Annotated in this window: 409 protein-coding genes, 2 pseudogenes and 1 riboswitch (2 of these 412 only partly in view); of the genes and pseudogenes, 356 read left to right on the top strand and 55 right to left on the bottom strand. The window is 59.7% G+C overall.

Going from position 1 to position 461,373, the window contains the following annotated elements; translation table 11 throughout:
* Positions 1-27, bottom strand: partial view of an asparaginase gene (locus tag ACP26L_RS24715; RefSeq protein ID WP_426447267.1) — the start only. 999 nt of this gene lie to the left of the window's left edge; only the first 27 of its 1,026 coding nucleotides appear in the window; the start codon lies at positions 25-27; the stop codon falls past the left edge of the window.
* A 128-nt stretch (positions 28-155) separates the two neighbouring features.
* Between ACP26L_RS24715 and ACP26L_RS24710 the strand changes: the two genes are divergently transcribed.
* The 5 genes from ACP26L_RS24710 to galU all read left to right on the top strand — a co-directional run bounded on the left by ACP26L_RS24710 (position 156) and on the right by galU (position 4,098).
* On the top strand, positions 156-422 hold the full coding sequence (locus tag ACP26L_RS24710) for a YlbG family protein (RefSeq protein WP_426447266.1): 267 nt from the start codon (positions 156-158) through the stop codon (positions 420-422).
* A 415-nt stretch (positions 423-837) separates the two neighbouring features.
* Positions 838-1,239: a hypothetical protein gene (locus ACP26L_RS24705; RefSeq protein WP_426447264.1), complete on the top strand. Its 402-nt coding sequence runs from the start codon at positions 838-840 to the stop codon at positions 1,237-1,239.
* A gap of 159 nt (positions 1,240-1,398) precedes the next feature.
* On the top strand, positions 1,399-2,310 hold the full coding sequence (locus ACP26L_RS24700; RefSeq protein ID WP_426447262.1) for a selenium metabolism-associated LysR family transcriptional regulator: 912 nt from the start codon (positions 1,399-1,401) through the stop codon (positions 2,308-2,310).
* Between the two features lie 67 nt (positions 2,311-2,377).
* On the top strand, positions 2,378-3,229 hold the full coding sequence (locus tag ACP26L_RS24695) for a PHP domain-containing protein (protein ID WP_426447260.1): 852 nt from the start codon (positions 2,378-2,380) through the stop codon (positions 3,227-3,229).
* Complete coding sequence (gene galU / locus ACP26L_RS24690; protein ID WP_426447258.1) at positions 3,226-4,098, top strand: UTP--glucose-1-phosphate uridylyltransferase GalU; 873 nt, start codon at positions 3,226-3,228, stop codon at positions 4,096-4,098. Before ACP26L_RS24695 ends, galU begins: the two co-directional genes overlap by 4 nt.
* 309 nt (positions 4,099-4,407) lie before the next feature.
* On the opposite strand, the gene ACP26L_RS24685 is transcribed toward galU, so the two are convergent.
* The gene (locus ACP26L_RS24685) at positions 4,408-4,983 is read right to left on the bottom strand and encodes a hypothetical protein (protein WP_426447256.1); all 576 of its coding nucleotides are present in this window, start codon (positions 4,981-4,983) and stop codon (positions 4,408-4,410) included.
* A 7-nt stretch (positions 4,984-4,990) separates the two neighbouring features.
* The gene (locus ACP26L_RS24680; RefSeq protein WP_426455076.1) at positions 4,991-5,536 is read right to left on the bottom strand and encodes a cobalamin B12-binding domain-containing protein; all 546 of its coding nucleotides are present in this window, start codon (positions 5,534-5,536) and stop codon (positions 4,991-4,993) included.
* A gap of 418 nt (positions 5,537-5,954) precedes the next feature.
* On the opposite strand from ACP26L_RS24680, the gene ACP26L_RS24675 reads away from it, so the two are divergent.
* Positions 5,955-9,551, top strand: coding sequence for a CheR family methyltransferase (locus ACP26L_RS24675; protein WP_426447254.1), 3,597 nt, complete (start codon positions 5,955-5,957; stop codon positions 9,549-9,551).
* Between the two features lie 90 nt (positions 9,552-9,641).
* Positions 9,642-10,580, top strand: coding sequence for a MerR family transcriptional regulator (locus ACP26L_RS24670; protein ID WP_426447252.1), 939 nt, complete (start codon positions 9,642-9,644; stop codon positions 10,578-10,580).
* Between the two features lie 280 nt (positions 10,581-10,860).
* On the opposite strand, the gene ACP26L_RS24665 is transcribed toward ACP26L_RS24670, so the two are convergent.
* Positions 10,861-12,639, bottom strand: coding sequence for an Rqc2 family fibronectin-binding protein (locus tag ACP26L_RS24665; RefSeq protein WP_426447250.1), 1,779 nt, complete (start codon positions 12,637-12,639; stop codon positions 10,861-10,863).
* A 315-nt stretch (positions 12,640-12,954) separates the two neighbouring features.
* On the opposite strand from ACP26L_RS24665, the gene ACP26L_RS24660 reads away from it, so the two are divergent.
* The 19 genes from ACP26L_RS24660 to spoVM all read left to right on the top strand — a co-directional run bounded on the left by ACP26L_RS24660 (position 12,955) and on the right by spoVM (position 35,345).
* On the top strand, positions 12,955-15,747 hold the full coding sequence (locus tag ACP26L_RS24660) for a calcium-translocating P-type ATPase, SERCA-type (RefSeq protein WP_426447248.1): 2,793 nt from the start codon (positions 12,955-12,957) through the stop codon (positions 15,745-15,747).
* A 191-nt stretch (positions 15,748-15,938) separates the two neighbouring features.
* Positions 15,939-16,784 carry a diaminopimelate epimerase gene (gene dapF / locus ACP26L_RS24655; RefSeq protein WP_426447246.1) on the top strand — a complete coding sequence of 282 codons (846 nt, stop codon included), beginning with the start codon at positions 15,939-15,941 and terminating at the stop codon, positions 16,782-16,784.
* A gap of 55 nt (positions 16,785-16,839) precedes the next feature.
* On the top strand, positions 16,840-18,723 hold the full coding sequence (locus tag ACP26L_RS24650) for a bifunctional homocysteine S-methyltransferase/methylenetetrahydrofolate reductase (protein ID WP_426447244.1): 1,884 nt from the start codon (positions 16,840-16,842) through the stop codon (positions 18,721-18,723).
* A 29-nt stretch (positions 18,724-18,752) separates the two neighbouring features.
* Positions 18,753-19,631: a YicC/YloC family endoribonuclease gene (locus ACP26L_RS24645; RefSeq protein ID WP_426447242.1), complete on the top strand. Its 879-nt coding sequence runs from the start codon at positions 18,753-18,755 to the stop codon at positions 19,629-19,631.
* 248 nt (positions 19,632-19,879) lie between these two features.
* Positions 19,880-20,140 (top strand): extracellular matrix/biofilm regulator RemA, encoded by a 261-nt coding sequence (gene remA / locus ACP26L_RS24640; RefSeq protein ID WP_009672664.1) that lies wholly within the window; start codon positions 19,880-19,882, stop codon positions 20,138-20,140.
* Positions 20,130-20,771, top strand: coding sequence for a guanylate kinase (gmk, locus tag ACP26L_RS24635; protein WP_426447239.1), 642 nt, complete (start codon positions 20,130-20,132; stop codon positions 20,769-20,771). The genes remA and gmk overlap by 11 nt, the downstream gene beginning before the upstream one ends.
* The gene (gene rpoZ, locus ACP26L_RS24630) at positions 20,771-20,986 is read left to right on the top strand and encodes a DNA-directed RNA polymerase subunit omega (protein ID WP_013919588.1); all 216 of its coding nucleotides are present in this window, start codon (positions 20,771-20,773) and stop codon (positions 20,984-20,986) included. The genes gmk and rpoZ overlap by 1 nt, the downstream gene beginning before the upstream one ends.
* A gap of 365 nt (positions 20,987-21,351) precedes the next feature.
* Entirely contained in the window at positions 21,352-22,554 is a 1,203-nt protein-coding gene (coaBC, locus tag ACP26L_RS24625) for a bifunctional phosphopantothenoylcysteine decarboxylase/phosphopantothenate--cysteine ligase CoaBC (RefSeq protein ID WP_426447237.1), read from the top strand.
* Positions 22,555-22,562: 8 nt separating this feature from the next.
* Complete coding sequence (gene priA, locus ACP26L_RS24620; protein WP_426455075.1) at positions 22,563-25,052, top strand: primosomal protein N'; 2,490 nt, start codon at positions 22,563-22,565, stop codon at positions 25,050-25,052.
* A gap of 121 nt (positions 25,053-25,173) precedes the next feature.
* Positions 25,174-25,662: a peptide deformylase gene (def, locus tag ACP26L_RS24615; RefSeq protein ID WP_426447236.1), complete on the top strand. Its 489-nt coding sequence runs from the start codon at positions 25,174-25,176 to the stop codon at positions 25,660-25,662.
* On the top strand, positions 25,659-26,606 hold the full coding sequence (fmt, locus tag ACP26L_RS24610) for a methionyl-tRNA formyltransferase (RefSeq protein WP_426447234.1): 948 nt from the start codon (positions 25,659-25,661) through the stop codon (positions 26,604-26,606). The genes def and fmt overlap by 4 nt, the downstream gene beginning before the upstream one ends.
* Before the next feature lie 15 nt (positions 26,607-26,621).
* The gene (rsmB, locus tag ACP26L_RS24605; RefSeq protein WP_426447232.1) at positions 26,622-28,232 is read left to right on the top strand and encodes a 16S rRNA (cytosine(967)-C(5))-methyltransferase RsmB; all 1,611 of its coding nucleotides are present in this window, start codon (positions 26,622-26,624) and stop codon (positions 28,230-28,232) included.
* Positions 28,233-28,958: 726 nt separating this feature from the next.
* The gene (gene rlmN / locus ACP26L_RS24600) at positions 28,959-30,035 is read left to right on the top strand and encodes a 23S rRNA (adenine(2503)-C(2))-methyltransferase RlmN (protein ID WP_426447230.1); all 1,077 of its coding nucleotides are present in this window, start codon (positions 28,959-28,961) and stop codon (positions 30,033-30,035) included.
* 8 nt (positions 30,036-30,043) lie between these two features.
* On the top strand, positions 30,044-30,817 hold the full coding sequence (locus ACP26L_RS24595; protein ID WP_426455074.1) for a Stp1/IreP family PP2C-type Ser/Thr phosphatase: 774 nt from the start codon (positions 30,044-30,046) through the stop codon (positions 30,815-30,817).
* An 8-nt stretch (positions 30,818-30,825) separates the two neighbouring features.
* Positions 30,826-33,015, top strand: a complete 2,190-nt coding sequence (gene pknB, locus ACP26L_RS24590; protein WP_426447228.1) for a Stk1 family PASTA domain-containing Ser/Thr kinase — start codon at positions 30,826-30,828, stop codon at positions 33,013-33,015.
* Positions 33,015-33,923, top strand: coding sequence for a ribosome small subunit-dependent GTPase A (gene rsgA / locus ACP26L_RS24585; protein ID WP_426447226.1), 909 nt, complete (start codon positions 33,015-33,017; stop codon positions 33,921-33,923). Before pknB ends, rsgA begins: the two co-directional genes overlap by 1 nt.
* A 1-nt stretch (position 33,924) precedes the next feature.
* On the top strand, positions 33,925-34,605 hold the full coding sequence (gene rpe, locus ACP26L_RS24580) for a ribulose-phosphate 3-epimerase (RefSeq protein WP_426447224.1): 681 nt from the start codon (positions 33,925-33,927) through the stop codon (positions 34,603-34,605).
* Positions 34,592-34,843 (top strand): hypothetical protein, encoded by a 252-nt coding sequence (locus ACP26L_RS24575; protein WP_426447223.1) that lies wholly within the window; start codon positions 34,592-34,594, stop codon positions 34,841-34,843. The genes rpe and ACP26L_RS24575 overlap by 14 nt, the downstream gene beginning before the upstream one ends.
* 421 nt (positions 34,844-35,264) lie before the next feature.
* Positions 35,265-35,345 (top strand): stage V sporulation protein SpoVM, encoded by an 81-nt coding sequence (spoVM, locus tag ACP26L_RS24570; RefSeq protein ID WP_014652194.1) that lies wholly within the window; start codon positions 35,265-35,267, stop codon positions 35,343-35,345.
* On the opposite strand, the gene ACP26L_RS24565 is transcribed toward spoVM, so the two are convergent.
* Both ACP26L_RS24565 and rpmB read right to left on the bottom strand, forming a co-directional pair.
* Positions 35,332-35,661, bottom strand: a complete 330-nt coding sequence (locus ACP26L_RS24565; RefSeq protein ID WP_426447221.1) for a hypothetical protein — start codon at positions 35,659-35,661, stop codon at positions 35,332-35,334. The genes spoVM and ACP26L_RS24565 overlap by 14 nt on opposite strands.
* A gap of 602 nt (positions 35,662-36,263) precedes the next feature.
* A complete protein-coding gene (gene rpmB, locus ACP26L_RS24560) occupies positions 36,264-36,452 on the bottom strand; it encodes a 50S ribosomal protein L28 (RefSeq protein WP_014371462.1) in 189 nt (62 codons plus the stop codon).
* Positions 36,453-36,863: 411 nt separating this feature from the next.
* Here rpmB and ACP26L_RS24555 point away from each other — a divergent pair, with 411 nt between their 5' ends.
* The 10 genes from ACP26L_RS24555 (at position 36,864) to ACP26L_RS24510 (ending at position 48,190) form a co-directional block, all read left to right on the top strand.
* Positions 36,864-37,226, top strand: coding sequence for an Asp23/Gls24 family envelope stress response protein (locus ACP26L_RS24555; protein WP_014371461.1), 363 nt, complete (start codon positions 36,864-36,866; stop codon positions 37,224-37,226).
* 72 nt (positions 37,227-37,298) lie between these two features.
* Positions 37,299-39,116, top strand: a complete 1,818-nt coding sequence (locus tag ACP26L_RS24550) for a DAK2 domain-containing protein (RefSeq protein WP_426447218.1) — start codon at positions 37,299-37,301, stop codon at positions 39,114-39,116.
* A 138-nt stretch (positions 39,117-39,254) separates the two neighbouring features.
* The gene (locus ACP26L_RS24545) at positions 39,255-40,106 is read left to right on the top strand and encodes a DegV family protein (protein WP_426447216.1); all 852 of its coding nucleotides are present in this window, start codon (positions 39,255-39,257) and stop codon (positions 40,104-40,106) included.
* A 4-nt stretch (positions 40,107-40,110) separates the two neighbouring features.
* On the top strand, positions 40,111-42,162 hold the full coding sequence (gene recG / locus ACP26L_RS24540; protein ID WP_426447215.1) for an ATP-dependent DNA helicase RecG: 2,052 nt from the start codon (positions 40,111-40,113) through the stop codon (positions 42,160-42,162).
* 101 nt (positions 42,163-42,263) lie between these two features.
* Entirely contained in the window at positions 42,264-42,551 is a 288-nt protein-coding gene (locus ACP26L_RS24535) for a stage VI sporulation protein F (protein ID WP_426447213.1), read from the top strand.
* 170 nt (positions 42,552-42,721) lie between these two features.
* Positions 42,722-43,312: a TetR/AcrR family transcriptional regulator gene (locus ACP26L_RS24530; RefSeq protein ID WP_426447211.1), complete on the top strand. Its 591-nt coding sequence runs from the start codon at positions 42,722-42,724 to the stop codon at positions 43,310-43,312.
* A 665-nt stretch (positions 43,313-43,977) separates the two neighbouring features.
* Entirely contained in the window at positions 43,978-44,658 is a 681-nt protein-coding gene (locus tag ACP26L_RS24525; protein ID WP_426447209.1) for an MBL fold metallo-hydrolase, read from the top strand.
* Positions 44,659-44,834: 176 nt separating this feature from the next.
* Entirely contained in the window at positions 44,835-46,154 is a 1,320-nt protein-coding gene (locus ACP26L_RS24520; protein WP_426447208.1) for a right-handed parallel beta-helix repeat-containing protein, read from the top strand.
* Between the two features lie 288 nt (positions 46,155-46,442).
* On the top strand, positions 46,443-47,696 hold the full coding sequence (locus ACP26L_RS24515; RefSeq protein WP_426447206.1) for a DNA polymerase IV: 1,254 nt from the start codon (positions 46,443-46,445) through the stop codon (positions 47,694-47,696).
* Positions 47,693-48,190 (top strand): hypothetical protein, encoded by a 498-nt coding sequence (locus ACP26L_RS24510; RefSeq protein ID WP_426447204.1) that lies wholly within the window; start codon positions 47,693-47,695, stop codon positions 48,188-48,190. Before ACP26L_RS24515 ends, ACP26L_RS24510 begins: the two co-directional genes overlap by 4 nt.
* Here ACP26L_RS24510 and ACP26L_RS24505 read toward each other — a convergent pair.
* Complete coding sequence (locus ACP26L_RS24505; RefSeq protein WP_426447202.1) at positions 48,187-48,411, bottom strand: hypothetical protein; 225 nt, start codon at positions 48,409-48,411, stop codon at positions 48,187-48,189. The genes ACP26L_RS24510 and ACP26L_RS24505 overlap by 4 nt on opposite strands.
* Before the next feature lie 377 nt (positions 48,412-48,788).
* Between ACP26L_RS24505 and ACP26L_RS24500 the strand changes: the two genes are divergently transcribed.
* From ACP26L_RS24500 to ACP26L_RS24465, 8 genes are all read left to right on the top strand, one after another.
* Complete coding sequence (locus ACP26L_RS24500; protein WP_426455073.1) at positions 48,789-49,688, top strand: hypothetical protein; 900 nt, start codon at positions 48,789-48,791, stop codon at positions 49,686-49,688.
* A 282-nt stretch (positions 49,689-49,970) separates the two neighbouring features.
* On the top strand, positions 49,971-51,377 hold the full coding sequence (uxaC, locus tag ACP26L_RS24495; protein WP_426447200.1) for a glucuronate isomerase: 1,407 nt from the start codon (positions 49,971-49,973) through the stop codon (positions 51,375-51,377).
* Positions 51,378-51,840: 463 nt separating this feature from the next.
* Positions 51,841-52,290: a hypothetical protein gene (locus tag ACP26L_RS24490; RefSeq protein WP_426447199.1), complete on the top strand. Its 450-nt coding sequence runs from the start codon at positions 51,841-51,843 to the stop codon at positions 52,288-52,290.
* Between the two features lie 63 nt (positions 52,291-52,353).
* Complete coding sequence (locus ACP26L_RS24485) at positions 52,354-52,638, top strand: hypothetical protein (protein ID WP_426447198.1); 285 nt, start codon at positions 52,354-52,356, stop codon at positions 52,636-52,638.
* Positions 52,639-52,693: 55 nt separating this feature from the next.
* Positions 52,694-53,962 (top strand): glutathionylspermidine synthase family protein, encoded by a 1,269-nt coding sequence (locus tag ACP26L_RS24480; RefSeq protein WP_426447196.1) that lies wholly within the window; start codon positions 52,694-52,696, stop codon positions 53,960-53,962.
* Positions 53,963-54,041: 79 nt separating this feature from the next.
* Complete coding sequence (locus tag ACP26L_RS24475) at positions 54,042-54,476, top strand: DUF350 domain-containing protein (RefSeq protein WP_426447194.1); 435 nt, start codon at positions 54,042-54,044, stop codon at positions 54,474-54,476.
* A 13-nt stretch (positions 54,477-54,489) separates the two neighbouring features.
* Positions 54,490-54,876 carry a VOC family protein gene (locus ACP26L_RS24470; RefSeq protein ID WP_426447192.1) on the top strand — a complete coding sequence of 129 codons (387 nt, stop codon included), beginning with the start codon at positions 54,490-54,492 and terminating at the stop codon, positions 54,874-54,876.
* A 251-nt stretch (positions 54,877-55,127) separates the two neighbouring features.
* On the top strand, positions 55,128-55,259 hold the full coding sequence (locus ACP26L_RS24465; protein ID WP_426447190.1) for a hypothetical protein: 132 nt from the start codon (positions 55,128-55,130) through the stop codon (positions 55,257-55,259).
* An 82-nt stretch (positions 55,260-55,341) separates the two neighbouring features.
* On the opposite strand, the gene ACP26L_RS24460 is transcribed toward ACP26L_RS24465, so the two are convergent.
* Positions 55,342-56,040: an RDD family protein gene (locus tag ACP26L_RS24460; RefSeq protein WP_426447188.1), complete on the bottom strand. Its 699-nt coding sequence runs from the start codon at positions 56,038-56,040 to the stop codon at positions 55,342-55,344.
* A gap of 285 nt (positions 56,041-56,325) precedes the next feature.
* Between ACP26L_RS24460 and ACP26L_RS24455 the strand changes: the two genes are divergently transcribed.
* Complete coding sequence (locus ACP26L_RS24455; RefSeq protein WP_426447186.1) at positions 56,326-57,678, top strand: AbfB domain-containing protein; 1,353 nt, start codon at positions 56,326-56,328, stop codon at positions 57,676-57,678.
* Positions 57,679-57,843: 165 nt separating this feature from the next.
* Here ACP26L_RS24455 and ACP26L_RS24450 read toward each other — a convergent pair whose 3' ends face one another.
* Genes ACP26L_RS24450 through ACP26L_RS24440 form a run of 3 tightly spaced genes read right to left on the bottom strand, consistent with a single transcriptional unit; the run spans position 57,844 to position 60,141 of the window.
* Complete coding sequence (locus ACP26L_RS24450) at positions 57,844-58,791, bottom strand: alpha/beta hydrolase (protein ID WP_426447185.1); 948 nt, start codon at positions 58,789-58,791, stop codon at positions 57,844-57,846.
* A gap of 45 nt (positions 58,792-58,836) precedes the next feature.
* Positions 58,837-59,739 carry a YitT family protein gene (locus ACP26L_RS24445; protein ID WP_426447183.1) on the bottom strand — a complete coding sequence of 301 codons (903 nt, stop codon included), beginning with the start codon at positions 59,737-59,739 and terminating at the stop codon, positions 58,837-58,839.
* Between the two features lie 30 nt (positions 59,740-59,769).
* On the bottom strand, positions 59,770-60,141 hold the full coding sequence (locus ACP26L_RS24440) for a hypothetical protein (RefSeq protein ID WP_426447181.1): 372 nt from the start codon (positions 60,139-60,141) through the stop codon (positions 59,770-59,772).
* 376 nt (positions 60,142-60,517) lie between these two features.
* On the opposite strand from ACP26L_RS24440, the gene rsmD reads away from it, so the two are divergent.
* Both rsmD and coaD read left to right on the top strand, forming a co-directional pair.
* Positions 60,518-61,111, top strand: coding sequence for a 16S rRNA (guanine(966)-N(2))-methyltransferase RsmD (gene rsmD / locus ACP26L_RS24435; protein ID WP_426447180.1), 594 nt, complete (start codon positions 60,518-60,520; stop codon positions 61,109-61,111).
* Positions 61,112-61,127: 16 nt separating this feature from the next.
* Positions 61,128-61,655: a pantetheine-phosphate adenylyltransferase gene (gene coaD / locus ACP26L_RS24430; RefSeq protein ID WP_426447179.1), complete on the top strand. Its 528-nt coding sequence runs from the start codon at positions 61,128-61,130 to the stop codon at positions 61,653-61,655.
* Between the two features lie 16 nt (positions 61,656-61,671).
* On the opposite strand, the gene ACP26L_RS24425 is transcribed toward coaD, so the two are convergent.
* A complete protein-coding gene (locus ACP26L_RS24425; protein WP_426447177.1) occupies positions 61,672-62,943 on the bottom strand; it encodes a nucleoside recognition domain-containing protein in 1,272 nt (423 codons plus the stop codon).
* Between the two features lie 168 nt (positions 62,944-63,111).
* Between ACP26L_RS24425 and ACP26L_RS24420 the strand changes: the two genes are divergently transcribed.
* Entirely contained in the window at positions 63,112-64,197 is a 1,086-nt protein-coding gene (locus tag ACP26L_RS24420; protein ID WP_426447175.1) for a YlbL family protein, read from the top strand.
* 288 nt (positions 64,198-64,485) lie between these two features.
* On the opposite strand, the gene ACP26L_RS24415 is transcribed toward ACP26L_RS24420, so the two are convergent.
* Positions 64,486-65,736, bottom strand: coding sequence for a nucleotidyltransferase (locus ACP26L_RS24415; RefSeq protein ID WP_426447173.1), 1,251 nt, complete (start codon positions 65,734-65,736; stop codon positions 64,486-64,488).
* 165 nt (positions 65,737-65,901) lie between these two features.
* On the opposite strand from ACP26L_RS24415, the gene ACP26L_RS24410 reads away from it, so the two are divergent.
* The 30 genes and pseudogenes from ACP26L_RS24410 (at position 65,902) to ACP26L_RS24265 (ending at position 97,978) form a co-directional block, all read left to right on the top strand.
* The gene (locus tag ACP26L_RS24410) at positions 65,902-66,408 is read left to right on the top strand and encodes a YceD family protein (RefSeq protein WP_426447171.1); all 507 of its coding nucleotides are present in this window, start codon (positions 65,902-65,904) and stop codon (positions 66,406-66,408) included.
* 49 nt (positions 66,409-66,457) lie between these two features.
* Positions 66,458-66,631: a 50S ribosomal protein L32 gene (gene rpmF, locus ACP26L_RS24405; RefSeq protein WP_014652177.1), complete on the top strand. Its 174-nt coding sequence runs from the start codon at positions 66,458-66,460 to the stop codon at positions 66,629-66,631.
* Between the two features lie 198 nt (positions 66,632-66,829).
* A complete protein-coding gene (gene fapR, locus ACP26L_RS24400; RefSeq protein ID WP_426455072.1) occupies positions 66,830-67,438 on the top strand; it encodes a transcription factor FapR in 609 nt (202 codons plus the stop codon).
* Complete coding sequence (plsX, locus tag ACP26L_RS24395; RefSeq protein ID WP_426447168.1) at positions 67,422-68,429, top strand: phosphate acyltransferase PlsX; 1,008 nt, start codon at positions 67,422-67,424, stop codon at positions 68,427-68,429. The genes fapR and plsX overlap by 17 nt, the downstream gene beginning before the upstream one ends.
* Entirely contained in the window at positions 68,426-69,412 is a 987-nt protein-coding gene (locus ACP26L_RS24390) for a beta-ketoacyl-ACP synthase III (protein ID WP_426447167.1), read from the top strand. The genes plsX and ACP26L_RS24390 overlap by 4 nt, the downstream gene beginning before the upstream one ends.
* A gap of 55 nt (positions 69,413-69,467) precedes the next feature.
* A complete protein-coding gene (gene fabD, locus ACP26L_RS24385; protein WP_426447165.1) occupies positions 69,468-70,415 on the top strand; it encodes an ACP S-malonyltransferase in 948 nt (315 codons plus the stop codon).
* A 36-nt stretch (positions 70,416-70,451) separates the two neighbouring features.
* Positions 70,452-71,192, top strand: coding sequence for a 3-oxoacyl-[acyl-carrier-protein] reductase (gene fabG, locus ACP26L_RS24380; protein WP_426447163.1), 741 nt, complete (start codon positions 70,452-70,454; stop codon positions 71,190-71,192).
* Positions 71,193-71,280: 88 nt separating this feature from the next.
* Positions 71,281-71,514 carry an acyl carrier protein gene (gene acpP / locus ACP26L_RS24375; protein ID WP_013919534.1) on the top strand — a complete coding sequence of 78 codons (234 nt, stop codon included), beginning with the start codon at positions 71,281-71,283 and terminating at the stop codon, positions 71,512-71,514.
* A 148-nt stretch (positions 71,515-71,662) separates the two neighbouring features.
* A complete protein-coding gene (gene fabF / locus ACP26L_RS24370; protein ID WP_426447160.1) occupies positions 71,663-72,901 on the top strand; it encodes a beta-ketoacyl-ACP synthase II in 1,239 nt (412 codons plus the stop codon).
* Between the two features lie 97 nt (positions 72,902-72,998).
* Positions 72,999-73,706, top strand: coding sequence for a ribonuclease III (gene rnc / locus ACP26L_RS24365; RefSeq protein ID WP_426447159.1), 708 nt, complete (start codon positions 72,999-73,001; stop codon positions 73,704-73,706).
* A 158-nt stretch (positions 73,707-73,864) separates the two neighbouring features.
* Positions 73,865-77,440 carry a chromosome segregation protein SMC gene (smc, locus tag ACP26L_RS24360; protein WP_426447157.1) on the top strand — a complete coding sequence of 1,192 codons (3,576 nt, stop codon included), beginning with the start codon at positions 73,865-73,867 and terminating at the stop codon, positions 77,438-77,440.
* Between the two features lie 189 nt (positions 77,441-77,629).
* A complete protein-coding gene (gene ftsY, locus ACP26L_RS24355; protein WP_013919528.1) occupies positions 77,630-78,628 on the top strand; it encodes a signal recognition particle-docking protein FtsY in 999 nt (332 codons plus the stop codon).
* Positions 78,629-78,773: 145 nt separating this feature from the next.
* On the top strand, positions 78,774-79,124 hold the full coding sequence (locus ACP26L_RS24350) for a putative DNA-binding protein (protein WP_426447155.1): 351 nt from the start codon (positions 78,774-78,776) through the stop codon (positions 79,122-79,124).
* Positions 79,125-79,158: 34 nt separating this feature from the next.
* Positions 79,159-80,532 (top strand): signal recognition particle protein, encoded by a 1,374-nt coding sequence (gene ffh / locus ACP26L_RS24345; RefSeq protein WP_426447154.1) that lies wholly within the window; start codon positions 79,159-79,161, stop codon positions 80,530-80,532.
* 45 nt (positions 80,533-80,577) lie between these two features.
* On the top strand, positions 80,578-80,850 hold the full coding sequence (gene rpsP, locus ACP26L_RS24340; RefSeq protein ID WP_013919525.1) for a 30S ribosomal protein S16: 273 nt from the start codon (positions 80,578-80,580) through the stop codon (positions 80,848-80,850).
* A 25-nt stretch (positions 80,851-80,875) separates the two neighbouring features.
* Positions 80,876-81,106 carry a KH domain-containing protein gene (locus ACP26L_RS24335; protein ID WP_014371436.1) on the top strand — a complete coding sequence of 77 codons (231 nt, stop codon included), beginning with the start codon at positions 80,876-80,878 and terminating at the stop codon, positions 81,104-81,106.
* A gap of 68 nt (positions 81,107-81,174) precedes the next feature.
* On the top strand, positions 81,175-81,699 hold the full coding sequence (rimM, locus tag ACP26L_RS24330) for a ribosome maturation factor RimM (RefSeq protein WP_426447151.1): 525 nt from the start codon (positions 81,175-81,177) through the stop codon (positions 81,697-81,699).
* Complete coding sequence (trmD, locus tag ACP26L_RS24325) at positions 81,696-82,448, top strand: tRNA (guanosine(37)-N1)-methyltransferase TrmD (RefSeq protein ID WP_426447150.1); 753 nt, start codon at positions 81,696-81,698, stop codon at positions 82,446-82,448. Before rimM ends, trmD begins: the two co-directional genes overlap by 4 nt.
* A gap of 227 nt (positions 82,449-82,675) precedes the next feature.
* Positions 82,676-83,764, top strand: coding sequence for an S-layer homology domain-containing protein (locus tag ACP26L_RS24320; RefSeq protein WP_426447148.1), 1,089 nt, complete (start codon positions 82,676-82,678; stop codon positions 83,762-83,764).
* A gap of 979 nt (positions 83,765-84,743) precedes the next feature.
* Entirely contained in the window at positions 84,744-89,633 is a 4,890-nt protein-coding gene (locus ACP26L_RS24315) for a CARDB domain-containing protein (RefSeq protein WP_426447146.1), read from the top strand.
* A gap of 162 nt (positions 89,634-89,795) precedes the next feature.
* Positions 89,796-89,918, top strand: a complete 123-nt coding sequence (locus ACP26L_RS24310; protein ID WP_426447145.1) for a hypothetical protein — start codon at positions 89,796-89,798, stop codon at positions 89,916-89,918.
* Between the two features lie 477 nt (positions 89,919-90,395).
* Complete coding sequence (locus ACP26L_RS24305) at positions 90,396-91,106, top strand: Ig-like domain-containing protein (RefSeq protein ID WP_426447143.1); 711 nt, start codon at positions 90,396-90,398, stop codon at positions 91,104-91,106.
* A gap of 236 nt (positions 91,107-91,342) precedes the next feature.
* Positions 91,343-91,684, top strand: coding sequence for a 50S ribosomal protein L19 (gene rplS / locus ACP26L_RS24300; protein WP_013919517.1), 342 nt, complete (start codon positions 91,343-91,345; stop codon positions 91,682-91,684).
* A 96-nt stretch (positions 91,685-91,780) separates the two neighbouring features.
* Entirely contained in the window at positions 91,781-92,362 is a 582-nt protein-coding gene (gene lepB / locus ACP26L_RS24295) for a signal peptidase I (protein WP_426447140.1), read from the top strand.
* A 41-nt stretch (positions 92,363-92,403) separates the two neighbouring features.
* Positions 92,404-93,288 (top strand): ribosome biogenesis GTPase YlqF, encoded by an 885-nt coding sequence (gene ylqF / locus ACP26L_RS24290; protein WP_426447139.1) that lies wholly within the window; start codon positions 92,404-92,406, stop codon positions 93,286-93,288.
* Between the two features lie 166 nt (positions 93,289-93,454).
* Positions 93,455-94,099: a YdcF family protein gene (locus ACP26L_RS24285; protein ID WP_426447137.1), complete on the top strand. Its 645-nt coding sequence runs from the start codon at positions 93,455-93,457 to the stop codon at positions 94,097-94,099.
* A gap of 83 nt (positions 94,100-94,182) precedes the next feature.
* Positions 94,183-94,818, top strand: a pseudogene (locus ACP26L_RS24280) (ribonuclease HII); the annotation flags it as partial.
* Positions 94,819-94,959: 141 nt separating this feature from the next.
* Positions 94,960-97,305 (top strand): hypothetical protein, encoded by a 2,346-nt coding sequence (locus ACP26L_RS24275; RefSeq protein WP_426447135.1) that lies wholly within the window; start codon positions 94,960-94,962, stop codon positions 97,303-97,305.
* Complete coding sequence (locus tag ACP26L_RS24270) at positions 97,302-97,601, top strand: EscU/YscU/HrcU family type III secretion system export apparatus switch protein (RefSeq protein ID WP_426447133.1); 300 nt, start codon at positions 97,302-97,304, stop codon at positions 97,599-97,601. Before ACP26L_RS24275 ends, ACP26L_RS24270 begins: the two co-directional genes overlap by 4 nt.
* Positions 97,580-97,978, top strand: coding sequence for a YraN family protein (locus tag ACP26L_RS24265; protein ID WP_426447131.1), 399 nt, complete (start codon positions 97,580-97,582; stop codon positions 97,976-97,978). The genes ACP26L_RS24270 and ACP26L_RS24265 overlap by 22 nt, the downstream gene beginning before the upstream one ends.
* Before the next feature lie 71 nt (positions 97,979-98,049).
* Here the strand turns inward: ACP26L_RS24265 and ACP26L_RS24260 are convergent, their stop codons facing one another.
* A complete protein-coding gene (locus tag ACP26L_RS24260; RefSeq protein WP_426447129.1) occupies positions 98,050-99,648 on the bottom strand; it encodes a YifB family Mg chelatase-like AAA ATPase in 1,599 nt (532 codons plus the stop codon).
* Between the two features lie 189 nt (positions 99,649-99,837).
* Between ACP26L_RS24260 and ACP26L_RS24255 the strand changes: the two genes are divergently transcribed.
* The 107 genes from ACP26L_RS24255 to ACP26L_RS23725 all read left to right on the top strand — a co-directional run bounded on the left by ACP26L_RS24255 (position 99,838) and on the right by ACP26L_RS23725 (position 210,816).
* The gene (locus tag ACP26L_RS24255; protein WP_426447127.1) at positions 99,838-100,098 is read left to right on the top strand and encodes a hypothetical protein; all 261 of its coding nucleotides are present in this window, start codon (positions 99,838-99,840) and stop codon (positions 100,096-100,098) included.
* Positions 100,099-100,414: 316 nt separating this feature from the next.
* Complete coding sequence (sucC, locus tag ACP26L_RS24250; RefSeq protein ID WP_426447125.1) at positions 100,415-101,575, top strand: ADP-forming succinate--CoA ligase subunit beta; 1,161 nt, start codon at positions 100,415-100,417, stop codon at positions 101,573-101,575.
* 73 nt (positions 101,576-101,648) lie between these two features.
* Entirely contained in the window at positions 101,649-102,581 is a 933-nt protein-coding gene (sucD, locus tag ACP26L_RS24245) for a succinate--CoA ligase subunit alpha (protein ID WP_426447123.1), read from the top strand.
* Between the two features lie 347 nt (positions 102,582-102,928).
* Positions 102,929-104,032, top strand: a complete 1,104-nt coding sequence (gene dprA, locus ACP26L_RS24240; protein ID WP_426447121.1) for a DNA-processing protein DprA — start codon at positions 102,929-102,931, stop codon at positions 104,030-104,032.
* 39 nt (positions 104,033-104,071) lie between these two features.
* Complete coding sequence (topA, locus tag ACP26L_RS24235; protein ID WP_426447119.1) at positions 104,072-106,174, top strand: type I DNA topoisomerase; 2,103 nt, start codon at positions 104,072-104,074, stop codon at positions 106,172-106,174.
* 195 nt (positions 106,175-106,369) lie between these two features.
* The gene (gene trmFO, locus ACP26L_RS24230) at positions 106,370-107,698 is read left to right on the top strand and encodes an FADH(2)-oxidizing methylenetetrahydrofolate--tRNA-(uracil(54)-C(5))-methyltransferase TrmFO (protein WP_426447117.1); all 1,329 of its coding nucleotides are present in this window, start codon (positions 106,370-106,372) and stop codon (positions 107,696-107,698) included.
* Between the two features lie 255 nt (positions 107,699-107,953).
* A complete protein-coding gene (gene hslV, locus ACP26L_RS24225; protein ID WP_426447115.1) occupies positions 107,954-108,499 on the top strand; it encodes an ATP-dependent protease subunit HslV in 546 nt (181 codons plus the stop codon).
* A 65-nt stretch (positions 108,500-108,564) separates the two neighbouring features.
* Positions 108,565-109,971, top strand: coding sequence for an ATP-dependent protease ATPase subunit HslU (gene hslU, locus ACP26L_RS24220; protein ID WP_426447113.1), 1,407 nt, complete (start codon positions 108,565-108,567; stop codon positions 109,969-109,971).
* 22 nt (positions 109,972-109,993) lie between these two features.
* Positions 109,994-110,767 (top strand): GTP-sensing pleiotropic transcriptional regulator CodY, encoded by a 774-nt coding sequence (gene codY / locus ACP26L_RS24215; RefSeq protein WP_426447111.1) that lies wholly within the window; start codon positions 109,994-109,996, stop codon positions 110,765-110,767.
* Between the two features lie 241 nt (positions 110,768-111,008).
* Positions 111,009-111,413 (top strand): flagellar basal body rod protein FlgB, encoded by a 405-nt coding sequence (gene flgB / locus ACP26L_RS24210; protein WP_426447110.1) that lies wholly within the window; start codon positions 111,009-111,011, stop codon positions 111,411-111,413.
* A gap of 6 nt (positions 111,414-111,419) precedes the next feature.
* The gene (gene flgC, locus ACP26L_RS24205) at positions 111,420-111,875 is read left to right on the top strand and encodes a flagellar basal body rod protein FlgC (RefSeq protein ID WP_426447108.1); all 456 of its coding nucleotides are present in this window, start codon (positions 111,420-111,422) and stop codon (positions 111,873-111,875) included.
* 28 nt (positions 111,876-111,903) lie between these two features.
* Entirely contained in the window at positions 111,904-112,209 is a 306-nt protein-coding gene (fliE, locus tag ACP26L_RS24200) for a flagellar hook-basal body complex protein FliE (RefSeq protein WP_426447106.1), read from the top strand.
* A gap of 106 nt (positions 112,210-112,315) precedes the next feature.
* Complete coding sequence (locus ACP26L_RS24195; RefSeq protein ID WP_426455071.1) at positions 112,316-112,387, top strand: flagellar hook-basal body complex protein FliE; 72 nt, start codon at positions 112,316-112,318, stop codon at positions 112,385-112,387.
* A gap of 32 nt (positions 112,388-112,419) precedes the next feature.
* Positions 112,420-114,018: a flagellar basal-body MS-ring/collar protein FliF gene (gene fliF, locus ACP26L_RS24190; RefSeq protein WP_426447104.1), complete on the top strand. Its 1,599-nt coding sequence runs from the start codon at positions 112,420-112,422 to the stop codon at positions 114,016-114,018.
* Positions 114,019-114,022: 4 nt separating this feature from the next.
* Positions 114,023-115,048 carry a flagellar motor switch protein FliG gene (gene fliG, locus ACP26L_RS24185; protein ID WP_426447102.1) on the top strand — a complete coding sequence of 342 codons (1,026 nt, stop codon included), beginning with the start codon at positions 114,023-114,025 and terminating at the stop codon, positions 115,046-115,048.
* Entirely contained in the window at positions 115,041-115,868 is an 828-nt protein-coding gene (locus ACP26L_RS24180) for a FliH/SctL family protein (RefSeq protein WP_426447100.1), read from the top strand. The genes fliG and ACP26L_RS24180 overlap by 8 nt, the downstream gene beginning before the upstream one ends.
* Positions 115,868-117,190, top strand: coding sequence for a flagellar protein export ATPase FliI (fliI, locus tag ACP26L_RS24175; RefSeq protein WP_426447099.1), 1,323 nt, complete (start codon positions 115,868-115,870; stop codon positions 117,188-117,190). The genes ACP26L_RS24180 and fliI overlap by 1 nt, the downstream gene beginning before the upstream one ends.
* Positions 117,191-117,200: 10 nt before the next feature.
* Positions 117,201-117,647, top strand: coding sequence for a flagellar export protein FliJ (fliJ, locus tag ACP26L_RS24170; protein ID WP_426447097.1), 447 nt, complete (start codon positions 117,201-117,203; stop codon positions 117,645-117,647).
* 23 nt (positions 117,648-117,670) lie between these two features.
* A complete protein-coding gene (locus tag ACP26L_RS24165) occupies positions 117,671-118,588 on the top strand; it encodes a MotE family protein (protein WP_426447095.1) in 918 nt (305 codons plus the stop codon).
* Between the two features lie 173 nt (positions 118,589-118,761).
* Entirely contained in the window at positions 118,762-120,081 is a 1,320-nt protein-coding gene (locus tag ACP26L_RS24160; RefSeq protein WP_426447094.1) for a flagellar hook-length control protein FliK, read from the top strand.
* A 42-nt stretch (positions 120,082-120,123) separates the two neighbouring features.
* Positions 120,124-120,546 (top strand): flagellar hook capping FlgD N-terminal domain-containing protein, encoded by a 423-nt coding sequence (locus ACP26L_RS24155; protein WP_426447092.1) that lies wholly within the window; start codon positions 120,124-120,126, stop codon positions 120,544-120,546.
* Positions 120,543-120,920 (top strand): TIGR02530 family flagellar biosynthesis protein, encoded by a 378-nt coding sequence (locus tag ACP26L_RS24150; RefSeq protein WP_426447090.1) that lies wholly within the window; start codon positions 120,543-120,545, stop codon positions 120,918-120,920. Before ACP26L_RS24155 ends, ACP26L_RS24150 begins: the two co-directional genes overlap by 4 nt.
* Before the next feature lie 135 nt (positions 120,921-121,055).
* Positions 121,056-121,874, top strand: a complete 819-nt coding sequence (gene flgG, locus ACP26L_RS24145) for a flagellar basal body rod protein FlgG (RefSeq protein WP_426447088.1) — start codon at positions 121,056-121,058, stop codon at positions 121,872-121,874.
* A gap of 96 nt (positions 121,875-121,970) precedes the next feature.
* Positions 121,971-122,192, top strand: a complete 222-nt coding sequence (locus ACP26L_RS24140) for a flagellar FlbD family protein (protein WP_426447086.1) — start codon at positions 121,971-121,973, stop codon at positions 122,190-122,192.
* Entirely contained in the window at positions 122,192-122,668 is a 477-nt protein-coding gene (locus tag ACP26L_RS24135) for a flagellar basal body-associated FliL family protein (protein WP_426447084.1), read from the top strand. The genes ACP26L_RS24140 and ACP26L_RS24135 overlap by 1 nt, the downstream gene beginning before the upstream one ends.
* Positions 122,669-122,698: 30 nt before the next feature.
* On the top strand, positions 122,699-123,697 hold the full coding sequence (gene fliM / locus ACP26L_RS24130; protein ID WP_426447083.1) for a flagellar motor switch protein FliM: 999 nt from the start codon (positions 122,699-122,701) through the stop codon (positions 123,695-123,697).
* Positions 123,687-125,030 carry a flagellar motor switch phosphatase FliY gene (gene fliY / locus ACP26L_RS24125; protein ID WP_426447081.1) on the top strand — a complete coding sequence of 448 codons (1,344 nt, stop codon included), beginning with the start codon at positions 123,687-123,689 and terminating at the stop codon, positions 125,028-125,030. Before fliM ends, fliY begins: the two co-directional genes overlap by 11 nt.
* A gap of 37 nt (positions 125,031-125,067) precedes the next feature.
* Positions 125,068-125,430 (top strand): response regulator, encoded by a 363-nt coding sequence (locus ACP26L_RS24120; RefSeq protein WP_426447079.1) that lies wholly within the window; start codon positions 125,068-125,070, stop codon positions 125,428-125,430.
* A gap of 249 nt (positions 125,431-125,679) precedes the next feature.
* A complete protein-coding gene (locus tag ACP26L_RS24115; RefSeq protein ID WP_426447078.1) occupies positions 125,680-126,174 on the top strand; it encodes a flagellar biosynthetic protein FliO in 495 nt (164 codons plus the stop codon).
* Positions 126,167-126,934, top strand: coding sequence for a flagellar type III secretion system pore protein FliP (gene fliP, locus ACP26L_RS24110; protein WP_426447076.1), 768 nt, complete (start codon positions 126,167-126,169; stop codon positions 126,932-126,934). Before ACP26L_RS24115 ends, fliP begins: the two co-directional genes overlap by 8 nt.
* A 24-nt stretch (positions 126,935-126,958) precedes the next feature.
* Positions 126,959-127,228 (top strand): flagellar biosynthesis protein FliQ, encoded by a 270-nt coding sequence (fliQ, locus tag ACP26L_RS24105; RefSeq protein ID WP_426447075.1) that lies wholly within the window; start codon positions 126,959-126,961, stop codon positions 127,226-127,228.
* Between the two features lie 12 nt (positions 127,229-127,240).
* Entirely contained in the window at positions 127,241-128,035 is a 795-nt protein-coding gene (gene fliR, locus ACP26L_RS24100) for a flagellar biosynthetic protein FliR (RefSeq protein WP_426447073.1), read from the top strand.
* Between the two features lie 20 nt (positions 128,036-128,055).
* Positions 128,056-129,150: a flagellar biosynthesis protein FlhB gene (gene flhB, locus ACP26L_RS24095; protein ID WP_426447071.1), complete on the top strand. Its 1,095-nt coding sequence runs from the start codon at positions 128,056-128,058 to the stop codon at positions 129,148-129,150.
* Between the two features lie 35 nt (positions 129,151-129,185).
* Entirely contained in the window at positions 129,186-131,219 is a 2,034-nt protein-coding gene (gene flhA / locus ACP26L_RS24090) for a flagellar biosynthesis protein FlhA (RefSeq protein WP_426447069.1), read from the top strand.
* Complete coding sequence (gene flhF / locus ACP26L_RS24085) at positions 131,216-132,532, top strand: flagellar biosynthesis protein FlhF (protein ID WP_426447067.1); 1,317 nt, start codon at positions 131,216-131,218, stop codon at positions 132,530-132,532. Before flhA ends, flhF begins: the two co-directional genes overlap by 4 nt.
* Positions 132,525-133,397, top strand: a complete 873-nt coding sequence (locus ACP26L_RS24080) for a MinD/ParA family protein (protein ID WP_426447066.1) — start codon at positions 132,525-132,527, stop codon at positions 133,395-133,397. The genes flhF and ACP26L_RS24080 overlap by 8 nt, the downstream gene beginning before the upstream one ends.
* A gap of 46 nt (positions 133,398-133,443) precedes the next feature.
* Positions 133,444-134,583, top strand: coding sequence for a protein-glutamate methylesterase/protein-glutamine glutaminase (locus tag ACP26L_RS24075; protein WP_426447064.1), 1,140 nt, complete (start codon positions 133,444-133,446; stop codon positions 134,581-134,583).
* 48 nt (positions 134,584-134,631) lie between these two features.
* Positions 134,632-136,695 carry a chemotaxis protein CheW gene (locus ACP26L_RS24070; protein WP_426447062.1) on the top strand — a complete coding sequence of 688 codons (2,064 nt, stop codon included), beginning with the start codon at positions 134,632-134,634 and terminating at the stop codon, positions 136,693-136,695.
* Positions 136,696-136,745: 50 nt separating this feature from the next.
* On the top strand, positions 136,746-137,207 hold the full coding sequence (locus ACP26L_RS24065; RefSeq protein WP_013919471.1) for a chemotaxis protein CheW: 462 nt from the start codon (positions 136,746-136,748) through the stop codon (positions 137,205-137,207).
* Positions 137,208-137,214: 7 nt separating this feature from the next.
* Positions 137,215-137,835 (top strand): chemotaxis protein CheC, encoded by a 621-nt coding sequence (locus tag ACP26L_RS24060; RefSeq protein ID WP_426447060.1) that lies wholly within the window; start codon positions 137,215-137,217, stop codon positions 137,833-137,835.
* A complete protein-coding gene (locus tag ACP26L_RS24055; protein ID WP_013919469.1) occupies positions 137,832-138,326 on the top strand; it encodes a chemotaxis protein CheD in 495 nt (164 codons plus the stop codon). Before ACP26L_RS24060 ends, ACP26L_RS24055 begins: the two co-directional genes overlap by 4 nt.
* Positions 138,327-138,328: 2 nt before the next feature.
* Positions 138,329-138,760: a hypothetical protein gene (locus ACP26L_RS24050; protein WP_426447058.1), complete on the top strand. Its 432-nt coding sequence runs from the start codon at positions 138,329-138,331 to the stop codon at positions 138,758-138,760.
* Positions 138,761-138,777: 17 nt separating this feature from the next.
* Positions 138,778-139,560 (top strand): FliA/WhiG family RNA polymerase sigma factor, encoded by a 783-nt coding sequence (locus tag ACP26L_RS24045; protein ID WP_426447057.1) that lies wholly within the window; start codon positions 138,778-138,780, stop codon positions 139,558-139,560.
* A 38-nt stretch (positions 139,561-139,598) separates the two neighbouring features.
* Complete coding sequence (locus ACP26L_RS24040; RefSeq protein ID WP_426455070.1) at positions 139,599-141,008, top strand: DUF342 domain-containing protein; 1,410 nt, start codon at positions 139,599-139,601, stop codon at positions 141,006-141,008.
* Between the two features lie 48 nt (positions 141,009-141,056).
* Positions 141,057-141,383, top strand: a complete 327-nt coding sequence (locus ACP26L_RS24035) for a hypothetical protein (RefSeq protein WP_426447055.1) — start codon at positions 141,057-141,059, stop codon at positions 141,381-141,383.
* 68 nt (positions 141,384-141,451) lie between these two features.
* Entirely contained in the window at positions 141,452-142,120 is a 669-nt protein-coding gene (locus tag ACP26L_RS24030) for a hypothetical protein (protein WP_426447053.1), read from the top strand.
* On the top strand, positions 142,113-142,622 hold the full coding sequence (locus tag ACP26L_RS24025; protein WP_426447051.1) for a hypothetical protein: 510 nt from the start codon (positions 142,113-142,115) through the stop codon (positions 142,620-142,622). Before ACP26L_RS24030 ends, ACP26L_RS24025 begins: the two co-directional genes overlap by 8 nt.
* 234 nt (positions 142,623-142,856) lie before the next feature.
* The gene (rpsB, locus tag ACP26L_RS24020) at positions 142,857-143,555 is read left to right on the top strand and encodes a 30S ribosomal protein S2 (protein WP_426447049.1); all 699 of its coding nucleotides are present in this window, start codon (positions 142,857-142,859) and stop codon (positions 143,553-143,555) included.
* A gap of 96 nt (positions 143,556-143,651) precedes the next feature.
* Complete coding sequence (tsf, locus tag ACP26L_RS24015; RefSeq protein WP_426447047.1) at positions 143,652-144,302, top strand: translation elongation factor Ts; 651 nt, start codon at positions 143,652-143,654, stop codon at positions 144,300-144,302.
* A 118-nt stretch (positions 144,303-144,420) separates the two neighbouring features.
* Positions 144,421-145,143: a UMP kinase gene (gene pyrH, locus ACP26L_RS24010; protein WP_426447045.1), complete on the top strand. Its 723-nt coding sequence runs from the start codon at positions 144,421-144,423 to the stop codon at positions 145,141-145,143.
* A gap of 3 nt (positions 145,144-145,146) precedes the next feature.
* A complete protein-coding gene (gene frr, locus ACP26L_RS24005; protein WP_426447043.1) occupies positions 145,147-145,701 on the top strand; it encodes a ribosome recycling factor in 555 nt (184 codons plus the stop codon).
* A gap of 60 nt (positions 145,702-145,761) precedes the next feature.
* Positions 145,762-146,529: an isoprenyl transferase gene (locus ACP26L_RS24000; RefSeq protein ID WP_426447042.1), complete on the top strand. Its 768-nt coding sequence runs from the start codon at positions 145,762-145,764 to the stop codon at positions 146,527-146,529.
* A gap of 63 nt (positions 146,530-146,592) precedes the next feature.
* Complete coding sequence (locus ACP26L_RS23995) at positions 146,593-147,381, top strand: phosphatidate cytidylyltransferase (RefSeq protein WP_426447040.1); 789 nt, start codon at positions 146,593-146,595, stop codon at positions 147,379-147,381.
* 49 nt (positions 147,382-147,430) lie between these two features.
* Positions 147,431-148,579 carry a 1-deoxy-D-xylulose-5-phosphate reductoisomerase gene (locus tag ACP26L_RS23990; RefSeq protein ID WP_426447038.1) on the top strand — a complete coding sequence of 383 codons (1,149 nt, stop codon included), beginning with the start codon at positions 147,431-147,433 and terminating at the stop codon, positions 148,577-148,579.
* Positions 148,580-148,856: 277 nt separating this feature from the next.
* A complete protein-coding gene (gene rseP / locus ACP26L_RS23985; protein ID WP_426447036.1) occupies positions 148,857-150,119 on the top strand; it encodes an RIP metalloprotease RseP in 1,263 nt (420 codons plus the stop codon).
* A gap of 28 nt (positions 150,120-150,147) precedes the next feature.
* On the top strand, positions 150,148-151,602 hold the full coding sequence (gene proS / locus ACP26L_RS23980; RefSeq protein WP_426447034.1) for a proline--tRNA ligase: 1,455 nt from the start codon (positions 150,148-150,150) through the stop codon (positions 151,600-151,602).
* A 472-nt stretch (positions 151,603-152,074) separates the two neighbouring features.
* Positions 152,075-156,385: a PolC-type DNA polymerase III gene (locus tag ACP26L_RS23975; protein WP_426447032.1), complete on the top strand. Its 4,311-nt coding sequence runs from the start codon at positions 152,075-152,077 to the stop codon at positions 156,383-156,385.
* A 242-nt stretch (positions 156,386-156,627) separates the two neighbouring features.
* Positions 156,628-157,086 carry a ribosome maturation factor RimP gene (rimP, locus tag ACP26L_RS23970; RefSeq protein WP_426447030.1) on the top strand — a complete coding sequence of 153 codons (459 nt, stop codon included), beginning with the start codon at positions 156,628-156,630 and terminating at the stop codon, positions 157,084-157,086.
* Positions 157,087-157,145: 59 nt separating this feature from the next.
* Entirely contained in the window at positions 157,146-158,243 is a 1,098-nt protein-coding gene (gene nusA / locus ACP26L_RS23965; RefSeq protein ID WP_426447028.1) for a transcription termination factor NusA, read from the top strand.
* A 43-nt stretch (positions 158,244-158,286) separates the two neighbouring features.
* Positions 158,287-158,607 carry an RNase P modulator RnpM gene (gene rnpM, locus ACP26L_RS23960; protein ID WP_014371404.1) on the top strand — a complete coding sequence of 107 codons (321 nt, stop codon included), beginning with the start codon at positions 158,287-158,289 and terminating at the stop codon, positions 158,605-158,607.
* A complete protein-coding gene (locus ACP26L_RS23955; protein ID WP_426447025.1) occupies positions 158,594-158,893 on the top strand; it encodes a YlxQ family RNA-binding protein in 300 nt (99 codons plus the stop codon). The genes rnpM and ACP26L_RS23955 overlap by 14 nt, the downstream gene beginning before the upstream one ends.
* Before the next feature lie 25 nt (positions 158,894-158,918).
* Positions 158,919-161,921, top strand: coding sequence for a translation initiation factor IF-2 (infB, locus tag ACP26L_RS23950; protein ID WP_426447023.1), 3,003 nt, complete (start codon positions 158,919-158,921; stop codon positions 161,919-161,921).
* Between the two features lie 4 nt (positions 161,922-161,925).
* Positions 161,926-162,282 carry a 30S ribosome-binding factor RbfA gene (gene rbfA / locus ACP26L_RS23945; RefSeq protein WP_426447021.1) on the top strand — a complete coding sequence of 119 codons (357 nt, stop codon included), beginning with the start codon at positions 161,926-161,928 and terminating at the stop codon, positions 162,280-162,282.
* On the top strand, positions 162,279-163,268 hold the full coding sequence (locus tag ACP26L_RS23940; protein ID WP_426447019.1) for a DHH family phosphoesterase: 990 nt from the start codon (positions 162,279-162,281) through the stop codon (positions 163,266-163,268). The genes rbfA and ACP26L_RS23940 overlap by 4 nt, the downstream gene beginning before the upstream one ends.
* Positions 163,265-164,182: a tRNA pseudouridine(55) synthase TruB gene (gene truB, locus ACP26L_RS23935; RefSeq protein ID WP_426447017.1), complete on the top strand. Its 918-nt coding sequence runs from the start codon at positions 163,265-163,267 to the stop codon at positions 164,180-164,182. Before ACP26L_RS23940 ends, truB begins: the two co-directional genes overlap by 4 nt.
* A gap of 108 nt (positions 164,183-164,290) precedes the next feature.
* A complete protein-coding gene (locus ACP26L_RS23930; protein ID WP_426447015.1) occupies positions 164,291-165,253 on the top strand; it encodes a bifunctional riboflavin kinase/FAD synthetase in 963 nt (320 codons plus the stop codon).
* 178 nt (positions 165,254-165,431) lie between these two features.
* Positions 165,432-165,701, top strand: coding sequence for a 30S ribosomal protein S15 (gene rpsO / locus ACP26L_RS23925; protein ID WP_426447013.1), 270 nt, complete (start codon positions 165,432-165,434; stop codon positions 165,699-165,701).
* Positions 165,702-165,998: 297 nt separating this feature from the next.
* Positions 165,999-168,101 carry a polyribonucleotide nucleotidyltransferase gene (gene pnp, locus ACP26L_RS23920; RefSeq protein ID WP_426447012.1) on the top strand — a complete coding sequence of 701 codons (2,103 nt, stop codon included), beginning with the start codon at positions 165,999-166,001 and terminating at the stop codon, positions 168,099-168,101.
* Between the two features lie 170 nt (positions 168,102-168,271).
* Positions 168,272-169,318, top strand: coding sequence for a polysaccharide deacetylase family protein (locus ACP26L_RS23915; RefSeq protein WP_426447010.1), 1,047 nt, complete (start codon positions 168,272-168,274; stop codon positions 169,316-169,318).
* 148 nt (positions 169,319-169,466) lie between these two features.
* A complete protein-coding gene (locus ACP26L_RS23910) occupies positions 169,467-170,717 on the top strand; it encodes a M16 family metallopeptidase (RefSeq protein ID WP_426447008.1) in 1,251 nt (416 codons plus the stop codon).
* Positions 170,710-171,165 carry a dUTP diphosphatase gene (gene dut / locus ACP26L_RS23905; RefSeq protein ID WP_426447006.1) on the top strand — a complete coding sequence of 152 codons (456 nt, stop codon included), beginning with the start codon at positions 170,710-170,712 and terminating at the stop codon, positions 171,163-171,165. The genes ACP26L_RS23910 and dut overlap by 8 nt, the downstream gene beginning before the upstream one ends.
* 346 nt (positions 171,166-171,511) lie before the next feature.
* On the top strand, positions 171,512-172,411 hold the full coding sequence (gene dpsA / locus ACP26L_RS23900; RefSeq protein WP_426447004.1) for a dipicolinate synthase subunit DpsA: 900 nt from the start codon (positions 171,512-171,514) through the stop codon (positions 172,409-172,411).
* A complete protein-coding gene (locus tag ACP26L_RS23895; RefSeq protein WP_426447002.1) occupies positions 172,408-173,001 on the top strand; it encodes a dipicolinate synthase subunit B in 594 nt (197 codons plus the stop codon). The genes dpsA and ACP26L_RS23895 overlap by 4 nt, the downstream gene beginning before the upstream one ends.
* A 43-nt stretch (positions 173,002-173,044) precedes the next feature.
* Complete coding sequence (locus ACP26L_RS23890; protein ID WP_426447000.1) at positions 173,045-174,082, top strand: aspartate-semialdehyde dehydrogenase; 1,038 nt, start codon at positions 173,045-173,047, stop codon at positions 174,080-174,082.
* Positions 174,083-174,171: 89 nt separating this feature from the next.
* Positions 174,172-175,389 (top strand): aspartate kinase, encoded by a 1,218-nt coding sequence (gene dapG / locus ACP26L_RS23885; RefSeq protein WP_426446998.1) that lies wholly within the window; start codon positions 174,172-174,174, stop codon positions 175,387-175,389.
* Positions 175,390-175,709: 320 nt separating this feature from the next.
* Positions 175,710-176,576: a 4-hydroxy-tetrahydrodipicolinate synthase gene (dapA, locus tag ACP26L_RS23880; RefSeq protein WP_426446996.1), complete on the top strand. Its 867-nt coding sequence runs from the start codon at positions 175,710-175,712 to the stop codon at positions 176,574-176,576.
* Positions 176,577-176,825: 249 nt separating this feature from the next.
* On the top strand, positions 176,826-178,502 hold the full coding sequence (locus ACP26L_RS23875; RefSeq protein ID WP_426446994.1) for a ribonuclease J: 1,677 nt from the start codon (positions 176,826-176,828) through the stop codon (positions 178,500-178,502).
* A 165-nt stretch (positions 178,503-178,667) separates the two neighbouring features.
* Positions 178,668-179,414: a ClpP family protease gene (locus ACP26L_RS23870; protein ID WP_426446992.1), complete on the top strand. Its 747-nt coding sequence runs from the start codon at positions 178,668-178,670 to the stop codon at positions 179,412-179,414.
* Complete coding sequence (locus ACP26L_RS23865) at positions 179,411-179,641, top strand: YlzJ-like family protein (protein ID WP_426446991.1); 231 nt, start codon at positions 179,411-179,413, stop codon at positions 179,639-179,641. Before ACP26L_RS23870 ends, ACP26L_RS23865 begins: the two co-directional genes overlap by 4 nt.
* Before the next feature lie 69 nt (positions 179,642-179,710).
* Positions 179,711-182,326 carry a DNA translocase FtsK gene (locus tag ACP26L_RS23860; RefSeq protein ID WP_426446990.1) on the top strand — a complete coding sequence of 872 codons (2,616 nt, stop codon included), beginning with the start codon at positions 179,711-179,713 and terminating at the stop codon, positions 182,324-182,326.
* Between the two features lie 125 nt (positions 182,327-182,451).
* The gene (gene sleB, locus ACP26L_RS23855) at positions 182,452-183,270 is read left to right on the top strand and encodes a spore cortex-lytic enzyme (protein WP_426446989.1); all 819 of its coding nucleotides are present in this window, start codon (positions 182,452-182,454) and stop codon (positions 183,268-183,270) included.
* A gap of 86 nt (positions 183,271-183,356) precedes the next feature.
* Positions 183,357-184,667 carry an EF-P 5-aminopentanol modification-associated protein YfmF gene (gene yfmF / locus ACP26L_RS23850; protein ID WP_426446988.1) on the top strand — a complete coding sequence of 437 codons (1,311 nt, stop codon included), beginning with the start codon at positions 183,357-183,359 and terminating at the stop codon, positions 184,665-184,667.
* Positions 184,668-184,669: 2 nt separating this feature from the next.
* The gene (gene yfmH / locus ACP26L_RS23845; protein ID WP_426446987.1) at positions 184,670-185,962 is read left to right on the top strand and encodes an EF-P 5-aminopentanol modification-associated protein YfmH; all 1,293 of its coding nucleotides are present in this window, start codon (positions 184,670-184,672) and stop codon (positions 185,960-185,962) included.
* Positions 185,946-186,713 (top strand): elongation factor P 5-aminopentanone reductase, encoded by a 768-nt coding sequence (ymfI, locus tag ACP26L_RS23840; protein ID WP_426446985.1) that lies wholly within the window; start codon positions 185,946-185,948, stop codon positions 186,711-186,713. The genes yfmH and ymfI overlap by 17 nt, the downstream gene beginning before the upstream one ends.
* Before the next feature lie 77 nt (positions 186,714-186,790).
* A complete protein-coding gene (locus ACP26L_RS23835; RefSeq protein WP_426446984.1) occupies positions 186,791-187,045 on the top strand; it encodes a DUF3243 domain-containing protein in 255 nt (84 codons plus the stop codon).
* 203 nt (positions 187,046-187,248) lie between these two features.
* Positions 187,249-188,046 carry a hypothetical protein gene (locus tag ACP26L_RS23830; protein WP_426446982.1) on the top strand — a complete coding sequence of 266 codons (798 nt, stop codon included), beginning with the start codon at positions 187,249-187,251 and terminating at the stop codon, positions 188,044-188,046.
* 93 nt (positions 188,047-188,139) lie between these two features.
* Positions 188,140-188,919 carry a DUF3388 domain-containing protein gene (locus ACP26L_RS23825; RefSeq protein ID WP_426446980.1) on the top strand — a complete coding sequence of 260 codons (780 nt, stop codon included), beginning with the start codon at positions 188,140-188,142 and terminating at the stop codon, positions 188,917-188,919.
* A gap of 92 nt (positions 188,920-189,011) precedes the next feature.
* A complete protein-coding gene (locus ACP26L_RS23820; protein ID WP_426446978.1) occupies positions 189,012-189,911 on the top strand; it encodes a helix-turn-helix domain-containing protein in 900 nt (299 codons plus the stop codon).
* Between the two features lie 138 nt (positions 189,912-190,049).
* Entirely contained in the window at positions 190,050-190,541 is a 492-nt protein-coding gene (locus ACP26L_RS23815; RefSeq protein ID WP_426446977.1) for a YajQ family cyclic di-GMP-binding protein, read from the top strand.
* Positions 190,542-190,705: 164 nt separating this feature from the next.
* The gene (gene rimO, locus ACP26L_RS23810) at positions 190,706-192,034 is read left to right on the top strand and encodes a 30S ribosomal protein S12 methylthiotransferase RimO (protein ID WP_426446975.1); all 1,329 of its coding nucleotides are present in this window, start codon (positions 190,706-190,708) and stop codon (positions 192,032-192,034) included.
* Entirely contained in the window at positions 192,034-192,612 is a 579-nt protein-coding gene (gene pgsA, locus ACP26L_RS23805) for a CDP-diacylglycerol--glycerol-3-phosphate 3-phosphatidyltransferase (RefSeq protein ID WP_426446973.1), read from the top strand. The genes rimO and pgsA overlap by 1 nt, the downstream gene beginning before the upstream one ends.
* 46 nt (positions 192,613-192,658) lie before the next feature.
* On the top strand, positions 192,659-193,906 hold the full coding sequence (locus ACP26L_RS23800; protein ID WP_426446971.1) for a competence/damage-inducible protein A: 1,248 nt from the start codon (positions 192,659-192,661) through the stop codon (positions 193,904-193,906).
* Between the two features lie 182 nt (positions 193,907-194,088).
* On the top strand, positions 194,089-195,138 hold the full coding sequence (recA, locus tag ACP26L_RS23795; protein WP_014371395.1) for a recombinase RecA: 1,050 nt from the start codon (positions 194,089-194,091) through the stop codon (positions 195,136-195,138).
* Positions 195,139-195,256: 118 nt separating this feature from the next.
* The gene (locus ACP26L_RS23790) at positions 195,257-196,006 is read left to right on the top strand and encodes a RecX family transcriptional regulator (protein ID WP_426446969.1); all 750 of its coding nucleotides are present in this window, start codon (positions 195,257-195,259) and stop codon (positions 196,004-196,006) included.
* Positions 196,007-196,280: 274 nt separating this feature from the next.
* Complete coding sequence (gene rny, locus ACP26L_RS23785) at positions 196,281-197,822, top strand: ribonuclease Y (RefSeq protein ID WP_426446967.1); 1,542 nt, start codon at positions 196,281-196,283, stop codon at positions 197,820-197,822.
* A gap of 963 nt (positions 197,823-198,785) precedes the next feature.
* Positions 198,786-199,580 carry a TIGR00282 family metallophosphoesterase gene (locus ACP26L_RS23780; RefSeq protein WP_426446966.1) on the top strand — a complete coding sequence of 265 codons (795 nt, stop codon included), beginning with the start codon at positions 198,786-198,788 and terminating at the stop codon, positions 199,578-199,580.
* A gap of 145 nt (positions 199,581-199,725) precedes the next feature.
* The gene (locus tag ACP26L_RS23775) at positions 199,726-199,986 is read left to right on the top strand and encodes a stage V sporulation protein S (RefSeq protein WP_006286829.1); all 261 of its coding nucleotides are present in this window, start codon (positions 199,726-199,728) and stop codon (positions 199,984-199,986) included.
* A gap of 206 nt (positions 199,987-200,192) precedes the next feature.
* Complete coding sequence (locus tag ACP26L_RS23770; RefSeq protein ID WP_426446964.1) at positions 200,193-201,143, top strand: dipeptidase; 951 nt, start codon at positions 200,193-200,195, stop codon at positions 201,141-201,143.
* Between the two features lie 218 nt (positions 201,144-201,361).
* Positions 201,362-203,119 carry a 2-oxoacid:acceptor oxidoreductase subunit alpha gene (locus ACP26L_RS23765; RefSeq protein ID WP_426446962.1) on the top strand — a complete coding sequence of 586 codons (1,758 nt, stop codon included), beginning with the start codon at positions 201,362-201,364 and terminating at the stop codon, positions 203,117-203,119.
* Complete coding sequence (locus ACP26L_RS23760; RefSeq protein ID WP_426446960.1) at positions 203,107-203,973, top strand: 2-oxoacid:ferredoxin oxidoreductase subunit beta; 867 nt, start codon at positions 203,107-203,109, stop codon at positions 203,971-203,973. The genes ACP26L_RS23765 and ACP26L_RS23760 overlap by 13 nt, the downstream gene beginning before the upstream one ends.
* Before the next feature lie 111 nt (positions 203,974-204,084).
* Positions 204,085-204,654 carry a phosphate propanoyltransferase gene (gene pduL / locus ACP26L_RS23755; RefSeq protein ID WP_426446958.1) on the top strand — a complete coding sequence of 190 codons (570 nt, stop codon included), beginning with the start codon at positions 204,085-204,087 and terminating at the stop codon, positions 204,652-204,654.
* 101 nt (positions 204,655-204,755) lie between these two features.
* Complete coding sequence (gene miaB / locus ACP26L_RS23750; protein WP_426446956.1) at positions 204,756-206,228, top strand: tRNA (N6-isopentenyl adenosine(37)-C2)-methylthiotransferase MiaB; 1,473 nt, start codon at positions 204,756-204,758, stop codon at positions 206,226-206,228.
* Between the two features lie 24 nt (positions 206,229-206,252).
* Positions 206,253-206,699, top strand: coding sequence for a RicAFT regulatory complex protein RicA family protein (locus ACP26L_RS23745; protein WP_426446955.1), 447 nt, complete (start codon positions 206,253-206,255; stop codon positions 206,697-206,699).
* A gap of 185 nt (positions 206,700-206,884) precedes the next feature.
* Complete coding sequence (locus ACP26L_RS23740) at positions 206,885-207,046, top strand: hypothetical protein (protein ID WP_426446953.1); 162 nt, start codon at positions 206,885-206,887, stop codon at positions 207,044-207,046.
* A 119-nt stretch (positions 207,047-207,165) separates the two neighbouring features.
* Positions 207,166-207,687, top strand: a complete 522-nt coding sequence (nikR, locus tag ACP26L_RS23735) for a nickel-responsive transcriptional regulator NikR (RefSeq protein WP_426446951.1) — start codon at positions 207,166-207,168, stop codon at positions 207,685-207,687.
* A 183-nt stretch (positions 207,688-207,870) separates the two neighbouring features.
* Positions 207,871-210,102, top strand: a complete 2,232-nt coding sequence (locus ACP26L_RS23730; protein ID WP_426446949.1) for a heavy metal translocating P-type ATPase — start codon at positions 207,871-207,873, stop codon at positions 210,100-210,102.
* A 15-nt stretch (positions 210,103-210,117) separates the two neighbouring features.
* Positions 210,118-210,816, top strand: coding sequence for a sulfite exporter TauE/SafE family protein (locus ACP26L_RS23725; protein ID WP_426446948.1), 699 nt, complete (start codon positions 210,118-210,120; stop codon positions 210,814-210,816).
* 281 nt (positions 210,817-211,097) lie between these two features.
* On the opposite strand, the gene ACP26L_RS23720 is transcribed toward ACP26L_RS23725, so the two are convergent.
* The gene (locus tag ACP26L_RS23720) at positions 211,098-211,541 is read right to left on the bottom strand and encodes a FixH family protein (RefSeq protein ID WP_426446946.1); all 444 of its coding nucleotides are present in this window, start codon (positions 211,539-211,541) and stop codon (positions 211,098-211,100) included.
* Between the two features lie 204 nt (positions 211,542-211,745).
* Between ACP26L_RS23720 and ACP26L_RS23715 the strand changes: the two genes are divergently transcribed.
* The 6 genes from ACP26L_RS23715 (at position 211,746) to hrpB (ending at position 217,071) form a co-directional block, all read left to right on the top strand.
* Positions 211,746-211,931, top strand: coding sequence for a hypothetical protein (locus tag ACP26L_RS23715; protein WP_426446945.1), 186 nt, complete (start codon positions 211,746-211,748; stop codon positions 211,929-211,931).
* Entirely contained in the window at positions 211,931-212,143 is a 213-nt protein-coding gene (locus ACP26L_RS23710; protein ID WP_426446943.1) for a YwbE family protein, read from the top strand. Before ACP26L_RS23715 ends, ACP26L_RS23710 begins: the two co-directional genes overlap by 1 nt.
* Before the next feature lie 96 nt (positions 212,144-212,239).
* Positions 212,240-212,641, top strand: coding sequence for a hypothetical protein (locus ACP26L_RS23705; RefSeq protein WP_426446942.1), 402 nt, complete (start codon positions 212,240-212,242; stop codon positions 212,639-212,641).
* A gap of 329 nt (positions 212,642-212,970) precedes the next feature.
* A complete protein-coding gene (locus tag ACP26L_RS23700) occupies positions 212,971-213,600 on the top strand; it encodes a chromate transporter (RefSeq protein ID WP_426446940.1) in 630 nt (209 codons plus the stop codon).
* A 57-nt stretch (positions 213,601-213,657) separates the two neighbouring features.
* Positions 213,658-214,194: a chromate transporter gene (locus ACP26L_RS23695; RefSeq protein WP_426446939.1), complete on the top strand. Its 537-nt coding sequence runs from the start codon at positions 213,658-213,660 to the stop codon at positions 214,192-214,194.
* A 399-nt stretch (positions 214,195-214,593) separates the two neighbouring features.
* A complete protein-coding gene (gene hrpB, locus ACP26L_RS23690; RefSeq protein ID WP_426446937.1) occupies positions 214,594-217,071 on the top strand; it encodes an ATP-dependent helicase HrpB in 2,478 nt (825 codons plus the stop codon).
* A gap of 219 nt (positions 217,072-217,290) precedes the next feature.
* On the opposite strand, the gene ACP26L_RS23685 is transcribed toward hrpB, so the two are convergent.
* Positions 217,291-217,659 carry a hypothetical protein gene (locus tag ACP26L_RS23685; RefSeq protein WP_426446935.1) on the bottom strand — a complete coding sequence of 123 codons (369 nt, stop codon included), beginning with the start codon at positions 217,657-217,659 and terminating at the stop codon, positions 217,291-217,293.
* Positions 217,660-217,888: 229 nt separating this feature from the next.
* Here ACP26L_RS23685 and ACP26L_RS23680 point away from each other — a divergent pair, with 229 nt between their 5' ends.
* From ACP26L_RS23680 to ACP26L_RS23640, 9 genes are all read left to right on the top strand, one after another.
* Positions 217,889-218,161, top strand: coding sequence for an HPr family phosphocarrier protein (locus tag ACP26L_RS23680; protein WP_426446933.1), 273 nt, complete (start codon positions 217,889-217,891; stop codon positions 218,159-218,161).
* Positions 218,162-218,414: 253 nt separating this feature from the next.
* Positions 218,415-219,179 (top strand): UTRA domain-containing protein, encoded by a 765-nt coding sequence (locus ACP26L_RS23675; protein WP_426446932.1) that lies wholly within the window; start codon positions 218,415-218,417, stop codon positions 219,177-219,179.
* Between the two features lie 176 nt (positions 219,180-219,355).
* A complete protein-coding gene (locus ACP26L_RS23670; RefSeq protein ID WP_426446930.1) occupies positions 219,356-220,177 on the top strand; it encodes a PfkB family carbohydrate kinase in 822 nt (273 codons plus the stop codon).
* A 297-nt stretch (positions 220,178-220,474) separates the two neighbouring features.
* Complete coding sequence (locus ACP26L_RS23665) at positions 220,475-221,782, top strand: ABC transporter substrate-binding protein (RefSeq protein WP_426446928.1); 1,308 nt, start codon at positions 220,475-220,477, stop codon at positions 221,780-221,782.
* Positions 221,779-222,657 carry a carbohydrate ABC transporter permease gene (locus tag ACP26L_RS23660; protein WP_426446926.1) on the top strand — a complete coding sequence of 293 codons (879 nt, stop codon included), beginning with the start codon at positions 221,779-221,781 and terminating at the stop codon, positions 222,655-222,657. The genes ACP26L_RS23665 and ACP26L_RS23660 overlap by 4 nt, the downstream gene beginning before the upstream one ends.
* A 3-nt stretch (positions 222,658-222,660) precedes the next feature.
* Positions 222,661-223,539 carry a carbohydrate ABC transporter permease gene (locus tag ACP26L_RS23655; RefSeq protein WP_426446924.1) on the top strand — a complete coding sequence of 293 codons (879 nt, stop codon included), beginning with the start codon at positions 222,661-222,663 and terminating at the stop codon, positions 223,537-223,539.
* 70 nt (positions 223,540-223,609) lie between these two features.
* The gene (locus ACP26L_RS23650) at positions 223,610-224,416 is read left to right on the top strand and encodes a TIM barrel protein (protein WP_426446922.1); all 807 of its coding nucleotides are present in this window, start codon (positions 223,610-223,612) and stop codon (positions 224,414-224,416) included.
* Positions 224,417-224,429: 13 nt separating this feature from the next.
* Positions 224,430-225,554, top strand: a complete 1,125-nt coding sequence (locus ACP26L_RS23645) for a type II asparaginase (protein WP_426446920.1) — start codon at positions 224,430-224,432, stop codon at positions 225,552-225,554.
* Between the two features lie 149 nt (positions 225,555-225,703).
* Positions 225,704-226,708 (top strand): SIS domain-containing protein, encoded by a 1,005-nt coding sequence (locus tag ACP26L_RS23640; RefSeq protein WP_426446918.1) that lies wholly within the window; start codon positions 225,704-225,706, stop codon positions 226,706-226,708.
* A gap of 193 nt (positions 226,709-226,901) precedes the next feature.
* Here the strand turns inward: ACP26L_RS23640 and ACP26L_RS23635 are convergent, their stop codons facing one another.
* From ACP26L_RS23635 to ACP26L_RS23625, 3 genes are all read right to left on the bottom strand, one after another.
* Positions 226,902-228,047 (bottom strand): GerAB/ArcD/ProY family transporter, encoded by a 1,146-nt coding sequence (locus ACP26L_RS23635; RefSeq protein ID WP_426446916.1) that lies wholly within the window; start codon positions 228,045-228,047, stop codon positions 226,902-226,904.
* 3 nt (positions 228,048-228,050) lie between these two features.
* The gene (locus ACP26L_RS23630; RefSeq protein ID WP_426446914.1) at positions 228,051-229,307 is read right to left on the bottom strand and encodes a Ger(x)C family spore germination protein; all 1,257 of its coding nucleotides are present in this window, start codon (positions 229,305-229,307) and stop codon (positions 228,051-228,053) included.
* 204 nt (positions 229,308-229,511) lie between these two features.
* Positions 229,512-231,035, bottom strand: coding sequence for a spore germination protein (locus ACP26L_RS23625; RefSeq protein WP_426446913.1), 1,524 nt, complete (start codon positions 231,033-231,035; stop codon positions 229,512-229,514).
* 185 nt (positions 231,036-231,220) lie between these two features.
* Here ACP26L_RS23625 and ACP26L_RS23620 point away from each other — a divergent pair, with 185 nt between their 5' ends.
* Positions 231,221-231,676, top strand: coding sequence for a VanZ family protein (locus ACP26L_RS23620; RefSeq protein ID WP_426446912.1), 456 nt, complete (start codon positions 231,221-231,223; stop codon positions 231,674-231,676).
* Between the two features lie 330 nt (positions 231,677-232,006).
* Here the strand turns inward: ACP26L_RS23620 and ACP26L_RS23615 are convergent, their stop codons facing one another.
* Positions 232,007-232,213, bottom strand: a complete 207-nt coding sequence (locus ACP26L_RS23615; protein WP_426446911.1) for a YrzA family protein — start codon at positions 232,211-232,213, stop codon at positions 232,007-232,009.
* A 295-nt stretch (positions 232,214-232,508) separates the two neighbouring features.
* Between ACP26L_RS23615 and ACP26L_RS23610 the strand changes: the two genes are divergently transcribed.
* The 20 genes from ACP26L_RS23610 (at position 232,509) to ACP26L_RS23515 (ending at position 257,862) form a co-directional block, all read left to right on the top strand.
* Positions 232,509-233,477, top strand: a complete 969-nt coding sequence (locus tag ACP26L_RS23610) for an ABC transporter permease (protein ID WP_426446910.1) — start codon at positions 232,509-232,511, stop codon at positions 233,475-233,477.
* Between the two features lie 54 nt (positions 233,478-233,531).
* Positions 233,532-234,419, top strand: a complete 888-nt coding sequence (locus tag ACP26L_RS23605) for a carbohydrate ABC transporter permease (RefSeq protein ID WP_426446909.1) — start codon at positions 233,532-233,534, stop codon at positions 234,417-234,419.
* A 57-nt stretch (positions 234,420-234,476) separates the two neighbouring features.
* Positions 234,477-236,129, top strand: coding sequence for an extracellular solute-binding protein (locus ACP26L_RS23600; protein WP_426446908.1), 1,653 nt, complete (start codon positions 234,477-234,479; stop codon positions 236,127-236,129).
* A gap of 277 nt (positions 236,130-236,406) precedes the next feature.
* Positions 236,407-238,314 (top strand): cache domain-containing sensor histidine kinase, encoded by a 1,908-nt coding sequence (locus ACP26L_RS23595; protein WP_426446907.1) that lies wholly within the window; start codon positions 236,407-236,409, stop codon positions 238,312-238,314.
* Between the two features lie 7 nt (positions 238,315-238,321).
* Positions 238,322-239,881 carry a response regulator transcription factor gene (locus ACP26L_RS23590; RefSeq protein ID WP_426446906.1) on the top strand — a complete coding sequence of 520 codons (1,560 nt, stop codon included), beginning with the start codon at positions 238,322-238,324 and terminating at the stop codon, positions 239,879-239,881.
* A gap of 91 nt (positions 239,882-239,972) precedes the next feature.
* Complete coding sequence (locus ACP26L_RS23585; protein ID WP_426446905.1) at positions 239,973-240,359, top strand: hypothetical protein; 387 nt, start codon at positions 239,973-239,975, stop codon at positions 240,357-240,359.
* Between the two features lie 400 nt (positions 240,360-240,759).
* Entirely contained in the window at positions 240,760-241,083 is a 324-nt protein-coding gene (locus ACP26L_RS23580; RefSeq protein ID WP_426446904.1) for a hypothetical protein, read from the top strand.
* A gap of 330 nt (positions 241,084-241,413) precedes the next feature.
* Positions 241,414-242,247 carry an alpha/beta hydrolase gene (locus tag ACP26L_RS23575; RefSeq protein WP_426446903.1) on the top strand — a complete coding sequence of 278 codons (834 nt, stop codon included), beginning with the start codon at positions 241,414-241,416 and terminating at the stop codon, positions 242,245-242,247.
* 601 nt (positions 242,248-242,848) lie between these two features.
* Positions 242,849-243,601: a phosphoribosylformimino-5-aminoimidazole carboxamide ribotide isomerase gene (gene hisA / locus ACP26L_RS23570; RefSeq protein ID WP_426446902.1), complete on the top strand. Its 753-nt coding sequence runs from the start codon at positions 242,849-242,851 to the stop codon at positions 243,599-243,601.
* Between the two features lie 366 nt (positions 243,602-243,967).
* On the top strand, positions 243,968-246,130 hold the full coding sequence (locus ACP26L_RS23565) for a peptidase domain-containing ABC transporter (RefSeq protein ID WP_426446901.1): 2,163 nt from the start codon (positions 243,968-243,970) through the stop codon (positions 246,128-246,130).
* Between the two features lie 9 nt (positions 246,131-246,139).
* Positions 246,140-247,474, top strand: coding sequence for an HlyD family type I secretion periplasmic adaptor subunit (locus ACP26L_RS23560; protein ID WP_426446900.1), 1,335 nt, complete (start codon positions 246,140-246,142; stop codon positions 247,472-247,474).
* A 37-nt stretch (positions 247,475-247,511) separates the two neighbouring features.
* A complete protein-coding gene (locus tag ACP26L_RS23555) occupies positions 247,512-250,274 on the top strand; it encodes a hypothetical protein (protein WP_426446899.1) in 2,763 nt (920 codons plus the stop codon).
* Between the two features lie 318 nt (positions 250,275-250,592).
* Positions 250,593-250,772, top strand: a complete 180-nt coding sequence (locus tag ACP26L_RS23550; RefSeq protein ID WP_426446898.1) for a hypothetical protein — start codon at positions 250,593-250,595, stop codon at positions 250,770-250,772.
* The gene (locus ACP26L_RS23545; protein WP_426446897.1) at positions 250,769-251,281 is read left to right on the top strand and encodes a GNAT family N-acetyltransferase; all 513 of its coding nucleotides are present in this window, start codon (positions 250,769-250,771) and stop codon (positions 251,279-251,281) included. Before ACP26L_RS23550 ends, ACP26L_RS23545 begins: the two co-directional genes overlap by 4 nt.
* Positions 251,282-251,327: 46 nt before the next feature.
* On the top strand, positions 251,328-251,780 hold the full coding sequence (locus ACP26L_RS23540; RefSeq protein ID WP_426446896.1) for a hypothetical protein: 453 nt from the start codon (positions 251,328-251,330) through the stop codon (positions 251,778-251,780).
* A gap of 66 nt (positions 251,781-251,846) precedes the next feature.
* Positions 251,847-252,197, top strand: coding sequence for a hypothetical protein (locus ACP26L_RS23535; RefSeq protein ID WP_426446895.1), 351 nt, complete (start codon positions 251,847-251,849; stop codon positions 252,195-252,197).
* 216 nt (positions 252,198-252,413) lie between these two features.
* Positions 252,414-252,899, top strand: a complete 486-nt coding sequence (locus ACP26L_RS23530) for a GNAT family N-acetyltransferase (protein WP_426446894.1) — start codon at positions 252,414-252,416, stop codon at positions 252,897-252,899.
* A gap of 235 nt (positions 252,900-253,134) precedes the next feature.
* Positions 253,135-255,516, top strand: a complete 2,382-nt coding sequence (gene helD / locus ACP26L_RS23525; protein WP_426446892.1) for an RNA polymerase recycling motor HelD — start codon at positions 253,135-253,137, stop codon at positions 255,514-255,516.
* Between the two features lie 276 nt (positions 255,517-255,792).
* Positions 255,793-256,326: a cysteine hydrolase family protein gene (locus ACP26L_RS23520; protein WP_426446891.1), complete on the top strand. Its 534-nt coding sequence runs from the start codon at positions 255,793-255,795 to the stop codon at positions 256,324-256,326.
* A 90-nt stretch (positions 256,327-256,416) separates the two neighbouring features.
* The gene (locus tag ACP26L_RS23515) at positions 256,417-257,862 is read left to right on the top strand and encodes a nicotinate phosphoribosyltransferase (RefSeq protein WP_426446889.1); all 1,446 of its coding nucleotides are present in this window, start codon (positions 256,417-256,419) and stop codon (positions 257,860-257,862) included.
* 316 nt (positions 257,863-258,178) lie between these two features.
* Here ACP26L_RS23515 and ACP26L_RS23510 read toward each other — a convergent pair whose 3' ends face one another.
* Complete coding sequence (locus tag ACP26L_RS23510; protein WP_426446887.1) at positions 258,179-258,475, bottom strand: hypothetical protein; 297 nt, start codon at positions 258,473-258,475, stop codon at positions 258,179-258,181.
* 374 nt (positions 258,476-258,849) lie between these two features.
* Here ACP26L_RS23510 and ACP26L_RS23505 point away from each other — a divergent pair, with 374 nt between their 5' ends.
* From ACP26L_RS23505 to ACP26L_RS23430, 16 genes are all read left to right on the top strand, one after another.
* The gene (locus tag ACP26L_RS23505) at positions 258,850-260,586 is read left to right on the top strand and encodes an alkaline phosphatase (RefSeq protein WP_426446886.1); all 1,737 of its coding nucleotides are present in this window, start codon (positions 258,850-258,852) and stop codon (positions 260,584-260,586) included.
* An 87-nt stretch (positions 260,587-260,673) separates the two neighbouring features.
* On the top strand, positions 260,674-261,411 hold the full coding sequence (locus ACP26L_RS23500; RefSeq protein ID WP_426446884.1) for an ABC transporter ATP-binding protein: 738 nt from the start codon (positions 260,674-260,676) through the stop codon (positions 261,409-261,411).
* A complete protein-coding gene (locus ACP26L_RS23495; protein WP_426455069.1) occupies positions 261,411-262,646 on the top strand; it encodes an ABC transporter permease in 1,236 nt (411 codons plus the stop codon). The genes ACP26L_RS23500 and ACP26L_RS23495 overlap by 1 nt, the downstream gene beginning before the upstream one ends.
* 376 nt (positions 262,647-263,022) lie before the next feature.
* Complete coding sequence (locus ACP26L_RS23490; protein ID WP_426446882.1) at positions 263,023-263,550, top strand: hypothetical protein; 528 nt, start codon at positions 263,023-263,025, stop codon at positions 263,548-263,550.
* A gap of 155 nt (positions 263,551-263,705) precedes the next feature.
* Entirely contained in the window at positions 263,706-265,379 is a 1,674-nt protein-coding gene (locus ACP26L_RS23485; protein WP_426446880.1) for a PhoX family protein, read from the top strand.
* A gap of 34 nt (positions 265,380-265,413) precedes the next feature.
* Positions 265,414-265,662 carry a twin-arginine translocase TatA/TatE family subunit gene (locus tag ACP26L_RS23480; protein WP_426446879.1) on the top strand — a complete coding sequence of 83 codons (249 nt, stop codon included), beginning with the start codon at positions 265,414-265,416 and terminating at the stop codon, positions 265,660-265,662.
* A gap of 72 nt (positions 265,663-265,734) precedes the next feature.
* Positions 265,735-266,475, top strand: coding sequence for a twin-arginine translocase subunit TatC (gene tatC, locus ACP26L_RS23475; protein WP_426446878.1), 741 nt, complete (start codon positions 265,735-265,737; stop codon positions 266,473-266,475).
* Positions 266,476-266,776: 301 nt separating this feature from the next.
* Positions 266,777-267,853 carry an FUSC family protein gene (locus tag ACP26L_RS23470; protein ID WP_426446876.1) on the top strand — a complete coding sequence of 359 codons (1,077 nt, stop codon included), beginning with the start codon at positions 266,777-266,779 and terminating at the stop codon, positions 267,851-267,853.
* Positions 267,854-267,945: 92 nt separating this feature from the next.
* On the top strand, positions 267,946-268,698 hold the full coding sequence (locus ACP26L_RS23465) for a class I SAM-dependent methyltransferase (RefSeq protein ID WP_426446874.1): 753 nt from the start codon (positions 267,946-267,948) through the stop codon (positions 268,696-268,698).
* A gap of 246 nt (positions 268,699-268,944) precedes the next feature.
* Positions 268,945-269,988, top strand: a complete 1,044-nt coding sequence (locus tag ACP26L_RS23460; RefSeq protein WP_426446872.1) for a Leu/Phe/Val dehydrogenase — start codon at positions 268,945-268,947, stop codon at positions 269,986-269,988.
* Between the two features lie 158 nt (positions 269,989-270,146).
* Entirely contained in the window at positions 270,147-270,881 is a 735-nt protein-coding gene (locus tag ACP26L_RS23455) for a TraR/DksA C4-type zinc finger protein (RefSeq protein ID WP_426446870.1), read from the top strand.
* A gap of 366 nt (positions 270,882-271,247) precedes the next feature.
* Entirely contained in the window at positions 271,248-272,393 is a 1,146-nt protein-coding gene (locus ACP26L_RS23450; RefSeq protein WP_426446868.1) for an acyltransferase, read from the top strand.
* Positions 272,394-272,656: 263 nt separating this feature from the next.
* Positions 272,657-273,835 (top strand): HEAT repeat domain-containing protein, encoded by a 1,179-nt coding sequence (locus ACP26L_RS23445; protein ID WP_426446866.1) that lies wholly within the window; start codon positions 272,657-272,659, stop codon positions 273,833-273,835.
* Between the two features lie 20 nt (positions 273,836-273,855).
* On the top strand, positions 273,856-274,233 hold the full coding sequence (locus tag ACP26L_RS23440) for a DUF2809 domain-containing protein (protein WP_426446864.1): 378 nt from the start codon (positions 273,856-273,858) through the stop codon (positions 274,231-274,233).
* A gap of 169 nt (positions 274,234-274,402) precedes the next feature.
* Entirely contained in the window at positions 274,403-275,080 is a 678-nt protein-coding gene (locus ACP26L_RS23435) for a YetF domain-containing protein (protein ID WP_426446862.1), read from the top strand.
* A gap of 158 nt (positions 275,081-275,238) precedes the next feature.
* On the top strand, positions 275,239-276,075 hold the full coding sequence (locus ACP26L_RS23430; protein ID WP_426446860.1) for a YihY/virulence factor BrkB family protein: 837 nt from the start codon (positions 275,239-275,241) through the stop codon (positions 276,073-276,075).
* Here ACP26L_RS23430 and ACP26L_RS23425 read toward each other — a convergent pair.
* Positions 276,072-276,200, bottom strand: a complete 129-nt coding sequence (locus ACP26L_RS23425; RefSeq protein WP_426446858.1) for a hypothetical protein — start codon at positions 276,198-276,200, stop codon at positions 276,072-276,074. The genes ACP26L_RS23430 and ACP26L_RS23425 overlap by 4 nt on opposite strands.
* A 163-nt stretch (positions 276,201-276,363) precedes the next feature.
* On the opposite strand from ACP26L_RS23425, the gene ACP26L_RS23420 reads away from it, so the two are divergent.
* From ACP26L_RS23420 to ACP26L_RS23360, 13 genes are all read left to right on the top strand, one after another.
* A complete protein-coding gene (locus ACP26L_RS23420) occupies positions 276,364-277,587 on the top strand; it encodes an FAD-dependent monooxygenase (RefSeq protein ID WP_426446856.1) in 1,224 nt (407 codons plus the stop codon).
* Between the two features lie 121 nt (positions 277,588-277,708).
* Positions 277,709-277,948: a hypothetical protein gene (locus ACP26L_RS23415; RefSeq protein ID WP_426446854.1), complete on the top strand. Its 240-nt coding sequence runs from the start codon at positions 277,709-277,711 to the stop codon at positions 277,946-277,948.
* 172 nt (positions 277,949-278,120) lie between these two features.
* On the top strand, positions 278,121-278,588 hold the full coding sequence (locus ACP26L_RS23410; RefSeq protein ID WP_426446852.1) for a hypothetical protein: 468 nt from the start codon (positions 278,121-278,123) through the stop codon (positions 278,586-278,588).
* Between the two features lie 84 nt (positions 278,589-278,672).
* Positions 278,673-278,810 carry a DUF4023 domain-containing protein gene (locus tag ACP26L_RS23405; protein ID WP_426446850.1) on the top strand — a complete coding sequence of 46 codons (138 nt, stop codon included), beginning with the start codon at positions 278,673-278,675 and terminating at the stop codon, positions 278,808-278,810.
* 372 nt (positions 278,811-279,182) lie between these two features.
* Positions 279,183-280,013, top strand: coding sequence for a superoxide dismutase family protein (locus ACP26L_RS23400; protein ID WP_426446848.1), 831 nt, complete (start codon positions 279,183-279,185; stop codon positions 280,011-280,013).
* Between the two features lie 136 nt (positions 280,014-280,149).
* On the top strand, positions 280,150-280,647 hold the full coding sequence (locus tag ACP26L_RS23395) for a GNAT family N-acetyltransferase (RefSeq protein ID WP_426446846.1): 498 nt from the start codon (positions 280,150-280,152) through the stop codon (positions 280,645-280,647).
* Entirely contained in the window at positions 280,644-281,105 is a 462-nt protein-coding gene (locus tag ACP26L_RS23390; RefSeq protein WP_426446844.1) for an NUDIX domain-containing protein, read from the top strand. Before ACP26L_RS23395 ends, ACP26L_RS23390 begins: the two co-directional genes overlap by 4 nt.
* Positions 281,106-281,172: 67 nt before the next feature.
* Positions 281,173-282,039 (top strand): HAD family hydrolase, encoded by an 867-nt coding sequence (locus tag ACP26L_RS23385; RefSeq protein ID WP_426446842.1) that lies wholly within the window; start codon positions 281,173-281,175, stop codon positions 282,037-282,039.
* A gap of 114 nt (positions 282,040-282,153) precedes the next feature.
* Positions 282,154-282,288 (top strand): hypothetical protein, encoded by a 135-nt coding sequence (locus tag ACP26L_RS23380; RefSeq protein ID WP_426446840.1) that lies wholly within the window; start codon positions 282,154-282,156, stop codon positions 282,286-282,288.
* A 218-nt stretch (positions 282,289-282,506) separates the two neighbouring features.
* Positions 282,507-284,276 carry a sensor histidine kinase gene (locus ACP26L_RS23375; RefSeq protein ID WP_426446839.1) on the top strand — a complete coding sequence of 590 codons (1,770 nt, stop codon included), beginning with the start codon at positions 282,507-282,509 and terminating at the stop codon, positions 284,274-284,276.
* A 2-nt stretch (positions 284,277-284,278) separates the two neighbouring features.
* Positions 284,279-285,832 carry a response regulator transcription factor gene (locus ACP26L_RS23370; RefSeq protein WP_426446837.1) on the top strand — a complete coding sequence of 518 codons (1,554 nt, stop codon included), beginning with the start codon at positions 284,279-284,281 and terminating at the stop codon, positions 285,830-285,832.
* Positions 285,833-286,004: 172 nt separating this feature from the next.
* Positions 286,005-287,333, top strand: a complete 1,329-nt coding sequence (locus ACP26L_RS23365; protein ID WP_426446835.1) for an ABC transporter substrate-binding protein — start codon at positions 286,005-286,007, stop codon at positions 287,331-287,333.
* Positions 287,334-287,613: 280 nt separating this feature from the next.
* Positions 287,614-287,901: a hypothetical protein gene (locus ACP26L_RS23360; protein WP_426446834.1), complete on the top strand. Its 288-nt coding sequence runs from the start codon at positions 287,614-287,616 to the stop codon at positions 287,899-287,901.
* Positions 287,902-288,494: 593 nt separating this feature from the next.
* Here ACP26L_RS23360 and ACP26L_RS23355 read toward each other — a convergent pair.
* Positions 288,495-288,737 carry a hypothetical protein gene (locus ACP26L_RS23355; RefSeq protein WP_426446832.1) on the bottom strand — a complete coding sequence of 81 codons (243 nt, stop codon included), beginning with the start codon at positions 288,735-288,737 and terminating at the stop codon, positions 288,495-288,497.
* Between the two features lie 22 nt (positions 288,738-288,759).
* Entirely contained in the window at positions 288,760-289,419 is a 660-nt protein-coding gene (locus ACP26L_RS23350) for an SIMPL domain-containing protein (protein ID WP_426446830.1), read from the bottom strand.
* 327 nt (positions 289,420-289,746) lie between these two features.
* Between ACP26L_RS23350 and ACP26L_RS23345 the strand changes: the two genes are divergently transcribed.
* From ACP26L_RS23345 to ACP26L_RS23240, 22 genes are all read left to right on the top strand, one after another.
* Positions 289,747-290,655 (top strand): carbohydrate ABC transporter permease, encoded by a 909-nt coding sequence (locus ACP26L_RS23345; RefSeq protein ID WP_426446828.1) that lies wholly within the window; start codon positions 289,747-289,749, stop codon positions 290,653-290,655.
* Positions 290,656-290,686: 31 nt separating this feature from the next.
* Positions 290,687-291,553 carry a carbohydrate ABC transporter permease gene (locus ACP26L_RS23340; RefSeq protein ID WP_426455067.1) on the top strand — a complete coding sequence of 289 codons (867 nt, stop codon included), beginning with the start codon at positions 290,687-290,689 and terminating at the stop codon, positions 291,551-291,553.
* Between the two features lie 425 nt (positions 291,554-291,978).
* Positions 291,979-293,082: a rhamnogalacturonan acetylesterase gene (locus ACP26L_RS23335; RefSeq protein WP_426446827.1), complete on the top strand. Its 1,104-nt coding sequence runs from the start codon at positions 291,979-291,981 to the stop codon at positions 293,080-293,082.
* A 206-nt stretch (positions 293,083-293,288) separates the two neighbouring features.
* Entirely contained in the window at positions 293,289-295,499 is a 2,211-nt protein-coding gene (locus ACP26L_RS23330) for a glycoside hydrolase family 88/105 protein (protein WP_426446825.1), read from the top strand.
* Between the two features lie 615 nt (positions 295,500-296,114).
* Complete coding sequence (locus tag ACP26L_RS23325) at positions 296,115-298,361, top strand: helix-turn-helix domain-containing protein (protein WP_426446823.1); 2,247 nt, start codon at positions 296,115-296,117, stop codon at positions 298,359-298,361.
* A 252-nt stretch (positions 298,362-298,613) separates the two neighbouring features.
* A complete protein-coding gene (locus ACP26L_RS23320; RefSeq protein WP_426455066.1) occupies positions 298,614-299,573 on the top strand; it encodes an ABC transporter permease in 960 nt (319 codons plus the stop codon).
* Positions 299,574-299,622: 49 nt separating this feature from the next.
* Positions 299,623-300,504: a carbohydrate ABC transporter permease gene (locus ACP26L_RS23315; protein ID WP_426446821.1), complete on the top strand. Its 882-nt coding sequence runs from the start codon at positions 299,623-299,625 to the stop codon at positions 300,502-300,504.
* Between the two features lie 38 nt (positions 300,505-300,542).
* Positions 300,543-302,108: an extracellular solute-binding protein gene (locus tag ACP26L_RS23310; protein ID WP_426446819.1), complete on the top strand. Its 1,566-nt coding sequence runs from the start codon at positions 300,543-300,545 to the stop codon at positions 302,106-302,108.
* A gap of 377 nt (positions 302,109-302,485) precedes the next feature.
* Positions 302,486-305,179 carry a hypothetical protein gene (locus ACP26L_RS23305; protein ID WP_426446817.1) on the top strand — a complete coding sequence of 898 codons (2,694 nt, stop codon included), beginning with the start codon at positions 302,486-302,488 and terminating at the stop codon, positions 305,177-305,179.
* An 80-nt stretch (positions 305,180-305,259) separates the two neighbouring features.
* Positions 305,260-307,503, top strand: a complete 2,244-nt coding sequence (locus ACP26L_RS23300; protein WP_426446815.1) for a rhamnogalacturonan lyase — start codon at positions 305,260-305,262, stop codon at positions 307,501-307,503.
* Positions 307,504-308,097: 594 nt separating this feature from the next.
* Positions 308,098-310,851, top strand: coding sequence for a fibronectin type III domain-containing protein (locus ACP26L_RS23295; protein WP_426446813.1), 2,754 nt, complete (start codon positions 308,098-308,100; stop codon positions 310,849-310,851).
* Between the two features lie 333 nt (positions 310,852-311,184).
* Positions 311,185-312,009: a M55 family metallopeptidase gene (locus ACP26L_RS23290; protein WP_426446812.1), complete on the top strand. Its 825-nt coding sequence runs from the start codon at positions 311,185-311,187 to the stop codon at positions 312,007-312,009.
* Positions 312,010-312,082: 73 nt separating this feature from the next.
* On the top strand, positions 312,083-313,015 hold the full coding sequence (locus ACP26L_RS23285; protein WP_426446810.1) for an ABC transporter permease: 933 nt from the start codon (positions 312,083-312,085) through the stop codon (positions 313,013-313,015).
* A gap of 5 nt (positions 313,016-313,020) precedes the next feature.
* On the top strand, positions 313,021-313,938 hold the full coding sequence (locus tag ACP26L_RS23280) for an ABC transporter permease (RefSeq protein WP_426446809.1): 918 nt from the start codon (positions 313,021-313,023) through the stop codon (positions 313,936-313,938).
* A gap of 7 nt (positions 313,939-313,945) precedes the next feature.
* The gene (locus tag ACP26L_RS23275) at positions 313,946-315,172 is read left to right on the top strand and encodes an ABC transporter ATP-binding protein (RefSeq protein ID WP_426446807.1); all 1,227 of its coding nucleotides are present in this window, start codon (positions 313,946-313,948) and stop codon (positions 315,170-315,172) included.
* On the top strand, positions 315,169-316,791 hold the full coding sequence (locus ACP26L_RS23270) for a peptide ABC transporter substrate-binding protein (RefSeq protein ID WP_426446805.1): 1,623 nt from the start codon (positions 315,169-315,171) through the stop codon (positions 316,789-316,791). Before ACP26L_RS23275 ends, ACP26L_RS23270 begins: the two co-directional genes overlap by 4 nt.
* A 58-nt stretch (positions 316,792-316,849) precedes the next feature.
* A complete protein-coding gene (locus tag ACP26L_RS23265; protein ID WP_426446803.1) occupies positions 316,850-317,785 on the top strand; it encodes a S66 peptidase family protein in 936 nt (311 codons plus the stop codon).
* Between the two features lie 15 nt (positions 317,786-317,800).
* Entirely contained in the window at positions 317,801-317,977 is a 177-nt protein-coding gene (locus ACP26L_RS23260; RefSeq protein ID WP_426446801.1) for a hypothetical protein, read from the top strand.
* Positions 317,974-318,951 (top strand): NlpC/P60 family protein, encoded by a 978-nt coding sequence (locus ACP26L_RS23255; RefSeq protein ID WP_426446799.1) that lies wholly within the window; start codon positions 317,974-317,976, stop codon positions 318,949-318,951. Before ACP26L_RS23260 ends, ACP26L_RS23255 begins: the two co-directional genes overlap by 4 nt.
* Before the next feature lie 90 nt (positions 318,952-319,041).
* A complete protein-coding gene (locus ACP26L_RS23250; protein ID WP_426446797.1) occupies positions 319,042-320,193 on the top strand; it encodes a rhomboid family intramembrane serine protease in 1,152 nt (383 codons plus the stop codon).
* A 105-nt stretch (positions 320,194-320,298) separates the two neighbouring features.
* A complete protein-coding gene (locus tag ACP26L_RS23245; RefSeq protein ID WP_426446795.1) occupies positions 320,299-320,868 on the top strand; it encodes a DNA-3-methyladenine glycosylase in 570 nt (189 codons plus the stop codon).
* A 162-nt stretch (positions 320,869-321,030) separates the two neighbouring features.
* Positions 321,031-322,173, top strand: coding sequence for a zinc-dependent alcohol dehydrogenase (locus ACP26L_RS23240; RefSeq protein ID WP_426446793.1), 1,143 nt, complete (start codon positions 321,031-321,033; stop codon positions 322,171-322,173).
* Between the two features lie 130 nt (positions 322,174-322,303).
* On the opposite strand, the gene ACP26L_RS23235 is transcribed toward ACP26L_RS23240, so the two are convergent.
* Complete coding sequence (locus tag ACP26L_RS23235; RefSeq protein WP_426446791.1) at positions 322,304-323,146, bottom strand: hypothetical protein; 843 nt, start codon at positions 323,144-323,146, stop codon at positions 322,304-322,306.
* A gap of 167 nt (positions 323,147-323,313) precedes the next feature.
* Here ACP26L_RS23235 and ACP26L_RS23230 point away from each other — a divergent pair, with 167 nt between their 5' ends.
* Both ACP26L_RS23230 and ACP26L_RS23225 read left to right on the top strand, forming a co-directional pair.
* Entirely contained in the window at positions 323,314-323,715 is a 402-nt protein-coding gene (locus tag ACP26L_RS23230; RefSeq protein ID WP_426446790.1) for an MmcQ/YjbR family DNA-binding protein, read from the top strand.
* A 207-nt stretch (positions 323,716-323,922) separates the two neighbouring features.
* Complete coding sequence (locus tag ACP26L_RS23225; protein WP_426446788.1) at positions 323,923-324,708, top strand: YqjF family protein; 786 nt, start codon at positions 323,923-323,925, stop codon at positions 324,706-324,708.
* 80 nt (positions 324,709-324,788) lie between these two features.
* Here ACP26L_RS23225 and ACP26L_RS23220 read toward each other — a convergent pair whose 3' ends face one another.
* Both ACP26L_RS23220 and ACP26L_RS23215 read right to left on the bottom strand, forming a co-directional pair.
* Complete coding sequence (locus ACP26L_RS23220; RefSeq protein WP_426446786.1) at positions 324,789-325,490, bottom strand: YetF domain-containing protein; 702 nt, start codon at positions 325,488-325,490, stop codon at positions 324,789-324,791.
* A 153-nt stretch (positions 325,491-325,643) separates the two neighbouring features.
* Positions 325,644-325,841, bottom strand: coding sequence for an aspartyl-phosphate phosphatase Spo0E family protein (locus ACP26L_RS23215; protein ID WP_426446785.1), 198 nt, complete (start codon positions 325,839-325,841; stop codon positions 325,644-325,646).
* Between the two features lie 280 nt (positions 325,842-326,121).
* Here ACP26L_RS23215 and ACP26L_RS23210 point away from each other — a divergent pair, with 280 nt between their 5' ends.
* The 4 genes from ACP26L_RS23210 (at position 326,122) to ACP26L_RS23195 (ending at position 336,423) form a co-directional block, all read left to right on the top strand.
* Entirely contained in the window at positions 326,122-327,057 is a 936-nt protein-coding gene (locus ACP26L_RS23210; protein WP_426446783.1) for a TauD/TfdA dioxygenase family protein, read from the top strand.
* Between the two features lie 246 nt (positions 327,058-327,303).
* Positions 327,304-329,265 (top strand): methyl-accepting chemotaxis protein, encoded by a 1,962-nt coding sequence (locus ACP26L_RS23205; protein ID WP_426446781.1) that lies wholly within the window; start codon positions 327,304-327,306, stop codon positions 329,263-329,265.
* 205 nt (positions 329,266-329,470) lie between these two features.
* Positions 329,471-330,427, top strand: coding sequence for a cysteine synthase A (gene cysK, locus ACP26L_RS23200; RefSeq protein WP_426455065.1), 957 nt, complete (start codon positions 329,471-329,473; stop codon positions 330,425-330,427).
* Positions 330,428-330,666: 239 nt separating this feature from the next.
* On the top strand, positions 330,667-336,423 hold the full coding sequence (locus ACP26L_RS23195; protein WP_426446779.1) for a HAMP domain-containing protein: 5,757 nt from the start codon (positions 330,667-330,669) through the stop codon (positions 336,421-336,423).
* Between the two features lie 1,287 nt (positions 336,424-337,710).
* Here the strand turns inward: ACP26L_RS23195 and ACP26L_RS23190 are convergent.
* The gene (locus tag ACP26L_RS23190) at positions 337,711-337,917 is read right to left on the bottom strand and encodes a hypothetical protein (protein WP_426446777.1); all 207 of its coding nucleotides are present in this window, start codon (positions 337,915-337,917) and stop codon (positions 337,711-337,713) included.
* A 203-nt stretch (positions 337,918-338,120) separates the two neighbouring features.
* Here ACP26L_RS23190 and ACP26L_RS23185 point away from each other — a divergent pair, with 203 nt between their 5' ends.
* The 3 genes from ACP26L_RS23185 (at position 338,121) to ACP26L_RS23175 (ending at position 342,895) form a co-directional block, all read left to right on the top strand.
* Complete coding sequence (locus tag ACP26L_RS23185) at positions 338,121-339,188, top strand: hypothetical protein (RefSeq protein ID WP_426446775.1); 1,068 nt, start codon at positions 338,121-338,123, stop codon at positions 339,186-339,188.
* A 651-nt stretch (positions 339,189-339,839) separates the two neighbouring features.
* On the top strand, positions 339,840-341,738 hold the full coding sequence (locus ACP26L_RS23180) for a DCC1-like thiol-disulfide oxidoreductase family protein (protein WP_426446773.1): 1,899 nt from the start codon (positions 339,840-339,842) through the stop codon (positions 341,736-341,738).
* A gap of 176 nt (positions 341,739-341,914) precedes the next feature.
* Entirely contained in the window at positions 341,915-342,895 is a 981-nt protein-coding gene (locus ACP26L_RS23175) for an aldo/keto reductase (protein WP_426446771.1), read from the top strand.
* A 597-nt stretch (positions 342,896-343,492) separates the two neighbouring features.
* On the opposite strand, the gene ACP26L_RS23170 is transcribed toward ACP26L_RS23175, so the two are convergent.
* Entirely contained in the window at positions 343,493-344,098 is a 606-nt protein-coding gene (locus ACP26L_RS23170) for a D-glycero-alpha-D-manno-heptose-1,7-bisphosphate 7-phosphatase (protein ID WP_426446770.1), read from the bottom strand.
* A 191-nt stretch (positions 344,099-344,289) separates the two neighbouring features.
* Here ACP26L_RS23170 and ACP26L_RS23165 point away from each other — a divergent pair, with 191 nt between their 5' ends.
* The 4 genes from ACP26L_RS23165 (at position 344,290) to ACP26L_RS23150 (ending at position 347,306) form a co-directional block, all read left to right on the top strand.
* Entirely contained in the window at positions 344,290-345,159 is an 870-nt protein-coding gene (locus ACP26L_RS23165; RefSeq protein WP_426446768.1) for a Ku protein, read from the top strand.
* Between the two features lie 6 nt (positions 345,160-345,165).
* Positions 345,166-346,071: a DNA ligase gene (locus ACP26L_RS23160; protein WP_426446766.1), complete on the top strand. Its 906-nt coding sequence runs from the start codon at positions 345,166-345,168 to the stop codon at positions 346,069-346,071.
* Positions 346,068-346,976, top strand: a complete 909-nt coding sequence (gene ligD / locus ACP26L_RS23155) for a non-homologous end-joining DNA ligase (protein WP_426446764.1) — start codon at positions 346,068-346,070, stop codon at positions 346,974-346,976. The genes ACP26L_RS23160 and ligD overlap by 4 nt, the downstream gene beginning before the upstream one ends.
* A 96-nt stretch (positions 346,977-347,072) precedes the next feature.
* Positions 347,073-347,306, top strand: a complete 234-nt coding sequence (locus ACP26L_RS23150; protein ID WP_426446762.1) for a DUF2188 domain-containing protein — start codon at positions 347,073-347,075, stop codon at positions 347,304-347,306.
* Positions 347,307-347,973: 667 nt separating this feature from the next.
* On the opposite strand, the gene ACP26L_RS23145 is transcribed toward ACP26L_RS23150, so the two are convergent.
* From ACP26L_RS23145 to ACP26L_RS23130, 4 genes are all read right to left on the bottom strand, one after another.
* Positions 347,974-348,705 (bottom strand): ZIP family metal transporter, encoded by a 732-nt coding sequence (locus tag ACP26L_RS23145; protein ID WP_426446760.1) that lies wholly within the window; start codon positions 348,703-348,705, stop codon positions 347,974-347,976.
* Positions 348,706-348,840: 135 nt separating this feature from the next.
* Positions 348,841-349,944 (bottom strand): Ger(x)C family spore germination protein, encoded by a 1,104-nt coding sequence (locus tag ACP26L_RS23140; RefSeq protein WP_426446758.1) that lies wholly within the window; start codon positions 349,942-349,944, stop codon positions 348,841-348,843.
* A complete protein-coding gene (locus tag ACP26L_RS23135) occupies positions 349,941-351,032 on the bottom strand; it encodes a GerAB/ArcD/ProY family transporter (RefSeq protein WP_426446756.1) in 1,092 nt (363 codons plus the stop codon). The genes ACP26L_RS23140 and ACP26L_RS23135 overlap by 4 nt, the downstream gene beginning before the upstream one ends.
* The gene (locus ACP26L_RS23130) at positions 351,019-352,374 is read right to left on the bottom strand and encodes a spore germination protein (protein WP_426446754.1); all 1,356 of its coding nucleotides are present in this window, start codon (positions 352,372-352,374) and stop codon (positions 351,019-351,021) included. The genes ACP26L_RS23135 and ACP26L_RS23130 overlap by 14 nt, the downstream gene beginning before the upstream one ends.
* 272 nt (positions 352,375-352,646) lie before the next feature.
* On the opposite strand from ACP26L_RS23130, the gene ACP26L_RS23125 reads away from it, so the two are divergent.
* Entirely contained in the window at positions 352,647-359,504 is a 6,858-nt protein-coding gene (locus ACP26L_RS23125; RefSeq protein ID WP_426446752.1) for an S-layer homology domain-containing protein, read from the top strand.
* A 101-nt stretch (positions 359,505-359,605) separates the two neighbouring features.
* On the opposite strand, the gene ACP26L_RS23120 is transcribed toward ACP26L_RS23125, so the two are convergent.
* Positions 359,606-359,836 (bottom strand): YozQ family protein, encoded by a 231-nt coding sequence (locus tag ACP26L_RS23120; RefSeq protein WP_426446750.1) that lies wholly within the window; start codon positions 359,834-359,836, stop codon positions 359,606-359,608.
* 25 nt (positions 359,837-359,861) lie between these two features.
* On the bottom strand, positions 359,862-360,395 hold the full coding sequence (locus tag ACP26L_RS23115; RefSeq protein ID WP_426446748.1) for a WGxxGxxG-CTERM domain-containing protein: 534 nt from the start codon (positions 360,393-360,395) through the stop codon (positions 359,862-359,864).
* An 89-nt stretch (positions 360,396-360,484) separates the two neighbouring features.
* Here ACP26L_RS23115 and ACP26L_RS23110 point away from each other — a divergent pair, with 89 nt between their 5' ends.
* From ACP26L_RS23110 to ACP26L_RS23070, 9 genes are all read left to right on the top strand, one after another.
* Positions 360,485-360,613 (top strand): hypothetical protein, encoded by a 129-nt coding sequence (locus ACP26L_RS23110; protein ID WP_426446746.1) that lies wholly within the window; start codon positions 360,485-360,487, stop codon positions 360,611-360,613.
* Positions 360,614-360,665: 52 nt separating this feature from the next.
* Positions 360,666-360,932: a spore coat protein gene (locus ACP26L_RS23105; protein WP_426455064.1), complete on the top strand. Its 267-nt coding sequence runs from the start codon at positions 360,666-360,668 to the stop codon at positions 360,930-360,932.
* Positions 360,933-361,351: 419 nt separating this feature from the next.
* Positions 361,352-363,613: a helix-turn-helix domain-containing protein gene (locus tag ACP26L_RS23100; RefSeq protein ID WP_426446744.1), complete on the top strand. Its 2,262-nt coding sequence runs from the start codon at positions 361,352-361,354 to the stop codon at positions 363,611-363,613.
* Between the two features lie 290 nt (positions 363,614-363,903).
* Complete coding sequence (locus ACP26L_RS23095) at positions 363,904-365,466, top strand: extracellular solute-binding protein (protein WP_426455062.1); 1,563 nt, start codon at positions 363,904-363,906, stop codon at positions 365,464-365,466.
* 106 nt (positions 365,467-365,572) lie between these two features.
* On the top strand, positions 365,573-366,535 hold the full coding sequence (locus tag ACP26L_RS23090) for an ABC transporter permease (RefSeq protein ID WP_426446742.1): 963 nt from the start codon (positions 365,573-365,575) through the stop codon (positions 366,533-366,535).
* 60 nt (positions 366,536-366,595) lie between these two features.
* Positions 366,596-367,468 (top strand): carbohydrate ABC transporter permease, encoded by an 873-nt coding sequence (locus ACP26L_RS23085; RefSeq protein ID WP_426446741.1) that lies wholly within the window; start codon positions 366,596-366,598, stop codon positions 367,466-367,468.
* A gap of 58 nt (positions 367,469-367,526) precedes the next feature.
* Positions 367,527-368,507, top strand: coding sequence for a sugar phosphate isomerase/epimerase family protein (locus ACP26L_RS23080; protein ID WP_426446739.1), 981 nt, complete (start codon positions 367,527-367,529; stop codon positions 368,505-368,507).
* Positions 368,508-368,790: 283 nt separating this feature from the next.
* Positions 368,791-370,530, top strand: a complete 1,740-nt coding sequence (locus ACP26L_RS23075; protein WP_426446737.1) for a hypothetical protein — start codon at positions 368,791-368,793, stop codon at positions 370,528-370,530.
* Positions 370,531-370,568: 38 nt separating this feature from the next.
* A complete protein-coding gene (locus ACP26L_RS23070) occupies positions 370,569-372,878 on the top strand; it encodes a glycoside hydrolase family 88/105 protein (protein WP_426446736.1) in 2,310 nt (769 codons plus the stop codon).
* Between the two features lie 380 nt (positions 372,879-373,258).
* Here the strand turns inward: ACP26L_RS23070 and ACP26L_RS23065 are convergent, their stop codons facing one another.
* The gene (locus ACP26L_RS23065) at positions 373,259-374,443 is read right to left on the bottom strand and encodes a cytochrome P450 (protein WP_426446734.1); all 1,185 of its coding nucleotides are present in this window, start codon (positions 374,441-374,443) and stop codon (positions 373,259-373,261) included.
* Positions 374,444-375,372: 929 nt separating this feature from the next.
* On the opposite strand from ACP26L_RS23065, the gene ACP26L_RS23060 reads away from it, so the two are divergent.
* The 17 genes from ACP26L_RS23060 (at position 375,373) to ACP26L_RS22980 (ending at position 399,371) form a co-directional block, all read left to right on the top strand.
* Positions 375,373-378,354 (top strand): polysaccharide lyase family 8 super-sandwich domain-containing protein, encoded by a 2,982-nt coding sequence (locus tag ACP26L_RS23060; RefSeq protein ID WP_426455060.1) that lies wholly within the window; start codon positions 375,373-375,375, stop codon positions 378,352-378,354.
* A 119-nt stretch (positions 378,355-378,473) separates the two neighbouring features.
* Positions 378,474-379,034 carry a hypothetical protein gene (locus ACP26L_RS23055; protein WP_426446732.1) on the top strand — a complete coding sequence of 187 codons (561 nt, stop codon included), beginning with the start codon at positions 378,474-378,476 and terminating at the stop codon, positions 379,032-379,034.
* A gap of 419 nt (positions 379,035-379,453) precedes the next feature.
* Complete coding sequence (locus ACP26L_RS23050; protein ID WP_426446730.1) at positions 379,454-380,068, top strand: PH domain-containing protein; 615 nt, start codon at positions 379,454-379,456, stop codon at positions 380,066-380,068.
* A gap of 261 nt (positions 380,069-380,329) precedes the next feature.
* Entirely contained in the window at positions 380,330-382,711 is a 2,382-nt protein-coding gene (locus tag ACP26L_RS23045) for a fibronectin type III domain-containing protein (protein ID WP_426446728.1), read from the top strand.
* Between the two features lie 394 nt (positions 382,712-383,105).
* Positions 383,106-383,768 carry a CPBP family intramembrane glutamic endopeptidase gene (locus tag ACP26L_RS23040; protein ID WP_426446726.1) on the top strand — a complete coding sequence of 221 codons (663 nt, stop codon included), beginning with the start codon at positions 383,106-383,108 and terminating at the stop codon, positions 383,766-383,768.
* A gap of 689 nt (positions 383,769-384,457) precedes the next feature.
* Positions 384,458-386,215: a sensor histidine kinase gene (locus ACP26L_RS23035; RefSeq protein ID WP_426446724.1), complete on the top strand. Its 1,758-nt coding sequence runs from the start codon at positions 384,458-384,460 to the stop codon at positions 386,213-386,215.
* A 15-nt stretch (positions 386,216-386,230) separates the two neighbouring features.
* Positions 386,231-387,739 (top strand): response regulator transcription factor, encoded by a 1,509-nt coding sequence (locus ACP26L_RS23030; RefSeq protein WP_426446722.1) that lies wholly within the window; start codon positions 386,231-386,233, stop codon positions 387,737-387,739.
* A 479-nt stretch (positions 387,740-388,218) separates the two neighbouring features.
* Positions 388,219-389,181, top strand: coding sequence for an ABC transporter permease (locus ACP26L_RS23025; RefSeq protein WP_426446720.1), 963 nt, complete (start codon positions 388,219-388,221; stop codon positions 389,179-389,181).
* A complete protein-coding gene (locus ACP26L_RS23020) occupies positions 389,175-390,035 on the top strand; it encodes a carbohydrate ABC transporter permease (protein WP_426446718.1) in 861 nt (286 codons plus the stop codon). The genes ACP26L_RS23025 and ACP26L_RS23020 overlap by 7 nt, the downstream gene beginning before the upstream one ends.
* A gap of 99 nt (positions 390,036-390,134) precedes the next feature.
* Positions 390,135-391,664 carry an extracellular solute-binding protein gene (locus tag ACP26L_RS23015; protein ID WP_426446716.1) on the top strand — a complete coding sequence of 510 codons (1,530 nt, stop codon included), beginning with the start codon at positions 390,135-390,137 and terminating at the stop codon, positions 391,662-391,664.
* A 601-nt stretch (positions 391,665-392,265) separates the two neighbouring features.
* Complete coding sequence (locus tag ACP26L_RS23010) at positions 392,266-394,587, top strand: family 16 glycoside hydrolase (RefSeq protein WP_426446714.1); 2,322 nt, start codon at positions 392,266-392,268, stop codon at positions 394,585-394,587.
* Between the two features lie 215 nt (positions 394,588-394,802).
* On the top strand, positions 394,803-395,234 hold the full coding sequence (locus tag ACP26L_RS23005; protein WP_426446712.1) for an Rrf2 family transcriptional regulator: 432 nt from the start codon (positions 394,803-394,805) through the stop codon (positions 395,232-395,234).
* A gap of 85 nt (positions 395,235-395,319) precedes the next feature.
* The gene (locus ACP26L_RS23000; RefSeq protein WP_426446711.1) at positions 395,320-395,808 is read left to right on the top strand and encodes a PaaI family thioesterase; all 489 of its coding nucleotides are present in this window, start codon (positions 395,320-395,322) and stop codon (positions 395,806-395,808) included.
* Between the two features lie 310 nt (positions 395,809-396,118).
* The gene (gene abc-f, locus ACP26L_RS22995; RefSeq protein WP_426446709.1) at positions 396,119-397,723 is read left to right on the top strand and encodes a ribosomal protection-like ABC-F family protein; all 1,605 of its coding nucleotides are present in this window, start codon (positions 396,119-396,121) and stop codon (positions 397,721-397,723) included.
* A 25-nt stretch (positions 397,724-397,748) separates the two neighbouring features.
* Positions 397,749-398,222, top strand: a complete 474-nt coding sequence (locus tag ACP26L_RS22990) for a DUF523 domain-containing protein (protein ID WP_426446708.1) — start codon at positions 397,749-397,751, stop codon at positions 398,220-398,222.
* Complete coding sequence (locus ACP26L_RS22985) at positions 398,158-398,778, top strand: pyridoxamine 5'-phosphate oxidase family protein (RefSeq protein ID WP_426446707.1); 621 nt, start codon at positions 398,158-398,160, stop codon at positions 398,776-398,778. The genes ACP26L_RS22990 and ACP26L_RS22985 overlap by 65 nt, the downstream gene beginning before the upstream one ends.
* Before the next feature lie 197 nt (positions 398,779-398,975).
* Positions 398,976-399,371 carry a PadR family transcriptional regulator gene (locus ACP26L_RS22980; RefSeq protein WP_426446706.1) on the top strand — a complete coding sequence of 132 codons (396 nt, stop codon included), beginning with the start codon at positions 398,976-398,978 and terminating at the stop codon, positions 399,369-399,371.
* Positions 399,372-399,585: 214 nt separating this feature from the next.
* On the opposite strand, the gene ACP26L_RS22975 is transcribed toward ACP26L_RS22980, so the two are convergent.
* Positions 399,586-400,440, bottom strand: coding sequence for an alpha/beta fold hydrolase (locus tag ACP26L_RS22975; protein ID WP_426446704.1), 855 nt, complete (start codon positions 400,438-400,440; stop codon positions 399,586-399,588).
* Positions 400,441-400,793: 353 nt separating this feature from the next.
* Here ACP26L_RS22975 and ACP26L_RS22970 point away from each other — a divergent pair, with 353 nt between their 5' ends.
* A complete protein-coding gene (locus tag ACP26L_RS22970) occupies positions 400,794-401,543 on the top strand; it encodes a lipase family protein (protein ID WP_426446703.1) in 750 nt (249 codons plus the stop codon).
* A gap of 143 nt (positions 401,544-401,686) precedes the next feature.
* Here ACP26L_RS22970 and ACP26L_RS22965 read toward each other — a convergent pair whose 3' ends face one another.
* The 3 genes from ACP26L_RS22965 to ACP26L_RS22955 form a co-directional block, all read right to left on the bottom strand.
* Positions 401,687-401,851, bottom strand: a complete 165-nt coding sequence (locus tag ACP26L_RS22965; protein ID WP_426446702.1) for a hypothetical protein — start codon at positions 401,849-401,851, stop codon at positions 401,687-401,689.
* A gap of 220 nt (positions 401,852-402,071) precedes the next feature.
* Positions 402,072-402,677: a hypothetical protein gene (locus ACP26L_RS22960; protein WP_426446700.1), complete on the bottom strand. Its 606-nt coding sequence runs from the start codon at positions 402,675-402,677 to the stop codon at positions 402,072-402,074.
* Positions 402,678-402,679: 2 nt separating this feature from the next.
* Complete coding sequence (locus ACP26L_RS22955) at positions 402,680-403,093, bottom strand: MerR family transcriptional regulator (RefSeq protein ID WP_426446698.1); 414 nt, start codon at positions 403,091-403,093, stop codon at positions 402,680-402,682.
* Positions 403,094-403,364: 271 nt separating this feature from the next.
* Here ACP26L_RS22955 and ACP26L_RS22950 point away from each other — a divergent pair, with 271 nt between their 5' ends.
* The 3 genes from ACP26L_RS22950 (at position 403,365) to ACP26L_RS22940 (ending at position 407,261) form a co-directional block, all read left to right on the top strand.
* Entirely contained in the window at positions 403,365-403,571 is a 207-nt protein-coding gene (locus ACP26L_RS22950) for a hypothetical protein (RefSeq protein ID WP_426446696.1), read from the top strand.
* Positions 403,572-403,888: 317 nt separating this feature from the next.
* Positions 403,889-406,720, top strand: a complete 2,832-nt coding sequence (locus ACP26L_RS22945) for a glycoside hydrolase family 3 C-terminal domain-containing protein (RefSeq protein ID WP_426446694.1) — start codon at positions 403,889-403,891, stop codon at positions 406,718-406,720.
* Positions 406,721-407,159: 439 nt separating this feature from the next.
* On the top strand, positions 407,160-407,261 hold the full coding sequence (locus ACP26L_RS22940; protein WP_426446692.1) for a sporulation protein YjcZ: 102 nt from the start codon (positions 407,160-407,162) through the stop codon (positions 407,259-407,261).
* Positions 407,262-407,514: 253 nt separating this feature from the next.
* Here the strand turns inward: ACP26L_RS22940 and ACP26L_RS22935 are convergent, their stop codons facing one another.
* The gene (locus ACP26L_RS22935) at positions 407,515-408,072 is read right to left on the bottom strand and encodes a nitroreductase family protein (RefSeq protein ID WP_426446691.1); all 558 of its coding nucleotides are present in this window, start codon (positions 408,070-408,072) and stop codon (positions 407,515-407,517) included.
* 193 nt (positions 408,073-408,265) lie between these two features.
* Between ACP26L_RS22935 and ACP26L_RS22930 the strand changes: the two genes are divergently transcribed.
* From ACP26L_RS22930 to ACP26L_RS22915, 4 genes are all read left to right on the top strand, one after another.
* On the top strand, positions 408,266-409,630 hold the full coding sequence (locus ACP26L_RS22930; protein ID WP_426446690.1) for an SMP-30/gluconolactonase/LRE family protein: 1,365 nt from the start codon (positions 408,266-408,268) through the stop codon (positions 409,628-409,630).
* A 183-nt stretch (positions 409,631-409,813) separates the two neighbouring features.
* Complete coding sequence (locus ACP26L_RS22925; protein WP_426446689.1) at positions 409,814-409,939, top strand: hypothetical protein; 126 nt, start codon at positions 409,814-409,816, stop codon at positions 409,937-409,939.
* A 225-nt stretch (positions 409,940-410,164) separates the two neighbouring features.
* Positions 410,165-411,148, top strand: a complete 984-nt coding sequence (locus ACP26L_RS22920) for an aldo/keto reductase (protein WP_426446687.1) — start codon at positions 410,165-410,167, stop codon at positions 411,146-411,148.
* A 384-nt stretch (positions 411,149-411,532) separates the two neighbouring features.
* Positions 411,533-411,907, top strand: coding sequence for a 3-oxoacyl-[acyl-carrier-protein] synthase III C-terminal domain-containing protein (locus ACP26L_RS22915; RefSeq protein WP_426446685.1), 375 nt, complete (start codon positions 411,533-411,535; stop codon positions 411,905-411,907).
* A gap of 141 nt (positions 411,908-412,048) precedes the next feature.
* Here the strand turns inward: ACP26L_RS22915 and ACP26L_RS22910 are convergent, their stop codons facing one another.
* A complete protein-coding gene (locus ACP26L_RS22910; RefSeq protein WP_426446684.1) occupies positions 412,049-412,657 on the bottom strand; it encodes a hypothetical protein in 609 nt (202 codons plus the stop codon).
* 223 nt (positions 412,658-412,880) lie between these two features.
* Here ACP26L_RS22910 and ACP26L_RS22905 point away from each other — a divergent pair, with 223 nt between their 5' ends.
* From ACP26L_RS22905 to ACP26L_RS22895, 3 genes are read left to right on the top strand one after another with little or no spacing between them, the layout of a single operon-like run.
* Positions 412,881-413,942, top strand: a complete 1,062-nt coding sequence (locus ACP26L_RS22905) for an ABC transporter substrate-binding protein (RefSeq protein WP_426446682.1) — start codon at positions 412,881-412,883, stop codon at positions 413,940-413,942.
* Complete coding sequence (locus ACP26L_RS22900; RefSeq protein WP_426446680.1) at positions 413,942-415,846, top strand: ABC transporter permease; 1,905 nt, start codon at positions 413,942-413,944, stop codon at positions 415,844-415,846. The genes ACP26L_RS22905 and ACP26L_RS22900 overlap by 1 nt, the downstream gene beginning before the upstream one ends.
* Entirely contained in the window at positions 415,843-416,952 is a 1,110-nt protein-coding gene (locus tag ACP26L_RS22895) for an ABC transporter ATP-binding protein (RefSeq protein WP_426446678.1), read from the top strand. The genes ACP26L_RS22900 and ACP26L_RS22895 overlap by 4 nt, the downstream gene beginning before the upstream one ends.
* A 148-nt stretch (positions 416,953-417,100) precedes the next feature.
* Here ACP26L_RS22895 and ACP26L_RS22890 read toward each other — a convergent pair whose 3' ends face one another.
* Together ACP26L_RS22890 and sda are read right to left on the bottom strand one after the other, a co-directional pair.
* Entirely contained in the window at positions 417,101-418,240 is a 1,140-nt protein-coding gene (locus tag ACP26L_RS22890) for a sensor histidine kinase (protein WP_426446676.1), read from the bottom strand.
* Between the two features lie 48 nt (positions 418,241-418,288).
* Positions 418,289-418,426 carry a sporulation histidine kinase inhibitor Sda gene (sda, locus tag ACP26L_RS22885; protein WP_426446675.1) on the bottom strand — a complete coding sequence of 46 codons (138 nt, stop codon included), beginning with the start codon at positions 418,424-418,426 and terminating at the stop codon, positions 418,289-418,291.
* Between the two features lie 132 nt (positions 418,427-418,558).
* Positions 418,559-418,647: riboswitch (cyclic di-GMP riboswitch) on the bottom strand.
* A 201-nt stretch (positions 418,648-418,848) separates the two neighbouring features.
* Here sda and ACP26L_RS22880 point away from each other — a divergent pair.
* Positions 418,849-419,997 carry an RCC1 domain-containing protein gene (locus ACP26L_RS22880; protein ID WP_426446673.1) on the top strand — a complete coding sequence of 383 codons (1,149 nt, stop codon included), beginning with the start codon at positions 418,849-418,851 and terminating at the stop codon, positions 419,995-419,997.
* A gap of 159 nt (positions 419,998-420,156) precedes the next feature.
* On the opposite strand, the gene ACP26L_RS22875 is transcribed toward ACP26L_RS22880, so the two are convergent.
* On the bottom strand, positions 420,157-420,315 hold the full coding sequence (locus ACP26L_RS22875) for a hypothetical protein (protein ID WP_426446671.1): 159 nt from the start codon (positions 420,313-420,315) through the stop codon (positions 420,157-420,159).
* 266 nt (positions 420,316-420,581) lie between these two features.
* Between ACP26L_RS22875 and ACP26L_RS22870 the strand changes: the two genes are divergently transcribed.
* Positions 420,582-421,238: a zinc dependent phospholipase C family protein gene (locus tag ACP26L_RS22870; protein ID WP_426446669.1), complete on the top strand. Its 657-nt coding sequence runs from the start codon at positions 420,582-420,584 to the stop codon at positions 421,236-421,238.
* On the opposite strand, the gene ACP26L_RS22865 is transcribed toward ACP26L_RS22870, so the two are convergent.
* Positions 421,216-421,938, bottom strand: coding sequence for an AAA family ATPase (locus ACP26L_RS22865; protein WP_426446668.1), 723 nt, complete (start codon positions 421,936-421,938; stop codon positions 421,216-421,218). The two genes, ACP26L_RS22870 and ACP26L_RS22865, sit on opposite strands and share 23 nt — an antisense overlap.
* A gap of 262 nt (positions 421,939-422,200) precedes the next feature.
* Here ACP26L_RS22865 and ACP26L_RS22860 point away from each other — a divergent pair, with 262 nt between their 5' ends.
* From ACP26L_RS22860 to ACP26L_RS22820, 9 genes are all read left to right on the top strand, one after another.
* A complete protein-coding gene (locus tag ACP26L_RS22860) occupies positions 422,201-422,461 on the top strand; it encodes a YqkE family protein (protein ID WP_426446666.1) in 261 nt (86 codons plus the stop codon).
* Positions 422,462-424,014: 1,553 nt separating this feature from the next.
* Positions 424,015-424,803, top strand: coding sequence for a delta-lactam-biosynthetic de-N-acetylase (gene pdaA, locus ACP26L_RS22855; RefSeq protein WP_426446664.1), 789 nt, complete (start codon positions 424,015-424,017; stop codon positions 424,801-424,803).
* 92 nt (positions 424,804-424,895) lie between these two features.
* Positions 424,896-426,053: a phytase gene (locus ACP26L_RS22850; protein ID WP_426446663.1), complete on the top strand. Its 1,158-nt coding sequence runs from the start codon at positions 424,896-424,898 to the stop codon at positions 426,051-426,053.
* 364 nt (positions 426,054-426,417) lie between these two features.
* Positions 426,418-427,386, top strand: coding sequence for an ABC transporter ATP-binding protein (locus ACP26L_RS22845; RefSeq protein WP_426446661.1), 969 nt, complete (start codon positions 426,418-426,420; stop codon positions 427,384-427,386).
* A 28-nt stretch (positions 427,387-427,414) separates the two neighbouring features.
* Complete coding sequence (locus ACP26L_RS22840) at positions 427,415-428,407, top strand: ABC transporter ATP-binding protein (RefSeq protein ID WP_426446659.1); 993 nt, start codon at positions 427,415-427,417, stop codon at positions 428,405-428,407.
* Between the two features lie 111 nt (positions 428,408-428,518).
* Positions 428,519-430,174: a peptide-binding protein gene (locus ACP26L_RS22835; protein ID WP_426446657.1), complete on the top strand. Its 1,656-nt coding sequence runs from the start codon at positions 428,519-428,521 to the stop codon at positions 430,172-430,174.
* A gap of 45 nt (positions 430,175-430,219) precedes the next feature.
* The gene (locus tag ACP26L_RS22830) at positions 430,220-431,191 is read left to right on the top strand and encodes an ABC transporter permease (RefSeq protein WP_426446655.1); all 972 of its coding nucleotides are present in this window, start codon (positions 430,220-430,222) and stop codon (positions 431,189-431,191) included.
* Positions 431,192-431,195: 4 nt separating this feature from the next.
* On the top strand, positions 431,196-432,074 hold the full coding sequence (gene opp4C / locus ACP26L_RS22825; protein ID WP_426446653.1) for an oligopeptide ABC transporter permease: 879 nt from the start codon (positions 431,196-431,198) through the stop codon (positions 432,072-432,074).
* 296 nt (positions 432,075-432,370) lie between these two features.
* The gene (locus tag ACP26L_RS22820) at positions 432,371-432,610 is read left to right on the top strand and encodes a helix-turn-helix domain-containing protein (protein WP_426446651.1); all 240 of its coding nucleotides are present in this window, start codon (positions 432,371-432,373) and stop codon (positions 432,608-432,610) included.
* A 188-nt stretch (positions 432,611-432,798) separates the two neighbouring features.
* Here the strand turns inward: ACP26L_RS22820 and ACP26L_RS22815 are convergent, their stop codons facing one another.
* Positions 432,799-432,966, bottom strand: a complete 168-nt coding sequence (locus ACP26L_RS22815; RefSeq protein WP_426446649.1) for a hypothetical protein — start codon at positions 432,964-432,966, stop codon at positions 432,799-432,801.
* On the opposite strand from ACP26L_RS22815, the gene ACP26L_RS22810 reads away from it, so the two are divergent.
* Positions 432,967-433,434, top strand: coding sequence for a hypothetical protein (locus ACP26L_RS22810; RefSeq protein WP_426446647.1), 468 nt, complete (start codon positions 432,967-432,969; stop codon positions 433,432-433,434). It begins immediately after the preceding gene.
* A gap of 82 nt (positions 433,435-433,516) precedes the next feature.
* On the top strand, positions 433,517-435,469 hold the full coding sequence (locus tag ACP26L_RS22805) for an ATP-dependent DNA helicase (RefSeq protein ID WP_426455058.1): 1,953 nt from the start codon (positions 433,517-433,519) through the stop codon (positions 435,467-435,469).
* Between the two features lie 1,036 nt (positions 435,470-436,505).
* On the opposite strand, the gene ACP26L_RS22800 is transcribed toward ACP26L_RS22805, so the two are convergent.
* Positions 436,506-437,864: an MATE family efflux transporter gene (locus ACP26L_RS22800; protein ID WP_426446645.1), complete on the bottom strand. Its 1,359-nt coding sequence runs from the start codon at positions 437,862-437,864 to the stop codon at positions 436,506-436,508.
* Positions 437,865-438,167: 303 nt separating this feature from the next.
* Between ACP26L_RS22800 and ACP26L_RS22795 the strand changes: the two genes are divergently transcribed.
* The 9 genes from ACP26L_RS22795 to ACP26L_RS22755 all read left to right on the top strand — a co-directional run bounded on the left by ACP26L_RS22795 (position 438,168) and on the right by ACP26L_RS22755 (position 447,968).
* Positions 438,168-438,968 carry a polysaccharide deacetylase family protein gene (locus ACP26L_RS22795; RefSeq protein ID WP_426455056.1) on the top strand — a complete coding sequence of 267 codons (801 nt, stop codon included), beginning with the start codon at positions 438,168-438,170 and terminating at the stop codon, positions 438,966-438,968.
* A gap of 73 nt (positions 438,969-439,041) precedes the next feature.
* Entirely contained in the window at positions 439,042-439,359 is a 318-nt protein-coding gene (locus tag ACP26L_RS22790) for a Dabb family protein (protein WP_426446643.1), read from the top strand.
* Positions 439,356-440,243 carry an alpha/beta fold hydrolase gene (locus ACP26L_RS22785; protein WP_426446641.1) on the top strand — a complete coding sequence of 296 codons (888 nt, stop codon included), beginning with the start codon at positions 439,356-439,358 and terminating at the stop codon, positions 440,241-440,243. Before ACP26L_RS22790 ends, ACP26L_RS22785 begins: the two co-directional genes overlap by 4 nt.
* Positions 440,244-440,268: 25 nt before the next feature.
* A complete protein-coding gene (locus ACP26L_RS22780) occupies positions 440,269-442,284 on the top strand; it encodes a GTP-binding protein (protein WP_426446639.1) in 2,016 nt (671 codons plus the stop codon).
* Between the two features lie 145 nt (positions 442,285-442,429).
* Complete coding sequence (locus ACP26L_RS22775; RefSeq protein WP_426446637.1) at positions 442,430-442,684, top strand: DUF7667 family protein; 255 nt, start codon at positions 442,430-442,432, stop codon at positions 442,682-442,684.
* Between the two features lie 464 nt (positions 442,685-443,148).
* On the top strand, positions 443,149-443,874 hold the full coding sequence (locus tag ACP26L_RS22770; RefSeq protein WP_426446635.1) for a ZIP family metal transporter: 726 nt from the start codon (positions 443,149-443,151) through the stop codon (positions 443,872-443,874).
* A gap of 176 nt (positions 443,875-444,050) precedes the next feature.
* Positions 444,051-445,451, top strand: a complete 1,401-nt coding sequence (locus ACP26L_RS22765) for a calcium-binding protein (protein ID WP_426446633.1) — start codon at positions 444,051-444,053, stop codon at positions 445,449-445,451.
* Positions 445,452-445,800: 349 nt separating this feature from the next.
* Positions 445,801-447,183 (top strand): calcium-binding protein, encoded by a 1,383-nt coding sequence (locus ACP26L_RS22760; protein WP_426455055.1) that lies wholly within the window; start codon positions 445,801-445,803, stop codon positions 447,181-447,183.
* A 194-nt stretch (positions 447,184-447,377) separates the two neighbouring features.
* Positions 447,378-447,968, top strand: coding sequence for an SLOG family protein (locus ACP26L_RS22755; protein ID WP_426446631.1), 591 nt, complete (start codon positions 447,378-447,380; stop codon positions 447,966-447,968).
* A 322-nt stretch (positions 447,969-448,290) separates the two neighbouring features.
* Here the strand turns inward: ACP26L_RS22755 and pelA are convergent, their stop codons facing one another.
* Positions 448,291-450,036, bottom strand: a complete 1,746-nt coding sequence (gene pelA / locus ACP26L_RS22750) for a pectate lyase (RefSeq protein WP_426446630.1) — start codon at positions 450,034-450,036, stop codon at positions 448,291-448,293.
* Positions 450,037-450,332: 296 nt separating this feature from the next.
* On the opposite strand from pelA, the gene ACP26L_RS22745 reads away from it, so the two are divergent.
* The 5 genes from ACP26L_RS22745 to ACP26L_RS22725 all read left to right on the top strand — a co-directional run bounded on the left by ACP26L_RS22745 (position 450,333) and on the right by ACP26L_RS22725 (position 454,427).
* On the top strand, positions 450,333-450,722 hold the full coding sequence (locus ACP26L_RS22745; RefSeq protein ID WP_426446628.1) for a GIY-YIG nuclease family protein: 390 nt from the start codon (positions 450,333-450,335) through the stop codon (positions 450,720-450,722).
* Positions 450,703-451,254 carry a cysteine hydrolase family protein gene (locus tag ACP26L_RS22740; protein WP_426446626.1) on the top strand — a complete coding sequence of 184 codons (552 nt, stop codon included), beginning with the start codon at positions 450,703-450,705 and terminating at the stop codon, positions 451,252-451,254. The genes ACP26L_RS22745 and ACP26L_RS22740 overlap by 20 nt, the downstream gene beginning before the upstream one ends.
* Positions 451,255-451,486: 232 nt before the next feature.
* On the top strand, positions 451,487-451,774 hold the full coding sequence (locus ACP26L_RS22735) for a hypothetical protein (protein ID WP_426446624.1): 288 nt from the start codon (positions 451,487-451,489) through the stop codon (positions 451,772-451,774).
* A gap of 255 nt (positions 451,775-452,029) precedes the next feature.
* Positions 452,030-452,626 carry a beta-class carbonic anhydrase gene (locus tag ACP26L_RS22730; RefSeq protein ID WP_426446622.1) on the top strand — a complete coding sequence of 199 codons (597 nt, stop codon included), beginning with the start codon at positions 452,030-452,032 and terminating at the stop codon, positions 452,624-452,626.
* Positions 452,627-452,666: 40 nt separating this feature from the next.
* Positions 452,667-454,427, top strand: coding sequence for a SulP family inorganic anion transporter (locus ACP26L_RS22725; RefSeq protein ID WP_426446620.1), 1,761 nt, complete (start codon positions 452,667-452,669; stop codon positions 454,425-454,427).
* Between the two features lie 1,074 nt (positions 454,428-455,501).
* On the opposite strand, the gene ACP26L_RS22720 is transcribed toward ACP26L_RS22725, so the two are convergent.
* Together ACP26L_RS22720 and ACP26L_RS22715 are read right to left on the bottom strand one after the other, a co-directional pair.
* A complete protein-coding gene (locus ACP26L_RS22720) occupies positions 455,502-456,827 on the bottom strand; it encodes a cytochrome P450 (RefSeq protein WP_426446618.1) in 1,326 nt (441 codons plus the stop codon).
* On the bottom strand, positions 456,824-457,135 hold the full coding sequence (locus ACP26L_RS22715; RefSeq protein ID WP_426446616.1) for a hypothetical protein: 312 nt from the start codon (positions 457,133-457,135) through the stop codon (positions 456,824-456,826). The genes ACP26L_RS22720 and ACP26L_RS22715 overlap by 4 nt, the downstream gene beginning before the upstream one ends.
* A gap of 188 nt (positions 457,136-457,323) precedes the next feature.
* Between ACP26L_RS22715 and ACP26L_RS22710 the strand changes: the two genes are divergently transcribed.
* Entirely contained in the window at positions 457,324-457,545 is a 222-nt protein-coding gene (locus ACP26L_RS22710) for a DUF2905 domain-containing protein (protein ID WP_426446614.1), read from the top strand.
* 260 nt (positions 457,546-457,805) lie between these two features.
* On the opposite strand, the gene ACP26L_RS22705 is transcribed toward ACP26L_RS22710, so the two are convergent.
* Both ACP26L_RS22705 and ACP26L_RS22700 read right to left on the bottom strand, forming a co-directional pair.
* Complete coding sequence (locus ACP26L_RS22705) at positions 457,806-458,234, bottom strand: DUF3995 domain-containing protein (RefSeq protein ID WP_426446613.1); 429 nt, start codon at positions 458,232-458,234, stop codon at positions 457,806-457,808.
* 32 nt (positions 458,235-458,266) lie between these two features.
* On the bottom strand, positions 458,267-458,824 hold the full coding sequence (locus ACP26L_RS22700) for a TetR/AcrR family transcriptional regulator (RefSeq protein WP_426446611.1): 558 nt from the start codon (positions 458,822-458,824) through the stop codon (positions 458,267-458,269).
* Positions 458,825-458,899: 75 nt separating this feature from the next.
* Between ACP26L_RS22700 and ACP26L_RS22695 the strand changes: the two are divergent.
* From ACP26L_RS22695 to ACP26L_RS22680, 4 genes and pseudogenes are all read left to right on the top strand, one after another.
* A pseudogene (locus ACP26L_RS22695) lies at positions 458,900-459,061 on the top strand (hypothetical protein); the annotation flags it as partial.
* A 26-nt stretch (positions 459,062-459,087) separates the two neighbouring features.
* Positions 459,088-459,315 (top strand): hypothetical protein, encoded by a 228-nt coding sequence (locus ACP26L_RS22690; RefSeq protein WP_426455242.1) that lies wholly within the window; start codon positions 459,088-459,090, stop codon positions 459,313-459,315.
* A 224-nt stretch (positions 459,316-459,539) separates the two neighbouring features.
* Complete coding sequence (locus tag ACP26L_RS22685) at positions 459,540-459,746, top strand: hypothetical protein (RefSeq protein WP_426446609.1); 207 nt, start codon at positions 459,540-459,542, stop codon at positions 459,744-459,746.
* 154 nt (positions 459,747-459,900) lie between these two features.
* Entirely contained in the window at positions 459,901-460,308 is a 408-nt protein-coding gene (locus tag ACP26L_RS22680; protein ID WP_426446607.1) for a GNAT family N-acetyltransferase, read from the top strand.
* 23 nt (positions 460,309-460,331) lie between these two features.
* On the opposite strand, the gene ACP26L_RS22675 is transcribed toward ACP26L_RS22680, so the two are convergent.
* Positions 460,332-460,526, bottom strand: a complete 195-nt coding sequence (locus tag ACP26L_RS22675) for a hypothetical protein (RefSeq protein ID WP_426446606.1) — start codon at positions 460,524-460,526, stop codon at positions 460,332-460,334.
* Between the two features lie 213 nt (positions 460,527-460,739).
* Here ACP26L_RS22675 and ACP26L_RS22670 point away from each other — a divergent pair, with 213 nt between their 5' ends.
* Entirely contained in the window at positions 460,740-461,297 is a 558-nt protein-coding gene (locus tag ACP26L_RS22670; RefSeq protein WP_426446604.1) for a hypothetical protein, read from the top strand.
* Here the strand turns inward: ACP26L_RS22670 and ACP26L_RS22665 are convergent.
* Positions 461,262-461,373: the 3' portion of a hypothetical protein gene (locus ACP26L_RS22665; protein ID WP_426446602.1), read on the bottom strand. Its footprint extends 107 nt past the window's final position; 112 of the gene's 219 nt are visible here — the last part of the coding sequence; the start codon falls outside the window, past its right edge; the stop codon is at positions 461,262-461,264. The genes ACP26L_RS22670 and ACP26L_RS22665 overlap by 36 nt on opposite strands.

Below are 461,373 nucleotides of genomic sequence, written 5' to 3'. Positions count from 1 at the left end.
TTTCGAATGGTGCTCCTGCAGCGGCATTCTATCTTCACATTCCTTTCCATTGGCAAGAGCGAAACGCGTCCTGCCCTTGTTTCATCGGTTATTCTCATTCTATTTTATGGTTCACTTCGTCCCGATTCCATTACGTCAGAAAGAAGGTTGGATCCATGTTTACCGAACGTACCGGAATCATCGTCTGGTTCAGTGATTTGAAGGCCGCCGGCAAGCAGCTGGAGAAGTACGGCAACGTCCATTTCATCTCCAAGAAGCTTCATTACGCCGCCATGTATATCTACGCAGACCGTCTCGAAGAAACGATGAAGCAGCTGCAGCGGCTGCCCTTCGTCAAGAAGGTGGAGCGCTCCTACCGCAATGAGATCAAAACTGAGTATAACAGTAATATTCCAGACAAAACAAGATTCTACACCTTGTAGGACAGGGAACCCCAGGCAGCTCCTTCGGTGAGGGATAGCGGGGATATCCGGGATTCTGCAGTATACGCGCCGGACGCAGGGGGGGGGCTGTGTCCCGGAGCTTGCCGAATACGGACGAATGGCTGTAGTAAGGTGTCGAAAGGACGGCTTCTGACCCAGAAGCCTTTTTGTCGTTGCCAGGCCCGGTTTTTCCGGGTGTCCGTTTTTTTGAATCTACCGCTGCCGCTTGATTGACAGCCTTTTCATAACGAAATCGTCCGCTCCTTTCTAAAGTTTTTTTTATTTGATTATCTATTGGAATGGAGTAAAATGGATGTAAGGAACATTTCGTGTACATAGGACGGATGGACCATTTTCCTAGGAAGAGGGTTGTGTTGTGCAAGGGAGCAGTTTCAACGGCCGGGAAAGAAAAAGCATGGGCACTGCATCGCTGCTCGGCGGCAGACCAATCTCCGATATTGTTGTCACTCACCATGCACGCAGCCGCTGGGCAGACCGCGTCGAGACCGAGAAGACCGGGTTTCACGATATCACCGCCTTCTTGTGGAATAAGCTGAAGTCAGACAGCATTCGTACATACTACAAGAATGAAGAGGACGTTTTTTTGATCGATGACGATCTCGTCATGGTGGCGGAATTCGCCCCCGTGGTGCAGGATCTTCCCCTGGGGATGCCGCCCAGATACAAGATGATCGTCGTTACGTTCCTCGGGCGCATGTCCGAAACGATGGAACTCAGGGATCTTCGCTCCTATTACTCGTGGCTGCGGCATTCTAGAAGAATGACGCTCATCAAGAACAGCCGCAAACGTAAATAAAAGGGCCCGAAGTCCCGGCGGCGAAAGTCCTGCCATCAATGGCGTAGGGGCGTGCGGAAATCGGGAGGGTAGGAGCTTCTGGGGTATGCCGGAGATTTCCGGCATGCCTTTTTGTTTTTTGCTATAATAGGGGAACCAAGCAAGCGGAGGATATCTCGTATGGCGCTTAATTTTCACCAGTTGCATATATTTCACACGGTGGCGGAGAAGGGCAGCTTCTCCCACGCGGCTCAGGCTCTGCATATGACGCAGCCGGCGGTTACGATGCAGGTGCAGTCCCTCGAGGATTATTTCGGGACGAAGCTGTTCGTGCGCTCGACGAAGCGGGTGGAGCTGACGGAAGCGGGCAGGGCGCTGCTGCCGTTCGCTTCCCGGAGCATCTCGCTGATGAAGGAGACGGACGCCGGCATGGCCAAATTCACGCACATGCTCGAAGGCCGGCTTCATCTGGGCGCTTCGCTCACTGTAGGCGAGTACGTGCTCCCGCGGCTGCTCGGCCCTTTCTCGCAGGAGTTTCCGAATATCTCGGTATCGATGAAGGTGATCAATACGAAGCAGATCCTTGAGGAAGTGCTGAATCACCAGCTGACGTTCGGTCTGGTCGAAGCGGAGGTGCATCATCCGGATGTCCATGCGGAGCCGGTGCTGAGCGACGAGCTGACTCTGATCGTGCCGAAGAACCACCCTCTTGCGGCGCAGGAGACCATTCGGGTGCCGGATCTGCTTCCGTATTCCTTCGTGCTTCGGGAACAGGGCTCAGGTACCCGCCGGGTGATGGAGGAAGAGCTGGTGCGGGCGGGCTGTGAGCTCAGCTCGCTGAAGATCGTCATGGAGCTCGGAAGTACGGGAGCCGTGAAGTCGGCCGTGGAAGCGGGGCTCGGTATCTCCGTCATCTCCCAGTCTTCCGTGAAGCATGAGACCGCGCTCGGCGTGCTCGTGGCCAAACAGGTGGAGGGCGTTTCGTTCGCCCGCAGCTTCCATGCCATCTACCTCGGGTCGACGCTGCTGCCGATCTCGGCGGTAACCTTCCTCAGCTTCCTGAGGGAGCGCGATCTCAGCCAGTGGCTGTAAGGCGGGCCGGTCCGCCCGGATCCATGGCACTATTCTATTGTTATGAATGAAGGGGGAAACAAGCAGCATGGCATACGCCGATCTGCATACGCATACGCTGGCGTCCGACGGCACGAGGCCGCCGGCCGATAATGTGCGCCTGGCGGCCGAGGCCGGGCTCTCCGCCGTCGCCATCACCGATCACGATACCGTGGGCGGCCTGGACGAAGCTCTGGAAGCGGGCCGGACCTATGGGATCACGGTTGTACCCGGAGTGGAGATCAGCACGGTCAGCGGGGGCGAAGATATCCACGTGCTCGGGTACTGGATCGATCACAAGGACACCCGCTTCCTTGAACGCCTCGCGGGACTGCGTGAAGTACGCGACCGGCGCAATGAGATGATCATTGAGAAGCTTCAGGAGCTGGGGCTCGAGGTGACGATGGAGGATGTGCTGGAGTCCGTCCGCTCGCTGAAGCGGGAAAGGGACACCGTGGGACGGCCCCATATCGCGGATGCCCTGGTCCGCAAGGGCTACGTGGCGAACATGGCGGAAGCCTTCGACCGCTACCTGGCCAAGGGCGCCGCGGCTTATGTCAACCCGCCGCGGATCACGCCGTCGGAAGCCGTGGGCTGGATCCGGGAGGCCGGGGGGGCTCCGGTGCTGGCGCATCCGGGGCTGTACAGCCAGGACGGGCTGATCGCCGAGCTGGCCGCTGCAGGGCTTGCCGGCGTAGAAGCTTACCACGCCGACCATACGCCGGAGCAGGAAGCGCACTATGAAGCGCTGGCGCAGAGGCACGGACTGCTCGTTACGGCGGGCTCCGATTATCACGGCGAGCGCGGCGGAGTGGTCTTCCATGCACCGGTGGGCGCCCGGCGGATTGCGGCTGGGGTGGTCGACGATTTATACACCAGAAGAGGGGAAACGACAGCATGAGAGTCAGAAAAGCAATCATACCGGCAGCGGGTCTTGGGACCCGGTTCCTGCCGGCCACAAAGGCGCAGCCTAAAGAGATGCTGCCGATTGTAGACAAACCGGCGATTCAGTATATCGTAGAGGAAGCGATGGCCTCGGGGATCGAGGATATCATGATCATCACCGGACGCAACAAGCGGGCGATCGAGGATCATTTTGATAAGTCGGCGGAGCTGGAGACGCTGCTTGAGATGAACGGCAAGGACGAACTGCTGGAGCTTGTGCAGTCCGTATCCAATCTGGCGGATGTCCATTACATCCGCCAGAAGCAGCCGCTGGGCCTCGGGCATGCCGTGCTCTGCGCCCGCAAATTCATCGGCGACGAGCCGTTCGCCGTGCTGCTCGGCGATGATATCATCCAGTCGGATCCACCGTGTCTGCAGCAGATGATGGACCTTCACGAACAGACGCAGGCTTCGGTCATCGGCTGCCAGGAAGTGCCCTGGAATGACGTGGACAAATACGGCATCATCTCGCCGGCTGCCGGCAGGCAGGGAGAGGCTTGGCGTACAGTCGAGGATCTCGTGGAGAAGCCGGAGAGGGACGCCGCGCCTTCGAACCTTGCGGTGATCGGGCGCTATATCCTCACGCCGGACATCTTCAGTATCCTCGAGGACAGTGCGCCGGGCCGCGGAGGGGAGATCCAGCTGACCGATGCGCTGCGCATCCTGAACCGTCATAGGCAGATGGCGGCCTTCCCGATTCCGGGCCGGCGCTTCGATGTAGGCGATAAGCTCGGCTATATCGAAGCCACGATCGAGATGGCGCTGGAGAGGGAAGACCTGCGGGAGCCGCTGCTCGAATATCTTCAGCGCCGTATCAACAGGTAACGAGGCGCGGATGCCGGACAACGGCACACTACGGCTCGTGAGGGCCAGGCTAGGCAGTACCCCCGCGGCGCGGGGCCTTCGTTCCCCGATGAAGACAGCTGCCGAGATGTTCATGTCCTTATCCTTCCTGATGATAGATTCTCACTCAGCAGTTATGTTAAAGCAGAAAAGACCCGAGGCCGCCGGCTCCGGGTCTTTTCTGCTTTTATATTCCGGGTTTCTTCGTATGAGGATGCGGGAGCGCGTGGCCTGGGATTCAGGGAGCTTCCAAGGCCGAAAGCCGAAAGGCAGACAGCAGGCTCCGGTCATTCACAACCGTTTCAGCAGCCCCTTGGCCAGGGCGGACTGCTCAAGCAGCAGTACCGCGTAAGCTCCCTTGCCGGCCTCGGTGAGATCCGAACGAATGATGCCAACCAGATCTTCGATCGTCTCCAGCGCACTGATCGCCTCGCGCTGATCGGCATGCGCCTTGGGCGGCACAGGCGGCGAAACCGGGCTCAGCGGACGGCTGCCCGCAGGCCCCCCTCCCTCCGGCTGCCGTTTCTCGCGGCGAAGCCGCTCCATCGTATCCTGCATCCGCTGCAGCCGGTCCTGAAGAGGACAGAGAAGCAGGTGGGCGGTGCCGGTTTCTTCCTCCCACTGCTGGTGCAGCTCGAAGAGCTCCGGCCGCCGCTCCGTGCCGCATAGGAAGTTGAGCTCCAGCCGCACGGTGCTGCCGGGCCGGAGGAACCGGCCCATTTTCTCCAGGGAGCCTTCGTCCGCAATCTGGGCGAGCTTCGATGCCCCGGGAAACCGCAGCTCCGCATGGGCCGAGCGGTCCAGGATCCGCAGGGAAGCGTCGACATGGAAGTAAGGCAGCGGCAAGTGCTTAGCCTGCATCAGCATGGGAAGGTCACCCTAACCCTTTCTCGGAGCGGAGCACCCTGCCGGCCTCGGTATAGGAACGCATCCATGCTCGGACATCCTCCAATTCGGGGAGGATGACTGTGGCGGGGGAGCAGTGGGGCTGCAGTCGGAAGCGGGAGGCGAGGCGTCCTCCAAGCAGGACGGTGGGGCGGTGCGGAAGGGCTTCGAAGGCTTCAACATAGGCGGATAGCGCAGGCAGCGCATACACCATGGATACCGAGATGCCGATCACCTGAGGCTTCCAGTTCGCGGCCGCGATCAAGGCATACTCAAGCGGCAGGTTCGGCCCGTAGAAGCGCGTCTGCCAGCCGTATTCCTGAAAGTAGGAGGAAATCATCTTGAGTCCGAGAAAATGCATCTCCTGCTCCATGCAGAGGAACATGGCCTTATCCGCGGTGCTCTCATGCGGCTCCAGGCCGGCTGCATAGTGGCTGAGGAGCCGGTCGCACACCGAGGAAGCGAGATGTTCGTCTGCGACAGTGACCGAGTTGTGTTCCCACAGGTCTCCGATGTACCGCATCGCCGGAGTCAGAAGCCGGGTGTATACATAAAGCGAATTTCTGCCGGCCTCCCTTTGGCGGTCGACCAGGTTCCATGAAGTCCGGATCGCCCGTCAACAGGGTTTCGGCCAGCAATTCGGCGTGAAAGTTCATTGGGGTTCACCTACTCTTCGAAGAAGTCCAGCATATGGCGGTTTCTCTGCAGGCTGTCAAGCTTCCTCTCTGCTGTCAAGCTTCTTTCTATTGTAACGAAAACATAGGGGTTCTACCACCCGAAGGGCCGAAGGCGCTTTCACACTATAAAAAAGAAATCACAAGGACCCTAAAAAGGGTTATAATGGATGAACAGCCGTTAAGAAACAAGCACAGCCGATTTGCGATAATCATAGGCCGGGGTTTGAGACAGCCTGCTGGATCAAGCCGCGGCCGTGCTGAAAGAGGTTGAGGCAGATGAGCACCATTCTATCGGAACAGGATGTGCAGGAACAATCCCCACCCGGCGGATATATCGTCGGGATCGGCGCATCTGCGGGGGGGCTTGAGGCGCTTCAGCAGTTCTTTGACCATATGAGGCCCGACTGCGGGCTTTCTTTCGTTGTCGTTCAGCATCTGTCTCCGAATTACAAGAGTTTCATGGCCGAGATTCTGACGAAAAATACTTCGATGAATATTTACGAGGCGGAGCATCTCATGGAGGTGCGGCCCAACTGCATTTATCTCATTCCCCCCAAAAAGGACATGACGATCGTCGGCCGGACGCTTCAGGTGACCGAGCACCGGCAGAAAGCCGGACTGAACCTGCCGATCGATATGTTCCTGACCTCGCTGGCCAAGGATATCGGCAGCCGGGCCATCGGCGTGATTCTCTCCGGCACGGGAAGCGACGGCACGCGAGGAGTAGAAGCGATTAAGGAGCACGGCGGGCTCGTGATCGTGCAGGACGAGCTCACGGCCAAGTTCGACGGAATGCCGAACAGCGCCCGTCTGACCGGGATCGTCGATCAGGTGATGACCCCGCAGGCCATGGCGGATTATCTCATCGAATGGACCTCCGGCGAGGCGGAGATCGAGTGGGAGGAGGCGGAAGAAGCTCCGGATCACCATAGCGGGCTTGACCTCTCCTCCCTGCCTCATTTCCTGGAGCTGCTGCAGGCTTCCAGCGGAATAGACTTCAGCTATTATAAGGAGAACAGCATCCTCCGCCGAATCGAGAGACGGATGAATCTGCTCGGCCTCTCCACCGCAGAAGCTTACCTGCACCACTTGAGGAGCAATCCCGACGAGCTGATGAGCCTCGGCAAGGATCTGCTCATCGGCGTGACGCATTTCTTCCGCGATCCGGAGGCCTTCGGGGTTATCCGCACCAAAGTGCTGCCCGCCATTCTCGAGAACAAGAAGCGGGAAGCGCACATCCGCGTCTGGGTGGCCGGCTGCTCAACGGGCGAGGAGGCTTACTCGCTTGCGATGCTCTTCGATGAGCTGATCTCGCGCCAGGAGCAGCCCTATACGGTCAAGATTTTTGCCACCGATCTCGACAAGGATTCGATCGAGTACGCGTCCCAGGGGGTGTACCCCGAATCCGCTGTACAGAGTGTGCCGTCCGAGTATCTCCAGTCCTATTTTACGCAGATCGGCGACAATTACCAGGTGAACAAGAATATCCGCAAGATGGTCGTGTTTGCTCCCCACAACATTACCAAGGATCCTCCGTTCAGCAACCTGGACCTGGTGACCTGCCGCAACATGCTGATTTACCTTCAGTCCGAGGTGCAGCAGAAGGTGCTCTCGCTGTTTCATTTTTCCCTGAATCCAAGCGGATTCATGTTCCTCGGACCCAGTGAAACGGTCGGCAAGCTGAGCTCCCTCTTCTACCCCTTCGACCGGAAGTGGAACGTGTATCAGCAGCGCAGCCGGATGGCCGGTTCCCCCGTGCCAAGCGCCGTCGAAGTAAGTGACAGCGTGGACGTTACGAAGGTGCACCAGATGGCACGCAGAGGATACTCCCCCTTGAGGGAGATCCCGTCCTACCGCAAGCCCGACGAGCTCTATACGGCTTTCGTGGATGAGCATATGCCGCCCTGCATGGTACTGGACGAGAATAACGAGGTGCTGCATCTCAGCGGCAATATCAACCCTTATCTGGTGCTGGCCCGGGGCAAGCCGAGCTGGAATATCTACAAGATGGTGGAGGCGCATCTGGCTGTCGCCATCGTTACGGCGGTGCAGAAGGTCAGCAAGGAGCAGCGGACGATCTACTACCATGACATCAAGGCCAATAACTCCGATCAGTCGCCTTACATTAACCTTACAGTGAAGCCGTTTTCAACCAAAAATAAAAGGTTTGACAAGCTGGTGCTCGTCGTCTTTGAGGATGCGGGTATGCCGCCTCCGGCCCCGCGGATTCCCGAGACCTTCGATATGGACCACAATGTGAACCAGCGGATCGTCGAGCTGGAGCAGGAGCTGCAGCGGGCTGAAGAATCGCTGCAGGCGACCATTGAAGAGCTCGAGACTTCCAACGAGGAGCTGCAGGCGACCAATGAGGAGCTCGTTGCCGCCAATGAGGAGCTCATGAGCACCAACGAAGAGCTGCAGTCGGTGAACGAAGAGCTCGTCACGGTGAACACGGAGTACCAGTATAAGATCCAGGAGCTGACGGACCTCAATAACGACATGGACAACTTCCTGGTGAGCACGAAGATCGGCACGATTTTTCTCGATAAAGAAATGCGCATCCGGCGCTTCACCCCGGCGATCACCCGGGAGATCAATCTGCTTGATGTGGATTATGGGAGGCCGATCCGGCACATTTCGCATAATTTCCTCTATGAGGGCATCGTGCAGGATGCCGAGACGGTGCTGAAGACGCTCGTGCCGATCGAGAAGGAAATCCAGAGCCGCAGAGGCAGCTGGTATATGATGCGGGTGCTTCCTTACCGGACAGGCGATCATTTCATCAAAGGCATCGTGCTGACGTTCGTGGACATCACGGAGCTCAAATCGGCCAATGAGGAGCTCCTGAAGCTGTCTTACGCCATTGAACAAAGCCCGTCGATCACTCTGCTGGCCAATCTTGAGGGAATGATCCTGTACGTCAATCCGAAGTTCGCCGAAGTGACCGGTTATGCACAGACCGAGATGATCGGCGTCCATTTCCGGGAGCTCAATGACTGGCAGGCCTCTTCGGTTTCGTTCACCGAGGTATGGAGCACCCTCAGCTCCGGGCGGGAATGGAAAGGCGAGCTGCAGAGCCGGCGCAAGGACGGGGAGACGTACTGGGAGTCGGTGCGGTTCCTGCCGATCAAGGACGAGGACGGGCGGACCCTGCATTACCTGCGGATCGCCGAAGACATCTCCGACCGCAAACAGACCGAGGAGCTTCTGCGCAAGAGCGAGATGCTCTCGGCCGTCGGACAGCTCGCCGCCGGCATCGCGCATGAGATCCGCAATCCGCTTACGGCGCTTAAGGGCTTCACGAAGCTCATGGGCACCGGCGGGCATAACGAGAGCTACCTCGCCATCATGTCGGCCGAGCTCGAGCGGATCGAGGAGATTGTGAGCGAGCTTCTCGTGCTGGCCAAGCCGCAGGCCGTTGATTATTTGCCGAAGTCGGTACCGTCCATCCTTCAGGATGTCATCATGCTGCTCGATACGCAGGCGATCATCTCGAATGTGGAGATCGAGACGGAGATCGACGAGCCTCTCCCGTACGTAAGCTGCGTGGAAAACCAGCTCAAGCAGGTGTTCATCAACGTGCTCAAGAACAGCGTCGAAGCCATGCCGAAGGGCGGGACGATTACGGTGCGCGCCAAGCGTACGGAGGACCGGAGGCTGCGGGTTTCCTTCATCGATCAGGGATTCGGCATCCCCGAGAGCAAGCTGGCCCGGATCGGCGAGCCCTTTTTCACTACGAAGAACAAGGGGACGGGCCTCGGACTTATGGTGTCGTACAAAATCATCGAGAATCACCAAGGCACGATGCAAATCTTCTCAAAGGAGGGAGTCGGCACCACGGTGGAGATCCTGCTCCCGGCGCTCAGCACCTGATCTGTTGGCAGCCGGAGGGATTCTCCCTTTGTTGTATAAGCTTTGTAAATGGTTTATACTGGGGCCACCAAGGGTTCGGAGGTCGGCTTCATGAATCGGCGTTTGTATACCATCAAGGAAGTGTCGATGAGAACGGGCATGTCGACGCAGTTGATCCGCAAGTGGGAGGAGCGGTACGGGGCGGTGGCGCCCTCGCGGTTTCCGAACGGATACCGGGGCTATACGAAGCAGGATATCGAAGTCCTGCTGTGGTTGAAGCGCCAAGTGGATGAAGGCGTACCCATCGGGCTCGCAGCCGAGGAGCTCCAAGCGATGGGGCCGGAAGCCGGCGAGCTCGCCGCTCCCGGGGCGGAGTTGTCCGCACTGCCGGATCAGCTGCTTCAAGGGGAGACGGCGGATTACCGTGAAAGCCTGCTGCAGTGCTTTCTCCGGCTGGATCAGGCCGGAGCGCAGCGGTTCTTCGACCGGCTGCTCTCCCAGCACGACATGGACTTTGTGCTTCTGCAGGTGCTGGCGCCCGTGCTGGTGGAGCTCGGAGACCGCTGGGAGCGAGGGGAGATCTCCGAATATCAGGAGCACTTCGGCAGCCACATCATCCGCGAGCGCCTGCTGGCGCTCCGGAATCTGCATCACCGCTCCCCCGATACACCGCTGATCATTACGGCCTGTTCCCCGGGAGAGCGGCATGAGCTTGGGGTGCTGTTCTTCGGCTATTTCATGCGGCAGGCCGGCTGCCGGATTGTCTATCTCGGGGCAGCACCCTCCGAGAAGGGCCTCTTCGACTGTCTGGGGCAGATGAAGCCCGCGGCCTTCGCGTTCGGTTCCTCTTCGCCGGGGCTGCTGGAGGAAGCGCTTCCGTTCTACCGCGAGCTCGACCGCCGGATCGGCGTGCTCGGGCTGCGGACGAAGGTGTTCATCGGCGGGCGCTCGGCGACGGAAGACGCCTTGCTGCCGGGCACGCAGTTCGTCCACAAGCTGGCGGGCGATGCCAGGGAAGCCGCGCAGAAGATGAAGCGGCTGATCGGCTGAATGCTGCGCAGCGGTGGTCCGGACGATCGGAGGTCCGGTATCGGAGACGGATGCTGGCGGAATGGAAGACCGTCTGCTCTGCAGGCGGAATCGGCAGGGAACAAAAGAAGAAGCGCGCGGCCGTCCTGGGGACGGGCCGCGCGCTTCTTTGCTGTACATGGAATCGAGGTGGGTTCAGCCTAAGGGGCGGCAGCGCCTTCTCGCCTATAGGAGGCTGAGGGCGCCGTGCACTCTCCGGGCGGGACCCCGCCTCTGGAATCTGATGCAGCCGGGCCGGACCTTACTTGGAAGCCACAGGCAGCGCCTTGATCCGATCCGGATCCGGCGTGACGAACAGCGTCCGCTGGTGATCGTAAATCACGAAGCCCGGCTTCGCCCCGCCGGGCTTGCGGACGTGCTTGATCAGCGTGTAATCGACCGGTACGCCGCTGGATTCCTTGGCCTGGCTGTAATAGGCCGCCAGCTGGGCGGCTTCGTGCAGCGTGCTCTCGCCGAACTCGGGGCTGCGGATGACGACATGGGAGCCCGGGATGTCCTTGGTATGCAGCCAGGTGTCGCCGGCATGGGCCAGCCGGTTCGTCAGGTATTCGTTCTGGGTGTTGTTCTTGCCTACGTAGATCGGAATGCCCTCCGAAGAAGTGTAGCAGGCGAGCACGGGCTTCGCGTTCGCCTTTTTCTTCGTTCCCCTGCGGCCGCGGGCCCGGAGATAGCCCTGTTCGGTCAGTTCTTCCCGGATCTCTTCTATATCCGAGAGGGAGGCCGTGGCAAGCTGCTGCAGCAGGGTGTCAAGGTAGAGGATCTCCTCGTGGGCCTGGTTCATCTGCTCCTCTACGGCGATCAGCGAGTTCTTACTCTTCGTGTACTTCTTGAAGTAGCGCTGCGCGTTCTCCGACGGGGTCAGCAGGGGATCGAGCTCGATGACGACCGGCTTCTGGTCTTCATCATAGTAATTGATCACCTCGATGTTCTTCTCCCCTTTGCGGAGCAGGTGCATGGAAGCGGTGAGGAGCTCGCCGAGGATCCGGAAGCGGTCGGCTCCGCGGGCGTCCTCCCTCGTCTCCTGCAGCTTCTCGAGCTTCTTCACATTCTTGGCGCGCTCGTTGGTGAGCAGTCGGATGAGGTCGGATACCCGCTGTTTGACCGTATCGCGCTCCGCCTTGTCGCTGTAATACGCCTCGAGCAGCTCGGACACGGCGGAATACCGGCGGGTCTCGCCTTCGATGTGCGTCAGCGGCAGGATAGAGAAGAAGGCCTTGCCGGAGGCGGCCTGCTCCACGATCACCGGCTCCGCTTCGCCTTCGCGGAGCCGCTGCATCAGCTCCGCGAACTGCAGCCACAGCCTGGCCGGGGCGGCGGCCGGAGCGAGGACAGTCTCCCCGCCGGCCGCCCGGTGGACGAGCTCGCGGGCCGCCAGCGGCGAGAAGCCGCTGAAGCGCTGCACGAGCGCTCCCTCCCAGAAGCGGAGGGCGGCGCTTTCACCCAGTTCGGCCGACTCGGCGGCCACGGTCATCAGGGCGGTGAACTGCGGCTCCGACACCTCGAGCGGCATGGTCTTATGCTGCTCGGGCGGCGCCGTATAAGAGCTCCCCGGCATGACGATCCGGTAGGACGAGATGGCCGGCGTGACGTGATGGATGCCGTCGATGATCGTGCCGGCTGCCGGATCGGTAAGGATGATGTTGCTGTGGCGGCCCATGATCTCGACGATGATTTTTTTGGTACTGAGGTCCCCGAGCTCATCGCGCTGGCGGATGCCGAAGTGGATGATCCGCTCGAGCCCCGGCTGCTCGATGCTCTCGATGATGCCGCCCTCGCAGTGCTTGCGAAGCAGCATGCAGAACATCGGGGCTTCCTTCGGATTCAGGAAGCTCTCTTCGGTGAGATGCACACGGGGATAAGTCGGATTGGCGGAGAGCAGAAGCTTGACGCTGCGGCCCGGCGCGCGGACCTGCAGAAGGATATCGTTTTCGGTAGGCATTTGGATTTTATTGATTCTGCCGCCTACGAGGCTCTGAAGCTCGCGGACGAGACAGTGGACGACGAGACCGTCGAATGACATGAGGGACAACTCCATTCCTGGCGATAAATTAACCTGCGCCACTCTCTATCATGCCATATTTTTGAGGAAATTTTAAGAGCGGTCTCCGAATGACGCTTTCGGGCAGGCCGGCAGCGCCGGTTTCCCCCTCCGAGGACGTTCGTGATAAGGCGTGGGAGAGGGGCTGCCGTTCAAACCAAGCGCCGCCGTTTCCAGCAGCCGTGCCCGATAAACCATGCTCCTTCGTCACCTGCCCGCCCCCTTCCGAACCGGTGCTATTTTCCGGCTTGTCTGAATACATTTAGCCTAGACAACCTATTGGGAGGGATAAAGCAGATGAGTCAGAAATCGTGGGTTCACATGACGGTCCAGGAGATCCTTCAGGCGTCGGGAACCGAGCCCTCACAAGGGCTGAGCGAAGAGGAGGCGCAGGGAAGGCTCGCTGAACACGGGAAGAACGAGCTGGCGGAAGGGCAGGGCATTTCGCCGATCACCCTGTTTCTGAACCAGTTCAAGGACTTCATGGTGCTGGTGCTTGTCGGTGCGACACTCGTCTCGGGGCTGCTCGGCGAATATCTCGATGCGGTCACGATTATCGCCATTATCATTATGAACGGCATTCTCGGCTTCGTGCAGGAATTCCGTGCGGAACGGTCGCTGCGTGCACTGAAGGAGCTTTCGGCGCCGAATGCCAAAGTTCTGCGAGGAGGCCGGGTGGAGCTGGTGCCGGCAAGGGAGCTCGTGCCGGGGGATATCGTGCTGCTCGAGAGCGGCGACCGTGTGCCGGCGGACATCCGGTTCATCGAAGCGTACGGCGCCTATGCCGAAGAATCCGCGCTTACGGGGGAATCCGTGCCGGTGGCCAAGCATACGGAGGCGCTGCTCGGGGAGGAGATTCCGCTCGGCGACCAGCGCAACCTCGGCTTCATGGGGACAATGCTCACCCGGGGCACGGCCAAGGGCGTGGTCATCCGCACGGGCATGAAGACGGAGATGGGCAAGATCGCCGATCTCATCCAGCAGACGGACGCCCAGGAGACCCCGCTGCAGCACCGGCTGGAGCAGCTGGGCAAAATCCTGATTATCGTCGCGCTGGGACTGACGGTGCTGGTAGTTGCGGCAGGCATTCTGCACGGGCAGGAGCCGTACGGCATGTTCCTGGCCGGCGTGTCGCTCGCGGTGGCGGCGATTCCGGAAGGGCTGCCGGCGATCGTGACGATCGCCCTGGCACTCGGCGTCCAGCGGATGATCCAGCGCAAGGCCATTGTACGCAAGCTGCCTTCGGTGGAGACGCTGGGGTGTGCTTCGGTGATCTGCTCGGATAAAACCGGCACCCTGACCCAGAACAAAATGAGCGTTACCCACCTGTGGCTCGGCGGGGATGTGCTGGAGGTGACGGGCGACGGCTACGCGCCGAGCGGCGAAATACTGCGTGACGGCAAGGGCATTGATGTGCGCAATCATCAGATGCTGCGCCGGCTGCTCCAGGTGTCGGTGCTCTGCAATAACGCCCAGCTGTATGAGGAAGAACGGGCGGCAGACGGCAAGAAGAAAAAGGATGAGGAGCCCGGCAGCCAGTGGAACATCAAAGGGGACCCGACCGAGGGGGCGCTCGTGGTGCTCGGTGCCAAGGCGGGGATGACCCATGCCTCCCTCGACGGCTTGTACCGGCGGGTTCACGAGCTGCCGTTCGATTCGGAACGCAAGCGGATGTCCGTGGTCGTGGAGCACCAGGGAGGCCGGATGGTCTGCACCAAGGGGGCGCCGGATCTGCTCATCCAGCAGTGCGCCTATGTGCTCTGGGACGAGAAGGTGATCCCGTTCACGCCCACCTTGAAGTCCAAGGTGCTGGCGGCCAACGAGGGCATGGCGAAGAATGCGCTGCGGGTGCTCGGTCTGGCTTACCGGGACCTGAAGGCCGGCGAGCGGGGCGAGGACGAGCGGGAGGTGGAGGCCCAGCTGGTGTTCGTGGGGCTTACCGGGATGATCGATCCGCCGCGCCGTGAGGTCCGCGAGGCGATTCTCAAATGCCGGCGCGCAGGAATCAAGACGGTGATGATCACGGGGGACCACCAGACGACCGCGGAAGCGATCGCCCGCCAGCTCAGCATTCTCCCGCAGGACGGCCGCACCTTGAACGGCCAGCAGCTCGCCTCGATGAGTGATGAGGAGCTCGACAAGGTCATCGAAGGCGTGTACGTGTTCGCCCGCGTCTCTCCGGAGCATAAGCTGCGGATCGTGAAGTCGCTGCAGCGCGGCGGCCATACGGTTGCAATGACGGGGGACGGCGTCAACGACGCGCCGGCGATCAAGGCGGCCGATATCGGCATTGCGATGGGCATCAGCGGGACGGACGTGTCGAAGGAGGCGTCCTCGCTTGTGCTCAGCGACGACAATTTTGCGACGATCGTGTCGGCCATAGAGGAAGGGCGGGGGATCTACGAGAACATCCGCAAGTTCATCCGCTACCTGCTCGCTTCGAACGTGGGCGAGATCATGACGATGTTCCTGGCGATGATGGCCGGTCTGCCGCTGCCGCTCATCCCGATCCAGATTCTCTGGGTCAACCTGGTCACCGACGGCCTGCCGGCCATGGCGCTTGGGGTCGACCAGGCCGAGAAGGATCTCATGCAGCACAAGCCGCGCCCGGCCAAGGAGAACATCTTCGCCCGCCGGCTCGGCTGGAAGATCATCTCGCGCGGCATCCTGATCGGCGTCTGCACCCTGGCTGCATTCTACATTGCGCTGAAGCAGGGCGGGGACAGCGCCGACGCGCTCGTCAAGGCCCAGACGGTCGCCTTCGTCACGCTTGTCATGGCGCAGCTGATCCACGTCTTCGACTGCCGCAGCTCACGCTCGATCTTCCACCGCAACCCGCTGCAGAACGTCTGGCTTGTCCTGGCGGTAGTCTCCTCGCTGCTGCTGATGTTCCCCGTGCTGTACGTGGAGCAGCTTCAGCCGATTTTCAAAACCGTGCCGCTGGGTCTTGCGGACTGGATTCTCGTGCTCGGCTTCGCCGGGATCCCGACCTTCCTCATGGGCTTCGGCTCCCTGATGAGCAAGCCCGCGAAACGCAAGCCCGCCGTCTATGGTCCGGGCTCCAAAGGGGTCAAACCGGTTGTGCGGTAATCAAGCGAAGGGCTTGAGCCGTTTGTCCGTTACTCTACCCACTTAAATACTCGCAGGCCGGATCTCGGATGAGGTTCGGCCTTGTTTGCATTTTGAGCCCGTTTCCTTTAAAATTTGGCGGAAAACGCTATGCATCCCTGCCAAAGTGCGTTATAGTATGGGATAAAATGCGAAAAACGGGAGTTCTCTCGATGAAAACGACGAATTTTACGAAAATGCAGGGCCTCGGCAATGATTTTATTGTCTTCCACGGCCATGACCGTCTACCGGAGGACGCGGGGGCGCTGGCGCTCCGTCTGTGCGACCGCCACTTCGGGATCGGGGCGGACGGACTGGTCTTTGTGCTTCCGTCCGAGCGGGCGGACTATACGATGCGCATCATCAATTCCGACGGCACGGAGGCGGAGCAGTGCGGGAACGCCATCCGGTGCGCGGCCAAATATATTCATGACAAGGGGCTGGTCGAGCACGGCAGAGCCCATCTTACCATCGAAACGATCGGGGCCGGCGTCCAGCCTGTCGTGCTGACGTTCGAGGAAGGCCGGGTCACCGCCGTCCGTGTGGATATGGGGGAGCCGGTGCTCGGCGGCCTGGCGGTCCCGACGACGATCGACGCAGAGACGGTGGTGGAATATCCTGTGGCGGTCAACGGACGCGAGCTTCGCTTCACTGCGGTGTCCATGGGCAACCCGCACTGCGTCATCTTCGTGGATGATGCGCCTAGGGAGGATCTCTACACCTGGGGGCCGAAGCTCGAGACCCATGCATTCTTTCCGCGGAAGACGAACGTGGAGTTCGTGACGGTCCGCAGCCGGGGACACGCGGATATGCGGGTATGGGAGCGCGGGGCGGGGCCGACGCTGGCCTGCGGCACAGGGGCCTGCGCGACGCTGGTCGCCGGGGTGCTCACCGGCGCGCTCGACCGCGAAGCGGCGGTATCGCTGAAGGGCGGCGACCTGTTCATCGAGTGGAATGAGGAAGACAACCGCGTGTATATGACCGGTCCGGCCGAATTTGTTTTTGAAGGAAGCTTCTAGGACGGTTTGAAGACAAGAGATATGGTTCATCATGGAGAGAAGGGGGCTGCCGCGTATGAAGCCGGGACTTAGAGAGGCGCTCCGCAGCCAGGTACTGGTCGGGGACGGAGCCATGGGGACTTACCTGTACCAGATGGGATTTCCCATCGGCATATCATATGAAGAATTGAATCTGCTGAGGCCCGACGTCATCATGGACGTTCACCGCCGGTACTATGAAGCGGGGGCCAGGCTGATCGAGACGAATACGTTCTCGGCGAACCGGGAGAAGCTGTCGAAGTTCGGCCTTGAAGGCGAAGTCGAGGCGATCAACCGTGCGGGCGTGGAGCTGGCGCGCCGGGCCGTGGGTGAGGACGCTTACGTCGTCGGCGCCGTCGGGTCGATCCGGGCGGGCAAGCGCAAGAACGTCAGGACGAACAAGGTTAAGGAAGATCTGCGGGAGCAGATCTCCATCCTCTACGATACGCCGGTGGACGGCCTGCTGCTGGAGTCGTTCCTGGACCTGGACGAAATGCTCATCGCCCTGAAGGAAGTGCGGCGGATCAGCGATCTGCCGGTCATCTGCCAGTTTGCCACGGAAGGGGCGGGCGTAACGCAGGACGGCGTGCCGCTGAAGGAGGCGTTCGCGAAGCTGCTCGACGCCGGAGCCGACGTGGTCGGCCTCAACTGCCGCAGCGGTCCGAATGGTCTGCTGCGTTCGCTTGAAGGGGCGGCGTCTGCGGAAGCGGAGCACCCGCCGTACTCCGTCTTCCCGAACGCAGGCCTGGCCGACTATGTCGACGGACGGTATTCGTTCCCGGCTACGCCGCAGTATTTCGGCGAGACGGCACGGCGCTTCGCCGATCTCGGCACCCGCATCATCGGCGGCTGCTGCGGCACGACGCCGGAGCATATCGCCGCCGTGGCAGGAGCGCTCGCAGGCTATGTGCCCGATCCGGAGGCGGCGAAGCGGGCCGCAGCGGCGCCGGCCGCCCAGGTGGCCGAGCGGGCGCCTGCGGATGCGGGAGCGGCGGTTCCGGCAGTGCCGTCCATCGTCGACCTGGTCCGGCAGCGGCATACGGTGATCGTTGAGCTCGACCCGCCGAAGGACCTTGATATCGGCAAGTTCATGGAAGGCACCGAGGCGCTCAAGAAAGCCGGCGTAGATGCGCTGACGATGGCGGACAATTCGCTCGCGGTTACGCGGATGAGCAATCTGGCCCTCGGCAGCATCGTGAAGGAGCGCACGGGCATCCGGCCGCTCATCCACATCGCGTGCCGGGACCGCAACTTGATCGGCACGCAGTCGCACATGATGGGTCTGCATGCCCTAGGCATCGACCATGTGCTCGCCGTCACCGGCGATCCGGCACGCTTTGGCGACCTGCCGGGCTCGAGCTCCGTGTACGATCTCACTTCGTTTGAGATCATCCGGATGATCAAGCAGCTCAACGAAGGCATCGCCTTCTCCGGCAAGCCGCTGAAGAAGCAGGCGAACTTCATCGTCGGCGCGGCGTTCAACCCGAACGTCAAGTATCTGGACAAAGCCGTTCAGCGGCTGGAGCGTAAGGTGGAGGCCGGGGCGGACTATATCATGACCCAGCCGGTGTACAACGCGGAGCTGATCGAGCAGGTCTACGAAGCGACGAAGCATCTCAGCGTGCCGATCTTCATCGGCATTATGCCGCTCGCCTCCGGGAACAATGCCGAGTACCTGCATAACGAGGTGCCGGGCATTCAGCTCTCGGACGACGTGAGGCAGCGGATGAGCGGCCTGCGCGGGGAGGAAGGGCGTGCGATGGGCGTGCAGATCGGCAGGGAGCTGCTCGATGCGGCGATGCGCCGCTTCAACGGCATCTATCTGATGACGCCGTTCCTCGCTTACGAAATGACCGTGCAGCTGACGGAGTACGTATGGGAGAAGGCGGGGAGAAGGCACTTGTCCCCACTTCCAAAATGAATTAGAATAAGGTAATGGATGTGAGCGCCATGGTTACCAGTATGACCGGCTTCGGACAAGCCGAACGCACCATGGCCGGTTATCAGATCGGGATCGATCTCAAGAGCGTCAACCACCGCTACTGCGAGATCGTCATCCGGATGCCCAAAGAATTCGCACGTTACGAGAACGCCGTGAAAGCGGCGATCGGCCAGCATGTGAAGCGGGGGCGCGTCGACGCCTACGTTACGGTAGAGCGGGCGGGCGGCACCCCGCAGAATGTACATATCGATTGGAATCTGGCGCTGGGCTACCGCCAGGCGGCGGAGGAGCTGCGCGAGCGATTCGCGCTGCAGGATCCGCTGACGCTCCGCGATCTGATCGCGGTTCCCGGCCTTCTCACCTACGGCAGCGGCATGCCGGAGGATGAGGAAGGGATCGAGGCGGCGCTGACGGCCTGCGCCGAAGAAGCCGCTGCCGCCCTATGCGTCATGAGAAGGCGCGAAGGGGCGTATTTGCAGCAGGAGCTGGAGCAGCGCATCGCCGTGCTGGAGAAGCACCGCAGCGCGGCGGCGGAGCTGGCTCCGCTGGTCGTCCGCGACTATGCGGAGAAGCTCAAGGCGAGGATCGGCGAGCTGCTCCACCAGCCTCCCGACGAGAGCCGGCTGGCGATGGAAGTGGCCTTGTTCGCGGATCGGGCCTCCATCGACGAGGAGCTGGCCCGCCTGCTCAGCCATGCGGCCCAGTTCCGGGAGCTGCTCCTCCTGGGGGAACCCCAGGGAAGACGGCTTGATTTTCTCGTTCAGGAGATGAACAGGGAAGTCAACACGATCGGCTCCAAGGCCAACGACGCCCGGCTCTCCGCCCTTGTGGTGGAGATGAAGTCGGAGCTCGAGAAGCTGCGTGAACAGATCCAGAACATCGAGTAAATGACCAGCAGCTAGTTAACATCTTTCTTTGTGCTTAGGATTCAGGCTGGCGGACGGGCTTGCTGTGACCAGGCGACGGGCTGAAGAGAAGAGACGCCGCGAGGTGCTGCCGGGGTGAAACCGGAGCCCGGGTACTTACGTAGTGCAGGTGAAGCCTGGAAAACATGCGGCGGAGCCGGGCGGCCCGGTACGGGGTGCGCGGCTGCCGGATAGCCGGAAAAAGCAGAAGAAAGTTCAGGGGGATACCTATGGCGATCAAATTAATCAACATCGGTTTCGGGAACATCGTATCCGCGAATCGAATCATATCCATCGTGAGCCCGGAATCGGCGCCGATTAAACGGATTATCCAAGAAGCGCGCGACCGCCATATGCTGATCGATGCGACGTACGGGCGCCGCACCCGTGCCGTCATCATCACGGACAGCGACCATGTGATCCTGTCCGCGGTACAGCCGGAGACGGTCGCGCATCGACTTTCCAACAAGGACGATGATCATGACGAGTAATTACAGCGATACCCCGGTGGACAAAGGGATTTTGATTGTGCTCTCGGGTCCTTCGGGCGTGGGCAAGGGAACGGTTTGCAAAGCGCTTCGGGAGTGCGCTCCCGATATCGTTTATTCCGTTTCGGCAACGACGCGCAGCCCGCGCGAAGGTGAAGTCGACGGGGTGAATTATTTTTTCAAGACCAGGGAACAATTCCAGCAGCTCATCGAGCAGGACCAGATGTTGGAGTGGGCCGAATATGTGGGTAATTACTATGGTACTCCGCGCAAATTCGTGGAAGACACGCTGAACAGCGGCAAGGACATCATTCTCGAGATCGAGGTGCAAGGCGCGCTAAAGGTCAAGCAGAAGTTCCCGGAAGGGGTATTCCTGTTCCTGCTGCCGCCGTCGCTGACCGAACTGGAGAGCCGGATTGTCGGACGGGGCACAGAACCCGAGGATGTCATCCGCAGCCGGATGTCCGTTGCAGTGGACGAGATTGCCATGATGGAGCATTACGATTACGCCATTGTGAACGATCAAGTCGATTCGGCCTGTTCGCGGATCCGGAGTATTCTGACGGCCGAGCACTGCCGCAAGGACCGGATGATGGCCAAGATTGAGCATTGGATGGCGGAGGTGAGAAAATAATGCTGTATCCTTCTATCGATAAGCTGCTCGACAAAGTCGACAGCAAGTACTCTCTGGTGGTGGCCGCTTCCAAGCGTGCCCGTGCACTGCGTGACGGCGCTAAGACCGAGGTGCGCCAGAAGCGTTCGCATAAGCAGGTGGGCCTCGCGCTCGAAGAGATTTATGAGGACCACGTGTCCTACGAGAAGCTGCCGGCCAAAGAATCCCTGAAATAAAAAAACAACAACCCTCGGGTTGTTATTTTTTTGAGATGACCGTAAGCATCACCGCAGGCGGGAATGGGGTTTTGTTCTCAGTAAGCCAATCAATGTGCATCCGCCCTCCATGGAGGGCGAAGGCGTTGATCTTCAAGACACCGTGTGCCGGCCCGGGCTTATGGAGCAGTTCCTGGAACCGCAGAAAAGCAGCAGCGTGCGCACCGTCCGATGAGGGCGGTGCCGCTGTTTATTAGAACCGAACATACGTTTGAGAATGCGGCTGCCTGAAGCGGTTTGTCGGCACGCCGTGCCCTGCTGCTCGGCAGGACAGGTAGTGTGAGGCCGGCAGGGCACAACAACTGATGGGACGGGGAGGGAGTCCGATGCTCCAAGGAAAAACGATCGTGCTGGGCGTATGCGGAGGCATTGCCGCTTATAAGGCGGCGGCGCTCTGCAGCAGGCTGACGCAGGCGGGCGCGAAGGTCAGGGTGATCATGACGGAGTCCGCAGTCAAATTCGTTGCGCCTCTGACCTTCCAGGCGCTCTCTCGCCATGAGGTGGCGGTCGACACGTTCGACGAGAAGGACCCGTCGGTCATCATGCATATCGACCTGGCGGACTCGGCCGATGCGGTGGTGGTCGCCCCGGCTACGGCGAATCTCATCGGCAAAATGGCGCTCGGGTTGGCGGACGATATGCTGAGCACCACGCTGCTTGCCACCGAGGCGCCGGTGTTCGTTGCACCGGCAATGAACGTGCATATGTACGCGCATCCGGCGGTCCAGGCCAATCTGCAGTCGCTGGCGGGCCGGGGCGTGCGCTTCATCGAGCCGGGCGTCGGTCAGCTCGCCTGCGGCTACGTGGGTAAGGGCAGATTGGCGGAGCCTGAAGAGATTGCGTCCGTGCTTCACCGCTACTTCGCCGAAGAGGGGCTGCTGAAGGGCCGCCGCCTGCTCGTAACGGCCGGAGGCACCGTGGAGCGGATCGACCCGGTCCGCTATCTCACCAACGATTCCTCCGGGAAGATGGGCTACGCCATTGCGGATGAGGCAAGGCGGATGGGCGCCCGGGTGACCCTGGTGACCGGGAAGGCGTCGGTTCCGGCTCCTGCCGGCGTGGAGGTCGTACGCGTCGAATCCGCGCTCGACATGAGAGAGGCCGTGCTGTCCCGGATGGAGCAGCAGGATATCATTATCAAGGCCGCTGCGGTCGCCGACTACCGGCCGGCCGAGGCGGCGCAGCAGAAGATCAAGAAGAAGTCCGACGAGATGACCCTGCAGCTCGTCAAGAATCCGGATATTTTGGCGGAGCTCGGGGAGCGCAAAACGACTCAGTTCATCGTCGGTTTCGCCGCCGAAACGCAGAATGTGGAGGCGAACGCGACGGACAAGCTGAAGCGCAAGCGTTCCGACCTGCTCGTCGCCAATGATGTGACGGTGGAGGGGGCCGGCTTCGGCACGGACACGAACCTCGTCCGCATCTATGATGCGGCGGGGCTCGTCGAAGCGCTGCCGATGCTGTCCAAGCAGGACGTGGCAGCACGGCTGCTGGCCCTGATCGCGGAGCGCCTTCCGAAGGGGGAATGAACCGAAGCATGTACGCGAAAGTGATCGTTGATGTTCCGGCCCGGCCGACCAACCGGGCCTTTGATTACAGCATCCCGGAGCATATGAGGGAGCTCGTGGCGGTCGGCTCCCGGGTCGGCGTGCCCTTTGGGCCCCGGACCGTGCAGGGGTTCGTGGTCGAGCTGCACCCGGGCACGGAGCTCGATCCGTCGAAGGTCAAGCCGATCAAGACGGCGATGGACCTGCAGCCTCCGCTGACGGCGGAGCTTGTGAAGCTCGCGGGCTGGATCTCGCGCACTTACCTGTGCCATGAAGTTACAGCGCTGCAGGCGATGATTCCGGGCGCGCTCAAAGCCAAGTATGAGCGGCACGTGAAGGCGGCGGAGCCGGGGGCCACCGGCCTGCTGCCTCTTCTTCTCCCCGGGCAGGAAGAGATTCTGGCCTACGTCCGGCGGCAGGAGACCGTGGAGCTTCAGTCCTTGATGGTCAAGTTCGCGGACGATGCAGGGCTGGTGAAGGGGCTGCTTGACGAGGGCTTTTTGGTCGAGATTCAGATGGTCAAGGACCGGATGACCGCCAAGAAGGCCCTGACTGTCTTTGCTCCGGAGGATCCGTCGCAGCTTGAAGCCTGGCTTGGAGAGCTGCCGGCAAAGGCGGCGAAGCAGCGCGAGGTGCTCGAGCATTTCATCCGGCAGCCGGAGCCGATCAAGCTGACGGACCTGCTCTCGGAGCTGAACCTGTCGGCGGGCAGCGTAAAGGCGCTGGCGGACCGGGGCTGGCTGCGGATTGAGGAGGTCGAGGTCCAGAGGGATCCATATGCCTCCCGCACCTTCAAGCCGACCTCGCCCCTCCCGCTGACGCCGGAGCAGGCCGGCGTGTTCGGGCGCATCCGGGATGCGGTGCTGTCCCAGCGGCAGCGGGTGTTCCTGCTTCACGGGGTCACCGGCAGCGGCAAGACCGAGGTGTACCTGCAGTCGATCCAGACCTGTCTGGATCAAGGGCGCGAGGCCATCGTGCTCGTGCCCGAGATTGCGCTGACGCCCCAGATGGTCGAACGCTTCAAAGGGCGCTTCGGCAACCGGGTGGCGGTGCTGCACAGCCGGCTGTCGCACGGAGAACGCTATGACGAGTGGCGCAAGATCGCGCGCCGGGAGGTCAGCGTGGTGATTGGCGCGAGGTCGGCGATTTTTGCCCCTTTTACCAAGATTGGACTTATCATTATAGATGAAGAGCACGAAACGACGTACAAGCAGGAAGAGAGTCCCAAGTATCATGCCAGGGACGTAGCGATCGCCCGGGCGGCGGAGCACGGGGCTTCCGTCATTCTCGGCTCGGCCACGCCGTCACTCGAGAGCATGTACCGCACGTCGGCCGAAGCGGCGATGGCGGCCACACCGGAGCGCCCCGCGTTCGAGCTGCTGTCGATGCCGAGCCGGGTAGAAGGCCGGCCGCTGCCTCCGGTGAGAATTATCGACATGCGGGAGGAGCTCAAGAACGGCAACCGCTCTATGTTCAGCCGCGATCTGTATAAAGCGATCGAAGAACGGTTACACAAGAAAGAACAGATCGTTTTGCTGCTGAACCGCCGGGGGTATGCAACGTTCGTGATGTGCCGCACCTGCGGCTATGTCGCCGACTGCCCGCACTGCGATATCTCGCTGACGTACCACCAGAGTTCAAGGGCGATCCGCTGCCACTACTGCGGGTATGCCGAGCGGGAGCTGTCGCTGTGTCCCGACTGCGGAAGCGAGCACATCCGCCACTTCGGCACCGGAACCCAGCGGGTCGAGGAGGAGCTGGCAAAGCTGTTCCCCGGCATCCGGGTTATCCGGATGGATGTGGACACGACGACGGAGAAGGGCTCGCACGAGAAATGGCTGACGATGTTCGGCAGCCGGCAGGCGGATGTGCTTCTCGGCACCCAAATGGTCGCAAAGGGGCTCGACTTCCCTTACGTGACCCTCGTCGGCGCGCTCGCTGCGGATTCCGTGCTGAACCTGCCGGACTTCCGGGCGGCGGAACGGACGTTCCAGCTGCTGACCCAGGTGGCCGGACGGGCCGGGCGGCATCAGCTGCCGGGCGAGGTGTTCGTGCAGACCTATACGCCGGAGCACTACAGCATCGTCTCCGCAAGCCGCCACGATTATATGGGCTTCATGCGCAAAGAGATGATGATGCGCCGGCTCCATAATTATCCGCCGTTCCACCGGCTCGTGCTCATCACGCTGTCCCACGAACAGGTGCAGCTGCTGATCCGCTCGGGCGAGGTGCTGGCAGCCCGGCTGGGGGAGCTGGCGGAGGACCGCCGGAACCAGGGCGTGGAGCTGGAGGTGCTCGGCCCTGTAGCGTCTCCGATCTCGCGGATCAAGGATAGATATCGGTTCCAATGCATGATAAAATATCGGGGAGATCAGGACATCGCCCAGATTGTGGAACAGGCGGCCTCCGTACTGGAGGACGCCGTGAAGACGCAGAAGCTGACGGTGTCGATCGATGTGGATCCCCAGCTGCTGATGTAATGATGCCGGAAGCGGCATATATATAGATGTGCAAGGGATAGCCCCTTTTGGCGCGGCCTTAAGGGGAATCAGTGTCTCTCTGGGACGCTTGTGTTTCAAATCTAAAGGATGGTGGATGACAATGGCAATTCGCATGATCGTAAAGGACCCTGATCCGGTACTCCGGGAGGTATGCAAGCCGGTCCCGAAGATTACTCCTAATATTATCAAACTGCTCGACGATATGGCGGATACGATGTACGATGCGGAAGGCGTCGGTCTCGCTGCGCCCCAGATCGGGATTCTGAAGCGCGTCATCGTGATGGACTGCGGCGAAGAGCAGGGCGGGCTGATCGAGCTGATCAATCCGGAGATCATCGAGAAGGAAGGCGAGATGCTCGGGCCGGAGGGCTGCCTGAGCATTCCGGGCTTCAGCGGGGATGTCAAGCGCTACGAACGGGTCAAAGTGAAGGGCCTGAACCGTCACGGGGAAGAAATCGTGATCGAAGGCACGGAGCTGCTCTCCCGCTGCATCCAGCACGAAGTGGACCACCTGAACGGCGTGCTCTACACGGACCTGGCGGAGAGCGTCTACCGCAATGAGCCGTCGAAGGAACGTGACGAGGCATGAGGATTGTTTTCATGGGCACGCCGGAGTTTGCCGTGCTTCCCCTCCGCACTTTGCTCTCGTACGAAGGCATCGAAGTGGTCGGCGTCGTCACGCAGCCGGACCGCCCGGTCGGTCGCAAGCGGGTGCTGACCCCGACGCCGGTCAAGGTGGAGGCCGAGCAGCATGGGCTGCCGGTGCTTCAGCCGGAGCGCCTGCGCCGTCCCGAGTCGGTGGAGGCGCTCCGCGCGCTGGCGCCGGATCTCATTGTGACCGCGGCTTACGGGCAGATTCTGCCCAAATCGGTGCTGGATCTGCCGAGGCTCGGCTGCATCAATATTCATGCGTCGCTCCTGCCGAGGTACCGGGGCGGCGCTCCGATTCACTATGCCGTCATGAACGGCGACCCGGTCACTGGGGTCACCATCATGTACATGGCTGAAGGGCTGGATACCGGCGACATGATCTCGAAGATCGAGGTGCCGATCGGGGACGCGGATACGACCGGCTCGATGTTCGACAAGCTCAGCGCGGCGGGGGCCAAGCTGCTGCAGGATACGCTGCCGGACCTGCTGGCCGGGCGCGTGCAGGCCGTGCCGCAGAACGATGCGGAGGCGGTCTATTCGCCGAATATCACCCGCGAGCAGGAGCGTATCGACTGGTCGCGCTCCGCTGTGGAGATCTGGCAGCTCGTCCGCGCGCTGCATCCCCGGCCCGGCGCGTTCACCCTGTGGAACGGCGAGGTTTTGAAGGTATGGCAGTGTGCGAAGCCGGGTGCCGGGGAGCAGGCGCCGCAGGGCACCGTGCCCGGCACGGTGCTGGAAGCGGGAGAACGCGGCATCGCCGTGGCTGCCGGCTCGGGCGTGCTTCGGCTGACCGAGGTGCAGCCGGCGGGCAAGAAGGCGATGGATGCCGCTGTGCTGGCGCGGGGCGGACAGCTGCAGCGCGGCTCGGTACTGGGAAGCTAGGGGGCGGATGAGATCATGAGCGACGACAACAAAAGCCGGGGCCGCGGCAGTACGGTAGGGCGCAGCGGTGCAGCAGGACAGCGTCCGCCGCAGGGCGGAGCCAAGCCTCCGGGCCGCAGCGCATGGACAGGCGGCCCGCGTGCGGGTTCAGCTAGACAGGCCGCCGTCGTGAACTCGGCGGAGACGTGCGCAGCATCCGGTGCAGACACTGGCCGCAGCGGAGCGGCTCCGGCCGGTGCGAAGCGCAGCGGCGGTGCCCGGAATGCAGGTGCGAGAGCGGGCTCGCCGCGGGAAGCGGCGCTCGATGTGCTTGTGCGCATCGAGCAGGACCGAAGCTACAGCAACCTGCTGCTGCACCAGACGCTGCAGAAGTACAAGCTGTCCCGGCCCGACGCAGGGCTGGCGACCGAGATCGTGTACGGTACGCTGCAGCGGCTGAACACGATCGATTATTTCCTTGAAGGCTTTGTCAGCAAGGGGCTGTCCAAGCTGGAGCCTTGGGTCCGCAGCCTGCTGCGCCTGAGCTTCTATCAGCTCTACTACTTGGACCGCATCCCGGATCATGCCGTTACGAACGAAGCGGTAGGCATTGCCCGCCGCCGAGGGCATCAGGGGATCTCCGGCATGGTCAACGGCGTGCTGCGGAATGTGCTGCGGCGCCGGGCGGAGCTGGTGCTGCCGGAGGGGCTTCCCGCCCCGAAGCGCATCGCTCTATCGGCGTCGCACCCCGAGTGGCTCGTGCGCCGCTGGATCGCCCAGTTCGGCGAAACGGGGGCGGAGCGGCTCTGCGAGGCGAATAATGAACCACCACGGGTCAGCCTTCGGGCGAACACGCGGAAGCTCTCCCGTGAGGCGCTGGTCGAACGGCTGCGCGGGGAGGGGTTCGAAGCCGAGCCTTCCCCACTGGCCCCCGCGGGCGTCATCGTACGCGGCGGCGGCAACATGGCCCTGACGCAGGACTATGCGGAGGGGCTGTATTCGATCCAGGACGAGAGCTCCATGCTCGTCGCGGAATGGGTGGACCCGCAGCCGGGCGAGCGGGTGCTCGACTGCTGCGCCGCGCCGGGGGGCAAGACGACGCACCTGGCTGAGAAGATGCAGGGGCGCGGCGAGATTGTGGCGTGCGACGTGCATGAGCACAAGCACGGGCTGATCCGCGAGCAGGCCGAGCGTCTTGGGCATGAGAGCATCACGACGCTCACCGCCGATGCGCGGCGGCTGCCGGAGCATTATGCGCCGGAGAGCTTCGACCGCATTCTGCTCGACGCGCCATGCTCGGGTCTCGGCGTCATCCGCCGCAAGCCCGACATGAAGTGGACGAAGACGGAGGCGGAGCTCGGCGAGATCTGCTCCATCCAGCAGGAGCTGCTGGAAGCGGTGCACGGGCTGCTGAAGCCCGGCGGCGTGCTTGTCTACAGCACCTGTACGGTGGAGCCGGCGGAGAACGGGGAGGCGGTCCGCGCCTTCCTCGCACGTCACCCGGAGTTCGCGCCGGACGCCCCTCCAGCCGCTGCGCGGCCGGAGGGCAAGGAATCGGAAGCGGCCGGGGAGGCATCGGTGCAGATCATGCCGTATGACTATGGCTCCGACGGCTTCTATATCGCCCGGCTGCGCAAACGGGCATAGCCGCTGGAAATATGGTATAATATAGGTTGGCTTTGGGGTGTGAGAAGGGCGGATCAATCGGCCTTGTCGCCTCACCGCTGGAGCCTAACATCGACGGTGAATTGCAGGAAGTGTCCTGACAAATACTGTATGTGCACCATGATAGGGCGCACAGGTGACTGGAAGCATGCTTGTCTTTATCACTGCCGCCAGCCCCGGTGTCAGGGCGGGATGCCCGCTGACACGTAAAATCCGTGTTAGCGGCCGGTCAGGCGCCGCTTGCGTACGAATAACACGTAAAAACCGTGTTATATCGTCTGCCGCTGGCCCCAGTGCCGAGCGGGATGCTCGGTAACACGTAAAATCCGTGTTAGTGGCGGGTCAGGCGCCGCTAGCGTACGAATAACACGTAAAAACCGTGTTATATCGTCTGCCGCTGGCCCCAGTGCCGAGCGGGATGCTCGGTAACACGTAAAATCCGTGTTAGCGGCCGGTCAGGCGCCGCTTGCGTACGAATAACACGTAAAAACCGTGTTATATCGTCTGCCGCTGGCCCCAGTGCCGTGCCGGATGCCGGCTAACACGCCAAATCCGTGTTATTCCTCCGTCACTTCGCCGGACCTTTTCGCTGTCCGTCCCTTGCAGCCAGGCACGAACCGTCCCCAGGGACGGCGCTGTTTTTTCCATCCCTCGCGGGTTCTGACATACTTAGGCATACACACATTTGATAAACAGGTTGTGATCGATATGAGAACAAAAGACAAAATGCCCGAAGGCAAGCCGTACGTCTACGACTATTCCTGGGACCAGTGGCAGGAGTGGGTTAAGGAGAACGGGGAGTCCGGCTTCCGGGCCGGCCAGATTTTCGACTGGCTGTATGTGAAAAGAGTATCAAACTTTGACGAAATGACGAACCTGCCGAAGACGCTCCGGGACAAGCTGCGGGAGCAGTTCGACTTTGTCACGCTTCATGAAGTGGCGCATTACCGCTCCAAGGACGGCACCGTCAAGTTCCTGTTCGAGCTTGCCGACAAGAACGCGATCGAAACCGTCGTCATGAAACACAACTACGGGAATTCCATCTGCGTTACGACGCAGGTCGGCTGCCGGATCGGCTGTACGTTCTGTGCCTCCACGCTCGGCGGGCTGAAGCGGAACCTGACGCCGGGCGAGATTATCGCCCAGGTTGTGAAGGCACAGCAGCTGCTCGACGAGTCGGGAGAGCGGGTCAGCTCCATCGTGATCATGGGGATCGGGGAGCCATTCGAGAACTACGATGCGGTGATGACGTTCCTTCGCGTGATGATTCATCCGAAGGGCCTCAATATCGGCCAGCGGCACATCACGGTGTCGACGAGTGGAATCGTGCCGAACATTTACAAATTCGCCGAAGAGGAAACCCAGATCAACCTGGCGATTTCGATCCACGCGCCGAACGATACGCTGCGCTCGAAGCTCATGCCGGTGAACCGCCGCTTCCCGTTTGCCGACCTCATCGAGGCCTGCAAATTCTACGTGGGGAAGACGGGCCGCCGGATTACGTTCGAGTACGCCCTGATGGGCGGGGTGAACGACCAGCCGGAGCATGCGGAGGAGCTGGCCCAGGTGCTGCAGTCCTTCCCGATGGCGCATGTCAACCTGATCCCGGTGAACTTCGTATCGGAGCGCAACTTTGTGCGTACGCCGCGCAATGATATTTTTACGTTCCAGCGCATTCTCGAGAAAAATAAAATCAACGCCACCATACGCCGCGAGCAGGGCAGCGATATTGCCGCCGCCTGCGGGCAGCTGCGGGCGAAGCATATGGAGTCGGGTGCGAGGTGAACCAATCGATGCTGAGACTTTGCTATCTGTCCGATATCGGCCGTGTACGCACGGTCAATGAGGACCGGGCGGTCGTGAAGGAAGACCTGAACGGCTGGAGTCTGGCCATTGTGGCCGACGGCATGGGCGGCCATCAGGCCGGAGATATTGCAAGTCAAATGGCGGTAGAGCTGATCCAGGTGGGCATTCAGTTCCTGGATGCCGGCGTGAGCTCGGAAGAGCGGCAGCGGCAGCTGAAATCGGCGATTGAAGTCGCCAACGAAAAAGTGTTCGAATTCGCTTCGCAGCGGGAGCATTACCACGGCATGGGCACGACGGTCGTCGCCGCCCTTGCCTCCCCGGACCGTGCGGTGATCGCTCACATCGGCGACAGCCGCGCTTACCGGATCGGCGGCGGACAGATCGAGCAGCTGACGGAGGACCACTCCCTCGTCAACGAGCTCGTGAAGAACGGTCAGATCTCGCGCGAGGAAGCCAGCCATCATCCCCGGCGCAACGTGCTCACACGGGCGCTCGGCACGGAGCCGACCATCGAGGTCGACGTGCAGGAGGTGTCGTGGCAGAAGGGGGATCTTCTGCTGCTCTGCAGCGACGGGCTGTGCGGACTGGTGGATGATGAGCGGATTCTCGAAGCTGCCAGCGGGACGGAAGTGCTGGAAGAGAAAGCGCGCCGTCTGATCAAGGAAGCGCTCGACGCAGGCGGGGACGACAATGTAACGGTAGTGCTCGTGGCCAATGACGGTGCCGGACCGGAGATATCTAACGACGGAGAAGCGAGGTGAGGACATCAATGATCGGTAGGCAGCTTGGAGGACGTTATGAGATTCTCGAGCGGGTCGGCGGCGGCGGAATGGCCATCGTTTATAAGGGACTAGATATTTTACTACATCGCCATGTCGCCGTAAAAATACTGCGCCAGCAGTATGTGCACGATGAAGAATTCATCCAGAGATTTCGCCGCGAAGCACAAGCCGCAGCCTCATTGTCGCATCCGAACGTGGTTAGCATCTACGACGTCGGTCAGGAAGATGACGTGCACTATATTGTCATGGAGTATATCGAAGGCACAACGCTCAATGACCGGATCAAGGAAAAGGCTCCCCTTCAAGTGGAGGAAGCCGTACATATTGCGGGGCAGATCTGCGATGCGCTGGATCACGCCCATCATAACCAGATCATTCACCGCGATATCAAGCCTCATAACATTCTGATCGGAAAAAACGGGCGCGTCAAAGTAACCGACTTCGGGATCGCCCGGGCCGTCACATCCTCGACGATTACCCAGACCGGCTCGGTGGTCGGGTCCGTGCATTATTTTTCGCCGGAGCATGCCAAGGGTACGCCGACCGGGGAACAGTCCGACCTGTACTCGCTGGGTATCGTGATGTACCAGATGCTGACGGGGCGGCTGCCGTTTCTCGGCGAGAGCCCCATCTCCGTAGCGCTGAAGCACCTGCAGGAGGATGTGGAGGAGCCGCGCAAGGTCAATCCGCTCATCCCGCAGAGCGTGGAGAACATCATCCTGCGCGCCATGCGCAAGAGCACGGCGGAGCGCTACCGTTCGGCCAAGGAGATGCTCGGCGACCTGGAATCCTGCCTGCAGCCGCACCGGCGGGAGGAGCCCAAAGTGAGCTTCTACGACGACGATGAGATGGACGAGGAGCGGACCCGGGTCATGCCGGCCATCCGTCCCGGGCAGTATGAGATCAGTGCGGTGGAGGATGACGAGCCGCAGAAGTCGGCTCCCGCGGAGAACCCTCCCGGAAAAAAGAAAAAAGGCTGGGTCAAGCCCGTCATGTGGCTTTTGGTCCTGGCCGTGATGGTCGGCGGCATGTGGTACCTGGTCCGCTATGTGCAGGCCGTCACCTCGGCGCCTGAGGATGTCATGGTCCCGGATCTCAAGGGCAGACCGGTTGCCGAGGCGAGGCAAACGCTCGAGGCCCTGGGGCTTGGGGTGGACGTACAGGAGCAGAGCAGTACCGAGGTCCCCAAGGATACGGTCATCCTGCAGGATAAGGCGAATATGAAAATCCGCAAGGATTCGAAGGTCAAGCTTACGGTAAGCACCGGGCCTCCTCCGCAGAAGATGCCGGACCTGACGAAGCTGAAGCTCGCAGACGCGAAGACAAAGCTGCTGCAGCTTGGGATTAAAGCGGAGAATATCAAGACCGAAGAAGTGCCGATCGACGAGGATCCGGGGATTGTGCTCACTCACACCCCGGCGGCGAACGCCGAATTTACGGACCCCGCGGCAACGCAGGTCAGTCTCACGGTGAGCAAGGGGCCGGAGACGATCCCGATGCCGAACCTGATCGGCCTCTCCGAGAATGAGGCCAAGAACAAGATTCTGGTCAACAAGCTCAAGATCGCCAAGGACGGGGTCAGCTACCAGCCGAACTACAAGCTCAGCCAGGGCAAGGTTATCAGCCAGTTCCCTTACCAGCCGGATGACGTGGTGGCGCCGGGGACGGAGATCTCCCTGACCGTCTCATCCGGACTGCCGAAGGAGGCGGGGCAGATGGCCGTGAACGTGCCGGTCCGCCCGGCCAAGGAAGGGGCTGTCTCGACGGTCAAGATTATCTTGACGGACGCTTCCCGGGAAAGTGTGGAGTATCAGACCCTCACGGGTGTCGATAAGCTGCAGACGTTCCAGGTAAACGTGGTCGTCTCGCCGGATCAGAATGCGACGATCCAGATCAAAGCGGATAATACGGTAATCGACGTGATTACCGTCACCTATGAAGATTTCAAGAATCATGGTAAAAGCGGCAAGCCGTTCACGCCGGGAGGCGGTACGGCGGAGCCAAGCGGTGCTGCAGAGGGGAAGCCCGCCACATCCGGCACCTCCGGAACGGGAACCTCTGGAACGGGAACAACCGGTACGGGCTCGGCTAAGCCGGGAACCGAAACGCCGGCAGCCGGAACGCAGGCGCCGGCGGCGTCCGGCAATACGACAGGCACAGGAGGCCAAAACCCATAATGCCAGCGGGATTAATCGTGAAGGCTCTAAGCGGATATTACTATGTGCTGCCGGAGGGAGGCGCCGGGACGGAATCGGTGCAGTGCCGGGCCCGGGGCGTCTTCAAGAAGCGCGGGATTTCGCCGCTCGTCGGAGACCGCGTGGCATTCGAGCTGACGGAGAACGGCGAAGGTACGGTGACCGAGGTTCTGCCCCGCACGTCGGAGCTGATCCGGCCGCCTGTGGCCAACGTCGACCAGGCCGTGCTCGTGTTCTCCATTGACGAGCCAGCATTAAACCTGCCTCTGCTGGACAAGTTCCTGGTCCATACGGAGAGCGCAGGGCTCGATACGATCATTGCCCTAACGAAGCGCGACCTGGTCGGGCAGCAGACGGGAGACGCCGAGCCGGTGGACCTCGGACCGGTGGTCGAGCTCTACGAGTCCATCGGGTACCCGATGTTCGTCACGAGCGCGAAGGAAGGCATCGGCGTGGAGGACGTGCTGGCGAAGCTCGCCGGCCGCATCAGCGTGTTCGCCGGACAATCGGGTGTCGGCAAGTCATCGCTGCTCAACGCGATGGTGCCCGGCCTGGGCCTGGAGACGAACGCCATATCGATGAAGCTCGGCCGCGGGAAGCATACGACCCGTCACGTCGAGCTGATCCGGCTGCAGAACGGCGGACTCGTCGCCGATACGCCGGGCTTCTCACAGCTGGACTTCCTGCAGGTGGAAGCGGAGGGCCTCAGCGGATGCTTCCGTGAATTCGCCCCTTATGCGGAGGAGTGCCGGTTCCGGGGCTGTCTGCATCTGCACGAGCCGGACTGCCGGGTCCAAGCCGCGCAGGCGGAGGGGCTCATCTCCGCCTCCAGATACCACAATTATCTGCAGTTCTTACAGGAAATCCGAGACAAAAAGAGGAGGTATTAGCATGCTGCGGATTGCTCCGTCAATTCTGTCCGCGGACTTCTCCCGCCTCGGCGAGGATATCGCCGAAGTGGAACGGGGAGGAGCCGACTGGATCCACGTGGACGTCATGGACGGCCATTTTGTACCGAATATTACGATCGGGCCCCTGGTGGTGGAATCGATCCGCCCGAGAACGGCACTGCCGCTCGATGTGCATCTCATGATCGAACGCCCGAATCAGTATATTCCCGCCTTCGCCAAAGCGGGGGCCAACCTGATCTCGGTCCATGCGGAGGCCTGCGTGCATCTGCACCGGTCCTTGTCCCTGATCAAGGAACAGGGCATCGGTGCCGGGGTGGTGCTCAATCCGTCCACACCGCTTTCGGTACTGGACTACGTGATGGAAGACGATCTGCTGGACCTCGTGCTGATCATGACGGTGAATCCCGGCTTCGGCGGCCAGAAGTTCATCCCGGCCATGCTGCCGAAGATCGCCGAGCTCCGGCGCCGTCTCAACGAACGCGGGCTGCAGCGCGTCGATATTGAAGTCGACGGCGGCATCAATGCCGAGACGGCGAGGCTTGTGGTGGAGGCCGGAGCGAACGTGCTCGTGGCCGGCAATGCCATCTTCGGCCAGGCGGACCGGGAGGCGGCCATCCGCAGCATCCGCGAGGGGAGCGGAGCGGCCAATGCGCGTTCTTAAGATCATCGGCTTCAGCCTGGTCTGCGCGGCGCTGCTGTTTCTTTTTGCAATGATCCAGGATGTGGTGAAGTACCTGTTCTCTCTCGGGGCACTGTATATCGGTATTCAGTTCTTCAAGAGAAATGAGGAACGGGGGCCCCGCATCGCATTCGTGCTTACAACGATCCTGTTTTATTTCATCTATACGGTCTTTTACGCGGTCTATCTGGCCGCAACGGGGCAGGGGATTCCGGCGTAAGCCGGGCGCCTGCCAAGAAAAGCATATTCTGTCCCTCCGGGGCATACACATGGTTACAAAAGTACGGCTTAGGCTGAATTTTTGTAACCTTTTTTTGTTGCCGGCTGAGGAGCAGGGGGCGAAGCCGTGAGTACGGCGGACAGCACGCAGTAACGGAGATTTCGGGCAGTATGTCTATAGCTGCAGCAGGTGAGCGCTCCGAAAGCGGGCTCGGGGCAGAGACGGGAAAGATAGGCACGTTTTGGCTGGAGCGGAATATAATGCTTACGAGCGGATTTGCTGTGGAGAGCACCGAAGCCGGGCCGGAATCTCTGAAGAAGCGGCATGAGGCATGCCCGGCGAAGACTGGCGTCAGCAGAGAACTCCGCAGTGCTTACGAAACGGTTTTGCACCGCAAAACCCGGAGGGAGGAGAACGCAGAATGAAATTTTATACGATCAAGCTTCCGAAATTTTTGGGTGGGTTCGTGAAGGCCGTCCTGAACACCTTCAGCAAAAACTGAAGAGGTTCCGGGTACCGGCGGCAGCCGGGCAGGCCGGGCCGTCCAACCGGTTCAACCGGCGGAGCAGGCCGGGGCCTCCCGGGCGGCGGACCCGAATGACGGGCTTGCGGGCTCCTTGCAGGGTGCAGGATCTTGAGCGGGAGACATAGGCGGAAGGCGCAGGCTTGTGGCTGAGGCGGACAGTGTAGATTGTCTGCAGCACCCGAGGATGGCGGAAGAGCACGCCGTAGTCGGAGGAAGCCCCTTGGCCGGACATGAAGGCAGAGGAGCTTGCCGCACTGCCGGCGAACGGCAGTGCATGGTATTCCTTGGACATAAGGCGCGTGTGGCCTGACAGTGGTCGTAACCATTCCCTTGGTGCTAAGTGCTGCCTCACCCTCAGGGCCGGCGGCAAAGTGCTCTGTACGGCTCGGCAGGTATCCTTAAGGCCGGATCCGCGCAGCATGGCTCTCCTCCGGCCTTAAGGGGTTGCGGCGGCAGGGGGGCAAGCTCCATCCCCCGGACTTACGGCGGGGCCTTGGGAGCACAGAAGGGCGAGGGAGGCGTGAGCAGGCTGCGCTGCCGGGGGGGCTTAGCCGGCGGGACCGGCAAGCCATTGGATGGGCCATCGCGCCCGTACTTTGGGGAAGGCCGGGCCGGAAGCGGGGCCGGCAGAGGCACCCGGCCGGGCACCGAACAGGCATACCGAGAGTGCGGAGGACAGTCGGTACATATCGTGCGACGGTCTTCCTGCCGCTGCTGCTGCCGTTAGGCGGGAGGAGGTCTCCAGGTTATCTCGTAGACGGGGCAGGAAGACTTACGACGTTCGGAGACCCAGGCGGACTGCTGGCGGACCCCCGAATCGGCTTCATCGCAGATGTCCGGACAAATAAAAAAGCACCTGATAGCTCAGGTGCTTTTTGTTTGCTGACGCAAAAATTAAACGCGAGTTACTTTACCGGATTTCAGAGCCTTCGCGCTTACCCAAACACGCTTCGGCTTACCGTTTACCAGGATTCGAACTTTTTGAACGTTGACGCCCCAAGTGCGTCTAGTCTTGTTGTTCGCGTGGGATACGTTGTTGCCGGTACCCGGACCTTTACCAGTGATAAAACATTTGCGGGACATTGCTTACACCTCCTTAAAACCAACCGCGTCAAAAACACACTCGAATATCATAGCACACGAAGATTGGGCACGTCAACGTGAAGCCTTGGATTTTTATTCATCCTAGGGTGACAAGCCCGGAGATCGGTCTTCCGGAGGCATCTTTGCTGCCGTCTGAAGGACGGCGCAGCCGTATATCTTAAAATATAAGAATTGATATCTCGCCGGGGCTCGATTCCTTCATCTTCTATATAAACGCGCCTCGTCCGTAAAAGACGGCGCAGCCGTATATCTTGCCTTGGACCGGGGCAGGGATAAAGCGATGCCGGTCTTCCGGCAGCCCCGGGGGATGCTCTTCTTCATTTCTTCCAAAAGATATAGTACAATGGAACGTAGTCCATCCGAATCTGGGTGAAAAGGAGCTGTATGGAGATGGCTGTCGAATTGGCAACACAATATGGCAAGATTTATGTAACGGATGAAGTGATCTCCGTACTTGCAGGATCCGCTGCTTTGGATTGCTATGGACTCGTCGGGATGGCGTCCCGAAACCAGTTCAAAGACGGGATCGCCGAACTGCTGCGCCGTGACAATCTGAGCCGCGGTGTGGAAGTCCACCGTGACGAAGAAGGCGTACTGACTATAGATTTATACATCGTTGTCAGCTACGGCACCAAGATCTCGGTCGTGGCCCACAATGTTCAAACCAAAGTAAAGTACATGCTCGGGGAAGTGGCGGGTCTGCAGGTGGACTCCGTCAATATTTTCGTACAGGGCGTGCGAATCGCAGAGTAAAGACTGTCATGCAGCAGTTGTCAGACGAGCCAGGTGACTGACGCGCCGGGCAGGGTAATCGCAGGAAGGGGAATGGTCTTTTTGAGTAAGCGCTTAAACGAAATGAACGGGCAAGACTTTATACGGATGGTCGAGGCAGGGGCCTATCGTCTGCGGACGAACGTCGACCGGGTGAATGCGCTCAACGTATTTCCGGTGCCGGACGGCGACACAGGGACGAATATGAACCTGACGCTGACCTCCGGGGTGGAGGAGCTGCGGCGCAGGCCTTCGGAGCATCTTGGCAAGGCGGCCGAGGCGCTGGCCAAGGGCCTGCTGATGGGGGCGCGCGGCAATTCGGGCGTCATCCTGTCTCAGCTCTTCCGAGGCTTCTCGAAGGCGGTGTCGGATCTGCCGGCGGCAAACAGCCAGCAGGTGGCGGCCGCGTTCCAGAACGGGGTAGACATGGCCTATAAGGCCGTGGTGAAGCCCGTGGAAGGGACGATCCTCACCGTGGCGAAGGAAGCCGCCAAGCAGGGGCTGCTGTCGGCGAAGCGTCAGACCAGCGTCGTCTCCGTCATGGCGGATATCCTCGGCAAAGCCCAGGAGGCGCTGGACCGCACGCCGGACATGCTGCCTGTACTGAAGCAGGTGGGCGTAGTCGACTCCGGCGGCCAAGGTCTGGTTCTCATCTACGAAGGCTTCCTCTCGGCCCTGGAATCCGAAGAGCCCGGTATCATTGAAGAGCCGGCCGATATGCCGTATGCCGCTTTCGGCGCGGTCCAGCCGCTCGACGAGCCGGCGGAGACCCCTTACGCCGCAGGACGCGGGGCCGGCGTTTATGCGAACGCTCATGATCTGACCAGCGCCCAATCGAAGCTTGCGACCGAAGACATTGAGTTCGGCTACTGTACCGAATTCATGGTAACGCTGAACCCGGGCAAGCCGGCGAGCCGCGAATTCGAGGAGGGCCTATTCCGGGAGGAGCTGTCCGCTTACGGCGATTCATTGCTCGTCGTGGCCGACGACGACCTCGTTAAGGTGCATATTCATGCCGAATATCCCGGCACGGTCATGAACCTGGCGCAAAAATACGGGGAGCTCAGCCGGATCAAGATCGAGAACATGCGCGATCAGCACACCCATATCCTGAACGAGGAAGCGGGTCATATGGCGGCCGAGGCGCGGCTTGCGGAGCAGCAGATCGCCGAAGCGCAGGAGGATACCGGTGCGCGCAGCCAGGCTGAGTGGAAGAAGTACGGCTTCGTGGCGGTCTCCGTCGGCGAAGGCATCTCCGGGATCTTCCAGAGCCTGGGCGTGGACCGCGTGCTTCACGGTGGCCAGACCATGAACCCGAGCACTGAGGATATCGTCCGTGCAGTGGCGGAAGTGGAAGCCCGCACGATCTTCGTGCTCCCTAACAACTCGAACATTATCCTGGCCGCCCAGCAGGCGGTCGAGCTGGTGGAGGACAAACAGATTATCGTCATCCCGAGCAAATCGATTCCTCAAGGCATCGCTGCGGTGCTGGCCTTCAACGAGGAGGCGGCCGCGGAAGAGAACGCCGAGGATATGGGCCAGGCGCTGCAGGGGGTGCAGGCCGGCCAGGTGACGTATGCCGTCCGGGATACGCAGATGGACGGCATCGATATCAAGCAGGGCGATTACATCGGCATCCATAACTCCCGTATCGTGTCGGCGGAGCCGGATCTCCTGGAGTCCTGCCGCAGGCTGATCGACAGCCTGCTGGGAGGCGGAGCCGAGATTCTGACGCTGTATACCGGCGAGGGAGCAGTTGAAAGCCAGACGGCCGAGCTGGTGGGCTATGTGGAGCAAACGTATGCCGATGTGGAAGTGGAAGTGCATGCCGGCGGCCAGCCGCTGTACTATTACATCATCTCGGCTGAATAGATACGAACAGATGAGAGTCCCTCCGGAGAACCGGCTGCCGGTGCAGCCTGCCGGAGGGGCTTTGGGTTTGAAGCGGGGCTTTCGGGGGTGTCTCCCGAAGCTCCATACCGATATGTTGTTGAAGAGGGGGAGGCTTTATTGAGCGGAGTGCGTATTGTAACGGACAGCACGGCGGATCTGCCCGCCGACGTCCGGAAGGAGCTTGGTATTGAGATGGTGCCGCTGAAGGTGCTCTTTGGTTCGGATGCGTACGCGGACGGCGTCGATCTCGGTCCCGAGGCGTTCTACACCAAACTGGCTGCGGCAGGCAGCCTGCCGACGACCTCGCAGCCTTCGCCGGCGGAGTTCCTTGAGGTTTATGAGCGGCTCGCGAAGGAAGGGGACGGTCCGATTATCTCGATCCATCTCGCTTCCGTGCTCAGCGGCACGTATCAGTCTGCGGTTCTAGCGAGCACCATGGACGAAGGAGGAGCGGACATTACGGTCGTGGACAGCAGGTCGGCCTCCTGGGGCATCGGCATGATGGTGATCGCGGCGGCCGAAGCGGCCCGCGAAGGCCGGAGCAAGGAGGAAATCCTGGAGATCGTCCGGAAGCTGCAGGAGGAGACCAAGATCTACTTCCTCGTAGATACGCTCGAGTACCTGCAGAAGGGCGGACGCATCGGCCGGGCGGCGGCATTGGTCGGCTCGCTGCTGAACATCAAGCCGATCCTGTCGCTGAATCCCGCGGGGGAGGTCTACTCGCTTGATAAGGTGCGGGGGCAGAAAAAGGCGATGAGCCGCATTGTGGAGCTCATTCGTGAAGACCTCGGGGGCCGGCCTTTCCGGCTGATTCCCGGCTATACGACGAACAAGGAGACGGCGGCGGAGCTTCAGTCGCAGATCTCGCAGCATTTTGATGTAACCGAAGTGCGGTATGGACCGATCGGTCCGGTTATCGGCACCCATGTAGGACCAGGAACCGTAGCGGCGTTCGTCTTTCCGCGGTAGAACCATGCTGGATCTGTATTCCCTTCCGGTTACGAAAGTGTCCGGCGTCAAAGGCAAGAAGCCTGAAGAGCTGCTCGGCCTCGGTATTTCGAGTGTCGGGCAGCTTCTCGATTATTATCCTTTCCGCTACGAGGATTACACGCTTCGCGATTTGACGCAGGTCAAGGACGGAGACAAGATTACGGTGCAGGGCACGATTGTCGGTGTCCCTCTCGTGCAGATGTACGGGCGGACCAAATCGAGGCTCACCTGCAAGGTTGTCGTCGACCCCTTGTTCGTGACGGCCGTCTGGTTCAACCGGCACTATCTGCGGGACAAGCTGACGGCGGGCGCCGAGGTGGTGTTGACGGGCAAATGGGATCAAAAGCGGCTGCAGCTGACCGTGACGGAGGTGGAGTTCCCGGGACAGGGAACCTCCCAGATCGGGACGCTTCAGCCGGTCTATTCCCTGACGGCGGCCCTGACACAGAAGTGGTTCCGCCAGACGTTGAAGCAGACGCTGGTGCAGTACGGCGAGATGATCCCCGAAGTGCTGCCGCAGGAGCTGCTGAACAAGTATGGTCTGCTGCCGCGCAAGCAGGCGGTGACGCTGCTGCACCTGCCGGGGAACATGGAGCAGGGGCAGCGGGCGAGACGCCGGATGGTGTACGAGGAGCTGTTCCTCTTCCAGCTGAAGATGCAGGCGTACCGCGCGCTGAACCATGAGCGGGCGGACGGGGTCGCGCATCCCGTCGATCTGCCCGCCGTGCGGGCCTTCGTACGCTCTCTGCCGTTCACGCTGACCGACTCGCAGAAGAACGTGCTCGCGGAGATCCTGCAGGACCTGCAGCATCCGCACTGCATGAACCGGCTGCTGCAGGGGGATGTCGGCGCCGGCAAGACGGTCGTGGCCGCCTCGGCGCTGTTCGCCGTCGTCAAGGCGGGCTACCAGGGCGCGCTCATGGTGCCGACCGAGATTCTGGCCGAGCAGCACAAGCGCTCGCTCGACCGGCTGTTCGAGCCGTACGGCATCCAGACCGCGCTGCTGACGGGCAGCCTTACCGACCGCCAGCGGCGGGAGGTTCTCGCCTCCCTGCAGATGGGGATGATCGACGTCGTCGTCGGCACCCATGCGCTCATCCAGGAGGACGTGTTCTTCCGGCGGCTGGGCCTTGTCGTTACCGACGAGCAGCACCGCTTCGGGGTCAACCAGCGCAGCATCCTGCGGCGCAAAGGGATGAACCCCGACGTGCTGACGATGACGGCGACGCCGATTCCGCGCACGCTGGCCATCACGGCCTTCGGCGATATGGACGTCTCGACGCTGCGCGAGCTGCCGAAGGGGCGCAAGCCGATCAAGACGTATGCGGTGACTCACGGCATGCTGGAGCGCGTGCTCGGCTTCATCCGCCGCGAGGTGGCCGCCGGGCGCCAGGCCTACGTGATCTGCCCGCTCATCGAGGAGTCGGAGAAGCTCGACGTGCAGAATGCGATTGACGTGCATGCCCAGCTCCAGTTCGAGTTTCCGGACTACAAGGTCGGCCTGCTCCACGGGCGGATGACGCCCGGCGAGAAGGACGAGGTGATGCGGGAGTTCAGCGCGGGCCGGGTGCACGTGCTCGTCTCCACGACCGTCATCGAGGTCGGTGTCGATGTGCCGAACGCGACGCTGATGGTCGTGTACGATGCCGACCGTTTCGGCCTCTCGCAGCTGCACCAGCTGCGCGGGCGCGTAGGCCGGGGCGAGCACCAGTCGTACTGCGTGCTCATCGCCGATCCGAAGAACGAGGTCGGCAAGGAGCGCATGAAGGCGATGACCGATACGAATGACGGCTTCGAGATCGCAAGGAGGGACCTGGAGCTTAGAGGCCCAGGGGACTTCTTCGGCACGAAGCAGAGCGGGGTGCCGGATTTCCGGCTCGCCGATATGGTCACGGACTTCGAAGTCATGGAGCAGGCGCGCGACGATGCTGCGGAGCTTGTGAAGCGGCCGGAGTTCTGGACCGGCACCGCGTATACCCCGCTGAGGGAGTTCCTCCAGCGGGAGCAGATTCTGAGCAGCGAGATGTTGGACTAATTTATACGCTAAGAGTCAACATGGCCGGGCCCTCCGTCATAAACTTACTGTGGGATCAAGTCAGACCAAGCACAGGAAGGATAATAACGGAGGTGCAGGGCATGAGCTATACGAAGCACGGCTTCGATCCGGCCCAGGTGGAGCGGATCAAGTTCAAGATGAAGAACCCGGAGACAAAGGAACGCGTCAAAATGATTTTGCAGGGCGTCAGCAAATACGACCTGCAGGACCGGGCGAAGGTACGCCGTTTCGTCGGCCTGCTGACGAAGACGCTCGGGGAGAGGGTCACCGAGCAGCAGACCGAGCATCTCGTGAATTTCGTCATCAGCCAGAAGATCGATCCGAGCAATACATTTCATCTGATCAAATTGTGGAGCATGTTCCGCTGAGGCGGAGCGTGCTTTTTTTTACAAGATAAGGCTCGATTCGGTACTGCCTCAAAGGACGGGAAGCCGCCCTATTCCGGGGGAAGGGAGGGGGCCAAAGGCGGCTTGCCAAGAGGGTCAGCTTGCGGTATGATCTATTATATACCGATCAGTACATAATGGGGGCGTGAAGGATGGCACGGCCAAGGGAGTTTGATGAGGAGCAGGCGCTTGGAGCGGCTCTCGAGGTGTTCTGGGATCTCGGCTATGAGGCGGCTTCGCTGAGCGATCTCACGGAGCGGATGGGCATCAACCGGCCGAGTCTGTACGCCGTGTTCGGAGGCAAGAGGCAGCTTTTCCTCCGGTGCCTGAACCTGTACCAGGAGAACTACTATGAGGGGATTCGGCAGCTTGCAGCACGAGGCGGGCCGGGCCTCGGAGGTCTCCTTGCGGTGTTCCGGCAGGTGGTGGAGATGGGCCTCGATCCCCGGGCGCGCCGCGGCTGCCTGTTCGTGAACACGATGGCCGAGCTGGCCGGACGGGATGCGGAGCTGGCACAGGACGCTCTGCGCTTTCAGGAGCGCCTCGCCGGCCTGTTCGCCGGCGTGCTGGGCGAGGCGGTGGAGCGCGGGGAGCTTCCTGCGGACACGAAGATCAGGGCGAACGCCCGCTTCCTGACGATGGCGCTCGGCGGCTTCTCGCTGCTCCTGAAGAGCGGTCCGCCGCAGGAGGTGCTCGAGGATGCGGTGGAGCGGACGCTCGCGGCGGTAACCGGCGGGGCGTGAGGGGGATGGGAGCATCAGGACCAGGCCGGAGATCTTCGGGGGCCTGGCCTGTAAGGGAAGTGCTTTTGCGAAGTAGAGACGTTCATGGGGGAGTTGTCCATGAAATAGCGGAAGTACGATGCGTAATTTCCCTTGCTGCCGGTGCACTTTTGAAAATAGAGGAACGCGGATGCGCTATTCGTGAGATCAAAGCGGTTTCCGGGCTTATCGGCGCCACATAAGGTATTTGAGTTCCGCTATTCACCGGGAAATAACGGGAAATACCTCCATAAGATACTGGAGTTCCGCTATCTTGGATCCACCCGTAACCGTGAAGGGCATCGCCTTCCGCAGCAGGAGGGCTTCCCGAACATTTTCTGAACATCATAGGCTCCGACGCCGGTTCCCGTCTGAGGGGCGTTCAACATATCACTCACGAAAAACGCTTGAATCGCCCACGGGTGATCCCGGCACCTCGGGGTGATCCAGCCGCACCTTCCGATACGGGTCCTCCCTCACGATCAACCTTCTGCCCGCATACAGCGCACCCCTACGGCCCATAAACGGACTCATAGCTTCGGCGGGAGGCAGGACGGCTTCACATCGTCTACGCATGTGTTGTTTTCGCTCCCCTTTGTATGCCCAATTATGTATCGATCAGTACAAAATGGAGAGGTGGAAAAAGCATGAAACTGCAGCAGCTGACCCCGCATGTATGGGGCGGATCCGTATGGCTTCCCGTTCCGGTGATGATCTGGTTCGCAAGGGAGAAGGAAGGCATTACGATCGTGGACGGGGGGGTTCTGCCGATGTGGGAGGGGGTGCGCAGGGCGCTCCGGGAGACATTCGCAGGCCTGCCGCTGCGGCGTGTGCTGCTGACGCACGGCCATCAGGATCACATCGGGATCCTTCCGCCGCTCATGGACGCCTATCCCGAGGTGCCGATCGTCGTTCACCGCGAAGAGATTCCGTTCCTGACGGGGAGCCGGTCTTACCGTTCCCTGAGGGAAGGAGTCTGGGCCCGCTATGCTCCGCCGGTGCCGGAGGAGAAGCTGACGGCTCTGCGCCTGGAAGCGTCGTACGCAGGCCTGCAGCCTTATTGGACGCCGGGGCACAGTCCGGGGCATACAGTGTTCTATCACGAAGCGGATGACATTCTATTGGCCGGGGATCTGTTCACCCGCTATTTCGGCCGGCTGCAGCGTCCTATTGCCGGGTTCACGGCCGATATGGAGCTGTCGCTGAGCAGCGGGAGCATCCTCGAAGAGCTGAAGCCGAAGTACACGGCCTCCGCCCACCTGGGCGTTACGCGTGATGCCCATCTGCAGTATTCCCGGCTTCTTCCCCCGCTTCTTTCCGGACGGTAAATTCATGCAGCGCCCCTTCTCCGGTATGCCCCGGCCGGGTCTCTATGATAGAATACGAGATATAGACCGCAAGGAGAGACTGTCAATCAAGACTGCATGCAAGAGTCAGCAGGATGACCATACAACAAAACGATAGAGCCCCGTGACCCGGGGCCAAGATGGGTGGGGGATCGGCAATGTCGGAGAAGGATTCGCAATCGCATGACAAACAAGCGCTGTCGCGGCGCAAGCTGCTGACGGTGATGGGAACCGCCGCGGCCGGCTGGATGCTGGCCGGCACGCCGCGGGTCGGAGCGGCCGCCGCCCCGGCCGTGGTGAGCGAGACGCCGCTGTGGCTGAACGTCAAGGCCTACGGTGCCCAGGGGAACGGGTTCCAGGACGATCTGTCCGCTTTCCGTTCAGCGGTGGAAGCGGCGAACCGCGCGGGAGGCGGAGTCGTGTACGTGCCTCCGGGCAGGTATATGCTGTCGGGGCCGGTCACGCTCGGCTCGAAGATCCGTCTGGTCGGCGACGGACCTGAAGCTTCGGTACTCAAGGGCATGAGATACGCCCTTCCGCTCGTGAGCGCATCGGGCGCGGAGCATGTTGCGGTGGAGGGGATCGGCTTCGAGGGCGTCGGCACCCTGACGGAGGCCGCTTCGTTCGAGGCGGCGGAGAAGGGGATTCACTTGTCGGACTGTGAGGACGTACGGATCGAGAACTGCACGTTCGCTTCGATCCCGAACGGCATGTGGCTTGTGGACAGCCGCCATGTGACAGTGCAGGGCTGCTCCTTCGATACGATTCTGTCCTCGAACAGCTTCTACGAAGGGTATGGCATCGCCGCGGAAGGCGGCGCCCATCTGCAGATCCGCGCCAACCGGTTCCGCGGGCTGAAGAAGCCGGGCGTATACCTGTATGCCGGCTGTTCGACCAGTACCGTGGACGGCAATCTGCTTGAGGAGAGCGCCGATGCTTTCATCGTGCTGTCTTCCTCGAGCAAAGCCTGCACGCATAACAGGATCACGGATAACACCGTCTCGGCCGCGGGCCTGGCGAAGGACCGTTCGTCGTGCAAGCAGGGGATCGTGCTGCGGGGCTACTGCGTGGACAACACGGTGACGGGCAACGACATCGCCCGGGCTTCGGAGGCCGGCATCGTGCTCGAGGGCGACGGCAAGTCGCTCGACGGCCGTCTGTCGGGAACGATTATTTCGGGCAACCGGATCGACTCGGTGCCGCGGGGCCTGGTGCTTGCCAACGCCGACGGCGCGGTCGTGACCGGCAACGTGGTCCGCAAGGCCGAGGTCGGCATCCTGCTCGAGCCGTCCGCTTCGGGCGATGGAGCGCGCTGCCGCTACAACCTTGTGTCGGGCAACATGCTCATGGCCTGCACCACGGCGGGCATCCGGCTGGCTGCCGGCTGCGAGGACACGGTCGTGTCCGGCAACAGCGGCGCAGGCAACGCGGAAGCCCTGGTCGTGCACGAGCAGGTGAAGGTACAGCCGGGCTTCTGATCGTAGGCTGTGGCAGCAGACGACTTCGCGTGGAGACCGCATCTGGCTGCTGTACTCGTAAAGTCTATTCCGCCGGAATGCCGCACATCGTGCGTGTTCACGGCTCTTTTCAGACAGCCCCATACCAGCCCTTGTTCCTTTCGGGAACAGGGGTTTTTGGCATGCGATTCCGGGAAGCAAGAACGAAAGAGAGCCCATTTGCAATTATTTCCTCTTGAAATGCGAATATTTGTTCGGTATCCTGTATACAATACATACGAACGTATATTCCCGTTTGGAGGGGTTTCTATGCAGCGTGTTATTCTGCTTGCAGATTGTCAGTCATTCTATGCCTCCGTCGAGAAAGCGGCTCATCCCGAATACAAGGACCGGCCCGTCGTAGTGGCGGGGGATCCGGCCCGCCGGTCCGGCATTATTCTCGCAGCCTGTCCCATTGCGAAGCAGTACGGGGTAACGACCGCCGAGCGGCTCGGGGAAGCGCTGGGCAAGTGCCCGGAGCTGATCGTGGTCCGGCCGCGGATGCAGACGTATATAGATGTTTCCATACAAATTACCGGTATCTACGAATCGTTTACAGACCTGGTTGAGCCGTTCTCCATCGATGAGCAGTTCCTCGATGTGACCGGTTCGCTTTCCTATTTCGGCTCGGCCGAGGAGATCGCCCGGCAGATCCAGCACAAGATTCAGGTGGAGACGAACGTATGGACCCGGGTCGGCATCGGACCGAACAAGATGCTGGCGAAGATGGCCACCGACATCTGGGCGAAGAAAAACGGCAGCGGTATCTTCACGCTGGACGAGGAGGGGCTGGAGCTTCTGTGGGAGCAGCCGGTGCAGAAAATGTACGGCGTCGGCTCGCGGATGGCCGCGCATTTTGCCCGGATGAACATCCATACGATCGGCGATATCGCGAAGCTGCCGCTCGCGGAGCTGAAGCGGCGGATGCGGGTGCGCTTCGGCAAGAACAGCGACATCCAGGCCGAGCTGTATTGGCAGACGGCGAGGGGGATCGATCCGAGTCCCGTGCGTCCGCGCACCCTCTTCGACGACCAGCAGGCGCTGGGCCACCAGATGACCCTGCCGCGCGATTACGGCCGCAAGGAGGACATCGACGTGATCCTGCTCGAGCTCAGCGAGGAGGTGGGGCGGCGGTGCCGGGCCAAGGGGTACATGGGGCGGGTCGTCTCCGCGGGCGCCCGGGGGGCCGATTACGAGCGGGGAACGGGCTTCTACCGCCAGACGACCCTGCCCGACCCCACGAACATCACGAAGGAGATCTACGAATCGGCCCGGAGGCTGTTCCATCTCCACTGGGACGGCCAGCCGGTGCGGCGGATCGGTGTGACGCTGTCGGGGCTGTGCAGCGACAGCGAGTACCAGCTCACGCTCTTCGACAACAAGGAGAAGACCCGCAGGCTCGAGCGGGTGACCGATGCTATCAACAGCCGGTTCGGGCGCACGGCGCTCCTGCGCGCCTCCTCCAAGCTCGACTCCGCCCAGGCGCACGAGCGCAGCGCCAAGATCGGGGGGCATTATAAATGAGCAAGAAGCTGCAGGGCAACGGCCGTTGGGAATCTTCGCGGATGATGCTGCCGGAGCACCGGGCGCAGCTCATCGAGCGGCAGCGCATCCAGTCGGGGGAAGCGCCGGCGGTGCGGGCGCAGGTGCCGACCAGGCAGGAGCTCGAGCTCATCCGCGACTATACGCTGCTGCCGATGATGCTGACCATCGTGGAGAAGAACCGGATCCAGATGGAGCTCTCGACCGTATCCATGAAGCAGCTCTATGTGATCGCGCTGGACGCCCTCATGCGGCGGATTCACATGGACCTCGTGCTTGTCAAGAAGTCGCTGCGCGAGCACGGCATCAAGGTCTACGACGATGAGACGGTGGACAGCGCCGTTCACTACCGCTACGTCTGCCGCGGTTATGAGGACCGCCTGGCGATGACGCGGGATGTGGTGCGTTCGGAGATCAGCGTCAGGCTGGCGCGGTATGTGGGGGGCCTGTTCAAAAAGGACGACGGAGGCGTCTAGAAGGGGAGCCGGGCGGCCGCTGCCCGCGCGGTTCCTGCCGGGGTACGGTCTTCCAAGGACGGCGGGCGCTGTCCGCTGTGTACGCGGCGGCAGGGCGATGCGGCTGCCGCGCCGCAGGGGGGCTCCGGCCGGCTGCGGCGCGGGCGGTTCGCCGCCCGGTCCTGCGGTGAGCAGCCCAGCGGCAGGACATCCCGGACCGGAGCGCTAAGGAAGCCCCGCATACCGGTTGTCGCCGGCGAAGCCTGCGGAGGCCCCGCATGTCACTGACCAAGCCTGTGGAGGCTTCTCCTTGCCGCCTGAGCCTTGTACGCAGAGGCCGGGCGGTTCGCGGCCACCCTCCGCTCCGGTTCCCGGCGAGGGGGCAGCGGAGGAAGCACGCCTACCGCCCGGCGCCAAGCTCGGGCCCGGGCACACCGCCCCGGCTGCCAAGGCGGCTTGCTTCACCGTACAAGCTTTTCGGGGAAAGAGGATATCCTAAGCTTATCTTCGAAGACGCTTCCCAGAAAGGCTGCTGCACATGATCCATCTCCGTTTGTTTCCCGGTCTGTATACGCACGTGAAATGGTTCGTACCCCACGGCAAAGAGGCTCCCGTGCCGATGACCGAGGTGATAACGCCATCGTTTTTGTTCTGGCTCGGAGTGACCCTGGCCGGGCTGCTGCTCTCCGCCGTATTCAACGAGCCGCTCGAGAGGGTCCCCCTCATCCGCAGGGTCCATGCGGTCCTTGACCGCTGGAAGCCGTACGAGACGCTCATCCTGCGGATCGGCCTGGGGGCCGGACTGCTGCTGCAGCTCGTGACCGGAACGTATCTTGCTCCGGAGCTCGCCGCGGACGGCTACTGGGTCACGGTGCTGCTGATTATCGCCTTTGCCGGACTGCTCTACCGTAGAACTCTTGTCATCAGCGGCGCGGCGCTCGCCGTCCTGTACGTCCATGCACTGGCCGATTACGGCCTGTTCCACGCCCTGGACTACATGTTCTACGTCGGGATCGTCTACTATCTCCTCGTGGAGCAGACCCGGTGGCGGCCTACGGCCACGCCGGTGCTGTACCTGTTCACAGGGCTGTCTCTCGCCTGGGTGGGGCTGGAGAAGATGACGCTGCCCCAGCTCGCCTACGGGATTATGGAGGAATACCATATTCCGACCTTCGGATTCAGCATGGAGAATTTCGTGCTCATCAGCGCGTTCATCGAGCTGGGGCTGGCCTGGACGTTCATTGTCGGCATTCTAAACCGGTTCATCTCGATACTGGTGACCCTGGTGTTCATCACGACGACGACGGTGTTCGGATTCCGGGAGATCGTCGGCCATACGATCGTCCATACGCTGCTGATCATGTTCCTTATCGAAGGACAGGGAGTCTTTCGCTCGCCGTTTCAATTTCACCGCTCCCCGGTGCTGCGGTGCCTGTTCGTGCTCGTGAATTTCGTGGTGCTGCTCTTCGGCCTTATGGCGGTCTACATCGCGCTGGGCACGGCGGCCTCCCACTCCTAGATTCAGCCGTGCGCTCCTGCCGCACGGCTGTTTTTCATAAGTACCACAGCTGCTCGGAGCTAGGCAGCCTCATGCATGCAGTCTTTTGAAGACGGCGATCTCTTACAGGGGCTCAGCCGGCGAACTTTACCAGCGCCCATCGGAGGCGGAGCGGCAGGAAACGCAAGATAGGACGGGTTCGGAGCCAAAAGCACAAAAATGGTGTAGCAATTCCAGCGGGTTCAGGTTAACATAGAGGTATGTTGTTCACGTGAACATTAATAAGAAATGGGTGGAAATCACATGAAAAAGTTCCTTGACGAGAACTTCCTGCTTACGAATGAAACCGCTGTCCGCTTGTACCATGACTATGCCAAAGAAATGCCGATCATCGACTATCACTGCCACCTCAGCCCGCAGGAGATCTACGAGAACAAGACGTTCAAGAACATCACCGACGCTTGGCTGTACGGCGATCACTATAAGTGGAGAGCGATGCGCTCGAACGGCGCCGAGGAGAACCTCGTGACCGGCGGTGAGGGCACGACCGACTACGACCGCTTCCTGGCCTGGGCGAAGACGGTGCCGCACACGATCGGCAACCCGCTGTACCACTGGTCGCACCTGGAGCTGCAGCGCTTTTTCGGCGTCTCCGACCTCATCAACGAGAAGAGCGGTCCCGAGCTGTGGGAGAAGCTCAATGCCCAGATCAGCGGCGAAGGCTTCGGTGCCAGAGACCTCATCAAGAAATCGAACGTGCGCGTGATCTGTACGACGGACGACCCGACCGATTCGCTCGAATACCATGTCAAAATCAAGGATATTCCGGATTTCGACGTGCAGGTGCTGCCTTCGTTCCGTCCGGACAAGGGCCTCGAGATCAACCGTCCGACATTCCTGCCTTGGGTGCAGAAGCTGGCGGAAGTCTCCGGCCAGTCCGTGAACGATTATGACGGCCTGCTCTCGGCGCTCGAATCCCGCGTCCGCTTCTTCCACTCCGTAGGCGGCAAGGTCTCCGACCACGCCCTCGACTACGTAGCGTATGCCGAGACGACGAAGGAAGAAGCGGCCGGCATCTTCGCCAAGGCGCTCCGCGGAGAAGCCGTATCGCTTGAGGAAGAGAAGAAGTACAAGACGTACACGCTCGTGTTCCTCGGCAAGCTGTACGCCGAGCTCGGCTGGGCGATGCAGCTGCACATCAACGCCCACCGCAACAACAATGCCCGTCTGATGGGCAAGCTCGGTCCGGACACCGGCTTCGACTCCATCAATGACAGCGACATTGCGCAGCCGCTCGTAAGACTGCTCGATGCGCTCGACAGTGAAGATGCGCTGCCGAAGACGATTCTGTACTCCTTGAACCCGAAGGACAACTATGTTCTCGGTACGATCATCGGCAGCTTCCAGGGCGGCGGCGTACCGGGCAAGATCCAGTTCGGCTCGGCGTGGTGGTTCAACGATACGAAGGACGGCATGATAGACCAGATGAAGGCGCTGGCGAACCTCGGCCTGCTGAGCCGCTTCGTCGGCATGCTGACGGACTCCCGCAGCTTCCTCTCGTACACGCGCCACGAGTATTTCCGCCGCATTCTGTGCAACCTGATCGGCGAGTGGGTGGAGAACGGCGAAGCGCCGGACGACCTGGAGCTGCTCGGCACGATGGTGCAGAACATCTCGTACAACAATGCCAAGAACTACTTCGGTTTCTAATCGGGCGTGAAGCCCTCGGACGGCGGTTGTCCGCCGGGTTTGGATGAAGGCGTGCTTCCTTACGGGAGGCACGCTTTTTATTCTGACGAGACGGGAGACCGGGACTGCACGGATTGCGCGTGAGGGGTCTGTGAGCTGCCCTGCCGAACAGGGACTGTCTTCATGGACAGCCAAGGGGATGATCCTTGAATTTCCCCAAAGGAGCTCACCCGCGCAGACGTTCCTTTCCGGCATCGCTCCTGATTCATAAACGCACCGTCCTAAGGGGAGGGCGGCACAGCCGTTCACCTCCTGCACAGCACGGCCTTACGGGCCGGGAGCGAGGGGGACGGATAGGCCCTTGATGTCGAATGCGGACGACAAGCTTGGAGGGCCCGGCTGGAAAAAACGCAACTTTTTGCGGCAACCGTGCGTATTGGTAGGTGTGGTAAGGGAGCGATATGGCGAAAGGAGCGGAGGGACAGTGGTCCGATTGGAGTATCGGTTGTACGAGGAAGGCAGCCGGACGTTCCCCGTGCTGTACTACTATGACCGGATCGGCCGGGATGAAGCGGCGCTGCGGTTTGCCTGCGATTACTTCGTCAAGGACGGCCGCGTGTATGAGAAAAGCTCGTGTGCGGTGGAGACCGGCTGCTATGTGGTCTATGTGAAGGAAGCCGAAGACGAGCGGACCATGCCTTGGGGCACGCCGGGAGCGCGGGGGTTCGCAGGTGTGCGGATGGAGCTTCGGGAGTACCGGGAAGGGACGGCGGATTACCCGCTGATCTACTCCTACACGTTCAAGGATACGCTCGAGGCGATGCTCCACCTGCAGGCGAATTACCTGTATACGGACGGACGCGAATGGTACCGGACATCGGCGGAGATCGACGAAGACCGGATGACGTATGTGTATTACGCCGTTCCGGTGTAGACCGGAACGGCACCGCAGCGGCGGCGGTCCAGAAGAGCCGCAAAGACAGGAGTGACAGTGAAAATGGAACAGCACAAGGGCAGCAGGACGCGCCGGATGGTGAAGCTGTTCGTTGCTTCCACGTTAGTGCTCGGAGGGGCTGCAGGATGTTCCGACTCGCGGGACTGCGTGGACAACAACCGCGACGGGTACTGCGATGACGGAGGGGGCGGAGGCTCCTCCTCTTCCTCTCATTATTATTACGGGAGCTCCGGGAGCTCGAAGGCATCGTCCTCCGGAACCGTCTCGGGAAGCTCTTCAGGGATTTCCAAGGGCGGCATCGGCTCCAGCGGCAGTTCGAGTTCCTGATGACCGGGAGCTGTGACCAGGGGATGAACCCGCAGAAGGCAAGGAGGGAGAACGCGTGGAGGAAAGGACCGCAGGCTTCTCCCGCAGAAGTTATAAGGAGCGCCGCGACACGCTGTACGGCGCGCTCCGGCGCGAAGGCGTCTTTACTTGGGACGTCATGTACGAGCAGGAATATGCGCTGGCCGGGCTGCACCGCCTAAGCCCGGAGCTGCTTGCGGAGATGCGCGGGGCGGCGGAGAAGCTCGGCCGCATCTATGCGCGGACGGTAGAGATCGTGCAGCAGGGCGGAGCGGAGCTGTGGCGCGAGCTCGGTCTCCCCGAAGCGGCCTACGGCGCCATCCGGCTCCGCTTCGACGCAGAGAAGGCGACGCTGATCGGGCGGTTCGATTTTGCCGAGACGCCCCAGGGGCTCAAGATGCTTGAGTTCAACAGCGATACGCCGACCGGGATCGTCGAGGCCTTCCATGTCAACGGCCGGGTCTGTGCGGCGTATGGAGCCGAGAACCCCAATGAGGGCTGCGCGGCCATGCTGCCGAAGGCCTTCGGACGGATGCTGGAGCTGTACCGCTCGGCGGGATACACGGCGGAGCACATCTTTTTCTCGGCGCTGGATTGGCACGAAGAGGATGCGGGCACGACGAAGTATCTGCTGGCAAACAGCGGCCTGCCGGACGCGAGATTCGTGGCGCTTGGCGATCTGCGCGTGCAGGGGGAGCGGCTGTGGGCGGAGTACCCCGGCGAAGGAGAGCCGGAGCCCGTCGATATCCTGTACCGGCTGCATGCCATCGAGAAGCTGGCCGAGGACCGCGACACCGACGGCTATCCGACCGGAGAGCATGTGCTTCGGCTGATTGCGGAGCGCAAGCTGGCGGTGATCAATCCGCCCTCGGGCTTTGCGGCGCAGACCAAGGCTCTGCAGGCGCTGATCTGGAATCTGCACGAGGCCGGGGAGTTCTACACGGAAGAGGAGCATGAGGCGATCTCGCGCTACATGCTGCCGACGTATCTCGAGCCGATGTTCCCCGAAGGCGCCGCCTACGTCTCCAAGCCGATTCTCGGCCGGGAGGGCAGCGGGGTGACCATCTACGAAGAGGGAGAGGCAGCCGAAGCGAGCGGAGACGAAGAATACGGCCACCAGCCGATGGTCTACCAACAGTACGCACCGCTGCCCGAGGTGGAGATTGAGACCTTGGCCGGGCCGTACCGGGGAAGCCTGCTCTGGGGCTGCTTCCTCATCGACGGGCAGGGCTCGGCAGTCGTGGCCCGCGTGGGAGGCCGGATTACCGGCAATTTATCGTATTATCTGCCCTGCGCCCTGGCGTAAAAGGGTCCGGGAATCCGCAGGATCTGAAGCCGGCGGGTTCCCGGCTGACGGCACACTACATAAGCAAGGGGTTGGAGAAATGGACCAGTTCGGGACCATTTTGAATTTTTTGATCTATTTGGCAGTCACGGTGCCGCTCGTCGGGCTCGGCATCCTGTTCTTTAACCTGACGACGCCGTACAGCGAGTTCAAGCTGATCCGCGACGGCGGAGAGCTGAGCGATCCGGCGAAGGTAGCGGCGGGCAAAGCGGCCGCTTATGACCTCGGCGGCAAAATCATCGGCCAGGTGCTCGTGCTCGCCTCCGCGGTCTATCACTCGGTGGGCATCCTGGACCTGGTGATCTGGGGCCTGCTCGGCATCGCGTTTCAAATCATCATTTTCTACCTGTTCGAGCTGCTTACGCCGTTCAAGGTACTCGCCGAAATTCCGAAGGGCAACGTGTCCGTCGGGATCTTCTCGTTCTGCCTGAGCCTGGCTTCCGGCCTGCTCATGGCGTCCCTGATCAGCTACTAAGGAGGAGAAACAGATGCTGCAGATCAATCAAATTCATCATGCCGCCATCATTTGTTCGGATTATGAGGTATCGAAGAAATTCTACACGGAGATTCTGGGACTTCCGGTTATTCTCGAGACATACCGCGCGGAGCGGCGGTCCTATAAGCTGGACCTGCAGGTGGGGGGAGCGCAGATCGAGCTGTTCTCCTTTCCGGATGCGCCGAAGCGTCTGAGCTATCCCGAGGCCAGAGGGCTGAGACATCTCGCCTTCGAGGTAGACGATATCGACCAGGCGGTGGGCGAGCTGACGGGGCACGGAGTGGCGGTGGAGCAGGTCCGTGTGGACGAAACGACGGGCAAACGGTTTACCTTTTTTGCCGACCCGGACGGTCTGCCGCTGGAGCTGTACGAGAAATAAACCGGTGCTTTTGCACCGGGGAGCCCCAGGAATTTAGATCATCTACGGACACAAACGCAGAGCCGGCATCGAAGGGTGCCGGTTTTGTTCTGTCCAAATCAGGTTAATAGGTACATAACACAAGCTAAAAACGCTTTCAATACTAACTCTTTCCTAACATATCCCTAAATCATTCCAAATCATCCTTTGATATAGTGATCGTAACAGCCAGAGAACAGCATGGGGATAGGACAAACACGGAGGTGCGGCATATGGAAAGCAGATTCTCGGTAGGTATGGTATACGGTATGCTGCTCAGCATCCCGCTCTGGATCTCGGCGATCGGCTGGTTCCGCTGGGTAGCGCAGGGCATCACGATGTTCCTTAAGCTGAGGTTCGCCTGATGAGCGGACGACGATGGAAGGAATACCCCAGGTAAAAGGCCTCCGGAAGTAACGGAGGCCTTTTTGGTCTGTATGGCGGGGATCAGGATGTCAATCCATGAAGCTGGTAATACAGCCTGAGATACACCAGCAGGATAATGAGCACCCACACCGCCAGAGTATTGCTCCAGGACTTGCTGCGGTACTCAACCTGCAGGCCGGTGTCCCGGTCCCATGAGGTCTGCCCGTGCCGGTGGAGCTCGTGGTGCGCGTTGAGCATCGTCAGCATGGAGATTACGGGAACCTCCAGCCCGAGTCCGCGCCACAGCAGCAGCATGCTGCGCCGGAACGCCTGCGTCCATGCAGCCTTTTCGCCGTCCGTACGCCGCACCTTCACACCGAAGAGCAGCTTGCCGGGCGTCGTGCCCCAGGCGGAGAGCAGCAGGCTCTCCACCGGAAGCCAGAGCAGCGCGAAGAGGATCGGCAGCAGCAGCCTGGGCGCAGGGATCGGGACAGAGACCGGCAGCGCAGCAAGGAGGGCCTCCAGTACGGTCGCCCACAGCAGTAGATCAAGAGAGCGGGCCCAGTAGCGCATCCAGGGCCTGACGATGGGGATCTCAGGCTCCTCCCATTCGACAGCGCTCCAGGATGCGGCGGGACGCCACTCCTCTTCGGATGCCGGCCGGAGCTGGGTTGTCCGGAGCACCGCACCCGAGCGAATGAGCTCTTGAATCTCGGGAAGGGTGAAGGGACCGGCTTCTTCCTGTTTGCTCTTGTAATACCATGATTCGTGTTCGTGCATCTCGTTGGTATGACCCCTTTGTATAGCTCTATTGCATGTCCATCCTATGGCTGCTTCCCCAGTGTACCCGGTTTGGGACGGGCAGGGAACCGGCCATCGAAAGAAAATGCACTTTTATCGAAAAGAGCTCTATTTCCAATGCGTGTAAGCGCTTATAAAATAGAAGCAGCTTCGGCGAAAGGAGGAGGGCACAGGTCTGAATGAAATGTAAAGCAAGCCCGGCAGCAGCGGGCAATCCTGCAGTCCGCCTGATAAGAGGCTGCAGCTCAGAAGGAGGAGAAGAAGATGAAACGCAAAGTAAGCAGAATTCTGCTCGCATGGGCCTTGGTGTTGGCCCTGCTGTCCACAGGGGCGGCCGTGCCGGAAACGGTACAGGCAGCCGACCCGCCGGCCGGGTATGTGCTCTCTTATTTTGGGGGCGTGCCGTATGACGACAGCCTGCATCTGGCTTACAGCACGGACGGATTGAACTGGACGCCGCTGAACGGCAACCAGCCGGTATTCCGGCCGGCGATCGGCACGAAGCACATGCGGGATCCGTATGTCGGGCGCAAGCAGGACGGCACCTTCGTTCTGCTCGGCACCGACAACTGGAACAGCGAGTACATCATGGTGTACGACTCGGCCGATCTCATCCATTGGACGAACGGCAGGCTGGTCCGCATGAATACGGCCGCCATGCATACGTGGGCGCCGGAGTTTTTCTGGGATGCGGCGAAGGGGCAGTACGGCATCATCTGGTCCGGCAATACGGACCGCAACCGCACGTATATCAATTACACATCGGACTTCAAGACGGTTACGACGCCGAGCGTCTATTACGACCCGGGGTACGATGTCATCGACAGCCACATCCATCCGTGGAACGGCACGAATTATCTCTTCTTCAAGGATGAACGCTCCACCGGGACGACAGCCAAAAGCATTCTGGCCGCGCGGTCGGCCTCGCTGAATCCGGGTTCCTTCTCCGTCTACACAGGCGCCATTACCGAGACGGGGACGGAGGGGCCGTTCGTTATCAAGTCGCGCAGCGAGAACCGGTGGTACCTCTACGCCGATTATTATTCCAAAGGCGGCGTATTCGGCGCCTGGACAACGACGGATCTTGGCAGCGGCACCTGGACCAAGCTCGCTTCCGGCACGTTCTCGCTGCCGGCCGGCGTCCGGCATGCCACGGCGTTCGAGGTAAGCCAGAGCGAGCTGGACCGGCTTAAAGCCGCCAAGTGGGGGCCTTACCGCCTGCAGTCGCATAATTACCCGGACCGCTACCTGCGGCACAGCGGGGAGACGATGCGCATCGACGCGAATGTATCCCCGCTCGAGGACTCGCAGTACCGCATTGTGCCGGGGCTGGCCGACCCGAAGGCCGTGTCCTTCGAATCGGCGAATCAGCCGGGCACTTATCTGCGCCATTACGGCTTTGTGTTGAAGCAGCAGGCGAGTGACGGCAGCGCGGCGTTCAAGGGCGATGCGACCTTCACGATCACTGCAGGCCTTGCCGACGGAGCCAAGGTCTCCCTGCGCTCCTACAATTACCCGGACCGCTATATCCGGCATTACAATTACGAGCTGGTTCTTCAGCCCGTATCGACAGCCACCGACAAGGCGGACGCGACGTTCTCGCTCGTGTATCCTTAGGGCCTCCGGCGGCACGCCTGGCCGGCACAGAAGGGGCGGGACGCTGAATGTCCTGCCTAAGGTCCGCAAGCAAACAGCCCCGCTCTCCGGCAAAAGAGAACGGGGCTGTTTGCTGCGATGAAGGCCTGGCTCCGGAGGGTCAGGAGCCAGGCCCCAGGAGACGGCTTACGGCTGCGCCACCGGCTGGGGGGCCCGCTCGTGCACGAAGCGTTCGGTGAACTGGCGGACCCGCCAAGCATACTCCTCGGGAGCGGCCGTATAAGCCATCCCGTGACCGGCGCCCGGCACGAGGAAGAGCTCCTTATACCCGCGGCAGGCCTCCATGAGCCGGTGCACCATGGGCGTGGGGACGAAGGTGTCCGCTCCGCCGTGAATGAACAGGATCGGCTTCTCGGCCCGCCGCACCGCCTCGAGGGCGGAGGCTTCTCCGAAGGAGTAGCCTGAGCGCAGCCGCGTGATGAGGGACGTCATGCCGATGAAGGGGAAGGCCGGCAGCTTGTACATCCGCCCCAGCTGATACGACAGCACGTCCTTCACCGAGGTATAGGCACAGTCGGAGACGACGGCCTTGACCTGCGGGGGCAGCGGCTCGCCGGCGGTCATCAGGACGGTGGCCCCGCCCATCGAGACGCCGTGGAGCACGATCTGCGCCTCCGCGCCGAAGCGGCGGATGAGCTCGCCGATCCACAGCAGCACATCGCGCCGGTCCGGCCAGCCGAAGCCGATATACGTGCCCTCGCTGTCCCCGTGGCCGCGGGCGTCCGGCAGAAGCACATGATAGCCGAGCTCTTCGTGGTAGAGCTTCGCCAGCGCGTTCATGTGCATTTTGCCGCTGCCGCTGTAGCCGTGGGCGAGCAGCACGATCCGTGAGGTGTCCCGCAGGGCCGGCAGGAAATATCCCTTCAGGCGCAGACCGTCGCCGGAGACGAGCTCCCATGCCTCCAGCGGCTGGGCATCCAGCCAGACCGGGTCGGATACCGGCGTGTCCTTGAGGTCCGGATTCCCCGCGAGGAAGGTCTTCGGCCGCCGGGCTATGGCCATGGTGTAGAAGTAATGGCTGGCTGCGGCAAGGCTGAGAAGCAGCAGAAGGATGAGAATGAATGCGACGGTCATAAGCCTCAGGTCTCCTGTAGCGATCCCTTGGGGAGGATCGTTTGGTTAGTGAATGTCTTTTTTCTTGAAGCGCCCGCCCTTGACATCATGAATGTTGCCGATGGCAAGAAACGCGCCGGGATCCAGTTCGTCCACAATGGACTTCAGCTTGGCTTCCTCCAGACGGGTAATGACGCTGAAGATGACTTTCTTCTCGTCGCCCGTGAAGGCTCCTTCGCCGCTCAGGTACGTGACTCCCCGTCCGAGACGGAAGGTGACCGCATCGCCGATCTCCTTATGCTGGTCGCTGATGATCCAGACGGACTTGGACTGGTCCAGCCCCTCGATCGTAATGTCAATCAGCTTGAAGGCAATGTAATAAGCGATGAGCGAGTACATGGCGTGATCCCAGCCGAAGACAAAGCCGGCTGAGCCCAGGATGAAGAAGTTGAAGAACATGACGGTTTCGCCGACGGAGAACGGGGTTTTCTTGTTGAGCAGGATCGCCACGATCTCGGTGCCGTCCAGCGATCCGCCCGATCGGATGACGAGACCGACGCCGATGCCGAGGATGATGCCGCCGAAGACGGCTGCAAGCAGCGGATCGATCGTCAGGGGTTTCACGGGATGAAGCAGCGTGGTGCCGATCGACATCAGGATGACGGAGTATAAGGTCGATATCGCGAAGGTTTTGCCGATCTGCTTGTACCCGATGATCAGGAAGGGCAGGTTGAGCAGCACGAGAAATAATCCCAGCGGCATCTGCAGCAGGTGGGAGAGAATGATCGAGATGCCGACAATTCCTCCATCGATGATGTTATTCGGTACAAGGAAAATTTCCAGGCCAACCGATACGAAAATCGAGCCTACGGTCATGAAGACCGCGCGGCGGAAAAATTTGCTCTTCGTGAGCTTTCGGTGCTGCTTTTGCGCTGCTTGGGCAGCTTCCGACGGTGGTGTTGGATTCACTTGGGTACATCCCCCTCTTAGTTTGTAGTTTCAGTTTGCCCGGGAAGGGTGGCGTAATCCCGCTACAAAAACAGAAGTGAACTTGAGGGGGGAGAGCAGTCGGGCCCGCAGGCGCTTACGCGCATCGGAGCGTAAGAAGAGCAGCAGCAGGACGAGCAGAACGCTCTGAACCGTTCCTTCACTTCCTTCCCGGTAAGGCGGGGGAGGCGTGTTCGGAACGGCGCTCCACTTGGCGGGAGCGGGCTTCACGGGCAGGACATCGGGGACATTCGTCCCATAGTCCTGCAGATAATCCTGCTGCGGCACTGTCAGTGACTGCTGCGGAGGGAGCGATGTGCTAATGATGAGTGCGATGAGCACGACCAGCAGAGCGGGTGCGCGTTCGATCAGGAACCGGGACAAGTTCGTTCCTCCTTTCCGGCATCGGGCGCTCCTTTATTTAGTTAGCATTGTATCATCCGCCCGTTTTGGGAGTCAAAAAACCTCAGGAGGCGGAAGGCGGCCTGGTGCATTTTCGCCGTGCATAAAAAATCGGGCCCCGTCTCACGACGAGGCCCTTTCATGGGAGAGGAGAAACCGGACGAAGAGCTTATGGGGAACGTAAGTCTTCTCCGCGGTTGTCTACGACATTTTCGGATGTCGATAATTACAGGATAGCCCCATAGGAGGAAAGTTATACATGCAAACGACAAAAAAATTTTTGGTTTTTGTGCAGGAGATTCCGTTTATGGTACGATAGCATTAGATTCGATGCAGTTAAGGAAGGAAGGCTTGTGGGATGAGAGTCATATCGGGCAGTGCCAAGGGGCGGCCGCTGAAGGCGGTGCCGGGCATGGGGACCCGGCCGACCACGGACAAGGTGAAGGAAGCGGTATTCAGTATGATCGGCCCGTATTTTGACGGGGGCCGGGTGCTGGATCTGTTCGCCGGAACGGGCGGCCTGAGTATTGAAGCGCTGAGCCGCGGGATGGAAGCGGCCGTGCTGACGGATACGGACAAGAAAGCGGTGGAGACCATCCACCAGAATCTGAAGGCGGCGGGCTTCACGGACCGGGCGGAGGTTTACCGCAACGACGCGCTGCGTGCCCTGCGAGCGCTTTCCAGGCGGGAAGCGCAGTTTGATCTGGTCTTTTTGGACCCGCCATACCGTATGAAGCTGATCCCGGATCTGCTGGCGGAGCTTCAGGAAGGCGGGCTGCTGGCCGAAGGGGCGAAGGTGGTCATCGAGCACGATGCGGAGGATGTGTTCGAAGGAAACACCGGGGCGCTGGAGTGGCTGAGGCGGGCCGAATACGGCGATACGGCCATCACGATCTTCATGCATACGGCGGACGGACAGGCCCAGGAGCCCGAGCCGGACGGTAACGAGTAGAGGAGAGAACATACATATGCATACGAGCGATCAGGGCAGTGTCCCTTTTGTCAAAGTGGCGGTCTATCCGGGCAGCTTCGATCCCGTAACGAACGGGCACCTGGATATCATTCACCGCGCATCGAAGGTATTCGACAAGCTGGTGGTGGCGGTGCTCAACAATACGAGCAAGAATCCGCTGTTCTCCGTGGAGGAGCGGGTCGGGCTGCTGCGGGAAGTGACCCGGGATCTGCCCAATGTCGAGATCGATTCGTTCCGCGATCTGCTGATTAATTATATGAAGAAAAAAAACGCGCACCTCATTGTCAGAGGACTGCGCGCGGTATCGGATTTTGAATATGAGCTGCAGCTGGCCTCCACGAACCGGAAGCTGTGCGAGGACATCGAGACGTTCTTTATGACGTCCACGCCGCAGTATTCATACCTCAGCTCGAGCATCGTCAAGGAAATCGCCCGCTTCCACGGACCGGTGTCGGATCTCGTGCCGCCTGAAGTCGAACAGGCGCTGCGCGGCAAGTATGGCACGGGAACGACCGAGTGCTGAGGCATGCCGCAGGGGGCTACAGGGATTCGCGGTCCTGTCCGCGGTAGAACAGGAACGCTGCGAAGACAGAGAGGACAAGCATGACCAGCAGCGCGGCCCCGAACTGCAGCATCATCGGGGAGACGAGTGGCCACAGGCTGTCTTTCTCCAGCGACCAGGCGTAGCCGGGGGAAGCGAAGTCGGCAAAAGCCGGACGCTCGGCATGCAGCCGGCTCATCAGCGGCTGCCACAGCCCGAGGGTCAGGAAAAAGGCCGTGCCCCCGTGCTGCAGACGGGCGAGCAAAAAGCGCGAATACCGCAGGTCGGTCGACGCCGTGAGGCTCTTGACCTGGGCGTGGGTGGAGAAGCCGCCCCAGGCGAGCAGCCCGCCGAGCAGCGCGTAGGGCAGCGGCGCGGAGGTGGTGCCTGCCGCCTGGGACAGGGCGTATGCTCCGAGATGCGGCTCGAGTACCCCGGCCAGCAGGGCCGAAGCCAGGTGCTTCGCCTCCGGCGGGGCCATCCCGAGCAGCGACAGCGCGGAGGCCAGAAGGCCCGGCAGGCCGGAGAGGCTGATGGCATGGAGCAGCACGGAGAACATCATCATGGCGCCGCCGATCAGGAAGAGCTGCTGTACGCCCGAGGAGACGGAGTCGCCGAGAAGCTTGCCGAAGGCGCGGCCGTCGCGGTTCTTGGCGTCATGATAGGCCGCCCAGGCTCGTCTCAGCCAGCCGGGTCCGGCTCGGGGGGCTTCCTTCTCCCTCGCGGCAACGCCGGTGGACGGTGAGTTCAGCCGGTGCCACAGCATCACCAGAGCCCCCGAGATATAATGCAGGATCGCCAGGGCAAGTCCCGCGGAAGGGCTCTGCAGGAAGCCGGTCCCGACCACAGCCACCAGGAAGACGGGGCTCATCAGGTGGGAGCCGGCCAGCAGGCGTTCGGCCTCCTCCCGCTCCAGCAGGCCGTCCCTGCGGAGCGGGCCCACGGCGGAGGCTCCGGCGGGCATGCCCGCCGTGAAGCCCAAAGCGAGCGGCCAGCCGGCCGCCCCGGGCAGCCTCAGCAGGAGGCGCAGCAGGGGTTCGAGCAGAGCGCCGAGACCGTGCAGCAGGCCCATCCCGCGGAGCAGCTCGGTGGCGATCAGGAACGGGAGCAGGGCCGGGAACACGAGCTTCCACCACAGCTGCAGGCCCTGGAGCGAAGCCCGGAACGCCCCGTCCGGAAAGGCAATAATACTCGCCACCAGGGCGAGCGCCGCCGTGCCGAGGAAGAGGGTGGCCAGCCGCGGCGACAAGAGGGCTTGCAGGCGGTGCATCCGCATCACTCCAGCTTCGGTTTGTCGTCCGCCGGCGCGACGGGGCGCTAAGAATTCAAGGCCGGCGGCGGATGGTACATGTTTACGCTTTGTCCGCATGGTTTAGACCAGCGGGGCGTAGGATAGCTAGAGAGACCGATTGGAAGCCGAAGGGGCGGAGGGAGTTCCATGGGAGAGACCAGACACATCAAGCAGGCGTCACGCATCGTATTCTCGGTGTTCGGGGCGATTCTGCTGCTTTTCTTCATCTATTTCATGCCGCTGCCTTTGTATATTTTCAAGCCGGGGAGCGCCGACGTCATCGGCCCGATGGTCAAGGTGAGCCAGCCGGGGCCTGAGGACCGGGGGGAGCTCATGCTGACGACGGTATCGGTCAGCAATGCGAATGTCATCGGCTACCTGCTTTCCTTCATCCTGCCTTACCAGGAACGCCAGCCGAAGCAGGATTTGCTGAGGGAGGGTGAGACGGAGGAGGAATATTCGCAGCGGCAGGAGGTCGTCATGCTCACTTCGCAGGCCGATGCGATGCAGGCGGCGTACAACAAGCTGAAGGTTCCCTACCACATCTCGAAGGACGGTGTGGTGCTGCAGCGCGTGTATACCGGTTTTCCGGCGCATGATGTGCTGCTGCCCGGCGATTATCTCACGAAGATCGACGACCAGGCGATCCAATCTTATGTGGATGTAAGAAACGCCCTCTCGGGCAAAAAGGAAGGCGACAAAGCGGCGGTTACCTTCAGGCGGGGCAGTGCCCTGCGGACCGAGGACATTGCGATGAAGACTCTGCCGGTCCAGCCCGGCGAAACGGGAGGGCCGCGGGTGGGCCTTGGGGTCGAGCCCGTGGACGTGCTCAGCGTCAAGGCGGAGTCGGAAGCGCAGCAGGTTTCGATCCAGGCGGGCGATATCGGCGGTCCTTCGGCCGGCCTCATGTTCTCGCTCGAGATCTACAACAAGCTGGTGCCGGAGGATATCACCAAGGGGTATAAAATTGCCGGCACCGGCGAGATCGACCCCGAAGGCCATGTGGGCGTCATCGGCGGGATTCAGCATAAGGTCGTCGCCGCCGACCGGGCGGGTGCGGAGATTTTCTTCGCTCCGAAGGATGTGAGCGAGGGCGGGAAGACGATTGCCAATTACTCGGTCGCCCAGAAGCGGGCCGAGGAGATCGGCACGAAGATGAAGGTCGTGCCGGTAGGAACGATGCAGGACGCGTTGGATTACATGGCGTCGCTGCAGACCAAGACGGGAGGCTGATGCTCTGCATCGGTCTTTTTTTGGGATGAAAAGGAGGAGCCCGAACAGCGGCTGGGTGGGGATTCCAGCGGGATGAAGGGGTAATAGAGGGGAACTGCCCCGGGGAAGTCTCCGCCGGCGCGGTATACGGCAAGCACGGCTCCCTCTTCCGCGGAGAGCTCACTGCCGGCCGGGAGGATCGCCTGCGGCGACCCTCCATCCTCCATCCTGCCGGGGCATAGACAGCAGGGGCAGGCCCTTCAGCTGGGAAGAAGCCTTCCGGGAGCAGCGTCCAGAGGAAGAGCCGGGTTACTCGGCCTCTATATTCCAGCGGATCGGCGCCTGGTAATAGTCGCGGAACATCTCGCGGGGATCAGGCCGCTCGTACCCGAGCGCATAGGCGGAAGTAGCCCGCAGATCGAGCTCCAGCAGGGGCGGCCTATCGCCGGAAGGCACCTTGGTGAGGACTGGCACCTTGGCCGTCTTCTTCATCCGTTTGAGCAGCGCCTGCCCCTTCGTGCTGAAGCCCAGCACCCGCAGGTAGGGCACGCCCTGCCGGAGCACTCCCGGGTCCAGCGCCGCCTTGGAATGCCCAAGCAGAATGTGCAGCAGCGTCCGCTGCAGCTTCGTGCGCGTATAGCGCTTGGTTTTGAGACGTTCGAGCAGGGCGGCGACGGCGCCTTCCCCGGTGCCCGGCTGCCACTCGCTGAGGGCCGTGCGGATGCGGTGCTCGAGCCCCTCGGTCACCTCGTGGCATTCCGCCAGCGCCTCCGGGCTCATCGTGGCGAGCTTGAGCAGCAGCGGCTGTGCGAAGCGCTCCCAGCTGACCGGCGCCCTTCCGGCCGCGTATTCCCGCTGGAGAATGGCCAGCGTGGAAGAGGGCAGATACGGTGCGGTATCCGCGGGTGTGCCTCCTTCGAGAAGAAGCTTGCGGATGGCGGTTGCACTGGCAATGCGCCGGTCCGTGATGTCCTCCTGCCGGTAGTCCGCCTTCGTGCGCGCGATGGTCAGCGGCCGGATGGGGCTTGCCAGCCTGCGCAGCGCAATGAGATAATGCAGGCCGAGCGTGTTGTTCGGCTTCGCGAGCTCCTCGAAGCTCGCGCCGGGCACGAGCGAGGCGACCGCCCGGCTGTAAGCGGCCGGGTAGGGCAGCCCGGCCTTCAGCCCGAGCCGCAGCTCCTCCTGCAGCTGCGGGGGCTCTGAGGCGAGCGCCTCGGCGGCCCGCTCCAGCCAGGCGATGTCCCCGCTCTCGCTGCCGAAGCAGAGGGAGTCGACGACGCCGGTCGCCTCGAGAGCCGAGACGGCGCCGAAGCCGAACCACTCCGCCGGCTGGGCGGCATAGGCGGCGGGCAGCTCGAGCACGAGGTCGGCGCCCATGGCCAGCGCCATCTCCGCGCGGGCCCATTTGCCCGCCAGCGCCGGCTCGCCTCGCTGGAGGAAGTGGCCGCTCATGATACAGACGGCCGCCTCTGCGCCCGATACCTTCAGAGATTGTTGGTAATGATAAGAATGCCCGTTGTGCAGCGGGTTGTACTCGACGATCAGGCCCACCGTCCGCATGGTTCCAATGCTCCTTTGGTGCCGCATCCTCCGCCGGGGCAGAGGGCGAGTCTATGATGATTTACTATAGCACGAAACGGAAATCAACTGAAAATGTTGACAAGGAGCGGCACCAGTCGATATAATAATCTTTGTCTGTTTGGGGTGATACTCATGTTTTTCCATATGAAAGACTTGGCAGCCAAAGGCGCCATCGTATTGGAAGGAACGGAGGACCTGACCGGCATACTGCCGACTACCGGCAGCCTGCAGAAGTTCGGTCCGCTTGAAGTGCGGTTGGAAGCTGTGGACCGGCAGGGGACGGCGGAAGTCAGCGGTGACCTTCGCATCGATGTGGAGCAGTCCTGTTCCCGTTGTTTGGCCCCGGTGCATCAGCATATCACCACGCATTTTCATGAGACGTTCGTCAAGGGCGAAGAGCCTGAGGAGTCGGAGGACGACGACGAGGAAGTGGATCCCGTCATCTACATATCCGAGGACCGGGTGGACCTGAAGCCTTTGCTGGCGGAGAGCGTTATGCTCGCGCTGCCGTTCGTCCCGTTGTGCAGTGAAAATTGCCAGGGTCTGTGTCCCGTCTGCGGAACGGACCGGAATGTCGAAGCTTGCGGCTGCAAGCAGGACAAGGTCGACCCGAGACTCGCCGGACTGGCTGACTTTTTCAAACAAGAGTAGGACAGCGCACTGCAGCCGGCGGTGTGAATTCGTTGAAGGAGGTGGGAATATGGCAGTACCTCAAAGGAGAACGTCCAAAACGCGCCGTGATAAGCGCCGGACTCACTTTAAATTAGAAGTTCCAGGCATGGTAAAGTGTGACAATTGTGGTGAATCGAAACTGGCTCACCGTGTGTGCAAGGTTTGCGGTCACTACAAGAAAAGAGAGATCATCACTCAATAATCTCTCATATTTTCGGAAAGATAGTACTTCCTTTAGTGGAGTGCTATTTTTTTTGCCCTGCGGACCTTCCATTTTTATCTTAAATCCATTATACTTTTTGTGACTTGGTCATAAGATATAGTGTTAGACCAAAGAATCCTAGGGGTTACATAGAGCGGAAATTGCGCATCCAAGCTTATATAAAGGTGGTGCCCGGGAATCGAACGCCTACCGAAACGACAGCGGCAGCAGCAGCTTGCCAAAGCGATAGAAGACAACCCGTTCATCACGGACGAAGATCTCACAAAACTGTTTCAGGTATCCATCCAGACGATCCGGCTTGACCGTCTTGAGCTCGGGATCCCCGAGCTGCGGGAGCGGATGAAGCAGATGGCCGAGCAGTCCTACGACCAGGTCCGCTCGCTCCCCCTTCACGAGGTGATCGGGGAAGTGATCGATCTGCAGCTGGACAAGAGCGGCATTTCCATGTTTGAAATCCGGGAGGAGCACGTGTTTTCCCGGACGAAGATCGCGCGGGGGCATCATATCTTCGCCCAGGCCAATTCGCTGGCCGTCGCGCTCATCAACGACCAGGTGGCTCTGACGGCGGCGGCGGACATCCGTTTCGTCCGCTCGGTCAAGCTGCAGGAGAAGTGCATCGCCAAAGCCTACGTGCGTTCCATCTCGAAGGGCAAGGCCAAGGTGGAAGTGGTCACCTACGTAGGCGAAGAAGTCGTGTTTCAGGGCAACTTTACCATCTATCATTCAAGCAAGGATTCGGGCAAGGACCGTCATGAAGGAGGAGAGCATCATGCGGATCGCGATTGATGCAATGGGCGGTGACCATGCGCCTCAGGCTTGTGTGGAGGGCGCGCTCGCCGCAGCCGCCGAGTATCCGGACACCGTCATCGTGCTCGTGGGGGATACCGCGAGGCTCGAGCCGCTGCTGCAGGGCAGCCGCCCCGCGAACCTGGAGCTCCGCCATGCCTCCGAAGTGATCGAGGCGGACGACGAGCCGGTGAAGGCCGTCCGGCGTAAGAAGGATTCATCGATGGTGGTGGCCGGACGGATGGTGAAGGAAGGCGAGGTCGGCGCGATGATCTCAGCCGGGAACACCGGAGCCCTGATGACAACCGGTCTGCTCGTGGTCGGACGGATGAAGGGTATCGAACGCCCGGCACTCGCCCCCATGCTGCCGACCCTTGACGGGGAAGGGGTGCTTGCGCTCGACCTCGGCGCCAACATGGATGCCACGGCGGCGCAGCTCGTCCAGTATGCCATCATGGGCAGCATTTACCGGACGAAGGTGCACGGGATGAAGAAGCCGCGCGTCGGCCTTCTCAATGTGGGTACGGAAGCGATGAAGGGCAACGAAGTGACGAAGGCGGCGTTCCCGCTGCTGGAGAAGGTCCCTATAGACTTCGTCGGCAATGTGGAGTCGCGCGATGTACTGCAGAAGCCGTGCGATGTGCTCGTATGCGACGGCTTTGCCGGGAACATTATGCTGAAGTCCATGGAGGGCACCGCCTCGGCGGTCTTCTCCGTCCTCAAAGCGGAGTTTACGCGCACATGGTACACGAAGCTGGCGGCGGCTCTGGTGAAGAACGGCCTCGGCCGGTTCCGCAGCAAAATGGATTACACGGAGCACGGTGCCGCGCCGCTGCTCGGCCTGGAAGGGCTCGTGCTCAAAAGCCACGGCTCCTCCAACGCGACCGCATTCAAGAATGCGGTGAGGCAGGCACGCACTGCGCTCAGCAATGATCTCGTCCGCAGTATCTCTGTGGAAATCAGCAAGGGAAGCGAGTTGGAATCCCCATGAAGTTACATCCAGTAGGCATTATCGGCTCCGGCAAATATGTGCCGGACCGCGTGCTGACGAATCAACAGCTCGAGCAGATGGTCGAGACGAACGACGAATGGATCGTCACCCGGACGGGCATCCGCGAGCGCCGGCTGGCGGAGGCCGAGCAGGCGGCCTCCGATCTGGCGTATGAAGCCTCGCTCAAAGCGATCGCCCAGGCGGGCATTACGCCCGAAGAGATCGATCTGATCATCGTGGCTACGGTGACGCCGGATATGTCGTTCCCGTCGACCTCCTGCATCCTGCAGGACAAGCTGGGGGCGAAGAAGGCGGCTGCGTTCGACCTGTCGGCCGCCTGCTCCGGCTTCATCTACGGCCTGGCGAACGCGTCGAACTTCATCGCCACGGGAACTTATAAATACGCGCTGGTGGTCGGAGCCGAAGTGCTGTCGCGCATCACCGACTATACGGACCGCAACACCTGCATTCTCTTCGGGGATGGAGCGGGTGCGGTAGTACTCGGACAAGTGCCGGAGGGGCGCGGCTTCAAGTCCTTCGAGCTCGGCGCGGACGGCTCGGGCGGACCTCTGCTCAAGGTGGAGGCGGGCGGCTCCCGCTGTCCGTCGACGCCGGAGTCCCTGCAGGGCAAGGGCCACTATATCTACATGGCCGGCTCCGACGTGTTCAAGTTCGCTGTCCGTATCATGGGCAGTGCGGCGGAAGAGGCGCTGCGCAAGGCGGGCATCGAGAAGAGCGACATTGATCTTCTGGTGCCCCACCAGGCGAATATCCGGATCATTCAGTCGGCGCTGAACCGTCTGGAGCTGTCGGAGGACAAGTGCATGATCAACCTGGACAAATACGGGAACATGTCGGCGGCCTCCATACCGGTAGCCCTGGCGGAAGCTGTGGAAGAAGGCCGGGTGAAAGAAGGCGACTGCCTCGTGCTCGTCGGCTTCGGCGGCGGGTTGACCTGGGGGGCGTCCGTTCTCGTCTGGTAAAAGGGAAGCCTCCACGGTTTCCCTGCAACTTACGACTGAAGGAGTAGAGACAGCTATGGGCAAGATTGCTTTTGTATTTCCGGGCCAGGGGGCCCAGGCCGTAGGGATGGGCCGGGATATCGCGGAGGCGGACCCTGCATCCAGAGACCTGTTTGCGGCGGCGGATCATGCGCTTGGCTATGACCTCAGCCGTCTGATCTTCGAAGGGCCGGAGAGCGAGCTCAAGCTGACGTATCATACGCAGCCGGCGCTGCTCACGACCTCCATCGCTTACCTTGAGCTGTTCCGTCGCCGGTATGACGTGCGACCGGACTTTGTCGCCGGCCATTCGCTTGGCGAATACAGCGCCCTGGTGGCCGCCGGCGTCCTCGGCTTCGAGGATGCCGTCCGAACGGTCCGCGCCCGCGGGCAGTTCATGGACCAGGCGGTCCCGAGCGGCGTAGGCGCCATGGCGGCCGTGCTCGGCGCGGGACGCGAAGCGCTGCAGACACTCTGCATCGAGATCAGCGCAGGCGGCCATACCGTGGAGCTGGCGAACCTGAACTGCCCGGGGCAGATCGTGGTCTCCGGCAGCGCGGCGGGCGTGGCTGCGGTCGCCGAGCGGGGCAAGGAAGCCGGCGCGAAGCGGGTGATCCCGCTTGAAGTCAGCGGTCCCTTCCACTCGTCGCTGATGAAGCCGGCTTCGGCGAAGCTGGCGGAGGCGCTCGAAGGCCTTCCGATGCAGGAAGCTTCCGTGCCGGTGGTTGCCAATGTGAACGCAGGTCCGCTCACAGCGCCCGGTGCGATCCGCGAGGCGCTGGTGGAGCAGGTGCACTCCTCCGTGCTGTGGGAGGACAGTGTGGCCTGGCTGCTGGCCCAGGGCGTCGATACGTTCATCGAGTTCGGGAGCGGCAGCGTGCTCGCGGGATTGATCAAGAAGATCGACCGCAGCGTCACCGTCATCAGCATCAACAGTTTGGAGGCGCTGGACAAGTACGGGCAGGAAACTTCGCCTGAAGCTTAAACCGGTCAGCCGGCAATGAAAGGGGTATACGAACCTATGCTTACGGGGAAAGTAGCACTGGTCACCGGCGCATCGCGCGGGATCGGGCGCGCGATTGCCGTCGCGCTGGCGGAGGCGGGAGCCGACGTTGTCGTGAACTATGCGGGCAGCGAAGGCGCCGCGGCCGAAACCGTGCAGGCGGTGGAAGCACTGGGCCGCAAGGCGGTCAAGATCAAGGCGAATGTCGGCCAGTCGCAGGAAGTCGACGACATGTTCAAGCAGGTGCTCGAAACCTTCGGACGCATTGACATTCTGGTGAACAATGCGGGGATCACCCGCGACAACCTGATCATGCGTATGAAGGAAGAGGAGTTCGACCAGGTCATTGAGACGAATCTCAAGGGCGTGTTCAACTGTATCAAGGCGGCGACCCGTCCGATGATGAAGCAGCGTTCGGGGCGCATCATCAACATCTCCTCGGTGGTGGGAGCGCTCGGCAATGCGGGCCAAATGAACTATGTGGCCGCCAAAGCCGGCGTGATCGGCATGACCAAGTCAGCAGCGAAGGAGCTCGCTTCCCGCGGGATTACCGTGAACTGCGTCGCCCCGGGCTTCATCGAGACGGACATGACCGACAAGCTCAATGAGGAGCTGCGGCAGAGCCTTCTGACGCAGATTCCCCTGGCACGCCTCGGGCAGCCGGAGGACATCGCCAAAGCCGTCAGATACCTTGCTTCGGAGGACGCGTCCTACCTGACCGGGCAGACGATTCATGTCGACGGCGGCATGTACATGTAAGGCGTTTCCGGTTTTTTTGTTAAGCTTGGGACGTGCTATGGCATTTTGTCCCTAAGTTCAGTATAATACCATGGAGGAGGTGAACCGGATGTCCGATATTTTGGATCGCGTTAAAAAAATCGTCGTCGACCGACTCGGAGTGGATGAGGCGGAAGTGACGCTTGAAGCAAATTTCAAGGATGACCTTGGTGCCGATTCTCTCGATGTAGTAGAATTGGTTATGGAGTTGGAAGATGAGTTTGATATGGAAATCTCTGATGAAGATGCAGAGAAGATCGCTACTGTAGGTCAAGTAGTGGAGTACATAAAATCTCATACTTAAGCCGTAAGTCCCGTTTGCACTAGAACGGGACTTATCTCCATTCCATGGAACAAACGAGGCCGGAAGCCGGGGAGTGCTCCTGCGGCACCTTCCTTTACTCATAAACGAAAATAATAACGAAAGTTATTTACAATAGAGGTGGACACATTTGAAACAGAGAGTTGTGATTACAGGAATCGGCGTGATGTCGGCGCTCGGCAAGGATCATGAGACGTTTTGGAACTCCCTGCTTGAAGGTAAATCCGGGATTTCGCTCATCGAATCTTTTGATGTCAGCGAGTATCCGACACGCATTGCGTCGGAAATCAAGGACTTCAACGCGGAAGATTATGTGGAACGCAAGGAAGCCCGTAAGATGGACCGGTATGTGCAGCTCGCTGTAGCCGCATCGAAGATGGCTCTGAAGGATGCCGATCTGAACCCGAAGGAAGGCGTGGATGCCGAGCGCATCGGCGTATATGTAGGCTCCGGGATCGGCGGGCTGTCGACGTGGGAAGAACAGCACAAGATTCTGCTTGAGAAGGGACCGAAGCGGGTCAGCCCGTTCTTCATCCCGATGATGATCGCCAACATGGCGGCGGGCATGATCTCGATGCTCACGGGCGCCAAGGGCCCGAACAGCACGGCCGTAACGGCTTGCGCCACAGGCACGCACTCCATTGGGGATGCCTTCAAGGCGATCCAGTACGGCGAAGCGGATGCGATGATCTGCGGCGGCGCCGAAGCGACGATCTCCCCGACCGGGGTGGCCGGATTCTGTGCGATGCGGGCGATGTCGACCCGCAACGACGAGCCGGAGAAGGCCAGCCGGCCGTTCGATACGGACCGTGACGGGTTCGTCATGGGCGAGGGTGCGGGCATCCTGATCCTCGAATCGCTTGAGCATGCGCAGAAGCGCGGGGCGAAGATTTATGCCGAGATCATCGGCTACGGACGCAGCGGCGACGCATACCATATGACCGATCCGGATCCGGACGGCGCAGCCCGCTGTATGGCCAAAGCCGTGAAGGACGCGGGCCTCGAGCCCGAGGCTGTGGATTACATCAACGCGCATGGAACATCCACACCGGTGGGCGACCGTTCGGAGACGACGGCGATCAAGAAGGCGTTCGGCGAGCATGCCTACAAGCTGGCGGTCTCCTCGACGAAGTCGATGACGGGCCATCTGCTCGGAGCGGCGGGCGGCGTAGAAGCGATTGTCTGCGCACTGGCGCTGAAGAACGGCAAGATTCCACCGACGATCAACCTCGAGAACCAGGATCCGGAATGCGATCTGGATTATGTCCCTAACGTTGCCCGTGAGGCGAACCTGAACGTGGCGATGTCGAATTCATTCGGCTTCGGCGGACATAATGCCACGGTCGTGCTGAAGAAATACGAAGCATAACCTTATATGCGGCTGTCTATACTAAAATAATTGTTTCCGGGAAGGCGTGTACCCGCTTCCCGGAAAACAAACTGCTAACACGAAGGTGATAAAAGACATGCATCGCAACTTGAAGCTGCTTCAGTCTGAGCTTAAGATCACATTCAGCAATCCGGAGTTGCTCCGGCAGGCTTTCACCCACTCCTCTTACGTGAATGAGCACCGGATCGGCCAGTACAAAGACAATGAACGCCTGGAATTCCTCGGTGACGCGGTATTGGAGCTGACGGTATCGGAATACTTGTTTGACAAATATCCGGACCGCTCGGAAGGGGAGCTCACGAAGCTCCGCGCTTCCATCGTCTGCGAACCGTCGCTTGTCGGCTTCGCCGAGCAGCTCGAGTTCGGAGCCTATGTGCTGCTCGGCAAAGGTGAGGAGCTTACCGGCGGACGGACACGGCCCGCGCTGCTGGCGGATGTGTTCGAATCCTTCATCGGCGCGCTTTATCTCGATCAAGGGCTGGAGAGAGTCCGAACCTTCCTGCAGCAGTATATGTTCCCGCATCTTCCCCAACAGGGCAGGCTGCTGACAGCCGATTACAAGACGTATCTGCAGGAGCATACCCAGCAGCACAGCATGGGGCAGCTCGAATACAGGATTGTCGATGAGCGGGGCCCGGCCCATGAGCGGGAGTTTGTGGCGAGGGTGTTCCTGGTGGACCAGCTGCTAGGCGAAGGCACAGGACGTTCCAAAAAAGAGGCGGAGCAGCACGCAGCAGCGGAAGCGCTTGCCAAGCTGCAGGTGAAAGTGGAACCGAAGAAGTAAGATCGTAGGAAGCGGCGGCGCCGGGGGGCGGACGCCGTTTTTGCGTTGTAAGCGTGTCCGGGCTTGTGGGGGGAGCGCGTCCAGCGGGCCGTACGGCGGCTCCTTTCTCCCTTTTTTGAAGAGGAATGTGGTACAATAGGTGCAGAGGTGAGTGAACGTTGTTTTTGAAACGTATTGAACTATCAGGCTTCAAATCGTTCGCGGACCGGACCGAACTGGAGTTCGTTCAGGGCATTACGGCAGTCGTCGGTCCTAACGGAAGCGGCAAGAGCAATATCTCGGACGGCATCCGCTGGGTGCTCGGCGAACAGAGTGCCAAGTCCCTTCGCGGTGGCAAAATGGAGGATATCATCTTCGCCGGCAGTGACGCCCGCAAGGCGGTCAACTACGGGGAAGTTTCGCTTACGCTGGACAATTCGAGCCAGTCGCTGCCCCTGGATTTTCAGGAAGTGACGGTGACCCGGAGGGTGCACCGCAGCGGCGAGAGCGAATATCTGATCAACCGCCAGTCGTGCCGATTGAAGGATATTACGGAGCTCTTCATGGATACGGGGATCGGGAAGGAAGCGTACTCGATCATCGGCCAGGGGCGCATCGAGGAAATTCTGAGTACGAAGTCGGAGGACCGGCGCGGGATTTTCGAAGAGGCCTCGGGCATCGTCAAATATAAATCGCGCAAGCGCGAAACCGAAAAAAAGCTGCAGGAGACCGAGCAGAACCTGCTGCGCATCCACGACCTGGTGACGGAGCTTGAGGACCAGCTCGAGCCGCTGCGCGAGCAGTCGGAGAAGGCGATCCGCTTCAAGGAACTGAAGGCGGAGCTCAAATCCAGCGAGATTGCGATGTATGTCTACCAGATCGAGCAGATCTACGAGACCTGGACAGAGACGAACAAGAAGCTCGAGGTGCTCAAGGAAGAGCAGCTGCAGCTCTCCGGCTTTGTTTCGGTGCATGATGCGCAGCTCGAGACGCACCGGCTGGAGATGCGCAGCCTCGAGGAGCAGGTGGAGCGGCTGCAGCAGCATCTCCTGCACTTAAGCGCGGAGTTCGAGAAGTGTGAGGGCCAGGGCGAGGTGCTCAAGGAGCGCAAAAAGAACTATGCCGCAAACCGGGCCCAGCTCGAGCTGGCGATCCGAGGCCAGGAGGTGCGGCTGACCGGCCGGGAGGCCGAGATGGCCGAGCTTCAGGGACGCCTGCGCGAGGTGGAGGCCCTGCTGGCCGAGACGGAAGGGAAGCTTCGCGCCGAAGAGGACCGGCTGCTTGGCGTCGCGGGCGGCCTCTCGAGCGAGGAGGAAGAGCGGCTGAAGGGCGACCTGCTCGAAGTGCTGAACGAGGCGGCCAATGCGCGTAACGAAGCGCGTTACGCAGAGCAGCAGCTCGAGGCGCTCGGCCGGCGGATGGACCGGCTCGGCGGCGAGAACCGCAAGTGGAAGGAGCAGCAGGAAAGCATCACTCAGCGTAAGGCCGAGCTTGAGAAGCGCCTGGAAGAGGCGGTCAGCGGCATCGAGGTGATGCGCAGCCGCTATATCGAGGTGAGCCAGGGGCTGAAATCGAAGCAGTCGCTCTTCGAAGAGGCACAGGGGGCGCTGCGCAAGTGGGAGCAGAAGATCGACAGCATGATCTCCCGCCGGGATACGATGCGGGAGATGGCCAATGACTACGACGGCTTCGTGCACGGCGTCAAGGAAGTGCTGAAGGCGAAGGACCGCGGCGACCTCCGCGGCATCCGCGGAGCGGTGGCCGAGCTCGTCAAGGTGCCGGCCCACATTGAGACGGCGGTAGAGACGGCGCTCGGCGGGGCGCTGCAGCACATTGTCGTCGAGAATGAGGCGAACGGACGGGAGGCCATCGCCTTCCTGAAGAAGCGCCAGCTCGGCCGGGCGACGTTCCTGCCCCTGGATGTCATCCGGGGCCGCAGCGTACCGGAGCATGAACAGCGCAATATTCAGGATATGGAAGGCTTCGTCGGCGTCGCGGTCGATCTCGTGAAGTTCGACGAGCCGTACCGCAATATCGCCGGCAGCCTGCTCGGCAATGTGATTATTGCCGACACGCTGGAAGTAGCGAACCGCATCGCGGCCCGCGTCCAGTACCGGTACCGCGTCGTGACGCTCGACGGCGATATCGTCAACCCGGGCGGCTCGATGTCCGGGGGCTCGCAGCAGAAGAAGACGGGCAGCCTGCTCTCGAGGCAGCGGCAGATCGAGGAGATGGACAAGGAGATTACGATGTCCGAGTCCCAGCTGCAGAGCCTGCGGAATAAGGCCGTCTCGCTGCGCGAGGAGATTGCCGAAGCGAATCGGCAGCTCGATGAGCTGCGTGCCGAAGGCGAGAGCCGCCGCATTGAGGAGCAGCAGGTGCGTGCCTCGCTCGCCCCGCTGGAGCAGGAGGCGAAGCAGGTCGCCGAGCAGCTCGCGCTCTACGGCGCGGACGGCGACTCGCTGAGCGAGGAGCGCCGCGATCTTGAGCGGCGCGGGCTGGAGGCGAAGGCTGCGATCGAGCGGCTGCAGCGCCAGGAAGCGGAGCTGCAGCAGGCGATCCGCGACGCGGAGGTGCGCCGCAAGGCGAGCGAGTCCGCGAAGGAGGAGCTGCAGACGCAGCTCACCGACCTGAAGGTGCAGGTCGCCTCCCAGGCGCAGGAGAAGCAGTCGCTGCAGTCGCAGGAGAGCCGGATGAAGCTGGAGCTGCAGGCGCTGCACAGCGAGCTGCAGGGTAACCGCAACCAGCTGAGGCAGCTCGACCGCGACATGAGCAGCCATGAGCAGGAATCGGTGGATCAGACGCAGCAGCTCAACGATCTGAAGCTGAAGCGGGACCAGTGCTCCGAGCAGCTCGACCTGAAACGGGCGGAGCGGGCCAAGTGGAGTGCGAAGCTCGAAGCCGAAGAGAACAAGACGCGCGAGCAGCGCACACAGCTGCGCCAGGTGGAGGAGCAGCTGCACCAGACCGAGGTGCGGGTCAACCGGCTCGACGTCGAGCTCGAGAACCTGCTCAAGAAGCTCTCCGAGGACTACGAGCTGAGCTACGAGCGGGCGAAGGTCAAGTACCCGGTGCCGGAGGATGTGCTCGGCACGCAGAACAAGGTGCGCGATCTCAAGCGGGAGATCGCGATTCTCGGCGACGTCAACCTGGGTGCCGTCGAAGAATTCCAGCGCGTCAACGAGCGCTACCAGTTCCTCGCGGAGCAGAAGAACGATCTCGTGGAGGCGAAGACCGCCTTATACCTCGTCATCCGCGAGATGGACGAGGAGATGGGCAAACGGTTCCGCACGACCTTCGATGCGATCCGCTCGCACTTCGTCGTCGTCTTCGCGAAGCTGTTCGGCGGCGGCCGGGCCGACCTGATCCTCTCCGAGCCGGACAACCTGCTCGATACGGGGATTGAGATCGTCGCCCAGCCGCCGGGCAAGAAGCTGCAGAACCTGCAGCTGCTCTCCGGCGGGGAGCGGGCGCTGACCGCGATCGCGCTGCTCTTCTCGATCATCCGCGTGAAGCCGGTGCCGTTCTGCGTGCTTGACGAAGTCGAGGCGGCGCTTGACGAAGCGAACGTCTCGCGCTTCGCGGAGTATCTCCGCGAGTTCTCGGAGCAGACGCAGTTCATTGTCGTCACGCACCGCAAGGGGACGATGGAAGAGGCGGACGTGCTCTACGGCGTCACGATGGAAGAAGGCGGCGTATCCAAGCTCGTCTCCGTCCGGCTCGAAGAAGACGAGGCGATCATGGAAGCGGGCTGAAGCTTGGAGTGACGGCAGGATATCCTGTGTGGAATGGACCTCATCGCCCCTTGGGCGGCGGGGTCCGTTTCAGGCTATAAGGGCCTTACCGAGAGCGGGGAGTCTCGGCGGCGGTGCCTTTTTGACACACCCCCCTCTCATAGTGGACAATGGAAGTATGAACATTCGATAAAGGTAGGTAGGTGCCCCGTGAGTTTTTTTAAGAAGCTGAAAGAATCCATCACTGCCAAAACCGAAGCGGTGACGAACAAATTCAAAGAAGGTCTGTCGAAGACCCGCGACGTGTTCGTGGAGCGTGTGGACGACCTATTCTCCCGGCGCAAAAAAATCGACGAGGAGTTCTACGAGGAGCTGGAGGAAATCCTGATCGGCGCCGATGTGGGCGTCAATACGGTCATGAAGCTGGTGGAAGATCTCCGCAGCGAAGTGCGCAAGCGGAAGATCGAGAATCCGAGCGAGCTGCAGCCGGTGCTCTCCGAGATGCTGATTGCCCTGCTCAAGGGTGACGAGCAGGTGAGTCTGAAGATGGCCGACTCCGGCCCGACGGTCATCCTGTTCGTCGGCGTCAACGGCGTAGGCAAGACGACGACCATCGGCAAGCTGGCGCACCGCCTGAAGAACGAGGGCAAGAAGGTCATCCTGGCGGCGGGCGATACGTTCCGTGCCGGAGCGATCGAGCAGCTCGAGGAGTGGGGACGCCGTGCGGGCGTGGATGTGATCAAGCAGCAGGCGGGCTCGGACCCGGCGGCGGTCATGTTCGACGCGCTGAAGGCGGCGAAGTCCCGCGGGGCGGACGTGCTCCTGTGCGATACGGCCGGTCGACTGCAGAACAAGGTCAACCTGATGGAGGAGCTCAACAAGATCTACCGCGTTATCACGCGCGAGATTCCGGATGCGCCGCATGAGGTGCTGCTCGTGCTCGACGCGACGACAGGACAGAACGCGCTGTCGCAGGCGAAGCTGTTCGACGAGAAGTCGGGCCTTACAGGCCTTGTGCTTTCGAAGCTCGACGGTACGGCCAAGGGCGGGATCGTCGTAGCGATCCGCCAGGAGCTGAAGCTGCCGGTGAAGTTCGTCGGCCTCGGGGAGAAGATGGACGACCTGCAGCCGTTCGACTCGGACCAGTTCGTGCATGCGCTCTTCAGCAAATGGATCGGCGAGGCAGATAAGGCGGAAGAGCAGGTGTAATGCGGATTTTCGGCAGGGAAGGGCGTCTGCCATATGGGGCTGAAATCCTGACAAGGAGAAATGCTTGACATCTTCTTTCGGATTGGGTATGATAGTCTCTGTTGTTCACGCTGTAAAGTGTTTTACCTTAACGGGGGTGAGCACGGTGACCGAGGACGGCGTCCTTCTGAAGACGAACCGGATCAATCTCTTGTTCGATTTCTACGAAAAGCTGCTGACAGAGAAGCAGCAGATCTTTATGAGGCTTTACTTTCACGACGATTACTCGCTCGGCGAGATTTCAACCGAATTCGGGATCTCCCGCCAGGCGGTATATGAACATATCAAACGCGCCGAGGCCGTGCTTGAAGATTATGAAGCGAAGCTGGGACTGGCTCGGAAGCATGAGCAGCGGGCTCTCCTTTTGGAGAAGCTCACGGGATTGTGCGACGGCCTGCCAGGGGAGCGGAAGCTTGAAGCGGTCTCCTTGATCGGGCGCCTGAATGAGCTCGACTAACACATAACAACATCCTGTAAGGTGGTGACGACCTGTGGCTGCATTTGAAGGATTGGCCAGCCGGCTCCAGAATGTGTTCAGCAAGCTGAGAGGCAAGGGCAAGCTCACCGAAGACGACGTGAACGAAGCCCTGCGCGAAGTGCGTCTTGCACTTCTGGAAGCGGATGTGAACTTTAAGGTCGTCAAGGAATTCATAGCCAAAGTGAAGGAGCGGGCCATCGGCCAGGAAGTGCTCCAGAGCTTTACCCCGGCGATGGTCGTTGTCGACATCGTAAACAAAGAGCTGACGGAGCTCATGGGCGGATCGCAGAGCAAGCTCGCCCGCTCGAACAAACCGCCGACCGTCATCATGATGGCGGGTCTGCAGGGTGCAGGTAAGACGACGTCCACCGGTAAGCTGGCGAAGATGCTCCTGCAGCAGAATCACCGTCCGCTGGTTGCAGCGGCCGACATTTACCGGCCGGCGGCAATCAAGCAGCTGCAGGTGATCGGCGAGCAGCTTAAGGTGCCGGTCTTCTCCCTGGGCGACCAAGTCAGCCCGGTGGAGATCGCGAAGCAGGCGCTGCAGCATGCGAAGGATCACAACAACGATTATCTCATCATCGATACTGCAGGCCGCCTGCATATCGATGAGAACCTCATGGAAGAGCTGAAGCAGATTGTCGAGGCGGTTACGCCGCACGAGATCCTGCTCGTCGTCGATGCCATGACGGGGCAGGATGCCGTGAACGTGGCGGAGAACTTCCACAAGCAGCTACCGCTGACCGGTGTCGTGCTGACGAAGCTCGACGGCGATACGCGCGGCGGTGCGGCGATCTCGGTCAAGGCGGTTACGGGTTGCCCGATCAAGTTCGCGGCCACGGGCGAGAAGATGGACGCGCTCGAGCCGTTCCATCCGGAGCGGATGGCTTCGCGGATTCTCGGCATGGGGGACATGCTCACCCTGATCGAGAAGGCGCAAGCCGGCATCGACGCCGATAAGGCGAAGGAGATGGAGCGCAAGCTCCGTACCGCCGAGTTCACCTTCGATGACTTCCTCGACCAGATGGAGCAGGTGAAGAAGCTCGGTCCGCTGGACCAGATTCTCGACATGCTGCCGGGTGCCGGCAAGATGAAGGGCATGAAGGACCTCAAGGTGGACGACCGCCAGATGCAGCGCATCGCGGCGATCGTGAAGTCCATGACGAAGGAAGAACGGGCGAATCCCGACCTGCTTTCTCCAAGCCGGCGCAAGCGTCTGGCCGCGGGCAGCGGCAATTCCGTGCAGGACGTCAACCGCTTTATCAAGCAGTTCGACGACATGCGGAAGATGATGAAGCAGTTCTCCAGCATGATGGGCCCGAAGGGCAACAAGCAGATGAAGCAGCAGATGAAAAAGCTCGGCCGCGGGATGAAATTCCCATTCTAATATAAATAGAACCGAAGATCTTACTCTGATGAGGAGGTGAAATCAATGGCAACTCGCATTCGTCTTAAGCGTATGGGCGCTCACAAAGCTCCTTTCTACCGCGTCGTGGTATCGGACTCCCGTTCCCCGCGTGATGGTCGCTTCATCGAAGAAATTGGTACTTACAATCCGGTTGCACAACCAGCCGCTGTAAATATTGATGAAGAAAAAGCACTGAAGTGGCTTCAATCCGGTGCACAAGCTTCCGATACGGTTCGCAGCCTGTTCAGTAAAGCTGGCATCCTGACGAAGTTTCACGAATCGAAACTGCAGAAGTAATCCGTAATGGATACGGAGGGTACCGATGAAGGATCTTGTGACAGTAATCGCGAAGCGATTGGTAGATCATCCGGATGAAGTACGCGTGAACCGGACCGAGGATGAACGAAGCATTACGTACGAGCTGAGCGTTCACCCCGACGACGTCGGTAAGGTGATCGGGAAGCAGGGACGCATTGCCAAAGCGCTTCGGACCGTGGTCACATCCGCTGCAGTGAAGGAGTCGAAACGCGTTTCGGTTGAAATCGTTTCGTAATGGAAAGTATGAGAGTTAGGAGCTGCTCCTAGCTCTCTTTTATTATGACCGGCCGGGGAGGGACCCATATGAGCGAGAAGTTGTACACCGTCGGCAAAATCGTCAATACGCACGGCATCCGCGGCGAGCTGAAGATTGTGCCGGAAACGGATTTTCCCGAAGAGCGCTTTGCTCCGGGCAGCAAGCTGCTGTTCGTCGATCCCGAGAAAGGGACCGTGCTGACCCAGACTGTGGAATCCGCCCGCGACCATAAGACGATGTATATCGTCCGGTTCAAAGGGTTTACGAATATTAACGAGGTCGAGAAATATAAGGGCTGGCTGCTGAAGGTGGAAGAGCAGTATTTATCGGAGCTGCCGGACGACGAGTTTTATCATCATGAAATCCTCGGCTGTAATGTCGTGACCGATGAAGGCGAAGAGTTGGGCACGATCTCCGAGATTCTGTCGCCGGGTGCCAACGACGTATGGGTTGTGAAGCGTCCGAAGGGCAAACCGCTGCTGCTGCCTTACATTGACGAGGTTGTGCTGAACGTGGATATCGAGGCTAAGCAAGTTACCGTCCATATTATGGAAGGTCTGCTGGATCTATGAGAATCGACGTCCTGACGCTTTTCCCCGCGATGTTCGACGGGGTGTTCTCCTCCAGTATTCTCGGCAAGGCCCGCGACAAAGGGATCGTCAGCCTGAACACGGTCAATTTCCGCGATTACGCGAACAACAAGCACAATACCGTGGACGACTACCCTTACGGCGGCGGCGGTGGGATGGTTCTGAAGCCGGAGCCGATTTTCTCGGCGGTCGAGGAGATTACGGAAGGGCTGTCGTCCGGCAGGAAGCCGCGGGTCATCCTGATGTGCCCGCAGGGGCAGACGTTCAACCAGAAGCTGGCGGAATCGTTCGCCGAGGAGGAGCATCTCATCTTTATCTGCGGCCACTATGAGGGCTACGACGAGCGGATCCGCGAGCATCTGGTCACTGACGAGCTTTCGATCGGCGATTATGTGCTGACCGGTGGGGAGCTGCCGGCAATGGTGGTGATCGACAGCGTCGTTCGGCTGCTGCCGGGTGTGCTCGGCAACGAGATGTCTGCGGTCACGGATTCATTTTCCACCGGACTGCTCGAGTACCCGCACTACACACGTCCCGCGAAGTTCCGGGATTGGGAAGTGCCCGATGTGCTGATCTCCGGCCACCACAAGAATGTGGACGAGTGGCGGCGCAGGCAGTCTCTGATGCGGACCTGGGCCAAACGGCCGGACCTGCTGGAGAACGTGGAGCTTACGCCCAAGGAGCGCAAATGGTTCGATGATTGGCGTGCTTCACAGGATTCTAAGGAATAACCGCTTGTGCATGGAAATATTTAGGTTGCACGCGTTGGCCGAGTATGTTACTTTATACCTATACGTTGGTGTGCGGAAGAACCGCTTTATCGTAGGGACCGGGAGGTCATACGATAAAGCGGTTTTTTGTGTTCCGTGGAATTTTTCTGCGCTGGATTCGTTACAAATGCTTCAGTAACTGGGTAATTTTGTCGATAACAGGAAGGACATTATTCATGAGGGAGAGGATGAAATTGATGAAGTCATGGATCGCGCTGACAGCGTTAGTCTCACTGCTCGGTACCGGATGTACGGAAGCGGCAGCCAACACACCGGCTGCAGTGGTTTCGCTGACGGATATCGGAGGTCATTGGGCTGAGGTGCAGATCAAAGGAGCGGTGGCCAAGCGTTATGTTGACGGCTACGAGGACGGGACCTTCCGGCCGGAGAAGCCGGTCAGCCGGGCGGAGTTTATCAAGATGCTCGCGTCTGCCGCCGGGGTGAAGCCTGGGGAGCCGGGGAGCAATTGGTACGATCCGTACGTAACGGCACTGAAAGGCGAGGGGGTTCTGCGGGACAGGGACTTTCAAGAATGGAATGGTCCTATGACCCGCGCCGAGATGGCGAAGCTGGCAGTGCGGATGGCAAAGAAGGAGTACGCCGATCCCAAGGTGCAGCTGGAGGACAATGCGGCGATGACCCAAGCCGTCAAGCTGGGATTGATCCAAGGCCTAGCGGGCGGGGAACTGGCACCTGAGAAAACGACGACCCGTGCGCAGACGATCACGGTGATCGAGCGTGTCCTGCAGGTAAAGGCAGGGGACACGCTGCCCGTGGACGCGCTGGCTGTTCGTAATAGTGAATTGGCGAACAGCGGGAGCAATTTTGAGAGTGTGTTTGGCGTTCCGTTAAAAGTTCGGTTTCCATTGACACACGATATAACAAGCAATATCAAGGTGACGTACAAGGGATTAATTGTGCTAGATATGGATAAGTCAGATGATCCAATGGTTCAAGAGTTGATTGCTACAAAATTTTTAGCGATTAAATCTGATTGGTATAAGGGCAAATATGTATTTATAGTACCGACAGTCTACGATGTAACTGGAACAGGAGTGGAAGGTAGATATTCGATTCCTCAGTCATCAACCTTTTCTGCTGGTATAAGAATGGTATCGGAAGAAACGATTGGGGGATTCCCTACTAAAGAAACAGGCAGATTTACAGGTAAAACTCTCGCATACGCAGATAAGCAGGAGATGGATGCGAAAATTCCTAAGGGTGAGTTTAGCATCCAAGTTGCTTTTGCAAGTGGAAATCGTGTTGTCTTTTACTAGAGGAGTGAATTAATTGAGAAGGAGAACGATCACAAATCTCAGTTGCATACTTTTGTTCTTTTTTGTCGTGGAACTAATTCTTCCGGTCTTTTATTCAGATGGAGCTTATGCTGCTAATTATTCTAAGAGGCTATTCATTAATTTTAGTAATGGTCTAGTATTTGAAACTCCTCAAGGAAGTTCAGGATCTCCCGAAGGGATCAAAACATTTGAAAACATCGACTTGAATGAGTATGTTATCGGAGTACTTGAAACCTGCAAGGTAATTGTAAATGACGTGGAACAATTAGGGAAATGCCAAATTAAGAATAGTACAAATATTAAATTAAATAGTTTAATTGGGATTGACACTCCTGTTTATGGGAGGGCCTCAACAGATCCTGGACATCATATGTATCGACTTCCCAATGGGAAGAAGTGGGAACACAACGCCAAATCTACTGCAGAACCTATTCAATTTGTTCCTAATGACGATACGATGTCAGGAGGGGTAACAACCTTTCCTGGCTTAATTCGTCCAACAGGAAATTATAGAACTACTGGGGCAACATTCAACTATGGGGAACCAGGCAAGGGAGGTTACGACCTTAGATATTCTTACGCTATTTCAGGAGTACAGGATGATATACCGGACTATAACAAAGAAGGTTATGCCGTAACTGCAGATTATTTTGCTAGCCCTCCAGCTAGTTTTCATTTAAAAAAACCAACTTCAACTGGTGATGTGCCAGACCCAAAATTTTATCCAAAAGATTTAGTTTCAAGTTCTATAGAGATTTATGGTGGAACAGATGCAACAGGTTCAGATTATTCAGATGGTAGGCCGAAACCAGAGCCTTATGCTTGGGGAAAAGGCCAAATAGCAGGAACAGGAATGATCAAAATACGAAGGCTCCTTAACGGTAAGCTTTTTGGTAATTTCGTAGATTTTGAAACAGTTCAAGGATCTGCTCCATATGGAGAAGACCGAAATTATTATATGAAGGTCGACACCCTATGGAAAGCCAAAACCTACGTCTACGAGGGCTACATCGACATCACCTACGGCGTTCCCACGACGCCCGACCTGTCGACGGTTTCGCTCAAAACCGATACGGCCTGCATCGCGGTCAACGACACGGTTACGTTCAAGTACGCCTACCGCAACGATGGAGACAGCACGGCAGTGCCGTTCAAGGTCCAACTCAGAGCGAACGGAACTACGGTGCTCAAGACAGACACCGTCTCGGGAGGTGCCGCTAACGGAGTCCTGCTCACCGGGACGTTCACCTACAAATTCACGCATACGGCTCCGGTCGATTTCACGTTAGTGGTGGACCCCGATCAAGCCGTGACAGAGGACAAGAACCGTTCGAACAACGCACTAACCGAACGGTTTACCGCCGTGGCCTCCTGCGGCGGGGGTCCCACAACCGGCGGTCCCGAGATCGTGACCGCCGATTTCAAAATCCTTATCACACCGACGCTGCCGTATGGGGAGGACAATACGTTTCAGCCGGACATCTCCATCACCGGCGGGGAGGGCTGTGCGCTGGCCACCGTGACGTGGACGTACACACAGGGCAGTCTGACCCACACTTTCACGACGACGCAAGGCAATGCGCAGGGCTTCAACGGTCCGCCGTATCCGAAAGGGATGGGAGCGGGGCGGGTCGATGTCACGATGAAGGTGAAGTCCACCTGCGGAACGGAGGTCACGTCGGGACCCAAGAGCTTTGAGGTGGTCCTGCCTGCGGATGGCAACGAAGGTCCGGTGTACGAGCCGGGGTTCTTTGACGGGGGCAACAGCTACGAATACCCTCCCGTGCAGCGGGTTGTGCTTGGGGATCGTGTAGATCTGGGGATCATCCATGATCCTAGCACCGTTCCTAAGACGCCGTACGATCCTGAGGATGACGGCATCATCTATTATTTCGATTTCAGAGGATCATCGAGCGAATGGCTCCGCAAGGTGGCGGAAGATAAGGGCTGGTGGGAATATGATCCGCACTTTGGCCCGGTCATAGCGGATGTGCTCGGCACGCATGAGATTCAGGTCACCGCAACCGATACCCGGGGAGCGAGAGGGCAGGGCAGTCCCAAGACGGCGAGGCTTGAAGTCGTGGCGCCGAACCCGGTGCCCATCATCACGCTGCCTCCCAAGGTGGTGGAGGGCAGAACCTTTACACCCGACATCTCCTGCGCCAAAAGCTACAGCCCCAAGAAGAACGGAAAAATCTCCGAATGCTTGTGGACCGGCAAAGAGAGCATGTACCCGACCGCAGGGCCTGTGCCTATCACGCTGGAGGTCAAGGACCATGACGGCCTGAAGTCTCTGCAGCCGGCCCGGGATACCCTAATCGTCCAGCCGGATTTGCCGCCGGTGGTGCAGCTCGATAATCCGGGGTATGGCGTGCGCAGCAGCACGATGTATTTCAAAGATACGTCCTACAGTCCGGACAACGATCTGATTGAGACGCATCAGGTGAAGCTGGCGTGCGACAGCAATAACAACGGCTCGTATGCGGATGAGTCCTGGGCCGGCATTGCGCCGGATGCTTTCGGAAACTTCACCTTTAACCCGACCAGGGTGGGGAAGTGCAGTATCGACATTTATATAAAGGAAGCGCTGGGATACAAAAAGGACGCAAGAGGCTCCTTCACCTTCGAGATCGTCAACGAAGCGCCGGAGGTTGATTTTTATGTGCAGGGCTCGGACTTTCAGCCGCCGGAGATGATCTCGAAGAGCTTTGATACTGCGGTACTGCTGGGCAATGCATGGAAAACCTCCTCGGTATCGAGGGCCGAGAAGGGCAAGGAGTATCTCTACAACGCCGGGGAAGGGGCGCTGGAGACAGCGGCGGTGAACAGTCAAGGCCTCTCGATTCTGGACCGCAGCCTGACCCAGCGGGTGCTGAAGTGGAGCTGTCCCCTGAGCTGGGACTACTGCCGCGGCGCTGGGAATATGGTAAAGCCTGACGTCTTCGTAGGGAGTTCAGGGAACACGTGGGTCAACACGAACAGCACCTCAACCTCCTACTTGCCTCAATATGGGGTGATGACGGACGGATCGGGCTACTGGAATAACAACTACAAGGCGACGGTGAATTATGAGCTCGGGCGAGTCAAGTTCGTTGCCAGCGACCGGCATACCGGTTCTTCCGGGGGGTACAACTACTATACCTACGTGTACAGCTTGGCCGATATCGAGACCTCTTCCCGGATGGACGGCAGCACGGTGCCGGCCAAACCGAATTATCTGTACTACCTCAAGGAGTACGTCAAATTCTCCGAACCGAATCCGGACCGGCCTCCGACTCTCCCGCCGTCGAACGTTTGGATCGAGCCTGCTCCGAAGCCCTTGTACCAAGTGGGGGCGCCGCCCCAAGTGATCTATGGGGGAACGGCGAATGAAGTCATTTTGTCCGACACGGACCTGTACGGCGGTAATCCGAGGATCTATGGTGCAGACTTTGCAGGCAATGTATACAGTTACAACTGCTATTACAGCGAAGCCAAGTACGAGAATGTGTGCGACCTGCAGAAAAAAACACCCGGCGGAGGCGTAATCTGGTCCATCCCTTCCGTCTACAGCACGCCTTATTACTGGGTGCCTTCCATCTACAACGGAAGGATCCGCTATATTTCGGGGGATAACTCCAAGCTCATCGTCGGTACAGGAGTGTACGATAACACTACAGGCGCCTTGATCAAAACGATCGCGGACAACGAAGCGATGATTGCCGGGTTTGCGGATGACCGGGTGGTTTATTTCTCGGCCTATGTTACAGGGGAGAACGAGGAATCCCGCTATGAGAACAGCTATCTTCATACGCTGGATCTCCGCTCGTTGAGCGAGTACAGCACCTACTTGGGACCTTCCCTGTACGACAAGGAGGATTCCGAGTATGACTATGGCAGTGACCGCTATGCGACGACACTGACAGCCGATCACAAAATCATGTTTGCCAGGAACGATGCTTCGAACATCGCCCTTTACGAATATGACTTGGATTTGAGGCCCATCGCCAAAATTGCAGGCAAGAGCACCGGGGGCACTCCGGCAGAACCGGTAATCATGGCTGACGGCTCGATTATGGTCCATGTCGCATGGGATCTCGACAGCTCGTTCAGCTACCAGGCCTGGATCATCAAGGGAGACGCCGAGCGCGAGAGTGCGGACCTTGCCAATTACGGGCAATTTTATAATCCGTCCGAAACTCTGATGAACGGCGAAATCTCGGCTGCGTTCAAGCTGAACTATGACTCGGGTACGGATATCGCCTCTTATGGCGTGTCGGGCCGGATGACGGATCATCGCAATATGTACCGTCTTGAAGTGTCCAACAAGAAATCCAAGCTCGTCAAACTCGTGGATGGAAAGCGTACGGTGCTGAAAGAGGTCGTTTATCCGGTCAAGTTCGGGGCTTATGTGAACGTCAGGCTCAAAATGAACGGCTCCCGTCTCAAGGGTTATGTCAATGGAGTACCGCTGCTCGAAGCGGAAGATACGACCTTCGGTTCGGCGGGGATGTACGGTCCCTACTCCGAAACGAGATACGTCGCTTTTAAAAACTTTGCTTCGACTGCTTATACGGGGGAATCAAACCCGACGCATAACACAGTAATCGTCGGAACGCCGGCTGAATATGTGAAGAGCTATTGGGACCAGGAAAATGACCCAGGCATCGCAGACCTCACCCGCTGGACGTATGTTCACACGAACCCGAGCAAATTCCTCGACGCAGGAGACGGCTTCTCCGGACTCTCGGCGTACCATGGTTCTACGGTCACGTCTCCACACGCCTCGATGGATAAGGTAGGCGTGTACCGGGTGGAGTATTCGATGCCGGATGATCCGGCGCCGGAACCGTTCCGGTATCCGAATGCCGCTTTTGCCTCCTACCGGAAGTATTCGGATGTGAAAAGCCAGACGCTTATCGTGCACCGCCGGCCGATATCGGAGTTCACGCTGGGGATTAATACCGACGGCACGGTCTGGTGGAGCGATGCGAGCCGGGACCCTGACCGTTGGCTCAGCGGCAGTCAGTACTCCACAGAACCAACCGGGATCGATTATGCGGCAACCCGGGGGGTCATCGAGCGCAAGCGGAACTATACCACACCGGGCGGTATACTGAAAAACGGACAGCTGACCAGGCCGACCGAAAGCGGGATTTATACCGTCCGTCAGGCGGTCAAAGATGAATACGGCGCGTGGAGCGACTGGTATGAGGTGACGGTCGAGGTCACCATGCCGGTCACCAATGTGCCGCCCACCGTTTCGCTGACGTATCCTGCCGGCACGCAGGCCGCGCCGACCTTCGTGGGAGCGAGGCCGACGATCACGTGGAACCAGGCGGACACCGATCCGAACACCTTATTCTCCGTCTACGATATCGCCATCAAGGACGAGTCGGGGGCCTGCGTTCGCTGTCTCACCAACCGTCCGATGGATACGTACGAGACGGGATGGTCTTGGGCGCTGGACACGGACCTGGCCATGGGGAGGAAATACCAGGTGCAGGTGCGGGTCAGCGACGGGACGGATTGGTCGAATTGGTCGAACATCGGCTGGATGCAGACCAACCGGCCGCCGGCGGCTTATATGACGTACCCTTACGGAACGCAGGATGAGCCTACGGTGCTGAACACAACACAGCCAGTGCTGAGGTGGAGCCAGACGGATCCCGATCCGTCACCTGTGTTCACCGCCTACCAGCTCCAGATCACAAATGAGTCCAATAACGTCATGATCCTCGACAGCGGGCGCAGGCCGCAGAACACCACCGACAACAGTGCAAGCTGGGGGGTGCCGGAGGATCTGCCGGCCGGAAAAAAATTAAGAGTCAGAGTCAAAGTATGGGATGTGCGACTTGTTCTGCCATAACGCCGGGCACCGCTTGAATCCGCGGTGCCGGCGGAAAGGACAGGGGCTTTCATACAGGAAAGCCTAACTCTGCTCCCGAAGAACGCGGCGGGGGAGCCATGTTTTCCCCGCCGGGTCTCGTTAATACTCCTGCATGCGAAGTGCGCTTCAGGGCGCCTTGGTATGAAGCCAGGTGAAGTCGGCAGAAGGGAGGCCGGGCTGCTGACAGATCAGCGGCCGGCGGACCGATATGCCGGACGGCTGAAAAAGCCATCTACGGTAAGAATGACCGGAGCACCGGTCTGACGAACGGCCGAAGGAAAGGGTCTACAGCTTTGCGGCATGGTAACATGCCGGCCAAGAGATTGGCGCGGGTGGCGGCGAGTACGATCGTCCCATAGGAAAGCCGCTCTGCCGGACAATGGCGGCAGCCAGCCCGCAGGCCCAGAGGCAGTACCTAAGGATGGCACGGATAGCTAGGGGGGCAGGGAACAAGGAAAGCAGGGGACGTCATGAGGCCCGCAGACGGGGAGATGACGGTTGCTATAAGGCCCGGGCCGAAATGCATTCATCCTTGTGAGAGCAGGGGCACGACCTGTGAAGTGCCTGTAACGGGCATGGAGGAACAGCCCCAAGTCTTCTGCGGTACAGAAGATGGAGCGCCGTGTGCACGGAAACGTGCATGCACGGTGCGGTGGAGGGGAAAGGGCGGAGAGAGCTTCTCGAGGCCTTACCTATTCCAATCAATACGGAGCGGAATCCGACTGGTCGCCGCAGGCCTGGATGATCATTAACAGGCCTCCGGCAGGGCAGCTGTATTTTGATACGCCGATTTATGAGCATGATACACCGCTGTTTCGGATTACCGCCTCGGACCCGGATCTCGATCCGCTGAGCGTTGTGGTTGAGAGCAGCTATGAGGGCGGGGGGGTCGAAGTGATCCAGCAGTGGACAGGGCTGCCGTCCGGATCGGAGAAGGCCTTCACCTATGGCCCGCTGCCTGAGGGAAGCTATACTATGCGGCTGACGGTGACCGACGGCCGGGGTGGAGTGTATTCACAGACGTATTCCTTTGAGGCCCTGCCGCTGGAGCTGACGGGAGAAGTGACGCATACGCCGGAGTGGGAGGCTTATCGGCTGGCCTGGAATGCGAAGCATGCGGATGCAGAGCGGGCCTCGGACGTGTTCTGGGCCGGCGAGGCTTTCGTGCTCGGAGCGCGGGTCACGGATACGGGGAGCAGTAAGACCAAAGCCGAGCGGGTGACCGCCGTTCTTATGGAAACGGGGGAGCCGTCCGTTCTGCTTGCGGCAGGGAACGGGCGCTATACCGGCGAGCTGTTCAATACGGAGCATCACCGGATGCTGAAAGACGGAAGTACCTGCCTCTTCCGCTTCACGGTGGAATGGTCCAACGGGTACGTGCAGACAACCGACGTTCAGGTAAGAATCCGGGGAAGCATATATGAAGTGATTGTGCAGCAAATCCGCCATTAGAGGGAGTATTCGTAAGCATGGGGCAGAAAAGAGTGGCTCTATGAGGTTCATATGAAAATACTGGACTCTTTCTCCTAATGCTAGTTGTATTTCCTGTGTGGATGTGCTATGATATTAAACGTTGTGACAAATTGCCCATATGGGCATGCGTCCGAAAACGGTGGTCCTCTGCACGTAACAACGAAGAACTACAGAATGAGCGGCATGAACACCTGTGTGGAAGGAGGGAGTCATCCATGAATTTGATCCAGGAGATCACAAAGGAACAACTGCGCACCGACCTGCCGAATTTCCGTCCAGGCGACACTTTGAAAGTGTACGTTAAGGTTATCGAGGGTTCGCGTGAGCGTATCCAGCTGTTCGAGGGCGTTGTTATTAAGCGTCACCGCGGCGGAATCAGCTCGACATTCACAGTAAGAAAAATTTCTTACGGTGTCGGCGTTGAAAGAACGTTCCCACTGCACACTCCGAAGATTGAGAAGATTGAAGTGGCTCGCCGTGGTAAAGTCCGTCGCGCGAAGCTCTACTATCTTCGCGGTCTGCGCGGTAAAGCAGCTAGAATCAAAGAAATTCGATAAGACGAACAACAGGGGCTTGGTACCAAGCCCCTTTTCGTTTTGTCTTTTTGGTTGTCTTACGACTAATTTCAGTTCCAATGAAAGGGCAGAGAGCAAATGGAGCAGGACCAAACCGTTGAAAAATCAACCCCTGTCAAAAACGAAGCCTGGGAATGGATCAAAGCGCTGCTGCTTGCCGCAGGTCTTGTGTTTATCATCCGCTGGCTCGTATTTGCCCCGTTTATCGTCGAAGGACCTTCGATGCAGCCGAATTTTGAGACTGGTGAGCGGCTCATTGTGAATAAGTTTATATATCGCTTTACGGACCCCAAGCATGGCGAAGTGCTGGTATTCCACGCGCCAACGGATAAAGATTACATAAAGCGTGTCATCGCGCTGCCCGGGGAAACTGTCCGGGTCGAAGGGGATCAGGTGTACGTCAACAATGAGCTCGTGAATGAGACGTATTTGAAGGAAGCGCTGGATAAGGCGAAGCAAGAAGGCAGACCCTATAACATGCGAAATTTCTCGGAGCAGACCGTGCCGGAAGGCAATATTTTCGTCATGGGGGATAACCGTTCGAATTCCTCTGACAGCCGCGACCCGAGTGTAGGCTTCGTGCCATATGAGAAGATTGTGGGACGGGCGGATTTGATTTTCTGGCCGTTTGACAAGATCAGCCTGGTTCATTCCAAATAATGATAGAACTGTGCTGAGGTAAGAAAGATGAGGTGACTGCCTTGACGATTCAATGGTTTCCCGGCCATATGACCCGGGCCCGTCGTCAAATTCAAGACAAGCTGAAGCTGATCGATCTGGCGATCGAGCTGCTGGATGCGCGGATTCCGCTCTCCAGCCGCAATCCCATGATTGATGAGATTCTGCTGAACAAGCCCCGTCTGGTCCTGCTCAACAAGAGCGATCTGGCGGATCCGGAGAAGACCAAGGAATGGGTGGCCTACTTTGCCGAGAAGGGTCTGAATGCGGTGCCGATCGATTCCATCGGCGGCAATCCGGTGAAGGATATCATGAACCGGAGCAAGGACCTGCTCTCCGAAAAAATTGCGGCTCAGGTTCGTAAAGGCATCAAGCCCCGCGCGATCCGTGCTCTGATTGTCGGTATCCCGAACGTGGGCAAGTCGACGCTGATCAACCGGATGGCCGGCCGCAAGATTGCCGCAACGGGCGATAAGCCCGGTGTGACCAAAGGCCAGCAGTGGATTAAAGTGGGCACCGAGATGGAGCTTCTTGATACGCCTGGGATTTTGTGGCCCAAATTCGAGGATCAGACGGTCGGCTTTCGTCTGGCCGCTACCGGCGCAATCAAGGAAGAGATTCTCCACCCGGAGGAGATTGCGCTGTTCGCCATGCGGTACCTGACACAGCATTACGGTGAGTCGCTCAAGGAGCGCTTCGGCATCGACAAGCTGCCGGAGGATCCACAGGATACCGATGCGATTGTCGAGCTGATGGAAGCGGTGGGACGCAAGCGCGGCGCGCTGGTCAGCGGCGGCCGTGTCGATCTCGAGAAAGCCTCCCTGGCAATCCTTCGAGAGCTGCGGGCAGGCAAGCTGGGACGGATTACATTGGAAACGCCGCAGGATATCATGGCGACTGCCGAATAGAGAGTGAGCAGACCTTTGAGAGGGTCTGCTTTTTTTGTTGGGTCGATTCTGTTAATCTACTAAAAAATGAGGATACAAGTGGGATATGAGCCGGACTGAACTGAGGCGCCATGCATTCCGTCCTTATAGGGAAAGCGAGCTGCGTACAGCCAAAGGAGACATTGGGATGGCTGGGAATGAGAAGGGCGGAAGGGAAATGAAGCGGCCCCGCAAGAGGAGGGGGCTGCTTCGCATGTGCCTGACAGGGGCCGTGCTGGCCACTGTTTGGGTTGGGTGGCACGCTTGGCTTATTTGGACTTATGATCCCGGTCCCAAGAGGCTGCCGTCGGACGCGGCGGTCGTGCTGGGAGCGGCGGTGTGGGGGGAGGAGCCGTCTCCCGTATTCAAAGAGCGGATTCGTCACGGGATAGCCCTTTACCAAGAGGGGCTGGTGCGGAAGATCATTTTTACGGGTGGAAGAGGTGAGAAGGGCGTGGTGGCGGAGTCTCAAGCGGCGGAGCGGTATGCTTTGGAGCAAGGTGTGCCGCAGGCCGATATCCTGATCGAAACCCGTTCCGTGATTACGGAGGAGAATCTGAGATACGCGTTTGCGCTGGGAACCTCCCATGGCTTGCGGAGCTATACGATTGTCAGCGATCCGCTGCACCTGAGGCGGTCGATGCGGATGGCCGAGGATCTGGGGATGGAGGCGGATGCGTCGGCAGCCCCGACCACCGTGTACCGGAGCTGGCGGACGAAGGTTCCTTTTGGGCTGAGAGAAGTATTCTATGATATCGGTTATGTGATCACCAAGCCGCTGCGGGGATGGTAACTTGCGCCAAAAGGATAGGCAGATGCTGGCGGCCGCGGTATAATGAGACAGAAGAAAGCAACGGATTAAAGGCTGCAGGTGAGAACAAAGTGCTGGAATATGAACAATCGGTATGGTCGCTCGGCAACCGTCTGGTGGCCGGTGTGGATGAAGTGGGACGGGGCTGCCTGTTCGGTGATGTGGTCGCTGCGGCGGTTATTCTTCCTCAGGGACTCGTGCTCGAAGAAGTCAATGACTCGAAGAAGCTCAGCGCCAAAAAAAGGGACAAACTGTATGACGTGATCCGTCAGGAAGCGATAGCGGTCGGCGTCGGCATCGTGGATGTGGAGACGATCGAGAAAATCAATATCCGGCAGGCATCGCTGCTGGCCATGAAGCTCGCGGTCAAAAGTCTCGAGGTGACACCGGATTACCTGCTGGTCGATGCGGAACAGGTCAATGTGCCGATCGAACAGATGTCGCTGATCCACGGGGACGCGGTGTCCCAATCCATCGCCGCGGCATCGATCATCGCCAAGGTGACAAGGGACCGGATGTGTCTGAAGTGGGACGAGGAGTACCCGGGGTATGGACTGGCGGACCATAAGGGGTACGCGACGAAATTTCACCGGGAGCGGATCCTGGAATTCGGTCCGACCTCCATGCACCGGAGCTTGTTCTTGAGGAAGCTTTTGGGGACGGGCGAGGAAGAGGAAGTGGAGCAGGGTGTCCTGTTCTGAGAAAAAACGCTGAAACATCCTGCGTGAATTGCCGATAATAGAGGTACCGGACTGGAAGCCGGCAGGGAGATCATCCCCGCCGGCTTTCCTTCTATTGGCATCGGAACAGGAAAGGGCGGTTGACACATGAATATTAGCGGCATGATGCGAAACTTGATCGGGGACGCGCAGGGTTCGGAGCCGAAGAGCCTGGAGCTGAAAGTGGGCCAGGTCGTCAAGGGCATGGTCACCCAGACGGTCTCGGACACGGAAGCCGTGCTTACGATCGGAGGGGTTCAGGTGCGGGCCCAGCTTGAGACGCCTCTGAAGCAAGGGGAGGTCACGATGCTGCAGGTCCAGCCGGAGTCTAGCGGAGGGCAGGTCGTACTGAAGCCGCTGCAGTCCTCCCATGTGCAGATCGCTGATCAATCGCTCGGCGAAGTGCTCAAAACCGTAGGGCTGGAGGATACGGCGGCAAACCGGCAGCTTGTCCAGGGCATGCACCAGGGCGGTGTATCGCTTACGAAGGAGAACGTGCAGGCTTTTGCGGACCTGATGAAGTCCATGCCCCAGGGCACCCAGGTGAAGGATGTGCTGCCCTCGGCGGTGATTGCTTTTCAGAAGGGGCTTCCATTGACGCCGGATACGGTGAATTCGATTCGGCAGGCGGTGCAGGGACAGCCGTTTCATGAAGTGGTGGATAGCCTGGCGAAGCTGGTGGACAGCGAATTGAACGGCACGAGCCTGCCTCCGCATAGCCGTGCGCTGCTCGAGAATGTCAGGAACCTGCTGGAGCAGGTGCGGACGGCCGGGCTGGTGCTCAGCGGAGCTGCGGAAGCGGGCGAAACCGCACAGCCGCAGGGCGCGGCATCAGGCGCGGGAGCGCAGGCGGCGCCGGGCGGAGCTGGCGCAGCGGCAGGCGCGGGCACGGGAGCACAGGCGGCGGCAGGCGGAGCGGGCGCAGCGGTAGGCACGGGAGCGCAGGCTGCGGCAGGCGAAGCGGTAGGCGCGGGAGCACAGGCAGCGCCTGGCGGAGCTGGCGCGGCGGCGGGCGCGGGAGCGCAGGCGGCGCCTGGCGGAGCTGGCGCGGCGGCGGGCGCGGGAGCGCAGGCGGCGGCAGGCGGAGCTGGCACGGCGGCGGGCGCGGGAGCGCAGGCGGCGGCAGGCGGAGCGGGCGCAGCGGCAAACGCGGGAGCGCAGGCGGCGGCAGGCGGAGCTGGCGCAGCAGCAGGCGCGGGAGCGCAGGCAGCGGCAGGCGGAGCGGGCGCAGCGGCAGACGCGGGAGCGCAGGCAGCGCCTGGCGGAGCTGGCACAGCGGCAGGCGTGGGAGCGCAGACGGCGGCAGGCGCGGGAGCGCAGACGGCGGCAGGCGGAGCGGGCGCAGCAGCAGGAGCTGGGGCGCAGGCGGCGCCAGGCGGAGCGGGCGCGGCGGCGGGTGCGGGAGCGCAGGCGGCGGCAGGCGGAGCGGGCGCAGCGGCAAACGCGGGAGCGCAGGCAGCGCCTGGCGGAGCTGGCGCAGCAGCAGGCGCAGTAGCGCAGGCGGCGGCAGGCGGAGCGGGTGCAGCAGCAGGCGCGGGAGCGCAGGCAGCGCCTGGCGGAGCTGGCGCGGGGGCGGGTGCGGGAGCGCAGGCGGCGGCAGGCGGAGCGGGCGCAGCGGCAGACGCGGGAGCGCAGGCGGCGCCGGGCGCAGCGGCAGGCGCAGGAGCGCAGGCAGCGCCTGGCGGAGCGGCGGGCGCGGGGACGCAGTCGGCGCCTGGTGCAGAGGCGCAAGCTGCGCCGGCCGACGCGCAGCGGGGAGCGCCGGAAGGCGGGGCGATGCTGCACCGGCTGATGAAGGCGCTGGGCGTGGAGCATGAGCAGCAGGCGGTCAGGCTGCTGGAGCCGTCCGGACCTGGAGCTGCCGGTGCTGCCGAGGCCCCCAAACCGGCCGATTCGCTGAAAAGCGCGCTGATGCAGCTGGCGCAGTCGAGTGATACGCCGGCGGCCCTGAAAGAGGCGGCACAGCAGGCGGTGCAGCAGATTACCGGCCAGCAGTTGATGCTGAGCCAGGACCGGACGGCTATGTTTTCGCATATTACGCTGTTTGTCCCGCTCCTTCACCCGAACGGCGACCAGACGGCGGCCGTGCACATCCAGTCGCGCAAAGGGAAGAACGGCAAGCTGGATGAAGAGAACTGCCGCCTTGTGTTCGATCTTCAGATGAAGTCGCTGGGCGATACGATGGTGGATGTGCAGGTGGTGAACCGGATCGTCAGCCTCCATGTCCTCAATGATGATCCGGTGATGCAGACGCTGCTGGACTCCTTCAAGGGCGAGATTGCCAAAGGAATGGAAGCGATCGGCTACCAGTTCATCTCGATGAAAGTCTCACCGTATCCGGAGCGAACGGGGGCGGCTTCTGAGGGTGATCCGGGGTCTTCCTCTTCCCCGCAGAGACCGATGACGGCGGACCAAAGAACGGCGCTCTATAACCGTAAGCCGTACAAGGGGGTGGACATCCGTTTATGAAAGAGCAGCAGCCGACATCGGTCAAACGGGCGGTCGCCCTGAAGTACGACAAGGAAGCCGGCGGAGCGCCGAAGGTTATTGCCAAGGGGAAGGGCCGCGTGGCCGAAGCGATCGTGGAGAAGGCCAAGGAAAGCGGCGTGATGATCCAGGAGGACCCTTCTCTCGTGGAGGTGCTCTCGAAGCTTGACATTGACCAGGAGATCCCCTCCGAGCTGTATCAGCTTGTGGCTGAAGTGCTGTCATTTGTGTATCGTTCGGACCGGAGGGCCAGTGAATGGAAAAAGGGGAACGCATGACGGGAAGCGGGGGCAGACTGAACCGCAGACAGCTCGGTGCGGCCGGGGAGACGGCTGCCGAGCGGTATTTGCGGGGGCAGGGCATGCGTCTCCTGGCCCGCAACTGGCGCTGCCGTTCCGGCGAGATTGATCTCATTCTCATGGACGGGGAGCTGGTCGTGTTCGTTGAGGTGCGCACCCGGACATCGAACCGGAGCTTCGGCACGGCGGCCGAATCCATTGATGCCCGCAAGCAGCGGCAGGTCGCTGCAACCTCGCAGGTGTTCCTGATGCAGCAGCGCCTGCTGGACCGCCAGATCCGCTTTGACGTCATCTCCGTAGAGGCGCAGGGGGACGGTGCGATCCTGGGCCTTGACCATATCCGCAGTGCTTTCTGACAAGGAGAGCGGCTGCGGATTTTTTTGTGGATCCTGCGACTAAGCGGCGGTCTTGCTGAACCATCTTCAGCTTAAGGTCCGCCTGGACCCAGCTTCTTGTCGAGCTGCCGGTACTGCAGTGCTTCTGCCACGTGGCCGGCCGATATATGCAGGGAACCTTCGAGATCGGCGATCGTGCGGGCAATCTTCAGAATCCGGTCATGGGCCCGCACGCTGAGTCCGAGCAGATCGAAAGAACGTTGGAGCAGCTGGGAAGAGGCTTCGTCCAGCTTGACGTGTTCGCGCAGCAGCCTGCCCTGCAGCTCGCTGTTGAACGTGATGCCCTGCCGTGCATACCGCTGCTTCTGGATGCTGTGGGCCGCTTCCACCTGCGCCTTCATCCCCTGGGAAGAGAGCTGGGGAAGCGAGCCCCCGAGATGCTTATAATCGATGCGGGGCACCTCGATATGAAGATCGATCCGGTCGAGAAGCGGGCCCGAAATTTTGGAACGGTAATGGGCCACCTTCAGCGGGGTGCAGACGCAGCCCTGATGCTCGGTTTCGGTTCCCCAGTAGCCGCAGGGACACGGGTTCATCGACGCCGCCAGGAGAAAATGAGCGGGGAAGCGGTACACCGCCTTCGCCCGCCCGATCGTCACATGCCGGTCCTCCATCGGCTGCCTCAGCACCTCGAGCGCCACCCGGGAGAACTCCGGCAGTTCGTCAAGGAACAGCACGCCCCGGTGGGCAAGCGAGACTTCCCCCGGCTTCGGAATGCCGCCTCCACCGACCAGGCCGGCGGAGGACACGGTATGATGAGGCATGCGGAAAGGGCGGGAGCGGATGAGCTGGCGGCGGTCCGCGAATTTGCCGGAGGCGCTGTAGATGCGCGTCACATCGAGCGACTCGCTGTCGCTCATCGCCGGCAGGATCGAAGGGAGGCGTTTGGCCAGCATCGTTTTGCCGGTGCCCGGGGGACCGATGAGCAAGATATTGTGCATACCGGCCGCACAGATCATCAAAGCCCGCTTGACATGCATCTGCCCGCAGACATCCGCATAATCCACCTGACTGAGTGCAGGTTCCGGAGCACCGGTTTTTTCGGCTGCGCCCGCTTTGTCCCTCGCCTTCATTCCGTCCTCTTCCGCAGGCCCCTCCCCAGCGCCGGCCCTCATTTCTCCGTCTCCCGGTGGAACGGGGCGCAGCTCGGCGAGATGCGAAATGCACCGCGTCTCACAGCCCTCGATCCAACCGGCTTCTTCGGCATTGTCCAGCGGAACCAGGGTTGACCCGATGCCCTGCTCAGCGGCGCTCATCATCATCGACAGCACGCCGGGCACGCCCCGGACGGAGCCGTCGAGCGCGAGCTCGCCGATGATCAGCCTGCCTTCGCATTGATCGGGCGAGATTTGGCCGCTCGTCATCAGAATGCCGGCAGCGATCGCCAAATCGAAGGCCGCGCCTTCCTTGCGCACATCGGCCGGAGCCAGATTCACCGTAATCCGCTGCAGGGGGAAGACGAAGCCGCAGTTTTTGATCGCCGCCCGCACCCGTTCCATGGATTCCTTGATGGCGGAGTCCGGCAGACCCACAATGCTCATCTGAGGGAGCCCGTTGCTCAGATCGACTTCCACTTCCACCAGCTTGCCTTCCACGCCGTGAAGACACGCGCTGACCACTTTTCCATACATAACAAAAAACACCTCTCCCATGGGTATCATGGCTCAAGGTGCTTCCTCATCCGCCTGTATTTGATAGTCGTTATTGTAATACGCATTCACAGAGCGCGCAATCCCCAATCCGCAAATCTCCCGTTTTTGGCATGAGCCCGGTTTAATTCCGCGCCGCTTTGGCGACAATGATGCCAGAGGTGAGTTCAGATGCAGGAAAAACCGTATTTTTGCCCGAACTGCCGGTCCAACCGGGTCAAATTCAGCGTCATCTCCAGTATTGCGCAGCCCTTCCTGAAGGATGCCGTTACCGGGGCTCTGACGGAAATGGGGGAGCAGGAGCCTCTGGCGGATATGGAGCCTACGATTCAGTGTCTGGTCTGCAGCTTCAGCGCCAATGAACTGCGGTTTATCAAGCAGGCGGAGCGCGAACCCCGCGCAGGACAGGCTCTTCCGCCATCCTATCAGTAAGATCAAAGGAATATCCAAGCTAACTCCGGCCAGGCAGCTGTACATTTCTTTTTGGGAATGCACGGCTGTTTTTTTGTCGTTTTCTCTTGTCGCTTAGGGGGGAATAAGCTTTCTTTTTGTTAGTAATAAAAAAGATATATCAAAACCTTCACATAAAAATTAAGGAAACCTCCAGAAAAAAGTGGTACAATGAGTAAGGTTTGCGTCTGCGGACAAGCTAAGCTTCGGCAGGCGGACTGTGTAGATGGGCAGGTTTCCTTCACCGTTGGGACCGATTCCATAGAGCAAGTCATTACCGATAGGAGGATTTTGCTAAATGAATATCCATGAGTATCAAGGCAAAGCAGTACTCAAGCAGTATGGGGTTGCCGTACCGGAAGGTAAAGTCGCGTTTTCGGTGGATGAAGCCGTAGAAGCGGCGAAAGCCCTCGGCACTCCCGTTGTTGTGGTGAAAGCGCAGATTCATGCCGGCGGACGCGGTAAAGCGGGCGGCGTCAAAGTTGCCAAGAACCTCGATGAAGTTCGTACATATGCCAGCGAAATCCTGGGCAAAGTCCTCGTCACGCACCAGACAGGTCCGGAAGGCAAGGAAGTTAAGCGTCTGCTGATCGAGCAGGGCTGTGATATCAAAAAAGAATACTATATCGGCCTCGTGGTTGACCGTGGTACGGGCCGTGTAGTTATGATGGCATCCGAAGAGGGCGGCACGGAGATCGAAGAGGTAGCCGAGCATTCCCCTGAGAAAATCTTCAAAGAAGTGATCGATCCGGCCATCGGCCTGCAGGCTTTCCAGGCTCGCAAGCTGGCCTACAGCATCAATATCCCTGCCGAACTCGTGAACAAGGCAGTGAAGTTCATGACGGCTCTCTATACGGCATTCGTTGAGAAGGACTGCTCCATCGCCGAGATCAACCCGCTGGTTGTTACGGGCGACGGCAACGTTATGGCACTGGATGCGAAGCTGAACTTCGACTCCAACGCCCTGTTCCGCCACAAGGACATCCTCGAGCTCCGCGACCTTGAAGAGGAAGACGAGAAGGAAATCGAAGCTTCCAAGTTCGACCTGAGCTACATCGCCCTCGACGGCAACATTGGCTGCATGGTTAACGGTGCGGGCCTCGCGATGGCTACGATGGATATCATCAAGTACTACGGCGGCGACCCTGCCAACTTCCTGGACGTAGGGGGCGGTGCGACGACGGAGAAGGTAACCGAAGCGTTCAAGATCATCCTGTCCGACCCGAAAGTAAAAGGCATCTTCATCAACATCTTCGGCGGCATCATGAAGTGTGACGTGATCGCCAACGGTGTGGTGGAAGCGGCCAAGCAGGTAGGTCTCGACCGTCCGCTCGTCGTGCGCCTCGAAGGTACGAACGTAGAGCTCGGCAAGAAGATTCTTGCGGAGTCCGGCATCAACATCGTTGCAGCTGATTCCATGGCTGACGGCGCACAAAAGATCGTTTCGCTCGTGAAGTAATCCGGAAGTTCTTTTCCGAAGCGGGTTTGTCGGTAGAACTCTTCAAAATAATCAGGGGATGTGAACAATCAACATGTCTATTTTGGTTGATAAAAATACAAAAGTGATCACGCAGGGTATCACAGGTTCCGTGGGCATGTTCCATACGAAGGGCGGCCTGGACTACGGTACGCAAATGGTCGGCGGGGTTACGCCGGGCAAAGGCGGCACGAAGATCGACATTCAGCTCGAGAATGGCGAAACGGCTTCCCTTCCGGTATTCAACACCGTTGTAGAAGCAAAAAAAGCCACGGGCGCAACCGTATCGGTTATCTATGTACCGCCGGCATTCGCTGCCGATGCGATCATGGAAGCCGTTGACGCGGAAATGGATCTGGCGATCTGCATCACCGAAGGTATCCCGGTGCTTGACATGGTCAAAGTAAGCCGTTACATGGAAGGCAAGAAGACCCGCCTGATCGGTCCGAACTGCCCAGGCGTTATCACACCGGGCGAGTGCAAGATCGGCATCATGCCGGGCTACATCCACACGCCGGGTCATGTCGGCGTTGTTTCCCGCTCCGGCACACTCACGTACGAAGCGGTTCACCAGCTGACTACGCGCAACATCGGCCAATCGTCCGCAGTCGGTATCGGCGGTGACCCGGTGAAGGGCTCCGAGTTCATCGACATCCTCAAGCTGTTCAATGAAGATCCGGACACCTACGCGGTCATCATGATCGGCGAAATCGGCGGTTCCGCCGAGGAAGAAGCGGCCGAGTGGATCGCAGCCAACATGACGAAGCCGGTTGTGGGCTTCATCGGCGGCCAAACGGCGCCTCCAGGAAAGCGCATGGGCCATGCCGGCGCGATCATCTCCGGCGGTAAAGGTACGGCTGCGGAGAAAGTGGCTACGATGGAACGCTGCGGTATCAAGGTAGCTCCTACGCCTTCCGAAATGGGCTCTACGCTCGTAAGCGTCCTTGAAGAAAAAGGCCTGCTCGAGAAGTGCATCACGAAGAAGTAAGACTTTGCTTGAAGAAGTAAGTTCTGCTGTATCCAAGTAAGCTGTACAGTGGGCGGTAAGCTTGGAATGACGTATCCGTTGCACAGGGATTATTGCTTCTCTGTGCAAAGGTGTGCGTATTCCATGTTGTACTGCGCAATAAAGCTGCAGCATGGTATAGCATAGCCGTAAGGACAGATCACGCCTGCGCATCATAGGCGTCTCCTCCTTATTCCATAAGCCTCACCGATGGGCAAGAAGCCCCTCCATTTCCGTGATTACGCGGAAGGAGGGGCTTTTTGTTTTTTCGCTGACAAGGCCCCGAGAGGGGCGAAAGTTGTTTCTACTTAAAGGAGGATATATACTAGATGAACAACCGCGACATCCTGATCGCCCTGCACCATATGCCGGGCGTCGGTTCCCGAACCATTGAGCTCGTACTCCAGCACGTTCCGGATTTCGCCGGAATGACGGTCCGGGATCTGCAGCACCTCACGATTCCCGGCCTGACGCCGGCCCGTGCAGCCGCCCTGTCCAAAGGGTGGGCGGGGCTCAGCGCCGAGCTGATGGAGGAGAGGACGGATTCCTACCGGGAGAAGGGAATCAGCTGCATTACCCGCTGGGACGAGGAGTATCCTGAGCTCCTGCGGGAGATGCCGGATGCCCCCTGGGTATTGTATGCCCGCGGGGATGTGCTCCTGCTGAAGCGCGACTGCATCGCAATGGTGGGCACCCGAACGCCGACGGCCTACGGCCGGGCGGCCGCCGAAGGGCTCAGCGAAGGGCTGTCGGCAGCCGGATTCTGCGTGGTCAGCGGCATGGCCCGGGGAATCGACTCCTGCGCTCATCTCGGTGCGCTGAAGGCGCAGGGCGGCACGATTGCCGTACTGGGCTGCGCGATCGACGAGATATACCCGCCCGAGAACAAGGGGCTGTATTACCGGATGGCCGAGCACGCGCTGCTGGTGTCGGAGTATCCGGTGGGAACGAAGTCCCATCCGGGCTTGTTCCCGCAGCGCAACCGCATTATCGCCGGGCTCAGCCTCGGTGTGGTTGTCGTGGAGGCCGCCCTGCGCAGCGGATCGCTGATCACGGCGGACCAGGCGCTCGAAGCGTCCAGGGACGTATTCGCGGTTCCCGGGCCCATCTCTTCGCCGAAGAGCCAGGGCACGCTGTCCCTGCTGAAGCAGGGAGCCAAGCTGGTAAGCAGCGCGGAGGACATTGTCGAGGAGTATGCGGACCGGATATCTTTTCCTTCTTCGGCATACATTATCGGTACGGGGGGGACCCTGCCGGAGCTGGAGCCGGATGAGAGTCGGATCTGCGATCTGCTGCTCGATCGTCCGATGAATGTGGATGAGCTGCTGGCGGCAAGCGGATTTACGTTTGGACATTTGCATTCAGTTTTGATAAATTTACTAATGATGCGGCGAATCGCCGAGCTGCCCGGGGCCGTCTACACTGTGCCCTGATCATCATACATTTTTTTTGTCGAAAGGGGATGGACACCTATGGCCGATTCGTTAGTCATTGTGGAGTCACCCGCAAAAGCCAAAACCATATCCAAATATCTTGGCAGCAAATATATCGTAAAAGCGTCGATGGGCCATATACGAGATCTGCCCAAAAGCCAAATCGGGGTCGAAGTAAAGAAGAATTTTGAACCGAAATATATTACGATTCGCGGCAAAGGTTCCGTACTCAAAGAACTGAAGGATGCCAGCAAGCGCGTCAAAAAAGTATATCTGGCGGCGGACCCGGATCGCGAAGGTGAAGCGATCGCCTGGCATCTGGCGCACTATCTCGAGCTGTCCGATCAGGATGCATGCCGTGTGGTGTTCAATGAGATCACGAAGCAGGCCGTCAAGGATGCGTTCAAGACACCGCGCAAGATCAATCAGGACCTGGTCAACGCCCAGCAGGCCCGGCGGATTCTCGACCGGCTTGTAGGCTACAAGATCTCGCCGCTGCTGTGGAAGAAGGTCAAGAAGGGCCTGTCGGCCGGACGCGTCCAGTCCGTAGCGGTCAAGCTGATCTACGACCGGGAGAACGAGATCAAGGCGTTCGAACCGGAAGAGTACTGGACGATCACAGCGAAGCTGGCCGCGGACAAATCCGAGTTCGAAGCGAAATTCTACAGCGTCAACGGCGAGAAGAAGGAACTGAAAAGCCAAAGCGAGGTCAACGAAGTGCTGGCGTTGCTTGGCGGATCCGATTTTGTTGTAAGCGAAGTCAAAGAGAAAGAGCGCCTGCGCAACCCATCGCCTCCGTTCATTACGAGCTCCCTGCAGCAGGAGGCGGCGCGCAAGCTGAACTTCCGTGCGGCGAAGACCATGTCCGTAGCGCAGCAATTATATGAAGGAATTGATCTGGGCAGCGAGGGAACGGTCGGTCTCATCACGTATATGCGTACGGATTCCACACGGATCTCGCCTGTAGCCCAGGAAGAAGCCAAGGAATACATTACTGGCAAATACGGGGAATCCTACTACCCGGCGGAACCGCGCAATTACGTCAAGAAGAATGCGAATGCGCAGGATGCGCACGAAGCGATCCGTCCGAGCTCGGTGCTGAGGGAGCCGGAGTCGATCAAGGCCCACCTGAGCCGAGATCAGTTCCGTCTCTACAAGCTGGTGTGGGAGAGATTCGTAGCTTCCCAGATGGCGTCGGCCGTTCTCGATACGATGACTGTGGATCTCCATGCCGGTCCGGTCGTGTTCCGGGCGGTAGGCTCCAAGATCAAATTCCACGGGTTCATGAAGGTCTACGTGGAGAGCAGCGACGAGGGGACTGCCGATGCGGGCGAGGACGACAAGTTCCTGCCTCCTCTGAAGCAGGGGGACCAAGCGAAGCCTCAGGCGATCGATCCGAAGCAGCACTTCACCCAGCCGCCGCCGAGGTACACTGAAGCACGGCTCGTCAAAGCGCTCGAGGAGATGGGGATCGGCCGTCCGAGTACCTATGCACCGACGCTGGAGACGATCCAGAAGCGCGGATACGTTGCGATCGAGGAGAAGAAGTTCATCCCGACGGAGCTGGGAGAGCTGGTCATCCAGCAGATGATCGAGTTCTTCCCGGAGATCCTCGACGTGGAGTTCACGGCCCACATGGAAGAGGGACTGGACCACATCGAAGAAGGCAAGGAAGACTGGGTCCGGGTGCTCAGCGAATTCTACGATTCGTTCGAGAAGCGGCTTGAGGTAGCGGAAGAAGAGATGGAGAAGATTGAGATCCAGGACGAAGTGTCCGATGAGATCTGCGAGAAGTGCGGGAACCATTTTGTATACAAAATGGGGCGCTTCGGCAAATTCCTGGCCTGCTCGGGCTTCCCGGACTGCCGCAATACGAAGCCGATCGTGAAAGACACCGGTGTGACGTGTCCAAGCTGCCATGAAGGGAAAATCATCGAACGGCGCAGCAAGAAAGGCCGTATCTTCTACGGCTGCGACCGGTATCCGGCCTGTGAGTTCGTCTCGTGGGATAAGCCGGTCGAGCAGCCTTGCCCGAAATGCGGCGCCCTGCTCGTCGAGAAGAGGAACAAGTCCGGAACGTTCATCCAATGCGTCTCGTGCGACTTTAAGGAAGAAGCCAAGGATGATGACCGGGAGGATTAACGGGCCCTCCAAGGGGAGCGAGAGCTCCCTTTGGGGCCTTCGTCATGTCAGCAAGGCCTTAGGAAGTTAAGGGAACCTGCTGTGCAAGTAAGATAGCATCCATACCATCCATGGTTTTCACCCTATCCGAACCGTTCCCGCCATTAACAGGAACTCTCCCGCTGCGGCGGAGGGGCAAATTTAGGAGGAAGCAAGTTGACAGAAATGCAAAAAGTAACCGTCATCGGCGCAGGACTCGCAGGAAGCGAAGCTGCATGGCAGATCGCATCCCAGGGAGTGCCCGTCGTACTATATGAAATGCGTCCGGTCAAAAAGACGCCGGCCCACATCTCCGACCAATTCGCAGAGCTCGTATGCAGCAACTCGCTGCGGGCCAACGGCCTGACCAATGCGGTCGGCGTATTAAAGGAAGAGATGCGGATCCTGAACTCCCTGATTCTGCGTGCGGCGGACAAGCATGCCGTACCGGCCGGCGGAGCATTGGCCGTGGACCGGGACAACTTCTCGGGCGAAGTGACGTCTCTGCTGCGCAACCACCCGCTGATCGAGGTGCGCAATGAGGAGCTGGAGAGGCTGCCCGAAGGCATCACGGTCGTCGCCACGGGCCCGCTGACCTCGCCGTCGCTGTCCCAGCATCTGCAGGAGCTGACAGGGGAGGACTACCTGTATTTCTATGATGCGGCCGCACCGATCGTGGAAAAGGATTCCATCGACATGAGCAAGGTGTACCTTGCCTCCCGTTATGACAAGGGCGAGGCGGCCTACCTGAACTGCCCGATGACCGAAGAGGAGTTCAACGTCTTCTATGAGGCGCTGATCAGTGCGGAGACGGCGCCGATCAAGGAATTCGAGAAGGAAGTCTATTTCGAGGGCTGTATGCCGATCGAAGTTATGGCTTCCCGCGGCCGGCAGACGTGCCTGTTCGGTCCGATGAAGCCGGTGGGGCTGATCAACCCGCACACCGGTGAACTTCCTTATGCGGTCGTCCAGCTCCGTCAGGACAACGCGGCAGGAACGCTCTATAACCTGGTCGGATTCCAGACTCACCTGAAGTGGGGCGAGCAGAAGCGCGTATTCTCCCTCATCCCGGGACTCGAGAATGCCGAGTTTGTCCGCTACGGTGTCATGCACCGCAACACGTTCATCAACTCGCCGAAGCTGCTTCGGCCGACCTACCAGTTCCGCACCCGCGACAACCTCTTCTTCGCCGGCCAGATGACCGGGGTGGAAGGCTACGTGGAATCGGCCGCCTCAGGCCTCATCGCCGGATTGAACGCCGCACGCTTCGCCAAAGGGGAGGAGCTCTTCGTTCTCCCGCCGGATACCGCACTTGGCAGCATGGCGCAGTATATCACCACGGCGGACTTTAACCACTTCCAGCCGATGAATGCGAACTTCGGTTTGTTCCCGCCGCTGGAGGAGCGGATCCGTAACAAGAAGCTCAAGAATGAGAAAATCGCGGAGCGTGCAATTGCGAAAATTCAGAATTTTGTTCAAAACCTAGACAATTCGGCTTGTAAATAAAACTTGACCTATGTTACGATAGTCCCGTCTGTATTATGAATCGGCTGCCCGTGGGCAGTGTTCCTAAGAAGAAACTAAGCTCTGTAGCTTAGTTTCTGTCTTGAATTGAAACGCCGGGGATGATTCTCCGTAGAAGAAAGAGTTCGGTTCAGCCAGGCATTCATTCAAGACTGCACCCGTCCATTGAGACGCAGAACGGAACGTATGGAAATGTACATAGCTTTAAGTCAGCCCAATTGGAGGAGAATCCGGTCTATGGAACAAACCTTTCATGCGACGACCATCTTCGCCATCCGGCACCAGGGTAAAGGCGCGATTGCCGGAGACGGCCAGGTCACCTTCGGCAATTCGATGGTGATGAAGAGCCAGGCCAAGAAGGTCAGAAGATTATACCGCGGCAATGTGATCGCCGGATTCGCGGGATCGGTGGCGGATGCCATCACCCTGTTCGAGAAGTTCGAGGCGAAGCTGGAGGAGCACCATGGCAATCTGCAGCGTGCGGCTGTGGAGCTTACGAAGGACTGGAGGCAGGACCGGGTCCTGCGCCGTCTGGAGGCAATGATGATTGTGATGGACCGCAGCGGTCTGCTGCTGCTATCCGGCAACGGTGAGATCATCGAGCCTGATGACGGTATTCTTGCCATCGGCTCGGGTGGAAGCTTTGCGCTGGCTGCCGGGAGAGCGCTTCACCGGTACGCACCGGAGATGAGTGCCCGGGATATTGCGCACGCCTCGCTGACGATGGCCGCAGAGATTTGCGTATTCACGAATCACAATATTATAGTAGAAGAGATTGAATAATACACCACGGGTCATGTTAGTTTTGGTTAGAAGCAGGCCATCCTATACAGGGAGGTTCATAACGAGTGAAGCCATCAGCCTTAACCCCCAGACAAATCGTAGCCGAGCTTGACAAATATATCGTAGGCCAGAAGTCGGCCAAGAAATCCGTGGCTGTGGCACTTCGCAACCGTCACCGCCGCAGCCTCCTCGAGGAAGCGCTCCGCGATGAGATCGTGCCGAAGAACATCCTGATGATCGGACCGACCGGTGTCGGCAAAACCGAAATCGCTCGCCGTCTGGCCAAACTAGTCGGAGCCCCGTTCGTCAAGGTGGAAGCGACGAAGTTCACGGAGGTCGGCTATGTGGGCCGTGACGTGGAGTCCATGGTCCGCGATCTCGTGGAGACCTCTATCCGGATGGTCAAAGCAGAGAAGACCGAGGCGCTTAAGGACCGTGCGGAGCAGATGGTGATCGACCGCCTCGTCGTGATCCTCGCTCCAAGCCCCTCCAAGAACCGCGGCCAGCGCAACCCGCTTGAGATGCTGTTCGGGCAGCAGCAGGGCGGCAGCACAGCCCACAGCGAGCCGGATGACGCGGCGGATGCAGGTCTTGCGGCCAGACGCAGGGAAATCCGCGAGAAGCTGCTCCGCGGCGAGCTCGAAGGCGAAGTGATCGAGATTGAAGTCGAAGACAGCACCCCATCCATGTTCGATATGCTGGCTGGACAGGGGAACGAGCAGGCCGGCATGAACATGCAGGAGCTGTTCGGCTCCCTGATGCCGAAGCGGACCAAGAAGCGGAAGCTGCCGATCCGGGAAGCCCGTAAGGTGCTTCTGCAGGAAGAGGCCCAGAAGCTGCTCGATATGGACGAAGTGATTCAGGAGGCCGTGCGCCGTGCCGAGCAGGACGGGATTATTTTCATCGACGAGATCGATAAAATCGCCAGCTCCGCCCGGGGCAGCGGGCCGGATGTCTCCAGGGAAGGCGTACAGCGGGACATTCTGCCGATTGTCGAAGGCTCGACGATCATGACCAAATATGGACCGGTGAAGACCGACTATGTACTGTTTGTTGCTGCAGGCGCATTCCATATCGCCAAGCCATCCGACCTCATTCCGGAGCTGCAGGGACGCTTCCCGATCCGCGTGGAGCTGAGCTCGTTAACCCAGGAAGACTTCGTGCTGATTCTCAAGGAGCCGAAGAATGCCCTGACGAAGCAGTATACGGCGCTGCTGGAGACCGAGGGCATCCGGGTCGTATTCTCGGATGACGCGATCAACGAGATTGCCCGGATTGCCGCAGAGGTGAACGTGAATTCGGACAACATCGGGGCACGAAGACTTCATACCATCCTGGAGAAGCTGCTCGAGGATCTTTCCTTTGAGGCGCCGGATATTACGCTGGAGGAGATCGTCATCTCGCCGGAGTATGTCCGGGAGAAGCTGTCGGGCATCGTGCAGAACCGGGATTTAAGCCAGTATATTTTGTAATTGGAATGGTGGAGGCAGGAACATGACATTATTGATGAAGACCCGGAGGCTGAACAAACTGCTGCAAAAAGAAGCGGGTCACGCGGTCTCCTTTACGGATATGGCCTCGGTGCTCAGTGAGATTTCGCAAGCAGATATCTTTGTGATCAGCCGGAAAGGAAAGGTGCTGGGGAGCGCGTTTTCATCACAGGATGGCGATTTGTTAGCCCATACGTCCGTACTGCAGGAGAACCGGTTTCCGTCGGAGTATAATCAGCTGCTGCTGAAGGTGGATGAGACCTCCTCCAATCTCGCCGCGGGGAGCCCATACGACGTATTCGGAGATCATGCTGGCCATGAGTCCTTCTATATCACGATCGTTCCGGTGATAGGCGGGGGAGAACGTCTCGGTACTTTGGTCCTAACCAAACGGGGTGGCCAGTTTATTGACGACGATCTGATTATGGCGGAATATGGCTCGACCGTCGTGGCCATGGAGATTCTCCGCGAGAAAGCGGAGCGGATTGAGATCGAAGCCAGAGGCAAAGCGGTCGTTCAGGTGGCCGTCGGTTCCCTGTCCTTCAGCGAGCTGGAAGCGGTAGAACATATTTTCGAGCAGCTGGACGGGAATGAAGGCCTGCTCGTAGCAAGCAAAATTGCAGATCGCGTAGGCATTACCCGATCCGTTATTGTCAATGCGCTGCGTAAGCTGGAAAGCGCAGGCGTCATTGAAACTAGGTCTTTAGGCATGAAAGGGACCTATATCCGGGTCTTGAATGACCAGCTCATGACCGGAATTCAAAGCGTAAAGTCATAATATATGTGATGAATGACATAAGAAAACACCTTTCGACGCCCTATATGCGAATATAGGGCTTTTTTCTTATTGTAAAGTTTTCCAAAAATCTGCAATATAGAGGCTAGTCCTTAAATTCTACAAAATTCTCCCTTGAGTGCTATTAAGTTCAGTGAAAAAAATGTCGAATCAAAGAAGGATAAAAGAATGAGTTTGTTGAATACCTACGGGAGACTACGTAAGAGAAAGTGGGAGTGTGTCCATGAACATTCTGAATAAACCCGGATTTAATCTCCTGGAGCGCTCGCTGGATGCGGCAGCCCTGCGGCAGAAAGTGATCGCGGATAACGTGGCGAATGTAGATACACCGAATTTCAAACGTTCGGATGTTCGTTTTGAAGAACTGCTGCAGCAGGAGATGAACGGCGGAGGCCTTGTAGGGAAGCGGACCGATGCCAAGCATATACCGATCAACCAGACTTCTACGACGGCGGGAACGCCTCAGGTCGTGCAGGATACAGAGACTTTCATGAACAACAACCAGAACAACGTGGACATCGACTATGAGATGGCGCTGATGGCGAAGAACCAGCTCCGCTACAATGTGATGGTCCAGCAGGTGAACGGCGAGATCAAGAAACTCAGAACAGCCATTGGCGGGAGGTAATGCTAGATGAAACTGACGAACGGCTTTGATATCAGCGCTTCGGCGCTAACCGCACAGCGTTTCCGGATGGACGTGATCTCCTCGAACATCGCCAACGCGGATTCGACACGCGCCCGGATGGTGGACGGCAAGTGGGTTCCCTACCAGCGGAAGATGGTAGCGATGGAGCCGAAGATGAGCTTCGCCCAGACGCTCCAGGGAGCCATGGGCGGTACGCAGAATGCACGGACCGGCGAAGGTGTACGAGTATCGAAGGTTGTCGAAGATCAGACGCCTTTCAAGCAGGTATACGACCCATCGCATCCCGATGCGGACGCGAACGGATTTGTGATGCTTCCCAATGTGGATATTGCCAAAGAGATGGTCGATATGATCTCAGCCACGCGCTCGTATGAAGCGAACGTAACGGCACTGAATGCATCCAAATCTTTAATTGGAAAAGCGCTTGAAATCGGAAGATAAAAAACCTAGTATAAAGGAGCTCTAAGCCATGATTAATAAAGTAGGCCTTCAGCCGCAAGCCGTCGTAAACGCCGTACAGCCGAAGAATACGACAGCAAGTGCCTCGGAAGTGAGCAATCAGTTCGGTAAGTTCCTGAGCAGCGCGATCGACAACCTGAACCAGGATCAAGCGAATGTGGATAAGCTCAATACGCAGTTTGTCAAAGGAGACATTACGGATGTGCATCAGGTCATGATCGCCTCCGAGAAAGCTTCCCTCGGTCTGGAGCTGACCGTGCAAGTGCGTAACAAGGTGATTGAAGCTTACCAGGAAATCATGAGAATGCAGGTATAAAGGGCGGGATGATCCGGCCTGATTGCAATTATCGCCAGTGTGATGATCGTCATAGGGTCGGCCCGGACTTTTCAGTTATAGTTTCTAAGAAAGCTTCGCCCGGTTAATGAGTCCGTTCCAAGCAAGGAACCAGGTCATTGAAGCCTTCCAGGACATCATGCGGATGCAGGTTAGATGATTACGATCCTTTAGGGAAAATGGGGTGAAACGGTGAACGAGAATTTACTCCAAGCTTGGAGCCGAACGAAACAGTATTGGAGCCAGTTCAGCAAGATGCAGAAGACAACCATCATTGCGACGGTGATGATCGTTCTGCTGAGCCTTGGTCTCATCAGTTATAACTTCTCGAAGACGGAATACTCGCTGGCTTACACGAATCTGCAGCCAAGCGATGCCGCTGCGATTAAAGGCTACCTCGACGGAGCGAAGATTCCGTATCAGCTTAGTGAGGACGGCAAGAGTATAGGAGTTCCCCGGAGCGAGGTAGCGAGCGTGAAGCTGGCGATCGAGTCCCAGGGACTGAACAAGAACGGGAATGTGGGCTACGGCGCGTTCAGCGAGAGTTCCACATTCGGTACGACCGACCAAGAGTTCAACGTGAAGTACTTGAACGCCGTGCAGGGAGAGCTTCAGCAGCTCATTAATTCCAACCAGGCGATTGCGAACTCGAAGGTTCTGATCTCGATGCCGGAGAAGGAAGTGTTCCTCCGTGCAGGAGAAGAGCAGGAGAAGGCTACGGCATCCGTCGTACTCGATGTGAAGCCGGGCTATCAGCTTGACCAGGCGAAGGTTGACACGCTGTATAATCTCGTGTCCCACAGTATCAAGGGACTTCCGGTAGAGAACATTACGATCTCGGACCAGAACGGAGATCTGCTCGAGTATTCCAAAGGCCAGAACAAGACGGCCGGCGCTTCGAACCTGGCGCTGCAGCAGTTTGAGATCAACAACGAGTTCAAGAATGATGTACAGAAGAACGTTCAGCAGATGCTCGGTTCGATTTTTGGCAAGGACAAGGTTATCGTAAGTGTCTTCTCGACGATGAACTTCGACCAGAAGAGTTCGCATAACCAGCTGGTGACGGCACCGAATCAAGCCGACCAGAAGGGTCTTGAGATTTCGACGCAGGAAATTCAGAAGAACTCCAAGAACAGCGGTGGCGCCGCAGGCGGCGTAGCCGGTACAGGGGAGACGGATGTTCCGGGATACACGGGCTCGTCGACCAGCGGGAATGCCGAATCGGAAGAGCTTCAGCGTACCGTGAACTATGAAGTGAACCGGATTACGGAAGAGATCGTATCGACTCCGTATGTGGTGAAGGACCTGACGATCAACGTCGGCGTAGAGCCGCCGGATCCGGCTGACCCTAATTCGCTCAGCGATGAGACGATGACTGAAGTCAGAACGATTCTGCAGAACGTCGTGCGTGCGGCGCTTGCCGATAACGGACAGACGATCTCGGATGAAGATCTGGCGAAGAAAGTGACGGTAGTTAAACACACGTTCGCTAAAACGAATAATACGGCAGGCACGGATACGAACACAATGCTGCTCTATGGCGGCCTTGGCGGTCTGGCGCTGGCCCTGGTAGCTGTCGGTGCATTCTTCCTGATGCGCAAGCGTAAGAAGGCTGATACAGTAGAAGAAGAAATGATCGTGAACGATGCAGCGGCAGCGCGCGTAGAGTTCCCGACGATCGATATGGAAACCAATAATGAGAACCAGGTGCGCAAGCAGCTCGAACAGCTGGCGAAGAAGAAGCCGGAAGAGTTCGTGAACCTGCTCCGTACATGGTTAGCAGAAGAATAGAGGTGTGGAAGATTTGGCTAAAGTACAAACATCGGGTTTGACCGGCAGACAGAAAGCCGCTATCCTGCTCATCAGCTTGGGACCGGAAGTGTCGGCACAGATCTTCAAAAACCTCAGGGATGAGGAGATCGAGCAGCTCACGTTGGAAATAGCCAATGTCCGCAAGGTGGATGCAGCGGAGAAGGAAGCGATTCTGTCTGAGTTCCATCAGATCTGTATAGCGCAGGAATTCATCTCCCAGGGCGGTATCTCTTACGCGAAGGACATCCTGGAGAAGGCACTCGGCTCGGCCAAGGCGTTCGATATCATCAACCGCCTGACGGCTACGCTGCAGGTGAGACCGTTCGACTTTGCCCGCAAAGCCGATCCCGGCCAGATCCTGAACTTCATCCAGAACGAGAACTCGCAGACGATTGCCCTCGTTCTCGCTTACCTTCAGCCGGAACAGGCATCGATCATCCTGTCCTCGCTCCCGCAGGAGAAGCAGGCCGATGTGGCCAAGCGGATCGCACTCATGGACAGCACTTCGCCGGAGGTCATCTCCCAGGTGGAGCGTGTACTCGAGCAGAAGCTGTCCGCAACGGTAACACAGGACTATACGAATGCCGGCGGTATCACTTCGGTGGTCTCCATCCTGAACGGGGTAGACCGCGGGACGGAGCGTACGATTCTCGACTCGCTCGAGATTCAGGATCCGGAACTGGCCGAAGAGATCAAGAAGCGCATGTTCGTATTCGAGGACATCGTCAACATCGACGACCGTTCCATTCAGCGTATTATCCGCGATATCGAGAATGCCGACCTGCAGCTTGCGCTTAAAGTGGCGAGTGAAGAAGTACGCGAGTCGATCTTCAAGAACATGTCTAAGCGGATGGCCGAAACGTTCCGCGAAGAAATGGAATTCATGGGCCCTGTCCGTCTGCGTGACGTGGAAGAAGCCCAGACCCGCATTGTAGCGACGATCAGAAGACTCGAAGAGTCCGGTGAAATCATCATCGCACGCGGCGGAGGAGATGATATCATTGTCTAATGTCATCAAGTTCTTTCAATACAAGCCGGTGGACGACAACAGCACGAAGGTGGTTGTGGCCCACCCCCAGCTCGGCGTTCTTAATAAGGAACAAGAGGAGATCCAAAAGTCATCTCCTGCCGAAAGTCCGGAGGTCATCGAGGCGCTCCAGATGAAGGAGCAGATCCTTCAGGATGCGGAGTCTTTCGCCGAAGAGCAGGTTCGTACCGCCATGGAAGAAGCCCTCGCCCTGAAGGAACAGGCACAGGCCGAGATTGAGGCCTGGTGGGACGAGAAGCGGCAGCTCGATCAGGAAACGGTGGAAGCGGCCATGGATCAGGGCTTCACCCAGGGCTATGAAGAAGGCTTGACGCGTGCCGAAACCGAGCTTCGCGAGAAGTACGATGCGATGCTGCAGGAAGCTTCCTCGATTCTGGAGCAGGCTTACGGCCTGAAGCAGCAGATCATTCAGGAGTCCGAACCGTTTCTGATCGATCTGAGCACTTCCATTGCCGAGAAAATCGTTGCCCGGCAGCTGACGCTCGAGCCCGAGTGGACGATCGATCTCATCCGCCGGACACTCACCCGGCGCAAGGATACCGGCGTGATCGCGCTCTGCGTATCACCGTCCCAGTTCCCGCTGATCCAGGATGCCCGTGAAGAGCTTCTGCTTCATATCGATTCGCAGGCCGAGCTTCAGATTATTCCGGACGGCTCGGTACAGGACCACGGCTGTGTAGTCCGTTCCGCCTTCGGCAGCATTGACTCCCGGATTGACACGCAGCTCAGCGAGATCAAGAACGTGCTTCGCCAAATTGCGATCCGAGGTGAGGAATCTTAATGATAGCTTCCCCTAATGCGCAGAAATATATCGAGCATCTTCAGGGAATGGATCCCGTCAGAGTCAACGGCAAGGTCACCCAGGTCATCGGTCTTACCGTCGAATCGGAAGGGCCGGACGCCAGCATTGGGGACCTCTGCTACATTTATCCGCACAAATCAAATAAACCGCTCAAGGCGGAGGTTGTGGGCTTCAAGAATAACAAAGTCATCCTGATGCCGCTCGGCGAACTGGATTCGATCGGACCCGGCTGTGATGTCGTCGGTACCGGCAAGCCGCTGAGTGTACAGGTCGGTCACGAGCTGCTCGGCAAGGTGCTCGACGGGCTCGGACAGCCGATGGACGGATCGTTCCTGCCCTCGAGGATGGCACAGTATTCGACCAACAATGCGCCCAGCAATCCTTTGACCCGTCCACGGGTGCTTGAGCCCATTTCCGTCGGTGTCCGCTGTATCGACGGTTTGCTTACGATCGGTAAAGGTCAGCGTGTCGGCATCTTTGCAGGTTCCGGTGTAGGGAAGAGTACCTTAATGGGGATGATCGCTCGGAACACGTCGGCAGACGTGAACGTGATCGCCTTGATCGGGGAGCGGGGCAGAGAGGTGCTTGACTTTATTGAGCGCGATCTCGGACCCGAAGGTTTGGCCCGGTCAGTCGTGATCGTGGCCACTTCGGACCAGCCGGCGCTGATCCGGATTAAGGCCTCGCTTATCGCCACGAGCATTGCCGAATACTTCCGTGACCGCGGTCTTAACGTCATGATGATGATGGACTCCGTCACTCGTTTTGCGATGGCTCAGCGTGAAGTGGGGCTTGCAGTCGGCGAGCCGCCGGCAACCCGGGGGTACACCCCTTCCGTGTTCGCCATGCTGCCGAAGCTGCTGGAGCGTTCCGGTAACGGTCCGAAGGGATCCATTACCGCATTTTATACCGTCCTGGTCGACGGTGACGATATGAACGAACCGATTGCCGATGCCGTACGGGGGATCCTGGACGGCCACATCGTACTCAACCGTGCGATCGCGAACCGGGGGCACTACCCGGCGATCGATGTACTGGCAAGTGTATCGCGTGTCATGAAGGAGATTGTCCCGAAAGAACAGCAGCTGGCCTCCGAGAATCTCAAGCGTCTCATGGCCACTTATAAGGATTCGGAAGATCTTGTCAATATAGGGGCGTACCAAAGAGGATCGAATCCGGAAATTGACGAAGCGCTCGAATCTATCCATTCCATCTGGGAGTACACGAAGCAGCGAACGGACGACAAGCTGACTTACGAAGAAGCCAGAGACCAGTTACTCCAACAATTTTATAAGGGATAGGTGTTGAGCTATGCGGTTCCGATACGCATTCCAGAAAATCGTAGATCTCAAAATGAATGAAAAAACGCAGGCCGAGTGGATGCTCTCGGAAGCCATTGGCCGGATGAAGCAGGAAGAGTCGTCTCTGGTCGAACTGGAACACTCCAAGCGCTCTCTGCAGGAGGAGCTCCAGGAAGCTTCCACCCGCTCCATCTCGGTATCGGACCTGCTGCTCATGCAGAGCTACGTGGACTACGTCGATACCCGGATTCAGGAAAAACATACCGACATCCAGCTGGCCAAAACCGTGGTACAGTCCAAACAGGATGACCTCACCGGCAAAATGCTTCAGGAAAAAGTGTGGGCCAAGGCCAAAGAAAAGGCGTTCCAGCGGTTCTCCTTCGATGTCATGAAGAAAGAGCAGGACGGTCTTGATGAAATGGCCACGAACCGTTATAAAGCCCCATCTGCTTATTAACCGAAAAACTTGGAGGTGAAACCATGGCTAAGGCGGATGCTGAACAAACAGGTTCCTACGGAGCCCTGGAACGGTTTTTAATCTGGTTCCTCATCCCTTTCGTCTTCACGGCCGTGCTGCTCGGGGTGCTTCTGACCATCTTTGACTACAATGTGATGAACACGGTGCTTAAGACGGCCAACAAGATTCCGGTAGTATCGACTTGGGTGCCGGATCCCAAAGGGGAAGAAGCCGGTACTCCGGTAAACCAGGAAGAAGCATCAAGTGAAGACAAAGCGGCCGAGGAAGCGAAGGCGGCAGCCGATGCGGCGCTGCAGTCGAAGGAAGAAGAGCTGAAGCAGGCGCAGACGGCCCTGGAGGAGAAGGATAAGGCGATCAAGGAGCTGGAAAGCCAGAAAACCGCACAGGAAGAAGCCAAAGCGGCTGCCTCGGCTGAAGAAGAGTACGAGAAGCAGATTCAGCAGCTGGCAAGCACGTACGCCAAGATGTCTCCGAGCAAGTCGGCTCCGATTATGGAGAATCTGACAACCGCGGAGCGGGTGCTCGTCTTGAGCAAAATGAAGACGGACGACCGGGTCAAGGTTCTCGAGAAGATGGATCCGAAAATTGCGGCGGAAGCTTCCATTCTGCTCAAGGATCAAGTCAGCGTGAAGGATACCCAAATCGCTGCCCTGCAGGAGCGTGTCAAGGCGCTCAGCACTACACAGGAGAAGACAACGGCTTCCGATAAGCTCAGCAAGAACGATCTCGGATCGACATTCTCCAGTATGACCCCCAAAAGTGCGGCGATTGTATTGATGGAGCTGCAGCGCACCAACCCGGATAAGGTTTTATCCATCCTCGGTTCGATGGACAGCGCCGGCCGTTCCAAGATTTTGTCCGCCATCTCGGACCAATCGAAGGAAACCGCCGCCCTGATCTCGGCCAGGCTGGCTCAATAATAAAGGAGGTGCAGGAACGAATGGAAATCGGAGCTTCCATTACCACATCCAGAAACTTGCTCCAAGGAGGAACACCCGTTTCCAACTCTTCCGTCAAAGGGGCTGGGAAAGCCCGGGAGGGATTCTCCAGCGCCCTGAAAGAAAAGCTCGACGTCGCCGTACCGAAAGACAAAATGGGCTCAAAAGAACCCCAGGCTCCTGCCGATAATAGTAGGAAGGCGGGGGAACCCGAAGAAACGCAGGCGAAGCCGCCCGCGGTAGAAGAAAAGCTCGAGTCGTTAGAAACCTTCATAGCCGAAGAAGACCCGGAGACTGTCGCTGAGGTTCTGGCGGATCCGGAAGTGCAGTCTCTGCTTCAGGAGCTTCAGATGCTGCTGCTTCCTGCAGATCAGGCTCCAACCGAAGGTACGCCTGACACGGCCGCCGAAACGGCGGATGCTTCGCTTACCGCTGTTACCGCAGGCATGGAGGCGGCAGACTCCCAGCTGTTCGTACCATTGACAGAAGCAGCGAATGAGAAGTCGGCTGCCGCTGCCGTACCCGGCTTGGAGACGGTGGATGCCGCCGAAGCCGCACGCATGCTCCAGCAGCTGCAGGAAGCCTTGAAGAAGGATGGCGACCCTAAGCTGAAGGAGGCGCTCTCCGCCTTGGAGGCGGCCGTAACGAAAGCGGCCGAGCCCTTGGCAGCGGTGAAGCCGACGGCACAGCTCGGACAGCTGCTCCAAAAGCTGAATGGCGAAATCCAGACATCGGAGACTCCAAGCCCTAAGAGTTCTTCCGAGAGCCCGGCTGCAAGTCCGCTGCATAAGCTGGAGGCACTGGCTGTGAAACATCCGGCTGCCGCAGCGGTAACCGTTCAGAGCGAAACCGCTCCGGACCTCGAGGAACCGCTTTTTGCCCCGCTTCAGCCGGAGACCGGGTCCGCTGATGGCGTCACACCGCCGCCGGCCACCGTACAGGATCTGATGAAGCAGCTGCAGTCCGGCCAGCCTGTAAGCAAGCTCCCGACGCTTCAGATGCCGGCTGAGTCGTTTCCTGACGACATGACCCAGTTCGTCATGAACTCCTTCCTGCTGGACAGTGGGGCGGACGGCATTACGGAAGCCAAGCTTTCCCTGTATCCGCAGCATCTCGGCCATGTGGAAGTGAAGCTGACGATGCAGAACGGACAGCTCATCGCCCAGTTCGCCGCTGACAATGCGGCCGGCAAAGATATGCTCGAGAGCCAGCTCGCCCAGCTCCGCCATTCCCTGCAGAGCCAGGGCATCCAGGTGGAGAAGCTCGAAGTGACGCAGAGCTCGAATGCCCAAGGCTTCCAATCCGGCATGTTCCAGGAAAAAGGACAAGGCCAGCAGCCGCAGTCGAGGCAGAACCAGAAAGCGGCATCCGCAAGGATCGCAGCGCTTGAAGGTGAGAGCTTCACGGAAGAGCTCGCTTCGAATCCGGCTGCACCCGCACGCACGGGCAGCGGTATGATTGATGTCATAGCGTGAGTGAGCTTCACAAGCTAGTATACCCTATAGGAGGTGATCAATATGTCCGACTCCCTGATTACATCGACCAGCAGCGCCATGACTTATACAGGCAACAAGGTGACCACACCGAACAAGACGCTTGGCAAGGATGAGTTCCTGAAGATTCTGATCACACAGATGAAGAATCAGGACCCGACCCAGCCGCTTCAGGATAAAGAATTTATCGCCCAGATGGCGCAGTTCACATCGGTTGAACAGCTGACCAACATGGGAAGTGAGATGAAGCTGCTCCGCCAGTCCCTCGGTTTCGCTTCCGGCCTGATCGGCAAGAACGTGACGTGGGCCGACGACGCGGGTGCCGTCAAATCCGGTCTCGTGGATTCCATTATCGTTAAGAACGGTGGACAGTTCGCGAAGGTAGGAACAGAGGAAATCTCGCTGGATAAAGTAAGCCAGATCTCGAACGCGGTGAGTGAGTCATGACCGACCGCTTTACTGTAGGACGTCTTTATCCGAATCCCGCAGGCCCCGGCGTCCAGAGGCGTCTTCCGGCTGAACAAGCGGGTGCCGGTGGTTCCTTTCAGTCCGTCCTGCAGAACCAGCTGGTGCGCTTCAGTCACCACGCTGAGCAGCGCTTGATCCAGCGCGGCATTACCCTCGCTCCCGAGCAGCTGGCCAAGCTCTCCACAGCGATCGACAAAGCGGCTGCCAAAGGCGCCAAAGATTCGCTGATGCTCATCGGCGATGCGGCCTTGATTGTGAATATCAAGAACCGTACCGTAGTGACCGCGATAGACCGTACTTCGATGAAAGACAACCTGTTCACGCAGATTGACAGCGCCATGATCATTTCCTGATGAAAGCTAAGGCCGGACCGTATACGGAGGCCAAGGTTGTGGACCGATTGAAACAACCATGAGAGCAAACTACAACAGGCGCTGCACCCGAAATATTACCGGTGTGACAGTCGTCATATGGGAGGATATCTATCTATGTTAAGATCTCTTTATTCCGGTGTATCCGGTATGCGCGGTTTCCAAACGAAGCTTGACGTGATCGGCAACAACATTGCCAACGTCAACACGACAGGCTTCAAGGCCGGCCGCGTCATGTTCAAGGATATCCTGAGCCAGACCGTTGCCGGCGTGAGCGCCCCGACCGATACGGCGGGCGGTGTGAACTCCAAGCAGATCGGTCTCGGCGTAACGGTGGGTGCGATCGATACGATCCATACACCGGGCAGTGCGATGACGACGAATGTGGTTACGGACCTGCGGATCAACGGCGACGGATTCTTCGCGGTATCCCAGGACGGAACCCCTGAGAATATGTATCTGACGCGTGACGGCAGCTTCCAGCTGGACGCACAGCGCCGGATGGTGAACTCGAACGGGATGTTCGTGCTCGGCACAAGCGGCGAGCCGATCACGCTGGGTGAAGAAGTAACCTCCTTCACGATCGCAAACAACGGTGAGATTATCGGGATCGGTGCAGACGGTACAGCCGCTTCCACGGATCAGTTTATCGCGGTGGGCAAGGTAACGAACCCGGGCGGTCTCGAGAAAATCGGGGGCAACCTCTACCGCCAGACGCCAAACTCCGGTGAAGCGATCGATCTCGCAGCAGCGGTTGCCGGTGACACGACAACCGGAACAGGCTCAATCGTATCCGGTCAGCTGGAGATGTCGAACGTGGACCTGACCGGCGAGTTTACGGAGATGATCGTCGCCCAGCGCGGCTTCCAGTCCAACTCCCGGATCATCACCACTTCCGATGAAATTCTGCAGGAAATTGTCAACCTGAAGAGATAATAAGAATTAGCATTCCTTCATTATAAGTAGTTTATCACAGGTGTCTTAAGGGGAGGGTACGGCTCTCCCCGGCAGACCCGGAACGGAGGGTTACGGATGGTACAGCTTACCCGGTTGAACGGCAGTCCGTTCTATCTCAACGCTCTGCTGATCGAGACGATCGAGGCGACGCCGGACACCATGATTTCTCTCGTGACCGGGAAGAAGATTATGGTGCTCGAGCCGGTTGCGGATGTAGTCCTCTCCATACAGCAGTTTTTACAGACTATTGGAGTTGTCGGCAGCACGATCAAAACTCTGGATACGGAGGGTTTATAGTGTTTAAAAGTAAAATATTCATCATGGTCGTAGCTATCCTTATTGCGATAACATTGATTCTGACAGCGGCGTTCGTGCTTTGGAACTACATGGACAAATCCAGCGACCCTGAAGCGCAGGCTCAGCATACGGCAGAGCAGGTGAAGCCGAAGAAGAAGCTGAAGCCGGAAGAGATTAAGGCGAACACCGCGGTGATGAAGGACGTCCTGACAAACCTGGCCGGCGGCAGCAAGTTTATCAAAGTGAGCCTGGCCTTCGAGCTGGAGAGCGCGGACGGCAAAGCGGCCTTTGATCTGATGGATTCGCAGATGAAGGCGATCGTGATTCAGACTCTCGCCGATATGAAGCCCGAGGAAGTAACGGGCAGCAAAGGCTTCGACAATCTCGGAGCCGCACTGATGAATAAGATGAACCCGATGCTCGAGGAAGGCAATAAGCTCTCCCGCATTATGGTTACCGATATTGTGCTTCAATAATAAACCCTGATTTACCAGGAGGTGACGCTCATGGTTGATGTGCTTTCTCAGAATGAGATTGACGCCCTGCTCGCGGCGCTTTCCTCTGGAGAGATGGACGCGGAGGAGCTCAAGAAGGAAGAGACGCAGAAGAAAGTCCGCGCCTATGATTTCAAAAGAGCCGTCCGCTTCTCCAAAGACCATATCCGCAGCTTGACGCGGATTCACGAGAACTTTGCAAGATACTTGACCACTTACTTCTCGGCCCAGCTTCGGACCTTCGTTCAGATTAACGTGGTACAGGTCGAGCAGCTGCCGTACGATGAATTCATCCGCTCCATTCCGAAGATGACGATCCTCAATATCTTCGAGGCCGAGCCGCTCGAAGGCCGGATGGTACTCGAGGTTCACCCGAACGTGGCCTTCGCGATGCTGGACCGCCTGCTGGGCGGAGCGGGAACGAGCCCGTCCAAGATCAATGCGCTGACCGAGATCGAAACGATTGTGATGGAGCGAATCTTCTCCAGGGCGTTCGAGAGCCTGCAGGAAGCATGGAAGACGGTCATTGACCTGGAGCCGAGACTGGAGGCACTGGAGACCAACCCGCAGTTCATGCAGATTGTCTCCCCGAACGAGACGATCGCCCTGATCTCGCTCAGCACGAAGATCGGCGATACAACAGGGATGATTAACCTGTGTATCCCGCACGTGGTCATTGAGCCGATCATGCCGAGATTGTCGGTGCACCACTGGTTCGTCTCCCAGAAGAAGACCAGTGCACCGGAAGAACAGGCCGCTCTGCAGTCGAGGGTTAATAAAGCGAAACTGCCGATTATTGCAGAGCTGGGGAGCTCGACCATATCCGTCGGAGAATTTCTGAATCTGAATGCCGGAGATGTCATCCCCCTTACCAAGTCCGTAGATCAGCCGCTCGATATCCGCATCGGAGAGAAATTGAAGTTCTACGGGACACCGGGAACCGCCAAAGGGAAGCTGGCCGTGCAAATCAGTGAAATTGTAAACGAAGGAGTGGAAGAGAATGACGAATAAAGATTACTTGTCCCAGGAAGAGATCGACGCTCTGCTCAAACAGTCTTCGGATGGTGGGTCCGATGAGGGCAGCACTTCCGGTTCCGGCTTCGCACCGATCACCGAAGAATATCTGACCTCCCTGGAGCAGGATGCCCTCGGCGAAATCGGGAACATTACCTTCGGCAGTGCAGCGACCGCTCTTTCCACGCTGCTCGGCAAGAAGGTGGATATCACGACCCCGAAGGTATCCGTGATTGCCCGCGATGATCTCATGATGGAATTTCCAAAGCCGCATGTTGCGATCAACGTTAACTATGTCGACGGGTTTGACGGCATTAACCTGCTAGTAATCAAAAAGATCGACGCTCAGGTCATTGCGAACCTGATGATGGGCGGAGACGGCACAAATGTGGCAGAGGAAGAACTGACCGAGATCCACGTCAGTGCGGTCCAGGAAGCGATGAACCAGATGATGGGCTCCTCGGCGACGTCGATGTCCACAATTTTTAATCGCTTTGTAAATATTTCTCCACCGGGTGTCGACATAATAAACTTGTCGGAAGGTCAGGACATGACCACCATCCCGCAGGAAGATGTGTTCATCAAGATCTCCTTCCGTCTGACGATCGGTGACCTGATCGATTCAAACATCATGCAATTGCTTCCTGTAGCCTTCGCCAAGGATATGGTCAACATCCTGATGGGCGGCGGAGCTGCAGAAGAAGTGGCGGCGGCCGCCCCGGCACCTGCTCCGGCGGCAGCTCATGCGGCACCAGCGGCAGCACCGGCGCCGGCCCCTGTACCTCAGGCGGCACCTGCACCGGCAGCAGCGCACGCTGCGCCTGCGCAGCCGGCTTATCCGAGCTACGACGCTTACGGCCAGCCGGCAGCCGCCGCCATGCAGCCGCCGATGATGCCGCAGCAGCCATACGGCCAGCCGGGTTACGGCCAGGCGATGTATCCGCCGATGGGCGCACCGATGTATCCGCCGCAGCCGGCCGCTTACGGCATGCCTGCAGGCCGCAATGTGAATGTCCAGCCGGCCCAGTTCACGTCCTTCCAGGCACCGAACATGATGCAGGCTGATGATACGAACCTGAACCTGCTGCTCGATATTCCGCTGAAGGTCACGGTAGAGCTCGGCCGTACGAATAAAGTCATCAAGGACATCCTGGAGCTGTCCCAAGGTTCGATTATTGAACTGGATAAATTGGCGGGTGAGCCGGTCGATATTCTGGTTAATAATAAATTGATTGCCAAAGGCGAGGTTGTCGTTATCGACGAAAACTTCGGTGTCCGCGTAACGGACATTGTGAACCAAATGGATCGTCTGCAAAAATTGAATCTCTAAAAAATATTATTAAGATCCCCTAGGAGGACTGCATACTATGGCAAACCGAATTCTGATTGTTGACGACGCAGCTTTTATGAGAATGATGATCCGCGATATCCTCTCCAAGAACGGCTATGAGGTTGTAGGCGAAGCCAACGATGGTGCACAGGCTCTCGAGAAGTTCAAAGAACTGAAGCCGGACCTCGTGACGATGGATATCACGATGCCTGAGATGGACGGCATCCAGGCTCTCAAGGAAATCAAGAAGCTGGACGGTGCGGCAAAAGTGATCATGTGTTCGGCCATGGGCCAGCAGGCGATGGTAATCGATGCGATCCAGGCTGGAGCGAAGGACTTCATCGTGAAGCCGTTCCAGGCGGACCGCGTAATCGAAGCGATCAAGAAAACGCTTGGCTAAACCGGCAGTGGAAGAAGTGGAGGGCCTGCGAAGCTCATCACAATCGGGTAAAGGGATGTGGGGATGTTGAGAGGACTCACGGCCAAACTGCTTCTGATGATCATGACACTCGGAGCTCAAACAGCAGCAGCAACCGCTGCTGTTTGTTCCGCAGCAGCACAAAATGGGCCCGCGGCCCCCGATGCTTCGGCACCGGAGGCTGCGGACCCATTCGCTCCAGCTGCTGGAGGCGGAGGGGATACCCTCGTTATGATACTCAAGGTGATCTTCTTTCTTATCATTATTATCGGTATCTTCTTCTTGATCATGAAGGTCCTCGCCAAAAGAAATACCTGGATGGCCGGAAGGGCGCTCCGCTCTCTCGGAGGACTGCCGCTCGGACAGAACAAATCGATCCAGATCGTCGAGATCGGCAGCTCACTCTATGTTGTAGGCGTGGGCGAGAACATACAGCTGCTCGAGAAGATTGAGGATCCGGCGGAGGTACAGTCCATCTCAGAGATGATGAGCACAACCCAGACATTCGCCGCTCCGGGCTTCGAATCGGCGCTGGGCTGGCTGAAGAAGCTGCGCAGGAATCCGGTGGAGGAGGAAGAGGTTGATATGACTGCAACCTTCCAGCAGGTGTTCCAGAACAAGATGCAGGGACTGGCCGGGCGCAAGCAGATGATGGAAGAGATGATGAACCAAGATTCCAATGCAGAACGGTTGAATGATAAACATGGGAAAAACCAAGATGAATAACAAGAAACAGCTGCTGTTGATCCTTCTGGCGCTGCTGGTTCTGCTCCCGCTGACAGGCGGGCAGGCTTATGCGGCAGACCCGATCCCGGGCATCAACATTGATATCGGCGGGGCGGGCAATACGCCGCAGGGCGGCTCCAACACGGTCATGATCCTGCTGCTCATCTCGGTACTCAGCATCGCTCCGGCGATCCTGGTCCTCATGACAAGCTTTACCCGGATCATCATCGTGCTGAGCTTCGTCCGTACTTCGCTGGGCACGCAGGCGATGCCTCCGAACCAGGTGCTTATCGGACTCGCGCTCTTCCTGACCTTCTTCATTATGGCACCGACCTTCGGTGAAGTGAACCAGACGGCTCTTCAGCCTTATATGAGAGGGGAACTGAGCCAGACGCAGGCGATGAATACCGCAGCGGTTTCCATGAAGAAGTTTATGTTCAAGCATACGAGAGAGAAGGATTTGAAATTGTTCCTCGATTACTCCAAGGCGGCACCGCCGACTGGAGTAGAGGATACGCCGCTTACGGCGCTCGTGCCGGCTTACGCCATAAGCGAGCTCAAGACGGCATTCCAGATGGGCTTTATGATCTTCATTCCATTCCTTGTCATCGACATGGTTATCGCAAGCACGCTGATGGCGATGGGGATGATGATGCTGCCGCCGGTCATGATTTCGCTTCCATTTAAGATATTATTGTTCATACTGGTGGATGGTTGGTACCTCATTGTAAGGTCACTGCTGCTCAGTTATAATGCATAGACAGACGCTCAAGGAGGTGGCCACATGAGTTCGGAATTCGTTATCCGGTTGGCGGGCGAAGCTGTATACATTACCTTGAAGGCCAGTGCGCCGATGCTTTTGCTGGCTTTGGTTGTCGGTCTGGTGATCTCGGTTTTCCAAGCGACGACACAGATCCAAGAGCAGACCCTGGCGTTCGTTCCAAAGATCGTCATTGTCCTTCTAGCCATGCTGGTCTTCGGCCCCTGGATCATGACCACGCTCGTGGACTTTACGTACAATCTCATGAGTAACCTTTACAAATACGTTGGATAGGTAGTGGGTAGCATGGACTGGCTCGCAGCGAATCTCCCGGGATTGCTTCTCTACTTTTGCCGGGTTACCGCCTTCTTCGTGATCGCGCCCATCTTCTCGGCGCAGCACGTACCGGCACAGATGAAGATCGGTATTTCGTTCTTCGTGGCCTTCATTGCTTTTGTGGGGACGGGAACAGCCACACCGGTGGCGATGGATTCCCTGTTCATCCTCACCCTGGTCCGCGAGGTGCTCGTCGGATTGTGCCTCGGCTTCATAGCCTATATGTTCGTTTCGGTTCTGCAGATTGCAGGCTCGTTCATTGATATCGCAATCGGGTTCGGTATGGCGAACGTTATCGACCCTTTGACGGGGCACCAGAGCCCGCTCATCGGCAATTTCAAATATATGGTCGCCCTGCTGTTGTTCCTGGGTTTTGACGGGCACCATTACCTGCTCGAAGCGATCATGAGAAGCTACGAATGGGTGCCGCTCAGCAACGAGATGTTCGCTAAAGCGTACAACGGACAGCTGTCCGAGTTTATGGTAAAGACGTTTGCCACCGTGTTCTCCTTATCGTTCCAGATGGCAGCCCCTTTAGTGGTGGCCTTGTTCCTGACGGATGTGGGACTGGGACTTCTGGCACGCGTTGCTCCGCAGTTTAACATTTTCGTGATCGGTCTGCCGGTCAAAATGATTCTAGGCTTTCTGCTTCTGGTTCTGCTGTTCCCCGGCTATGAAATCATTTTCAAAGATTTATTCAGCAAGATGCTGGATACGATGGGACAGTTCTTCGGCCTGTTTACGGCCGCGCCAGGTAAAAGCTGAGGAATGGAGGGGGTACCCGCATGGCTGCGACACATCGGTTAAGATTGGATCTGCAGCTGTTCTCCGGAGAGAAAACCGAAGCTGCAACTCCGAAGAAAAAGCAGGATGCCCGAAAGAAAGGGCAAGTCGCCAAAAGTATGGATCTGTCGGCCGCCTTTATCTTGTTCTTCTCCTTCTTGACCTTTTATCTGTTCGGCGGATTTATGAAAGAACATCTAATCGGGCTGTTTCATTCCATCTTTAGCGACTTCCTCCTAATGAATTTGTCCGTAGACAATGTTATGGTTCTCGTAGAGAAAGTCATGGTTGAGATGCTGTTCATCCTGGGCCCGATACTTGGGGCGACCCTGCTGATGGCACTGGCAAGCAATTATATGCAGGTCGGCTTTCTGGTCACGGGTGAAGGCCTCAAAATGCAGTTCAATAAAATTAATCCGATCGAAGGCGTGAAGAAGCTGTTCTCGCCCCGCGCCGCGGTGGATTTTCTGAAGTCGGTCCTGAAGATGACCATCATCGGGATTGTCGTCTATAACACGCTGATGAACGAGCGTTCGAATATTATGCAGCTGGCGCATCTGCCGATGGAGGAGATCGTGCTCTACGCTTCTTCCGTGACAATGATGCTCGGCATCAAGATCGGCGGCATTCTGATCGCGCTGGCGCTCTTCGATTATATGTACCAGCGGTATGACCATGCCAAGAGCCTGCGGATGTCCAAGCAGGACATCAAGGATGAATATAAAAAGACCGAGGGTGATCCTCATATCAAAGGCAAGATTCGTGAGAAGCAGCGCCGCATGGCGATGCAGCGGATGATGCAGGACGTTCCCAAGGCGGACGTGATCATCACCAACCCGACTCACTTTGCGGTGGCGATCCAGTACGACGCTTCGAAGATGGGTGCCCCGACGGTCATTGCCAAAGGTACCGACTTCATGGCTCTCAAGATTCGGGAGAAAGCCAAGGAGCACGGCGTGATGATTATGGAGAACCGGCCGCTGGCTCGTGCCCTGTATGCTCAGGTAGAGATCGGGGAACCGATCCCGGGCGACATGTTCCAGGCGGTAGCCGAGGTTCTGGCTTATGTGTATAAGATGAAAGGTAAAGCGAATTAACCCAACTTGGGTAAGGAAGATAAGGGGGCAAAGCCATGAAACCCAAAGACCTAGTGGTTCTGGTCGGCGTGATCGGCATTATTCTGATGATGGTGGTTCCACTGCCGATCTGGCTGCTTGATGTCCTTCTCATTATTAATATATCCCTTGCGCTCGGAATTATTTTGATCGGGATGAACACGAAGGAATCGCTGGAGTTCTCCATCTTTCCGGCGCTCCTGCTCATCACCACCTTGTTCCGGCTCGCGCTTAACGTATCCACGACACGTAACATTCTCGCCAACGCGGATGCCGGTAACGTCGTCATGACGTTCGGTTCGTTCGTGGCGGGAGGCAATCTGGTCGTCGGTTTCGTTATCTTCATCATCCTGGTGCTCGTGCAGTTTATCGTGATTACCAAAGGCTCCGAGCGCGTTGCGGAAGTTGCCGCAAGATTTACGCTTGATGCGATGCCGGGTAAGCAGATGGCGATCGACGCCGACCTCAACGCCGGCCTCATCAACGAGGCGCAGGCAAAGGAACGCCGTGAGAAAATCTCGCGCGAAGCGGATTTTTACGGAGCGATGGACGGTGCGAGTAAGTTCGTCAAAGGGGATGCGATCGCGGGGATTATCATGCTCTTCATCAACATCCTCGGCGGTCTGACCATCGGAATGACGATGAAAGGAATGTCCTTGTCCGAAGCGGGGAAACTGTATTCATTAATGACGATCGGTGACGGTCTCGTATCCCAGATTCCGGCGCTCCTCATTTCCACTGCGGCAGGTATCATTGTTACCCGCGCCAACTCGGAAGGCAACCTGGCGCATGACTTGACGAAGCAGATGACGGCTTATCCGAAGCTGCTCTACATCATTGCCGGTACGGTTGCGGCACTCGGGATTTTCACACCGATCCATCTGACCGTGACGCTGCCGATCGCAGGACTGCTTGCGTTCGCGGCGAACAAGCTGCAGAAGAATGCGGCGAAGAAAGAAATGGAGGACGTACAGCTCGAGGAAGAACAGCAGATCGAAGAAGTGCGCAGCCCCGAGAGCGTCATCTCGCTGCTGCAGGTGGATCCGATCGAGTTCGAATTCGGCTACGGCCTCATTCCGCTGGCCGATACCCAGCAGGGCGGCGATCTGCTCGACCGGATCATTCTGATCCGCCGCCAGTGTGCTCTGGAGCTTGGTGTGGTCGTTCCGGTCATCCGGATCCGCGACAACATCCAGCTGCGGCCTAACGAATATGTCATCAAGATCAAGGGCAATATCGTGGCCCGCGGAGATCTGCTGCTGAACCACTACCTGGCGATGAGCCCGGGGTACGACGACGATTCGATCACGGGGATCGACACGCTTGAGCCGGCATTTGGACTTCCGGCCCTGTGGATCGACGAGGCGACGAAGGAGCGCGCCGAGCTGTCCGGTTACACGGTGGTCGATCCTCCGTCCGTGGTGGCGACCCACCTCACCGAGATCATCAAGAAGCACGCCCACGAGCTGCTCGGCCGTCAAGAGACGAAGGCTCTTATCGAGAATGTGCGTGAAACGTACCCTGCACTGGTGGACGATCTCATTCCGAACGTCCTGGCGATCGGCGACGTGCAGAAAGTTTTGGTCAAACTGCTTCGTGAAAAAATATCGGTACGGGATTTGGTTACCATATTAGAGACGCTTGCCGATTACGGCACGTACACGAAGGATCATGAGATTCTGGCCGAATATGTAAGACAGGCTCTCTCGAGACAGATTACCCAGCAGTTCGCGGCGGCCGGCGATTCCCTGAAGGTCATTACCGTCGGCCCGAGCCTCGAGAAGAAGATCGCCGAGTCGGTGCAGCAGTCCGATCAGGGCAGCTACCTGGCGCTCGATCCGGCTTCCACCCAGGTGATCTACCAGCGGATCAGCGATCAGGTGACGAAGCTGCTCCAAGCGGGACAGCAGCCGGTGGTTCTGACTTCGCCGACGATCCGGATGTATCTACGGCAGCTGCTGGAACGCACGATGCAGGATATTCCCGTATTGTCGTACAGCGAGCTGGAGCCAAATGTTGAAATCCAAAGCATGGGGGTTGTGAACTTATGAGAGTAAAACGTTATGTAGTGGATTCCATGCCGGATGCTCTTCAGAAGATCCGGACGGATCTCGGCAAAGACGCCGTTATTATCAATACCAAGGAGATCCGCTCCGGCGGATTCCTTGGGATGTTCACAAAGAAGAAGATTGAAGTCATCGCAGCGACGGATACCGCTTCCCCCGGCGGTCCTTCGTCCGCTGCCGCACCCGGCGTCGCTACGATGCCGAAGCCGGCCGCCCCTGTGGCGACCGCTCCGAGATCGAGTGTCGCTTCCGCCTACGGTGCCAGCGCGCCGCAGCAGGCAGAACGGCACGAAGCGGCGCTGTCCTTTCCCGACGTACCGGATGTCCTGCCGCCGGCTCCTCCTGCACCCGCCCCGCGGGCAGCGCAGCCGGCAGCTAACGCTCCCGCTCCTTCTCCATTTTCCAAGAACGCACCGGCAGGAGAAGATATGCTGGGCGAGCTTCGCGAGATGAAGGAGATGATGAGAAGGCTCTCCCAGCACCAGGCGCTGCAAACTCCGACGGATCCCGCAGTGGAAACGATCGAGCAGCGCCTGCTTGAGCAGGAAGTGGACCCGCTCCTCGTGAAGCAGCTCATGCTGCAGGTCATGGAGGAAGCCGAGGAGGAGCCGAAGCCGCTGACCGAAACGTTCGTCTTGACCTCGGTGCGCCGCCAGCTCACCGCCCTCATGCAGTCCAAGGGAACGAAGTCGATCAAGCGGGATACCCGCATTGCCCATTTTGTCGGCCCGACCGGTGTCGGCAAGACGACAACGATCGCGAAGCTGGCCGCAGAGCAGGTGCTGAAGCATCAACGCAAGGTGGGCTTCATCACCTCCGACACGTACCGGATTGCCGCCGTAGAGCAGCTCAAAACGTATGCGACCATTTTGAACGTGCCGCTCGAAGTCGTGTTCTCACCGCTGGATCTCGGCAAGGCGTTCGAGAACCTCAAGGACCGCGACCTGATCTTCATGGATACGGCCGGCCGCAACTTCCGCAACGAAATGTATGTATCGGAGCTTAATGCGCTTCTGAAGTCGGGGGGGCAGAGCGAGACCTTCCTGGTGCTCAGCCTGACGACCAAATATAAAGATATGAAAGTCATCACGAGCAACTTTAGCAAATTTAAGCTGGACAAAGTGCTCTTCACCAAAATGGACGAAACGGATTCCTTCGGCGCCATCGTCAATCTGATCCGGGATTTCGGCCTGCAGACTTCGTATATCGCCAACGGACAGAATGTGCCCGACGATATTGAGGAACTCGATGAGCTGCGCATGATCGAGAGGATTCTGGAGGATAACAACCATGAATGATCAGGCACAAGGACTCCGCAATCTCATAAAGACGCAGGAGACGTCTAACGACAAGGCGACACGCATCATCACCGTAACGAGCGGCAAGGGCGGCGTGGGCAAGTCGAACTTCACCCTCAATTTTGCTCTGGCGCTTCAGAAAAAAGGACTTAAGGTTCTCGTCTTCGATGCCGATATTGGTCTTGCGAACATTGATGTGCTTATGGGCGTTTCCCCCAAGTACAGCTTGTATCACCTTCTCAAACGAGAGAAGACCATCTGGGAAATTATCCACACCGGGTATAACGATCTGCAGTTTATAGCTGGAGGCTCGGGCTTCAACGACCTGATCCGCCTCTCCGATGAGCAGCTCGATTATTTCGCGGCTCAGGTAGAGCAGCTCAACGGCCACGTGGACGTGATCATCTTCGATACGGGGGCCGGGCTTTCCAAAGAGACCCTGAAATTCATCGTGGCGGCCCAGGAGACGATTGTCGTGACGACACCGGAGCCGACGTCCATCACCGATGCCTACGCGATCATCAAAATGGTGAACTCGATGAATTACCAAATCCCGTTCAAGCTCGTGGTCAACCGGGTGACTGATTGGCGGGAGGGCCGGCAGACCGCGGATAAAATCAGCATGGTAGCCAAACAATTCTTAAGTCTGGACATTCCGACGCTGGGCTATGTAGTGGATGACAGCTCGGTATCCAAAGCAGTCAAGAAGCAGGTGCCGTTCACGGTGGCGTTTCCGGACAGCGCGGCATCCAAGTCCATTAACGATTTGGCCGACGATTTCATTGCGGGACATCTCCCGGCACAGCAGGAGAGGGGGGCCATCAAAGGCTTCCTGAGCAAAATGATGAAGATGTTGAAGCAGTAGCCTGATCTAAAGGCTGCCATCCGAGACATCGCAGAGGAGTGGGATTATGCCGCCGTATGACATATTGGTTGTGGACGACTCGGTATTCATGCGCAAGATCATTACCGACCTGATCTCCGAGGATCCGGCGTTCCGTGTCGTAGGAAGTGCCAAGAACGGCAGGGAAGGCGTAGAGATGGTCAAGAAGCTTAAGCCGCATGCCGTCACACTCGATATAGAGATGCCGGAGATGAACGGGCTGGAGGCGCTCAAGATCATCATGAAGGACCATCCTGTTCCCGTGATCATGCTGAGTTCCCTGACCCAGGAAGGGGCTGCGGAGACCATACGGGCACTGGAATGGGGGGCTTTCGACTTCGTCGGGAAGCCTTCGGGTTCTATTTCCCTGGATCTGCACAAAGTGAAGAAGCTGCTTCTCGAGAAGCTGCATACGGCTGTCAAAGCCAGGGTGAGGCCGGTAACCGGCGTGTCCTGGACTACGCGGACCGCCCCAGCGGCATCGCCTGCTCCGGTCAAGCCGGCCGCCGCGGCGCCGTCTTCGCGGATGGAGACTCCGGCAGCTAAGCCGCCCGAGCGCACCCGAACCGGCGCGGCGGGGGTGCAGGGCTTCGATCACCTGGTAGCGATCGGCACCTCGACCGGCGGGCCGCGTGCCCTGCATCAGGTGCTCTCGGATATGCCGGACAACTATCCGGCTCCGGTACTGATTGTACAGCATATGCCGCCGAACTTTACCAAGTCGCTGGCTCAGCGGCTGGACTCGATCTCGAAGCTGTCGGTCGTGGAGGCCGAGAACGGGATGGTGATTGAACGGGGGACCGCTTACGTGGCTCCGGGCGGTTATCATATGACCGTAGCCCGCAACGGTACCCAGTCCTACCGCATCCATCTCTCCAAAGACGAGCCCCGCGGAGGCCACCGCCCTTCGGTCGACACGATGTTCGAGTCACTTCTGCCGCTCAAAGAGCTCAAGCGCCATATCGTGATCATGACCGGGATGGGAGCCGACGGCGCCAAAGGAATGCAGGCGCTGAAGCAGGCCGGGGCGGTTACGACGATCGCTGAGTCGGAAGAGACCTGTGTGGTCTATGGCATGCCGCGCGCGGCCGTGGAGCTCGGATGCGCCATGCATGTAGTGCCCCAACAGCAGATTGCGGGCATGTTGATCCAATCCGTGGGACGCTGATCCCGCGGATGGATTACATAAATACCTATTCTTCTTGGAGGTGTGGTTATGGAAATGAATCAATATCTCTCGATGTTTATCGATGAGTCAAGGGATCATCTTCAGGCGATGAACGAGCATCTGCTCAGCTTGGAGGCTAGCCCTGAAGATATCAGTATCGTGCAGCACATTTTCCGTTCGGCCCATACGCTGAAAGGCATGTCGGCGACGATGGGGTTCGAGGATTTGGCTTCGCTTACCCATGAGATGGAGAATGTGCTGGATCTTGTACGCAACAACAAGCTGAAGATGGATTCCTTCATTTTTGACTGCATCTTCAAGAGTCTGGATTCCCTGGAATCCATGGTTGAGGATGTCATTCAGGGAGGAACGGGCAAAGCGGACGTCACGGATATTGTCGTGGCTCTAAAGTCCATCGTGTCCGGGGATTACAAGAAAGGCGGGGCGGCCGCGGAAGCCACGGCAGCGAAGCCTGCCGAAGCCGGAGGAGGCGGGCAAGCCGCCAAGGGCAGCGAGCTGGATGAATTCCAGTTCAGTATCCTCAACCAATCGATTGAAAGCGGCATGCCGGCTTACCGGATGGAAGTTTCCGTCCGCCAGGACTGCGTCCTGAAAGCGGCCCGTGCCTACATGGTTTTCAATGTGCTCGAAGAGAACGGAGAAGTGATCAAGTCCACGCCTTCCGTGGAAGACATCGAGCAGGAACGCTTTGAGAACTCGTTTACCGTGTACTATGTTTCTCAGCTGGACGAGGAGCTGCTGCATAAGCAGGTGGCGGGCGTATCCGAGATCGACAAAGTGGACCTGATCTCTCTCGATAAGAGCACGCTGGCCGGATTTATGAAACCGGCGGAAGCGGAAGTGCCGGAGACGCCGGCCGCAGCTTCTGCCGCCGAGGAAGCGCCGAAAGCCGCCGCAGCCCCGCCGGCAGAAGCGAAAAAACCGGCCGGAGCACCGGTGGCGAACCGGACCATCCGCGTTGATATCGAGCGTCTCGATATGCTGATGAACCTGTTCAGCGAGCTGCTCATCGACCGGGTAAGGCTGGAGCAGCTTGCCAGTGAAATCCACAAGAACGAACTGACCGAGACGGTCGAGCATATGGCGCGTGTCTCCACAGACCTTCAGAACATCGTGCTGAAGCTGCGGATGGTTCCCGTCGATACCGTATTCAACCGGTTCCCGCGGATGATCCGTGACGTAGCCAAGACCCTTGACAAGAAGGTCGACCTCATTATTACCGGTGCCGAAACGGAGCTGGACCGTACCGTAGTCGACGAGATCGGCGACCCGCTGGTGCACCTGCTCCGCAACGCAGTGGACCACGGCATAGAGCCGTACGCCGAGCGCGTGGCGCTGGGCAAGCCCGAGACCGGAACGATCAACCTGCGCGCGTACCACAGCGGCAACCATGTCTTCATCGAGATTGAGGACGACGGCCGGGGGATTAACCGCGAGAAGGTGCTGTCCAAGGCGATCCAGAACGGTGTCGTGACGCAGGAGCAGTCCGCGCGTCTCTCCGACGAGGAAGTGTACCAGCTTCTGTTTGCACCGGGGTTCTCTACAGCGGACAAGATCTCGGATATTTCCGGCCGCGGCGTAGGGCTCGATGTGGTGAAGACCAAGATCGAAAGCCTCGGCGGGCACGTCCATGTCGATGCCAAGCTGGGCAAAGGCTCCAAATGGTCGGTCCAGCTGCCGCTGACGCTTTCCATTATCTCCGCGATGCTCATCCGGATTCATGGCGAGAAGTACGCGATTCCGCTGACTTCCATCGTCGAGACGATGGCGATCCGCAGAGATCAGCTGCGCAGCGTGCACGGCAACCCGATGGTCGAATACCGCACGAGCGTCATCCCGCTGATTCCGCTGGCCGAACTGTTCGATGTGCCGGGCGGCAGCGATCTGTCAGATGATGAAATCCAGATGGTGGTCATCCGCAAGGGCGAGAAGCTCGCGGCGCTTGCGGTTAACGAATTCATCGGACAGCAGGAGATCGTCCTGAAGACGCTCGGCAAGTATCTGACGAATCTGTTTGCGGTATCCGGCGCTACGATTTTAGGTGACGGACAAGTAGCATTAATCATAGACACTAATGCGCTTTTCAAATAAAGTAATACTTGCGGAGTGCATGAGAGCTCAACCTTAAGGAGGCCGAAAGCATGAGTCAGGAATTGAAAGTCATCGTATTCGCACTGGCGGATGAAGAGTACGGAGTGGAAGTGGAGAAGGTCAGAACCATCGAGCGCATGCAGCCGCTGACTCGCGTACCCAAGACTCCGGGTTTTGTCAAAGGCGTCATCAACCTGCGGGGCGTAGTTACACCGGTTATCGATCTTCGCGGCCGGTTCGGCTTTCCCGAAACGCAGTATACGGACAACTCCCGTATCATCATCGTCGGTGTGGAAGACCTGGAAGTCGGCATGATCGTTGACTCGGCGAACGACGTCATCGACGTCGATCCGGAGCTTATCGATGATCCGCCGGAGATTGTGGGCGGCATCAAAGCCAAGTATCTGCAGGGCATCGCCAAGGTCGGCGAGCACCGCCTGCTGATTCTCCTCAATCTGAAGGAAGTGCTGAGCAAAAATGAGATCGTCCAATTGGATAATATAGAGGAGTAGATGGAACTTGGAAGCCTTCAAATCGTTCGCCGACTTTCAGATGGATGTGCTGAGGGAAGTCGGTAATATCGGAGCCGGACATGCGGCGACGGCCTTGTCCAAGCTGATGGACAAACCGGTCGATATGCTGGTGCCCAAGGTCCGGATGGTCCCTTTCGAGGAAGTGGCCGACAGTGTCGGGGGAGCGGAGGCGATCGTGATCGCCATCTTCCTCCGGGTGGAAGGAGAGACGCCGGGCAACCTGTTCTTCATTCTGACGCTGGAATCGGCGAAGAAGCTCCTGAAGAGTCTGGCCGGCATCGAAGTGGTGAGCGACGAAGGATATACCGAGATGGAAATGTCTGCGCTAAACGAGATCGGCAACATCATGGCAGGGTCGTACCTATCTTCACTGGCCGATTTCACGAAGCTGAACATGCAGCCCACGGTGCCGTCGCTTGCCATTGACATGGCGGGCGCGATTCTGGGTTACGGCCTTCTCCAGTTTGGGGAGATGGGGGACCAGGCACTGCTTATCGATACGAAGTTCCTGGATGGAAAAGAAGAAGTGGAAGGCCATTTCTTCCTGATCCCCGATCCGGAATCGTTCCCCAAAATCTTCAGAGCACTGGGCGTGGGGGCCCCATGATCCAGGACAACCTCATTAAAGTGGGGATGGCTGACCTGAATGTGGCACACCTGACAGGAGTGCTCAAAACAACGGGTCTCGGATCCTGCGTCGGCCTGACACTCTTTGACAGCACGGCGAAGGTGGCCGGTATGGCTCATGTGATGCTGCCCTCCTCCGACATTGCTAGGGAAGGCACGCTCAACATTGCCAAATATGCGGACACGGCGCTGCCGGAGATGATCCGCCAGATGGAAAAGCTGGGTGCACAGGTAAGGCGCATGGAAGCCAAAATGGCCGGAGGGGCACAGATGTTCTCGTTCGGTACGCAGTCCGAAACGATGAGGATCGGCCCGCGCAACGTGGAATCCTGCAAGGCGATATTGAACCAGTACCGCATTCCCCTGAAGGCCGAAGACACCGGAGGCAACTTCGGAAGGACCATCGAATTCAACTGTGAAACCGGCCTGCTTAGCATTCGCAGCGTACAACACGGAGTGAAGGAACTGTAGATATGATCGGATCATTGCGCTGGAACTTATATACCGGAGTAGCGGCCTTTATTATCACCTTTGTGCTCTCCATTCCCAATAACATATGGTTGACCACCTTCGTGCGCAGCTGTTACAGTTTTATCATTCTGTTTCTGCTCGTCTTCGCCTGCCGGTGGCTGCTTGGTACGTTCGCAGGACTGAACGGCCTGCCGGCAGCCCAGCCTTCCGTGATGGCAGACGCTGCTCCTGAAGAACCCTCGAAGGGACAGGCTTTCGATGCCATGACGCCTGACGAGGATCAGGAACTGCACCAGATGCTGAAGGGAACCATGAACGCCTCCGCCCCGCCGGAGCAGGGATTCGCTCCTTTGAAGCCGCCGAAGCTCTCGACGAAAGTACAGCCGACACCGGAAGAGTTAGCCCAAGCGGTACGCCAAATGTCTGAAGAATAGGATGGTGACAACCAATCATGATCACTCAAAAATCCCATCTGGCCAACATTGAGATTTGGAAACAGTGGAGAGAACAGAAGATCCCTGCGGCGAAGCAGACACTGATCGAATCGTACCTTCCGCTTGTCGATTATGTCTCGAGCCGGCTGTCCATCGGACTGCCCAAGAATGTCGCGAAGGAAGATCTCGCAAGCTTTGGCGTCATGGGTCTGATCGATGCTATCGAGAAGTTTGACTATGAGCGCGGTCTGCAGTTCGAGACGTATGCTTCCTGGCGCATCCGCGGTGCCATTATCGACGGTCTTCGTCAGGGGGACTGGGTGCCCCGCTCGATCCGTGAGAAGGCCAAGAAGGTGGAGGACGCCTACCAGAAGCTTGAGCAGAAGTACATGCGTTCGGTAACCGACTCCGAAATGAGCGAATATCTCAACGTCAGCGAGTCGGAGTTCCAGCAGATGGTGCAGGATATCGCGGTCACGGCGGTTTGTTCGATCGACGATCCGATCCGGGAAGAGGATTCCGAGACGCGCCTGTCGCTGCTCGTGGACGAGAAGGCGAAGAATCCGGAGTCGAAGGTCAATGAGCTCCACTTGAAGGAAACGCTGGCGAAAGCCATCGAGAAGCTGACGGAGAAAGAACGCATTGTCGTGTCGCTCTTCTACTTTGAAGAACTGTCTTTGAGCGAAATTGCCGAAGTCATGAGTCTGTCCCCATCCAGAATTTCGCAGCTGCACTCGAAGGCAATCTTGAGGCTCAGAGGAGCACTTGGACGTCACAAGGATCAATTGTTCCAGGATTAACAGGCGGAGATAAGCAGGATGGGAAGCGGGGAATGATGATGAACGATCAGACGATGCCTCTGACTTATTATATGGATATAACCGTGTCCGACGACAAACTGACGGCTTATGTGCAGTTCTCTAATGCGGACGAGTCGTTCTCAGTAACGAATGAACAGTTTGCGGAGCTTCTTGAGGCCAGCCATATCGTCCATGGCATTGACCAGGGGAAGATCGCCGAGATTGTGAAGCATCCGCAGAGCTTCTTTTTATCCAAAACGGTGATTGCGACGGGCGACGCCCCGAAGAACGGCGAAGACGGCAGCATCCGGATGCAGTTCGATCTGGATGACCGTTCGAAGCGTCCGCTGGAGCTTGAGGACGGAACGGTGGACTACAAGGAAGTGACGGCCATTCACAATGTCCGTCGCGGCCAGTTGATTGCAGAACGTCTTCCTGCGGTTAAGAGTATAGAGGGACGCGCCGTCACCGGGGAGCCTCTGTTCGGCAAAGACGGCAAGGAAGCGCGGTTCAAGGTAGGCAAGAATGTCGTCATTGACCCGGACCAGCTTGCCATGTACGCGGCGATCGACGGGATGGTCTCGAAGACCGACCGGGACAAGATCAATGTGTTTCCCGTCTATGAAGTCAACGGAGACATCGACTATAACATCGGGAATATCGATTTCGTGGGAACCGTTGTCATCCGGGGCAACGTACTGCCGGGCTTTCGGATCCGTGCGGCCGGCGATATCCGGATCACGGGCAGCGTCGAAGCCGCTGACCTTGAGGCGGACGGCTCGATCGAGATCAACGCCGGTATTCTCGGACACAACAAAGGCCTGATTCGTGCGGGGGCGCGTGTCAAAAGCTCGTTCGTTCAGGATGCGACGATCGAAGCCGGAGAAGAGGTGCTCATTACCCAGAGCATCATGCACTCCCAGGTCCGTGCAGGACGCCAGGTCGTCTGTATGGGCTCCAAGGGCCTTATCGTCGGCGGGATGATTCAGGCCGGCGAACGCGTGGCGGCCCGGACGATCGGCAACTCGATGTCGACGCCCACGAGCCTTGAAGTCGGCGTGCTTCCGGAGCTCCGCAACGAGCTTCAGCAGCTGCGTTCGCTGCTCAAGGTGTACACGGAGAACCTCGATAAGACGGACAAAGCCCTGTCGCTTCTGGACCAGCTGGCCGCTGCCGGACAGCTCAGCCCCGACAAGATGAGTATGCGCATCAAGCTGAACCACACGAAGAAGCAGGGCGTCGACGACCTTCAATCTTGTAAGCGACGGATCATGGAGATCGAAAAATCGCTCGAGGATTCGGAGCGTGCCCGCGTAGAGGCGCTGTCTTTTGCGTACAGCGGAACCAAGATTGTGATCGGCCGATATACCAAATTCGTCAAGGATACGGCGCAGCGGGTACGGTTTATGCTTCAGGACGGCGATATCGCCATGATCCCAATTGTTTAAGGGGCCGGCGCCGTCCGGAGCACCTCCATCAGCTAGGAGAGGATTAGGTTGAGCATCAAGCCGGTCGAGCTTCATATGGCCTTACATAAGAATGACGAGGTTGGCGTCAAACAGCAGGAGCTCTCCCGCAAGCCGGTGACGGATCAGGAAATGCTAGGCGGCCAGTCGGAAAAGCGGACCCTCAAGGAAAGACAAATCACCGCCGCGGCCGAAAAGGCTCATGGAAGCGGGATTCACGGTGAACTGCCGAAGGAGCGCGGCGCGGCAGCTATTCCTAGACGCAAGCGCACCGCTGAGGCGAAGGCGCAGGAGCCAGTCGAGCACCGCAGGGGAGATCACCCGTTTAAAGGTCATCATATTGACCTATCCTTATAAGAAGCGTTGTCCGAGATATGAGACCGCTGTCAGCGCAGCGCATTCCGCGTGAAATTAGGTGATAGGTAATGAATCAACCATGGATGTATATCGTGCTCCTCGGTTTGGTGCTGGTGGTGTACGCCAAAATTATACCGAAATCCCCGGGCGGCGAAGCGCGGGAGGGCGGCGGCATGGTCACCGAGATGGAAGAGGCGATGGATCATTTTGCCGCCGAGCTCGATGAGCAGAACCAGGCCCTCATCGCGATGTTCGCCGAGACCAAGAAGGAGAACGAACTGCACTACGTCCGGCTGGTCTCCCGGGTCGAGGCGCTTGAGAAGCAGAATGCCTCGCTCCAGCAGGAGCTCAGCAGGCTCTCCTTCGTCCAGGAGCAGCACAAGGGGCAGGGGCCCGTCATGATCGCGGCTTCGCAGGCACCGAGTCCCGCGCCGCAAGTGCATACCGCCGCTTCGCACGCGCCGGCGGAGACGCAGCCTTCCGGGGCGGAGCTTCTTCTGCAGCAGGATCCGTCCGCGGCACTCCATCCGCTGGAGCTGCAGGCGCTTCAGCCGGACGAAGAGGAGCCCGTGCCGGTTCCCGGGCCGAAGAACATCAGGGAGCGGTACGAAGAACTCTTCCGCATGTATGAACAGGGCAAATCCACCGATGCCATCGCCAAGAAACTGGGACTGAACAAAGGGGAGATCCATCTGATCCTGCAGCTCGCCAAACAGGAGGAGAAGACCCATGCTTAAGAACAAGTCCCTGCTGTACGGGCTCGGGATCGGACTTATGGCGGGAGCGCTGCTGCTCGAGCTGATGAATACGGTGGCCAACCCGCAAACGAGCATGCCGGCAGCCGATCCGCTCGACAAGGCGCAGGTCAAGGAGCTCGCCCTTCAGTACTTCAAAGTGTATGAGAAGGAAGAAGCGGTGTACGACCAGACCCAGCTGGACCAAACGGTCCAGCAGAAGGTGGAGGAAGAGCGGCAGAAGCTGGCGGCCGCCCAGCCCGCTCCGGCTCCGGCGCCCGCGCCTGCCGATGCGTTGAAAGAGATTTATATTTATGTCGCTCCCGGCATTGTCGTATCGCAGGTAGGCGATATGCTCGTGACCAGCGGAGTGATCGCAGACAAGAACGCGTTTCTTACGGAGATGAACAACAGGGGACTCAACGAGAAGGTGAAGATCGGGGTATTGGCGTTCAAAGGACCGCAGACCCTGGAACAGGTCCTCGCTGCAGTCACCGGCCAATAAGAGCGGACTTCCGGCTTCGGAAGGCCGTTCTTTTTTTTGTTTCGTAGGCCCGCCGTTCTATTTCCCCCGGGAGTTGCATACGCTGGGCTCTTGTGTTATAGTAGTTCTCGGTGTTAAAAATCCACACGCATGATTAATTCCGATGAGGGTGCTTCCACAGCGGGAGTTTCATTGTGAAGATGAGATCAGCGGAGGAATTCACACAAAAACCAAACTTAGAGGAGGTGTGTGAGGATGGCAGTTATCTCCATGAAACAGCTTCTTGAAGCTGGGGTACACTTCGGTCACCAGACCCGTCGCTGGAACCCAAAGATGGACAGATACATCTTCACTGAAAGAAACGGCATTTACATTATTGACCTGCAAAAGACGGTTAAAAAGGTTGAGGAAGCTTATAACTTCGTCAAATCCGTAGCCGGTGAGAACGGGACAATCCTGTTCGTAGGTACGAAAAAGCAAGCTCAAGATTCCGTAAAGGAAGAAGCTGAGCGCTGCGGCATGTACTACATCAACCAACGTTGGCTCGGCGGTACGCTGACCAACTTCCAAACGATCCAAAAGCGGATCGACCGTCTGCACACGCTCGAGAAGTGGGAGCAGGACGGCACGTTCGAAGTGCTGCCTAAGAAAGAAGTTATCATTCTCCGCAAAGAGAAAGATCGCCTCGAGAAGTTCCTTGGCGGTATCTCCCATATGAAAGGTCTGCCGAGCGCGCTGTTCGTCATCGACCCGCGCAAAGAGCGTATCGCTGTTGCGGAAGCTCGCAAGCTTGGTATCCCAATCGTAGGTATCGTTGACACGAACTGCGATCCGGACGAGATCGACTACGTCATTCCGGGCAACGACGACGCGATCCGTGCAGTGAAGCTGCTCACAGCTAAAATTGCCGACGCTGTTATCGAAGCACACCAAGGCGAACAGACGACAGCTTAACATGTCATGAATAAGAAGAGGGTGGTTTAAAGGTGCAAAATCCTTTCACCGCCCTTTTTTTGGGAGTACATATACTTTTTAAGAGGAGGCCACATCATGGCGGTAAATGCAGCATCAGTTAAAGAATTGCGCGAGAAAACAGGAGCAGGCATGCTCGATTGCAAAAAAGCACTGGAAGAAGCAGGCGGCGATCTTACGAAAGCTTCCGAAATTCTTCGCGAGAAAGGTCTCGCTGCGGCAGCAAACAAAGCGGGCCGTATTGCTACCGAGGGTGTTGTTGAATCCTACATCCACGGCGGCGGCCGCGTAGGCGTTCTCGTCGAAGTCAACTGCGAAACGGACTTCGTTGCGAAGACCGACCAGTTCCGCGCTTTCGTACGTGACATCGCTATGCAGATCGCAGCAGCGAATCCGACTTATGTTCGCCGCGAAGAAGTGCCTCAGGAAGCGCTGGACAAAGAGCGTGAAATCCTGAAAGCTCAAGCCCTCAACGAAGGCAAGCCGGCTCACATCGTGGACAAGATGGTTGAAGGCCGCATGAGCAAGTACTACGAAGAGTTCTGTCTGATGGAACAGTCTTTCATCAAAGACCCGGACAAAACGATCTCCGCTCTGCTCAACGAGAAGATCTCCACGATCGGCGAGAACATCTCGATCCGCCGCTTCGCCCGTTTCGAACTCGGCGAAGGCCTCGAGAAGAAGCAAGAGAACTTCGCTGAGGAAGTTATGTCCCAAGTGAAGCTGTAAGAGCTATAGCAGGAAGAAAAGACGGAACACGCAATTGGTGTTCCTTCTTTTCTAACTATAGAATATAGAAGCAAGTGTTAGAGATGCGGGTAGGAGACCGAAACGGAGGTTATGGAGCTTGGAACATCCCACTTATAAAAGAGTCGTATTGAAATTAAGCGGCGAAGCGCTCGCTGGACAGCAGGGGTACGGCATTGATTCGGAAGTGATCACTTCCATCGCGCAGCAGGTGAAAGAGGTAGTGGACCTGAAGGTGGAGGTCGCCATCGTCGTAGGCGGCGGCAACATCTGGCGCGGAATTGCCGGAAGCTCGAAAGGGATTGACCGCGCAACTGCGGATTATATGGGGATGCTGGCTACCGTAATGAACTCGCTGGCTTTACAGGATGCCCTTGAAACGATCGGGGTTCCGACCCGGGTGCAGTCGTCGATCACGATGCAGCAGGTTGCGGAGCCATACATACGCAGACGGGCCATCCGTCACTTGGAGAAAGGCCGGGTCGTTATTTTTGCCGCAGGCACAGGCAATCCGTTCTTCTCGACCGATACGACCGCCGCGCTGCGTGCGGCTGAGATCGAAGCGGAAGTCATCCTCATGGCGAAGAATAAAGTCGACGGCGTCTACAGTGCCGATCCGTTCAAAGACAGCACCGCCATCAAGTATGAGACGCTTACCTACCTCGAAGTCCTCAACAAGAACCTCGGCGTTATGGATTCAACCGCATCCTCTTTGTGCATGGACAACAATATCCCGCTGATCGTATTCTCCATCACCGAAAGCGGCAATATTAAGCGTGTGGTGCAGGGTGAGAAGATCGGTACGATTGTAAGGAGTGTATAAGCAATGCCTCAGTCGATCAAGAAGAATGCCGAAGATCGTATGGAAAAGGCGATTGGCGCCTTGAAGAAGGAGCTCGCTTCCCTTCGTGCGGGACGGGCGACTCCGGCGCTGCTCGACCGGATTCAAGTCGAATACTACGGTGCCATGACGCCGGTCAACCAGCTCGCCAACATCAACACGCCCGATTCCCGGACGCTGATGATCCAGCCTTGGGATAAGGGCTCGGTGGCTGCGATTGAGAAGGCGATCATGAAGTCGGACCTTGGGCTGACGCCATCGAATGACGGAAGCTCGATCCGGATCGTCATCCCGGCCCTGACGGAAGAACGCCGTGCGGAGCTGGTGAAGATGACGAAGAAGGCCGGCGAGGAAGCCAAAGTGGCGATCCGCAACATCCGCCGCGATGCCAACGACGACATCAAGAAGCTCGAGAAGAACGGCATCTCGGAAGATGAGTCCCGTGGACACCAAGAAGAGATCCAGAAGATGACCGATAAGCACATTGCCGAAGTGGATAAGGTTCTGGCCGCGAAGGAAAAGGAAATTATGGAAGTATAATTGGTGAAGACCCCCTATTTGTTAGGGGGCTTTAGTCTTTCCTGATGGGGGAACATAGGAATGATACCATTCAAGAAATGGTTTGGGAGCAATACGGAGGGCGAAGAAGCTGCCCGCAGTTTGGCTGCAGACAACATTCCAAACCATGTGGCCGTCATTATGGACGGCAACGGACGGTGGGCCCAAAAGCGCGGACTGCCGCGGGTAGCGGGGCACCATTCCGGTATGAAAAACGTAAAGAAAATCACGATGGCGGCGAGCAGCATCGGGGTTAACGTGCTGACTCTGTACGCCTTCTCCACAGAGAACTGGAAGCGGCCCAAAGAAGAAGTGGATTACCTCATGAAGCTGCCTCTGGAGTTTTTTCCCAAAGAAATCGACGAGCTGGTCGCCAATAATGTCCGGATCCGGATGACCGGATGGCAGGAAGGGCTCCCGGAGTACACGCTCAAAGCCGTACAGGATGCCATTGACCGGACGGCAGGCAATACCGGCCTAATTTTAAATTTTGCACTGAATTACGGGAGCCGCAAGGAAATGCTCCGGGGGATCCAGCAGATCGCGCAGGATGCCTTGGACGGAAAGCTGAAGCCGGAGGAGATCGACGAGGCGAGGTTCGGAAAGTATCTGCTGACCGATCCGCTGCCGGAGCCCGATCTGCTCATCCGCACCAGCGGGGAACTGAGAATCAGCAACTTCATGCTGTGGCAGCTCGCTTATTCGGAGCTGTGGTTCACCGATCTGTGCTGGCCTGAGTTTACGGAGGAGCGCTTCTATGAGGCGGTCCAGGAATATCAACGCCGCGCAAGAAGATACGGCGGCTTGTAGCCCGCGGTCCGTTAAGACAGCTCATGGGGCCGCGATGCTGCAAAGACAATGGAGGAATGGTCCTTGAAGCAGCGGATAGTCACGGGTATAGCGGCGGGACTCGGATTTTTGCTTCTCCTGTATCTGGGGGGTTCCTGGTATACGGGACTGATCCTGATTCTCGCCCTGATCGGGTATGACGAATTTTTAAGAATGAATGGCCTTAAGCAGGGCAGGGTGCTGCCGTTCATCGGATATCTTGGTGTCTTTGCGCTGATTGTCCCCTGGGGGCATACCGGGATTTCGCTGACGCATCTGATATGGATCGCCATGTTTATCTTTATGGCGGCTACGGTGATATCCAAAAACCGGATCACGATCGATCACGTGGCGATGGCCTTTGTCGGTATGGTCTACGTGGGCATCGGCTTTCATTATATGGTGCAGACACGCAATGGACCGGAAGACGGTCTGTTCTGGACACTGCTCGTCTTTTTGTGCATCTGGTCTACGGATTCCGGAGCGTATTTTATCGGGTCCCAAGTAGGCAAAACCCCGCTCTGGCCGACCATCTCTCCGAAGAAGTCGGTTGAAGGCGCCCTCGGGGGCGTGGTAGTGTCCATTATCGTGGCTTTGATCTTCGCCTGGTACCGGCCGGATCTGCTCTCCTTCCCCAAGGCCGCCTGGATCGGTCTCGTGATCGCGGTCGTGGGGCAGATGGGGGATTTGATTCAGTCCGCCTACAAACGCGTCAAGGGCATCAAGGATACGGGAAACCTGCTCCCGGGTCACGGCGGGGTACTGGACCGGACGGATTCGTGGCTGATCGTATTCCCGTTCCTGCAGCTCCTCTCTCTTATTCCGCACATGTAGGGCGAGAGCCCATATCAAGTTCTAAGCATACAGCAGAGGTGAACCCCTTTTGAAGAAAATCAGTATTCTGGGCTCCACCGGTTCCATCGGTACCCAGACGCTCGACGTGGTATCGCATTACCCCGACCTCTATTCCGTGGAGGGGCTGGCCGGCGGACACAACCTTCCGCTGCTGCTCCAGCAGATCGAACGGTTTAAGCCGCGGATCGTCTCGGTCGCCACTCCGGAGCTGGCTCAAGAGCTTGCACGGCAGATCCCGGCCGGCGTACAGGTGTTTTCCGGGCCCGAGGGGCTGACCGAGGTGGCGGCCGGAACGGACGCAGAGCTCGTGGTTACAGCCGTTGTGGGCAGCCAGGGACTGCGTCCCACCTTGGCGGCCATCGAAGCCGGCAAGCACATTGGCCTCGCCAACAAAGAGACGCTGGTAAGCGGCGGTCATCTCGTTACGGAGGCGGCACGCCGCAGGGGCGTCAGCCTGCTGCCAATCGACAGCGAGCATTCGGCGATATTCCAGTGTCTGAACGGTGAATCGGCGGATGACATACATAAGATCACACTGACGGCGTCCGGCGGCTCGTTCCGCGACCGCACCCGGGAGCAGCTGGTGGGGGTTACGGTGCAGGACGCGCTGAACCATCCCAACTGGTCGATGGGGGCGAAGGTGACGATCGACTCCGCCACGATGGTGAATAAGGGGCTGGAGGTCATGGAGGCCCACTGGCTGTTCGGGCTCTCCTATGACCGGATCGACGTCCTGATCCACCCGGAGAGCATCATTCACTCCTTCGTGGAATTCGAGGATTACAGCATTATCGCCCAGCTGGGTATGCCGGATATGCGGGTCCCGATCCAGTACGCGCTGACGTATCCGCGCCGAATGAAGACGCCTTCGGAGCGGCTGCGCCTGTCCGATATCGGCAGGCTGAATTTCCGCGAGATGGACTTCGAACGGTTCCCCTGTCTGCGGATGGCTTATGACAGCGGACGTGCAGGCGGCTCGATGCCGACGGTCTTCAACGCGGCCAACGAGGTGGCGGTGGAGCGCTTCCTGCAGGGGGAGATTGCTTTTTTGGATATCGAACGGATCATCGAAGACGCCATGAGCCGGCACGAGACCATCGCAGCTCCGGAACTGGATGCTATTACAGAGATCGACCGGTGGGCCAGGGAAACGGCCCGTGCAGCAGTCAAACGATAAACAGGTTGCAGAGGAAGACATTTTTTGGCTGCGGTGAACATATATGTTCGTAGGCAGACATGCATGGGTAGGGAAAAAAGGCGGGGCCCGGGCTGCATACGGCTTCGGAGCAGGCGGTTTGGCTGCTGAACGGAGCGAGGCCTGAAATAGACTGGGCCTCCAATGCTGACGCGGGGGCGTTTGCTTGTATTCCCTTCGGCAATAATGTTAATCTTATGATAAAACAGCCCATGAGCTTTCATTACGAACATAGGTGTTTAAGGAGGCCGCATACGCATTGGCTACGCTGCAGAACGTTTTCCAAATTGTGCTTTTGTTTTTTGTTCTTGTGACGATTCATGAATGGGGACATTTTTACTTCGCCCAGCGGGCGGGCATTCTGGTCAGGGAGTTTGCGATCGGCTTCGGCCCCAAACTGATCTCCTTTAAGAGAAAGGAAACAAGGTATACGCTTCGTCTGCTCCCGATCGGGGGATTCGTCCGGATGGCCGGTGAAGATCCCGAGCTTGTGCAGATAACGCCTGGGCAGCGGATTGCGGTGGACGTCAACGCCAATCAAGTGACCCACCTCTATGTGAGCGACCTGGAGCACCGCTCCGGCGCAATCGAGGGAGTTGTGGAAGAGATCGATCTGGAGCGGAAGCTCTTCGTGCGGCTTGATGTGGATGGGGCAGTGGAACGGTTTGCCGTACACCCTCAGGCCATTCTTGTTAACAAAGAGGCCGAAACACAGATCGCTCCTTGGGACCGCCAATTCGGAAGCAAGACGGTAGGCCAGCGTGCGCTGTCCATCTTTGCCGGTCCGCTGATGAACTTCATTCTTGCCTTCGTGCTCTTCGTAGCGGTTGTCTTTATGATCGGTGTGCCCACAGGCCGGGTGATGATCCAGGACGCGGTGGCCGGCTCTGCCGCCGAGAAAGCGGGTCTGCAGTCCGGTGACGTGGTCATCTCTGTCAACGGAGAAGACCTGGGCTCGAACCGGGAGCGCATCCGGGAGCTCGTGCAGAATTCGGCGAACAAGCCGATGGACTGGGTGATCGAGCGCGGCGGGGTGCAGCTGCATAAGCAGGTGACTCCGACGTTGGATAAAGACGGCGTACTCCGGGTAGGTGTGACGAACACGCTGGAGACGCGTCCGACCCGCTTTGTGGAAGGAATTGTAGAGGGCGGCAAAAATCTGCTCTCCGCCTCGACCCTCATTCTGGACGGCTTCGGGAAGCTGGCCACACTGCAGGTCAAAATGGATGATTTGGGCGGTCCGGTCCGCATTGTGGAATTTACGAGCGAGCAGGCCAGCGCCGGCATTCCGCAGTATGTCTCATGGACGGCCATTATGAGCCTCTATCTTGGACTGTTCAATCTCCTGCCGATTCCGGCGCTCGACGGAAGCCGTCTGGTCTTCCTCGGTCTTGAAGCGCTGCGCGGCAAGCCGATTGACCCAAGCCGTGAGAGCATGGTGCATTTTGTCGGCTTCGCGATGCTGATGCTGTTGATGATTGCCGTAACTTATAATGATATTTTGCGGCTGATAAATGGATAAGAACTGGTTGCTGTAGGGGGAAACGGTAATGGCTAAGGATAAGCAGGACAAACAGTTCGTGAAGGAGATCACGCCGCAGGGCGAGGATTTCTCACGCTGGTATATTGATGTGATCAAGAAAGCGGACCTGATGAGCTACTCTCCGGTCCGCGGTTGTATCGTATTTAAGCCGGACGGCTATGAGATTTGGGAGAACATCCAGAAGGAGCTCGACCGCCGCTTCAAGGAAACGGGACACCGCAACGCTTACTTCCCGATGTTCATCCCTGAGAGCTTCTTCCAGAAGGAAAAGGAGCACGTGGAGGGCTTCAACCCCGAACTGCCCTGGGTAACCGAGGCGGGTGGAGAAAAGCTTGAGGAGCGTCTGGCGATCCGTCCGACTTCCGAGACGATGATCGGGCACATGTACTCCGAATGGATCAACTCGTACCGCGACCTGCCGGTGCTCATCAACCAATGGGCGAACGTCGTCCGCTGGGAGAAGCGGACCCAGCCGTTCCTGCGGACAAGTGAATTCCTGTGGCAGGAAGGCCATACGGCGCATGAGGACGAAGCGGACGCGCGTAAAGAAACGATGCAGATGCTTGAGATCTACCGTGATTTCGCGGAGAACTACCTGGCGATTCCAGTGATTATGGGACAGAAGACGCCGTCGGAGAAATTCGCCGGTGCCGTCGATACGTATTCCATTGAAGCGATGATGAAGGATGGCAAAGCCGTGCAGGCCGGGACCTCGCATTATCTCGGCACGAACTTTGCCGTTGCGTTCGACATCAAGTATCTTGACCGCGAGAACACGCATCAGTTCTGCCACACGACCTCCTGGGGCGTCAGCACCCGCCTGATCGGTGCGCTGATCATGGTCCACGGGGACGACCGCGGGCTAGCCCTGCCTCCGAAGATCGCTCCGACGCAGGTCGTCATGATCCCGATCGGGCCTCCGAAGACCCGTGAAGCAGTCGTTGGCCGCGTGGATGAACTGTACAGCCAGTTGAAGGCTGCCGGCGTCCGTGCCAAAGTGGACGACAATCCGGATCAAAGCCCAGGCTGGAAGTTCAACGAGTACGAGATGCGCGGTGTACCGATCCGCGTTGAGCTCGGTCCCCGGGATATGGAGAACGGGCAGGTCGTCCTCGTCTCCCGGATTACCGGGGAGAAGCGGATCGTCCAGCAGGACCAATTCGTGGAAGAAGTCCAAAAGCTGTTGACGGAAACCCATCAGGAAATGTATGATCGAGCCAAGCGGTTCCGCGACGAGAACATGACCGAAGCGGATACGGTTGACGAACTGAAGACCTTCCTTGATGGCAAGCGCGGCTTTGCCCTCTCGGGCTGGTGCGGTTCCGCAGCCTGCGAAGCTCAGGTGAAGGAAGAGACCGGCGCAACGAGCCGGAATATTCCGTTTGAGGCTCCGGCGAAGCCGAAGTGCCTCGTGTGCGGCGAGCCTTCCAAGCACACCGTCGTTTTCGGACGCGCTTATTGATTTGCAAGTCTTCTAACTTAGATTTTCTTGAACGTGAATCTGCCATGTCGGGCACTACCGGAGCAAGCAGGCATGCAGGCGGCTGCGTATCATAACGGGCTGTAGTCATCCGGCTGAAATAGATACATGTTCTTACTACAACAACACACACGCAGTGTAATTAGGCGTTTTGTTTTTTGAAGTTTTGGTATGGGCAGGAGCGCCGCTCGGCAGGCTGACCCCGGACAAACAGGGATGCGGAAAGTGTACGGCCGCCTTTGAAATCAAGCAGCTTCCTATCTCATTCATCATTGTGGCAGCTTGATTTCAACAGCGGTGGAGCAGCCCTGTTTGTCCGCCCACAGCACGCACGTGAGGCCAGCACTGCCCAGAAAAACCATTCAAACCTCAAAACGACTAACCTTTTGTTACATAAGGGCAGGGGATCTCTCATCCTTATGCCCTTTATTGTTTTTTATGGGGGAGGGGCAGCATGACCAGCAGTACGGCGCAGAAACGGGACCGGTTCGAGATGCTGATGCATCAGGCCGGGGTGCCGAACGATGTCGTTCATCAGTTTTTCAGCGACGGATATATCGACAGGGTGGAGACGAGCCGCAGGAACCGGGAATGGATGTTTTATATCGTCAAAACCAAGGTCATTCCGCAAGACGTATACCGATCCTTCTGCAAGACCATCCGCGACAAGTTTTCACATATTGCGAACATCCGTTTTGTTTTGCAGTATACCGCTGACGTGTCGGTCGAAGAGGTGGCCCACGAATACTGGACGATGTTTATCGAATGGGTCCAGCGGGAGCATCCTTCGATCAACGGATGGATGACCAAAGCGAAAATCGATGTGAAAGGCACCAACCTGACACTCCATTTGCTCGACACGATCGGCATGGAGCTCGCGAAGAAGAAGGATATCGGCGGCCTCATTCAATCTTATTTTTCCAATTTCTTTGGTGTGCAGCTGTTCGTGAAATATACCGTGGATCAGGCGCGGGAGGAAGTATTCGAGAAATTCGCGCAGCAGATCATCGAGGAACAGCGCGAAGTTACATCCGTCATGATGACGAGTGTGGAGCCGGAGGAGTCACAGGAGCCTGAGCCGGAAGGCGAAGTCAAGCTCATGGTCGGCTACGATATCAAAGAACCGGCCGTGCCTCTGCAGAATGTAAGAGACGAAGAGAAGAAAGTCGTGGTGCAGGGCTCCGTCTTCGGCGTCGAGGTCAAAGAGCTGAGAAACGGAAGTACCCTGTTCACGTTTAATATAACGGACTTTTCGGATTCCATCATGGTCAAGGCGTTCGCCAAGACCAAGGAAGACGTGAGGATTTACAGCCTGATCAAGAACGGCACCTGGTTGAAAATGAAGGGTAAGGTCGAGTACGACCGGTTCATGCAGATTCCGGAGCTTGTCATGATCCCCTCCGACGTCAACGAAATCTCCGCGCCGCCCGACCGCAAGGACGATGCGGCGGAGAAGCGCGTCGAGTTTCACCTGCACACGACAATGAGCACCATGGACGGCATTACGCCGATCGACCAGTACATCAAGATGGCCGCCAAGTGGGGCCACAAGGCCATCGCCGTCACAGATCACAGCGGGGTGCAGAGCTTCCCGGAAGCGAATAAGGCGGCCAAGAAGAACGGCATCAAGATGATCTACGGCGTAGAAGCCAATGTCGTGGATGATTCGGTCAAGGTGGTTCATAACGCGACCGAGATTCCGCTGGCCGATGCCGAGTACATTGTCTTCGATATCGAGACCACAGGTCTGTCGGTCACGAGCAACAAGATCATCGAGATTGCCGGCGTGAAGATGAAAGAGGGCAAGGAAATCGACCGGTTCAGCACCTTCGTGGATCCGCATGAGCGCATTCCGTATAATATCCAGCAGCTGACGAACATCACGGACGAAATGGTCCGGGGGGCGCCGGAGATCGAAGAGGTGCTGCCGCAGTTCATCGAGTTTATCGGAGACAGCGTGCTCGTCGCGCACAATGCGCGGTTCGATATCGGGTTTATCCAGGCGAACTGCAAGCGCCTCGGCCTCCCGGAAGTGAAGAACCCGGTGCTCGATACGCTCGAGCTCGCGAGATTGCTCATGCCGACGTTGAAGAACCACCGGCTGAATACGCTGGCCGACAAGTTCAAGGTGTCGCTCGAGAACCATCACCGCGCGATCGACGACTCCATTGCACTCGGTTATGTGCTGTTCCACCTGCTGAAGGATGCCGCCGAAGTCGGCTATGCGCAGCTGCATCAGCTCAACGACCAGGTCGGCAAAAACTTGACGACCCAGCGTCCGTTCCACTGCTGCATCTATGCGAAGGATATGGTCGGCAAGAAAAACCTGTACACACTCGTGTCCTTATCGCATACGGAGTATTTTCACCGGGTGGCCTGCATTCCGAAGAGCAAGCTGATGGAGATGCGTGAAGGCCTCATCATTGCCTCGGGCTGTGAGAAGGGTGAATTCTTCGAAACCGTACTGAACAAATCGGTAGAGGAAGCGGAGAGCGTAGCGGAATTCTACGATGTGCTGGAAATCCAGCCGACCTGCGTTAACATGCATCTCGTGGAAAAGGGGCTTGTGGGCAGTCCGGCCCAGCTCGAAGACGCGAACAAGACGATCATTGCGATCGGACGCAAGCTCGGCAAGCCGGTCATTGCGACGGGCAACGTTCACTATCTGCATCCGCGCGACAAGATCTCCAGGGATATTACCATCAACGGCATTACGGGTTTTTCTCCGCTGAAGGATATCCGCAAGCCGGATGTCCACTTCCGGACGACGAAGGAAATGCTCGCCGAATTCGAGTACCTCGGCAAGGAAACGGCCTTCGAGGTCGTGGTCAAGAATACATCCGAGCTGGCGGACCGGTTCGAGGAACTGGAGCTGTTCCCGGATAAGCTGTTCACCCCGATCATCGAAGGGGCGGATGACGAGATCCGCAACACCTGCTATGAGACGGCACGGCAGCTGTACGGGGAGCCGATTCCCGAGGTGGTCACAGCGCGCCTCGAGAAGGAGCTCGTGCCGATCATCAAGTACGGCTTCTCGGCGAACTACCTGATCTCCGAGCGGCTCGTCAAAAAGTCGAACGCGGACGGGTATCTCGTCGGCTCCCGGGGATCCGTCGGTTCGTCTGTCGTGGCGACCTTCCTCGGCATCTCCGAGGTCAATCCGCTGCCGCCGCATTACACCTGCCGCTCCTGCAAGTTCAGCGAATGGATTCTCGACGGCTCGATCCCTTCGGGCTTCGACCTGCCGGACAAGGACTGTCCGCAGTGCGGGGAGAAGCTGAAGGGCGAGGGACAGGACATTCCATTCGAGACGTTCCTCGGTTTCAAGGGCGACAAGGTTCCCGATATCGACTTGAACTTCTCGGGTGAATACCAGCCGCATGCGCACAACTATACGAAAGAGATTTTCGGGGAGAAAAACGTATTCCGTGCGGGAACCATCGGTACCATCGCGGAGAAGACGGCCTACGGCATGGTCAAGAAGTACGAGGAAGGCCAGGGCAAATCGTGGCGGGGGGCGGAAGTCAACCGGCTGGCCCTCGGCTGCACGGGCGTCAAACGGAGTACGGGCCAGCACCCGGGCGGGATCGTCGTCGTGCCGGATTATATCGATGTGGACGATATCACGCCGGTGCAGTTCCCGGCCGACGACAAGACCTCCGAGTGGAAAACGACGCACTTTGACTACCACGCCTTCGACGCGAACCTGCTCAAGCTCGATATTCTGGGTCACGATGACCCGACGATGATGCGGATGCTGCAGGACCTGACCGGCATAGACCCGACAACGATCCCGATGAACGATCCGAAGGTCATGAGCATGTTCAACTCGGTTGATGCGCTTGGCGTGCGGCCCGATCAGATCCGCACACCGGTAGCGACATACGGGATTCCCGAGATGGGAACGAGGTTCGTCCGCCAGATGCTCGAGGAAGCCAGACCCTCCAGCTTTGCCGACCTGCTGCAGATCTCGGGACTGTCCCACGGAACGGGCGTATGGCTCGGCAACGCGCAGGAGCTCATCAAGAAGGGCATCTGCACGATCAAGACCGTGATCGGGTGCCGTGACGATATCATGCTGTATCTGATCTACAAAGCCGGGATGGATGCGAGTCTCGCGTTCAAGATCACGGAGAGTGTGCGTAAAGGTAAGGGGCTTACACCGGAGTGGAAGGAAGAGATGAAGCGGTGCAAGGTACCGGCCTGGTACATCGATTCGTGCGAAAAGATCGAGTACATGTTCCCGAAGGCGCATGCTTCGGCATACGTCATCTCGGCCGTGCGGACCGCCTACTTCAAGCTGTACCACCCGATTGCGTTCTACGCGACATACTTCTCCGTCCGGGCCTCGGACTTTGAGCTTGAGACGCTCTGCCAAGGCTATGACGCGATCCTTCGCCGCCTCATCGAGATTGAAGACAAAGGCTTCCAGGCGCTGCCGAAGGAGAAGAACATGATCTCCATTCTCGAGATGGCCCTCGAGATGACGGCGCGCGGATTTTCGTTCAAGCCGATCGATCTGTACCAATCCGACGCGACGAAATTCCTGGTTGACGGCGATTCGCTCATTCCTCCGTTTGCGGCTCTGGCCGGAATCGGGGAGAACGCCGCGAAAAGCATCGCTGCGGCGAAGGACGAGGGGCCGTTCCTCTCGATCGAGGACTTTCAGCGGCGCAGTAAGGCTTCCAAAACGATTGTCGAGCTGCTCGCCGGTATGAACTGCTTCCGCGGGCTGCCGGAATCGAACCAGCTGTCGTTGTTCTAATCATCCGATGCACTTATCCTATACACCATTATAGTCAATCTTTCCGGAAGCCCGCCGCTCCGGCGGTTCCGGTGCGGTTGCGCTGGGCAGAGAGCTATGGTATAATCTTCTATGGTAGCAATGTAATATCTCGTGACCAAAGAGTGGGGAAACCCACTCTTTACATTTTGTATAGGCTCTAAGCGGGTACAGCCCCGGTTTCCGGACGCGCTTTGCCAGGCATGATAGGAGGAAAAGTAGCCTTGAGCACACAAATCAAATCCACCGTGGAAGAACTCGTCCGTCCATTTCTGGACGACAACGGATTTGAGCTGGTCGACATCGAGTATGTAAAAGAGGGCGGCAACTGGTTTCTGCGGGTCTACTTGGACAAAGAGGGCGGCATCGACATCGATGACTGCACCCGGGTTACCGAGTACCTCAGCGCCAAGCTGGATGAGAAAGACCCGATTCCGGATGCCTACTTCCTGGAAATTTCGTCCCCCGGCGCGGAACGCCCCCTGAAGAAGACCCAGGATTACCATAAAGCCGTGGGCGAGCATGTGTTTATTACTACATACGAGCCGGTGAACGGGCTGAAGGAATTCGAGGGGACGCTGACTTCTTTTGACGAGGAGACGGTCGTTGTCACCATCGGCAAGAAGATACACAGCATTCCGTTCGCCAAAGTGGCCAGCGCTCGCTTGGCCATCTTATTCTAGGATCCGTTCGGTGCAGGTGCGAACGGTTCGTATTTTATGAGAGGGGGAACTCCATTCACATGAACATGGATTTTATCGAAGCGTTGAATGAGATTGAGAGAGAGAAAGGCATCGCCAAGGAAATTCTGATCGATGCCATTGAAGCGGCGCTGATCTCGAGCTATAAACGCAATTTCAACACGGCTCAGAATGTGCGGGTCGATATTAATCGCCATACCGGGTTAATTAAGGTATATGCGCGCAAGACCGTAGTTGAAGATGTTCTAGATCCGCGGCTTGAAATTTCGCTGCCGGCGGCAAGGGAGATCAGCCAGAACTACCAGCTCGACGATATCGTGGAGATTGAAGTCACGCCTCGCGACTTTGGCCGGATCGCGGCCCAAACGGCCAAGCAGGTCGTCACCCAGCGGATCCGCGAAGCGGAACGCGGGCTGATCTATAACGCCTATGTCGACAAGGAAGAGGACATCGTGAACGGGATCGTGCAGCGTCAGGACCAGCGCAACCTGTATATCGACCTCGGCAAGATCGAGGCAGCGATGCCGCTCAGCGAGCTCATGCCGACCGACAAGTTCAAGCACGGCGACCGTGTCAAAGCCTACATTACGAAGGTGGAGAACACGACCAAAGGCCCGCAGATCATCCTATCGCGTACCCATCCGGGCCTGCTCAAGCGTCTGTTCGAGCTGGAAGTGCCGGAGATCTTCCAAGGCGTGGTTGAGATCCGTTCGGTGGCGCGGGAAGCCGGTTTCCGTTCCAAGATTGCGGTTCACTCCCGCAACCCTGAAGTTGATCCGGTAGGCTCCTGTGTCGGTCCGAAAGGCATGCGGGTGCAGACGATCGTAGGTGAACTTAAAGGCGAGAAGATCGACATTGTCCGCTGGATGGAAAGCGTGGAGGACTATGTCGCCAATGCGCTGAGCCCTTCCAAGGTACTGGAAGTCCAGGTGTTCGAAGCCGAGAAGATGGCGCGCGTCATCGTGCCGGATTATCAGCTGTCCCTCGCCATCGGCATCAAAGGTCAGAACGCCCGTCTTGCGGCGAAGCTGACCGGCTGGAAGATCGACATCAAGAGCGAGACGCAGGCGGAGCAGGAGTTCGGCCGCGAGCGCACGTACACCGAAGAAATGCATCAGGATTCAGTCAGCATCGACTAGCCTGTCTTAGGCCGGCGATCGCTACGGAAAGGGGGAGAGCCGGATGAAACCCAGAAAGATACCTTTGCGCAAGTGTGTAGCCTGCAACCAGAGCATGCCCAAGAAGGAATTAATCCGGGTCGTCAAGACCCCGGATGACGTGCTGCTGATTGACCTGACGGGCAAGAAGGCGGGGCGCGGGGCCTACCTGTGCGGCAAGCAGTCCTGCTTCAAGCTGGCGAAGAAGTCGCGGGCATTTGACCGCGCCCTCAAGACGCCTGTCTCTCCGGACATCTACGATGCGCTGGAGCAGGATTTCATTAAAGTGGAAGACGAGTTTATTGCCGGTAAAGAAGCGGTGGATGATGAGCATGACGACGAATAACAAATTTTTCAATAATTTGGGTCTAGCTATGCGGGCCGGCAAAGTGGTTACCGGTGAGGATATGGTCATTGATTCTGTCCGTCACGGTCAAGCGAAGCTGGTCATCATCGCCGAAGACGCCTCTGCGGGGACCTATAAGAAAGTAAACGATAAATGCAGCTATTATCAAGTAACTCTTCATCAGTTTGGATCTAGGGAGCAGCTTGGAGCAAGTATCGGCAAGGAGGCCAGGGTTGTCCTGGCCGTCACCGATGCGGGATTTGCGCGCATGTTGTTGAAACAGTAGGAAAACGTTTCGGAGGTGGACAGTATTGACGAAACAAGATAATAATAAAGACAAGCTGCGGGTGTATGAGTATGCGAAGTCGCTCAACATGAGCAGCAAAGAGATTATTACCATCTTAAAAAGACTGGGTCGTCCGGTCAACAATCATATGAGTGTAATGGAGAATGATGCGGTGGATAGTGTAGAGAAGTTTTTCAAAGACGTAAAGGCGAATGCAGCAGCGAAAAGATCAGAGAATAATGCAGTACCGGCAACAAACAAAACGGTAGCGGTAACCCCGAGACCGGAACAGCGTTCGTCGCAGGGATCCTCTCCTGCGCGCAGCAGTGAAGGCCAAGGCTCACAGGACGAACGTCCTGCAGCTGAGCGCAGCGGCAGCCAAGGCGGCAGCGGCGGTCAAGGCGGCGGCGGATACCGTGGCGGCCAAGGCGGCAGCGGCGGTCAAGGCGGCGGCGGATACCGTGGCGGCCAAGGCGGCAGCGGCGGCGGTCAAGGCGGCGGCGGATATCGCGGCGGCCAGGGCGGCAGCGGCGGCGGTCAAGGCGGCGGCGGATATCGCGGCGGCCAAGGCGGCAGCGGCGGCGGTCAAGGCGGCGGCGGATACCGCGGCGGCCAGGGCAGCGGCGGCGGTCAAGGCGGCGGCGGATACCGCGGCGGCCAGGGCGGCAGCGGCGGCGGTCAAGGCGGCGGCGGATACCGCGGCGGCCAGGGCGGCAGCAGCGGCGGTCAAGGCGGCGGCGGATACCGCGGCGGCCAGGGCGGCAGCAGCGGTGGTCAAGGCGGCGGCGGATACCGCGGCGGCCAGGGCGGCAGCAGCGGTGGTCAAGGCGGCGGCGGATACCGCGGCGGCCAGGGCGGCAGCAGCGGTGGTCAAGGCGGCGGCGGATACCGCGGCGGCCAAGGCGGCAGCGGCGGCGGTCAAGGCGGCGGCGGATACCGCGGCGGCCAAGGCGGCAGCGGCGGTGGTCAAGGCAGCGGCGGATACCGCGGCGGCCAGGGCGGCGGAGCCCGTACAGGCGCAGCTCCTGCGCCGGCAGCGGCGGCACGTCCGGATTCGCGACGCGGTAACTTTGACCAGCGTAACCGTACATCGGCCACTGGAGGCAAGCCCGCAGCGGCCGTAATCGATAAGGACGGCGAAGAGAAATTCAAGCGGAGCCGGCCGGCCGGCAAGCGGTTTGACGATAACAAGCCGGGCACAGGCCGCGGCGCAGGACGCAACAACCGGGGCAAGGGCGGACGGAACCAGGAGCCGCCGAAGCCGAAGATTGACAACACACCGAAGAAGATTATCGTGCGCGGCACGATGACGGTCGGCGAGCTGGCCAAAGCTCTTCACAAGGATGCGTCCGAAGTCATCAAGAAGCTCCTGTTCCTGGGTACGATGGCTACCATCAATCAGGAGCTTGATCTCGATGCGATTCAGCTGCTTGCGGACGACTATAAAGTGGAAGTCGAACTGAAAATTCCGGTCGAGGAAGACAAGTTCGAGCAGTTCGAAGAGAACGACGAGGAAGCGGATCTGCTGGAGCGTCCACCGGTTGTTACCATCATGGGACACGTTGACCACGGTAAAACCACGCTGCTTGATGCGATCCGCAGCACGAACGTCACCGAAGGTGAAGCTGGCGGTATTACCCAGCATATCGGGGCGTACCAAGTGGAGATTCATAATAAGAAGATCACGTTCCTTGATACCCCGGGTCACGAAGCGTTCACCTCAATGCGTGCTCGCGGCGCCCAGGTTACGGACATTACGATTATCGTTGTGGCGGCCGATGACGGCGTTATGCCTCAAACGGTCGAAGCCATCGCCCACGCGAAAGCGGCGAAGGTGCCGATTATCGTTGCCGTGAACAAGATCGACAAGCCGGATTCGAATCCGGATAAAATCAAGCAGGAACTGACCGAGTATGAACTAGTACCGGAAGAGTGGGGCGGAGACACAATCTTCTGCAACATTTCGGCGAAGCAGCGCATGGGACTCGAGAACCTGCTCGACATGATTCTGCTGGTGGCGGAAGTTCAAGAGTTCAAGGCGAACCCGAACAAGCGTGCAAGAGGTACGGTTATCGAAGCCGAGCTCGATAAGGGTAAAGGTCCGGTGGCCCGCGTCCTGATTCAGCACGGTACGCTCAAGGTCGGCGACAGCTTCGTAGCAGGCGTATGCTTCGGCCGCGTCCGCGCGATGGTTAACGACAAGGGCAAGAAGCTTAAGGAAGCAGGACCGTCCACACCGGTCGAGATTACCGGTCTGACGGAAGTGCCGCAGGCGGGAGATCCGTTCCTGGCCTTCGAAGACGAACGCAAAGCGCGTGACATCGCCGAGAAGCGTGCCATTACGCTGCGCCAGTCCGAGATTACCGCGAACTCCCGCGTTACCCTTGACGATCTCTACAAGCAGATCAAGGAAGGCGAGATCAAGGATCTCAACGTCATTATCAAGTCCGACGTGCAGGGTTCTGCCGAGGCACTCAAAGGCTCCCTCGAGAAAATCGATGTGGAAGGCGCCCGTGTCAAGATTCTCCTCAGCGCGGTAGGTGCCATTACGGAGTCCGACGTTATTCTGGCATCTGCCTCCAATGCGATCGTGATCGGCTTCAACGTCCGTCCGGAGCCGCAGGCGATGAATACGGCGGAGCAAGAGAAGGTCGACATCCGTCTGCACAGCATCATCTACAAGGTCATGGAAGAGATCGAATCCGCGATGAAGGGTCTTCTCGATCCGACATTCAAGGAAGTCGTCATCGGCCAGGCCGAAGTGCGCAACGTGTTCAAGGTTTCCAAAGTGGGTACGATTGCCGGCTGCATGGTCACCTCGGGCAAGATCAGCCGCAACGCTCAGGCCCGCCTGATCCGTGCCGGCATCGTGGTGTACGACGGCAAGATCGACAACCTCAAACGCTTCAAAGACGATGCCAAAGACGTGGCACAAGGCTACGAGTGCGGTATCTCCCTCGAGAAGTTTAACGACATCAAAGAAGGAGATATTATCGAAGCCTACGTTATGGAAACTGTAGAGAGGTGATCCCATGGCAAAAATTCGTGTCGGCCGAGTTGGGGAGCAGATTAAGAAAGAGATCTCCCAAATCATCCAATCCGAACTGAAGGATCCGCGCATCGGGTTCATCACCGTGACCGGTGTTGATGTCACGAACGATTTCTCTCAGGCCAAAATTTTCCTGAGCGTACTTGGCAGCGATGATCAGAAGGAAGCGACGCTGAAGGCGCTGGCGCGCAGCACGGGCTTTATCCGCTCGGAGCTCGGCAAGCGGATCCGGATGCGCAAAGTACCGGAGCTTCTCTTCAAATTCGATGCTTCCATTGATTATGGCAGCAAGATCGAATCGCTTCTTACTCAGATTAATGAGGAGAATGCGAATCTATGATCCCAGCGGATTATACCGCCTCGCTTCGCGCGACGGCGGAGTACATCCGGGAAGGTGACGAGTTTTTGGTCGTATCCCACATGCAGCCTGATGGGGATGCGGCCGGCTCGACCTTTGCGGCTGCCTGGATCTTACAGGCTTTGAACAAGAGTTACACATTGATTAACGAAGGACCGATGCCGGAGAAGTACATGTATATGGCTGCCGGCGTAGGTGCCATTCAGGCGTATGACCGGAACCCGCCCGAACGCAAGTTCGAGCGGGTCATATCCGTGGACTGTGCGGACTTCGGCCGGATCGGCAGGGTAAGCGAGTGTTTGTCACCGCAGGCCACGCTTCTGAACATCGATCATCACGCCACCAATGACCTGTTCGGTTCCGTGAATCTGGTTCGTCCGGATGCCGCGGCGACGGTCGAAGTGCTGTATGATCTTGTGCAGGAGCTCGGCCTGTCCATGCCGGATGGGCTTTGTACCTGCATCTATTCCGGACTGCTGACGGATACGGGCGGGTTCCGTTACTCCAACACCACGCCGAAGGTGCTCGGCATCGCGGCGGATCTGCTGGGGCGGGGCGTGAAGGGACATGAACTGGCGGAACGTCTTCTAGAGACGATGACGTACGGGCAGGTCTCCCTGCTGAAGCGGAGCTTGAACACGCTGAGCTTCAGCGGTGACAAGCGGATTGCCTGGCTTACCGTTACCTCGCAGGACCGCGAAGCGACCGGAGCCTCTTCCGATGACATGGACGGCCTTGTGAATTATGCCCGCAATGTGGAGGGCGTGGAGGTCGGCATGCTGTTCAAAGAAAAGGAGCCGGGTGTGATCAAGGTCAGCCTGCGCTCCGGAGGCGCGGCGGACGTTGCGGCCATCGCTCAGACCTTCGGGGGTGGCGGTCACGTCAAAGCGGCCGGCTGCACCTTCCGCGGAACGATGCAGGAAGCCGTGGATGCGGTAGTACGGGAAGTGGGGAAGGGAATCGCATGACGCTAGAAGGTATTCTGCCGGTCTGGAAGCCGGCCGGATTTACTTCACATGACGTGGTAGCCAAAGTTCGGCGCATCCTGAAGATCAAGCGTATCGGTCATACCGGTACGCTCGATCCACAGGTGACCGGGGTGCTCCCCCTGTGCATCGGACGGGCTACCCGCCTTGTGGAATACATACAGGAGCTGCCCAAGGAATACGAGGCGACGCTTCGTCTAGGGATCGCCACCGATACCGAGGACTTATCGGGCAGTGTGCTGCGTACCGAGGACGGGCTTAGCGCGAGGTTGACTCCGGAGCAAGTGACTGAAGCCATCCTTCGCTTTACCGGTGAGATCGAGCAGGTGCCGCCTATGTATTCCGCCGTCAAGGTGGACGGGAAGCGGCTGTACGATCTGGCCAGACAGGGGGTGGAGGTCGAGCGTAAGGCCCGCCGGGTGACCATTCACAGCATCGAGGTGCTTTCTGTGGATTGGACGGGCGATTATCCGGAAGTCCGGTTTCGCGTCCTCTGCTCCAAAGGCACCTACATCCGGACGCTCTGCGTTGACATCGGGGCGGCGATCGGCGTTCCTGCCGTGATGGCGAATCTCGTTCGTACTTCCACCGGACAGATCGGGGCGGAGTCCTGCCTGACGCTGGAGCAGATCGAAGAGCTTCAGCGGGATGGTGCGCTTCAGCCGAAGCTGCTGCCGATGGAGCGGGCGCTCGCCCACCTGCCGGAGGTGCTTCTGAACGAAGTCCAGACAGGGAAGGCGCTGCAGGGCCAGAAGATCCGGGTGCTTCCCGCTGCGGTCTCCCACCTGACAGGGGGCCAGACGGCTGCGGCTTTCTCCCCAAGCCATGAATTGATCGGGATTTATGAGTGGGATCCGTCCCAGGGGCTGCTCATTCCAAGCAAAATTTTCTCTTAATATGAATGTTGTCCAACGCGCCGGCTCCCTGCATGCAGGGGATCGGCCCGTTGTTTATCCCGGACCTGCGGCGGCAGCCGCCAAGGTCTGAAGTAGGTGAACGAAGCGATGATGAGAACGTTACAGCTCACATTCCCGCTGCCGTCCCCCGGCGGCGAGCGTCTGCCCTGCGGGGTTCTGGCCATCGGGGACTTTGACGGCGTCCATCTGGGCCACCAGGAAGTGATCGGCCGGGCCGTGGAGCGGAGCAGGCAGCTCGGACTGCCGGCCGCGATCATGACCTTCCATCCGCACCCCAGACAAGTGCTTGGCATGGACAAGTATACGCGCTTGCTCACGCCGCTTCCCGCGAAGGAGGAGCGTCTTCGTGAACTGGGCGTGGACACCCACTGCCTAGTCGATTTCAGCAAATCGTTCATGTGCGTGACGCCGGAGCAGTTTGTCGAAGAGATGCTGATCCCGCTTGGGGTGGACACCGTCTTTGTCGGATTCGATTTTACGTTCGGCCACCGAGGTGCCGGAACGCCGGATACGCTGTGCGAGCTGGCCGCCGGGCGGTTTGCGGTCGAAGTGGTCAGACCGTTTCATATGGACGGGCAGAAGGTCAGCTCTACGCTGGTGCGTGAGGCGCTGCTCACCGGACGGGTGCGTCAGGCGGCACATCTGCTCGGCCGCCCTTATCAAGTGACGGGCACGGTGGTGCACGGCGACGGCAGGGGGCATTCCATAGGCTTTCCTACCGCCAACGTGGAAGTACGGGAGCCGTATGTAGTGCCGGTGAACGGCGTGTATGCCGTACAGGTGGAAGTACGCGGGAGCAAGAGACCCGGGGTTATGAACCTGGGAGTGAAGCCGACCTTCGGCTCCGATCTGCAGGAGCCCGTGCTGGAGGCGCACTTGTTTGATTTTGACGATTCGGTGTACGGTGAAGAGGTCAAAGTGGAATTCATCGAATACATCCGGGCGGAGCGCAAGTTCGAAGCGGTCTCGGAACTGATCGAACAGATCCAGCGGGATGCCCGGGAAGCCCGGAATTTACTTACGGAAGAAAATTCCGCAGAAATGCTTTAATCTATTTTACTTTTTTTCTTCTTGATGCTATACTGGTTAACGTTGCTGTTTTCGCTGCAGGCGAAACCGGATGCTAGCGGGATACAGACAAGTATAAAGTAACCATGGCATGGAGACTCGATTCTCCGACGGTCTCTGGGCTAGAGGCAATGACTAGAACAATGGAGGTGAATTACCAATGGCACTTACACAAGAACGCAAACAGGAACTGATTGCTACTCATAAGACGCACGAGAGCGATACGGGATCTCCTGAAGTTCAGATCGCAATCCTCACGGAAAACATCGTGAACCTGACCAGCCATTTGAAGACGCACAAGAAGGACCACCACTCCCGTCGCGGTCTCCTCAAGATGGTCGGACAACGCCGTAAACTTCTGACGTACCTGAAGAACAAGGATGTTCAGCGTTACAGCTCCCTGATCGAGAAGCTCGGTCTGCGTCGCTAATCGGCACAATCACAAAGCAACCACGTTCGTCCTCTGCTATCACCGGACTTCCGGTGAGGGGCAGGGGAGACGGGGTTGCTTTTTTTCGAGCTCTGGGCATGACTGTTATGGGGGGGAGTGCGCAGCACAGCGCTTCCTACAGGGAATGAGCGGCGTTCCGGCACCCCGAATAATGTTTTACGCAAAAGAAGGAAATACTAGCCAGGATGAAGAATGGTACATAAGGAAGAACCCGGGCTCCGGGTTCCGTGCTGTCGTTTTTGCGTGGCGGCACGCCAATCAATGAGGAGGTTGTTTATGCAGAAGCAGGTACAGATGGATCTTGGCGGACGTACGCTGATCCTCGAAACCGGGCGTCTGGCCAAGCAGGCCAACGCAGCCGTCGTGGCAAAATACGGCGATACGGTCATTTTATGTACGGTTACGGCATCGTCCGAGCCGAAAGATCTTGATTTCTTCCCCCTCACGGTCAACTATGAGGAGCGTTTATACTCTGTCGGTAAAATTCCCGGAGGCTTCATCAAGCGTGAGGGCCGTCCGAGCGAGAAAGCGATCCTGGCGAGCCGTCTGACGGACCGTCCGATCCGTCCGCTGTTCCCGGAAGGGTTCCGCAACGACGTACAGATCGCCAATATCGTGATGAGCGTAGACCAGGACTGCTCTCCCGAGATTGCAGCCATGATCGGAACCTCCGCGGCGCTGAGCATCTCCGACGTGCCGTTTAACGGCCCTGTGGGTGGTGTGATCGTCGGCCGCGTGGATGGCCAATTCGTGATCAATCCGACGCTGGAGCAGGCGGAGAAGAGCGATATTCACCTCGTGGTAGCGGGTACCAAAGACGCCATTATGATGGTGGAAGCGGGAGCGGACGAAGTGCCGGAGGAAGTGATGCTCGAAGCGATCATGTTCGGCCACGACGAGATCCGTAAGATCGTCGCGGTGCAGGAGCAGCTCGTTGCCGAAGCCGGCAAGCCGAAGATGGAAGTGAAGCTGCACGCGGTGGACGCGGAAGTCAGCGCGGCGGTGCGTGAATTCGCCCAGGCCCGTCTGATCGAAGCGATCAAGGTGCAGGAAAAGCATGCCCGCCAGGAAGCGATCGATGCGGTGAATGCCGAAGCGAAGGAGCATTTTGCCCTCGTGTACGCCGAAACGCCGGAGAAGATGGCCGACGTCAAGGAAACCCTGTACGATATCGTCAAGGAAGAAGTCAGACGCCTCATTACGCATGACAAGGTACGTCCCGACGGCCGTGGCCTCGATGAGATTCGTCCGATCGAATGCGATATCTCCCTGCTGCCGCGCACGCACGGCTCCGGCCTCTTCACACGCGGACAAACACAGGCGCTCAGCATCTGCACCCTCGGTGCCCTCGGCGATGTTCAGATTCTCGACGGGATCGATCTCGAAGAATCGAAGCGTTTCATGCACCACTATAACTTCCCTCCGTTCTCCGTAGGGGAAGCCAGACCGCTTCGTCCTCCGGGCCGCCGCGAGATCGGACACGGTGCACTCGGTGAGCGTGCGCTCGAGCCGATCATTCCGAACGAAACCGACTTCCCGTACACGATCCGTCTCGTATCCGAGGTGCTGGAATCCAACGGCTCCACCTCCCAGGCGAGCATCTGCGCGAGCACGCTGGCGCTGATGGATGCCGGGGTGCCGATCAAAGCGCCGGTAGCCGGTGTGGCGATGGGTCTGATCAAGGACGGGGAGCACTTCTCGATTCTCTCCGATATTCAGGGGATGGAAGATCACCTTGGCGACATGGACTTCAAAGTGGCCGGTACCGCGAAGGGCGTGACGGCGCTGCAGATGGACATCAAGATCGACGGGATCGACCGCAGCATCCTGACCCAGTCGCTCGAGCAGGCCAAAGTAGGCCGGATGCACATCCTGAACAAAATGCTGGAGCGCATTACGGAGCCGAAGTCTTCGCTGTCGAAATACGCGCCGAAGATCCTCACGATGCAGATCAATCCGGATAAGATCCGCGATGTCATCGGAGCGGGCGGCAAAATCATCAACAAGATCATCGAAGAAACCGGCGTAAAGATCGACATCGAACAGGACGGCCGCGTCTTCATCGCTTCCTCGAATCAGGAGATGAACGAGAAGGCACGCCAGATTATCGAAGGAATCGTACGCGAAGTCATCGTCGGCGAGATCTACCTCGGCACCGTCAAGCGGATCGAGAAGTTCGGCGCCTTCGTTGAAATCCTGCCGGGTAAGGACGGTCTCGTTCATATCTCGCAGCTGTCTACCGAACGGGTAGCCAAAGTGGAAGACGCCGTGAAGATCGGCGACCAGATTACGGTGAAAGTGACCGAGATTGACGGCCAAGGCCGCGTCAACCTGTCCCGCAAAGCCGTGCTGACCGCTGAAGCGCCGGCCCAAGCCTAAGACAATCGCATAGCCGCCTGCCTTCCGGCAGGCACACGAAGAAAGAGTCAGAGCAGTCTGTCTCTTTTTTGCTTTGTGCACCAGCCGGGGGAACCGGGGAGAAGCCGGGTCTAAACCTGTCCGCCGCCGCATAAGTATGGGACAAACGGTGATGCGACAGGAGAATGATCATGAAACGCTATCCTATAGCAACAGCAGCGGTTTGTTTGGGCCTGCTGTTCGTGGGGATTGAGAACTCCGAGGCGGTGAACGAATTTGCCGCCCGGGCCCGCGAGCAGGCAGCGGCTGCTCCCGCGGCAGGCAGGGTGCCTGCGATGGAAGCGGTGGAAGCCGCCGTCCGGTTGGTAACTGGAGATGAGCAGGAGGAGGGGCGCAGCGAGATGCTTCAGCGGATCCAGGCGGAGGCGGAGAAGCGCCGGGAAGCCCCCGTCAATGCCCGGATCGACCCGGTATGGAAGGCGGTGCCGGGCTACAATGGGCTGGAGGTGGACGTGGAGGCGACGCTGGAGCTTATGAAGCAGCAGGGCTACCGGGAACCGCTGAAGCTGGTCTATAAGGAGATTCCGCCGGCGATCGGGCTTGATCAGCTCGGCCCCCAGCCGGTCTACATGGGCAATCCGAAGAAGAAGATGGTCGCCCTGATGATTAACGTCGCCTGGGGGGACGAGTTTTTGGAGCCCATGCTGGCAACGCTGCGCCAGGAGGGGGTCCATGCGACGTTCTTTTTTGACGGGATGTGGCTGAAGAAGAATGCCGAGACCGCCCGGCGGATTCTCTCCGAAGGGCACGAAGCGGGCAATCACGCTTACTCCCATAAGAACATGAGCAAGCTGGACCGCATGAGCAATCTGAATGAAATTTCGAAGACGGAGGCCCTGCTGACCGGCGAGGTTGGGGTGAAGAACAAGCTGTTCGCCCCGCCGTCAGGAGATTACAACCAGACTACCGTGCAGGTCGCGCATGAGCTCAAGCTGCGAACGATCCTGTGGACGCTCGATACGGTCGACTGGAAGAAGCCGGAGCCTTCCTCCATCGTCCATAAAGTGCAGACCAAGGTAACCCCGGGAACGCTGATTCTCATGCATCCCACCTCCTCCAGCAGAGCTGCGCTGAAGGGAATGATTCAGGCGATTCGCTCCAAGGGGCTGGCGCTCGGCACGGTTTCTGAAGTCATTTCGCCGGAACGGCTGCACGAAGTTGAGTCCACCGGGCAATAGTGATAATATCTAATGAAGGGTTTCCTGCCGTACCGGAAAGTGGAAAAGGCTCCTCTTCCGGTCGCCCTGCTGTTCGCGCGGGAGAATCCGGGTCCGCCCGCCGGGCCCATGGTCTTATACTACATAGCTAGCTGAGGAGGCTTCCTGCTTGGACAAATATACATTGACTAACGGGCTTCGGGTCGTTGTGGAGAAGATTCCCACCACCCGTTCCGCCGCATTCGGCATCTGGGTCAAAACCGGATCGCGCCACGAGAGCCAAAGCCAGAACGGGATCTCGCATTTCATCGAACATATGCTCTTCAAGGGCACGGATAGATACAGCGCCAAAGATATCGCCGAGATTTTCGACGGCATCGGAGGTAACGTTAACGCATTTACCTCCAAGGAATATACCTGCTACTACTGTAAGGTGCTTGACGAGCACCTGCCGCTGGCCGTGGATGTGCTGGCCGATATGTTCTTCCATTCGGTGCTCGATCCGGTGGAGCTGGCCAAGGAGAAGAATGTCATCTATGAGGAAATCTCCATGTATGAGGATACGCCGGACGATATGGTGCATGATCTCATTGCCAAAGCGGCGTTCGAGGACCACTCGCTCGGGTATACGATCATCGGGACGCAGGAGAACCTTGCGGCCATGGATTCCGGAACGCTTCGGGAGTACATGAATTCCCATTATACGGTCGGCAATACGGTCATCAGCATCGCAGGCAATGTGAACGACGATGTCATCGCCTTGATGGAGAAGCACTTCGGAGCGTTTGCCGCTCATGGAACACCGGCGGAAGAGACGCCGCTCTCGTTCCACAGCAACCTCCAGTATCATAAGAAAAAGACCGAGCAGAACCATATCTGTCTGTCGCTTCCGGGCCTGTCCGCTAAGGATGAGCGCCTCTATGCGATGGTGCTGCTCAACAATGCGATCGGCGGCGGCATGAGCTCCCGCCTCTTCCAGGAAATCCGGGAGAAGCGGGGGTTGGCATACTCCGTCTACTCGTACCATACGTCCTACCAGGACGGCGGTCTGTTCACGATCTATACGGGAACGGCGCCGAAGCAGACGGATGAAGTGCTGAAGGTGACCCTCGAGATGATGTCCGAGCTCAAGGAGAAAGGGCTGTCGGAGGCTGAGCTGCGCAAGGGCAAGGAGCAGATGAAAGGCAGCCTGATCCTCAGCCTCGAGAGCACTTCTGCCCGCATGAACCGTCTTGGGAAGAACGAGCTGATGCTCGGCCGCCACTACAGCTTGGATGAGATGATCGAGCGTGTGGAAGCGGTGGAGATGGAGCACATCAGCAGCCTGATCGGCAGCATGCTGTCGAATCCCTTCGCTGTAGCGATGGTGGGGCAGAACGATGCCGCGATCCAGGGCTTCAGGAGGGATATTCTTGTCTAACCCCTTTGTAGTAGAGATCAAGCGCCTGCCTGGCAGCGACGGACTGCCGCTGCCGCAGAAGATGTCGGAGCTGGCGAGCGGCTTCGATCTGCATGCGGCCATCGAAGAGCCGATGACACTTGCTCCCGGTGAGCGGGCGCTCGTGTCGGCCGGGTTCGCCCTGGCGATGCCGGCGGAGCTCGAAGCGCAGATCCGCCCCCGCAGCGGTCTTGCGTTCAAGCACGGCATTACGGCGCTGAACTCGCCTGGGACGATCGATGCCGATTACCGCGGCGAAGTCAAGGTGCTGCTCATCAATCACGGGCAGGAACCATTCGTCATCGAGCGGGGGGAGCGCATCGCGCAGATGGTGTTCCAGCTTGTTCCTCAGGTCAACCTGACGGAAGTGGAGGAGCTGGGGGCGACGGTTCGCGGAGCCGGCGGCTTCGGGCATACGGGCACCAGGTAAGCGTCGGTGCACGAAGGAAACAAATATAAGGAACCCAGCGTCTTTCGGACTGCGGCTCTGCCGCTGCCCGGAGGGCGCTTTTTTGTGTTCCATGAAAGAGCGGCCGTCTGTCCGGACTTCTTGCCGGCCGTCGCCGGGATTGGAACCCATCGGTGGGCACCGGCATAAGATGATTTATCGAAAGCGGCCGAGAGGTTTCCGTGCTATCGTGCCGCCCATCCTGTAAGATCCGGGAGCTTCATACGGCAGGGCGGTGCTTCCGCGGCTAGTAGGGGGGCACTGCCTTGGCATGGGCCGGAGCGCGGGATGCGGTCGTCATTTTATTAGAAGAAAGAGGTGAGGATGGATGCTGACCGGAATTCAAGTGGCACTGATCGGCGGAGATGCCCGGCAGCTCGAGGTGATCAGCAAGTGCTCCGAGCTGGATGCCACGGTTCTGTTGATCGGCTTCGACAACCTGCAGAACGCCTTTAGCGGCATTACCAAGGCCGAGTTCACCCCGGAGGCGCTGGAGGGCATGGATGCGGTGATCCTGCCTGCCGTCGGAACCGATGACAGCGGAAGAATCGACTCGCTTTTCTCATCCGCGGAACTTCGATTGACTCGGGAACATATTGCGGCGCTGCCGAAGCATGCCAAGGTCTTCACAGGCATGGCTAAACCTTACTTACGAGAGCTCTGTGCGGAGAGCGGGATCGGTATCGTCGAATTGTTCGACCGGGACGACGTGGCGATCTACAATTCCATCCCGACGGCCGAAGGGGCCATCATGATGGCGATCCAGAATACCGACATTACGATTCACGGTTCCACGGCCTTGGTGCTTGGGTTCGGCCGCACCGGCATTACGCTGGCCCGAACGCTTCAGGGGATGGGGGCGAACGTGAAGGTGGGCGTGAACAAACCGGAATATTTTGCAAGAGCGTATGAGATGGGGATGAATCCGTTCCGTACGGAAGAGCTGAAATCGCAGGCGTCCCAAGTGGATTATGTGTTTAATACGATCCCCGCTCCGATTATCACCGCTCAGGTGATCGCACAGATGCCGCACCGGGCGCTGATTATCGATCTGGCTTCTAGGCCGGGAGGGACGGATTTCCGCTTCGCGGAAAAGCGCGGGGTGAAGGCGATGCTCGCTCCGGGACTTCCGGGCATTGTGGCACCCAAGACGGCGGGCAGGATCATTGCCGATACGATTACCCGCATCATCATGGAAGAGGCAAGAGCGAGGAGGAATGAGGTATGAATTGGAAAGAGATTACGGTGGGCTTTGCGCTCACGGGTTCCCACTGCACATTCGAAGAGGTGATGCCGCAAATCCAGCGGTTTATCGATGCCGGAGCGAAGGTGATTCCGATTGTAACCAATACGATTCTGACGACCGATACCCGATTCGGCACGTCGGAAAATTGGCTAAAACAGTTGAAAGACATCACAGGAAATGATATTATTTCTTCAATTGTTGAAGCAGAACCGCTCGGACCTTCGAAACTGCTCGATGTCATGGTCATCGCCCCTTGCACGGGGAACACGACAAGCAAGCTGGCCAATGCCATGACCGAAAGCCCGGTGCTGATGGCAGCCAAAGCGCAGATGCGCAACGGGCGTCCTCTCGTGCTGGCGATTTCTACGAACGACGGATTAGGGCTGAACGCAATGAACGTAGGCAAGCTGCTCATCACCAAGAACATCTATTTCGTACCATTCGGCCAGGATGCACCTACGGCCAAACCGAACTCGCTCGTGGCCCGCATGGACCTCATTATGGAAACGTGTGAAGCCGCCCTTTCGGGCAAGCAGCTGCAGCCGATGATCATCGAACGGTTTAACTATTGATCTTGCACTGGATTCTTTCATCACGATAGGGAGAGACGTACAGATGTCGGAACAGAAGTTGTTTAATGTCGCAGTAGTGGGCGCAACAGGTGCGGTCGGCGAGCAGATTATCCGTTTGCTCTCCGAGCGGGATTTCCCCCTGAACGAATTGAAGCTGCTGTCTTCCGCGCGTTCCGCGGGCAAGAAGGTCGAGTTCAAGGGCCGTGAGATTACGATCGAGGAAGCGGTGCCGGAGAGCTTCGAGGGGATCGATATCGCTCTCTTCAGCGCCGGCGGCGACGTCAGCCGCACACTGGTGCCGGAAGCGATCAAGCACGGCACGGTATGCATCGACAATACGAGCGCCTTCCGTATGGATCCGGATACCCCGCTTGTCGTACCGGAAGTCAATATCGACCGGATCAGCGACCACAGGGGCATCATTGCCAATCCGAACTGCTCCACGATCCAGATGGTGCAGACACTAAAGCCGCTCTATGACCGCTATGGGATCTCGCGCATCATCGTCTCCACGTACCAGGCGGTATCGGGTGCGGGAGCAAGCGCGATTGAGGAGATGCTACGGCAGTCCCGCGAGGTGCTTGAGGGCAGGCGGCCGGAGCCGCAGATTCTGCCTGTAGGCTCCCTGCAGAGAAAACACCAAATCGCCTTCAATGCGATTCCGCAGATCGACAAGTTCGTGGAGAACGGGTTTACTTACGAAGAAATGAAGATGATCAATGAAACCAAGAAAATCATGGGCGACGAATCCCTGGAAGTGACCGCTACCTGCGTACGTATTCCCGTAGTCTACGGCCACTCCGAATCCGTCTACGTCGAGCTTAAGGAAGATTTCGATGTGGAGGAAGCGAGGCGCCTGCTCGCGGACGCTCCAGGCATCGTGCTGCAGGACAATCCGGCGGAGCAGCTGTATCCGCTCGCAACGGATGCGGCCGGCAGGAACGAAACGTTCGTAGGCCGCATCCGCCGGGATCTGAGCAATCCTCGTGCGCTGAACCTGTGGATCGTCTCGGATAATCTGCTGAAAGGCGCCGCTTGGAACGCCGTGCAGATTGCCGAGTACATCGCCGTCCAGCAGTAGCAACCGTTTGGCAGCCGGCTTTCTGTACCGCGCAGAAAGCCAGGCTTTTGCTTTTTTCAAGACAGGTGGAGAAGAGGAGAGGGATCTTCATGAAGATCTTGGTGCAGAAGTTTGGAGGCACGTCCTTATCCACCGCCGAGGCCAGAGCACATGTTATCGAACACATCGAAGATGCATTGAACCAGGGCTACAAACCAGTTGTCGTCGTTTCGGCGATGGGACGCAAAGGGGAGCCCTATGCGACCGATACGCTGCTAGGCTGGGCCGCATCCAACGGGAATGCGCTTTCTCCGCGGGAGCGAGACATGCTGCTCGTGTGCGGCGAGCTGATCTCGGCGGCGACGCTCTGCAGCCTGCTCAATGCGCATGGTCTCCCCGCTACTGTTCTTACGGGAGCACAGGCGGGGATTCGCACGAATGCCGACTTCGGAAACGCGCAGATCCTGTCGATCGAGCCTGTTCGCATTCTCGAAGGGCTCGAGCAGGGCAAAGTCGTTATCGTAGCGGGATTCCAGGGGCAGACGGAGGAAGGGGACTTCACCACGCTCGGCAGAGGAGGCAGCGACACATCGGCTACGGCGCTGGGCGCTGCACTGCATGCGGAGATGGTGGATATCTTCACGGATGTCAGCGGCATTCTTACGGCCGACCCGCGCATCGTCGCGGATGCCAAGCCGCTGCCGATCGTTTCGTATGTCGAGATCTGCAACATGGCCCACCTCGGCGCGAAGGTGATTCATCCCCGCGCGGTAGAGGTGGCGATGCATGCCGGTATCCCGGTGCGGGTCCGCTCGACGTTCTCCAAGGATCCGGGAACGCTGGTGACGCATCCTTCCGTCCTGAAGTCCGGGCCGGGAGCGGTGCAGGACCGCTTCGTCACCGGGATCGCTCATGTGGCGGGCGTCTCTCAGATTCGCGTAACCCCCCAGGAGGGCAGCTTCGATCTGCAGCTCAGCGTCTTCAAGGCGATGGCGCAGGAGCGGATTTCCGTTGACTTTATCAACGTAAACCCCTCCGGTGTCGTCTATACGGTCTTTGACCACGAGGCGCCGAGAGCGGCGAAGAAGCTCGAGGAGCTGGGGCTGACGCCTCACATTACGCCGAACTGCGCGAAGGTTTCCGTCATCGGCGGGGGCATGAACGGCGTTCCGGGGATCATGGCGCACATCGTTGAAGCGCTGACGAAAGAAGATATCAGCATCCTGCAGTCGGCGGATTCGAACACGACAATCTGGGTGCTGGTCGAAGAACATGATATGGCCAAGGCGGTGCGGGCGCTGCATAAGCAGTTCGAGCTTCACAGGTAGTAAAGCGGCTGGAGTCCGGGGAGCGGGAGGCTTTCCGGACCGGTCGGCTGCCGTGAAGGCGATTTGCTGCTGACAAGCACTGCAAGCAGGTAAAGAGATAAAGCGTTAGAGGTCTGCAGCCTGCGTCCGCACCTTCTTCTTCAGGCCACCATTCTATAAAATGTCATGCTGCCCTGAATAAGGTCATGTTGTGGCATCACGGCTTAACCGGTTGTATGGATTGATAGTTCTTACTTAAGAAGCTACCCACTCGCAGGTTTCCTCTGCGAACAGGCAGAGGCTGCCTCGCAGCCTCGGACAGCAGGATAGGAGGAGTACTCTTGGATTTCGGCAGACTGATTACAGCGATGATCACTCCCTTCGACAGCGATCTCAAGATCGATTGGGAAGGTTTTGGAACAGTATTCGACTATCTGGTCGATGAGCAGGAAAGCGATTCCTTGGTTATTTCGGGAACGACGGGAGAGTCGCCCACCCTTACCGAGGAGGAGAAGCTTCAGCTCTTCGAAGCCGCCGTCAAGCGGGCGAAGGGCCGGTGCGGTATCATTGCGGGCACAGGCAGCAACGATACGGCGCACAGCATCCATCTGTCCCAGGCGGCGGAGAAGCTCGGCGTAAACGCCCTGCTCCTCGCAGCGCCTTACTATAACCGTCCTTCGCAGGAGGGACTGTACCAGCACTTCAAAGCGGTGGCCGAGTCAGTATCGATCCCGGTCATTCTCTACAATGTTCCTTCCCGCTCCAGCGTGAACATCAGCGCCGAGACGACGATCCGGCTGTCCCACATCCCGAACATCGTCGCTACCAAGGACTGTGCGGGCACGGACCAGCTGACGCAGATCGTCAGCGGTGCGGCGGAAGGCTTCATCGTCTACACCGGAGACGACAGCGCGGGGCTTCCGGCCCTGTCCGTCGGGGCGCACGGCATCATCAGTGTGGCGAGCCACGTGGTCGGTAAAGAAATGAAGCAGATGATCGCGGCGTACCAGAGCGGCGATGTAAAGCAGGCTGCTAAGCTGCATGGACAGCTGCTGCCGGTATTCAGCGGTCTGTTCACCTTCCCGAGTCCGGCTCCTGTGAAGGCCGCCCTCTCGCTGAAGGGGCTGCCTGCCGGCGGCGTACGCCTGCCGCTCGTGGCGGCAAATGAGGCGGAAGAACGGTTTATCGCTTCCTTGTTCCAGCAATAGAACGAGGGGAAGAGAACCGGTGCCTGCACACGGCACCGGTTTTTTCCAAGCTCCTGGTGTAAGCGCTTATCATTTGGGAGATACTAGAAGGCAATAGGGGCTGAAGGCCGGTTCAGCCCTTGCCCTAGGCTTTGCTTGTAAATGGAACTTTTTATCATGTATAATGGTTGCAAGTGACTGGTGCGGTATTTAATGGTTTGCAGCTCATAATGAAATCGTCGTCAATTAACTGGAGGAGGTTTATCTACATTGTCTAAGAAAAATACGGAAAAGCTATCGATCTTTGCCCTGGGCGGCGTGGGCGAAATTGGTAAGAATATGTACGTTGTTCAATACAATCAGGATATTGTCGTCATCGATTGCGGTCTGAAATTCCCGGAGGAGGATATGCTCGGAATCGATATCGTCATTCCGGACATCTCGTACCTGACGGAGAACCGGGATAAGATCCGCGGCATCATCATCACCCACGGCCATGAAGACCATATCGGCGGCCTGCCCTATGTACTCAAGCACCTGAACGTGCCGGTATATGGGACAAGGCTGACGATGGGGCTGATTGAGACCAAGCTGAAGGAAGCCAACCTGCTCGGCGAGACCAAACGGATCGTCATTACGGCGGATTCCGAGCTGGAATTGGGAACGATGACGGCGACGTTCTTTAAAACGAATCACAGCATCCCGGATTCCGTAGGGGTCTGTCTGGAGACACCGGAGGGCAACGTAGTCCACACCGGAGACTTCAAGTTCGACCAGACTCCCGTCAACGAGCAGTATGCAGATCTGCACCGGATGGCGGCCATCGGACACAAAGGCGTTCTCGCCTTGATGTCCGACAGTACGAACGCCGAGCGCCCGGGCTATACCGGCTCGGAGCGCAGCGTCGGAGCGGAGATTGAAGAGGTGTTCCGCAAGGCGAAGCAGCGCGTCATTATCGCTACGTTCGCCTCGAACATTCACCGGATCCAGCAGGTGATTGACGCATGCGTAACGACCAAGCGGAAGCTGACGGTAATCGGCCGGAGCATGGTGAACGTGGTGACGATCGCCAGCGAGCTTGGCTATCTGCATATTCCGGAAGGCATGCTTATTGAGCCGGAAGAAGTGAACAAGCTGGCCGCGGACCGCGTGGCCATTCTCTCTACGGGTTCGCAGGGAGAGCCGATGTCTGCGCTTACTCGCATGGCGCGTTCCACACACCGCAAGGTGGACATCCTGCCGGGTGACACCGTGATCATCGCGGCAACGCCGATCCCAGGCAACGAGCGGTACGTAGGCCGTACCGTGGACGAGCTGATGCGGATCGGGGCCCATGTCATCTACGGGCCGGGTTCGATCACCGGCGTACACGTATCGGGCCACGGCTCCCAGGAAGAGCTGAAGCTCATGCTGAACATCATGCGTCCGAAGTATTTTATCCCGATTCACGGGGAATACCGGATGCTCCGCCAGCACGGGCTGCTGGCGGAATCGGTCGGCGTAGCGCGCGAGGACATCTTCATTGTGGACAACGGCGACACGGTGGAGATTCAGGACGGCGTAGCCCGCAAAGGCTCCAAGGTCCAAGCCGGCAACATCCTTATCGACGGCCTCGGGGTCGGCGACGTAGGGAACATCGTTCTGCGGGACCGCAAGCTGCTGTCCCAGGACGGGATTCTCGTCGTGGTGGTTACGCTGAGCAAGCAGGACGGTACCATCCTGTCCGGACCGGATATCATTTCCCGCGGCTTCGTGTATGTCCGTGAGTCGGAAGGGCTGCTCGAAGAAGCCAACCGGATCGTCACGTCGACCCTGCACCGCCTGATGAACGAGAATGTCAATGAATGGGCGTCCTTGAAGACTCATGTCAAGGATGCGCTCGGACGATTCCTTTATGAACAAACCAGAAGAAGACCGATGATCCTTCCGATTATTATGGAGGTATGAGTGTCGGCATTAGTCACTTAATCACCTGATCCAATCATCCTGAGAGCTTTCCACGCCTGCGAGCTGCTGCGTGTGAAAGCTCTTTTTGCTGTCCCGTTACATATTTTCAGGCGGCAGACCCATACTATAGGAGATTTGATCAGAACACCGGGGAGTGTGCGCATCTTGTCCAATAACAAGCAAGAACAGACACCGCAAAATCCGCCTGCCGCGCCGGGTGAAGAAGTACGCAAGGGAACGACCGTCGAGACCATCCAGCAGCTCGGGCAGACTGTAGCGCCCAGCGGAGAGTCGAATATATTCTGCATGACCATTATCGGTCAGGTGGAGGGGCATATGGTACTCCCGCCGCAGAACAAGACGACAAAATATGAGCATTTGATCCCGCAGCTTGTCGCTGCCGAGCAGAATGCGAAGATCGAGGGTGTGCTCATCATTCTGAATACGGTGGGCGGCGACGTGGAGGCCGGCCTGGCTATCGCAGAGATGATCGCCACACTGTCGAAGCCGACCGTTACGCTGGTACTCGGAGGAGGCCACAGCATCGGGGTGCCGATCGCCGTATCGGCGAACCATTCGATCATCGCTGAGACCGCGACGATGACCATTCATCCGATCCGGCTCAACGGGCTGGTGATCGGAGTTCCGCAGACCTTCGAATACCTCGACAAAATGCAGGAACGGGTGATCCGGTTCGTTACGCGTCACTCCAGAGTCGACGAGGGCAAATTTAAGGAGCTTATGTTCAAAACCGGAGAGCTGACCCGCGATATCGGGACGACCGTAATCGGTGCGGACGCGGTCAGATACGGGCTCATCGACCAGATCGGCGGGGTGGGTGACGCGATCCGCAAGCTGAATGCATTGATCGAAGAGCGCCGCAGCAGCGGCACCGGGGGGATGGTGCAATGACCCACTATACCATTCTTCCGATGGAAGCGGTCATGGAGGGAATGGAGAGCGAGGTTCAGCCGCCGGTGGAGATCGTCATGAACGGCGTGATGATGCAGGTGCTGCCTCTCAACGGGCAGCAGGCGACGATCGTCCGTCTGCTCAGCGGAAACCCTCAGGATTATCTCAATCCTCAATATTCGCCGGGCCGCCTGATCGAGTTCCAGCCGGTTCTCTCGACCGAGTAATCGAAATCCGGCCCTTTTACCGTTTTGCCCCCAGGTTATGGTATAATGATTCCTCGGGGGTGAGCGGCCTTGTCCAAGAAAAGGAAAAAGGGCAAAGGAATCAAAACAAATGTGAAGTTCGAACTGTACGGGATCGCGATTCTGACTCTCTCCATTATCGCACTGTCGCGAGAGGGCTCCGTGGCCCGATCACTTACATACTTGTTCCGGTTTCTGATCGGAACGTGGGATTTTCTCATACCGCTGGTCTTCATCTATGCGGGTCTTTATGCCATGATGAAGCGGGAATGGCCGGTGTGGCGGACCCCGCGCAAGTACGGCATTGCGCTCATCGTGCTGTCCCTGCTGCTCATGAGCCATATTTCGGTATTCGCCCAGCTGTATCCGAAGGCGGATTTCACCGGTAGTCAAATCTGGTCGCAGACCTGGTACAGCATGAAGGAAGGGGTGAAGCCCACACAGCAGGGGCAGGCCATCCTCCGGGACGAAGTCGGCGGCGGCATGATCGGCGCCTCGCTGTACTCCGTGCTCTTCATGCTCTTCAGCAATCTCGGCGCCCGGCTGATCCAGTACATGCTGTTCGCCGCAGGCTTCATGATGGTGACGGGGCTGTCCGTCGCGGACATCGTGGACAAGGTAAGAGGCCGCAAGGCGTTCAAGGACACGCTGTTCGGCCGCTATCTGCAGCGCAAGCTCCAGGAGCGGCAGAAGCAGGCGGCGAAGGCGGCGGCCGCCGCGGAGAAGAAGCGTAAAGCGGCGGAAGCCGCCGCTGCGGCATACGAGCCGGAGGATGAGGACGAGATGCCGGACGAGCTCGACGAAGAGACCGTGAAGCCGCAGCGCAAAGTCCGGCAGAAGACGGCCAAGCGTTCGGTGTTCATGGAGCTGATCAAAGGCAGCCGGTCGGATGAAGAGAAGCCGAAGAAAGAGAAGGGCAAGGCGTCCGAATGGGACGATGGGGAGGAAGAGGGCGTCAGCGTGTACTCCGCCGAGCCGGTGGGCCCTGGGGTATTCGTGCCTCCTGCGGACGAGGACGAGATGCCGGCCCCGCTTACGCGCACCCATGATCCGGCGATTCCGGTCATCCGCGATTTCCAGGAGCAGGTGAAGCAGGAGACATCCTTCCAGCCGGCCTCACCGGCACCGGCAGCAGGTCCGGCTTCTGCCGGCTCCGCACCGGCTGCCTCTGCGGCTGCCGCCTCAGCCGAGGATAGCGCAGGGGCTGGCGAGGAGTTTGATATCAAGAACAAGCCGCTGGAGATACCGTATGAGCTGCCTCCGCTGAATCTGCTCTCGAAGCCTGCTTCCGGCAAAGGGGGCGAATCGCTGGATTATAAGGCGGTCGCCCGCAAACTCGAGGCGACGCTCGAGAGCTTCGGCGTCCGCGCCAAGGTGCTGGAAGTGGTTCGAGGCCCGGCGGTGACGCGCTACGAAATCCAGCCGGACGTCGGGGTGAAGGTATCCCGGATCGTGTCGCTGACCGACGATATTGCTCTGGCCCTTGCGGCCAAGGACATCCGGATGGAAGCGCCGATCCCGGGCAAATCAGCGATTGGCATCGAGGTGCCGAATTCCGAGGTGTCGGTCGTCACGATGCGCGAGGTCATGGAGAGCGGCGCCTTCCAGGATGCGGCCTCCAAGCTGTCGATCACCTTCGGCCGCGATATTTCCGGTCAGCCGATCGTCGGCAACCTGGCGCGGATGCCGCATATGCTCGTAGCCGGCGCAACCGGCTCGGGCAAATCGGTGTGTATCAACGGCATTATCACCAGTGTGCTCTACAAGGCGAAGCCTGACGAAGTCAAGTTCCTGATGATCGACCCGAAGATGGTCGAGCTCAATGTCTATAACGGCATTCCGCACCTGCTGGCGCCGGTCGTCACTGATCCGAAGCGCGCTTCGCTTGCGCTGAAGAAGGTCGTCGTCGAGATGGAGAAGCGTTATGAGCTGTTCTCCAAGAGCGGTACGCGGAATATCGAAGGCTACAATACGATGCTGCTGGAGACGCAGACGGGTGCCCCGTTGCCTTATATCGTCGTGATCGTCGACGAGCTTGCGGATCTCATGATGGTCGCTGCAAACGATGTCGAGGATGCGATCTGCCGTTTGGCCCAGATGGCCCGTGCGGCGGGGATTCACCTAATCATCGCTACCCAGCGTCCATCCGTAGACGTCATCACGGGCGTCATCAAGGCCAATATCCCGTCGCGGATTGCCTTCGGCGTATCGTCGCAGGTTGACTCCCGGACGATTCTGGATTCCGCGGGCGCGGAGAAGCTGCTTGGCCGCGGGGATATGCTGTACCTGCCGATGGGCGCCTCCAAGCCGGTGCGGGTGCAGGGCGCGTTCCTCTCCGACCAGGAGGTGGAGGCTGTAGTGAATTATGTGCGCACGCAGGGTCAGGCGGAGTACGTCGAGGATATGGTGCCTATGGTCGAAGAGAAGCAGGACGACGGGGACCAGTACGAGGACGAGCTCTATGATCAGGCGGTTCAGATCATTCTTGAGGCGAAGCAGGCTTCCGTGTCCCTGCTGCAGCGTCGGATGCGGGTTGGGTATACCCGCGCAGCCCGGCTCATCGATACGATGGAAGCGCGCGGCGTCGTCGGCCCGTACGAAGGCAGCAAGCCCAGGGAAGTGCTCATGTCGCTCGAACAGTATCAGGTTATGCGGATGAGCTCCTAGCCTGTTTTCCCCATGTTTGTGAAGCTTATGCATCCCTGCCAATTTGAATAGAAGCCGATTCTCTTTCTCATACTAACCAGCAGACAGGCTGCCATTATGAGAACGAGAAAGGTGAGTATAAGCGGATGAACAAACGTCTGGTTTTCATTACCGTCGGTTTGGTGCTCATGATGTTCGCCGGATTCGAAGTGAAGCACCGATTCAGTGCGGAGATGACCTTCAGCGGCAATGAAATTCGTTATGGAACCTCCGGTACCGCGGACGTCTACGAGCTGCAGGGCCGCCTGAAGCATCTCGGTTTTTATAAAGGGACGGTGGACGGCGACTTCGGCTACAATACGCTGAAGTCCCTCAAATGGTTCCAGTCCGAATTCGGCATGAAGGTCGACGGCGTCGCCGGTGCCAAGACCAAGCTGAAGCTCTATGAGGCGACGAAGGATTGGAAGCCCACGGCCGCCGATCTGCCCCCTTGGGTCGTGAAGGGCGGCAAGGCCGCTGCAGGCAGTGGAGGAGCCGCCGGCGGAAGCGGCGGAGGCGGATCCTACAAGATCGAATCGTCGGGCATGACGCCTTCGACCAAGCTAGGCCTCTCCAAGCAGGACCTGGACATCATGGCCAATGCCGTGCACGGTGAAGCCCGGGGAGAGCCTTACATCGGCCAGATTGCCGTTGCGGCCGTAATCCTGAACCGTGTCAAAAATCCGAGCTTCCCGAACACCGTCTCCGGCGTGATCTTCCAGCCCGGCGCCTTCACGGCCGTCGCAGACGGACAGATCTGGCTGACGCCGAACGAGCAGTCTCGTAAGGCAGTACAGGACGCGCTGAACGGCTCCGATCCGACCGGCGGCTGCATCTATTACTTCAATCCGGCTACGGCGACCTCGAAGTGGATTTGGTCCCGGCCGCAGGTGAAGACGATTGGCAAGCATATTTTCTGCAAATAACCACTAGGGTAGAAGTAACCGGCGTACTGCGGTTGCTTCTTCTGTTTATGGAGGAATATAATAACAGGAAGGCAGGAGAAGCATTCATGAGGGGAGTTGTATCGTCTTTGAAGCAGATCCGATTTGAACGGGGAACGCTCGGCCCTGTGCGTGTCCATGTGTTACCTACCGAGCAGTTCAAAACGTTCGCTGTCTCCGTTTATATCGGGAGTCCATTGCAGGAGGATTCGGTAACCTCCACGGCGCTCATTCCTTTCGTGCTGCGGCGCGGCAGCCGTTCTTATCCCGAGACGAAGCAGTTCCGGGAACGGCTCGATGACTTGTACGGCGCAGGCTTCGGCTTCGACGTCTACAAGCGGGGCGATTATCAGATGGTCCAGTTCCGGATGGATGTCATCCAGGATGCGTTCGTCTCGAGCACCGAATCGCTGCTGGAAGGCGCGCTGCAGTTCGTGGGCGAAGCGCTGACCCGGCCGGCACTCGAAGGCAGTACGCTCGTATCCAAGTATATTGATTCCGAGAAGGCGACTCTGCGCAAACGGCTCGAATCAATCGTGAACGATAAGATCCGCTACGCCGCGGAGCGGTGCATTGAAGAGATGTGCGAGGGGGAACCGTACCGGCTTCATCCCCTGGGCCGCATAGAGGCGCTGGATGCCATCGAGCCTGCGGGACTGACGGAACGCTACCGCCAGTGGCTGCAGTCCTCCCCGATCGATGTGTACGTCGTCGGCAGCACGACGCTCGATCAGGTGATGGGCCTGCTGGAGCGCAGCCTAGACCTGGGTGGCGGGAGCGGTCGGCCCGGAGATTATGCGATGAAGACGGGGCACCGCCAGGTTCAGCAGGTGAAGGAAGTCGTCGAACGGCTTGACGTCAACCAGGGCAAGCTCAACATGGGCCTGCGTGTGCCTACCTCCTACGGGGATGCATCCTATCCCGCTTCTCTCATGTACAACGGTATTCTTGGCGGCTATCCGCACTCGAAGCTGTTCACGAATGTCCGGGAGAAGGAGAGTCTGGCTTACTATGCCTCTTCACGTCTCGATGGTCATAAGGGCATTCTGACGATCCAGTCGGGCATCGAAATCGGCAATTACGAGAAGGCGGTCAAGATCATCAAGGAACAGCTGCAGGCCATGGAGCAAGGCCAGATCTCCGAAACCGAGCTGCAGCAGACCAAAGCGATGATCACCGGGCACCTGCGCGAGCTGCAGGATTCGGCGTTCGAGCTCATTGCCTTTGATTTCAATAACCGGCTCTCGGGAGCGGACCGTTCGGTTCCGTCCTTGATTGAAGCGGTGGAGGGCATCACACCGGCGCAGATCCAGGAGCTTGCACGCACGGTACAGCTCGATACGGTTTACTTCCTGCGGGATAACAAGGGGGGCGAATAAGCATGCAGACGATCCCTTATGCTCATGTCAAAGAAACGCTCTATACCGAGAAGCTTCCGAACGGCCTGACGGTGTTCGTGCTGCCCAAGGAAGGCTTCCAGAAGACCTATGCCACCTTTACGACCAAGTACGGATCCATCGACAACCACTTCCAGGTGGAAGGGGCCGAAGAGCGCCGTGTGCCGGACGGCATTGCGCACTTTCTGGAGCACAAGATGTTCGAGGAGCCGACAGGAGACATCTTCTCCGTCTTCGCGGCCCAGGGCGCTTCGGCGAATGCCTTTACGAGCTTCGACCGGACAGCGTACCTGTTCTCGGCCACCGAGCATATCCATGAGAACCTGACGACGCTGCTGAACTTCGTGCAGAACCCTTACTTTACGGACGAGAATGTCGAGAAGGAGAAGGGCATCATCGGGCAGGAGATCAAGATGTACGAGGACAATGCGGACTGGAGAGCCTACTTCGGACTCATCGAAACGCTGTACCACACCCACCCGGTACATATTGATATTGCCGGAACGGTGGAGTCGATCGGTGAGATCACAAAGGATATGCTCTACGAATGCTACCGTACGTTCTACCACCCGAGCAATATGTCGCTGTTCGTCGTGGGAGGAGTCGATCCCGGGGAAGTCATGGAGCTGGTCCGCAGCAACCAGGCGGCCAAGACCTTCGCGCCGCAAGGGGAGATCCGCCGCTTCTTCGATGAGGAGCCGGATACGGTCAAAAATGAGCGCAAAGTGACCGTGCTGCCCGTCTCTCTGCCGAAGTGCCTCTTCGGGTGCAAGGAGTCGGGACAGCCGCGCCGCGGCCGGGAGATGCTGAAGCGCGAGCTCACAATGAAAATTGTGATGGATGTGCTCCTGAGCCCGAGCTCCGCGATCTATCAGAAGCTCTATGACGAAGAGCTCATCTCCGATAACTTCGGCTCTGAATACAATATCGCCGAGGGGTACGGCTTCTCGGTCATCGGCGGCGATACGAAGGACCCTGAACGTCTGATCGCAAGGATCAAGGAAGAGATTGACGCCGTCAAGGCAGCCGGAATTCCCGTAGCGGACTTCGAGCGCAGTAAGCGCAAGAAGATCGGTGCGTTCCTGCGCCAGCTCAATTCGCCCGAGGCGATCGCCAACGAGTTCACCAAATACCGGTTCAAGGACTCCGATTTGTTCGACATCTTGCCGGTCTATGAAGAAATCACGCTCCAGGAAGTGAATGCCAGCCTCCGCGATCACTTCGATTGGGGCCGTCTAGCCGCCTCGATCGTCACCAGCCGTGGAGAAGGGGCCTAACGGGTTCAAGCCGTTCACAGAGCAGACGGTCCTCGTAACCGGAGGCAGCCGGGGGATCGGAGCGGCCATTGCCGGCCGCTTCGCTTCCGTCGGAATGAATGTGGTCATCCACTACCTGCAGTCGCATGAAGCCGCGAACGAGACGGCCCGCAGCTGCATGAAGTCGGGGGCCAAGGTATTGACGGTTACGGCGGACCTCCGTTCCAAGGACGGGATCGAGCGCATGCAGGACAAGCTGGCGCAGCATGACATGTATCCGGATATTCTCGTAAATAATGCAGGCGTCTCCCACTACGGCCTGCTGTCCGACGTGACGGAAGAACAGTGGGACGAGATTATGGGAATTAACCTTAAGGGTACATTCCTCATGACGCGGCAGTTCATGCCGCGGATGATCTCGCAGAAATACGGCCGTATCATCAATGTTTCCTCCATCTGGGGGATATCGGGCGCATCGTGCGAAGTGGCTTACTCCACCGCCAAGGGCGGGATCAACGCCTTCACCAAGGCGCTGGCCAAGGAGCTGGCACCCTCCGGCGTGACGGTCAATGCCGTGGCCCCCGGAGCGGTGGACACGCTCATGATGTCGGGCTTTGACGAGCAGGAGAAGGCCGCCATGGAGAACGACATCCCGGCTGGGCGTTTCGGCAAGCCCGATGAGATCGCTTCCCTGGTGTACTTTCTCGCGCTTCCCGAATCGGGATATATTACCGGACAGATCATCTCGCCGAACGGCGGGTGGCTGACCTGACGGACCGCATAATCACCGCCTCTTTTGCGAATAGTAAGCTTGTAATGAACCTATATGCACAAGGAGGAGTTGCGATCATGGCTACGGTCCTGAAGGTGTTCGAACGCTGGAAAGAATTTCTCGGTGAGCGTGTACAGCAGGCGGAGAAGGCTGGAATGAGCGAGGAGCTCATCTCGAAGCTCGCTTACCAAATCGGTGAGTTCCTGTCCGACAAGGTCGACCCGGAGAACAAGGAAGAGCGTGTGCTTAAAGAGCTCTGGGACGTTGCTGACGAGAATGAAAGAAGAGTCATGGCCGGCATCATGGTGAAACTGGCCAAAGCGAACAACTAATAATTATAGCTGCCATTTTGTGAGCCTCCTATCAAGGAGGCTTTTCCTGCTTTTTTCTGGTATACTGAACAATAGCATACCGATTGAGATAGAGGATGAATGAAATGAAGCAGGAAATCTGGCATCACCAAACCGGAGCCGGACCATGGTCCCGGGTGTTACAAAAAGCCGTAATCGGTGTAAGTATGTTAGGGGTTTTGGCCATGGCTTCCGGCTGCGGCAAACATATTCCGGCCATTGAACCGGCACTGCTCGAGAAGAAGGCATCGCTCTTGATCGTGACCGGTCCGACACTCGCCGAACCCGACAAAGCTGCGCTGCAGGCCGCACTCACCCAGTGGCAGAATACCAGGTATCTGTCCTACGAGTGGGTGCAGAATGCCGAGAGTCAGACGGCGTGGACGCCGGAGATGATCGCCAGGACGGGAGCGCGGAATTACGATTATATTGTGGTGGCAGGCCATGATCTCGCCCGCAGCGCCCTGGAGGCGGCACAGCAGGTCACACAGCACAAATGGCTGCTGCTTGACGACGGACTGACGCGCGATACGGTGCAGCTGACCGGGGAGCATATCCAGATGAAGCTCGTGCAGGACGCGGAGTTCCGCGCTCTATGGGACCCGTGGGTGAAGGAGCAGACGAATGCGCGGCGCACGATTGAGTGGGTGACGACGTCGGCCTATCCCGTGCCGAGCGAGTGGGCGCCCAGCGAGGAGGCGGAATATGTCTCGCTCTCCGATGCGGAAGGGTGGTACGTCCAGTTCCAGCATCAGGTCCGGCGGCATGGGCCGGCATGGATCGCCGTATACGCACCGATGGACGAAGCCGCGGTTCAGCGGATGCGCAGCCTGCAGATTCCCGTGATGAACATGGCAGGGACGACCGTACAGCTGCAGTGGAACGGCATCCTTACGCTGCTTCAGGGAGCGATGGACGGCAAGCCTTGGACGCCGGGCATTCAGCCTTATTCCGAGAGCGAAGCCAGGATCGTCAAAAATTAATCCGTATATACCGCCCTAACCCGGGAGGAATTTATCGAATATTGTAGAAGTGATTCGGGACCCTTATCACATATAGAACGGAGCAATAGTTCAATGACGATGGAATCCAGCGAGATCAAGCAGTGGTACATGGAGTACAAGATACATAAGAACCGTCCGGGCCTGCTCGGGGACATTGCGTCCCTAATGGGGATGCTCGATATCAATATCGTGACGATCAACGGGGTCGAAGACCGGACCCGCGGCATGCTGCTGCAGACCAAAGATGAAGAAAAAATTGAGCTGATGGGTAAAATGCTCAAAAAAGTGGATAATATAACTATAACGGCTTTGCGTACGCCGAGACTGGTCGATATTCTGGCCGTTCGTCATGGCCGTTATATCGAACGGGACTCCGATGACCGCAAAACCTTCCGGTTTACCCGCGACGAGCTCGGGCTGCTGGTCGACTTCCTCGGAGAGCTCTTCAAGCGCGAAGGCAATCAGGTGATCGGGCTGCGCGGGATGCCGCGAGTGGGCAAGACCGAGTCAATCATTGCGGGCAGCGTCTGCTCCGGCAAGCGGTGGACCTTCGTCTCTTCGACCCTGCTGCGCCAGACCGTAAGGAGCCAGCTGTCCGAAGATGAGATGAATGCCAATAACGTGTTCATTATCGACGGCATCGTCTCCACCCTACGTTCCAACGAGCGGCATCATTCGCTGATGCAGGAGATTATGGCTATGCCTTCGACCAAAGTGATTGAGCATCCGGATATTTTTATCCGCGAGTCCCAGTATACATACGAACACTTCGACTGTATTGTGGAACTGCGCAATAATCCAGAGGAAGAGATCTCTTACGAGACGTTCACCGGCGGTTTCGACGACTACTGAGCCACAGCCGGACCGACGCTCCGTACGCCAATCAAACATAGATGGGGCGGCAGTTGATGCCGCCCGGCAACATGAAGGGAAGGGGTGACCCCATGTCTGATTTAGGCCAGCTTCTGAAGAAAGCCCGTTTGGACAAAAAAATATCGCTCGAAGATTTGCAGGAGACCACCAAAATCCGCAAACGTTATCTTGAAGCGATCGAAGACGGCAATTACAAAGTATTGCCGGGGAATTTTTATGTCCGCGCCTTTATAAAGAGTTACGCCGAAGCGGTGGGACTCGATCCGAACGAAGTGCTGAGCATGTATCAAAGCGATATTCCGGCCGCCGAGCCTGAGCATATCGAACCGATCCGAAGCAAGCGGACCTCCCGAAACTCCGAGCGGTTCAGCAAATGGGCGTCGAGCGCGATGCTGATCTCATTTGTCGTCTTGATCTTTGGCCTCGGCTACTATTTCGTGAGCAAAAATTACAGCGGAACAAGCGGGGCAAGCCAGGATCTGCCGGCACGTCTGACCGATGACGCGGTTCCGCAGACGCCTGCGCCTGCTACTCCGCAGGCCGGCGCGGGCGGCGGAAGCGCGGCGCAGCAGAATGCAGCCGGAGAGACGCCTGCTCCGGTTCCCGCCCCGGCTCCTGTCCCGGCGCCGACACCTGCTCCGGCGGTGGAAGTCAAGCTGACGAAGAGCGAGCGCGGGACTGATTTTTACACGGTTGCGGGCGCAGACAAGCTGACCGTCCAGATCACGATCAAGGGCGACGCCTGCTGGCTTGAAGTGGATGAGATGCAGGGCGGCAAGCGTGGTACATCCGTGGACCAGGGGACTTACCAGAATGGGGAAACGAAGACGTACGAGCTGACGACCTCCGCATTCCTGATCTTCGGGAAGGCGAGCGCGGTCGATCTGGTTGTGAACGGAACGCCTGTGCCGGTCGGCGACGTGGCGAATGTGAAGAAGATCCAAGTTGATTTCGCCGCCAAAACCTCCTAACAAGCATCGATGTCAGTTGTGAAGCCCAGCCCCCAAGAAGACACCCGAGACACCCCAGACACACGGACGTTTTGTGCTGAAGGTGTCTTTTTTGTTAAAATAAAATGGAACTGAACGGTAAAGGAAGGATGCATGAGCATGAGCAGTGAGAATTCATTTGATATCGTATCGAAGCTGGATATGCAGGAGATGAACAACGCGATCAACCAGGCGGAGAAGGAAATTGCGACCCGCTTTGACTTCAAAGGCAGCAAGAGCAGCATCGCTCTCGACAAGGAGGAGCTTGTCGTGGTGTCCGACGACGACTTCAAGCTTCAGAACGTGCTGGATATTCTCCAGTCGAAGATGGCGAAGAGAGGCATCTCGCTGAAGAACCTGGAGTACGGCAAGGTTGAAGGCGCTTCTTCCGGCACCGTCCGCCAGCGGATTAAGGTGAAGCAGGGTGTCGATCAGGATAATGCGAAGAAGATCAACATCATGATCCGCGATTCCAAGCTTAAGGTCAAAAGCCAGATTCAAGGCGACCAGATCCGGGTGACGGGCAAGAGCAAGGATGATCTTCAGGCGGTGATGGCGCTGCTGCGCAAGGCGGACCTGCCGCTGGACCTGCAGTTTATTAACTTCCGCTAAGGCCATCGGGAGGGGAGGGCCGGCCGAGAGGGCATCCGAGGCGGCTCCTCCTTCCGGTTTTGACACCTTTTGGGAGCCTATATTATACTGGGTACTACATTGTTTACTAGTGAATGATCAGGACCCTGAAATAGAGCGCAAACGCGACAGCTTGGAGGAAAGTTATGACGGAGAAAGTGAAAGTGGTTACACTCGGCTGCGAGAAGAACCTGGTCGACTCCGAGATCATGTCGGGCCTGGTGCACGAGCGCGGGTACACACTGGTTTCGGAGAAGGAAGAAGCGACGATCATTATCGTCAACACATGCGGGTTCATTGATGCGGCCAAGGAGGAATCGGTCAATACGATTCTGGATATGGCGGAGCTTAAGCAGACCGCGAACCTGAAGGCGCTGATCGTCTCAGGCTGCCTTACCCAGCGCTACAAGGAAGAGCTGCTGAAGGAGATGCCGGAGATCGACGGGATCGTTGGCACCGGAGATTTTCACAACATCAACCAGATCATCGATGAGGCGCTTGTCGGGCGCAAGCCGGTTTATGTAGGCAACCCGGTGTTTAATTATGAGCAGAAGCTCCCCCGCAGGCTGACCACACCGCGCTATACGGCATACGTCAAGATCGCGGAAGGCTGCGACAATGCCTGTACGTTCTGCTCCATCCCGATCATGCGCGGGAAGTTCCGCAGCCGCAGTATGGAATCCATTCTGGAAGAGGTGCAGCAGCTGGCGGCGCAGGGAGTGAAGGAAATCTCGCTGATCGCGCAGGATTCCACCAATTACGGGACCGACCTCTATGACGGGTTCAAGCTTCCCGAGCTGATGAACCGCGTCAGTGAGGTGCCGGGCATCGAGTGGGTGCGTCTGCACTATGCTTATCCGGGCTTCTTCACGGACGAGCTCATTGACGTCATCGCAGACAATCCGAAGATCTGCAAGTATATCGACATGCCGCTGCAGCACAGCTCGGACAGCATTCTGAAGCGGATGCGCCGTCCCGGCCGCCAGCGCGATGCCCGCGAGCTCATCAAGAAGATCCGCGAGCGGATCCCGGGCGTGTCGCTGCGCACCTCGCTCATCGTCGGCTTCCCCGGCGAGACCGAAGAGGATTTCGAGAATCTCAAATCCTTCATTCAGGACGTACAGTTCGACCGTCTCGGCGTCTTCACCTATTCGAAGGAAGAGGATACGCCGGCTTCGCGCCTGCCTGACCAGGTGCCTGATGAGGTCAAGGAATACCGCTCGAACGTTCTCATGGAAATTCAGCGGGAGATCTCAAACAGCCGGGGGAGCGGACGGATCGGCCAGGTCATCGACGTGCTCATCGAGAAATACGACGGGCGTAACGACGTGTATGTCGGCCGTTCGCAGTTTGATGCGCCGGAGATTGACGGTGAAGTGTTCGTCGGGGGCAGTGAACTGACTATCGGCTCCATCGCGAAAGTGAAGATCACCCATTCCTTTGAATTTGACTTCTCCGGGGAGGTCGTAGCGTAATGAACCTGGCCAACCGGATTACCCTGGCCAGAATCTTTCTGGTGCCAATCATCATGCTGTTCCTGCTCATCAACGTCAAGTTCCCGCATGTGCGCATCGAGCAGTTCAGCATCACCTACAACCAGATCATCGCCGCCCTGATCTTCATCGTGGCGGCGAGCACCGACTCGCTGGACGGGTACATCGCCAGGAAACGGAAGCTGGTCACGAATCTGGGCAAACTGCTGGATCCGCTGGCCGATAAGCTGCTGGTCTCGGCAGTCCTCATCTCGCTCGTCGAGATGGACAAGGTTGATGCCTGGATTGTCATCGTCATCATCTCCCGTGAATTTGCGATCACGGGCCTTCGGCAGATCGCCCTGCTCGAAGGGGTGGTGCTGGCGGCCAGCAAATGGGGCAAATGGAAGACAGCGGCCCAGATTACGGCCATTATCGCACTGCTCATCAACAATTTTCCGTTTGCGCTGATCCATTTCCCGTTCGACCAGATTGCGAGCTGGATCGCCGCTATCATTACGATCTATTCGGGTATTGACTATTTCGTCAAGAACAAACATGTAATCAACTTCAGCGATTAAGGCTGGAGGAGGCAAGTATCCCGCCGAAACCGGAGGCCATCTGACTATGAAAGCAGAGATTATCGCCGTCGGTACCGAGCTGCTGATGGGCCAAATCGTCAATACGAACGCACAGTACATATCCAGAGGGCTCGCCGATATAGGGGTGGGTGTCTATTATCAGACCGTCGTGGGGGACAATACGGACCGGATCAAAGAGACCCTGGCCATCGCGAAGTCCCGCGCCGATCTGATTATCTGCACGGGCGGCCTCGGCCCCACACAGGACGATCTGACGAAGGACGTGCTGGCTGAGGTGCTCGGCCGGAAGCTGGTGATTCATCAGCCTTCTTACGACTATATGGAAGGCATGTTCCGCAGCCGCGGGATTACGATGGTGGAGAGCAATATCCGGCAGGCTTATATGCTTGAGGGCACCGACCCGCTGGCTAATGAGACCGGCCTTGCCGTAGGCAACGCCGTAACGCAGGATGGGACGCACTATATTCTGCTGCCGGGACCGCCCAAAGAGATGAAGCCGATGTTCGACAACCAGGTGGTTCCGTGGCTCACGGCCAAACTGGGCAGCGTGCAGCCGCTCTTCTCGACGATGATGAAGTTCGCCGGTATCGGGGAATCATTCCTCGAGCACGCCCTGATCGATCTCATCGAGGCCCAGACCGACCCTACGATCGCCCCTTATGCCAAGGAGGGGGAGGTGGCGCTTCGCCTGACGACGCGGGCCGCTTCGAAGGAGGAAGCAACGGAGAAGCTGTGGCCGCTTGAGCGGGAGATCCGTACCCGGCTCGGGGACCATGTCTACGCTTCCGAGGATATCACGCTTGAGCTTGAGGTGCTCCGCCTGCTGACGGCAGCCAACAAGACGCTGTCGGTAGCCGAAAGCTGCACGGGAGGCCAGCTCAGCGATCTGCTGACGGCGGTACCCGGCGGCTCCCACTCGTTCGCCGGCGGGGTGATCTGCTACACGAACCAGGTGAAGAACAAGGTGCTCGGCGTGCCCATCGAGCAGCTGGAGGGACCGGGTGCTCCGGGAGCCGTCAGCGAAGAGACGGCGAGGCTGCTCGCCGAGAACGTAAGGAAGCTGGCGGATGCCGATTATGCGCTCTCCCTGACCGGCGTAGCAGGGCCGACAGAGTCCGAGGGGAAGCCCGTTGGCCTCGTCTATGTCGGGATCGCTGAGAGGGGCGCAGACACTGAAGTGGTGATGCTGCAGCTGTCCGGCAACCGGGAGACGATCAAGCTGCGAGCCTCCAAAACCGCGCTCTACCATCTCTGGAAAAAGATCAAAATCTAGTTGCTAACACAGGGAAAATCAAGTATAATAGATTGTAACGGAAGAACCGTAACATTTCTGAATGTCGTGTTACGGTTTTTCTTTTGCACCACGACCGAATGTATGTTCGGGAATGCTTAACGCACTTTCGTTTATAAATCACCTGCGGGTGGTACTTAATATGAAAAAAGGACGTGATTTGTTTGGCAGATCGTCGCGCAGCACTGGAGAACGCCCTCCGTCAAATTGAGAAGCAGTTCGGTAAAGGGTCCATCATGAAACTCGGGGAATCCACCCACATGCAGGTGGAGACCATCTCGAGCGGTTCCCTGGCCCTGGATATTGCCCTTGGGATCGGCGGCTTTCCGCGCGGTAGAATTATCGAAGTCTACGGACCGGAATCCTCCGGTAAGACGACGGTGGCCCTGCATGCCATCGCGGAAGTACAGAAGAACGGCGGCACGGCCGCATTCATCGATGCGGAGCATGCTCTGGATCCTCTGTATGCAAGCAAGCTCGGCATCAACATCGACGAGCTGCTGCTCTCCCAGCCGGATACCGGCGAACAGGCGCTTGAGATCGCCGAGGCTCTGGTGCGCAGCGGCGCGGTAGACATTATCGTTATCGACTCCGTTGCGGCACTCGTGCCGAAGGCGGAGATTGAAGGCGAGATGGGGGATTCCCACGTCGGTCTGCAGGCCCGTCTGATGTCCCAGGCGCTCCGGAAGCTGTCCGGTGCGATCAACAAGTCGAAGACGATTGCGATCTTCATCAACCAGCTTCGTGAGAAGGTCGGCGTGATGTTCGGTAACCCGGAGACGACACCGGGCGGACGCGCCCTGAAGTTCTATTCCTCCGTACGTCTGGACGTGCGCCGGATTGAGACGATCAAGCAGGGGAACGACATGGTCGGTAACCGCACGCGGATTAAGGTCGTCAAGAACAAAGTCGCGCCTCCGTTCAAGCAGGCGGAGATCGACATCATGTACGGTGAAGGCATTTCCCGTGAAGGCAGCATCGTGGATATCGCGACCGAGATGGATGTGATCCAGAAGAGCGGCGCATGGTACTCCTTCAACAACGACCGTCTCGGCCAAGGCCGTGAGAACGTCAAGCAGTTCCTCAAGGAGAACCCTCAGGTGGCTGAGGTCATCGAGAAGAAGATCCGTGAGAACAGCAACCTGACCGCCGTGGTCGGCCCGAATACGGATGACGAGGAAGAAGACGAAGAATTGGCACTGTTCGAGCAGTAAGACCTGCCGTGTCCGAGGCATGATCTTGGACGGCGCCGGCTGCTCACTACAAGCCGGGCAAAAGCACCTTTACTCCGAAGGGGTAGGTGCTTTTGCCTTTTTCGATGGAGGGGATCCCGTGGAAGAGAACAACGGCACGAATACGGATGGAAGGGCAGAGAACGAAGCGCAGGCCCCGCCCGAAGGCGGGATCATTACCAAAGTGGAACAGCAGAAGCGCACGAAGAGCCGCTACAACATTTACATAAATGAAACGTTCGCTCTCTCGGTGCATGAAGACGTGCTGATCCGTCATCACCTGTTCAAAGGGACAGAGGTCGATACGGAGACCTTGGTCAGGATTCTGTCGGAAGAGGAGAGGAGCCGGGCTTACCTCGATGCGGTCCGCCTGCTGTCTAGCCGTCTCCGTTCGATGCACGAGATCCGCAGCCGGCTTAAGCTGAAGGGCTATGGGCCGGAGCTCATCTCCGGAACCGTGGAGCGGCTGCGCCGTGAGGGCTATCTGAACGATGCGGAATTCGCGCAGATGCTGACGAGACAACGTATCGTGTCCCAGAAGAAGGGACGGCACTTCATCAAGCAGGAGCTTCAGCAGAAGGGCATAGCCAAAGAAGAAATTCAGGAAGCGATCGCCCAGGTGGACGAGGAGACCGAGTATGAGATGGCCCGGCAGCTTGCGGAGAAACGGTATGCGAACGAAATGCGGAGGGACCCGGTGAAGGCACGCCGCAAAATCGCAGGATTCTTGCAGCGGCGCGGTTACCCGGGCTCGGTTGTCAGCCGGGTGCTGAGCGATCTTCCCCGGCACACAGGGGATAACGAGTGGGAGGAGCTGGAAGAATCCGGGGATCCCTGGAGTACACCTTGACAAGCTTCTTTGCCAAAAGCTAAAATAATCATGTATATTCATTATACACCAGAATCCGCCCTAACAGCCCAGGGAGGATTCGAAAGTAAAATCGCCAATTTTTACTTTATTTCTGAAATGTGCCGCTTGTGGGCAGCATGCTTTCAGCAGCCGTGGAGGCGCCCGAACTTCCGGTTCATGGAAAGCCCCTGGCATCCCATGCTAGCAGAATGGATTAAAAAACCACATTATCCCAAGCTTACCCCTTGGAGAAACAACGAGGGAGGTGAACTGGATGGACCCAGTCCTCACGATCTTGATTTCTCTCTTAGTTGGTGCTCTTGGCTTCGGGGTCGGTTATTTTATCCGCAAGTCCCTTGCAGAGGCGAAAATCTCAAGTGCTGAATCAGCTGCCGCACAGATTGTGGAAAATGCTCGTAAAGAGGCGGACGCACTGAAAAAAGAGACGGTTCTCGAAGCGAAAGACGAGATTCACAAGCTGAGAACCGAAGCTGAAAAAGACATTCGTGAACGTCGGAATGAAACACAACGACAAGAGAGACGATTGTTGCAAAAAGAGGAGTCGCTGGATAAAAAATTAGAATCTCTCGAGAAAAAAGAAGAGCAGGTCGCCAACAAAGAGAAGCGAATCGAGGAAACCCAGGCTCAAATTGATCAGATTTATAAAGATCAGGTTTCCGAACTGGAGCGGATTTCAGCTCTGACCATGGAGGATGCGAAGAACATCATCCTGACAAACGTGGAACAAGAGGTTCGCCACGAAACCGCCCAACTCATTAAGGAAATCGAGCAGCAGGCCAAAGAAGAAGGCGACAAGAAAGCACGCGAAATCATCACGCTGGCGATCCAGCGCTGTGCCGCAGATCATGTGGCAGAGACGACGGTTTCCGTTGTAGCGCTTCCTAACGAAGAAATGAAGGGCCGGATCATCGGCCGTGAAGGCCGCAACATCCGGGCCCTCGAAACATTGACAGGAATCGATCTCATCATCGATGATACGCCGGAAGCGGTCATCCTGTCGGGCTTCGACCCGATTCGCCGTGAAATCGCCCGCACCTCGCTCGAGAAGCTGGTCGCGGACGGCCGGATTCACCCGGCCCGCATCGAAGAGATGGTCGAGAAGTCCCGCAAGGAAGTGGACGAGCGGATTCGCGAATACGGCGAACAAGCTACATTCGAGACCGGCGTACACGGACTGCACCCGGATCTGATCAAGATCCTGGGACGTCTCAAGTTCCGTACGAGCTACGGCCAGAACGTACTGAAGCACTCTATGGAAGTCGCTTACCTCGCCGGTCTGATGGCAGGAGAACTCGGAGAAGACGTGACATTGGCGAAGCGTGCCGGTCTTCTGCATGACATCGGGAAGGCGCTCGACCATGAAGTCGAAGGCTCCCACGTGGAGATCGGCGTCGAGATTGCGAAGAAGTACAAAGAACATCCGGTCGTCATCAACAGTATCGCCTCGCATCACGGCGATACCGAAGCCACTTCCGTCATCGCGATGCTCGTTGGCGCTGCTGATGCCCTTTCGGCCGCTAGACCGGGCGCTCGCCGCGAGACCCTCGAGACGTACATCCGTCGTCTGGAGAAGCTTGAGGAGATCTCGGAGTCGTTCGAAGGCGTCGAGAAATCGTACGCCATCCAAGCCGGCCGCGAAGTTCGCGTTATGGTACAGCCCGAGAAGGTAGACGATACCGAAGCGTTCCGTCTCGCAAGAGACATCACGAAGAAGATCGAAGGCGAATTGGATTATCCCGGCCATATCAAAGTCACGGTTATCCGTGAAACGCGCGCCGTGGAATACGCCAAATAACCGCATACTTCACCTGAGAGAAGTGGCCGCGCGGCCACTTCTCTTTTGTTCTCGGGCAATGGCGGTGTGGGAATTGAGCTTGTTTTTACGCCCTCCATCCCTGGCAGCCGGGACTGAAAGCCCGGCGATCCAGCGGATGGCTGCATTGAGCACCTCACCGCACGAAGTAGGCCTGAACGGCCGAGCCCGCCCTTAAGCCCTGCGTCCCTGGCAGACGGTGCGACAGCCCGGCGATCCAGCGAATGGCCGCCTTAAGCTCATCAGCGCACGCAGTTGGCCTGAACGGCCGAGTCCGCCCTTAAGAGCCCTGCATCCCTGGCAGCCGGTGCTGAAGGCCCGGCGATCCAGCGGATAGCCGCCTTAAGCTCCTCAGCGCACGCAGTAGGCCTGAACGGCCGAGCCCGCCCTTAAGCCCTGCGTCCCTGGCAGACGGTGCGACAGCCCGGCGATCCAGCGGATAGCCGCCTTAAGCTCCTCAGCGCACGCAGTAGGCCTGAACGGCCGAGTCCGCCCTTAAGAGCCCTGCATCCCTGGCAGCCGGGGCTGAAAGCCCGGCGATCCAGCGGATGGCTGCCTTGAGCATCTCACCGCACGTACTGCCCTCTAAAACGCCGCTCTAACCAAGAGCTTTGACCTGTAAGGTCAAGGCGGCTCCACATTCGCAGCCCCTCCCGAACGCCTGCATATCACCATGCTCGAGTATAGGGCAGGGAGCCGCGAGAGAACACTTCATGTAAGCGTGTCTGCCGGCCGGGTGCCCAGTGCATTAGCGAAGCTATGCCCTGGGCATCCCTACGCAGGCAAGACGATAGCGATCCAAACGCCATCCTCCCATCAACGCCGGCCCCTTCCCTCCTTCGCGCCCTTTTGGGGTCCAGGGGCGGAGCGCCCGGTCCTCCCCCTTCTCTGGAGAAGGGGGAAAGAGGGGGATGTAGAAACAAAGTCAAAGGAGAATAACCCCACATGAGACTATTATTCATCGGAGACATTGTAGGCTCCGTCGGCCGCAAGGCACTGAAGGCCTGCCTGCCGGGCCTCAAATCCAAATACAACCCGACGTGGATTATCGCCAACGGGGAGAACGCAGCCGCAGGCCGCGGCATTACGCAGGCGATCACGAAGGAGCTGTACGAGATGGGCGTGCAGGGGATCACGATGGGCAACCACACGTGGGACCAGAAAGAGATCTTCGACTTCATCGACAAGGAAGAGCGCCTGATCCGCCCGGCGAACTTCCCGGCGGGAACACCGGGCCGCGGGATCATGTATATCAAGACCAAAGAAGCCGAGCTGGCCGTCATCAACCTGCAGGGCCGGACGTTCCTCCCGCCGCTGGACTGCCCGTTCGAGAAAGCGAGCGAGCTGGTAGCGCAGGCAAAGAAGCGCACGAAGTATGTATTCGTCGATTTCCATGCGGAGGTGACCTCGGAAAAGCTCGCCATGGGCTGGCATCTCGACGGGAAGGCATCGGCGGTGGTCGGGACCCATACGCACGTGCAGACGCACGACGAGCGCATTTTCCCGCAGGGGACGGCCTATGTGACCGATGTAGGCATGGTGGGTCCGCGCGACGGCATTCTCGGCATGGAGCGGACGGCAGTGATGAAGAAGTTCATGACTCAGCTGCCGACGCGGTTTGTGGTGGATGAAGGCAAGTGGCATTTTCACGCGGTGGTCATCGATCTCGATCCGGCTACGGGGCTCGGCCGTAAAATTCAGCTGATTCGCAAGGATGAAGATGCGGTAATGTTTGAATAACGGAAGGGAATCGGACCCAACGTCTGAATTGACACAAAATTCAAAACTTTTCGACCGTACTCTCTTCGGACAGAAGGAATTAACTTTAAATTCCTAGAATATGATTAATACCGGAAGCAATCATCATTCCCGAGGAGGTACTTTCATGGAAGTATTAAAAGTTTCAGCAAAATCCAATCCAAATTCCGTAGCCGGTGCATTGGCGGGGGTGTTGCGTGAACGCGGGGCTGCGGAGCTCCAGGCCATCGGGGCTGGGGCGCTCAATCAAGCAATTAAAGCGGTAGCTATTGCGCGAGGATTCGTTGCTCCCAGCGGGGTTGATCTGATTTGCATACCGGCGTTTACCGATATTGTAATCGATGGGGAAGACCGCACCGCCATTAAATTGATCGTGGAGCCGCGCTAGAGCGCAGGCCAGCCCCTCTTCGGACCGGACGGTGTACACAGCACCGAGAAAGCCAACCGAATTTCATCGTACGGATTGTCCTTATCCGCATTCCAAAGAAAGCCTTTCATAAAACAAGAAACCGAAACGCCTGTTTACTCCGTAGACAGGTTTTTTGTTCTGTTTGGCTATTCTGCGGCTTACAAGGAAGGGAGACTGAGAACCCCATGAAAACCCCTGTTGTCGACGGCCACTGCGATGCCCTGCTCAAGCTCTACAATAACCCTGCAATCGATTTTCACGATCCGAACGAGGCAAGGCTGGACGTCTCCTATTCAAGGCTGCACAGCTCGAATGTGAAGCTGCAGTTTTTTGCGATCTACCTGCCTGAACGTATAAGCGATGCGCGTTTTGACCATTACTTGGAGTATATCGACATCTTCCACCAGCGTGTGGAGCGTCAGGGCAAGCTTCGGCTGGTGCGCACCCGCCGCGACCTGGATGAGGTCATGGGGGGGACTGAGATCGGGGGGCTGCTGACGCTCGAAGGGGCGGATGCACTGAACGCCTCTCCTTTGTATACCCGCATCCTGTACCACCTGGGGGTGCGGATGATCGGTCCGACCTGGAACTACGGCAACTGGGCCGCCGACGGGATTCTGGAGCCGCGCAGGGGCGGGTTCTCGAGGAAGGGAAAAAGCTTTATTAAAGAATGCGGGGATTTGGGCATTCTATTGGATGCATCCCATCTGTCCGTCGCCTCGTTCTGGGACCTGGCCGCAAGCTCGCCGCGTCCGTTCGTCGCCACCCATTCCAATGCCAAGGCACTGTGCGGACACCCGAGAAATCTGGATGACCGCCAGATCGGTGAACTGATCCGAAGAGATGGAAGAATAGGGATCACCTTCGTGCCCTATTTCGTAGAAAGCGGGAGGCCGGCCAGCATAGCAGGAGTGGTAAGGCACATCGAACATATCTGCTCTCTCGGAGGCGCGGAGCGGGTGGTTCTCGGATCGGATTTTGACGGCATCGGCGAATGGATTCCGGGCCTTGAGCATGCAGGGCAGTTTTACCGCCTGGAGGAGGAGCTTCGCAAGCACTACACGGAGACACAGGTGGCCGGGTTTCTCAGCCGCAACTGGTTCACGTTCCTGCACCGTCATCTGCCGGAGTTCTGAACAATCGTATTCCGATCCAAGATACAAGAGCACCAAACTATTCTCGCTGCGGTATGAATATGATCTAAATTAACTATCTTTCAAAAATGCCAAAATCTCTTGCTTTTTACCTCTTGACATCATAAAATTTGTGAGACAACTGAAAGAGACATGTGCTCTTTTGGGGAGCTTTGGGCTCAGCTGCTTTAGTCAGCGACAATCAAAAGGAGTGGACAACGGTGATTAGCCAATTATCTTGGAAGGTCGGAGGACAACAGGGGGAAGGCGTGGAAAGTACGGATAAAATCTTTTCCACGGCATTGACCAGACTGGGGTACTACCTGTACGGCTACCGTCATTTTTCCTCGCGGATCAAGGGCGGACACACAAACAACAAAATCAGAATCAGTACGAAACCGATTCGTGCCATTTCCGACGATCTCGACATCCTCGTCGCGTTTGACCAAGAAACCATCGATGTAAACGCACATGAGCTGCGTGAGAACGGCGTCATCATCGCCGATGCAAAAGTAAATCCGGTTGTTCCTGAAGGCGTGAAAGCAAGATTGTTCCCTGTGCCGATTACGGCAATTGCAGAAGAACTCGGTACGTCCCTGTTTAAGAATATGGCTGCTTCCGGCGCATCCTGGGCCCTGCTCGGCCTGCCGCTCGAAGTGTTTAATAAAGCAGTAGAAGAAGAATTCGGCCGTAAAGGTGCAGCGGTCGTAGAGAAAAACATCGAAGCGGTCCGCAAAGCCGCAGAATTCGTACTGGAGCTTAACGGCGGCCCGCTGCCTGAATTCCAGCTCGAACCTGCCGACGGCAGACAAAAGCTGTTCATGATCGGTAACGATGCGATCGGCCTCGGTGCCGTTGCAGCAGGCTGCCGCTTCATGCCGGCTTACCCGATCACACCGGCATCCGAAGTCATGGAATACCTGATCAAGACGCTGCCTAAGTTCGGTGGTACGGTTATCCAGACCGAAGACGAGATCGCAGCATGTACGATGGCGATCGGCGCCAACTACGGCGGCGTACGCGCCCTGACGGCATCCGCTGGTCCTGGTCTTTCCCTCATGATGGAAGCGATCGGCCTCGCCGGCATGACCGAGACGCCTGTCGTTATCGTCGATACACAGCGCGGTGGTCCAAGTACGGGTCTTCCTACGAAGCAGGAGCAGTCCGACGTACTCGCGATGATCTACGGTACGCACGGTGAGATTCCGAAGATCGTTCTCTCCCCGTCCACGATCGAAGAGTGCTTCTACGATACAGTCGAAGCGTTCAACCTGGCGGAGATCTACCAAGTGCCGGTCATCCTTCTGACGGACCTTCAGCTGTCCCTCGGCAAGCAGACGGCCGAACCGCTCGACTTCAAGAAAGTCACGATCGAGCGCGGCGCACTTCAGCAGGGCGAACTGCAGCCGAACGAAGATAACAAGCTCTTCAAGCGTTACGAGTTCACGGAAAGCGGCGTTTCTCCGCGTGTCATCCCTGGCCAGAAGCATGGTCTGCACCATGTGACAGGCGTAGAGCATGACCAGGAAGGCCGTCCGTCCGAGAGCCCGGAGAACCGCAAGAAGATGATGGATAAGCGGATGAGCAAGCTCAAGACCGTCTCCAAGAAGGTAACGGACGCCATCAAGGTGGACGCACCTCACGAGAATCCGGATCTGCTCATCATCGGTATGGGCTCCACTGGCGGTACGATCGACGAAGCAAGACGCCGTCTTGACGCCAGCGGCATCAAGTCGAACCACATCACGGTTCGCCTGCTGCACCCGTTCCCGGCAGAAGAGCTTGCTCCATACCTGGAGAAAGCAAAGCAAGTGGTTGTCGTTGAGAACAACGCTACTGCTCAGCTCGCTTCCCTTATTAAGTTGAACGCTGGCTATGCCGATAAACTGAACAGCATGCTGAAATACAACGGTAATCCTTTCTTGCCTGCTGAAATCACTAAATATTGTCAGGAGCTGAACCTTGTATGGCAACGTTAAAAGATTTCCGTAACAATATCAAACCGAACTGGTGCCCAGGCTGCGGCGACTTCTCCGTTCAAGCTGCGATCCAAAGAGCGGCAGCCAACGTAGGTTTGGAGCCGGAACAACTCGGCGTTGTTTCGGGAATCGGCTGCTCGGGCCGGATCTCGGGCTACATCAACGCCTATGGCTTCCACGGTGTCCACGGCCGTTCCCTGCCGATCGCTCAAGGCCTCAAGATGGCGAACCGCGAGTTGACGGTTGTCGCTGCAGGCGGCGACGGTGACGGCTTCGCGATCGGTATGGGCCACACGGTCCATGCGATCCGCCGCAACATTGACATGACGTACATCGTCATGGATAACCAGATCTACGGTCTGACGAAAGGCCAAACGTCGCCGCGAAGCGCAGAAGGCTTCAAGACGAAGTCCACGCCGTCCGGTTCGATCGAGTCCGCTCTGTCCCCGCTGGAAGTAGCCCTGGCTGCAGGCGCTACGTTCATCGCCCAGTCGTTCTCGAGCAACCTGAAGCAGTTGACGCACCTCATTGAGGAAGGCATGAAACACAAAGGCTTCTCCTTCATCAACGTGTTCTCTCCATGCGTCACGTTCAACAAAGTGAATACGTACGAGTGGTTCAAGGAGCATATCGTCGATCTGGAAGAAACGCCGGACTACGATCCGTCCAACCGGGTTTCGGCTATGACGAAGATCATGGAGACGAACTCCCTGGTAACCGGCCTGATCTATCAGGACAAGTCCAAGAAGAGCTACGAAGACCTCGTTACCGGCTTCAAGCCTGAAGGTCTGGCCAATCAGAACATCACGCTCACCGAGCAGGAATTTGAAAAATTGGTGGCGGAATTCAAATAATTTGTTGACAGTCTTCGAAGCATACGGCCCCGGCCGTATGCTTTTTGTTTTGGTTATGGGTATAATGGAATAGAAAGAAGCCAGTTGGCATAATAAGGAGAGAACCATACAATGAAAAAAGTACCTGTAGGCGTATCCGCCAGACATATTCACCTGTCCGTTGATCATATTGCAGCACTGTTCGGCGCCGGTCATGAACTCAAAGTGCTCAAGGAACTGTCCCAGCCGGGTCAATTCGCGGCGGAAGAAACCGTAGCGGTCATCGGACCGAAGGGCAAGTTCGACAAGGTCCGTATTCTGGGACCGGCCCGCGGCAAAACCCAGCTTGAAGTGTCCCGCACGGATGCTTTCTCGCTAGGAGTGAACCCTCCGGTGAGAGAGTCCGGCAACATCGCCGGCACACCGGGGATCAAACTTGTCGGCCCGGCCGGGGAAGTGGAGATCGAAGAGGGCGTCATCGTAGCGGCACGCCATATTCACTTCCACACCGAGGATGCGGCACGCTGGGGCATCCAAGATAAGCAGAAGCTGACGGTCCGTGTAAGCGGAGAGCGTGCGGTGATTTTCGAGGAAGTCGTGGCAAGGGTATCCGACCAGTACGCGCTGGATATGCATATCGACACGGACGAAGCGAACGCCGCCGGCGTCAAGAACGGGGACGAGGCCGAAATTCTGTCTTAATCTCCCTGTTTTCTTTTGAAATGCCTCCATGGTCAATGCTATAATGGAAGGGTTAATCACGGCATGGGCCGCACGGCTGGCTTCAGGAGGAAACGGAATCTATGACGATTCAATCGAAGGCAAAAGATTATTCGATATATTTTCAACCTCCCTCTCTGAGTGACGCAAAAAAGCGGGGCAAGGAAGACATCACGGTGCATTACGACTTCGAGATCCCTGAGGAATTGCGCGGACTCGGGCGGGACAAGTACTATTTGGTACAGACGTACGGCTGCCAGATGAACGAGCATGATACGGAGACGATCAAAGGACTGCTGGAGGGGCTCGGCTACCGCGCCACCGAGGATCGCAAACAGGCGGACATCATTCTGCTCAACACCTGTGCGGTCCGTGAGAATGCGGAAGACAAGGTGTTCGGCGAGCTCGGCCACCTCAAGCACCTCAAGACCGAGAAGCCTTCCCTGCTGCTGGGCGTATGCGGCTGTATGTCCCAGGAAGAGGCGACGGTGAGCCGCATTCTGAAGAAGCATCCCTTCGTGGATCTCATCTTCGGAACCCACAACATTCACCGTCTCCCTTTCCTGGTCAAGGAAGCGATGTTCAGCAAGGAAATGGTGATCGAGGTGTGGTCCAAAGAGGGCGACATCATCGAGAACCTGCCGAAGAAGCGTGAAGGGCTCAAAGCCTGGGTCAACATCATGTACGGCTGCGACAAGTTCTGTACGTACTGTATTGTCCCTTATACGCGCGGCAAGGAACGTTCCCGCCGGCCGGAGGATGTCATTGCCGAGGTCCGGGAGCTGGCTCGCCAGGGGTATAAGGAAGTGATGCTGCTCGGGCAGAACGTGAACGCATACGGCAAGGACTTCGAGGGCCTCGACTACCGGTTCGGCGACCTGATGGACGATATCCGCAAGATCGACATTCCGAGAGTCCGCTTCACCACGAGCCATCCGCGGGACTTCGACGACCATCTGATCGAGGTGCTGGCGCAAAAGGGCAACCTCATGGAGCATATCCACCTGCCGGTACAGTCGGGAAGCAACGAGATCCTGAAGCGGATGAGCCGCAAGTATACGCGGGAGCAGTATCTGGAGCTTGTGGCCAAGATCAAGGCGGCAATTCCGGATGTCGTGCTGACGAGCGATTTCATCGTCGGCTTCCCGGGGGAGACCGAGGAGCAGTTTGAGGAAACCGTGTCACTGGTACAGGAGGTCGGCTTTGACTTTGCCTTCACCTTCATCTACTCTCCGCGGGAAGGCACCCCGGCAGCAGGCATGGAAGATACGGTGCCTCAGGATGTGAAGAGCCGGCGTCTGCGCAGGCTGAACGACGTGCTGAGCGAGAACATGAAGCGCAGCAACGAGAAGCTTCTCGGTCAGACGGTGGAAGTGTTCGTGGAAGGCGTCAGCAAGAACAATGACCGGGTGCTGGCAGGCCGGACCCGGACGAATAAGCTCGTGCACTTCGAGGGGCCGGAGGAGCTGGTCGGCCGTCTGGTGCAGGTGCACATTACGGACGCACCGACCTTTTACATCAAAGGGGATTGGGTGCAGCAGGCCGTAGTACAATAAGAAAAAGTAGGGGCGTGCGCGGCAATGGCAGAGATCAAATACACGAACTGCGGCATGGAGCAGTATACGAATACCGAACTCATCGTACGTGAGGACATTCTGAAGAAAGCGCGTGAGCTGGCCGAGATGATCTCGACGTCGAACGAGGTGCAGTTCTTCCAGAAGGCGGAACAGCAGATTTCGAACAACGATTCGATTCAGACGCTGATCAGCGCGATCAAGAAGAAGCAGAAGGAGATCGTGGCGTTCCAGTCGTTCGAGAACAAGAAGATGGTTGAGAAGATCGAGAAGGAAGTCGACGAGCTCCAGGATCAGCTCGATTCCATTCCGATCGTGAGCGAGTTCAAGCAGTCGCAGGAAGATATTAACTATCTGCTTCAGCTTGTCATGTCGGTCATCCGGGATTCCATCTCCGAGAAGATCAATGTGGAAGAGGGAAAGGCGGAAGCCTCCTCGAGCTGCAGCGAGTAAGGGCAAGACCCATGGGCCGGTGTGCTGTCTCTATCCTAGAGGCGGCCGCCGGTCCTTTTTGCTGCCGGGGCGACAGGAAGATACGGGTGCGAGGAGAAGAGCTGGGGCATAAAACAGGGAAAAACCGGCAATCCTTCGTAAGGAGAACCGCCTGTTCACTACAGGACCCAAGGGAGGAAGCCAGCGTGGACCTTGTCAAATTTACCGTGAACCCGGAGAACCGGGATGAACTGATTGCCCTCGTAGATGAAATCAACGCACATGCCGCCTTGTCGGAGGAAGAAAAGGCGCAGTTGATGGCAGAGGTGGCGAATTTGCGGGAGCACTCCCGCGAGACGTTCTTTTAAAACGCCGGGCTGCAACGCAGGTTAGTCCTTCCGTACCTTCCGTACTTCCGTGCCTAATCCTGTTCAGGTATGCTACAATGGACTAAAGCAAACAGGGAAGCGGGAAGGGGGAGAAGGGGATGGCGGGAATGGAGAAGGACGTGCTGACCCGTTTTGGCGTCTCGATGCCGGACGAGCTCGTCAAACAGTTCGACCAGTATATTACGGAGCAGGGATACACGAACCGGTCCGAGGCCATCCGGGACCTGGTGCGGCGCGTGCTGCTGGAGCCGGGGGCTCTCCAGGGCGGACAAACCGTGGCGGGAACGATCGTGATGGTCTACGACCATCATATGACCGACCTGCCGCTGTACCTGATGGAGCTGCAGCACGATTACCATCACGACATCATATCGACGATGCATGTGCATCTAAACCATGATCAGTGCATGGAGGTCATCGTCGTCCGCGGCGTACTGTCCCGGCTGCGGGAGCTTCACCAGCGTATTCAGGTGCAGAAGGGCGTGCTGTACGCGGAGCTGTCCGTTACGTATACGGATGGCGGGAAGCATCCTCATGAAGCACATCATCATGCTCACGGAGCACCCTCTGGCAAGCCTGAGTTGGGTACTCAGGGGGAGTCAGCTGAAGACACCCGGTAAGACGTGACCGTGCCGAGCGGACGGTGGAGTCCGAAGAAGGATCATGGAAGAAAAAAAGCAATAGACACAGCAGAGCCGGCCGGAGGGCCGGTTATTTTTTTGTCTGCGGGGCTTTGCGAGTCATGATGCCCGGTGCCCGTCCATATATTGTATCAGTTTGCGCAGAATCGGAGGGATGGCGAAGTGAGTTTAACCACACCGCTGCAGCCGCCGGCACAGCTGACGATCGATATCACGGGCATGACCTGTGCAGCCTGCGCCGCACGGATCGAGCGGGCGGTAGGGAAGCTGGACGGCGTGGAGGAAGTCCACGTCAACCTGGCGCTGAACCGGGCTTCGGTAACGATGGACCCGCAGCGAACCGACGGCGGGCAGGTGATCGACCGGATTGAACGCCTCGGCTTTGGGGCGGTGCCCAAGCAGGAAGGGCACCGGGAGGGAGCTGCCGAGGAAGAAGTGCGAACGAACCGCAGGGCGTTCCTGGCCGGTGCCGCGGCACTGCTGCCCTTCCTCTGGGCGATGGCGCCGCACCATGCCTGGTCGGCGCAGTTCTGGGTGCCGCCGCTGCTGCTGAACCCCTGGTTCCAGCTCGCGCTGGCCACGCCGGTACAGTTCGTACTCGGCGGGCCGTTCTACTTTCGGGCCTGGAAGGCGCTTCGGGCCGGCGGGGCCTCGATGGACGTACTCATCGTGCTGGGCAGCACGTCGGCGTATTTGTACAGTCACTACCGGCTGCTGCACGCCGGTGGGATGCCCATGCCTCACGCAGGGGGAGGGCATGCCTATTATTTCTTCGACACGAGTGTCATGATCCTCACGATCGTCTGGCTGGGGAAATGGCTCGAGGCTGCAGCCAAGCGGCGGACGTCGGACAGCATCGCCGCGCTGAGAAAGCTGCAGCCTGCCGAGGTGACGGTGTTGGCAGGGGGACGGCAAATGACGCGCCGGGCCGGAGAGATTCAGGCCGGAGAGACCATTCTGGTCCGGCCGGGGGAGAAAGTGCCGCTGGACGGGAAGGTGCTCATGGGTAGCTCCGAAGTGGACGAATCGCCGGTCACCGGGGAGAGTCTCCCGGTGGAGAAAGGACCGGGCGCCGGGGTGCTGGCCGGCACGCTGAACGGAAGCGGAGCATTGACGGTGCAGGTTACAAAGCCGGAGCACACCTCCACGGTGGCACGGATGGTCCGCATGGTCGAGGAGGCGCAGGAGAGCCGGGCACCGATCCAGCGGCTGGCGGACCGGGTGTCCGGCGTCTTCGTCCCGCTGATCGTACTGACGGCCCTGTTGACCTTCGGCTGGTGGTATGTATGGGGAGAAGCGGGCCATGCGGCGGGCGCCCTGGAGAAGGCGATCGCCGTGCTGCTCATCGCGTGTCCCTGCGCCCTGGGGCTGGCCACGCCCGTGTCGGTGCTCGTCGGCTCCGGGCGGGCCGCCCAGAAGGGCATCCTCTTCAAGGAAGGGAGGATGCTGGAAGAGCTGCAGGGGACGGGCGTGCTCCTGCTGGACAAAACCGGGACGCTCACGGCCGGCCGGCCCCGTATGAGTGGACTGTATCCAGCGCCGGGCGTAACGCAGCCCGTGCTCCTGCGCGTGATGGCCGCCGCCGGACAGGCGTCGGAGCACCCGCTCTCCCGCGCGGTCGTACGGGAAGCGCAGCGGCGCAGCCTGACGCTGCCGAAGGCGGCGGCCTTCGAGGCCGTGCCGGGCAGCGGGGTGCGGGCGGAGGTGGACGGACATACCGTCCTCCTCGGCAGCCGGCGTTGGCTGGAGAGCCTGGGCGTCGCGCTGCCCGCAGGCGATGCCCAGGAGGCGCTGTGGCTCGGCGAAGGACGTCAGCTGCTCTATGCGGCCTCTGGAGGGCGCTGGCTGGGCCTCGCGGCCCTAAGCGATCCGCTGCGGCCGGGGGCCCGCTCTGCCGTCCGCCAGCTGCAGGCTGCCGGCGTGGACGTGATCCTCGTGACCGGCGACCACGAGGAGGCGGCCCGAAGAACAGCGGGCCAAGCGGGCATCTCCCGCTGGTATGCCGGCATGCGCCCGGAGCAGAAGCTGGAGCTGGTGCGCCGGCTGCAGCGGGAAGGCCACAGGGTGGCGGTCGCGGGCGACGGCATCAACGACGCCCCAGCGCTGGCCGCCGCGGATGCGGGCCTGGCTGTAGGGGGCGGCACCGATGCGGCGCTGGCTGCCGCGGGGGTGCAGCTGCACCGGGGCGACCTGGGGGCGGTCGCCGAGGCGTACCGGATGAGCCGCAGGACGATGCGGGTCATCTACCAGAACCTGCTGCTGTCGCTGGGCTACAATGTGCTGGCGGTTCCGCTTGCCGTGAGCGGCCAGCTTGCCCCGTGGATGGCCTGCACCGCGATGGCGCTCAGCTCCGTGACGGTGGTTGGCAACGCGCTGCGGCTTCAGCGCGCGTGAAGGGGGAGAAGACCTATGGAGATGGCGGGCGTGGGCGCAGACCTTCTGCTGGCGCTGCTCGGCGGGTTATTCGGCGCTCCGCACTGCCTGGCGATGTGCGGAGGGACGGCCGCCGGGATTGTGCTGAAGGCCGGCAGCCGGCCGGTGCGGGCCCTGCTCTGCTATAACGCAGGCCGCATCCTGACGTACACCGCGCTTGGCGCCTTCATGGGCGCTGTAGGGTCGTTTGTCGACGGAGCCGGCCAGGCGGCGCGGCTGCAGGGAACGGCAACCCTTCTGGGCGGATGCCTGATCCTTCTGTGGGCGCTGCGCGGCACACGGCTGCGGGTTCCGCTGCCGGAAGCGGTGCAGCGGCTGCGGGGCTCGGCAGAGCGCCTCGGCCACCGCTGGAAGGGCCGAGGCACGCCTGCGGCCGCCCTGCTCGCCGGGCTGCTTCTCGGCTTCCTGCCGTGCGGCCTGACCTACGCGATGCAGATGAACGCCGCCGCAGGCGGCAGCCCTACCCGAGGGGCGCTGCTGCTGGCCGCCTTCGGGCTGGGTACGCTGCCGGCGCTGCTGCTGGCGGGCTTGTCCGCGAGCCGGCTGGGGCGGGCGCTGCGCAGCCGGGCACGGACCGCCGGACGGGTGCTGGCGGTCACGATCGGTGTGCTCTGCATTCTGCGAGGGCTGGCCGCCGGGGGATGGATCCCTTCGGTCCATCCCTGGCTGTGGTAGCCCGGGCGGCAAGGGGGCAGGTCCATGTCCTCGGGCCGCAAGCCCCTTATGCTTGCCGGCAGAAGGGGCTTGCGGTGCGGCGGGGACGAACGGTCGGGATCCGGAAGGCTCCCCGGCGCAGGATTAGGTGGATGGTTCGGCGGGCAGGCGGCCGCGCTGATCATGGAGAGGGAGCGGGCGCTGACACCTCCTCCTTCAAGTCCAAGTCTTCGGGACGATCACATAGAGGGGGGGCCGCTGCCAAGACGAATTATCCGGCCGGGTGGCGCCCAACTGCCCTGTCAACGCTCGGCTGCAAAAGGAAAGCTTACCTGCAGCGCTTCCCCGCCGGGCAGGCGGACCGTCACGCCGGCGGACTGCCTGCCGGCCATCAGCGGGATGCCGCTGCCGGTGTAGAGTCCGGGCGCTGTCTCGCTCAGTTCGCTGCGGCTCGTGCCGCAGAACATCACGGGCATCGAGATCGCGACCAGCACTTCCGCTCCAGCAACGGGGGAGCCGGCTGCATCCTTGACGGACACGGCGAGCGGATTCTCCTGCAGCACCCGTGCCCGCCCCTCGCTCAAGGCCACTTCCACGGTGTAGTTCCCTGCGGCAAACGCTTTGCGCGGCTGGAAAACCTCTTCGGCCTCTTCCCCTGACAGCAGGCGGGCGATTCCCCACAGCAGGGCCGCCGCTCCCGCGCCGGCCCAAAGCAGGAGGATGCGCCTATGCCACTTCTCCTTCATGCTCCACCTCCCACCGTATTGTTTTCACATGCACCGCTTCAACTGCAGATCATTATTGCACGTTCTCTTCTATACATACCGGCCGCCTCCTCCCGATATGCTTTTCATCAATTTGTCATGGGTTTGAGGAGGGCAAGGTGTCATTTTGATCTGAAATATGGTAATTTGGAAGGGTCAGATTCAGAAAGGGGCATTACGTAAGCCATGGCAACTATCAAGCTGCTGCTCAGCCTCCTGGTCATGGGGGCATTTTTCAGTGCGGCCTTCGTGCTGTTCTTCCAGAAAAGAAAACCGATCGCCTGGACTTGTATTGCGCTCGGATTCGCAAGCGCATTCCTGTTCTACTATGCCATCTACACCGGCTGGCTTCCGCTGCCGGAAACGCAGTGATGGTGCCGGGCGGCAAAAGCCGCAAAGACATCCGTCCGGGGCTGGAGGTGGCGATCGTGCTCAAGCAGGACCAGCGGACAGGGAAGCGGACCCGGGGGATCGTCAAGGACATCCTCACGAACTCGCCGTCGCATCCGCACGGCATCAAGGTGCGCCTGACCGACGGACAAGTCGGCCGCGTACAGGAAATCGGCAAACCGGAAGAGCAGTGACTTCCGGTTTTTTTGTTATGAGGCGAAGCCGTCTGCGGCCGGACATGAGCTGACACGGACCGGCGTATACATAGGGCATGGAGAGGAGGCCGGGGAATGAACAGGTCACGGTGCACTGAGCGGACCACGGAAGCACTGGGCCCGTCCCATGCGCACGAATTCCGGATCCTCACCGCTCCGGCGCTCGGCCATACCCATCTCATGCTGCTGTATACCTACGCCGTGAACGGAACCGGAGAAGATGGACATACACATATGTTCCAGGGGCATACCCGGATGGCGGCCGGAAGCCATTTTCACCGAGTGATAGGGAGTACCGGGCCTGCGGTGCCGCTGCCGGACGGGTCGCACTATCACGAAGTGACGGGGGAGCTGGATGACGAACCGTTCCAGCCCAAAGGGGGCTATTACACGACGATACTTTCGGTGCCGCGGCACGTGCACAGCTATAGGGGACGCAGCGGACCGCCGATCGGCGTGGAGCCGCCGGGATGGTAGAACGTTCGGCTTTGCAGGAGGAAAGAGGGACAGAGAAAGCTTGGGCCGAAGGTCCAAGCTTTTTTTGCACTTCAAGGACGGCGATCCGGAGATAATCCGGTGTATTCCCATGGAGATGAGGTGGTATAATCCACAATGGTCGAAACTAAAAGAAGGAACCGTTTTATCAGTCCTCCTTATGGAATAATTCAAGGATTCTAATGAGCTCATCCGCTTATATATGCGTTTGATTATTTCAAAATGATAAAAAGTAGAGTATAATGAGGATATAGTAAGAAAAAAGGTTACGTACGTAGTGACGATAAAAGATAGAAAATGGAGGGATAGCGGTGGGCATACTTCTCGTGAAGCTGTTCTGGTCCTTTGTCCGCATCTCCCCGATGTCGTTCGGCGGCGGCTACGCCATGATTCCGCTGATCGAGCGCGAGATCGTGGAGAAGAGACAATGGATCACCCCGGAGGAGATGAGCAGCGGACTGGCCGTGGCAGGATCCGCGCCCGGAGGGATCGGCGTCAACACGGCCGCCTTCATCGGGTACCGGATGAAGGGCATTCCCGGAGCGGTCGCGGCGATCCTCGGCATCACGCTGCCGACCTTCCTGATTGTTCTGGTACTAGCGCTGGCCTTCGCCCAAGTCCAGCATCATCCCAAGGCGGCTGCGGCCTTGGCCGGTATTCAGGCCGGGGTGGCGGCCCTGATTCTGGTTTCGGCGTACAATATGGGCCGCTCTTCGCTGGTGGACCGGGGAACCATGATCATGGCGGCGGCCGCTCTGGTGCTGCTGATGTTCGGGGTTCATCCGATAGGACTGATCACGACAGGGCTTCTTGCCGGGCATGTGCCGGCCTTGTTCCGCGTGAAGCGGGAGAGCGGCCGACTGCAGCGGCAGGAGCCGGCGGGTGCCGCAGCGGCGCCTTCCTACAAGTATTCGGATTATTATATCGCTGACGGCATTTAAACGGATGGCTTGCAATCCAAAACAATCGATTACTCCATAAAAAGGGGGGGCGGCGCCATGCTCTGGACCTTGTTCGCGGTATTTCTGAAAATCGGCTTGTTCTCGTTCGGCGGCGGCTACGCGATGATTCCGTTGATCCGGCACGAAGTGCTGGCACACGGATGGGTATCCAATGCCCGCTTCACGGAGCTCACAGCGCTTGCCGGTATGGCGCCGGGACCTGTCGCCACCAACAGCGCGACGCTGATCGGGTATGAAACCGCAGGCGCGGCCGGCGCCTTCGCCGCGACGACCGGTATGATTCTGCCGTCGCTTGCGCTCATCATTCTGCTCAGCGCGATGCTTTTCCGTGCAGGGAAGTCGGAGTGGCTCAGGAATACGTTCTATGGGCTGAAGCCGGTCATCACGGGAATGATCTTCTATGCCGCGCTGCATTTTCTGCTCCCGCGGGAGGGACTTCCCTGGCTTACCTGGCATACGGCGGGACTGTTCATCATACTGGGCGTCTCGCTCTATGCGATGGTTCGCTACAAGCTTCATCCGCTGGCGGTCCTGACGCTGTCGGGACTGCTCGGCATCGCTTTTTTTCAATGAGTACCGGTTCGGACCGGCTAAGATGAGAGAGGAGTCCTGGGACACGGGGCTCCTTTTTTGCTGTTCCCAGCTGGGAAAAAGGGGGGCGGCGGTTATCGGAGGGCGGGCTGCAAGGCAGGGGCGGATATCCAAGAAGACGGGCGGCAGGCGGAAGGATGGCGTAATGTGATGCGGGACTTCAGAGGTGAACCGTGCCGCCGCGGCAGGACTCCTGCTCCGATTACCGTGCATGCCAAGCGCGGCTCCCTGCAGCGGAGCATCCGAAGAGGAACTGCCCCTTCGGTCGGGCTGTGTTCTCATGGATCACTGTGATACAATGAGATTTATTTGTTTTATTGGAATGAGGAGCATGGAGAAGGCTTATTCATCTTAATTAACGGGACTGTGGAGTGATTCAACATGGCGATGCTGCCAATAGATTCAGTACTGGCCGAGCTGCATCTGGCGCTGGCCGAGCATACGGGCGTCGTCCTGATCGCGGCGCCGGGAGCGGGCAAAACGACTAGAGTGCCGCTGTCGCTGCTGGATGCCCCATGGCTGGACGGGCGCAAGATCGTCATGCTCGAGCCCCGGCGTCTCGCAGCCCGTTCGGCCGCCCGGTTCATGGCGCGGTCGCTCGGCGAGTCCGTGGGTGCCACGGTTGGCTACCGGGTGAGGCTCGATACGCAGGTAGGTCCGAAGACACGCATTGAGGTCGTGACGGAGGGGGTGCTGACGCGGATGCTGCAGAGCGACCCGGCACTCGAAGATGTCGGCCTGCTGATCTTCGACGAGTTCCATGAACGGAGCCTGCAGGCGGATCTCGGCCTGGCGCTCAGCCTGGAGACGCAGGGAGTCCTGCGCGAGGATCTGCGCCTGCTGGTCATGTCGGCAACCCTGGAAGCAGAACCGGTAGCCCGGCTGCTCGGCGGGGCCCCGGTGGTGACGAGCGAGGGACGCAGCTACCCGGTGGAGACCCGGTACTTGGCCCGTCCGGCGGACGGGCGGATCGAACCCGCGGCGGCCCGGGTGATCGCGCAGGCGCTCTCGGAGCAGGAGGGCGACCTGCTCGTCTTTCTGCCCGGTGCCGGGGAGATCCGGCGGACGGCGCAGCTGCTCGCGGAGCGGGGCCTTGGGCCCGGCGTCAAGGTGGCGCCGCTCTACGGGATGCTGCCGCAGGAAGCGCAGGATGCGGCGCTGGCGCCCTGCGCGCCGGGCACGCGTAAGGTTGTGCTCGCCACGTCGATCGCAGAGTCAAGCCTCACGGTTGAGGGCATCCGCGTCGTGATCGACAGCGGGCTGATGCGCGTGCCCCGCTTTTCTCCGCGGACCGGCATGAGCCGGCTCGAGACAGTGAGCGTGTCGGCCGCCTCGGCCGACCAGCGGCGGGGCCGCGCCGGCCGGCTGGCGCCAGGCGTCTGCTACCGGCTCTGGTCGGAGGCCGACCACCGCCAGCTGCCGCCGCAGCGCGTGCCCGAGATCCGCGAAGCGGACCTCGCCCCGCTGGCGCTGGAGCTGGCCGCCTGGGGCGCGGGCGGCCCGGACGCGCTGCCGTGGCTCGATCCGCCGCCGGCAGGCGCCTACGCGCAGGCGCTGGAGCTGCTGCAGCTGCTCGAGGCGCTCGACGCGCGCGGCGCCGTCACGGCCCACGGCCGGGCGATGGCCTCGCTGGGGCTGCACCCGCGGCTGGCGCACATGCTGCTGCGCGCGCAGGCGCTGGGCCTCGGCGGCCTAGCGTGCGATCTCGCCGCCCTGCTCGGCGAGCGGGACGTGCTCGGCGGAGCCGACGAGGCGGACCTGCGCTCACGCGTGGAGCGGCTGCGCGCAGGCGGCCGCCCCGGCGGGCAGGACGCCGCCGCGCTGCAGCGGATCGCCGCCGAGGCGAAGATGTGGCGCCGCGAGCTCGGCCTGCGGGGCGGGGAAGGCGAGGGCAGCCCGGCATCCGCCGGGGTCTGCCTGGCGCTCGCGTATCCGGACCGGATCGGCCAGAACCGCGGCGGGGGCCGCTATCTGCTCTCCAGCGGCCGCGGTGCAGTGCTGCCCCGCCAGCAGCTCCTCTGGAACGCCGCGTATATCGTGGCGGCGGAGCTGGACGACCAAGGGGCGGAGAGCCGCATCCGGCTGGCCGCTCCCCTGGAAGAAGAGGAGCTGCGCCGCGGAGCGGCGGGGGCGATCCGCATGGAAGAGAGCATCGTCTGGGAACGGAGCGCGGGCGCAGTCCGCGGCCGCAGGCGGGAGCTGCTCGGCGCGCTGCTTCTGAAGGAGACGGTGCTCGCCGAGCTGAACCCCGAGCGCCAGCTGCAGGCGCTGCTGGAAGGCATCCGGCTCGAGGGGCTCGGGGTGCTGCCTTGGTCGAAGGCCGCCCGGCAGCTTCGCGAGCGGATCGGCTTCCTGCACCGGCACCGCGGCGATTGGCCGGATGTGTCCGACGAAGCGCTGCTCGGCAGCCTGGAGGAGTGGCTCGCACCGCATCTGTACGGATTGAAGAGCCGCGGCGATCTGCAGCGCGTGCCGCTGTTCGAGGCGCTGGAATCGCTGCTGGCTTGGCCGCAGCGGCAGCTCCTCGGCGAGTACGTGCCGACGCACGTGACGGTGCCGAGCGGCTCCCGCATCCCGGTCGACTACAGCGACCCGGACGCTCCGGCGCTGGCCGTGCGGCTGCAGGAGCTGTTCGGCCTGCGGGAGACGCCGCGGATCGCCGGCGGGAAGGTCGGCCTCGTGCTTCACTTGCTTTCGCCGGCGCAGCGGCCGGTGCAGGTGACGAAGGATCTCGCCAGCTTCTGGCGCGAGGGGTACTTCGAGGTCAAGAAGGACCTCAAGGGCCGTTACCCCAAGCATTATTGGCCGGAGGATCCGCTGGAGGCCGTGCCGACGAGCCGGGTGCGCCCCCGCACATAAGCCGGCAGGCCGGAATCTTGGCATCCGGAGGCCATCGCCTCCCGGTTAAGCACAAAAACCACCTTACCGCTTTCGCGGCAGGGTGGTTTTTATGTTGGCATGACGGGTCATGCTCTTGTACTTCGTAAGGGTCAATCCGCCCCAAGCGGCGGCTCCCTGGATATGCCGGCTTTCCAAGTCGCGGTTCAAGCTCTTCCAACCTGTGCATCGACAGCAGTCTTACCAGCGGAATGTGCCGAAGTACATCCCTGCCGGGCGCATGAGCCTCCAGCCCAGGTAGAGCAGGGCCAGCGACAGCAGCATCCCGAGCAGAAGGTTCAGCTTGAAGAGCATGAGCGCCACGGCGGCGACCATGGCGGCGCCGCTGCAGATCCGCTTGAGGAGCGTATCGGCTCCGCGCCACAGCATGTAGCCGAACCCGAGCAGCACCGCGGCGAATAGGTACGTGAAGAACCCGGCGAGCCCGCCCCAGAAGAACATCCCCCAGATGCCGAGTGCGATCAGAACGGCACCCGAGACGCGTTTCCAGTCCCATTTACGACCCGGCTTCCCGGTCCACTTTTGATCCCATTGTTGTTCCCATTTCATTGGCTTTCACCGGTCCCCTGCGATAAACTTGTGGAGCTATGTCCTTATTGTAGCGCATCCGCCTTCCCGTGCAAACCGTCCAAAGACGGTACGAAAACTGGACCAAGGTCGGGGCTTGCCCGGAGGGAGCCCGTTTTCTATGAAAATGTTTGCAACCGCTTCCGGGATGCGCAGTTCTGTAGTATAATGACTTCACCCCGCTTACATACGACAAGAAAAGAACGGAGGTATGCCTTTGAGAGTTCATGACGTCACGGTACCTGAGGATCTTCAGCCCGACCATTTGCAGCGGATCGCCCAGCAGGCGAGCCTGTTCCGCTCTGATATAAAGATCAAGTTCGAGAATGAACGGATACAGCTCGATGCGAAGAGTCTGCTCGGCATGATGATGCTGCCCATGCGCAGGGGGACAAGGGTCACGGTACTGGCCCAGGGCAACGATGAAGAAGAAGCGCTGGAGCGGATTGCTTCACTGCTCGAGCGGCAGGAATGGAATTCATGAAGCGAAGGAAGCACCCCTTGGGCTAGGCCCGGGGGTGTTTTTTTCATGTCCGGATTTAGCGAGGCGCTGCGGGGGAGGTCTCATCTGTTCTCTTGGCACGAAGTTCGCCGCAGTTCCTGCTTCGCTCCCCTTAGAGCGTCTATAACGAATCGGGACTTTTGACATAATACGACTTATGATATATTGTAAAAAATAAAGCGTCTACATCGGGTCTCGGCTTACCTATGATCCACTAGGATGGGAGCAAAAGCATATGAAACTGAATAATTCGAGCCAAAAGCCCCTGTACTCCCAATTAAAGCAGATTCTCAAGGAAGCGATTCTGCGCGGCACTTACAAGGCGGGACAGCAACTGCCGCCGGAGTCGGAGCTCTGCGAGACGTACGGGGTAAGCCGGATTACGGCCCGCCGGGCGATCAGCGATCTCGTCGAGGAGGGAATTCTGCACCGCCAGCAGGGCAAGGGGACCTTCGTAAAGGAAACGAAGGTCAAACGCGAGCTGATCTCGGTCGGCGGGTTCTCCGAACTTACGATGGCCTCGGGCAAGAAGCCGAGCTCTCAGATCCTGTCGAACATCGTCCTTGCGGCGGACGAGTCCTTGGCCAGGACGTTCGGAATCCCTGATGGGGATCCGGTTCTGAAGCTGCACCGGCTTCTGTTTATTGACAACGAGCCCTTCATTATCGAAACTTCGCATTATCCTCTGAGACACCTGCCCGATCTTGAGAAGCATATCGGGGAATCCGCCTCAACCTACAGCATCCTGAAGAGCAGATACGGGGTCGAGATGAACCGGTCCGAGAAGTCGCTTGAAGTGGTGTTCGCATCGGAGTATGAAGCGGAGCTGTTTCACTGCGACCGGGGCACGCCGCTGTTCGTCATCGAGAAAAAGAGCAGCGACAAATCGGGCCGGGTTCTCCACCTCTCTTATTCCCTTTTTATGACGAGCAAGGTGATTTTTACACTCGATACGGACAAAGCGGACCGGGGCGATTTTCCTAATGATGGAGAATCGTAGAAGGCCGCGCGCCAGGAAGAAGGGAGCAAGTTTTCTTTCTGAAGGCGTGCGGCTTTTTGTTTTTGGAGGGGCAGGATTGACGATCCTCCCTATCTGATGATATACATTATTATATTACGATATATAACAAATTGGGTTCGGCATCTTAGAATCCATATCAGGATGGGGGCGCGGCGATGAAGTTGATCGGGATTGGGGATAACGTGGTCGATTATTATCAGGACCAGGGGATAATGTATCCCGGAGGGAACGCACTGAACGTGGCTGTGGCCAGCCGGCGCAGCGGCGCCTTGGAGGCGGCTTATCTTGGGATTGTAGGCAGCGACGCGGCGGCCGATCATATCCTCGCGTGCCTGCGGCAGGAGCAGATCGGTACGGAGAGGATCCGGCGCGTCTGCGGACCGAGCGGGGTGGCAAGGGTGACGCTGAACGAAGACGGGGACCGGGTGTTCATGGGCACGAACCGGGACGTGAGAGTGCAGTCCCTGCTGGCGCTTCGGCTGACTCCGCAGGATCTGGACTATATCAGCCGGTTCGATGTGGTGCATGCCAGTGTGAACAGCGAGATCGAGCACGAGCTGCCGCGCCTGGCCGGCCGGGTGATCTCCTATGACTTCTCGACCCCTGTCAAATATACGCAGGAGGATCTCGAGCGGATCTGCCCTTATCTGACGTATGCCTTCTTCTCAGGCAGCGGGCTGCCCGGCGAAGAGATAGACCGGCTGATCGACAAGGTACACGGGCTGGGTACGGCCGTGGTGGGAGTGACCCGGGGAAGCGATCCGGCCCTTTTCTCGGAACGCGGTGTACGGGTTGTGCAGAGGCCGGCCGCTGCCCGCGTGGTGGATACCATGGGGGCGGGCGACTCGTTTATCGGCACGTTTTTGACCGCGTATCACCCCGGCGGGGATATGCGCAGGGCATTGGAGCGTGCCGCGGAAGCGGCAGCGGCAACCTGCGGCGTATATGGAGCCTTCGGCTGCGGGATCGCCGGTTAGGCAGGCGGTAAGGGAATGCAGCGATCATCGGGCTGTCTAGTGTTAGAAAAACTAACACTAGACAGTTTTTTTATAACCAAAAAAAGTATTGTGTGATGTTATATAACACAAGAAAACGCTTCCTTTTAAAAATGATATTGACACCTCTGAATAACAATGATATATATTATACTATAACAACATATAACGAATTAGGGGGTGGTATACGAAATGCGCGGTTAACGGCAGTGATACCTGTGAGGTTCAAACGGAAGGCGAATTACGGGCGAAACTCAAATGTGTAAGGGGGATTCATCCATGAAGAAGAGAATGTGGGGTACACCGGCAGTTCTGCTCGGCATACTGCTGCTGGGAGCCTGCTCCGGCGGCGGGTCGGCTCCGGCTGCGGGGGCGGAAGGGCAGGAAGGTATGGACGAAGAGGTCAAGCTGACCATCCTGCACCGCTGGCCGAATCAGCCGATGAAAGGCTACTTCGACGGAGTCATCGAAGAGTTCCATAAGGCGCATCCGAAGGTGGAGATCAGCGTCATCAACATCCTCGGTGAAGATTACAAGCAGAAGGTCAACGTGCTCCTCGGCAACAACAATCCTCCGGACATTTTCTTCACATGGGTGGGCGAATACGGGGAGAAATTCATTCGTGAAGGTAAAGCGCTTGATCTGACCTCCTACGTGCAAGGGGATGCCGCATGGTCAGGCTCCATCAACAAGGCTTACTTCAACGCTTTCTCCAAGGACGGTAAGACTTACGGTGTTCCGTTCTCTATCGACGCCAAGAAGTTCTATTACAACAAGGACATCTTCGCGAAGCTCAGCCTGCAGCCGCCGAAGACATGGAACGAATTCATCGCCGTCCTCGATAAGGTGAAGGAAGCCGGATATACCCCGATCGGCCTTGGCAACAAGGCGCCCTGGGTTGCCGGTCATTATCTGACGACCCTGAATCAGCGGATGGTGGCTCCGGAGGTGCTGGCCAAGGATTACAACCGGGCCACAGGCGAGTTCACCGATCCGGCCTACATCGGAGCGCTGGAGAAGCTCGGGCAGCTGAAGTCTTACTTCAACGCGGATCCGAACGCCCTGTCGCACGAGGATGAGAAGAACCTGTTCCTGAACGGCAAATCGGCGGTAGCGTACTTTGAGACCAACGAGTTCCGGTTCATGAAGGACGTCAAGTTCCAGTGGGGGCTGTTTGACTTCCCGAGCATCGAGGAGGGGAAGGGCAAGCAGGATGTGCTGACGGGAGCCCCGGAGGGCTTTATGATCTCGGCGGCCACGAAGCATCCGGCGGCGGCGGTGGAATTCTTGAAGTTCCTCACCTCGAAGGGGATGGCGGAGAAGTGGGTGAAGGAGACGAATTATCTAAGCGTCGTCCAGGGATCGGTAAACAGCAGCTCGGCGGTCATCCCGAATATGGTGGAAGCCGCACAGCAGCTCGAGAAAGCGGAATCCATGGCGCTGTGGATCGATAACGTGCTCGACGGCCGTGTGTTCCAGCCGTATCTCTCGGGCGTGCAGAAGATGCTCAACGGCGAGTCCGATCCCTCCCGCATCATGAAGGATGTGCAGACGGCTGCCAAAGAGGTTCAAGGGGCAGCGAAATGACACGCCGCAGGCTGACTCCCTACTTCTATGTCGCTCCAAGTCTGCTGGTCATGATCCTGTTCATCTATTATCCCGTCGTGCAGAATCTGCAGTCGAGCTTCTTTGATTGGACCCCTTTTTCCTCGGACCGCAGGTTCATCGGGCTCGATAATTATACGAGGCTGCTGAAGGATTCGCTCTTCTATTCGGCGCTGAAGAACAACCTGCTGCATGTGCTGGTCTCCGTGCTGCTGCAGGTCTTGGGGGCCCTAGTGCTGGCCGCCGTGCTGGAAGACCGGCTGTTCCGCCGGGTCGCTCCGCTGCTCCGCACGGTCTACTTCCTGCCGGTTCTGATCTCCGTGTCGATCATCGGTCTGCTGTTCGGGTTCATCTACCATCCGGAGATCGGGCTGCTCAACGGCTTTCTCCGCTCGGTCGGCCTCGAGAAGTGGACGACCGGGTGGCTCGGCAACAGCCGGACCGCCATGTACGCGGTGATCAGTATCGGGCAGTGGCAGGGGCTCGGATATACGACCATGCTCTATATCGTGGCGATCCAGAAGATTCCGCAGGAGCTGTACGAGGCCGGCCGGATCGACGGCTGCGGCCGCATCCGGAGCTTCCTTCATATCACCCTGCCGCAGGTCAAAGAGATCATGTTCGTCGTCACGGTCTACACGCTGTCCCAGTCGATTCTGGTATTCAGCGATGTGTTCGTCCTGACCAAGGGCGGACCGGGGGATGCTTCCCAGGTGCTGAGCACCTACCTGTACCGCAAGGCGTTCGTGGATAACGAAATGGGCTATGCCTCCACGATCGCGAATATGATTCTGGTCATAACCTTGATGCTGTATCTCGTGCAGTCGAAGCTGTTCAATACGGGCCGGGAGGGATGAGCCATGACGACTATACCTGCTGCTTTGTCAAGGGAGCGCGCCCGGAGTAGATCATACTCCGCCGCTTTCCTGATCGGAACCGTCTGTGTGTCCCTGATGCTTCTGCTGTACTTCCTCGCGGTCGCCTATCCGCTGTTCTGGATGGTGATCAGCTCCTTCAAGGAAACGAACGACATCTACAGCCGCACGTGGTCGCTGCCCCAGCAGTGGATGTTCTCGAACTACAGCTCGGCGTGGAAGCAGGGGCTGTCGGATTACTTCATGAACTCGGTGATCGTGACCGGTATGACCGTGCTGTGCAACGTGCTCTTCAGCGCCTTCAGCGCTTACGGGCTCTCGCGCTTCAGCTTCCGGGGCAAGCACCTGATCCTGGCTCTGCTGACGGCCGGATTGATGTTCTCGCCGCAGGTCAGCCTGATCCCGCTGTACAAACTCGTGCAGCTCCTCGGCCTCTATGATACGCACTGGTCGCTGATTCTCCCTTATATCGCGTTCAAGACCTCGCTGATCGTGCTGCTCATCCGCTCCTTCTTCGTAGCGCTGCCGAAGGAATATGAAGAATCGGCGTACCTGGAGGGCTGCTCGAGTCTCGGGATTCTCTTCCGTATCTTCCTGCCGCTGAGCATGCCCATCATCCTGACAGCGGCCCTGCAGACGGCTTACTATGCCTGGAACGAATTCATGTTCGCGATCATCTTCGTCGACAGCGATGCGGTTAAGACGATTACGGCCGGCTTGATGGCGTTCCGGGACGCCCTGTCCACCGATTGGGGCGTGCTGATGGCAGGGCTTACGCTTTCGGCTCTGCCGCTCATCGTCCTGTTCGTCGCGATGCAGAAGGTATTCATTCGCGGTCTGGGTGACGGCGGGGTCAAGGGATAGCCGCAGTGCTTTTTGATGCATCACGAAGCGATGAGAAGGGAGGGAGAAGCACCTGAACCGAATCGCGAACATGAATTTTCATTACCACCGGTATCCGCTCGATTACTTCCTGGACTCGACCGTGCGGCTGGGGCTGGATGCGGTGGAGCTCTGGGGAGGGGCGCCGCACCTGTACCTGCCGGACCTCGGGCATGCCGAATTGTCGCGTGTGCTCGGCGGGCTGCGGCAGCGCGGCCTGGAGCTCCTCTGCCTTACGCCGGAGCAGTGCATCTATCCGGTCAATCTATCGGCTAAGGATGCCGCGTGCCGCAGGCGGAGTCTGGATTACTTCCGGCGGGCGATCGGTGCGGCCAACACGCTGGAGTGCTCCCGTCTGCTCGTGACGGCGGGGTACGGGTTCTTCAACGAACCGAGGGAGGAGGCGTGGGAGCGGGGAAGGGCATCGCTTGCAGAGCTGGCGGAGGACGCCCGGGAGGCGGGGGTTCAGCTGCTGCTGGAGCCCCTCTCCCGCTTCGGCTCCAACCTCGTTACCGATTTGGATTCGCTGCAGCGGATGCACCGTGAGGTGGGTTCTCCGGCGCTGAAAGTACTGCTCGATACAGTTCCGATGGTGCTGGCGGGCGATACGCTGGAGGCGTATGGGGAGGCCTTCGGGGAGGAGCTCGTACATATCCACTTTCTCGACGGCGACGGGAAGACCTCGGCCCACCTCGCCTGGGGGGAAGGCGTGTATCCGCTGGACGCCTTCCGGGAGAGCCTGCGGCGAATCGGCTACCGCGGAGCGCTCAGTCTGGAGCTCATCGGCCCCCAGTATAACCGGGATCCGGAGAAGGCTTCGAGAGACAGCCTGATTACTTTGGGTTTCAGCCATCCTTAGGAGGAGATTATAGATGAAAACGATGAACAAAATCATGACGGCGGCACTGTTGGCTCATATCCTGACCCTCACCTTCCCGGAGGCACCGGCAGTTACCGCGGCCGGGACGGCTTCCGAAGCGGCGGCTGTGGCGAAAGATACCCGGGAGATCAAGCTCCCGAACGTCAAAATCCTGGCTACCGGCGGCACCATAGCGGGCGTGGCGGCTTCGAATACGGCGACGACGGGGTACTCGATCGGTTCCACCACGGTGGATACCCTGATCAAAGCCGTGCCCGAGATGAAAACGATCGCTAACGTCAGCGGCGAGCAAATCGCCAATGTCGGCTCCCCGGATATCACGAATGACACACTGCTGGCCCTGGGCAAGCGGATCAACTTGCTGCTCTCCTCGAACGACGTGGACGGCGTAGTGGTCACGCATGGCACGGATACGCTGGAGGAAACGGCCTATTTCCTGAACCTCGTGGTCAAGAGCAATAAGCCGGTGGTGGTCGTCGGCGCGATGAGACCGTCGACGGCGATCAGCGCAGACGGGCCGATGAACCTGTACAACGCGGTGAAGCTCGCCGGCAGCGAGGAAGCGAAGGGCAAGGGGGCGCTCGTGCTGCTCAATGACCGGATCGGTGCGGCGCGCTTCATCACCAAGACACATACGACGTCGCTCGATACGTTCAAGTCCGTGGAGGACGGCTATCTCGGCATGATCTCGGGGGGCAAGATCCACTTCTACAGCGAATCCACCCGCAAGCATACCGCAGACAGCAAGTTCAATATTGAATACCTCTCGGAGCTGCCGCAGGTGGATATTCTCTACAGTTACCAGAACGACGGGGAGTATTTGTATAAAGCCGCTGTGGAAGCGGGGGCCAAAGGCATAGTCATCGCCGGCTCGGGTGACGGTTCCCTGTCCAAGAAGGGAGAGGCCGGCGCGAAGGCGGCGCAGGAAGCGGGTGCGGTGATCGTCCGGTCCTCACGCACGGGCGGCGGGACGGTGACCCATTCCGCACAGGATGACGAGAAGAAATTCGTGACCTCCGATTCACTCAATCCGCAGAAGGCGCGGATCCTCCTGATGCTGGCGCTGGCGTCGACGAGCGACCCGGCCCATATCCAGCAGTTCTTCGATGAGTACTAAGAGAGAAGGCGGCTATGCAAGCGGAGGAACTCCTATGAGTTCTTCCGCAAGAGTTCCCGGTGAAATTGCCTGTTGACGAAAGAGAGATGGGATGCTATACCATTAAATATAACATCTTATAACATCATAAAACTTTGGAGGTCATATCTATGATGCAGACGAACGTGGTAACGAAGGCTGAGACGCAGGTGGAACGCATTCTGGAAGCTTTCAAGGAACGCACGATTGACCGGATTTTCTTCGTCGCCTGCGGCGGTTCATCCGCTCTGATGTACCCGAGCAAGTACTTCATCGACCGGGAGTCCTCCTCCATCACCGCCGAGGTATACAGCTCCAATGAATTCATCCACCGCAGCCCCGGCACGCTTGGTCCGAACTCGCTGGTCATTCTGTGCTCCCACAAGGGAAAGACGCCGGAAACGACGCAGGCCGCCGCCTTCGCGAAGGGGAAAGGCGCCCTCACGGTAGCGCTGATGTATGTCGGCGAGGCGCCGCTCTCGGAGGAATCGGACTTTACGGTGAACTACAGCTGGGCGCCGGCGGGACAGCTGGACCCTCATCCGGAGATCATGAACTACGCGATCCTGTACCGGCTGTCGATGGGGCTGCTGTACGTCAAGGAAGGCAATACGAAGTACCAGAAGCTGCTGGGCAGCCTGGAGCACCTGGACACGGTTTTTGACAATGCGAAAGCCCAGTACGCCGAGGCCGCCAAGGCTTATGCCGCACAGTACAAGGACGAGAAAGTGATCTACACGATGGCCAGCGGAGCGAACTACGGCGTCGCCTACTCGTTCGCGATCTGCATCCTGATGGAGATGCAGTGGATTCATTCGCAGGCGATCCACGCCGGAGAGTTCTTCCACGGCCCGTTCGAAATTCTCGACAAGGATGTGCCCTTCGTGCTTCTGATGGGGCTGGATGAGACCCGGCCGCTCGAGGAACGGGCGCTGACCTTCCTGGAGCAGTACGGGGAGAAGCTGCTGGTGCTCGATGCGAAGCAGTTCGATCTGACGGGCATTGACGAAGAACTCAGAGGATACCTGGCTCCGCTCGTACTGAATTTCGTCCTCCGGGTCTATGCGGTGGAGCTGGCGGAAGCCAGGAAGCATCCGCTCGAAACCCGGCGCTACATGTTCAAGGTTCCTTATTAACCGGTAATCGATCGCGGGATGGGTAACGGAGCGCTGCTCCTTGCCTGGAGAGAGAAGGGGGCGCCGGCCGCACCCTTCTTTTTTTATTCTAAGTATGGATATCTCTCCAGGGCTCGATCCCGTCATCTTCTTCTTATCAACGCGCATCGTCCGTAAAGGACGGCGAAGCCGTTTAATCCTGCTTGTAACGCTTCTAAGCCTTCCGGGCTGATCCGGGTTCCGCTCTCCCCGGTTCATCCGCAGGACCGGCCGCCTGCGGGGGAGAAGCAGCCAGCCGGCGCAGCTTCATGACCATCCACAGCAGGAGGGGCAGCAGCACCTGAAACAGCGGGAAAAGCTTGACGCTGACCTCAAGCCCGAGCCAGACGTGATACGTATAATTCGGCTCGAGGAAGGAGGTACCAAAGATCGCAAGCCCGAGCACGACAACCCAGACGCTGCGCTTCGTGCGGCTAAGCTGGGCTGCCGCCTGCACCGCGCCCCAGTAGAACAGCGACAGCTTCACGAACAGACCGAAGAAAATCAGCAGGCTGATCAGGACGTCGAGGCGTTCCAGGATATCGGCGATCTGGATAAGCTGGACGGACTGCAGCAGCGGAAGGGTGCTGTTCTCCACCAGGACGGGCCCGAGGATCATGAGATTGAGGGCGTTCATTAGAATGAGGAACGCGGCAACACCGCTGTAAGCCCAAAGGCTGACCCGCCGCATGCGGGACCTTTGGGCGAGCAGGGACCAGAGCATGAGGAACATCACCATCTGGCCGAAGGGAAACGAGATGATGTCCGGGAATGCCGCGCGGAGCACCGGCATCCAGCCGTTCTCCAGCACCGGTTCCAGCTGATCCAGATGAATGAGGTCCGACCCGAGAAGCAGCAGGACCAGCAGGATATAGCTCAGGACAACGATGGGAAGAATGACCTCGGACACCCTCGCGAACGTCTCGATACCCATCGCTACCGCATAGAAGGCGATAAGCATGACCACGGAGCTGATAACGAACAGAGGCGTGGACCCAAGCAGTGCCATCTGGGTCAGTTCCCCGAAGTCCCGGACGTTGCGCATCGATTCATACGAAAAGTAGAGGACGTAGGCCCATCCGGCGAGCGTACCGGCGAAGGTACCGAGATATTTGCGGAGCATGCCGATCAGACTTAGCTCCGGCTCCCTGCGCTGCAGCTGCAGGAAGATCAACAGCAGGAGGAGACCGGCTGCCGCGGCGAGGCTCATGGCCACCCAGGAATCCTGCTTGGCCTTGCTCCCCAAGGCAAAAAGAGGGGTGCTGCCCAGCTCGAAGAGCACGATCAGTACGGCCAGCTGGTAGTAAGAGACCCGCTCCATGGACTACCCCCCATCCTCGTTAGTTTCCGCCCGGCCCGGCTGGCTGCCATCGTTTCCGGTCTGCAGCAGCTTCTTGAACGGCTTGGTGCTCATCCCGAGCCGCTCGATCTGGACTTCGACGGCCGGGTTCATTTCCATGGCGGCCAGCTGCTGCTCCCACCCGTCTTTGAAGGCCCGCCACGGCTTGGGGAACGCCTTGTGGAACAAGGCGGCGAAGCCGAACACGTCCACTTTCATTTCCTGGCCGGTGCGGAAGGCTTCCTTCATGCGCTTGGTGATCTCCTCCTCAGCGATCTCTTCGAGCTCCGCAAGGCCCTCGAGCCGGCTCGGATCGATGGTGCAGTTGTTCTCCATCAGCGTGCCCTTGGCCTCCACCTTGATATCGACGGATAGCTTGCCGTCCTGGATGCGCGGAACGCGGCGGGTCTTGCTGTCCGTGATCAGGAGGGAGGCCTGGTAGTTCTCGTCCCCTTTCGCACAGCCGAAAAAGAAGGTCGTCTTTTTGACGGAGTCCGTAATCCAGCTCAGACCGTACGCGTCGGTCCGCTTCATCCAGCCGACGAACTTGTCCTTCTTGAAAATCCCGACACGGTTCAGCTTCAGCTTCGAGCCTGCTGTGGTGCGCTTGAGCGAATCGAGAGAATCCGCCTGCCGGTTGTCGCCGGAGATGTAGATTTCGGGCACCACGACGGCCTTCGATTCGCCGGTCATCTTCATCGCCATCTGATAGATCCGCGTTTCCTGGAAGTTTGACCCGTTGATCTCCTCATTCTTAATGAGATTGCGGATGGCCGCTCCCGGAATCTTCTCCAGCGGAATGAGGTGTTCGAGGACCTCCCTTGCCGTGCGCTCGGTAACGTAGACCGAGACCGTCTCCCTGGAATCGGGGTTGCGCAGATAGATGTCGATCATCTGGCCGAATCCTCTTCGCGCCGCCTCCTCGCCGATAATGAGAATTCGGTTGTGGGCAAAAAAGAGCGCGCGCGGCATCTCGAAACTCGAACGCTGTACGGCTCCCCGGATCGATTCCCCCTCCGTGCTGAACACCATCACCGGAGCCTGGGCCCCGCTGTTGCTTCCGCTCTGGTTCGAGATGGACTGGGGGATGACAACCTGGAATGAAACGAGCCAGCGGCCATCCTTGTAGTCGAGTCCCGTTGCGGCGGTGATGGCAAGCTCATTAAGCTCAGTCTTGTCCCAGCAGCCGGCCAGGGGCACGGTCAAGGTCAGCAGCAGCAGCGTCAGAAGAAGCCTGCGCATGAGGATGTCCATCTCCTTCCTTAAGCGGATTGGGGGAAGCGGGCTGAGGCGGGCACTGGGGAAGCTGGACTCGGGCTGGCTTTTGGCTTCCTGCCATCCGGTGAGCGGCGTGATCCTAGGAGATTTCTATGTACCGGCCCCAAAGGGGAAATTCTTCTTTCGAAGGGGCTCGATCCCTCCGCCGCCGTTTGGAAGATCCCCTGATCAGCTTCCGGGTTTCCGCCCGGGCGGCGAAGGCATCATGCCGTCTTTTTGGCGCCTGCGGTTGCCGTGGGCCAGCCCCTGAGGTCTGCGCTTCAGGGTCCACCAGGGCATACGCACAATAGCGTCTTTGAGACTCGAGAGATTCAGCGGCGCCAGAGGCGACAGGTAAGGAACGCCGAGCGAGCGGAGGGATGCCATATGGATGAGCAGGGTCATGAAGCCTGCGACAATGCCGAACAGCCCGAGCGTGGCGGCCAGGATCATCAGAATAAATCGTACGAGCCTTGCGGCTACCGTAACATTCAGAGCAGGAATGACGAAGTTGGAGATCGCTGTGAAGGAAACGACGATGACCATGGCCGCGGAGACAAGCCCTGCCTGTACGGCGGCCTGGCCGAGCACCAGCGCCCCGACGATCGAGATGGCGGGACCCACGACCCGGGGCATCCGGATCCCGGCCTCCCGGAGCACCTCGAAGGTGACCTCCATGATCATCGCCTCCACGAAGGCGGGGAAGGGCACCCCTTCCCGCTGGGCGGCCAGGGAGATCAGCAGCGTAGTGGGCAGCATCTCCTGGTGGAACGTCGTGATGGCGATATACAAGGCCGGCAGCAGCATGGACACCACGAACGAGCCGTACCGGATCAGCCGGATGAACGTGGCGATATCGTACCGCTGGTAGTAATCCTCCGAAGACTGCAGGAAGTTGAAGAATGTGACGGGACCGAGCAGAACGAACGGCGTGCCGTCCACGAAGACGGCCACCTGTCCTTCGAGCAGCCCGGCCGCGACCGCGTCGGGCCTCTCCGTATTCGCGAGGGTGGGCAGAGGGCTGTAGGGCGAATCCTCGATAAATTCTTCGATATAAGAGCTCTCCAGGATGCTGTCCGTATCGATACCCTCGAGCCTGCGCTTCAGCTCCCGGACTACCCCTTCATCGGCTATCCCGTCAATATAGGCCAGCGCCACCTGGGTCTGCGTCATCCGGCCGATCCGCAGGGTCTGCAGCCGCAGCTTCGGGGAGCGGATCTTGCGCCGCAGGAGAGAGGTGTTCGTGCGCAGCGTCTCCGTGAAGCTCTCCTTGGGACCCCGGACTACGGTCTGGGTCTTGGGCTCTTCCACCGCGCGGCGTTCCCAGCCGGGTGTACCGGCAGTGAAGGCTTCCCCGAGTCCGTCGGCGAGGATCACGGTGCCGCCGTCCAGCACGGCGTTGACCGCTGCGGCGGAGGAATCCGTGCAGTGAAGCTCTCCGGCTGCGAGCAGCCGGCTCCGCAGCTGAGCCTCGAGCTCCCCGGCCCTGGCGAGGGATTCCCGCTCTTCCTTCCCGAGGCTGAGCAGGGGGGCGATCAGTTCCCGGGAGACGGTCTCGCTGTCGGCAAGGCCGTCGATATACACGAGCGCGCAGCCGTTATCGAGCTGTCGTACGACGACGTCATCACTGTCGCCAAGCAGGCGCCGAAGCTCGTCCAGATTGTCCGCCAGTGCCGGTGAGAGAGGAGCCTCGTTTGCAGGAGAACCGGTCATGCGCGCGTTTCCTCCCTTACCTTAAGTTGGTCTTAGCGTGAGTCAGGTTCTTCGGAATTATTCACAGCCCCCCCCGGAATATGGTATTCTTGGCAAAAGAGCAATAGAGAGAAAGCCGTGGACCGCGCAGCCGGCCGTACCTCGGCGGCGCAGCGCTTCCGCGGCATGGGATGGGAGGCTAGGCGATGGCTAAAAGGGAGAGAGCCACGAGCCGGTCAGCCGCTGGGATTCTCGTCGCATACACCGTACTGCTGCTGTATACGATGTTCCTCGGCTTCAACCGGCCCCTGCGGCGGATGTATCTGCCGGATTATCAGTACAATCTGGTTCCGCTGCGGACTGTCAGCGATTTTGTGCTTCACGTGGGCAGGCATCAACCGCTGGACATGATCGTCAACATCTTCGGCAACATCGGCGTGTTCATTCCGTTCGGTCTCCTGCTGCCGGCCATCTTCCGGCGCTGCCGACGCAATCCTGCCGTCTTCGCCCTCTCGTTCCTCGGCCCCCTGATCGTCATTGAGCTGATGCAGATGCTGCTGAGGGTAGGAACCTTTGATGTGGACGATCTGCTGCTCAACTCGATTGGGGCGGGGATGGGGTATATGCTGTACAAGAGGGCCAGAAGAGAAGGCTGGGTGTGAACCGGAGGAAGTGCTCCGGATGGCGTGCGGTACGCCGCGGGGGGAAGGACAAGTCTCCGGTCACCCGGGGAGGAACTTGGATCCCTGTGACGCTAGGAAACACAGATCCGTAAGGCGAGAGGGGCCAGGCATTCGTTCCTTCCGCCGTGCGCCGGAGGCATGGCCAGCAGCCGGCGAGTTCATCCTGCAGAGCCGTGTCCAGCGGAACGGGGAGCGGCCGGCATAACCTCAAAAAAGGGACTGCCCGGGCAGTCCCTTTTTTTTGCAGCGCTCGTATTCACGCCAATTGTCGTGAGGATCACTCTCACGAGCGGATCTGCAGGCTTGGCTTTATTTGAGCTTGAAGTGCACGGCGGCCGTATAGAGCATGCCATTGCGCTGGGGGTGATACACGGCCTGGTGGCTTATGGAATGAACGTCAAGCATGAGCGCCTTGTTGCGGTCCACCGCTTCCCCGATGATGCGTTCCAGGACGGCGAGATCCCAGGCTTCAAACAATTCGACCTTCGTTTCGATCTTGTCCAGAATAAAGTCCATTGCGATTCTCCTTATCTGCGTGGTAGAGTCTTCCTTAAGCCATTATACCTCGTTTGGGGGGATGCTTCACGCGGTGGATAGACCGCTAGAGAAACTCCACTTACACCACGATGAACTTCTTCGCAAGGACCCCGGTCAGGGGTTTTTCTTATGCCTGCGCAGCCCGTCCGCCACCTGAAATATGGGGAATTCACGCGAAAAATGAAGCCTTATGCCAGGGGGGCCTCCCCGTCTAGAATAAGGTTATGCGATAAGGCTTACAGCCTAGACAAGAAAGGGTAGGGAGGTGCTGCCGATGCGCAGCGGCATTCGCTCCCATGCGCCGGCCGGAGGGCTTGTCCGCCGGAGGGCGGGAGCGGCGAAATGGATCCGCAAGGTATACGGACAGCGGTATCTTCAGGTGATGGCCCTGCTGGGCGTAGCCTGGATGCTTGTGTTCCATTATATTCCAATGTACGGGATCATCATCGCATTCAAGGAATTCAGCATCATCAAATCCGTGGCGGAGGCGCCCTGGGCGGGACTGGAGCATTTTCGGGCCTTTCTCACCGATGACAGCCTGCCCTATGTGGTCAAGAACACGCTCGGCATGAGCATGCTGAAGCTGCTGATCGGCTTTCCGCTGCCGATTTTGTTTGCTCTGTTCCTCAATGAGCTGTCCTCGGTGTGGTTCAAAAAGTCGGTGCAGACAGTGTCTTATCTTCCGCATTTTCTCTCCTGGGTCATTCTCGGGGGCATCCTGTCCACGTGGCTGGCGGACGTGGGGATCGTGAACAAGCTGCTGCTCGCGCTCGGCTTCATTACGGAACCGATCGCGTACCTGGCGGAGCCGGATTACTTCTGGGGCATCGTGGTCTCGACGGACATCTGGAAGGAGCTCGGCTGGTCGGCGATCATCTACCTGGCGGCGATCTCAAGCGTCTCGCCGGAGCTGTATGAGGCGGCGACGATGGACGGAGCGGGCCGGTTCCAGAAGATGTGGTTCATTACGCTTCCCTCGATCAAAGGGACGATTACGATCCTGTTCATCCTGGCGATCTCGGGCGTGCTCAATTCGAACTTCGATCAAATTCTCGTGCTCCGCAATTCGCTCAACGAAAGCGCAAGCAGTGTCCTCGACGTATATGTCTACCAGATGGGGATTGTGAACAGCCGCTACTCGTACGCGACCGCGGTCGGTCTCATCAAATCGCTGATTGCGCTGGCTCTGCTGCTTGGGGCCAATTACGTCACGAAGAAGCTCAACAACACGTCTCTGTTCTAGTCTTGCGAAACTCTTTCGTAAAAACGGCGCGCAAAGGAAAGGAGGAAATCCACCATGCTCAGTCTGCGGCGCAGAACCGCAGGGGAAGCGGTGTTCGACGGATTCAACATCCTGCTGATGCTGCTTGTCTGCTCCATTACCCTTTATCCGATCTGGTATGTGCTCGTCAATTCGTTCAATGACGGAGCCGACGCCATGCGCGGAGGCATCTACTTCTGGCCGCGGGTCTTCTCGCTGGAGAGCTACGAGGCGGTCTTTGCGAACAGCGGGATTATGAAGGCGATGGGCGTTACGGTCGCCAAGACGGTTATCGGCACCGCAGTGCATGTCTTCTTCACGGCGATGGTCGCTTATGCCTTCTCCCGGCGCGAGCTTGTCGGACGGCGGCTGTACATGTTCCTCGGCACGGTGACGATGTTCTTCAGCGGCGGGCTCATCCCGACCTATCTGCTCATCCGCGATCTCGGACTGCTCGACAGCTTCTGGGTGTATATCATCCCCGCGATGTTCAACTTCTTCGACCTGATCATCTTTCTGGCGTTCTTCCGCGAGATTCCGGCGGGGCTCGAGGAGGCGGCGAAGATCGACGGGGCGGACGACTTCCGGATTTTCTGGGGCATCGTGCTTCCGGTCTCCATGCCGGTGGTGGCGACGATCGCACTGTTCCACGGAGTGTACCAGTGGAACGACTATTTTACCGGCATGATCTACATCAACAACCAGGAGCTGCAGCCGATCCAGACGTACCTGTACCGGGTGGTCGCCCAGTCGAGCTCCAACCAGATGATGGCCGCGGCGCCGGGCGGGATTACGAAGAATGTCACGTCCCAGTCGATCAAGCTGGCGACGATGGTGGTGACCACGCTGCCGATCATCTTCGTCTACCCGTTCCTGCAGAAGTATTTTGTCAAGGGCTTCATGATCGGCTCGATCAAGGGCTGAGCTTACCGCTCATCACAGGTATGAATCCGATTACATAACGAAGGGGACTGACCGACCATGCGCAAAACACGCTCCATGTTGACCCTGCTCCTAAGCGGCGCTCTTGTCTTCACGGCGGCCTGCTCGAATACCGGAGGGGAAAGCCAGGCGCCGGCCAAGGAGGGGAAGGCCGCTCCGGTCGCCGCCGATCCGAATTCGCCGGGCTGGCAGGCGGATACTTCGCCGATCACCTTCGATTGGTATCTGAACTTTTCCTGGTTCCCGAACAAGTGGGGCGTCGATCCGACCTCCCAGTACATTACGAAGAAGACCGGCGTGAGCCTTAACTTCATCGTGCCGGCGGGCAACGAGAACGAGAAGCTCAATACGATGATCGCCTCGGGCAAGCTCCCGGACTTTATCACGCTCGGATGGTACGAGGACAACGTGAAAAAAATGATCGAGGGCGGCCTCGTGCTGCCGCTGAACAAGCTGTCGGAGCAGTACGATCCGTACTTCGTGAAGGTGGCCGACCCTGCCAAGGTGAGCTGGTATACCCAGCCGGACGGCAATGTCTACGGGTATCCGAACGCTTCGTCCTCGCCGAAGGACTACCAGAAGTTCGGGGACAAGCAGACGTCGATTCAGACCTTCGTGGTCCGCAAGGATATGTACGAGGCGCTCGGCAGGCCTGATATGCGGACGCCGGAAGGCTTCGTGAATGCGCTGAAGGCGGCCAAGGAGAAGTTCCCCGAGGTGAACGGGCAGCCGCTCATTCCGCTGGGGATGCATGATTTCACGGAGACCGGCAACTATTCCCTGGAAGGCTTCCTGCAGAACTTCCTCGCGATTCCGATGGAGAAGGATGGCAAGCTCTACGACCGGTACACGGACAGCGAGTATCTGAAGTGGCTGAAGACTTTCCGCAAGGCGAATGAAATGGGCCTGCTCGCCAAGGACATCTTCATCGACAAGCGCCCGCAGATGGAAGAGAAGATCTCGCAGGGGCGTTACTTCGCGATGATGTACCAGCGCAGTGACTTTACCGCACAGCAGAACGCCTTGTTCGCCAAGGATCCGAACTCCGTGTACATTGCGGTGGACGGCCCTGCGAACAGCAAGCTCGACCCGCCGACGCTGGCCGGACCTGCGATCTCCGGCTGGACGGTGACGCTGATCTCCAAGGACGTCAAGGACAAGGCGAGAGCGATCCGCTTCCTGACTTATCTGCTCAGCGAGGAAGGACAGAAGGATATGTATCTCGGCGAGAAGGGTGTTACTTACGACACGATCGACGGCAAGGACCAGTTCAAGCCCGAGGTGCTGGAGCTGCTGAACAAGGACCGCTCCGCCTTTGATAAGAAATACGGCGCCTCCCACACCTTCTGGATGCTTATGGATACGAACATGAACCTGCAGTGGACGCCGCCGGCGGTGGAGCCGTTCAAGCAGCTGGAGGACTGGACGAAGGGGAAGACGAAGAGTTTCTCGCAGTTCGACCAGATCAATCCGACCGGCACCTCCGAGGAGGGCATCGCCCAGAACAAGATCGCCCAGACGTTCAGTAAGGCGCTGCCGAAACTGCTGCTCGCGAAGAGTGATGCGGAGTTCGACCAGCTCTTCGAGAAGTTCCTGAAAGACCGCCAGAGCGCAGGGTATGACAAGGTGAAGGCGTACCAGCAAAAGAAGTACGACGAGAATGTGAAGAAGCTTGAGCAGTTTATGAAATAATATTCATGCCCTCAAGCGCCGAAGGACCCGGGATTCCCGGGTTCCTTTGGCGTTTCGCAGCAGGGAGGGGAGAGTGTTAGTATGAAGGGGCGATTCTGGAGCTGCGGTGCTGCTCCCGTCCCGGATGACCAGGGGAAGATCTTCCCATAAGGGGGCTTGTGGTTTAGAATAGTAGCCATCCGGAGAAGACCGTGTCTGGAGACTCGCCCGGATCCTTGGGGGAGCCGGACGCTGCCAAGGTTACATTGAAGCACGAAAGGACGGAGCTGGACTCCCTATGAACGCTGTCGGAAGCATAAGAGAGAGACTGAAGGACTGGCAGGCCCGAATCGCCTATAAGGCCGGGGGTATCTCGCTGCAGACCCGGCTGATCGCCTCGTATATTGTTATTATTCTGATCCCGATCCTTCTGCTGTCGCTCTATACGTTCAACGTGTTCTATAAGAACAAGCTCCGCGATATCGTGAAGACGAACGAGTCGATGCTGGAGGTCGAAGCGGTGAATATCCGCAGCCAGATGGAGACGATGGAGCGGACGGCCCAGCTGGTGGATTCCGACAAAAGGGTGAAGGAATACCTGCAGAGTCCGCGGGAGCTGGAGGTCAGCGAACTCATCGACTTCCGCACGGGAGCGTATGACAACCTGCTGCGCCTGCAGTTCAATAACCCGAACATCGCGCATATCCGGCTGTTCTCGAGCAATCCGAACGTCAAGGAAATGTGGCCGGTGTTTCTTCAGGAATCGAGAATTGCGGCGGAGCCCTGGTACGAGCTGGTGCTCGACCACCCGGGACAGGTGTCCTGGGTCTTCGAGGAATCAGACCGGGATCTCATCCAGCATACGGGGTCGGAGAACCTGGCGGCACACGGCAAGGTGTCTCTGCTGCGGGTGATCGCCCCCCATGGACCCCGTCACGCGGGGATCGTTCAGGTCGATATGCTGTTCGAGGATATATTTCCGAAAACGTTCTCATCTCTGCCGGACAGCCAGTCGCAGATGCTGATCCTGGACGGCATGGGCCGAATGCATACGAAGAAGGATACGGGCCTCATGCAGGAGCTGGATCAGGCGGAGCTGCTTCGGGAGCTGCGCGGCCGCAGCGGACAGCAGAGCGGCAGCTTCGAATTCAAGAGCGGGGAGAGGCCCTATCTGGCCGTGTTCGCGTCGCTCGAGCGCCTGGAGGCTAAGATGGTCAACGTGGTCTCGTTGAAGGAGCCGCTGTCCGAGCTGAGAGAGACCCGCAACCGGATCATTCTTGCCAATGTGGCGCTGATCGCGCTGCTGGCGGTGACGACCTACTTCCTGCTCTCCCTGATTCTGAAGAAGCTGCACGTGCTGCAGGATTCGATGAAGAAGGTGCGGCAGGGGAATTTTCATTTTGATGTGGATATTCACGGCGGGGGGGAGGTCGGGGAGCTCGCCCACCATTTCCGTCTTATGCTGCGCAAGATTAACGAGCTGATCGCGGACGCCGTGAACAAGCAGGCGGCGACCAAGGAGGCCGAGCTGCATTCGCTGAAGAACCAGATCGATGCCCACTTTCTCTATAACACGCTCGAGAACCTGAAGATGCTGGCGGAGATCGAAGGGCAGTACACGATCTCGGATTCGCTGACGTCGCTGGGGGGTATGATGCGCTACAACCTCAAGTGGACCAGCGATTATGTCCGGCTGGCCGACGAGCTGCAGCATATCGGCAATTACATGGCGATTATGAACGTCCGGTATGACGGTAAGCTGCGGCTGGAGCTGGATGTCCCCTCGGCCTATCTCGAGCAGAAGGTGCCGAAAATGTCGCTGCAGCCGGTCGTGGAGAACGCGGTGAAGCACGGCATGGGCTCCTCCTGCCCGGAGGACGGGGAAACCCTGGCGGTCCGTGTGCAAGCGGAAGTGGAGGAGGGCTCGATGGTCATCCGCATCCGTGATAACGGCACCGGAATGAACGGGGAGCAGCTGCAGGCGCTGACGCAGACGCTGCCGATGGACGACAAGGACTTCTATCGGCAGCGCCGCAAAGCGGGCCGGCCGGATTCCGAGGGCAGCGGGATTGGTCTGCGCAATGTGAACCAGCGGGTCCGGCTGTATTACGGCCCCGAGTACGGCATAGCAGTGGACAGCAGGGAAGGAGCCTATACGGAGGTCGTCCTCCGGCTTCCGTTCCAGCTGTTAACCGGAGGAGGATGAGAAAGTCATGCGAACCTTGATGATCGTTGATGATGAGAAAAACATCCGGCTCGGTCTCTCCGCGATGATCTCGCGGGAATTCCCGGGCGCCTACAGGATCGAGCTCGCAGGTGACGGGGAAGAAGCGCTTGCGAAGCTGCAGGCATATGGGGCGGACCTGCTGATCACGGATATCCGCATGCCGAAGATGGACGGCATCGCGCTCTTGAAGCGGATCCGGGAGATGGAACGCCGGCCGCTGCTCCTGGTGCTCAGCGGGCATGACGATTTTGCCTACGCAAAGGAAGCGATCCACTGCGAGGTGAAGGACTATCTGCTCAAGCCGATCGTGCGGGAAGAGCTCTTCGGGGCACTCCGGCGCCTGGAGACGGAGCTGCTCAGGCAGGAGGAGCTCTCAAGCAGGCTGCTTGCAGGCAGCGGGCAGTTCGATGCGCTGCGCGCCAGCCAGCTCGCCTATATCCTGATGCACCCGGGTATGGAGGAGAGCGAGGTCAGGGAGCGGCTGGAGTCGGTCGGCGCCGGGGGCTTCGGACCGGGCTGGGCGGCCGGGGTGCTGCGCTTTCCGGCGGCCGAGCGGCCTGCCCGTCTGGAGGACGCCGTCTCCCGTCTGGAGCGTCTGCTGCCGGAGGAGGCGCAGGAGACGCTGCGCGGGGCGGCCGTCCTGCTCGACAAGGACCGGAACCTGGTCCTGCTCGCGGAAGGCGCCGAGGTCAGCCGTCTGCTGGAGGCCGCGCTGGCTCATGGCAGCGCTTCCGCCCTGCGCGCGGGCCTCAGCCTCTGCCGGAAGGAGGAGCTTGCCCTCCGGCAGATCTATCTCGAGGCGGTGACCGCCATGCGCTCCGGCTTCTTGTACGCGGGCGGTGGCGTTCGCCGCTTCGAGGCGGCGTCCCCCGGGGAGACGCCCTTTGTTCCGCTCGAGTCCATCCGCCGCATCTCCAACCTGCTTGGCACGCGCCGAACGCCGGAGGTACGGGCTCTGCTCTCGCAGGTGCTCGATCCGAAGACGGCTCGCACGAACGGCATAACCTATGTGGAGGCCGTCTCCCGCAGTCTGAACGAGCTGGTCTTCGATCAGGTGTTCCACGCCTACGGCGAGGAATCGGTCGATATCCTGCGGCTGTACAAGCAGGCGGGCTCGATCGACCATTTTGACCAATACCATGAGTATGTGCATTCCGTCGAACAGCTGACGGAGCTGCTCGACCAGTATATTGCCAAGATCCGGGCTGTCCATGCCGACCACAAGGAGATCAAGCGGGCGGTGCAGTACATTGAAGAGAATTACGCCAAGAACCTCAATATGGCGATGGTCTCCAATCATGTGTCCCTGAGCTATACGTACTTCAGCCAGGCCTTCAAAGAATATACGGGCGAGAACTTCGTCGGCTACCTGAAAAAGGTGCGGATTCGGCGGGCCAAGGAGCTGCTGGGAAGCGAGGAGGGCCGAATCTATGAGATCGCGGAGCAGGTAGGCTTCGAGAATACGAAGCAGTTCAACCGCGTGTTCAAGGAGATGGAGGGCATCACGCCGATGGAATACCGGAGCAAGCGCTCCCTGATTTCGTGAATTTCATATAGTTCGGCTTGGAACCTTTTGGGCCGAAGGGTCGTCTATTTATTTTGAAGCAAGGGACCAAGATGAGAAAAGGGGCGGGCTCGTGAAGCTGTCAAGAATCGTATGGGGACTCGCGGGTATGCTGCTGCTTGGCGGCTGCGGCGGGGAATCCGCTCAGCTGGAGGAGAATATCGAAGCCAACGTGGAGCGGATCGCATCGGCTCCGTCGGCTCAGAGCTCGAGCAATCCGGGGGATTACATCAAAGCCGAGCGACAGAGCTACGAGGCGATTGTCAGCCTGGGGGACAAGGCGCTGCCGCATCTCCTGCAGGAGCTGCGCGGGGAGAAGGGGGGCTCGCTTCAGGGCTGGATTATGGCCAAAGCCGGCGAGGACATCCTCCAGGAGAGAAGCCCCGTGAAAGCTTGGGCTTCCGGCACGGATTGGATCGAGCAGTATGATGCCGCACGGAAGCGGCAGACCGAGCAGTGACATACAGGGGGAAAAGCCGGGGACGAGAGTTCCTTGGCTTTTTTCGTATGGCGCCCGTGAGGGAGAGGCTGGATTCAGGGAAGTGCGGGGCGAGCGGACATCACTCATGTGTATGAATGGAAGGAGGGGGAGGACCCCTGATCGAAGCCAAATTGTATTGGGCCAAAAGCGTCGCGGAGGTGGAGCGGCAGTATGGAGCGGAGCAGTGGACTCACATCTATAAGCATCACCCGGAGCTGAGTTACTATGGGTTAGAGGATGGGGAAGCTGTGAGACGGCTGGTAGATGATGGCGATATCCGTCATATCCAGATGACTCTCATCATCAGGGACGGGGAGCGGAGCTGCTGGGATTTGATGTTTCCAGCGCACTCAGCGTATGGAAGGACTACTTGTCTGCCTTGGAGCAGACCTTATGGTACGGCCATACGGAACACATGTACGGGATCGACCCGGTCCGGATGGGGATGGACCTGCTGGGCGGGGGAAGGCTGCGGTTCCGGGTGTGGCCCGAGCTGATACCAGATCAGTTATGGGTGGATAAGGTCGTTCCCGCGGAACCGTTTATCATCGGGGTGACGGAGGGAATCCGCGAGTTCTGGCAGCGCCTTGCAGACGAGCAGCTGCGGATGGGCCGCAACATCAACCCGGAGGAGGTCTTCCGGCGGCTGGATGATCTGCTCCGGATGGCAGGGAGTCGGCTGAGAGGCAGAGGCTGCGAGTGACGACGGTCAGATGAGGGATGAGAGGACTGCAGCAGTGTGGGGGCTTCCATCCCTTGGGGTGAGCGGAACTTTGGAGAGCCAGCGGATTGGCAGCATCTGCACAGCTTGAGCTGCGCCTCTTAAGAGAAGTGTTCTGCCGCAGGATGTATTTATTGGATATTTATGTAATATATGTGCTGTGAAGAAAATAAGGTAGAGCATCAGGGCTAAGCAGCGTTTTCGAGGGGGAGATCACGTTTGAAAAGCTGGCGCCGTATGACCGGAGGCTTCCTGTTATCTTGTTGTTTGTTGGCAGGCTGTTCGGGAGGAGGAGCCCCTGCAGAGGGACCAATGGAAAGCGTTCCCGATCCCGTCCGGTCCGAGGTGCTGTCTTCCTCTCCGGACGTAAGGAAAGTAACCTTCTACAGCGAATCGCTCGGCAAGGACATGAAATTCAACATTTACCTTCCGCCGGGATACAGTACCCAAACCAAGTACCCGGTCCTCTATGCGCTGCATGGGCACGGAAGGAACGAAGATTCGTGGCTTCCCGGAATGGAAGCGGACAAGACGGCCGACCGGCTGCTGGGAGAAGGACGGATCGAACCGCTGATCATCGTCTCACCCGCCGTGGACAACAGCTTCGGCTTCAATTCATCCGACCAGCCGGCGAGGAGGCCCTGTGCAGACTGCAATGATGAAGGCCGGTACGGGGATTATCTTACCAAGGACCTGATCGCTTATGTGGATGCGCACTATAGCACGGCGGCAGACCGGAGCCGGCGGTATATCGGCGGCATCTCCATGGGAGGGTGGGCTGCGCTTCACCAGTCCTTCATGCACCCGGAGCTTTATAGCAAAACGGGAGGCCACAGTGCAGGACTGTTTATGGAGGAGTGGTTCAACACCGGCGGGCTCCGATACTGGCTGTATCCGGACCCCGAGCTTCGGAAATCACGGGACCCCCTGCTCCTGGCGGATACGGAGAAGTTCGACGGGCTGTCCGTCTACCTCGACTGTGGCGAACAGGACAACTACAAGTTCTTCGAGGGATCCGAGCTGCTGTACCGCAAGCTGAAGGCCAAGAACATTGACGTCCAGTACCACCATTCTCCCGGCGGCCATGACAAGAATTACTGGATACCGAAGATGGAGGATTACCTGCTCTTCTATGCAGGGAAGTGAAGGGCGGACTCGGCCTGCGGGGGCTTGGGCGGTGCTTGGGGCCTGAAAAGAGTGTGTGTACTAAGGGAAGATTGAGAAATACGATTTAAATCATCTCGATATGTTAATATGGGTTAGAAAAAGAATAAAGAATAGCGGTGTTGGGAATGTCATCTATTAAATTAGAGTTAGGCTTTGTAGAATTAATACGCCTGCTGTTCTATAAAAAAAATTGTCCCCTATGTAAGAGCAAAGTTAGGAGAGTCAATAAGGACGAATTGGTTACAATAGGTTGGGAAAAAGTTGCTGGGGACGATTTTGTTTATGGAAATCATTATAATAGAAAGATATTATATTACTGTAAGGTATGTAACAAGTTTTTAAATTTAAATGAAATTTAATTCAATGCCAGTATGCAAACAAGCTTATTGGGTCATGGCTTGCATACAGGCCCTTGTCCTGCCGGAAGTTGCGGAGATGATCCCTGATGGAAAGGTGCTGCCGACTCCCCCGGTCGGCCGTACAGGGAGATGAGCTCTCCGGAGTGCGGAAAGGGGTGCCCATCCCCCCGGGGTTGTGGTATTCTATGGAATAGCTTATGAGACAACCGGGGGGAAGACGGATGAAATTCAGACCATGCATTGACCTGCATCAGGGCAAAGTGAAACAGATTGTGGGCGAGACGCTCGGGGCCGCCGGTGAGGCGGTTGTGGAAAATTTCGTATCGGAGCATACGCCTTCCTATTACGCTTCCATGTTCCGCGAGGACGGCTTGAAGGGCGGGCACGTCATCATGCTCGGCGGCGGCAACGAAGCGGCGGCAGTGGAAGCGCTGCAGGCTTATCCCGGCGGCCTGCATGTGGGCGGCGGAATTACCGCGGAGAACGCCGCTTCGTACCTGGAGCGGGGAGCTTCGCATGTCATCGTGACCTCGTATATTTTCCGTGACGGGGAACTGGATATGGGGCGGCTGGACCGCCTTGTGTCCGAGGTGGGCCGGGAGCGTCTCGTCATCGACCTGAGCTGCAAGGCCAGCGGAGACGGCTGGTTCGTGGCGACGAACCAGTGGAAGACGCTCAGCTCGTTCGAGGTGACGGCGGCATCCCTGCGGGAGCTCGAGAGCTGCTGCGACGAGTTCCTCATCCATGCGGTCGATGTCGAAGGCAAGCGCGCCGGCATCCATGAAGGACTGGTGAAGCACCTGGCCGAAGGCGTCACGATTCCGACAACTTATGCGGGCGGGGCCCGGTCGCTCGAGGACCTCGCGCTGTTCCGCGAGCTCGGGCAGGACAAGCTCGATATCACGATCGGCAGCGCCCTGGATATTTTCGGCGGACAGCTGTCTTATAAGGAAGTTGTGGCTTACTGCAGGTAGACGCACGGAGCAGGGAAGGTGCCGGCACAACGGCCGGCCTGCCTGTAAAGGTGATCCGGCACTTTGTGACAAATGGAAACAGCGGAACTCAGCTAAACTCAGTTGCGCCGTTTTGATCGCTTGCGTTTAGGGAAATCCGGACATAGAGGAACTGAAGCCTAGACCATGCAATCGGAGAGCTCGCAAGAGCTCTTTTTTGCCGTTGCTCCCTTTTCATTAAATTTCATTAATGAGGAGGAAAGGGCTATATTTCCAAATCCGCCTAATGATACAATATGTAGGCAAAAGTGCAAGAACGGGGACAGGCACCGGAAGGGGTTCAGGGGGCCTTGACCAGGAAATACACAGTGAAAGAGAGTATGGTCTATGAGCGAAACGGCTGCTCCGCAGCAAACCGAACCGGCCGGGCGGTCCGCGGGGCCGGGCATCGGCACCGGTTTGGCTTGTCTTTATTTTTTGGCCCGCTATCACAAGGTACCCTTGAATGAAGGCCGCTGGAAGGACGAGGCGGCGCATGCGGGAGAGGAGCTGCCGCTTCCCCACCTGATGCGCCTCTCCCAGGAGGCAGGCTTCAAAGTGAAAGCGCTGCGCATTGGGCTCTCCAAGCTGCGCCGGCTGCCTCTGCCGGCGATGATTACGGACCGGGAGGGCGGCTACGGCGTGCTTGCCAAGCTGACCGAGGAGGAGGCGCTGCTCTTCGATCCGGTGACCGGCCGTCCGAAGCCGCTGCCGATCAAGGAATTCACGGAGCAGTGGGGGGGCACGATCATTCTGTTCACCCCCCGGCAGGGCAGGGGGGCGGCGGATTCGCCCTTCGGCTTCCGCTGGTTCCTCCCTCTGCTCTGGAAGTTCCGCCAATCGGTAGCCGAGGTGCTGGCGGCATCCTTGATCCTCCAGCTCTTCGGCATCGCGCTCCCGCTGATCATCCAGGTGGTGATCGACAAGGTGCTGGTGCACAACGGCCTGACGACCCTCCATGTCCTGATGACCGGGCTGGTCGTCATGGCCTGCTTCGAATGGCTGCTCGGCATGGCGCGGACTTATGTGTATCACCATACGACAGGCAGGCTCGACGTCATTCTCGGCACGAAGCTTGTGCGCCACCTGCTTCGCCTGCCGCTCGTTTATTTCGAATCCCGGCGGGTCGGGGATACGATGGCCCGGGTGCGGGAGATGGATCAGATCCGCCAGTTCCTCACGGGCTCGCCGCTGACCGCGCTGCTTGATGCGGCATTTATTTTTCTGTACGTTGCCGTCATGCTGTTCTACAGTCCGGTGCTGACCTGCATCGTGCTCGGGGCGGTGCTGATGCTTGCGCTGCTCTCCTGGGGGGTGACCCCGGTGCTCCGGCGCAGGCTGGAGGAGCGGTATGCACGCAGCGCCGAATCGCAGGCGTTCATGGTCGAATCGGTGTCGGGGATGCAGACGCTGAAGTCCTTCGCGCTGGAGTCCCGGATGCATGCCAAGTGGGAGGAGCTGCTCGCCGGGCAGATCCGCGCGGGCTTCCGGACCTCGATGTGGGCCGGGACCGCCGGGACGACCGGCCAGTGGATCCAGCGGCTCAGCACCCTGGGTGTGCTCTGGTACGGAGCCTGGCTTGTGCTCCATGGGGGGCTGTCGGTCGGCGGGCTGATCGCCTTCCAGATGCTGTCGTCGCGCGTGAGCGAGCCGGTCCTCCGGCTGGTTCAGCTGTGGCGGGAAGTGCAGCAGGCCAGCCTGTCCATCGAGAAGCTGAAGGATGTCTTCGAGACGAAGCCCGAGCCCGGCTCGGAGCCGGGCAAGACGCGGCTGCCGGCCGTTCAGGGGCATATCCGCTTCGAAGGCGTTCGCTTCCGCTACCGGCCGGGGGGCGCGGAGGTGCTCCAGGGCATCTCCTTCCAGGTCAAGCCGGGCAGCGTCATCGGTGTGGTCGGACGCAGCGGATCAGGCAAAAGCACGCTGTCCAAGCTCATCCAGCGGCTCTACGTGCCGGAAGCCGGCCGTATTCTGATCGATGGCATGGATATCGGCCAGGCCGACCCGGTGTGGCTGCGCCGGCAGATCGGCGTCGTGCTGCAGGAGAGCGTGCTCTTCAGCGGCTCGGTGCGCGAGAATATTGCGATCCATTCGCCGGGCGCTTCCATGGAAGCCATCGTGCAGGCGGCGCGGATGGCGGGCGCCCACGAATTCATTACCGACCTGCCGGAAGGCTATGATACGGCTGTCGGCGAACGGGGAGCCTCCCTGTCGGGCGGACAGCGCCAGCGTATAGCCATCGCGCGGGCACTGCTGCTCAATCCGCCGATCCTCATCTTCGACGAGGCGACCTCTGCGCTCGATTATGAATCGGAACGCATCATTCTCCAGAACCTCGGCCAGATCTGCCGGGGACGCACTGTCTTTATCATCGCGCACCGTCTGTCCGCCATGGCCAGGGCGCATGCGGTGATGGTTCTCGATAAGGGACGGCTCGTGGAGTCGGGCACACATCAGGAGCTGCTGGAGAAAGGCGGGCTGTATGCCCACCTGCTGCGGCAGCAGGAAAGGTAGGGAAGCCGGGTGTCGATTCTGCGCACAAGGCATGTGGAGGCGTATGACTTTTTGCCGGCGGCCCTGGAGCTCGAGCAGACGCCGCCGGCCCCGCTCGGGCGGTGGATCATCTGGATCATCTTCACGCTCGTGCTGTCGCTGATCGCCTGGTCGTGCATCGGCTCGATCGATGAGGTGGCGGTCTCGAGGGGCAAGGTCGTGCCGAGCGGCCGGGTGAAAGTGGTGCAGCCGCTGGAGGAAGGCGTGATCGGCGCGATTCACGTGAACGAAGGGGACAAAGTCAAAGCGGGCCAGCTCCTCATGGAGCTTGATCCGGCAATGGACACAGCGGACCTCGAGGGGCTCCGCAAGAATCTGGCGGCCGCCCGGCTGGAGAAGGAGATGCTGGCGGCCGAACGCGACGGGCGGGCGCCGGAGGAGCAGGTGCTCACGGACCTGCTCGCATCATCGGGACTCTCGCCCGGATTCCTGGAGGAGCTGCGCCGGCTGAAGACGGCGGGCGAGTCGGCCCACCGGGCCAAGGAGGAAGCCCTGAAGCTGACGATCGCGCAGCGGGAGAAGGAGATTGCGCTGGAGCGGACGAAGCAGGAGCAGGCGGAGAAGAAATATATGCTGGAGCAGCTCAGCCAGCAGGAGAAGCCGTCCGAGGACAAGTCGATGCTCGACGCGCTTAACCGCCGCAACGACCTGCTGACGGCGCAGCAGGAGGTGGAGTCCTCCATTACGAACGTCCGGAAGCTGATGGACAGCCTCGAAGAGGCGCAGAAGAATCTCCAGGCGCTGACGCAGGAGAGGGAGCAGACCCTGCTCTCCTCCATTGTCGAGAAGGACAAGACGATTCATGCGCTGGAGGCCGAGCTGCTCAAAGCCCAGACGAAGGTCGGCTACCGCAGTCTTGTTTCGCCGACCGACGGGACGGTGCTCGCCATCTCCGCGCAGACGATCGGGGGGATTGTGACGCCGGCCCAGCCGGTCATCACGATCGTGCCGGAGGGGACCGAGCTCATCGTCGAGGGCACGCTGCTCAACAAGGATATCGGCTTCGTCACCGCGGGCCAGGAGGTCCGGGTGAAGATCGATACGTTTCCCTTCCAGAAGTACGGCACGCTGCGAGGAGAAGTCACAGCGATCAGCGCCGATGCGATCGATGATCCCGAGCTCGGCACGGTCTACCGGATGAAGGTCAAGCTGCTGGAGCAGCGGCTGAACGTAAACGGCAGTCCGGTTCCCGTGACCCCGGGGATGACGGTCTCGGCCGAGGTCAAGACGGGAGAGCGGAAGATCATCGAATTCTTCCTCTCGCCGATTCTGAAATATGCCGAGGAAAGCCTCACGCTTCGGTAGCACGCATCCATACAACCAGGGGAGGAGCATTCCTGACATGACACTCTATCAACGATGCGCCTTCTGGGCGCTGATTCTTGCTGTGGCGGGCGGCAGCCTGCAGGCTTCGGGGCCGGCCGCCGCTGCACAGACGACGGCTCCGGCGGCCGAATCGGCGGGGGCTTCGCCGGACCTGTCGACGAGCGGTGCAGCCGAAGCGGGTGCGGATACGGCCCGGGAGGGAGCGGAGGCTGCCGCTGCAGGAACGGACGGAGGGCGGGCCTTTGCCCCTGCGCCGGATATCCGGTACAGAGAAGCGCCTGCCGCAAGCCGGGAGGCCCAGCCCGTGGGCTCCATGGCCTTGAGTCCGGAAGCGGAGGTGCAGGTGAGCGCGCCTGTGCTCTGGTCCGGCGGGGGCCGAAGGCTGCTGCATTTCTCCCTGCGCTATAAGAATGCCGGTGCGAAGGAGCTTGAATTCATGGAGTACGGTGTCCGGCTCTACGGGGCAGGCGCACAGGAGTACAAGGTGAAGCTGCTGCCCAAGGAAACGGAGCTGGAGCCGGTGATTCCCCCCTACTCCGAGAGGACCATCGAGTATTATGCCGAGGTTGGAGACGGGTTCACCCTTGAGGATGCGGTCTTCCGCCTGATCCGCTGGGACTTCGGAACGGCCGGCTTCCAGAGCGTGCTCGGAGACCTCACGGTCCCCGCGGACTACACCTATGCGGTGCCGGCCGATACGGGAACAGCCGTCCTGCTCGACGGCAGCCGCCTGACGGCCTACGCGGGGCAGCTGTTCCGCTACCCGGGGGCGGGCCGGAAGCAGGGCGTCACCGCTTTCCTGCATCTTGCGGCAGCAGGGCAAACGCCCGTGAAGCTGACCGGGCTCGAAGCGTGGCTGGAGCTTGAGGGCCAGCGCTATCCCATGAAGAACGGGGAGGCGTGGGGCGAGCTGACGGCCGGCCCTGCGGGGGATGAGCCGCTCGCCGCCCAGTTCGATGTGCCGGCGGACGCGGATTGGAACGGCGCCCGGCTCTGGCTTACGCGCAAGGCGAGCGAGGAAGCAGGCGGGGAGATCGACGCCCCGCTCGGCTCCTTCGCATTGGGTGAGCCGAGAGCGCTGGCGGAGGAGAAGCCTCTTGCGCCCGGCAGCGTACAGACCGTAGAGAAGGACAGGCTGCCGCTCGAGGTATCCGTGGACCGGGTGTTCGAGCACCCGCAGGGCCGGTTGAACGGCTTGTCGGTGCAGCTGCGGGTGAAGAATGCCTCGAAGGTGGCGCTGAAGCTGCCGGCCTACAAGTATACCCTTCGCAGCGCGGAGGGGAGAGAGTATGGTGCCGAGCCGGCCGGTCTGGAGGAAGAGACGCAGCTGCAGCCGGGAGAAGAGCTCACGGTCAAGCTGGAGGGCGCGCTGCCGTATTCCACGGATGCTTCGCAGGCCTCCGTGCTCCTGAAAGAAGCGGGGGATACGGAGGAAGATGATGCCGAAGGACATCTTCTGCCGCTGGCTCATCTGGCCCTGCCGGCGCCGGCGCAGGAAGAATGGGTGCCGGAGACCGCCTACCCGCTCCGCACGAAGTCAGGCACCTTCCCTTCGCGTCTCATGTCCATCAAACGCGGTCCGCATCTTCAGGAAGACCTCCTCACGGCGGAAGTCCGGATCCGCGGAGAGAACGCCAAGGCGAAGGCGCTGCCGGAGATGACGGGGTATTTTCTCCTTGATGAGGCCACGCGCATCGAGGCCTCGCCCGTCGTGCTGTCTCCGGTGGGAGCCTTAAGGGACAGCGACGAGGCCAGCGTGTACTGGATCGGGCGCGTGCCGTTCAAGACGAAATTCTCGGGCATCAAGCTGGTGCTCGAAGAAGAAACCGCCGAAGGCGGCGAGGATGAGAAGGCGGCGACAAAGGAGCTGGCGGTCTACCGCGCCGAGGGCACCGATACGGCGATTCCGCTGCGCAGGGATGGCGGAACCCGTACGAGCGCGCTGCATCCCGGCTACTCCGCTGCCGTGAAGCAGGCCCGGTCGTTCTCCGGGCCGACCGGCCAGCTGGCCGTCGTGCTTGTGGAGCAGACCAACGCGGAGAGCCGTTCGATGAAGCCGCCGGTGCTTCCGGGTTATTTCCGCACCCCCGCGGGGGGGCTGTACCTGCCGGCGCAGCACAGCGAGATCTCGGGCGACATCACGCCGGACGGCCGTGCGCTTGTCGCCTACTGGACCCGACTGCCGTACGGGAGGCAGGCGGACGATCTGCAGCTGGTGCTGGGCGAAGCGGTGGTGCCCTTCGGCGGCAGTCCGGAGGACGGGGAGCAGGCCGCATCGGCAGATGCCGGAACCGACCCGGCTGCCGCCTCTTCGGCGGGGGATGACGAGGATTCGCCGGGGGAGGAGCTCTACGTCAATCCGGCCGCCTATCCGCTGCCGGAGGAGCAGAACGCCAAGGATACGCTCCAGGAGCTCGTGCTCTATCCGTTCTCTCTCTCGCTTACGAAGGTGGAGCGGCTGAACGAGGGCGGTCAGACGTCCTACCGCGTGAACTATACGCTGGACCGGGGGGCCACCTACGAATCGCACCCGGAAGGGCGGCAGGTTACCATCGAGGTGGAGACGGAGGATCACCATGTGACCTCGAAGACCTATGCGCTCGGCTGGGCGGATGGTGAGGATTCCGGCGGCGAAGGCGGCGATGTGCTGGCCACCGGAGAGCGGAAGCTGACGATCGAGCAGGAGGGCACGGGCGAGACGACCGGAGCTTATACCGTGCGGGTCTACGAAGTATTCCAGAACCAGCGGGTGCTGCTCGCGCAGGATCAGTATCCGTAAGCAGGAAGCGGCACGGCAGGAGGGCGGCGCTCGGGTGCCGCTCTTTCTGCCTTGTACGTGTGTCCGGTACCCGGACGACAGGAAACGTCTGTGATAGACTGAGGCGCCTGGAACGGTGCGGCAGAGACTGTAGGATGCATCCGCCACATAGACTCTAGGGAGAACCGGGAGAGTGGGTGGAAGGCTAAGGCAGCCTTGTAGAGCTGGTGCCGGGCAGGTTGGTGAAGACGGCATCAAACCAGGGAAGGGCTGCCCATCCGGCTTCCGGATGGAACGGACAGAACGGCTACGAGATGAAGACCGAGAGGGGGAAGAGGTATGTTCGAGCTTATCGTACTCGGTTGGCTGGTGATCGTCCTGATTCTTTTGTTCGGGCTTGGCGGCATCCATTCCTTGTTGAAGCAGCGGCTGCGTAACGATCAGCGAATCATTGAACGGCTGGACCTCTTGATCAAGGAGCAGAAGCGGAATCGATGGAGGGGGGGCGGAGAAGGATGACCTTATCGGTGGAGCGGCTGCTTACTCCCGCGAAAAAGGACGCATGGAAAGCGGCATTTTCTCTTCATTCTATTCCGCGGCCGGGCAGCTACTTCGAGCAGTGTCTTGCCGAGAACGTGTCGGGCACGCGGGTCACGCTGCTCGCCTGCGAGGACGAAGTGATTCTCGGGGTCGCCCACTTAAAATACCGGTCCGAGTACCCGTATTTTGGCGAGCGCGGGATTCCCGAAATAAACGACCTGCTTGTGTTCGCTGCGTACCGTCGCCGGGGAATCGCCAATCTCCTGATCGGCGAACTGGAGCGGACAGCCGGTGAACGGCATGAAGAAATGGGTATCGGTGTCGGCCTGTACAAGGATTATGGTTCCGCCCAGCGCATCTACTGCCGCAGAGGCTACATACCGGACGGGCAAGGAATCATGTATGAGAACCGGCCGGTCGCCCCTGGAGAGCAGGTGCGGGTAGATGACGAGCTCGTCCTGTATTTGACGAAGAAGCTGCGGAGCTAGAGGGCACGGGCGAACTTACAGCAGGAAGTAGATGGAGAGGGATCTTATGGATGAAAAAGCATGGCGACGGTGGAAGCTGGGCGTGCTTCTCGATAAGCGGCAGAAGAGACACGGCAGGGAAGAGTCGCTCTTTTTTCTTGAATGTGTTGAGGCCCTGGGGGAGGGGACCCGGATCTGCAGCAGGGAGGAGTCCGAACGTCTCTATGCGAAACTCCAGAAGGAGTATCCTTTTACGTCCTATGGACGCATTGACTGGGCGCAGGTCCCGCATCAGGACGTATCGGTAAGCGACGGGGATCTTGGGGCGACCGGCGCACTGGAATACTGGGTCCTGTGGAGCCATGGGAACGACCCGGTGCTCCGCACGTCCCTACGGAGACTGCTGGAGCGGCTGGACGAGGTCACGGCCGTTTCCCCTGATATGTGGGCATATCGGGAGGACGAGGAAGTGTGGGAATGGTTCCACGACGGAACCTGCCGCCGGAGTCGCAGGAAATAAGCGACCATAGAGGAGGAGCACAGGGAATGAAAGAGGAGCTCAGGAAATGACGGAGGAGTACAGAAAATGACGACCATAGGAACGCTATTGGCGATCGTAATGGCGGGCGCATTTGCCTTTTTTTTGGGGCCGGTGGGGGGGCTGGCTCTGCTATCGGCGATCTTCGGGCTGACGCTGAGCACCTACCTGCGGAACAAAGCCATCCAGGCGGACCTGCAGGAGATTAAGAAGCATCTTGGCCTCGACAAGGAGGAAGAGCGCAGCTTCCAGCTCTCCAATGAGGAGATTGAGCAGGAATTATTCCGTTTGCATGGCGAAGGGAAGCCTGGCGAACGCACATCCCGGGACCTGGAGATCGAGCGGGAGCTTACCGATTTTCCGTTCGATGAAGACGATAAGCCGGGAGATAAAAGATAACCTGCGCAGGATCGATACGCCGATGAGGAGAGCGGCGTAAGCTCATCCGAAAAGCATTGAAGCCCGGCTGCCGGCACATCACCCGGTTACATACGACGAGCTGGCGGACCACCTAATAGCCTGTTATTTACGCCTGGTTATTTACGTTTGCGTGTCATCACCCGGCCTAAAAACGGCTTGCAGGACACTGGATTAAAGGTAGGAGGGGCAGATGTTATGGTATTCACGCACAGGCCGGTGGAGGCGGAGGATTTTGAGAAGATCCGTCTCTTTCCGCAATCGAAAAGGGAGCAGTTCTTCATGTACCCCCGGTGGAGTTACCCGGTGAGCGCTGAGGAGATGCGCGAAGTGGCGCGGGGCCGGCTGCTGCCTACGGTGCTGGTCGATGGGGAGCAGGTGGCCGCATACTGCAATCTGTACCATGCGGAGGGGGAAGAAGGCCTGTGGCTCGGGAATGTGATCGTCTCCCCTGCCCATCGGGGGAGGGGAGCGGCTTCGACGCTCCTGGGGTGCATGATGGAGCAGGCCAAGCGTGAACTCGGCGCAGAGCGGCTGAGCCTGATGTGCCACAGTGTCAACACGGCTGCCCTGCTCCTGTATCATAAGCTCGGCTTCAAGCCGTATGACTGGTCGGCGAAGACCGGCCCCGATGGGGAGAAGCTGCTGCTGCTCAAGCTGACAAGGTCGCTTCAGGATCTCTAGGCCGCGCTCTGCGCGCAGACATCACAAAAAGCCTGGCCCGCCGGCCAGGCTTACAACGTTTGAAAACAACAAAAAAACCAACCCATTGCAGAAGGGCGGAGCGCCGTGCTACAATGAAAACTGGTCTGTCAATGTGACAAAAGTATTTGTGCAAAAATCATCCTAATATTATAATAGCACACAACCACTTACTTGTCAAATGGCAGGCCATACCTTGTACGTGAGGAGCGGTGCTATGACCATCAGCAGGGAAGAACGGACGGAGGAGCAGCGGCGGCTGGAGGCTGTGCTGGGGGAAATCAACAGCAGGCTGGAGAAGCTCCAGGAGGAGGCGGGCGGCTTCCGGGAAGACATCGTCGGGATCCGCAAGCATTTCTGGGAGGATGTCACGATCAACCTGGACGGGGCGGAAGAGGTATACGAGACATTCGCCAGCCTGAAGCAGCAGGCGGAGCTCCTCTCCGAACGGGAGCGGGGCCACCGGCGGATGCAGGCGCAGATCCGGCTGCTGCAGCGGCTGCTGGAATCGCCGTATTTTGGGCGGATCGACTTTCAAGAAGAGGGGGCGGGCGGTGCGGCGGAAGCCGTGTATATCGGAACGGGATCGCTGCTGGACGACAGCGGGCTGAAATTCCTGATCTATGATTGGCGCGCGCCCGTGTCCTCGGTATATTACGACTTCGGGCCGGGGCCGGCCGCCTATATGACGCCGGGCGGTGAGATCCGGGGGGAGCTGGAGCGCAAACGGCAGTATATCATCCGCAGCGGAGAGCTCCGGGCCCTCTTCGATACGGGGCTGACGATCGGCGACGAGCTGCTTCAGCATGTGCTGGGCGGCGCTTCCGACACTCGGATGAAGAGCATTGTGGCGACGATCCAGCGCGAGCAGAACCGGATCATCCGCAGTGAGCACAGCCGCCTGCTTATCGTGGAAGGGGCAGCTGGCAGCGGCAAGACGTCCGCGGCCCTGCAGCGGATCGCCTACCTGCTCTACCGGTACCGCGAATCGCTTCGGGCGGATCAGATCGTTCTGTTCTCGCCGAACGGGATGTTCTCCGCTTATGTGTCCTCGGTGCTTCCGGAGCTCGGGGAAGACAATATGCAGCAGACCACCTTCCAGGAATACCTGGATTACCGGCTCTCCGAGGATTACCGGGTGGAAGAGCCGCTCGATTCCTTAGAATATGTGTACGGTGAGGGCCGGGATCCGGCGGACGATCCGCGTATGGCCGGGATTGCCGTCAAGGCGCAGGCTTCCTTTCTGGACGCCCTGGTATCGTACACGGCCGCCCTCGGTACCCGTGGAGGCATGAAGTGGCATGCACTGACGTTCCGTGACTCCGTCATCGTAAGCAGGGAGGAGATGGATGCAAGGTTCCTGGCGCTTGATCCGTCCCTGTCCATGCCGAGCCGGCTCGAACAGCTTACGAAGGATCTGCTCCGTTCGGCGGAGGAGTACATGCGCTCTCAGGTTTACGCGGACTGGGTGGAAGAAGAGGTGCAGACGCTGGATGCGGAAGCGTATTTGAAAGCCTACAGCCGGCTGCAAAGCCGCAAGCGGTTCTCTGAGGAGACGTTTGATGATTATGACAGGGAATACGAGGAGCTGGCGAAGGCCTTGCTGCAGGAATACTTCACCCCGCTCAAAAGTTGGATCAAAAGCCTTCGGTTCCTCGATGCCCCTGGAATGTACAAAGCCTTGTTCAGCGACCCGGACCTCCGGCGCGCCCATCTGATTCCTCTGTACGGCGACTCTTCCGCATTGGACGGATGGTGCGCCTATACGGTCCGCCGGCTGGAGGAGGGAGAGCTGCCTTATGAGGACGCGGCTCCTTATTTGTTCTTCAAGGAATCGCTGGAGGGCTTCCGGACGAACACCGCCGTGCGGCATGTGTTCGTGGATGAGGCCCAGGATTATACGCCGCTGCAGTGGGCGTATCTGCGCCGCCTGTTCCCCCGCAGCCGCTGGACCGTGCTCGGAGACCCCAACCAGGGGATCGGGGCCCATCTCTTGGGGGTGGGGGAGATGAACCATCCCGCGGTGCTGGCGGCCCCGGACGAAACGGAGCGGATCCGGCTTACCCGGACCTACCGGTCGACGAAGCCGATCGTGGAATTCACCCGCTCGCTGCTGCCCGGTGCTGATATCGAGCCCTTCGACCGGGAGGGCCCCGAGCCCACCCTGACGGTAATCGCACGGGACGGTGGAAGGCTGGCCGAGGAGATCCGGCAGCGGACGGAGAAGATCCGGTCCGCCGGACACCGGACGATCGCGATCCTCTGCAGAAGCGAGCAGGAGAGCGTAGAGGCTTACGAATCGCTGCGAGGCGGAATGGAAGTGAAGCGGATCGGGCGGCATGGCGGATCCTTCGAGCCCGGCGTGCTGGTGCTTCCCGCCTATTTGGCCAAGGGCGTGGAATTCGATGCGGTGCTGATGTATGACGTGTCGCAGGAGCGGTACGGCGGCGAACGGGACCGCAAGCTCTTCTATACGGCCTGCACGCGGGCGATGCATGAGCTTCACCTGTTCAGCCGCGGGGAGCCGAGCAGGCTGCTGCGGGATGTACCGGCCGGGACCTATCGGATTAACAGCCCTCTTGACATTCCGTATCAATAAAGTCATAATGACAATATTGATGAATGATGCTTCCCATTTGCCAAGGTCAAGATAACACGGTACGCTGTTGGGGAGAGGGCGACATTTCCTGGGGAATAATGGAATGTCCGGGGATGTATGGGGATGTTCTTGGTGGCAGTCAGGCCGATTGCGGAAGGCGGGCACGGATGGCCTAGGGTGACCGGCCTTGACCGCCCAGGCACGACCCTGTCCCGTACACGGGCAGATGATTTCGGCGCCATGGGATTGGAAGCATCAGGGAGGGGAAATGATATCATGAGAGCATTGATCGTTATTGATTATACGGTGGACTTCGTGACCGGCAAGCTGCCCTGCGGCGAGCCTGCCATGGCGATCGAAGCCGAGCTTGTCCGCCTTACGGAAGCGTTCATCCGCGAGGGCAGCGAGGTGGTGATGGCGGTCGATCTTCATGAGGAGGAGGATCCTTACCATCCCGAGAGCCGGCTGTTCCCGCCTCATAATATCCGCGGCACCGGCGGCAGGGACCTGTACGGGAAGCTGCAGGACGTCTACCGGGCGAACAAGGACCGGGTCCACTGGATGGACAAAACCCGGTACAGCGCCTTCTGCGGAACCGACCTGGAGCTGAGGCTAAGGGCGCGGGGGATTACGGAGCTGCACCTGGCCGGCGTCTGCACGGACATCTGCGTACTGCACACCGCGGTCGATGCCTACAACAAAGGGTTCGATATCACCGTGCACCGGGGAGCGGTCGCCAGCTTCAACCCGGCGGGACACGAATGGGCGCTGGGGCACTTCGGGAGCACCCTTGGAGCCAAGGTGATCTAGTTCTGGCCGCCCGGCTTCATCCGGGCGGCGGAACTTGAGGAGCAAGAGGGTACGGCAGAGGAAGTATAGAGAGACAGGAGACGAGATGACATGTCTTATGACAATTTGACCCTTCATACGGATAAATACCAGATCAACATGATGTACGCGCATTGGTTCCACGGGACACTGAACGACAAAGCTGTCTTCGAAGCTTACTTCCGCAAGCTGCCGTTCGGCAACGGCTATGCGGTGTTTGCCGGCCTCCAGCGGATTGTGGAGTATATCCGGGAGCTGCGCTTCGATGAGGACATGCTGGCCTATCTGGCGGAGCAGGAGGAGAATTACGATCCGGCCTTCTTGGAAGAGCTGCGGCAGCTCCGCTTCACCGGCGACCTGTGGTCCGTACCTGAAGGGGAGATTGTCTTCCCGAACGAGCCGCTCGTCCGGGTGGAGGCCCGGGTGTTTGAAGCCCAGCTCATCGAGACGGCGCTGCTCAACTTCCTCAACTATCAGACCCTGATCGCGACGAAGGCTTCGCGGATCCGGCAGGTGGCGGGAGGGGACACCCTGCTTGAATTCGGCACGCGCCGTGCGCAGGAAGCGGATGCCGCAGTCTGGGGAGCAAGGGCGGCTTACCTGGCCGGCTTCGATGCCACTTCGAACCTGCGGGCGGGGATGCGCTTCGGCATTCCCACCAAGGGAACGCACGCGCATGCGTGGGTCCAGGGCCACGAGTCGGAGGAGGAGGCATTCGACCGCTTCGCCGCTGCCCTGCCGGACCAGGTGACGCTGCTCGTCGACACGTACGATACGCTGAAGAGCGGCATCCCGCATGCGATCCGGACCGCGAAGAAGATGGAGAGCCAGGGCAAGCGAATGCAGGGAGTGCGCCTCGACAGCGGGGACCTCGCTTATTTGTCGAAGGCGGCAAGGGCGATGTTCGACGAAGCGGGGCTGCCGTACGTCAAGATCACGGCATCGAACGATTTGGACGAGAACATCATTTTCAACCTGAAGGCGCAGGGGGCGGCCATCGATTCGTGGGGCGTGGGAACGCAGCTGATCACATCGGCTGACCAGCCGTCGCTCGGCGGCGTCTATAAGCTCGTAGCCCGCGAGAGCGGAGGAGCGTACGTGCCGGTGATCAAGATCTCGGGCAACCCCGAGAAGGTCACCACGCCGGGCCTCAAGGAAACCTACCGGATCGTGAACCGGAAGACCGGCAGGGCGGAGGCCGACTACATCGCGCTGAAGCATGAGGACGACATGCGCCGGGGGCAGCCGCTGAAGCTGTTCGACCCGATTCACCCTTTCTTGTCGAAGACGGTGGAGGATTACGAGGCGCAGCCCCTGCTGCAGGAGATCTTCCGGGAAGGGGAGCAGGTGTACACGCTGCCGGGGCACGAAGAGATCCGCGCGTATCACCGATCGCGCCTCGGCCTGTTCTGGCCGGAATATATGCGTAAGCTGAATCCCGAGCGCTACCCGATCGATCTCAGCCCGGCGGCTTGGGAGCTGAAGATGAATCTCATCAAGCAGCATCAGAAGCAGTAGGAAGGCGGCGGAGTTATCGTTTCACCTCTCGCGGTGCCCGAAAGGCCCGGAGCAGGTTCCATCAGGAACCTTGCACCGGGCTATTTTGTGCTGTGTAATACCATGATCGTCGGCAGTGCAGCAGCGATCCTTAATCCTACATTCGGACTTTTCTCAATACTATGCGAAGTAAACACAGACCCGGGATCATCAGCGCGAGCGATACCGTACCTAAGTTAACTCAGCCTATATCACACCGAAAATCCATAATCCCCTTAGTACGCGGTTATGGAACATATTCCTATCATCCTCGGTTTACTAAAAACCTTATGCTAAGTCATTTTGCTGAACGACTGCCCCTGGCCCTTGCATGTTTAATGGCTTTTTGAGACTCCACCCACCGCATGAACTCCGTTTGTTTGCTTGGGCTCGCCAGCAGCTCATCAATATTCTTACGGTCTTCCAGAAATTGCACAATCAAGAGATTGGAGCGCATTTCTTTAGCGTTACCTTTCTCCGCGTAAAATTGTTGGAACCACAATTGACCCCGGAGACGGTTTATATTTGCTTTTAATGCAGAGGGGCTTAATGCAAATGAAAGATTCATTACAAAGTGAATGACTGCTTCCCACACGGTAAAGCCACACCCCATTCGATGTTACTGGAATATATTTCTATATTACCCGCCTGATACCTTGCTGGCAATAGGATTCTGTTTAGGATGGCGCGGTCCGACCTGTATTTCCGGATGTACTTGCCTGATGAGCCTGATGCACGGCCAAATTCCGTCCAAGAAGGAGAGCTTTTGGAATCGTGATGGAGGCCTGAGGAGAGTGAAAAATTCAAATCAATCTTGAATGTCTGGAAGCAGATTCCAGGATTTTGCACATTAATTTACACAATTCGATAATCTTAATGCAGAATTTACAATCGCTTGATCTTCTTCGAATCGAGATGCTTTACCTTTAAAAGGTATACATACTGAATTGATTTCTGGAGGGACTTCACTTGAAGAAGAACAAAATCGTTAAAGGTATGGTAGTATCCGGGCTTCTGCTGTCCATGGTGCCGGCAGGGATTTCTAGTGCGGCAGACGAAGCTTCCAATGCCAATGCGGCTCAGCCCAAAGCGCCCGCGTCCAAGAACCTCATCGTCCTGATCGGCGACGGCATGGGACCGGCCCAGGTGACGGCGGCCCGTTATTATTCGAAATCGAAGCTGAACCAAGAGCATCTGAAGCTTGACAGCTATTATGTCGGACAGGCTACGACCTATGCCGACCGCGGCGAAGACGGCGGGAAGATCGTATCCGGCGCCGTGACGGACTCGGCTTCGGCGGGTACCGCGTTTGCAACGGGCAACAAGACGTACAATGCAGGCATCTCCGTATCGAATGAGGATGTCTCGAAGCCGTACGCTTCGGTCATTGAAGCGGCAGAGAAGAGCGGCAAAGCGACGGGCCTTGTCACAACGGCACGCATCACGCACGCCACTCCGGCGGTATTCGCCTCCCACGTGCGCAATCGAGATAACGAGAATGCGATCGCGTCGCAGTATCTCGACAGCGGCGTGGACGTTCTCTTCGGCGGCGGCAAGCAGTTCTTCGTGACGAAGGACGAGAAGGGCAAGCGGACGGATAAGAGCCTGCTGCCGGATTTCCAGGCTAAAGGCTACCAGGTGGTGGAGAATGCGGAAGGGCTTCAGGCGCTGACGGCGCAGAATAAGAGGGCTCTTGGCCTCTTCGGCAGCTCCCACGTGGCATACACGCCGGACCGTGACGCTTCGATCCCAAGCCTCGCCAACATGACGAGCAAGGCGCTCGAGATTCTCTCGGCCGACGAGAAAGGCTTCGCGATGATGATCGAGGGCGGACGGATCGACCATGCTTCCCATGCCAACGACTTCCCGACGGCAGTTCAGGAAGTGATCGATTTTGACGCGGCGGTGAAGGTGGCAATGGATTTTGCCAAGAAGGACGGCAATACGTCCGTCGTTATCACCGCTGACCACGAAACCGGCGGTCTCTCGCTCGCCCGCGATAACCTGTATGAGCTGAACATCGATCTGTGGGACAAGCAGAAGAAGTCCTCCGAAGCGCTCATTCCGCTGCTGACCAAAGCGACGACCATCGCGGAAATCAAGCAGATCGTAGCAGATAACACGTGGATTACCGACCTGACGGACGAGGAAGCCCAGTTCATCCTGGAGGGTGACGGTTCTTCGTACAAGCAGGAAGGCGCATATAACAATGTCATCGCGAAGCGTCTGCTCGTCGGCTGGTCCGGTCACGGCCACTCTGCAGTCGACGTAGGCGTATGGGCCTATGGCCCGATTGCCGATCAAGTGCAGGGCAATATCGACAACACGCAGATTGCCAAAGCCAGCGCAGCGGCCATCGGAGTCGACCTGGCGGCGACGGCAGCCGAGATGCAGGCGAAGTACCTCTATCCGAAGTTCAAAATCACCCGCGAAGGTGCCGTTCTGTACCCGGCCAAGGCGCTTGGCGAGAAGCTCGGCGGGGTTGTAGCGTGGGACGAGGCTTCCCGCAGCGTGAAGCTGACGAAGGGAACCCAGACGCTGACCGTCAGCATCGATACGAACAAGGTCCAGCTGAACGGGCAGGACGCAGCGTATGCAGCCAATGTGGATAACGGCTCGCTGTACCTTCCGCTCGAGGCCTTCAATGCGCTCACCGGCAGCAGTATGACTTGGGATTCGCTGTCCGAGCGGTTGGTTTTGAAATAATACGGGTTTTGAATGCAGCGTAAACAGGACAGGAGAACTGCGGTTCTCCTGTTCCTGTTTTGGAGAAGAAAGGCGGTTGACTTCCTTATGAAATCCATCCCTACCGAAGCCATGATCCGGTTGGATCGTGTCTCCAAATCGTTCGCCGTGAACGGCCGGCCGCTCCCCATACTGCAGATTCCTTCGTGGGTAGTGCTGCGCGGGGAACGGATCGCGATCATCGGACCCAGCGGCAGCGGGAAGAGCTCTCTGCTTCACCTGCTGAGCGGGATCCAGAAGCCGGACAGCGGCGAGATCCATGTCGACGGACAAGAGCTCTCCATTCTGCCTGAAGGGGCGAGGGATAAGTTCCGTGCGGAGAAGGTCGGCTATATTTTTCAGGACTTTCATCTCATTCCTTCGCTGACCGCGCAGCAGAATGTGGAGCTCGTGCTGCCCTCCGGCATGCCGAAGCGGGAGAAGCGGGAACGCATCCGCGAGTGGATGGAGGCCGTCGGCATGGCGGACCGCAGCGGACACCGTCCGGCCCAGCTCTCCCGCGGGCAGCAGCAGCGGGTGGCGATCGTGCGGGCGCTCATTAACCGTCCGCCCCTGATCCTGGCCGACGAGCCGACGGGTTCGCTGGATTTTGAGACGGCGGGAGCCCTGATGGCGCTGCTGCTTGATCTCTGCGGCAGGGAAGGCAGCACACTGATTACCGTGACGCACGATCTGCATCTGGCCCGGACGTTCTCAAGGATCGTGCATATCGGCGAGCTCAATTCGCTCGTCCGTCCGGTGAGGGAAGCGTCTGTTCCGAGGGAGAAGGAGGGGATGGCGCTGTGATGATGCTGCTCTGGCGCAATCTGCTGCACCGCAAGGGGCTGTCCCTGCTGACCGTGGTGTCTGTGGCGCTGACCGTGGGCCTGCTGGTTTTTCTGATTCTCGTCAAAGCGGGCATCGAGGAAGGGGCGGCCAAAGGCTACGGTCCGTTCGAGCTGGTCGTTGGAGCGGATGGAAGCGAGACCCAGCTTGTGCTCAATACCTTCTACCATGTGGATGTCCCGACAGGCAATATCCCTTATGAAGTGTTCGAGAGGCTGGCCAAGGATCCTGAGACGGCTGCCGCCTATGCGATGACGACGGGGGACAATTACAACGGGTATCCGATCGTGGGCATAGAGCCGGCCTATTTCCCCGAACGGTACGGGGACCGCAAGCTGGCTGCGGGGAAACTGTATGCGGCATCCGGTGAAGTCGTCCTCGGCGCCCACGCGGCAAGGGAGCTTGGCGTCCATGTCGGGGACACCTTCAAGGGCGGCCATGGCCTCGTGGATTCCCAGCATGAGGAGGAAGAGCACGAAGAGGCGGCCGGGTATGAGGCTGAAGGCGCAGGGCATGAGGAAGCGGGAGATGCGCACGCCTCGTTCGTGTACAAAGTGGTCGGTATCCTTCCCATGCTGAACACGGCTGATGACCGGGCCGTGTTCACGACGGTGGACTATGCCTGGAAGGTGCACGGGGCCGAGGCGGAGCGGCACCGGGATGTAACCGCCGTACTCGTGAAGCCGAAGTCGATCGGCGGCACGCAGTCCCTGAAGCTCGCATACGACAAGCTGGACAATGTGCAGGCGGTTTATACCTCCAAAGCGGTTGCCGATGTGGTCAATCTCGTCGACCGGGGCTCCGCCATGCTGAACGTCGTCTCGATTCTCTGCGTGCTGCTTGCGGCGATCTCGATTCTGCTGTCGCTGGTCGCGGCGGCGGGAGAGCGGCGCAAGGATGCGGGGCTGCTGCGCTTGATCGGCAAACCGGCCTCGTTCATCTGGTTCACGCTGCTGGGGGAAGGGCTGCTGGTTACTGCAGCGGGCCTTGCAGCGGGTCTAGTCATCGGTCACCTCGGAAGCTATCTGGGCGGGACCGCCATGTTCGAGTTCTCGGGCATTCACGTGAACGCACTGACGATCGAAGAAGGCGAGGGGCTGCTGGCCGCCGGCACGCTGCTGGTCGGAGCCGCCGCATCGCTCGGTCCCGCTTACCGGGTCTACCGGGCGGATCCGCTGCAGCTGTTCCGGTCTTAACCAAGGGAGAGGAGCTGAATCCTATGAAAAAAATAACGCAAACGATGCTCATCGGCTGCCTGCTGCTGACCGCCTGCGGCAAAGTGTCTCCGTCCGGCGGAGCGGCGGAGACCGGCGGCTCGTTCGCCGACGCGGCAAAGCCGGCCGCAGTGGCGGCAGGGGGCGAGTCCGCGCAGCCCGCGCCGGCGGCGCCAGCGCCCGCAGGGGCGGCAGGCGGCGGCGAGTCCGCACAGCCTGCGCCAGCGGCGCCAGCGCCCGCAGTCCCGGCAGGCGGCGGCGAGTCCGCGCAGGCCGCGCCAGCGGCGCCAGCGCCCGCAGCGGGGGGACCGCACAGCCCGCTCCGGCGGCGTCAGCGTCCGCAGCGCCTGCAGCGGGCGTGTCCGCGCAGCCTGCACCGGCGGCACCAGCGCTCGCGGCCCCGGCAGGCAGCGTGTCCGCACAGCCTGCACCGGCGGCACCAGCGCCCGCAGCCGGCGACATCGCCGCACCGGCGCAGGCGCGGAAGGAGACTCCGGCCGCGCCGGCCAAGACTTCCGGGACGCCGGTGATCGGCTGGGAGGAGTTCTTCGATAACGACAAGCAGACGACGCCGTCGAACAAGTTCTGGGATCTGAGCGGTAAGACCGTTGAGATCAAGGGATACATGGGTGAGGTGCTCTCCATGGATCACCACTGGTTCCTGCTCATTCCGAAGCCGGGGGCCGAGTGCCCGTTCGACAACGGGGATGAAACCTACTGGAACCGGATCATGATCGTATTCGTGCCGGACGACGTGAAGCTGCGGTACACGCAGGGCCCCTTGAAGATTACGGGGCGGCTGGACGTAGGTATTAAGGTCGACGAGTCCGGCTACAAGACGATGTTCCGGCTCTATGATGCGAAGTTCGAGAAGCTGGAGGAATAGGTAATTTTTGGGTACAAAGTCTTAGTAGTAAACTATTTTGCAACACCATTTTACAAAAACTCCATACGGCCTTAATTCTATATTTACAATCCATAGGTATGATGGACTTGTTGATTCGTTCTATTAAATATGAGGATCGGACGGTGCATCTACACATGGAAATGAACAGAAGAACATTCCTCACTTATTTGGGATCAGGTACCGCGGCACTGGCGGCCGCGGCTGCAGGCCTGGGGCCGCTGACGGAGAATAAAGCCAGCGCGGCCGCGGCTTCCCATTTGTTCGGTTACAAGAGCAACAAGGTATCCGGTTTCTTCGAGCCGATCGAGCACAGCAAGGAAGACCAGCTGCTGCTTCCCAAGGGATATACATATGACGTCGTTGCCGCTTACGGAGACAAAATCAACGAGGCGGGCGACACGTTCGGCTTTAACAACGACTTCACCGTGTTCTTCCCGATCGAGGGATCGAACAACCACGGACTCCTGTGGGTGAACCACGAGTACTCCTCCGATCTGTTCGTACACGGGGCTCCTGCGGGCCTGGACGGCAAATACACGGCGGAGCAGATCAAGAAGTCGCTGTACAATCAGGGCGGCTCGATCATAGAAGTGAAGCGCGGGGAAGACGACCGCTGGACGATGGACACGAAGTCCAAGTACGCCCGCCGCGTCACGGGCCTCACCTCCATGAAGCTGGTCGGACAAGCCGCCGGCAGCAATGCGGTGGGCAGCGCGGTGCAGGTGCAGGGCACCTTCGCGAACTGCTCCGGCGGCATGACGCTGTGGAACACGCTGCTGACCTGTGAGGAGAACTTTGAGGAGACCGCCGAATTGGCGGGCCTGAACCCGACCCACTACGGCTGGGTGGTCGAAGTTGATCCGTTTGACTCTTCCTTCGAGATCCGCAAGCATACGTCCCTTGGCCGGTTCAACCACGAGAACACGGCGATGGGCCTCAGCAAGGACGGCCGCGTCGTGGTCTATATGGGCGACGACAAGAAGGATGCCTGTGTCTACAAGTTCGTCTCCAAGGAGAAATATGTCCGGGAGATGGGCCGCGCGAATACGAACCTGCTGTACGACGGCACGCTCTATGCAGCCGACATGAAGAAGGGCAAGTGGATCGCCCTGACGATCGATGCCGTTCAGAAGGCGCTGGCTGACGAGAAGTTCAAGGTGCCGAGCCTGATCAAGGGCAAGCGCGAAGATCTGCTTGCCAAGTTCCAGACCCAGGCGGACGTCGCGGTGAACACGCATGAAGCGGCTCTGATCCTCGGCGCTACGCCGACCGACCGCCCGGAAGACATTGAGATCTGCCCGTTCGACAACACGTTCTTCGTAGCCCATACGAATAACGATAATCACGGCAATATTCACGGCCATATCACCCGGTTCTTCGAGAAGGACAGCGACCTCGGCGCGCTCGAGTTCGACTTCGAGATCTTCGCGGCCGGCGGGCGCCAGAGCGGGTTCAGCGCGCCGGACAACCTGACTTTCGACAGTGCGGGCAACCTGTGGACGGTGACCGACATTTCCTCGAGCTCGATGAACAAAGGCGTTCACACTTTCTTCGGCAACAACGGGATGTATGTCATCCCGACGACCGGACCGAACGTCGGCAAAGCGATGCAGTTCGCTTCCGCCCCTCTGGACGCCGAGCTGACGGGTCCTTGGTTCACGCCGGACGAAACGACGCTGTTCCTTGCCGTGCAGCATCCCGGCGAGAATACGACCGACCTTGCGAAGCCGACGAGCATGTGGCCGCACCGCAAGGGAGATACGATGCCGCGTCCGGCCGTTGTAGCCATCACCGGCTTCCAATTCTAAGGAGATCCTTCCCACAACAAAGGAGCTGAATCCTATGCCATTTGGCAATATCGGCATTCCCGGACTGATTCTCATCCTGATCATCGCCCTCATCATCTTCGGACCTTCGAAGCTTCCCGAGCTCGGCCGGGCCTTCGGCCGGACGCTCAGCGAGTTCAAGAGCGCCACGCGCGGGATCATGAGCGACGACGACAAGCCGCAGGACAAGCCGGCTTCCGTTTCTTCCGCCGCACCTGCGGTTGAAGTGCAGCAGCCTGTGCTTGCAGCGGAAAACAAGAAGTAAAAGGGCTGTGCCGCCGTCCGATTCAAAAGATGGAGCAGACGGCGGCAGCCCGTGTTACGGAGGAGTGGCAGCTTGACAAGTTCCGGCCAAGATACGCATGTCTATACCCATCTGGAGGAGCTGCGCAGGCGGCTCATCATCACCTTCGCTTCTTTTCTGGTGGCGCTGCTGGCTGCCTTCCTGTATGCGAAGCCGATCTACAACTGGCTTGTAAGCGATGTGGACGGCAAGCTGACGGTGCTCGGACCCACGGATATCCTGTGGGTGTACCTGATGATCTCCGGCGTATTCGCCCTCGCCGTGACGATCCCTGTAGCGGGGCTGCAGGTATGGAATTTCGTCAAACCGGCCCTGACGCCGGAGGAACGCAAGGCTGCGCTGGCCTACATCCCCGCGCTGGCGGTTCTATTCGCCGCGGGAATCGCATTCGGCTACTTCGTGCTCTTCCCGATGGTGCTCTCGTTCCTGAAGGAGATGGCCCAGGGCCAGGTGGAGACGATGTATACGGCGGACAAGTATTTCCGCTTCATGCTGAACCTGACACTGCCTTTCGGGCTCCTGTTCGAGATGCCGGTGGTCGTCATGTTCCTCACGAAGATCGGCGTGCTGAATCCGCTGCGCCTCGCCAAGATGCGCAAGATGGCGTACTTCATCCTGACGGTGATCTCCATTACGATCACGCCCCCCGATTTTATCAGCGATATCCTCGTTATCGTCCCTCTGCTGATTCTCTACGAATTCAGCATCACCCTCTCCAAGTGGGTCTACCGCAAGCAGCTTACCTCCGCTCCGGCGGAAGTGCCGCAGCCCTGATCCGTGATCTTCGGCAGAGCCGAGCCCTCCGCTCGGTAGAAGCGGTTCCGGTTCTGAAGAAGGAGACAGCGGCAGCGAGCTCCCCCGGGTACCCCTTCTGTTCTTTTAAGAAAGACGCCTGTCCTCCCCGGCAGGCGTTTTTGCCGTTCGCGCTCCCGCTTTCCGAAAGTTCGGTCCCGCCCGAAGCTCTGCGCGCTGGAGAGGGTAATAACAGAAAGCGGGACCTCTTTGCCAATCGGGCGCTTCCCGTGTAAGATATAGGCTGAATGTACACTTGCACAACGCAGAAGGAGTGATTGCTGTGGCTTTGGGAGCCCGTGTGCTCAAGACGGGGATAGCGGTCACCCTGTCCCTGTATGCCGCGCTGCTGATCGGCTCCACCTCGCCGGTCATTGCGGCGGTCGCGGCCATCTTCGCCATGCAGCCGTCGATCTACCGGTCGTGGCGCTATTTTCTCGACCAGCTGCAGACCAACGTGCTCGGTGCGGCGCTGGCGCTGGCGGCCGGACGTTTTTTCTCCAATGAACCGCTCGCGATCGGGATCGTCTGCATCCTCGTCATCCTCATCTGTCTTCAAATGAAAATGGAAGAAACGATAGGCATCACGCTGGTAACGGTGGTTGCGGTTATGGAGGCGTCGGGTCATTGGGATTTTGCCCTGAACCGGTTCCTGCTCTCGCTGATCGGGATCGGGGCGGCGTTCCTCGTGAATATCTTCTTCATCCCACCGAGGCCGAAGGAGCAGTACGTCTCGCAGATTCACAGCGTATTCCAGAAGATGTCGCTGCTGCTGCGCACGGTGATCTCAGACGAGATTAAGGAGACCGTGTTCCGCGACGAGAAGCAGGCGCTCGAAGGAGCGCTGAAGTCCCTGGCGGGCAAATACTCGCTCTTCGAGGAAGAGCAGAAGAAGCTGAAGCGGGCCAAGTACAGCCGCTCCCGCCATCTGGTCGTGTATAAGCAGATGCTCCATACGATGGAGAAAGGGGCGGAGGTGCTCGACGTCATCGACGAGCACTACTTCGGGGCGGGCCGCTCGCCGGAGGCCGATGAGATGTTCGACCACCACCTGGAGCGGCTGATCAAGTACCACGAGCACGTCATGCTCAAATTCGACGACAAGCTGAAGCCGGACAGCCAGGAAGGCGAGAACTTCGAAGAGGAGAACACCCGGTTCATGGACTGGGTGGTGCAGCGCTGCAGCGAAGGCCTGGAAGGCTCGGTCCGGCTGTCCGTCGTGGCGGCCGTCATGTACGATTACGGCTTCCAGACCGGCCGGCTGAACCGTCTTGTAGAGCAGTTCAAGGGCGGATCGGACTTGAAGGATCCGTTGGATTTCTCTCTGCAGCGTCTGCGCAAAAATTTCGAGAAAAGCTGACTGCGTCAGAGGGACGGCGGCTCGGGTAAAGCTCCATAGGAAATGCTGTAAGGTAGAAGCAAGCTACCTCAGCAAGCACGAGGAGGGGTCCCATGAATTCCGTCAAACTCAAACGCATCCGGCAGGCCGAGAGGCAGTACCACGAGCAGTATTACAAGAAGGTCTCCCTGTATCAAAAGGGCTCCTGGCTCAGCAGGCCGATCCCGCTGGTGATGGAGCTTGCCGATCAGCTGGCCGAAAGCCGAAAGGATACACCGGATGGGCAAACGGGCGCTGCGGGTCCCATCCGCATACTCGATCTGGGGAGCGGCGTGGGCCGCAATGCGATTCCGCTGGCGAAGCGGTTCATACCCTTCGGCGGCTCGGTCCACTGCGTGGATCTGCTGGAGTCCGCGCTGCAGAAGCTGAAGGAATACAGCCGCAGGTACGGCGTGGAGAAGGCGATCACCAGCGAGCAGGCGGACCTGGGCGAGTACGCCATCGGGAAGGAAGCCTATGATTACATCCTTGCAGCCGGGGCGATGGAGCACTGCCGATCCGAGGAGGTGCTGAAACGGACCATCCGGTCGATGGCCGATGGGGTGCGCCCGGGCGGGATTCTCTGCGTTCTCATGAACACGGATATTGAGGAGTTCGACAAGCGGACCGGAGCGAAGCGCGAGACGCTGATCGAGGTCGTACTGAAGGCGGAGGAAGCGCTCGGGCTGCTGCGGGAGGCGGCGGATGGCTGGGAGGAGCTTCATGCCGAGATGGAGCCGCTTCACTTAGGAATCAACCGCAGCGAGGTGCCGGTGCTCATGAAAGGGCGCTGCGTCGCTTTTGGGGCGCGGAAGCCGCTGCGTTGACCGGGTGGCGGGCGGTTCCTATGGAACTTGGAATGGAATGGACCACGCTTGCTGAAGATCCCCCAATAGTTGTTCCATCTATGCCCTGCGGCAGTGCCGCAGGGCTGTTCCACGTTATGCCTCTCTCCGGCATCGGCCGGCTCGAGCACCCCTCCCGTCCTCCCGGCATATGCTGTGGAACAAGGTCTCTTCTCATCAGGGTCCAACTGTCTTAGGCCGCTGCTGAACAGGAAGGAAGGGGTTTCGATGGATGCGCTGGGAGCAATGAAAGATGCCGGCTGCGAGCAGCTGTCGTTCGCCCGGGACGCGGCGAGCGGACTGCAGGCCGTGATCGCGGTGCACAGCACCAAACGGGGTCCGGCGATGGGCGGGTGCCGCATGTACCCTTATGCTACCGGAACGGAAGCGGCGGTGGACGCCCTGCGGCTGGCCAGAGGCATGACCTACAAGTCCGCCATGGCCGGGCTGCCGTACGGCGGGGGCAAGGCGGTCATCCTGGCGGATCCTGCCGGAGGGAAGCGTGAAGCGCGGCTGAGGGCTTTCGGCCGGTTCGTGGATTCGCTTGGGGGCCGCTATATCACCGGCGTCGACCTCGGCACGGAGGTCACCGATATGGATCTGGTCGCCCTCGAAACGAAGCACGTCACCGATCAGACGGGCTCGCTCTGCGCCTCCGGTAATCTGACCGCCGAGATGACGGCATACGGCGTGTTCCTCGGCATTCTCGCGTCGGTGAAAGAGACATTCGGCACCGAGTCGCTGGCCGGAAGGACGGCTGCCGTCCAGGGACTCGGCAAGGTGGGCGCATCGCTGTGCCGCTATCTTCATTCGGCCGGGGCGTCACTGGTTGTCGCCGATCCGGACGTGGGCAAGGTGCACCAGGCGGCGGCAGCCTACGGGGCACATGCGGTGGATCCGGATGTGATCTATGACGAGGCCTGCGACATCTTTGCGCCCTGCGCCCTCGGCGGAGTCCTGAACGACAGCACGCTGCCGAGACTGCGCTGCAGGATTGTCGCCGGCGCGGCGAACAATCAGCTGGAGCGGCCAGAACACGGCGAGCGGCTGGAGCGGCTGGGCATGCTGTATGCGCCGGACTATGTCATCAATGCGGGCGGGGTCATCACCACCGCGGTCGACCTCGAAGGAGGGACGGCAAAAGAGGCCGCGCAGCGGGTGCAGGCGGTCTATGGAACTCTTCGTCAGGTATTCCATGAAGCCCGGCTGTTCCGCACCTCTACGGCCAAAGCGGCGGACCGCAGAGTGGAGCGGCTGCTGGCAGGGCCCTGATCGATTCAGGGCCGGCCGGTTTCTGCCGCAAGGTGCCGCGCTCAAGGGGGCGGTTTTTCAGGACAGCGGCGCCTCCGCCTGGAAGCGTAAGGAGCGGCTGCGTCACTTTTTCGGTAACGGGGGTAAGTAGAAGCAAATCACCGAAGGAGGGACAAGCCATGAACCATTTGTCCGAAGCGCAGAAGAAGCGGCTGAAAGAGATGCTGCTCGAAGAGAAGAAAGAGCTTGCGAAGCACTTCGAGATGAACGACGAGACGGCGGCAGGCCTGGAGGAGTCGCTTCGCGACTCGACAGGGGAGCTGTCCGCCGCGGATAACCATCCCGGCGACCTCGGGACGGAGGTGTTCGAGCGCGGCAGGGATCTCGCCGTGAACGAGACGCTGGACGGCCAGCTGCAGCAGGTCGAGGAGGCGCTTGCCCGGCTGGAGGAGGGTACATACGGCATCTGCGAGGTGTGCGGCGAGGGCATCCCGTACGAGCGGCTGGAGGCGCTGCCCTTCTCCTCCGTCTGCATCGAGCATGCGGACTCGGGCGGCGATCCGGACCGCAGGCCGGTGGAGGAAGAGGTGATGACCCGGCCGCCGGCGGGAGCGGGCGAAGGCCGGCAGGCCGCTTCCGGCCGATTCGACGATGCCGACGCGTGGGAAAGCGTCGAGAGCTACGGCAACTCGGATTCGCCGGCGATGGCGGCGGCCCGCGACGTCTCCTCCTACGACCAGCTGTCCTCGGACAAGCTCGACGGACGCGGACACGTGGAGGAGATCGAGAAATTCACGGGCAGCGGGATCGACGGCAAGGACCGCCATGTCCAGAAGGCGGCTCCTTACAAGGAGTATGTCGACAAGGACGAGGCGAAGCCGCTGCTCGAGGACCGGAAGCTCGGCCGCGGCTGAGGTGTGGTGATGAGCTCCCCGGCGGAAGGAGGGAAACTGCCAAGGGATGACCGGCATGGCTCCCCGTGAGACCATCCTCCGGGGAGGTTTGGCACCTCGGCTTTCCGCGAATCGTTGTCTCCCATAATCGAAGCGGACAGGCGTCAGGCGGACGAAGGCGAAGGCAGATTGAACCAGATTGGACCCCGGTCCTACAGCGGCGGGGTCTTTTTGCTGCTCGATCATCTGCGGCTGCGCGCTGCGCGAGGGAAGGCCTGCGGCCGGGCAGGGGACGAATCCCACGATTCTAAACCCGCCGGGGGGTTCAAACTAAGCTGGCATCTATGTTATGATGGACGGAATGAACTCTTGTCTTGGAGGTACTTCATGGAACCATCAAAAGGGAAGAAGGGCCGTCCCAAGATTGCCGAGCTTGACATTGTGCGGGCGGTTGCCATTTTGGCGGTGGTGCTGATCCATGCCACGGCCGATGCGACGGCCCGCGCAGGGGAATCGCCCCTCGCTCTGGCCGAGGGAAGCCTGACGCAGATGGGTTTCGTCGCCATCAACCGGATGAGCCTCTTCGCCGTGCCCCTGTTTCTTTTCATCTCGGGCGTGGTGCTGTTCTACCGTTATTATGACACCTGGAGCCTGAAGCAGGCGGCGGGCTTCTACCGCAAACGGATCGTTTCGTCCATTATTCCTTACGTGATTTGGTCTTTTGTTTATTATGTGTTCAATCAATGGCTTTTTACGCGCAGTGTGGTGATCGAGTGGATTCCGTTCCTCAAGATGCTGCAGTGGGCGGACGTGGGGTATCATCTGTACTTCATGATCATTATCATCCAGTTCTATCTGCTCTTCCCCTTGATGATGACCCTAGTCAAAAGCTCAGGCATCCTCGAGAAGCTCATGGTGCCGATCGGCTTCGGCATTCAGGCCGGATTCTACGCGTATAACCACTACGTGGCACCGCTCGACCACCGCCCGTCGCTGGCCGTGACGTATATCGGCGTCTTCATGCTCGGCGGGTATATCGGCATTCATTACTCGGCCTTCATGCAGTGGATGCGCCGCGGGGCGATCCTCATCGTACCGGCCGCCGTACTGGCCGGACTGGCTCTGGGAGGGCTGTTCCTCAATGACCGGTACGGGTCCGGAGGCTTCAGCCACACCTGGTTCGAGACGGCACAGAACGTGTATGCGATGCTGCTCGGTATGGCGCTGACCTGGGTGGGGGCCGTGGTGACGCCAAGGCTGCCGGGGGTCCATAAGGCGCTGCTCGCTCTGGGCTCGGCATCCTTCGGTATCTACTTGGCCCATCCGGCTCTGCTCAGCTTGTACCGGGTCGGTATCCAGCCGACCGGCGGCATGCTCTCCTACGACCTGTACATGCTGCTCAGTTTCTTATGGCCGCTGCTCGGCTCCTGGTTCCTCGCGACTGCCTACAGCTGGGTCAGCCGCAGCCTGAGGGGCCGCAAACCCGCCGCAGTCCCGCCAGGGGTTCCGGCGAAAGGAACGGCAGCGAACTGACCGACGTTTTGGATGATGAACGGAAGGCCTGTTATCTACGGATGACAGGCCTTTTTTCAATGAACCGGGCATGAAGCTGCCCTCTGTGAAGAAAGGGGGAATGATGTGAAGAAAACGGATACAAAAAGTTTCAAACTTTCTCCATAATAAGGTATACTGAGAAGGACAGGTTTGCGGTGCAGGATAGCCGCCGCGCTTGAACACGAATACCTGAAATGATCCAATCATAACTTACTACACGTGGCTGGGAGAGGGACTACACTATGAGTCAATACGGGGATATCGGCACCATGGGCCGGCAGTATCTGCAGGCGGAATCCTACGGAGCCGCGGCATTCTGCTTCTATCGGGCCCTGCTCGACGACAAAAACAACAACAATGCCTGGAACGGCATTATCTTATCGCTGAGCCTGATGCGCAAGGAAGGCGACTCCCAGACGATGCTGGCTCGCTTCGCGCTCAACCCGCAGCTGAACTTCGACCGCGATATGATCACCTTCGCGATGATGCTCTTCCAGCACAACCCGCTGGCCATGTCGCAGTGGCTCCGCGGCATCATCCAAATGAACGGGATCTCGGAGACCGACCAGGCGAACCTGGGAGAGCTGGCCGCCGATTTGGAGCGGGCTTACGCCGGCCTAGTCGCCGAGCACGGGGAGGAGACGCTGAAGGAGCAGGGCATGGTGGAGCTCAAGGACTATGCGCTCCGTCGTATCGAGCTCGATTGGCTGCTCGAGGAGTCGATCGACAATATCTTCGGCCACCTCGGCCAGTGGCTCGAGGATCCGGAGATGGTGCTGCCGGCGGTCCGTCTGCTCTGCATGCTGCCCGATCCCCGCAGCGAGAAGATGCTGCGCCGCGTCTGCCGCAACGATGCGGTCGATGCGAAGGTCCGTACGCACGGCCTGCTCGCCCTGCGCTGGCTAGGCGTCCGCGGCAATGCGAAGCTGCAGAAGTTCGGCGAATCGTTCGTAATCAACCTGGACGAGCCGGATCCGGAGCTGACCGTATCGGTGCCGACGGCCTTCCGCCCGGCCCTTGACCGCATCAAGCTGTGGGTGGCCAAGGAGCAGGGGCTGGTCTCCACCGAGACGTATGAGCAGCATGCATCCACCGACGAAGTGCAGCTTCCCGAGGAGGTGGCGGCCAAGCTGAACGAGGCCGACGTGCCGACCGTACTGCAGGAAGTGTCGCATATGCTCATCCGGGCCGCTTACGACCGTGTGTATCCGTATGTGCCGCATGTGGAAGCGACACGCAACTGGGCGGCGGCGCTGCTGCGCCTCATGCGGGAGTATTCGGTCGGCATGGGCCAGGGCTGGCCGTACGGTGACCCGGAGGACAACGAGGACGTCGAACGCCACCGCCAGTGGCTGCTGACCGGCTCGCCGGACTTCTATGAGGTGCTGCAGGCCCGCGGCGCGCAGCAGCAGCAGGCGTAATGCATCCGGCCCGAAGGCGTTTGGCCTATGCAGGGATCACCCTCTTGGTCATGAGCCTCGGCCTCGCTTCCCGGGTATTCGGAGACCGGCTGCCCGCTTACGCCGCCGACCATCTTGGCGATGCGCTCTGGGCGGCAATGATATACTTCGGCTGCCGCTGCCTGTTTCTCCACCGCGGTCCGCGGTTCGCGGCGGGCCTCAGCCTGCTGCTGAGCTTCGGAATCGAGGCCAGCCAGCTGTACCGCAGCCCGTGGATCGATGCGCTGCGGAGCACCACGCCCGAAGCCCTCGTGCTGGGGCACGGTTTTCTGTGGATCGACCTGGTGCGGTATGCGGCCGGCATCGCCGCAGCTGCCGGCCTGGATGCCGCAAGAGAGAAGATTGGAAGACGCCCTTAACCCGGGCGTCTTTTTTTGCGCTTCGTGATCCCGAAATCCCGAAATCCCGAAATCCGCCGTCCCGCCTGCTCCGGCTTATGGCGCCCCCTCTGCCTTGCCCGGGGTTCAACCGTGGGCGGGGAGGGTAATGAGTTCCAAACCGGCGGTAAGCAGGCAAGGAGGCGCACGGATGGACTATCTGTATATTTTTATCAAACTGGGTACGGGGTTTATCGGCCTGTGGTTAATTACGAAGCTTCTCGGGAAGAAGGAGATCTCCCAGCTCACGCCCTTCGACTTCGTTTCTTCCCTGATGCTCAGCGAGCTCGTGGGTGCGAGCATATATGACCGTGAAGTACATTTCCCCGAGCTGGTCTTTGCCCTTGTTCTCTGGGGCGTCCTCTCGCTCGGCTTCGAGAAGGTGCTGGATTTCTTCCCTTGGCTGAACCCGAAGCTCAGCGGAAGGCCGGATGTGCTGATCCGGGACGGGCGGGTCGATCCTGAGGCGTTGGAACGCAACAAGCTGGATTGGCATCAGGTCACGATGCTGCTGCGGGAGCAGAGCATCTTCTCGCTGCGCGAAGTGGCGTTTGCCGTATTCGAACCGAACGGCAATCTCAGTGTGCTCAAGAAATCTTCGTCCGCATCCGTCGAACGCCAAGACCTGGAGCTGCCGGACAAGCCTGTGGAGCTGCCGGTCCTGCTTATTGACAAGGGCTATGTGAATGAGGAACAGCTGCAGGGCATCGGCCGGGATAAGCACTGGCTGGAGCAGAAGCTGCGGGAGCAGGGGATAGCGCGGCTGGAGGACGTGTACTACGGCGAATGGACGGAGAGCGGCGGAATGTATGTTCAAGCGAAGCCTTAAGTTTGCGGGAAAGGGAGCGGCAGGCAGAGGCCCCAAAAGCCGGCTTGATCTAACCAGGATCAGGCCGGCTGCCGTGCGTCCGGGGCATGAAGCGGAGAAGAAAAGGAAACAACAAGAAGACGGTAAGCCAATCCCTCCACACGAAAGGGGCAGGGCCTATGTCAGCCTTCCTGAGAGAGCTTTGGAAGCAGATCGAAACCGATGATGCGCTGGGCTTGTCCGCACAGTGCGCTTACTATTTTCTGCTGTCGATGTTTCCTTTTCTGCTGTTCATGATGAGCCTTCTCGGCTTTCTGCCCGTGACTTCACAGGATGTGCTCGCGATGATCAAGGAATACATCCCGAGCGGGGTGGCAGCGGGCATGGAAACCCAGCTGCGTGAGGTGCTGGATACGAAGCGGGGGGTAACACTCTCCTTCGGCCTGATTTTCTCGCTCGTGACCGCGAGCGCCGCCATGGATGCCATCGTGCTCGCCGTCAACAAGGCGTACGGGCTCTCGCCGCGCAAAAGCTTCATCCGCTCCCGGCTGCTGGCCATGGCGCTGACGCTGGCGATGCTGGTTGTCGTGTTCTCGGCGCTGCTGCTCAGCGTCTTCGGGCCGGTCATCGGCGCATGGCTGACGGTGCATTCGGTCATTCCTCTGGGACAGATCGAGCTGTGGAACGGACTGCGGTGGGTGGTGAATTTTGCGATTCTGGGGCTGGTGTTCACGGGGATTTATTATGTGGCGCCCAATACTTGCCTGCGCTGCAAGGATGTGATCCCCGGGGCGATCATCGCTTCGGCCGGCTGGCAGCTCACGTCCCTGGGGTTCTCCTATTATGTAAGCCGGTGGGCCAATTACAGTTCGACGTACGGTTCACTCGGAGGGGTCATCGTGCTGATGACGTGGTTCTATTTATCGGCCTTTATCATTATCCTGGGAGGAGAAATCAATGCCATGTCGTATCTCTTCAAAAAACGGGTGAAGCCGAGGCAGCAGGGATTCGCTTAAGCTTCGTCGCCCGCGGTGTCGTCCGTATCGTGAGAAGCATGGAGCACCTCACCGAACTCCTCGTAGAACCGTTCCATGTCAATGCCAAGCTGCTGGGCGATAATCCGGAGATTGAGTGCGATCATGATGGGTATGCCTCCTTCCTTTACTAGACTGTGCAAGTCTATACATTTGGTCATTCTGGTGACGCTGGCGATGCTATCATTCCGAGAATAGGATTCGGAAAGCAGGCAGAGTTTGGGGGGGCAGCCTGGTTTTTATTTTAGTAAGCCAAAGGGGGCGGGGGCCGTGGAATCCGTCAAACCGGACGGAGGCTGGGACAGAACTGGTCAGAAAGGGAAAGGCGAGCGGGCACTGATCATCGGCGGAGGGATCGGGGGGCTCTGCACGGCGCTTGCCCTGCGCGCGGCCGGCTGGGAGACGGCCGTCTACGAGCGTGCCCTCTCGCCTGCCGATACCGGAGCAGGCATTGTGCTGGCCGCTAATGCGATGAAGCTGCTGGACCGCTTCGGCGCAGGGGAGGAGGTGCGGGCCCGCGGAGCGGCGGTCCGGCAGGCGGAGATCCGCACCTGGCGCGGCCGCCTCATCACCCGGCTGCCGGTCAGGGAGCAGGCGCAGCGGTACGGCTCGGAAGCCTGGCTGATCCACCGCGGGGCCCTGCAGGAGGCACTCCACCGGTGCCTTCCTCTGGGCACCGTCCGCTATGGCTGCCGGCTGGAGAGCTGGGAGCAGGACGCGGCGCGGGTGCTTGCCCGCTTCGAAGGAGGGGAAGCCGCCGAAGGCCGGGTGCTGGTCGGCGCGGACGGCATCCGCTCCCGGGTGGCCTCCCAGCTGCTGGGCGAGCGGCCCCTGCGGTACGGCGGCTTCACCGCGCTCCGGGGCATCGCGCGGTACGCCCACCCGGCCTATACGCAGGAGCTCGGCGGTGGCTTCGAGGCATGGGGCCCGGGGCTGCGCTTCGGCTTCTCCCATCTGGGGGAAGGCCGGGTGTTCTGGTTCGCGGCAATGAATGCGCCTCCAGGCACGATGCCGCCCCCGGGAGAGCGCAAGGGGGCGGCGCTGCGGCGGCTCTCAGGCTGGTACGAGCCGGTCCGCGCGGTGGTGGAAGCGACCGAGGAGGAGGCGATTCTCGCCCATGATCTCTTCGACCGGGCTCCCTTGCAGCGCTGGAGCGACGGAGGGGTCACCCTGCTGGGCGACGCGGCCCACCCCATGCTCCCGAATCTCGGACAAGGCGGAGCACAGGCGATGGAGGACGCCGCCGTCCTGGCCGCGGTCCTGGACCCCGGCGATCCCGCCGCCTCCTTGAAGCGCTACGAGCGCCTGCGGATTCCCCGGACCTCCGGCGTCGTACAGGGGTCGCGGCGTATGGCGCGGCTGATGCAGATCACCCATCCCTGGGGGGCGGCCGCACGCAGCGTGCTGCTTGGGTGGGTGCCGCCGGCGCTCCAGCTGCGCCAGCTGGACTGGCTGCTCGGATATGAAGTCTTTCCGCTGGACGGAGAAGGATAATTTTTTACACAAAGTGTAAATTTTTGTTAAGGGAACGGCCTTTCGGGGTAAGAAAAAGAGAGGGCAGCCGCCTAGGAGGAAGCCCTCCCCAGACACTTATTCCAGTCAGGAGGCGGAACTCATGCAAAGCACGATGCAGAGCAAGACGCAGAGTACCAATATTACCTTCGGCAAGCATTCCATTCTTGTCCGGTTGATCGGCACCGACCGAGGGCGTATTCCTTCGCTCCTGTCGGCGCTCCGGCATAATAAATTAACCTGGTTATCCTTACGGAAGCCGCCTGAGCGGATCGACCTGTATGATGAGGAAGCGATGCTCTATACCCCGGACGGGGATAAGTACCGTCTTCCCATTTTCTAAGCCTTCCTGAAGGCTTGGGCCGCCATGTGCGGCCCTTTTTGTATTACGCCGGGGAGAAAGCCGGACGCAATGTAACCTGCGTTGTTTAGGCGGGTGCCTCAGGGTGGTATTAAGAGAGTAGGTAATGAAGCCGCATGGAAAGCCATTCGGAAGAAGAGAGGGGACAACGGCCATGATTCAGATATTCGACGACCATAAAGGGGACGAGTTTTTCGATATCGGGGAGATGATCTCCGTCAGCACATATCACTTGGATGCGGAAGAGCGGGTGCCGGGGCTGAAAGGAAGGGCGGTGGACTGGGATCATTGGTACAAGTCATGGGCTTCGATGGCCAGCGGGGAGTCGCACCTTATCCCGACCCACCTCAAACTAATAGCCGTCGACGGGCGGACGGCGGTCATTCCCTGGGACCGGCTCCGGGATGCCATGTTCATCTATGAAACGCCGGAGAACGGCACGCTGGAGACGATTCATTTTGTCGTGCCCGGGGCGGACGAGCGGATGAATCTGCCGAATGTCATGCAGCTGAATATCATCTACAACCTGGACCTCTCCGGCGAGCCCGAATACGGCCGGGTGGATGAGGCAAACACGGCGAATCCGCTGTTCTCGGAGGCCAAAGGCGGCATGGCCGGTTAGGGGGGTGTCCGGAATTCCCCTGTGATACTCTTCCCGGAGGGGCGGCATACTATAGACCGCTAACCCGAAAGGAGGACAAGAGCGATGACCAAGCAGAATCTCACCGGAAGCACGCAGGAGTGGATCGACAAGGTCCATGACACCCAGGCGAAGGATGAGAAGCACCGGAGAACGCACGGGGACAACCATCCGGCCAAAAAGCTGCCGAACAAGCGTCACTAGGTATAGGCGGTCGTACACGGAACGGCGGCTGCCTGCCGTTAACGGTGCCGCCCGCTGCAGCTGCTGCTTTCCGCACTTATCACGAACGCTCCGGTCCATGACGACTGGAGCGGTTTTTTGTGTTTTATAGTAAAAATACCACGTACCCATTCCTCCCCGTGTACGAGCAGTAAAGACTCGCACGCAGAGTTCTTAGAGGACACCGACAGGCGTTATAGCCGGTTTCTTTTCGATGATGATAGCGTACAGTTCTGAGTTTTTTACCGCACGGCTGCACGGTGGTCCGGCTCTCCACTCCTGCCTTTCGTTTCAGGATGGAAGTGAAAGGGTATTTTTGGGAGAGAGTACAAACAAGAAGAGGAGGGCTTCCGGATGAAAAACCACCGTAAGGTTCCCTTCGCCGTCATCCTCACGCTGAGCCTGGCGCTGAGCGGCTGCGGAGCGAACGATAAGACCAGCGGCAACCAAAATGCGGGCAACCCGCTGAATGCCACCCAGAACAATGCCGGGCAGACCAGCACGCCGGGGGGGACAAGCGAGACGACGAATACCCCGGGGGGCGGGACGACCGGCGGCAAGACGACCGATAACGGGACGAAGGACGGCGGCGCTGCCGGCAGCGGTCCAAGCACGGGAGCGGGCTCACAGGTCAATAGCAGCGGTCCCGGTACCAATGCGTCCGAGGGCAGCGGCACGGACGCGAAGAACGGCAATAACCTGAGTGTGACGCAGGCGGCCCCGGCTTCCGAGCAGCCGCTCACGGTCATCATCACGGATGCGAAGATGAACAAGCTGGGCACGGCGCAGCTCACCTCCGACCCGAAGGGCGTCGCGATTAAGCTGGATGTCACCGGCCTGCCGCCGGGACAGCACGGCATTCATATTCACCAGAATGCCCGCTGCGAGGCACCGGATTTTAAGACGGCGGGCGATCACTTCAACCCGGACGGCAAGAAGCACGGGCTGGAGAATGCGGAGGGCCCGCATATCGGCGACCTGCCGCCGATCACGGCGGATAAGGACGGCAAAGTGAGCGCGACCCTGCTGTCCACGGGTACGACCCTGAGCGCCGGGAAGGCGAACTCGCTGCTGGAAGGCGACGGAAAGTCGCTGGTCATTCATGCGAAGCCGGATGACAACAAGACCGACCCCTCAGGGAATTCGGGCGAACGGATCGCCTGCGGTCTCATTAACGGGAAATAAGCTTGGATAAAAGAGGGATCCTGCCCGGTGCTCAGCGATGTGCGCCGGCAGGGTCTTTTTTTGCCTGGGAGAATCCGGGCGGGCGGAGGCTGTGGTATAATATGGCTAATTTCGGGACTTGGAGGGAATGGGAGCGATGGAGATCCGTACAGCAGGCAGGGAAGAGATCGGGCTCGTCTTCGATATCATGCAGATGGCCTTCAGGGAATACGCGGGAGTGCTGCAGCCTCCCTCCGGGGCTCTTGGGGAGAAGCCCGAGGATCTGCTGCCTTTCTTCGAAGGTGGAGGCGGGGCGGTTCTCGCCTGGGAGGCCGGACAGCCGGTCGGTTCGGCCCGTTATAAGCGGGATGCCGACAGGGATGCGCTGTATATCGGGCGCGTAGCGGTTCTTCCTGGATATCGCAGGCGGGGGATCGGCGATGCGCTGCTGAAGCACCTGGAGGAGCTTGCCCGCGGGCTCGGGTATTCAAGGACGACACTCGGCGTGAGACTGTCGATCCCCGGCAACGTGAGCTATTATGAGCGGGCGGGCTACCGGCCCCTCGAGAAGCACGATTACCCCTGCGGCCGGGACAGCTGGTACCTCATGGGCAAGGAGCTGCAGCGCTGGGAGGAAGAAGGGAGGCCCGCATGAATCCGATCCGCAATTCGGCCAAGGCGGTCATCTGGCGGGGGACGAAGCTGCTGCTGACCCGCAACACGGACGGCCGCGGCGGCTTCTTTTATCTGTTCCCGGGCGGAGGCCAGGAACCGGGAGAGGAGCTTAGCGAAGCCGTCGTCAGGGAGTGTCTGGAGGAAACGGGAATGGAGGTGGAAGCAGGGGAGCTGCTGCACGTACGCGAATACATCGGGCGGAACCACCAGTTCGCCGAATGGGACTCGGAGATTCACCAGGTGGAATTTTATTTCGAGTGCCGGCTGGATGAAGGGGTGGAAGTGCCGGAGAACGGCCCGAACCCGGACAGCTCCCAGGTCGGCGTGGAGTGGGTCGAAGTGCAGCGGCTGGAATCGATCGAGCTGTACCCCGAGCGGCTGAAGCGGCTGCTGAGCAGGCGGGGAGAACGCATCTGCTATCTGGGCGACACGAACTAGACGCGGCGTGCACTGAACGGCGTACATAAGGGCAGCGCACAGAAGGACAACGGAAGGGGATAGGAGTTTGACGGAGCGAGTACTGTATGTTTCCGATCTGGACGGGACGCTGCTGAATGCCAAGCAGGAAATTCCGGCCTGGTCGCGGGAGGTGCTGAACGGGCTGATCCGCCAGGGCATGCATTTTACGATCGCCACCGCACGGTCCTACGAATCCGTAGAGCGGATTGTGGAGGGACTGGAGCTGAAAGTGCCCGTTATTCTCATCAACGGGGTGTTCATCCGGAATATGGAGGCGGGACGCTATCTCGCGGCCAACTACCTAGACCGGGCTGTGGCGCAGGAGATTCTCTCCGCTTACCTGGACTGCGGGCTGAACCCGATCGTGTATACGATGGATGCGGCGGGGGAGCCTAAGGTGTATTACCGCGGGATTTTCAACGAAAGTGAGGCCCTCTATATCGGGAACCGGACGGCGGGCGGAGACAAACGGTTCAGGCTCGTCTCGGATTATACGGAGATCGGGGAAGAGCATGTGATCTCGGTCAACACCATCGACAGCGCCGCGCGGATGGATGCGGTGTACGAAGCCTTCCGGCAGGGCGGCACCTGTGTCTGCCATTATGGTCCTGACGTATATGCGCCGGCGTACCATTGGCTCGAGATCGGCAGCCCCCGCGCAACGAAAAGCGAAGCGGTGCTTGCTCTGAAGGCGATGGGCGGCTACGACAGAGTCGTCTGCTTCGGCGACAACCTCAACGATCTGTCGATGTTTGGGGCATCGGACGAATGCTATGCCGTGAGCAATGCCCACCCCTTGGCGCTTGAGGCTGCGGACGCTTCGATCCTGTCGAACGAGGAGAACGGTGTCGCGGTGTATCTGCAGGAGCGCTTCGCAGGTGAGAAGGCCGTACCGGTCCAGGCAGGGGGATAAGCAGCCCATCCTGTCATCATTCCCCGCTCATTGCGCGAATGGTCCCGCCCCCTCGGACACATACTACATAGGCAGTTGAGCACTTATTTCTTATCCATGAGCGGAGGGGTACGTATGGGAAGCAATAAGACGTTCCACCAGAAGCAGCAGGCCATGTCGGCTGAGTCCAACAACGCGGCGGAGAATCAGGCAGGCATGGGAAGACCGTATCACAAGGACAAAAAGGAAATGAGCCGCCCTACCGTATAACCTTGGGTTAAGGAAGGCAGCCGGGCCGGACTTCTTCGGAAGCCCGGCTTTTTTCTGCGTTTTTTGCAGGGGAGCAATGAGCGTTCTGAAGGCCCGTCACCCGACGGGCGCTGCAGGCGTTCGTCTGTTACATGCTGGGAAGCGGTAGACGGCATTCCACCGGGGATGCTATGATTTGGGAAAGGAAGCGTATTCGTAGCCAGGAAGGAAGCTGCCCGATGACCCCATATTTCAGGGGAATACTGCCCCTGTACCGCAACCTGCGAATCAAGCAAAAGGTTTTTGTACTGATCTCGCTTGTGATGGCCGTCTGTTTTTCCGTCACGTTTTTTTCGCTTCAGTATGCTTATACGATCTACGACGAGCAGCTCTACGAGAAGTCTTCGCAGGTGCTGAACCTCTCTTCCAGCGGGATCGAGAGCGAGCTGCGCAAGATCGATAACCTCTCCTTCAACATAGCTACGGACGCGGGAATCCAGGGGATGCTTCGCGGGCTAGGTTCCGATGTGCCGGAATACGAGAAGCACCGGCTCCGGCTTGAGCTGCAGGACAAGCTCGTGCAGTATGCGGGCTATGAGCCCTATGTGCAGTCGATCGTGATCACGGATAACGAGGGGTACGATCACGTGGTGGGGCAGACGGGAACCGTGAGCTATGTGCGCAAGCAGCTTATCCGCCTGACGGCACAGGAGGGGCTCGGGGAGACCCGCTGGGTGTACCCGGACTCGGTCGGCGAACGGCTGGTCGCCGCAAGGGATATCCGATCTTACCAAAGCCTGGAGCTCAATTCGCTGGGCACTCTTGCCATGCGCATCAAGAGCGATATGATCGTGGAGGACGCGGTGAAGGGAACGGAGCTTCAGAACGGGCAGCTGCTGATCATGGCCGAGGGCAGCGTGCTATTCGGCAAGGCCGGAACGGTGGATGGGCTGCCGCTGCCGGGCGAATTCAGCAATAACAACGGCTATGTCATCAAGGAGATGGACGGGGAGCCCTACTTTTTTACCCAGGTACGCTCCTCCTACTCGGGCTGGACGTACTACAGTCTGATCCCTTACGGACATATCTTCAACCGCATCGTGCTCATGAAAAATGTGCTCCTGATCGGCTTCCTCTGCTCACTTGTAGGGGTCATGGCTGTGGCGATCCAGTTCGCCCGCGGGATCACGCGGCCGATGGACAAGCTCATGGAGCGGATGAAGCAGGTGCAGAAGGGAGACTTCGCCGAGGCGGAGGCTGAGATTGCAGCGGCTGACGCGAATTCGCTGTCGATGGACGAGGTCGGGCAGCTGCACCGGACGTTTCGGGTGATGATCGGGCAGATCAACGAGCTCATTACCGAGAATTACGCTAAGCAGCTCACGATCAAGGAGACGCAGTTCAAGGCGCTGCAGGCGCAGATCAACCCGCATTTTCTGTACAACACCCTGGAATCGATTAACTGGATGGCCAAAATGAACGGGCAGCCGCGGATCTCGCAGATGGTCGAAGCGCTCGGCTTCCTGCTGCGCAGCGCGATCTCGATGAAGGAGACGCTGATCACGCTGGAGGAGGAGCTGGAGATCGTGAAGAACTACATCACGATTCAGAGGTTCCGCTTTGAAGAGCGGCTGATCTTCGAGATGGACGTGCCGGAGGGCGTCCGCGCCTGCCGGATTCCGAAGCTGACGCTTCAGCCGCTGCTTGAGAACGCGATCCAGTACGGCCTCGAGCCGATGATCGAGCCGTGCCTGATCCGCGTGGCGGCAGCCGCGCAGGCGGACGGGCTGCTGATCACCGTCGAGGACGGCGGTGCCGGGATGGACCCGGACCTGCTGGAGCTCGTGCGAAGAGGCGAGCAGCCCTCCCGCGGCAACGGCATCGGACTCAACAATATCAAAGAGCGCATCGTCATCGCCTTCGGGGAAGCTTACGGGGTGGATGTCGACAGCGAGCCGGGACGCGGAACGAAAGTCAGCATCCGCATCCCGCTGGAGATGGAGGGATAACCATGTATAAAGTACTGCTCGTGGACGACGAACGGATGATTCTCGACGGCATCTCTCAGGTGGTCGATTGGGCTTCCGCGGGGACGCGGCTTGCGGGCACCGCACGCAACGGGATCGAAGCGTACGACGCGATCGTGCAGGACCCGCCTCATATCGTCATCAGCGATATCCGCATGCCGGGGATGGACGGGCTGCAGCTTGTGGAGAAGGTGCACCGGGAGTTCCCGCAGATCCGCTTCATTCTGCTGTCCGGCTTCAGCGAGTTCGAATATGCCAAGACGGCCATGAAGAACGGGGTGAAGCACTATCTGCTCAAGCCGTGCAACGAGACGAAGATCGTGGAAGCGCTCTGCGAGCTCACCGAAGAACTACAGCAGTCGCGGCGCCGGGATGATTTTGTCCGTTCGATGCGCGAGGGGCTCGAGAAGGTGCTGCCCCATGTCAAGGAGCAGTTCCTCAAGGAATTCGTGACGAACAAGACCTACGGGAGCGGCGATTGGGAATATTACCGCAAGCTGTTTCATATCGAGACGGATACCCGCACGATCCGGCTCATCGTCTTCCGGCTCGAGGGAGCCTTCGAGTTCGAGCACCTCTTCGCCGTGAAGAACATTGCGGGCGAGCTGCTGGAGCAGGCGGTGCTCAGCTCGACCGTCGGCGACCACGTGCTCATGGCGATCGAGGACGGCGGCGATGTCAAAGCGCTGCTCGAGCGTCTGGAACGCATCCGTTCGACCTTCCTCCAGTATTACCGGATCGATCTCACGATTGCGCTAAGCGAGCCGGGCGACATCGTGCACAGCCGGCAGCTGTACAAGCAGGCGATGGCCTGCCTCAACCACCGTTTCTACCTTGGCGAGGGCAGTGTCATTACCGAAGCGGACATCGCCGAAGGGATGCCGGAGGTCGAAGGCGGGGAGCCGGCATTCGATGCGGAGAAGTGGACGCTGCCGATCAAGACCGGCCACTGGGAGGACGCCGAGCGCGAGATCGACGCAATGTTCGGCAGCCTGGCCGAGCGGCGGCTCGATATCCATACGGCGAAGTCGTACGTGATCCAGTGGTTCATGGAGATGATCCGGCTCTGCGAGCCGGGAGAGCGCAATGCGAACATGGGACGCCTTGTTCCGCTGCTCGAGCTCGATACCCTGCAGGCGATCGCTCTGTTCTTCAAGCGGATGGCCCAGGAGATCGCCCGCCGCAACTACGAGCAGACCCGATTCAAGCAGTCGGCGATCCTCCAGAAGGTCATGGAGATCATCGATGCCCAGCTCGGCAACCCGGAGCTGTCCCTGCAGTGGGTGGCTCATGAGATGCTCTATATGAACGCGGATTACCTCGGCAAGCTGTTCAAGAAGGAGAGCGGCGAGAAATTCTCCAACTACGTCATGAAGCAGCGGGTCAAGAAAGCGACCGAGCTGCTCGGACAGGGCGGTGACGTCAAAATCTTCGAGCTGGCCGAGCGGCTTGGCTTCGGCGACAATCCGCAGTATTTCTCCCAGGTGTTCAAGAAATACGCGGGGTGTACGCCTTCCGAGTACATGAAATCGTCCTGAAGCTGAGGGCGGTCTGTGGGGATGTTCAAAAAAACGGAGTCGAAATTTGCGGAAAGCCTGTTTTTTGAACAATCCTCACGGTTTTTTGAATTCCTCTTCGAACGCATCCAAGAGATAATAAGCAATGTAAGCCTTATCATAATCGGAAACACAATCAGGGGAGGAAATAGAGATGAAAAAACCGATCACTGCACTGCTCTCTCTTGCACTTGTACTGACTGGCTGCGGCGGCTCGGCACCTGCCGGAGGTAACGGGAATGCGGCGGACGGCGGCACTGCTGCCAAAACCGAAAACGCTTCCGGAAGCAAGGAACCGGTTAAGCTGCGGATGGCCTGGTGGGGCGGACAGGCACGCCACGATTACACGCTGAAGGTCATCGAGCTGTATCAGCAGAAGAACCCTCACGTGAAGATCGAGGCTGAATACGCTTCCTTCGATGACTACTGGAAGAAGCTGGCCCCGCAGGCGGCGGCGAACGGACTGCCGGACATTCTGCAGATGGACATCTCCTACCTGACTCAATACGGCGGCCGCGGCCAGCTGGAGGACCTGACGCCATATACGAAGAACGGCACGATCGACGTCAGCTCGATCTCTCCGAACATCATCTCGGGCGGCCAGCTGGACGGCAAGCTGTACGCGATGACGACGGGCGTGAACGCGCTGGCGCACCTGATGGACTTCGAAATGCTGAAGAAGATCGGCGTCGAGCCTCCGAAGAAGGATTGGACCTGGGATGATCTCGAGCAGATCGCAATGAAAGCCAAAGCAGCCGGCAAGATCATGGGCGGCTACCGTCCGGACGTATTCTTCGCTTATTACCTGAGAACCGTGGACCAGAAGATGTACAGCGCCGACGGCACGACGCTCGGCTACACGGACGACAAGTATTTCGTCGACTACTTCAAGCGCCAGCAGAAGTGGTATGAAGCCGGCTACTACCTCACGCTGGACAAGGAAGCGCAGAAGAAGGGCACGCCGGAGGACGATGAAGTGACGCTCGGCAACTCGATCACTTCCAACGGCTGGTCGAACCAGTACATCGGTCTCGTCAATGCTGCGAAGCGTCCGCTCGAGCTGCAGCCGATGGTCGGACCGAACGCCAACAAGGGCATGTTCCTGAAGCCTAGTATGTACCTCTCCGTGACGAAGAGCTCCAAGAACAAGGAAGAAGCTGCGAAGTTCATCGACTTCTTCATCAACGACATCGAAGCGAACAAGATCATCAAGGGCGAGCGCGGCGTACCGGTCTCCTCCAAGGTGAAGGAAGCGCTGAAGCCGCTGCTGAAGCCGGAAGAAGTCAAGGTCTTCGACTACGTTGCGTGGGCCGAGCAGAACTCCTCGCCGATGGATCCTCCGAACCCGATCGGCTCCATCGAGATCGAGAAGCTGCTCAAGGATCTCAACGAGCAGATGATGTATAAGAAAATCACGCCGGAAGACGCGGCGGCGAAGTTCCGCAAGGATGCGACCGCGATTCTGGCGAAGAACAAGAAGTAAGACCGGTAAGGGCTCTGCGCTGAGTACAGCGCAGGGCCTTTTTATGTGCTTGGGGCGGCATGGGAAGTCCGCCCTCTCGCTGGGGCCTGACCGCCTTGGACACCTGGCTGACGGAGACCGGAGGTCTGACTGACACGGCGGGACTCGCTGACGAACTATGGATACCTGGCTGACGGAGATCGGAGGACTAACTGACACGGCGGACACGCTGACGCAGTTTGGACACCTGGCTGAAGGAGATCGGAGGTCTGACTGACACACCGGGACACTCTGACGTAGTTTGGACACCTGGCTTACGGCTCTCGGCCCTCCGTTTAGCGACCATGAACCACACCATACGCCCACGAAGCTGCACCTGACGCCCACAAAGCTGCACCTGACGCTCACGAAGCTGCACCTGACGCTCACGAAGCTGCACCTGATGTCCATGAAGCTGCACCTGACGCTCACGAAGCTGCACCTGATGTCCACGAAGCTTCACCATACGCCTACGAAGCTGCATCAGACGTCCACGAAGCAACGCCTTACGTCCACGAAGCTGCACCATACGCCCACGAAGCTGCACTAGGCGCCCTTGCAAGCCCGGATGACGACGGTGAGCTGACTCCCGGGCCAACTGACACATCGGATTCTCGTCTGGCAGATCGGACGTAAGCCTGATACTGTCGAGCTTGCTGACATACACGTTGGGGTAGGAAGGGAAAAGGACTCACATTTTTGAGAATAAAGGAAATGAGGTTCCTTATTCGGCTATTTCCCGTTATTTCCCAAGGAATAACGGAACTCAGATTCCTTATTTGGGCTGATGAGCGGCCGGTTGTCCCCAATTCATAAGAATAACGCATCTGAGTTCCTCTATGGCTCAGAAGGCAGCTGATCTTCAAGGAATAGCGAACTAGAGTTCCGCTATTTGCTTTTGGGCCTGCCAAGGCATGCATCTACTGAGGGTCAGCGCGTCGTTTTCAAGCGTTCCAAGTCCAGCTGCCGACTGGCGCAGAGCAGCCCAAGCGTTCCAAGCCCAACCGCCGATTGGCGCGGAGCAGCCCAAGCAGCCCAGCCGTCGACTCGCGCGGAGCAGGATCGGTGAACTGCCGGTCACTGCCATGCTTCTGGCAGGACCGGCCGCCAGTTCAGGGCTAGGGTTGTCGAAGGGCTGAAGAGTCAATAACTACGAATCCAGGAGACGATGGCGGTGACAAGCAGAGCCGCCGGGATCAGGCTGGGGACCACACCGAACAGGCCGGCGTAGGAGACAAAAAAGGCCCCGAAGCCAAGGGTGACGACGAGCAAAAAGAGCACCAAAAAAAAGTGGAAGATGCACATCCGCCTGCTCATGCGGGGCCCCTTCAGCTTCTCGAAGCGGGCGGAGAAATCTTTGTCCCCAGGGTGCGGTGAAGATGCCAAGGTCAGCCCTCCCTCATAAAGTTCAAAGGTAAGCATACACCACCTTCACCGAGGCCGTCACCTGCAGGGTGCCGGGCTGCAGCGGCGTTACTTTGCTGTCCGCCAGCATCGCGGTCTGGTAAGGGATCGGCTCAGGCACGCGGCTCAGCTCTTCGACGAGCTGCGGGTGCGGGCTGAGCCGTGCGCCGAGCGTGCGGGCCACCGTCTCCGCCTTGCTCTGCGCCTCACGGACAGCGGCGGACAGGGCTGCGTGGTAATACGGCTGCGGCCGAGCGAGCCTGAACGAGACGCTGGTGACCGTATTGGCCCCGTTGGCCACGGCGGTGTCGACCACCTTACCGGCCCGGGCCGGAACGTCCAACGTAATCTGCAGCAGGTGGGTGACGCGATAACCGGTGAAGCGCTGCTTGCCGTCCTCGAAGGCATACTGCATCTCAATCCGGTAGTCCGAGGTGGCGATTGCGTCCTCCGGCAGAGGGAGGGCCTTTAGGGAGGCGATGATGCGGGTGACCGCCTCAGTGTTCTCAGCCTGTGCTTCGGTCAGCGAGACATTCTCCGTCACAGCACCGAGCACGATGACAGCCCGGTCGGGCTGGGCGGACACGCTGGCTTCTCCGGTCACCTCAATGCGGCCGGGGACAGCCTGCCGGTGAAGCGCGCCGATGGGAGGCTGGGGAGTCATAGCGTAGAAGGCATGGGGTTGCATGGGCAGCACCGCTTTCCTATGGATAGTTTACTTCTACTCTATTGGCGGTTCGCGGCAGGCATGACGGATTCTGCCGAATGTCGGGTTTTTAAACAAAGAGAGCGGTTTTTTGCCTTCTGAAGAAGTCCCGATTCTTTTATCATAAAGACATAAGATAAACGGCATTGTCCGACACGGGCGATGCGCGTTTACAGAAACGACAGAGGACGACAATGAGCGCTCGCAAGGAAGATCTTCTGTTGTTTGGCAGTCAGGCAGCATCCGTTCGCTGTACACCCACACCTTATGCTAGGGGTTGAGATCATGAAAGCCGTTTCTTTACGTGAAAACGAAAATGTGATCGGATATGTGTTCACCGCGCCGTTCATCCTGGGGTTCCTGATCTTCACGATGTTCCCCATCGTCTCGTCGCTGTATTATTCGTTCACGGAGTACAACCTGCTGGAAGCACCCCGCTGGGTCGGGCTGCAGAACTATGAGAACATGTTCACCAATGACGACAAGCTGATCAAGTCGCTTCAAGTGACGATGACCTATGTATTCGCTTCCGTTCCGCTGCGTCTCGCCTTCGCGCTTGCGGTGGCGATGATGCTGAACACGGTCGCCCGCGGGATCGGCGCCTACCGTTCCGCCTACTACCTGCCATCGCTTATCGGCGGCAGCGTGGCCGTTTCAATTATGTGGACGCAGATCTTCGGCGACAAGGGCCTGTTCAACTCGGCGCTCGGCCTCATCGGTATTGAGAGCACTACCTCCTGGATCGGTTCCCCCGACAGCGCGCTGTGGACGCTGATCGCCTTGTCCGTCTGGCAGTTCGGCTCATCGATGCTGATCTTCCTGGCCGGTCTCAAGAACATTCCGGCTTCCATGTACGAAGCGGCTTCGGTCGACGGGGCGAATGCGGTGCACAAGTTTTTCAAAATCACTCTGCCGCTGCTCTCGCCGATCATCCTGTTCAACCTGATCATGCAGACGATCGCCGCCTTCATGACGTTCACGCCGGCCTACATCATCTCCCGCGGCGAGGGCGGCCCGCTGGACAACACGCTGCTGTACTCGCTCTACCTGTACCGCCGGGCGTTCCAATTCTTCGAGATGGGCTACGCTTCCGCCATGGCGTGGGTCATGCTGATCATCGTCGGCCTGATTACGCTGCTGATCTTCCAGACCTCCAAGTATTGGGTCCACTACGAAGCGAAAGGGGACAAATAACATGGCCATGAGCATGAACGGCGCCAAGCCGATGGCAAAACCCAAGAGCAGCTCCCAAGCCCTGAGCTTCAAACGCTTGAAGCCGTTTCTATATCATCTGATCGTCGGGGGCCTGGCCCTGGCGATGATCTATCCGATCCTGTGGCTGGCGAGCTCGTCGCTGAAGCCCAACAGTGAGATCTTTGCGAACGCCTACAGCCTCATCCCGAGCACGCTCGACTTCTCGAACTATACCAGCGGCTGGAGAGGCTTTGCCGGCACGACGTTCGGCACCTTTTTCAAAAACTCGTTCATCATCGTTATCATCTCGACGATCGGGGCGGTCGCCTCTTCAGCGCTCGTGGCCTACGGGTTTGCCCGGATCAATTTCAAATTCAAGAGTTTCTGGTTCGCCTGCGTCATGATGACGATGATGCTGCCGCACGACGTCACCGTTATCCCGCAGTATGTCATGTTCGCGAAGCTCGGATGGCTGTCTTCGTTCAAGCCGCTCATCGTGCCGAACTTCTTCGCGACGCCGTTCTTTATCTTCCTTATCATGCAGTTCATCCGTACCATCCCGCCGGAGCTTGACGAGGCGGCAAAGATGGACGGCTGCTCCAAGTACGGCATCTTTTTCAAAGTGGTGGTGCCCCTGATCGTGCCGGCGCTCGTGACCTCGACGATCTTCTCCTTCTACTGGAGATGGGATGACTTCATCAACCCGCTGCTGTACCTGAACCGTCCGGAGCTCTACCCGGTTTCACTGGCACTCAAGCTGTTCCTTGATGCCGAGTCCATCAACAACTGGGGCGGGATGTTCGCCATGGCGACACTGTCGCTGCTGCCGATCGTTATCGTGTTCTTCGTCTTCCAGAAGTACATCGTGGAAGGGATCTCGACCAGCGGTTTGAAGTAGGGTGCGCCGCTCGGAGAACAGGAGAGGATTTTCCGGCATACGGACAACTCCGTAACCTATAGCATCCCGCACCAGGCCTGGGTCGGCACGTTGATTCGTGTCCGGCTCTTCCTGTTTCACATCGGCAATATGTTCGGCCGCCAGGATGACCTTGTCGACGGCATCAAACCAATTACCACGGTCACGTGGACTTCCTGCTGGCCCCACGCACGAAGCGGTGGACAGCTTGAACGGCGTGCCGGCCGGCACGGCTGTAATGAACGAGCCAAGGGGGCCTGCCGCGAGATACCATATAAGCGCATGCAGGGCTGAGGCCATGGGCCGCGCTGACCTTATCCGCTTTGCTGCTGGACTGTCGGAACCGGTGGCGCCGGCATGCTGTACAGAGCCGGTGCGGTCAGATAACGGAAGGAGAGAAAATCGAGATGCCTGCGCTTCATCAGTTCGACTTCGGTTCGGGAGCGCCCGAGCCGGGGTATACCAAGATCACTCATGAGTCGCTCTACCGTGAGGAGCTCGGATACGGGTTTACGGATCTCTCCCGGGTTGCTTCGAGGGAGAGAGGGGAGCCGGATACCCTCCGGGGAGGCTTCTGCATCCCGCTCGGAACCGCATTTGTCGTGGATGTCCCGAACGGCATCTATGACGTTGCCCTGACGATCGGCGATGCGATCGCTCCGACCGAGACCAGCGTGAGGGCATGCAGCCGGCCGGTGCTGCACAAGGTCCGCACCGAAGAAGGCCAATTCACGAAGCGCAGCTTTGCGGTACATGTGAAGGATGGCCGGCTGCGGCTGACCTTCTCGGGCTCCGCGCCGAGAATCAATGCGCTTGTGATTACGCCGTCGCCAAGCACCACAGCCGTGTTCCTGGTCGGCGACTCGACGGTTACCGACGAAGGGGAGGATAACTTCCCGTACGCGGGGTGGGGCATGATGCTGTCGACGTACTTCAAATCGGGCGTGGCGGTCGCCAACTATGCCAAGTCCGGCCGCAGCTCGAAGAGCTTCCATGACGAAGGGCGCCTCGCACCGGTACTGGAAGCGATGAAGCCCCATGATTACCTGCTGATCCAGTTTGGACACAACGACCAGAAGACGGACGCCGAGCGGCACACGGACCCGGCGACGACGTACAAGGAATGGCTGAAGGTCTACATCGATGCGGCAAGGGAGCGGGAAGCGCACCCGATTCTCGTGACATCGGTGCACCGCCGCTATTTTGCTGAGGACGGGACGTTGATCGACACGCACAAGGAGTATTTGACTGCGGTGAGAGAGCTGGCGGAGGAGGAAGGCGTCCCGCTGATCGATCTCGCGGAGAAAAGCCGGCGCCTGTTCGAGGAGCTTGGACCGGAAGCGACGAAGTCGATCTTCCTGTGGGCGGCGCCGGGCGAATATGCCACGCTGCCGGATGGGGCGGAGGACAACACGCACTTCCACGAGCGCGGAGCGGCGAAGATCGCCGGCCTTGTGGCGGAGGGGCTGAAAGAGCTCCAGCTTATGCCGCTGATGGTGTACATGAAATAAAAAAAAGCGGAGCACATCTTTGAAGCCCGTCGGTCCATGCAGCTTCGATCTTCAGCTTGCAGGGAGACGGGCAGCGACTTACGTTCATACAGCAGGAGAAGCCAGCGGTTATGCACGGCATCACTAAGACGAATAGAACCATACAAACAGTACGCAGTCTTCCGGGGGAGGACTGCGTGTTGATCTAAGGAGGAGGGGATCCGGCTATGAGTTATTTTCCGGAAGAGCAATCGGCGTATGCCAGGTTCGGTCCAGTCGTGGAGGAGGTTCTTACGGCGATCGCGGGCCGCTATATCGGAGAGCACGGCAGGCTGGGGCCGGTGTACCGGCTGTTCAGCAGGGAAGCGTTCCTGCGCGAGGAAGACTACCGCTATGTGATGGATCTGGATGCAAAGCTGGAAGGGCTCCGCGAAGGGCAGTTCGCGTACTGCTGGTCCCGTCTGTGGAGTGATAAGGATGCGGAGATCCCGCTCAGCCTCTCGTGCTTCTCGCCTGCGCGTGTGTATGTGAACGGCGTGCAGGCTTTTGCCTCCAACCTGAACGATGACGTCTTCCCGGACCGCCGCTGCTGGTTCCGTGCCAAGGTCCGTCCCGGGTGGAATCACATCGTGCTGCGGTTGACGAAGACGGCGACCGGCTGCGGGGGAAAGTTCGGCACGGGCTCGATCAAGGGAGCGCCGCTGCATGTTCTCGTGCCGCTCGAAGACCGCGCAGGCCAGGAGGGCTGGGTATACAGCGGTCCATTCGGCGAAGAGTTGAAAGCGCTCCCGGGATCGGAGGCGTGGGATATGACGGCTGCCGAAGCCGGAGAGATCGTCTGGCACCCGCAGCAGGCTTGGACGGAGAACGAGCGGGCGGCAGGCGTGTTCGGGCGCCTCTACGGGGAGCGGACGGGGAGCCAGGCCTGGGCGTGGACACGGATCCGCAGCCGGCGGGGGACCGCGCAGGAGATCAGGCTGAGCGGAACGCACGAAGGCGGCCTGACGATGTATGCCGGCGGACGGGAAGTGTATGCGGCGTCATCGTCCGGCGTATTCACGGTCACACTGCGGCTGCCTTACGGCGAACATGATCTGCTCGTCCGATCGACCTGCGGGGGAGCGAAGTGGGGCTTCGAGCTGGATCTGCCGGCGGAAGCGTCGGGCGCGGTTTTGCAGCCGCCGAAGCGGGTCGAAGGGCTGCAGGGGCCTTGGCTGTACCTCGGTCCGTTCCCGGCAGGACATACACCGAAAGCGGAAGCGATTCCACAGCTCGAGCGGCCGTTCGACGATGGCGCAGACGGCATCTTTTGGCGGGCCGACCTGCCGGACACTCATGTCCGCATCTACCTGGAGACGCCCCTGTTCGGGCGCTGGAACTATCCGCTCGGCGTGACGCTCTACGGGCTGCTGCAGACGGGGGTGGAGCTCGGCCGCAGCGACATCGAGCAGTATGTGCTGGATCACATCGGCCAATGTGCGGCACTTCATGACTACGCGCTGTGGGACAAAACGCAGTTCGGCGCTCCTGGCATCAACCACCAGCTGATCTCGATCGACTCCCTCGATGACTGCGGCTCCTTCGGCTCGACGATGCTGCTCGCCATGACCCGCCGGGAGCTGCCCGGCGGCCGGGCGGCGGCGGACCGGATCGCGCATTACATCTCGGAGGTGCAGGACCGCAGGCCGGACGGCGCCCTGTTCCGGGTGCACGGCAGCACGGATTTCATGCAGGACACGATGTGGTGCGACGATCTGTACATGAGCGTCCCGTTCCTGTGCAGGTATGCGGGACTGACCGGGGACACCCGGTACCTGGACGATGCGGCGCGCCAGTTCCTGCTCTATAAGAAGTACATGTATATGCCGGACCTGCAGATCATGTCCCATGTCTATGACTTCAAATTCGACAAGCCGAACGGCATCCCATGGGGCCGGGGGAACGGCTGGGTGCTCTTTTCGCTGACCGAGCTGCTCGCGGTGCTGCCGGAGAACCACCCGCAGCGATCCGATCTGCTGGAGTTCTTCCGGGAGCTGAGTGCCGGCTATCTGAAGCTTCAAGGGGAGCGCGGACTGTGGCACCAGGTGCTGACGATTCCGCAGTCATACGAAGAGTCGTCCTGCACGTCGATGTTCGTCTATGCGTTCGCGAGAGGCGTCCGCTTCGGCTGGCTGGAGCAGCCCGAGGTGTACACGGAAGCGGTCTTCCGCGGCTGGGAAGGGCTCAGCCGCTATGCGGTCGATGTCCGCGGGAACGTGCACGGCGTCTGCCGCGGCTCCGGCTACTCGTTCTCGTCGTCATATTACAAGGATGAGCTTCTGCCCCTCCTCAATGATACACATGGTATCGGAATCGTGATGCTCGCGGGTATCGAGACGCGCCGGCTGGAGGAGCATCTGCGCAGCGGCTCGCAAGCCGAGGTGACCGCACAGGCGTAGGCTGCGGCACGGTGGGGGCAGCAACGGGAGGACATAGCTGTCGGACTGCCGTAGCCGCCTGCATAATCTGCAGAGGCTCACCGGTAACCACCCAGGCGCAGCGCTGCTGCAGAGACGGATATAGCCGCCGAACTGCCGAAGCCGACTGCAATTACGTATCAGCTCGCCGACAGCAGAGAAGGCACGGCAAGTGTAGAAAACAAGCTGCCCTCCTATGAAACGATCTGCACGATTTGCAGCGCCTAAGCCGGCACTTCGGTAACCGCGCAGGCTAAGAGCGCAGCTGAAGCTCAGATGCGGCGGCCCTTCACGTACAGCAGCTAAAGAATCCGGCGCTGAATCGTCCATGCCGACCGTTATGGGGATGTCCTTCCGAACTTCTCGGGCGGCGGAGACGGCATCTTGTCTTACCTTTTTGCAGCCGGATCACGATCGTCTTCGTGATCCGGAATTCTACCAGCGAGGAGATATCTTTTTGACAGCGACCGTTATGCGAAGCATAACGGAACGCAAAAAGATATGCCCGAGCGATGAGCACATCAAGTCCATTTTGCGACAGGCGGTGAGACTATGCTTCCCAAAGGTCGTCACTTTCGGAAAAGCCTCATTCTCATATTGATTATCACCTCGATTCCCGGCCTCATTACCGGCGGGGCCATCTACTGGTTCACCGCCGGCCGGATCGAGAGCGAGCTGGTGCAGCTGCACAAGAACCAGATCGCGAAGCGGGCGGAAGGCATACAGGGGCAGTTCTCCTATTTGGAGCTGTCCCTTTCGCATTTGGCTTTCGACCCGAAGCTCGATTATACGCTCGCACAGACGGATCTTATGCGGAATTTTACCGTGACCCGGGATTTGTACAAAACGCTGCTGCTGACACAGGGGGCGCTTCCGCTTGTGGACCGCATGGAGCTGTTCGTCGAAGGACAGGTGCCCGCGCATTTCTCCCCGGACTTCAACCTGCTTGTGACCGAAGAGGAGAGGCAGGCATGGAAGCCGCTGCTGAAGCCGGGCACCCCGGTGTATTGGACCCGGCTGGACGATCCGGACCACAAGGAGAAGGCGCCCTCCCTGGCGATCGTCCACCAGGTGCCGGGCGGTTCCACGACGCCCTTCGGCGTGGTGCTCTTCCGGCTGAACGAAGCCCGCGTCGTCGAACAGCTGCGGACCCTGACGCCGTATGAAGAAGGCGAAGCGTTCCTCCTCGCAGAGGACGGCTCGGTGCTGGCCTCGTCGGACGCGGGACCGCAGCCGTCGCCGCTGCTGGAGAAGCTGCGCACGGCAGTCCTGCAGCGCACGGCGGGGGAGACCTCGTTCAAGCTCGAGTGGAACGACAGCACCTACTCGGTGTCATACGGCACCTTCGACCGGCTCGGTTCGAGCTGGACCTATGTCACGGCAGCCCCGATCCACGCGATTACGGCACCGGTTGTCATCGTGTCGAAGACGATTATCGGCGTCTCGCTAGCGGGCCTGCTGCTCGGCTGCCTGCTCGCCTGGTTCGCCTCCCGGCGCATCTATTCGCCGATGGAGCGGCTCGTGCGTCTGCTTGGCGGCGAGCGTGCGCCGGAGGGCGGCGACGAGTTCGCGGAGCTCGAGAAGCGCTGGGTGCATCTTCACCGAGAGAGCGCAGACCTCCAGCACCGGCTCGAGAAGCAGCTCCCGCAGGTGAAGGAAGGCTTCCTGCTGCAGCTGATCCAGGGCCACTTATCGGCTTATCCGCAGGAGGAGCTCGCCGAGCGCCTTCGCTCGTTCGGCTGGGAGCCGGAGGGGCGCGTGTTCACGGTGATCTGTCTGCAGCTTACCGGCATGACCCGGCTTGAGGCGCAGGGGCGTTTCTCCGCTGAGGAGGAAGGGCTCGTCACATTCGCGGCGGCGAACATGATCGAAGAGCTCGCCGAGGGGGCATTCCCTGAGGCGCATGTCCTGAACTTCCATGACCTGACCGTCGGCCTGCTGATCTCGCTGACGGAGGAGGAAGCCGCCAAGGAGCCGTGGCTGCCGCTGTGCGGGAACATCATCGAAGCGATCACCGGTATCCTGCGGATGAATGTCACCGCGGCGGTGGGCCGGAGCACGCCGAATCTGCGCGAGCTGCCGGACCTCTTCGAGGAAGCGAAGGGGCTTCTCGGCTACCGCAGCTTCGGAGAGGAGAACCAGATTCTCCGTGCCGGGGATGTGTACGGTGAAGACGGAGCGGAGCGGGTGCCTTATCCGTTCACGGAGGAGAAAGAGCTGCTCCAGGCGCTTCGAAAGGGCCAGAAGGAGGAAGCGGAGACTGCGCTTGCCCAGTTCCTGAAAGCGTTAACAGATCAGGCGGCGACCGAGGGAGATTACCAGCAGGGTGTGCTGAACCTGCTCGGTGCCCTGGAGCACATGACACTGCAGAGCGGTCTTCACCCGGGAAGGCTATACGGTCACGGCAACCGGTTCGCCCAACTGGCGGAGCTGCGGGAGCCGGAGCAGGTCGAGCGGTGGTTCCGCCGCAGTATCTTCTGCCCCTATCTGAAGGAGATGGAAGCGCGAAGCGGCAGCTCCGCCCGGCGCATGATCGAGGAGGCGATCCAGTATATCGAGACCCGCTACATGCACGATATTTCGCTGGATTCCTGCGCCGATCACTGCGGCACGAACGTGTTCTCGCTCAGCCGTTCGTTCAAGAGCGTCACGGGCATGACCTTTGTCGATTACGTGACGGAGACCCGGCTCACGAAGGCGAAGGAGCTGCTGCGCGAATCGGAGCGTAAGATCAATGAGATCGCCGAGCAGGTCGGCTACCAGCACGGCTATTTCAACCGCATCTTCAAGAAAGCCGAAGGGGTGACCCCAAGCCGCTACCGGGAGATGAGCCGCGAGAGCTAGGAATGGGCAGGAAGCCTGTTCTTATGCGGTTTTGGACGCTTCACAAGATAATCCCACCCGCGCAAAAAAGTGATAAAAGGAGGGAAACGATGGAAGAACGCCCGAACTTATGCCCGGTCAAAAATCTCTCATTGCGGTGCAGCGCGTCGATCGCGGAAAATGACATCAATCCAGAGCAAACGAGTTCTGGCCACCCGCCAGGCGAGTCTATACGCATCCCATACACCCGATTACCAAAAGGAGAGTGAGATCATGGAGCATACCGGCGTTCATAAGAAAGCGAAAGCGTTAACAAAGGCACCCGCCGAAGGTTCCGTCCTCCGGCGCCTGCAGAGGGACAAATGGCTCTATGTGCTTCTGCTGCCCGGCCTGCTGTATTTTCTCATATTCAAGTACGTGCCGATGTGGGGCGTGCTGCTGGCCTTCAAGAACTACCAGCCGTTCCTCGGCTTCTGGGAGAGCGAGTGGGTGGGGTTCGAGCACTTCCGGCAGTTCTTCGCGAATCCGGACTTCGGCCGGCTCATGCGCAACACGCTGCTCCTGTCGCTGTACAACCTGGTCTTCTTCTTCCCGGCGCCGATCGTGCTGGCGCTGCTGCTCAATGAAGTGCGCGTCTCCCTGTACAAAAGGGCGATCCAGACCCTGGTCTATGTGCCGCACTTCATGTCACTTGTGATCGTGGCGAGTATCACCTACGTCTTCCTGACCACCGAAGGGGGCATCGTCAACTTGCTCCTCGAGAAATTCACGGGCCAGAAGATCGACTTCCTATCGAATCCCGAGTGGTTCCGTCCGATGATCATCCTCCAGACGATCTGGAAGGAATGCGGCTGGGGCACGATCATCTTCCTGGCGGCACTGGCCGGCGTGGACGCGGAGCAGTACGAGGCGGCCATCGTGGACGGCGCGAGCCGCTGGCGCCAGCTGTGGCACATCACGCTCCCGTCGATCCAGAGCACGATTGTCATCCTGCTCATTCTGCGCCTCGGCGATGTGCTCGACAACGGCTTCGAGCAGATCTACCTGATGAGCAATGCGCTCAACCGCGACGTAGCGGACGTGTTCGATACGTACGTCTACATGATGGGGATTACGCAGGGCGCGTTCTCCTACAGTACGGCGGTGGGGCTGTTCAAATCGGTCATCGGGGTCACGCTCGTCCTCTCCTCGAATTACCTGGCGAAACGCTTCGGCCAGTCGGGGATTTACTAGGGGAACGGAGAACTCGACTATTCTCTTCAGAACAAGGAGGCGCATCGTTATGGGCAAGCAGTACCGCACGCTGGGCGGCACAATGTTCGATATCTTCAACTACACGTTCCTCGGCGTATTCGCGCTGGTAACCGTCATTCCTTTCCTGTACGTTATTGCCGGCTCGTTCGCATCGGACGCCGAGCTGACGCAGCGGGCATTCTTCCTGATTCCGAGCACGTTCTCGATGGCGGGGTACCAGTACATTTTTTCTTCGGATACGCTGTTCCACTCCCTCGGGGTCTCGGTCTTCATCACCGTATCGGGCACGCTCGTCAACCTGTTCTTCACCGTCACCATGGCGTACCCGCTCGCGAAGCGTTCGCTGATGGGCCGCAGCACCGTGCTTAACCTCATCGTCTTCTCGATGCTGTTCGGCGGAGGGATGATCCCGACCTACCTGGTCATCAAGAGTCTCGGCATGCTCGATTCGTTCTGGGCGCTGACGCTGCCGGGCGCGATCTCTGCCTTCAACCTGATCGTCATCAAAAACTTCTTCGAGCAGCTGCCCCCGGGTCTCGAGGAATCGGCCCGCATCGACGGCTGCACCGAGATCGGCGTGCTCTGGCGCATCGTTCTCCCGCTCTCGAAGCCGGTGCTGGCAACCTTCGCCCTGTTCTATGCGGTAGGCCACTGGAACAGCTTCTTCCAGGCGCTGCTCTACATCAACGATCCGGAGAAGTGGCCGATGCAGGTGATGCTGCGGCAGATCGTCATGCTCTCCCAGTCGTCGATCGGCGACTCCGGGATGCTCGACCCGAACTTCGTCCAGCCGCCGGAGCAGACGGTCAAAATGGCCGTTATCGTGATCGCGACCATCCCGATTCTGTGCGTCTATCCGTTCCTGCAGAAGCATTTTGCCAAGGGCGTGCTGATCGGTTCCATTAAATAAATAAGAGTTTCATCACAAACCGAAGGGGAGAATCTCACATGAAAACACCATCCAAAGCTTGGCGCAAATGGACCGCCTCGTTCCTCGTCACTGTCCTGTCTCTATCGACTCTCGCAGCATGTTCGTCCGGCGGCAAGGAGGCTGCTCCGGCCTCCGGTGCCCCAGGTGGAGCCGCTTCCGGCTCGGACAGCGGCCCGTATAAGCTCAACATCATGCTGCCTACGTTCAAAACGACGTTCCCGAAGGACAACTCGCCGGTCGTACAGGAGCTTAACAAGTACTTGAATTCGGAGATGCACCTGGAGTGGGTGCCGAATAATTCCTATCCGGAGAAGCTGAACATCACGCTGGCCTCCGGCAAGCTGCCGACGATCATGGTTATCGATTCGAAGTCGCCTTCGTTCATCAACGCGGCCCGAACAGGCGCTTTCTGGGAGATTGGCCCGTACCTGAAGGACTACCCGAACCTCAGCAAGGCCAATCCGATTGTCCTGAACAACTCCTCCATCGACGGCAAAAACTACGGGATTTACCGGACCCGCGCCCTCGCGCGCAACGGCATCATGTATCGCAAGGACTGGCTGGAGAACGTAGGGCTGCAGGAACCGAAGACGATCGATGACTTTTACAACATCTTGAAAGCCTTTGCAACCAAGGACCCGGACAAGAACGGCAAGAACGACACGTACGGCATGGTCATCTCCAAGTTCACGGGGCCGTTCGAGATTATGCAGACCTGGTTCGGCGTACCGAACAAGTGGGGCCCGGACGCGAGCGGCAAGCTGCTGCCGGCGCACCTGTTCCCGGAATATATGGATTCCCTGAAATTCTTCAAAAAGCTTTATGACGAGAAGCTGATCAACGCCGACTTTGCCGTCATGGATACCGGGAAGTGGAACGATCCCGTGGTGAACGGGCAGGCGGGCGTGATCGTCGACGTGACGGACAATGCGGGCCGGCTCGAGGACAAGATCCATGCGGCGCTGGAGAAGGCAGGCAAGGATGACAAGAGCAAGCAGATCATGGATATTGTGGACACTGTGGAAGGGCCGAAGGGCAAGAAGAATCTGCCGACCTCCGGCTATGCGGGCGTGATTGCGATCTCGAAGACGGGCGCGAAGACGGAGGAAGACCTGAAGAAGGCGCTGACCTTCCTCGATAAGCTCAATGATGAGAAAGCGCAGACTCTGGCGGGCAATGGCATCGAAGGCACGCACTACAAGAAGGTCGAAGGCGGCATTGAGCCGATCAAGGACGCAGCCAAGCTCGAAGGAGAGGTGGAAGGTCTGAACCAGATGCTGACCTTCCTGCCGGAGGACCGCACGCTGAAGGTCGTTCAGACGCCGCTGCGCCAGAAGATCGCCAAGGTGCAGAAGGACGCCGAGCAGTATATCGTACCGAACCCGGCGGAGCCGCTGGTATCGAACGTGTACACCCAGAAGGGCCCGCAGCTGGACACGATGATCAGCGACGCGCGGACGAAGTTCATCGTCGGCCAGATTGACGAAGCGGGCTTCAAGGCAGCCGTCGAGCTGTGGCGCAAGAGCGGCGGGGATGACTACGTCAAGGAAATCAACGAGCTGTACGAGAAAACGAAGAAGTAAGCAGGGAGGGAAGGGGGCTTGCGGCGCTAGGGCTGCAGGCTTCCGGTCCTGCCGGGAATCAAGCTGCCCCTTAAGTAGAGTAACCTTATAAGAAAAACATGGAATTGAGAAGTTTACCATGCTATGGTTGATAAAAGGAATAAAGTGGATGCAATCGGAAACAAGCGGAAGTTGGACATGGTGTAAACGGAACCGGGAGCAGCGAGAATCAGCTGGAATGAGCCGGATTCAGCAGACCGGCGGGACAGCAGGGATCCGCAAGCCAGTGCGGTCTGAAGCGGAAGGGCAGTCAGAAGCGGCGGGAACATTCGCCGTGAAACCCAACAATGGCCTTTGTCATGGTATAGCGTGAGATGGACGCAGAGGAGGAGCAGCACATGAGCAGGGAAGCGCAGGAGCAGGATGTCAGAACGAACGTACCGGCGGAGGGAAGCAGTCGGGAAGAGGTTGTGCAGGAGCTTAGCGTTACGGCCTCTTGGCTGGGAGATGCGCCGAAGGGGGCTGCCGGAGTCACCTGGGGCGTGCCCTGGAAAGCCGGCGAGCTGAAGCGGGAGGAGCCGCTGCGGCTGGTCTCGGCCTCGGGGATGCCGCTTCCCGTGCAGAGCTGGCCGACGGCCTACTACCCGGACGGCAGCGTGAAGTGGACCGCCCATGCGGTCTCCCTTAGAGAACGCGCCGAACCCTCCTACACGCTGTCCAAAGGCGAAAGCGAAGCGCCGGTCGAGGGCGTATCGGTGCGGGAGCACGCCGGTGAGATTGTTGTGGATACGGGCCGGGCCGTGTTCACGCTTGGCACGGAAGGGGAAGCACTGATCCGCTCGATCGTGCGCGGGGAGCGGACCCTCTGCACCGGAGCCCGACTGGTCGGGTACCGGGAAGAGGAGAGCATCACCGAAGGCGCCCGGGTGACCCGGACGCAGGCGCTGCGGAGCCGGCTGCACCGCGTGACTGTAGAACAGCGGGGACCCGTCCGGGCCGTCGTGAAGTTCGAAGGGCGCCACGCCCTGCTAGGAGGCCGCAGCCCTAGGGAGTGGCTGCCGTTCACAGTCCGGCTGTATTTCTACGCCGGCCAGGAGTCCGTACGTGCCGTACATACCTTCGTCTATGACGGCGACCCGAGCAAGGATGGGGTTAAGGGCATCGGCCTGAGCTTCACCATCCCGCTCGAAGGGCCGCTGTATAACCGTCACGTGCGCTTCACGGGCGACACGGGCGTGTTCAGCGAATCGCCGAAGACGCTCATGACGATCCGCACGCAGGGGAAATACCAGGAGCTGTACCGCAGCCAGACGGCTGGGGAGAACGTCGCGTTCGACCCGGAGGAGGATGCGCGGTTCCTCTCGCTGCTCGACGACTCCGCCGTCTGGGATCACTTCAAGCTCGTGCAGCACAGCGCGGACACGTACGCGGTGTCGAAGCGGACCGGCCCCGGCTGCTCCTGGCTGAAGGCCGTTACCGGCTCGCGCTCCCGCGGCGTCGCCTACGCCGGCAGCGAGGCGGGAGGCCTGGCCTTGGGGCTGCGCCACTTCTGGCGCAAGCACCCGGCTTCGCTCGAACTCTCGGGCCTCGCCGGTGAGGCGGCGGAAGCCACGGCCTGGTTCTGGTCGCCGGATGCGCCGGCGATGGATCTGCGCCACTACGATACGACGACGCACCTGGAGTCGTCTTATGAAGGCTTCCACGAGCTGCGCAGCACGCCGTACGGGGTGGCGAATACGAGTGAGCTCACCTTGTGGTGCCTGGAGCGAACGCCGTCGCATGAGGAGTTGGACGCCATGGCCGGTTCGCTCGAACGGCCTGCACAGCTGGTCTGCGAGCCTCTGCGCTACCATGATACCGGCGCCTTCGGCGTCTGGAGCCTGCCGTCCCGGGAGACCCCGCTGCAGGCGGAGCTCGAGGACCGGCTCGACGCCGCCATCGAGTTCTACAAGTCGGAGATCGAGCAGCGGCGCTGGTACGGGTTCTGGGACTTCGGCGATGTCATGCACAGCTACGATCCGGTCCGCCACACGTGGCGCTATGATATCGGCGGCTGCGCCTGGCAGAACACGGAGCTTGTGCCGAACATGTGGCTGTGGCTGACGTTCCTGCGCACGGGCCGCGAGGATGTGTTCCGCCTGGCCGAGGCGATGACGCGCCACACGAGCGAGGTGGACACGTACCACTTCGGCGAGTACGCGGGCCTCGGCTCCCGCCATAACGTCGTCCACTGGGGCTGCGGCTGCAAGGAGGCGAGGATCTCGATGGCCGGGCTGCACCGCTATTTCTACTACCTGACGGGGGACGAGCGGACCGGCGACATCATGGAGGAGGTCGTCGACGCGGATTACACGACCGTCACGCTCGATCCGATGCGCTACTACTTCCCGAGGGACGAGTTCCCGACCCATACCCGTGTCGGTCCGGACTGGTCGGCGTTCTGCTCGAACTGGATGACGCGCTGGGAGCGCTTCGAGGATACGGCTTACCGCGACAAGCTGCTGGTCGGCTGGGAAGCGATGAAGGGGATGCCGCACCGGCTGCTCACCGGCCCGACCTTCGGCTATGACCCGAAAACCGGAGAGCTGCTCCACATGAGCGATGACAACTGGGGCCGCCATCTCATGATCTGCATGGGCGCGCCGCAGGTGTGGTTCGAGCTCGCGGAGCTGCTCGGCGACGACCAGTGGCGCGAGATGCTCGCCGAGTTCGGGGCGTTCTACCCGCTGACGCCGGAGGAGAAGGCGGCGCGCACCGGCGGCGCGATCGGCAAGCAGGGCTGGGATCATCCCGTGTTCTTCACGGTGATGATGGCCTATGCCGCAGCCCGCTACGGCGACGAAGCGCTCGCCCGTCGGACTTGGGAGATCCTGCGCGGCGACCAGCTGATGCAGCGCATCGCCCGCACGGATGAGGTGGACCGGCTGGCTTTTGTGCGGCCGCTCCGGGAGATCCCGGACGTCTCGACGAACTCGGTCTCCCAGTGGTCGCTCAATACGATTCTATGCCTGGAGCTCATCGGCCGATGGTTGGGGAGCGGGGAAGCCGGCACAGCCGGCAGGGGAGGTGAGACCGTCACAGCGTCTTCGTAAATTCGAGGCAGCGGCAGGAAAACGGCTTGCCGCTGCCTGCTTTTTACACCACACCCCAAAATCCAAGGAGGAATATTCCTGTGAAACTGCGTTCGATCTCCCGCCGCCGGCGGCAGCGCCTTCTCAGCTCGGTTCTGTCCCTCGCTCTGCTTGTTCCAGCAGCCGCTTCTCCTGTATCCGCCGCCGATACCGCTGTCGATACCGGCAGCACTTCGTCCACCGTCGTCCTGAAGCGTCAGGCGGAGTATCTCGGCCGCGGTCTGGTCGCCGTGCAGACCGAAGGCGGCATCTTCGTCTCCTGGCGCCTGCTCGGCACGGACAAGAGCGGAACGGCGTTCAATCTGTACCGCGACGGAGTAAAGCTGAACAGCAAGCCGCTCATATCGTCGACGAATTTCCTGGATCCGGCCGGTACGGCGTCGTCGAAGTACACCGTCCGGGCTGTAGTCTCCGGGGTAGAACAGGCGCCGTCGAAGCCGGCGGGCGTATGGGGCAAGAATTATCTCAGCGTGCCGCTGAAGAAGCCGGCGGACGGCGTCAATTCGGACGGCACCGCCTTCACCTACAGCGCCAATGACGCCAGCGCAGGGGATCTCGACGGCGACGGGGAGTACGAGCTTATCGTGAAGTGGGACCCGAGCAATTCCAAGGACAACTCGCAGAACGGGATCACCGGCGAAGTGTTCATCGACGCTTACAAGCAGGACGGCACGTTCCTGTGGCGGATCTCGCTCGGCCGCAACATCCGGGCGGGCGCCCACTATACGCAGTTCATGGTGTATGACTTTGACGGCGACGGCCGGGCGGAAGTAGCGTTCAAGACAGCGGACGGCACGGTCGACGGCACAGGTCAGGTCATCGGCGACGCGTCGGCGGACTACCGCGATGCTTCGGGCCGGGTTCTGTCAGGCCCCGAGTTCCTGTCGATCTTCGACGGACGGACCGGCAGGGTGCTTGATACGGTGCCGTACGATCCTCCTCGGGGCAATGTGAGCGACTGGGGGGACAACTACGGCAACCGGGTCGACCGGTTCCTGGCGGCGGTCGCTTATCTGGACGGCGTGCATCCGAGCCTCGTCATGGCGCGCGGCTATTATACCCGTGCCGTGCTCGCCGCCTACACCTTCCGGGACGGGAAGCTTAGCAAACAATGGACCTTCGACAGCAATATCGAGGGCAGCCAGTATACCGCGCAGGGGAACCACAACCTGAGCGTGGCCGACGTGGACGGCGACGGGCGAGACGAGATCACCTACGGGGCGATGGCCATCGATGATAACGGGAAGCCCCTGTACACGACAGGACTCGGACATGGAGACGCGATCCACCTCGGGGATCTCGATCCGGACCGGCCGGGCCTTGAAGTGTTCCAGGTCCACGAGCATAAGGATGCCGCTGCCGGAATCGAGTTCCGGGATGCGCGTACCGGTGAGATGATCTGGGGCGTGTTCACCGGCAAGGATACGGGACGGGGCATGTCCGCCGATATCGATCCTCGTTACCGCGGGGAGGAGGTGTGGGCGAACGGCCGGCTGTACAGCGATAAAGGGGAGCCGATCGGCACCACGGTCCCTTCGTCCACGAACTTCGGCATCTGGTGGGACGCAGACCCGCTGCGCGAGCTGCTCGACCAGAACCGCATCGACAAGTGGGACTATGAGGCCGGCACGACCCGCAATCTGTTCACCTCACCGGACATCGCCTCGAACAACGGCACGAAGGCGACGCCGAACCTGCAGGCCGATCTCCTCGGTGACTGGCGGGAAGAGGCGGTATGGCGGTCCACCGACTCCTCGGAGCTGCGGATCTACACGACCACCGCGGTCACGGACCGCCGGCTGCCGACGCTCATGCATGATCCCGTGTACAGGCTTGCGGTGGCCTGGCAGAATGTCGGCTACAACCAGCCGCCGCATCCGAGCTTCTACCTCGGCGACGGCATGACGAATCCACCGTCTCCAGCCTTGTACGCGGTCCACCATGCAGCCGTGGATCTGCAGCCGAATCCGATCAACCTCAAGAGCTCCACGACAGCGACCAGCGCGACCGCTTATTTGGAGCTGCCGGACGGGGGAGCGAAGGACATTGATCCGGCCTCGGTGACCCTGAGTGTATACGGCCGCACGCTGAAGCCTCTGGCATCGCCAATCCAGGTGGGCGACTACGATGCGGACGGCTCCAGGGACCTGATGCTGAAATTCGACCGCAAACAGCTGATCCAGGCTCTGCAGGGCGCTCCGTCCAGCGTCAAGGCCGTCTTCCGCGGACGCCTCAAGAACGGCGATGTGCTGGCGGGCGAAACGGTTTTGTCTATTACGCAATAATCAAGCAGTGGGCACAGGCACGACTCCGCCAAGGGGTCGTGCCTTTTGGTCGTTCGGCGGCGGACTCTGGCCAGGCCGGAAGCGATGGGCGCAGATACGGATGACGGCTGTGCAAAAAAGGGCATACTTGCCGGCGCGCGCCTTCCCTCGCCCGTAGTAAGACAGCGTCCAGCCGCGCCGGTGCTCGTAGTAAGTCAGCGTCTAGCCGCGTCATCGCCGCAGTGAGCCGGCGTCTGTGGGGGGACAGCGCCCAGTCCCGAGCCTGCGCGGGTGCTGCGTCAGCCGGTATCCGGTGACAAGGGGCCGCTTCCGCGCCCGCACTGGAAGCTGCGTCAGTGCGTATCCCGCTGTCAACGGCCGTTCCCGCGGCAGCGTTATCCCCGTGGCTTTCTTTGAGTCCCCTTTAACGGAGAGTGTTTTCGCCTTTTTTTGCTGATTACAACCGTCGAAAAGTAGAGTATGATAGGAGTCAGGGTGGAAGAAATGGAAAATAAAGCGTATTCTTGTCCCTCGTCCGATACAATCTGTAGCAGCGGAAAAAGCAGTTCATTTTTCGTGAAGGGTAAGGTGTTCGTAGTGAGCAGAGGATTCATTATGCTGTGGTTAAGCTGCATGCTGTCGCTGCTGTGGGCGGCAGGCGTGCAGGCGGAAGGAGCGGTGTTCATCCGGATTGACAGTCCTTATCCGAACGTTTCTTTTGACCGTGTTCTCCCGATCCGGGCCAGCACGTATTCAGAGCTGGAAGCCGTACGGGCCGTCGCCAAGGTGGAGGACCGCGAGACGGAGCTTGCCTATTCCTGCGAGGGCGGCTGCGAATGGCGCGGGCAGCTCCCGCTCGAAGGGTTAACCAAAGGAGCTAAGCTGCTCACGGTCGTGGTGACCGATGCGCTGGGCGGAACGAGCACGAAGGAAGCTCCTTTTTACTATAACTCGGCCCCTGTGCTGACGAAGATGGAGCCGGGCAGCGAATCGGTGGTGACCGATGGCAGGCTGCACGTCACAGCCTCCGCGGAGGATGACAGCTCGGTGCCGGAGGTTCGCGTCACGGTTACAGGCAATTTCAGCACGATAGCGGAATTCAGCGGACAGGGAAGCGTGGACGAAACTATTGACGTATCGGCCTACGCCGGGCAGGTGCTGGAATACAGCGTCGTGGCGGAGGATGAGCAGGGGGCGCAGAGTCTTTCGGTCCGGCACAAGATTCATGTCACCTCCGATCCGCGCAATGTGCCGGTGGAGTCCGTTCAGGGACGCATTATCGATTTTGACCTCGGACGGTACCTGCTCGAGCGTGTGGATGCAGGGGGGTATGCCCTTATCATCAGGAACCGTGCGGATGGAACGGAGACCGTCATCGCCACCCGGAGCGAATTTAACAACCGGATGGGGCTGACACCGGCCGGAGCGCTGTTTATTCAAAGTCCGGGCACTTCGAACTTCGTTCATTATTGGGCGGACGGTGAGCTGACGAGAGTTCCCTATTCGATGCGGTCCCTGTTCCAGACCAAGGGGAACTACGCATTGTTCGATGTGAAGTCGGCGCCGTACCCTTTCGTCCTCTTTGATACTTCGGTGCCGGGGGCGCCGGCGGAGACGTTCAGCACAGCCTATGAAGTCTCCGAGTTGACCGAAGACGGGGCCTTCTTTTATGCCGAGGGAGACCAGATTTACCGTCATCCGCTGCGGGGGACGGCGGAGCTTTATTTGTCCGGATATGAGAACATCCGGGGGATGTCCGCCAGCGGAGGCCAGCTGATCTTCCACTCGGGGCTCAAGCTGTATTCGTACGACGGCAGCTCGGTGGAAGAAGTGGCGCAGACGCTGCCGGATGGCAGCAGAGCCCATAGGGATTACGAGCTGAACGGCGGCTGGATCGCTTACATGTCCTCCCAGGACGGCGGAACGGAGCTGGTTCTTCGAACGCCCGAAGGAGCGGTAACGAAGGTCGCTTCGGTAAGTGATTCGGCGGAGATCAAGCAGCTGGCCGGTGACGGCCGTCTCGTCTATACTTCCGGTGAGCGGATTTATATTTACCGCCCCGGGGAGAAGGCGCCGGTATCGGCCGGCACCGAGGACAGAGACAACGTGAAGGTCATCGACGGGACTTGGTACAAATCGATCGGGAACACGCTGTTCCGCTTTGAGGTGGCCGGACCGGACACGGAGGGACCGTCATGGCCGGAGGAAGCGCTGAGCGTCACCGGCGTAACCTACCGTTCGGCGGTGCTCCAGTGGCTTCCCGCAGAGGACGGCAGGGGAGTGGCCTCGTACCGGATCTACCGGGACGGAGAACATATGGCTACCGTGGCCGGGGATGTGTACAGTTACGAGGATGACACTCTGGCGCCGTCAACGACCTACGAGTTCTCGGTGGAGGCCTGGGATGCGGCGGGCAACCGCAGCACGGAGAATCCTGCCGTCACGGTGACCACCTCCGCTTACCAGACGGACGATACGTCGCCGCCGGCCTGGCCGGCGGGCAGCGAACTGGCCGTAACGGATGTGACTTACAGCAGCGCGCAGCTGAGCTGGCCGGCGGCGGAGGATGACCGCGGCGTGGCGGCCTATCTCATCTACAGAGACGGTCAGCTGCAGGATACCGTGGGGAGCGCCGTGTACCGCTACGACGCGGCTGGACTGCAGGCGGGCACAGCCTACCGGTTCACGGTAGCGGCCCGGGATGCGGCAGGGAATGTAAGCGAAGCTCCCCTGGCAGCCGCGGTGACGACCGGTGTCTATGGGCCGGACCCTGCCGGGCGCTTGACCTTAGGGGCCAAACCGGGCTTCCTGGAGGTGGGCTCCGTGCTGGAAGTGAATGTGCAGGCGGATGAGGCCGCCGATCTGTATGCTTTCCTGGCGAAGCTTTCCTATGATCCGGCCCGTTTCAAGCTCATGCAGGTGAAGCTGCAGGAGAGCTTCGGCCGGGAAGGGGACACCGCCGTGATCGGACAGTCAAGACCGGCAGCGAACCAGGCGAACGTAACGGGCAGCCTGCTCGGTGACGTACCCGGCCGAAGCGGCAGGGTAGGCCTGCTGACGCTGAAATTCACCGTGCTGCAAAAAGGCGCGGGAAGCCTTGCCCTCGAGTCCGGCTCCACGCTGTCGGACAGCCAAGGGCGGACGGTCCTCCTCGATACGCCGGTCCGGCTGACGGTGCAGGTCGGCGGCGCGGACCTGGACGGTGACGGAACCGCCGGGCTCAGCGATCTGGTGCTGATCGCCAAGTTCAGCGGGACGAAAGCGGGAGAGCCGGGCTACCGGCCCGAATTCGACCTCAATCACAGCGGAGCGGTGGACACAGCGGACGTGGAATATGTGGCGAAGGCCGTGGCGGCCGCGGCTCATTAGAGCCGATAGAGTCGTTTGTTCCTTCCTGCGCAGCGGATATGAAGCGGGAGCACCGCATCAGGCGGTTCCTTCTATGCAGCGTGCAGCGTGCATCGCGCGTCCGGAGGCCGGGGAGACTCATCGCAATCGTGCATCGTTCTTTCCTTCACCGGTCTTCCCCGGGCCGCGAGCATGTCATACGAAGAATTCGTAAGGCCCCGCACGTAAAGTAAATCCGGCAAAAGACAGCCTCCCAGAGCCCCTAGATGCTCCCGGGAAAGTCATTTGCCGGATTTTTTTGTTTTTCCAGCATATACCTTGTAGTAGGACAAGAAATGAAAAGGGGGACTACGGATGAAGCTGTATGTTTCGATCGATATGGAAGGCATTACCGGGCTGGCCGATCCGACCTTCGTGGACTCCGGAGGGCGCAATTACCGAAGGGGCCAGGAGCTCATGACGCTGGAGGCGAATGCGGTCGCGGATACGGCCTTCGGCCTGGGCTGCACGGAGGTGCTCCTCAATGACAGCCACTCCAAGATGAACAATCTGCTCATCGAGCGGCTGCACCCCGAGACGCAGCTGGTTACCGGCGATGTGAAGCCTTACTCGATGGTGCAGGGACTGGCGCCCGGGTACGCGGGCGCGGTGTTTCTCGGGTATCATGCCATGGCGGCGAAGCCGGGCGTACTCAGCCATACGATGATCTTCGGCGTCCGGGGCATGTATATCGGGGAGCATGAGATCGGGGAGCTGGGGTTTAACGCCTATGTGGCGGGATATCACGGGGTTCCCGTCCTGCTGGTCGCGGGGGATGACGAAGCGGCGGCCGAAGCCGAGGCGCTGATCCCGGGCGTCGTAACGGCGGCGGTGAAGCGCCGCATCTCCCGCAGCTCGGCGGTCAGCCTTACGCCGGAGAAGAGCGGGCGGCTCCTGCGGGAGAAAACGGCGGAGGCCCTGGCGGCCCGGGATCGGATTGCTCCGCTGCGCCCTCCGGAGCGCCCGGTGCTCTCGATCGAGTTCGCGAATTACGGGCAGGCCGAGTGGGCGGCCCTGATGCCGGGCACCGCGGTCGAGCCGCACTCGCCTGTGGTCACGTTCGCCGCGAAGGACATTCTGGAAGCATACCGGGCGATGCTTGTGATGACCGAGCTGGCTTCGCGGACCTCATTTTGCTGATAGATTAACCGGCTGCGGGCATAAGCGGGCCTTGTCCACTGCAGGGCTGCCCGGCCAGGAAGGAGGATCCCCCATGCTGCCCTATCTCCTCAAGCGGCTCCTCGTGATGCTGCTGACCCTGTGGCTCATCGTCACGGTCACCTTTGTCCTGATGCATGCGGTGCCCGGCTCCCCGTTCGAGAAGGACGGCCGCAATGCGAACCCGACCGCCGTACAGAACCTGATGGAGCACTATCATCTGGATGAGCCGCTCATCGTTCAGTACGGGCTGTACCTCCGAAGACTGCTATCGCTGGATCTCGGCCCGTCTATCGCCCATTACCCGGACAGCGTGAATGCGATGCTCGCCCGCGGATTCCCCGTCTCGTTCCAGCTCGGTCTGGTGTCGCTCGTGCTTGCTGTCGTCACCGGCGTGTCTCTGGGTACGGCGGCGGCCCTCCGCCAGAACGGCATCATCGATTATGCCGCGATGGGGCTCGCGGTGATCGGCACGGCGGTACCGAGCTTCATCATCGCCCCGCTGCTCATCCAATATGCCGCCGTGGAGTGGAGGCTGCTGCCGGTGGCCACCTGGGGTACGTGGAAGCACGCCGTCCTGCCGGCGCTGGCTCTGGCGGCCGGACCGGTTGCAATGATTGCCAGGCTCACGCGGGCGAGCCTGGCGGAGGTGCTGACGCAGGAGTATATCGACACGGCGCGGGCCAAGGGACTTCCGCCTACCGTGATCGTCCTCAAACACGCCCTGAGGTGCGCCGTCCTGCCGGTCGTGACCCTGATGGGCGCGCTGATGGCCAACGTGCTCACGGGCAGCTTCGTGATTGAGAAGATTTTTGCGATTCCCGGCATGGGCAAATACTTCGTGGACGGCATCAACAACCGGGACTACACGGTGATCATGGGCACCACCGTATTCTACAGCGCGCTTCTGCTCGTGATGATGTTCCTCGTGGACTGCGTCTACGGGTTCATCGATCCCCGCATGAGGCTGCACCGGAAGGAGGTCTGAGCCACATGGAGGTGCCCGATCACTTATTCGTCCCGGCGGCAAGTAGCCGGCAGGGCATCGGCGAGAGCCTGGTCCGCCCCCGGCTCTCCGTCCGGCGGGAGACTTGGCAGCGGCTCCTGAAGAACAAGCTCGCCGCACTTGGTCTGATCCTGATCGTTCTGCTGGCGGGGCTGACGGCAGCCGGTCCCCTGCTGACGGAGCACGATTACGTGAAGCAGGACCTGCTGCATGCGAACGCGGCGCCGTCAGGCCAGCACATTTTCGGTACGGACGAACTGGGGCGCGACATGCTGGCGAGAATCCTATACGGGGCCCGCATCTCCCTGTTCATCGGGGTGGCGGCGGCGCTCATCGACTTCGGCATCGGCGCGGCCTACGGCGGGATCGCCGGCTATTTCGGCGGCCGGACCGACCAGCTTATGATGCGCCTGGTCGATCTGCTGTACGGTATACCGTACCTCCTCGTGGTGATTCTGCTGATGGTCGTCATGGGTCCGGGGCTGCTCACGATCCTCGCCGCCCTCACCGCGACCGGCTGGCTCGGGATGGCGCGGATCGTCCGCGGGCAGGTGCTTCAGCTCCGCTCCGCCGAGTATGTGCTCGCCGCCCGGACCCTGGGGGGGAGTCCCTGGAGGGTGATCACCCGGCACCTGCTTCCGAATACGCTCGGGGTGATCCTCGTGCAGGTGACCTTCTCCGTCCCGTCGGCGATCTTCGCCGAAGCGTTCCTGAGCTTCCTCGGACTCGGCATCCAGCCGCCTCTGGCCTCCTGGGGGGTGATGGCAAATAGCGGGCTGCCCGCGGTGCTCTCGGGGCATTGGTGGCGGCTGTTCTATCCGGCGCTCTTCATCTCACTGACGATGCTGGCGTTCCAGCTGCTGGGGGACGGGCTGCAGCAGGCCCTCCATCCGAAAAGGAGGTAAGCCTTCCATGGAGGATCATACGGGGAATCACCCGCCGAAGGATCACCGGCCAGCCGGAGAGCATGCCGGCAACGGAACATCCGCGAACGCGAGTATCCCAAACGCCGGCACCTCAGGCGCCGGCACCATCTTCGCCCGTACCGCTGATGATCCCAAGGGGGACCCGCTGCTCGAAGTCAGCGATCTGCACGTCTCTTTCGCCGCTCACGGCGGGGTAGTCCAGGCGGTGCGCGGCGTCAGTCTGACACTGCACGCGGGGGAGACGCTGGCTGTCGTCGGGGAGTCCGGCTGCGGCAAGAGCGTGACCGCCCGGGCCCTGATGCGGCTGCTGCCGGAGCGGACGGCGCAGATGAAGCGGGGCAGCATCCGCTACCGGGGGCGGGAGCTGGCCGGCCTCCCGGAGGCCGAGATGCGGCGGCTGCGCGGGCCTGAGCTCGCGATGGTGTTCCAGGATGCGATGACGGCGCTGCATCCGACGCTGACGATCGGCGAGCAGCTCATGGAGGGCCCCCTGCTGCACGGGAGGATGACGCGCAGCGAAGCCCGCAGAAGAGCGCTCGAGGCGCTGGAGGAGGTGGGCATCGGCCAGGGGCCGGCCCGCCTCGGGCAGTATCCCCACGAGTTCAGCGGCGGCATGCGCCAGCGGATCATGATCGCGATGGCGCTGATCTGCCGGCCTTCCGTGCTCCTGGCGGATGAGCCGACCACGGCCCTGGATGTGACGATTCAGGCGCAGATCCTGGACCTGCTGCGGGGCATCCGGCGCGAGCGGGGCGTCTCCGTCCTGCTCATCACGCATGACCTCGGTGTTGTGGCCGAAGCCGCGGACCGGGTCGCCGTCATGTATGCGGGCCGCATCGTGGAGAGCGGCACGGCGGAGGAGCTCTTCCGCAGCCCCCGCCACCCCTATACGCAGGGGCTGCTCGCTTCGATGCCGCGCCTCGATACGCCGAAGGGCCGGCCGCTTCTCTCCATCCCCGGCACGCCTCCGGATCTCTTCGCCCCGCCGCCGGGCTGTGCCTTCGCCCCGCGCTGTCCGAGAGCGATGGAAGTATGCGGAAGCTATGCGCCTGCGGCCACGGTCCTTACACCCACCCAGGCCGCGTCCTGCTGGCTGCTCGACCCCCGTGCCCCGCAGGCCGGTCCAGAGCCGCCGCAGGCAGCCCGTTCTCCTGCTCCCGCCTGGACCCTCCGAAGCCGGTCATCCCATTCCACGAAGGAGAGGATCACATGAAGAACCTGACGGTCCCGCTGGTCACCTGTGCTTTGGCGCTCGTTATCTTTCTGGCCGGCTGCAGCCAGGAAGCGTCCACCCTGCAGGGGGATGCCCCAAAGAAAGAAGCCGCGGCGAAGATCCTGCTGTACAACAACGTCCGTGAACCGACTTCGCTCGATCCGCCGGTCGGCTTTGACATGGTCTCCTATGACATTCTCAACAACATGATGGAAGGACTGACACGGCTCGGGAAGAACCAGACGCCGGAGCCTGCGATGGCGAAGGAATGGAACATTTCACCTGACGGACGGACCGTCACCTTCCTGCTGCGGGACGGGATCAAGTGGTCGAGCGGGGACCCCGTGAAGGCGTCGGACTTCGAATATGCCTGGAAAAGGCTCCTGGACCCCAAGCAGCCGTCGCAGGCGGCCCCGCTGGCGTATATCATCGAGGGAGGGGAGGCGTATAACGCCGGCAGGGGACCGGCGGAGGGGGTCAAGGTCAAGGCGGTCGACGATAAGACGCTGCGGGTGACGCTCACCCGGCCGGCTCCCTGGCTGATTGCGATGACAGCCAATCCGGCGTTTTTTCCGGTGCCTCAAGCTGCCGTGGAGAATAATCCCAAGTGGGCGGCGGAGGCTTCCACACTGCTGAGCAACGGCCCCTTCAAGCCGGCGGAGTGGAAGCATGACGCCGAGCTGAAGCTCGTGAGGAACGAGCACTACTGGGATGCGGCGAACGTGAAGCTGGACGGCGTGACGTTCAAAATGGTCAACGACGCCAATACGGAATACCAGCTTTTCCAGTCCGGGGAGCTGCATATCTCCTCGGTGCCGCCGGACCTCTCCGAGAAGCTGTTCGCAGAGAATAAGGTGACCGTGGAGGACTCGGCGGGCACATACTTTTACCGGTTCAACACCAAGATGCCGCCGTTCGATAACACGTCGATCCGCCGGGCGTTCCTCCTCGCCGTCGATTCGCAGAAGATCGTCGATCTCGTCACGAAGCAGAGGCAGAAGCCGGCGGCAGGCTTTGTCTCTTACGGGCTCAAGGGGCCGGACGGCAGGGATTTCCGCGACGCGGGCGGGAAGCTCGTAACCTTCGATGCCGCGGAGGCCAAGAGGCTGCTGGCGAAGGGCATGGCCGAAGCGGGATATGCAAAGCTGCCCGAGGTGACGCTGACCTATAACAGCAGCGACCTGCACCAGAAGATCGCGCAGACGCTGCAGGCCATGTTCAAGGAGAATCTCGGGGTGGACGTCAAGTTGGCGAATAAGGAGAGCAAGGTACTCGCCGCCGAGCAGAAGGCGCTGCAGCTGCAGATGTCGCGTTCGTCGTTCCTTCCGGATTTTGCGGACCCGATCAACTTCCTGGATGGCTACCAGAGCGGCCATCCGATGAACCGCACGGGCTGGAGTTCGCAGAGGTATGACGGGCTGATCCGGAGCGCCTACATGGAGACCGACGAGCAGCAGCGGTTCTCCCTGATGCACGAAGCGGAGAAGCTGCTGATCGAGGAGGCGCCGATCCTGCCGATTTACTTTTACAGCTCCACGTACCTGCAGAGCGGCAGCGTAACGGACATCGTCCGGCACCCTTACGGATATATTGATTTCAAATGGGCGGATCTCAGATGAGGGAGAAGCCGAACAGCGTTCTTCCCAACATCACCGTCGTCAGAGAGGAAAAGAGTCCATGGAGCACGCGATGATCCGTCCCCCGCGGCTGCGGCCGGGCGATACGGTTGGGGTTACGTCACCGGCGTCCTGCGGGGACCGGGAAGGCATTGTGCGGGCATCGGCCGTCCTGCAGCGGTTCGGCCTGAAGGTGCGGCTCGGGGAGACGCTCTCCCTGAAGCACGGTTATCTGGCCGGCGGAGACGAAGCACGGGCGGCCGAGCTTAATGCGATGTTCGCGGACGAGGAGATCCGGGGGATCTTCTGCGCGCGCGGCGGGTACGGCTCGGGCCGCATGGCCCCGCTCCTCGATTATCAGGCAATCCGGGCAAACCCGAAAATTTTTTGGGGCTACAGCGACATTACGTTCCTGCATGCGGCGATTGGCCGAAGGGCGGGTCTCGTCACCTTCCACGGGGCGATGCTCGTCTGTCTTGCAGACGGGGAGCCGCATCCCGCGACCCTGGAGAGCTTCAGGCAGCTGTTCGAGCCCAGGTTTCTGCGGTATGGGCGGGAGGAAGCCGCGCTGACCTCACTTGTGGGAGGCACTGCGTATGGCAGACTGGCGGGCGGAAACCTTACGCTGCTCGCCAGCACGCTCGGCACCCCGTACGAGATCGATACGCGGGGCAGAATCGTGCTGCTGGAGGATATCGGCGAAGAGCCGTACCGGCTCGACCGGATGCTGAACCAGCTTCAGCAGGCGGGGAAGCTCAGAGCAGCGGCAGGCTTTCTCATCGGAGACTTCCGCGACTGCGCTCCCGTGAAGCGCAAGGATTCGTTCACGGCCGAAGAAGTCATCGCCTATTACATCCGTGCGGCGGGCCGGCCCGCACTGTCGGGCTTTCCGATCGGCCACACGGTTCCGCATATCGGCTTGCCGCTGGGGGCCCTGCTGAGGCTGGATGCCGATGAGGGAACGGTCCGTTGGCTGGAGGCGGGAGTGAGGCCCTAAAGGAGGGACATTCGTATGATCATCGGAATAGCAGCTGTCACGAGTCATTCCATACCGCAGCGCAGGCAGTTCATCACGGCGCTGCGCGCGAAGCATCTTGCGGAATCGGCACTTGAGAAAGTCAGCGCGGAGGGCGACCGAACAGACCGGGGGGCGGCCGAAGACGCGATGCGCCCGGGGGTGGGCTCATGACCGAGCTGAAGGCCATGCAGGCGGCTGTAAGTGTCGCTACGGTGTGGACGTCCCCGGATTCCCCGCGGCCGCTCGATGAGCCCGCGCTCCGGGTGCCTGCGGATGCCGCCGGGTGGGCCCGTACGATGACGCTGGAGGAGAAGCTTGATCTGTACGCGGGCAGCCGGGTGCAGACCCAGATCCTCTACGGCTCTCCGGTGCTCGCGGCTGAGGAGCGCGACGGCTGGACCAAGTTGCTGATCCCGGAGCAGTCCACGGCCAAGGAGCCGCGCGGCTACCCGGGCTGGGTTCCTTCCCGCCAGCTGGCAGCTTCGCTGCCGGAGAGCGGCGGCCCCTGGGCTGTCGTCTGCTCACCGCGGACGGTGCTGAGCTTCGCCGCCACCGGCGAGTGCCTGGAGCTCAGCTTCCTGACGAAGCTGCCCGTCATCGGGGAGACCGGCAGCCGCGTCCGGGTCGACACGCCCCACGGTCCGGGCAGTGTGCCGCGGGCGGATGTGCGGATCTCGGGCACAACCGCCCCGGGAGATCAGGGCGGCGCGCAACCCCCGGCCGCAGGGCAGGCGGGAGAGGAGCTTGTCCGGCAGGGCCTGCGCTTCGCCGGCCTGCCCTACCTGTGGGGCGGCATGTCCTCCTACGGCTACGACTGCTCGGGCTTCGCCCATTCGATGCACCGGGCGCTGGGGCTGCTCATCCCGCGCGATGCCTCCGATCAGGCCGTGCAGGGCGAGCCCGTCGAGGCTGACGGCCTGCTGCCAGGTGATCTGCTGTTTTTTGCCCATGAGCAGGGAAGAGGGCGAGTGCACCACGTCGGCATCTATGCGGGGGAGGGACGGATGCTGCATTCGCCGGACTCGGCCGGACGGATCGAGCTCGTCCGGCTCGCCGGATATAAGCTGGCCGAGGAGCACTGCGCCTCGCGCCGGTACTGGAGCGGCAGGGCGCTCGTGCCGGCCGCTGCGGGCCTTTTTTCGTAGGGGAAGCGCAGGCGGTTCGTTCCTGATTTGAATAGGAATGGGAGACCCTCTTATACTATAGGTATTCCCTTAGGCGATAAGGAGTACCGAATGAACGCACATCTGCTCAATGATCTGATATGGCGGATGGCCGAGGAACTCGGCGTCCGTCATGGTTATACGCTGATTGACAATGACGAGGGCATGCTGACGCTGCGCAGGCAGGAGGGGGTGCGCGTGACCTACCTCTTCCTGCTGCCGCTCTATTACGGCGAATCGCCGGAGGCGCAGCAGGAGCTGATCCGCAGCCAGCTGCAGGAATCCATCGATTGGATGAAGACCTTCGGCAGGCGCAAGTCGGCGCTCGTGCACCGCAAGATCCACCTGTACATCCGCACGTCTCCCGGAGTGCAGACACCGCTTGAGGATCTCGCCAAGATCTCGGTCAGCTCGGTCACGGAGCAGTACCGGGCCGAAGCATGGGCGGCCGATCCGGGACAGCATAAGCTCTTCGCCAGCGAGACGCGGGTGACGGGCAGGGAGTCGCTGGAGCGCATCCTTCGTGAACCAATTCCATCCGAGTATGAGCTTGGGGCGCTGAACGCCTCGATCGAGCGCAGGCACCATGCCATCATCAGGGCGCAGGAAGAGCGGTTCGGCCGCCCAAGGCAGGAGGAATCCGGCAGGCGCAAAGGCTCGCCCGTGACCTTCGCGCTGACGGCGATCAACGTGGTGGTCTGGCTGCTCATGACCGCCTACGGGGGCTCCGATAATCCCGAGACGCTGGTGCGCTTCGGGGCCAAATACAATCCATACATCGACCGCGGCGAATACTGGCGGTGGATAACTCCGATCTTTCTGCATATCGGAGGCCTGCACCTCTGGTTCAACTCGACGGCGCTGCTGTCGATCGGCGGGCGGCTGGAGAGGGGGATCGGCTCGCTGACCTTTGCGCTCTTCTATCTCCTTGCCGGCATAGCCGGCAACATCGCATCCTACACCTTCTCCCCGACGATCTCGGCCGGTGCCTCAGGGGCGATCTTCGGGCTGATGGGCGTGCTGCTCGTCCTCTCGGTGATGGACCCGGATCTCTGGGGGGAGAGCGGGGGCGGCGCCATGTGGGGCGCCCTCGCGATGAACGTGGTGCTTGGCTTTATCGTGCCGGGGATAGATAACTATGCCCACTTCGGCGGACTTGCAGCCGGTGCCGCAGCCGGCTGGGTATATATGACGCTGAAGCGGGCCAGGGTCTCCGCCCGGTAGGGGAGGAGCGATTCGGGGTAAGCTCTTGACAGGTGATGTCGGGAGCTTGCCTTTTTTGGGTTTGGGGCTGCGCAGGGAATGGAGCACTAGAGGGAGGTTGACCGAATGAGGTTGGACGAGGCTTTCTACGAGAGAGATACGGTGACTGCAGCCCGTGAGCTGCTCGGCTGCACGCTGGTGCGCCGCACGGAAGCGGGAGTGATCCGGGTGCGGCTGACGGAGACGGAAGCGTACAAGGGAGGGGAGGACCCGGCTTCGCATGCCTTCCGCGGCGTGACTCCGCGTAATGGGCTCATGTTCGGCAGCTGCGGGATGCTCTATGTGTATTTTATTTACGGCATGCATTACTGCATGAACATCGTCGCCCATGAACCGGGAGGTGTGGGGGCCGTGCTGCTGCGGGGAGCGGAGCTCCTCGAGGGGGAAGCGCTGGTGCGTGCCAACCGGCCCGGCGTGCCGGACAAGGCGCTGCTGAACGGCCCCGGAAAGCTGGCCAAGGGCCTTGGGATCGGCCTCGAGTGGAACGGGCGCAATCTTCTCAGCGACAGGGAGCTGTGGGTGGAGCGGGACCCTTCCGGGGCGCTTCTGCCCTCGGAGGCTTCCCCAAGAATCGGGATCTCGAAGGGACAGGAGCTGCTGTGGAGGTTCACCCCCAAGGAGAATACGGCACCGTAGACGTTTCCTGAATACCGGCGCTTGCGGCCGGAAAATCGGATGGTGAGTTTTCGTACGCGTTTTTGTCCCTGTCCAAAAGGGTAAGTAGTGGCGTAGTCCTGCAGGCTAAGGCTGACAGGCATAAACCCAACCTTTGGTGAAAGGCGAGAGGAGCTGGCGTACATGAGAGCGGTAACCTATCAGGGCAAAAAACAGGTCAAGGTCAAAGAGGTGCAGGACCCGATTATCGAGAAGGGCGACGATATTCTCGTCCGGATCACCTCGACGGCGATCTGCGGCTCGGACATCCATCTGGTGAATGGGATGGTCCCCGGCATGCCGGAGGGCTATGTCATCGGCCACGAACCGATGGGGATTGTGGAGGAGGTCGGTCCGGAGGTCACGCGGGTCAAAAAAGGCGACCGGGTCATCATTCCGTTCAACGTGTCGTGCGGCGAATGCTTCTACTGCAGGAACCAGCTCGAGAGCCAGTGCGATAACTCCAACGATAACCCCGTCGATGACACGGGGGCCTATCTCGGGTATTCGGAGTCGTACGGCGGGTATGCCGGCGGCCAGGCGGAGCTGCTGCGGGTACCCTACGGCAACTTCATGCCGTTCGTCATCCCGCCGGAAGCGGAGGTAACCGACGAGCAGGTGCTCTTCCTCTCCGATATTCTCCCGACGGCTTACTGGGCGGTGGACAACTCGGGCGTGAAGCCCGGGGATACGGTCATCGTGCTAGGCAGCGGACCGGTCGGGCTGCTTACCCAGAAGTTCGCCTGGCAGCGGGGCGCGAAGCGCGTCATCGCCGTAGACCACCTCGATTACCGGCTGTTCCATGCCCGCAATACGAACCGGGTGGAGACGTTCAACTTCAAAGATGCGGATAATCTCGAGGCACATCTCTATGAGATTACCGGCGGCGGAGCCGATGTGGTCATTGACTGCGTAGGGATGGACGGGGAGAAGTCGGTTGTCGAGAAGCTGGAGACGGCCCTGAAGCTCCAGGGCGGCACGCTCGGGCCGATCCAGACGGCCCGGCAGATCGTCCGCAAGGGCGGCACGATCCAGCTCATCGGGGTCTACGGGATGAATTACAATATGTTCCCGCTGGGAGACCTGTTCGCCCGCAATATTACGCTGAAAATGGGACAAGCACCGGTCATTCACTATATGCCGGAGCTGTTCGCGCAGATCTCTACAGGCAGGCTCGATCCGACGGACATCATTACGCACCGGCTGCCGCTGACCGAGGCGGAACGGGGGTATGAGGTGTTCACGGACAAGCTGGAGGACTGTATCAAGGTCGTATTGAAGCCTTAGCGCTAACGCAGCATCCCAATCGGCATGGAACGGAGGGGCTCCCGGGTGGACGGGAGTCCCTTAGGCTTTTTTGTGCCGCTTCTATGTGCCGCTGTGCCCGGGCTGCTCTCACTTGCTTCTGCGGCCTTCATCAGACCAGCCCCGCGAAGTACTTGATCTTTCGGTCGATCAGAGAAGCCAAGGCCAGCACGCCAAGGCAGCAGAGCAGATATAGCACCCAGTAGACCGGCGGGGACAGAAAAAGGATCAGCCTTCCCGTATGAACCAGCCACTGCTGCAGTCCCCAGAAGACCGGGAGGGCCGCCCCCCGCCATAGAAGGCTGCGGGTCGAATAGATCACGCCTGCCAGCACGGCGGCCTTCACCAGGGCATCCAGAGTGGCAAGCATGACGTCGTCGTGATAAGGGTCCGCGAAGACTCCGGCTTGAAACAAGCGGGTACCCGTTACCGAGAGGACGAACATCATGGTGGCGGCCAGGGCGAACGACGCCAGGAAGAGCATGAGGAAGGCCAGCGGACGGGAGCCTTTCTGCAGCTGTGCCACACCGATGCGGATCAGATAAAAGAAAAAGGCGAGAGCCGCAAGCGTATAGGGGATTCTCCACCAGTGCAGCTCGTAGACGCCCAGCCGAGTGAAGAGCCATTCCACAGAGCAGGTGGCCAGAATGATGCAGAAGACCGCGGGCCGCTGCAGCCGGAGCATGACGACCAGAACGCCCAGGGTCGGAATGGTGAACAGATTCGAGATGATGGCCCCGATCACATTGTCTTGATAAGGCCGATGCGGAAGGACCCGGGGAAGGTAGGTATAACTGTCAAGCAGCACCATAATGACATACTCGAACATAAACACCATACCGGTGAAGGCCAGCAGCAGGAGGAACATCCAAGGCTGTCTCGTACGCAGCCATACCAGAAGCAGAAGGAGGAGGTCCACGGTACTCAGGAGGAGATACGGAACGGCATGGTGCATGGAACGGCTTCCTCCTTTTGACGGATGATATCGCCCCTATTTTTTCCGGAATGCCGTGCATCCTATACTTTACGCCCCGTTCGAAGAACGCTGTTTCTTGGTTCCTGGTCCCACTTATGGCACTATAGGAGTGTTCCAAGCCTTATATTCAAGGAGGAGAAATGAAGATGGAAGCATCTCATCAGCCGATTGCCTCGGGGGCAGGTTTGAAGCTGCTTGAACAGGTCAGGGCCGCCTGTGCCGCTCTGCCGGAGGCGGTGGAGAAGGTGGACGGCTTCGGGCACACCACCTTCCGTGTGGGGGACAAGCCCTTCGTATTTATGGGAGAGAACGCAGCGGACGGGGTCTCCATCTCTATCAAGGCCGACAAGGAAACGCAGGCGTTCCTGCTGGAGAAGGGGCCATACGTCCGAACGCCCTATATTGGCCAGCACGGCTGGGTCACCGTTAAGCCTCCTGATGCCGTACCCTGGGAGGAGCTCTGTGATCTCATTACGGAGGGGTATGGACGAACGGCGCCGAAGCGGCTTTTGAAGAAGTTCCTCGACTCAAGGAAAGCAGACGGCTAGTGCGCGTTTTCATCGGCTGTGCGGCGGAAGTCATTGTTCCTCCGGTGTACGTGAGACTGCGGCGCCGGCACCGGCCGGCCTATACTGTGAAAGCACAAGATGACGAATCCCTTCCGTCTTGCCCCATTCACCGTGCGCGCAGGAAAGACGGGGAAGCCTCCGGAGCCGAAGCCCGGAAGCATTATGGGGAAAGGAGCGGAGAACCGTATGGATGACGGAATAAAGATGAAGGCTCCCCTGGAGCGGGAGTCAAACAATGAGGACATAGTCTGGGTCATGAAGCAGCGCTGGCTCGACCTGCTCTTCGCCCATTGGCCGCTGTCCCCGGCAGGGCTGCAAGACTGCCTTCCCCCCGGCCTGACGCTCGACACGTATGGGGGTGAAGCCTGGATGGGGGTCGTGCCCTTCCGGATGAAGGGCATTCGAGCCCGGTGGCTTCCGCCGATTCCGGGAGGAAGCGCTTTTCCGGAGCTCAATGTGCGGACCTATGTCCGCGTGGGCGGCCGGGCGGGAGTTTATTTTTTCTCCCTGGACACCTCCCATGCCTTGGCGGCGGCTCTGGCGCGCAGATTCTACCGTCTGCCTTACTTCCGCGCGCAGATGTCGGTGGAGTCCGGTCTTGAGGACGGCTGGGTCCGTTATGCGAGCCGGCGGAGCCGGGGCAGCGGGGCGGGGGAGACGGCCTTCTCGGCGGTATACCGTCCCGTGTCGACTCCGTTCCTTGCCACGCCCGGCTCCCTGGCCCACTGGCTCACGGAGCGCTATTCCCTGTTTACCATGGACGGGAAGGGAGAAGTGCTGCGGTGCGACATCCGGCACGAGCCCTGGAAGCTGCAGATGGCGGAAGTCCGGATCGCGGAGAATACGATGACGACAGGTCAGGGATTGCCGCTGCTCCTGGAAGGGAAGCCCCTCGTGCATTACGCTCTGGAGCGGGAGGTGGAGATCGGGTGGATCCGGCCGGCGGCGGAGTATGGGAACGAAGAAGCATAGGAAGAGATGAAGGGATGAAGCCGCTGCGGCCCCGCCGTGTCACCGGGCCGTCCTGGAACAAACCGGCATGCGGTCAGACTTTATTTGGCATAGACCTGCAGGCGCTCCTGATCGTCCAGGGTGGCGAGGAGGATCTCCTCCGGGGAGAGGGGGGTGGCTTCAGCCAGCTTCTTCTGCAGCCATTCTTCCGTATGGCCAAATTCGCGGAGCTGCCTGCGGTCGATCTGCCCGTCCTTGATCACCGGCATCGGCAGGTGAAAGGGCTCCGTACTCAGCTCCAACGCGCGGGGGGTCACCGGCTGGTATTCGGGCTTCAGGAACAGAGACAGAATGCCGCCCGGTTCCCACAAAGCGAGCTCCACCTTGCTGATCTCGTCAACCCCTTGGGCCCGCAGCTCAGTGAACAGGAAGTCAATGGTCAGCCTGGCTTGATGCAAATGCTTCGGAAGGAGCTGTCCGCTGCGGATCAGCGGCAGAGGGGAGGGCTCGAGATAATGGCGCAGGAAGCTCCACTTCAGCGCCAGTTTAGTAGTGAGCACATACAGGCCGATCACGGACGCGCTGGTGATCATCGATCCCTCGAGACTGAGCTCCTCATCCGAAAGCGGATGCGCAATGATATTGCCGAGCAGCAGGGCGATGATCAGATCCGTCAGCCGCAGCTGAGAGATCGAACGCTCACCCATGAGGCGTGCGGTCAGCATCAGGAACAGGTAGGCGGCAGCCGCACGCAGCACCCACTGCACAGCGGTCAAGCGCTCTTGATGGGTAAAAAAATCCATGGCGGCACCCCTTCCGGCTTCAGAATTTCGGTATCCTTACTATAACCCCCGGGCTGCGGCGGATATACGGAGAGGAAGCAGGCGGTGCCGCGGAAGGGCAAAAACCCGTTTCTCCGGGAGAGAAACGGGTTCAATGGGCGCAGCTGGCTCAGACTAGGACCGGTTATAAGAGCTGGGGCCATGTTTGGAATCGGCCGTGCGGGTTCGGCTGTTATAATAATCCATGATCATCCTGTCGAGCTCCTGGCTGAGTCGGATGACGGCGCTGTCCACCAGTTTATCTTTTTGGGGAGCCAATTCATTCAGTTCGCTCCGAAGCGATTCAATCTTGGCCATTACCGTGGAACCCATCGTCATCACCATCCAACATTATGTAGTTACTAACATATTAACCCAATTCCCGGCGGGAGAAACAGGGTAGATGAATCTTTCAGGAAGAGATTGACAAAACAGAGTACGCCCCTTATAATTCATATTAATCCGATAAGAATTAAATGATACATAGTGAGAATGCCCACCAGTACACTGGAGGCCGGAAGCAGCCCTGACGCTGCGATCCGGCCTTTTGCTGTTGGCGCGTGTCGGAGCGAGGCTGGCCTGTCGGAGAATTCATTTCGAGGAGGATGCGAGTATGAGCACATTGGAGAAAAAGGAAACGGGCGGTAAGCTGGGCATAGTTCCGGTCGCAGGGAGAATCGGCGCAGTGGTGGAGGGCATACACTTGTCGGCCGGGCTTGAACCTGAGACGGTAGAAGAGCTCCGTCTGGCACTGCTGAAGCACAAGGTGCTCTTCTTCCGGGATCAGCACCACTTGGATGACGCGCAGCAGGAAGCGTTCGCACGCCTGCTCGGCGAACCGGTGGCCCACCCGACCGTACCGGTCAAGGACGGTAGCGAATATGTGCTCGAGCTGGATTCCTCCGGCCATGGCGGCCGCGCGGATTCCTGGCATACCGACGTCACCTTCGTCGCGGACTACCCGAAGGCGTCGATCCTGCGCGCGCTCGTCGTGCCCGAAGCAGGCGGCGACACCGTCTGGGCCAATACGGCCGCGGCTTACGAGCATCTGCCCGAGCATCTGCGGGAACTGGCAGACCGGCTCCGTGCCGTGCATTCCAACGATTACGATTATGCCGCGAGACGGCCGCAGGCCACGGAAGAAGCCGCCCGCAGGCATAGGGAGGTCTTCGCCTCCACGGTATACGAGACGGAGCACCCGATCGTGCGGGTTCATCCGGAAACCGGGGAGCGGGTGCTCCTGCTCGGACACTTCGTCAGACGGATCGTAGGTCTGTCCTCCTCCGACTCGGCCCATCTGTTCTCCGTGCTGCAGAATCATGTCATCCAGCTCGAGAACACGGTGCGCTGGCGCTGGAAAGCCGGCGATGTGGCGATCTGGGACAACCGGGCTACGCAGCACTATGCGATTAACGATTACGGCAGCCAGCACCGGGTGGTGCACCGGGTCACGATTGCCGGCGACGTGCCGGTAGGTGTGGACGGCCGCAGCAGTGTCACGCTGAAGCCGGCTCCTGCCGGGGATGCATCTCAGCGCGAAACGGCATAGCTTCATACGAAAGAACCGGTGCGGAGCCGTGTCCCCCGAAACGTTAGCGTTTCGGGGGACACGGCTCTTTGCCATGCGACAGCAGGGCGGGGGAGCCTGTGACGATGCCTTTCCCCATAGGCCGGAGGCAGAACGGGGCTAAATAAATCAGCGCGGGCGGCCGATATATGGGGGTGTATGCATAGGTGCGGCGGAGGCGGAAGCCTGCCGCAGAGATGGTTATCATAGAACGAAGGGGAGAGAAACATGAAATTCACGAACATTTCCATCCGTATTCTGCTCCTCGTATCGATGTATTCCCTGCTGATTGTCCCAAGTGTCCTCATCGGCATCGGTTCGTATACGTCGGCACGGGGACAGGTCAAATCCCTGCTTCAGACGAGCTCACTCGAAACGAACCAGCTCGTAAACGACTGGGTCAAGGGGCTCATTCAGCCGCTCCGATCGGATGCGGCCTTCCTTGCCGGCGAGATGACCGCAGAGTCGGTGCAGCCTTCGGCGGTCCCTGCGCTCCAGGCGCGGCTGGACGCTTATCAGGCCCTGCACCCCGAACTGCTGAACGTATATGTCGGGATCACGGACAAGCGCAAGATCCAGTCTGTCAAGGACCCGGTTCCCGCGGGCTATGATCCGACGACCCGTCCCTGGTACCAGCGGGCGATGGCGGTACCGAGCGAAGTGGTCATCTATGGCCCGTTCCTCAGTACGACCACGGGCAAGCAGGTCATCTCGGTGGCCAAATCGCTGCGCGACGGCTCGGGCGTATTCGCCATGGATATGAGCCTGGATCAGCTCGTCGGGGTCATGGCGGGGCTCAACAAGGATGCGGACCGCAAGCTTGTGCTCCTTACCTCGGATAACAAGATTCTCTATCATCCAGACTTCCAGGCCGGCGAGCCGGCGGGAGACTGGGTGAAAGAGATGCTCGGCGGCGAAGGGGACATCACGGCTGATGTGAACGGGGTGCCGACCGAAATCGTGTTTGCCACCAGCTCTCTGACCGGCTGGAAGGTCGGCACCATGCAGCCGGTTTCCACCTACGGCCAGAAAGCGAATCCGATCCTGATCACGATGGTGTCCGTGCTGGTCGTCATGCTCCTCATCGGCACCCTGCTCGTCCGGTCGATCCGCAGGGCGATCATCGGACCGCTGGATGAGCTGATGGAGGTCGCAGGCCGCATCAAGGACGGTGATCTGACGAAGCGTTCGCGCCTTGCCTCCCGCAACGAGATCGGCCGGCTGGCCCAGGCCTTCAACGAGATGACGGAATCGATGCACGGCGTCATTCGTGAAGTGAAGGGCACGACGGTGCTCGTCGCTTCTTCTTCCGAGCAGCTGTCCGCCAGCGCCGGGCAGACCTCGGCGGAAGCAGACAGCATCGCGGAAGCGATCGGCCGGGTGGCCCTCGGCGCCGAGAACCAGAACCAGGCCATGGGCGAGAGCGCCCGGGCCCTCGAGGAGATGGCGGCCGGCATCCAGCGCGTCGCGGAGAGTGCCTCAGGCGTGGCCGACTCGTCGCACCAGACGAGCCGCCAGGCGGCCGAAGGCGACGAATCGATGCAGCGGATGGTCGGACAGATGGCCGAGATCGACGAAGCGGTCGAGCTCTCCGACGAATCGTTCAGCCGGCTGCGCCGCACCTCTGACGAGATTGAGCAGATCCTGGGCTCGATCCAGGGCATCGCGCAGCAGACGAACCTGCTCGCCCTGAATGCGGCGATCGAAGCCGCGCGGGCGGGGGAGCACGGCAGCGGGTTCGCCGTGGTCGCTTCGGAAGTGCGCAAGCTGGCCGAGCAGTCCTCTCGCTCGGTGGCCGAAGTCTCCCGGCTGATCCAGGAGATCAAGTCGGAGACCGGGGAGACCGCAGCCTCGCTCGAGCAGGTGAAAGGCCGCGTGAAGGAAGGCCTCTCGACCACCGAACAGGCGGCCAAGAGCTTCCATGCCATCATGGAGTCCATGAGGGAAGTATCCGGACAGATCCAGGAAATCTCAGCGGTGGCCGAAGAGATGAGCGCGGCTTCGGAGGAAGTGACCGCCTCGGTGCTGAGCATGGCCGGCATCTCGCAGGGAACGGCGCAGACCGCTGACCAGGTGAACGGACTGGCCAAGGGACAGCTCCTCTCGATGCAGGAGATCTCTTCCTCCTCCGAGAGCCTGGCCGCTACAGCGGAGAAGCTGCAGGAGATTGTCAAAGGCTTTGAAGTGTAAGCGGGTGGATACCGCATGCAAGACTAGTATGCAAAAGCACGGTTTTGCCGCTTGGAACGGTCAGCGGCAGCCGTGCTTTTTTTCGGTGCGAGGAGCTTGGGGGGGCGGTCCGATTTACTTCCGTCTCTATGGAGCGTATGATGGTATTGTCATCTATTCCGATTATGATTACCTCTATACCCTACAAAAAGAGAGTGTGATTCTCGTGAACATCGCCCAGAATCTGACGGATCTCATCGGCCGCACGCCCATGCTGGAGCTGTCCCGCTACGCGAAGGAAGCAGGCCTACAGGCGCGGCTCGCCGCGAAGCTCGAGTACTTCAATCCGGCGGGCAGCGTGAAGGACCGGATCGGCAGCGCCATGATCGAGGATGCGGAGGCCCGCGGGCTGATTACCAGGGATACGGTGATCATCGAGCCGACCAGCGGCAATACGGGAATCGCTTTGGCCTTCGTGACAGCCGCCAGGGGCTACCGGCTTATCCTTACGATGCCCGACACGATGAGCATGGAGCGGCGAAGCCTGCTGGCGGCGCTCGGTGCCGAGCTCGTGCTGACGCCTGGGGCCGAGGGGATGGGCGGTGCGGTCCGGCGGGCGCAGGAGCTTGCGGCGCAGCACCCGGACGCTTTCATCCCGGGGCAGTTCAGCAACCCGGCGAATCCGGCGGTGCACCGCCGGACGACGGCGAAGGAAATCTGGGAAGATACCGCCGGTACGGTCGATGTCTTCGTAGCCGGCGTCGGCTCTGGGGGGACGATCACAGGCGTGGGGGAGTTCCTGAAGGAGCGTAAGCCCTCGGTCCGCATCGTGGCGGTGGAGCCCCAGGAATCGCCGGTGCTCTCGGGCGGCCGTCCCGGACCGGGCAACCGGATCCAGGGGCTCGGCGCCGGCTTCGTTCCCTCGATTGTGAACCGCAGCGTCATCGACGAGATCGTCCAGGTGCGCAGCCGTGAAGCGGTGGAGACGGCCAGGGAGCTGGCCCGGACCGAAGGGCTGCTCGTCGGCATCTCGTCCGGGGCGGCGGTCGCTGCTGCCGCGAAGCTCGCCCGCAGGAAGGAGTACCGCGGGAAGCTGATCACGGTGCTGCTTCCCGATTCGGGCGAGCGTTATCTGTCATCCGATCTGTATCCGGAAGTGCGCCACGAAACTACGGTATTGTAGGTGCGGCGCCGGATAAGGCGGAGTGTTTTTTCGAAGCCCTCCAACGCTTTTGCCTAAAACCACATCGTCCGCGGACGGTGTGGTTTTATTTTCGACTGTATTCGACCTGTGGAAGCTGACATAGTTAGGTCCTTCGTCGTGTGACAGCGGATAAGACGGATAGTAAAATAGAAAGGATGAACATTCGCTTCAACTATCGCTGACAAGCTGCCGAATCTAGCGACGAAAGGAACAGGATCATGTCGGAACAGGAACAAAACCAAGATTCTTCCGTTGATCAGTTAGATGCGGGGGAACTGCTGAACGCCTTGATGGCGCTGAAGAAAGGTAATTTTGCTTACCGCATGCCTTATGACCACACCGGAATTGCGGGTAAGGTTGCAGATACATTCAACGAGATTATGGATATGCAGGAGAGCCTCGCGACGGAGATTCATACTGTGGCGACGGTCGTCGGCAAGGAAGGCAAGCTCTCCCGCCGTTTCTCCCACAAGAACACGGGCGGGGACTGGGAGAAGGTAACCGAGTCGCTCAACGGCCTGGTCGTCGATCTCATCCAGCCGACCAGCGAGATGGTGCGCGTGATCAACGCGGTGGCGCAGGGCGACCTGTCGCAGACCGTGGAGCTTGAGTTCGAAGGCCGTCCGCTGACAGGTGAATTCCAGCGCACCGCGAACAACATCAACCGGATGGTGAACCAGCTCAGTACCTTTGCCTCCGAGGTTACGCGGGTCGCACGCGAGGTGGGCACAGAAGGGATCCTCGGCGGCCAGGCGGACGTCAAGGGCGTCTCCGGCACGTGGAAGGATCTCACGGACAGCGTGAATTACATGGCGACGAACCTCACCGATCAGGTGCGCAACATCGCGGCGGTAACGACGGCGGTGGCCAACGGGGATCTGTCGAAGACGATCACGGTCAGCGCGAAGGGCGAGATTCTTGAGCTCAAGAACACGATCAATACGATGGTGGACCAGCTCTCCACCTTCTCCTCCGAGGTTACGCGCGTGGCGCGGGAAGTAGGTACGGAAGGGAAGCTAGGCGGCCAGGCGGACGTGAAAGGCGTATCGGGCACATGGCGCGATCTCACCGAAAGCGTAAACTATATGGCTTCGAATCTGACGAACCAGGTGCGGAACATCGCGGTGGTTACGACAGCGGTTGCAAACGGCGATCTGTCCAAGAAGATTACGATGGATGTACAGGGCGAGATTCTCGAGCTCAAAGTGACGATCAACACGATGGTGGACCAGCTCTCCACCTTCGCCTCCGAGGTTACACGCGTGGCGCGGGAGGTAGGTACGGAGGGCGAGCTCGGCGGCCAGGCCGACGTTCAGGGCGTATCGGGCACCTGGCGCGATCTGACCGAAAGCGTAAACTCGATGGCTTCGAACCTGACGAACCAGGTGCGCAACATCGCGGAAGTGACGACGGCGGTCGCCCAGGGCGATCTTTCGAAGAAAATCACGGTGGACGCGAAGGGCGAAATTCTCCAGCTCAAGAGCACGATCAACACGATGGTGGAGCAGCTCTCCACCTTCGCCTCCGAGGTGACGAGAGTCGCCCGCGAAGTATCGACCGAAGGGAAGCTCGGCGGCCAGGCGGATGTGCGCGGGGTCTCCGGCACGTGGAAGGATCTGACGGACAGCGTTAACTATATGGCGGGCACGCTGACCGACCAGGTGCGCAACATCGCCGAGGTCACCACGGCGGTAGCGAAGGGCGATCTCTCGAAGCAGATCACGGTTAACGCCCGCGGCGAAATTCTCGAGCTCAAGAACACGATCAACACAATGGTGGAGCAGCTCTCGACGTTCGCCTCCGAGGTTACGCGTGTGGCCCGCGAAGTAGGTACGCTCGGGATGCTCGGCGGCCAGGCGCAGGTGAAGGGTGTCGCAGGCACATGGCGCGACCTCACCGAAAGCGTAAACTACATGGCCTCCAACCTGACGGACCAGGTGCGCAACATCGCGGTCGTCACGACGGCGGTGGCGAACGGCGATCTGTCGAAGAAGATCACCGCGGACGTACAGGGCGAGATGTTCGAGCTCAAGAACACGATCAATACGATGGTGGATCAGCTCTCGACGTTCGCCTCCGAGGTTACGCGCGTGGCGCGCGAAGTAGGTACGGAAGGGAAACTCGGCGGCCAGGCGCAGGTTAAGGGCGTCGGCGGCACGTGGAAGGATCTCACCGAAAGCGTAAACTACATGGCTTCGAATCTGACCGACCAGGTCCGCAACATCGCGGATGTGACGACGGCCGTAGCGAAGGGCGACCTCTCGCGCAAAATCACCGTCGACGTCAAGGGCGAGATGCTTCAGCTCAAGAGCACGATCAATACGATGGTGGACCAGCTCTCGAACTTTGCCTCCGAGGTTACGCGCGTGGCGCGGGAAGTAGGCACGGAAGGGAAACTCGGCGTACAGGCGGATGTAAAGGACGTCTCGGGTACGTGGAAAGATTTGACCGATACCGTAAATTACATGGCCTCCAACCTGACGAACCAGGTGCGGAACATCGCGGGCGTGACGACGGCGGTGGCCAACGGCGATCTGTCGAAGAAAATTACCGTCGACGTTAAGGGCGAGCTCCTCGAGCTCAAGAACACGATCAACACGATGGTGGATCAGCTCAACTCCTTCGCCTCCGAGGTTACGCGGGTGGCGCGCGAGGTAGGCACGGACGGCAAGCTGGGCGGCCAGGCGCAGGTGCGCGGCGTCGGCGGCATCTGGAAGGACCTTACCGATAACGTAAATATCATGGCGACGAACCTCACCGACCAGGTGCGGGGGATTGCGAAGGTCGTCACCGCGGTCGCGAACGGGAACATGAAGCAGAAGCTGACCGTGGAGGCGAAGGGCGAGATCGCCGAGCTCGCCGATACGATCAACAGCATGATCGATACGCTGGCGACGTTCGCCGACCAGGTCACCACGGTTGCGCGCGAGGTAGGCGCCGAAGGGAAGCTGGGCGGCCAGGCGAACGTGCCGGGCGCAGCGGGCACGTGGCGCGACCTCACGGATAACGTTAACTACATGGCGAGCACGCTGACGACCCAGGTGCGTGCGATCACGAACGTGGCTACCGCGGTAACGAAGGGCGATCTGTCCCGTTCGATCGACGTGGCGGCTGCCGGCGAGGTGGCGACGCTCAAGGACAACATCAACGAGATGATCCGCAACCTGAAGGAGACGACCCGGATCAACACCGAGCAGGACTGGCTCAAGACGAACCTGGCGAAGTTCTCCCGCCTGCTCCAGGGCCAGCGGGATCTGTACGCGGTCTGCCGCATGATTCTCTCCGAGCTGGCGCCGCTCGTGTCGATGCAGCACGGCGTTATTTACATCAACGAGCCGCGGAACGGCGAGCCCGTGCTTGCGCTCTTCGCAAGCTACGCCTTCCAGCAGCGCAAGCATCTGTCGAACGAGTACCGTGCGGGACAGGGCCTCGTCGGCCAGTGCCTCATCGAGAAGCAGCGCATTCTGCTCACGAACGTGCCGGGCGACTATGTCGTGATCTCCTCGGGCCTTGGCGAGAGCACGCCGCTGAATATTGTGCTGCTGCCGATTATTTTCGAGGACCAGGTGCTGGCCGTACTCGAGCTGGCGTCGTTCCGCAAGTTCACGGAGATCGACGTCGCTTTCCTCGACCAGCTCACCGAGTCGATCGGGATCGTCATCAACACGATGCAGGCGAACCAGCGTACCGAGGAGCTCCTGATGCAGTCCCAGTCCCTCACCGAGGAGCTGCAGAAGCAGCAGCTGGAGCTGCAGAATACGAACGAGGAGCTCGAGGAAAAAGCGAAGCTGCTCGTCCTGCAGAAGGCCGAGGTCGAGAGCAAGAACAACGAGGTGGAGCTCGCGAAGCGCTTCCTCGAGGAGAAAGCCGAGCAGCTCGCGCTGACCTCCAAATACAAGTCCGAGTTCCTGGCCAACATGTCGCATGAGCTGCGGACCCCGCTGAACTCGCTGCTCCTGCTCGCCGAACAGCTTGCGGAGAATCCGGATGAGAACCTGTCCGACAATCAGGTAAAGTTCGCGGAGACGATCCAGGATTCGGGTCATGAGCTGCTCAATCTCATCAACGACATTCTCGACCTGTCGAAGATCGAGTCGGGCACGGTCACACCGGATTTCGTCGAGACGACCATGAATGAGATTACGGGCAGCATTGAACGCACCTTCCGCCATATGGCCGACGACAAGAAGCTCGACTTCAAGATCAAGGTCGAACCGAATGTGCCGGAGACGATCGTCACCGACTCGAAGCGCGTCCAGCAGATTCTGAAGAACCTGCTCTCGAATGCCTTCAAGTTCACGGAAGAAGGCCAGGTGCAGCTGCTCATCCGCAGGGCGAACAGCGGCTGGAGCAAGGATCATGAAGCGCTCAACCGGGCGAAGCTGGTCCTGTGCTTCTGCGTCAGCGATACCGGCATCGGCATTCCGCCGGAGAAGCAGCAAATCATCTTCGAGGCGTTCCAGCAGGCGGACGGCAGCACGAACCGCACCTACGGCGGCACGGGCCTCGGCCTTGCGATCTCCCGCGAGATTGCGTCGATGCTCGGCGGAGAGATTACGCTCTACAGCGTAGTCAATACCGGCAGCACGTTCAACCTGTACCTGCCGCTCGACGCCGATGCGCCCGCGCCGGACCCGAAGCCGAAATATGTGCCTGAAGTCATCGATGTGACGCCGCCGCAGAAGACGCGGCTGCTGCCGCGCAAGTCGGTCGCCGACATGACCGACGACCGGGACCGGATCCAGCCGGGAGACCGGGTGTTCCTGATTATCGAGGATGACCTGAAGTTCAATGAGATTCTGCTGGAGCTGCTCCACAAGCGGGGCATCAAGGGGGTCATTACGGCCAAGGGCTCGGATGCGCTGGAGCTTGCCCAAAAATATAAGCCGACGGCCATCACGCTGGACCTGAGGCTGAAGGACATGGACGGCTGGCTAGTCATCGAGCATCTCAAAAACGACATAAACATCCGTCATATTCCGGTCTGCGTCATTACGGTCGAGGAAGACGAGATTCAGCTCATGCAGAAGGGCGTCCATGACTATATCTGCAAGCCGGTCTCCAACGAAGAGCTGGAGAACGCGCTCGATAAGCTCAATCAGTTCGCCGACCGCCCAGTGCACCATCTGCTTGTTGCGGCATCTGACCCCAAGCTGCGGCAGGAGTGGGTCGAGACCATCGGCGGCGACGATGTGATCGTGACGGCTGTGGATACCGGGCGCAAGGCGCTGCAGCAGCTCAAGGCCAAGGAGTTCGACTGCGTGCTGGTCGATAACGGTCTCTCGGATCTGAACCTCCTCCAGTTCGTCAGAGAGATGCAGAAGAATGCGAAGAACAAATACATGCCGGTCATCATGAACCGGAGCCGGAAGCTGACGCCGGAGGAGGAAAGCGAGCTTGAAGAGCTCCTGAAATCCGCGGTCATCAAGGAAGTGAACACACCGGTGCAGATCATGGATGAGACCAGTCTGTTCCTGCACCGCAAGGCGGAGGACCTGCCGGAGGGCTCCCGGGAGACGCTGGTGAAGCTGCACCAGTCCGATGAGATGATCAAGTACAAGAAGGTGCTTGTCGTCGATGACGACATTCGGAATATTTTTGCACTGACGACGATTCTCGAGCGGCACAACATGAAGGTCGTTCCGGCGGAGAACGGGTACGACGCCATCAACATCCTCGAGACGACACCGGATATCAAGATCATTCTGATGGATATCATGATGCCGGTGATGGACGGGTACGAGACGACCCGGGCGATCCGCGAGATGCCGGAGTTCAAGGATCTGCCGATCATCGCGCTCACCGCCAAGGCCATGAAGGGCGACCGGGAGGCCTGCCTTGAGGCCGGGGCATCGGACTACATCACAAAGCCGGTCAACTCCGCGCAGCTGCTCTCGATGATCCGCCGCTGGCTCGATGCCGCGGAGGGAACGGATGCGGAGCAGGGAATCGGGTACCCGAGCGTCCTGAATTAATCGTACGGCGGGACTGCAGATCAGCAGGATCGTAAAAAGCATAGCAGCAGCACGGGAGGAGGCTTCCGTGCTGTTTTGCGTTGTACTAGGGAACGTTGGCATCAGGGCGTATGTTTGATGGGGTGAAGCGGCCGTCGGACCATGAGGGAGAGAGTGGGCGGGAGCGTAGGCGTTAAGTAAGGGGGACGGGTGTTGGGAAGCAGCGAATGGAGTGAGCAGGCAGGGAGAATTCGGAGTAGAGGCAGATCAAGGAGGGGATGAGCGGCGCCGGAGTATGGCAGCGGGGAAGCACGTAAACAAGCAGTGAGGGATTCGGGTGTTGAGGAGCAGAGAATGGGGGGAGCAGGCAGAGAGAACCCGGAGTGGAGGAAAATCAAGGAGGGGATGGAGCCGGACGGGAGTATGGCAGCAGGCAGACACATAAGCAAGCAGTGAGTGGGACGTGTGTTGGGAAACAGAGATTGGAGTGAACAGGCAGGGGGGAACCCGGAGTGGAAGCAGATCAAGGAGGGGATGGAGCCGGACGGGAGTATGCAGCGGGGAATCGCGTAAACAAGCAGTGGATGGAGCATGTGTCCTGCAGCAGAGTAGGATGTGAACAAGGAGAAGCCGCTGTTGTGCAGCTGGGGTGATAAAATAAATACCGCTCTATACGGGGTGCGCGGTAAGTGAAATGGTGTAAGAGGGCAAGGCGATCGTAAAGGTTGGTATTGCTTGTATAGATGAAAGGCCTTAGAACAATCGGCAGCATCACAGGCACCACACAAACATGCCGCTGCCTGAGCTGTCCGAGCCGCTCTTCGTGCTGGTGCCGACGCCGGCTGTGCTGTCCGTCGCCGGGGGCACTCGAAGCAGCGGAACCCATACGGGGATGGCAGTGTAATGAAATTTTTATAGCTGCTGGTGCTCTTACAAAAGAGAAGGAAGAAGGAACGGGACGAAGCGTTCTCCCCCTACGCCATGCAGAAAATAGCGGAACAGCGATGCCTTATTTGCATATTTCCCGCTATTTCCCAAACAATAACGGAACTCAGGTATCTTATCAGGTCCGGGGCGGCTGTAAAACCCTGTTTTGTCCGGAAATAGCGCATCTGAGTTCCTTTATTCAAGAAATGGATCCCTAAAATAGCGGAATAGCGTACCTGAGTTCCTCTATCTGAAATTTGTTCACTCGGAGCATAATCATAACGTGTCGCAAACAATCGCAAACCAACTATCGGTTCGTCGACCACGAAATCAGCCGTGGTACGCGCGCGTTCGTATGCATCGCATCGCCAATATGACCGCTTAACGGGAAGCGAGATAGTATGCTTTCTCTTCTTTACCTTGGGCATTCTTGAGCGGGAGATATTTGACCTGATTCGAACGGACAAGAAGAGGCAGTTCCTCCATTACCGTGGGTACCGGCAGGCTGGTCATTAAGGACAGGCCATAGGCGCTGACGAACCGGTCGCGCTTTAAGGCATCCAGAATTTTTTGCTGTGCATCCGACATGGCGGGCCCTCCTCGTAAGGTCATCTCTATTTATTATACTCCCATGCTATGATAAAAGTTCTCTTGCTATTTCTAAAGAAAGGATAAAGAAAGGATAAAGAAGGAAATTGGCACGGGAATATGATAGACTTTGGGCAGAAGAGTAGATAATGTGCTTATTCGGGAAGCAAATTTACATATAGTCGGAATCGGGGGAATGCGGAGTGCAGGTAGCGGGGCAGATCAGGCGGGCGGGAATAGGAAGCCAGGTCCTGACGCTGGTTTTTGGAATATGGCTGACGATCGGGCTTTTCATGGAGCGGTGGGAGATCAGCCGACCGGGAGGGGGAGCGGCAGATGAACTGATCGGTGGAAGAGGGGCGGAGCTGCTGCTCTATTCGGGCTTTGCCGTCTTCGTCCTGTGGATGGGCTGGCTTCTGATTCAAGGCAAGCTTCTCTTCGGGAGCTGGAAAACCGGTCTGCCGGACGGGTATGGAGCCGGGCTGGCGGGAGCGGGACTGTTCCTGCTGGGCATGCTCGGAGGTTATCTGTGGCAGCTAGCGGGCGGTCTGCAGGCGGACAGCATCGAAGCGTTCTACTCGCCCGCATCCCTGCTCCAGCTCACCGGTGCCGTGCTCCTCGTTACGTCGCCGTTTCGGGCGGCTTGGCGGGGGGCCGGCCGCGTTCCGGACCGGAGCGAATTGTGGCCGGGGCTGCTGTCGCTGGCGCTTGGCACGTCGATCGCCGCACTGGGCCTCCGAAGCCATTGGATGCTGAACAGCGCGGCGCCTTCCGCTCTGGAGCTCGAGCGGCTCGGGGAAGAGCTCGGTCCGCTGGCCGCGGGTGTCCGGGAGAGTCTCTACGGGACGGTGCTGGAACATGGCATAGCCGGCATCCTGCTCACCACAGCCCTGCTGACGGTCCCAGCCGTATGGAGCGTCAACCGGTGGAAGCTCCCTTTCGGCAGCCTGCTCCTGCTGCTTGCCGTACCGGTGCTGTTCATGTGCATCGCAGGCAGGTCGATGTACATGGCTCCCGTCGGGATCGTCTCCGGCCTGGCGGCCGATCTGCTCTACGGCTTCCTTGGGGCCTCGCACCGCAACAATTGGAAGAAGCATGTGCTGTTTACCGCCGTGCCGCTCCTTTGGACCGGTACTTATTTCATGCTCGTGCATCTGCAGGGGGGTCTTGGCTGGCCGCCGGCTCTTTGGAGCGGAGCGATGGCTGCTTCTGCACTGGAGGGCATCGTGCTGAGCCACCTTGTGGCGATGAACAAGGAAGACACAGCGTAGAATGCACGAGTTCTGCCGGAAGAATGGCGGAAGTTTCGCCCGGGGAAGGGTAGACGGGGCTGGGGCTGGTGAAGGTTATAAGGACGCGGCTTTGCTTACAGCCATGAAAGGTGCTCCCGAGATAAAAGAAAGACCCTAGAGCCAGAAGGCCGGCGCCTGAAAAGTCGGTCCTTGGCGTTCCTGCGAGGGCCCGGGACCAGAGGTGTTGGTCGGGTTGGCAGAATCACCATGGCTGCAGCGGAGCAAATCGGCCTGGGCAGCAGCACCGCAAATCAACCTGGGTTGGCAGCGTCGCAAATCGACCTGGGCAGCAGTGGTGCAAATCGACCTGGGCCCCAGGAGAGATCGAGATCAGACTCCTCCTCCTGCTGAGATGCGTCACCTTCGGTTACCCAAAGGATCCTTCTTGCAAAGGGATCTGCGCGTTCACTCCATCCACCCACCAGCAATCCCGCCGCGTCCGCGTGCGGGATTCTCTGCGTTCCTGTCCAGAAGGTCCCAAGCACAGGTCGGGCCCCCAAAGAACAGGCTGTTTGCGCTTAAGAAAACCCATTTTGTATAAGGTTTGGGTAAGGTTCGGGAGGGGTAATGAAGGGGGACAGAAGGGCACTGCGTCGTGTCCTTCCCATTCTTGGACAGGGGGCGGATGTGTTGAGAAACAAGCTGAACGGTTGGTTTGAGAGGCAGGTGAGTCCGCTGCCGCTGGCATGGTTCCGGATTGCCTTCTCGCTGGTCCTCTTCGCGGAGGTCGGTCAAATGAATGCGTTCCGGCACCTCCTCTTCGACCCCGTGCCCTATGTCCAGGAGAGCATCATTCCTTCGGGTCCGCTGCTGTGGGTATGGTTTGCAGCCGCAGCATGTCTGCTTGCTGGGTACCGGACCCGTACGGCGGCGATCGTGCAGTACGGGTTGGCCGTGATCGTCCTCGGGTTCGGCGCCTATTCGCATGGCAGGGACTGGCAGAGCGACTCGCTGCTGCTGACCGCCTCGCTGCTGCTCGTCTTCATGCCGGCGGGCCGGGCCCTGTCAGTGGACCGGCTGCTCGAACGCAAGAAGAGGGCGGCTGCGAAGCAGGAGGATCATGGGCCGGAATCGGTGCCGTATCTGTACACCGCCCTTCTGGTGCTGACGATCGGCTTGTTTTATCTCGATTCGACCTTCTTCAAGCTCTCCTCTCCGATGTATCTGGCGGGCCTCGGTGTGTGGGGGCCGGCTTCGCTTGCGATCAATGCCTTCTACGACGTCACCTGGCTGACAGATCATCCGCTTCTCGTCCGGACCTTAAGCTATACGGTGATAGGCTTCGAAACGCTGTTCATCTTCCTGTTTTGGTTCCGTCCGCTGCGGCTGCCGTTGATCTTGGCCGGGATCGCGTTCCATCTCGGCGTCATGCTCACCCTGCCGATTCCGGCGATCTCGCTGCTCACGGTCAGCCTCTACGCGGGGATGATTCCGGCGGGCGTAGGCGAGAGGATCGCCGGCTGGTTCCGGGCTCGGCGTCCTTCGCTGAAGGTCTATTATGACCGGCTGTGCCCGCTCTGCCGCGGGACCGCAGCCGTGCTGCAGGCGCTCGATCCGCGCCGCGCGGCAGTCTGGCTGCCGCTGCAAGAGCATGCGGCGGAGGAGCCGAAGCTGTCCGGCGTGCCGGAGGAGGAGCTGCTGCACGATATCCGTGCCGTCGACAGCCGGGGGCGTGTGTACCGAGGGGCAGACACTTATGCTGCCATGCTCCGGGCTTCCGGCTGGCTTGCCCCCCTTGGCTGGCTGTTGTCGCTTTGGCCGATCAGAGCCGCAGCGGCCTCGGTCTACGAGGCGGTCGCCGAACGGCGGGCCCGGGAGGGCGGCTGCCGCGACGGGGTATGCTCCCTGCGAAGGCCATCTCCCGCAGTCCAAGAGCCGATAGAGCCTGCAAAGGGGCTGACACCGGCAGGCCGCCGCTTCGCTTCCGGTTTCCTTGCTGCCTGGCTGCTCTCCTTCGGCGTCATTTTTCTCGGCAGTCCGGTCCTTCGGGTGTACGTCCTTGGAGATACCCCGCTGGTAAGGGGGCTGAAGACGTTCGCACAGGCCTACAAATGGCAGGTGTATCCGTGGACCGGGTGGACCTCGCACAATGTGTTCATGGATGAGCATTTTGCCGGATATGATTTTCAGACGATGCTGGCGTATGAGAAGAACGGAGTCACGGAAGTGCTGCCGATGAACCGACAGGAAGCGGGCGGAACCTACACCGGCGGCTATGCGCTGGGCCGGCTGTGGGAGATCTGGACCTTCGAGGCGGTGCGGCCGGGGCTGCCCATGGAGCAAACGCAGCGCAATCTGCTTCGCTTCGCCGCTTATTGGGTTCACCGGGAGGACAAGGATATGGAGGGGGCGAGGATCCGGGTGCTGCAGCGGCGGCAGACAGTTTCACTTACGGAGTGGCAGCCGGGCAGGCTCCAAGCGAATGTGACAGCCAACTGGACCGAGGCAGGATCCATCCAAGGCGCGCCGGGATCGATGAAGCTCGTCCTTCGGAAACCGGCAGCCCAGTGGACGTACCTCGGGGACTGATTCCTTGAACGGTCGTCCCCGGTCAAGGTACTTACATACAAGTAAGTTAGTACAATCAGGGGAGCAGTTGCGGTCAAAGTGCGTACTGTGCAGGCTTTCCCCTGTACGGTAAGATGAGGCTGTAAGCGATTGCGGATCTCGATTGTTAAATCTATTGTATCGGGGAGGAATGCATGATGAAGTATACGTATCTTGGCAAATCCGGCCTCAAGGTCAGCCGTCTGTGTCTAGGCACCATGAACTTCGGTGTGGATACGGATGAGAAGGAAGCGTTCCGCATCATGGATGCGGCGGTGGATGCCGGCGTGAATTTTTTCGATACGGCCAACATTTATGGCTGGGGTGAGAATGCGGGCCGGACCGAAGAGATCATCGGCCGCTGGTTCGCTCAAGGCGGCGGCCGGCGGGAGAGAGTCGTGCTCGCCACGAAGTTCTATGGGGACATGAGCGATGCGGCCGACGGCCCGAACGGAGTGGGCGGCCTGTCGGCGTACAAGCTGCGGCGCCACCTCGAGGGCTCGCTGCGCCGCCTGCAGACCGATCATATTGAGCTGTACCAAATGCACCATGTGGACCGCAATGTCTCGTGGGACGAGCTGTGGGAAGGGTTCCAGGTGGCCCTTTACAGCGGCAAAATCGGCTATGTCGGCTCGAGCAATTTTGCCGGCCGCGATCTGGTCAAGGCGCAGTACGAAGCCAAGTCGCGCGGCATTCTGGGCTTGGTGTCCGAACAGCACAAGATCAGCTTGCTGTGCCGGCTGCCGGAGCTGGAGGTGCTGCCGGCGGCACAGGAGCACGGCATCGGCGTCATCGCCTGGAGTCCGCTTGACGGCGGTCTGCTCGGCGGAGGCGCACTGAACCCGGCGCCGGGCTCCAAGCGGGCGAACAACCCGGAGCGGGCGGAGAAGCACCGGGCGCAGCTCGAAGCGTTCGCGGGCCTGTGCCGCGAGCTCGGGGAGAGCGAGGCGAACACGGCGCTGGCGTGGACGCTGGCGCATCCGGCGATGACGGCGCCGATCATTGGGCCGCGGACGCTGGAGCAGTTCGAGCAGTCGCTGCGCGTGGTGGACATCGAGCTCGGCGAAGACGTGCTGCGGCGGCTGGACGAAATCTTCCCGGGCCCGGGCGGGGAAGCTCCGAAGGCCTACGCCTGGTAGGAGGCTGCAGCGCAGCGGCCGGGCGAGTTTCGAACATCGTAGTACCGATAAATCGTGCCCCGGTAGCAAGCTGCCGGGAAACATGGTCCAACAAGCTGGAATCCCGGGAGGGAGGCTCCGGCTTTTTGGCATCCGTTGTCCGCGCGGAGGCGTAGTCAGCACAGCACAATCTTCGGAAGCAGGACTGCATGAAGGGGTAGAGCATACTGCCGTCGGATCAGGAAGGAGCAGCAAGCTGACGGAAGGACGAATGAAGATGTTGGGTAAAAAACCATGCTGTGGCATCTTCCGATGACCCCCTGGTTGACCTTGTTTTTCCTGCATAAGGAGGAGGTTGGCGTCTCGCTGACCATTTTACCTGTACCAGGCAAGGGGTGGATATGGATACACAATCCAACCAGGGCAGGGCCGCATGCCGCCGAGCATCATCGGATACCCGCTGAGAAGGAAATTCCCTGACTGTGCTCCGGCCTCCAAGGCTTCGGCGTTTCGCCGCATCTTCAACCCCAGCTGCTGTCCGTACCTCATTCCCTCCGCATCCCCATCCGGACAGTGTCCCCGAGGACTGTCTCAGCAGGGTTGCTTGCGGTTACGGACTCAGCTCCCCCCGTCATCACGCTCCCCCGCCTCTTCCTCCTCCTGCCCGCCCTCTGTCTCTTGATCCGCTTCGCCGTCCTTCTCCGCTGCTGCGATCTGCCTGGCAGCCTCAAGCAGGGAAGGGGCGAGGGCGTCCGCCTTCGTCTCCTCGCCCGCTTTCCCTATGCGGATCGTGCGGGTGCCGGCAGCCGCGCCGGCGGCCACGTCCGTCTCCATGTCGCCGATCGTCCAGCTTGACGCCAGATCGATGCCGTGCTTCTCTGCGAGGCGGAGCAGCATGCCGGGCTTTGGTTTACGGCACGCGCACCCGGCTTTCGGCCGGTGGGGGCAGTAAGCGATGTCGTCGAGAGCCGCCCCTTCGGCCTGAAGCAGCTTCAGCAGCCGGATATGAACTTCGATCAGCGAGGTTTCTTTCATGAAGCCGAGTCCGATGCCTCCCTGGTTCGTGACAAGATACAGGGCATAGCCCTGCGTCCGCAGGATCCGCAGTCCCTCCGCGGAACCGGGCAGAAGGTGGAGGTCGAGCGGACGGTTCACGAAGCGGACCCGCTTGGTTTTTACCTCATTCAGCACACCGTCCCGGTCAAGGAAGACGGCTTTTGTCATGAGAATCCCCCCTCCGTATAGATCTATGGTTTCCTATTACCCTCATTCTGCTTCCCTTCATTCCGCTTACCCTCATTCCGGTTCCCCTCGGCTCCTGATTGACTGCGGGTTCCATCGGTTAATGAAAGGCATACGGGCGGCCTGCACGCTGTGCAAAGCCGCTGAAGAGGATGCGAGAAGGAGGGGGAAGCATGCAGACGCTGTGGAAAGGGGCCGTGAGCTTCGGACTCGTCAATGTGCCCGTCAAGATGTACACCGCCACGCAGGAGCACGACATCCCGATGCGGATGCTGCACAAGGAGCATAAGGTGCCGATCCACTATTCCCGCACGTGCCCCAAATGCGCGGAGGAGGTCAAGTGGAGCGATATCGTCAAGGGCTATGAATACGAGCCGGGCAAATACGTCACCTTCGACAAGGAAGAGCTGGAGGAGCTCGCCTCCGACTCGTCTCGGGAGATCCGCATTCTGGATTTTGTGGACCTGGAGGAGATTGATCCGATCTATTTCCAGAAAACGTATTATCTTGCTCCGGAGGAAACGGGTGCCCATGCCTACGGTCTGCTGGTGGAGGCGCTGAAGAGCACGGAGAAAATCGGCATTGCCAACATTGCGCTGCGCGGCAAGGGCAGCCTCGCGGCGATTCGGGTGATCGACGAGGTGCTGTCGCTCGTCACGCTCTTCTATGAGGAGGAGATCCGCGAGAAGGAAGAAATTCCGAACTTCCCGGAGCCGGCCAAGGTGGACAAGCGGGAGCTGGAGATGGCGAAGTCGCTGATCGAGCAGCTGTCCGCGCCGTTCAATCCCGGGAAGTACGAGGACGAATACCGGGAGAGGCTCCTGCAGGCCATCGAGCAGAAGGTGGAGGGCCGGGAGATTACCGTGGCACCGGAGGAAAAGGAGAAGAAGGTCGTCAACCTCATGGAAGCGCTCCAGGCGTCGCTGAACGAGATGAAAGCCGCCCAGTCGACGGACAGGGGCGACCAGCGCACACCGGCCTCCGGCCAAGGGAAGCCGAAGACCCGCCGGGCCAAGCCGCGTTCGAAGCGGACGGGGGCGTAACAGGGGATGCCTGTCTTCAAGCCGATGTCCCCGATCCTGACGGACCGGCTTCCCCAAGGGGAGGGGTGGGGCTATCAGCTGAAGTGGGACGGCTTTCGTACCTTGGCCCTGGTGAATGACGGACGGGTGGAGCTCTTCTCCAAGTACGGGCTGCCCAAAAGCAAGGTGTACCCCGACCTGGCCGAAGCGCTGTCGCTTCTGCCGGGGCGCTTCCTGCTCGACGGCGAAGCCGTGCTGCTGGACCCTAAGACCGGCAGACCCAGCTTCCAGCGGATGCAGCAGCGGGACAAGCTGACGGATCCTGCTCTCATCCGGCGTGCGGCCCGGCGGTCGCCGGTCCAGTACATTGCCTTCGACCTGCTGCAGCTCGGCGGCGAAGATCTGCGCGGGCGGCCGTTCCGGCACCGGCACGAAGCCCTGCAGGAGCTCGCGGCGGGGTGGACGGCCCCGCTCTACACGGCGCAGCTGTTCCCGGACGGTGACGCGCTGTGGGACTGGGTTTGCCAGCGGGCATGGGAGGGCGTCATTGCCAAGCGGCTCGACAGCCCGTATGCCGAGGGCAAGGACCACCGGGACTGGTACAAGCGCAAGACCGCTCTCCGCCTTGAAGCGGAAGCGGTCGGGGTGATCTACCGCGAGGGCCGGGTCGCCTCGCTCGTGCTGCAGCAGGCCGGGCGTTATCTGGGCCGGGCCTCCTCCGGGCTCGATGCCGACGCCAAGCGGGTGCTCGGCGGGCTGCCGGCTGTGCCCATGCCACTGGCGCCGCCCGGGCCGCTGCCGGAAGGGCTGCGCGGGGCGGACATCCGCTGGCTGGCGGAGCCGCTGCCCGTCACCGTCAGCGGCCGGGAGCTGACCGAGGCGGGGCTGCTGCGGCACCCGAAACTGCTGGCGATCGGAGGGAGAGCGTTATGACGGACGCGGAGCGCGGCAAGGTGCATGTCGAAGGCGTGGAGGTGGAGATCTCGCATCCGGACAAGCTGCTGTGGCCGGAGCCGGGGATCACCAAGCTCATCTATCTGCAGAAGCTGGCGGCCTTGTCGCCCTATCTGCTGCCTTACTGCCGGGACCGGCACATGACGACGGTGCGGTTTCCGCAGGGCGTGGAGGGCAAATTCTTCTACCAGAAGAACGCCCCGGCAGGCCGGCCGGATTATGTGAAGACGCATCATTACGAGGGTGTGGAGTATGTTAACCTCGATTCGCTGCCGGTGCTGCTGTGGCTCGGCAATCTCGCGGCGCTCGAATTTCATCCTTCCTTCGAAACGGTACACGGGGACGAGCCGCAGGAATGGGTCATTGACATCGATCCGGAGGAGGAGGGCGACCCCCGCCTCATGGAGGCGGCCGCCCGGGTCGGGGAAGCGCTGGAGGGAATGGGCCTGCTGTCCGTTCCCAAAACCTCCGGTGCTTCAGGCGTGCAGATCGTGGTCCCGCTGACGCCCGGGCACACCTTCGCAGACCTGCAAAAGGTCGGCGGGTTTCTCGCGCATTTTCTATCTGAGAAATTCGGCTCCCTGTTCACGGTGGAGCGGCTCCTGAAGGAGAGGGAAGGGCGGATCTATCTCGACTACGTGCAGGTGGCGGCGGGCAAGAGCATGGCGGCCCCCTATACGCCGAGGGCGAGGCCCGAAGCTACGGTCTCGGCGCCGCTGACGTGGGAGGAAGTGAGGGAAGGGGTCTCACCGAAGGCGTTTCATCTGATGAACATGGAAGAGAGGCTGAAGGAAAAGGGGGATCTGCTTGCGGGTGTGGAGCGGCAGTCGCTTGTGCCGATCCTGAAATTTCTGGAGCAGCGTCCGGTACGGAGCGGGCGGTAGGCAGCCATGGCGTGAGAGCCGTCTCCGGCCGGCTGGATGAATGATGACAGGGCGCGGCAGCCAGCCGGCAGGCCGCCCTGAAAGGAGGGAATGCGCATGGCAGAGGATAAACGGAGCACGGTCGTGCATACGACCCCGAACCCGGATGGGGGCTGGGATATTCAGCAGAACGGCGAGAAGGTCAGCCACCGCGATACGAAGGAAGCGGCGGAGAAGCGGGGCCGGGAAGAAGCCAAGAAGGACCGGACGGAACACAAAATCCACAATACGGACGGGAAGATCGCCGAATCGAACTCCTACGGCAACGACCCTTATCCGCCCAAGGGGTAAGCGCGGGCCGGATGAGGAATGGAAAAGCCCCGGCGGCTGCGGATGCAGCCTGCCGGGGCTTTCGCTTGAAATATAAGAAGTTTTATCTCGCCAGGGCTCGATTCTGCCGGCCGCAAGCTGTCTATGCAAATAGCGGAAGTACGGTGCGTTATTCCCATCTTTCGATGGTACCCACCAGAAATAAAGGAATTCAGATGCGCTATTGTAGGGCTAGCGCGGTTTCCGGAACCGTTTTCCCCTTATAAGGCATCTGAGTTCCGCTAATTTCCGGGAAATGACGGGAAATACTTCAATAAGATACCTCACTTCCGCTATTTCTAAACGAATGTTCCGTCACGTGCCGAAACGATCAAGCACCGAGCGGAAGCCACATACCTTCCGGCCCGAACTGCAGGTCGCTGATCAGCTCCGCCTGCAGCGGCTGCAGTTGAGACCATCCGTCCCGCAGACGCACTCCCCGCACCTCTGTTCCCCGTATAGACAGCGCTGAGACAGGGATCCTGCCAGATCAGGTTAAAGAACTCAATTAAAATTCAATGGGGATACGACTTCAAGAGCGGTTGGAACCCCATACCCATTCCTACCCGTGTACCAACAGGATGGACTGGCACGTAGAGATCTTAAAGGACGCCGCCAGCCGTTTATCTTGGGTGCTCCGGAACATTGCTCAGCCGAACCAATGGCTTATGTACACCATAACCAACAGCCCCAGAATGAACGAGTAGGTGGACTGCCTCTCGAAGCCGTGTCCGTGAGACTCGGGGACAAGCTCCTTGTAGACGATGAACATCATCGCGCCGGCGGCGAAGGCGAGGCCGTAGCCGACCAGGGAATGAATGAAGCTCGCCGTGAAGTAGCCGATCACGGCCGAGACCATCTCCATCAGTCCCGTTAAGGTGACGAGCAGGAAGGAGCGGAGCCTGCTCACCTTCGAGTTCAGAAGGAACACGGCGAGCACGAGGCCCTCCGGCATGTTCTGGGCGCCGATCGAGATCGCGACCAGGGGGCCAAGCCCCTCATTGGCGCTCGCATAGCTGAAGCCGGTGCTGAGCCCCTCGGGAATGTTATGGATGAACAGGGCAATGATGACGAGCAGGGATTTCGAGTCGAACTGCGAGATGCCTGCGTCATTCTCCACATCGATGTGCGGAATATTCCTCTCGATGAGATCAAGCACGAAGATGCCGATGAGCAGACCGACCGTCAAGGCGGTGATCCCCGACTCTTTGATGGCCTGCGGCATCAGGCCGAAGGTCGAAGCGGAGACCATGATTCCTGCGGTGAAGGCGATCAGGATGTCTTTCCATTTCTCCGACAGTGTCTTCACGAAGAACAGGGGTACCGCGCCAAGGACCGTCGCCATGGCGGAGATCAAGCTTCCGAGCAGTGCGGTTTCCATTCTTTTGTGTCCTCCTTTTGCGCTGCACCGCTAGCATTCATAGTACAGGAAAGGTGCTCCCGAGAGCAACCGGACAGCAAAAAACGCTTCTTCGCCGGCACCGGCAGGATGGGACGTGAACACCTCTGAGCGCTCCTACTGGATGACACCGGTCGAACGGATCCGCATCTTCACTTCGACGGCGAAGGCTGCATCGGGATAGAGCTCCTTCCAGGACGTGCCCGTGTGGCGTGCTTCATAATGCAGCCCGAACCCCAGCGGATCCGCCTTCCACTTCTGCAGTTTGACGAGCAGGCCGCGGATCTGCTGTGACATATGCTCCTCGTAAGCCTGCTCAAGCTCTCGCATCTGGTCATCCGACAGGGAGGTTACGGAACGGTTTTCCTCCAGCATGCCGCTCAGCTTCACGGTGTAGAGGATCTGGGGGCGGCCTTCGCCTCCTGCGATAATGCGGTAGCTGCTGCTCGTATGGTCCAGGTTGACCGCCATGCCGCTCTCCTGCCAGATCAGGTTGAGGTTGGTTCTTATGTTGCGTCGGGTCAGAATATTGAACAGCTTCGTTTCTTCAGGGGAGAGGATGCCGGCCCGCTGATTCCTGCGGAAGACCGCCGCTTTGTTGATGTTGAACTGATCTCCGCGGTGCTCAACGACCGGAAGGACGGGGCTCCAGCCCGGCTCATACAGCCTGCGGTGCAGGTCGAACAGATAGGCCGGTGTGATGTAAGGGGACTCCGTACCGAACCGGCCCAAGGCGAGGAACAGGGCTTTGCCGGGCACCCGCTCCGTTTTGACTTTCTGCTCCAGAATGTCGTAGGCCGAGGGCTTGGCCAGTGCCGTTAGGCTGACGAGCTGAAAGTCTCTTCGGCGTACCGCCCAGTCGACCGCATAGGAGAGGGCCTCCGGACTAAGCTTCTCCCCGAACACCAGCCCCTTCGTATGACCGAAGTCCAGCTCCTTGTCCACCTTGGACTTGGCAAGCCGCAGGCTCTCCGCGATGGATTGGCCTTCGACGGTAATCAGGTCGAACTGCTGGCCTCCCTGCTTGGGATCCCCCTGCGGGATCGCGGCTTTCAGGGTGATCTTCAGCTTGTCCTTCGTATTGGGAACCGGATCGATGCCGATCGCGACGATGAACAGCCGTTTGTCAATATCCTTGAGCTGGCTGCATCCTCCGGTCAGGAGAAGCAGCAGGGCCAGCAGGGGCGGCCTCAGCCTTACCAACCAACAGCGGCGGTTCATCGGGCCCACCTCCTCCTGACCGCCCATACGGCGGCGACCGAGAGGGAGAATTCGCCGACGAACCGGATCTGCAGATACATGACGGCCAGGTGCAGCAGCGTCTGCTGGTCCATCATCAACATAGCCAGGGAGGGCAGGGCAAAACTGACGATGACGATATAGGAGCGGGCGCCGGACTTGAGCTTTTGTTTGAACGGCAGGAGCAGCTCCACAATATGAAAGGCCACGTGCCAGTGGACGATAACGCTGATCAGCGACATGGTGATGTAGAAGAGGTAGAACACGAAGACAAGCCGCTCCACCAGAAAAAACTCGATATGGACCGAATCCGCTGTGGAAAACCATGGATACACATGCTTTTCCACGCCTCTCGTACCCAGAAGACCGATGGGGATCAGCAGGCTGGTCAGCAGGGTCAGCACCCCCGGGATCGCAATGAGCCACAAATGCGCTAGCTTGAGCTTGAAACCGCGAAACGCGCGGTGAAAGACGGCCATGTTGGTGTATCCCGTAAAAATAAACGTAGCTGCCGATAAGGCTTCAAAGGTCGGAGTTCCCCAGCCGGAGCGGACCGTCTTCAGAATCGCATCCCAGCTGAAATCGGGATTGAGCACGGTTTTGCCAAGGAAATACATCATGAAAGGCACCATGAGCACGGTAAGGGTTTCGAGCGCAAAGAGAATGGAATAGCTCTTCATCCGCGCACTGCAGATGACCACGGCAAGGAAGCCGCTCATGACCAAATACTTGGACATGTCGGGTGATATATACCGCAGCGTAATGTCCACGAAGGAGAGCAGCGTAATCGCACCGGCCATATACCAGACGAAGGCAAAGCCGAGCAGCACAGGCAAAGCGGCCCAGTGCGGGAGCAGCCTGTAGAGGCGCTCCGGGAGCGTCTCGTCCCGCAGCTTCATGACCGAGCGGGAAGTGAAGTAGAGCATGAGCAGCCCGACCGGGACGCTGAGCACGAGGGAAGTCATGACGTCCTGGAACCTGTGGTTAATGAGAGTGCGCGGCACGTTGTTGATCACGTTGATCAGGGCGTTAAGCAGGACGAGATAGAAGAAGTGCCTACTGCCGGCCAACGGGCTTCACGTCCTTCCAGGGCAGCTTGATCGACATGCGCAGATAAGGCTGGCCGAAGCTCTCGAGGTTTGAGAGGTACATCACGAGCCCGATGAATCCAAGAACAATGCCGACAAGCCCGAAGACCGAAGCCAGGAAGATGAACCCGTACTTCAATACGCGAATCGAAAAATTCATCATGGTGATCGGAATGACGAAGTTCGAGATCGCCACGGCGGAGACGATAATGACCATGATGTTGCCGACAAGTCCGGCTTCGGTCGCCGCCTGGCCGAGAATCAGACCGCCGACGGTGGTGGCCGTCGGGCCGACGGCTTTGGGCAGCCGCAGGCTCGCTTCGATAAGGAATTCCATCATGAGCAGCATGAGCAGAACTTCCACGAAGGAAGGATAAGGGACACTGGCCCGGGACCCCGCAATGAGAAGCGTGAGCTGGTCCTTCAGGATCTCCGGATTGTAGGAAGTAAAGGCGATATAGAAGGCAGGCAGCGTCAGCGTCAGGAACAGTCCGATATAGCGGATCAGCTTCAGGAATTGGCCGACGATGCGGAATTGGTACACATCGTCCATGGAGGTGAAGAAGTCATCGAAGACGGACGGGAGAATCAGCGCGAAGCCCGTTGTATTGACCAGAATGCCGATGCGCCCGCAGGCCAGGTTCTGCACCATCCGGTCCGGCCGCTCCGTGACCATCATCTGCGGGAAAACCTGAATCCCGGAGGGATTCAACTGCTTCTGCAGCTGGGCTGCCGATTGGATCAGGTCCGCCTGGACGCGGCCCAGCTTGTCTTTGAGCTCCTTCAGTACCCGCGGATCGACCCGGTCTGCGTCATAGACCAGCGCGATCCTCGTTCGGGACGTGCCTCCCACGGTGCGGGATTCCACCTTGAGCCTCTCGCTTTCATAGCGCCTGCGGACCAGGTTGATGTTCACATCGATATTTTCACTGAAGGCGTCGGAAGGGCCCTGAACGATCGATTCGACAGTCGCTTCGGAGAGGCTCGAAACCGCCGCATGAGCAGTCTCGAACAGGTAGACCTGTCCCTCGAGCGATACCGCGGCGAAGCCCTTCAGCACGTGGGCGGCGGCCTGCTTCGGGCCGTCAGGCCGGGTAACGCCGGGCAGCGACGAGAGATAGCCGACGAAGCTCCCGGGTTCTTTCATCTCGTAATAGGGACCGATCAGGGAATGGGTAATCTTCTTGCTGTCGGTGAGGCTGCTGAGATAGAGCAGGGTCAGGGTGCTGCCGCCTGTCAGCGTACGGTACACAAGGTCGGTATTGTCCCGGAAGGTCTCGTGGACAGAGGACATGATATCCTCTGCCGCTATGCTGCTCTTCATCCGATCCTTCCCCCCCCAAGCCATGCTGATGGCCTTAGGTTTTCCCAATTCCCGAGATTTCAAACAAAATCATCCAGTATTGGAGGGTATTGAGGAAACCGGTTTCTATTTCTTTTTCCTATTATGCCGTCATTTCCTCCTTCTTCCTTCAAGAGGTCAACGGAGTACGGGCAGGACGTCAATATTGTACACTCCCGAGGGTGGAAAGCCCATGCTATGATGATCGAGAAAACGCTTTACTACCACATTTTGCGAATGGAGGCACATTTCACATGTCTTTCTGGCAGAACAGACAGAGGGTCAGACTGCTTGCGGCCTTGACCGCCGTCCTGATGACCGTCCAGCTGCTGGCCGGTGTCCTGACGGGTTCGGTACAGGCAGCCGCAGCCGGGGTTACCTATGATGAGCAGCCGGGCGGATCGAGCAAGTGGGTCGTCGTCGGCAGCTTCCAGGGCTGGAACAATGCTTCGGCAGAAACCCAGATGAAGCATATCGCGGGAGAGTTCTATACATACACCCGGGAGCTTCCGGCAGGAACCCATGAGTTCAAGCTCGTGAAGAGCGGCACATGGACCGGGTACGACAACGGGGGCGGGAACTTCTCCCTCCAGCTGGCCGAGCCCAAGGCCGTTACCTTCTATATCAATGCGGACCTGGGGTTGAAGGGCGCACGAATCTCGGAGCCCGGGGTAGCCGGCCTGCCGCAGTATGTCCCTGCGCTGGATGCGCAGCAGCACCCGCGCCTGGTCGGCTCCGTGCAGCGGGTATTCGGCGAAGCCGAGTGGGCGCCGGGGGAAGCGCAGCAGTTCTTCGTCGACTACAACTTCGACAACAAGGTGTACAAGCTGCAGCGCACCCTGCCGGCAGGCTCCTATGAAGCCAAGGTAGTACTCGGCTCCGATTGGTCGGGGGCCAATTACGGCACGGCAGACGGCAGCAACCTGAAGATCGTTACGCTGGACACGGCGGATGTCACGTTCACGATTGACCTCGGCGCCGACGTGAAAGCGCTTAGCCACGATTATGTGGCCCAGGACGGCGCGTTCGACGGACAGATCCAGAAGGACGCGATCGCCTTCGACAGCCGGTCGATCACGTTCAAGAAGCCGTTCGGCGCCATTCCGGCCGAAGGGCAGGACCTCAAGCTGCGCATCGCGGCTGCGGCCGGTGACGTGCAGACCGCCAAGGCGGAGCTGACTTCGCCGGACGGCCTGTCGGCCGCCTACCTGATGACGAAGGCGACGACGGTCAGCGGCAAGGATTACTTCGAAGTCACGGTTCCTGCATCCGCCTTCGGCAAGGTAGGGGTGTGGGGCTATAAGTTCATCCTGATTGACGGGATGAGCAAGGCGGAGTACGGGGATGACAGCACCCGCGGGGGCACCGGCAGCGTGTCGGACGACGGAGCGCTTCCTTACGACCTCACGGTCTACAAGACCGATTACAAGACGCCGGACTGGATGAAGAACGCGGTCGTGTACCAGATCTTCCCGGACCGCTTCTTCGACGGGAGCAAGGACAATAACCGGGCGAAGCTGCTGGACGGCGCACGCGGCGCGCTGGATGAAGAGCATGCGACCGGGAAGAACGGGCAGCAGCTGCAGTACTTCGACGGCGGCGTGCCTGGCGAGCCTGCGCAGGACCAGGTGTGGGGCACATGGACTGATGCACCGGAGAACCCGGACCGCCTCAAGCCGGAGAACAAGCCTTACTACCCGGATGCCGAGACAGACGGCGCGTGGACGAACGAGTTCTACGGCGGCGACGTCCAGGGGATCGAGCAGAAGCTCGCCTACCTGAAGTCGCTTGGCATTACCGCGGTCTATCTCAATCCGGTGGCCTGGGCGGCCTCCAACCATAAGTACGACGCTACCGATTACAAGCACCTCGATCCAATGTTCGGCCAGCCGGTATATAATACGCCGGGCGACCCTACTTCGGGCCTCGATTATGTGAAGACGCGCGAAGCGTCGGATCTTGTGTTCTCGAACTTCACGAAGGCGGCCAAGGCGGCCGGCATCCGTGTTATCAACGACGGCGTGTTCAATCACGTCGGTGACGATTCGATTTATTTTGACCGGTATTCCAAATATCCGGAGATCGGCGCCTACGAGTACTGGGCCGCCGTCTACGGGAAGATGAACGCGGAAGGCCTCTCGAAGGAAGCGGCCGAGGCGGCGGTGCGCGAGAGCTATACCTCGCAGATCAACCCGCTGACGGGCACGAATTACAAGTTCCCGGACGATTTTAAGTACATCAGCTGGTTCACAGTGGAGAACGAGATGGCTCCCAACCGGGATGACCCGGGTCAGCACTTCAAGTATGACGCTTGGTGGGGCTATGATTCGCTGCCGGTTATGGATGCGAAGGAGCCTCAAACCTCTCCGACCGAATACCTGCCGGCCGATGAGCTCTCGCTCCCGGGCCAGCATGAGTGGAACAATATCCATTACCGCGACAACGTAATCGGACATAACCTGAAGGACCTGAGCGCCGAGCAGGCCGAGACGCAGATGCAGGGCACAGGCTCCCAGCGCTGGCTGTGGATGGGTACGAGCGGCTGGCGGCTTGATGTGGCACCGGACGTCTCTGCCGGCACCTGGTCGAAGTTCCGCGAAGCGGTGAAGTCGGCCGCAGGCCGTACGAATGCGAACGGCGGCGAGATCGACGAGCCGGTGCTGATCGGCGAAGAGTGGGGCGTCGCGACGAAGTTCCTGCTCGGCGACCAGTTCGACTCCGTCATGAACTACCGGTTCCGCGGAGCGCTGCAGTCGTTCCTGAACGGCGGAAGCGCCGAGGCGATGAATGAGGCGCTGGAATCGGTCCGTGAGGATTATCCGAAGGAAGCCTGGCAGGCACTGATGAACCTGGTCGATTCACACGACACGACGCGTTCGATCACGAAGTACGACCATCCGGAGTGGGAAGAAGAGCACCTGATCATCGCTCCGGAAGCCAGCGACTTGGCGATCAAGCGGCAGGAGCTTACGGCCATCTTCCAGATGGGCTATCCGGGCGCTCCGTCGATCTACTACGGAAGCGAAGTGGGCCTTGCGGGCACGAAGGATCCGGATTCCCGCCGCGCCTTCCCGTGGGACCGCGTGATCGCGGGCCAGGACGGCACCTTCTCGGGCACCGGCCGGTATGCGGAGCTGTTCTCCACGTACCAGCAGGCTGCGAAGATCCGCAATGACTATCCGGTCTTCCGTACAGGCGACCTCAAAGCGGCTTATGCGCAAGGTGAAGTCATCGCCTATGCGCGCAAGGACGACGCCAAAGGCGCGCTGATCGCGGTGAACCGCAGCAGCGAAGCGAAGACGATCCAGGCGGACGTGGCCGGCTTCCTGCCGGAAGGGCTGGCGCTGAAGGATCTGCTGAAGGGCGGCCTCACGGCTGCAGTAACCGGCGGCAAAATTACGCTGACGATCCCGGCCTTGAGCGGGGTTATGATGGTATCCGAAGGCGAGCTGCAGACGGCACCGACGGTGACCGGGCTTACGGCCGCAGCCGGCAATGGCCAAGTATCCCTGAGCTGGAACGCAGTGGAAGGTGCCGAAGCGTATCGTGTCTACCGTGCGGAGATTGAAGGCGGAGCCGTAACCCTTCTCGAAACCACAGAAGGCACCGCTTATACGGACAGCACCGTCGTAAACGGCACCAAATACTATTATGCTGTCAGCGCCCTTGCCGGCGGGGGCGAAGGCTTCCTGAGCGACATGGCTTCGGCTGTACCGGCGTTCGCGATCCAAGAGGTGGGCACACCTTCCACGATCACCGAGGCGGTCTATGCGGGCGTGGGCCTGAGCACGCCGAAGATTACCGTAGCGATTCAAGTGGACGGCCTGACGGACGCCCCGGCCTATGCCGGTAAAGACGCTCCGGGCCTGATTGCCAGACTCGCTTACTACAAAGACGGAAGCGATCCGGAAGCAGCCGAAGATACGAAGCTGCGCTATGAGAGCGATGAAGCGCCAGGCAAGCTCTACTGGGCGGCCTTCGAGCCGACGGAAACCGGGCTGTACCGCTACTTCGCCAAGGTGTCGACCGATAACGGCGAAACGTACAGCGTCTCTCCTTCGGTGACCGTGCAGGTGTACGGCAGCCCTGATGATACCTTGCCTCCAGCCGCACCGGTGCTCGGGGCCATTACGACCGAGTCCAACCGTGCGACGCTGAAATGGACGGCGGACGCCGAGGATGTATCCGGCTTCGAGGTGCTGCGCAGAGAAGCGGGGCAGGCGGAATTCCGCAAGATTGCCGTCATGCCGGCGACAGCCAAGGAATATATCGACTATGCCGTGAGCAACGATACTTCTTACACATACAAGATTGCCGCCTTCGACAAAGCGTACAACCGCTCCCTGTCCGAAGAGCAGTCCGTTACACCGAAGCTTGTCATGGTCGATGTGAAGCTGCGTCTGCACCTGCCGGACTATACGCCGACGAGCGATGATATCAACATCGCCGGTTCGTTCAACGGCTGGAACGCTTCGTCCACGAAGCTGCAGGTGCCAAGCGGCGCCACCGACCGCCGGATCGTCGAGTATACTTTCAAGATGATGGCCGGACGGTCTATCGACTACAAGTATACCCGCGGCACATGGGATACGGAGGCGTTCACGAGCCATAAGCGGATCAATCCGGACACGGAAGATTACGGCAACTGGGCATACGGCTCCACGGATACGAACATGCAGCTGACGATCAAGAACCAGGGCGGCAACCAGATGGTCGTCGACGATTATATCCTCCGCTGGAAGGATATGCCGATGATCCTCACTCTGCCGCGTACCACATACGGTGATGACGTCACTTATTCGACGGAAGAGAGCTCGTTCAACCTGAAGGGTGTGGTCCCCTACGGAGTGGCCTTTACGATCAACAACCAGCCGCTGCCTGCCGGGGCGATGAGCCAATATGGTGAAGTGTCCCTGGAGGGGGTTCCGCTGAACCCCGGGCTGAATACATTCGAGCTGCACATCGAGCCGACGGCCGAAACGCTGGCCCAGCCTTGGTACACGGATCAGGGGCGTAAGGATAACGCGACCAAAACGCTGACGCTGTACATCACCCGCACCTCGGGCGGCGGAGAAGTGCCTGCCGAGCTGACGGGGATCACAGCGGATCCATCGTCCGCCCAACTCAAAATCGGTGAGACGAAGCAGGCGGTAACGACCGCAGTCTACGCCGATGCGTCGTTGAACAAGATCGTAACGGACGCGGCATCCTACTCGTCGAACAACAAAGCGGTCGTAAGTGTCAGCGCCTCCGGCCTGATCACGGCGAAGGGTGCAGGAACGGCTAAGGTCACCGTCACTTATGAAGGCAAGACGGCGGAGATCGCAGTAACCGTTACCGCACCGGAGCAAGAGCCGGTAGTGGAGCGCATTACGGTGGATCAAGCTGCTCTTGATCTTAGAGCAGGAGATACGCATCAAGCGGTAACGACCGCAGTCTACGCCGATGCGTCGCTGAACAAGATCGTAACGGACGCGGCATCCTACTCCTCGGACAACGAAGCGGTCGCAAGTGTCAGCGCCTCCGGCCTGATTACGGCGAAGGGTGCAGGAACGGCTAAGGTCACCGTCACTTATGAAGGCAAGACGGCGGAGATCGCAGTAACCGTTACCGCTCCGGAGCAAGAGCCGGTAGTGGAGAGCATTGCGGTAGATCAAGCTGCTCTTGATCTCAGAGCAGGAGATACGCATCAAGCGGTAACGACCGCAGTCTACGCCGATGCGTCGCTGAACAAGATTGTAACGGACGCGGCATCCTACTCCTCGGACAACGAAGCGGTAGCAAGTGTCAGCGCCTCCGGCCTGATCACGGCGAAGGGTGCAGGAACGGCGAAGGTCACCGTCACTTATGAAGGCAAGACGGCGGAGATCGCGGTAACTGTCACGCAGCCAGAATCGGATCATGAGGATGATGACGATAACAATAATGGCGGTGGAAACGGCAACAGCGGCGGCGGCTCGTCTACACCTGCTGACGGAGGGACCAAAGACAAACCGAAGAAAGTAACCGAGGACGATCTCAAGAAAATCAAGGACGGCAAAGTCACGGTAGAGCTGGGAGCGGCGGACCGCGAGCTTCTGCTCCCTGCGAATGCGGCCGCACTGCTTGCAGGCGGCGTGCTTGAAGTCAAAACGAATGGCGTTACGCTGGCACTGCCGGCTGCCCTCCTGGAGGAATTGGCGAAGCTGCTGCCGGTAGGTAGTACAGCAGGCGCAGGCCTCTCGCTGAATGTCACGGGTCTTGCGAAAGCGGATGCTGAAGCCCTGCTGGCCAAGGCGGCTTCCGCGGCGGGTACAGACGTCCGGGCACTCAGCGATGTGTATGACTTTACACTAGCTGCTGTCGACAAAGACGGTAAACGGCAGAGACTTACGAGCTTCAGCCAGCCGGTTACGCTGACGTTCCAGGTACCGGGCTCGGCGGACCACTCCGTTACCGGTGTGTACTATCTTGCCGATAACGGTGAACTGGAATATGTAGAGGGGTCCTGGAACGGCAATACGCTGTCCGTGCAGGTAACCCACTTCAGCAAGTATGCCGTATTGGAATACAGCGCAGCCTTCGCTGATCTTCCATCCGGCCATTGGGCCTCCGCCGCGGTAAGAGAGCTGGCGGCCAAAGGCATCGTGAACGGCATGGAGAACGGACGCTTCGCACCGGACCAAAGCGTCACCCGCGCCCAGTTTGCGGCGATGGTGGTCCGCGCTCTCGGTCTCGAGGCGAAGTCGGGAGCGGCACAGCCCTTCACCGACGTCGCTTCCGGCGCCTGGTACGCCAAAGCGGTAGCCGCGGCCTACAGCCATGGCATCGTAGGCGGCCGCAGCGAGAGCACCTTTGCACCGGATGAGCTCATCACCCGGGAAGAAATGGCCGTTCTCATCGTCCGCGCTCACGCTGCCCAAGAGGGCGGCAAAGCGGCGGAAGGTGCCGGACTGCAAGCTGTGTTCACGGATTACGCGGAAGTATCCGACTGGGCGGCAGAAGCCGTACAGTCGGCGGTGGAGCTCAAGCTGCTCCAGGGCCGTGCACAAGGACTGTTTGCACCGGGAGACACCACCACCCGTGCCGAAAGCGCGCAGGTGATTCACAACCTGATCACCGCGCAAAAGTAACAGAATGATGGAATGATTTCCTGCGAGCAATTATGCAAAAGCCCTCGAACCCCGGCAAGGGAACGAGGGCTTTTGCCGTTTCAACTTTTTTGCACTCAAGCCTACGCTTGGCTATTCTCCTCATATCCCGTATCCGGAGAGTGAACGACTCCGTTCTCGAGCTGGAACTGTCCGTCGCTGGTACCGGAGGTATAGGCATCGCTGAACTGTTCATGGGTTACTGCCGTTCCCTTGGACGATTCATCGCTGCTGGTGTAGTCCGAAACCTCATAATGCTGGTCCGCCACCTTGCGGTAGTTGTTCAGCAGTCCTTCGGATGCTTTATCATTCATGGCCGGCACCCCCTATGGTTGTTGGCTAGTATTGATTTTCCGTGTTTCGGCCGCGCAGGCCGGCAAGGCCCAGCAGACCGAGCAGGCCAAGCCAGCTCCAGTTCGTGTCATGGTCCGTATCGGCGGCGAGCAGGTGAGCGCCGTTCCCGGCCGAACGCATGCCGAAGTGACCGTCTCCGGTGCCTGCGGCATTTCCTGCCGTATGGTTAGGGTAGGCCGTCCCTCCAGGGGCGCCGGTTCCTGTTCCGTTTTCGGCCTGACGGGTGCTCAGTCCCTTCGACTCTACGTTCGCGTCACGGTTCGGGATCGCTCCAAACCCGTTGTCGTTCGAGTTGTACGTGCCAAACAGGCTGGAGCTGCCGTACCCGCTGGTGTCGGTTGTTGCGCTGAACCCGTTATGGCCGCTGATATGGCTCGAATAGTTGCGCTGTACGCTGCTTGTGCCCTGTTCGGGAGTCGTGCTCCAGTTCTGCATGCTTCCGGCGGCAGCAGCCGGGACAGCCAGCGCCGCGGAAGAAGAGAGGATGAGGGCCAAGGCAATGGAATGGCGGAGATGCAAGAGAAATCCCTCCTTTATTCTTGTTCGTTGTCAATCTCTTATGGTTTCCCACCGGGAGCCGGTTTTTATGCGGGGATGAGCTGATCAAGATGAAGAAAGCGGTGGGTCATATTGCAGACCCGCAGCTGAGGCAGCTGTACCTGCAGAACATCCAGATGACCGAGGCACAGATCGGCGAACTGATGCAGCTGCTGAAATTCCGTCCGCTGCTCGGATAAAGGGATGCTGCACACATAACGAAGCTCAGCTAAGGAGAGAATATCCGTGAACATGATCGATGATCGGTACTATGCGCTGGAGCTGCTGCTCACCGCCAAGACGGCAGTCCGCGATACGGCGATTGCGCTCAGCGAGACCTCGACACCCTTCGTGCGCGAAGCCCTGCTGAAGTCATTCCAGCAGAATGTGATGGCCCATGCTATGGCATTCGGCTACACGCTGTCGCATGGCATCACGCCTTCCTATACCCCCGAGCGGGTGATTCAAAATGACTTCGAGCTGGCACGGATCGCCCTGCAGCTTCCGATATCAAGGTGAGGCGCTCGGCAGCCGGGAACAGGTCTGATTTATAACGGGCCGGCCGAAGCCGCCTATCGTTCACCCGTCAATCCAAGGCATACCGGAACCCGTCAAGGGTCCGGTGTGCTTTTTTTAATGATAAGAGCTTATATCTCGCCAGCGCTCGTCGCATCGTCCGTAAAGGGCGGCAACCGTTTAGCTTGCCAATACCCCATGTCCCAAGAAGGGATACGGGCCGATTCGGCAAGCCGGGCGGCATTTGTTATTGAAAGCGTTTACCAAACTGCGTTATAATAGGGCTGTTTCCGAAATCTCCCTCTTCGGGCTGTTCGCGCAGCAGGGTAGGGTTAATCGCTTAATCTCTATTTGTACGATATCCTTGCACATTCGGCCCCCAACGCCATTATTTCTGAAGCGAAGAAAGGAGATCCCCCTCCATGAAAAGAACGTGGTACCACCGCCTCATCCTCTCGTATGTGCCGGTCATTTTTCTTCTGATCACGGTCCTGATTTTCGCCGCACTGTCGGTCATCAGCGAGATTTCGATCCGGGAGACCGAGAAAGCGAACCGGATCTCTGCCCGGTATGTGATGGATTCCCTGGAGACGCGTCTTCGGGACATCGAGCGGGCCGTCCTGGAGGAGATGGGCGGCAGCGCTGCCCTGGATGCCTTCTATGATCCGGGCTCGCCGGCCGATCCGCTGCTTCCTTACGAGGTGTCCAAAGGACTGCACCGGCTGACGGACGACCATCCGCTGATCCACTCGATCTACCTGTACCGGGCCCGCGACGGAGTCGTGCTGACGCTGAGCGGCATGGAGGACCTCCGTGCATTCGCGGACCGTACGTTCGTGGAGGAGACGGCCGGACGGGAAGGAAACTCCCCCTGGTCCGTCGTGCGCCGGCTTAAGGAATGGCAGGGAGAGCAGGAGACGGAGGTCATCTCGCTGGCCAAGAGAGCCCTGCTCCCCTTGGGCGGCGACGGCATCGTCGTGGTGAACGTAAAAGCCCGCGCTCTCTTCGGGATCGCCGATGAGATGATCAACAAGGACCTGACCTTTATGGAGATCCGCAAAGGGGACTCCCGGCTGTATTCTTCGGCCGGGGAAGCGGGCTTGCAGAAGGAGTCCGGGGCAGAGCCGACGGCCCGGCTGCATTCGGAAGCGCTCGGATGGGACATTGTCAGCGGGATCAAACCCGGGGCGCTGCTCGGCGGTTTGTCCCTGCTCTCCCATCTGTGGGTGTGGATCGGCGGCTTCGCCATCCTGGTCTCTCTCTTCTATCTGTTCTATATTACACGAAGCCATTATAAGCCCATCGAAAGTATTATGCGGCAGATTCAGGCCTACCAGAGCGGTGCGGGTACGAGGCCGCAGAACAGCGATGAATTTGCTTTCATCGGCCGGGTGCTCGACACGCTGATGAACCAAACGGCGCAGTACGAGAAGCAGTACAAAGAAGATCTGCTTGTCCGCCGCAGACAGGTGTTCCTCGAGCTGCTCTCCGGCCGTCCCGAACGCTCTGCCGCACAGTGGGAGGAGCTCCTGACGCGGCTCGGGATCGGTGGAGGGGGACGGCGCTGTACGGCAGCTGTTGTCGAGATCGACCGGTATGCCCGATTCCGGGAGCAGTACAGTACACGGGACCGGAATCTGCTCCAATTCGCGGTGACGAATGCGGCGCAGGAGTTTGCCGGCCGGGAAGGGTTGACGGTCTGGGCCGAATGGACCGAGGAGCACCGCCTTGGGCTGCTCTTCCTGGAAGAGGCGGCGGCGCCGGAGACCGGGAGACCGGCCGAGGTGCTGGACCGGCTGCGGACCTGGACTCCGGTGCATCTGAAGCTCTCGCTGACGGCGGGAATCGGCAGGCCGCGGGAGGAAATCACGCAGGCCGGCGGCTCCTTCGGGGAGGCCCTGGGCGCTCTCCGATACAAATTGTCGCTCGGGAGCGGCCGGGTGCTCCGCTTCGAGGATCAGTCCGGGCTGCCGGCCGGGGATATCCATCCGTACTTCGGCCGCATCGATGCGCTCGTCCGCAGCTTCCGCCTGGCGGATGAGGAGTGGGAGGATCAGGCGGAGGAGCTGCTGCTGGCGCTGGAGGGGGACCCTCTCCGGGATGACGGCATCCTGGTGCTCCTCGAGTATTTGGCCGGAGCGCTCCGCCGGTCTCTCGAGGAGCTCGGCGGAGAAACCCTGGCTTATTGGGAGCGGCAGGCGGAGCCGGAGCTGCTGCGCGTGCTCAGCGAGCTCGACACGCTCGAAGAGCTTCTCCCGGCGCTGAAGGGCATCCTCCACGGACTGCATCGGCAGTATCTGGCCCATACGGACCGGCACGGCCGGCGGGGGCTCGCCGGGGAGATCCGCCGGTTCATCGAGGCCGATTATGCGAATGCCGAGCTGTCGCTTGCGCTTATCAGCGACAAATTCGGGGTCGGAGCCAAGTATGCCAGCCACCTCTTCAAGGAGGAGTTCGGCCTGAAGTTCGTCGATTATCTCTGTTCCCTGCGGATGGAACATGCGAAGCGTCTGCTGCTCGAGACCGATGCTTCCCTGCCCGAGATCTCGCAGCAGGTCGGCTACACCCATTCGATCTCGTTTGGCCGCACCTTCAAGAAGGTTGTCGGCGTCACTCCCGGGGATTACCGCAAATATATGCAGCCGCCCGCAGCCCGGGGGGTGGCAGGAGAATCGTATTCATAAATCGCCGCTCCATGTCCCGCAAACCCCGCGGCAGAGCGGTTTTGAGCAGTGGCGGGAAGCTCGAGTTGGTGTCCGGAAAACGGTTGGTGTACCGTCTGCCAGGGGCTCTGCCGTTTTGGTTGGCTGTGCGGAAACATGCTGGTTGACCCTTTCGGCGGCCCCCGGTTATAACTGGGATATTCCCGCCGGAACCCGGTGCCTGCCGAAATGACAGCGGTACCAAGCGGTGCGGCGATACGCGAAGAAGGGGTGGATGAAGGATGCAATGGAGAAGAGGAAGCGTAGCCGTCATGTCGGCCGTACTGACTACAGGGCTGCTCGCGGGTTGTTCGGACAGCACCCAGCCTCAGGGGGCATCGGGTGCACAGGGAGCCGGGGCAGGCTCCGGCTCTGGACTCGTAACGCTGAAGGTGGAGATCTTCGACCGGGGCAACTCCCCGGCAGGCAAGACCGCGACGAACAATAACAATACGCAGTGGATCCAGGAGACCTTCGGCAAGCCGAACAACATCAAGCTCGAGTTCATTCCGGTCCCGAGGTCGCAGGAGATCGAGAAGCTTAACGTACTGATGGCCAGCGGTGACGCGCCCGATATCGTATTCACCTACGATTCCAACCTTGTATATAAGTACGTGAAGCAGGGCGGACTGACCGATCTCGGCAAGGTAATCGACGAGTACGGGCCGAATCTGAAGTCCTACCTTGGAGAGGATACGCTCGCCTACGGCAAGTTCGACGGCGTGCAGTATGCGATCCCGGCGAAGCGGGCGTACCTCGGCAAATATTCCTCGATGATCCGCCAGGACTGGCTCGATAAGCTCGGCCTGCCCCTCCCGAAGACGACGGACGAGGTGTATGCCGCGCTCAAGGCGTTCAAGGAGAAGCAGCCGGGCGGCCCGCAGACGATTCCTCTCGGCTTCTCGCTGGCCCCGGCTTCCTATGAGCCGATCATCTGGCCTTTTATCGGGAAGACGACGGAGGAAGAGAAATATACGATGCTCCAGCAGCTCGGCTCCCGGGATAATCCGCTGCTGCTTCCGGGGCATAAGGACGCCGTACGGTTCCTGAACAAGCTGTATAACGAAGGGCTCATGTCCCCGGATTTTGCACTGGATAAGGATAAAAAGAAGCTGCAGCAGGACATCATGACCGGCAAGGTCGGCATGTACGCGGAGGATGCAGGCGGAAGCTACGGCAAGGCGCCGGATATGCTGGGCGTGCTGCGCAAGAATGTGCCGGAAGCGATCGTGAAGCCGGTCGACCCGTATACGAATGCGGAGGGCAAGCATGTCAAGCCGTCCTACCAGCCGGCGGGTATGTACATCCTGATCCCGAAGAGCAGCACGAAGGCGGCCGAAGCCGTCAAGTATCTGAACTGGATGGCATCGAAGGACGTGCTGGTCACCCTGTCGAGCGGTCTGGAGGGCACGAATTATACGATGAAGGACGGTCTGCCGGTCATCAAGGATGACACCGAGACGCAGAACCGGCTCTATAATGCCGGCGACCTGCGCCTGGTGGCCAACGGTATCGACTTCGGCAGCACCGAACTCAATCTAAAATCGATGACGGTGAGCCTGAAGGGCCAGGACGCGGAGGATGCGATGCAGGCGTTCAGGAACGGCCTGACGGAGGGGCTGCCGCCGGTCCGCTTTGACCACCCTATCGCCGCCGAAGTGAAGTACGGCAACGCGCTGGCCGACAAGTACGACGAGCTGCTCGTGAAGTCGGTGATGGCGAAGCCCGACGCGTTCGACGGGGTGTATGACAGCCTGCTCAAGGACTATATGAACAGCGGAGGCGAAGAGGTCCGCAAGGAGCGTACGGAAGCTTACAAGACGATGAAGAAATAGGGCTGAGGGGCCTGGCAGGAAATACAAAAAAGGGCCGGGGTGCATTGCGCCTGGAAGCAGGACATGAGGCGCCTTACGCCACCCGGCTCCCGGGGAGGGAACCACCATGGAGAATCTGCAGGCGGAAATTCCGCAGGCGGGCGAGCGGAGAAGGCTCGGCCTCGCGAGAGGGGCGGGCCCGTATCTGGGCCGCTACTGGCAGCTCTATGCGATGCTGGCGCTGCCGCTGCTCTATTTTATCGTCTTCAAGTACGGGCCGATGTACGGTGTGAGCATCGCATTCAAGGATTTTAACCTGTTCCAGGGAATTTCGAAGAGTCCATGGATCGGCCTCGAGACGTTCCGGAGCATCTTCAAGATGGATTCGTTCTATCTGGCGCTGCGCAACACGTTCATGCTCAACTTTCTCGATCTCGTGTTCTCGTTCCCGGCGCCGATCATCCTCGCGGTGATGCTGAACGAGCTGCGGGGCGCGGCGTTCAAGAAGATCTCGCAGACGATCCTGTACCTGCCGCATTTTATCTCCTGGGTCATCATCGGGGGGATCGTATACCAGGTGTTCGCGACGAACACGGGGATGGTCAACCTGTTCCTCGGACGCCTTGGACTCGGGCCGTTTCCGTTTCTCTCCGACAAGGTGTACTGGCTCTTCACCTATCTCGGCACCGGGATCTGGCAGAGCGCCGGGTGGGGGACGATCATCTACCTTGCGGCGATGACGGCGATCAACAAGGAGCTGTACGAAGCGGCCGAGGTGGACGGCGCCGGCAGGCTCGCCAGGATCTGGCACATTACGCTGCCGGGCATCCGCTCCACGATCGTCGTGCTGCTGGTGCTGAAGCTCGGCGAGATGGTGCAGATCGGCTTCGAGCGGCCCTTCGTTATCGGCAACGTGACGGTCAGCGAATTCTCGGAGGTGCTCAGTACGTTCGTGTACAAAATGGGGATGGAGACCGGGGAATACTCGGTGGCGACGGCCGTGGGCTTTTTCCAGGCGGTGGTCGGGCTCGTGTTCATTCTCACCTCCAACTATATCTCGAAGAAAACGACGGATGAAGGCATTATCTGATGGTGCCGCTCCGCTGCCCCAAATCCATGAAGCCCTCAAGCCGAAAGGAGGCCGATTCGCATGAATGCCAAGCTCGGAAACCGTCTGTTCGACGGCCTGAACTACCTGCTCCTGTCGCTCTGTGTGCTGCTGTGTCTGGCACCGTTCCTGCATATTGTGGCAGTGTCGCTGAGCTCCAACCGGCCGATTATGTCGGGGGCCGTTACGCTGTTTCCCGTCGAGCTGAACTTCGAGGCCTATAACCGCGTCTTCGCGGATCTGACGATGCTCCGCTCGCTCGGCCTGACAGTCGGGCTCACGGTAGGATTCACCGTACTCTGCATGGCAATGACGATCTTCGCCGCGTACCCTCTGACGAAGACGGAGCTTAAGGGCCGCAAATTCGCGATGTACCTCATCGTTTTCACAATGTTCTTCAGCGGGGGCATTATCCCCGAATATATTCTGATTAAGCAGCTGCACCTTGTGAACTCCCTGTGGTCGCTGATTCTGCCGCTGCTCGTCAATCCGTTTTATCTCATCATTCTCATTACGTTCTTTGGCTCGATTCCGAAGAGCCTCGAAGAGTCGGCGGAGCTCGACGGCTGCAGCCACTTCGGCACGCTGGTGCGCATCATTCTGCCGCTCTCGATGCCGGCTGTAGCGACGCTCAGCCTCTTCTACGCGGTCAACCGCTGGAACGGGTTCATGGATACACTGTTCTACATTACGGATACGAACCTGTATCCCCTGCAGCTGAAGCTCTACCAGCTCATCATGAACTCGATGATGACCGACCAGATGCAGATGGAGGGCGCGCAGATCATCCAGGTGCTGCCGGAGAGCCTCAAGGCGGCGAGCATCGTCTTCGCCACCGTGCCGATCCTGATCGTTTACCCGTGGCTTCAAAGGTATTTTGTATCGGGCATCATGCTCGGCTCGGTCAAGGGGTAGCTTAAGAGATTCCTGCCGGAAGGCGGGATTTACGAAAACTTAACAGGGCGGCAGGTAGATGAAGGAAGGGGAAGCGATTATGATAGACAAGGGTGCGTATTCGTTCTCCACGTGCTGGAATATCAAGAGGCATACGGGCGGCCGGGAGCTCATCGAGGAGATCCAGGCCCTCGGCTTCCGCCGGGTGGAGCTTAACTATAACATTACGCGGGAGATGCTCGGGACAATTGAAGGGATGATCGAGCGGGGGGAGATCGGCGTCTCCAGCGTGCACAACGTGTTCCCGTTCGTGAACGACAAAGCGTACGATACGGATTCGGTGATGCTCGGCTACGATGACGAGGGGATGCGGCGGCGCTCCGTGGAGCTCCTGCTGCAGTCGATGGAATATGCCCACCGGTACGGTGCGGAAGCGGTGGTCGTCCACCCGGGCGAGGTGCCGTTCGAAAGCAATATCGATGCGGAGCTGAAGGGGCTGTGGCAGACGCTCGGACCGCAGTCGCCGGAGTACCGGGCGCTCTGGGAGCGGATGCTGGAACGCCGTTCGGCGCTGGCGCCAAGGTATGTGCAGCGTATCGCGGAGAGCCTTGAGGAAGTGTGCGACGAGGCGGTGTGGCGGGGCTGGAACATAGCGGTCGGCATCGAAACGCGCTCGCGCTGCTATCAAATCCCCACACTGCGGGAGGCGGCGGAGATCTGCGGCCGGCTGCAGGGGGCGCCCGTGCACCTGTGGCTCGATACCGGCCACGCGATGATGATGCAGCGCATGGGACTCTATGATGCCGAGGCGGAGCTTGGGGAGATTAAGCGCTTTATCTATGGCGTGCACATCCATGAGACCCTCGGGCTGTCGGACCATTGGTGTCCGTATGTGCACAGCGGAGAGGAGCGGTGTTTCGACCCTTATCTCGAGGCGATTGCGCAGGCAAAAGTGAAGGTCTACGAGCTGAAGGCCGCGTGCCTGCCCGAGGACATCCACAAGAGCCACCGCATCCTGACCGGCCGTCTGCAGGGTGTGCAGGACCGTACGGCGGGCTGAAGCGGAAGCGGGCGGAGCGTAAGGACGGAAGGGCCGCAGGAGGATGAAGGAAAGGCATATGGAAGGCAGGGCGGCAGAGGGTCAAGGCATAGATGGAACGGCAAGAGCAGGAACGGCAAGAGCAGGAACGGCAGAGAAGGATAGGCAAGGATAGGAAGAGAAGGTGCGGCAAAAGAGGAAAGGCGGTCGCGGGGTTGACCCGGGAAGGGTACCTCGGAGACCGGGAAGTGCAGGAGACGAGAGTACCGTAACGAGAAGACGATACAGAGAAGGGGAATGCAGCATGGATGCCATAGGCCGGAACTTGATCCGCCTTAATGACGAATGGACGGAAGCTTCCCTGCGCGAGCAGATCAGGGACGCTTCTTCCCGCTATGACGGAGGGATCCGCGACGAGAGCGGCATCGCGCGACCTACCCATGTGGGCACGCCCCGCCACATGGCGGTCTGGGCGTGTGCGCTGGTGCACCCGGACTCCCGTTATTACCATGATAATGGGCTCTTGGAGGCGTTCGGGCTCGCTTGCGATTTTATCTTGAACCGCCAGCATCCGGACGGGACGGTCTCACTCGGCTCGACGAATTTCAACTCGCCGCCCGATACCGCCTTCGTGGTCGGCGGCCTCGCGCAAGTATACCGGCTGCTCGAGGAGCACGAGTGGGCCCCGCTGGCCGAAGCCCGGGAGAAGCTGAGGCTGTTCCTCGAGCGGACCATCCCCGCGATGGTGACGGGCGGGTGCCACACGCCGAACCACCGCTGGGTACTGACCGCAGCGCTCTCGATGCTCCATGAGCTGTTCGGCCAGCCGGAGCTGGCGGCCCGCGCCGAAGAATGGCTGGCCGAAGGCATGGATATCACGGCCGACGGGGAGTGGACCGAGCGGAGCAACGGCATCTACAATGCCGTGAGCGATATCGCGTTGTACCATACGGCCCGGGGACTCGGGCGTCCGGAGCTGCTCGAGTACGTGCGGCGCAATCTGAAGATGATGGCCTATCTGTTCCACCCGGAAGGCGAGGTCGTGACGGACTACTCGGGGCGGCAGGACTACGGCCAGGCGGCGAACCCGGCCCCTTATGCGCTGGTCTGCCGGCTTATGGCCGCTTACGACCGTGACGGGCTCCTCGCTTCGATGGCGGATTATGCTGCAGGCTTTGTCCGCCAGCCGGAAGCGGTGAACAACAACCTGCTGCTCGGGTATCTGCTCGACCCGTCACTGAGCCTCGAGGGCGTGGAGCGCATCCCGCTGCCGGACCGCTACGAGATCGTGCTGAACGGCGCGCACCCCGTCCGCGAGCATACGGCCTTGGCTGAAGAAGCCGGGCACGGCATGCGCATCCTCCACTCCTCGATGCACCTGGCCTTCGGCTCGCCGGTGGTCCGCATCCGCGACGGGGAGCTGAGCGCTACGGTGATGGCCGGGACGCCGTCGTTCTTGTCGCTGCGGCACGGAGCGGCGAAGCTGCTCGGCGTGAAGCTGGCGGCCACGTTCGAGCCGGGCATCGTGAAGTTCGATGCCTTCAAGCAGGAGGAAGGCGGTGTGTACCGGCTGGCACGCACGGCGGAGAAGGGCTACAACGGGCCTGTACCGCGGGAGCTGCTGCCCACAAGGGCGGGCGGCGGGGACGTCTCGCCGTGGTACCTGCTGCCGCACCATCACCGGCCGATGACGCACCTGCAGGAGCATAGGCTGGAGGCGGAGGTGAGCCGCTCGGGAAGCGAGTGGAAGGTTCGCGTGCGATCCGACGAGCGGGAAGACGTGCTGGCGCAGCTCACGCTTGTCTTCGGCTCCGAAGGGGAGCTTGAAGGGGAAGGGCTGCAGCCGGCGGGCGAGGGCCGGTACTTCCTGTCCGGGGGCCGTGCCGTGTACCGTGCGGGCGGGTCCGCCCTGGAGCTTGCGGGCGGTGCGTTCGAGCACCGGCTTCCCCTGCTCCGGGAGGATGTTCATCCGGCGGGCTGTCTCTGCGTGCATGTCAACCTGGTGACGCCGTTCGATCACGCGGTAACGATCCGGCTGCTGTAGACACCGGGACTCCATAGAAGAAGGGATGAACCACCGAGATGACGGTCTATTTTGATGAGGGGGAAAGCCTGAGGTACCGGTTCGGGGACGACGATGCCGCCATGCTGGGCGTGATTGCGGGCCGGTATGTCGGCGCGAATCCGCCCGCCGGCTTTGTCTACAGAGCCTTCAGCAGCGCGGGAGTGCTGCAAACGAAGGAAGGTCTATACGATCTGAATCTCGCGTTACGGTTCTCGGAAGCGGGACCCGGCGACTATGCGTATGCGGCGGCCCTGGTGTGGAGCGATAACCGGCGTTCCCTCGATATTCAGATCGAGCCGCTCGGGCCGGTGCGCTTCTGGCTGAACGGGAGCCGGGCGTACCGCTCCTCCGTAGTTGAGGAGCTGAAGGCGGATGCGCTTGTGACGCTGCCGCTGGAGCTGTCCGAAGGGTGGAACACCCTGTGGCTTGAGGCGCAGTGGACGCCGGCCGGGTTCGGCTGCCGGATCGGTGCCGAGGAGGCCAAGGTGCGCATTCTGAACGTGCTCGCCCCGTTCCAAGAGCGGGCCGGCCAGGCCGGATGGGTGTTCTCCCGGCCGGCGGCGGGCCGGCACTTCACGGACGGCACCCTGCCGGACCTGCATGGCAGCGAAGCGGCCTCGGGCCTACAGTGGCTGCCGCAGGCCGGCTGGAGCGCCGCCGAAGCCGCGCTGCCCGCGCCCGAGCGGCTGTTCGGCCGCAGGCCGGGCCGGACGGCCATCGCCCGGACGGTGCTGCGGCGTACGGACGCGGGCGGCGGCCCGCTCACGCTGGCCGGGTCGTCCGCCGGGCCGCTTGCCGTCTGGGCGGGCGGCCGGCTGGTGGCCGACCTGCCGGAAGGCGGAGCGTTCCGCGAGAGCTTGCCGCTCGGCTGGGGGGCGCACGACGTGCTCGTCCGCACCGGCTGCCCGGAGGCGGGCGCGTGGGATTTCACGCTCGAAGCATCACTCGAGGCTTCACTCGAGGCTTCACTCGAAGCCGCTTCGGACGGCGGCCCGGAAGGCTGCACTCTGGCCCTGCCGCTGACGGTCCACGGCGCCGGCGAGGGCCCTTGGCTATGGCTCGGTCCCTTCGAGAGCGGCGGGGAGCTCCCGGCCTGGGAGGCGCTGCTGCGGACGGACCGGGTCTATCCCGGCGGGGTAGGGGGCCTGTATTGGCGCCTCGATCTTCCGGAGGTGCGCATCCGGCCCTATTACGAAAATGCGATGCTGAGCTCCCGCTGGACGGTCGGCACAGTGACCAATTACGGCCGGTGGGATTATCCGCTCGGCGTGACGGTCTACGGGCTGCTGCAGGCGGGACGCTGGCTCGGCCGCAGCGACCTTGTCTCCTATGCGCAGGCTCATGTGCAGGCCTGCACGGAGATGGACGGGTACGCCCGCTGGGACGAGGCGCAGTACGGGTTCCCCGCGCTGAACCAGCAGCTCGTGCAGATCCGCATGCTCGACAACTGCGGCTCGTTCGGCTCGGCGATGCTTGAGGCCCTGGAGGACAGTGGGGATGCGCGCTTCCGGGAGGAGGCCGGGGCGATTGCGGAGCGGATCGCGGACTTCATGCTGCGGCGCCTGGAGCGGCGGGAGGACGGTGCTTTCTACCGGCTGTGCCCGGGCGAGTATTCGGCCGATACGATGTGGGCCGACGACCTCTACATGAGCACGCCGTTCCTGTGCCGGTATGCCCGGCTGACCGGCTCCGTGGAAGCGCTGGACGAGGCGGCCGCACAGTTCCTGCGTTTCCGGCGCTATCTCTTCCTGCCGGAGAAGCGGATCATGTCCCACGTGTATGACTTCAAATACGGGCGTGCCACCGGCATCCCCTGGGGGCGCGGCAACGGCTGGACGCTGTTCTCGCTCTCGGAGGTGCTGGAGGCGCTTCCTGAGGACCATACGGACCGTCCCGCCCTCCTGGCGTTCTTCCGGGAGCTGTGCGCCGGCTATGCGGCGCTGCAGGGCGAACGCGGGCTGTGGCGCCAAGTGCTCGACGATCCCGAAGCCTACGAGGAGGCGTCATGCACAGCCATGTTCGTGTACGGCTTCGCCCGGGGAGTGCGCTTCGGCTGGCTGGAGGGCGGGGAGACGAAGTACGCGGCCGCAGCGCTGAAGGCTTGGGAAGGGCTGACGCGGCATGCTGTCGACCAGCACGGGAATGTGCACGGCGTTTGCAGCGGTTCACGCTACGCGTTCACGGCCGACTACTACAAGTACGACCTGCGCACCGTGCTCAACGACAACCACGGCATCGGCATCATGATGCTGGCGGGCACGGAGATCGCGAAGCTGAAGAGGAGTCTTGCAGGGCGGCTGCCGGCCTCTCAGGAGAGCCTGGCCTGAGCGCTGCGCTGCGGCCGGGGCGGGCCAAGCGCAGCAGCGCCGAGCCCGCGGGCCGGCTGCACCGGCTGAAGCGGGCATAGGGGCACACCTGCCGTCCGCACTGGGCTGCGCCTGCTTCGAACGGCAAACGAAAACCAAGCAGGGCCCGCACCGCCTTCGGGGAAGGCGTGCGGGCCCTGCGGTATGTCCCATGTTCTGCCGATCGCAATGAATGCAGGCCTCAGCCCATCCGGCTGGAGGCCTACACTATGCCCGCGCGGTCCTCCGGCAGGGTGGGCTGCTGAACGCCGGCGAGGACCTGCCGATGCCGGACATGCCGGCATTCCTGCGGTCCCGGCTGCCGTCAAGCCGGATCCAGTGCCGCTTGTCCCGGTCAGCGGCTATCCCTGCGGCCGGAAACGCAGCGGCATCGTGCTCACGCCGTGGACGATGAACCCGCGCGCCGGCGGGAGCGGCTCGTCATTGACGCGGGCAAGCTCCGGCAGCCGCTCCAGCACAGCCGCCAAGGCGACCTTCGCTTCGAGGCGGGCGAGCGGCGCGCCGAGGCAGAAGTGGATGCCGTGGCCGAAGGCGATGTGCCCGTTCGGCGTCCGCTCGATATCGAAGCGGGCGGCGTCCGGGAACTTCTCCTCGTCGCGGTTCGCCGAGCCGATCCAGGCGACGACGCGGGAGCCGGCCGGAATCACCTGCCCCCCGATGTCGACATCTTCGGAAGCCGTGCGGAACATCGCCTGGACAGGCGAGCGGAAGCGCAGCACTTCTTCGATGGCGGACGGCAGGAGCTCCGGCCGGCTGCGCAGCTTCGCCAGCTCCTCCGGGTGCTCGAGCAGCGTCAGCACGGCGTTGCCGATCAGGTTCGTCGTCGTCTCGTTGCCGGCGACCAGAAGAAGCGCACAGAAGGAGAGGATATCCCCCTCCGAGAGGTGGAATTCCCCTTCTTCGGCGGCGATCAGGGCGGAGATGAGATCGTCCTTCGGCGCCCTTCGGCGCTCGGCGATGATGCCTGAGAAGTATTCGTTCATCTCCCGGTGAGCCTGCAGGGAGCCGGATGCCGAGCCGCCGAGGATGGTATCGGCCGAGGCCACCACCTCATCCGACCAATGCTTGAATCGGTCGCGGTCTCCGCTAGGGATGCCGAGCAGCTCGGCGATGACGATGACCGGGAGCGGATAGGCGAAGTCCCCGATGAGGTCGATCTCCCCGGAGTCCGCCACGCGGTCCAGCAGCTCATGGGTCAGCTCGGCGATGCGGGGCTCCAGAGCGGCGACCGCCTTCGGCGTGAACGCCTGGTTGACCAGAGAGCGCAGCTGGGTATGGCGTGGGGGATCGGTCGTGATCAGGGAGAAGCCGTCCCGCTGGCCTGCGGCGGCACCGGCTGAGGCCGGGGGACGCCCGCCGGCCGAAGAGAACCGGGCGGAGTCGGACAGCACGGTGCGCACGTGGTCGAAGCGGAACACGGACCAGAACTGCATCGGCTCCATATACATGACAGGCTGGCTAGCCCGCATCATCTCGTAGATCGGATAAGGGTTGCGCAATATTTCGGGCGTCAAAAAGGGAATCATGGGAAAGTCCTCCTATCCTTTATCGTGATATCCATATGATGGGCTTACCGGCAGCCCCTGGCGCAGATTGCAGCGGTCTCCGCCCGCCTTTTGAGCCTAATGGGGCAGATCTGGCGCAGCAGCAGCAGCGGGCTGTCTTCCTCATTATCCCACAAGAGGGGCCCCGAACCAAATTCCGGCGGCATGCAGGGAGTTGGAAGCGCGATATCGATTCCCGGGACCGCCCGGTGCCGCACGTGGGACTTTCAGCTTATTTTCAGCTTCCGTTCATGTTCACGTCACAATACGCTGATAAGCTGATTTTTATAGAGAGACAGAGATAAAAAAGGTTAGAACCCCAAGCGGGATGAGAAGAACCATGAATCGCATAAGCGTCAGGATCCCCCGTGACCGGAGCCCCGGCCGGGTGTCCTGCTCCGCGGATCTGCGCTGCTTCCGGTTCTTTTTGTCATTTTCCTGCAAATAAACTTGCAAGAAAGAGTTTCTTTCAACTACAATGGGAGAAACAGGCCGATCGGCCGTTATGCCCCTCGGGCGGCATATGCATCGTACGATCGACTTCCGCATGTCTGCGGATGCCGCCGCTGCGTTAAGCGCTCCGGCTGATCCGCTGCCTCCGGCTTTTTCTTATCCCCCCGCATCTGTTAAATCCTTATGCCTAATAGTAAAGGATCCTAGCGTTTTTTTTTCCTGTATGGAAGCTCTCAAGACCCGGCTTCGTCAGCGCGGCTTGTTCGTATGCGGCTGCCGGCGGTTGAGGCCTGTGTCTTCAGGCACGGTCAGCGGGACTAATCCGTCCGCGAAGATACGAATTGTATCGGTATAGTGAGGGAACCGGAGGGGAGAAGGTCCTGCCGGACAGCAAGGGGGCAGACAGCCGAGGTACGAGAATGGCAAAAGAGAGAAGAGAAAACTATCGGATGGTGGGAGTGTTCCTATTGAGTGGAAAGACAAAAAAGTGGGTCTGCATGCTTACACTGACCTCGCTGCTGCTTGTCTCCTGTGAATCCCTCACGGGCGGCAATGCCGCGGCGGAAGATACGTTCGGCCGAATGAGGACGAAGTGGAAGGAGACCATGACCGGCGGGACGAACTACGACCCGAAGGATCCCGATATCGCCAGGCGGATTCAGATGATCGACAGCGAAGTGTCGAACGACAAGAAGTCGGGGTATTGGGACACGATGCAGAAGGATGCGGCCAGTACGGACTGCAAGTGCATCTGGACCGACCTCAAGAACAACGGGGCGTCGGCCGAGATTACCGAAGGCTATGACCGCCTGAAGTCCATGGCGCTGGCCTATTCGACAAAGGGCGGCTCACTGGAGAACAATGCGGCGCTCAAGGCCGACATCATCCGCGGCCTCGAGTGGATGGGCGACAACCGGTACACGGTCCGCAAGGCCTATGGGAACTGGTGGGACTGGGAGATCGGATCGCCGCTGCGGCTGGAGGACACCATCGTTCTCATGTATAACGACCTGACGCCGGAGCAGCGGGCCAAGTGGATCGCCGCGATCGACCACCACTCGCCGAACCAGGCGGGAGTCGGATACGAGTACTGGGGAGCGAACCGCGTATGGCGGGCCAAGGTGCATGCCGTACGGGGCATTCTCGACGGGAACACCGCGAAGCTGGTTATGGGCCGCGACGGGCTCAGCGATCTGACGGACGGCCATAACGGGGAGAAGAGCGTGTTCAAATACGTCACCTCCGTCGACGGGTTCTATGCCGACGGCTCGTTCGTCCAGCACGGGGAGTTCGCCTATAACGGCGGCTACGGAAACTCGTTCCTCCAGGAGCTGGCGGGTCTCATGTACCTGCTGAAGGGTACGGAGTGGGAAGTGAAGGATCCCGACAGCGTCAACGTGTGGCAGTGGGTGTACGATTCGTTCGAGCCGTTCGTCTACAAGGACGGCCAGCTGATGGACATGGTCCGCGGCCGCGAAATCTCCCGTTATTACTTCCAGGACGATGTGGCCGGCCACAAGCTGATCATGGGCATCATGCGCCTGTCGCAGGTGGCTCCGGTCGAGCATGCGGCGGCGTACAAGAGCATGATCAAGTACTGGGTCATGAACGATCCGAGCTTCTATGACGTGGCTACGATCAACATGCTCGTGCTGGCCAAGGCTACGGTAGGCCACGATTCGGTGAAGCCGCGGGGCGAGCTCGTCCAGAATAAGGTGTTCAACCAGATGGCGCGTGTCGTCCACCACCGTCCGGGCTTCGCGCTGGGACTGAGCATGTTCTCCAAGCGGATCGCCAACTATGAGGCGAATCCGGAGAACCTCCGGGGCTGGTATACCGGCAGCGGGATGACCTATCTCTACAATAACGACGATACCCAGTACGCCGACGAATTCTGGGCCACGGTCAATCCGTACCGGCTCCCGGGAACGACGGTGACGCAGAAGACGCTCAAGGCCGGAGACCAGCAGGGCTTCACGAACACGAAGGATTGGGTCGGCGGCGTGTCGAACGGCACGTTCGGCGCAGCCGGCATGGAGCTCGTCTCTCCGTTTGACCCGACGCTTACGGCGAAGAAGTCGTGGTTCATGTTCGACGATGAGGTGGTCGCGCTCGGCTCCGATATCAGCTCTGCGGACAACAATCCGGTCGAGACGATCATCGACAACCGGAAGCTGAACGAGTCCGGCAGCAACACGCTGACGGTCAACGGCTCCGCCAAGCCGTCCTCTCTCGGCTGGTCCGAGACGATGCCCGGCGTCCAGTGGGCGCATCAGGCCGGCAATGTGGAAGGCTCTGACGTCGGCTATTACTTCCCTGAGGGTAACGCGAATCTGAACGGCCTGCGGGAGTCCCGCAAGGGCAAATGGGGCACGCTCAACGTGCTGCAGGCTCCCCCGGGGAATCCGGAGCATACGCGCAATTACCTTACCCTGTGGTTCGACCACGGTGCGAATCCGGCAGGGGCATCGTACCAGTACGTGCTGCTGCCGAACAAATCGGCCGCGGAGACGGCTGCGTATGCGGCCAGCCCGGAGATCCGGGTCATTGCGAACAACAGTGCCGTCCATGCGGTTCACGAGAACGGCAGCGGAACGACGGCAGCTCTCTTCTGGAATGACGGAGCGGCGACGGCCGGTGGCATTACGGTTAACAAGCGTGCCGCCGTCATGACGCAGACCCAGGGCAAGGAACTGACGATCAGCATCTCCGATCCGTCGCGCAGCGCGGATGGCATCATTGAAGTCGAGCTCGACCGTCAGGGTGTTACTACGGTCAGCGCAGACCCGCGCATCACGGTGACGCAGACGAATCCGACGATCAAGCTGACCGTCAATGCCACTGATTCCCTCGGTGCCGTCATGCAGGCGAAGTTTACGCTCCCGGCCAGCGCCATCTCCTTCAAGGATACGGGCGGCTATGCCTGGGCCGGCGAGCAGATCAACGAGCTCGCCGCCAAAGGCATCGTGAACGGCACCGGGGCGAATACGTTCTCGCCCGGCGCCAATGTGACGCGGTCCGATTTTATCGTGCTGCTCGTCCGCGCACTCGGGCTGAAGGCGGAGCCTGACATGTCCTTTACCGATGTGTCCTCGGCCTCGTACTATGCGCAGGCGGTGGGGATCGCGAAGCGGCTCGGGATTGCTGAAGGCGGAGCGGACGGCACGTTCAAACCGAAGCAGGCCATCTCCAGGCAGGATATGATGGTGCTGATCTCCCGGGCGCTCAAGGCAGCCGGACGGACACTCGAGCCGGGAACCGCTGAAGATCTCGGCGGGTTCACAGACCGCGGCCAGGTCGCAGCCTACGCTGCCGACAGTGTGGCGACGCTCATCAAGAACAAGGTCGTGGAAGGCGACGGCACACTTCTCAAGCCGCAGGCTACGGCCACGCGTGCGGAGACGGCGGTGCTCATTCACCGGATCTACAGCTCCAAGTGAGAGGGAACGGACAAGGGCGGGAATCCAGCGATTCCCGCCTTTTATTTTTTGCCCAAAACCGCGGGGCTGTATCTGCGTATGGTATGGTCATACAAGAATAGTAAAGGGGAGTCGACCCGATGAACAAGAGAAGAAGACACAGGGCCAATGCCGTACGGAAGGTGTCGGCAGCGCTTCTGCTGGCCCTGGCTGTGGCCGGCTGCTCGGCGGGGGACGCGGGGAGCAGGCTGACGGAGCTGACGGATGGAGTGACAAGTGCGGTATCCGGGCTGCAAGAGCTGAAGGAGTCGGTCGGTGCCGCGGTCGCCACGCTCGATGCGGTGAACGCGCAGGTCGTGCAGGGGGCTTCCAAGCTGATCTCGCTTCTGGAGGAGCTGAAATTCGATGTGAGCTACCGCGAGAACGGCATTGCGTTCTCCTCAGGACAAGGCTTCAGCGGGCTGGTCGGGGTCAGCGGCAACTCGCTGGTGCTCGATCTCACGTCCGCTTCGAACGATGCGGCCGCAGCCAAGACGATCATCCGCATCGCGAACGTCTTTTCCCCCTCGAACGCGGTGGAGGAGAAGATCGGAGCGTTCGTAGGCAGCGATGCGGTGCAGGAGGCCGAGCTGCCCGGGGGCTTCCTCCGTTCGGACGGGACGACGATGGAGCTGCACTTGGAAACTCCGCTGCTTCAATAAGCCGAAACTATGCGGCGGCACACGCCCCGCCAGCCGCAAACAAAGCTGCCTCTGCGGGCAGCTTTGTTTGCGTTGTAACGGGGAAAGGGCTGCCTTTAGATGCTGTTCGAACCGGCGCTGGTCCCGCTGGCGACTTGGAGTACGGAAGCCGTGTAAGGGCTGCCGCCAGGCATGGATAAGGAAGGAGAGACTGGATATTTTCCCGGCATCCAAGCCAAATATCTCCTGTAGAAATGGGAGGTGTTCGGGTGTGAATTGCATTACGCACAATGGCTCGAGCAGCCGCCCCAGGCACCGGACCGCCGCAAGCTCGTCTGTCAACCTACCTAGGCTGGCAGAGGAGGGAGCGGGTGCACTTTGCCAATCTTCTGGTATAATGGCAGAGACAGCCAAACATGCCATAACGGGAGATGAGACGAATGTTCGGTAAGGTAGCGGCAGACATTCTGGGACTTAGTGATGTGGGAAGCGTAATCCGTCCGGAGAATTATGATAAGGTGGATGCGGACGATTACGTGATGCATGAGGACCAGGAGAAAATCTATTTTTTGATCAAATCCAAATCCGACGAATACTGCTTCACGAACCAGGCGCTGATTCATCTCGACGGTACTTCGGCGGCGAGCAAGAAGCGCACGCTGCGCCGGTTCCCCTACGCAGCCTATCCGATCTCGAACGTATCGCTGGAGACCGCCGGCACCGTCGACCTGGATGTCGAGATCAAGTTCACAATGGGCAGCACGGCTTATTCCATCGATGTTAACAAGAAGTTCCTGGAGGAGCTTAAGGACCTGTACAAGGCGCTGCTCAAAATTTCGGAGATTACACGGGAGAATGAAGTGACCCTCGGATTCGCCCAGCAGAGCCTAGAGATGACTTCCTCCACGCTGAGCCGGATGGCGAAGACGGAGGGGGACCTGGTTACCGGATTCAAAGAGCTCAACCAGCATGCCTTCAACTGGCTTGTCGAAACCCGGAAGCAGTACAGCGTCAAGGATTTTGGCTTCGTATACGAGCGTTATATCAATTATTAAAAGGACATGACGTCGGCCGTCCGGAGATCCGGACGGTCATTTTTTGTTGGGATACGGCAGCAGCGACGGAAGGAAAAAGCTGGCAGGTGTCGAATTATAGTAGTATATCTTATTCCCCTGCGGTTTCTTGTAGGATGGTGGTGCGGGGACAGACAGGAGAGGAGGGAGCCTGCAAGCGCTGGGAGGTTCACCGGGCCCACGCCGCCGGCAAGCGGCGTACAAAAAGATACAGTATGTATCATAAACGAGAGGACAGGTGTTATGTACACATTGGCTACCAATCGATGGGTGATGGCCTGCGGTCTGATCATGCTCCTGCTGCTGCCGTCAAGCGTGTATGCCGAGGTGCCGCCGGCTCCCGATATTGCCGCACCCTATGCGGATACAAGACAGGATACCCTTCTGGAGATCGAGGTGCGGGACAGCGGCACGGTCAGCCGGATGACGGCCAGCGTAGGCGACCGCGGGATCGGCCTCGTCCGCATCTGCGCAGAGCAGTGCTCCTGGGTGGGACGGCTGGATCTCAGGGGACTCTCCAAGGGTCCGCAGACTCTGCTTGTGAAAGCGGAAGACCCGTCCGGAGGAGCGTCGGAGGCTGCCCAGCCGTTCTTCCTTGTGCCTAAGCCTTATGTTCTCGTCAGCCCGTCAGGGGGCACAACGCTTACTGACGGTACCATGCAGGCTCAGGTGACGCCCTATAGCTATCCCCAGGATCCCGACAGTCTAGTGATCGAAGGGGGGCTGTCTGCACCGGACGGGAAGATCATCGCTTCCTTCAGCGGCCAGGGGAACGTGAACCAGAGCCTAGCGCTGCCTTCCGATTCCGGCCCTGAGCTTCATTACCAGGTGAACGTATTCGACGAGCAGCACAATCTGCTCAGCGAAGAGCTTCACCTGCTCTACCGTGAGCCTGAGGGAGTACTCGAGGAGAGAGGGCGCATCCCCGGCGAGATCGTCGATTATGACCGCAGCCGGATTCTTTACCGTGGGGCTGCGGGGGACCTGTTCCTCCGCCAGGAGGGCGGCGGTCCGGATACCGTCGTGTTTCCTGCCGGTCTCGGGTCGGCAGGCTTCGCCGCACTGACGCCGGAAGGGGCGGTGGTGCTGGCGTCCGGCTTAGAAGCCGGCAGCGTCTACACCTGGAAGGAGCGGAAGCTGAGCCTCGTGCGGGAAGGCGCGGGCGAGCGGGCGGAAGTCCGCGGCCGCTACTTGCTCTTGGACGAGGGGGATGGCGTGAACCGTTCGGTGCTCGATTCTTCCACGGGTTCGCTGCGCACTTATGACAGCTCGCTGTACCGGGAAGGCGTGCTGGAAGAAGACGGCGGTGTGCTCTTTGTCTCGGCCGGCACGATCTCGCGTTTGGCCGCCGACGGTTCCGTACAGCCGGTAGTCAGCGGTGCAGGCGAGGCGGCGGGACTGGTGGCGGACGGGGAGCAGGTGCTGTTCCTCTCGGGTCAGCGGCTCCTGCAGTATGACGGCAGCACCCTCAAGGAGCTGACGGACGGACTGCCCGGCGGGGCGGCCCCCCATCTCGCATACGAGAGCGCGGGCGGCTGGACCGCGTACCTGGTGGAGGGCGCAGAGGGCCTGCAGGCTGTGCTGATCCCGCCGGAGGGAGCCCCCGTGACGTCTTCCCTTTCCCTCGCCCAAGCGGAGATTGCAGGTCTCAGCGGTGACGGGACACTGTATCTTCGCGGGGGCGGCCGCCTCTGGCAGCTGAAGCCGGGAGAGGCATCGCCGCGTGAGGCGGGCTCCGACCGGGGCAAGCTGAAGGTGCTGGAGGGCCGGGGGTATAAGGCGCTCGGCGACACGCTGTTCGCGGTGAGCACGACGGCCGGCGGGCAGGCAGGCCCCCAGTGGCCGTCAGGCGGTACGCTGACCGCGCCGGAGATCCGCCATGATGCGGCGGTGCTGAAGTGGCAGCCGGCGTCTGTTGGGACTCCGGTGCCGCAGCGTGCGGCATCCCTTGCGGAAGAGGCGGCGGCAGCCGGCGGGCAGGTGACCGCGGCGGTGTACGGGGGCGGCGGCAGAATCGCCGAATACCGGATCTACCGGGACGGCGTGCTGGCGGGGACCGTCAGCGGCCGAGAGACCCGGTTCCGGGTGGAGGGGCTGCAGCCGGCCACGACGTACCGCTTCTCGGTGGAAGCGCGCGATGCCGCCGGCCGCCTGAGCACCGGCAATCCCGAGGTGAGCGTGACGACCGCGGTCTATGCGCCCGCGCAGCCGCTGAGCCTGTCAAGAAAGCCGGGCCCGGTCTCCCGCGGATCGGTGGTGGAGCTGAAGATCCGGGCTCCGCAGGCGGACGAGGTGTATGGCTTTTTCGCCAGGCTGAAGTATGACCCGGCCCGCTTCAAGCTCGTCAGCTCGGAGCTGGATTCCAGCTTCGGCAGGGAATCCGCCGGGGCGGTGCTCGGCCGGAGGGTGTCGGGGGGCACAGCCTCGTTCTCGGGCGTGAAGCTAGGACGGGTGCCGGGTGCAAGCGGAGAGGACCTCGGCCTGCTCACCCTGAAGCTTCAGGCGCTGCAGGCGGGCGAGAGTCAGCTGATCCTGCAGTCCGGCTCCCAGCTAATGGACGGCAGCGGCCGGCCGGAGGTGCTGAAGGAACCCGTCAGCCTGAGCGTGACAGTCAGCGGAAGCTGAAGAGGCAGGCCACACGTCGGGAACTACAGCATGTAGGGGAAGCAGTTACAGAGGGACCGGTGTGCCGTCAGGCATGCCGGTCTCTTCGGCGTTCCGGCGGCAGTGCGGGCGCGATGCCCATATGCGTAGATCAAGCTGCCGGCGGCCCAGAGGACAGGGGGCTGGAGCGGCATGGTTCTCAGCGGCCCCGAAGGGGGTCAGTAGCAGCTTCGGCGGGTAAGAGACTGGAGAAGGGGCCCGCCCGCGTTTGAGGGGGCGGGTACTAGGGAAATCTAGTACTAGTGCCGGGGCACCGGATTGCATTACGATAATACAGCCCCCCGGATTGCATTACGATAATACAGCCCCCCGGATTTCATCGGGGAACCACTACTTCGCCGGGGTGAACCTACCTATGAGCCTGCTGCTCCTGCTGATCGGCCCTTCGGTCATGATCGCGCTTGGTCTTCTTCTCGTTCAAAACATTCCCGTTACCTTTGTCCTCTTCTACGGCTGGCTCTTTTTGGCGCCGCTCGTGGACAGCGTTCTGATCCGCCGCCTGCCGGTGAGGGAGACGCTGCGGGACTTCGGCTTGATCTACCGCAAGCGCAATCTCTTCACCGGTTATCTCGTGGGAGCGCTGTTCTTCCTGGTCATATCCGCGGCGATGTACCTGTACCATCCGTTCTTCTTTGACCGGGATCATCTCCATGGGCTGCTCCTCCGCTGGGAATTCACCGGCGCGTTCACGGGCTGGCTCATTCTGATCCTGATTGCGGTCAACCCGCTGCTCGAGGAGATCTACTGGCGGGGATTCATGCTGCGCAGGCTCGAAGGCATACTGCCGACGGGAGCGCGGGTGCTCGTGACCTCATTCTTCTATGCCCTGTATCATCTGGGGCCGCTGGTCCCGATGATGCTCTGGCCGGCCAACGTCCTGCTGACCCTCCCGGTGTTCGGCGCCGGAGTCGTGTGGGCGGTCATGCGGCACCGTTCCGGCTCCCTCTGGGGCTCCGCCGCGAGTCACGCCATCGCGGATATGGCGATCATCGGAGTGTACCTCATGTACATTGTGTAAAGGACCGCACGGCAATCCATGAACAGGCTGCAGGCGACGCAAGAGAGCATGAAGCGCCGCGGCTTGATGTGCCGGCCCGGGAAGCAGTCCCGCCGGCCTGATCCAGTGGATGTTCAATCTACGGCAGGGACACGCTTCTTCCGCGGCAGGAGAAAAGCTGCTTCTGGATGAAGTGGCAGGGGTTCCACCTGGGGACTCGCCTGAGCGTTCGGACCGTCCCTCGCTCCTGCGGTGCGCAAGGCTGCACCAGACTACAGGCCGGGGGTAAACATTCGCTCCATCTCCGCTTTGCTCCCTTCGAAGCAGCCCTGACGGCTGCTTTTTTTGGTCTGCCTGCGGCAGCGCCGGCGCTCGTCCGGGTTGTCTTCTGATCGCCGCCGCAGGCCGGCCCATAGCAGAGCCGGGGAAAAGACGGAAGCCTGCACGGTTGGACTCTGCACCGCGCCTTGATAACCAGCTTTGCTGAAGACTTGCATGCGTTACCTTGGAGAGCGGTTTACCAAGCGGCCCCGAACGGATTCCACGGCAGCCTGCTCCGGGAAATGCCCATGGATTTCTTCTGGCAGCTCTGTACAGTTTATAGTACGATGACCAAGGAATGGAAACCGGCATTAGACACCATCCGGGTGGAATGCTATATTAATTGTGCGAATATTATGACAATTGTAAGCTGGGGAAAGGAGGCCAACATGATCAAGGGGATTGCCAGACTGCTGCCCTCCAAGCTCAGCCACCGGGTCTTTCTGGCCTTCACGGTGCTTGTGCTGCTGCCGATGCTCGGGCTGCAGCTCTATGCTTTTCAGCGGATCGAGGACGGGCTGTTCGACCAGGTGCACGAGTCGGGACGCATCCAGCTCGAGCAGCTGAAGTCCGCCTTCGAGACGACGCGCGGGATGCTCATTCCCGAGGTCATCTCCATTGAGATGAACTACCGCCTCATGGAGATGATCGAACACCCGGAGCGCTTCGATGCGGGTGAGCGGGTCGGGACGATGGCCGAGGCGTTCGAGAAGATCCAGTCGCGCAGCGGGGAGAACTCTTCTTATTTTCACCTGCAGCTTGCCGACAGGCACGGTCATCTCTATGAATCCGGCGAGCGGCGGATGGGGGATGTCGACGCGGAGCAGTTCGTCTCGTCCAAGGGGCCGGCTCCCGGGATGCAGCCGGTGCTCGAGGATTCGCCCGCGGGCAAGATTCTGGCCTATTATGACCAGCTCACGAATGCACTGGGGGAGGGGATCGGGCGCATCAAGATCTCCTTCCTGTTCACTTCTTGGATTTATGCCAATACCAAGACGTTCCTGATCATCCAGGATTATTATCTGATCGACCGGCAGGGGAGCATTCTGACGCAGAGCGGGCGAAGCGATCTCGATCCGGGAACGGTCCGCCGCATGCTGCAGGGGGCCGGAGCGGGGCCGCGCGGGTATGTGGACGACAAGCATGCCGTCCTGCTTCAGAGTACGCCGATCCCGGCGCTCGATGCCCATCTGGTATCCGGCTCGAAGCTCGACATCTACTTCGGCAACGCCCGCAAGATCAAAAGCCAGTTCGTGTCGCTGTTCCTGGTGCTTGCGCTGTTCTTCGTCCTCGTAACCTATTACATTCTGTCGACAGCCACCCGGCCGCTGCTGTTACTTCAGAAGAAGATGAAGGAGCTCGTGCACAAAAATTTCCGTCTCCATATCCCGCCGGGCCGGTACTCCGGGGAGATTCTGACTCTGGTGCAGGCGTTCAACGGCATGATCACCGACATGAATCTTCTGATCCAGCGGCTGAAGACGGAGGAGCGGCAGAAGGAATCCGTCCGCTTTCAGGTGCTCATGGCGCAGATGGACCCGCATTTTCTCATGAACACGCTCAATACGATCAAGTGGCATGCCACATCGAAGCAGGACCCGGACACGGCGCGCGTCTGCCTCGCGCTCGGCAAGCTGCTCGAGAAGAGCCTGAACGTGGAGGAGGACCTCATTCATCTCATCAAGGAAGTGGAGCTCGTGCATGCGTATGCGGAGATCCAGAACTTCCGGTTCCAGGACAAATTCACGGTGGATTTCGAATACGATCCGGAGCTGAATTATGCGCTGGTTCCGAAGCTGAGCCTGCAGCCGCTCGTGGAGAATTCGATTATCCACGGGTTCGAGCGGATGAAGCACGGCGGGCACATTCTCATCCGTGTATACGTCGAACGGGGGAAGCTGTTCATGGAAGTAATCGACAACGGCCAGGGGCTCGGAACGGAGGAGTCGCCGCGCCGGAAGCTCCGCACCCGCAAGGGCATCGGGATCCACAACCTGCGGGAGCGGCTCCAGCTGCTGTTCCGCCATGAGGCCTACCTAGAGCTGAAGCCCATGCCGATCGGATGCAAGGCGGTGATCTGCCAGCCGTTCCTGCTCTCGAAGCCATTCGGGGGCGGGGTGGAGCATCGGCAGGCACTGGAGGGATAAAAGGAGGGAGAAGACATGTGGAAGCTGCTGCTCGTGGAAGACGAGCCTTATGTGAGAGAGACGATCAAGTCGACCGTCGACTGGTCCTCCGCCGGCTTCCGGCTGGTCGGGGAGGCGGAGGACGGCGCTGAAGCGCTGGAGCTCATCGGACGGCTGCGCCCGGACCTTGTCATCTGCGACATCGTGATGCCGGTGATGGACGGGATCGAGGTGCTCGAGAAGGCCAAGGCCGATTATCCCGAGAGCCGGTTCATCATGCTGACCTGCATGAATGAGTTCGAATATGCCCGCTCCGCGCTGGAGTACGGGGCGAGCGGGTATCTGCTCAAGCTCTCCCTAAGCCCGGAGGCGCTGCTAGGCGCGCTCGCCAAGGCGGCCAAGGAGCTGGAGCGGGAACGGCAGCAGCGGGAAGGCGCGGCCGCCGTGTACCTGCAGCAGCGCTGCGATGTGCTCTGGGCCCGCAGGCTGCATGCCGGTGCGGCTTCGCTGCCGGCGCCGGGCTTGGCGTACACGGCATCGGAAGAGCCGCCGGCCCTGTCGCCGTTCCCGTACGTCAGCATACTGACGGCGTGGAGCGGCACGCTGCAGGCTTCCGGCAAGGAGGCCGGAGCGCTGGAGGCAAGCTTCGGCGGCGAGCGGCCGTACGTCTTTGAGTACGAGCGGGACGGCGTTGCGACGCGCTTCTACTGGAGCCGGGTGCGGCCGTCCGCCCGGCTGCGTGCGCCGGAGGAGCCCGATCCGGGCGTCTGGCTGCCGGAGGCGGCGTCCCCGGGCTGGGAGGAAGCCTGGCTGCAGACGCTGAGCGGCCTAGACGAAGCCTGGTACTCGGGCGCCCGCGGGCTGCTGCCTGCGGCTTCGAGCCCGGCCGCCGGCGGCGGATCAGGAGGGCAGGTCGCATGGGAGTGGGAGCGCGACCTGTGGAAGAGCGTGGAGCTGCGGCAGCGCAGCACGGCGGGCGAGCTGCTGGAGCGCCTCTGGCAGGCGATGGAGGAGGGCCGCTGGCCGTCGCCCGCCGTCAAGGCCTTCGCACTCCAGTGCGACCGCACGTTCGCCAAGATGCTGGGTGCGGCCCCCGGACCGGCGGAGGAGCTGGTCAAGGTGCGCCGGCATACCGTGCTCCAGGAGGCGTTATACCGGCGGCTCGCCGCCTACGAGGAGGCGTCCGCCGAGAGCGCGAATCTGCAGACCGACCACGCCGAGCTCAACAAGGTCATCCGGCACATTCATGCGCACCTGCATGAGGACCTGAATTTGACGGGGCTGGCCCGCTTCGTCAGCATGGACCCGCATTACTTCTCGAAGCTGTTCAAGAAGAAGACCGGGGAGAACCTGATCTCTTATGTGCAGCGGCAGCGGGTGGAGCAGGCGAAGAAGCTGCTCCTGGAGACGACCCTGCCGGTGAAGGAGATCGGCGAGCGGCTTGGCTTCGAGAACGAGAACTACTTCTTCCGCACCTTCAAGCGGTGGACGAACGAGACCCCCGGTACCTACCGCCGTACGCATGGCGGAAAGGTAGAGACTTAAGGGAAGCTGCAGCAGGGAAGGGTCCCGGTGGCGGAGCTCAAATCGGGGATCGAGTCGACGCTTGGGAGCTGAATCGTGGTGCTCAAAGCGGGCGCTGCTTATCGTGTGACTGTACAGTGAGGATGCCGCACGGCCGTGACTGCACAAGCCTGCACAGCTGGATGCGGCAGGATGGGAGAGAAGCGGGCGAGGCCCCTTCCCATCCCTGCGGCCCGCCTGCATCGTGCCTCCATTTACAGTGTGCACCGTCTTTCATGCGGGCCCGCCGGCTCTTTTACCGGGCTGTCCGCCTCTGGGCTCCCAAGCTTCGGCCGCATGTCCGCACCGTTCCATTGTTCCACGGACCGCACATTTTGGAACCGCTTACGAACTGTACCCAAATCGTGCAGTCCGGAAGACAAACTTGTGCATTCATCCAGGAAGCTCTCTTTGGTACGATAAGTACAACAAGACGAAGCTCATCAAGGAGGGTGTGGAAGATGGAAAGAGCCATAGAAATCCGCTCTACGGCCCATCCGCAGAAGAAGGCGGCGCGTTCCTTATGGAAGGCCGTACTGCAGCACCAGATGCTGTATTGGATGCTGCTGCCGGGTTTGGCCTATTTTATCGTATACCGCTATGTACCGATGTTTGGCGCCGTTCTCGCCTTCAAGGAGTTCGACTTCTCGCTCGGCATTCTCGCGAGCCCGTGGGCGGACCCTTGGCACAAGCACTTTACGTTCTTTTTCGAGTCGCCGTACTTCTCTCAGCTGCTGACGAACACGCTGCTCATCTCGCTGTATAAATTGGTGTTCGGCACGATCCCGCCGATCCTCGTGGCGGTCCTGTTCTATGAATGCCGCACCTTGTGGTTCCGCAATGTCGTCCAGACGCTGAGCTTCATGCCCCACTTCCTGTCGTGGGTCATAGTCTACGGGATCTCCATCGCTTTCCTGTCGGAGACCACGGGTTTGTTCAACCGCTGGTTCACCGAGAGCGGACTCGATCCGGTTCCGTTCCTGACCTCAAGCGAATGGTTCCGGGGCGTATTGGTCGGCACCGACATGTGGAAGGATATGGGCTGGGGAGCGATCATCTATCTGGCGGCGATGAGTTCGATCGACCCGACGCTGTATGAAGCGGCCCGGGTGGACGGCGCAGGGCGCCTGCGGATGATCTGGAGCATCACCCTGCCGGGCATCCGCAACATCATCGTGCTCATGATCATCCTCAAGCTCGGCCACCTGCTCGATGCGGGTTTCGAGCAAATCTATGTCATGTACAACGTCCACGTCATGCCTGTAAGCGATATCATCGACACCTGGGTGTTCCGGGTGGGGCTCGAGCAGATGAACTTCGGTCTGGCCAGTGCGGTCGGCTTGTTCAAATCGCTGATCGGCCTGGTGCTCGTCGTAGGGTCCAACGCACTGGCGAAGAGATGGGGGGATGAAGGCTTATGGTAAAACATACGTCCGACCGGGCTTTCAACCTTGTCGTCTATACGCTGCTGCTGGCCGTAGCCGTCGTATCGCTGGCTCCGATGCTGTACGTGATCTCGGTATCGCTTACACCGTATTCCGAGGTGCTGAAGAACGGTGGGTTCATTCTGATTCCGAAGCAGATCACGCTCGAGGCCTACAAGCTGCTCTGGGAGACGCCGCTCATTCCGAACGCGCTGTATGTCAACGTCTGGATCACCGTCGTCGGCACGTTCCTGAACATGGTGCTGACCGTCCTGATGGCTTACCCGCTGAGCCGCCCCACACTGCCGGGCCGCAAGTTCTTCTCGTTCCTCGTCGTGTTTACGATGATCTTCAATGGCGGGCTGATCCCGACCTACATGGTCGTGCTGGGAACGGGACTCCTCAACACCGTCTGGGCGATGATTCTGCCCAATATCGTCTGGGCGTTCAACCTGCTCGTGCTCAAAACCTTCTTCGAAGGACTGCCGAAGGAGCTCTTCGAATCGGCCCGGATGGACGGCGCAGGAGAGGCGCGGGTGCTGCTGCAGATCGTGATTCCGCTGTCGGTGCCGGCGATGCTGACGGTCGGCATGTTCTACACCGTCGGCCACTGGAACGAATTTTTCCAGGCGGTGATGTACGTGCAGGATAAGGGGCTGCTGCCTCTGCAGGTCGTGATCCGGGGCATCCTGTCCATGAACGAAATCTCGATGACCAACGTCGACGAGGTGCTGCCGACCACCACGCTTCAGATGGCTGCTGTCGTGCTGGCGAGTATTCCGATCATCATCGTCTATCCTTTTATCCAGAAGCATTTCTCCAAAGGCATGCTTCTCGGCGGCATCAAGGGCTGAACGGCACCAGCATGGGAATCGGATGAATTTTTGGTCCTCGTCAGAGGAACCAAATTCAGCATACAACCTTATCTATATATAAAGGCAGGGGATCATTCAATGAACAACAAACGGTGGGTACGTGTACTGATGGGGACGATGCTGACTTCGGGCCTTCTCGTAAGCGCTTGCGCGCCGAAGGCGGCGGAACCGGCGGCAACTCCGCAGCCGGAAGCCAAAGGATCGGAGCCGGCGGCCAAATCGGCCGGTCCGGTGTCGATCACGATGGCCCGTGCGGGCTCACCATCGGCGATTCCGAAGGAAGACTTCGTGAAGAAGGAGCTCGATGCCAAACTCGGCATCAACTTCAAGCTCGACCTAACCGACGACAAGGAGCATGCGAACAAACTCAGTGTGCTGGCCGCTTCGCAGAACCTGCCCGATCTCCTTGAGATTAAAGAAAAAGATCTCTCGGTGTACTACCAGATGGCCCGCAACGGCCTGCTGCTCGATCTGACGCCGTATCTCGACAAGCTCGGCGCGGTGAAAAAGCAAGTAGGGGAAGAAGGCTTCACGAAAGGCAAGGTCGACGGCAAGGTGTTCGGCTTCTCCCAGGCTCCGCGGATTGTGCCCCAGGGCTTCTGGATCCGCAAAGACTGGCTCGACAAGCTGGGGCTGAAATCGCCGACGACGATGGATGAGCTGCTGGAAGTTGCGAAAGCGTTTACGGAGAAGGATCCGGACGGCAACGGCAAGAAGGACACGTACGGCATCTCCGGCACACGCGAGATAGAGCGCGGCTTCTTGGGCGTCCACGGCACGACGGAGCCGAACAAATTCTACATCCAGGACGGCAAGCTGATCAACTCGCTGTATGACCCGAACATGAAAAAGGGGATTGAAGAATTCCAGCGCTTCCTGAAGGCGGGCGTCGTCGATCCGGAGCTCTTCACGAACAAGGTGACGGATGTGACGGACAAAGCGGCCAAGGGCTTCGCCGGCATCTTCTACGAGCAGTGGGCGGGTCTGGTGCGTGACGAGCACGTCAAGAAGATGAAGGAGATCAACCCGAACGCCGAGCTGGTGCTGCTGCCGGCCCTGCAGGGAGCGAAGAACGTCCGCTTCAACGATGTGGGTCAGATCACCGCGATCATCGCGATTCCGAAGAAGCTCGAGAAGGATCCGGAGAAGCTGAACAAAGTGTTCGAGCTGCTGAACTACGTGTCCGAGGGCGATGGGGCAAACCTAGTGTACTACGGTCAGAAGGACGTGCACTGGAAGCAGGAAGGCGATAAGATCGTCCTCACCGAGAAGAAGGGCGAAGCCTCCTACACCTGGCTCTACCAGCTTACAGGCCGTCCGGAGATGGACTATCTCATGACGAAGTTCCCTCCGCAGGCGGCGCTGATCAAGGAATCGAGCGCTCTGCCCGAGCTGAAAGTCTATAACGGCTTTGTCATCCCTCCGAAGGGCTTCAACGTCACCGACGCAAACCGGTTCATCGGTGAGGAAATGCTGAAGTTTTACACGGGCAAAGCCAAGGTTGAGGATTACGATGCCTTCCTCGCCTCCCTGGAGAAGACGTTCAACTTCAAGGTGTACCTGGAGGAAGCGGACAAAACGCTGAAGGGCCTCGGGTACGTCAAGTAACGGCCGCGGTGGAGGCAGCGTTCTTCCCTCAGGGCCATGTGAGGCATCATGAACCACAAGTCAGGCACTCCGTTCCCGGGATCCTTATCCCGGGAACTTGAGGGCTTACGGCGATTTCTGTGCTTCTGCGGGCGGGCATGCCGTCCTCAGTTCATGGAGGCGCTGTAAGCTCATAAGCATTTAGACCGGCTTGCAGCAGCCCTGGGAGGTGATGGAATCAGCGTCTGAAGAATGGATCATTGAAGGAATATATTGGATTCGCATCCGCCGCAATGCTGGCGGGACGATGCAGGAATCGGCTGGGGGCTGCGGTTAGAGATAGAGGGTTCGCCTGAAGGCGATGGCTGGCACCGAGTGAATTACGCTTCCATGAACGTCGCCCGTTCTCTTTGAGTCGGCGGTGTAACGCGCGGATATTCCGAAAGCGACGATTCGACCGGAAACCGGCGGATTATCGCATTGCAGTCTGCCCGCTTCCCGGCAGGGCGTACTGCAGCGCACAGGACACCGAGGTGGGACCTATTACGGGGTTGTACCGGATCCGTCTGCCCGCGTGTCATTTTCGCCTGGTGACCGTCACCCAAAAGAGGAGGTCATCCATTTGAACAAATGGCTGAAATTTGTCTCCACCCCCTTATCTGTCATTTTAATTGTAACCGTTTTCATGGGCTTGGCCATTCCCAGCCGAGTACAGGCAGGCTTTACCGGCTTTATTACCCGAAGTGGGGACCAGCTGATGGACGGGAACACCCCGTTCCGCTTCATCGGGTCCAACCATCCGTTCCTCGAGCGTTCCTGGATGGATGTGGAGGAGGTGGAGGATTCGATCCGGGCGGCCAGCATCTCGGGCATCAATGTGATCCGGACGTATCCGTTCGAAGTGCGGATGAAAGCCGACCCCGCCGGGACTCCGCGCCATGTACTCGCGCCCGGGCAGTATAACGAGAAGGCCTTCCAGCTCATGGACCGGGTCATTCACCTGGCAGGCCAGTACAATGTCAGACTGATCGTGCCCTTCGTCGACACCCACAATTATATCGGCGGGGTGGAGGACTGGGCGGCATTCCGCGGCAAGACGAAGACGGAATTCTACAGCGACCCGCAGATCAAGCAGGATTTTAAAGCGTTCCTTACGTATGTCCTCAACCGTAAAAATAAATATACAGGTGTCCTGTATAAGGATGAACCAACGATCCTGGCCTGGCAGCTCGGCAATGAGCTCAGCTCCACCGATACCTGGATCAGCGAGATGGCTGCCCATGTGAAGAGCATCGATTCGAACCATCTGCTGGCCGACGGCGGCTATGTCCGTGCCCAGGGAATCCGGCCCAATGCGGTCGCCGATCCCAATATCGATATTATCGACCCGCATATCTACGGGTACCATCAGGTCGATCTGGCCTCGAAGCTGGCCGAATGGCGCAGGACGACGCAGGGCAAAAAAGCGCTGGTCATTGGGGAATTCGGCGACTACAGCCCGGCGCAGATCGAACAGCTTCTCTCCACGGTGCAGTCGAACGGGACGACCGGAGCCATGTTCTGGGGCACGATGCACCATCACCGTCAGGGCGGGTGGCACTGGCAGCCGGCTAACGGCTGGTCCTATCTGCGTTATCCCGGCTACACTACGGGGGATTGGGCGAACGAATCGGCTACCATTCAGCTGATGCGCTCCTATGCTTACTCCATTCGCGGACAGTCGGTTCCGCCGTGGCCGGCGCCTGAGACACCGGTGATGTTTCCGACGGATTCCCCGCATACGCTGTCCTGGCTTGGGGCATCGGGCGTCAGCACTTACGATATCGAGCGGGCGGCGGCTGCAGAGGGACCTTGGCAGATCATCGCCACGGGAGTAACCGACGATGTAACGACGCCGCGTCATCATACATTCACGGTACCGCTGTTCGACGACGGTTCCACAGTCCTCGGAAGCACCTATTTTTACCGGATTCGCGCAAAAAATCCAGAAGGCATCTATTCGCCTTATTCCAATGTCATCGGTCCCGTGAGCCCGAAGAAAGTCATTGTCATCGACCAGGGAGACCCGGGCTATACGGAGACGGGGACATGGGGGGACAGCGAGCTGCCTGGCAGCTATGGAGGCAATTCGAGGTTCAGCTCGGCGAACGGCAGCACGGTCCAATGGACACCGAATATCCCGCAGGCGGGTTACTATAATGTGTATGTCCGGTATCCGCTGCATCCGGATTCCGAGGAGAAAGTCCTCTACACGCTGTATAACGGGGTCAACAACAATTCGTACGTTGACCAGACGACGATTGCCAGCGGCCAGTGGCGCCTGCTTGAGACGGCCTACCTGCGCCAGGGAACGGGCAATTATGTCAAATTCAAAGTGAGCACAACGGCCAATCACCGGGCCGATGCAGTCATGTTCGAGCCGGTCCATTACGGGGACGGCTTTCAGGATGGCAATGCCAATTCCTGGTCATTCTTAAGCGGAACCTGGTCGGTTGCTTCCGAGGAGCTGACCAAGGTCATGAAGCAGACGGGCGCAGGCATCGGAGAAGCACGCGGCGCCATGTCACCGGCCGATGTGAATGTGACGGCCGCGATCAAAGTGTTCGATACCGGATCGCAGGCTTCCACCGGGATCATTGCCCGGGCGACACCCGATTTTGGCAGCTACTATACGCTGCGCATCAATTATGAGCTGAACAAGATTCAGCTGTACAAGAAAGTGAACGGCATTTGGACGCGGCTGGGGGAAACCGACCTGTTCGCGAATCCGGGCACATGGTATGTGCTCCGGCTCGAACTGAAGGGAAGCTCGCTTAAAGGCTACGTCAATGGTGTTGAGAAAGTAAATGTAACCGATTCCAGCTTGTCCGGCGAAGGCCATGTCGGCCTGCGCACCTATAACCAGACCGCTGTGTTCGACAGCATCATGGTCAATCCGAACTAGCCGCCATCCAACAAATGAAGCCGCAGCAACGATCGCATTCCGGAGCCGCACTAGAGATTAGCATAACTAGAGAAAATTCGCTGCTTCGGCAGCTTTTTTTGTACCCTGCCGGGCTTGTCCCGGCCCTCCTCCCCGAAAGTTGACAAGGCGGGCACCTGTCACTACAATCGGTACAAAGGTGTTCGTACGCCGCAGAAGACAGAGGGGGAATTCCGATGGCCATCTCCAGCCGCTTTTCCGTCGCCGTTCATATCCTCTCCCTCCTGGAGGTGAGCAGGGGGGCCCGCATCACCTCCGACTATATCGCGGGAAGCGTCAGCACGAATCCGGTCGTCATCCGTCGTCTGATGTCGATGCTGAGCCGGGCGGGACTTGTGGTCACGACGCCGGGGGTAGCCGGGGCGACTCTGGCACGCCCGGCGGAGCAGATTACCCTGCTCGATATTTATCGTGCCGTGCAGGCTGACGAAGCGGGGGGCCTCTTCACCCTGCACGAGAAGCCGAACCCGAAGTGCACGGTGGGGCGGGGCATCCAGTCGACGCTCGACGCTTCTTTCTCCAGAGCCCAGTCCGCGATGGAGCGGGAGCTGGACAGCATGACGCTGGCCGAGATTGTCCGCGATCTGTCCTGTGAGGATCCGACTTGATCGCGGCCTGTTTGTACCCTGTGGAGCCCATAAGGTAGGATAGGCAGACACTTCATTTCATTATAGATAGACAGGTGATGGTAACATGGACCGACAGGAAGTGATGGAGCGGATCGCCGCCTTGTCCGACCGCAGTTTCCGGGCCGTGGAGAATACGCTCCGCGCGCTCGAGCAGATGAAGGACAACCGGTATCCGTTTCTTGGTAATTTTCTTAACGTGGTGAAGGAAGAGAGCGCGGACCCGGAGCTCTTCGTCTGTTCGATGCCGATCGTCCCCGAGGTGCTGAATCCGTATCGGATCGTATACGGGGGCGTCACGGCCACCCTGCACGATATGGCGATGGGCTGGATGCTGGAGCACCGGTTCGAGCCCGGCAGCAAGTTCGTCACGATCGATATGCAGGTCGCCTACCACAACCCCGGTAAGGGCAAACGGCTGACCGCCGAAGCGCGGCTGGTGCATCAGGCACGCGAGCTGCTGCAGGTGAGCTGTGAGATCCGAGGCGACCAGGGCGAGCTCGTATCCACTTCGTCCGCGACCTTCCTTCAGCTCGTGCGGAAAGAATCGGTATAATGATTCTGTCCCTTGTTAAAAAGCCTTCGAATGGGATATCCTGATGGGGAGCGTTCCAAGAGAGGGTGAAACCAAGGCCGATGAAGCACTAATCCTATTTCCTTAGAAGAGCATCGTCTATATACGACTTTCGTTTATAAACGAATCTTTGACCGGATAGGATCAGTGCGGCCTTTTTCAGCGACTCCCCGGGAGTCAAAGCGCGGATGTTCTCTGCCCGTAAACCCATTGCGGCAGGGGAAGTCCGTCCTTTGGCGGGGAGTCCGAGCCGCCTCCTGTCCGGTATACCGGATAGGAGGTTTTTTGGTATATGAGCAGAATTGAAGGCAATGGTCTGCAGCATGGGATCGGCCACCGGGCTTTGTTAAGGGCGGAGCGGCTGAGGATGGAGGATGGAGACCGGATCGGTATCGTCGGACGCAACGGGGCGGGCAAAACCACGCTTCTGCGGATCCTAGCCGGCGAGCTTGAGCCGGACGCGGGGCATGTGACCCGGCGGGGGACGATCGGAGTGATCCCCCAGTTCAAGGAGGACGGGGCGGGCAGCGGTGGCGAGATGACGAGCCGGGTGGTGGAGGCGGTGCTGGTCGCAGAGCCCGATGTGCTCTTCGCCGACGAACCGACGACCCATCTGGATCAGGAGCGGACCGAGCGGCTGGAAGAGCGGCTGCTTGGCTTCCGGGGAGCCCTGGCCGTGATCTCGCATGACCGGTTCTTCCTGGACCGGGTGTGCACGCAGATCTGGGAGATCGACGCAGGCGAGGTGCGGATCTACCCGGGCGGTTACAGCGACTACGAGCGGCAGAAGGGGCTCGAGCGGCGGCAGCACCGGGAGAAGTACGAGGCCTATGTTGAGAAGCGGGGCGCGCTGGAGCGGGCGATCCGCCTCAAGGAGCAGAAGGCGGCCGGCTCGATGAAGCCCCCGTCCCGGCTGGGAAGCTCGGAGGCCCGGATGGGCAAGGACTACCGGCGCTCGACGCAGGCGGGCATCCATCAGGCGAAGAAGGCGCTCGAGACGCGCCTTACGAAGCTGGAGAAGGTCGACAAGCCGGTTGAGCCGCCTGCGGTGAAGCTGACCGTCCCCGTGCCGCCGGCGGCGAAGAACCGCGTCCTGCTCGAGGTGCAGGATCTGGAGGCGGCGGCCGGGGAGCGGCTGCTGTGGAGCCGGGTCTCCTTCCGGCTGCGCTTCGGGGAGAAGGCGGCGCTGCTCGGCCCGAACGGCTGCGGCAAAACGACCCTGCTCCGCCGCATTCTGGGCGGAGGAGGGGGCGTGCGGCTCGCACCCGGCGTGAAGCCGGGCTACTTCAGCCAGACGCTGGAGGTGCTTGACCTGGAGCGCAGCGTGCTCGACAATGTAAGGGAGACGTCCCTCTACGATGACGGGCTGGCCCGACTGGTGCTGGCCCGGCTGCTGCTTCGCGGGGACGAGGTTTATAAGCGGACGGGGGATCTCAGCGGAGGGGAGCGGGTGAAGACGGCGCTGGCGAAGCTTGTGCTGAGCGATGCGAATCTGCTCGTGCTCGACGAGCCGACGAATTACCTCGATACCCTGTCCCTCGAAGCGCTGGAGAGCCTGCTGGAGGGCTACCCGGGCACTGTTCTGTATGTCTCGCATGACCGCCGGTTCGTCGAGCGGACTGCAGGGCGCATTCTGGAGCTCCGGGACGGACGTCTGTTCTCCTTCGACGGTGGCTATGCGGCCTACCGGGAAGAACGCGGCCGCGGTCCCGCAGCGCCGCCTGCGGAGAATGACGCGGCCGGCGAACTGCTGCAGGTGGAGCTGCGCCTGGCGGAGGTGCTAGGCCGCCTCAGCCTGCCGGGGGCCGCAGAGATGGAGAAGCTTGATGCGGAATTCCGGGAGCTCGTGAAGCGCCGCCGCGAATTGCAGGGTGCGGTGAATAACGGCTCCATGTGACCTAGGAAGAAAGGAAGCGAGAGCCATGATCCTCATCAGTTCCTGTCTGGCCGGCCTGGCGACACGCTATGACGGAGGGGACAACTATCGGGAAGAGATTGCCCGCCTGCTGCGGGAAGGCAAGGCCGTGCTCGTCTGCCCCGAGCAGCTGGGCGGCCTGCCTACGCCCCGGCCGCCGGCCGAGATTGTCGGCGGAGGAGGCGATGATGTGCTGGAGGGCCGTGCGCGGGTTGTGACGAATGGAGGCGATGATGTGACCGCCGAATTCGTCCGCGGGGCCGAGCAGACGCTGAAGACTGCGCAGACGGCCGGCGCGCGGTACGCGGTGCTCAAGGAGTCGAGCCCGTCCTGCGGAAGCACGATGATCTACAACGGCACGTACACGCGGACCAAGGAGCCCGGCTTCGGCGTGACGACGGCGCTGCTGCAGCGGCATGGGATCGAAGTGTATTCGGAGAATAATGTGGGCGAGCTCCTGGCGAGGCTTGGGGACGAGTAGGAGGAAACCGGATGGCTTACGGGAGGCAGGGGAGCGCCCGAGGGAAGCTCCATATCGTCAGTATCATGAGGGGGTGAAGAGCCTGAAGATCATCAGGGATACCCGTCGGAGTTTTGACCTAGACCGTTTTTTGCAGAAGCCCTTGTTTGCCCACCTATCCACCCAAAGTTCCGAAGGTCCGCGCCATTCCCCCATTTGGTTCCTCTGGGAGGAAGAGCAGTTGTGGTTCATCGGCACCACGGCGGATACCTTCCCTAACCGGATCTTGCACCAGCCTGCTTGCGCCATCGGTATTGTCGATTATGACCCACGGAGCGGCGGGGTCTTCCACGCAGGATTCCGGGGCCGAGCGGAAGTGCTCCCATATGAGCACAATAGAGTGCGGCGGCTGCTCAGCCGCTACTTGGGCCCCAATGAGCCTCTGTGGGACCCGCGGTTCCAGAACCTTGGCGACGGCTGTGTGCTTATTCGGTTTACTCCGGAGACGGCAGTCGTCCGGGACCAATCGTATGCCGTGGGCGAAGGCGACCGGGAGCTGCCGATGCCGGAGGAATAGGAAGCGGAACATCTCCAGGGCAGGCAAGCCAAGCGGAGACCGGCGCCCTGGGAGGACGCCGGTCTTTTTATTTCTTCGCAAAAGAAATACCGAAGACGGCAGGCCAAAGGGGAACAAGTGTGTTGTTTCGCCGCAAACCGTGGGATATAATGGGAGTAAGCTGTAGGACTTTATCCAGAAGATGAGGTGAGAAGCGGATGGCACGCAACCAGGATCCGGTCGTCAAGGAAGAATCGCTTGGACACGTAGTGAAAGTGCAGCAGGTCATCGACTTCATGGTATTGTCGGAGCTCCAGAAGGGCCGCCGGTATGCCAGCGAAATGGAGCAGTGGATCATCAAATCGCTGGATGGGGTCGGGGTGAACGACGGCTACCTTAGCGCACGGCTCAAGAAGCTGGCGGAGAATGGTCACGTGAAGCGGGAGTGGGGCGACGACAACCGCTATAACCGGTATTATGAGATTACCGACTCCGGGATGGTGTATTTCCGGGCGCTGCTGTCCGATCTGCCGGACCGCGTGAAGCTGGCACAGAAGGTGTATAAGCTGTTTGACTCGTACGTGGGACAGTTCGCCCAGACCAAGGTGACCTGACCTAATTCGTTTGGACTGGGAAAGATCACGAACCCATGCACACTATCGCCGGCTCTTTGGGCGCATCTTCTGCGGATGCTGCTGCAAGAGTCTTTTTATTTGGGGGAATGGAGTGAGGCCGGTTGGACGGGAGGACTGCCGTAAAGGTGAGATAACGAGAAGAGCTGCAGCCTGGGGCTGCAGCTCTTACTCCTGCCGTTACGCCGCACCGTGGCTAGATGCCTGCGGTGTGCTTCGCAATCGCGCTGATGATCGTCTTCCAATCCTCAGGATGCACTTCGTGCCCGGCGCCATCCAAGGGAAGCAGCGAGGCCATCGGCAGCTCGCCGGCCAGGGCCAGCGCATGCGGGTAGGGCAGCGCCGTGTCCTCCGTGCCGTGAATGACCAGGGCCGGGACCCGGATTTCCCGGATCCTGCCTTCATAGGCCTCATCGCCTCTCAGCAGGGCGTGATTGTACATACTGAGGAGATTTCTGGCGCGCCGCAGTTCCTGACGGACCTGCCTGGAGACGCGGGTCTCGTCAAAGGTGCGCATCGGCCCGCAGAGCAGCCGGGAGCCTTCCACCAGGTACCGTGCAGCATCCTCCTCGTTCGACCAATCTACGGCGGAACCGCCCGCATGATATTCAAGGATCTTCGGATCCATCGGCGGCAGCTCCCGCGTATTCTCATCGGAGCCGAACAGGCTGGATGCAATCAAGGTCAGGGTCAGCACCCTGCCCGGGTGCCTCAGGGCAAGAACCTGTCCAATCATGCCGCCAAGCGACATGCCGACGATGTGGGCCTCCCCGATCCCGTATGCATCCAGGACTGCGGCTGCGTCATCCGCCAGATCGGCGACGCTGTAATTGGACTGCCCCGGCGCATAGACCGTGGAACGTCCGACATCCCGGTTGTCATACCGGATGACGAACCGCCCCGCAGCCGCCAAACGGCCGCAGAACTCCTCGTCCCAATAAACCATGGAGCACATCGCTCCCATAATCAATAAGACCGCCGGATGCCGGGGGTCTCCGAAGCTTTCCGTACACAGCTCGATATCGTGAGATGCAATGACTTTTTCGGACATGGTGATCCCTCGTTTCATTCGTTTTTTGGGCTGTTATGAACCGTCGCCGGCTCTCTTTATCGTAAACGAATGAAGTGAATGATCATCTCAGGCACGCTCCTGTCAAAGAAATTAGGGTAATGCGTTATGGGGGGTGGAGTAACGCCAACCCTATTCCAAGATTACCCTATCCGAAGCCCGGATCGAAGGGAGAAACTGGTTATAGTTATTGTTGCCGGGTTGAAGGTGCTTCCCAGTCGATTGGGATGCGGATTCGCATGGAACCAAAGGAAGACAGCTTCGTGCGAATTCGAATCGCGAAGCGGGTATGGTATAATGGCGGCAGCGAACAGGTTGAGCGGAGAGGATAGAGGATGAAAGATGAGCTGGAAGCCGGCGGCATGCCGCGGAAGATCGCGGTGTATTGTTTGTCGGGGATATTGACCTACCCGAACTTCATGCAGGAGCTGGGCGCGGCGCTTGCGGACCGTCTGCGCAGTCAGGGGCTGCAGACGTCGGCACAGCAGCTGTACCCCTACGGCGACCGCAGCCGCGGGGGGCTGAGGCAGCTGCACGAGACGCGCCGCGACGTGCTGCTGCGGGCGGGGCGGCCGGAGCGCTCTCTGGGCGGGAGCCGGGCGGCCGAAGCGGTGCTGGTGGAGGAGGAGCCCTCCGGCATGCTGACCGTGCTTGTCGGCCACAGTGCCGGCGGCATGGCGGCGGTCCATGCCGCATCGATCCTACTGCGGCGGACAGGCCGGCCGCCTTCCTCGCTCCGCGTCGTTATGGTCGGGTCTCCGAAGTGCCCGGTTCCGCCGGAGCTTCGGGAGTACACCCTGTACATCCGGGCGATGAGTAAGGGAGGGAGGGCGCCGGACCCCGTGACCCGGCTGGGAACATGGGGAGGCTGGAGCAGAGGGAGGGGAGGCTTGCCCTATTGGCAGGCGGAGAAGTATGCGCCGGCCGTCCAAATCACGCTACCGCTCACCGGCGGGCATCCGGATTACTTCCGCTCCGGCAGCGCTTACCGGGATGCGGCGGGGCGGAGCAACCTGGACCGGGTGCTGGACGCGGTCCTCGGATGGCTGAAGCTGTGGGAGGGCGAGGAGGCCGGCCCACTGTAAAGCCGGACACGCCAAAAGGGTCACGCGACCTAAAGTTCACAGTGACCCCTCAAATGTGGAACGTTTATTTTTAGTTAACGACAATGCTTCACGTTCTTAGGCCAAGAATTTCCTGCTGTGAAGGGCAGCAGACGCTGAGGGCCTTACGATACCAGCGGAATGTGTACCACCGCTTCATGATCCTCGGACGGCCCACCTCTATGGTGCCGGCACCACCGCATGTAAGCTTCGGGATCAATCTCCAGGAAGCGCACAATGTCCTCGGCTCTCACGATTCTTTCTTCTTCCTTCTCGATAACTTTCTCCATCATGGACACCCCCTAATTGATGTGAAGAGGGAAACAAAAAAGACCCTCTCCAAATAGAAGATGGTCGGTTGCACTACCAGCTCGTTCGCATCCAAGTGCCCACGTTGCGGATGTCGAAGTCATAGCTCCCAAAACTTTGTTGTTATGTTCACTATAACAGATGTCACACTCTAAGGTACTAAAGAAACCTTTATAATTGCTGTTTTTTTCGATGGGCTATTCAAAAAACGGATGGGATAACCGAGAGGGGAGGGATTCGATAGTCAATCCGGTATCTCTTCTCCCACTCGGACAGCTCAGCACTGCGGACCAATGGAGGGATCAACACATAGGGCCAAGTTTCGTTTTCACCCCGATCTTCCTGAGGGACTGGGGATGGAGGGCCAAGCAGCGCCGTGACCCGGGCGACAACCTCCCCGTCCAGTTCGGGATCAAAGTCTTCTTCGCGGCTCAGCCGAACCCGGGTCAGATGGACTGACTCACGGCACTGACCATCCGGAGCGGTACACCGGATCCGAATGCGAAACTCAGCTTCCGTGTAGGGGATTTCCTTACGCACGCCAACCTCGTATATCACTTCCCCAGGAGCCGTACCGGTGAAAGTGTGGCGGGTCACTCCATCTGTTGACTCGGCATAGCCAGTAAGGTTGGGTGAACGGTAAAAGCCGGCAGGGCACTCCACATGAACCTCCACTACTGAGCCAGCCGGGAGAGGCCCTAGGCCGATCCATAGATGATTCATGCCTTCTTCCTGCTCCATGACGCCTTTGGCCCATTTGATCTTAACCTGGTTTTCTTCCTGACTCTCTTCCCGGATCTGCATCATGTCTAATCTCCTTCCTTTACGAGCTTCGATACGGTAGCGATCACCTTCTGCCTGAGTTCTGCGGAGACACGGGGACTAAGCGTAATGAACACATCGTCGCTTACCTGATGCGTCTCGTTCTGCAGCACCTGTCCGCTGTCCACGACGGTGATCTGGTTGCCGATTCGGATGATCTCTTCCATGGGAAGATCCTTTAGCTTCTCCTGGATGGAAGCGAGGCTTTCCCCAGTCTTCGCAAGCGTAAGCACGGCCCGAAAATAGTGCAGGTGCTTCGAGGTGTAGACCCGCTTGTTGCCGGCCAGTTCGAGAGGCGGGACAATGCCGATCTGCGTGTAGTACCGGACCGTTCGAAGATTGATCTGCGGAAAAGTCTGGAGCAGTTCACCCGTGATTTCCTTAGCCGTATAGGTCTGCATGCGCGGCGTCCTCCTTGAATATACAGTGAGGTGTATGAGTTACACTATACTGTAACTTAACCACTTAGCTGTAATTATAATCAAATGCTGACCTCGGGGCAACTATCTATTGGAGAAAAAAGATAGATTTCTTACCAGACCCAGGAAAAAATTCCTGGGCTCGGACGAAAAGAGGGCCGGCGGGTCCGAATGATTTGGCAGGGACGCACAGAGCTGCATTCGCTTCGATGACCGGCTTCGTGTCCACTTCAGCAAGGCGAAGGAGGGAGAGATGAACGAGCAGAAACAGGCGCAGCCGGACAGCCTGACCAGCCATGAACGGTTGGTTCTTGGCGTGTTCACCCGGCATCCGTACTTGTCTGAGGAGCAGGATGTGTTCCTGATCTCCCGGGTGACGGGCCTATCGGTCATCCAGGTGGAGTTGGCCGTGCGCTCGCTCCGGCATAAGGACAAGCTGTCAGAGCAAGCCAGCGACTAGAACAGCGAAGCCAAGGCAGGCTGGGGGACAGGCGTCTGCCCATCGCGGCTGAGCTTCAAGGAAAGGCCTCGGGGAAAGCTCCGTCTGCCGGACTTTTGCCAGACAAGCCTGCCGGCAGGGTGCCGGCGGGCTTGTTTGGCTGCGCTGTTTTTGCCGATACGCTCTGTCCGAGGGCATGCTCGTACCTGGGACCATGCGAGGTTTTGATATGAAAAAGAAGAGAATTCACAGGGTAGGAGCAGGACGGCTGAGAAGCTACAATGCAGTTATACTGCAAATCGTAAGCGATTACAGCCTGATGGTAAGGAGAGATCCATATGACAACCCGAACGAAACTGCCGTTTCAGGATAGGCGCCTGCCGCTGGAGGAACGGGTGCAGGACCTGGTGTCCCGCTTGACCTTGGAAGAGAAAATCAACCTCATGTGCCAGTACCAGGAGGAGATTCCGCGGCTCGGTATTCCCAGGTACAAGCACGGGACCGAAGGCGCCCACGGCGTGGCATGGCTTGGGGAGGCTACGGTTTTTCCGCAGAATATCGGGCTGGCCTGCACGTGGAACCCGGAGCTGCTGAAGAAGATCGGCTCGGTCATCGGCGATGAGGCCAGGGTGTACTACCAGCGCGACCCGGAGATCAACGGCCTGACGATTTGGGCGCCTACCGTGGACATGGAGCGGGATCCCCGCTGGGGACGGACGGAGGAGGCCTACGGTGAGGACCCGTATCTGACGGGCCGTCTCTCCACGGAGCTTGTGAAGGGCATGCAGGGCGATCATCCCTTTTATCTCAAAACGGCGGCCACGCTCAAGCACTTCCTCGGCAACAATAACGAGATCGGGCGCGGAGAATGCTCGGCCTCGATCGATCCGCGGAACCTGCGCGAGTATTATCTTAAGGCGTTCGAGCCGGCGTTTCGCGAAGGCGGCGCCCAGTCGATGATGACCGCCTACAATTCGGTGAACGGTACGCCGTGCAACCTGAACCCCGACGTGAACGCAATCGTGAAAGGGGAATGGGGCATGGACGGCTTCGTCGTCAGCGATGCGGGCGATGTGCTCGGGACGGTGAACGAGCACCGCTATTTCGCCTCGTATGCGGAGGCGGTCGCCGCATCGGTCTGCAGCGGCATCGACAGCATCACCGACGATGCCGGCATTACGCTGCGCGCCGTCAGGGATGCGCTGGAAGGGGGGCTCCTCACCGAGGAGGACCTCGACCGGGCGATCCGCAATGCGTTCCGCGTACGGCTTCGGCTCGGTGAATTCGACGGAGCGGAGGAGAATCCGTATGCGCATGTGCCGGAGGAGAAGCTGTGCGCGCCGGAGCATGCCGCGCTGTCCCTGCAGGCTGCCAGAGAAGGCTTCGTGCTCCTCAAGAACGACGGTCTGCTCCCGCTCCGGCAGCCGGCATCTCTGGCCGTGATCGGCCCGCTGGCGGATGTCGTCCATACGGACTGGTACAGCGGGACGCCGCCCTACCGCATCACCCCGCTGGAGGGGCTCGCGGGACGGATGGCGCCCGGGGCGGTTGCGCACCGGACGGGGGGCGACCGCATCCGGATCAAGTCGCTGCGCACCGGAGGGTATGTCCGGCTCGGAGGCACGGCCGGCCGGTTACTGACGGCGGACGGAACAGCCGAAGAGGCGGAAGTGTTCGAGCGGACCGACTGGGGCTGGGGAAGCGTCACGCTGAAAAGCGAAAGCAGCGGTCTGTACGTTACCGAAGGCGATGAGGGGCTGGCGGCTTCGTCGGCGGAGGCCAAGGGCTGGTTCGTCAAGGAAGCATTTGGCTTTGAGGAAGGTCCGGACGGCAGCTCGGTTTGGAAATCTTGGGAAGGCCGGGCGATCACTGCAGGAGTCCAGGGATTGACGGCAGCCGAAGTCGTGAACGAAGGCGCGGCAGCCGACGGGGAGGAGCGCTTCGTGCTCGAGCTGCTCGAGGACGGTCTGCAGGCGGCAGTGGAAGCGGCGCGCCGGGCCGATACGGCCGTCGTGTTCCTCGGCAATTCGCCGTTCATCAACGGCAAGGAATGCGTCGACCGGCCGGACCTGACGCTGGCGCCTGCCCAGGAAGCGCTGCTGCAGGCGGTGCAGGCGGCCAATCCCCGCACGGTGGCCATGCTGGTCGGCAGCTACCCGTTCGCGGTGAACTGGGCACAGGCTCATGTGCCGGCGATTCTGTATACGTCCCATGCTGGCCAGGAGCTTGGCCGCGCGGCGGCGGACGTGCTGTTCGGGGATTACAATCCGGGTGGCAGGCTGAACATGACCTGGTACAAGACGGCTGCGGATCTGCCGGACCTGCTCGATTACGATATCATCAAGGGGAAGCGCACGTACCAGTATTTTGACGGGGAGGTGCTGTATCCGTTCGGCCATGGGCTCTCTTACACGGAATTCCGCTACCTGGACATTCAGTTACCGGAAAAAGGGCAAAGCGGGGCGCTGGAAGAGGGAGCGGTCACGGTCCGGGTGACGGTACAGAACACCGGCAGCCGGGCGGGGGATGAGGTTGTCCAGCTCTATGTCAGGGCGGGGAAATCCCGGGTGCGGCGGCCCCTCAAGACGCTCGCCGGCTTCCGGAGAATCCATCTGCTCCCAGGGCAGACGGAAATCGTTGAGCTGACGGTACGGGCATCACAGCTGGCATTCTGGGATGTGACGCGGGAGATCTGGTGCGTGGAAGGCGGCACTTACCGCTTCATGGCCGGCGGTTCTTCCGGGAACCTTCCGCTCGCTGTTGAGCTCAAGGTGGAAGGTGAATCCGTGCCGCCGCGCCGGCTGGACGAGAGCGTGGCGGCGGCGAACTACGACGATTACGAAGGGGTCATTATTGAAGAGTGCCGCGAGGGAGGAACAAGCATACGCAGCTCCCAGGCAGGCGGCTGGATTGCGTTCCATGCATCGGACCTGGACGCCGGCACGGCAGCCTTCGAAGCGCGTGTCACGGCGCCGCAGCCGGGGGGCTCGATTGAGATCCGGCTGGACGCACCGGACGGACCATCCGCAGGCCGGGTTGCGGTGCCGCCGACCGGCGGATGGCAGGCATGGACGACGGTGAGCACGGCGCTGACCGGAGCGGCAGGCTTAAGGGATGTGTACCTTCTCTTCGAAGGGGCTGTACAGGTCAGCTGGGTAAGGCTGAAATAGCCTCTCCGGAGGCCGTGAGAAAGTTCAGAGAATGGCAGAAGCAGGGAGGGCACTTTGCCCGGATCTGCCGCCGCATGGTCCGCGTCCCTGCGCCTTCGAGCAGGACAAACGGAACGGAAGGGCTGGAGAGCCGCTTCGCGGACAGCAGGGCCGGCGAAGGGATCCGGCGGCCTCCCGCTAGAACCGCCCCACATGCAGACATAACGACAGACGGCCGCATCGGCGATGCGGCCGTCTGTCGTTTCTTTTCTCCGAAGGAGCACGATGGGCGCTGTATGGAACCGCCGGCGGTGACGGTACCATACTCTATCTTATGTAAATCTAGCAAACATGCATGTGCGGCCACCCTCCTGCAAACACACATTCTTCTCAGGGTCCAACCGGGAAGGGGCCGCCCAACATACAATGACATTACCTTAAGCGGAAGGAGGCGGCAGCGATGGGTTACGCAGGCGGAACTGGCGGCGGTGTATGGACCAGCACAGGTGTCATTCTGGTTCTCTTCATCCTTCTTGTTATCGTTTCCAAAGCGATCATCTAATCTGGGATGAACCATAGTTTGACAGACGAAGAGCCCGCTGCGGTGCAGCGGGCTCTTCGTCTGTGATGAGAGGAAAAGATAGGGACCGGGGATTCGCTATAGCTGCAATGGTAACCATTGGAGCGATTGGAGCGATTGAAGCAGGGGGACAGTCCCAACTGTCATTCGGCGTCCAAGGCGACAAGGAAGATGGCATATCTGGGGAGCAGGCCCGTCTGCTGCGCAGCCGATTAGGCCCCGCTTCCCCGGCAGGCTACAGCCAGGTGGTCTTCTCCTGGTACGGCTTGCGGGCCGTCGGAGGCGTGTCGCCCGCCGGATACCCGACGAAGACGGAGCCGATGACCTTCCGGTTCTCGGGGGACCCGAGGAAGGCATGCAGCCGCTCGTCACGGGCGAGGCCGATCCCGCGCGTCCGCCAGACCACGCCGAGCCCAAGTTCCTGTGCGGCAAGCCACATTGAGTGGATGGCGCAGGCGGCCGCATATTCATTATCCTCGGAGGACGCTTCGTCTCCAGGTACGATATCGGCCGTTACGACGATCACGAGCGGCGTGCTCTCAAGCACAAGCAGCGATTCCTTGACGAGGTGGGGCTTCGTAGGAAAGCGCTCTTCGAGGAACGTCCGTGCGATCGATTCGAAGCGGCTCTTGGCTTCGCCCCGCACGACATAAAAATGCCAGGGCTCGCGCAGCCGGTCGTTCGGCGCCCAGGTGGCCGCCTCGAGCAGCTTGTGAATGTTCTCCTCCTCCACTTCGCGGGGCTCGTATGTCCTGACGGCCCTGCGTTTTTTTAACCATGCGGCGGCATTCATCTTATTCATCATCCTTCGGTCTGGTATGGTAGAACATGAACCTCGACATGCTGTCAATCTACGAGTCTACCATATCTTGCCGAGCGGGTGAAGGCAGGGGAGGGGAAGAAGCAGGAATCTTCTGGTGGGATGTCGAAGTTTTGGGAGAAAGCCCGGATGTTGACTTATTCCAAGCAGGGAAAGGATGAGATTGATGCGCAAATCGATGATGATTTCCTTGACGGCGGCACTCGCATGCCTGGGGCCTCTCGTACCCGCCGCTTCGGCGGCAGAACCTGTTCCCTCCAATCTGTCGGTGAAGTGGGACGGGGAGCCGGCGGCACTGGCCAATAACGCGTTTCTGCTGGACAGCGTGCTCTATTCCCCCTATCAGCCGGCGGCGGCAGCGATGGGGGCCGAAGCCCAGTGGGATGCGGCGGCCAAGAGTCTCAGGCTGCACAAGGGAACGGTTACGGTCGAGTTGACGGCCGAGCCCTCCAAGACGGAAGGGTCCGAGCCGGATGGAGCGCCGCTGCTCGTCATCGGTGAGAATGCCTACGTGCCGGTTCGCTTCGTCTACGAGCGCTTCGGCTACAAGGTCGGGTATGAGCAGGCGACCCGTACGGTGCTCATCACCTCGGAGGGGACGGCTGAAGCAGGGAGCCACCAGGCGGCGATCATCGCCGATCTCGATCCGGAGAAGTCGACGGGCATGCGGATTGAGGGCATCACCGGGGACAAGCAGGGGCGCCTGTACACCGTAGACATGGACTCCAAGCGGCTGTTCCGGATTGTGCCCGAGACCGGCAAAACGGAGGTGCTGACCGTGCTCCCGCGGCCTGCCACCGGCATGACCTTCGGGCCGGACGGCGCCCTGTACATGGCCAGCGGCGGGGGACAGGGCGTGGAGGGCGTCATTCTCCGCGTTCCGGCTGAAGTGCTGCAGGGCGGGCCGTTCGACGCGTCCAAGGTCGAAACGTTCGTCAGCGGGACGACCGGTGCCAACGGCCTCGTCTTCGACGGCAGCGGCCGGCTGTATGTCAGCGGCGGTGTAAGCGGGAACGTATACGGCATCACGCCGGAGGGCACCAGCACGGTATGGGCGAGCGGGCTGAAGGCGGAGCGCGAGGAGCAGAAGATCACCGTGAACGGGCTGGCCTTCGATGCGGACGGGCGGCTCACGATAGCCAACACGAGCTCCGGCGAGATCTGGAAGGCACCCGTGAATCCGTCGGACGGGTCGATCGGGACCGCCGAGCTCTTCGCGAAGAGCCCGCTGCTGTACGGTGCGGACGGTATTGCGTTCGGACCGGACGGCGTCCTGTACGTGTGCGCCAACGAGCGCAATGCGATCGTGAAGGTGACGCCGGAGGGCGAGGTGTCGGAGCTGGCGGCGAACGTTAATGAGGGGCCGCTGGAATTCCCGGCGAGCGTCCACGTCATGGGCGGAGCGCTGTATATCAGCAACTTCGACCAGCCGCGCGGTGCGAACAAGCCGAACGAGCCGGGGATCGGCTCCTCGGTCGCGAAGATCGGCCTGCAGGGGACCGAGGCGGGCGGAACGTCTTCCCAGCACTAAGCTTAACCATCCGGGCGGACCCATTGGGTCTGCCCGGTTTGGTTGAGGATGGAACGTAGGGCAGCCCCATTCAACTAGCTTGGGGTGCAGCGTGAACCAGGGGGATCAATCAAGTAAGCGAAACAGGAAGAACAGCCGCTGGCCTGGAGAGCCGGCGGCTTTTTTGAGGCCAGGATAGGGGCGATGGACCGGACTCTGATTCATGAGCACGGCAGAGCACAGGTTCGTGACGCCATCCGCCATGATATTGCCCATGCGGTGCATCATATCCGGCAAATCCGGGAGACCCGGATCGTACATCACCTGTAGGCCGCTGAGCCGCGCGGGAGGGGGAAGAAGCTCTCGCCGGCGCAGCCCTGCAATATAAAGGAAGGGGGTCAAAAGGGAGTGCAAGTCCTGTGCGGTGCGGCTTCCACCGAACAGCCGGCCGGAGTGCGCCGGACAAAAGTAAGCTAGTAACGTCCAGGTAAGCTCTTGCGTAGAAGAGACGCTTCCGTTACGCTGGGGGGAGTACCATGCGAGGAGGATGACCGAATGAACTACAGACAGCTAGGTAATACGGAGCTTCGTGTCAGCGAGGTGAGCTTCGGCACTTGGGCCATCGGCGGCAGCTGGGGGCAGACGAGTGACGAGGAAGCGCTGCGCGGATTGCAGCGCGCGATGGACGAAGGCGTGAACTTCTTCGACACGGCGGATGTATACGGTTCCGGCCATGCGGAGGAGCTTCTGGCGAAGGCTACCCGCGGGCAGGAGGACCGGATTCACATCGCGACCAAGTTTTGCCGCGCGGGGGACATTCACGATCCGGCGACATACTCGGAAGCGCAGGTGCGCAGCTACTGCGAGAACTCCCTGAAGCGGCTGCAGCGCGAGCGCATCGACCTGTACCAGATCCACTGTCCGCCGCTTGCGATCCTGAAAGACGGCAGGGTCTTCGAAGTGCTGGACAAGCTGCAGCAGGAAGGCAAGATCCGCCATTACGGCGTCAGTGTGGAGACGGTGGAGGAAGGGTTGTTCTGTCTCGGCATACCTGGCGTGAAAGCGCTTCAGGTGATCTTCAACCTGTTCCGCCAGAAGCCGGCGGAGGAGCTGTTCCCGGCCGCGAGGGAAGCGGGCGTGGGCATTCTCGCCCGGCTGCCGCTGGCCAGCGGCCTGCTCACCGGCAAGTTCACGGAGGAGACTACCTTCGAAGCGGACGACCACCGGAACTTTAACGCCAATGGCGAGCAATTCAATGTCGGCGAGACCTTCGCCGGGCTGCCGTTCGCCACAGGCGTGAAGCTGTCGAGGGAGCTCGCTTGGATCGCTGAAGGCCGCGAGAGCATGGCGCAGGCGGCGATGCGCTGGATTCTCGAGGATGAGAATGTAACCTGCGTCATCCCGGGCTTCAAGAGCGTGCGCCAGGTCGAAGACAACCTGCGTGCGGCGGAGGCACGGCCGTTCTCGGCGGAGGAGCTCGAGCGGCTGCGCTCGTTCTACCGCGAATCGGTGGCCTCGCAGATCCGCGGGCCTTACTGACGGCCGGCCACAGAGGCCGACGGACGCGCTCCTTGCGGGGCGTGATACGGCTTCGCCGTTACCTGCTGTCCAGAAGGACGGCCTTGTGTTTTTAACCAACAGATTCGATCATTAACCCTACTGTGCTTATTCACTTAAGGGGCCGCGGGATACGCGGCCGATGATTCCAAAGAGACTCCCTTGAGCATGGGGATCGAAGCTGCGAAGCGTGTACTTAACCAGGCGTGACTCAAGATGGAATGAGGAAGTTCCGTACGCGAACTTCGGAGACGCTTCGTGTGCGGTTATTCTCGAACGCAGGGAAAATACAGAATGCGGATTTATTGACTCCAACTACTTTACAGACATAATACAGTACTGCTTCCGGCCAAAGGCATGTCCGCAATGTATGATGAAGAGCTGTGCGACCAGGACCGTCGACTCGAATGGCTGCCTTTCACTCCGGAGAATGCTATTGGAAAAGCACACCTTGCCATTGAGCAGCTGCTTCAGCAGCATGGACTTTCAAAATCGGATGTGAGGAAATATTTTATCTCCCAGTTTTCGAAGAAGAGCCTCGAAGTGCTGTCCGGTCTGCTTAAGGAAGATCCCGCCAAATTCAAATTTGTGGGAGATGCACATGGCTATACAGGGACGAGCAGTCCGCTCCTGGCTTTCGCGAAATCCATCGAAGACCATGACATCGAACGTGAGGATGTCGTTGTATTCTGGTCTGTAGGTGAAGGAATCACCTCCTGCAGTGTCATTTACCGATATTAAGTACAAGATCTTAATATTGAAAAAACCTCTCCAGTTCCCGCGAAGCGATGCGGGGAAGGCTGGAGAGGTTTTCTTATGTGCGGGTAAAGAGGGGCCTACAAAGCTGCAAACGCAGGCTGATGTATGAGTCGGATAGGGCCGCTATGTATCGGTGTCCCAGACGGATTCACCGTTATAGGCGCTCGGAGCCGCGCTGAACATGCATTGTCCCTGTCCGGGAGCGATGCTCAGAATGGCAGTGAAGCGGGTCCGGGGGTGGATGAACAGGAGGCCCTGCCGGAGGCAGTCGTACAGATAGATGCCGGGATGATCTTCATGGAATCCCATGCGCTCGAGCGTCCTGCGGCCGGCCGCCGATACGGCGTGCGCGATGATGCGGCGGATAAAAAAGCCCTGCCGCCTCAGCCGGGTGAGATGCTTCGAGAGCAGATCGAACAGGTAGGCGGACCGCAGGCGCGGATACCTCATCTTGTCGATCGCGATGCCGCAGAGATAAGCGTCGTACGGGCCGATTCGCCGGTAAGGCAGGGTGTGCCGTTCCACCCTTTGTTCGTCAAAGCTGCCGCTGCGGATCTCCCGGTAAATGGCACGGGGAATCGGATAGAGAGAAACATAGCCCATGAGTTCCTCGCTGTCCCATACCGCAATATCCGTGCGCGGATTTACCCGGAGCCGCCGCTCCGTCGTCGCTGCGTCAATCCGGTGGCTTGGAGGGAACACTTTGGCGTCAAGCGCAAGCAGTCGTTCCATGTTCCCACAGTGAATATATGCAATGCAGAAAGTCCCAACTCCCAACGTGGTGTAATGGCGGGCTACCCCATCTATATTCCGTCGGCCCGGGGCGTATTCCTGCCGGTGGGCCTCTCTTCATAAGAACTTTACAATTCCGCAATGTCCACTTAACGCCCCCATAACAACGATCCCGTATACTTCAGTAGGCAAACCAGACCATAACAGATTCGGGAGGGCTCTCATGCAAAAGAAGCGCAAAACCATCGGACTCATCGGACTATTGACCGTACTCGCCCTGACCGGATGCGGCACCAAAGCCCAGCCGGGCGCCACCGCCCCGGCGGCCGGAGCGGGAACACAGGAGAAAGCCGCCGCGTCCAGCCCACTGTCGGGAACGCTGAATTTCTATACGTCCCAGCCTGAGGAGGACGTGACGAAGCTGGTCGCCGCCTTCCAGGGCAAGCATCCGGACGTGCGGGTCGCCCCGTTCCGCTCCGGAACCGAGGAGGTCATCGCGAAGCTGCAGGCGGAGAAGCAGGCCGGCAAGGTGCAGGCGGACCTGCTGCTGCTGGCTGACAGCGTCACCTTCGAATCGCTGAAGCGGCAGGATCTGCTCGCCTTCTACAAGTCGCCGGAGGCGGCCAAGCTCCCGCAGGGCTATACCGACGGGGACGGAGCCTACACCGGCACCAAGATCATCGCCACCGTGCTCGCTGTTCATACAGGCAAGGTGACATCTCTGCCTTCTTCGTGGAAGGCGCTCACGGCGCCGGAGAACAAGAATGCGACTGTGATGCCGAGTCCGCTGTATTCCGGCGCGGCCGCTTACAATATCGGCGTGTTCACCCGGTCGGAGGGACTCGGCTGGGACTACCTCCGCAGCCTCAAGGAGGGCGGCATGACAGTCGTCAAGGGCAACGGCGCCGTGCTGAAGTCCGTCGCCTCGGGCGAGAAGTCCATGGCGATGGTGGTCGACTATCTCGTCGCGCGGGAGAAGGCCAAGGGTTCGCCGGTTGATCTCGTGTACCCGTCCGAGGGGGTGCCGGTCATCACCGAGCCGATCGCGATCGTCAAGAATACGCCGAATCAGAAGCTGGCCGAAGCGTTCGTGGACTTCGTGCTCTCGGCAGAAGGGCAGACGCTGGCCTCCAAGCTTGGTTATACGCCGCTTCGTGAAGGCGTCTCTGCCCCTCCGGGTCTGAAGGCCCTGAAGGACATCAAGGTGCTGGCCGCCAGCCCGGCAGAGCTCGTGGAAGCGAGAGAAGCGGATAAGAAGCGCTTCACCGAGGTGTTCGGCCAATAATGAAGGAATCGGATCTGCGCAGCCGTAAGGAAACGCTCCGGGGAGCACCGCTTCCTGCCGATGAGATGATCGGAGAAGGAGGTACGGGTGAGAGACTCCCGGTCCCGGGGCCAATACAAGAAAAAGAACGGCGCGGGAGACCACAGAAGGATCAAGGGAGTGGAGCAGGGAGGGTTCCGTCTGCGGGAAGCCGGCAGGAATCCACTGCGGCCTCCTTCCGGAAGGCCGGCCGCCTTCTGCTGCGGTACGCCGGCCTCGCGCTGCTGCTCCTGTTCTTCGTGCTGCCGCTGATGAAGCTCGCCGGGCTGAGCTTGACGGAAGGCGCCGGGGCCGGCTTCACGCTGCGGCACTACGAAGAGCTCCTGCGGGAGCCCCGCCTATGGAAGACGCTGAGGGACACGGCGGTCATCGTAGCCGGTGCCTCCGGTCTGTCGCTGCTCCTCGGGGCGGCTGCGGCCTGGTTCATGGCTTATACTGACCTGCGGGGCAAGGCTTGGCTGCATGCCCTGCTGCTGCTGCCGTTCCTGCTGCCGTCGTATGTGCTGACCCTCTCCTGGTCATCGCTGAACGGTACCCAAGGCTGGATCGCAGCCCTGCTGGGGATGATCCGGCCGGAGGCTGTGCCCTGGAGCATCTACAGCCATGGCGGGATCATTCTTGTGATGGGGATCCATCACTTCCCGCTCGTCTACCTGCTGACGCTGGACACCCTGCGGCGCATCCCGCGGGAGGCGGAAGAGGCTGCCCGGGCGTCGGGGCTAGGCCGATGGAAGACGCTGCTCCTCATCACGCTGCCGCTGGCGGCGCCGGGGCTGACCGGCGGAACGCTGCTGGCGTTCCTTGCGTCGCTCGACAACTTCGGCATCCCCGCTTTCCTTGGGCTGCCCGCGGGCATCTCCGTGCTGAGCACACGCATCTACGAGGAGACGGTGAGCTTCGGCCCGGCGGCGTTCCCGCGAGCTGCGTCGCTGTCCGTGCTTCTCGCGGTCATCGCCGCGGGCGGCGCTCTGCTGCAGCGGCTCTCGGTCCGCCGCAGCGGGGTGCAGGAGACGCGCGCGCCGGAGACGGCCGCCCGCCTGCACCTTGGGCGGTGGCGTCCGGCAGCTGAAGCGGCCTTCGCCGGCGGGCTGCTCCTCGTGACGGTGCTGCCGCTGCTATCGATGACCGCCACGTCGCTGAAGCGGGCCTACGGGCTTCCCTTCGGGCCGGCCAACGCCACGCTTGCGAATTACCGCTACATCCTTCTGGAGAACCCGAAGGTGTGGCGGGCGATCGGCAACTCGCTGCTGCTCTCGGGGACCGCGGCGGCGGTCATCCTGGTCCTTGGGACAGCGCTCGCCTATCTGTTCGTCCGCCGGCCCTCGGGGTGGACGAGGGCGGCGGAGCTGGGACTCGCGCTGCCCTACACGCTGCCGGGGATCGTCTTCGGACTGGCGATGATCCTGACCTGGATGGAGCCCCTGCCGGGATGGAACCCGGGGATCTACGGCTCCGGGGCGATCCTGCTCATCGCCTATATCTGCCGGTTTCTCGTGCTTCAGCTGCGGGCAGCTCTGGCGGCCTTCGCCCAGGTGGAGCCCGCTATGGAAGAAGCCGCCCGGGCGGGCGGCTCGGCACGGACCGCGGTCTGGCGCACCGTCCTGCTGCCGCTGCTGCTGCCGGGGCTGGCAGGGGGCGCGCTGCTCGTCTTCTTCACCGCGCTGACGGAGCTGACGGTCTCCGCGCTGCTCTGGTCGCCGGGGGCCGAGACGATCGGCATCGTGATTTTCGGCTTCGAGCAGGGCGGCGACACGGTCTATTCGACGGCACTGTCATCGCTCCTTGTAGTCCTGCTCGCCGCAGGCTGTGGGGTGCTGGCCGGCGTACGGTACATCGCAGGAAAGCGAGGCATCAGGAAACCATGAGCAAAGCAAATATGCTGACTGCAAGCAGGGCAGAGGCAGGGGGCGATGCCCCGGAGGCTCCTCTGATCGAGCTGCGGGGCGTCTCCAAGAGGTTCGGCCGGGACACGGCCCTTCATCCGGTAGAGCTGCGTCTGCAGCCGGGCGAATTCACAGCGGTGCTCGGTCCCTCGGGGTGCGGCAAAACGACGCTGCTGCGCCTGCTCGCCGGCTTTGAGGCCCCGAGCTCCGGTGAGATCCGGATGAACGGGGAACTCGTCGCGGGCGGAGGTTCTCTCGTGCCTCCCGAACAGAGAGGGCTCGGCATGGTGTTCCAGCATTTCGCGCTCTGGCCGCACATGACGGTGGCCGAGCATATCCGGTTTCCCCTGCGGCACCAACGGCCTCAGGATCCGGCAGCTGCGTGCGAGAATCGGGTCCGTGAGGTCATGGAGGCGCTCGGCCTCACCGACCTGGCGCACCGGAGACCGCACCAGCTCTCCGGTGGGCAGAAGCAGCGGGTGGCATTGGGCCGCGCGATTGCGGGGCGTCCCCGGCTGCTCCTGATGGACGAGCCGCTCAGCGCGCTCGATGCCCTGCTGCGGGTGGAGATGCGCCGAGAGATCCAGGAAGCGCACCGGCTGAGCGGGGCCGCGGTAGTCTACGTCACCCACGATCAGGGGGAGGCGCTCGCCATGGCGGACCGGGTGATCGTCATGAACCAGGGGCGGATCGAGCAGGAGGGAACCCCCGAGGAGGTATACCTGCGGCCGGCCACCCCGTTCACCGCCCGGTTCGTCTCCAAGGCGAACCTCATCGCGGGAAGCTGGGAAGGGAGCGGGTTCCGCCCCCATGCGGGAGGCGGAGCGGCGGTGTGGCCCTGCGCCGATATCCCGCCGGCCTTCCGGGAGCAAGGGGTGCTGCCGGCCCGGCCGGATCAGCTGATGCTCGGCCCTGCCGCGGCTGAGGGGATCCCCGCCCGGGTGACGGCGGCACAGTTCCAGGGAAGCGAATATCATTATTACGTCGATACCGGAGACGAAGTATGGGAGATTCATTCCGCGCAGCGCTGGGCCGGCGGCTCGCAGGTCACTGTGCGCTGGGGCGGCGGGGAGCGCCTGGGATGCTGAACCCGCAGGAGCTGCGTATGGGGACGCAGCACAAAGAAACCAAGGGAGCCTGGAGGGCAGTCTTCCTTGGTTTCTTTATCATCGGCCGTCGCCGGAGCAGCCAAAAAGCCGGCTTCGCAGCGGGCTTTGCTCGGGATAGCATTCCCAATCATACGGAAGCGCTGTTCACGGAAACCGCCCCGACGCCGCTTTTGCGCAGCTGGACGGTGAAGGAGGTTTCACCCGGACGGGAGTCAAAGGAGAGTACGCCGGCATGCTGCTCGACGAGCTGCTTGCAGATGGCCAGACCCAGCCCGGTCCCCGTCGTTTTGCTCGTTACGAACGGCGAGAACAGCTTGTCCCTGACATCCGGCGGGATGCCCGGGCCGTTATCCGTCACCCGGATGTACGTGTGGTCGGGGTCCTCGTAGCCCTGGATGGAGATGATCTTCGGTGCGGAGGGCTCCATGTGCTGCACCGCATCAATGCTGTTGTTGATGAGATTGATGAGCACCTGCTGCATGCCCACCTGCTGGACGCTCAGCCGGATATTCGTACCTTTCACGCCGGAGAGCAGCTCAATGCCTTCGCTGCTGAGCCGCGGTGCGACCAGGTTGACGATGCCGAGAATGAGCTCTTCCATGCCAACCTCACGGAAAGGCTCCTGCTCCTTGTTCTTGGAGAAGTTCAGGAAGTTGTTGATATGCATCTGGATCGTATTGAATTCTTCCTGGATGATCGATACATAATTCTTCACGGCACCGGCCGATTCGGCGGGAATCTTCGAGGTAAGCAGCTTCAGGAACCCGGAGATGGTCGTCAGCGGGTTGCGGATCTCATGGGCCATGCTGGCCGCCAGCTTGCCGGCCATCTGCAGCCGCTCCTTGTGCATTTGGTTCATGGCAGAATCGAGCTGCCGTTGGGAATGCTCCCAGAAGCCCGAGGAGATCACGTACTGGATCTCATCGATCCGCGCATGAATCCGCGGCATGTCGGTGACCAGTTCGTCGCCCGATACGAGCCCTTCCGTAAAGAACTCGGCAGAGACGGCCTGGAGGAGCGCACGCCACAGATGGGAGCTCTCCAGCAGATGAGTGGGCGGTGTGCTCATCGACACGTGATAACGGGTGAGCGCCGGAATCATGGGGAAGAGCGGGTGAAGCTCCAAAGGGATATGCCAGTCGTTGACCAGGTGAAAATAGGATTCGGCCGTCCGCAGCAGCTCTGCGGAATCATACCTGCCGGGATAGCGTTCTTCCACTTCGCCGACCCACTGACTGATGATGGGATTCTTTTGCGATAACAGCAATCCTTGAAGGGTAGTAGACATCCTGCCTGCATATGCTCCTTTTGTGTATCAATCCATATGGAGTTGTCTGCGGTCGATTTCATCCCGCAGCAAGCGGACGAAGCTGGGCTCCAGGTTCAGATCGAGAGCGAGGAAATAAGCCTCCAACAGATCTTCATCCGATAATTTTTCAAGGGAATGATTCAAGCTGGTAACCTCCAAAGGACAAATTCTCACGAGATCAGAAGCTTTGTTGCCAAGTGGGTGTATTGCTGTTCTGATAGTCGCTGATCACGCATGGACTGCCCCTGCAGACAGTTCAGCCGTTTGGGTTAGACTCACGGCAGCCCGGCAGCCATGGAACAAGATTGTTCGGTAGGCCCGTGGCTTTGCGTCCTCCCCTTTAGAGGAGTTTGCCTTTGTCGGAAGTTATAATTCTATTGTAGTAATTCCTTGCTGGTTTGTATAGACTCCGGAACCACTTTCGGTAGATTTCGTTTAAAAAAACTGTGGCTTTCGCTCTAAAAAACAGGTAAAAAATAGAAAAAGGTGCAACAAATGAGCGGGAGGAGGCGTTAGAAATATATGGTAAATTAAACCATATATAGAAATAAGGAGTGTGTTTTGCGGTGAAATGTTTGAAGGCTTCCCATTCCCGTACCGGTTTGCTGGGGACATCGCTGCTGCTGTCCTCCCTTTTGCTGACGGCCGCAGCCCCGAATTCAGCCCAAGCTGCAGAAGGACCGCGGCTCTTTTTGTCCTCAGCCGCCAGGCATAATGTAGTCATCGATGCGTCAGGGTCCCTGTGGTATTGGGGAAATAGGGCACAGGTCACAGGCGGAGAGACCATCGTGCTCGATAACAAGCCCGAACGGATCACGACTCTCGCCGGAGCGAAGCAGATCTCGGCTTCCGTGAAGCGGAATCTGATCCTGAAAGAGGACGGGACCGTGTGGACCTGGTCGTGCGATTGGGTGATCGACCCGAATACGAGAGAGGGAGGGTCGAAGTTTTCCGCTCCCCAGCAGATGGCTGGGTTATCCCATATCGTGAAAGTATCTGCCGGCATGTCAATGTATGCCGCGCTGGATAAGGACGGGCGGGTATGGATGTGGATCGATCCGCCCTATGGGCAAGGAGAAGCGAGCCTCGTTCCGGATGTGTCGGATGCAGTCGATATCTCGGCAGGCGGTGACCGTCTTGTCATTGTGAAGAAGGATGGGACCGTGTGGCAGTGGATGCAGTTCAAAGGCATGAACCTGAACCCTGACAAGAAATTTACTAAGGTGGAAGGACTGGAAGGGGTCGTAAAGCTGTCACAAGGCGAAGAGGCGGCCCATCATATGGCGATAGACAAGAATGGAGACGTATGGGGCTGGGGGAATAATTTGGTCAATCAGGTTGGACCTCAGACCGAACCTGTACCCGACCGGGACAAACCGGTGATCGGGAAGCCGGTCAAAATCCAAGGACTTAGTCACGTGACCGAAGTGACCACTACTTCTTTGTCCACCCTCGCCTTGAGCGAGGACGGCTCGGTATATTACTGGGGATTGAACCCGGCCTGGGCGTGGGGATCGAAAGAGAAGATGAAGTGGGATACTCCCCAACCATGGGCAGGCCTTCGAGACATTATCGCAGTAGAAGCGGGGGAGAGCCATTATCTTGCGCTTCAAAAGGATGGGACACTTTGGGCATGGGGTGAGAATCAGCTCGGCCAGCTCGGTGACGCTACGTTCCGTAAATCTATGACACCGGTGCAGGTCAAGCTGCCGTAAGCGCTGGAAACGGTAGTATGCGGCGGGAAGGCCGTGCTCCCTGTTCCAGCAAAGCATAAGCCCCTTGACCCGTCAAGGCCGGTCACACCGGTATGGCTGGTCAAGGGGCTTTTTGAAAAGTTAAGAACGATTTAGCTCGTCTTAGTTTTCCGCTTTCTGCTAAGCAATCAGGGACTCGTCCGCGAGCAAATAGTAGAACTCGCCGTCCGCTGCGTGGACTACGATGCGGCCTGCCGCGTCGGTGTCCATATCGAGCACCTCGGCAGGTGTGAGGATGCGCAGCTCGCGGGTGATGCTATGTAGGACATGATAGGTCATAAGGGCATTCTCCGTTGATCAAAGTGGACCGGACAACTGATGGCTGGCTCCGGTATGGTTCTATCATACCGGGAGCCGAGGGGGGCCTGCCAGAAGCACATCCTGGAAGCGGAACCAGCCGCTTGCCGCGTACTGGCACTGATGCACAGCTGTCAGGCATTCATCAGCTTCCGGCGATTGATGGCGGCGCACCGGTTGGGAGACAATGGAAGCCGGCAGGGAGAGAGGCTCCCTGCACTTCATCACTACGGTAGAGGAGGGCTTCCATGCCGTCACGCATCATGCATTTGATCATTGCCGACGCACTGGCCAAAGAAATCGGAGCCGAGGCTCCGGGTTCTCTGCTGCTGGGCGCACTGGCGCCCGATGCGGCGAAGGCGGATGCGGCCGTGTCCGAAACGCTGCATTTTGCCTCCAGGTCGTATATCGCTTACGGTGAATTCCTGCACCGCTATGCCGGGGGGATGCCGGACCCGTTCCTGATCGGCTACCTGTCGCATCTGGTCGGAGACGATATCTGGTCGATCTTCGTGCACGCCGGAGGAATCCGGGCGAGAGTCGCGGCGGATCCGCGGCTGGCCAAGGTGTATTACCGCGATTTTCTGCTCTGCAATGCGAAGCTGCTGGAATCGTACCCGAAGGAGGAGCTGTATGCCGCACTGCACGGTGCGGAGATTCCATCCGACTGGGCCGGCGGGCACATAGGGCTGGTCCCGCTTCTGGCGGAGCAGAAACGGAAGGCGCTGCTTGATTTTGAGTATCCCTCCGCGCATCTGACGGAAGAGCTGCAGCTCCTCTCTATGAATGACATCCGTCAAGGGATGGACCGGTGCATTCAGCGCACGCTGGATCTATGCCGCCCTTGGCTCCGGAGTGCCGCAGAGGCCCGGGAGGAGCTTGTTACTCTTCCTCATCCTCTTTGAAAAGCTCATGCAGCAGCCGCTCCCGGTTCTCAAGGAACTGTCGTGTGAGCTGGTAATGGTCCGTCTCTTCGTAGCGGATCGGAGCAATGGGCGCCTCGTCGAAATTCAGGATCTCGGCGCCCGGATATCCGAGAAGAATCGGAGAGTGGGTGGCGATAATGAACTGGGCCCGGTCCTCGAGGTTCTTCATGATCCGCAGGAGCGAGAGCTGCCTGGCGGGGGAGAGGGCCGCTTCGGGCTCGTCGAGCAGATAGAGGGCTTTGCCCCCGAAACGATGCACGAACAGGGACAGGAACGATTCCCCGTGGGACTGGTGATGCAGTGACCTGCCGCCGTAGGAGTGCAGTGACTCGGGATTGCGGTCCAGATAGGAGGCGAATTGGTAGAACGTCTCCGCGCGGAGGAAAAAACCGCTGGTCACCTTGGGCCTCCACGACAGTCTCAGATAATCCCCAAGCGCCGACTGGGCCGCATCGATCTCATAGGTGTTATTCCGGCCCCCGCCCGCCGTATGGAAGCCGCACTGGTAGGCGATCGCTTCGAGCAGGGTGGATTTGCCGGAGCCGTTCTCCCCGACGAAAAAGGTGATGCTGCCGGTGAGGCTAAGTGTGTCGAGATGCCTGACGGCAGGAATGGTGAACGGATATTCGGAATCGTTTTGGATCCGGCTGCGCAGCAAAGTAATCTCGCGCAGATACATAGTCAGCCCTCCCGTTTGGATCAAACGCAGCATGATCTTGCTTGACCCGACTCGACTCGACTCAACTCGAATCAAGTCTATGGTCCCATTGTACACTGCCTCCGTTTATTCGGCCAAACGCAGGTACTGGCCGCAGGCCGTCCCTTGTGGTTGTCACGCCGGGGAAATCGCGGTATGATTAACCATTATATTTTTCCCGCAAGGGAGACGGGTGCGGCAGGGCTGCTCCCGATGTTCATTCATAAGCAGGGAGGCAGGGAATATGGTGAAAAAAAGAGGACCCGTCGCAGCGGCCAAGGCGACGGCGGAGGACAAACCGGCGACGCTGAAGGATCTGCTCAATCCCGAGGTGCTGCAGAAGCTCAAAGCCCAGTCCGAATCGATGAAGGCTGAAGCGGAGCAGCGCCGGGAAGAGGAACGCCGGCGTGCCGAAGAAGCCCGCCGTGCGGAGCAAAAACGGCTCGATAACGACTTCGGCCATCTGCTGGAGAACTCGGACCCGAACTGGCGAAAATTCAAATAAGACAGCCGGGCTTCGTTGAAGGCGAGGCGAGAGAAGTGCGCGTGTAGGTATGCCGGCGCGCTGAAGAAGCCCGCCCTGCGGAGCAAGAACGGCTGGAAAGCGGCTTCGGCCATCCGCTGGAGAGTGCCGACACGTACGGGCGCGAATCAGACAGCCGGGCTTCAGTGAAGGCGAGGCGAGAGGAGCGCGCGTGTAGGTATGCCGGCGTGCCGAAGAAGCCCGCCGTGCGGAGCCAGAGCGGCTGGAAGGCGGCTTCGGCCATCCGCCGGAGAATTCGGACCCGAACGGGGGAAAATCGAACGCCTGGCCTCCGCTGAAAGCCATGGCGGAACCGCGCTGGGTTCAGGAAATTGCTGGCGTGCCGAAGAAGCCGCTTGAGGCTGCACGCCATGACCCTCCCCCGTTTAGCTGCTTCCGGCTTGATGCACTGTCCGTAGGGCCTGCTGGGGATGCGGAGCTGCCTGAGAGGGCGGAGCTGCAGAATGAATGCCTGCTGAGGATAAGGGAATAGGGATACAGACCGGTGGTTCATCCGCTCTTCCGAGTGGTTCAGATCCGGAAGAGGTGAAAACGTCTGACTCCTTCAGGCTTCTCTGGCGTTTCTCGTACGGGCGGGTCTCCTTACATGTAACTTAGAAATAAAGGAACTGGGATGCCTTATTCCGTTATTTCCCATCATTTCCCGGCGGATAACGGAACTCAGATGCGCTAATGGTCCTGATTTCATGGAAAAGCAGCATTATTCTGCGAATAGCGTACTTCATTTCCGCTATTTTCAAATCCAACCGTTTTGTGAAGAACATAGCGCATTGGAGTTCCGCTATTTCCTTTTTCCCCAAGGGAAGAGGACTTTACGTTAGGTAGAGGGAGTTCCTACTCAAGAGGCAGGCATGCAGTCTGCCTTTTTTTGAGCGGATAACACAGGATATGCTTCACACATACCTGCCGGCTCCGCCTCGACAGACGCACATCGTCCTATTTTTGCATCTATGCCCGTTGTTCCGTTCTGGTCTGGAAGCGCAGGCTCGGGATTTAGCCCAGGCCATCCTCCCAATAATGGGGCCAGTAAGCACAGGGTAAGCCTGCAGTTACGGCCACAGGCTGCCGGGGGGCGGACAACGGGTTATGTATGGGGGGCGGCGTGGGGCAGAAAAGTCTGAGGGCTTCACCATCCCCCAAAAAGTGGGGCCAGTGAGCACAAGGTAAGCCTGCAGTTAAGGCCTCAGGCTGCTGGGGGAGCAGTCAACGGTTTATGTATGTGAGGGCAGCGTGGGGGCGCCCCCCGGAGGAGTCCATCAGCTCCACCATGCCGCATCAATACCTTCTTCGGCGATTGGATGCATACGTTAGGCTTTCCCCGCCTCCGTTTCATGAATTTGTGCGCGCCAGTAGAAGAACCGCACCGTCCGTATTCCGGGCCGTGGGGTTCTTTTTTTTCTGGCGCCATTTTCCAGACGGAGGGGGCTCCTCAAAAGCGGAAAATGTGGAATATTACAGGGGATCGCGCTCCGGTAGTCCGATGAGCGTATTCCACCAGCGAGGAGTGATATTCCATGCGCCAGAAGGCCAAGATCGCCAGACGGATCACCGCGGTGCTGCTGACCGGCCTGCTGCTTACTGCAGGACAGCCGGCCTCGGCGGACGGCGGGTTTCATTTTGGCTTCAAGAAATCGACGAAGGGCCAGCAGCCGTCCATCGACCAGGAAGGCTTCAAGCCCCTGCTCAAAAAGTATGATGCGGTCTTCACCGGAGACCCGACGCAGAAGGAGCTCTTCCTGACCTTCGACAACGGCTACGAGAACGGGTTTACCTCACGTGTGCTCGACACCTTGAAGGAGAAGGGCGTGCCGGCGATCTTTTTTGTGACCGGGCATTATATCGAGAGCCACCCGGAGCTGCTGAAGCGAATGACCGCCGAGGGGCACCTGATCGGCAATCACTCGTGGCATCATCCGGATATGAGCCAAATCTCGTCGGAGCGGATGAAAGAGGAGCTGCTGCGGGTCAAGGACGCCGTGGCGGAGCTCACGGGGCAGAAGGAGATGCGCTATCTCCGCACGCCGCGGGGGATCTTCACGGAGCGGTCCCTCTCCGTCTCGCGCGACCTCGGGATGACGAACGTGTTCTGGTCGGTCGCTTACAAGGACTGGGACACGACAGACCAGAAGGGGGCGCAGTACGCCTACGACAAAGTCATGGCCCAGCTGCATCCGGGGGCGGTGATCCTGCTGCATTCCGTCTCGTCGGACAACGCGCAGGCGCTGGGCCGGATCATTGATGAAGCGAAGCGGCAGGGCTACCAATTCAAGAGCCTCGATCAGATGAAGCTGCACACGCCTTAACGAAAGGTTTACATGGAGTTCACAAAAGGGACACGCCCCCTTCCTATCCTTAGCAGAGAAAACAGACAAAGCTAAGGATGGAGTGGAATTCCTTGAAAGCATTGAAATCCCGTATGCTCACAGCAGCCGTACTCTCCTTTGTCCTTCCGGCGGCCGCAGGCCTGGCCGGCGCGCCGGCCCTGGCGGAAGCAGGTTCTACCGCGCCGGCGCGCGTTCTCGCGTCAGCCGAGACCGATGCCGTAGCCAGCGGCTCGGATGCCGCGGATGACCCGTCGATCTGGGTGCATCCGTCCGATCCGGCGAAGAGCATGATCATCGCCACGAACAAGGACGGCGGCATCCTCGTCTACGACCTGAACGGCAAGCAGAAGTATTCCTACGAGACCGGCCGGATGAACAATATCGACGTGTGCTACGGCTTCAAGCTGGCCGGGCAGAGCGTGGATATCGCCGCGGCGACGAACCGGACGACGAATACGATCGATATTTTCGCGATTGACCGCTCCACCGGAGCGCTGAGGAGCGTCATCGGGACGCCGATCGTCTCGTCGATGAGCGAGGTATACGGCTTCAGCCTGTACCACAGCCTGAAGACCGGCAAATTCTACGCCCTCGTGCTCGGCAAAGAGGGCGAGTTCGAGCAGTACGAGCTGTACGATAACGGCAAAGGGGCCATCAACGGCAAAAAGGTGAGGGAGTTCAAGCTCGCCACCCAATCCGAAGGGATGGTCGCCGATGACGAATACGGCCGATTGTACATTGCCGAGGAGGATGCCGGCATCTGGGCGTACGGCGCGGAGCCGGGGGACGGGGACGCACGGAAGTCGGTGGCTGCCGTGGACGGCGTGAAGCTCACCGCGGATGTGGAAGGGCTGACCCTGTATTACGGGGAAGACGGTGAGGGCTACCTGATCGCCTCCAGCCAGGGAAGCTCATCCTATGCGGTATTCGACCGAGAGGACGGGGAGTACGAGGGCAGCTTCGTGATTGCGGACGGCCCGGCCATCGACGGCACAAGCGAAACTGACGGGATCGACGTGCTGAGCTTCGGCCTCGGAAGCCAGTATCCGGACGGCATCTTCATCGCGCAGGACGACCAGAACCTGCAGGATGGAGCGGTGATTAACCAGAACTTCAAGATCGTGAAGTGGGATGCCGTTGACGACGCTTTCGAAGACGCCTTCGGGGACGATCTTGATGTGGACCATGATGTCGACCCGCGGAAGCTGAAATACAGGGAAGAAGACTGATTCTACCCCGTGTTGAGGTAACCCGAAGTGCATCGGAATAAAAGGCACCAGAGCCCCGACCGCGGGGAGGAACCAACGATAGCAAGGCGCAGGAGAGATCCTGCGTCTTTTTGCTTCATGGAGTGAAAGTTTTATCTCGCAGCGCTCGGTTTCGGTGAATTTACCGCCTGAATATTCCCAAATTTATAAAAATGTTGATGACAATTCCTTCCTCACCTTATACAATAAGTCATACATATTTTAAAATTCTTAAGATTCATAACAATGCAAACATTCAATCTTAAGAATTTCTCTGCTGCCGGTGATACGTTTCGTATCGACCGGAGCAAATTCTACTGGTGCCAATCCAAGCGAGGTGTTCGTATTGTCCGAAAGCATCTTGGAGGTGGAATCCCTCACGACGGTCATCCGGGACAAGCGCCGGGAGGTAACAATCGTTGACGGCATCGATTTTCGGATCGGCCGCGGTGAAGTCGTGGCGCTCGTCGGCGAATCGGGCTGCGGCAAGAGCATGACCTCGCTTTCCATCATGGGCCTTCTCCCCCGAACCGGCGCTATTTCGCACGGGGATGTGCGGTTTCACGGGCGTTCGCTCGTCGGTCTGAAGAAACGGCAGCTGTCGCAGATCCGGGGGCGGCATATCTCGATGATTTTTCAGGAGCCGATGACTTCACTCAATCCGGTGCTGACGATCGGGACCCAGCTCACCGAGAGCATCATCCGCCACCTGAAGGTGGACAAGGCGTCCGCCGCCGCCTCCGCCGAAGAGTGGCTGCGCCGTGTCGGCTTCCCCGAGCCGGCGCGCATCTGCCGGGAATACCCGCACAGGCTCTCCGGCGGGATGAGGCAGCGCGTCATGCTGGCGATGGCGATGGCCTGCCGGCCCGAGCTGCTGATCGCCGACGAACCGACCACGGCGCTCGACGTTACCATACAGGCACAGGTGCTTGATCTCCTGAGGGAGCTGCTCCGGGAGACCGAGATGGCCGTGCTCTTCATCACCCATGATCTCGGTGTGGTGGCGGAGATGGCCTCGCGGGTCATCGTCATGTACGCGGGCCAGATCGTCGAGACGGCCGACGTGCGGACGCTCTTCACCTCGCCCCGGCACCCGTACACGCAGGGGCTGCTTCAATCGACGCCGCGGATGCACGGGGGCCCGGAGCGGCTGGTGCCTATTGCAGGCAGCGTGCCCCCGCCCGGAAGCCATGGCCCGGGGTGCCGGTTCGCGGACCGCTGCCCGGTTGTACGCCCCGAATGCCGCGACGCGATGCCGCCGCTGCAGCCTATCGGGCCGCAGCACGAAGTGCGCTGCATCGCAGCAACATCTTGAGCCCTGCCAGCCCAGAGGAGGAACGTCCATGAGCGAACCACTGCTCCATGTAACCGATCTCAAAAAAAGCTTCCCTTATGGTAAGGGCTCCGGTGCCGGTCTGGTTCGTGCGGTAGACGGGGTCAGCTTTACCGTGCAGGAGGGGGAAACCCTTGGCATTGTCGGGGAATCCGGCTGCGGCAAATCCACGGTAGGCCGGCTTGTGCTGCGGCTGCTCGATTTGACCGAGGGCCAAATCCATTTTGGCGGCCGGGAGATCGGGCGCCTGTCCAAGCGCGAGCTTAGGCCCCTGCGCCGCCAGATGCAGTGCGTGTTCCAGGATCCGTACGCCTCGCTGAACCCGCGTTTGACCGTCGGTCAAACCGTGGCCGAGCCGCTGATCGTGCAGGACAAGCTGTCCCGCAGTGAAGCGTTGGCCCGTGCGGGCCAGCTGCTGGACCTGGTGGGTCTGGGCTCCGGTGCCGCCGCGCTGTACCCGCACGAATTCTCGGGCGGCCAGCGGCAGCGGATTGCCATTGCTCGGGCGATCGCGCTGCAGCCCCGGCTGATCGTGGCGGACGAGCCTGTATCGGCGCTCGATGTCTCGATTCAGGCGCAGATCGTCAACCTGATGCGGGACCTGCAGGAGCAGACGAAGGTGTCGTACCTGTTCATCTCGCACAATCTGAGCGTCGTCAGCCACATCTCCGACCGCGTGGCCGTCATGTATCTCGGCCGGATCGTGGAGCTTGCCTCCCGCGACGAGCTGTTCCTTCGGCCGCGGCACCCCTATACGAAGGCGCTGCTCTCCTCCGTACCCGAGCCGGATGTTGAGCGGCCGAGGGAGCGCATCCTCCTGCGGGGCGAGGTGCCGAGCGCAGCGAACCCGCCTCCCGGCTGTCCGTTCCACCCGCGCTGCCCGGCGGCGGAGGCTCGCTGCAGCATCGAGACGCCCGCCTTCCGGGAGACGGCTCCGGGCCATTTTGCCGCGTGCCATCTGGTTGAACCGATCGATCAGGGGGCGCCGCTGTCCGTGCTCTAATCCCACACATGGCCGATGTCGGCCTGCTCTGCATACGACCGACCCGGGCAGGCTGCCGGGGCTTTTCACAGAACGTCCGGTCTATCCATCCCTAGTAGAGGAGACATGTCCATGAAACTGCATTCTTCCCGCCCTGCCGCCGCCGCTCTGTCCGCCTTCTTATCCGCCGCCGTACTCCTGTCCGCCTGCACGTCCGGGGAGAATACAACCGCTCCGCCCGCCGGGGAGCAGACCCCGCCTGCGGCTGAGGCCAAGAAAGAGAAGACGGACGGCGGCGAGATCATCTGGGCCTACCTGTCCGATCCGCAGGGCTTCAGCGACCTGTGGGCGACGACGACGATCTCGAGCGAACTTAACGATCTCGTAACGAGCTCTCTATACCACTACAGCACAAAGCAGGACCTCGATCCGGATCTGGCGGTCGGCCAGCCGACCTTCTCCGAAGACAAGAAAGAGATGACCGTGAAGATCCGCACCGACGCCAAATACACGGACGGCAAGCCGGTGACCGCCGACGATGTCGTGTTCACCTACAACGTCGCCTTGAGCCCCGATTATAAAGGTCCGCGCAAAGGGGTCTTCGACCAGCTGGCCAAAGTCGAGAAGGTCGACGACGCGACGATCAAGTTCACGTTCAAGCAGCCGTTCGCAGGCTTCATCGACCTCATGGCCTACAACATTCTGCCGAAGCACATTCTGGGAGACACCCCGGTCAAGGACATGGACAAGGCGCCGTTCATCAAGCAGCCGGTCGGCTCGGGTCCTTACAAGCTCGAGGAGTGGAAGCAGGGGCAGTATCTGCGGCTGGTGCGCAACGAGAATTATTACGGCGGCAAGCCTGCTGTCGAGAAGGTGACCATAAAAATCATCCCGGACGCCAACTCGATCATGGCGCAGCTGCAGACCGGGGAAGTGAATGCGAGTACGGTGCCTGCGGACAACCTGGCGGTGATTGAGCAGTATGCGAAGACGTCGGGCAAGCTCAAGCTGCAGAAGGGGATCAAATCCTCCACTTATCTCTATGTGGCCTGGAACCTGACCAACCCGCTGTTCCAGGACAAGAAGGTGCGCCAGGCGCTGACGATGGCGATCGACCGGCAGGGCATCGTGGACGGGGTGCAGGAAGGCCAGGGTGTGATCGTACACAGCCAGACGCCGCCGACCTACTGGAGCTACACGGATAACGTGCCGAAGTTCCCGTTCGATGCGGAGAAGGCCAAGGCGATACTCGCCGAAGCCGGCTGGAAGGATTCGGACGGCGATACGATCCTCGACAAGGACGGCAAGAAGTTCGAATTCGAAATGCAGGTGAACCAGGGCAACAAGGTGCGCGAGAAGGCCGTCACCGTCATCCAGCAGCAGTTGAAGAAAATCGGAATCTCGGTCCAGCCGCGGGTGGTGGAGGGCTCCGCCTTCTCGAAGAACTTCCAGGGCAAGCAGTTCGAGTCGATTTTCTACGGCTGGAATATCAGCGGCGACCCGAACCCGAAGGGCATCTGGCATTCCGCGGAGATCGAGCACGGGCTTAATACCGTCACTTACAAGAACCCCGAAGTCGACAAGCTGATCGATGAGGATCTGCAGACCTTCGATACGAACAAGCGCAAGGAGCTCCTCGCCAAAATCGACGCGCTGATCGCCGAGGACCAGCCGTACACATTCCTGTATTCCCCAACGACCACGGTCGCCTATCCGGCGAACCTCGAGGGCTACAACCCGGCGCGCGATTCCTTAAGGGAAGTGGAGAAATGGTACTTCACGAAGTAACCGTTGGCGTAAGCCGCTCTACTACGACCGACAGGAGGGGATCCCTTGTCCCGCTACGTGCTCCAGCGACTGCTTAACGCGATTCCGATCCTCATCGGCATCACGATCATTTCTTTTGCGATTATCCACATGGCGCCGGGCAGCCCGCTGTCGGCGTTCATGGAGGACCCGACGATCAAGACGGCCGACAAGGAGAACATGATCCGCACCTACGGGCTCGACCAGCCGCTGTATGTCCAGTACTGGAAATGGGTCAGCGGCATGGCCACGGGAGACTTCGGCACGTCCTTCCTCAAAAACCAGGCGGTGAGCGAGCTCATCCTCGACCGGCTGCCGAACACGCTTCTGCTGACGGTCACGAGCCTGGCGATCTCCCTGCTGATCGCCCTGCCGCTCGGCATTCTGTGCGCGCTGCGGGTGGACTCGCGGCTCGACCGGTTCGTCTCGTCGATGACCTTCGTAGGCATGTCGGTGCCCGCCTTTTGGCTCGGGCTGATGCTCATCATGTTCTTCTCGGTAAAGCTCGGCGTGCTGCCTTCCGGAGGCCTGCAGACCGTCGGCGGCAGCTTCAGCCTAACCGACCGGCTGCAGCATCTGGTGCTGCCCCTGTTCACGATCGTGTGCGGTGAAGTGGCGGTGTGGACCCGGTACGTCCGTTCGAGCATGCTCGAGGTGATCAACCAGGATTACATGCGCACAGCGCAGGCCAAGGGGCTGCGGGACGCGAGGGTCCTCGGGGTGCACGGCCTGCGCAACGCGCTGATTCCTCTGGCGACGCTCTTCGGCTTGTCCTTGCCGGGACTGTTCGCGGGCACATTGATCGTCGAGACGATCTTCTCCATCCCCGGCATGGGCCGCCTCTTCACCGAGGCGGCATTCCAGCGGGATTATCCGGTGATCTTCGCCATCACGACGATCTCGGCGTTCCTCTACGTGTTCGGCAGCATACTCGCCGATATCTCGTACGCGCTGCTGGATCCGCGCGTCAGCTATACGACTAAAGAAGCGAAGGGGTAGTCTTATGGAAGCAGCCATTGGAGCTGTCCCGCCGGGGGCGGCCCCGAGCAAGAAGGAAAACCGGGCGTGGGCCCGGTTCAAACGCAACAAGATGGCGATGGCGTCCCTGGTCATCATGATTGTTCTCATCCTGCTGGCGCTGCTGGCGCCGGTTATCGCCCCGCATGATCCGGCGGAGCAGGATCTGCTGAACCGGCTGAAGCCGCCGAGTGCGGAGCATTGGTTCGGCACCGACGATCTCGGCCGAGATCTGTTCTCCCGCGTGCTCTATGGGGCGAGGGTCTCGCTGTCGGTCGGCATCGTCTCCGTCGTGCTCAACGTCCTCATCGGCGTCACGGTAGGATCGCTGGCCGGGTATTACGGCGGCCGGGTCGATGCCGTGCTGATGCGCTTCGTCGACATGATGCTTGCCTTCCCGTCCCTATTCGTCATGATTGCCGTGGTGACGCTGCTGCGGCCGAGCCTGCTCAACATTATCCTGGTCTTCGTGATCTTCGGCTGGATGGGCAAGGCCAGGCTGCTCCGCGGCCAGATCCTCACCGTGAAGAACCGGGAGTTCGTCGAGGCGGCCCGGACGATCGGAATGTCGGATGCGCGGATCATCTTCGTCCACATCCTGCCGAACGCGCTCGCGCCCGTGATCATCTCGGCCACACTGCAGATGGGCACGATGATACTCACCGAATCGACGCTGAGCTACCTGGGGCTCGGCATCCAGCCGCCGGCGGCCAGCTGGGGCAACCTGCTGCAGAGCGCCCAGAACCTGACGATCCTCCTCAAAGCGCCGTGGCTGCCTTTTATCCCCGGTTTCATGATTTTCCTGACGATCATGTCGTTCAACTTTATCGGCGACGGGCTGCGCAGTGCGCTCGATGCCAAGTAACCGGAGCTGGCCCGCTGAGCCTCATGCTGCGGGGAAAGCTCCAAGCGAGCGGAAGGCGGTATCCCGGCGATGCCGCCTTTTGTCATGCGCACCGGCAATCGTCTGCGGGATGCAGGGGGTAAGTGTATTCGAGGGGGTAGCGGGAAGCGGCCCACGAGTACAATTTTTGAACACCTGTTTGTCGCACGGGCGGAGAGGGGCTCGGTAGGGTAGCGGATAATTCTTCTAAGGCTGGAGACAATGGGAAGCGTGGTGCGCTGAGGAATGCACAGGAAGAACGGAGAGGGTGGATGGCCATGAAAATGGAAGCACGTGCCTGCTTGCTGCAGGAGCGGTTGAACGAGAAGGGGCTTCGGGTGGAAGAGCTGGCAGCCAGGCTGCTCTACAAGCCGGAGAAGCTTTATGATTATATAGAGATGACGCGCATCATGCCGCTTCAGGTGGCCGTCTCCATCGCGGACGCGCTGGGCTGTGAGGTGCGTGCCTTGTACGAATGGGAGCCGGTGAAGAACGGCCCGGGAAGGGAAGACGCTTAGGGGCAGAGCCTCTGGAATAGACATGGGGCGGAAGGAGAAAAATGGGGGGATGGATTTCGGCCGAGCGAGAGGAATTCGCAGAAATATGTCGAATATTATCCTTAACGAGTCTTTTTTCTTATAAATATGAGACCAAAGACCCACGAAGCTCAAATCAAGTAGGAGTGAGTCCCTTGGATAATTTGCCGTTAGCTGCCTTCTTCTTTGTCACCTGGATCGGTATTTTTATGCTCGCTCTTGCCTTTTTTCGGATAAAGTTCAAGCCTTACGTGAGGCCTATGCTGATTACCGTCGTCCTTATGACGCCCCTGTCCTGGCTTCTGATCCAGCTTATGCAGATTCATCCCTACTTTCATATGCTGAATGCTCCCGTAGAGATTGGAGCCGCCGCTCTTTGCATGCACTATTTGTTCCGGTTGAACCGCACCGATTCGTTCATGATGGTGACGCTCTCTTACGGGATCGCCGTCTTCATGGAGAATGTGACGTCCATGATCGTCAACGATTACCAGATGGAGCTGGCGTCGGTCTCCCTGGCCAGCGGGATTATGCATCAGGAGTGGTTCTTTGCGTTCCTGATCTTCCTGATGTCCTATGTTATGGTGGCTCTCCGGCTCGGCTTCACGGTGGTGCGCAGGCACTTCCGTCCGGCGATGTCGCGCCGCTTCCGCCTTGTGCTGGTGCTCACTTTCTGTTCCGTCTGGTTCTCGAATATCATCGTCCATTTTGCGGGGGACCTGCTGCTTTTGTCCACCTACTTCATGTTTTTTATCTTCGGTTACCTCTGTATCCGGCTCTACCGGCAGGAGATGGAGGAGGAGTGAGCTTGCCCTTGCAGGAGTGGCTGTACCGGCTGTCGAATACATAGCCCAGCACGATTCTTAAGTCATGGAGGAACGAATGATAGTGGAGCGGTACCCTTTTGCGTTTGATCCGTCCCGTCCTTTTGCCGCGCAGGTAGGGGAATGGGTGGCGGATGTGTTCTATGATATCCTGCCCGAGGCGGGCTTCGAGGTCCGGGACGAGCAGATCTATATGGCCTTCCAGCTCGAGAGGGCGTATGCGGACAAGGAAATTATCTTTGCGGAAGCGGGGGTGGGTACGGGCAAAACACTGGCCTACCTTCTGTATGCGGTATGCTATGCCAGGTATACGCGGAAGCCCGCGGTGATCGCCTGTGCGGACGAATCGCTGATCGAGCAGCTTGTGAAGCCGGGCGGGGATGTCGCCAAGCTGGCTGAGCATCTCGATCTGGCCATCGACGCAAGACTCGGCAAGTCGCCGGACCAGTATCTGTGCCTCATGAAGCTCGACGAAGCCCGGTTCCGGGATGATGACGGCGAGCTGTTCGAGGAGGTGTATGAAGGGCTGCCGGACTTCGTCCGTACGAATGCGGCCATGCAGACCTTCCACCCGTACGGCGACCGCAAGGGCTACCCGCACCTGACCGACGAGCAGTGGAGCCGGGTAGGCTGGGACGCGTTCCAGGACTGCTTCGTGTGTGAGAAGCGGCACCGCTGCGGCCAGACGCTGTCGAGGGACCATTACCGGCGATCCCCCGACATCATCATCTGCTCGCATGATTTTTACATGGAGCATGTATGGACTGCCGACAGCCGTAAGCGGGAGGGGCAGCTGCCGCTGCTGCCGGAACACAGCTCCGTCGTCTTCGACGAAGGGCACCTGCTCGAGACGGCGGCGCAGAAGGCGCTGACGTACAGGCTCAAGCATGCCGTGTTCGAGGAACTCATCGTCCGGCTGCTGCAGGGAGAGATCCGCGAGGCGCTGGCGGTGCTCATCGACGAGGCGATCGACGGCAGCGAAGTTCTTTTCCGCGAACTCGAGCGTCGGACGAGCCCCATTCCCGGCTCCGAACGGATGCGCATCGACCTGAGTCCTGAACTGCTGCTGGAGGTGCGCCGCTTCCGCAGCGTGCTTACGGCGATTGAGGAAGAGCTCGTGTTCGAGGGGGAGCTGTACACCCTGAACGAATATCAGCTGCGCATCGTCGAGGAACACCTCGAGATGATGCAGCGGGCGCTGCAGCTGTTCGACTCTCCGGATACGCTCATCTGCTGGGCGGAAGGCGGCGGCAGCGCGCTGACGCTATGCCTCATGCCCCGCACGGTGAAGGAGGTGCTCGGCGAGCAGGTCTTCTCGGCGAAGATGCCGGTCGTCTTCTCCTCCGCGACGCTCTCTGTCGAAGGCTCGTTCGATTACGTGGCGGATAGTCTCGGCATCCGCAGCTATCTGTCCTTCTCGGTGCCGTCTCCTTACGATTACGAGCACCGGATGGAAGCTTATTACCCGGTATGGGCCGGAGGCGGGACGTTCGGGGAGAAGCTCGGCACGGCGGCACGGCTGCTGCAGCGGACCGCGGGGCGGGCGCTCATGCTGTTCTCGACGAAGGAGGAGCTGCGCCGCTTCAAAAGCGAGATCGCGGACCAGCCGGGCTGTGCCGGGCTGCGTTTCCTCTACGAGGGCGATGCGGAGATCAGCCATCTCATCGAAGCGTTCCAGTCCGACGAGGAGAGCGTCCTCTGCGCTCTCTCGCTCTGGGAAGGGCTCGATGTACCGGGACCGTCGCTGTCGAACGTCATCATCTGGTCGCTGCCGTTTCCTCCGCAGGACCCGGTCTTCATGGTGAAGCGTGCCGCTTCCGCCTCCCCTTTCGAGGAGGTGGAGCTGCCATACATGCTGCTGAGGCTGCGGCAGGGAATTGGGCGGCTCATCCGCTCGCGCGAGGACAGCGGGATCGTCGCGGTCTTCGCCGAGCAGCGCCCGCAGAGCGCTTTGATCCGCGAGCGGATCGAGGCCGTATTGCCGCAGGGCGTCCGGCTGCAGGAGCTGCAGGAGTAGAGCCCGGCAGGCGATGGGTGGCTTGGAGGGCTTGGAGCGTTTAGGGTGCCAAGGGGGCCGCAAGTACGTAGGGTGCCTGCAGAGCGTAAGGTGCATAAAATGCTTATGCCTAGCGTGCTCGAACTAAAGTGCAGATGTGTAGGTTTTAAGTGCTTGAGTTTCCGGAGTGCTTAGGGTGGATGGGGTGCATAAGGTGCCTGGAGTGCCAGGAGTACTTAGAATGCTTGAAAGGCCGGCATTATATTGGAAGAGCAGGAGTCCGGGAGAGATCCCGGGCTTTTCTTGTGCGCATACCGTATAGGATCCGCGCAATAGGTGCTTGGGCCCGTCAGCCAGCTGCAAAGTGACATCATTGGGCGGCTGAACACAGAAATAGCGGAACTCAGATGCGTTATGTACCAAATCTAAAGGGCTGTATTGAACATAGAGGAACTGAGGTTCGCTATTGTAGGGCTTGAGGTGGTTTTGGAATGAAAAAACAGCTAATAACGCATCTGAGTTCCGCTAAAATCTGGGAAATAGCGGGAAATAACCTAATAAGGAATCGTAGTTCCTTTATATTTAGAGGACGTCTGGGCTGGGTTTGAATGGGGCTCTGCAAAGCAGCCCACCGGGTTGCATACAGAGCGCGGGCTTACGGTAACGGGGCGGAAGGGACGCCCAAAGCCAGCTCACTGGAACACAGCGGAACCAGGTTACGGGTATTGCTTTTTGCCCGAATGAGTCCGTGACAGGGGAGAAGCCGTAGAGCGATTCGCCTGTATCGCATCTTGAGGGGAGGCGCTGGTGATAAGGTGTGATGGGGCCTCGCAGAGCAGTCCGTTGGACTCGCTTCCTAAGCGAGCAGACCGGTAACGGAGGCATGTGGGTGCTGCAGATCAGTCTACTATATTGCGCATGATGGCCCGGCCGAGGAGGGTGCCTGCATCTCCTGCCTTGGCCCTATCGTTCTCACGGCGGCAGCTACAAGCAAAGAACACCCTCCAGGATCGGAGGGTGTTCTTTGCTTGTATATTTACTATGCGTCCCCGCCTCCTCAGGCCACCTTGCTCTCCCGAGCCCGGCTGCGCTGCACGTAGGCGAGACGGGTGAACAGGCCGGCGGCCCCGAAGGCCAGCCCGGTGATGAGGCCGATCCAGTAGCCGAAGGCGCCGAGCTCCGTATGGGCGAGCCAGTAGCCGACGGGCAGGCCGATGACCCAGTAGGACACGAGGGCGACGATCAGCGTCACGTTGACGTCCTTGTAGCCGCGCAGAGCGCCCTGGATCGGTGCGGCGAGCGCATCGGAGAGCTGGAAGAACAGCGCATAGAGCAGGAAATGCTCGACAAGGCCCAGCACCTCCGGCTCCGACGTGTAGATGCCGGCGATCGGTCTGCGGAAGAGCAGGAGTACTACAGCGCACACCACGGCCATGCCGAGGGCGGACCCGATGCCAAGATAGCTGTACTGCCGTGCGTCCGTTTCCCTGCGGGCTCCGGCCTCGAAGCCGACGAGAATGGTCAGCGCCATCGAGATGGAGAGCGGGATCATGTACAGAAACGAGGCGAAGTTCAGGGCGGCCTGGTGGGCGGCAATGGTCACCGTCTGGAATTCGCTCATGAGCAGCGTGACGGCGGCGAAGATGCTCGTCTCGAAGAAAATCGCGAAGCCGATCGGCACCCCGATCCGCAGCAGCTCGCCGCAGGCACGGAGCGACAGGCCGTGCAGCCGTCCGAACACCCGGTACTCAGCGAACGGGTGCGAGCGGGAGATGAAGAACGCGGCAATGAGGCAGATTACCCAGTAGGTGATGGCCGACGCCACGCCTGCACCGATCCCGCCAAGCCGCGGGAAGCCGAACTTGCCGAATATGAGCAGGTAGTTCAGCGCCGCATTCACGGGCAGGGAGATTAAGGTGATCATCATCGACATGCGGGTCTGCCCGAGGCCGTCCATGAAGCAGCGGAGCACGGTATAGACGAACAAGGGCAGGATCCCGGCGGAGATAGCCGTTAGAAAGCCGCGGGCAATATCACGGACGGTGGCTTCGAGATTCATGCGGCCTAGCACGGGATCCAGCGCCAGGAATCCGGCCGCCGCTACCGCAGCCGCAACGATCACGGCGACATAAACACCCTGAATGACGGTGAAGCCAACGCGGTCATGGCGCTTCTCGCCGACGAGCTGGGCGATCATAGGGGTGACCGCGAAGAGGATCCCTGTCAGGCCGGTCTGTACCGGCACCCAGATCGAGGCGCCGATGGCGACGCCCGCGAGGTCCGTGGAGCTGGCATGGCCGGACATGAAAGTATCGAAGAAGGTCATCGCGAACATGGTGACCTGGGTGACGAGAATCGGCAGCAGGATGATCAGGAGCTGGCGCATTTTTTGCATGCGGGTGAATGTTTGTTTCATGACATATGTATTCCTTTACAAGTAAGATAGAGAAAAAAGACATAACCACTATCATAGCAGAGTCGGGGACGGGGAACAACTCGGGGGCGGAGCAGGTCGGAACAGCGCACCACAGCGATTCTCCGGCGGATACGCAAGGGCGGCTCGCCCTCCGATTTCATGGACGATATTGAAACGTTTCATGAAATCTTCGCCGATCTGTTTTATAATAGAATGAACTCCCAAGAAACCGGCAGCAGGCAGTCCATGCAGGCGGCTGTGAGACGAACCAACCACTCCTATCCAAGAGGTGAAACCGGACCCATGCCCAAAGTAATCGTAACCTTCCCGGAAGGGAAGCACAAGGTGCTCACGCTGAGCTATGATGACGGCCGTGCGGCGGATCGCCGGCTGATCGGCATCCTGAACACGCACGGAATCAAAGGCACCTTCCATCTGAATTCGGGGCTGCTTGGAACCGGCGATCGACTGGCTGCCGAAGAGATCGCAGAGCAGTACCGGGGCCACGAAGTGTCGGCCCACACGGTGACCCATCCGACGATAGCGCGCAGCCCCAAGGAGCAGCTCGTGGAGGAGATCTCCCAGGACCGCCGAGGTCTCGAGCGGCTCGTGAATTATCCGGTCAGGGGCATGTCCTACCCGAACGGCTCCTACAGCCGGCTGATTAAGGAGCTGCTGCCCTTCCTCGGGATCGAGTACTCCCGGACCGTGGAGAGCACAGGAGGCTTCGGCATGCCGGATGACTGGCACGAGTGGAAGCCGACCTGCCATCACAACGGGCCGCTGATGAGCCTGGCGGAGCAGTTCGCCGGACTGCACAAAAAGCAGTACCTTTATATGATGTATGTATGGGGACACAGCTATGAATTCGATAACGACAACAACTGGGACCGCATCGAGAGCTTCTGCGAATACATCGGAGGCCGGGAGGACATCTGGTATGCGACCAATATCGAGATTGTCGACTACCTGGCGGCCTTCCGCGGGCTGCAGTTTTCCGCCGATTCCACCTTTGTCCATAACCCGTCCGCTTCCTCCGTATGGCTCCAGGCGGATGACCGGATTGTCGAAGTGCCTGGGGGCGCGCAGGTGAAGCTGGTCTGATTGCGGTCTTATTCCAGGTTATACATACATGGACGTCATTCATTGAAAACGAATCCAAAGGAGGAGTACCCTCATGAAATCCCAATCCATTCGCCATATGGTGATCTTTTGTCTGAAGCACGCCGAAGGCTCGCCAGCAGCCGAGCAGTTTCTGGAGGACGGCCGGGCCCAGCTGACTTCGATTCCGGGCGTCACCCGTTTCGAGGTGCTGCGCCAGGTCAGCCCGAAGAATGATTACGACTACGGGTTCTCAATGGATTTTGCGGATGCGGCCGCCTATGAGGCTTACAATGCCCATCCCGTTCACACGGCCTTCGTGTCGGAGCGCTGGGAGAAGGAAGTCACGCGCTTCCTGGAGATTGACTTCCAGACGCTGCCTGCACGCGTGTGAACAGCGTGGAAGGCTTAGGAGGCAGCTTGTCGGAACGCTTCGTGGAGACGAACGGCATCCGGCTTCATGTGGTCACCTGCGGTCCGGAGGACGGGCCGCTGGTCGTGCTGCTGCACGGCTTTCCGGAATTTTGGTACGGGTGGAAAAGCCAGATTCCTTATCTTGCCGCCCAAGGCTTCCGGGTCTGGGTGCCGGACCAGCGGGGATACGCGCTCAGCGACAAGCCGGAGAGGATCGAAGCCTATGCGATGAACCTTCTGGCCGCTGACATCGCGGGCCTGATCGATGCTGCCGGCGGGGGGCCGGCTTACCTGGCCGGGCATGACTTCGGAGCGATGGCCGCCTGGTACACCTCGGCGCTCTACCCGGAGAAGGTCCGCAGGACGGCGATCCTGAATGTGCCGCACCCCGAGGTGATGTTCCATAAAGTACGCACCTCGGTGCGTCAGATGATGCGCAGCTCGTACGCCGCGTTCTTCCAGCTTCCCTGGCTGCCGGAGCTTACGGCACGCTGGGACCGCTGGAAAACGATCACGGAAGTGCTGCGGAAGAGCTCCAGGGAGGGAACCTTCACCGAGAGCGATCTGGAGCGGTACCGGCAGGCGTGGGGGGAGCCCCGTGCTTATACGAGCATGCTGAACTGGTACCGGTGCTTCTGGCGCAGGAAGAACCGGGCCCCGATCCGGGATATCCCGGTGCCCGTCCTGATCATCTGGGGGGAACAGGATCAGTTTCTGCTCCCGGAGATGGCGGAAGAGAGCCTGCGGTACTGTACGGCCGGCGGGCGGCTCGAGAAGCTGCCCCAGGCTACGCACTGGGTACAGCATGAGGAAGCGGGGACGGTAAACCGGCTGCTTCAGGATTGGTTTGGCAGCAGCGAATAGAACAGGAACAGGAGCCTACAGCCTCATGAATCGGTCAGAACAACAAGCTGGGGGGCGCGGGCTGCGCAATGTGGGGATCTTCGCCCATGTCGATGCCGGCAAAACAACGACGGCCGAGCAAATGCTGTACCGCAGCGGACGCATCCGAACCCTGGGAAGCGTGGACGACGGCACGGCGCAGACCGACTGGATGGACGTGGAGCGCGAGCGCGGGATCTCGGTCCGGGCGGCCGTTACACGCTGCAGCTGGAAGGGCATCGACATCAACCTCGTCGATACGTCGGGTCATGTCGACTTTCTCTCGGAGGTCGAGCGCTCGCTGCGCGTCATGGACGGCGCGATTCTCGTCGTCTCGGCGGTTGAAGGGGTGCAGGCGCAGACGGAAGTGGTCTGGCAGGCGCTGCGGGCGCTGGGCATTCCAACGCTGATCTATATCAACAAGCTGGACCGTACAGGGGCCGACGGGCTGCGGACGCTGGAGGGGGTGCGGCGAGCGCTCTCGCCGGAGGCCGTACCGGTCCAGGCGCCGCTGGGGGCGGAAGCGCACTTCACCGGCTCCGCCGACCTGCTCGGGATCACGCAGGCGGAGGAGGCGCCCGCGGGCAGCCCGGCGCCTTACCTGGACCTGCTCTCCGAAGCGGCGGCGGAGCGGGAGGAGGCTCTCCTGCAGAGGTATCTGGAGGAGGGAGGTCTGTCCCCGTCGGAGATGCGGCCTGTCATCGCCGAAGCGGCCCGCCGGGGCGAATGCTTCCCGGTGCTCTTCGGGGCATCGGCGCGGGACATCGGCGTGACGGAGCTTCTGGATGCCGTCGTGCAGCTGCTGCCCCCGCCCGTGATGCCGGCGGAAGGGGGCTTGTCCGGTGTGGTGTTCAAGCTGGACAAGGACCCGGCGATGGGCCGCATCGCTTATGTACGCCTATACAGCGGGACGATCCGCAACCGGGATACGGTGACCAACCATACCCGCGGACTGCAGGAGAAGGTGACGCAGATCCGGCGGATCGAGGGAGCCCGGACCGAGGACATGGGGCCGCTCGCCGCAGGGGATATCGCCGCGGTGTACGGGCTCAGCCGCGCCCGCATCGGGGACATTCTGGGCTCGCCGGACTTCGTGCCGGGCGCGCAGCCGCTCGCGGTTCCGCTCCTGACCGTGCAGGTGCACTGGGACAGCGGGGCGGCCTACCCTGCGGTCGTGGCCGCCTTCCAGGAGCTTGCGGACGAGGACCCGCTCCTCGACCTCCAGTGGCTCCCGGAGGACCGGGAGCTGCATGTGCGGGTCATGGGGCCGATCCAAATGGAGGTGCTGGCCCACCAGCTCCAGAGCCGGTTCGGCCAGCGGGTCGTCTTCGGCCCGCCGTCGGTCATCTACAAGGAGACGCCGGCATCCTCGGGCGAGGGCTTCATCGCATATACGATGCCGAAGCCGTGCTGGGCTGTGCTGCGCTTCAGGATCGAGCCGGGCGAGCGGGGCAGCGGCCTGCGTTACAAGTCTCTGGCCCGCGAGGAGCGGCTGCTGGAAAGCTACCAGAACGAAGTGGCCCGGCGGGTGCCGGAGGCGCTTCAGCAGGGGCTGTCCGGCTGGGAGGTTACCGACCTCTTGGTGACGCTGCTGGAAGGGGAGCACCACGTGTGGCACACGCATCCGCTCGATTTTGTCGTTGCGACGCCCATGGGCATCATGGACGGGCTGGCCCATACCGGCACGAAGCTCCTCGAGCCGCTGCTGCGCTTCCGGCTCTCGGCGCCGGAGGAGTACGCCGGCCGGCTGCTGCATGAGCTGGCGGAGATGCGCGCCTCCTTTGAAACGTCGGTCGGCCCAAGCGGACGGATGGAGATGGAGGGCCTCCTGCCGGTGGCCACCTCGCTCGGCTTCCCGTCCCGCCTCGGGTCGCTGACGAAGGGACGGGGCGTGCTGGCGACCTCCTTCGCCGGCTATCAGGAGGCGCCGCCGGACGTGAGAGCGGAGCGGCCCAGGCGGGGCGTGAATCCCCTCGACCAGGCGAAATACATCTTGGCGGCGCGCAGCGCGCTGTCCGGATAAGCGCCGCAGGCCGGTGGAGCTGCCGGAAGGGCTGTACAGGCCGGGCAGCGGGACGGTGTCCCATGGAACGAAGAAGACGCGGACTAAAGACTCCGGTCCCTGTCCATACTGGTGAAGACACGTATGACACTGGAGGGATCGGCGAATGCTTGCTGTACATTGGCGGCTTGCGGAACTTTGGACGCTTCAAAAGGCCAGGGAGCTCACGGAAGACGAGCAGTCCGAAGTCACTGCCTGTCTGCATTACAATGCTATCTATGCCAGGAAGCTGGCAGGGTTATATAATCTGTCGCTGGCCGCTTCGCTAACCGGCGATACCGATTGGCAGCACGAGATCTGCGCGCAGATCGATAAGCTGGAGAGCCAGGGGGACCTGGGCTGGAAGAAGCCCAGCCTGTAGCCGCTTGGCCGGCGGGTGAACTCAGGCGGCGGAGAAAATACAGGAGTAGGGACCCGCAGCGTGACAAACCGGGGAGCGGACTCCCCATCGGATCGGGCAGTGCCCGGTCCCGTTCTCCGCATAACACAAGACGATTTATAAGAGTGCCGTTGTGACATCAGCCGACCCCCCGGGTCGGTTTTTTCCTTTTCGTCCCCTCTGCGAATATAGGCGGCGCGGCGAAACGCTTCCATTCGGGATGGGCAGGACGCCCTCCATGGGGTGTCAGGATTGGATGCTGGCGGACGGGGTGCACGGCCCTTCAGCACAAGGGGCGGACAGGAGCCGGGCCCCGTCCCTTCCTGCGTCGCCCGGTCCGGATTGCGGTAATGAAGAGGGAACCGCATCGACGGCGGAGCGGACCGTCCCGTCTATGGGCGGACTGCGGGCCGTCTGCGGTCCTTACAGAGAGAGGAAGATGCCGTATGAGGGAAGTGGTATGGGGAAGTGTACTGTCTGCGATGTCGACCGGAGCGGGGGCGCTGTTGATCCTGGTGCTGAGAGGAGCGACCCAGCGCCTGAGGGATATGCTGCTCGCGCTCTCTTCGGGCATCATGATCGTGGCGACTACCTTCAGTCTGATCCCGGAGGCGCTGAAGCAGGGCAATGTCTGGGTCATTTCGGCCGGCGTGCTGCTGGGTACGGCGGTGCTGGCCCTGGTAGAGAAGGGGGTGCCTTATCTGCCTGTCGCAAGGAGGGAGAACCCGGTGCTTGACCCGAAGGCGCTGTTGGTGCTGGCCGCCATCACCCTCCACAATATCCCGGAGGGACTGTCCGTCGGGGTCAGCTATGCGAGTCAGGACCAGGCTCTCGGCGGGATCATCGCACTGGCGATCGGGCTGCAGAATGCCCCGGAGGGGCTGATGGTCGCCCTGTTCCTCGTGACCCAGAAGATCAGCCGCTGGAAGGCGTTCGGTGTGGCGACGCTCACCGGAGCCGTCGAGATCGTCTCTTCGCTGCTCGGCTACGGCTTGTCCCAGACGGTGGGCTCGCTGGTGCCGTATGGGCTGTCCTTTGCGGCAGGGGCGATGCTCTTCATTTTGTTCAAGGAGCTCATCCCGGAGAGCCAGGAGAACGGCAGGGAGCTGTCGGCGACATTCTCGTTCATGTCCGGCTTTCTGCTCATGCTGATTCTGCTGCAGGTGCTGTGACCAGGGTGCGATACATAGACGGACAAGCCGCCGGAGGCCTCTCCTCCCGGTTTGTTGGAATACCGGACAAAAGTAACAAGAAGATACCGAAGGGAGTACACCGGAGCAGGGGAGTGTGCTACGATGGAGGTGGAGGGGAACCATAATCAACCATCGAAGGAAGGATGATGCAAAAGATGAGTAACCCGGCACAACCCCGTATCGTGTTCGGTACGAGAGGCAGCGACAACTTGACGGCTTCGCAGGAAGGGGGAGACCGGATCTTCGCCTCGGACGGCGATGACCGGATCCAGGTTTTTCGTGAAAGTGGATATACGGATATTCACGGGGGCCTCGGCAGTGACTATTTTGAGGTGCTGGGCAGTCACAACGTCTTATATGGGGAGGAGGGGGATGACAAGCTTACGGTGGATGCCGAGTATAACCGGATCCATGGCAACGGAGGGAACGATTCCTTCTGGATTACGGGAGCGGACAACCTGGTCACCGGCGGTGCCGGCGAGGATACGCTCAGCTTCGCGGGGGACCGGAGCACCCTGATCACAGGGGATGGGAACGATGAAGTGACGTTCGAGAAGTTCGACGAGCTGAATCCCTCGGATTACAACCGGATCGAGCTCGGGAACGGGAATGACAGCCTTGATCTCTGGGGTCATCACAACACGGTCCTGGCCGGCGAGGGCAGTGACAGTCTGTTCGCACGGGAGTCAGGGGACAACCGGCTGGAAGGGGGAGCCGGAGACGACAGCTTCGGGGCCCTCAACATCTACAGATCAGTGTTCGTCGGAGGCGCCGGTGACGATTCCTTCAAGAATGCGCTGGACGAACACGGACAGGACGGCAGCTCCGGCAACCGGTACTTCGGCAATGAGGGGGATGATTCCTTTGCAAGCTCGGGCGAGGACAACATGTTCCTGGGCGGGGCCGGCAGGGATACGCTGCGGGTCGAAGCTTATACCTCGCTCTATGCCTCGGTGCTGAAGGGCGACGGGGGGGATGACGAGCTGTCGATCGAATTTCCTTCGGGCGGCACAGGCAACGTGCTTGACGGAGGGGAAGGCCGCGATGCCCTCACCTCGGTGTCTTTCTACAATACGCTCAAAGGCGGGGCCGGCAGTGACACGTTATCTGTAACCGGTTACACCTGGACCGGCTATTCTCTGGAGAACACGCTGACAGGGGGCAAAGGGGAGGACCTGTACGAGATCGGCCCCGGCGTCGGAACCAACACGATCCGGGAGGATGGCGTCTGGAACGAGCAGGACCGCGTAAGGTTCCTGGCCGTGGATGCGGATGAGGTGTCGGCCTCGCGTACGGGAGATGATCTTGAGATTTCGAACGGAACCGGCACGGAGCGGCTGATCGTCGAGCATTTCTTTGACAGCAAGGCAGCCCGGATCGAGCAGTTCGAATTCGCGGACGGTGCGGTATGGACCGACAAGGAGGTCGAAAGCCTGATTCAGGCGATGGCCGCCGCACCCGGAACCGGCGGCACCCATGAAGCGGCATCCGTTTCGGAGCGCGGGGATGAGCTATCCCTGCTGCTAGCTGCAAGCCACGGGCAGACCCTTCTGTAGCTTTTATCAACTGAACCTGTTAGCCGTTCCTGCCGGGAGCCCTGCGCTGCTGCCTTGAACGGCTTTTTTGAACGATAAGAATGTGTATCTCGCCTCGGCTCGATCCCGTCATCTTATATGTTTAATAAGCGCGCCTCGTCTCTAAAGGACGGCGAAGCCGGTTATCTTACCCTGTCTTTCTGTAAAGAGCTTCTTTACCAAATCAAGAAAAATTTAGGTGAAACCGTCTTCATGAGGGCATCACGGTATGATAGCATGGAGAGGACATCAGCAGCAGGCTGTGGCGGGAAAGAGGAGGGCTGCTGCCCATGAAGTGAAGGAAGAAGGATACCTTGGGAGGGTGATTGTTGTGGCGGGAACGACGGAAGCTAAGCTGATATTCGGGACCCAGGAGAATGACGTATTGGTGGCCTCAGGAGTGGGCGGAGAGCATCTGTTCGCGCTGGCTGGGGATGATGTGCTCGCCGCGGCGAGCCAAAGCAACGTACTGCACGGGGGAGACGGCAGTGACACGATCGGAGTGACGGGCTCAAGCAACACCCTCTACGGCGAGGGAGGCAATGACCGCCTTCTGGTCACATCCGGAGAGAACGCGGTCCACGGCAACGACGGCAATGACCAGATAGAGGTGCGGGGCAGCTCGAACCTCATCACGGGCGGGGCGGGCTCGGACAGGTTGCAGCTGCTCGGTTCCCGCAATGAGGTATCGCTCGGTGCCGGGGATGACGTGGTGCGCAGTGAGGCTGCGGGGCTCGGGGATCCCTATGAGGGTAATACGGTGAATCTGGGCGCAGGAAACGATTTTGTCAGCTTCGAAGGCCTGCGCGTCTCCGGCAGCTCCGTGCGCGGAGGCGAGGGTAATGAGAGCTTCAGCGTGTCGGAGAGCGGCGGCCACCGGATCGATGGGGAAGCGGGAGACGACTCGTTCACGAGCTACCATTCGGAGGGATCGTTCTTCATTGGCGGCAGCGGGAATGACACCTTCGTGAATGCGGTGGACGCCTGGTACGATCATGGCAACGTCGGCAACACTTACCACGGCGACGGGGGCAATGACCAGTTCGCGGTTTCCGGCATCTATAACGTGTACAAGGGCGGCAACGGGGAGGACACGCTTACAGCGGTAAATTACTCGTCCCTGGAAGGTACGGCGATCTTGGGCGAAGGCGGCAACGATACGATCCAGACGGCGGAGCATGGCGATGGAGGGTACAACCGGTTCGACGGAGGGGCCGGCCAGGATACGCTGACGAGTGCACTCGGGTTCTCGGAGCTGTTCGGGGGCAGCGGGAATGATGTGCTGACCACGCTCGGGAGCAGCAGCAATAACTGGCTCTCGGGCGGGCAGGGCGAGGACCGGTACGTGGTCGGCTCCGTGCTGGGCTCCTCCCTGGTGGCTGACTACGGAAACAAAGGGGAGCAGGATACGCTGGTCTTCGCTGATCTGGGGAGGGATGATCTGAGCCTCTCCCGCGACGGCGCGAATCTGGTCTTCGAAGCGGACGGACAAGAGCTGATCGTGGACCGCTTCTTCGTCAACGGCTCGTACCGGATCGAGCGCTTCGAGCTGGCGGACGGCACGGTCTGGACGGATTCCGATGTGGAGAAAATCATCCAGGCGATGGCGGCGGCACCTGCGTCCGGCGGCGCAGGCGAGGCGGCGGAGGCCGCAGGGAGCGCCCAGGAGCTGAGTCTGCTGCTCGCCGCAGGCGGCGCGCCGGCCTTGGCTTAATCGGGCGAGAGCGTATTTGCGCGGCCGGCAGACGTGGCTGCCTCGCGGCGGCCGGCGCACCTGCGCCTTCCAAGATGGGATGATTCTCGCTTTAAGACGGTTTACCGGTTATCCGGCGGCCGTCTTTTTTTGTGCAGAGGGAGGGTTTGGCGGGCCGGTTGTGGAATCCTACATAACAACATGAAGGCCAGGGCATGCCCCCTGGCCGGACAGAGGAGCGTTACCCCTTGAAACGTGTGCTTGTTACCGGATATAAAGCGTCGGAGCTCGGCATCTTCTCGCTGAAGCATCCCGGCATTCCCATCATCAAAAAAGCCGTGCGGGCGAAGCTCCTGTCCCTGCTGGAAGAGGGGCTCGAATGGGTCATCATCAGCGGCCAGTGGGGCGTTGAGCTGTGGGCGGCGGAGGCCGCGCTGGAGCTGAAGGCGGAAGGCTGGCCGCTTCAGCTTGCCGTCATTACGCCGTTCATCGAGCCCGAGGAGAATTGGAGCGAGGACAAGCAGAACATCTACCGGGCGCTGACCGCACGTGCCGATTACGTCAACAGCGTCACGAAGACGAAGTATGACGGACCGTGGCAGTTCAAGGAAAAGGACCGCTTCCTGCTCCGCAACTCCGACGGGCTCCTGCTGGTCTACGATGAAGAGCAGGGCGGTTCTCCCCGGTTCATCCGGGAGATGGCGCTGAAGCACGCCGAGAAGGAGGAAGGGTACCGCATTCTCGCCATCAATGCGTTCGATCTGCAGCAGATCGCCGAGGAGGAGCAGCTGCGATACGACAGCTAGCTCCGGGCGTGCCGACCGCTTCCTTAAGCTGCAGCTTCTGCCTCCGGGAGCTGAGCAGCGTACAAGGCTTGTCGGTCCCCGTCCTGCACAGGCGGTCTGCCCGTCCGCCCGTCTGCCTGCTCCGCTAGTGGAGCGCCGCAAGACGCTTCTTTCCGGCCGAGCCGGGTCCAATGTCAGGCCGGAGAAGAGACCGCGCCAAGCCAATACATAAGGCCGCACCTGATGTCCGATGTTCGGACGTTAAGGTGCGGCCTCTTTTTGCATGGCTGCTATGTGCGTAGAAGAAGCAGGCGGTCACCGTCGATGACGGCGCGCTGCGGTGCTATTTTCTGGTTTTGCCTGTCGGTACGACGTTGACCCGGAGAGGATCGGACGTGTTGCCGGCACGGTCGACGGCTGTAACGGTGAACTCGTTGCGGCCCGGGTGGAGGGCGAGAGGGCCGGAGCTGAAGCTGAGGTCCTTGCCTACGGACGCCTCAGCGCCGTTCACCTGTACGGCGGCCTTCTCGCTGACCGTGCCCTTCAGGCTGATGCTGTTCCCGTCCACGTTGTAATGATTGCCGGTCTTCCGGCCGGGCTCGACCAGCGTGAGGGACGGGCGGATGCCGTCTTCAATGCGTTCCAGATCCCCCACCGCAAGCCCGCCGCCCTGTGCCGTCTGCGACGCGCTGCCGGCAATCTTGACATAGACGCGGCCTTCGTAGTAGCCGGTGCTCTTGACCGTGGCTAGCAGCTTCTGAGCCCAGGAGCCTGCCCACCGGTAGCCGTTGCGGCGTTCGGCCTCGATCTCCAGAATATTGTGCTTGATCACCCCGTCACGCCCCGAGAAGATAGGGAGGTTCGTCGCGATATCGTAGAACCGGTACCAGGTGTCCGTTGCCGGATCCGGCACGAAGTAGACGTTGTTCGGGTCGGCCGACACGTATTTGATCCCGCTGAGCTTGCTTGCTTCGAAGTAGGCCAGGGCGCTGTCCGCCGCCCGCTTCACCTCCGGCGTCTGCTCGGGCAGCGCCAACAGGTACTTGATGATCTCGATCGACTCCGAGCCGGAGATCGACGGATGCTCGTAAGCGCGGGCGCCGCGGGGCTCGTAGGTGACCGGGTCGTGCTGGGCGCACCAGGCGGTCAGCTTGCCGTTGACGGCGATCTGCGATTTCAGGATGTAATCGAGGCCGCGGTCCAGGCTCGCCGCAAGCTTCTGCTCGGCTCCCTCCGGAAGCAGGGAGGAGTTGAACGGATACTTCCGGTCCCGGGCCATACTCAGCACATTCATGACCCTCATCATGGCGTTATCGTTGTACGTCACATGATCCGAATAATTGCCGCGCGCCGGGTACACCTGAGCCCAGCCTCCGCTTGCATACTGAAGTTTCTCGAGAAACGCGAACCCTCTCAGCACGGCATCCCGGTAGCGCTCGTCCCCGGTTTCCTTGTACATGACCGACAGGAAAAGAATTTCGTTGGTCGTCGCATTGTTATCGATCGTCCCGAGCTCCGTGCCGTCCGGCGCTTTCCAGTCGGATTTGGCTTCGGTGCCGTCCCAGGCGCGCTTGTACTTGTCGCCCATCTTGTACCAGCCGCCATGGTCCATCTGCCAAGTAAGCAGGTTGTCCGCCTGCTGGATATCGGCGGCACGGTCTCCCGTATAGTAAGTGGCGTTGAGGTAAGGGACGCTCTTCGGATTCTCAGCATGCGTCCGAGTGAAGGTAGCGTCGGGGTTCAGCCCCTGTGCTGTCTCCAGCGTCACGACCGAACGGCCCTGCGCATCGGTGCCGAGGGATGCCGACTTGATCGTGTAATCGCTGTTCAGCTGCGGATTCAGGCTGTTCCAGTCGCCTAGCGCCGCCTGCACTTCGAAGTCCGAGGGCTCTAGCGACGTGAGCTTACCGCTTAGGGTGAACTGGATGGTGGTGGGCGTAAGGGCCTGCGCATGGACGATCCGGACCGGTTCTGCGGTGCCCTGGTCTGCTTCCGCTGCACGAAGAGCGGTAGGAGCGGCCGGCAGCAGCAGGCTTACGGCACAGAGGGCCGCGAGCCACCGGCGGTGATGCCAAGAATGCGTTGTCATGATTGAGCTGACCTCCTGATTACAAGGAATGAGAAGCGATGGGAAGAGGCTTTCGTTTGCTTCGCTTAATTGATAACGGTTTCATTGTAGCGTACCCGTTCCAATTTTTTCTTTATTCCCTATTGTCCGTTTCCCGCTAAAATTGACTGGGCTTGTCCAAAGGTGCGTCGGAGAAAGCAGGAGGCACTTCGGTAGAATAAGAAATCATTGACTAAACACTAAACAATAACATAATATATCTATATAAAAATAAACAAACAAACCAACTATTTGTTTAAATGCTAGGAGGTACTGTGATGAAACATTCAGAACGCAAGGCAGAGCTGCTGCAGCTCTACAAAGAGACCAAAATCACCGGTGGAGTGTACCAAATTCTCAATACCGTTAACGGCAAACGCTGGGTAACCGCTACGCCGAATTTTAGAACGATGAACGGGAAGAAGATGGAGCTGAACATGGGCGGGAGCAAAATCGCCGGGCTGCAGGCCGATTGGAAGCTCTATGGAGAAGAGGCATTTACTATGGAAGTGCTCGAGGTGCTGGAGCGCAAGGAAACAGGCTATTTCGATGCAAAGGATGCGCTGAAGAAGCTTGAAGCGAAGTGGCTCGAGCGGCTTCAGCCTTACGGTGAGAAGGGCTATAACAGACCGAAGGAGGCGGAAGCGGATGGAGAAGCAGGGGAATAAGACGGCGCTGCTCGTTGTGGATGTGCAGGTTGCTCCTTTTATATGGAAAGACTATGGGGGCCTAGAGCTGTACCGCGGCGGGGAACTGATCGGCACGTTGAGCGGCTTGATTGCGAGGGCGCGTGCGGCGGGGGCGCCCGTCATTTATATTCGGCATACGGAGGAGCCCGGCTCTCCGAGAGGGGAGGGCGGGCCGATCTGGCACGTTCATCCGGAGATTGCGCCGCAGCCGGGTGACCTCGCCCTGAACAAAAGCCATGCGGATCCCTTCCTGGGAACAGGGCTGCACGAGCTGCTGCAGAGGGAGGGAATCGGCCGGCTGGTGGTCACGGGGATTCAGACCGAGTACTGTGTCGATACGGCCTGCCGTTCCGCCTTCGGGCTCGGTTACGAGGTGATTCTCGTGAAGGACGGCCATACGACCTTCGACTCCGAAGTTCTGAAGGCGGAGGGGATCATCGCCCATCACCATAAGGTGCTTGGGGGCTTGTTCGCCGAGCTGCAGGAGGCGGCTGCGGTGCGGTTCGGATAAGGGGCACTGCCCCGGATAGGTGAAGCAGGCGCCTTTCGTGGGCTCTTCAAGGGCGGCGTGTTTGATAGAGCGGCGGGCTGCGTATACTGGGTAGAGCAGGGGCTCATCCGGAATTTCTACAGAATTCTGCTGAGTTTCTTTGAAATTCTCATGAGGTGCGCCAAAGTCCTATGCCTTGAGCTCCGCTCTGTTGTAAGATGGCAGTACCTTGAAGGGAGCGTGACCTATAACGATGGACACTACTTACGAAATGTACGACGATCCGTTTAAAATGCTGATCCTGCTCGCTACCCTGGTGGCCGAACAGCGCGGCGAGAGGCTTGATTTCAAGCAGGTTCCCGAGTTCGAGAACGATACGTTCCGGCTTCAGCATGAGCTTTTTCTTTATAAGAAGGGCGATATCCGCATCTCTTGGCATGAGTTTCTCGGCAGAGACATCGCATGCAGCAGGGACCTGTCCCGCCAGGAATACAACAAAATGTTTGTGGACTGCATGGCTTCCCTGTATGGGATAGGGTGAAGCCGCAGTGTCGTTATCTGCACCCGGCCGAACCGGTCCGCAGCGCAAGTGCCGCTCCTCGATGGAGCGGTTTTTTTGTTTTTTAATAGAAGAGCTTTGTTGACGGGATCATGTTCACAAAAGTAACATAACTTTTTAATCTTACATTAAGGTTTGGGTAGATGACATGTGATAATATAAAAATTGGAAAATAAGTTAGAAAAAGTAATCTACTAAATTATTTTCTAGTAAAATATTGAGTGGAGGGAATTTAAGATGTCAGCTATTCATGCAATTCTGGAACACAACCGGGCATTTGTTGAGGAGAAGCGGTATACGGCTTACGAGACGACCAAGTTTCCGGACAAAAAGCTGGTCATCCTCACCTGCATGGACACGCGGCTGCTCGAGCTGCTGCCGCAGGCGATGGGGCTGCGCAACGGGGACGCCAAGGTGATCAAGAACGCCGGTGCCGTCGTATCGCACCCGTTCGGGAGCATTATGCGCAGCATTCTCCTCGCCATCTACGAGCTGAAGGCCGAGGAAGTATGCGTGATCGGGCACCACGAATGCGGCATGGCCAACCTGGAGAGCGCCAATGTGCTGGAGAGCGCCAAGCGGTACGGCATTGCGGAAGAGCATATCCGGACGCTGACCTATGCGGGGATCGACCTGAACGGGTGGCTGACGGGCTTCAGTAACATTGAGGAGAGTGTGGCGAACAGCGTGAACATGATCCGTTTGCATCCGCTGTTCCCGGCCAAGGTCCCGGTGCACGGGATGGTGATTCATCCGTCGACCGGCCGGCTCGATCTCGTTGTAGACGGCGGCGAATTTCTGGCTCGGGAGCAGTCAGCAGAGGCATTGATCTAACGCGTGTCCCATGACCGATTATAGGAAGGAGCGTGCAGTGATGTTATCCGACATCCGGTTTCGAGGCTATAACGCCGCTTATTTGAAAAGAGACATTGCGGCAGGGCTGATCGTCGGCATCGTGGCGATTCCACTGGGCATGGCATTTGCCATCGCTTCGGGGGTGCGTCCGGAATATGGCATATATACGGTCATTCTCGCCGGTCTGCTTGTCTCACTGCTCGGGGGCTCCAAGTTTCAGATCGCCGGGCCTACCGGTGCGTTCGTCCCGATCCTCTTCGCGATCGTCATGGAGCACGGCTATGAGAACCTGCTTATTGCGGGCTTCATGGCTGGCATCATGCTGGTGCTGCTGGGCCTCTTCAAGCTGGGCTCGCTCATGCGCTACATCCCAAGGCCGGTGACGATCGGCTTTACGACAGGGATTGCGGTCATTATTTTCAGCGGACAGATCGCGCATTTTCTCGGGCTGCGCAACGTCAAGAAAAAGGAAGCCTTCCATGAGAATATGCGCGAAATCGCCGTGCATATCGAAACCGTGAACTGGTACAGCGTCGGAACGGCCGTCATCTGCCTGACCGTGCTGCTGCTGACCAGCCGGCTGACCACCAAGGTGCCGCCTGCGCTGGCCGGACTTATTGCCGCAACGCTCGCCGCGGTGCTGTTCTTCCGCGGGAAGATCGATACGATCGGCTCGACCTACGGGGCGATCCCGACCGGTCTGCCGACCTTTAAGCTGCCGGCGCTGTCCTGGGACCTCGTCGTAGATCTGCTGCCAGCCGCCTTCGTCATCGCGATGCTCGGCGGGATCGAGTCCCTGCTCTCGGCCATGGTCGCCGACCGGATGGGCGGGGACAAGCATAACAGCAACAAAGAGCTGATCGGCCAGGGCATAGCGAATATGGTCACCCCGCTCTTCGGCGGAATTCCCGCGACCGGAGCCATAGCCCGGACGGCAACGAACATTAAGAACGGAGCGGCCTCGCCGTTCTCGGGCGTCATCCATGCCCTCGTAGTGCTCCTCGTCCTGCTGGTGTGCGCGCCTTATGCTTCGCACATCCCGCTGGCGGCTATGGCGCCGATCCTCATGTTCGTCGCATGGAATATGAGCGAGCGGCATGAGTTCATGCATGTGCTCAAAACGCGGACCGGCGACTCTGTCGTGCTGGTCGTCACCTTCCTGCTCACGGTATTCGCCGACCTGACGACCGCGGTAGGCGCCGGGCTGGTGCTGGCCGCCGTGCTCTTCATCAAGCGGATGAGCCGCACGCTGAAGCTTGAAGGCGTGCTCCCCGATCCGCAGGACAAACTCGTGAAGCCAACTCGGACAGGGAAGGAGCGTTCCTGCCCGCAGATCGCGATCTTCACGGTCGAAGGCCCGCTCTTCTTCGGCACCTCGTCCGACTTTGTCGATACGATCAAGGAGAAGCTGGCCGCCGACGGACCGCAGCCGATTCTCCTGCTGCGGATGGGCAAGGTCAGCGATATGGATACGACCGGCGAGGCGGCACTGGCCGATATCGCCGAGGAGGTCAAGGCGCGGGGCGGTATGCTGCTGCTCACGGGCATTACGCCGGCCGTCCGGCCGATCCTGGACAGCAGCGGCCTCAGCGAGAAGATCGGCGAGGAGCGGTTGTTCCGCCGCACCGGGGAAGCGATCGCTTACGCCCTGCGCAGGGTCAGCCCCGCGCGCTGCTCGGGCTGCCGGCAGTTCACCTTCGACGAGTGCACCGAGCTGTCGAAGCCCGCCCCGGCCGCCCTGCGCCCGGACCGCTCCGGCGCAGGCGTACTGCAAGGCTAGCCGGCAGCCGGCACGAGGCTGCCTGCGCCAAGCGGGGCAGCCCCGGAGTGGGAGCCGGCTCGCGAGGAGTCGCGTGTGCGCAGCGGGAGGCCCCGCGAGGAGCACGTGAAGTTACTCCACGTGCTCCTCGTGTAAGTAGGATTTAATAACGTCTGCCATGGGGATTAGCGGAACTGAAATGCCTTATCTGCTTCATTGCCAGGGGACTTTTGAAAATAAAGAAACTGATGTTCGCTATTCCTGCGCGAAAAGTGGATTTTCGACCAAACGGCCACGGATAACGCACTGGAGTTCCGCTATTTTGCGGGAAATAACGGGAAATATCCGAATAAGGCATCTGAGTTTCTCTATTTGGAATTACCAAGAGTTTACCGTCCATGTTGCGGCAAGGACTACAAAAAACACGTACACGAACCCTGTCGAGGGAGGTTGTCTACAACAAAAGCCGTCCGGAGTAATGCCGGACGGCTTTTGTTTATATCATATGTAGCTTCAAACACAGCGAAAGCGCCCGCCTTTGTTCCTCCTGCCAGCGAGGCTATATCTTTTGGAAAGTGACCTTTGTGCGAAGCACAACGGAACGCCAAAAGATACAGCCGAGCGCCCTGTCGCTCGTAAAAACGGAGCGGAAGCGAAGCCGTGCGAAAGCATCCGCCTTTGTTCCTCCTGCCAGCGAGGCAATATCTTTTGGAAAGTGACCTTTGTGCGAAGCATAACGGAACGCCAAAAGATACAGCCGAGCGCCCTGTCGCTCGTAAAAACGGAGCGGAAGCGAAGCCGTGCGAAAGCATCCGCCTTTGTTCCTTCTGCCAAGCGAGGCTATATCTTTTGGAAAGTGACCTTTGTGCGAAGCACAACGGAACGCCAAAAGATACAGCCGAGCGCCCTGTCGCTCGTAAAAACGGAGCGGAAGCGAAGCCGTGCGAAAGCATCCGCCTTTGTTCCTTCTGCCAAGCGAGGCTATATCTTTTGGAAAGTGACCTTTGTGCGAAGCACAACGGAACGCCAAAAGATACAGCCGAGCGCCCGAAGCACAACGGAACGCCAAAAGATACAGCCGAGCGTTCGAGCGTCCTATCGCCTGACCGCCCGCATGCGCAGGCCGCCCCGGATCCGCAGGGACACGAGCGGCTCAGGCACGGCGGGGGTCGGGTCGAGCGGCTCGAAGTGCAGCGATTCGCAAAGGCCGGAGAGGATCAGGGACGCCTCCATCATGGCGAAGTTCGAGCCGATGCACCCCCGCGCCCCGCCGCCGAAGGGGAAGTAGGCGAAGCGCGGCCAGGCGCTTTCCCCGCCGTCGAACCGGTGGGGGCGGAAGGCCAGCGGCTCCTCGAACACCTCCCCATTCCGGTGGATGGCGTAGGGGGAGATGAGGAAGGTGCTGCCGGCCGGGAACGTTTCGCCATGCATCACCAGCTCTTCCTCGGATTCTCTCAGGATCATCCAGGCCGGGGGATAGAGCCTCAGCGCCTCCTGGATGACCTTCGGCAGATAAGAGAACCGGCGGTACGCCTCGAAGGCGGTGGGCGGGCCCGCGCCGAGCTGCTCATCAAGCTCGCGGTACAGCTCCGCGGCGGCTTCAGGCTCCCGGCCCAGGCTGTACAGCACCCAGGTCAGCAGGTTGGCTGTCGTCTCGTGGCCCGCAAGGAGCATCGTCATCATCTGGTCCCGGATCTCCTCCCGGGAGAGCGGTGCGCCCCCGGCGTCTGTTGTATCGAGCAGCATCCCGAGCAGGGTGCTGCGGTGCTTTTCCGGGGACCGGGCCGCTTCGTCCATGACCGCATAGACCATCTCCTCAAGCGTACGGATCGCCCGCCGGTGCACCCGGTTGCCGGGCGTGGGATAGGAGAGCGGGAGCACCAGCGGGGAGAACAGCGTCTTCGCCGTCCGCTCGATCGTATCGTTCACGGCATGGGCGAGCTCCGCCTTGAGTTCTTCCACCTCGGCGCCGAACATCGTTTTGGCAATGATCGTGAGGGTAAGCTGCATCAGCTCGTCATGCAATGCGACGATCTCCCCGGGCTGAATCCGGCCGGCCGCCTCCCGGGTCAGTGCTCTTACGGTCTCGGCATAAGCCTGGATGCGCTCCTTATAGAAGGCCGGCTGCATATACCGGCGCTGTGTGCTGTGCGTCTCCTTCTCCGTCGTAAGAAGCCCGTCGCCGAGCGTGCGGCGGAGCACGTCCGACGAGCGGCCCTTGCGGAAGGAGGCTTCCTGGCTGACGAGAATGCTCTGCACGAAGCGCGGTGAGTTGACGATGAAGGTAGGCCGCGTGCGGCTTGTCCGCAGCGAGACGAGCTCCCCTTCATGCAGCTGCTCGACCATGAAGCCGAGCGGATCGCGCTGGAAAGCGAAAAAGTTGCGCAGCCGGGAGGTGCGGATTCCCTGGATGGAACTCATCTTGTTCGCTTCTGCCGCCGGCGGTCGATTTCTTCGGTAACCACGAACGCGAGCTCCTCGTTGCCGAACAGGGACAGGACCCCGAGCACGGTCTCGTCAGGAATCTCGCCCGCTTCCTCCTTAGGCACGGTCAGCTCCACCGCCTGCTGCAGCGCGGGATTCTCGCCTTGAGCGGGGTAGGCCCGCAGGTACACCTCGTGGGGGTCCAGCCCGTGGTTCACGCACCACTGGGCGAAGACGAGGATCATCATCTGTTCATCCCGCTGGTAGCCGCGGATAATTTCATCTTCGGTTGCTTTACGGTTCATAAGTGGCGGTCTGCTCCTTCGGAAACTGTCGGAATCCGGCCCTAAGTGGGAGTCCGGACAGTGTAGTGGGGGTAAGCTTGTTTTGTCCCTCCGCTCCCGGGTACAATGAAAGTAGTAAGCTCCCTAACCGGAAGCGCAAGCCCGGCAGGAGCGCGGATTGAGCGAGCACATAAAGGAGCGGATGCCAAGTGAGTTCCATACCGAAACTGCTGATCGCGGCCGGCATCGTTCTGATCCTGGTAGGACTGTTGTGGGCGCTTGCCGGCAGATTCCTGCCGCTTGGCAGGCTGCCGGGAGATATTGCCATCGAGAAAGAGAACGTCAAATTCTACTTTCCCGTCGTCACCTGCATCGTAATCAGTGTAGTGCTGTCCCTGGTCATGTACGTCATCCGGCTCTTCTTCAAATAAAGGTTCGGGCCTGAGGAAGAAAGCGGGACCCTCTCTTAGTATAGTGGAAAGTCCCCTGCGGAGTAAAACCGCGGGGAAAGAGCGGACGCGCATACAGCACCGGGTTCCCGGGCGAAGGCAGAGGGGCACGCGGCCACTGCGCCTTCCTCCGGGCAGCACCGAACGCAAACGGGACATCGCAGGCTGCGGCCTGTGATGTCCCGTTTGCGTTCGCAAAGAAGATGCGCATAGATTTCTCCACCCGCAGGCCCCTGAGTCCGCTATTCGTGCCGGATCAGCATCAGAGCAAGCAGGGCGGATCCTATGGCAAAACAGAGCGGCGAATACAAGAGAGTGTCCCATTTGGCAAAAACCGTCCCCGTCTTCCGCTTGAATACCCCGGTCCAGCGGAAATCGCCCACGCCCCGCAGGAGAAAGACCCCGGACAGCAGCCAGCCGATCCCCGGCAGCATCCCTTCCGGATACAGGAGCTTCACGATGCCGCCCAGCTCGAGAACCGCCCAGGCAGCCAGGGCAAGCAGCAGCGTAACGAGAGCCACGGCGGAGGGACCCGGACGGAAGAGGGGGCCCGTCTCGGAGCTCGGGACCGCAGCCCCCAGCCCTTTTTTGCCTCCAAACAGCCAGTAAGCATGGACCCCGCTGAGTCCAAGCAGAAGTCCGCTGACGATTCCTGCAAGAATCCACTGCATTCGATCAACCCTCTCCTTCCCATCATTCATTTTTATTCATTTTCGATGAATTCCTTCCAGACCATCCGGACCTGCTGCATCATCTCGTCTTCGGTGAGTGTCTTCTCCTTATGCCGTTCGTACCATCCAAGATAGTAATGGTAGAGCAGGTGCGACTTCAGCGCAGCACGCTCGGGGGAGAGGCCGCTGCGGGTCAAGAGCCCGCTGACGTAATCGAGCCGTGTCCGTTCCACTTCCTCCAGGAGCCGGCGGTACGTTTCTTCTTCCAGCGCAAGCCGGCGCAGGTAAAACAGGAAATCCCCTTTCCCCGTGGAGGCAAAGAGGCTCTTGAGCAGCGACAGGACGGCTTCGTTCAAGCTCGCTTCCCGGGAAGAAGAGTCCATTACCTGCAGGGTCGCCCGGCGCTGCCATTCTTCCACAATGCGGCTGAGCAGGGTGGCGCGGTCGCGAAAGTACCAGTAGAAGCTGCTTTTGCTGCACCCGAGGGCCTGCGCCATTTGCTCCACGACGAGGGCATCCGGGCCTCCCCGGGCGAAGCGCCTCAGCCCCTCATCAATCCACTGTTCTTCGGTGGCAATCACTTTGGGCATACACTTGGTTTCTCTCTTTTCTGTACGGTATCGTCTAGATACATGCATTGTAACGCAGCTCTTCCCCTTTGTAAATATACAACGACGGAGCCGACGGAGCACCGTATCCGCACCCTGATGCAAGATCTGAACTATCGGTTGGCTGCAGCTTGGCAGAATGTGGGCTATAACCAGCCGCCGCACCCGAGCTTCTTCCTGGGGGAGGGCATGAACAAGCCTGCCGCTCTGCATTTGTATGTCAATGCGATCAAGGCGGTAGTAAGGTGCAGAGCCAGTTCGGCGGCACGACGAGCATTGCTTCCATTACGGCGGACGGTCTGCTGCAGGCCAAGGCGACGGGAATCGTCCGGGTTATTGCCGTGGAGGCGGACGGCTCGGGAGTGAAAGGCATGGCTTATATTACAATCACGAAGCCCGTTAAGGTCTTCAAGAACAAAGTCAGCACGGTGGAAGGCACGAACAAGGTGCGCATCGGAAAGTATCGAACGTGAACGGCGGGTCTGTTCTTCTTGCCTCCATCGACTCCGGCCGTAAACTCACCGGCCTTGCAGCCTGTTCGGTTAAAGTTACCGCGGCAGTTGTAGACGGCTCAGGTGTGACCGGGTATTCTACGCTGCGATTACCAAGTAAGGCAGGGATTGCTATGTAAGAATAATCCCCTTGAAGCGCAATCTAACAGTGTAGCTGAATAGAGCCTTTCAAGGAGGACCCCACAATGCGGATCACCAAAAAAGGACTGCTGGCGGCCATACTCCTGGCCGCTGCGCTGACCGGCTGTGAAGACCCTAAGACCGAAATGCAGCAGGAGCGTCAGGAAGACCTGCTCGATGAACGTGAAGACCGGGTGCTTCAGAACCCGGTTCGCGAGATGCGCCAGGAGCGTCTGGAAGACCGTCTCGATGAGCGGGAAGACCGGAGATAGCGGGACACAGGCAATAGCTTAAAGACGGCATCGATATGCCGTCTTTTTGGCGTGCGCGGAAGGGGAGAGGGGCCGACCGGCCCAACATATCTATTGCACTATGAATAAAATTACAATACTATGAATAAATATACATACGAAAGGGAGATGTTCTATGCATCTGAGCTTCAGCACGGAGCTTCCTGATCCGGAAGCCTACTACCGGCTCTATCAATCCACAGGCTGGGACAGGGAAGGAATCTGGACGCCGGAGAGGCTTCACCTGGCGTTGCAGGGGAGCTGGCATATCGTAACCGCCTGCCGGGACGGCCGGCTCGCCGCTTCCGGGCGCCTGGTCTCCGACGGCGTTCTGCAGTGCTTTGTTTGCGACATGATCGTTCTGCCGGAATACCAGGGCCAAGGGATCGGAGGCGGCATCCTGCAGCGCCTTCTGGATTACAGCCGTTCCCACGGTATCCGGTGGGTTCAGCTGGCATGTGCGCAGGGCCGACGTGGCTTTTATGAGAAGTATGGCTTCAAGGAACGGGCGGCGGATGCTCCCGGTATGAATTTATTTTTGTGAAGCGCTGATGAGGAGACTTCTTTTTATTTGGCGCCCGGCTCCTCTTTCCGTTTGAAGAGATCGATGATCCCCGACAAGATCACCGTCAGGCCAAGGGCCCCGAAGGCGTACGGCAGGAAGTAAGTGATCACCCGGACATCCTGCAGGCTTCTGATGTCAAGGATATCGAGGAACAGCGGATAGAGCAGCAGCATCGCACAGAGCAGGAACAGGATCATGGGAGAGCTCCTTTCGGAACGCGGCCGGAAGCCTGACCGCTGTTTCCTGCTATTGTACCTCCCGCCGCGGGGGCTCATTCCTGCATGGTTCCCTGAGGCTGGGAAGGCAAGCTTCCTCATAACCTGCGCCGTTGAGGGGAATCCTACCATCGTACAGGTGAAATCTTGGTACGCGGACGGATGATCCGCCATTCGCATGGAGGAGGAATTGTGATGGAAGCCATGGGCAAAAAAATAGACAAGCTGTCCAACCAGCTCACGGAGCTCCGCTGGGAAATCTGGTTCCAGCATACGCTCTTCACATGGCAGTGGTGGATGCTTGTCTTTACCTGTGTGCTGTCGCTTGGGGCGCTGCTCCTGCTCGTGGACAAGAAGCAGTCCGTGCGAATGGTTGCCTATCTTGGAATCATCTATATCCTCAACAAGAACCTGGATGATCTGGCGACCGCCCTGGACTGGTATGATTACCGGATGCAGCTGGAGCCGATCATTCCGACGATGCTGCCCGCGAACCTGTTCTTCATCCCCATGGGGCTTACGCTGGTCTACCACTACTTCTCCTCGTGGAAAAGGTTCCTGATCGCACTCGGCGCCTTCAGCTTCTCGGTCTCCTATATCGCCCTGCCGCTGATGAAGCTGGCCGGGATCTACATGGAGAAGCATTGGAATGCTCACCTCTCCATGCTGAGCCTCTTGGTGATGGCCGTGCTCGCCAAGCTGCTGATCGACCGGCTGTCACTGTTCCAGTCCCGAATCCGGCTCATCGAGTAACGACGCCTCGTGCTCCAGACGGAAGTCGTCGATCTTCTCGCCGTCCTCCCATACCTCGACGAACAGCGCGTCGCAG

Origin of the sequence: Paenibacillus sp. S-38 (assembly GCF_049942825.1) — a bacterium.
In the GTDB taxonomy this organism is placed as follows: Bacteria; Bacillota; Bacilli; order Paenibacillales; family NBRC-103111; genus Paenibacillus_G.
Note: the sequence above shows the minus strand (reverse complement) of the source record. Positions and strands in the feature narration are given on the sequence as shown.

Excerpts from the sequence above, each read along its gene's own strand:
- ACP26L_RS24710 (WP_426447266.1), top strand. The coding sequence starts at position 156 with ATGTTTACCGAACGTACCGGAATCATCGTCTGGTTCAGTGATTTGAAG.
- ACP26L_RS24705 (WP_426447264.1), top strand. The coding sequence starts at position 838 with ATGGGCACTGCATCGCTGCTCGGCGGCAGACCAATCTCCGATATTGTT.
- ACP26L_RS24700 (WP_426447262.1), top strand. The coding sequence starts at position 1,399 with ATGGCGCTTAATTTTCACCAGTTGCATATATTTCACACGGTGGCGGAG.
- ACP26L_RS24695 (WP_426447260.1), top strand. The coding sequence starts at position 2,378 with ATGGCATACGCCGATCTGCATACGCATACGCTGGCGTCCGACGGCACG.
- galU (WP_426447258.1), top strand. The coding sequence starts at position 3,226 with ATGAGAGTCAGAAAAGCAATCATACCGGCAGCGGGTCTTGGGACCCGG.
- ACP26L_RS24685 (WP_426447256.1), bottom strand. The coding sequence starts at position 4,983 with ATGCTGATGCAGGCTAAGCACTTGCCGCTGCCTTACTTCCATGTCGAC.
- ACP26L_RS24675 (WP_426447254.1), top strand. The coding sequence starts at position 5,955 with ATGAGCACCATTCTATCGGAACAGGATGTGCAGGAACAATCCCCACCC.
- ACP26L_RS24670 (WP_426447252.1), top strand. The coding sequence starts at position 9,642 with ATGAATCGGCGTTTGTATACCATCAAGGAAGTGTCGATGAGAACGGGC.
- ACP26L_RS24665 (WP_426447250.1), bottom strand. The coding sequence starts at position 12,639 with ATGTCATTCGACGGTCTCGTCGTCCACTGTCTCGTCCGCGAGCTTCAG.
- ACP26L_RS24660 (WP_426447248.1), top strand. The coding sequence starts at position 12,955 with ATGAGTCAGAAATCGTGGGTTCACATGACGGTCCAGGAGATCCTTCAG.
- dapF (WP_426447246.1), top strand. The coding sequence starts at position 15,939 with ATGAAAACGACGAATTTTACGAAAATGCAGGGCCTCGGCAATGATTTT.
- ACP26L_RS24650 (WP_426447244.1), top strand. The coding sequence starts at position 16,840 with ATGAAGCCGGGACTTAGAGAGGCGCTCCGCAGCCAGGTACTGGTCGGG.
- ACP26L_RS24645 (WP_426447242.1), top strand. The coding sequence starts at position 18,753 with ATGGTTACCAGTATGACCGGCTTCGGACAAGCCGAACGCACCATGGCC.
- remA (WP_009672664.1), top strand. The coding sequence starts at position 19,880 with ATGGCGATCAAATTAATCAACATCGGTTTCGGGAACATCGTATCCGCG.
- gmk (WP_426447239.1), top strand. The coding sequence starts at position 20,130 with ATGACGAGTAATTACAGCGATACCCCGGTGGACAAAGGGATTTTGATT.
- rpoZ (WP_013919588.1), top strand. The coding sequence starts at position 20,771 with ATGCTGTATCCTTCTATCGATAAGCTGCTCGACAAAGTCGACAGCAAG.
- coaBC (WP_426447237.1), top strand. The coding sequence starts at position 21,352 with ATGCTCCAAGGAAAAACGATCGTGCTGGGCGTATGCGGAGGCATTGCC.
- priA (WP_426455075.1), top strand. The coding sequence starts at position 22,563 with ATGTACGCGAAAGTGATCGTTGATGTTCCGGCCCGGCCGACCAACCGG.
- def (WP_426447236.1), top strand. The coding sequence starts at position 25,174 with ATGGCAATTCGCATGATCGTAAAGGACCCTGATCCGGTACTCCGGGAG.
- fmt (WP_426447234.1), top strand. The coding sequence starts at position 25,659 with ATGAGGATTGTTTTCATGGGCACGCCGGAGTTTGCCGTGCTTCCCCTC.
- rsmB (WP_426447232.1), top strand. The coding sequence starts at position 26,622 with ATGAGCGACGACAACAAAAGCCGGGGCCGCGGCAGTACGGTAGGGCGC.
- rlmN (WP_426447230.1), top strand. The coding sequence starts at position 28,959 with ATGAGAACAAAAGACAAAATGCCCGAAGGCAAGCCGTACGTCTACGAC.
- ACP26L_RS24595 (WP_426455074.1), top strand. The coding sequence starts at position 30,044 with ATGCTGAGACTTTGCTATCTGTCCGATATCGGCCGTGTACGCACGGTC.
- pknB (WP_426447228.1), top strand. The coding sequence starts at position 30,826 with ATGATCGGTAGGCAGCTTGGAGGACGTTATGAGATTCTCGAGCGGGTC.
- rsgA (WP_426447226.1), top strand. The coding sequence starts at position 33,015 with ATGCCAGCGGGATTAATCGTGAAGGCTCTAAGCGGATATTACTATGTG.
- rpe (WP_426447224.1), top strand. The coding sequence starts at position 33,925 with ATGCTGCGGATTGCTCCGTCAATTCTGTCCGCGGACTTCTCCCGCCTC.
- ACP26L_RS24575 (WP_426447223.1), top strand. The coding sequence starts at position 34,592 with ATGCGCGTTCTTAAGATCATCGGCTTCAGCCTGGTCTGCGCGGCGCTG.
- spoVM (WP_014652194.1), top strand. The coding sequence starts at position 35,265 with ATGAAATTTTATACGATCAAGCTTCCGAAATTTTTGGGTGGGTTCGTG.
- ACP26L_RS24565 (WP_426447221.1), bottom strand. The coding sequence starts at position 35,661 with ATGTCCAAGGAATACCATGCACTGCCGTTCGCCGGCAGTGCGGCAAGC.
- rpmB (WP_014371462.1), bottom strand. The coding sequence starts at position 36,452 with ATGTCCCGCAAATGTTTTATCACTGGTAAAGGTCCGGGTACCGGCAAC.
- ACP26L_RS24555 (WP_014371461.1), top strand. The coding sequence starts at position 36,864 with ATGGCTGTCGAATTGGCAACACAATATGGCAAGATTTATGTAACGGAT.
- ACP26L_RS24550 (WP_426447218.1), top strand. The coding sequence starts at position 37,299 with ATGGTCTTTTTGAGTAAGCGCTTAAACGAAATGAACGGGCAAGACTTT.
- recG (WP_426447215.1), top strand. The coding sequence starts at position 40,111 with ATGCTGGATCTGTATTCCCTTCCGGTTACGAAAGTGTCCGGCGTCAAA.
- ACP26L_RS24535 (WP_426447213.1), top strand. The coding sequence starts at position 42,264 with ATGAGCTATACGAAGCACGGCTTCGATCCGGCCCAGGTGGAGCGGATC.
- ACP26L_RS24530 (WP_426447211.1), top strand. The coding sequence starts at position 42,722 with ATGGCACGGCCAAGGGAGTTTGATGAGGAGCAGGCGCTTGGAGCGGCT.
- ACP26L_RS24525 (WP_426447209.1), top strand. The coding sequence starts at position 43,978 with ATGAAACTGCAGCAGCTGACCCCGCATGTATGGGGCGGATCCGTATGG.
- ACP26L_RS24520 (WP_426447208.1), top strand. The coding sequence starts at position 44,835 with ATGTCGGAGAAGGATTCGCAATCGCATGACAAACAAGCGCTGTCGCGG.
- ACP26L_RS24515 (WP_426447206.1), top strand. The coding sequence starts at position 46,443 with ATGCAGCGTGTTATTCTGCTTGCAGATTGTCAGTCATTCTATGCCTCC.
- ACP26L_RS24510 (WP_426447204.1), top strand. The coding sequence starts at position 47,693 with ATGAGCAAGAAGCTGCAGGGCAACGGCCGTTGGGAATCTTCGCGGATG.
- ACP26L_RS24505 (WP_426447202.1), bottom strand. The coding sequence starts at position 48,411 with ATGCGGGGCTTCCTTAGCGCTCCGGTCCGGGATGTCCTGCCGCTGGGC.
- ACP26L_RS24500 (WP_426455073.1), top strand. The coding sequence starts at position 48,789 with ATGACCGAGGTGATAACGCCATCGTTTTTGTTCTGGCTCGGAGTGACC.
- uxaC (WP_426447200.1), top strand. The coding sequence starts at position 49,971 with ATGAAAAAGTTCCTTGACGAGAACTTCCTGCTTACGAATGAAACCGCT.
- ACP26L_RS24485 (WP_426447198.1), top strand. The coding sequence starts at position 52,354 with ATGGAACAGCACAAGGGCAGCAGGACGCGCCGGATGGTGAAGCTGTTC.
- ACP26L_RS24475 (WP_426447194.1), top strand. The coding sequence starts at position 54,042 with ATGGACCAGTTCGGGACCATTTTGAATTTTTTGATCTATTTGGCAGTC.
- ACP26L_RS24470 (WP_426447192.1), top strand. The coding sequence starts at position 54,490 with ATGCTGCAGATCAATCAAATTCATCATGCCGCCATCATTTGTTCGGAT.
- ACP26L_RS24465 (WP_426447190.1), top strand. The coding sequence starts at position 55,128 with ATGGAAAGCAGATTCTCGGTAGGTATGGTATACGGTATGCTGCTCAGC.
- ACP26L_RS24460 (WP_426447188.1), bottom strand. The coding sequence starts at position 56,040 with ATGCACGAACACGAATCATGGTATTACAAGAGCAAACAGGAAGAAGCC.
- ACP26L_RS24455 (WP_426447186.1), top strand. The coding sequence starts at position 56,326 with ATGAAACGCAAAGTAAGCAGAATTCTGCTCGCATGGGCCTTGGTGTTG.
- ACP26L_RS24450 (WP_426447185.1), bottom strand. The coding sequence starts at position 58,791 with ATGACCGTCGCATTCATTCTCATCCTTCTGCTGCTTCTCAGCCTTGCC.
- rsmD (WP_426447180.1), top strand. The coding sequence starts at position 60,518 with ATGAGAGTCATATCGGGCAGTGCCAAGGGGCGGCCGCTGAAGGCGGTG.
- coaD (WP_426447179.1), top strand. The coding sequence starts at position 61,128 with ATGCATACGAGCGATCAGGGCAGTGTCCCTTTTGTCAAAGTGGCGGTC.
- ACP26L_RS24425 (WP_426447177.1), bottom strand. The coding sequence starts at position 62,943 with ATGCACCGCCTGCAAGCCCTCTTGTCGCCGCGGCTGGCCACCCTCTTC.
- ACP26L_RS24420 (WP_426447175.1), top strand. The coding sequence starts at position 63,112 with ATGGGAGAGACCAGACACATCAAGCAGGCGTCACGCATCGTATTCTCG.
- ACP26L_RS24415 (WP_426447173.1), bottom strand. The coding sequence starts at position 65,736 with ATGCGGACGGTGGGCCTGATCGTCGAGTACAACCCGCTGCACAACGGG.
- ACP26L_RS24410 (WP_426447171.1), top strand. The coding sequence starts at position 65,902 with ATGAAAGACTTGGCAGCCAAAGGCGCCATCGTATTGGAAGGAACGGAG.
- rpmF (WP_014652177.1), top strand. The coding sequence starts at position 66,458 with ATGGCAGTACCTCAAAGGAGAACGTCCAAAACGCGCCGTGATAAGCGC.
- plsX (WP_426447168.1), top strand. The coding sequence starts at position 67,422 with ATGCGGATCGCGATTGATGCAATGGGCGGTGACCATGCGCCTCAGGCT.
- ACP26L_RS24390 (WP_426447167.1), top strand. The coding sequence starts at position 68,426 with ATGAAGTTACATCCAGTAGGCATTATCGGCTCCGGCAAATATGTGCCG.
- fabD (WP_426447165.1), top strand. The coding sequence starts at position 69,468 with ATGGGCAAGATTGCTTTTGTATTTCCGGGCCAGGGGGCCCAGGCCGTA.
- fabG (WP_426447163.1), top strand. The coding sequence starts at position 70,452 with ATGCTTACGGGGAAAGTAGCACTGGTCACCGGCGCATCGCGCGGGATC.
- acpP (WP_013919534.1), top strand. The coding sequence starts at position 71,281 with ATGTCCGATATTTTGGATCGCGTTAAAAAAATCGTCGTCGACCGACTC.
- rnc (WP_426447159.1), top strand. The coding sequence starts at position 72,999 with ATGCATCGCAACTTGAAGCTGCTTCAGTCTGAGCTTAAGATCACATTC.
- rpsP (WP_013919525.1), top strand. The coding sequence starts at position 80,578 with ATGGCAACTCGCATTCGTCTTAAGCGTATGGGCGCTCACAAAGCTCCT.
- ACP26L_RS24335 (WP_014371436.1), top strand. The coding sequence starts at position 80,876 with ATGAAGGATCTTGTGACAGTAATCGCGAAGCGATTGGTAGATCATCCG.
- rimM (WP_426447151.1), top strand. The coding sequence starts at position 81,175 with ATGAGCGAGAAGTTGTACACCGTCGGCAAAATCGTCAATACGCACGGC.
- trmD (WP_426447150.1), top strand. The coding sequence starts at position 81,696 with ATGAGAATCGACGTCCTGACGCTTTTCCCCGCGATGTTCGACGGGGTG.
- ACP26L_RS24320 (WP_426447148.1), top strand. The coding sequence starts at position 82,676 with ATGAAATTGATGAAGTCATGGATCGCGCTGACAGCGTTAGTCTCACTG.
- ACP26L_RS24315 (WP_426447146.1), top strand. The coding sequence starts at position 84,744 with ATGAAGGTCGACACCCTATGGAAAGCCAAAACCTACGTCTACGAGGGC.
- ACP26L_RS24310 (WP_426447145.1), top strand. The coding sequence starts at position 89,796 with ATGAAGCCAGGTGAAGTCGGCAGAAGGGAGGCCGGGCTGCTGACAGAT.
- ACP26L_RS24305 (WP_426447143.1), top strand. The coding sequence starts at position 90,396 with ATGATCATTAACAGGCCTCCGGCAGGGCAGCTGTATTTTGATACGCCG.
- rplS (WP_013919517.1), top strand. The coding sequence starts at position 91,343 with ATGAATTTGATCCAGGAGATCACAAAGGAACAACTGCGCACCGACCTG.
- lepB (WP_426447140.1), top strand. The coding sequence starts at position 91,781 with ATGGAGCAGGACCAAACCGTTGAAAAATCAACCCCTGTCAAAAACGAA.
- ACP26L_RS24285 (WP_426447137.1), top strand. The coding sequence starts at position 93,455 with ATGGCTGGGAATGAGAAGGGCGGAAGGGAAATGAAGCGGCCCCGCAAG.
- ACP26L_RS24275 (WP_426447135.1), top strand. The coding sequence starts at position 94,960 with ATGATGCGAAACTTGATCGGGGACGCGCAGGGTTCGGAGCCGAAGAGC.
- ACP26L_RS24270 (WP_426447133.1), top strand. The coding sequence starts at position 97,302 with ATGAAAGAGCAGCAGCCGACATCGGTCAAACGGGCGGTCGCCCTGAAG.
- ACP26L_RS24265 (WP_426447131.1), top strand. The coding sequence starts at position 97,580 with ATGGAAAAAGGGGAACGCATGACGGGAAGCGGGGGCAGACTGAACCGC.
- ACP26L_RS24260 (WP_426447129.1), bottom strand. The coding sequence starts at position 99,648 with ATGTATGGAAAAGTGGTCAGCGCGTGTCTTCACGGCGTGGAAGGCAAG.
- ACP26L_RS24255 (WP_426447127.1), top strand. The coding sequence starts at position 99,838 with ATGCAGGAAAAACCGTATTTTTGCCCGAACTGCCGGTCCAACCGGGTC.
- sucC (WP_426447125.1), top strand. The coding sequence starts at position 100,415 with ATGAATATCCATGAGTATCAAGGCAAAGCAGTACTCAAGCAGTATGGG.
- sucD (WP_426447123.1), top strand. The coding sequence starts at position 101,649 with ATGTCTATTTTGGTTGATAAAAATACAAAAGTGATCACGCAGGGTATC.
- dprA (WP_426447121.1), top strand. The coding sequence starts at position 102,929 with ATGAACAACCGCGACATCCTGATCGCCCTGCACCATATGCCGGGCGTC.
- topA (WP_426447119.1), top strand. The coding sequence starts at position 104,072 with ATGGCCGATTCGTTAGTCATTGTGGAGTCACCCGCAAAAGCCAAAACC.
- hslV (WP_426447115.1), top strand. The coding sequence starts at position 107,954 with ATGGAACAAACCTTTCATGCGACGACCATCTTCGCCATCCGGCACCAG.
- codY (WP_426447111.1), top strand. The coding sequence starts at position 109,994 with ATGACATTATTGATGAAGACCCGGAGGCTGAACAAACTGCTGCAAAAA.
- flgB (WP_426447110.1), top strand. The coding sequence starts at position 111,009 with ATGAACATTCTGAATAAACCCGGATTTAATCTCCTGGAGCGCTCGCTG.
- flgC (WP_426447108.1), top strand. The coding sequence starts at position 111,420 with ATGAAACTGACGAACGGCTTTGATATCAGCGCTTCGGCGCTAACCGCA.
- fliE (WP_426447106.1), top strand. The coding sequence starts at position 111,904 with ATGATTAATAAAGTAGGCCTTCAGCCGCAAGCCGTCGTAAACGCCGTA.
- fliI (WP_426447099.1), top strand. The coding sequence starts at position 115,868 with ATGATAGCTTCCCCTAATGCGCAGAAATATATCGAGCATCTTCAGGGA.
- fliJ (WP_426447097.1), top strand. The coding sequence starts at position 117,201 with ATGCGGTTCCGATACGCATTCCAGAAAATCGTAGATCTCAAAATGAAT.
- ACP26L_RS24165 (WP_426447095.1), top strand. The coding sequence starts at position 117,671 with ATGGCTAAGGCGGATGCTGAACAAACAGGTTCCTACGGAGCCCTGGAA.
- ACP26L_RS24160 (WP_426447094.1), top strand. The coding sequence starts at position 118,762 with ATGGGCTCAAAAGAACCCCAGGCTCCTGCCGATAATAGTAGGAAGGCG.
- ACP26L_RS24155 (WP_426447092.1), top strand. The coding sequence starts at position 120,124 with ATGTCCGACTCCCTGATTACATCGACCAGCAGCGCCATGACTTATACA.
- ACP26L_RS24150 (WP_426447090.1), top strand. The coding sequence starts at position 120,543 with ATGACCGACCGCTTTACTGTAGGACGTCTTTATCCGAATCCCGCAGGC.
- flgG (WP_426447088.1), top strand. The coding sequence starts at position 121,056 with ATGTTAAGATCTCTTTATTCCGGTGTATCCGGTATGCGCGGTTTCCAA.
- ACP26L_RS24140 (WP_426447086.1), top strand. The coding sequence starts at position 121,971 with ATGGTACAGCTTACCCGGTTGAACGGCAGTCCGTTCTATCTCAACGCT.
- fliM (WP_426447083.1), top strand. The coding sequence starts at position 122,699 with ATGGTTGATGTGCTTTCTCAGAATGAGATTGACGCCCTGCTCGCGGCG.
- fliY (WP_426447081.1), top strand. The coding sequence starts at position 123,687 with ATGACGAATAAAGATTACTTGTCCCAGGAAGAGATCGACGCTCTGCTC.
- ACP26L_RS24120 (WP_426447079.1), top strand. The coding sequence starts at position 125,068 with ATGGCAAACCGAATTCTGATTGTTGACGACGCAGCTTTTATGAGAATG.
- ACP26L_RS24115 (WP_426447078.1), top strand. The coding sequence starts at position 125,680 with ATGATACTCAAGGTGATCTTCTTTCTTATCATTATTATCGGTATCTTC.
- fliP (WP_426447076.1), top strand. The coding sequence starts at position 126,167 with ATGAATAACAAGAAACAGCTGCTGTTGATCCTTCTGGCGCTGCTGGTT.
- fliQ (WP_426447075.1), top strand. The coding sequence starts at position 126,959 with ATGAGTTCGGAATTCGTTATCCGGTTGGCGGGCGAAGCTGTATACATT.
- fliR (WP_426447073.1), top strand. The coding sequence starts at position 127,241 with ATGGACTGGCTCGCAGCGAATCTCCCGGGATTGCTTCTCTACTTTTGC.
- flhB (WP_426447071.1), top strand. The coding sequence starts at position 128,056 with ATGGCTGCGACACATCGGTTAAGATTGGATCTGCAGCTGTTCTCCGGA.
- flhA (WP_426447069.1), top strand. The coding sequence starts at position 129,186 with ATGAAACCCAAAGACCTAGTGGTTCTGGTCGGCGTGATCGGCATTATT.
- flhF (WP_426447067.1), top strand. The coding sequence starts at position 131,216 with ATGAGAGTAAAACGTTATGTAGTGGATTCCATGCCGGATGCTCTTCAG.
- ACP26L_RS24080 (WP_426447066.1), top strand. The coding sequence starts at position 132,525 with ATGAATGATCAGGCACAAGGACTCCGCAATCTCATAAAGACGCAGGAG.
- ACP26L_RS24075 (WP_426447064.1), top strand. The coding sequence starts at position 133,444 with ATGCCGCCGTATGACATATTGGTTGTGGACGACTCGGTATTCATGCGC.
- ACP26L_RS24070 (WP_426447062.1), top strand. The coding sequence starts at position 134,632 with ATGGAAATGAATCAATATCTCTCGATGTTTATCGATGAGTCAAGGGAT.
- ACP26L_RS24065 (WP_013919471.1), top strand. The coding sequence starts at position 136,746 with ATGAGTCAGGAATTGAAAGTCATCGTATTCGCACTGGCGGATGAAGAG.
- ACP26L_RS24055 (WP_013919469.1), top strand. The coding sequence starts at position 137,832 with ATGATCCAGGACAACCTCATTAAAGTGGGGATGGCTGACCTGAATGTG.
- ACP26L_RS24050 (WP_426447058.1), top strand. The coding sequence starts at position 138,329 with ATGATCGGATCATTGCGCTGGAACTTATATACCGGAGTAGCGGCCTTT.
- ACP26L_RS24045 (WP_426447057.1), top strand. The coding sequence starts at position 138,778 with ATGATCACTCAAAAATCCCATCTGGCCAACATTGAGATTTGGAAACAG.
- ACP26L_RS24040 (WP_426455070.1), top strand. The coding sequence starts at position 139,599 with ATGAACGATCAGACGATGCCTCTGACTTATTATATGGATATAACCGTG.
- ACP26L_RS24030 (WP_426447053.1), top strand. The coding sequence starts at position 141,452 with ATGAATCAACCATGGATGTATATCGTGCTCCTCGGTTTGGTGCTGGTG.
- ACP26L_RS24025 (WP_426447051.1), top strand. The coding sequence starts at position 142,113 with ATGCTTAAGAACAAGTCCCTGCTGTACGGGCTCGGGATCGGACTTATG.
- rpsB (WP_426447049.1), top strand. The coding sequence starts at position 142,857 with ATGGCAGTTATCTCCATGAAACAGCTTCTTGAAGCTGGGGTACACTTC.
- tsf (WP_426447047.1), top strand. The coding sequence starts at position 143,652 with ATGGCGGTAAATGCAGCATCAGTTAAAGAATTGCGCGAGAAAACAGGA.
- frr (WP_426447043.1), top strand. The coding sequence starts at position 145,147 with ATGCCTCAGTCGATCAAGAAGAATGCCGAAGATCGTATGGAAAAGGCG.
- ACP26L_RS24000 (WP_426447042.1), top strand. The coding sequence starts at position 145,762 with ATGATACCATTCAAGAAATGGTTTGGGAGCAATACGGAGGGCGAAGAA.
- proS (WP_426447034.1), top strand. The coding sequence starts at position 150,148 with ATGGCTAAGGATAAGCAGGACAAACAGTTCGTGAAGGAGATCACGCCG.
- ACP26L_RS23975 (WP_426447032.1), top strand. The coding sequence starts at position 152,075 with ATGACCAGCAGTACGGCGCAGAAACGGGACCGGTTCGAGATGCTGATG.
- nusA (WP_426447028.1), top strand. The coding sequence starts at position 157,146 with ATGAACATGGATTTTATCGAAGCGTTGAATGAGATTGAGAGAGAGAAA.
- rnpM (WP_014371404.1), top strand. The coding sequence starts at position 158,287 with ATGAAACCCAGAAAGATACCTTTGCGCAAGTGTGTAGCCTGCAACCAG.
- ACP26L_RS23955 (WP_426447025.1), top strand. The coding sequence starts at position 158,594 with ATGACGACGAATAACAAATTTTTCAATAATTTGGGTCTAGCTATGCGG.
- rbfA (WP_426447021.1), top strand. The coding sequence starts at position 161,926 with ATGGCAAAAATTCGTGTCGGCCGAGTTGGGGAGCAGATTAAGAAAGAG.
- ACP26L_RS23940 (WP_426447019.1), top strand. The coding sequence starts at position 162,279 with ATGATCCCAGCGGATTATACCGCCTCGCTTCGCGCGACGGCGGAGTAC.
- truB (WP_426447017.1), top strand. The coding sequence starts at position 163,265 with ATGACGCTAGAAGGTATTCTGCCGGTCTGGAAGCCGGCCGGATTTACT.
- ACP26L_RS23930 (WP_426447015.1), top strand. The coding sequence starts at position 164,291 with ATGATGAGAACGTTACAGCTCACATTCCCGCTGCCGTCCCCCGGCGGC.
- rpsO (WP_426447013.1), top strand. The coding sequence starts at position 165,432 with ATGGCACTTACACAAGAACGCAAACAGGAACTGATTGCTACTCATAAG.
- pnp (WP_426447012.1), top strand. The coding sequence starts at position 165,999 with ATGCAGAAGCAGGTACAGATGGATCTTGGCGGACGTACGCTGATCCTC.
- ACP26L_RS23915 (WP_426447010.1), top strand. The coding sequence starts at position 168,272 with ATGAAACGCTATCCTATAGCAACAGCAGCGGTTTGTTTGGGCCTGCTG.
- dpsA (WP_426447004.1), top strand. The coding sequence starts at position 171,512 with ATGCTGACCGGAATTCAAGTGGCACTGATCGGCGGAGATGCCCGGCAG.
- ACP26L_RS23895 (WP_426447002.1), top strand. The coding sequence starts at position 172,408 with ATGAATTGGAAAGAGATTACGGTGGGCTTTGCGCTCACGGGTTCCCAC.
- ACP26L_RS23890 (WP_426447000.1), top strand. The coding sequence starts at position 173,045 with ATGTCGGAACAGAAGTTGTTTAATGTCGCAGTAGTGGGCGCAACAGGT.
- dapG (WP_426446998.1), top strand. The coding sequence starts at position 174,172 with ATGAAGATCTTGGTGCAGAAGTTTGGAGGCACGTCCTTATCCACCGCC.
- ACP26L_RS23865 (WP_426446991.1), top strand. The coding sequence starts at position 179,411 with ATGACCCACTATACCATTCTTCCGATGGAAGCGGTCATGGAGGGAATG.
- sleB (WP_426446989.1), top strand. The coding sequence starts at position 182,452 with ATGAACAAACGTCTGGTTTTCATTACCGTCGGTTTGGTGCTCATGATG.
- yfmF (WP_426446988.1), top strand. The coding sequence starts at position 183,357 with ATGAGGGGAGTTGTATCGTCTTTGAAGCAGATCCGATTTGAACGGGGA.
- yfmH (WP_426446987.1), top strand. The coding sequence starts at position 184,670 with ATGCAGACGATCCCTTATGCTCATGTCAAAGAAACGCTCTATACCGAG.
- ACP26L_RS23835 (WP_426446984.1), top strand. The coding sequence starts at position 186,791 with ATGGCTACGGTCCTGAAGGTGTTCGAACGCTGGAAAGAATTTCTCGGT.
- ACP26L_RS23830 (WP_426446982.1), top strand. The coding sequence starts at position 187,249 with ATGGCTTCCGGCTGCGGCAAACATATTCCGGCCATTGAACCGGCACTG.
- ACP26L_RS23825 (WP_426446980.1), top strand. The coding sequence starts at position 188,140 with ATGACGATGGAATCCAGCGAGATCAAGCAGTGGTACATGGAGTACAAG.
- ACP26L_RS23820 (WP_426446978.1), top strand. The coding sequence starts at position 189,012 with ATGTCTGATTTAGGCCAGCTTCTGAAGAAAGCCCGTTTGGACAAAAAA.
- ACP26L_RS23815 (WP_426446977.1), top strand. The coding sequence starts at position 190,050 with ATGAGCAGTGAGAATTCATTTGATATCGTATCGAAGCTGGATATGCAG.
- rimO (WP_426446975.1), top strand. The coding sequence starts at position 190,706 with ATGACGGAGAAAGTGAAAGTGGTTACACTCGGCTGCGAGAAGAACCTG.
- pgsA (WP_426446973.1), top strand. The coding sequence starts at position 192,034 with ATGAACCTGGCCAACCGGATTACCCTGGCCAGAATCTTTCTGGTGCCA.
- ACP26L_RS23800 (WP_426446971.1), top strand. The coding sequence starts at position 192,659 with ATGAAAGCAGAGATTATCGCCGTCGGTACCGAGCTGCTGATGGGCCAA.
- rny (WP_426446967.1), top strand. The coding sequence starts at position 196,281 with ATGGACCCAGTCCTCACGATCTTGATTTCTCTCTTAGTTGGTGCTCTT.
- ACP26L_RS23780 (WP_426446966.1), top strand. The coding sequence starts at position 198,786 with ATGAGACTATTATTCATCGGAGACATTGTAGGCTCCGTCGGCCGCAAG.
- ACP26L_RS23775 (WP_006286829.1), top strand. The coding sequence starts at position 199,726 with ATGGAAGTATTAAAAGTTTCAGCAAAATCCAATCCAAATTCCGTAGCC.
- ACP26L_RS23770 (WP_426446964.1), top strand. The coding sequence starts at position 200,193 with ATGAAAACCCCTGTTGTCGACGGCCACTGCGATGCCCTGCTCAAGCTC.
- ACP26L_RS23760 (WP_426446960.1), top strand. The coding sequence starts at position 203,107 with ATGGCAACGTTAAAAGATTTCCGTAACAATATCAAACCGAACTGGTGC.
- pduL (WP_426446958.1), top strand. The coding sequence starts at position 204,085 with ATGAAAAAAGTACCTGTAGGCGTATCCGCCAGACATATTCACCTGTCC.
- miaB (WP_426446956.1), top strand. The coding sequence starts at position 204,756 with ATGACGATTCAATCGAAGGCAAAAGATTATTCGATATATTTTCAACCT.
- ACP26L_RS23745 (WP_426446955.1), top strand. The coding sequence starts at position 206,253 with ATGGCAGAGATCAAATACACGAACTGCGGCATGGAGCAGTATACGAAT.
- nikR (WP_426446951.1), top strand. The coding sequence starts at position 207,166 with ATGGCGGGAATGGAGAAGGACGTGCTGACCCGTTTTGGCGTCTCGATG.
- ACP26L_RS23725 (WP_426446948.1), top strand. The coding sequence starts at position 210,118 with ATGGAGATGGCGGGCGTGGGCGCAGACCTTCTGCTGGCGCTGCTCGGC.
- ACP26L_RS23720 (WP_426446946.1), bottom strand. The coding sequence starts at position 211,541 with ATGAAGGAGAAGTGGCATAGGCGCATCCTCCTGCTTTGGGCCGGCGCG.
- ACP26L_RS23715 (WP_426446945.1), top strand. The coding sequence starts at position 211,746 with ATGGCAACTATCAAGCTGCTGCTCAGCCTCCTGGTCATGGGGGCATTT.
- ACP26L_RS23710 (WP_426446943.1), top strand. The coding sequence starts at position 211,931 with ATGGTGCCGGGCGGCAAAAGCCGCAAAGACATCCGTCCGGGGCTGGAG.
- ACP26L_RS23705 (WP_426446942.1), top strand. The coding sequence starts at position 212,240 with ATGAACAGGTCACGGTGCACTGAGCGGACCACGGAAGCACTGGGCCCG.
- ACP26L_RS23695 (WP_426446939.1), top strand. The coding sequence starts at position 213,658 with ATGCTCTGGACCTTGTTCGCGGTATTTCTGAAAATCGGCTTGTTCTCG.
- hrpB (WP_426446937.1), top strand. The coding sequence starts at position 214,594 with ATGGCGATGCTGCCAATAGATTCAGTACTGGCCGAGCTGCATCTGGCG.
- ACP26L_RS23685 (WP_426446935.1), bottom strand. The coding sequence starts at position 217,659 with ATGAAATGGGAACAACAATGGGATCAAAAGTGGACCGGGAAGCCGGGT.
- ACP26L_RS23680 (WP_426446933.1), top strand. The coding sequence starts at position 217,889 with ATGCCTTTGAGAGTTCATGACGTCACGGTACCTGAGGATCTTCAGCCC.
- ACP26L_RS23675 (WP_426446932.1), top strand. The coding sequence starts at position 218,415 with ATGAAACTGAATAATTCGAGCCAAAAGCCCCTGTACTCCCAATTAAAG.
- ACP26L_RS23670 (WP_426446930.1), top strand. The coding sequence starts at position 219,356 with ATGAAGTTGATCGGGATTGGGGATAACGTGGTCGATTATTATCAGGAC.
- ACP26L_RS23665 (WP_426446928.1), top strand. The coding sequence starts at position 220,475 with ATGAAGAAGAGAATGTGGGGTACACCGGCAGTTCTGCTCGGCATACTG.
- ACP26L_RS23660 (WP_426446926.1), top strand. The coding sequence starts at position 221,779 with ATGACACGCCGCAGGCTGACTCCCTACTTCTATGTCGCTCCAAGTCTG.
- ACP26L_RS23655 (WP_426446924.1), top strand. The coding sequence starts at position 222,661 with ATGACGACTATACCTGCTGCTTTGTCAAGGGAGCGCGCCCGGAGTAGA.
- ACP26L_RS23650 (WP_426446922.1), top strand. The coding sequence starts at position 223,610 with ATGAATTTTCATTACCACCGGTATCCGCTCGATTACTTCCTGGACTCG.
- ACP26L_RS23645 (WP_426446920.1), top strand. The coding sequence starts at position 224,430 with ATGAAAACGATGAACAAAATCATGACGGCGGCACTGTTGGCTCATATC.
- ACP26L_RS23640 (WP_426446918.1), top strand. The coding sequence starts at position 225,704 with ATGATGCAGACGAACGTGGTAACGAAGGCTGAGACGCAGGTGGAACGC.
- ACP26L_RS23635 (WP_426446916.1), bottom strand. The coding sequence starts at position 228,047 with ATGGAGCGGGTCTCTTACTACCAGCTGGCCGTACTGATCGTGCTCTTC.
- ACP26L_RS23630 (WP_426446914.1), bottom strand. The coding sequence starts at position 229,307 with ATGCGCAGGCTTCTTCTGACGCTGCTGCTGCTGACCTTGACCGTGCCC.
- ACP26L_RS23625 (WP_426446913.1), bottom strand. The coding sequence starts at position 231,035 with ATGACCGGTTCTCCTGCAAACGAGGCTCCTCTCTCACCGGCACTGGCG.
- ACP26L_RS23620 (WP_426446912.1), top strand. The coding sequence starts at position 231,221 with ATGGCTAAAAGGGAGAGAGCCACGAGCCGGTCAGCCGCTGGGATTCTC.
- ACP26L_RS23615 (WP_426446911.1), bottom strand. The coding sequence starts at position 232,213 with ATGGACTTTATTCTGGACAAGATCGAAACGAAGGTCGAATTGTTTGAA.
- ACP26L_RS23610 (WP_426446910.1), top strand. The coding sequence starts at position 232,509 with ATGCGCAGCGGCATTCGCTCCCATGCGCCGGCCGGAGGGCTTGTCCGC.
- ACP26L_RS23605 (WP_426446909.1), top strand. The coding sequence starts at position 233,532 with ATGCTCAGTCTGCGGCGCAGAACCGCAGGGGAAGCGGTGTTCGACGGA.
- ACP26L_RS23600 (WP_426446908.1), top strand. The coding sequence starts at position 234,477 with ATGCGCAAAACACGCTCCATGTTGACCCTGCTCCTAAGCGGCGCTCTT.
- ACP26L_RS23595 (WP_426446907.1), top strand. The coding sequence starts at position 236,407 with ATGAACGCTGTCGGAAGCATAAGAGAGAGACTGAAGGACTGGCAGGCC.
- ACP26L_RS23590 (WP_426446906.1), top strand. The coding sequence starts at position 238,322 with ATGCGAACCTTGATGATCGTTGATGATGAGAAAAACATCCGGCTCGGT.
- ACP26L_RS23575 (WP_426446903.1), top strand. The coding sequence starts at position 241,414 with ATGGAAAGCGTTCCCGATCCCGTCCGGTCCGAGGTGCTGTCTTCCTCT.
- hisA (WP_426446902.1), top strand. The coding sequence starts at position 242,849 with ATGAAATTCAGACCATGCATTGACCTGCATCAGGGCAAAGTGAAACAG.
- ACP26L_RS23565 (WP_426446901.1), top strand. The coding sequence starts at position 243,968 with ATGAGCGAAACGGCTGCTCCGCAGCAAACCGAACCGGCCGGGCGGTCC.
- ACP26L_RS23555 (WP_426446899.1), top strand. The coding sequence starts at position 247,512 with ATGACACTCTATCAACGATGCGCCTTCTGGGCGCTGATTCTTGCTGTG.
- ACP26L_RS23550 (WP_426446898.1), top strand. The coding sequence starts at position 250,593 with ATGTTCGAGCTTATCGTACTCGGTTGGCTGGTGATCGTCCTGATTCTT.
- ACP26L_RS23545 (WP_426446897.1), top strand. The coding sequence starts at position 250,769 with ATGACCTTATCGGTGGAGCGGCTGCTTACTCCCGCGAAAAAGGACGCA.
- ACP26L_RS23540 (WP_426446896.1), top strand. The coding sequence starts at position 251,328 with ATGGATGAAAAAGCATGGCGACGGTGGAAGCTGGGCGTGCTTCTCGAT.
- ACP26L_RS23535 (WP_426446895.1), top strand. The coding sequence starts at position 251,847 with ATGACGACCATAGGAACGCTATTGGCGATCGTAATGGCGGGCGCATTT.
- ACP26L_RS23530 (WP_426446894.1), top strand. The coding sequence starts at position 252,414 with ATGGTATTCACGCACAGGCCGGTGGAGGCGGAGGATTTTGAGAAGATC.
- helD (WP_426446892.1), top strand. The coding sequence starts at position 253,135 with ATGACCATCAGCAGGGAAGAACGGACGGAGGAGCAGCGGCGGCTGGAG.
- ACP26L_RS23520 (WP_426446891.1), top strand. The coding sequence starts at position 255,793 with ATGAGAGCATTGATCGTTATTGATTATACGGTGGACTTCGTGACCGGC.
- ACP26L_RS23515 (WP_426446889.1), top strand. The coding sequence starts at position 256,417 with ATGTCTTATGACAATTTGACCCTTCATACGGATAAATACCAGATCAAC.
- ACP26L_RS23500 (WP_426446884.1), top strand. The coding sequence starts at position 260,674 with ATGAAATCCATCCCTACCGAAGCCATGATCCGGTTGGATCGTGTCTCC.
- ACP26L_RS23495 (WP_426455069.1), top strand. The coding sequence starts at position 261,411 with ATGATGCTGCTCTGGCGCAATCTGCTGCACCGCAAGGGGCTGTCCCTG.
- ACP26L_RS23485 (WP_426446880.1), top strand. The coding sequence starts at position 263,706 with ATGGAAATGAACAGAAGAACATTCCTCACTTATTTGGGATCAGGTACC.
- ACP26L_RS23480 (WP_426446879.1), top strand. The coding sequence starts at position 265,414 with ATGCCATTTGGCAATATCGGCATTCCCGGACTGATTCTCATCCTGATC.
- ACP26L_RS23465 (WP_426446874.1), top strand. The coding sequence starts at position 267,946 with ATGAATTCCGTCAAACTCAAACGCATCCGGCAGGCCGAGAGGCAGTAC.
- ACP26L_RS23460 (WP_426446872.1), top strand. The coding sequence starts at position 268,945 with ATGGATGCGCTGGGAGCAATGAAAGATGCCGGCTGCGAGCAGCTGTCG.
- ACP26L_RS23455 (WP_426446870.1), top strand. The coding sequence starts at position 270,147 with ATGAACCATTTGTCCGAAGCGCAGAAGAAGCGGCTGAAAGAGATGCTG.
- ACP26L_RS23450 (WP_426446868.1), top strand. The coding sequence starts at position 271,248 with ATGGAACCATCAAAAGGGAAGAAGGGCCGTCCCAAGATTGCCGAGCTT.
- ACP26L_RS23445 (WP_426446866.1), top strand. The coding sequence starts at position 272,657 with ATGAGTCAATACGGGGATATCGGCACCATGGGCCGGCAGTATCTGCAG.
- ACP26L_RS23435 (WP_426446862.1), top strand. The coding sequence starts at position 274,403 with ATGGACTATCTGTATATTTTTATCAAACTGGGTACGGGGTTTATCGGC.
- ACP26L_RS23430 (WP_426446860.1), top strand. The coding sequence starts at position 275,239 with ATGTCAGCCTTCCTGAGAGAGCTTTGGAAGCAGATCGAAACCGATGAT.
- ACP26L_RS23425 (WP_426446858.1), bottom strand. The coding sequence starts at position 276,200 with ATGATCGCACTCAATCTCCGGATTATCGCCCAGCAGCTTGGCATTGAC.
- ACP26L_RS23415 (WP_426446854.1), top strand. The coding sequence starts at position 277,709 with ATGCAAAGCACGATGCAGAGCAAGACGCAGAGTACCAATATTACCTTC.
- ACP26L_RS23410 (WP_426446852.1), top strand. The coding sequence starts at position 278,121 with ATGATTCAGATATTCGACGACCATAAAGGGGACGAGTTTTTCGATATC.
- ACP26L_RS23405 (WP_426446850.1), top strand. The coding sequence starts at position 278,673 with ATGACCAAGCAGAATCTCACCGGAAGCACGCAGGAGTGGATCGACAAG.
- ACP26L_RS23400 (WP_426446848.1), top strand. The coding sequence starts at position 279,183 with ATGAAAAACCACCGTAAGGTTCCCTTCGCCGTCATCCTCACGCTGAGC.
- ACP26L_RS23395 (WP_426446846.1), top strand. The coding sequence starts at position 280,150 with ATGGAGATCCGTACAGCAGGCAGGGAAGAGATCGGGCTCGTCTTCGAT.
- ACP26L_RS23390 (WP_426446844.1), top strand. The coding sequence starts at position 280,644 with ATGAATCCGATCCGCAATTCGGCCAAGGCGGTCATCTGGCGGGGGACG.
- ACP26L_RS23380 (WP_426446840.1), top strand. The coding sequence starts at position 282,154 with ATGGGAAGCAATAAGACGTTCCACCAGAAGCAGCAGGCCATGTCGGCT.
- ACP26L_RS23375 (WP_426446839.1), top strand. The coding sequence starts at position 282,507 with ATGACCCCATATTTCAGGGGAATACTGCCCCTGTACCGCAACCTGCGA.
- ACP26L_RS23370 (WP_426446837.1), top strand. The coding sequence starts at position 284,279 with ATGTATAAAGTACTGCTCGTGGACGACGAACGGATGATTCTCGACGGC.
- ACP26L_RS23365 (WP_426446835.1), top strand. The coding sequence starts at position 286,005 with ATGAAAAAACCGATCACTGCACTGCTCTCTCTTGCACTTGTACTGACT.
- ACP26L_RS23350 (WP_426446830.1), bottom strand. The coding sequence starts at position 289,419 with ATGACTCCCCAGCCTCCCATCGGCGCGCTTCACCGGCAGGCTGTCCCC.
- ACP26L_RS23345 (WP_426446828.1), top strand. The coding sequence starts at position 289,747 with ATGAAAGCCGTTTCTTTACGTGAAAACGAAAATGTGATCGGATATGTG.
- ACP26L_RS23340 (WP_426455067.1), top strand. The coding sequence starts at position 290,687 with ATGGCAAAACCCAAGAGCAGCTCCCAAGCCCTGAGCTTCAAACGCTTG.
- ACP26L_RS23335 (WP_426446827.1), top strand. The coding sequence starts at position 291,979 with ATGCCTGCGCTTCATCAGTTCGACTTCGGTTCGGGAGCGCCCGAGCCG.
- ACP26L_RS23330 (WP_426446825.1), top strand. The coding sequence starts at position 293,289 with ATGAGTTATTTTCCGGAAGAGCAATCGGCGTATGCCAGGTTCGGTCCA.
- ACP26L_RS23320 (WP_426455066.1), top strand. The coding sequence starts at position 298,614 with ATGGAGCATACCGGCGTTCATAAGAAAGCGAAAGCGTTAACAAAGGCA.
- ACP26L_RS23315 (WP_426446821.1), top strand. The coding sequence starts at position 299,623 with ATGGGCAAGCAGTACCGCACGCTGGGCGGCACAATGTTCGATATCTTC.
- ACP26L_RS23310 (WP_426446819.1), top strand. The coding sequence starts at position 300,543 with ATGAAAACACCATCCAAAGCTTGGCGCAAATGGACCGCCTCGTTCCTC.
- ACP26L_RS23305 (WP_426446817.1), top strand. The coding sequence starts at position 302,486 with ATGAGCAGGGAAGCGCAGGAGCAGGATGTCAGAACGAACGTACCGGCG.
- ACP26L_RS23295 (WP_426446813.1), top strand. The coding sequence starts at position 308,098 with ATGCTGTGGTTAAGCTGCATGCTGTCGCTGCTGTGGGCGGCAGGCGTG.
- ACP26L_RS23290 (WP_426446812.1), top strand. The coding sequence starts at position 311,185 with ATGAAGCTGTATGTTTCGATCGATATGGAAGGCATTACCGGGCTGGCC.
- ACP26L_RS23285 (WP_426446810.1), top strand. The coding sequence starts at position 312,083 with ATGCTGCCCTATCTCCTCAAGCGGCTCCTCGTGATGCTGCTGACCCTG.
- ACP26L_RS23280 (WP_426446809.1), top strand. The coding sequence starts at position 313,021 with ATGGAGGTGCCCGATCACTTATTCGTCCCGGCGGCAAGTAGCCGGCAG.
- ACP26L_RS23275 (WP_426446807.1), top strand. The coding sequence starts at position 313,946 with ATGGAGGATCATACGGGGAATCACCCGCCGAAGGATCACCGGCCAGCC.
- ACP26L_RS23270 (WP_426446805.1), top strand. The coding sequence starts at position 315,169 with ATGAAGAACCTGACGGTCCCGCTGGTCACCTGTGCTTTGGCGCTCGTT.
- ACP26L_RS23265 (WP_426446803.1), top strand. The coding sequence starts at position 316,850 with ATGGAGCACGCGATGATCCGTCCCCCGCGGCTGCGGCCGGGCGATACG.
- ACP26L_RS23260 (WP_426446801.1), top strand. The coding sequence starts at position 317,801 with ATGATCATCGGAATAGCAGCTGTCACGAGTCATTCCATACCGCAGCGC.
- ACP26L_RS23255 (WP_426446799.1), top strand. The coding sequence starts at position 317,974 with ATGACCGAGCTGAAGGCCATGCAGGCGGCTGTAAGTGTCGCTACGGTG.
- ACP26L_RS23250 (WP_426446797.1), top strand. The coding sequence starts at position 319,042 with ATGAACGCACATCTGCTCAATGATCTGATATGGCGGATGGCCGAGGAA.
- ACP26L_RS23245 (WP_426446795.1), top strand. The coding sequence starts at position 320,299 with ATGAGGTTGGACGAGGCTTTCTACGAGAGAGATACGGTGACTGCAGCC.
- ACP26L_RS23240 (WP_426446793.1), top strand. The coding sequence starts at position 321,031 with ATGAGAGCGGTAACCTATCAGGGCAAAAAACAGGTCAAGGTCAAAGAG.
- ACP26L_RS23235 (WP_426446791.1), bottom strand. The coding sequence starts at position 323,146 with ATGCACCATGCCGTTCCGTATCTCCTCCTGAGTACCGTGGACCTCCTC.
- ACP26L_RS23230 (WP_426446790.1), top strand. The coding sequence starts at position 323,314 with ATGGAAGCATCTCATCAGCCGATTGCCTCGGGGGCAGGTTTGAAGCTG.
- ACP26L_RS23225 (WP_426446788.1), top strand. The coding sequence starts at position 323,923 with ATGGATGACGGAATAAAGATGAAGGCTCCCCTGGAGCGGGAGTCAAAC.
- ACP26L_RS23220 (WP_426446786.1), bottom strand. The coding sequence starts at position 325,490 with ATGGATTTTTTTACCCATCAAGAGCGCTTGACCGCTGTGCAGTGGGTG.
- ACP26L_RS23215 (WP_426446785.1), bottom strand. The coding sequence starts at position 325,841 with ATGGGTTCCACGGTAATGGCCAAGATTGAATCGCTTCGGAGCGAACTG.
- ACP26L_RS23210 (WP_426446783.1), top strand. The coding sequence starts at position 326,122 with ATGAGCACATTGGAGAAAAAGGAAACGGGCGGTAAGCTGGGCATAGTT.
- ACP26L_RS23205 (WP_426446781.1), top strand. The coding sequence starts at position 327,304 with ATGAAATTCACGAACATTTCCATCCGTATTCTGCTCCTCGTATCGATG.
- ACP26L_RS23195 (WP_426446779.1), top strand. The coding sequence starts at position 330,667 with ATGTCGGAACAGGAACAAAACCAAGATTCTTCCGTTGATCAGTTAGAT.
- ACP26L_RS23190 (WP_426446777.1), bottom strand. The coding sequence starts at position 337,917 with ATGTCGGATGCACAGCAAAAAATTCTGGATGCCTTAAAGCGCGACCGG.
- ACP26L_RS23175 (WP_426446771.1), top strand. The coding sequence starts at position 341,915 with ATGAAGTATACGTATCTTGGCAAATCCGGCCTCAAGGTCAGCCGTCTG.
- ACP26L_RS23170 (WP_426446770.1), bottom strand. The coding sequence starts at position 344,098 with ATGACAAAAGCCGTCTTCCTTGACCGGGACGGTGTGCTGAATGAGGTA.
- ACP26L_RS23165 (WP_426446768.1), top strand. The coding sequence starts at position 344,290 with ATGCAGACGCTGTGGAAAGGGGCCGTGAGCTTCGGACTCGTCAATGTG.
- ACP26L_RS23160 (WP_426446766.1), top strand. The coding sequence starts at position 345,166 with ATGCCTGTCTTCAAGCCGATGTCCCCGATCCTGACGGACCGGCTTCCC.
- ligD (WP_426446764.1), top strand. The coding sequence starts at position 346,068 with ATGACGGACGCGGAGCGCGGCAAGGTGCATGTCGAAGGCGTGGAGGTG.
- ACP26L_RS23150 (WP_426446762.1), top strand. The coding sequence starts at position 347,073 with ATGGCAGAGGATAAACGGAGCACGGTCGTGCATACGACCCCGAACCCG.
- ACP26L_RS23145 (WP_426446760.1), bottom strand. The coding sequence starts at position 348,705 with ATGGAAACCGCACTGCTCGGAAGCTTGATCTCCGCCATGGCGACGGTC.
- ACP26L_RS23140 (WP_426446758.1), bottom strand. The coding sequence starts at position 349,944 with ATGAACCGCCGCTGTTGGTTGGTAAGGCTGAGGCCGCCCCTGCTGGCC.
- ACP26L_RS23130 (WP_426446754.1), bottom strand. The coding sequence starts at position 352,374 with ATGAAGAGCAGCATAGCGGCAGAGGATATCATGTCCTCTGTCCACGAG.
- ACP26L_RS23125 (WP_426446752.1), top strand. The coding sequence starts at position 352,647 with ATGTCTTTCTGGCAGAACAGACAGAGGGTCAGACTGCTTGCGGCCTTG.
- ACP26L_RS23120 (WP_426446750.1), bottom strand. The coding sequence starts at position 359,836 with ATGAATGATAAAGCATCCGAAGGACTGCTGAACAACTACCGCAAGGTG.
- ACP26L_RS23110 (WP_426446746.1), top strand. The coding sequence starts at position 360,485 with ATGAAGAAAGCGGTGGGTCATATTGCAGACCCGCAGCTGAGGCAGCTG.
- ACP26L_RS23105 (WP_426455064.1), top strand. The coding sequence starts at position 360,666 with ATGATCGATGATCGGTACTATGCGCTGGAGCTGCTGCTCACCGCCAAG.
- ACP26L_RS23100 (WP_426446744.1), top strand. The coding sequence starts at position 361,352 with ATGAAAAGAACGTGGTACCACCGCCTCATCCTCTCGTATGTGCCGGTC.
- ACP26L_RS23095 (WP_426455062.1), top strand. The coding sequence starts at position 363,904 with ATGTCGGCCGTACTGACTACAGGGCTGCTCGCGGGTTGTTCGGACAGC.
- ACP26L_RS23090 (WP_426446742.1), top strand. The coding sequence starts at position 365,573 with ATGGAGAATCTGCAGGCGGAAATTCCGCAGGCGGGCGAGCGGAGAAGG.
- ACP26L_RS23085 (WP_426446741.1), top strand. The coding sequence starts at position 366,596 with ATGAATGCCAAGCTCGGAAACCGTCTGTTCGACGGCCTGAACTACCTG.
- ACP26L_RS23080 (WP_426446739.1), top strand. The coding sequence starts at position 367,527 with ATGAAGGAAGGGGAAGCGATTATGATAGACAAGGGTGCGTATTCGTTC.
- ACP26L_RS23075 (WP_426446737.1), top strand. The coding sequence starts at position 368,791 with ATGGATGCCATAGGCCGGAACTTGATCCGCCTTAATGACGAATGGACG.
- ACP26L_RS23070 (WP_426446736.1), top strand. The coding sequence starts at position 370,569 with ATGACGGTCTATTTTGATGAGGGGGAAAGCCTGAGGTACCGGTTCGGG.
- ACP26L_RS23065 (WP_426446734.1), bottom strand. The coding sequence starts at position 374,443 with ATGATTCCCTTTTTGACGCCCGAAATATTGCGCAACCCTTATCCGATC.
- ACP26L_RS23055 (WP_426446732.1), top strand. The coding sequence starts at position 378,474 with ATGAACAAGAGAAGAAGACACAGGGCCAATGCCGTACGGAAGGTGTCG.
- ACP26L_RS23050 (WP_426446730.1), top strand. The coding sequence starts at position 379,454 with ATGTTCGGTAAGGTAGCGGCAGACATTCTGGGACTTAGTGATGTGGGA.
- ACP26L_RS23045 (WP_426446728.1), top strand. The coding sequence starts at position 380,330 with ATGTACACATTGGCTACCAATCGATGGGTGATGGCCTGCGGTCTGATC.
- ACP26L_RS23040 (WP_426446726.1), top strand. The coding sequence starts at position 383,106 with ATGAGCCTGCTGCTCCTGCTGATCGGCCCTTCGGTCATGATCGCGCTT.
- ACP26L_RS23035 (WP_426446724.1), top strand. The coding sequence starts at position 384,458 with ATGATCAAGGGGATTGCCAGACTGCTGCCCTCCAAGCTCAGCCACCGG.
- ACP26L_RS23030 (WP_426446722.1), top strand. The coding sequence starts at position 386,231 with ATGTGGAAGCTGCTGCTCGTGGAAGACGAGCCTTATGTGAGAGAGACG.
- ACP26L_RS23025 (WP_426446720.1), top strand. The coding sequence starts at position 388,219 with ATGGAAAGAGCCATAGAAATCCGCTCTACGGCCCATCCGCAGAAGAAG.
- ACP26L_RS23020 (WP_426446718.1), top strand. The coding sequence starts at position 389,175 with ATGGTAAAACATACGTCCGACCGGGCTTTCAACCTTGTCGTCTATACG.
- ACP26L_RS23015 (WP_426446716.1), top strand. The coding sequence starts at position 390,135 with ATGAACAACAAACGGTGGGTACGTGTACTGATGGGGACGATGCTGACT.
- ACP26L_RS23005 (WP_426446712.1), top strand. The coding sequence starts at position 394,803 with ATGGCCATCTCCAGCCGCTTTTCCGTCGCCGTTCATATCCTCTCCCTC.
- ACP26L_RS23000 (WP_426446711.1), top strand. The coding sequence starts at position 395,320 with ATGGACCGACAGGAAGTGATGGAGCGGATCGCCGCCTTGTCCGACCGC.
- abc-f (WP_426446709.1), top strand. The coding sequence starts at position 396,119 with ATGAGCAGAATTGAAGGCAATGGTCTGCAGCATGGGATCGGCCACCGG.
- ACP26L_RS22990 (WP_426446708.1), top strand. The coding sequence starts at position 397,749 with ATGATCCTCATCAGTTCCTGTCTGGCCGGCCTGGCGACACGCTATGAC.
- ACP26L_RS22985 (WP_426446707.1), top strand. The coding sequence starts at position 398,158 with ATGGGATCGAAGTGTATTCGGAGAATAATGTGGGCGAGCTCCTGGCGA.
- ACP26L_RS22980 (WP_426446706.1), top strand. The coding sequence starts at position 398,976 with ATGGCACGCAACCAGGATCCGGTCGTCAAGGAAGAATCGCTTGGACAC.
- ACP26L_RS22975 (WP_426446704.1), bottom strand. The coding sequence starts at position 400,440 with ATGTCCGAAAAAGTCATTGCATCTCACGATATCGAGCTGTGTACGGAA.
- ACP26L_RS22970 (WP_426446703.1), top strand. The coding sequence starts at position 400,794 with ATGAAAGATGAGCTGGAAGCCGGCGGCATGCCGCGGAAGATCGCGGTG.
- ACP26L_RS22965 (WP_426446702.1), bottom strand. The coding sequence starts at position 401,851 with ATGGAGAAAGTTATCGAGAAGGAAGAAGAAAGAATCGTGAGAGCCGAG.
- ACP26L_RS22960 (WP_426446700.1), bottom strand. The coding sequence starts at position 402,677 with ATGATGCAGATCCGGGAAGAGAGTCAGGAAGAAAACCAGGTTAAGATC.
- ACP26L_RS22955 (WP_426446698.1), bottom strand. The coding sequence starts at position 403,093 with ATGCAGACCTATACGGCTAAGGAAATCACGGGTGAACTGCTCCAGACT.
- ACP26L_RS22950 (WP_426446696.1), top strand. The coding sequence starts at position 403,365 with ATGAACGAGCAGAAACAGGCGCAGCCGGACAGCCTGACCAGCCATGAA.
- ACP26L_RS22945 (WP_426446694.1), top strand. The coding sequence starts at position 403,889 with ATGACAACCCGAACGAAACTGCCGTTTCAGGATAGGCGCCTGCCGCTG.
- ACP26L_RS22940 (WP_426446692.1), top strand. The coding sequence starts at position 407,160 with ATGGGTTACGCAGGCGGAACTGGCGGCGGTGTATGGACCAGCACAGGT.
- ACP26L_RS22935 (WP_426446691.1), bottom strand. The coding sequence starts at position 408,072 with ATGAATGCCGCCGCATGGTTAAAAAAACGCAGGGCCGTCAGGACATAC.
- ACP26L_RS22930 (WP_426446690.1), top strand. The coding sequence starts at position 408,266 with ATGCGCAAATCGATGATGATTTCCTTGACGGCGGCACTCGCATGCCTG.
- ACP26L_RS22925 (WP_426446689.1), top strand. The coding sequence starts at position 409,814 with ATGGACCGGACTCTGATTCATGAGCACGGCAGAGCACAGGTTCGTGAC.
- ACP26L_RS22920 (WP_426446687.1), top strand. The coding sequence starts at position 410,165 with ATGAACTACAGACAGCTAGGTAATACGGAGCTTCGTGTCAGCGAGGTG.
- ACP26L_RS22915 (WP_426446685.1), top strand. The coding sequence starts at position 411,533 with ATGTATGATGAAGAGCTGTGCGACCAGGACCGTCGACTCGAATGGCTG.
- ACP26L_RS22910 (WP_426446684.1), bottom strand. The coding sequence starts at position 412,657 with ATGGAACGACTGCTTGCGCTTGACGCCAAAGTGTTCCCTCCAAGCCAC.
- ACP26L_RS22905 (WP_426446682.1), top strand. The coding sequence starts at position 412,881 with ATGCAAAAGAAGCGCAAAACCATCGGACTCATCGGACTATTGACCGTA.
- ACP26L_RS22900 (WP_426446680.1), top strand. The coding sequence starts at position 413,942 with ATGAAGGAATCGGATCTGCGCAGCCGTAAGGAAACGCTCCGGGGAGCA.
- ACP26L_RS22895 (WP_426446678.1), top strand. The coding sequence starts at position 415,843 with ATGAGCAAAGCAAATATGCTGACTGCAAGCAGGGCAGAGGCAGGGGGC.
- ACP26L_RS22875 (WP_426446671.1), bottom strand. The coding sequence starts at position 420,315 with ATGACCTATCATGTCCTACATAGCATCACCCGCGAGCTGCGCATCCTC.
- ACP26L_RS22870 (WP_426446669.1), top strand. The coding sequence starts at position 420,582 with ATGCCGTCACGCATCATGCATTTGATCATTGCCGACGCACTGGCCAAA.
- ACP26L_RS22865 (WP_426446668.1), bottom strand. The coding sequence starts at position 421,938 with ATGTATCTGCGCGAGATTACTTTGCTGCGCAGCCGGATCCAAAACGAT.
- ACP26L_RS22860 (WP_426446666.1), top strand. The coding sequence starts at position 422,201 with ATGGTGAAAAAAAGAGGACCCGTCGCAGCGGCCAAGGCGACGGCGGAG.
- pdaA (WP_426446664.1), top strand. The coding sequence starts at position 424,015 with ATGCGCCAGAAGGCCAAGATCGCCAGACGGATCACCGCGGTGCTGCTG.
- ACP26L_RS22840 (WP_426446659.1), top strand. The coding sequence starts at position 427,415 with ATGAGCGAACCACTGCTCCATGTAACCGATCTCAAAAAAAGCTTCCCT.
- ACP26L_RS22835 (WP_426446657.1), top strand. The coding sequence starts at position 428,519 with ATGAAACTGCATTCTTCCCGCCCTGCCGCCGCCGCTCTGTCCGCCTTC.
- opp4C (WP_426446653.1), top strand. The coding sequence starts at position 431,196 with ATGGAAGCAGCCATTGGAGCTGTCCCGCCGGGGGCGGCCCCGAGCAAG.
- ACP26L_RS22820 (WP_426446651.1), top strand. The coding sequence starts at position 432,371 with ATGAAAATGGAAGCACGTGCCTGCTTGCTGCAGGAGCGGTTGAACGAG.
- ACP26L_RS22815 (WP_426446649.1), bottom strand. The coding sequence starts at position 432,966 with ATGAAAGTAGGGATGAATCTGCATAAGCTGGATCAGAAGCCAGGACAG.
- ACP26L_RS22810 (WP_426446647.1), top strand. The coding sequence starts at position 432,967 with ATGCTGAATGCTCCCGTAGAGATTGGAGCCGCCGCTCTTTGCATGCAC.
- ACP26L_RS22800 (WP_426446645.1), bottom strand. The coding sequence starts at position 437,864 with ATGAAACAAACATTCACCCGCATGCAAAAAATGCGCCAGCTCCTGATC.
- ACP26L_RS22795 (WP_426455056.1), top strand. The coding sequence starts at position 438,168 with ATGCCCAAAGTAATCGTAACCTTCCCGGAAGGGAAGCACAAGGTGCTC.
- ACP26L_RS22790 (WP_426446643.1), top strand. The coding sequence starts at position 439,042 with ATGAAATCCCAATCCATTCGCCATATGGTGATCTTTTGTCTGAAGCAC.
- ACP26L_RS22780 (WP_426446639.1), top strand. The coding sequence starts at position 440,269 with ATGAATCGGTCAGAACAACAAGCTGGGGGGCGCGGGCTGCGCAATGTG.
- ACP26L_RS22775 (WP_426446637.1), top strand. The coding sequence starts at position 442,430 with ATGCTTGCTGTACATTGGCGGCTTGCGGAACTTTGGACGCTTCAAAAG.
- ACP26L_RS22770 (WP_426446635.1), top strand. The coding sequence starts at position 443,149 with ATGAGGGAAGTGGTATGGGGAAGTGTACTGTCTGCGATGTCGACCGGA.
- ACP26L_RS22765 (WP_426446633.1), top strand. The coding sequence starts at position 444,051 with ATGAGTAACCCGGCACAACCCCGTATCGTGTTCGGTACGAGAGGCAGC.
- ACP26L_RS22755 (WP_426446631.1), top strand. The coding sequence starts at position 447,378 with ATGCCCCCTGGCCGGACAGAGGAGCGTTACCCCTTGAAACGTGTGCTT.
- pelA (WP_426446630.1), bottom strand. The coding sequence starts at position 450,036 with ATGACAACGCATTCTTGGCATCACCGCCGGTGGCTCGCGGCCCTCTGT.
- ACP26L_RS22745 (WP_426446628.1), top strand. The coding sequence starts at position 450,333 with ATGAAACATTCAGAACGCAAGGCAGAGCTGCTGCAGCTCTACAAAGAG.
- ACP26L_RS22740 (WP_426446626.1), top strand. The coding sequence starts at position 450,703 with ATGGAGAAGCAGGGGAATAAGACGGCGCTGCTCGTTGTGGATGTGCAG.
- ACP26L_RS22735 (WP_426446624.1), top strand. The coding sequence starts at position 451,487 with ATGGACACTACTTACGAAATGTACGACGATCCGTTTAAAATGCTGATC.
- ACP26L_RS22730 (WP_426446622.1), top strand. The coding sequence starts at position 452,030 with ATGTCAGCTATTCATGCAATTCTGGAACACAACCGGGCATTTGTTGAG.
- ACP26L_RS22725 (WP_426446620.1), top strand. The coding sequence starts at position 452,667 with ATGTTATCCGACATCCGGTTTCGAGGCTATAACGCCGCTTATTTGAAA.
- ACP26L_RS22720 (WP_426446618.1), bottom strand. The coding sequence starts at position 456,827 with ATGAGTTCCATCCAGGGAATCCGCACCTCCCGGCTGCGCAACTTTTTC.
- ACP26L_RS22715 (WP_426446616.1), bottom strand. The coding sequence starts at position 457,135 with ATGAACCGTAAAGCAACCGAAGATGAAATTATCCGCGGCTACCAGCGG.
- ACP26L_RS22705 (WP_426446613.1), bottom strand. The coding sequence starts at position 458,234 with ATGCAGTGGATTCTTGCAGGAATCGTCAGCGGACTTCTGCTTGGACTC.
- ACP26L_RS22700 (WP_426446611.1), bottom strand. The coding sequence starts at position 458,824 with ATGCCCAAAGTGATTGCCACCGAAGAACAGTGGATTGATGAGGGGCTG.
- ACP26L_RS22685 (WP_426446609.1), top strand. The coding sequence starts at position 459,540 with ATGCGGATCACCAAAAAAGGACTGCTGGCGGCCATACTCCTGGCCGCT.
- ACP26L_RS22680 (WP_426446607.1), top strand. The coding sequence starts at position 459,901 with ATGCATCTGAGCTTCAGCACGGAGCTTCCTGATCCGGAAGCCTACTAC.
- ACP26L_RS22675 (WP_426446606.1), bottom strand. The coding sequence starts at position 460,526 with ATGATCCTGTTCCTGCTCTGTGCGATGCTGCTGCTCTATCCGCTGTTC.
- ACP26L_RS22670 (WP_426446604.1), top strand. The coding sequence starts at position 460,740 with ATGGAAGCCATGGGCAAAAAAATAGACAAGCTGTCCAACCAGCTCACG.